Annotated in this window: 382 protein-coding genes, 5 tRNA genes, 1 other RNA gene and 1 pseudogene (1 of these 389 cut by a window edge); 214 read left to right on the top strand and 175 right to left on the bottom strand. The window is 69.7% G+C overall.

The window, feature by feature from the left end; all coding sequences use genetic code 11:
- Positions 1-629 (top strand): alpha-hydroxy acid oxidase (locus AB4Z18_RS12230; RefSeq protein ID WP_441782951.1); only part of this gene is annotated, 629 nt, incomplete at its 5' end.
- Between the two features lie 140 nt (positions 630-769).
- On the opposite strand, the gene AB4Z18_RS12225 is transcribed toward AB4Z18_RS12230, so the two are convergent.
- A complete protein-coding gene (locus tag AB4Z18_RS12225) occupies positions 770-1,063 on the bottom strand; it encodes a hypothetical protein (protein WP_441782950.1) in 294 nt (97 codons plus the stop codon).
- Between the two features lie 104 nt (positions 1,064-1,167).
- Here AB4Z18_RS12225 and AB4Z18_RS12220 point away from each other — a divergent pair, with 104 nt between their 5' ends.
- From AB4Z18_RS12220 to AB4Z18_RS12210, 3 genes are read left to right on the top strand one after another with little or no spacing between them, the layout of a single operon-like run.
- Positions 1,168-1,674 (top strand): MarR family winged helix-turn-helix transcriptional regulator, encoded by a 507-nt coding sequence (locus AB4Z18_RS12220; protein ID WP_441782949.1) that lies wholly within the window; start codon positions 1,168-1,170, stop codon positions 1,672-1,674.
- A complete protein-coding gene (locus AB4Z18_RS12215) occupies positions 1,671-2,342 on the top strand; it encodes an NADPH-dependent F420 reductase (RefSeq protein WP_441782948.1) in 672 nt (223 codons plus the stop codon). Before AB4Z18_RS12220 ends, AB4Z18_RS12215 begins: the two co-directional genes overlap by 4 nt.
- A 29-nt stretch (positions 2,343-2,371) precedes the next feature.
- Positions 2,372-3,475: an LLM class flavin-dependent oxidoreductase gene (locus tag AB4Z18_RS12210; RefSeq protein WP_441782947.1), complete on the top strand. Its 1,104-nt coding sequence runs from the start codon at positions 2,372-2,374 to the stop codon at positions 3,473-3,475.
- A gap of 4 nt (positions 3,476-3,479) precedes the next feature.
- On the opposite strand, the gene treS is transcribed toward AB4Z18_RS12210, so the two are convergent.
- The 3 genes from treS to AB4Z18_RS12195 all read right to left on the bottom strand — a co-directional run bounded on the left by treS (position 3,480) and on the right by AB4Z18_RS12195 (position 7,127).
- Complete coding sequence (gene treS, locus AB4Z18_RS12205) at positions 3,480-5,822, bottom strand: maltose alpha-D-glucosyltransferase (protein ID WP_441782946.1); 2,343 nt, start codon at positions 5,820-5,822, stop codon at positions 3,480-3,482.
- Between the two features lie 73 nt (positions 5,823-5,895).
- Positions 5,896-6,336: an SAP domain-containing protein gene (locus AB4Z18_RS12200; RefSeq protein WP_441782945.1), complete on the bottom strand. Its 441-nt coding sequence runs from the start codon at positions 6,334-6,336 to the stop codon at positions 5,896-5,898.
- 149 nt (positions 6,337-6,485) lie between these two features.
- The gene (locus AB4Z18_RS12195) at positions 6,486-7,127 is read right to left on the bottom strand and encodes an NAD(P)-dependent oxidoreductase (RefSeq protein ID WP_441782944.1); all 642 of its coding nucleotides are present in this window, start codon (positions 7,125-7,127) and stop codon (positions 6,486-6,488) included.
- Between the two features lie 169 nt (positions 7,128-7,296).
- Between AB4Z18_RS12195 and AB4Z18_RS12190 the strand changes: the two genes are divergently transcribed.
- The 3 genes from AB4Z18_RS12190 (at position 7,297) to AB4Z18_RS12180 (ending at position 8,611) form a co-directional block, all read left to right on the top strand.
- Positions 7,297-7,662 carry a hypothetical protein gene (locus tag AB4Z18_RS12190; protein ID WP_441782943.1) on the top strand — a complete coding sequence of 122 codons (366 nt, stop codon included), beginning with the start codon at positions 7,297-7,299 and terminating at the stop codon, positions 7,660-7,662.
- A 2-nt stretch (positions 7,663-7,664) separates the two neighbouring features.
- The gene (locus AB4Z18_RS12185) at positions 7,665-7,958 is read left to right on the top strand and encodes a hypothetical protein (RefSeq protein ID WP_441782942.1); all 294 of its coding nucleotides are present in this window, start codon (positions 7,665-7,667) and stop codon (positions 7,956-7,958) included.
- 68 nt (positions 7,959-8,026) lie between these two features.
- Complete coding sequence (locus AB4Z18_RS12180; protein ID WP_441782941.1) at positions 8,027-8,611, top strand: YdeI/OmpD-associated family protein; 585 nt, start codon at positions 8,027-8,029, stop codon at positions 8,609-8,611.
- Here the strand turns inward: AB4Z18_RS12180 and AB4Z18_RS12175 are convergent, their stop codons facing one another.
- Positions 8,612-10,078, bottom strand: a complete 1,467-nt coding sequence (locus tag AB4Z18_RS12175; RefSeq protein WP_441782940.1) for an MFS transporter — start codon at positions 10,076-10,078, stop codon at positions 8,612-8,614.
- A gap of 128 nt (positions 10,079-10,206) precedes the next feature.
- Between AB4Z18_RS12175 and AB4Z18_RS12170 the strand changes: the two genes are divergently transcribed.
- Positions 10,207-11,148: a hypothetical protein gene (locus AB4Z18_RS12170; protein ID WP_441782939.1), complete on the top strand. Its 942-nt coding sequence runs from the start codon at positions 10,207-10,209 to the stop codon at positions 11,146-11,148.
- A gap of 67 nt (positions 11,149-11,215) precedes the next feature.
- A complete protein-coding gene (locus tag AB4Z18_RS12165) occupies positions 11,216-11,392 on the top strand; it encodes a hypothetical protein (protein ID WP_441782938.1) in 177 nt (58 codons plus the stop codon).
- Positions 11,393-11,406: 14 nt separating this feature from the next.
- Here AB4Z18_RS12165 and AB4Z18_RS12160 read toward each other — a convergent pair whose 3' ends face one another.
- Positions 11,407-12,072, bottom strand: coding sequence for a TetR family transcriptional regulator (locus tag AB4Z18_RS12160; RefSeq protein WP_441782937.1), 666 nt, complete (start codon positions 12,070-12,072; stop codon positions 11,407-11,409).
- Between the two features lie 59 nt (positions 12,073-12,131).
- On the opposite strand from AB4Z18_RS12160, the gene AB4Z18_RS12155 reads away from it, so the two are divergent.
- The 4 genes from AB4Z18_RS12155 to AB4Z18_RS12140 all read left to right on the top strand — a co-directional run bounded on the left by AB4Z18_RS12155 (position 12,132) and on the right by AB4Z18_RS12140 (position 15,562).
- Entirely contained in the window at positions 12,132-12,998 is an 867-nt protein-coding gene (locus AB4Z18_RS12155; protein WP_441782936.1) for an SDR family NAD(P)-dependent oxidoreductase, read from the top strand.
- Positions 12,999-13,063: 65 nt separating this feature from the next.
- Complete coding sequence (locus AB4Z18_RS12150; protein WP_441782935.1) at positions 13,064-14,407, top strand: MFS transporter; 1,344 nt, start codon at positions 13,064-13,066, stop codon at positions 14,405-14,407.
- A 79-nt stretch (positions 14,408-14,486) separates the two neighbouring features.
- A complete protein-coding gene (locus AB4Z18_RS12145; RefSeq protein ID WP_441782934.1) occupies positions 14,487-14,690 on the top strand; it encodes a hypothetical protein in 204 nt (67 codons plus the stop codon).
- A 110-nt stretch (positions 14,691-14,800) separates the two neighbouring features.
- Positions 14,801-15,562 (top strand): EAL domain-containing protein, encoded by a 762-nt coding sequence (locus AB4Z18_RS12140; RefSeq protein WP_441782933.1) that lies wholly within the window; start codon positions 14,801-14,803, stop codon positions 15,560-15,562.
- Positions 15,563-15,601: 39 nt separating this feature from the next.
- Here the strand turns inward: AB4Z18_RS12140 and AB4Z18_RS12135 are convergent, their stop codons facing one another.
- Positions 15,602-15,859, bottom strand: coding sequence for a hypothetical protein (locus tag AB4Z18_RS12135; RefSeq protein ID WP_441782932.1), 258 nt, complete (start codon positions 15,857-15,859; stop codon positions 15,602-15,604).
- 122 nt (positions 15,860-15,981) lie between these two features.
- Between AB4Z18_RS12135 and AB4Z18_RS12130 the strand changes: the two genes are divergently transcribed.
- Together AB4Z18_RS12130 and AB4Z18_RS12125 are read left to right on the top strand one after the other, a co-directional pair.
- Positions 15,982-16,296, top strand: coding sequence for a DUF7882 family protein (locus AB4Z18_RS12130; RefSeq protein ID WP_441782931.1), 315 nt, complete (start codon positions 15,982-15,984; stop codon positions 16,294-16,296).
- 126 nt (positions 16,297-16,422) lie between these two features.
- Positions 16,423-16,677 carry a hypothetical protein gene (locus AB4Z18_RS12125; RefSeq protein WP_441782930.1) on the top strand — a complete coding sequence of 85 codons (255 nt, stop codon included), beginning with the start codon at positions 16,423-16,425 and terminating at the stop codon, positions 16,675-16,677.
- Between the two features lie 111 nt (positions 16,678-16,788).
- Here the strand turns inward: AB4Z18_RS12125 and AB4Z18_RS12120 are convergent, their stop codons facing one another.
- Positions 16,789-19,371: a DUF4062 domain-containing protein gene (locus tag AB4Z18_RS12120; RefSeq protein ID WP_441782929.1), complete on the bottom strand. Its 2,583-nt coding sequence runs from the start codon at positions 19,369-19,371 to the stop codon at positions 16,789-16,791.
- A 169-nt stretch (positions 19,372-19,540) separates the two neighbouring features.
- Here AB4Z18_RS12120 and AB4Z18_RS12115 point away from each other — a divergent pair, with 169 nt between their 5' ends.
- Positions 19,541-19,774, top strand: a complete 234-nt coding sequence (locus tag AB4Z18_RS12115; protein ID WP_441782928.1) for a hypothetical protein — start codon at positions 19,541-19,543, stop codon at positions 19,772-19,774.
- A gap of 37 nt (positions 19,775-19,811) precedes the next feature.
- Here the strand turns inward: AB4Z18_RS12115 and AB4Z18_RS12110 are convergent, their stop codons facing one another.
- The 6 genes from AB4Z18_RS12110 to AB4Z18_RS12085 form a co-directional block, all read right to left on the bottom strand.
- A complete protein-coding gene (locus tag AB4Z18_RS12110; RefSeq protein WP_441782927.1) occupies positions 19,812-20,459 on the bottom strand; it encodes an NADPH-dependent F420 reductase in 648 nt (215 codons plus the stop codon).
- A gap of 54 nt (positions 20,460-20,513) precedes the next feature.
- Positions 20,514-21,695: an OmpA family protein gene (locus AB4Z18_RS12105; protein WP_441782926.1), complete on the bottom strand. Its 1,182-nt coding sequence runs from the start codon at positions 21,693-21,695 to the stop codon at positions 20,514-20,516.
- 11 nt (positions 21,696-21,706) lie between these two features.
- Positions 21,707-22,606 carry a hypothetical protein gene (locus AB4Z18_RS12100; RefSeq protein WP_441782925.1) on the bottom strand — a complete coding sequence of 300 codons (900 nt, stop codon included), beginning with the start codon at positions 22,604-22,606 and terminating at the stop codon, positions 21,707-21,709.
- Between the two features lie 10 nt (positions 22,607-22,616).
- Positions 22,617-22,970: a hypothetical protein gene (locus AB4Z18_RS12095; protein WP_441782924.1), complete on the bottom strand. Its 354-nt coding sequence runs from the start codon at positions 22,968-22,970 to the stop codon at positions 22,617-22,619.
- Positions 22,957-23,598, bottom strand: coding sequence for a hypothetical protein (locus AB4Z18_RS12090; protein WP_441782923.1), 642 nt, complete (start codon positions 23,596-23,598; stop codon positions 22,957-22,959). The genes AB4Z18_RS12095 and AB4Z18_RS12090 overlap by 14 nt, the downstream gene beginning before the upstream one ends.
- Positions 23,599-23,698: 100 nt before the next feature.
- Positions 23,699-24,793 (bottom strand): ABC transporter permease, encoded by a 1,095-nt coding sequence (locus tag AB4Z18_RS12085; RefSeq protein ID WP_441782922.1) that lies wholly within the window; start codon positions 24,791-24,793, stop codon positions 23,699-23,701.
- A gap of 88 nt (positions 24,794-24,881) precedes the next feature.
- Between AB4Z18_RS12085 and AB4Z18_RS12080 the strand changes: the two genes are divergently transcribed.
- Genes AB4Z18_RS12080 through AB4Z18_RS12070 form a run of 3 tightly spaced genes read left to right on the top strand, consistent with a single transcriptional unit; the run spans position 24,882 to position 27,089 of the window.
- Positions 24,882-25,469, top strand: a complete 588-nt coding sequence (locus AB4Z18_RS12080; RefSeq protein WP_441782921.1) for a TetR/AcrR family transcriptional regulator — start codon at positions 24,882-24,884, stop codon at positions 25,467-25,469.
- Positions 25,470-25,500: 31 nt separating this feature from the next.
- A complete protein-coding gene (locus AB4Z18_RS12075) occupies positions 25,501-26,295 on the top strand; it encodes an ABC transporter ATP-binding protein (protein WP_441782920.1) in 795 nt (264 codons plus the stop codon).
- A complete protein-coding gene (locus tag AB4Z18_RS12070) occupies positions 26,292-27,089 on the top strand; it encodes an alpha/beta fold hydrolase (RefSeq protein ID WP_441782919.1) in 798 nt (265 codons plus the stop codon). The genes AB4Z18_RS12075 and AB4Z18_RS12070 overlap by 4 nt, the downstream gene beginning before the upstream one ends.
- On the opposite strand, the gene AB4Z18_RS12065 is transcribed toward AB4Z18_RS12070, so the two are convergent.
- The gene (locus AB4Z18_RS12065; protein WP_441782918.1) at positions 27,082-28,476 is read right to left on the bottom strand and encodes a DUF2252 domain-containing protein; all 1,395 of its coding nucleotides are present in this window, start codon (positions 28,474-28,476) and stop codon (positions 27,082-27,084) included. The genes AB4Z18_RS12070 and AB4Z18_RS12065 overlap by 8 nt on opposite strands.
- Before the next feature lie 268 nt (positions 28,477-28,744).
- Here AB4Z18_RS12065 and AB4Z18_RS12060 point away from each other — a divergent pair, with 268 nt between their 5' ends.
- Together AB4Z18_RS12060 and AB4Z18_RS12055 are read left to right on the top strand one after the other, a co-directional pair.
- Positions 28,745-29,083: a hypothetical protein gene (locus AB4Z18_RS12060; RefSeq protein WP_441782917.1), complete on the top strand. Its 339-nt coding sequence runs from the start codon at positions 28,745-28,747 to the stop codon at positions 29,081-29,083.
- A gap of 115 nt (positions 29,084-29,198) precedes the next feature.
- Positions 29,199-30,317, top strand: a complete 1,119-nt coding sequence (locus AB4Z18_RS12055; protein ID WP_441782916.1) for an ATP-binding protein — start codon at positions 29,199-29,201, stop codon at positions 30,315-30,317.
- A 63-nt stretch (positions 30,318-30,380) separates the two neighbouring features.
- Here the strand turns inward: AB4Z18_RS12055 and AB4Z18_RS12050 are convergent, their stop codons facing one another.
- From AB4Z18_RS12050 to AB4Z18_RS12020, 7 genes and pseudogenes are all read right to left on the bottom strand, one after another.
- Positions 30,381-31,643 (bottom strand): AI-2E family transporter, encoded by a 1,263-nt coding sequence (locus AB4Z18_RS12050; RefSeq protein WP_441782915.1) that lies wholly within the window; start codon positions 31,641-31,643, stop codon positions 30,381-30,383.
- Positions 31,630-33,282: a SulP family inorganic anion transporter gene (locus AB4Z18_RS12045; protein ID WP_441782914.1), complete on the bottom strand. Its 1,653-nt coding sequence runs from the start codon at positions 33,280-33,282 to the stop codon at positions 31,630-31,632. Before AB4Z18_RS12045 ends, AB4Z18_RS12050 begins: the two co-directional genes overlap by 14 nt.
- 199 nt (positions 33,283-33,481) lie before the next feature.
- Positions 33,482-33,862 (bottom strand): annotated as a pseudogene (locus AB4Z18_RS12040) (SHOCT domain-containing protein); the annotation flags it as partial.
- Positions 33,863-33,989: 127 nt separating this feature from the next.
- Positions 33,990-34,865 carry an NAD(P)H-hydrate dehydratase gene (locus tag AB4Z18_RS12035; RefSeq protein WP_441782913.1) on the bottom strand — a complete coding sequence of 292 codons (876 nt, stop codon included), beginning with the start codon at positions 34,863-34,865 and terminating at the stop codon, positions 33,990-33,992.
- On the bottom strand, positions 34,858-35,565 hold the full coding sequence (locus tag AB4Z18_RS12030; RefSeq protein ID WP_441782912.1) for a histidine phosphatase family protein: 708 nt from the start codon (positions 35,563-35,565) through the stop codon (positions 34,858-34,860). Before AB4Z18_RS12030 ends, AB4Z18_RS12035 begins: the two co-directional genes overlap by 8 nt.
- Complete coding sequence (locus AB4Z18_RS12025) at positions 35,562-36,500, bottom strand: hypothetical protein (RefSeq protein WP_441782911.1); 939 nt, start codon at positions 36,498-36,500, stop codon at positions 35,562-35,564. The genes AB4Z18_RS12030 and AB4Z18_RS12025 overlap by 4 nt, the downstream gene beginning before the upstream one ends.
- Positions 36,501-36,522: 22 nt before the next feature.
- Entirely contained in the window at positions 36,523-37,392 is an 870-nt protein-coding gene (locus AB4Z18_RS12020) for a helix-turn-helix transcriptional regulator (RefSeq protein WP_441782910.1), read from the bottom strand.
- Positions 37,393-37,493: 101 nt separating this feature from the next.
- Between AB4Z18_RS12020 and AB4Z18_RS12015 the strand changes: the two genes are divergently transcribed.
- Complete coding sequence (locus tag AB4Z18_RS12015) at positions 37,494-38,267, top strand: SDR family oxidoreductase (RefSeq protein ID WP_441782909.1); 774 nt, start codon at positions 37,494-37,496, stop codon at positions 38,265-38,267.
- Between the two features lie 37 nt (positions 38,268-38,304).
- Here the strand turns inward: AB4Z18_RS12015 and AB4Z18_RS12010 are convergent, their stop codons facing one another.
- Genes AB4Z18_RS12010 through AB4Z18_RS11995 form a run of 4 tightly spaced genes read right to left on the bottom strand, consistent with a single transcriptional unit; the run spans position 38,305 to position 42,407 of the window.
- Positions 38,305-39,396 (bottom strand): DNA glycosylase AlkZ-like family protein, encoded by a 1,092-nt coding sequence (locus AB4Z18_RS12010; RefSeq protein ID WP_441782908.1) that lies wholly within the window; start codon positions 39,394-39,396, stop codon positions 38,305-38,307.
- A 55-nt stretch (positions 39,397-39,451) separates the two neighbouring features.
- A complete protein-coding gene (locus AB4Z18_RS12005) occupies positions 39,452-40,537 on the bottom strand; it encodes a DUF998 domain-containing protein (protein ID WP_441782907.1) in 1,086 nt (361 codons plus the stop codon).
- Positions 40,538-40,561: 24 nt separating this feature from the next.
- A complete protein-coding gene (locus tag AB4Z18_RS12000) occupies positions 40,562-41,983 on the bottom strand; it encodes an MFS transporter (RefSeq protein ID WP_441782906.1) in 1,422 nt (473 codons plus the stop codon).
- A 25-nt stretch (positions 41,984-42,008) separates the two neighbouring features.
- The gene (locus AB4Z18_RS11995; protein ID WP_441782905.1) at positions 42,009-42,407 is read right to left on the bottom strand and encodes a DUF7144 family membrane protein; all 399 of its coding nucleotides are present in this window, start codon (positions 42,405-42,407) and stop codon (positions 42,009-42,011) included.
- Between the two features lie 165 nt (positions 42,408-42,572).
- Here AB4Z18_RS11995 and AB4Z18_RS11990 point away from each other — a divergent pair, with 165 nt between their 5' ends.
- Positions 42,573-44,423, top strand: coding sequence for a glycoside hydrolase family 15 protein (locus tag AB4Z18_RS11990; protein WP_441782904.1), 1,851 nt, complete (start codon positions 42,573-42,575; stop codon positions 44,421-44,423).
- The gene (locus tag AB4Z18_RS11985) at positions 44,423-44,971 is read left to right on the top strand and encodes a hypothetical protein (RefSeq protein ID WP_441782903.1); all 549 of its coding nucleotides are present in this window, start codon (positions 44,423-44,425) and stop codon (positions 44,969-44,971) included. The genes AB4Z18_RS11990 and AB4Z18_RS11985 overlap by 1 nt, the downstream gene beginning before the upstream one ends.
- Before the next feature lie 24 nt (positions 44,972-44,995).
- Here AB4Z18_RS11985 and AB4Z18_RS11980 read toward each other — a convergent pair whose 3' ends face one another.
- Both AB4Z18_RS11980 and AB4Z18_RS11975 read right to left on the bottom strand, forming a co-directional pair.
- A complete protein-coding gene (locus AB4Z18_RS11980; RefSeq protein WP_441782902.1) occupies positions 44,996-45,709 on the bottom strand; it encodes an alpha/beta fold hydrolase in 714 nt (237 codons plus the stop codon).
- 64 nt (positions 45,710-45,773) lie between these two features.
- Entirely contained in the window at positions 45,774-46,238 is a 465-nt protein-coding gene (locus AB4Z18_RS11975) for a DUF2000 domain-containing protein (protein WP_441782901.1), read from the bottom strand.
- A gap of 104 nt (positions 46,239-46,342) precedes the next feature.
- Here AB4Z18_RS11975 and AB4Z18_RS11970 point away from each other — a divergent pair, with 104 nt between their 5' ends.
- The 4 genes from AB4Z18_RS11970 to AB4Z18_RS11955 all read left to right on the top strand — a co-directional run bounded on the left by AB4Z18_RS11970 (position 46,343) and on the right by AB4Z18_RS11955 (position 53,215).
- Positions 46,343-46,798, top strand: coding sequence for an Lrp/AsnC family transcriptional regulator (locus tag AB4Z18_RS11970; RefSeq protein WP_441782900.1), 456 nt, complete (start codon positions 46,343-46,345; stop codon positions 46,796-46,798).
- A gap of 52 nt (positions 46,799-46,850) precedes the next feature.
- Positions 46,851-47,669 (top strand): aldo/keto reductase, encoded by an 819-nt coding sequence (locus AB4Z18_RS11965; protein ID WP_441782899.1) that lies wholly within the window; start codon positions 46,851-46,853, stop codon positions 47,667-47,669.
- 372 nt (positions 47,670-48,041) lie between these two features.
- On the top strand, positions 48,042-50,588 hold the full coding sequence (locus AB4Z18_RS11960) for an ATP-dependent Clp protease ATP-binding subunit (protein WP_441782898.1): 2,547 nt from the start codon (positions 48,042-48,044) through the stop codon (positions 50,586-50,588).
- A 155-nt stretch (positions 50,589-50,743) separates the two neighbouring features.
- Positions 50,744-53,215, top strand: coding sequence for a transglycosylase domain-containing protein (locus tag AB4Z18_RS11955; RefSeq protein ID WP_441782897.1), 2,472 nt, complete (start codon positions 50,744-50,746; stop codon positions 53,213-53,215).
- A gap of 4 nt (positions 53,216-53,219) precedes the next feature.
- Here the strand turns inward: AB4Z18_RS11955 and AB4Z18_RS11950 are convergent, their stop codons facing one another.
- Complete coding sequence (locus AB4Z18_RS11950; protein WP_441782896.1) at positions 53,220-54,101, bottom strand: 3-methyladenine DNA glycosylase; 882 nt, start codon at positions 54,099-54,101, stop codon at positions 53,220-53,222.
- Positions 54,098-54,706 carry a cyanamide hydratase gene (locus AB4Z18_RS11945; RefSeq protein WP_441782895.1) on the bottom strand — a complete coding sequence of 203 codons (609 nt, stop codon included), beginning with the start codon at positions 54,704-54,706 and terminating at the stop codon, positions 54,098-54,100. Before AB4Z18_RS11945 ends, AB4Z18_RS11950 begins: the two co-directional genes overlap by 4 nt.
- 138 nt (positions 54,707-54,844) lie before the next feature.
- Between AB4Z18_RS11945 and AB4Z18_RS11940 the strand changes: the two genes are divergently transcribed.
- The gene (locus AB4Z18_RS11940; protein WP_441782894.1) at positions 54,845-55,582 is read left to right on the top strand and encodes a hypothetical protein; all 738 of its coding nucleotides are present in this window, start codon (positions 54,845-54,847) and stop codon (positions 55,580-55,582) included.
- Between the two features lie 72 nt (positions 55,583-55,654).
- Here AB4Z18_RS11940 and AB4Z18_RS11935 read toward each other — a convergent pair whose 3' ends face one another.
- Both AB4Z18_RS11935 and AB4Z18_RS11930 read right to left on the bottom strand, forming a co-directional pair.
- Positions 55,655-56,686, bottom strand: a complete 1,032-nt coding sequence (locus AB4Z18_RS11935) for a zinc-dependent alcohol dehydrogenase family protein (protein ID WP_441782893.1) — start codon at positions 56,684-56,686, stop codon at positions 55,655-55,657.
- Entirely contained in the window at positions 56,683-57,123 is a 441-nt protein-coding gene (locus tag AB4Z18_RS11930; RefSeq protein WP_441782892.1) for a (deoxy)nucleoside triphosphate pyrophosphohydrolase, read from the bottom strand. Before AB4Z18_RS11930 ends, AB4Z18_RS11935 begins: the two co-directional genes overlap by 4 nt.
- A 45-nt stretch (positions 57,124-57,168) precedes the next feature.
- On the opposite strand from AB4Z18_RS11930, the gene AB4Z18_RS11925 reads away from it, so the two are divergent.
- Positions 57,169-57,846, top strand: coding sequence for a DUF1345 domain-containing protein (locus AB4Z18_RS11925; RefSeq protein WP_441782891.1), 678 nt, complete (start codon positions 57,169-57,171; stop codon positions 57,844-57,846).
- 16 nt (positions 57,847-57,862) lie between these two features.
- On the opposite strand, the gene AB4Z18_RS11920 is transcribed toward AB4Z18_RS11925, so the two are convergent.
- Positions 57,863-58,162 carry a DUF1905 domain-containing protein gene (locus AB4Z18_RS11920; protein ID WP_441782890.1) on the bottom strand — a complete coding sequence of 100 codons (300 nt, stop codon included), beginning with the start codon at positions 58,160-58,162 and terminating at the stop codon, positions 57,863-57,865.
- A 66-nt stretch (positions 58,163-58,228) separates the two neighbouring features.
- On the opposite strand from AB4Z18_RS11920, the gene AB4Z18_RS11915 reads away from it, so the two are divergent.
- Positions 58,229-58,615, top strand: a complete 387-nt coding sequence (locus AB4Z18_RS11915) for a DUF7144 family membrane protein (protein ID WP_441782889.1) — start codon at positions 58,229-58,231, stop codon at positions 58,613-58,615.
- A gap of 66 nt (positions 58,616-58,681) precedes the next feature.
- On the top strand, positions 58,682-59,308 hold the full coding sequence (locus AB4Z18_RS11910; protein ID WP_441782888.1) for a hypothetical protein: 627 nt from the start codon (positions 58,682-58,684) through the stop codon (positions 59,306-59,308).
- On the opposite strand, the gene AB4Z18_RS11905 is transcribed toward AB4Z18_RS11910, so the two are convergent.
- Positions 59,302-60,759 (bottom strand): lipase maturation factor family protein, encoded by a 1,458-nt coding sequence (locus AB4Z18_RS11905; RefSeq protein ID WP_441782887.1) that lies wholly within the window; start codon positions 60,757-60,759, stop codon positions 59,302-59,304. The two genes, AB4Z18_RS11910 and AB4Z18_RS11905, sit on opposite strands and share 7 nt — an antisense overlap.
- A 78-nt stretch (positions 60,760-60,837) precedes the next feature.
- On the opposite strand from AB4Z18_RS11905, the gene AB4Z18_RS11900 reads away from it, so the two are divergent.
- A complete protein-coding gene (locus tag AB4Z18_RS11900; RefSeq protein ID WP_441782886.1) occupies positions 60,838-62,196 on the top strand; it encodes a DUF1254 domain-containing protein in 1,359 nt (452 codons plus the stop codon).
- A gap of 15 nt (positions 62,197-62,211) precedes the next feature.
- On the opposite strand, the gene AB4Z18_RS11895 is transcribed toward AB4Z18_RS11900, so the two are convergent.
- Together AB4Z18_RS11895 and AB4Z18_RS11890 are read right to left on the bottom strand one after the other, a co-directional pair.
- A complete protein-coding gene (locus tag AB4Z18_RS11895; RefSeq protein ID WP_441782885.1) occupies positions 62,212-62,754 on the bottom strand; it encodes a cysteine hydrolase family protein in 543 nt (180 codons plus the stop codon).
- 34 nt (positions 62,755-62,788) lie between these two features.
- Positions 62,789-63,466, bottom strand: coding sequence for an endonuclease/exonuclease/phosphatase family protein (locus AB4Z18_RS11890; RefSeq protein ID WP_441782884.1), 678 nt, complete (start codon positions 63,464-63,466; stop codon positions 62,789-62,791).
- Between the two features lie 153 nt (positions 63,467-63,619).
- On the opposite strand from AB4Z18_RS11890, the gene ligD reads away from it, so the two are divergent.
- Positions 63,620-64,639: a non-homologous end-joining DNA ligase gene (gene ligD / locus AB4Z18_RS11885; RefSeq protein ID WP_441782883.1), complete on the top strand. Its 1,020-nt coding sequence runs from the start codon at positions 63,620-63,622 to the stop codon at positions 64,637-64,639.
- A 10-nt stretch (positions 64,640-64,649) separates the two neighbouring features.
- Here ligD and AB4Z18_RS11880 read toward each other — a convergent pair whose 3' ends face one another.
- A complete protein-coding gene (locus AB4Z18_RS11880; RefSeq protein ID WP_441782882.1) occupies positions 64,650-65,345 on the bottom strand; it encodes a UdgX family uracil-DNA binding protein in 696 nt (231 codons plus the stop codon).
- A gap of 10 nt (positions 65,346-65,355) precedes the next feature.
- The gene (locus tag AB4Z18_RS11875) at positions 65,356-66,420 is read right to left on the bottom strand and encodes an ATP-dependent DNA ligase (protein WP_441782881.1); all 1,065 of its coding nucleotides are present in this window, start codon (positions 66,418-66,420) and stop codon (positions 65,356-65,358) included.
- A gap of 110 nt (positions 66,421-66,530) precedes the next feature.
- Between AB4Z18_RS11875 and AB4Z18_RS11870 the strand changes: the two genes are divergently transcribed.
- Positions 66,531-66,977: an SIP domain-containing protein gene (locus tag AB4Z18_RS11870; RefSeq protein WP_441782880.1), complete on the top strand. Its 447-nt coding sequence runs from the start codon at positions 66,531-66,533 to the stop codon at positions 66,975-66,977.
- Between the two features lie 19 nt (positions 66,978-66,996).
- Here AB4Z18_RS11870 and AB4Z18_RS11865 read toward each other — a convergent pair whose 3' ends face one another.
- The 7 genes from AB4Z18_RS11865 to AB4Z18_RS11835 form a co-directional block, all read right to left on the bottom strand.
- Positions 66,997-67,842 carry an SDR family NAD(P)-dependent oxidoreductase gene (locus AB4Z18_RS11865; RefSeq protein ID WP_441782879.1) on the bottom strand — a complete coding sequence of 282 codons (846 nt, stop codon included), beginning with the start codon at positions 67,840-67,842 and terminating at the stop codon, positions 66,997-66,999.
- Positions 67,839-68,198, bottom strand: coding sequence for a Fe-S oxidoreductase (locus tag AB4Z18_RS11860; protein ID WP_441782878.1), 360 nt, complete (start codon positions 68,196-68,198; stop codon positions 67,839-67,841). The genes AB4Z18_RS11865 and AB4Z18_RS11860 overlap by 4 nt, the downstream gene beginning before the upstream one ends.
- Positions 68,195-69,646, bottom strand: coding sequence for a dihydrolipoyl dehydrogenase family protein (locus AB4Z18_RS11855; protein WP_441782877.1), 1,452 nt, complete (start codon positions 69,644-69,646; stop codon positions 68,195-68,197). Before AB4Z18_RS11855 ends, AB4Z18_RS11860 begins: the two co-directional genes overlap by 4 nt.
- A gap of 81 nt (positions 69,647-69,727) precedes the next feature.
- Entirely contained in the window at positions 69,728-70,513 is a 786-nt protein-coding gene (locus AB4Z18_RS11850; protein ID WP_441782876.1) for a crotonase/enoyl-CoA hydratase family protein, read from the bottom strand.
- Positions 70,514-70,523: 10 nt separating this feature from the next.
- The gene (locus AB4Z18_RS11845; protein WP_441782875.1) at positions 70,524-71,405 is read right to left on the bottom strand and encodes an arginase family protein; all 882 of its coding nucleotides are present in this window, start codon (positions 71,403-71,405) and stop codon (positions 70,524-70,526) included.
- Entirely contained in the window at positions 71,402-72,148 is a 747-nt protein-coding gene (locus tag AB4Z18_RS11840; RefSeq protein ID WP_441782874.1) for a PspA/IM30 family protein, read from the bottom strand. Before AB4Z18_RS11840 ends, AB4Z18_RS11845 begins: the two co-directional genes overlap by 4 nt.
- 56 nt (positions 72,149-72,204) lie before the next feature.
- Positions 72,205-74,259 carry a TPM domain-containing protein gene (locus AB4Z18_RS11835; protein WP_441782873.1) on the bottom strand — a complete coding sequence of 685 codons (2,055 nt, stop codon included), beginning with the start codon at positions 74,257-74,259 and terminating at the stop codon, positions 72,205-72,207.
- A 146-nt stretch (positions 74,260-74,405) separates the two neighbouring features.
- Between AB4Z18_RS11835 and AB4Z18_RS11830 the strand changes: the two genes are divergently transcribed.
- Positions 74,406-75,158: a gamma-glutamyl-gamma-aminobutyrate hydrolase family protein gene (locus AB4Z18_RS11830; protein WP_441782872.1), complete on the top strand. Its 753-nt coding sequence runs from the start codon at positions 74,406-74,408 to the stop codon at positions 75,156-75,158.
- A gap of 39 nt (positions 75,159-75,197) precedes the next feature.
- Here the strand turns inward: AB4Z18_RS11830 and AB4Z18_RS11825 are convergent, their stop codons facing one another.
- The 7 genes from AB4Z18_RS11825 to AB4Z18_RS11795 form a co-directional block, all read right to left on the bottom strand.
- Entirely contained in the window at positions 75,198-75,830 is a 633-nt protein-coding gene (locus AB4Z18_RS11825) for a protein-L-isoaspartate(D-aspartate) O-methyltransferase (protein WP_441782871.1), read from the bottom strand.
- A gap of 37 nt (positions 75,831-75,867) precedes the next feature.
- Positions 75,868-76,863, bottom strand: a complete 996-nt coding sequence (locus tag AB4Z18_RS11820; protein WP_441782870.1) for an N-acetylglucosamine kinase — start codon at positions 76,861-76,863, stop codon at positions 75,868-75,870.
- Positions 76,860-78,131, bottom strand: coding sequence for a 6-phospho-beta-glucosidase (locus AB4Z18_RS11815; RefSeq protein ID WP_441782869.1), 1,272 nt, complete (start codon positions 78,129-78,131; stop codon positions 76,860-76,862). Before AB4Z18_RS11815 ends, AB4Z18_RS11820 begins: the two co-directional genes overlap by 4 nt.
- A 3-nt stretch (positions 78,132-78,134) precedes the next feature.
- Complete coding sequence (locus tag AB4Z18_RS11810) at positions 78,135-79,043, bottom strand: carbohydrate ABC transporter permease (RefSeq protein WP_441782868.1); 909 nt, start codon at positions 79,041-79,043, stop codon at positions 78,135-78,137.
- The gene (locus AB4Z18_RS11805) at positions 79,040-80,023 is read right to left on the bottom strand and encodes a carbohydrate ABC transporter permease (RefSeq protein ID WP_441782867.1); all 984 of its coding nucleotides are present in this window, start codon (positions 80,021-80,023) and stop codon (positions 79,040-79,042) included. Before AB4Z18_RS11805 ends, AB4Z18_RS11810 begins: the two co-directional genes overlap by 4 nt.
- 11 nt (positions 80,024-80,034) lie before the next feature.
- Positions 80,035-81,366: an ABC transporter substrate-binding protein gene (locus AB4Z18_RS11800; protein ID WP_441782866.1), complete on the bottom strand. Its 1,332-nt coding sequence runs from the start codon at positions 81,364-81,366 to the stop codon at positions 80,035-80,037.
- 104 nt (positions 81,367-81,470) lie between these two features.
- Entirely contained in the window at positions 81,471-82,616 is a 1,146-nt protein-coding gene (locus tag AB4Z18_RS11795; RefSeq protein WP_441782865.1) for an ROK family transcriptional regulator, read from the bottom strand.
- Positions 82,617-82,853: 237 nt separating this feature from the next.
- Here AB4Z18_RS11795 and AB4Z18_RS11790 point away from each other — a divergent pair, with 237 nt between their 5' ends.
- On the top strand, positions 82,854-83,051 hold the full coding sequence (locus tag AB4Z18_RS11790; protein ID WP_441782864.1) for a hypothetical protein: 198 nt from the start codon (positions 82,854-82,856) through the stop codon (positions 83,049-83,051).
- Positions 83,052-83,070: 19 nt separating this feature from the next.
- Here the strand turns inward: AB4Z18_RS11790 and AB4Z18_RS11785 are convergent, their stop codons facing one another.
- A complete protein-coding gene (locus AB4Z18_RS11785; protein ID WP_441782863.1) occupies positions 83,071-84,066 on the bottom strand; it encodes an SDR family oxidoreductase in 996 nt (331 codons plus the stop codon).
- Positions 84,067-84,224: 158 nt separating this feature from the next.
- On the opposite strand from AB4Z18_RS11785, the gene AB4Z18_RS11780 reads away from it, so the two are divergent.
- Together AB4Z18_RS11780 and AB4Z18_RS11775 are read left to right on the top strand one after the other, a co-directional pair.
- Positions 84,225-85,472: a mechanosensitive ion channel family protein gene (locus tag AB4Z18_RS11780; protein ID WP_441782862.1), complete on the top strand. Its 1,248-nt coding sequence runs from the start codon at positions 84,225-84,227 to the stop codon at positions 85,470-85,472.
- Entirely contained in the window at positions 85,469-85,897 is a 429-nt protein-coding gene (locus AB4Z18_RS11775; protein ID WP_441782861.1) for a hypothetical protein, read from the top strand. The genes AB4Z18_RS11780 and AB4Z18_RS11775 overlap by 4 nt, the downstream gene beginning before the upstream one ends.
- A gap of 1 nt (position 85,898) precedes the next feature.
- On the opposite strand, the gene AB4Z18_RS11770 is transcribed toward AB4Z18_RS11775, so the two are convergent.
- Positions 85,899-86,624, bottom strand: a complete 726-nt coding sequence (locus AB4Z18_RS11770) for an alpha/beta fold hydrolase (protein WP_441782860.1) — start codon at positions 86,622-86,624, stop codon at positions 85,899-85,901.
- 355 nt (positions 86,625-86,979) lie between these two features.
- Between AB4Z18_RS11770 and AB4Z18_RS11765 the strand changes: the two genes are divergently transcribed.
- The 3 genes from AB4Z18_RS11765 to msrA are packed head-to-tail and all read left to right on the top strand — an operon-like array spanning position 86,980 to position 88,857.
- A complete protein-coding gene (locus tag AB4Z18_RS11765) occupies positions 86,980-87,852 on the top strand; it encodes a hypothetical protein (protein WP_441782859.1) in 873 nt (290 codons plus the stop codon).
- A 36-nt stretch (positions 87,853-87,888) separates the two neighbouring features.
- The gene (gene msrB, locus AB4Z18_RS11760; protein ID WP_441782858.1) at positions 87,889-88,335 is read left to right on the top strand and encodes a peptide-methionine (R)-S-oxide reductase MsrB; all 447 of its coding nucleotides are present in this window, start codon (positions 87,889-87,891) and stop codon (positions 88,333-88,335) included.
- A 12-nt stretch (positions 88,336-88,347) separates the two neighbouring features.
- Positions 88,348-88,857: a peptide-methionine (S)-S-oxide reductase MsrA gene (gene msrA, locus AB4Z18_RS11755; protein ID WP_441782857.1), complete on the top strand. Its 510-nt coding sequence runs from the start codon at positions 88,348-88,350 to the stop codon at positions 88,855-88,857.
- A gap of 28 nt (positions 88,858-88,885) precedes the next feature.
- Here the strand turns inward: msrA and rlmC are convergent, their stop codons facing one another.
- The 3 genes from rlmC to AB4Z18_RS11740 all read right to left on the bottom strand — a co-directional run bounded on the left by rlmC (position 88,886) and on the right by AB4Z18_RS11740 (position 90,817).
- A complete protein-coding gene (rlmC, locus tag AB4Z18_RS11750) occupies positions 88,886-90,013 on the bottom strand; it encodes a 23S rRNA (uracil(747)-C(5))-methyltransferase RlmC (protein ID WP_441782856.1) in 1,128 nt (375 codons plus the stop codon).
- Between the two features lie 54 nt (positions 90,014-90,067).
- Positions 90,068-90,143, bottom strand: a tRNA-Arg gene (locus AB4Z18_RS11745).
- A gap of 59 nt (positions 90,144-90,202) precedes the next feature.
- Positions 90,203-90,817 carry an iron ABC transporter ATP-binding protein gene (locus AB4Z18_RS11740; RefSeq protein WP_441782855.1) on the bottom strand — a complete coding sequence of 205 codons (615 nt, stop codon included), beginning with the start codon at positions 90,815-90,817 and terminating at the stop codon, positions 90,203-90,205.
- Between the two features lie 143 nt (positions 90,818-90,960).
- On the opposite strand from AB4Z18_RS11740, the gene argS reads away from it, so the two are divergent.
- The 8 genes from argS (at position 90,961) to prfA (ending at position 102,239) form a co-directional block, all read left to right on the top strand.
- Positions 90,961-92,649, top strand: coding sequence for an arginine--tRNA ligase (gene argS / locus AB4Z18_RS11735; protein ID WP_441782854.1), 1,689 nt, complete (start codon positions 90,961-90,963; stop codon positions 92,647-92,649).
- 59 nt (positions 92,650-92,708) lie between these two features.
- On the top strand, positions 92,709-93,509 hold the full coding sequence (locus AB4Z18_RS11730) for an LmeA family phospholipid-binding protein (RefSeq protein ID WP_441782853.1): 801 nt from the start codon (positions 92,709-92,711) through the stop codon (positions 93,507-93,509).
- 122 nt (positions 93,510-93,631) lie between these two features.
- On the top strand, positions 93,632-95,110 hold the full coding sequence (lysA, locus tag AB4Z18_RS11725; RefSeq protein ID WP_441782852.1) for a diaminopimelate decarboxylase: 1,479 nt from the start codon (positions 93,632-93,634) through the stop codon (positions 95,108-95,110).
- The gene (locus AB4Z18_RS11720; RefSeq protein WP_441782851.1) at positions 95,107-96,477 is read left to right on the top strand and encodes a homoserine dehydrogenase; all 1,371 of its coding nucleotides are present in this window, start codon (positions 95,107-95,109) and stop codon (positions 96,475-96,477) included. The genes lysA and AB4Z18_RS11720 overlap by 4 nt, the downstream gene beginning before the upstream one ends.
- Positions 96,477-97,583 carry a threonine synthase gene (gene thrC, locus AB4Z18_RS11715; RefSeq protein WP_441782850.1) on the top strand — a complete coding sequence of 369 codons (1,107 nt, stop codon included), beginning with the start codon at positions 96,477-96,479 and terminating at the stop codon, positions 97,581-97,583. The genes AB4Z18_RS11720 and thrC overlap by 1 nt, the downstream gene beginning before the upstream one ends.
- Positions 97,580-98,548 (top strand): homoserine kinase, encoded by a 969-nt coding sequence (thrB, locus tag AB4Z18_RS11710; protein ID WP_441782849.1) that lies wholly within the window; start codon positions 97,580-97,582, stop codon positions 98,546-98,548. The genes thrC and thrB overlap by 4 nt, the downstream gene beginning before the upstream one ends.
- A gap of 253 nt (positions 98,549-98,801) precedes the next feature.
- Positions 98,802-101,069 carry a transcription termination factor Rho gene (gene rho / locus AB4Z18_RS11705; RefSeq protein WP_441782848.1) on the top strand — a complete coding sequence of 756 codons (2,268 nt, stop codon included), beginning with the start codon at positions 98,802-98,804 and terminating at the stop codon, positions 101,067-101,069.
- Between the two features lie 93 nt (positions 101,070-101,162).
- Positions 101,163-102,239 carry a peptide chain release factor 1 gene (gene prfA, locus AB4Z18_RS11700; protein WP_441782847.1) on the top strand — a complete coding sequence of 359 codons (1,077 nt, stop codon included), beginning with the start codon at positions 101,163-101,165 and terminating at the stop codon, positions 102,237-102,239.
- Positions 102,240-102,344: 105 nt separating this feature from the next.
- Here prfA and prmC read toward each other — a convergent pair whose 3' ends face one another.
- Positions 102,345-103,244 (bottom strand): peptide chain release factor N(5)-glutamine methyltransferase, encoded by a 900-nt coding sequence (gene prmC, locus AB4Z18_RS11695; RefSeq protein WP_441782846.1) that lies wholly within the window; start codon positions 103,242-103,244, stop codon positions 102,345-102,347.
- Positions 103,245-103,345: 101 nt separating this feature from the next.
- Between prmC and cysK the strand changes: the two genes are divergently transcribed.
- Positions 103,346-104,284, top strand: coding sequence for a cysteine synthase A (gene cysK, locus AB4Z18_RS11690; protein ID WP_441782845.1), 939 nt, complete (start codon positions 103,346-103,348; stop codon positions 104,282-104,284).
- Between the two features lie 4 nt (positions 104,285-104,288).
- On the top strand, positions 104,289-104,858 hold the full coding sequence (gene epsC / locus AB4Z18_RS11685; RefSeq protein ID WP_441782844.1) for a serine O-acetyltransferase EpsC: 570 nt from the start codon (positions 104,289-104,291) through the stop codon (positions 104,856-104,858).
- 25 nt (positions 104,859-104,883) lie between these two features.
- Here epsC and AB4Z18_RS11680 read toward each other — a convergent pair whose 3' ends face one another.
- On the bottom strand, positions 104,884-105,897 hold the full coding sequence (locus AB4Z18_RS11680; RefSeq protein WP_441782843.1) for a TetR/AcrR family transcriptional regulator: 1,014 nt from the start codon (positions 105,895-105,897) through the stop codon (positions 104,884-104,886).
- Between the two features lie 75 nt (positions 105,898-105,972).
- On the opposite strand from AB4Z18_RS11680, the gene AB4Z18_RS11675 reads away from it, so the two are divergent.
- Together AB4Z18_RS11675 and AB4Z18_RS11670 are read left to right on the top strand one after the other, a co-directional pair.
- Positions 105,973-106,896 (top strand): ATP-binding cassette domain-containing protein, encoded by a 924-nt coding sequence (locus tag AB4Z18_RS11675; protein WP_441782842.1) that lies wholly within the window; start codon positions 105,973-105,975, stop codon positions 106,894-106,896.
- Complete coding sequence (locus AB4Z18_RS11670; RefSeq protein WP_441782841.1) at positions 106,893-107,690, top strand: ABC transporter permease; 798 nt, start codon at positions 106,893-106,895, stop codon at positions 107,688-107,690. Before AB4Z18_RS11675 ends, AB4Z18_RS11670 begins: the two co-directional genes overlap by 4 nt.
- Before the next feature lie 38 nt (positions 107,691-107,728).
- Here AB4Z18_RS11670 and AB4Z18_RS11665 read toward each other — a convergent pair whose 3' ends face one another.
- On the bottom strand, positions 107,729-108,361 hold the full coding sequence (locus tag AB4Z18_RS11665) for an HAD family hydrolase (protein ID WP_441782840.1): 633 nt from the start codon (positions 108,359-108,361) through the stop codon (positions 107,729-107,731).
- Between the two features lie 59 nt (positions 108,362-108,420).
- Here AB4Z18_RS11665 and AB4Z18_RS11660 point away from each other — a divergent pair, with 59 nt between their 5' ends.
- The 13 genes from AB4Z18_RS11660 to AB4Z18_RS11600 all read left to right on the top strand — a co-directional run bounded on the left by AB4Z18_RS11660 (position 108,421) and on the right by AB4Z18_RS11600 (position 119,228).
- Positions 108,421-109,128: an L-threonylcarbamoyladenylate synthase gene (locus AB4Z18_RS11660; protein WP_441782839.1), complete on the top strand. Its 708-nt coding sequence runs from the start codon at positions 108,421-108,423 to the stop codon at positions 109,126-109,128.
- Entirely contained in the window at positions 109,125-110,381 is a 1,257-nt protein-coding gene (locus AB4Z18_RS11655) for an MraY family glycosyltransferase (protein ID WP_441782838.1), read from the top strand. The genes AB4Z18_RS11660 and AB4Z18_RS11655 overlap by 4 nt, the downstream gene beginning before the upstream one ends.
- The gene (locus AB4Z18_RS11650; protein WP_441782837.1) at positions 110,378-110,863 is read left to right on the top strand and encodes a hypothetical protein; all 486 of its coding nucleotides are present in this window, start codon (positions 110,378-110,380) and stop codon (positions 110,861-110,863) included. Before AB4Z18_RS11655 ends, AB4Z18_RS11650 begins: the two co-directional genes overlap by 4 nt.
- Positions 110,864-111,041: 178 nt before the next feature.
- Positions 111,042-111,839, top strand: a complete 798-nt coding sequence (gene atpB / locus AB4Z18_RS11645) for a F0F1 ATP synthase subunit A (RefSeq protein ID WP_441782836.1) — start codon at positions 111,042-111,044, stop codon at positions 111,837-111,839.
- A 51-nt stretch (positions 111,840-111,890) separates the two neighbouring features.
- Positions 111,891-112,112 (top strand): ATP synthase F0 subunit C, encoded by a 222-nt coding sequence (gene atpE, locus AB4Z18_RS11640; RefSeq protein WP_064111451.1) that lies wholly within the window; start codon positions 111,891-111,893, stop codon positions 112,110-112,112.
- Between the two features lie 31 nt (positions 112,113-112,143).
- Positions 112,144-112,701 carry a F0F1 ATP synthase subunit B gene (locus AB4Z18_RS11635; RefSeq protein WP_441782835.1) on the top strand — a complete coding sequence of 186 codons (558 nt, stop codon included), beginning with the start codon at positions 112,144-112,146 and terminating at the stop codon, positions 112,699-112,701.
- Positions 112,701-113,492, top strand: coding sequence for a F0F1 ATP synthase subunit delta (locus AB4Z18_RS11630; protein ID WP_441782834.1), 792 nt, complete (start codon positions 112,701-112,703; stop codon positions 113,490-113,492). Before AB4Z18_RS11635 ends, AB4Z18_RS11630 begins: the two co-directional genes overlap by 1 nt.
- Before the next feature lie 22 nt (positions 113,493-113,514).
- Positions 113,515-115,152 carry a F0F1 ATP synthase subunit alpha gene (gene atpA / locus AB4Z18_RS11625; protein WP_441782833.1) on the top strand — a complete coding sequence of 546 codons (1,638 nt, stop codon included), beginning with the start codon at positions 113,515-113,517 and terminating at the stop codon, positions 115,150-115,152.
- A 38-nt stretch (positions 115,153-115,190) separates the two neighbouring features.
- Positions 115,191-116,090 carry a F0F1 ATP synthase subunit gamma gene (locus AB4Z18_RS11620; protein WP_441782832.1) on the top strand — a complete coding sequence of 300 codons (900 nt, stop codon included), beginning with the start codon at positions 115,191-115,193 and terminating at the stop codon, positions 116,088-116,090.
- Positions 116,091-116,115: 25 nt separating this feature from the next.
- Complete coding sequence (atpD, locus tag AB4Z18_RS11615) at positions 116,116-117,579, top strand: F0F1 ATP synthase subunit beta (RefSeq protein WP_441782831.1); 1,464 nt, start codon at positions 116,116-116,118, stop codon at positions 117,577-117,579.
- Position 117,580: 1 nt separating this feature from the next.
- Positions 117,581-117,841 (top strand): F0F1 ATP synthase subunit epsilon, encoded by a 261-nt coding sequence (locus tag AB4Z18_RS11610; protein ID WP_441782830.1) that lies wholly within the window; start codon positions 117,581-117,583, stop codon positions 117,839-117,841.
- A 1-nt stretch (position 117,842) separates the two neighbouring features.
- The gene (locus tag AB4Z18_RS11605) at positions 117,843-118,418 is read left to right on the top strand and encodes an AAA family ATPase (RefSeq protein WP_441782829.1); all 576 of its coding nucleotides are present in this window, start codon (positions 117,843-117,845) and stop codon (positions 118,416-118,418) included.
- The gene (locus AB4Z18_RS11600) at positions 118,419-119,228 is read left to right on the top strand and encodes a YaaA family protein (RefSeq protein WP_441782828.1); all 810 of its coding nucleotides are present in this window, start codon (positions 118,419-118,421) and stop codon (positions 119,226-119,228) included.
- A gap of 345 nt (positions 119,229-119,573) precedes the next feature.
- Here the strand turns inward: AB4Z18_RS11600 and AB4Z18_RS11595 are convergent, their stop codons facing one another.
- Positions 119,574-120,197 (bottom strand): DNA-3-methyladenine glycosylase I, encoded by a 624-nt coding sequence (locus AB4Z18_RS11595; RefSeq protein WP_441782827.1) that lies wholly within the window; start codon positions 120,195-120,197, stop codon positions 119,574-119,576.
- Positions 120,194-120,691, bottom strand: coding sequence for a methylated-DNA--[protein]-cysteine S-methyltransferase (locus tag AB4Z18_RS11590; protein WP_441782826.1), 498 nt, complete (start codon positions 120,689-120,691; stop codon positions 120,194-120,196). The genes AB4Z18_RS11595 and AB4Z18_RS11590 overlap by 4 nt, the downstream gene beginning before the upstream one ends.
- A gap of 323 nt (positions 120,692-121,014) precedes the next feature.
- Between AB4Z18_RS11590 and AB4Z18_RS11585 the strand changes: the two genes are divergently transcribed.
- The 4 genes from AB4Z18_RS11585 (at position 121,015) to AB4Z18_RS11570 (ending at position 126,428) form a co-directional block, all read left to right on the top strand.
- Entirely contained in the window at positions 121,015-121,989 is a 975-nt protein-coding gene (locus AB4Z18_RS11585; RefSeq protein WP_441782825.1) for an aldo/keto reductase, read from the top strand.
- A gap of 78 nt (positions 121,990-122,067) precedes the next feature.
- The gene (locus tag AB4Z18_RS11580; RefSeq protein WP_441782824.1) at positions 122,068-122,718 is read left to right on the top strand and encodes a TetR/AcrR family transcriptional regulator; all 651 of its coding nucleotides are present in this window, start codon (positions 122,068-122,070) and stop codon (positions 122,716-122,718) included.
- The gene (locus AB4Z18_RS11575) at positions 122,709-124,442 is read left to right on the top strand and encodes an ABC transporter ATP-binding protein (RefSeq protein WP_441782823.1); all 1,734 of its coding nucleotides are present in this window, start codon (positions 122,709-122,711) and stop codon (positions 124,440-124,442) included. The genes AB4Z18_RS11580 and AB4Z18_RS11575 overlap by 10 nt, the downstream gene beginning before the upstream one ends.
- Positions 124,443-124,454: 12 nt before the next feature.
- The gene (locus AB4Z18_RS11570) at positions 124,455-126,428 is read left to right on the top strand and encodes an ABC transporter ATP-binding protein (RefSeq protein ID WP_441782822.1); all 1,974 of its coding nucleotides are present in this window, start codon (positions 124,455-124,457) and stop codon (positions 126,426-126,428) included.
- Between the two features lies 1 nt (position 126,429).
- On the opposite strand, the gene AB4Z18_RS11565 is transcribed toward AB4Z18_RS11570, so the two are convergent.
- Positions 126,430-127,221, bottom strand: coding sequence for a DUF1206 domain-containing protein (locus AB4Z18_RS11565; protein WP_441782821.1), 792 nt, complete (start codon positions 127,219-127,221; stop codon positions 126,430-126,432).
- A gap of 109 nt (positions 127,222-127,330) precedes the next feature.
- Between AB4Z18_RS11565 and nusA the strand changes: the two genes are divergently transcribed.
- The 5 genes from nusA to AB4Z18_RS11540 all read left to right on the top strand — a co-directional run bounded on the left by nusA (position 127,331) and on the right by AB4Z18_RS11540 (position 132,474).
- A complete protein-coding gene (gene nusA / locus AB4Z18_RS11560) occupies positions 127,331-128,338 on the top strand; it encodes a transcription termination factor NusA (RefSeq protein ID WP_441782820.1) in 1,008 nt (335 codons plus the stop codon).
- 57 nt (positions 128,339-128,395) lie between these two features.
- Positions 128,396-128,647, top strand: coding sequence for a YlxR family protein (locus AB4Z18_RS11555; RefSeq protein WP_441782819.1), 252 nt, complete (start codon positions 128,396-128,398; stop codon positions 128,645-128,647).
- Positions 128,648-128,753: 106 nt separating this feature from the next.
- The gene (gene infB / locus AB4Z18_RS11550; RefSeq protein WP_441782818.1) at positions 128,754-131,561 is read left to right on the top strand and encodes a translation initiation factor IF-2; all 2,808 of its coding nucleotides are present in this window, start codon (positions 128,754-128,756) and stop codon (positions 131,559-131,561) included.
- Between the two features lie 71 nt (positions 131,562-131,632).
- The gene (gene rbfA, locus AB4Z18_RS11545; RefSeq protein WP_441782817.1) at positions 131,633-132,157 is read left to right on the top strand and encodes a 30S ribosome-binding factor RbfA; all 525 of its coding nucleotides are present in this window, start codon (positions 131,633-131,635) and stop codon (positions 132,155-132,157) included.
- Between the two features lie 26 nt (positions 132,158-132,183).
- On the top strand, positions 132,184-132,474 hold the full coding sequence (locus AB4Z18_RS11540; RefSeq protein WP_441782816.1) for a YciI family protein: 291 nt from the start codon (positions 132,184-132,186) through the stop codon (positions 132,472-132,474).
- A 58-nt stretch (positions 132,475-132,532) separates the two neighbouring features.
- Here the strand turns inward: AB4Z18_RS11540 and AB4Z18_RS11535 are convergent, their stop codons facing one another.
- The 3 genes from AB4Z18_RS11535 to AB4Z18_RS11525 form a co-directional block, all read right to left on the bottom strand.
- Positions 132,533-133,399 carry an A/G-specific adenine glycosylase gene (locus AB4Z18_RS11535; protein ID WP_441782815.1) on the bottom strand — a complete coding sequence of 289 codons (867 nt, stop codon included), beginning with the start codon at positions 133,397-133,399 and terminating at the stop codon, positions 132,533-132,535.
- 125 nt (positions 133,400-133,524) lie between these two features.
- Complete coding sequence (locus AB4Z18_RS11530) at positions 133,525-134,532, bottom strand: ketopantoate reductase family protein (protein WP_441782814.1); 1,008 nt, start codon at positions 134,530-134,532, stop codon at positions 133,525-133,527.
- A 156-nt stretch (positions 134,533-134,688) separates the two neighbouring features.
- A complete protein-coding gene (locus AB4Z18_RS11525) occupies positions 134,689-136,197 on the bottom strand; it encodes a DHA2 family efflux MFS transporter permease subunit (protein WP_441782813.1) in 1,509 nt (502 codons plus the stop codon).
- Positions 136,198-136,275: 78 nt separating this feature from the next.
- Between AB4Z18_RS11525 and AB4Z18_RS11520 the strand changes: the two genes are divergently transcribed.
- The 6 genes from AB4Z18_RS11520 to AB4Z18_RS11495 are packed head-to-tail and all read left to right on the top strand — an operon-like array spanning position 136,276 to position 140,972.
- Complete coding sequence (locus AB4Z18_RS11520; RefSeq protein WP_441782812.1) at positions 136,276-136,977, top strand: TetR/AcrR family transcriptional regulator; 702 nt, start codon at positions 136,276-136,278, stop codon at positions 136,975-136,977.
- Positions 136,974-137,894, top strand: coding sequence for a tRNA pseudouridine(55) synthase TruB (gene truB / locus AB4Z18_RS11515; RefSeq protein WP_441782811.1), 921 nt, complete (start codon positions 136,974-136,976; stop codon positions 137,892-137,894). The genes AB4Z18_RS11520 and truB overlap by 4 nt, the downstream gene beginning before the upstream one ends.
- Positions 137,891-138,259, top strand: coding sequence for a hypothetical protein (locus AB4Z18_RS11510; RefSeq protein WP_441782810.1), 369 nt, complete (start codon positions 137,891-137,893; stop codon positions 138,257-138,259). The genes truB and AB4Z18_RS11510 overlap by 4 nt, the downstream gene beginning before the upstream one ends.
- A gap of 30 nt (positions 138,260-138,289) precedes the next feature.
- Entirely contained in the window at positions 138,290-138,793 is a 504-nt protein-coding gene (locus AB4Z18_RS11505) for a hypothetical protein (RefSeq protein WP_441782809.1), read from the top strand.
- Positions 138,790-139,752: a bifunctional riboflavin kinase/FAD synthetase gene (locus tag AB4Z18_RS11500; protein ID WP_441782808.1), complete on the top strand. Its 963-nt coding sequence runs from the start codon at positions 138,790-138,792 to the stop codon at positions 139,750-139,752. Before AB4Z18_RS11505 ends, AB4Z18_RS11500 begins: the two co-directional genes overlap by 4 nt.
- Positions 139,752-140,972, top strand: a complete 1,221-nt coding sequence (locus tag AB4Z18_RS11495; RefSeq protein WP_441782807.1) for an MFS transporter — start codon at positions 139,752-139,754, stop codon at positions 140,970-140,972. The genes AB4Z18_RS11500 and AB4Z18_RS11495 overlap by 1 nt, the downstream gene beginning before the upstream one ends.
- Before the next feature lie 80 nt (positions 140,973-141,052).
- On the opposite strand, the gene AB4Z18_RS11490 is transcribed toward AB4Z18_RS11495, so the two are convergent.
- Entirely contained in the window at positions 141,053-142,021 is a 969-nt protein-coding gene (locus tag AB4Z18_RS11490) for an ROK family protein (RefSeq protein WP_441782806.1), read from the bottom strand.
- Between the two features lie 90 nt (positions 142,022-142,111).
- Here AB4Z18_RS11490 and AB4Z18_RS11485 point away from each other — a divergent pair, with 90 nt between their 5' ends.
- From AB4Z18_RS11485 to AB4Z18_RS11465, 5 genes are all read left to right on the top strand, one after another.
- On the top strand, positions 142,112-143,080 hold the full coding sequence (locus AB4Z18_RS11485; RefSeq protein WP_441782805.1) for a sugar-binding transcriptional regulator: 969 nt from the start codon (positions 142,112-142,114) through the stop codon (positions 143,078-143,080).
- A gap of 45 nt (positions 143,081-143,125) precedes the next feature.
- Entirely contained in the window at positions 143,126-144,163 is a 1,038-nt protein-coding gene (deoC, locus tag AB4Z18_RS11480) for a deoxyribose-phosphate aldolase (RefSeq protein WP_441782804.1), read from the top strand.
- A 16-nt stretch (positions 144,164-144,179) separates the two neighbouring features.
- Positions 144,180-145,676, top strand: coding sequence for an aldehyde dehydrogenase family protein (locus AB4Z18_RS11475; RefSeq protein WP_441782803.1), 1,497 nt, complete (start codon positions 144,180-144,182; stop codon positions 145,674-145,676).
- Positions 145,673-146,533 carry an aldehyde dehydrogenase family protein gene (locus tag AB4Z18_RS11470; RefSeq protein ID WP_441782802.1) on the top strand — a complete coding sequence of 287 codons (861 nt, stop codon included), beginning with the start codon at positions 145,673-145,675 and terminating at the stop codon, positions 146,531-146,533. Before AB4Z18_RS11475 ends, AB4Z18_RS11470 begins: the two co-directional genes overlap by 4 nt.
- A gap of 137 nt (positions 146,534-146,670) precedes the next feature.
- Entirely contained in the window at positions 146,671-147,264 is a 594-nt protein-coding gene (locus tag AB4Z18_RS11465; protein ID WP_441782801.1) for an SGNH/GDSL hydrolase family protein, read from the top strand.
- A 4-nt stretch (positions 147,265-147,268) separates the two neighbouring features.
- Here the strand turns inward: AB4Z18_RS11465 and AB4Z18_RS11460 are convergent, their stop codons facing one another.
- From AB4Z18_RS11460 to AB4Z18_RS11450, 3 genes are all read right to left on the bottom strand, one after another.
- Positions 147,269-148,543, bottom strand: a complete 1,275-nt coding sequence (locus AB4Z18_RS11460) for a M20/M25/M40 family metallo-hydrolase (protein WP_441783013.1) — start codon at positions 148,541-148,543, stop codon at positions 147,269-147,271.
- A gap of 77 nt (positions 148,544-148,620) precedes the next feature.
- The gene (locus tag AB4Z18_RS11455) at positions 148,621-149,151 is read right to left on the bottom strand and encodes an O-acetyl-ADP-ribose deacetylase (protein WP_441782800.1); all 531 of its coding nucleotides are present in this window, start codon (positions 149,149-149,151) and stop codon (positions 148,621-148,623) included.
- A 10-nt stretch (positions 149,152-149,161) separates the two neighbouring features.
- Complete coding sequence (locus AB4Z18_RS11450) at positions 149,162-149,440, bottom strand: metal-sensitive transcriptional regulator (protein WP_018190392.1); 279 nt, start codon at positions 149,438-149,440, stop codon at positions 149,162-149,164.
- 149 nt (positions 149,441-149,589) lie between these two features.
- Here AB4Z18_RS11450 and AB4Z18_RS11445 point away from each other — a divergent pair, with 149 nt between their 5' ends.
- The 3 genes from AB4Z18_RS11445 (at position 149,590) to AB4Z18_RS11435 (ending at position 152,844) form a co-directional block, all read left to right on the top strand.
- A complete protein-coding gene (locus AB4Z18_RS11445; protein WP_441782799.1) occupies positions 149,590-150,018 on the top strand; it encodes an RbsD/FucU domain-containing protein in 429 nt (142 codons plus the stop codon).
- Between the two features lie 147 nt (positions 150,019-150,165).
- Entirely contained in the window at positions 150,166-150,513 is a 348-nt protein-coding gene (locus AB4Z18_RS11440; RefSeq protein ID WP_441782798.1) for a DUF6804 family protein, read from the top strand.
- A 171-nt stretch (positions 150,514-150,684) separates the two neighbouring features.
- On the top strand, positions 150,685-152,844 hold the full coding sequence (locus AB4Z18_RS11435; RefSeq protein WP_441782797.1) for a DEAD/DEAH box helicase: 2,160 nt from the start codon (positions 150,685-150,687) through the stop codon (positions 152,842-152,844).
- 14 nt (positions 152,845-152,858) lie between these two features.
- Here AB4Z18_RS11435 and AB4Z18_RS11430 read toward each other — a convergent pair whose 3' ends face one another.
- Together AB4Z18_RS11430 and AB4Z18_RS11425 are read right to left on the bottom strand one after the other, a co-directional pair.
- On the bottom strand, positions 152,859-153,044 hold the full coding sequence (locus AB4Z18_RS11430; protein WP_441782796.1) for a hypothetical protein: 186 nt from the start codon (positions 153,042-153,044) through the stop codon (positions 152,859-152,861).
- A 43-nt stretch (positions 153,045-153,087) separates the two neighbouring features.
- Entirely contained in the window at positions 153,088-153,480 is a 393-nt protein-coding gene (locus AB4Z18_RS11425; RefSeq protein ID WP_441782795.1) for a DUF3224 domain-containing protein, read from the bottom strand.
- A 76-nt stretch (positions 153,481-153,556) separates the two neighbouring features.
- Between AB4Z18_RS11425 and AB4Z18_RS11420 the strand changes: the two genes are divergently transcribed.
- The 4 genes from AB4Z18_RS11420 to AB4Z18_RS11405 all read left to right on the top strand — a co-directional run bounded on the left by AB4Z18_RS11420 (position 153,557) and on the right by AB4Z18_RS11405 (position 156,720).
- Entirely contained in the window at positions 153,557-154,186 is a 630-nt protein-coding gene (locus AB4Z18_RS11420; RefSeq protein ID WP_441782794.1) for a CYTH domain-containing protein, read from the top strand.
- 97 nt (positions 154,187-154,283) lie between these two features.
- Entirely contained in the window at positions 154,284-155,312 is a 1,029-nt protein-coding gene (locus AB4Z18_RS11415; RefSeq protein ID WP_441782793.1) for a 6-phosphofructokinase, read from the top strand.
- A 64-nt stretch (positions 155,313-155,376) separates the two neighbouring features.
- A complete protein-coding gene (locus AB4Z18_RS11410; RefSeq protein WP_441782792.1) occupies positions 155,377-156,300 on the top strand; it encodes an NADP-dependent oxidoreductase in 924 nt (307 codons plus the stop codon).
- A gap of 12 nt (positions 156,301-156,312) precedes the next feature.
- The gene (locus tag AB4Z18_RS11405; protein ID WP_441782791.1) at positions 156,313-156,720 is read left to right on the top strand and encodes a hypothetical protein; all 408 of its coding nucleotides are present in this window, start codon (positions 156,313-156,315) and stop codon (positions 156,718-156,720) included.
- On the opposite strand, the gene AB4Z18_RS11400 is transcribed toward AB4Z18_RS11405, so the two are convergent.
- Both AB4Z18_RS11400 and AB4Z18_RS11395 read right to left on the bottom strand, forming a co-directional pair.
- Positions 156,717-158,024, bottom strand: coding sequence for an alpha-hydroxy-acid oxidizing protein (locus tag AB4Z18_RS11400; RefSeq protein WP_441782790.1), 1,308 nt, complete (start codon positions 158,022-158,024; stop codon positions 156,717-156,719). The two genes, AB4Z18_RS11405 and AB4Z18_RS11400, sit on opposite strands and share 4 nt — an antisense overlap.
- A gap of 100 nt (positions 158,025-158,124) precedes the next feature.
- On the bottom strand, positions 158,125-158,709 hold the full coding sequence (locus AB4Z18_RS11395) for a LysR family transcriptional regulator substrate-binding protein (RefSeq protein WP_441782789.1): 585 nt from the start codon (positions 158,707-158,709) through the stop codon (positions 158,125-158,127).
- A 33-nt stretch (positions 158,710-158,742) separates the two neighbouring features.
- Here AB4Z18_RS11395 and AB4Z18_RS11390 point away from each other — a divergent pair, with 33 nt between their 5' ends.
- Positions 158,743-159,129, top strand: coding sequence for a DUF5997 family protein (locus AB4Z18_RS11390; RefSeq protein WP_441782788.1), 387 nt, complete (start codon positions 158,743-158,745; stop codon positions 159,127-159,129).
- Positions 159,130-159,131: 2 nt separating this feature from the next.
- Here AB4Z18_RS11390 and AB4Z18_RS11385 read toward each other — a convergent pair whose 3' ends face one another.
- Positions 159,132-159,584, bottom strand: coding sequence for a DUF1622 domain-containing protein (locus AB4Z18_RS11385; protein WP_441782787.1), 453 nt, complete (start codon positions 159,582-159,584; stop codon positions 159,132-159,134).
- Between the two features lie 303 nt (positions 159,585-159,887).
- Between AB4Z18_RS11385 and AB4Z18_RS11380 the strand changes: the two genes are divergently transcribed.
- Genes AB4Z18_RS11380 through AB4Z18_RS11370 form a run of 3 tightly spaced genes read left to right on the top strand, consistent with a single transcriptional unit; the run spans position 159,888 to position 160,947 of the window.
- Positions 159,888-160,046: a hypothetical protein gene (locus tag AB4Z18_RS11380; protein ID WP_441782786.1), complete on the top strand. Its 159-nt coding sequence runs from the start codon at positions 159,888-159,890 to the stop codon at positions 160,044-160,046.
- On the top strand, positions 160,043-160,720 hold the full coding sequence (locus AB4Z18_RS11375) for a hypothetical protein (RefSeq protein WP_441782785.1): 678 nt from the start codon (positions 160,043-160,045) through the stop codon (positions 160,718-160,720). Before AB4Z18_RS11380 ends, AB4Z18_RS11375 begins: the two co-directional genes overlap by 4 nt.
- Positions 160,717-160,947 carry a hypothetical protein gene (locus tag AB4Z18_RS11370; protein ID WP_441782784.1) on the top strand — a complete coding sequence of 77 codons (231 nt, stop codon included), beginning with the start codon at positions 160,717-160,719 and terminating at the stop codon, positions 160,945-160,947. The genes AB4Z18_RS11375 and AB4Z18_RS11370 overlap by 4 nt, the downstream gene beginning before the upstream one ends.
- A gap of 143 nt (positions 160,948-161,090) precedes the next feature.
- Here AB4Z18_RS11370 and AB4Z18_RS11365 read toward each other — a convergent pair whose 3' ends face one another.
- The 6 genes from AB4Z18_RS11365 to AB4Z18_RS11340 form a co-directional block, all read right to left on the bottom strand.
- Positions 161,091-163,070, bottom strand: a complete 1,980-nt coding sequence (locus AB4Z18_RS11365; protein WP_441782783.1) for an amino acid transporter — start codon at positions 163,068-163,070, stop codon at positions 161,091-161,093.
- Positions 163,071-163,171: 101 nt separating this feature from the next.
- Complete coding sequence (locus tag AB4Z18_RS11360) at positions 163,172-164,674, bottom strand: SDR family NAD(P)-dependent oxidoreductase (RefSeq protein ID WP_441782782.1); 1,503 nt, start codon at positions 164,672-164,674, stop codon at positions 163,172-163,174.
- A gap of 69 nt (positions 164,675-164,743) precedes the next feature.
- A complete protein-coding gene (locus tag AB4Z18_RS11355; protein ID WP_441782781.1) occupies positions 164,744-165,820 on the bottom strand; it encodes a phosphotransferase in 1,077 nt (358 codons plus the stop codon).
- Between the two features lie 61 nt (positions 165,821-165,881).
- On the bottom strand, positions 165,882-166,160 hold the full coding sequence (locus AB4Z18_RS11350; RefSeq protein WP_441782780.1) for a DUF6510 family protein: 279 nt from the start codon (positions 166,158-166,160) through the stop codon (positions 165,882-165,884).
- Positions 166,157-166,909 carry an FAD-binding oxidoreductase gene (locus AB4Z18_RS11345; RefSeq protein ID WP_441783012.1) on the bottom strand — a complete coding sequence of 251 codons (753 nt, stop codon included), beginning with the start codon at positions 166,907-166,909 and terminating at the stop codon, positions 166,157-166,159. Before AB4Z18_RS11345 ends, AB4Z18_RS11350 begins: the two co-directional genes overlap by 4 nt.
- A 14-nt stretch (positions 166,910-166,923) precedes the next feature.
- Entirely contained in the window at positions 166,924-167,517 is a 594-nt protein-coding gene (locus AB4Z18_RS11340) for a sulfite oxidase-like oxidoreductase (protein WP_441782779.1), read from the bottom strand.
- Positions 167,518-167,598: 81 nt separating this feature from the next.
- On the opposite strand from AB4Z18_RS11340, the gene moaA reads away from it, so the two are divergent.
- Positions 167,599-168,684: a GTP 3',8-cyclase MoaA gene (gene moaA / locus AB4Z18_RS11335; RefSeq protein ID WP_441782778.1), complete on the top strand. Its 1,086-nt coding sequence runs from the start codon at positions 167,599-167,601 to the stop codon at positions 168,682-168,684.
- Positions 168,677-168,922 carry a MoaD/ThiS family protein gene (locus AB4Z18_RS11330; RefSeq protein WP_441782777.1) on the top strand — a complete coding sequence of 82 codons (246 nt, stop codon included), beginning with the start codon at positions 168,677-168,679 and terminating at the stop codon, positions 168,920-168,922. The genes moaA and AB4Z18_RS11330 overlap by 8 nt, the downstream gene beginning before the upstream one ends.
- A 16-nt stretch (positions 168,923-168,938) precedes the next feature.
- On the opposite strand, the gene AB4Z18_RS11325 is transcribed toward AB4Z18_RS11330, so the two are convergent.
- The 9 genes from AB4Z18_RS11325 to AB4Z18_RS11285 all read right to left on the bottom strand — a co-directional run bounded on the left by AB4Z18_RS11325 (position 168,939) and on the right by AB4Z18_RS11285 (position 177,764).
- Positions 168,939-169,988, bottom strand: coding sequence for a sulfate/molybdate ABC transporter ATP-binding protein (locus tag AB4Z18_RS11325; RefSeq protein WP_441782776.1), 1,050 nt, complete (start codon positions 169,986-169,988; stop codon positions 168,939-168,941).
- Positions 169,985-170,821 (bottom strand): ABC transporter permease, encoded by an 837-nt coding sequence (locus tag AB4Z18_RS11320; RefSeq protein ID WP_441782775.1) that lies wholly within the window; start codon positions 170,819-170,821, stop codon positions 169,985-169,987. Before AB4Z18_RS11320 ends, AB4Z18_RS11325 begins: the two co-directional genes overlap by 4 nt.
- 7 nt (positions 170,822-170,828) lie before the next feature.
- Positions 170,829-171,632, bottom strand: a complete 804-nt coding sequence (modA, locus tag AB4Z18_RS11315; protein ID WP_441782774.1) for a molybdate ABC transporter substrate-binding protein — start codon at positions 171,630-171,632, stop codon at positions 170,829-170,831.
- Positions 171,629-172,048: a TOBE domain-containing protein gene (locus AB4Z18_RS11310; RefSeq protein ID WP_441782773.1), complete on the bottom strand. Its 420-nt coding sequence runs from the start codon at positions 172,046-172,048 to the stop codon at positions 171,629-171,631. Before AB4Z18_RS11310 ends, modA begins: the two co-directional genes overlap by 4 nt.
- Positions 172,049-172,091: 43 nt before the next feature.
- On the bottom strand, positions 172,092-172,505 hold the full coding sequence (locus AB4Z18_RS11305) for a molybdenum cofactor biosynthesis protein MoaE (RefSeq protein WP_441782772.1): 414 nt from the start codon (positions 172,503-172,505) through the stop codon (positions 172,092-172,094).
- Entirely contained in the window at positions 172,502-173,524 is a 1,023-nt protein-coding gene (gene moaCB / locus AB4Z18_RS11300; RefSeq protein ID WP_441782771.1) for a bifunctional molybdenum cofactor biosynthesis protein MoaC/MoaB, read from the bottom strand. The genes AB4Z18_RS11305 and moaCB overlap by 4 nt, the downstream gene beginning before the upstream one ends.
- The gene (locus AB4Z18_RS11295; protein ID WP_441782770.1) at positions 173,521-174,750 is read right to left on the bottom strand and encodes a molybdopterin molybdotransferase MoeA; all 1,230 of its coding nucleotides are present in this window, start codon (positions 174,748-174,750) and stop codon (positions 173,521-173,523) included. Before AB4Z18_RS11295 ends, moaCB begins: the two co-directional genes overlap by 4 nt.
- 311 nt (positions 174,751-175,061) lie before the next feature.
- Complete coding sequence (locus tag AB4Z18_RS11290) at positions 175,062-176,192, bottom strand: ThiF family adenylyltransferase (RefSeq protein WP_441782769.1); 1,131 nt, start codon at positions 176,190-176,192, stop codon at positions 175,062-175,064.
- Positions 176,193-176,237: 45 nt separating this feature from the next.
- Positions 176,238-177,764: a molybdopterin-dependent oxidoreductase gene (locus AB4Z18_RS11285; protein ID WP_441782768.1), complete on the bottom strand. Its 1,527-nt coding sequence runs from the start codon at positions 177,762-177,764 to the stop codon at positions 176,238-176,240.
- A gap of 72 nt (positions 177,765-177,836) precedes the next feature.
- On the opposite strand from AB4Z18_RS11285, the gene AB4Z18_RS11280 reads away from it, so the two are divergent.
- The 3 genes from AB4Z18_RS11280 (at position 177,837) to AB4Z18_RS11270 (ending at position 182,135) form a co-directional block, all read left to right on the top strand.
- A complete protein-coding gene (locus tag AB4Z18_RS11280) occupies positions 177,837-180,431 on the top strand; it encodes a DEAD/DEAH box helicase (protein WP_441782767.1) in 2,595 nt (864 codons plus the stop codon).
- A gap of 160 nt (positions 180,432-180,591) precedes the next feature.
- Complete coding sequence (locus tag AB4Z18_RS11275; RefSeq protein ID WP_441782766.1) at positions 180,592-181,806, top strand: anion permease; 1,215 nt, start codon at positions 180,592-180,594, stop codon at positions 181,804-181,806.
- Positions 181,803-182,135, top strand: a complete 333-nt coding sequence (locus AB4Z18_RS11270) for a peptidase (protein ID WP_441782765.1) — start codon at positions 181,803-181,805, stop codon at positions 182,133-182,135. Before AB4Z18_RS11275 ends, AB4Z18_RS11270 begins: the two co-directional genes overlap by 4 nt.
- 22 nt (positions 182,136-182,157) lie before the next feature.
- Here AB4Z18_RS11270 and AB4Z18_RS11265 read toward each other — a convergent pair whose 3' ends face one another.
- Positions 182,158-183,435, bottom strand: coding sequence for a uracil-xanthine permease family protein (locus AB4Z18_RS11265; protein WP_441782764.1), 1,278 nt, complete (start codon positions 183,433-183,435; stop codon positions 182,158-182,160).
- Between the two features lie 97 nt (positions 183,436-183,532).
- Between AB4Z18_RS11265 and AB4Z18_RS11260 the strand changes: the two genes are divergently transcribed.
- From AB4Z18_RS11260 to AB4Z18_RS11235, 6 genes are all read left to right on the top strand, one after another.
- Positions 183,533-184,999 carry an NCS2 family permease gene (locus tag AB4Z18_RS11260; protein ID WP_441783011.1) on the top strand — a complete coding sequence of 489 codons (1,467 nt, stop codon included), beginning with the start codon at positions 183,533-183,535 and terminating at the stop codon, positions 184,997-184,999.
- A 95-nt stretch (positions 185,000-185,094) separates the two neighbouring features.
- Positions 185,095-185,385, top strand: coding sequence for a hypothetical protein (locus AB4Z18_RS11255; RefSeq protein ID WP_441782763.1), 291 nt, complete (start codon positions 185,095-185,097; stop codon positions 185,383-185,385).
- Positions 185,386-185,420: 35 nt separating this feature from the next.
- Positions 185,421-186,104, top strand: a complete 684-nt coding sequence (gene trmB, locus AB4Z18_RS11250; protein WP_441782762.1) for a tRNA (guanosine(46)-N7)-methyltransferase TrmB — start codon at positions 185,421-185,423, stop codon at positions 186,102-186,104.
- 152 nt (positions 186,105-186,256) lie between these two features.
- Entirely contained in the window at positions 186,257-187,639 is a 1,383-nt protein-coding gene (locus AB4Z18_RS11245; protein WP_441782761.1) for an aldehyde dehydrogenase family protein, read from the top strand.
- 168 nt (positions 187,640-187,807) lie between these two features.
- Positions 187,808-189,373 (top strand): aspartate ammonia-lyase, encoded by a 1,566-nt coding sequence (locus tag AB4Z18_RS11240; RefSeq protein ID WP_441782760.1) that lies wholly within the window; start codon positions 187,808-187,810, stop codon positions 189,371-189,373.
- 107 nt (positions 189,374-189,480) lie between these two features.
- Positions 189,481-189,816: an ABC transporter substrate-binding protein gene (locus tag AB4Z18_RS11235; protein ID WP_441782759.1), complete on the top strand. Its 336-nt coding sequence runs from the start codon at positions 189,481-189,483 to the stop codon at positions 189,814-189,816.
- A 227-nt stretch (positions 189,817-190,043) separates the two neighbouring features.
- On the opposite strand, the gene AB4Z18_RS11230 is transcribed toward AB4Z18_RS11235, so the two are convergent.
- From AB4Z18_RS11230 to AB4Z18_RS11210, 5 genes are all read right to left on the bottom strand, one after another.
- The gene (locus AB4Z18_RS11230) at positions 190,044-190,196 is read right to left on the bottom strand and encodes a hypothetical protein (protein ID WP_441782758.1); all 153 of its coding nucleotides are present in this window, start codon (positions 190,194-190,196) and stop codon (positions 190,044-190,046) included.
- 161 nt (positions 190,197-190,357) lie between these two features.
- Positions 190,358-191,269, bottom strand: coding sequence for an alpha/beta fold hydrolase (locus AB4Z18_RS11225; RefSeq protein WP_441782757.1), 912 nt, complete (start codon positions 191,267-191,269; stop codon positions 190,358-190,360).
- Between the two features lie 35 nt (positions 191,270-191,304).
- Entirely contained in the window at positions 191,305-192,180 is an 876-nt protein-coding gene (locus AB4Z18_RS11220; protein WP_441782756.1) for a fumarylacetoacetate hydrolase family protein, read from the bottom strand.
- A 194-nt stretch (positions 192,181-192,374) separates the two neighbouring features.
- Entirely contained in the window at positions 192,375-193,139 is a 765-nt protein-coding gene (locus AB4Z18_RS11215; protein WP_441782755.1) for a glycosyltransferase family 2 protein, read from the bottom strand.
- A gap of 193 nt (positions 193,140-193,332) precedes the next feature.
- On the bottom strand, positions 193,333-194,919 hold the full coding sequence (locus tag AB4Z18_RS11210) for a DNA-3-methyladenine glycosylase 2 family protein (RefSeq protein ID WP_441782754.1): 1,587 nt from the start codon (positions 194,917-194,919) through the stop codon (positions 193,333-193,335).
- A 92-nt stretch (positions 194,920-195,011) separates the two neighbouring features.
- Between AB4Z18_RS11210 and AB4Z18_RS11205 the strand changes: the two genes are divergently transcribed.
- Both AB4Z18_RS11205 and AB4Z18_RS11200 read left to right on the top strand, forming a co-directional pair.
- Entirely contained in the window at positions 195,012-196,409 is a 1,398-nt protein-coding gene (locus AB4Z18_RS11205) for an FAD-binding oxidoreductase (RefSeq protein WP_441782753.1), read from the top strand.
- 190 nt (positions 196,410-196,599) lie between these two features.
- The gene (locus AB4Z18_RS11200; protein WP_441782752.1) at positions 196,600-196,974 is read left to right on the top strand and encodes an FKBP-type peptidyl-prolyl cis-trans isomerase; all 375 of its coding nucleotides are present in this window, start codon (positions 196,600-196,602) and stop codon (positions 196,972-196,974) included.
- Between the two features lie 79 nt (positions 196,975-197,053).
- On the opposite strand, the gene AB4Z18_RS11195 is transcribed toward AB4Z18_RS11200, so the two are convergent.
- Positions 197,054-197,494: a carboxymuconolactone decarboxylase family protein gene (locus AB4Z18_RS11195; protein WP_441782751.1), complete on the bottom strand. Its 441-nt coding sequence runs from the start codon at positions 197,492-197,494 to the stop codon at positions 197,054-197,056.
- Positions 197,495-197,574: 80 nt separating this feature from the next.
- Here AB4Z18_RS11195 and pdxR point away from each other — a divergent pair, with 80 nt between their 5' ends.
- The 5 genes from pdxR to AB4Z18_RS11170 all read left to right on the top strand — a co-directional run bounded on the left by pdxR (position 197,575) and on the right by AB4Z18_RS11170 (position 202,919).
- Positions 197,575-199,044 (top strand): MocR-like pyridoxine biosynthesis transcription factor PdxR, encoded by a 1,470-nt coding sequence (gene pdxR, locus AB4Z18_RS11190; RefSeq protein ID WP_441782750.1) that lies wholly within the window; start codon positions 197,575-197,577, stop codon positions 199,042-199,044.
- Positions 199,045-199,051: 7 nt separating this feature from the next.
- A complete protein-coding gene (locus tag AB4Z18_RS11185; RefSeq protein WP_441782749.1) occupies positions 199,052-199,651 on the top strand; it encodes an acyl-CoA-like ligand-binding transcription factor in 600 nt (199 codons plus the stop codon).
- Between the two features lie 76 nt (positions 199,652-199,727).
- Positions 199,728-200,495 carry a VOC family protein gene (locus AB4Z18_RS11180; protein WP_441782748.1) on the top strand — a complete coding sequence of 256 codons (768 nt, stop codon included), beginning with the start codon at positions 199,728-199,730 and terminating at the stop codon, positions 200,493-200,495.
- A 133-nt stretch (positions 200,496-200,628) separates the two neighbouring features.
- Positions 200,629-200,898, top strand: a complete 270-nt coding sequence (rpsO, locus tag AB4Z18_RS11175; protein WP_441782747.1) for a 30S ribosomal protein S15 — start codon at positions 200,629-200,631, stop codon at positions 200,896-200,898.
- Between the two features lie 143 nt (positions 200,899-201,041).
- The gene (locus AB4Z18_RS11170) at positions 201,042-202,919 is read left to right on the top strand and encodes a family 43 glycosylhydrolase (protein ID WP_441782746.1); all 1,878 of its coding nucleotides are present in this window, start codon (positions 201,042-201,044) and stop codon (positions 202,917-202,919) included.
- Positions 202,920-202,922: 3 nt separating this feature from the next.
- Here the strand turns inward: AB4Z18_RS11170 and AB4Z18_RS11165 are convergent, their stop codons facing one another.
- Both AB4Z18_RS11165 and AB4Z18_RS11160 read right to left on the bottom strand, forming a co-directional pair.
- Positions 202,923-203,090: a hypothetical protein gene (locus AB4Z18_RS11165; protein ID WP_441782745.1), complete on the bottom strand. Its 168-nt coding sequence runs from the start codon at positions 203,088-203,090 to the stop codon at positions 202,923-202,925.
- Positions 203,091-203,144: 54 nt separating this feature from the next.
- Positions 203,145-204,353 carry a low temperature requirement protein A gene (locus tag AB4Z18_RS11160; RefSeq protein ID WP_441782744.1) on the bottom strand — a complete coding sequence of 403 codons (1,209 nt, stop codon included), beginning with the start codon at positions 204,351-204,353 and terminating at the stop codon, positions 203,145-203,147.
- Between the two features lie 18 nt (positions 204,354-204,371).
- Between AB4Z18_RS11160 and AB4Z18_RS11155 the strand changes: the two genes are divergently transcribed.
- The 3 genes from AB4Z18_RS11155 (at position 204,372) to AB4Z18_RS11145 (ending at position 208,158) form a co-directional block, all read left to right on the top strand.
- The gene (locus AB4Z18_RS11155; RefSeq protein WP_441782743.1) at positions 204,372-204,794 is read left to right on the top strand and encodes a VanZ family protein; all 423 of its coding nucleotides are present in this window, start codon (positions 204,372-204,374) and stop codon (positions 204,792-204,794) included.
- 18 nt (positions 204,795-204,812) lie between these two features.
- Entirely contained in the window at positions 204,813-205,571 is a 759-nt protein-coding gene (locus AB4Z18_RS11150) for a fructosamine kinase family protein (protein ID WP_441783010.1), read from the top strand.
- A gap of 295 nt (positions 205,572-205,866) precedes the next feature.
- The gene (locus AB4Z18_RS11145) at positions 205,867-208,158 is read left to right on the top strand and encodes a polyribonucleotide nucleotidyltransferase (RefSeq protein ID WP_441782742.1); all 2,292 of its coding nucleotides are present in this window, start codon (positions 205,867-205,869) and stop codon (positions 208,156-208,158) included.
- A 72-nt stretch (positions 208,159-208,230) separates the two neighbouring features.
- Here AB4Z18_RS11145 and AB4Z18_RS11140 read toward each other — a convergent pair whose 3' ends face one another.
- Positions 208,231-208,695: an Lrp/AsnC family transcriptional regulator gene (locus AB4Z18_RS11140; protein ID WP_441782741.1), complete on the bottom strand. Its 465-nt coding sequence runs from the start codon at positions 208,693-208,695 to the stop codon at positions 208,231-208,233.
- 184 nt (positions 208,696-208,879) lie between these two features.
- Here AB4Z18_RS11140 and pdhA point away from each other — a divergent pair, with 184 nt between their 5' ends.
- Genes pdhA through AB4Z18_RS11125 form a run of 3 tightly spaced genes read left to right on the top strand, consistent with a single transcriptional unit; the run spans position 208,880 to position 212,405 of the window.
- Entirely contained in the window at positions 208,880-210,055 is a 1,176-nt protein-coding gene (gene pdhA / locus AB4Z18_RS11135; protein ID WP_441782740.1) for a pyruvate dehydrogenase (acetyl-transferring) E1 component subunit alpha, read from the top strand.
- The gene (locus AB4Z18_RS11130; protein ID WP_441782739.1) at positions 210,052-211,062 is read left to right on the top strand and encodes an alpha-ketoacid dehydrogenase subunit beta; all 1,011 of its coding nucleotides are present in this window, start codon (positions 210,052-210,054) and stop codon (positions 211,060-211,062) included. Before pdhA ends, AB4Z18_RS11130 begins: the two co-directional genes overlap by 4 nt.
- Positions 211,062-212,405, top strand: a complete 1,344-nt coding sequence (locus tag AB4Z18_RS11125) for a dihydrolipoamide acetyltransferase family protein (RefSeq protein WP_441782738.1) — start codon at positions 211,062-211,064, stop codon at positions 212,403-212,405. Before AB4Z18_RS11130 ends, AB4Z18_RS11125 begins: the two co-directional genes overlap by 1 nt.
- A gap of 99 nt (positions 212,406-212,504) precedes the next feature.
- Here the strand turns inward: AB4Z18_RS11125 and dapD are convergent, their stop codons facing one another.
- Positions 212,505-213,497 (bottom strand): 2,3,4,5-tetrahydropyridine-2,6-dicarboxylate N-succinyltransferase, encoded by a 993-nt coding sequence (gene dapD / locus AB4Z18_RS11120; RefSeq protein ID WP_441782737.1) that lies wholly within the window; start codon positions 213,495-213,497, stop codon positions 212,505-212,507.
- 17 nt (positions 213,498-213,514) lie between these two features.
- Between dapD and dapE the strand changes: the two genes are divergently transcribed.
- The 3 genes from dapE (at position 213,515) to AB4Z18_RS11105 (ending at position 216,088) form a co-directional block, all read left to right on the top strand.
- Positions 213,515-214,612 (top strand): succinyl-diaminopimelate desuccinylase, encoded by a 1,098-nt coding sequence (dapE, locus tag AB4Z18_RS11115; RefSeq protein WP_441782736.1) that lies wholly within the window; start codon positions 213,515-213,517, stop codon positions 214,610-214,612.
- Positions 214,581-215,846: a hypothetical protein gene (locus tag AB4Z18_RS11110; RefSeq protein WP_441782735.1), complete on the top strand. Its 1,266-nt coding sequence runs from the start codon at positions 214,581-214,583 to the stop codon at positions 215,844-215,846. The genes dapE and AB4Z18_RS11110 overlap by 32 nt, the downstream gene beginning before the upstream one ends.
- Positions 215,847-215,914: 68 nt before the next feature.
- Positions 215,915-216,088, top strand: coding sequence for a DUF3117 domain-containing protein (locus tag AB4Z18_RS11105; RefSeq protein ID WP_018190460.1), 174 nt, complete (start codon positions 215,915-215,917; stop codon positions 216,086-216,088).
- 398 nt (positions 216,089-216,486) lie between these two features.
- Here AB4Z18_RS11105 and AB4Z18_RS11100 read toward each other — a convergent pair whose 3' ends face one another.
- On the bottom strand, positions 216,487-217,119 hold the full coding sequence (locus tag AB4Z18_RS11100) for an O-methyltransferase (RefSeq protein ID WP_441782734.1): 633 nt from the start codon (positions 217,117-217,119) through the stop codon (positions 216,487-216,489).
- A gap of 97 nt (positions 217,120-217,216) precedes the next feature.
- Between AB4Z18_RS11100 and AB4Z18_RS11095 the strand changes: the two genes are divergently transcribed.
- From AB4Z18_RS11095 to AB4Z18_RS11085, 3 genes are read left to right on the top strand one after another with little or no spacing between them, the layout of a single operon-like run.
- Positions 217,217-217,579 carry a twin-arginine translocase TatA/TatE family subunit gene (locus tag AB4Z18_RS11095; RefSeq protein ID WP_441782733.1) on the top strand — a complete coding sequence of 121 codons (363 nt, stop codon included), beginning with the start codon at positions 217,217-217,219 and terminating at the stop codon, positions 217,577-217,579.
- A 43-nt stretch (positions 217,580-217,622) separates the two neighbouring features.
- Positions 217,623-219,005 carry an MFS transporter gene (locus AB4Z18_RS11090; RefSeq protein WP_441782732.1) on the top strand — a complete coding sequence of 461 codons (1,383 nt, stop codon included), beginning with the start codon at positions 217,623-217,625 and terminating at the stop codon, positions 219,003-219,005.
- Positions 218,992-220,476 (top strand): pyridoxal phosphate-dependent decarboxylase family protein, encoded by a 1,485-nt coding sequence (locus AB4Z18_RS11085; protein ID WP_441782731.1) that lies wholly within the window; start codon positions 218,992-218,994, stop codon positions 220,474-220,476. Before AB4Z18_RS11090 ends, AB4Z18_RS11085 begins: the two co-directional genes overlap by 14 nt.
- 18 nt (positions 220,477-220,494) lie before the next feature.
- On the opposite strand, the gene AB4Z18_RS11080 is transcribed toward AB4Z18_RS11085, so the two are convergent.
- Genes AB4Z18_RS11080 through AB4Z18_RS11070 form a run of 3 tightly spaced genes read right to left on the bottom strand, consistent with a single transcriptional unit; the run spans position 220,495 to position 223,484 of the window.
- A complete protein-coding gene (locus AB4Z18_RS11080; RefSeq protein ID WP_441782730.1) occupies positions 220,495-221,643 on the bottom strand; it encodes an Mrp/NBP35 family ATP-binding protein in 1,149 nt (382 codons plus the stop codon).
- Positions 221,636-222,175, bottom strand: coding sequence for a DUF1003 domain-containing protein (locus AB4Z18_RS11075; protein WP_441782729.1), 540 nt, complete (start codon positions 222,173-222,175; stop codon positions 221,636-221,638). Before AB4Z18_RS11075 ends, AB4Z18_RS11080 begins: the two co-directional genes overlap by 8 nt.
- A complete protein-coding gene (locus AB4Z18_RS11070) occupies positions 222,162-223,484 on the bottom strand; it encodes a magnesium transporter MgtE N-terminal domain-containing protein (RefSeq protein WP_441782728.1) in 1,323 nt (440 codons plus the stop codon). The genes AB4Z18_RS11075 and AB4Z18_RS11070 overlap by 14 nt, the downstream gene beginning before the upstream one ends.
- Positions 223,485-223,572: 88 nt before the next feature.
- On the opposite strand from AB4Z18_RS11070, the gene AB4Z18_RS11065 reads away from it, so the two are divergent.
- Positions 223,573-224,205, top strand: a complete 633-nt coding sequence (locus tag AB4Z18_RS11065; RefSeq protein ID WP_441782727.1) for a general stress protein — start codon at positions 223,573-223,575, stop codon at positions 224,203-224,205.
- Positions 224,206-224,209: 4 nt separating this feature from the next.
- On the opposite strand, the gene AB4Z18_RS11060 is transcribed toward AB4Z18_RS11065, so the two are convergent.
- Positions 224,210-225,817, bottom strand: a complete 1,608-nt coding sequence (locus AB4Z18_RS11060; RefSeq protein WP_441782726.1) for an aminopeptidase P family protein — start codon at positions 225,815-225,817, stop codon at positions 224,210-224,212.
- Between the two features lie 59 nt (positions 225,818-225,876).
- Between AB4Z18_RS11060 and AB4Z18_RS11055 the strand changes: the two genes are divergently transcribed.
- Positions 225,877-226,749, top strand: coding sequence for a PHP domain-containing protein (locus AB4Z18_RS11055; protein ID WP_441782725.1), 873 nt, complete (start codon positions 225,877-225,879; stop codon positions 226,747-226,749).
- 66 nt (positions 226,750-226,815) lie between these two features.
- Complete coding sequence (locus tag AB4Z18_RS11050; protein WP_441782724.1) at positions 226,816-227,943, top strand: coiled-coil domain-containing protein; 1,128 nt, start codon at positions 226,816-226,818, stop codon at positions 227,941-227,943.
- Between the two features lie 85 nt (positions 227,944-228,028).
- On the opposite strand, the gene AB4Z18_RS11045 is transcribed toward AB4Z18_RS11050, so the two are convergent.
- Positions 228,029-229,540, bottom strand: a complete 1,512-nt coding sequence (locus AB4Z18_RS11045; protein ID WP_441782723.1) for a DEAD/DEAH box helicase — start codon at positions 229,538-229,540, stop codon at positions 228,029-228,031.
- Between the two features lie 138 nt (positions 229,541-229,678).
- Here AB4Z18_RS11045 and AB4Z18_RS11040 point away from each other — a divergent pair, with 138 nt between their 5' ends.
- The gene (locus AB4Z18_RS11040) at positions 229,679-230,395 is read left to right on the top strand and encodes a ferritin-like fold-containing protein (protein ID WP_441782722.1); all 717 of its coding nucleotides are present in this window, start codon (positions 229,679-229,681) and stop codon (positions 230,393-230,395) included.
- A gap of 316 nt (positions 230,396-230,711) precedes the next feature.
- Here AB4Z18_RS11040 and AB4Z18_RS11035 read toward each other — a convergent pair whose 3' ends face one another.
- Both AB4Z18_RS11035 and AB4Z18_RS11030 read right to left on the bottom strand, forming a co-directional pair.
- On the bottom strand, positions 230,712-231,014 hold the full coding sequence (locus AB4Z18_RS11035) for a hypothetical protein (protein WP_441782721.1): 303 nt from the start codon (positions 231,012-231,014) through the stop codon (positions 230,712-230,714).
- Between the two features lie 10 nt (positions 231,015-231,024).
- On the bottom strand, positions 231,025-231,249 hold the full coding sequence (locus tag AB4Z18_RS11030; RefSeq protein ID WP_441782720.1) for a DUF3107 domain-containing protein: 225 nt from the start codon (positions 231,247-231,249) through the stop codon (positions 231,025-231,027).
- A gap of 107 nt (positions 231,250-231,356) precedes the next feature.
- Here AB4Z18_RS11030 and AB4Z18_RS11025 point away from each other — a divergent pair, with 107 nt between their 5' ends.
- Both AB4Z18_RS11025 and AB4Z18_RS11020 read left to right on the top strand, forming a co-directional pair.
- Positions 231,357-234,530, top strand: coding sequence for an ATP-dependent helicase (locus AB4Z18_RS11025; protein WP_441782719.1), 3,174 nt, complete (start codon positions 231,357-231,359; stop codon positions 234,528-234,530).
- A complete protein-coding gene (locus tag AB4Z18_RS11020) occupies positions 234,527-237,922 on the top strand; it encodes a UvrD-helicase domain-containing protein (protein WP_441782718.1) in 3,396 nt (1,131 codons plus the stop codon). Before AB4Z18_RS11025 ends, AB4Z18_RS11020 begins: the two co-directional genes overlap by 4 nt.
- Here the strand turns inward: AB4Z18_RS11020 and AB4Z18_RS11015 are convergent.
- Positions 237,853-238,926 carry a phosphotransferase gene (locus tag AB4Z18_RS11015; protein WP_441782717.1) on the bottom strand — a complete coding sequence of 358 codons (1,074 nt, stop codon included), beginning with the start codon at positions 238,924-238,926 and terminating at the stop codon, positions 237,853-237,855. The genes AB4Z18_RS11020 and AB4Z18_RS11015 overlap by 70 nt on opposite strands.
- Before the next feature lie 60 nt (positions 238,927-238,986).
- Here AB4Z18_RS11015 and nudC point away from each other — a divergent pair, with 60 nt between their 5' ends.
- Both nudC and AB4Z18_RS11005 read left to right on the top strand, forming a co-directional pair.
- Entirely contained in the window at positions 238,987-240,006 is a 1,020-nt protein-coding gene (gene nudC / locus AB4Z18_RS11010; protein ID WP_441782716.1) for an NAD(+) diphosphatase, read from the top strand.
- Positions 240,003-241,805, top strand: a complete 1,803-nt coding sequence (locus tag AB4Z18_RS11005; RefSeq protein ID WP_441782715.1) for an ATP-dependent helicase — start codon at positions 240,003-240,005, stop codon at positions 241,803-241,805. Before nudC ends, AB4Z18_RS11005 begins: the two co-directional genes overlap by 4 nt.
- Here the strand turns inward: AB4Z18_RS11005 and AB4Z18_RS11000 are convergent.
- Together AB4Z18_RS11000 and AB4Z18_RS10995 are read right to left on the bottom strand one after the other, a co-directional pair.
- Positions 241,714-242,613, bottom strand: a complete 900-nt coding sequence (locus AB4Z18_RS11000) for a hypothetical protein (RefSeq protein WP_441782714.1) — start codon at positions 242,611-242,613, stop codon at positions 241,714-241,716. The two genes, AB4Z18_RS11005 and AB4Z18_RS11000, sit on opposite strands and share 92 nt — an antisense overlap.
- Before the next feature lie 37 nt (positions 242,614-242,650).
- Positions 242,651-244,000, bottom strand: coding sequence for a zinc-dependent metalloprotease (locus tag AB4Z18_RS10995; protein ID WP_441782713.1), 1,350 nt, complete (start codon positions 243,998-244,000; stop codon positions 242,651-242,653).
- Positions 244,001-244,205: 205 nt separating this feature from the next.
- Between AB4Z18_RS10995 and AB4Z18_RS10990 the strand changes: the two genes are divergently transcribed.
- The 4 genes from AB4Z18_RS10990 to AB4Z18_RS10975 all read left to right on the top strand — a co-directional run bounded on the left by AB4Z18_RS10990 (position 244,206) and on the right by AB4Z18_RS10975 (position 250,254).
- A complete protein-coding gene (locus AB4Z18_RS10990) occupies positions 244,206-245,345 on the top strand; it encodes a YlbL family protein (protein ID WP_441782712.1) in 1,140 nt (379 codons plus the stop codon).
- Between the two features lie 99 nt (positions 245,346-245,444).
- Complete coding sequence (locus AB4Z18_RS10985) at positions 245,445-248,387, top strand: UPF0182 family membrane protein (RefSeq protein ID WP_441782711.1); 2,943 nt, start codon at positions 245,445-245,447, stop codon at positions 248,385-248,387.
- A gap of 197 nt (positions 248,388-248,584) precedes the next feature.
- Positions 248,585-249,778, top strand: a complete 1,194-nt coding sequence (locus tag AB4Z18_RS10980) for an ROK family transcriptional regulator (protein WP_441782710.1) — start codon at positions 248,585-248,587, stop codon at positions 249,776-249,778.
- On the top strand, positions 249,778-250,254 hold the full coding sequence (locus AB4Z18_RS10975; RefSeq protein WP_441782709.1) for a hypothetical protein: 477 nt from the start codon (positions 249,778-249,780) through the stop codon (positions 250,252-250,254). Before AB4Z18_RS10980 ends, AB4Z18_RS10975 begins: the two co-directional genes overlap by 1 nt.
- A gap of 42 nt (positions 250,255-250,296) precedes the next feature.
- On the opposite strand, the gene AB4Z18_RS10970 is transcribed toward AB4Z18_RS10975, so the two are convergent.
- Positions 250,297-251,436, bottom strand: a complete 1,140-nt coding sequence (locus AB4Z18_RS10970) for an ROK family protein (RefSeq protein WP_441782708.1) — start codon at positions 251,434-251,436, stop codon at positions 250,297-250,299.
- A 99-nt stretch (positions 251,437-251,535) separates the two neighbouring features.
- Here AB4Z18_RS10970 and AB4Z18_RS10965 point away from each other — a divergent pair, with 99 nt between their 5' ends.
- Complete coding sequence (locus tag AB4Z18_RS10965) at positions 251,536-252,624, top strand: hypothetical protein (protein ID WP_441782707.1); 1,089 nt, start codon at positions 251,536-251,538, stop codon at positions 252,622-252,624.
- 56 nt (positions 252,625-252,680) lie between these two features.
- Here AB4Z18_RS10965 and AB4Z18_RS10960 read toward each other — a convergent pair.
- Positions 252,681-252,754, bottom strand: a tRNA-Met gene (locus AB4Z18_RS10960).
- Between the two features lie 119 nt (positions 252,755-252,873).
- On the opposite strand from AB4Z18_RS10960, the gene AB4Z18_RS10955 reads away from it, so the two are divergent.
- From AB4Z18_RS10955 to AB4Z18_RS10925, 7 genes are read left to right on the top strand one after another with little or no spacing between them, the layout of a single operon-like run.
- The gene (locus tag AB4Z18_RS10955; RefSeq protein ID WP_441782706.1) at positions 252,874-253,956 is read left to right on the top strand and encodes a response regulator; all 1,083 of its coding nucleotides are present in this window, start codon (positions 252,874-252,876) and stop codon (positions 253,954-253,956) included.
- Entirely contained in the window at positions 253,953-254,966 is a 1,014-nt protein-coding gene (locus AB4Z18_RS10950) for an ATP-grasp domain-containing protein (protein WP_441782705.1), read from the top strand. Before AB4Z18_RS10955 ends, AB4Z18_RS10950 begins: the two co-directional genes overlap by 4 nt.
- A complete protein-coding gene (locus AB4Z18_RS10945; RefSeq protein WP_441782704.1) occupies positions 254,963-255,736 on the top strand; it encodes a PHP domain-containing protein in 774 nt (257 codons plus the stop codon). Before AB4Z18_RS10950 ends, AB4Z18_RS10945 begins: the two co-directional genes overlap by 4 nt.
- Entirely contained in the window at positions 255,733-255,891 is a 159-nt protein-coding gene (locus AB4Z18_RS10940; protein ID WP_441782703.1) for a hypothetical protein, read from the top strand. Before AB4Z18_RS10945 ends, AB4Z18_RS10940 begins: the two co-directional genes overlap by 4 nt.
- Entirely contained in the window at positions 255,884-256,291 is a 408-nt protein-coding gene (locus AB4Z18_RS10935) for a response regulator (protein WP_441782702.1), read from the top strand. Before AB4Z18_RS10940 ends, AB4Z18_RS10935 begins: the two co-directional genes overlap by 8 nt.
- Positions 256,288-258,066 (top strand): sensor histidine kinase, encoded by a 1,779-nt coding sequence (locus tag AB4Z18_RS10930; RefSeq protein ID WP_441782701.1) that lies wholly within the window; start codon positions 256,288-256,290, stop codon positions 258,064-258,066. Before AB4Z18_RS10935 ends, AB4Z18_RS10930 begins: the two co-directional genes overlap by 4 nt.
- Positions 258,063-258,902 (top strand): carbon-nitrogen hydrolase family protein, encoded by an 840-nt coding sequence (locus AB4Z18_RS10925; protein ID WP_441782700.1) that lies wholly within the window; start codon positions 258,063-258,065, stop codon positions 258,900-258,902. Before AB4Z18_RS10930 ends, AB4Z18_RS10925 begins: the two co-directional genes overlap by 4 nt.
- Before the next feature lie 18 nt (positions 258,903-258,920).
- Here AB4Z18_RS10925 and AB4Z18_RS10920 read toward each other — a convergent pair whose 3' ends face one another.
- The gene (locus AB4Z18_RS10920) at positions 258,921-260,117 is read right to left on the bottom strand and encodes an aminotransferase class I/II-fold pyridoxal phosphate-dependent enzyme (protein WP_441782699.1); all 1,197 of its coding nucleotides are present in this window, start codon (positions 260,115-260,117) and stop codon (positions 258,921-258,923) included.
- Positions 260,118-260,262: 145 nt separating this feature from the next.
- On the opposite strand from AB4Z18_RS10920, the gene AB4Z18_RS10915 reads away from it, so the two are divergent.
- The 4 genes from AB4Z18_RS10915 (at position 260,263) to AB4Z18_RS10900 (ending at position 264,805) form a co-directional block, all read left to right on the top strand.
- Entirely contained in the window at positions 260,263-261,924 is a 1,662-nt protein-coding gene (locus AB4Z18_RS10915) for a trypsin-like peptidase domain-containing protein (protein WP_441782698.1), read from the top strand.
- Between the two features lie 142 nt (positions 261,925-262,066).
- Positions 262,067-263,110: a glycosyltransferase family 2 protein gene (locus AB4Z18_RS10910; protein WP_441782697.1), complete on the top strand. Its 1,044-nt coding sequence runs from the start codon at positions 262,067-262,069 to the stop codon at positions 263,108-263,110.
- Between the two features lie 2 nt (positions 263,111-263,112).
- Positions 263,113-263,928: a CDP-alcohol phosphatidyltransferase family protein gene (locus tag AB4Z18_RS10905; protein ID WP_441782696.1), complete on the top strand. Its 816-nt coding sequence runs from the start codon at positions 263,113-263,115 to the stop codon at positions 263,926-263,928.
- Positions 263,921-264,805 carry a glycosyltransferase family 2 protein gene (locus AB4Z18_RS10900; protein WP_441782695.1) on the top strand — a complete coding sequence of 295 codons (885 nt, stop codon included), beginning with the start codon at positions 263,921-263,923 and terminating at the stop codon, positions 264,803-264,805. The genes AB4Z18_RS10905 and AB4Z18_RS10900 overlap by 8 nt, the downstream gene beginning before the upstream one ends.
- Position 264,806: 1 nt before the next feature.
- On the opposite strand, the gene AB4Z18_RS10895 is transcribed toward AB4Z18_RS10900, so the two are convergent.
- From AB4Z18_RS10895 to AB4Z18_RS10870, 6 genes are all read right to left on the bottom strand, one after another.
- Complete coding sequence (locus AB4Z18_RS10895) at positions 264,807-265,832, bottom strand: hypothetical protein (protein WP_441782694.1); 1,026 nt, start codon at positions 265,830-265,832, stop codon at positions 264,807-264,809.
- Between the two features lie 27 nt (positions 265,833-265,859).
- Positions 265,860-266,171, bottom strand: coding sequence for a helix-turn-helix domain-containing protein (locus AB4Z18_RS10890; RefSeq protein ID WP_441782693.1), 312 nt, complete (start codon positions 266,169-266,171; stop codon positions 265,860-265,862).
- Between the two features lie 148 nt (positions 266,172-266,319).
- Complete coding sequence (locus AB4Z18_RS10885) at positions 266,320-266,571, bottom strand: hypothetical protein (protein WP_441782692.1); 252 nt, start codon at positions 266,569-266,571, stop codon at positions 266,320-266,322.
- Positions 266,572-266,742: 171 nt separating this feature from the next.
- The gene (locus tag AB4Z18_RS10880) at positions 266,743-267,477 is read right to left on the bottom strand and encodes an ABC transporter ATP-binding protein (RefSeq protein ID WP_441782691.1); all 735 of its coding nucleotides are present in this window, start codon (positions 267,475-267,477) and stop codon (positions 266,743-266,745) included.
- Between the two features lies 1 nt (position 267,478).
- A complete protein-coding gene (locus AB4Z18_RS10875) occupies positions 267,479-268,363 on the bottom strand; it encodes an ABC transporter permease (protein ID WP_441782690.1) in 885 nt (294 codons plus the stop codon).
- Between the two features lie 54 nt (positions 268,364-268,417).
- On the bottom strand, positions 268,418-269,110 hold the full coding sequence (locus AB4Z18_RS10870; protein ID WP_441782689.1) for an NTP transferase domain-containing protein: 693 nt from the start codon (positions 269,108-269,110) through the stop codon (positions 268,418-268,420).
- Between the two features lie 341 nt (positions 269,111-269,451).
- On the opposite strand from AB4Z18_RS10870, the gene AB4Z18_RS10865 reads away from it, so the two are divergent.
- The 3 genes from AB4Z18_RS10865 to AB4Z18_RS10855 are packed head-to-tail and all read left to right on the top strand — an operon-like array spanning position 269,452 to position 272,297.
- The gene (locus AB4Z18_RS10865) at positions 269,452-270,426 is read left to right on the top strand and encodes an ABC transporter ATP-binding protein (RefSeq protein ID WP_441783009.1); all 975 of its coding nucleotides are present in this window, start codon (positions 269,452-269,454) and stop codon (positions 270,424-270,426) included.
- Positions 270,402-271,979, top strand: coding sequence for a hypothetical protein (locus tag AB4Z18_RS10860; RefSeq protein WP_441782688.1), 1,578 nt, complete (start codon positions 270,402-270,404; stop codon positions 271,977-271,979). Before AB4Z18_RS10865 ends, AB4Z18_RS10860 begins: the two co-directional genes overlap by 25 nt.
- Positions 271,980-272,018: 39 nt before the next feature.
- Positions 272,019-272,297: a DUF3039 domain-containing protein gene (locus AB4Z18_RS10855; protein WP_441782687.1), complete on the top strand. Its 279-nt coding sequence runs from the start codon at positions 272,019-272,021 to the stop codon at positions 272,295-272,297.
- 34 nt (positions 272,298-272,331) lie between these two features.
- Here the strand turns inward: AB4Z18_RS10855 and AB4Z18_RS10850 are convergent, their stop codons facing one another.
- The gene (locus tag AB4Z18_RS10850; protein WP_441783008.1) at positions 272,332-273,597 is read right to left on the bottom strand and encodes a nicotinate phosphoribosyltransferase; all 1,266 of its coding nucleotides are present in this window, start codon (positions 273,595-273,597) and stop codon (positions 272,332-272,334) included.
- A 134-nt stretch (positions 273,598-273,731) separates the two neighbouring features.
- Between AB4Z18_RS10850 and murI the strand changes: the two genes are divergently transcribed.
- The 4 genes from murI (at position 273,732) to AB4Z18_RS10830 (ending at position 276,951) form a co-directional block, all read left to right on the top strand.
- Positions 273,732-274,550 carry a glutamate racemase gene (gene murI, locus AB4Z18_RS10845; RefSeq protein ID WP_441782686.1) on the top strand — a complete coding sequence of 273 codons (819 nt, stop codon included), beginning with the start codon at positions 273,732-273,734 and terminating at the stop codon, positions 274,548-274,550.
- A 46-nt stretch (positions 274,551-274,596) separates the two neighbouring features.
- On the top strand, positions 274,597-275,364 hold the full coding sequence (gene rph / locus AB4Z18_RS10840; RefSeq protein WP_441782685.1) for a ribonuclease PH: 768 nt from the start codon (positions 274,597-274,599) through the stop codon (positions 275,362-275,364).
- Positions 275,365-275,366: 2 nt separating this feature from the next.
- On the top strand, positions 275,367-275,954 hold the full coding sequence (rdgB, locus tag AB4Z18_RS10835) for an RdgB/HAM1 family non-canonical purine NTP pyrophosphatase (protein ID WP_441782684.1): 588 nt from the start codon (positions 275,367-275,369) through the stop codon (positions 275,952-275,954).
- Between the two features lie 94 nt (positions 275,955-276,048).
- Positions 276,049-276,951 (top strand): cation diffusion facilitator family transporter, encoded by a 903-nt coding sequence (locus AB4Z18_RS10830; RefSeq protein WP_441782683.1) that lies wholly within the window; start codon positions 276,049-276,051, stop codon positions 276,949-276,951.
- Between the two features lie 357 nt (positions 276,952-277,308).
- Here the strand turns inward: AB4Z18_RS10830 and AB4Z18_RS10825 are convergent, their stop codons facing one another.
- The 4 genes from AB4Z18_RS10825 to AB4Z18_RS10810 all read right to left on the bottom strand — a co-directional run bounded on the left by AB4Z18_RS10825 (position 277,309) and on the right by AB4Z18_RS10810 (position 280,662).
- A complete protein-coding gene (locus AB4Z18_RS10825) occupies positions 277,309-278,043 on the bottom strand; it encodes a DedA family protein (RefSeq protein ID WP_441782682.1) in 735 nt (244 codons plus the stop codon).
- 154 nt (positions 278,044-278,197) lie between these two features.
- Positions 278,198-278,279, bottom strand: a tRNA-Leu gene (locus AB4Z18_RS10820).
- A 16-nt stretch (positions 278,280-278,295) separates the two neighbouring features.
- On the bottom strand, positions 278,296-279,333 hold the full coding sequence (locus AB4Z18_RS10815) for an LLM class flavin-dependent oxidoreductase (RefSeq protein ID WP_441782681.1): 1,038 nt from the start codon (positions 279,331-279,333) through the stop codon (positions 278,296-278,298).
- 63 nt (positions 279,334-279,396) lie between these two features.
- Positions 279,397-280,662, bottom strand: coding sequence for an MFS transporter (locus AB4Z18_RS10810; protein ID WP_441782680.1), 1,266 nt, complete (start codon positions 280,660-280,662; stop codon positions 279,397-279,399).
- Between the two features lie 77 nt (positions 280,663-280,739).
- On the opposite strand from AB4Z18_RS10810, the gene prfB reads away from it, so the two are divergent.
- The 6 genes from prfB (at position 280,740) to AB4Z18_RS10780 (ending at position 286,037) form a co-directional block, all read left to right on the top strand.
- On the top strand, positions 280,740-281,852 hold the full coding sequence (gene prfB, locus AB4Z18_RS10805; RefSeq protein WP_441782679.1) for a peptide chain release factor 2: 1,113 nt from the start codon (positions 280,740-280,742) through the stop codon (positions 281,850-281,852).
- Positions 281,853-281,961: 109 nt separating this feature from the next.
- The gene (gene ftsE / locus AB4Z18_RS10800) at positions 281,962-283,098 is read left to right on the top strand and encodes a cell division ATP-binding protein FtsE (protein WP_441782678.1); all 1,137 of its coding nucleotides are present in this window, start codon (positions 281,962-281,964) and stop codon (positions 283,096-283,098) included.
- A complete protein-coding gene (gene ftsX, locus AB4Z18_RS10795; protein ID WP_441782677.1) occupies positions 283,095-284,000 on the top strand; it encodes a permease-like cell division protein FtsX in 906 nt (301 codons plus the stop codon). Before ftsE ends, ftsX begins: the two co-directional genes overlap by 4 nt.
- 69 nt (positions 284,001-284,069) lie before the next feature.
- On the top strand, positions 284,070-284,546 hold the full coding sequence (gene smpB, locus AB4Z18_RS10790) for an SsrA-binding protein SmpB (protein WP_441782676.1): 477 nt from the start codon (positions 284,070-284,072) through the stop codon (positions 284,544-284,546).
- Positions 284,547-284,558: 12 nt separating this feature from the next.
- Positions 284,559-285,299, top strand: coding sequence for a tyrosine-protein phosphatase (locus tag AB4Z18_RS10785; protein ID WP_441782675.1), 741 nt, complete (start codon positions 284,559-284,561; stop codon positions 285,297-285,299).
- Positions 285,300-285,362: 63 nt separating this feature from the next.
- On the top strand, positions 285,363-286,037 hold the full coding sequence (locus tag AB4Z18_RS10780) for a DUF5666 domain-containing protein (protein ID WP_441782674.1): 675 nt from the start codon (positions 285,363-285,365) through the stop codon (positions 286,035-286,037).
- Positions 286,038-286,057: 20 nt separating this feature from the next.
- On the opposite strand, the gene AB4Z18_RS10775 is transcribed toward AB4Z18_RS10780, so the two are convergent.
- Complete coding sequence (locus AB4Z18_RS10775) at positions 286,058-286,726, bottom strand: SIMPL domain-containing protein (RefSeq protein WP_441782673.1); 669 nt, start codon at positions 286,724-286,726, stop codon at positions 286,058-286,060.
- A 126-nt stretch (positions 286,727-286,852) separates the two neighbouring features.
- Between AB4Z18_RS10775 and ssrA the strand changes: the two genes are divergently transcribed.
- From ssrA to AB4Z18_RS10755, 4 genes are all read left to right on the top strand, one after another.
- Positions 286,853-287,247, top strand: a transfer-messenger RNA (tmRNA) gene (gene ssrA, locus AB4Z18_RS10770).
- 585 nt (positions 287,248-287,832) lie between these two features.
- Entirely contained in the window at positions 287,833-288,273 is a 441-nt protein-coding gene (locus AB4Z18_RS10765) for a DUF6226 family protein (RefSeq protein WP_441782672.1), read from the top strand.
- 95 nt (positions 288,274-288,368) lie between these two features.
- Positions 288,369-289,196: a hypothetical protein gene (locus AB4Z18_RS10760; RefSeq protein WP_441782671.1), complete on the top strand. Its 828-nt coding sequence runs from the start codon at positions 288,369-288,371 to the stop codon at positions 289,194-289,196.
- Between the two features lie 103 nt (positions 289,197-289,299).
- Complete coding sequence (locus tag AB4Z18_RS10755; protein WP_441782670.1) at positions 289,300-289,926, top strand: TMEM175 family protein; 627 nt, start codon at positions 289,300-289,302, stop codon at positions 289,924-289,926.
- Positions 289,927-290,014: 88 nt separating this feature from the next.
- Here the strand turns inward: AB4Z18_RS10755 and AB4Z18_RS10750 are convergent, their stop codons facing one another.
- A complete protein-coding gene (locus tag AB4Z18_RS10750; RefSeq protein WP_441782669.1) occupies positions 290,015-290,893 on the bottom strand; it encodes an alpha/beta fold hydrolase in 879 nt (292 codons plus the stop codon).
- 105 nt (positions 290,894-290,998) lie between these two features.
- On the opposite strand from AB4Z18_RS10750, the gene AB4Z18_RS10745 reads away from it, so the two are divergent.
- Positions 290,999-291,511, top strand: a complete 513-nt coding sequence (locus tag AB4Z18_RS10745; protein ID WP_441782668.1) for a MarR family winged helix-turn-helix transcriptional regulator — start codon at positions 290,999-291,001, stop codon at positions 291,509-291,511.
- A 636-nt stretch (positions 291,512-292,147) separates the two neighbouring features.
- Here the strand turns inward: AB4Z18_RS10745 and AB4Z18_RS10740 are convergent.
- A complete protein-coding gene (locus AB4Z18_RS10740; protein ID WP_441782667.1) occupies positions 292,148-292,702 on the bottom strand; it encodes a GNAT family N-acetyltransferase in 555 nt (184 codons plus the stop codon).
- Between the two features lie 306 nt (positions 292,703-293,008).
- Here AB4Z18_RS10740 and AB4Z18_RS10735 point away from each other — a divergent pair, with 306 nt between their 5' ends.
- Positions 293,009-293,590, top strand: a complete 582-nt coding sequence (locus tag AB4Z18_RS10735) for a hypothetical protein (protein WP_441782666.1) — start codon at positions 293,009-293,011, stop codon at positions 293,588-293,590.
- A gap of 276 nt (positions 293,591-293,866) precedes the next feature.
- Here the strand turns inward: AB4Z18_RS10735 and AB4Z18_RS10730 are convergent, their stop codons facing one another.
- Complete coding sequence (locus AB4Z18_RS10730; RefSeq protein WP_441782665.1) at positions 293,867-294,475, bottom strand: class I SAM-dependent methyltransferase; 609 nt, start codon at positions 294,473-294,475, stop codon at positions 293,867-293,869.
- Between the two features lie 161 nt (positions 294,476-294,636).
- Complete coding sequence (locus AB4Z18_RS10725) at positions 294,637-295,392, bottom strand: SDR family NAD(P)-dependent oxidoreductase (protein ID WP_441782664.1); 756 nt, start codon at positions 295,390-295,392, stop codon at positions 294,637-294,639.
- Between the two features lie 127 nt (positions 295,393-295,519).
- Between AB4Z18_RS10725 and AB4Z18_RS10720 the strand changes: the two genes are divergently transcribed.
- Positions 295,520-296,797 carry a DUF1254 domain-containing protein gene (locus AB4Z18_RS10720; protein WP_441782663.1) on the top strand — a complete coding sequence of 426 codons (1,278 nt, stop codon included), beginning with the start codon at positions 295,520-295,522 and terminating at the stop codon, positions 296,795-296,797.
- Between the two features lie 10 nt (positions 296,798-296,807).
- Here the strand turns inward: AB4Z18_RS10720 and AB4Z18_RS10715 are convergent, their stop codons facing one another.
- Positions 296,808-297,035: a hypothetical protein gene (locus AB4Z18_RS10715; RefSeq protein WP_441782662.1), complete on the bottom strand. Its 228-nt coding sequence runs from the start codon at positions 297,033-297,035 to the stop codon at positions 296,808-296,810.
- A gap of 254 nt (positions 297,036-297,289) precedes the next feature.
- On the opposite strand from AB4Z18_RS10715, the gene AB4Z18_RS10710 reads away from it, so the two are divergent.
- The 7 genes from AB4Z18_RS10710 (at position 297,290) to AB4Z18_RS10680 (ending at position 303,814) form a co-directional block, all read left to right on the top strand.
- On the top strand, positions 297,290-298,354 hold the full coding sequence (locus tag AB4Z18_RS10710; RefSeq protein ID WP_441782661.1) for a peptidoglycan-binding domain-containing protein: 1,065 nt from the start codon (positions 297,290-297,292) through the stop codon (positions 298,352-298,354).
- 54 nt (positions 298,355-298,408) lie between these two features.
- Positions 298,409-299,080, top strand: a complete 672-nt coding sequence (locus AB4Z18_RS10705) for a Type 1 glutamine amidotransferase-like domain-containing protein (RefSeq protein ID WP_441782660.1) — start codon at positions 298,409-298,411, stop codon at positions 299,078-299,080.
- A 113-nt stretch (positions 299,081-299,193) separates the two neighbouring features.
- Positions 299,194-300,645 (top strand): basic amino acid/polyamine antiporter, encoded by a 1,452-nt coding sequence (locus AB4Z18_RS10700; protein ID WP_441782659.1) that lies wholly within the window; start codon positions 299,194-299,196, stop codon positions 300,643-300,645.
- Between the two features lie 34 nt (positions 300,646-300,679).
- Positions 300,680-301,936, top strand: a complete 1,257-nt coding sequence (locus AB4Z18_RS10695) for an arginine deiminase (protein ID WP_441782658.1) — start codon at positions 300,680-300,682, stop codon at positions 301,934-301,936.
- Between the two features lie 96 nt (positions 301,937-302,032).
- The gene (locus tag AB4Z18_RS10690) at positions 302,033-302,422 is read left to right on the top strand and encodes a DUF7882 family protein (protein WP_441782657.1); all 390 of its coding nucleotides are present in this window, start codon (positions 302,033-302,035) and stop codon (positions 302,420-302,422) included.
- 13 nt (positions 302,423-302,435) lie between these two features.
- Positions 302,436-303,107, top strand: coding sequence for a GAF and ANTAR domain-containing protein (locus AB4Z18_RS10685; protein ID WP_441782656.1), 672 nt, complete (start codon positions 302,436-302,438; stop codon positions 303,105-303,107).
- Positions 303,104-303,814 carry a GAF and ANTAR domain-containing protein gene (locus AB4Z18_RS10680; RefSeq protein WP_441782655.1) on the top strand — a complete coding sequence of 237 codons (711 nt, stop codon included), beginning with the start codon at positions 303,104-303,106 and terminating at the stop codon, positions 303,812-303,814. The genes AB4Z18_RS10685 and AB4Z18_RS10680 overlap by 4 nt, the downstream gene beginning before the upstream one ends.
- Positions 303,815-303,834: 20 nt before the next feature.
- Here the strand turns inward: AB4Z18_RS10680 and AB4Z18_RS10675 are convergent, their stop codons facing one another.
- On the bottom strand, positions 303,835-304,665 hold the full coding sequence (locus tag AB4Z18_RS10675) for an alpha/beta fold hydrolase (protein ID WP_441782654.1): 831 nt from the start codon (positions 304,663-304,665) through the stop codon (positions 303,835-303,837).
- Positions 304,662-305,675: an adenosine deaminase gene (locus tag AB4Z18_RS10670; protein WP_441782653.1), complete on the bottom strand. Its 1,014-nt coding sequence runs from the start codon at positions 305,673-305,675 to the stop codon at positions 304,662-304,664. Before AB4Z18_RS10670 ends, AB4Z18_RS10675 begins: the two co-directional genes overlap by 4 nt.
- A gap of 81 nt (positions 305,676-305,756) precedes the next feature.
- On the opposite strand from AB4Z18_RS10670, the gene AB4Z18_RS10665 reads away from it, so the two are divergent.
- Positions 305,757-306,206, top strand: a complete 450-nt coding sequence (locus tag AB4Z18_RS10665; protein ID WP_441782652.1) for a DUF2809 domain-containing protein — start codon at positions 305,757-305,759, stop codon at positions 306,204-306,206.
- Here the strand turns inward: AB4Z18_RS10665 and AB4Z18_RS10660 are convergent.
- The 4 genes from AB4Z18_RS10660 to AB4Z18_RS10645 form a co-directional block, all read right to left on the bottom strand.
- Complete coding sequence (locus tag AB4Z18_RS10660; RefSeq protein ID WP_441782651.1) at positions 306,109-307,089, bottom strand: NAD(P)H-quinone oxidoreductase; 981 nt, start codon at positions 307,087-307,089, stop codon at positions 306,109-306,111. The two genes, AB4Z18_RS10665 and AB4Z18_RS10660, sit on opposite strands and share 98 nt — an antisense overlap.
- Positions 307,089-308,345 carry an ABC transporter permease gene (locus AB4Z18_RS10655; protein WP_441782650.1) on the bottom strand — a complete coding sequence of 419 codons (1,257 nt, stop codon included), beginning with the start codon at positions 308,343-308,345 and terminating at the stop codon, positions 307,089-307,091. The genes AB4Z18_RS10660 and AB4Z18_RS10655 overlap by 1 nt, the downstream gene beginning before the upstream one ends.
- A 3-nt stretch (positions 308,346-308,348) precedes the next feature.
- Complete coding sequence (locus AB4Z18_RS10650; protein WP_441782649.1) at positions 308,349-309,293, bottom strand: ABC transporter ATP-binding protein; 945 nt, start codon at positions 309,291-309,293, stop codon at positions 308,349-308,351.
- Positions 309,294-309,387: 94 nt separating this feature from the next.
- A complete protein-coding gene (locus AB4Z18_RS10645) occupies positions 309,388-310,191 on the bottom strand; it encodes an inositol monophosphatase family protein (protein WP_441782648.1) in 804 nt (267 codons plus the stop codon).
- A gap of 59 nt (positions 310,192-310,250) precedes the next feature.
- Between AB4Z18_RS10645 and AB4Z18_RS10640 the strand changes: the two genes are divergently transcribed.
- The 5 genes from AB4Z18_RS10640 (at position 310,251) to AB4Z18_RS10620 (ending at position 313,170) form a co-directional block, all read left to right on the top strand.
- Positions 310,251-310,595: a hypothetical protein gene (locus tag AB4Z18_RS10640; protein WP_441782647.1), complete on the top strand. Its 345-nt coding sequence runs from the start codon at positions 310,251-310,253 to the stop codon at positions 310,593-310,595.
- A gap of 116 nt (positions 310,596-310,711) precedes the next feature.
- Entirely contained in the window at positions 310,712-311,839 is a 1,128-nt protein-coding gene (locus AB4Z18_RS10635) for an AI-2E family transporter (protein WP_441782646.1), read from the top strand.
- Positions 311,840-311,916: 77 nt separating this feature from the next.
- Positions 311,917-311,992: transfer RNA gene (locus AB4Z18_RS10630), tRNA-Lys, on the top strand.
- 540 nt (positions 311,993-312,532) lie between these two features.
- On the top strand, positions 312,533-312,703 hold the full coding sequence (locus tag AB4Z18_RS10625) for a hypothetical protein (RefSeq protein ID WP_441782645.1): 171 nt from the start codon (positions 312,533-312,535) through the stop codon (positions 312,701-312,703).
- Positions 312,700-313,170: a WapI family immunity protein gene (locus AB4Z18_RS10620; RefSeq protein WP_441782644.1), complete on the top strand. Its 471-nt coding sequence runs from the start codon at positions 312,700-312,702 to the stop codon at positions 313,168-313,170. Before AB4Z18_RS10625 ends, AB4Z18_RS10620 begins: the two co-directional genes overlap by 4 nt.
- 30 nt (positions 313,171-313,200) lie before the next feature.
- On the opposite strand, the gene AB4Z18_RS10615 is transcribed toward AB4Z18_RS10620, so the two are convergent.
- The gene (locus AB4Z18_RS10615; protein WP_441782643.1) at positions 313,201-313,539 is read right to left on the bottom strand and encodes a metalloregulator ArsR/SmtB family transcription factor; all 339 of its coding nucleotides are present in this window, start codon (positions 313,537-313,539) and stop codon (positions 313,201-313,203) included.
- Positions 313,540-313,606: 67 nt separating this feature from the next.
- Here AB4Z18_RS10615 and AB4Z18_RS10610 point away from each other — a divergent pair, with 67 nt between their 5' ends.
- Positions 313,607-314,536, top strand: a complete 930-nt coding sequence (locus AB4Z18_RS10610; protein WP_441782642.1) for an NAD(P)H-binding protein — start codon at positions 313,607-313,609, stop codon at positions 314,534-314,536.
- Here AB4Z18_RS10610 and AB4Z18_RS10605 read toward each other — a convergent pair.
- From AB4Z18_RS10605 to AB4Z18_RS10560, 10 genes are all read right to left on the bottom strand, one after another.
- Entirely contained in the window at positions 314,517-315,359 is an 843-nt protein-coding gene (locus tag AB4Z18_RS10605) for an NAD(P)-dependent oxidoreductase (RefSeq protein ID WP_441782641.1), read from the bottom strand. The genes AB4Z18_RS10610 and AB4Z18_RS10605 overlap by 20 nt on opposite strands.
- Before the next feature lie 244 nt (positions 315,360-315,603).
- Positions 315,604-316,878, bottom strand: a complete 1,275-nt coding sequence (locus tag AB4Z18_RS10600; RefSeq protein ID WP_441782640.1) for an RNA polymerase sigma factor — start codon at positions 316,876-316,878, stop codon at positions 315,604-315,606.
- A gap of 23 nt (positions 316,879-316,901) precedes the next feature.
- Entirely contained in the window at positions 316,902-317,243 is a 342-nt protein-coding gene (locus AB4Z18_RS10595) for a YciI family protein (protein ID WP_441782639.1), read from the bottom strand.
- Positions 317,244-317,344: 101 nt separating this feature from the next.
- Positions 317,345-318,403 carry a glycoside hydrolase family 130 protein gene (locus tag AB4Z18_RS10590; RefSeq protein ID WP_441782638.1) on the bottom strand — a complete coding sequence of 353 codons (1,059 nt, stop codon included), beginning with the start codon at positions 318,401-318,403 and terminating at the stop codon, positions 317,345-317,347.
- Positions 318,400-319,419 (bottom strand): hypothetical protein, encoded by a 1,020-nt coding sequence (locus AB4Z18_RS10585; RefSeq protein WP_441782637.1) that lies wholly within the window; start codon positions 319,417-319,419, stop codon positions 318,400-318,402. The genes AB4Z18_RS10590 and AB4Z18_RS10585 overlap by 4 nt, the downstream gene beginning before the upstream one ends.
- A gap of 18 nt (positions 319,420-319,437) precedes the next feature.
- Positions 319,438-320,367 carry a carbohydrate ABC transporter permease gene (locus AB4Z18_RS10580; RefSeq protein ID WP_441782636.1) on the bottom strand — a complete coding sequence of 310 codons (930 nt, stop codon included), beginning with the start codon at positions 320,365-320,367 and terminating at the stop codon, positions 319,438-319,440.
- A complete protein-coding gene (locus AB4Z18_RS10575) occupies positions 320,364-321,341 on the bottom strand; it encodes a carbohydrate ABC transporter permease (protein ID WP_441782635.1) in 978 nt (325 codons plus the stop codon). Before AB4Z18_RS10575 ends, AB4Z18_RS10580 begins: the two co-directional genes overlap by 4 nt.
- A gap of 2 nt (positions 321,342-321,343) precedes the next feature.
- Positions 321,344-322,651, bottom strand: a complete 1,308-nt coding sequence (locus tag AB4Z18_RS10570) for an ABC transporter substrate-binding protein (protein ID WP_441782634.1) — start codon at positions 322,649-322,651, stop codon at positions 321,344-321,346.
- Entirely contained in the window at positions 322,648-323,709 is a 1,062-nt protein-coding gene (locus AB4Z18_RS10565; protein ID WP_441782633.1) for a LacI family DNA-binding transcriptional regulator, read from the bottom strand. Before AB4Z18_RS10565 ends, AB4Z18_RS10570 begins: the two co-directional genes overlap by 4 nt.
- Positions 323,706-325,778, bottom strand: coding sequence for a hypothetical protein (locus tag AB4Z18_RS10560; RefSeq protein ID WP_441782632.1), 2,073 nt, complete (start codon positions 325,776-325,778; stop codon positions 323,706-323,708). The genes AB4Z18_RS10565 and AB4Z18_RS10560 overlap by 4 nt, the downstream gene beginning before the upstream one ends.
- Positions 325,779-325,961: 183 nt before the next feature.
- On the opposite strand from AB4Z18_RS10560, the gene AB4Z18_RS10555 reads away from it, so the two are divergent.
- Positions 325,962-327,083, top strand: a complete 1,122-nt coding sequence (locus tag AB4Z18_RS10555; protein ID WP_441782631.1) for a baeRF11 domain-containing protein — start codon at positions 325,962-325,964, stop codon at positions 327,081-327,083.
- 164 nt (positions 327,084-327,247) lie between these two features.
- On the opposite strand, the gene AB4Z18_RS10550 is transcribed toward AB4Z18_RS10555, so the two are convergent.
- The 6 genes from AB4Z18_RS10550 to AB4Z18_RS10525 form a co-directional block, all read right to left on the bottom strand.
- Positions 327,248-327,865 carry a hypothetical protein gene (locus tag AB4Z18_RS10550; RefSeq protein ID WP_441782630.1) on the bottom strand — a complete coding sequence of 206 codons (618 nt, stop codon included), beginning with the start codon at positions 327,863-327,865 and terminating at the stop codon, positions 327,248-327,250.
- Positions 327,866-327,930: 65 nt separating this feature from the next.
- Positions 327,931-329,865 carry an alpha/beta hydrolase gene (locus tag AB4Z18_RS10545; protein WP_441782629.1) on the bottom strand — a complete coding sequence of 645 codons (1,935 nt, stop codon included), beginning with the start codon at positions 329,863-329,865 and terminating at the stop codon, positions 327,931-327,933.
- Positions 329,866-329,938: 73 nt separating this feature from the next.
- Positions 329,939-330,226, bottom strand: a complete 288-nt coding sequence (locus AB4Z18_RS10540) for a hypothetical protein (protein ID WP_441782628.1) — start codon at positions 330,224-330,226, stop codon at positions 329,939-329,941.
- 173 nt (positions 330,227-330,399) lie between these two features.
- A complete protein-coding gene (locus AB4Z18_RS10535) occupies positions 330,400-330,903 on the bottom strand; it encodes a DUF2017 domain-containing protein (RefSeq protein ID WP_441782627.1) in 504 nt (167 codons plus the stop codon).
- A complete protein-coding gene (gene clpS / locus AB4Z18_RS10530) occupies positions 330,900-331,190 on the bottom strand; it encodes an ATP-dependent Clp protease adapter ClpS (RefSeq protein WP_441782626.1) in 291 nt (96 codons plus the stop codon). The genes AB4Z18_RS10535 and clpS overlap by 4 nt, the downstream gene beginning before the upstream one ends.
- Positions 331,187-332,974, bottom strand: a complete 1,788-nt coding sequence (locus AB4Z18_RS10525) for a glycoside hydrolase family 15 protein (RefSeq protein WP_441782625.1) — start codon at positions 332,972-332,974, stop codon at positions 331,187-331,189. Before AB4Z18_RS10525 ends, clpS begins: the two co-directional genes overlap by 4 nt.
- A gap of 29 nt (positions 332,975-333,003) precedes the next feature.
- On the opposite strand from AB4Z18_RS10525, the gene AB4Z18_RS10520 reads away from it, so the two are divergent.
- Positions 333,004-334,380, top strand: coding sequence for a glucose-6-phosphate dehydrogenase (locus AB4Z18_RS10520; protein ID WP_441782624.1), 1,377 nt, complete (start codon positions 333,004-333,006; stop codon positions 334,378-334,380).
- 27 nt (positions 334,381-334,407) lie between these two features.
- On the opposite strand, the gene AB4Z18_RS10515 is transcribed toward AB4Z18_RS10520, so the two are convergent.
- Together AB4Z18_RS10515 and AB4Z18_RS10510 are read right to left on the bottom strand one after the other, a co-directional pair.
- Complete coding sequence (locus AB4Z18_RS10515; RefSeq protein ID WP_441782623.1) at positions 334,408-334,851, bottom strand: hypothetical protein; 444 nt, start codon at positions 334,849-334,851, stop codon at positions 334,408-334,410.
- Positions 334,852-335,003: 152 nt separating this feature from the next.
- The gene (locus AB4Z18_RS10510; RefSeq protein ID WP_441782622.1) at positions 335,004-335,222 is read right to left on the bottom strand and encodes a hypothetical protein; all 219 of its coding nucleotides are present in this window, start codon (positions 335,220-335,222) and stop codon (positions 335,004-335,006) included.
- Between the two features lie 62 nt (positions 335,223-335,284).
- Between AB4Z18_RS10510 and AB4Z18_RS10505 the strand changes: the two genes are divergently transcribed.
- On the top strand, positions 335,285-336,439 hold the full coding sequence (locus tag AB4Z18_RS10505) for an SLC13 family permease (protein ID WP_441782621.1): 1,155 nt from the start codon (positions 335,285-335,287) through the stop codon (positions 336,437-336,439).
- A 73-nt stretch (positions 336,440-336,512) separates the two neighbouring features.
- Here the strand turns inward: AB4Z18_RS10505 and AB4Z18_RS10500 are convergent, their stop codons facing one another.
- Both AB4Z18_RS10500 and AB4Z18_RS10495 read right to left on the bottom strand, forming a co-directional pair.
- On the bottom strand, positions 336,513-338,393 hold the full coding sequence (locus tag AB4Z18_RS10500) for a YhgE/Pip family protein (protein ID WP_441782620.1): 1,881 nt from the start codon (positions 338,391-338,393) through the stop codon (positions 336,513-336,515).
- Positions 338,390-341,338: an MMPL family transporter gene (locus AB4Z18_RS10495; protein ID WP_441782619.1), complete on the bottom strand. Its 2,949-nt coding sequence runs from the start codon at positions 341,336-341,338 to the stop codon at positions 338,390-338,392. The genes AB4Z18_RS10500 and AB4Z18_RS10495 overlap by 4 nt, the downstream gene beginning before the upstream one ends.
- Before the next feature lie 119 nt (positions 341,339-341,457).
- Here AB4Z18_RS10495 and AB4Z18_RS10490 point away from each other — a divergent pair, with 119 nt between their 5' ends.
- From AB4Z18_RS10490 to AB4Z18_RS10450, 9 genes are all read left to right on the top strand, one after another.
- Complete coding sequence (locus AB4Z18_RS10490; RefSeq protein WP_441782618.1) at positions 341,458-342,144, top strand: TetR/AcrR family transcriptional regulator; 687 nt, start codon at positions 341,458-341,460, stop codon at positions 342,142-342,144.
- Between the two features lie 57 nt (positions 342,145-342,201).
- Entirely contained in the window at positions 342,202-343,107 is a 906-nt protein-coding gene (locus AB4Z18_RS10485; RefSeq protein ID WP_441782617.1) for an SGNH/GDSL hydrolase family protein, read from the top strand.
- Positions 343,108-343,278: 171 nt separating this feature from the next.
- Positions 343,279-344,751, top strand: coding sequence for an alpha,alpha-trehalose-phosphate synthase (UDP-forming) (gene otsA / locus AB4Z18_RS10480; protein WP_441782616.1), 1,473 nt, complete (start codon positions 343,279-343,281; stop codon positions 344,749-344,751).
- Between the two features lie 27 nt (positions 344,752-344,778).
- Positions 344,779-345,603: a trehalose-phosphatase gene (otsB, locus tag AB4Z18_RS10475; protein WP_441782615.1), complete on the top strand. Its 825-nt coding sequence runs from the start codon at positions 344,779-344,781 to the stop codon at positions 345,601-345,603.
- 89 nt (positions 345,604-345,692) lie between these two features.
- Positions 345,693-347,387, top strand: coding sequence for a dihydroxy-acid dehydratase (gene ilvD / locus AB4Z18_RS10470; RefSeq protein WP_410781350.1), 1,695 nt, complete (start codon positions 345,693-345,695; stop codon positions 347,385-347,387).
- 49 nt (positions 347,388-347,436) lie between these two features.
- Positions 347,437-349,242 carry an acetolactate synthase large subunit gene (locus AB4Z18_RS10465; RefSeq protein WP_441782614.1) on the top strand — a complete coding sequence of 602 codons (1,806 nt, stop codon included), beginning with the start codon at positions 347,437-347,439 and terminating at the stop codon, positions 349,240-349,242.
- A gap of 2 nt (positions 349,243-349,244) precedes the next feature.
- Positions 349,245-349,754 carry an acetolactate synthase small subunit gene (gene ilvN / locus AB4Z18_RS10460; RefSeq protein ID WP_441782613.1) on the top strand — a complete coding sequence of 170 codons (510 nt, stop codon included), beginning with the start codon at positions 349,245-349,247 and terminating at the stop codon, positions 349,752-349,754.
- A gap of 35 nt (positions 349,755-349,789) precedes the next feature.
- Complete coding sequence (gene ilvC / locus AB4Z18_RS10455) at positions 349,790-350,818, top strand: ketol-acid reductoisomerase (RefSeq protein WP_441782612.1); 1,029 nt, start codon at positions 349,790-349,792, stop codon at positions 350,816-350,818.
- Between the two features lie 75 nt (positions 350,819-350,893).
- Positions 350,894-351,625, top strand: a complete 732-nt coding sequence (locus AB4Z18_RS10450) for a copper homeostasis protein CutC (RefSeq protein WP_441782611.1) — start codon at positions 350,894-350,896, stop codon at positions 351,623-351,625.
- Between the two features lie 28 nt (positions 351,626-351,653).
- On the opposite strand, the gene AB4Z18_RS10445 is transcribed toward AB4Z18_RS10450, so the two are convergent.
- Positions 351,654-352,034 carry a DoxX family protein gene (locus tag AB4Z18_RS10445; protein ID WP_441782610.1) on the bottom strand — a complete coding sequence of 127 codons (381 nt, stop codon included), beginning with the start codon at positions 352,032-352,034 and terminating at the stop codon, positions 351,654-351,656.
- Positions 352,035-352,181: 147 nt separating this feature from the next.
- Here AB4Z18_RS10445 and serA point away from each other — a divergent pair, with 147 nt between their 5' ends.
- On the top strand, positions 352,182-353,774 hold the full coding sequence (gene serA, locus AB4Z18_RS10440) for a phosphoglycerate dehydrogenase (protein WP_441782609.1): 1,593 nt from the start codon (positions 352,182-352,184) through the stop codon (positions 353,772-353,774).
- 43 nt (positions 353,775-353,817) lie between these two features.
- On the opposite strand, the gene AB4Z18_RS10435 is transcribed toward serA, so the two are convergent.
- Positions 353,818-354,378: a TetR family transcriptional regulator gene (locus AB4Z18_RS10435; protein ID WP_441782608.1), complete on the bottom strand. Its 561-nt coding sequence runs from the start codon at positions 354,376-354,378 to the stop codon at positions 353,818-353,820.
- A 60-nt stretch (positions 354,379-354,438) separates the two neighbouring features.
- Here AB4Z18_RS10435 and AB4Z18_RS10430 point away from each other — a divergent pair, with 60 nt between their 5' ends.
- The 4 genes from AB4Z18_RS10430 (at position 354,439) to AB4Z18_RS10415 (ending at position 359,257) form a co-directional block, all read left to right on the top strand.
- The gene (locus AB4Z18_RS10430; RefSeq protein ID WP_441782607.1) at positions 354,439-355,965 is read left to right on the top strand and encodes an MFS transporter; all 1,527 of its coding nucleotides are present in this window, start codon (positions 354,439-354,441) and stop codon (positions 355,963-355,965) included.
- A gap of 103 nt (positions 355,966-356,068) precedes the next feature.
- Complete coding sequence (locus AB4Z18_RS10425; RefSeq protein ID WP_441782606.1) at positions 356,069-357,124, top strand: 3-isopropylmalate dehydrogenase; 1,056 nt, start codon at positions 356,069-356,071, stop codon at positions 357,122-357,124.
- A gap of 25 nt (positions 357,125-357,149) precedes the next feature.
- On the top strand, positions 357,150-358,280 hold the full coding sequence (locus tag AB4Z18_RS10420; RefSeq protein WP_441782605.1) for a branched-chain amino acid aminotransferase: 1,131 nt from the start codon (positions 357,150-357,152) through the stop codon (positions 358,278-358,280).
- Between the two features lie 95 nt (positions 358,281-358,375).
- Positions 358,376-359,257 carry a ketopantoate reductase family protein gene (locus AB4Z18_RS10415; protein WP_441782604.1) on the top strand — a complete coding sequence of 294 codons (882 nt, stop codon included), beginning with the start codon at positions 358,376-358,378 and terminating at the stop codon, positions 359,255-359,257.
- A gap of 33 nt (positions 359,258-359,290) precedes the next feature.
- Here AB4Z18_RS10415 and AB4Z18_RS10410 read toward each other — a convergent pair whose 3' ends face one another.
- From AB4Z18_RS10410 to AB4Z18_RS10400, 3 genes are read right to left on the bottom strand one after another with little or no spacing between them, the layout of a single operon-like run.
- Complete coding sequence (locus tag AB4Z18_RS10410) at positions 359,291-359,650, bottom strand: Fe-S protein (RefSeq protein WP_441782603.1); 360 nt, start codon at positions 359,648-359,650, stop codon at positions 359,291-359,293.
- Positions 359,651-359,683: 33 nt separating this feature from the next.
- Complete coding sequence (locus AB4Z18_RS10405; protein ID WP_441782602.1) at positions 359,684-360,409, bottom strand: SDR family NAD(P)-dependent oxidoreductase; 726 nt, start codon at positions 360,407-360,409, stop codon at positions 359,684-359,686.
- Entirely contained in the window at positions 360,406-361,146 is a 741-nt protein-coding gene (locus AB4Z18_RS10400; RefSeq protein ID WP_441782601.1) for a hypothetical protein, read from the bottom strand. Before AB4Z18_RS10400 ends, AB4Z18_RS10405 begins: the two co-directional genes overlap by 4 nt.
- Positions 361,147-361,200: 54 nt before the next feature.
- Here AB4Z18_RS10400 and AB4Z18_RS10395 point away from each other — a divergent pair, with 54 nt between their 5' ends.
- The 5 genes from AB4Z18_RS10395 (at position 361,201) to AB4Z18_RS10375 (ending at position 365,123) form a co-directional block, all read left to right on the top strand.
- The gene (locus tag AB4Z18_RS10395; RefSeq protein WP_441782600.1) at positions 361,201-361,689 is read left to right on the top strand and encodes a MarR family winged helix-turn-helix transcriptional regulator; all 489 of its coding nucleotides are present in this window, start codon (positions 361,201-361,203) and stop codon (positions 361,687-361,689) included.
- Between the two features lie 10 nt (positions 361,690-361,699).
- Positions 361,700-362,485 (top strand): fumarylacetoacetate hydrolase family protein, encoded by a 786-nt coding sequence (locus AB4Z18_RS10390; protein ID WP_441782599.1) that lies wholly within the window; start codon positions 361,700-361,702, stop codon positions 362,483-362,485.
- Between the two features lie 41 nt (positions 362,486-362,526).
- Complete coding sequence (gltX, locus tag AB4Z18_RS10385) at positions 362,527-364,044, top strand: glutamate--tRNA ligase (protein ID WP_441782598.1); 1,518 nt, start codon at positions 362,527-362,529, stop codon at positions 364,042-364,044.
- A gap of 5 nt (positions 364,045-364,049) precedes the next feature.
- A complete protein-coding gene (locus AB4Z18_RS10380; RefSeq protein WP_441782597.1) occupies positions 364,050-364,994 on the top strand; it encodes an NAD(P)/FAD-dependent oxidoreductase in 945 nt (314 codons plus the stop codon).
- A 57-nt stretch (positions 364,995-365,051) separates the two neighbouring features.
- Positions 365,052-365,123: transfer RNA gene (locus AB4Z18_RS10375), tRNA-Gln, on the top strand.
- Between the two features lie 80 nt (positions 365,124-365,203).
- Here AB4Z18_RS10375 and AB4Z18_RS10370 read toward each other — a convergent pair.
- Positions 365,204-365,341 (bottom strand): hypothetical protein, encoded by a 138-nt coding sequence (locus tag AB4Z18_RS10370; RefSeq protein WP_441782596.1) that lies wholly within the window; start codon positions 365,339-365,341, stop codon positions 365,204-365,206.
- Between the two features lie 109 nt (positions 365,342-365,450).
- Here AB4Z18_RS10370 and AB4Z18_RS10365 point away from each other — a divergent pair, with 109 nt between their 5' ends.
- Genes AB4Z18_RS10365 through AB4Z18_RS10355 form a run of 3 tightly spaced genes read left to right on the top strand, consistent with a single transcriptional unit; the run spans position 365,451 to position 366,753 of the window.
- Positions 365,451-365,840, top strand: coding sequence for a VOC family protein (locus tag AB4Z18_RS10365; RefSeq protein ID WP_441782595.1), 390 nt, complete (start codon positions 365,451-365,453; stop codon positions 365,838-365,840).
- A gap of 41 nt (positions 365,841-365,881) precedes the next feature.
- Positions 365,882-366,220 (top strand): hypothetical protein, encoded by a 339-nt coding sequence (locus AB4Z18_RS10360; RefSeq protein ID WP_441782594.1) that lies wholly within the window; start codon positions 365,882-365,884, stop codon positions 366,218-366,220.
- Positions 366,221-366,231: 11 nt separating this feature from the next.
- Positions 366,232-366,753 (top strand): GNAT family N-acetyltransferase, encoded by a 522-nt coding sequence (locus AB4Z18_RS10355; protein ID WP_441782593.1) that lies wholly within the window; start codon positions 366,232-366,234, stop codon positions 366,751-366,753.
- On the opposite strand, the gene AB4Z18_RS10350 is transcribed toward AB4Z18_RS10355, so the two are convergent.
- From AB4Z18_RS10350 to hpaH, 7 genes are all read right to left on the bottom strand, one after another.
- Complete coding sequence (locus AB4Z18_RS10350; protein WP_441782592.1) at positions 366,728-367,564, bottom strand: hypothetical protein; 837 nt, start codon at positions 367,562-367,564, stop codon at positions 366,728-366,730. The genes AB4Z18_RS10355 and AB4Z18_RS10350 overlap by 26 nt on opposite strands.
- A gap of 47 nt (positions 367,565-367,611) precedes the next feature.
- Positions 367,612-368,751, bottom strand: a complete 1,140-nt coding sequence (gene hpaD / locus AB4Z18_RS10345; protein ID WP_441782591.1) for a 3,4-dihydroxyphenylacetate 2,3-dioxygenase — start codon at positions 368,749-368,751, stop codon at positions 367,612-367,614.
- A 42-nt stretch (positions 368,752-368,793) separates the two neighbouring features.
- A complete protein-coding gene (hpaE, locus tag AB4Z18_RS10340) occupies positions 368,794-370,356 on the bottom strand; it encodes a 5-carboxymethyl-2-hydroxymuconate semialdehyde dehydrogenase (RefSeq protein WP_441782590.1) in 1,563 nt (520 codons plus the stop codon).
- A 27-nt stretch (positions 370,357-370,383) separates the two neighbouring features.
- On the bottom strand, positions 370,384-371,067 hold the full coding sequence (locus AB4Z18_RS10335; protein ID WP_441782589.1) for a GntR family transcriptional regulator: 684 nt from the start codon (positions 371,065-371,067) through the stop codon (positions 370,384-370,386).
- On the bottom strand, positions 371,049-372,500 hold the full coding sequence (locus AB4Z18_RS10330) for a fumarylacetoacetate hydrolase family protein (protein ID WP_441782588.1): 1,452 nt from the start codon (positions 372,498-372,500) through the stop codon (positions 371,049-371,051). Before AB4Z18_RS10330 ends, AB4Z18_RS10335 begins: the two co-directional genes overlap by 19 nt.
- A gap of 85 nt (positions 372,501-372,585) precedes the next feature.
- Positions 372,586-373,422, bottom strand: a complete 837-nt coding sequence (locus AB4Z18_RS10325) for an HpcH/HpaI aldolase family protein (RefSeq protein WP_441782587.1) — start codon at positions 373,420-373,422, stop codon at positions 372,586-372,588.
- The gene (hpaH, locus tag AB4Z18_RS10320) at positions 373,407-374,228 is read right to left on the bottom strand and encodes a 2-oxo-hept-4-ene-1,7-dioate hydratase (protein ID WP_441782586.1); all 822 of its coding nucleotides are present in this window, start codon (positions 374,226-374,228) and stop codon (positions 373,407-373,409) included. Before hpaH ends, AB4Z18_RS10325 begins: the two co-directional genes overlap by 16 nt.
- A 129-nt stretch (positions 374,229-374,357) precedes the next feature.
- Between hpaH and AB4Z18_RS10315 the strand changes: the two genes are divergently transcribed.
- Positions 374,358-374,603: a type II toxin-antitoxin system Phd/YefM family antitoxin gene (locus AB4Z18_RS10315; protein ID WP_441782585.1), complete on the top strand. Its 246-nt coding sequence runs from the start codon at positions 374,358-374,360 to the stop codon at positions 374,601-374,603.
- A complete protein-coding gene (locus AB4Z18_RS10310) occupies positions 374,600-375,019 on the top strand; it encodes a type II toxin-antitoxin system VapC family toxin (protein WP_441782584.1) in 420 nt (139 codons plus the stop codon). Before AB4Z18_RS10315 ends, AB4Z18_RS10310 begins: the two co-directional genes overlap by 4 nt.
- A 15-nt stretch (positions 375,020-375,034) precedes the next feature.
- Here the strand turns inward: AB4Z18_RS10310 and AB4Z18_RS10305 are convergent, their stop codons facing one another.
- Positions 375,035-375,604 (bottom strand): TetR/AcrR family transcriptional regulator, encoded by a 570-nt coding sequence (locus tag AB4Z18_RS10305; RefSeq protein WP_441782583.1) that lies wholly within the window; start codon positions 375,602-375,604, stop codon positions 375,035-375,037.
- A gap of 103 nt (positions 375,605-375,707) precedes the next feature.
- On the opposite strand from AB4Z18_RS10305, the gene AB4Z18_RS10300 reads away from it, so the two are divergent.
- Positions 375,708-376,544 (top strand): alpha/beta fold hydrolase, encoded by an 837-nt coding sequence (locus AB4Z18_RS10300; RefSeq protein ID WP_441782582.1) that lies wholly within the window; start codon positions 375,708-375,710, stop codon positions 376,542-376,544.
- A gap of 59 nt (positions 376,545-376,603) precedes the next feature.
- Here the strand turns inward: AB4Z18_RS10300 and AB4Z18_RS10295 are convergent, their stop codons facing one another.
- Positions 376,604-377,410, bottom strand: coding sequence for a hypothetical protein (locus AB4Z18_RS10295; RefSeq protein WP_441782581.1), 807 nt, complete (start codon positions 377,408-377,410; stop codon positions 376,604-376,606).
- Positions 377,407-378,560, bottom strand: the 3' portion of a protein-coding gene (locus tag AB4Z18_RS10290; RefSeq protein ID WP_441782580.1) for a DUF4062 domain-containing protein. Its footprint extends 1,429 nt past the window's final position; 1,154 of the gene's 2,583 nt are visible here — the last part of the coding sequence; the start codon falls outside the window, past its right edge; it ends in the stop codon at positions 377,407-377,409. Before AB4Z18_RS10290 ends, AB4Z18_RS10295 begins: the two co-directional genes overlap by 4 nt.

Here is a 378,560-nt window from a genome sequence, read left to right as displayed (position 1 = left end):
GGACGATCGTGAACGCGATCCCGCGGCCGTGGTGGTGGTACGACTTTTTGACCACCCCGAAGCTGGAGTTCGCCTCCCTGTCCGCCACCGGCGGCACCGTCGGTGACCTGCTGAACGCGGCGATGGACCCCTCGATCAACTACGACGACCTGAAGGTGATCCGGGAGATGTGGCCCGGGAAGCTGGTCATCAAGGGGGTGCAGAACGTCGACGACGCGCGCACTCTGGTCGATCATGGGGTGGATGGGATCGTGCTCTCCAACCACGGCGGCCGCCAACTCGACCGCGCACCCATCCCCTTCCACCTGCTCCCCGAAGTGGCCCGGGAGGTGGGTCAGCACACCGAGATCGCGATCGACACCGGCATCATGAACGGCGCCGACATCATCGCCGCCTACGCCCTCGGTGCCAAGTTCACCCTGATCGGGCGGGCTTACCTCTACGGCCTCATGGCCGGCGGCCGGGAGGGTGTGGACCGCACCATCCAGATCCTCACCGACCAACTCATCCGCACCATGAAACTGCTCCAGGTCACCACCCTCGCCGAACTCGGCCCCCACCACGTCACCCAGCTCACCCGACTCCAGCCGGTCCGCCGCGACCCAGCCGCCGAAAACGCCGACCGCTAACGAAGGACCAACCAGCGTCGGAGAAACCCGCCCAAATCTCCGACGCACCGCGGTGCGGATGGAGATCCGCGCCTCCATCGCACACATCTCCGACGCCGGCCGCCCGATCTCCGACGGAAGCGAAGGAGGGGGAGCCGCGGCTAGCGGGGGGTGTACTCGTAGACGACGGCGGAGAAGTGGTCCTCGAGCTCGTCCCACGATTCGGGGCCGTGGAAGGCCAGCCGGTACTGCACGTTGAGGAGCGGGCCGAGCACATCCAGCACGTCCGGGTGGAACGGGGTGCCGGGCGGGAAGCCCAGGCCGAAGCTGTGGATGATGCTGTCGTCGGCCGCGCGCAGCCACACTCCCCAGCCCTGCGCGACCGGTGTCGCGACCACCCGGAACACGTGCGCGGGGTCGTAGTCGGCGGGGAGGGCGTCCGGCAGCTCGGTCATGCTGCAACGCTACAAGGCGTCCTGTGCGGCGGGAACAATTCGACGCCTGCCTCGGTTGATTGACATGTCAGCTACACCGGCTGGCACGAGGAAACGAGGACGGGATGACCGAACCAGACACCGCCGAACCGCTCGCCGAGCGGCTCACCGAGCGCGAACTGGCCGTCTGGCGTTCCCTGCAGGACACGACCGCGGACCTCCGCCGCCTGCTCGCGGCGGAACTCCAACGGGTCGAGCTCTCGCCCGGCGACTACGCAGTGCTCCTCGCGCTCACAGAGGCGGAGGGCCGCTCGCTGCGGTCGTCCGAACTCGCCGACGCGATCGACTGGGAGCGCAGCCGCGTCTCCCACCACCTGGGGCGGATGGAACGCCGGGGGCTGATCCTCCGCACCGAGTGTCCCGGCGACAACCGCGGCGCCCTCGTCGTCCTCACCGACGACGGCTACGACGCCATCCGCAGGGCCTCCGGCCCGCACCTGCGTGCGGTGAAGCGCCTCTTCGCCGACGCGCTCGACCCGCAGCAGCTCGAGAACCTCGCCGAGGTGCTCGGAAGCATCCGCCAGCACCTCGACGCAACACCGCTCGAAACCAAGAAAGGACACGCAGCATGAACACCGGCACGACACGACCGCGCGTCGCGATCCTCGGCGTCGGGCACGTCGGCTCGGCGCTGGCGCGCATCCTGCTCGACGCGGGCTACCCGGTGGATGTCGCAGCCTCCGGTGACCCGGCCCGCATCCAGCTCATCGCCTCCGTCGTCATGCCCGGGGCGCACGCTCGCTGGGCCGCTGACGCCGTCGCCGACGCCGACGTGGTGATCCTCGCGATCCCGCTCCACCGCTTCGCCACGCTCGACCACGGGATGCTCGCCGGCAAGATCGTCATCGACTCCATGAACTACTGGGCGCCGACCGACGGCGTGCAGCCGCTGTTCGAGGATGCCTCGCTCACCAGCAGCGAGGTGGTCCAGGAACGGCTCGCCGCATCCACCGTCGTGAAGTCCTTCAACCACATCGGCTACCACGAGATGGAGGAGGACCGCCGGCCCGCCGGCGACCCCGACCGCCGTGCGCTGGGCGTCGCCTCCGACGACGCAGAAGCCGCAGCACTGGTCGCCTCCCTGATCGACGACGTCGGGTACGACGTCGTCATCGCCGAACGCCTCCGCGACGGCGTCGCCTTCGAACCGGGCGGCCCCGTGTTCGGAGCGCGCCTGAACTCAGGAGAATTCCGGACGGCCGTCGCCGGCGAGCTGATACCCGCCGACGCCGCCGCCTGAACCACATCCCACCCGGAAAGAACCCACAAATGAACACCGCACCCGAATCCACCACCACCGAGCCCACAACCGAGCCCACAACCGAGCCCACCACCCCCGAAAAGCGCTTCCCGCTCAGCTTCGGCCTGAACACCTTCGGCGACGTGACGAACGACGCCGACGGCCGGCCGATCAGCCAGGCCCAGACCATCCGCGACCTCGTCGGTCACGCGGTCGCCGCCGAGGAGGCGGGTCTCGACTACTTCGGCATCGGCGAGCACCACACCGACGACATGCCCCTCTCGGCGGCCGACGTGGTGCTCGGCGCGATCGCCGCGCGCACCGAGCGCATCCACCTCGGGTCCGCCGTCACCGTGCTGAGCTCGGACGACCCGGTCCGTGTCTTCCAGCGATACTCCACGCTCAACGCGCTCTCCGGCGGTCGGGCCGAGGTCATCCTCGGCCGCGGCTCGAGCATCGACTCGTTCCCGCTGTTCGGCTTCGACCTGAACGACTACGAAACGCTGTTCGAGGAGAAGACCAACCTCTTCGCCCACCTGTTGCGCGGCGGCCCGGTCACCTGGGAGGGCACGACCCGGCGTGGCCTGCGCGACCAGGATGTGGTCCCGCACCTCGACACGCCCCTTCCGACCTGGATCGGCGTGGGCGGCAGCCCGGAGTCGGTCATCCGCACCGCCCACTACGGCTTCTCGCTGATGCTCGCCGTCATCGGAGGTCCGGTGGCGCGGTTCGCGCCCTACGCGGAGCTCTTCCACAAGGCGCTCGAGCAGTTCGGACAGGAGCCGCAGCCGATCGGCCTGCACTCGCCGGGGCACGTCGCGGCGACCGACGAGCAGGCGCGTGAGGAGTTCTGGCCGCACTACCGCGACATGATCACCAAGGTCAGCGCCACCCGCGGGTTCGCGATCCCGACCGAGTCGTCGTTCCTGCGCGAGATCGGCCCGGACGGCAGCCTCTACGTCGGCTCGCCCGAGACGGTCGCCGCCAAGATCGCGAAGAACCTGCCCATCGTCGGGGCGAACCGCTTCGACCTCAAGTACGGCATCCCCGGCATGACCGACGAGTCGCTGCTCACCGGCATCCGGCTCTACGGCGGCGAGGTCGTGCCGCGCGTGCGCGAGCTGCTCGGCTGAGCACTCACTCGGCCGGCGTCCGCTGCAGCACCAGGAACCGGGCACCGTAGGCGGGGACGCTCACGGGGAAGCTCGCCAGGTCGTCGACGGTCCCCACCTCGCTCCCGTCGGCGGCGTCCGTCACCAGGGCGCGGTGGGGGAGCGCCTCCGACCGGACGGTGCCCTCCACCTGCTCGCCGGTCATGTTGAGCACGGTCAGCTGCACGATCGGCAGGTCCTGCTCGTCGAGCGACTCCAGCTCGTGGACCATGACGAGCATTCCGGGATGGGCCACATCGGGCACGTCGACCTGGCGTGCCGTGGCGATGCCCCAGCGGTTCCGGATGCGCAGCAGGTCGCCCAGGCGGCTCGCGAACGACGTGCGGCTCTGCAGTTGCTCGGGCAGCGTTCCGTACAGCGAGCGGGCCCGTGGCATCCCGGAGGACGACCGCTGCGCTTCGGGCGCGACGCCGAGCAGGTCGTGGGCGCCGCGCTCCACCCAGCGCGTGTCGCCCTGGGCGATCAGGTCCTCGACCTCGGAGCGGGGGATGGTCAGCGAGCCGAGCAGGTCCCATCCCGAGAGCGCGAACACGCCAGGCTGCCAGGCGTTGAAGGCGGCGAGCAGCAGGTGCGCGTCGCGGATCGCCGGGATGTCGGCCTCGGTGATCGAATCGAGCGTCGCGTGCCCCTGGGTCGCGGCGATGAGGGACGCCGACGTGCAGGCGATGCCGTTCGTTGTGAAGACGAGGTTGTAGTCGGCGGTCGGCTGCGTGATCGCCTCCACCAGGTCTTGGCGGATGCGGTGGGCCAGCTCCCCGCCGGTGATCTCCTCGCCGCGGAACGTGTACACGTCGTTCTGATGCAGCGTCGCCCAGTGAACCAGCTCGTACGTTAGCTCGTCGTGGTTCTGCATCCCATGCACCAGGCTGACGGGTTCGACGCCCAGCTCGAGCGACGTGCGCAGCGTCAGCCGCAGGAACTCGGTGTCGCCGGTCGCGAGGGCGTGGTGGTAGGCGGGGCGGTTGATGAAGTCGTACGACAGGTCCGCGCCGACGGCGCCGGTATCGCGGATGTCCTCGACGGTCAGATTCAGCTCCTGGAATGTGAAGCCGCCGACCTTCCGGACCATGCCCGCGATGATGTGGTTCGCCGCGTGCGACAGCGGGTGGCCCTCCGACCAGGCGGGCATCCCCTCGGCGCTCTTCTCGACGCCGAGGAAGCCGTTCGCATCCAGCCGCAGTGCGCTCGTGCCCAGATCGCCCAGCGAGTGCAGGGCGTCGCCGATCACCAGGCGCATGCCCGAGAAGGTCGGATCCAGCCAGTTGACCGACGGCTGGCCCTCCTTGAAGTAGTGCAGGTACACCCAGCGGCGAGTGACTCCGTCGACGCCGATGACGGGAGCCGTGACGCTCCAGTTCGTCTCCTTCACGCCGGGCGAGAAGAAGATGACGCGCTGCAGCTCGCCGATGATGTAGCCGCGGGCGGCGAGCGCCGCCTCCGTCGACTCGTCCAAGTTGATGGAGTCGCGGCCCTCCGGAACCTCCGGGAGGAGATGCCACTCGTCCGGCGGGATCTCGACCATGTGGTAGATGCCGGGGTAGTCCTTGTACGCCATCTCCGCCAGGCGGAAGTCGGCGCCCTTGCCGGTGTGGCCCGGGACGATGTCGTCGATGACGCTGCCGCCGTGCTCCTCGGCGACATCGGTCATGCGGCGGAAGGTCTCCTCATCGCCGAAGGCGGGGTCGATCTGCGTGCCGATCCGGTCGAAGTGGCCGTCGACGCTCGGCGTCTCCTGCCAGCCGCGGATGCCGCCCGCGCGCTTCACCGGGCCGGTGTGGACGCCGTTGATCCCGATCCGCTCGAACGCCGACCACAGCTCAGGGTCCGCGAGCGCCGTCAGGAACGACTCGTGCGGGCGCGTGATGAGCGAGATCGGATACGCGGTGAACCAGACGTCGGACGTCGAGACGGCGCGGCGCGCATCCGGCCGGGCGTACGGGTTCCGCCACATGCTCGGCGAGCCGGACAGCTGGCGGCTGAGCACATCCGCATCCTTCAGCATCGACTGCCGGACCAGCCACTCGACGTAGGCGGGGTTCTGGCCGTTCGCGGCACGCGGGTCGGAGAACGTTCGGCGGATGCTTCCGCCGCGCAGGTTCGCACGCGGGCGGAGGCGGCGGGGGCGCGCCGGATACAGCTGCTCGTCGTAGGTGATCTCCTGCATTTCCGGGACGGTTTCTTCCGTCTCCTCTGCCGTTTCCTGCGGCAGGGTCTCCGCTTCATCGAGCGGCTGGGCGTGCTCCGCCGTCACCGCGTCGTGCTGAGTCACCGCGTCCTGCTGCGTCACCTCGAGTGCCTCGTCGTCCACGTGGTCTCCTTCCGTGACTGCCACCGTAAACCCGGAATGGTGCCCAGTCTCCCGGGGCGGCCGATTCGGTCGGTCACTCGCTGAGACGCTCGATCAGCTGGCCTTTGTTGAGCTGGGAGACGTTGCGGAGTCCGCGAGCGCGGGCGGCATCCCTGAGGGCCTGGACGGTGAGGTGGTCGAGCTCCGGATCATGCGGCGCCGACGTGGCGACCGATCCGGCGAACTCGGCGGCCGTGTCGACCCGGTCGTCGCGAACGGAGGGCAGGGGAGGGGTGAGGTCGAGGGGCGCGTCGGCGCCGGATTCGGGGGTGGAGCCGCTACTGGAGCCCTTGTCGCCGTTTTTGCCGCTGCCCTTGCCGCCCAGCTTCGCCACCTGGTCCCGCAGCGCGTGAGCGCGCTTCTTCGCCTTCTTCTTGTTCAGCCGGTCGACTGCGTCGATCGCGTCGGCCACTGCTTCCTCGGCCCGCTTGAGGGCCTTCTCCGCCGCCTTTTCGAGCTTCTTCTGCTTCGCCACGCCATCTCCCGTTCGTCGTGCGAGGGGTTCTCCTTGAACGGTGCCACGAGGTCGCCGCCCGGGCAAGACGCAGTGCCGAGATGACCGGGTTGACGCAACACGCCGTCGCGGCACTTGGCCGGACGGCGTGTTGCGTCAACTCGGCGGGCTCAGTAGGCGAAGTGGATCTGCGCGCGGCTGCGGGTCGGCGCCTCGATCTCGTCGAGCACGGCCTTCGCGAAGTCCTCGCCGCCGATGAGGGAGACGCCCTCGTCGTCGAAGAGCGCGACATCGTCGCCGACGCGATAGGTCCCGCGCGGCTCCTGCTGGGGCGCGTACGAGCCGTAGGTCCCGGCCGGGCTGACGAAGAGCCAGTCCAGGCCCTCCGGAGCGTTCTCGATCAGATCCGAGAGAACGGCGTTCAGCTCGCGGGCCTCATCCGCGAACGCCGGCGGGATGTCGTCGCCCTCGGCGAAGCGCGGGGCGTCGGGGGCGGGACGCAGCGAGCTGAAGCCGCCGATCACCACCAGCCGGGCACCGGATGCGACGGCGAGCTCGGCGAGATGGCCGTAACGTCGCCCGAGCGTGCCCGCGCTGTCGCCGCGCGGCGACACGGTCGCCACTATCACGTCCGCGCCCTCGATCGCGCTCTCCGGCTCGTCGGCCGACCCGGTCAGGTAGGTGACGCCCTGCACCGGCTCGCTCGGCTCCGAACGGCTCAGCGAGGTCACGCTGTGACCGCGTGAGGCGGCCTCCGCAGCAAGGTGGGACCCGGTGAATCCGGTCCCTCCGATGATCGAGATCTTGGCCATGTCGTCGCCTTTCGCCGGGGCGACCGTCGCCCCTTACGTTTGTCGAACCGGGCCCCGTCGGGCTTTCTTCCGCGTTTCGGATTGTGACGGACCACGGGTGCGCTCTGACCCACGCCTCCCGCGATGTCAACGGGATGCGCGCACGCGAATCCGGCCTACCGTCCAGGTCATGAAGCACGTGACCTATGCGGACAAGTCGCTGCTGGTGGGCGACGAGGCGGCGGACCTTCTGATGAGCTACGCGACGGCTCTCGGCCAGACCGGGGGAACGGATGCGGTGACCTTGCGGGCGATCGGGGTCGACGGGAACGAAGTGGAAGCGACCTTCCTGCTGAGCCCTGCCGTGGTGCTCATGGTCGAGACGGCCAGCACGACCGCGACGGAGCCGGACAACATCGGCGCGGTCCGCTATCTGCGGGAGCGGGTGGAGGCGCTGGCGGAGCCATTTGCGCCCGATCTCGCGGGCGGCCACGATGCAGCCGAGATCAGCGACGGCCACGACACCGCCGAGGGCGACGAAACCGAGCAGGAGTGAGCATGGGGATGTTCAGCGCGGGCAAGTCCACCGTCTTCTACATCGTCGGAGCGGTGCTGGTCATCGCGGGGGCGCTCTGCCTCACCCGGTACGGCGTCGAGACACCCGGGGCGAACGACACCGGACAGTACGTCGCCTGGAACCTGGGCTTCACCGTGGGTGCGGCCATCCTGCTCGGGGTGGGAGTGCTGCTGCTGGCGACCGGTTACGTCCGCGGCTGGAGGCGCAAGGCCGAAGGTCACGGGGGCCCGTCGCGCGACCTGGAGCCGGGTGCGACAACGGAGGTCCGCCGCTAGGTTCCTCGCGAGGAGCGCATCCCGATGGTCCTGGCGCGCTGTCGGAGGTATGCGCAATAGTGGCAATCATGGCGCCGACGGACACCGACCACCTGATCGTCGCCGATGCCGCCGCGTGGCGCGACTGGCTCACCGCCAACGAAGAGTCGTCCGACGGTGTCTGGCTGGTGCTCGCGAAGAAGGGCACCACGGAACCGACCTCGCTGACCTACGCCGAGGCGGTGGCCGAGGCCCTGTGCGGCGGATGGATCGACGGTCAGCGGCGCTCGCGCGACGACACGACATTCCTCCAGCGGTATACACCGCGACGCGCTGCCTCGCTCTGGTCGGAGCGCAACATCGGCCTGATAGCGGCGCTCCGCGCGGAGGGGCGGATGCGCCCGCGCGGTGAAGCCGAAGTCGACCGCGCGAAGGCGGACGGCCGCTGGGAGCGCGCCTACGCCGGCGCGTCGTCGGTCGTGGTGCCGGATGACCTCGTGGCGGCGCTGGCGGCCTCGCCCGAGGCGGCCGCGCAGTTCGAGCGCCTGAACGGCCAGAACCGGTATGCCGTCCTCCACCGCGTCATCACCGCCCCGAGCGCGACCAGCCGCGCGAACCGGCTCGCGAAGCTGGTGGCGATGCTGGCGCGCGGTGAGACTCCATACCCGCAGTAGTCACGTGGATTGAGCCGGCGTCTTCCCCGCCTTCTGCCGCTCCCGCAGGTCGACCAGCCCGACGACCAGCGCGACCGCGAGCAGAGCCAAGGTCACGAGGTACCCGGCCCGGACCGCCGCGTGGTACTGGTCGACCGGGTGGTTGCCGCCGCCCGGGACCATGGCGAAGAACACGGCCGTCACCAGAGCGACGCCGACGGCCGTCCCGATCCGCTGTCCGAGCTGCGCGATGGAGCCGGCGGCGCTGCCCTCCTCCGGCGGCACCTCCGACAGGGTGAGCGTCTGGTTCGGTGAGATCACGAACCCGCCGCCGATGCCGCCGATGAGGGTCGAGGCGGCCATGAACCACTCGGCCGAGTCGGGCGGTGCGAGCGTCGCCGAGGCGAGCAGGGCGCCGATGCCGACGATCACAACGACGAGTCCGACGACGACCAGGGCGCGTCCGAACCGGTTCACGAGACGGCCTCCGACGAACGCTGAGACCGCGGCGCCGAGGGCGAACGGGACGCTCACGAGGCCCGCGGCAAGCGGCTGGGCGTGGAGCCCTTCCTGCAGGAACAGCGTCGTCACCAGGAAGCTCGCGGGGAGGCCGCCGAAGTACACCGTGGCGATGAGGATGCCGTTGCGGTACGAGGCGAGCCGGAACAGGTCGAGGTGGATGATCGGCGACAGTCCGCGACGGGCGTAGCCGCGCTCCCAGAGCAGGAACGCGGCGCCGAACGCGGCGAACGCGGCGAGCCACAGCCAGCGCAGCGGGTCGTCGGTGGAGGATCCCGTGGTCAGGAGGAACGGCAGCATCAGCCCGAGGATGGTGCCCGCGAGCAGCACCAGCCCGACCGGGTCGAGCTCGGTGCCCGAGCCACGCTCCTGGGTCCGCGGCAGGAAGCGCAGAGCGAAGAACAGCGCGACCGCCCCGCACGGAACGTTGAACCAGAACAGCAGGCGCCATCCCTCCTCCGCTCCGCCGAGGGCGATGAGGGATCCGGCGAGGCTGGGCCCGATGGCGGTGGCGATGCCGACCATCGCCCCGAACACGCCGAACGCGCGCCCACGCTCCTCGCCTCGGTAGAGCTGCTGGATCATCCCGAGCACCTGCGGCATTTGAACGCCCGCGGCGGCGCCCTGGAGGAAGCGGGTGACGGTCAGCCAGACGATGTTCGGCGCCAGAGCGCACAACGCGCTGGCGAGGCTGAAGCCGACGAGGCCGATGACGAACATTGCACGGCGCGAGCGGGTGTCGCCGAGCCGCCCCGACGGGATGAGCGTCAGGCCGAACGCCAGCGCGTACCCCGCAACGATGAGCTGCAGCTGAGTCGAGTCGGCATGCAGGGAACGCTGAATGGAGGGGAGCGCGACGTTCACGCCCGACAGATCCAGGATGGTCAGCGCGCCGACGGCGATGGACACCGCGAATGCGGGCGCACGGCCGCGATTCTCGGTGCGGGATGCCTGCGAGACGTCGGTCACGCCGACACCGTACGCCCGGCTGGGCGGGTCGCGTCATGACTGGTGGTCGACGCAGTCCTTGTAGGTGAGGCCCGACGGCGGGCTTCGGGTCGTGGACTGGATCGCGCCGGCAACGGGTCGCAGAACGATTGTCCACTCCGTTCGTCACACAAACGGAAGACTCGAAAATGAAACGACTACTCACGGTCGGATCGACCATCGGCGCTACGGCGCTCGTGCTCACGGTGCTCACGGCCGCGCCTGCGGGTGCTGCAAACGACCCTCTTGCGGCACTGGTCACGGCCGATCCGACCGCGGTCTCGGAAGCCGCGAACGTGCCCACACGAGCCACTGGAACCAACGCGATCCATGCGACCGTAGCGAAGGCGGCGGTCAACGTCCCCGTCGATCCGTCGGCGCCTGTCACTCTGGGCGCAGGCGGCGCCGCGTTGAGGATCGGCCTCCCGTTCGCGGACAAGGCAGGCAACGCCATAGTCGAGAAGCCGGGCATCGTCGCCTATGACAACAAAAACGGTTCGATGACGATCCCCGCTGTTCGCAAGGACGGCAGAGTCCAGCTCAACACCGTGATCGCCAGCGCGAAGGCTCCGGCGAGATATGACTATCGACTCGGGGTGCCAGAAGGGCAGTTCCTCGAACTCGCACCGGACGGGTCAGCCTACATCGCCACGGAGAACGGCAGCGTCATCACGGGAGTAGTCAGCTCGCCCTGGGCCAAGGACGCTAGAGGAAAGCCGGTTTCCACTCACTACGAGATCGCGGGAAACACGCTCACTCAGGTCGTCGACTTCACCCGCAACACGGCCTTCCCGGTCGTGGCGGATCCGTCGATCTCCTTCGGTACGTACATCGTCGTGAAGATGTCGCAGGCGACGGCTCAGGCTATCGCTGGGGGTTCTGCTGCCACGGCGGTGGCTCTTCTGTCTCTCGGGGGGCCGCTCGTGGGTGTGTTGGCCGCCGCCGTCTATGGGACGGTTGCCTCGTACAACGCAGCTGGTCTCGCCAAGTGCCGCATCTGGGCTTTTTCCTTCACCTACCTTGGGCAGCTCGTGAAGGGATCATGCGCATGAGAGGCATCAGACGGTGAACAGGCACAAAGTGGGTTCGTTCCGACTGAGCCGGTGGGGCGGCAGGGTCTTGCCCGCGTGGACTTTCGTCCTGGGGCTCCTCGTCGGCGTGTTGCCGGGCGGGTTGACCAGCCTGGGCAACTACGTCGCCTTCCTGATCTACCTCTCGACACTGCTTCTTCTGGTGCCGCTCGAAATACTCATGCGTCGTGCGGAGAAGGGCGAGAAGGAGGCGCGCGGTTCGTAGCCGTGGGGTTTTCGTCAGTCCTCGAGCGCTCCCATGAGGTACGCGGTGAGGATGCGCTGCAGCCTCGGCTCGAGGTCGATGAGCGCGTGGCCGAGCCGCGGGTCGGAGCGGTAGAGCTCTGCGATCTCGGGGGGCGGCGTCGAGATCTGCCAGAAGGTGCCGGCGAGGGAGGTCGCGACCGCGACCACATCCGTCGATGCGATCGGCGGGAGAGAGGGCAGCGCCATGCGCACGGCGTCAGCGATGTGCGCCAGGGAGGCCCCGGTCGTGAGCTTGAAAGAGCGGACGGCCTCGACGGATACGTTGCGCTCCAGGTTCAGGGGGGCCTGGGCGAGCAGGTCGCAGAAGGGTCCGCGGGCGGCGAGGGTCGAGGCGAAGGCCGTCGCGACCTCCTGCGCGGTGGAGGCGGCTGCGATCCGCTCGCACAGCGCGGGCGTCCACTCGCGCCAGCCGTCGGCCGTGAGCCGCAGGAAGATCTCCTCCCGGGTTTCGAAGTACCGCAGCATCGCCGACTTGTGCATCCCGACGGCATCCGCGATGTCGGTCAGGGTGACCGAGCGGATGCCGCGGTCCGCGCCGAGGGTGCGCGCAGCATCCAGGATCGCCTGCTCGCGCGCTGCCTTCGCTTCGGGCGAGCGCGCGCGCTGGAAGGCTGTCTCGCGGTCGTCGCTGTGCGTCATGCTGACAGTTTACTGCAACCGAGTTGCATTAGTTAAAGAAACGGTGTTTCATTAACGACATGGAACAGACATGGTTCATCACCGGATCCTCGCGCGGCTTCGGCCGCGCCCTCGTCGTCGCCGCCCTCCAGGCCGGCGACCGTGTGGCCGCCACGGCGCGCCGCCCCGAACAGCTGGATGACCTCGTCGCCGAATACGGCGACCGCATCCTTCCGCTGGCGCTCGACGTCACTGATCCCTCGCGAGCCGCGGAGGCCCTGCGCGAGGCGAGCGAGCGGTTCGGCCGCATCGACGTCATCGTGAACAACGCCGGCTACGCCAACGTGTCGCCGATCGAGACGACCGACGACACCGACTTCCGCACGCAGTTCGAGACCAACTTCTGGGGCGTCTACAACGTCTCCAAAGCGGCGATCCCGCTGCTGCGCGCGCAGGGCGGCGGGCTGATCATCCAGTTCTCGTCCGTCGGTGGACGCGTCGGCGGGTCACCCGGGATCGCGTCGTACCAGGCGGCCAAGTTCGCCATCGACGGCTTCAGCCGGGTGCTGCGCGCCGAGACGGCGCCGTTCGGAGTGAAGGTGCTCCTCGTCGAGCCGAGCGGGTTCCGGACCGACTGGGCCGGCTCCTCGATGGAGGTGCGCGAGATCCCGCAAGGATACGAGAGCACCGTCGGCGCGATGAATCGCCGGGTGAGGCAGTCGGGCGAGGGCCCGGCGGGCGATCCCGTGCGCGCCGCCGAGATCCTGGTGCGCGTGGCGAAGCGAACCGACATTCCGCAGAACCTCCCGCTCGGCGTCAACGCCACCGAGATGAGCGTCGCGCAGGACCGCCGGCTGCTCGACTCCGACCTGACGTGGTCGGCTGTGAGCCGGAGCGCTGATTTCGGAGAGCCGTACCCCGTCGACCTCCCCGCCGACGCCGCGTGAGACCTGGCCGTTCGCCCTCCCGCCCGCCCTCCCGGGCTGGAGGGCGAACCGGTAGGGTCTGGCCCATGACGACGGCGTCAGAGGAGAAGGGCATGCGCACGTTCGCGCAGGTCCTCGTCAACACGGCGGTGGCGAACGTCACCACCAGCTTCCTCTGGTTCGCTCTGACCTTCTGGGTGTACCTGGAGACGAGGTCCGTGCTCGCCACGGGCATCGTCGGCGGCGCCTACATGCTGCTCGTCGCGCTGTTCTCGATCGTCTTCGGCACGATCGTCGACCGCCATCGCAAACAGCACGTCATGCTGTTCGCGTCGTTGCTGACCCTCGCGGCGTTCTCGATCGGCGGGGTGCTCTACCTGATCTTCCCCGAGGATGCGCTGCTCGATCTGGGCGGACCGATGTTCTGGATCTTCGCCGGCATCATCCTCTTCGGTGCCGTGGTCGAGAACCTGCGCAACATCGCACTGTCGACCACCGTGACCCTCCTCGTCCCGGTCGAGCGCCACGCCAACGCGAACGGTCTCGTCGGGACGGTGCAGGGTCTCGCCTTCCTGGTCACCAGCGTCTTCAGCGGCCTCTCGATCGGACTGCTCGGGATGGGGTGGACGCTCGTCATCGCGATCGTCGTCACCGGCCTCGCCGCCTTCCACCTGCTGTTCCTGCGCATTCCGGAGGAACTTCCCGAACGCGACGGCTCGGCATCGGCCATGGACATCCGCGGAAGCATCGCGGCGATCCGTCAGGCGCCGGGCCTCTTCGCGCTGATCATCTTCTCGACCTTCAACAACTTGATCGGCGGGGTGTACCTCGCGCTGATGGACCCGTACGGCCTCGAGCTCTTCGCCGTCGAGCTGTGGGGCATCGTCCTCGGCGTCGCCTCCTCCGGGTTCATCATCGGCGGTCTCGTCGTCGCGAAGTTCGGACTGGGCAAGAACCCCATCCGCACCATGCTGGTGCTCGTCGCGATCATGGGCCTCTTGGGCGCGACGTTCACCCTGCGGGAGTGGTGGCCGCTTTACGCCGCCGGGATCTGGGCCTACATGACCCTGATTCCCGCGGTGGAGGCGTCGGAGCAGACCGTGATCCAGAAGATCGTGCCGTTCGACCGGCAGGGGCGGGTGTTCGGCTTCGGGCAGGCGCTGGAGTCGGCGGCGGCGCCGATCACCGCGTTCCTGATCGCGCCCCTGGCGCAGTTCCTGATCATCCCGTACATGGCGTCAGAGTCGGGGAGTGCGACCTGGGGCTGGTTGCTGGGGGACGGCAGCGGCCGAGGCATCGCGCTGGTGTTCCTCTTCTCGGGTCTTGCCCTCGTCGTACTCGCCCTCGGAGCCTTCCTGACGCGTTCGTATCGGCTGCTGTCCGCGGAGTACCAGGGGCGCCCGGCGGATCGGATGGTGACGATTCGGTGAACGTGCCGCGTAGTGACTGCCGGTGAAGCTGTGCGGTGGCTATGCTTCGGAGCGTTCGGGGGTACAGAGGGGGACGATCATGCAGGGTCTGTCATCAGCGGGAGCGTTCGCCGCGGCGATCGCGTTCGCTGCGGTCGTGCTGTTCCTGGCGCCGGTCGGCGAGAGCATCGCCCCCGCGGTCCAGGCGGTCGACCTCGTGGTCGCCGGGGTCGCCGGCGTGGCAGCGGCGACTTTCCTCGGCATCGCAGGAGGACAGCGCCACAGGCGCCGCCGCGCTCGCTAGTTTCAGAGGTCGGCGTCAGCCGTTAGCGCCAGAGGGGCCATTTCCGCAAGGGGTCCCCCTCGAAGTTGACAACCCAGCCTGGCGTGGGAATCATCACCAGAGTGACGTTGGTGGACGGAACCCTCGAGGACTTCGCCCGCGATCTGGAGATCGCGCTGGCGCAGCGCCAGGTGACGGCCGCCTATCAGCCCCAGATCGATGTCACGGATGGTGCCATGGTCGGGGTGGAGGCGCTGGCCCGGTGGACCCACCCGGGGCGCGGGGTCGTCGCACCGGACGTCTTCGTCGACATCGCGCAGAAGGCTGGCCTACTTCCGCTGCTCACGGCCCGGATCATCGCCGACGTGACGACGGAGTACATCCCGGGCTGCACGATCGATGTGGCGGTGAACGTCTCCGCCACCCAGCTCGAGGACCCGTCCCTGTACGACATGTTCGAGGGCGCGTTCGCGACGGGACGCTGCGACCCGAAGACGCTGACCGTCGAGGTGACGGAGAGTCAGAGAATCGCGCGTCCCGAGCGGGTCGCAGGACCGCTGCAGGCGCTCGCCGCTGCGGGCGTGACTATCTCGGTGGACGACTTCGGCACCGGTCACTCGTCGTTCGCCCGCGTGGAGGCGTTGCACGCGCGGGAGTTGAAGCTCGACAAGAGCCTGGTGCAGGCGGACGACCGCGTCCACGAGGTCGCGCAGATCATCACGGAGGCGCACCGCCGGGGCATCCGCGTGGTCGGCGAGGGCGTGGAGCGACGCCACCAGCTCGATCGGTTGGCGGACGCCGGATGCGACCGCGCCCAGGGTTACCTGATCTCTCAGCCGCAGGGCGCGAAGGCGATCTTCTCCTGGTACCGGGCTCGGCTGCGCGAGTCCTGAACCGCGGTCCTGAAAACAGGACGGTCCTGAAAACAGGACTCAGAGCGCGTCGAACGAGTCGATGTCGACGCGCGGCTCGTCCTGACGCGGGGCGGGCGGGTCGACCTCGATCTGCGCCCAGGTGACGGGCATGCCGGGGGAGAAGAGCACTGTCACTCCCGGGCCGCCCCGGAGCGGCGGGATGGTGACGTAGCCGCCGCCAGCCTGCACGGCCTCGAGGATCTTGCCACGCAGGTCGTCCACCGGATCGGGGAGGAAGTAGTCCTTTCCATCGACCGTGAGGCGGTGAACGATCATGCGGCGATCCTTTCGGCTGGGACGTTGTAGAACACTATCGCGCGGTCACGATACACCTGAATTCCGGCGGGTAAGCTCTCAGCAGCGTCGCTGACGCACCACCCGATCGACGAAAGGCATCCGTGGGCACTCTCCGCTACGACGGCGAAAGCTACGAGCTCGACGACCGTCTCCTGTTCCACATGCAGATCGCGATCAGCACCAAGCTCCGTCGCGGCGAGAACTTCTTCCTCACCTGGCAGGTGCCGGCCGAGCTCGGCAGTGGCCGTCACACCATCTGGGTCGACAACGGCGTCCCCCTGCACATCTTCTTCTCCGGCTCCAAGGTGCCGACGCTCAACAAGGACTGGATCGAGACCATGATCCAGACCGGTGGCCGGGCCTCCGGGATGATCGTCATGGAGGAGTCGGAGACGCGTCAGCCGAACGCCCGATGACGCTGGGCCAGCGCTTATAGCTGACTCGATCCTCCAAAGCAAGGCCCCCCGATTTTCTTGCGTCCGCGGAGGGGGAGTTCGATCATCTACGTAGATCTTCGAACCACCCATCGAGAAGGAAGAATCATGGCCGAGTCGCTCGCTGACATCATCGATCTGCCCACCGAGTACGTCTCCTGGCACTCGCCGGCGTCGTCGCTCTGGGTGGCTTCGACCCCTTCGGCGTACGTGGGCATGGTCGACCGCAACCACGACGGTTTCGTCGCCACCGACTGCACCGGCCGCGAGCTGGGCGTGTACGGCACCCTGGAGTCGGCGCGCGTCGCGGTGTACGGTGCGTGGGTGTCGCCCGCTCAGGAGGAGCAGGCGCTCATCGCCTGATCATCAGACCCTCCCGGCAGGCGTTTCGGGTGCGCCGACCGGGACCAGGAGAACCCCGGCACCGTTCTGGTGCCGGGGTTCCAACTGTTAACTGCGCCGGGTCGACCCGCCTTAGTTGAGGTGCGGCTCCGACAGGGCCTCGGCGACCGCCTGCTCAACGGTGAGCTCCCGGCCCTCCGCGACGGCCGCGGCGAGCCGGCCTGCCGGACTGACCGCGGCCAGCCGGTCCAGGTAGCGCTGGTGGAAGGTGAAGGTCGGCCCGTTGTGCGTGCCCGACCGCTCGCGGAGCGCGTGCGCTGCCCCGGCCAGCCTTCCGGCGCGATCGACATCGCCGGCGAGAGCCGCCACGGCCGCCAGCCCCTCCAGCCCGTAGGCGATGCCCTCGATGTGACCGAGCGAGGTCGAGAGGGTGACGCTGAGGGCGAAGTCCGTGCGGGCCTCCTCCGGAGCTCCGAGCAGGAGGTGCGCCCAGCCGAGGTGGTAGGCCGCGATCCGGCCGCCGACGGCATCCCCGCTGCGCTGGGTCAGCGCCAGGGACTCGTCGAAGCGCTCGAACGCGGTGTGCACCTTCTGCTCGAGCAGGGCTACCCGCCCGAGCAGCACGAGCGCCATGGACTCTCCCCAGACGTCTCCGGTGTCCTGGAACAGCCGGAGGCTGCGCTCCATCACCTCGGCCGCCCGCGCCGTATCCGGCTTCTCCCCGGCCATCAGGGCGAGCGAGAGCGAAATCCGCGCCATCGCCTCGCCGGACCGGTCGCCGCATGTCCGAAAGAGGTCGGCGGCCTCGGAGAGGTCGGCGGCCACGCGGCCGTCGGGGTCCTTCCAGAACCGGATGGTGCGGGTGAAGTACAGCGCGATGGCGCGCGTGCGGTCCTGAAGCGTGTCGCCGGACTCGAGGGGTTCGTCCATCCAGGTGCGGACCTCGCCGAGCAGGCCGATGACCCAGAAGTAGAGGAACAGGTTGAACGCGAGTTCTGCGGCGCGATCCCAGTCGCGGGCATCCAGCAGGTACCGTTCGGCGGCCCGCAGGTTGTCGCGTTCGTCACCGAGTCGCTGCATCCATTCACGCTGCCCTCCGCCCTTCAGCGGCAGCCGGGCGCGGGCGCCGAGGTCGATGAAGTAGCGGGCGTGCGCGTCGCGGGCTCGGTCGAGCTCGCCTCCGCTCTGGAGCTGCTCCCGCGCGTACTCGCGCACGATCGCCTGCATGGTGAACCGGGGCCGGTCGTCGCTGTCGTGCTGGGAGACCAGGCTCGAGTCGACCAGCACGGCCAGGTCGCTGATCACGTCGGGATCGCCGCCGTCACCGTCACCGTCACCCTCGCCCGAGGCGCCGACGAATTCGGCCGCCTCCAGCGTGAAGCCGCCCTCGAAGGTGCCCAGGCGCGCCAGCAGCCGCCGCTGTTCCGGGGCGAGCAGTTGCGTGCTCCACTCGATGGTGCGACGGATGGTCTGCTGGCGCTCCGGCAGGTCGCGCGACCCGCCCACCAGCACGGAGAGCCGCCGGTCGAGTCGGTCGAGAAGCTCGGCGGGGGACAGCACCCGAACCCGCGCGGCGGCGAGTTCGATGGCGAGCGGGACACCGTCGAGCGCGGTGCAGACGCGGGCGACGGCGTCCGCGTTCTCCGGCGTGATCTCGAAGTCCGGCTTCACCGCGTGGGCGCGCTCGACGAACAGACTGACCGAGGAGTCCTCGGCCAGCGGGCCGACCTCGTAGCTCTGCTCGGCGCTCACCCGCAACAGCGCCCGGCTGGTGACGAGCATCGAGACACCGGGTGCGGCGGCGAGCAGTCCCGTGAGAAGCGGCGCCGCATCCAATACCTGCTCGAAATTGTCGAGGACGAGCAGGATGCGTCGGTCGCGGAGTGCGGTCACCAGATTGTCGAGGATGGGCGCGTCGCCGGTGTCGCGCACGCCGAGGGCCTGCGCGATGCGGTTGGGCACGCGGCGAGGGTCGTGGACGGCGGAGAGGTCGACGAACACAGCGCCGTCGTCGAAGTCCTGCGCAGCGGCGCGTGCTGCGGCGATCGCGAGCCGGCTCTTGCCGATCCCTCCGGGGCCGGCCAGGGTGACGAAGCGCGTCCCGTGCTCCAGGCGGTCGACGATCGCGGCGATGTCGGCGTCGCGCCCGACCAGGCCGGTGAGCGGCACGGGGAGGCGCACCGGTTCCACCACCCGATCGGCATCGCTGGCGACATCCGCGGTGATGAGCGCCCGGCTCTGGTCGAAGCGCTCGGCGAGCAGGGTGGCGAGATCGTTCTCGATCAGCTGCGCCAGTTCCTTGGGGCTCTCGAAGTACTTGTAGGCGGCGCGGTCGTCGTCGCGGATGCGCGCGAGCAGGGTAGCGAGCTTCGGCTCCCGGTTGTCGGCGGGGCTCTTCACGTAGAGGAGGCGGGGCAGCTCCGGCGGGCACAGGTTGTACTCGTCTTCGAGGCCGGAGACCTCCTCGTCCGGGGCGACCCAGCCGTAGCGCTCCCAGTAAAGGCCGAGGAAGACGTCGCTCTGCTCCAGGTAGGCCCGGTAGAGCTCCCGAGGGGGATGCGGGCGCGCGCCCAGTTCGAACATGACGGGCGCCAGGTGCAGCCGCTCGATGGCGGTCCGGGCGGCGCGGCGCTCAGCGGCGAGCTCCTGCAGCGTGGACGAGACGAAGATCCGTAGCCGCTGATCCGGCGTGCGAATTATATGAGGGTGGCTCATGTAACGTCATTGTGTTGCGTTCGTATGGAAATGTACAGAGGGTACGTCGACTCGCTGCTTGTAACACGCACGCCGGCAAACGCGCAACCCTCTACATCCGCTTCTCGCGAGGGCGTTAGCTAGGCATGTGAAGGAAATCGCGTGGTACATACTCGGGTTCGCAGGGGCGGTGTCCACCATCGCCTTCTGGCTGCTGCTGGCACCGGACGCGGCCGATGCCACCGAGGGCTCAGGGGGACTGCTCCAGCACCTGACCCCGAGCGAACTGGCCGACCTCGTCATCGCTCTGGCGTTCGCAGCAGTGGCGTTCGTCAGCGCCAGCTACCTGTCGTCGCGGGCCGCCGCCGAGGCGGTCGACGCGCAGCCGACGGTGGAGCTGGTCCCCGCGGAGACCGCGGCCTGAGCCGCGGCCCCCGCACTCTCCGAGCCGGCGCCGAGCGTCACATGTCGCGGTAGCGCTTGGCGGCGGCGAGGGCCTCACGCAAGCCAGCAGCGTCATACCGGCGTACATAGGCCGGGGTGTCGCGCTGCGCACGCCATCCCTCGGCCAGCTCGCCGATGTCCACCGCGTCGAACCCGAACTCGTCGATCAGCGCGGCGACGCGGGCACGGGCCTCCGGGTCGTCGCCCGCGACGATGAGGGCGCGGCGGTCGGGTGATCCGGCCGGCAGGCTCTGGCTGGTCAGCTCCGACCAGCCGATGTGGTTGAACGCCTTCACCACGCGGGAGGTCGGCAGCACCTTCTGCAGGCGCTCCGCCACGGTGGTCGAGTCGTCTTCGAGCTCCGGGATGCGGCCGTCGCGCTGCGGGTAGTAGTTGTTCGTGTCGATCACGATCTTCCCGGCGAGCTCCTCGACGGGAAGCGTGGCCTCGGCGGCGAGCGGGGTCGTCACGACGATGATCTCGCCCTGCGCGGCCGCTTCGGCCGGCGTCGCCGCGCGAGCGTGCTCGCCCAGCTCCTCCACGAGACCCCGCAGCGTCTGCGGGCCCCGCGAGTTGCTCATCACCACGTCGTAGCCGCGGGCGACGGCGAGACGGGCGAGCTGTGATCCGATGTGTCCTGAACCGATGAATCCGATGGTCGTCATGATTGCGGCAACCGGGCCGAGGTCACGATGATTCCCCGTCTTCCGGACTCCTCATCATCCGCACAGGCCGACTCCGGCGGAGGTGAGGATGACCGTGCGGTTCTGCTCGGCGAGCGCGTCCGAGTAGGTGCCGGCGGCATCCTTCTCGGCCTTCCAGCCGCACCACTCGAATCCGACGCCGGCGGTCTGCAGGAGCGAGGCGGGCACGCCCAGTCCGACCAGAGCGGACTTCACCGCCTCGGCACGCTTCAGGGACAGCGCGGTGTCGGCGGTGTTGTCGGTCGCCTGATCTTTGGAGGCGGTGCCGGTGATCGTGACGACCTTGCCGTTCTGCTCGATCGCGGGCACCAGTGTCGCGAGCACGTTCTGCGCGGCGCCCGGGTCGGAGAACGCGGCGGTGTCCTTCGTGAACAACAGCTCGCTGTTGCGGATGACGACGGGATGCGACCAGTCGGTCTTGGTGGCGACCGGCTCGATCGTCACCGGGGTGACAGCGGGCAAGTTCGCCGCCGCACTGCCCGACGCGGGCTCGGGGAGGAGCGACAAGGTGCCGCCCGCGGCCTTCACCACCGCCGACCAGATCGCCTCGAGGTTGCTGCGCGCGGGCACGGTCAGCGGCTGCTGCGCACCCGCGGTGTCGCCCATCCCGGCCCAGTAGACGGTGACGCCTTTCAGGTCGGTCGGGAGCAGTCCGCGGGAGGTGAGGTCGGACACGACCTGCGTGGGGTCGGCGTAGAGCAGTCCAGTGCCCGCGAAGTTGAGCGGATCGGTCGTCTGCAGGCCGCTGCCGACGACGATGACGCCGAGCGGGTCGCTGCCGAGGTTGCGCGCGGCCTCGTCGATGGCGCCCAGGAAGTCGACCTCCGGGGCCGACGCCTTCAGGCCGCCGATGTACGACGTGATCTGCGTCAGCTTGGTGCGCTGATCGTTCTGGCAGACGATGGCGTCCTGCGCCGACGAGCCGAGGGCCGTCGTCCCCATCACCTGCGGCGTGCCGGACGGCACGACCACGGTCACGCTCCCGTTCGTTTTGCCGGAGGCCGCGAGCTGCGACGAGGCGGACGCGGGGAGGGTGACGGCCGGGGCGTTCGCTGTGCTTCCCGCGACGACACCGAGATTGCGCTTGTGGGACTGGTCGCACGCCTCGCCGGACGCCGTGGCGGAGGTGCACGCGGTCAGTCCCGCGCAGAGCGCGACGATCGCGGCGGCGGACGCGAGGAGGCGGGAGCGGGACACGCGGGCGCCGCTCACTGCAGTCCCGCCGCCGGGTCGGTGGTGCCGGTCGCCGTGCCTCCCGGCGGCAGCGGAGGTGCGACATCCCCTGCTCCGATGCTGCGGCGTCCCCGCAGCTCGCGGATGATCTGGCTGGTGCTCTCCGGGTCGCGTTCGCGCTGGGCGAGGCGGGTGGCGAGCCGGGCCCGCACCACATCCATCCGGGAGTGGAAGGTGACCCGCGCGCCGGTGTAGCGGACGGCGTCGTGGGCGTCGAGCTGCAGGATGAGCCGTGTGCGCTCTTCTGCCGCAACGGCCTCCCCGAGCAGGCGATCGCGGTGCACGCGCAGCCGGGTGGCGTGCGCCTGAGCTTTCTCGGCGGCCGCGAGCAGCGGCTTCGTGGTCAGCCAGGCGACGACGAAGCTGAGCGCTCCGGAGGTCACGAGCACGCCGAGCATGAGGAACGCCATGATCGTGTCCGGAGCCGTCCAGGAGAACCCGGCCGGCGCCGCGGTCTGCGAGCCCCCGACCAGCCCCGTGAGGCCGCCGGCGCTCTGCGCGTCGATCCCGGCTTTGATCCGCGCAACGGTGATGGCGGCGAGGATCGCGGCCCAGACCAGGCCCAGCACGACCGAGGTGACGATCCACCGGCGCGACATGACTCCGGCCTGCACTCGGCGCAGCAGGATGGCGATGACGTGCGGCAACGTGACGACGGCCAGCGAGATGCCGAGCGTGATCACGTACATCTGGAGGCCGATCGAGCCGTACTGGCTGTCGTTGCGCAGCAGCAGCGTGAGCGCCTGCGAGAGCAGGATGTAGTCGACCGCGATCATGGCGGCGAGCAGCACGTAGACCATCGCGTGGGCGACGGGGGAGACGTGGCCGACGCGGGGGCGCAGGCGCGGCGGGCGGGTGACGATGTCGCGTGCCATGGGCGTCCTCTCAGGCGTAGGTATGGAAGTCGGGGTCGTGGCCGGCCAGCTTGGCGTCGAGCCGCTGGACGTCGAGGTCGGCGCGGCGGATGTCCGCCTCGGCGCGTTCCAGTGCCCGGCGGATGAGCTCCTGCCGCGCCTGCGCCTCGGCGACGCGCGCGGAGGCGGCGGCGACGTTGCGGGTGCGCTGCCCCTCGAGGTCGGCGACGCCGGCGCGCTCGAAGGCGGCCAGCTCGTGCTCGAACACCTCGAGCGTCTCCACGTCAACGGCGTGCCGCATCCGGCGCAGCCGCCACAGCAGCCGTCGGCGGAGCCCTCCCGTGCGGGGAACGCGGTAGTCCTTCAGTCGGTCACGCCGGGGCATCCGTCCTCCTGGTGGTGTCGGGGCCGGCGATGGGATGCACGGCGATCGGGTTCAGTGCGTCGATGGCTCCGCCGCGGGAGGTCAGCCAGTCCGAGCGTCGCAGGGTCGGAGGCTGTGCGGCGACTCGGCCGGAAGTCGCCTGGCGGAGGGCGCCCCAGTAGACGGCGGTCTTCTCGTCGGTGCGGTCGAACATCCTCGCGGCCCGCAGCTGCGCCGCCGTGAACCGGATGGTGACGAGAGCGCTCAGCTCATCACTGCGACGGTGAGCCCGGCGGATGCGCCGTTCGAGCCGGCGGAGCTCTTCGAACGCCGTTCCCTGCCCTTCGGCGATGCGCAGCCGGTCGGGTGCGGGGAGGCGCTCGAGACGTTCTTCGTACGCGTCGAGGTCGGCGCGGAGTCCCGCCGTGAGCACCCGGTGCTCGGCCAGCTCGCGCCGCATCCCGCGGAAGAACCGCTGCTCCTCCCGCCGCGCGAACGCGTCGGCGCGTGCCTGGAGGGTGGCGACGGTGGGCGTGGTCGTCTCACCGTGACCCGTCTCGGTGTCGTGCACGGTGGCGGCGTCGCGCTGCGCCAGCCGGGCCAGGCGGCGGCGAGCCAACGGTCCGAGTCTCAGCGGCTGCGTCGTCATACCGGGCGAGCGTAGGGACCGGGGCTGTGCGTCCCCTAGGTGAACGTCGAAGGAAGGCCGTACGTGACCGAACCGTGACCGCCCGGGAACCCTCTCGGAATCAGGCCGCCGCTTCGGTCACTTCCTGGTTGCGGAAGTGGCCGGCGACCATCGCGACGCCTCCGGCGACCGCCCATCCGACGAGCACCAGCCACGGGAAGGCAGCGTCCGCCTGCCGGAAGTAGGACAGGTCGCGCAGCAGAGTGACGGAGGCTCCTGGGACGAACCACTGCCCGATCGCGCCCCACGGCGCGACGATGAACTGCAGCGGCTGGGCCGCCGAGGAGAGCGGATTGCCGATCAGCACGGTGATGATGGCGCCGATGGCGATGCCGGGCCTCCCGAGGAGCGCGTTCATGCCGACGATGAGGGCCGCGGTCGCGAACATCGAGAGCGAGACCGCCAGGGCGTTCAGCCAGAAATCGCCCTGCAGGATGCCGAACCAGCCCTGCAGGATGCCGGTCACGGCGAGCCCGCCGGCCACCGCGTACACCGCCACAGCCGTCAGTCGCCGCCAGCTGCCCGCGATGAGGATCGAGATCAGAATGCCGCCGAGCATGCCGCCGAGGACGAGCGGGAAGGCGGAGGCCGTGAGCCCGAGTCCGCGGGCGTCGGTGGAGGCGAGGGGGACCACGTCCGTGACGGCGACCGTCACCGTGGGTGCCGTCGTTCCGGCGGGTGCCTTGCCCGCGGCGATTGCCTGCTGGACGGCGGCATCCGCCTGCTGCTGCGCCAGCGTCTGCAGCCGTGCGGCGAGCTGACCGAACAGCTGGCTCACGGCGGCGCCGTTCGCGGAGGCGGTGAGCACTTCGGGCTGCTCGCCGAGCACGATCGCTCCGTCGACCTGCCGGGTCTCGATGAGGTGGACGGCGTCCTCGCGGGAGGAGGCCGTGGTGATCGTGAAGGCATCCCCAGCGCTCTTCTCCAGCTGCGTGCGCACGGCCGAGACGGACGCCGCGTCGCCCGCTACGGCGACGGGGAGGTCCTTCACGGAGGACGAGATTGTGGGCCAGAGGAAGGCCAGGAGGATCGCCACAACGACGACGCCGGCTCCGAGTGCGAGCGCGACGGCGCGGCCCCACGGGGTGTGCGGCACAGGCGGTGGGGGCGTCGCCGAGCCGACGGGCGGCACCTCGGCGGGAGCGGTGATGGTCATGATGCCTCCAAAAAAACGAATAGTCGTTCTTTATAGTGGATCGGGCATCCGCTAATGTCAAGAACGAACATTCTTTTTAGGAGGGTGCATGCCGAAGGTCAGCGAAGAGCACCGTCAGGCCCGTCGACGGGAGATCGCGCAAGCGGCCCTGCGCTGCTTCGCCCGCTCCGGCTTCCAGCAGACCTCGATGGCCGACATCATCGCCGAGTCGGGGCTCTCCGCCGGCGCGATCTACGGTCACTACAAGAGCAAGGAAGAGCTGGTCGAACTCGCCGTCACCAACGTCCTCGACAGCGGGTTCGTGGAGGTCGCAGAAGCACGCGACCGCGACCCGCTGCCCGCGCCGGGTGAGGTGGTGCGCCTGCTCGTCCGCGCTCTGGAGAGGCAGATCGGCGACTTCGGCCTGCTGCTCCAGATCTGGGGCCAAGTGCCCATCAACCCCCGCCTCGCGGCGCTCGCCGACCGCGTCGGAGGCCGCATCCGCCACCTGTTCACCGACTATCTGACCCACTGGTACGCCGGGCAGCCCGGCGTCGCCGCGAGCCAGGCGGCCGAGGACGCCAACTTCTACATCGGCATCGTGCAGGGCTACGTCACCCAGACGGCGCTGTTCGACGACTTCGACCAGGAGGCCTACCTCGCCGCCGTCGACCGGGTGGCTGCCCGGCGGGCGTGAAGCCGCGACGCCACGTGGATAGGGTGATTCGGTGACTTCGACCGCCCCTGCCGTCCTCGAACTCCGCGACGTGACGTTCCGCCGGAGCGGCACACAGATCCTCGACGGCATCGACCTGACGGTGCGCGCGGGGGAGCACTGGGCGCTGCTGGGGCGCAACGGCGCGGGCAAGTCGACGGTGCTCGGGTTCTGCGGCGCCCTCACCTTCCCGACCTCCGGCACCGTGGAGGTGCTGGGCCGCCGGCTCGGACGCGTCGAACTGCAGGAACTGCGCCGGCACATCGGGCATGTCGACCCGCGCCATCCCGTCCGGTCGCCGCTGACCGCCACCGAGGTGGTGCTCACCGGCATCACAGGGTCGCAGGAGCTGCCGATGCGTTGGGAGCCCAGTGCGGACGAGGTGCGGCGCGCCCGCGACCTGCTCCACTCCGTCGGGCTCGACGACCGGCGGGATGCCCGGTGGCCCACGCTGTCGCAGGGGGAGCGCGGCCGTGTCCTGATCGCGCGGGCGCTGGTCTCCGACCCGCGCCTGCTCCTGCTTGACGAGCCGACGACCGGGCTCGACGTGGCGGCGCGCGAGCAGCTGCTGGAGACGATCGACGGACTCTCGCACTCCGAGCCGGACCTCGCCTCGGTGTTGGTCACGCACCACCTGGAGGAGTTGCCCGAGACGACCACGCACGCGCTGCTGATCGCGCACGGTCGCACGGTCGCGCAGGGCGACATCGATGCGGTCGTCACCACGGAGACCGTGACGCGGGCGTTCGAGCACCGCATCCGGGTCGAGAAGGCGGACGGGCGCTGGAGCGCGCGGGCCGTTCGATGACCGAGTACGCGGTCGCCGACGACGGCACTCGCATCGCCTTCGAGGAGCGCGGCGTCGGAGTGCCGGTGCTCCTGATCGCCGGCCAGGCGACGGGGATGCACGGCTGGGGTCCGTTCGCGGACGCCCTGGCGCGCGACTTCCGCGTCATCGTCTACGACCACCGCGGGATCGGCGACAGCGGCCTCGGCGACCCGGCCGCCTACTCGACGCGGGTCTTCGCGGCAGATGCGGTCGCCGTGCTCGATGCGGCCGGTGTCGCTGCCGCCCACGTGGTCGGGCATTCGATGGGCGGACGCGTCGCGCAGTGGCTCGCCGCCGAGCATCCCGAGCGCGTGCGCCGGCTGGTGCTGATCGCGACGACCGCGGGCGACCGGAGCGCGGAGCGGCGCGACCCCTCTGCCGTGGCCGACCTGCTGAGCGGTGACCGCGACCGGATGGTGCCGCTCTTCTTCGACGACGGCTGGGCGCGAGCGCATCCCGCCGAGGTCGAGCGATTCTTCTCCCGGGTCGCCACCCGGCCCGCGCTGCGCGGCCACTTCGCGGCCAGCCGCGACCACGACGGCACCGAGCTGCTCGGTCGCATCCGCGCACGGACGCTCGTGGTGCACGGCCGCAGGGACGCCCTCACGCCGGTCGGGCACGCGCGGCTGCTCGCCGAGGGCACCCCGGACGCGGAACTCCTCGAGCTCGACGCCCGCCACGGCCTCCACCTCGACACGCCTGCGGTCGAGGTTTCGGTGCGCGCCTTCCTGCTCCCCGAAGGTCAGCGAGCGGCGGCGCCGGCGGTCACCTGACCGCGAAGGCCCCGTCTGCCGCGGCCTCCACGAAGGTCGCGTAGTCGGCCTCGGCCTGGTCGGCGTAGCTCACGGCCCAGCGGGTCATGGCCCGGACATATGAGGCTCCGGTCCCCAAGTAGCCCGAGATGAACGGCGCCTTCGGTGACCGCGCGTGGGCCCGGGCGAGCACCACGGCGCACACGCGCGCGTAGTCGGAGAACTGTGCCGGGTTCATCGTGGAGATCTCGAACGACGCGTTCCGGTTGCGGAACAGCCGCATGTAGAACGCGAACCCCTCCACCCGCAGGAAGCCGAGGAACGGGTCCGAGACGGCCTGCAGGATGCGCTGGCACGAAATCACGCGGTAGCCCTGCTCGTCGGGTAGCAGCGAGAGGTCGAGGTAGCCGGGCAGCGGCTCCACCCCACCGAAACGCTCGACCACGGAGAGGTCCGCCTCCTTCAGCTGCAGGATGATCGTCTCGCCGGCGGGCCCGCGCAGCGCGATCACGAAGCAGCGAGTACCGACGCTGCCGACACCGACGACCCGGCGTGCGACGTCATCCAGGCGCAATTGGGAGGCCAGAAGGGCGGTGTTCGGTGCAAGAGTTCGCCGGTAGGCCTCGTAGGCATCCTGGGCGAGGGCCTGTATCTCCGGCTCGACGCGGGTGAGGACGGGCGGCCGCTCCACGAAGCGCAGCGTGCCGTCGTCGAGTGTCTGCAGGGTGCGCCGGGCCACGTCATGCGCCGTGCGCTTCTCCGACGCCTTGAGGGTCTGGTCGACCAGACGCAGCATGTCTTTGCTGAGCCGACGCTTCCCCGCGCCGACCGAGGTGGGCGCGAAGTAGCGGGCCATCAGCGGCGCGGCGAGCGCCCGGTTCAGCCAGACCCGGTAGGCCTCGGCTGAGGCTCCGACGATCTCGTTGATCCGGTCGGCCGGCAGGTTCAGCGAGCGGCCCGCGAGCACCACGCTGGCCAGCAGCCGCTTGACGTCCCACTCCCAGGGGCCGACGGTCGCCTCGTCGAAGTCGTTGATGTCGAACACCATCGCGTTCTCGGGCGAGCGGTAGATGCCGAAGTTGCTCAAGTGGGCGTCCCCGCAGATCACCACCTCGGCGCCGGTCGTCGGCGCCCCGGCGAGGTCTGCAGCTTGGATCGCGGCGGTGCCTCGGTAGAACGCGAACGGGTTCGCGCTCATCCGCTCCACCCGCAGGTTCACCAGGTTCTGGAGCCGCGCTTCGTGCTGCGAGCGGAGGATGCCGATCGGGTCGCGCCCCGGCGGCGGCGAGTACTCGCCCTGCTCGGAGCGGGGCATTTCCACCCGCGCAGCGCGGCCTGCTTCGATCAGTTCTGCGGCGGTGAGCGGGCTCTCGGCGCGTTCGCCGGTCGCTGCGACATCGAGGCTCATGCGGCACCTCCTGGCGGCGTCGTGCTCACCCGGCTGGGACGCATGCGGCGCGGACCTGCTCATCGTATGTCGCCCGCGGCCGCTGCGGTATGCAGAATGCGGGAGCGGATCGAGCTGGTCCTGTTCTCAGGAGATCGAGCGCAACGCGTGCAGCTATGCCCCGTATTCAGGACATGGCTGCACGTCAGAGCGCGAGCATCCTGAAAACAGGACGCGTCTTCCTGAAAACAGGACCGGGCGACGCCGGGCGGCCGCTACGGTATCCAGAATGAAGGAGTGGATCGAGCACCGGCGCGGCGACGGCGAAAGGGTGGGCTGGCTGCGTTCGGAGGGCGAAGGCTTCGTACCCGTCGACCTGCTGGGCCGTGACCTCACCGGGCCGGTCGACTGGTTGACCGGCGAGGAGATCCTGGAGGCCGCCGGGATCGGCTACCTGGCCAACCGCTACGAGCTCCGGCTCGAGGACGGCCGATGGCTGCAGGTCCGGCTCACCGAGGTGTCGACCCAGCGGATCGTCGTGAAGAAGGACGACTTCGGCGCCATCGACGTACCGCAGGTGGTCTACACGCTGCCGTTCCCCATCCCGGAGTCTCTGCGTCCGGCGTGAGGCCACCGCCGCCCATCGGGGTCTGTCCGCGGGCCTGCGGCGCGCGCTAGCATCGGCGCCACGCGTCCCGTCCCATGGGAGACAAGCCAGGGGAGAGGGGCCGAGAGGAGAGCGCATGATACCGCTGACGGTCGGCACCACGGTCGACCCTCCCGAGCGGCCCGCGGTGATCGACGGGTCCCGCTTCAACCGGCACACGTTCTGGTGCGGTCAGAGCGGATCCGGCAAGACGTATGCCCTGGGGGTGGTGCTGGAGCAGCTCCTGTTGGAGACCGCACTGCCCGTCACGGTGCTCGACCCGAATGCCGACTACGTGGAGCTGCGTCGCACCCGCAGCGGTGTCAGCGGCGCCGACGCGGCACGCTGGGGAGAGCTGGACATCCGGGTGCTGCACTCCAGCACCGCTCGCGAGCCGCAGCTGCACATCCGCTTCGTCGAGCTCAGCGTGCGGTCCAAGGCTGCCGTCGCCCGGCTCGACCCCATCGCCGACGAGGAGGAGTACAACGCCCTGCTGCACCTGGACACCGCACCGGCCGACTACGACCGGGAGACCTTCCGGACGTCGTTCCTGGCCTCGCTCGTGAAGTCCGAGGATCACGCGCGCAGGCGGCTCGGCCTGCGGATCGACAACCTGGGCATCCTCGACTGGCCGCTGTGGGCGTTCGGTGCGGACTCCGCAGCGAGCGTGGTCGCTGAGCGGCCCAGCGCCACCGTTCTCGACCTGGGCGGTTTCACGCACCAGGCGGAGCCGCAGGCCGCGGCGCTTGGCGTGCTCGAGGACCTCTGGCAGCGGCGGATGGAGCGGCGGCCCGTCCTGATCGTGCTCGACGAAGCGCACAACTTCTGCCCGCCCCAGCCCCGGTCGGACGTCGAAGCGAGGCTCACCGAGCAGCTCATCCAGATCGCTGCCGAGGGCCGCAAGTTCGGGCTGTGGCTGTTCCTGTCGACTCAGCGGCCCAGCAAGATCCATCCGAACGTGCTCTCCCAGTGCGACAACCTCGGGCTGATGCGGATGAACTCGCCGCGCGACCTCGCCGAACTGGCCGACGTCTTCGGCTTCGTACCGCGCCACCTGCTGGAGCAGTCGCCCGGGTTCCGCAAAGGCGAGGCTCTGTTCGCCGGGGCGTTCACCGAGGAGCCGCAACTGGTCCGGATCGGCCGCCGCCTGACGGTCGAAGGCGGCGGCGACCTCGCCGTGGAGGAGCGGGCGGAGCAGAGCGCGCCGATCCGCTAGCCCCGGCGGCCGCTAGCCCCGGCGGCCGCTAGCGCCGGCGGCCGCTAGCCCTGACGGCCGCCGCTAACTGCGGTGGCCGCCGCTGCTCCCGGACGGGTGGCGCTCCTCGCGTCGCTCGGCCGACTCCACCTTCATCAGCTCCCGCGTGTGCGTGAGGTCGCCGATGATCGGCTGCCACATCCGGGCCCGCGGGTCGGAGTCGACGAGCACCGCACGCACCAGCAATGTGATCGGCACCGCCAGGATGGCTCCGATGGGGCCAAGCACGACCGCCCAGAACAGCACGCAGAAGAAGGTCAGGGTCTGGCTGAGGGACACCGCGTTGCCCACCACCTTCGGCTGGATGACCGACTGGATGACCGCATTGATGATGCCGTAGACGATGATGACCCAGATCACGGTGGGCCAGCCTCCGGTCAGGTAGCCGAAGACGAGCGGCGGCACGATCGCGATGAAGTAGCCCACGTTCGGGATGAAGCTGCACAGGAACGACAGCAGTCCCCACAACAGGGCGGCCGGAACGCCCAGCAGGTACAGGGCCACCCCGTTGATGACGCCCTGTGCTATCCCGAGCAGCGTCGTGACCACCATGTAACGGCGGACCGACACAGCGAAGCCGCTGATCGCGAACACCAGGTTGGGGCGGACCGGCTTCAGCTGACGTAGCAGCGTCGGCGTATAGGCGGCGTCGGCCGGCATCAGGATGAGCATCGTCAGCACGATCACGAGCAGGGTGACGAGTCCGAGGGCGTTGCCGAACAGTCCAGAGAAGAAGGACAGCAACGCGGTCGGGTTGAAGCCGGACTTGATCTCCTGGACCTGCTGCGGACCGACGCCGATGCTCTGCAGCCACGCCGAGAACTGGGCGCCCAGCTGCTCGAGCTGCGGCTTGTACTGCGGCAGCATCCCGACGAACTGGGCCGTCGCGACCCAGAGAACGGCCATGAACCCCGCCAGCAGTGCGAACAGCGTGAGGCCGACCGCGCCCGTCGCCACGCCCTGCGGCGTGCCGTGGCGCTCCAGCCAGACCCGCACCGGCTGGGCGCAGATCGTGAGGATGAGGGCGAGCAGGGTGGGCGCCAGGATGCCGCCGATCGCGCCCATCCCGAACGAGACCACCACCGCGGCGGCGAGGCCGAGCAGGATGCGCAGACCCCGCCCGATACCGCCGGTGCCGAGTTCGGCGTCCGGATCGGTGGGCGCGGGCGGCGGCGCGGGACGTGCGTGCCTGCGGCGGAGGGGCCACCGCCGCCGAGTCTTCGGGGCGGGCGGTTGCGCGGCGGGCTGCGCGGGCGGTTGCCCTGGCGTGAGGTCATCCTCGCTCATGAGCTGCTCCATCCCTGCTGAGGGCCGCGATGGCGGCCCGGTTGGTGTCGAAGATTCGGACGCGGTCGAGGAGCCCGAAATGGGCAAGGCGGTCCCGGATACCGGGCCGGACGCGGGTGAGGGAGAGGTCGGCGCTCTGACTGTGGACATACGTCTGGACGGCGCGCCAGGAGTCGGCGCCGGTCACATCCACGTCGGTCACGGCCTCCAGGTCGAGTACGACATGACTCGGCCGGGATGCCTCCACGGCCCGGTGGACCGCGCTCTCGAAGGTGCCGCTGTTGGCGAAGAACAGGGGGGCGGCGAGCCGGATGACGACCACTCCCGGCGCCGTCTCCTCGCCTTCCGGTGCGGCTTGAAGCAGGGAGGCGTGTGGGTCGCCGTCCGCCGCGAGGATGTCGATGGCCGGGTTGGCCGCCCGGCGCACGACGTTCACCACGGCCAGCACGAACGCGATGACGATTCCGGCGATCGGTCCGATGAGCACCGAGCCGAGGAAGCACACGGCGCCCACCGCGAACTCGAACCGGTCCTGACCCCACAGGACGGCGAACTCCCGGATGCCGAGCAGCGGGAACACGGCGACCGCCACGATCGCGCCGATCGCGGGCGAGGGGATGTCCTCCAGCAGCGCAGTGCCGAAGACCAGGAGGAGCAGGGTTCCCGCCGCGGCGACCAGCGAAGGCAGTTGGGTGCGCGATCCGGCCTGGTCCATGGCGGCGGTGCGTGATGTCGAGGAGCCGACGGCGAATCCGCCGCTCACGCCCGCGCCCAGGTTCGCCACACCGAAGGCCAGCAGATCGCGGTCCGGGCTGGTGCGGTAGCCGCGCTTCTCGCCGTACGACCGCGAGACGAGCAGACCCTCGCCCATGGTCACGACCGTGAGGGCGATCGCCGACGGCACCAGCTGCAGCCACTGCGTCCACTCGATGACCGGCCAGGTCAGGGTCGGCGGTCCCGCATCCACATGACCGAGCACCGAGACGCCCAGCCGCTCGGCCCCGGCGAGCACGATGACCAGGGTGGCGGCGATGAGCACCACCAGCGCCCATGGCACCGACGGCGCCAGCCGGCGACCGACGATCAGGACGGCGAGGGAGCCCAGCGAGATGAGCACCGCCCACCCGTTCACCGTGCCCAGTCCGCCGAACAACGCGGTCAGCTTGTCCACGAACTCGGCGCCCGAGTCGATGTGCACCCCCAGCATCTTGGCGACCTGCGACACCAGGATGTCGAGCGCCAGCCCGCCGACGAACCCGACCAGGATCGGCTTGGAGAGGAAATCGGCGAGGAACCCGAGCCGGAAGAACGCCGCCAGCACGAACATCCCGCCGACGATGAGGGCCTGCGCGAGCGCCAGCGTGATGTAGTCGCTGTGCCCCGCGACGGCTAGACCGCCCAGAGAGGCGGCGACCAGCGCGGCCGCGGCCGCATCCGGGGAGGCGACCACCTGGCGCGACGAAACGGTCAGCGCGTACAGCACCGCGGGCAGGATGAGCGCGTATAGACCTGCGGTCGCCGGAAGCCCGGCGATCTGCGCGTACCCGATATTGAGGGGGACGGCGATGGCGAGCAGTGTCACGCCCGCGAGCGATTCGCGGAGCACGTTCTGCCGGTTCAGCCCCGCCAGAGGGCGCATGCGGTCACCCCGCGGCGCCGCAACCCGTGTGGGCTGCGGCGCTGCGGGGCTGGGGCCGGTCACGACGGACGCCGGACCGGCCGGGTCACACTGCGGGCGTCGCCGGCGGCGGCGGCGTGGCCGGACCGGCCGGTGCCGCGGGTGCCGTCGGTGCGGCCGTCGATGCGGCGGCTGCCCCAGCCGGGGCGCCGGTGTGTCCGGAGAGCGCGTGCGCCTTCAGGTGCGCGAACTCCTCCGGGGTGATGGCTCCGCTGTCGAGCAGCGCCTTCGCCTTGGCGATCTCGTCCGCCGGGCTCGAGCTTGCGACCTGGCGGATGTAGTCGTCGGTGGCAGCCTGGTATTGCCGGGCCTCCTTCTGGCTCCGTTGCGCCATCCCCGGACCGCGAGCGATCAGGTAGACCAGCGCGGTCAGGAAGGGCACGAAGATCAGGAAGATGATCCACAGTGCCTTCCACCAGCCGTTCAGCTTGTGGTCACGGAACAGGTCGCTGATGATCGCGAACAGCGCGAACAGGTAGGCCACGAATGCGAAGCTCCAGAAGAAGAGCCAGATGACGCTCCAGAAGTTGCTCCAGTCCATGTTTCGATTTCCCCTCTTCACTCCCGCTCGGCGAGCCTGGATGTGGGCTGAGAGTAACGCCGCGCGCGTTCGCGCGTCTAGTCATCATCTGAGGCCGGGCGGCCCGGTCCGGCGCGGTCCTGCCCGGTCAAGACAGGGCGTCGAGCTCCGCCGTGAGGCGGTCCACGATTTCGGAGGCGAGATAGCCAAGACGGCCGACGCTTCCAGCGAGAGCATCGCCCGCCGACGCGTGGAGCTGCGTTCCCCAGACCGCGGCTTGGAGAGGGTCGGCGCCCCGGGCGGCGAGCCCAGCGATCGCCCCGGCAAGCGCATCCCCGCTTCCGGAGGTGCCGAGGCCCGGATCGCCGTCTCCGACGCTGTAGAGGCGGCCGTCCGGCGACGCGATGCGCCCGAAGCACGAGACGACGGCGCGGTAGCGGTGCGCGAGCTCCAGTGAGTCCGCATCCAGGTCCCGGGCCTCGCGCCCGAGCAGCCGTGACGCCTCCTCGGTGTTCGGTGTCAGGATGCGCGGACCGGTGCCCGCGAGGCGTGGATGCCCTGCGAGGGCGCCCAGCGCGTACGCGTCGAGCACGAGCACGGTGTCGCGACCGGCCGCCCGAGCCGCTCTGGGCAGCATCTTCGCCGTCTCGTCCGCGTCGTCGAGGCCGGGCCCGAGCAGGACCGCGTCGGCGCCCGCCAAATCATGGGCAGCGTCCCGGATGCCCGAGCCGCGTACGCTGCCGGACGCGGTCTCGGCGAGCGGCACGACGCCGGACTCCGGCAGAGCGACCGCGACCTGGGCGGCGACGGACCTGCCGACCGCCAGGGTCAACCGGCCGGCGCCGACCCGGAGGGCCGCCCGACCGGCGAGCAGTGCCGCGCCGGGGGACCGCAGCGCTCCGCCGACGACCATCACCTGCCCTCGCGAACGTTTCGAGCCGGACGGCTCCGGGAGCGGCCAGCCACGCAGCAGCTCCGGCGTCACCAGCACGGCGGTCGATGCGCTCCCGGCCCGCTCACGCATCGGTCCGCGCCTCGCCGGGGTGCTGGGTCGCGGGCAGGCCCGCCGCGGCGAGGTGGTCGTCCTCGGCGAAGGCCTGAAGCGTCCACTCGGCTCCGTCGAAGGTGAGCTCGGTGACCGACGCGTTCGCGACCGGATGCGTCAGCAGGTGCTCGGCGAGCTGCGCCTCGGTCATGCGCAGCAGCACGTAGAGGAAGAGGCTGACGACGGCATCGTGGGCGAACACGACGACGGTGTCCGCATCCGGAAGCTCGCGCAGGAACGAGCGGATCCGCAGCGCCACATCCGTCCACGACTCTCCGCCCGGCGGTCGGTAGTAGAACTTGCCCGACCAGCGCCGCCGCTCCGCCTCGAGCGGCACGCGGCGCTCGACGCCGAGGGCGGTGAGCCGGTCGAGGATGCCCAGTTCGCGGTCGCGCACGCGCTCGTCGATCCGCAGCGGCACCTCCTCGCCGAGGGCGAACCGTGCGGTCTGGATGGCGCGGCGATACGGCGAGCTGAACACGACGACGTCTCGCGGCAGGGCGTCGCGGAGCCGGGCGCCGAGGGCACCGGCCTGCAGCTCGCCGAGCGGGGAGAGCGTCACGTCCGCGTCCCGCGCCTCGACGGCGATCACGTCGGCTCCGGCGGCCTCAGCGGCGGCCGCCGCGACGTTCGCGGTGCTCTCGCCGTGACGGATCAGGAGCAGGGTGCGAGCGGTCATGCCCTGGACTGTACGCCCGCCCAGTCGAGCACGCGCAAGGCCCGGAGGGTGTTCCACCGGCTCGGTTCGCCCACCGCCTCGAAGGCCACGGCCGGCCGGCCGGGAAGCGGCGCGGCGAGCGCCCAGCGGCCATCCGTACCTCGGGCGCCGAGGACCACGTCGACGGCCTCCGCGGCGCGGTCGTCATAGGGAACGGCGGAGGCGCGCAGGTGGTCGAGCCCGCGCAGAACGTCGTAGTGCCAGTAGAAGGGGAACGAGAACGAGAGCCACGCCTGATCGATCAGCTCGCCGGTGCTCCGTCGGCGCATCAGCCCGCGCGCGAGCAGGTACTCCTGGCCGCGTCGCAGCGGCTCCGCCACGTCGGCGCGCCCGCTCGTCTGCCGGACGGCGGCGAGCCCCTCCACGACGCAGATCGTGCTGTGGAACGAGCCGGGATCATCCCGGCTCTCGGCGTAGCAGTTCCACCCGCCGTCGGTCTGCTGCCCGTCGAGCAGCTTTCGCACGAGCACGTCGCTGGTACGGCCGAACGCCGCGGCGGCGGTCAGCACGCGCCCGTTGATGCACGGCTCCACTTCGCCGTCGAAGAGCGGGCTGCGGCCCCACTCCTCGCCCCAGTCGACGCCGGACGCCGCGCGGTCGACGGCGGCCCCGGTGCGTTCCCCAGCGGCCCCCAGCAGCGCGAGCAGCAGCAGGACGTCGTCGGTCGCATCCCTGTCCTCCGGCTTCCAGACAGTGCCGCCCCAAGTGCCCGAGTCGTCCTGCAGGTCGAGCAGCCGGGCACCCCAGCCTTCCGTCTCGACGCGTGCGCGTTCGGCCGCGACCTCCTCAGCGGGCGCGCCGACGAGGTCGCGAAGCGTCTGCCAGCGGATCGCCGGATCGCCCTCCAGTAGCCAGCCGACCACTGGATCGTCGCGCATCCATCGCCCCGTGTCCACGCGCGCCACGGTACTCCGGACGCTACGGAGTGGTTCGGCCGCCGGTCGTCGTCCCCGAGAAGGACTGGGTGCCCAGCACCGAGAGCAGCGCCAGCTTCTCGGCCGCCTCCGTCCGCGGGGGCGCCGTCAGCACCAGCAGGCACTGCGACTGGTCCTCGGTGAACAGCGCCTGGCAGTCCAGCTCGATGGCGCCGAGTTCGGGATGGATGAGCGTCTTGTGGTCCTCGAACCGGCGCGCCACCTCGTGACGCTCCCACAGCTCCGCGAACTCCGGGCTCTCGGCGAGCAGCGCCCGCACCAGCTCGCCGGCGCGCGAGCGCGGCCCGAGTGCGCCGTACGCGTCGCGCAGCGAGGCGACCTGCGCCCGGCTCTGCCGCGCGCGATCCTCCTCCGGGTACTGCGAGCGGGCGTTGTCCGGATCGGTGAACCAGCGGTAGAACTCGCTGCGCGCAAGGCCCGAGTATCCCGAGCGGTCCCCGAAAAGGGCCTCCGCCATCCGGTTCTGCACCAGCGTCTCGCCCAGATTGGACAGCACGAGGGCCGGGGTGTCCTCCAGCCGGTCGAGCACACGCAGAAGGGCCGGAGAGACGTGCGCGCCGCCGGAGAAGCGGTCCGGAGTGTTGTGCCCGGCCACGCGGTACAGGTAGTCGCGCTCGTCCGCGGTCAGGCGCAGGGCGCGGGCGAGCGAGGCGAGCATCTGGTCGCTCGGCTGCGGGCCGCGGCGCTGCTCCAGCCGCGTGTAGTAGTCGGTGGACATCGCGGCCAGCTGGGCGACCTCTTCCCGGCGAAGGCCTGGGGCTCGTCGCCGGGCGCCTGGAGGCAGCCCTACGTCCTCCGGGTGCAGCGTCTCCCGGTGACGGCGCAGGAAGTCTGCGAGAGCGGCACGGTCCATGCCTCCATGATGGATGCGTTCGCGTCCGTGGACCAGGGACTGCCGATCCCTGGATGACCGCTCCACTTCCTCCGCTTTCCGAAGCCGCGCATCGTGGAGGCATGAACATCACAGGGAACACCGTCTTCATCCCCGGTGCCACCAGCGGCATCGGTCTCGCCCTCGCTCTCGCCCTCCAGGAGCGGGGGAACACCGTCATCGTCGGCGGTCGTCGCACCGAACTGCTCGAGCGGATCGCCGCCGAGCATCCCGGAATCGACACCGTGCGCATCGACACCGCCGACGCGCAGAGCATTCGCACCGCGGCAGCCGCCGTGCTGGCCGCGCACCCCGACCTCAATGTGCTCGTCGCCATGGCCGGCATCATGAGGGTCGAGGACTGGCACACGCCCGCCGGGTTCCTCGACTCGGCCGAGGCAATCGTCAGCACCAACGTGCTCGGGCCCATCCGGCTCATCGCCGCCTTCGTCGACCACCTGCAGACCCAGCCCGACTCGACCATCGTCACGGTGTCCTCGGGCCTCGCCTTCACGCCGCTGAAGGCGACGCCGAGCTACAACGCGAGCAAGGCCGCCATCCACATGCTGAGCGAGAGCATCCGGCTGCAACTCGCCGACACCAGCGTCAAGGTCGTCGAGCTGGTGCCGCCGGCCGTGCGCACCGGCCTCCTGCCCGGACAGGAGGAGAGCGAGTTCGCCATGCCGCTCGACGAGTTCGTGGCCGAAGTCGTGCACCTTCTCGAGACGCAGCCGGACGCGAAGGAGCTGCAGGTCGAGCGGGTCAAGTTCCTCCGCTACGGCGAAGCGCGCGGCGACTACGAGCAGGTGGTGCAGGTGCTCAACGCCTCCGACCCGCACGGGAAGGAAGCGGCGTAGGCGCGTCGCGTCGCTCGGCCTGTGGCCGATCAGGGGCTCACCGTCGCTCGACGGTGAGCCCCTGCCATTCCGCCAGTTCGGCGATCGCCGCATCCACGTCGTCGCCGACCGCCGGGCCGAACGGCTCGTCCTCGTGGACGGCGTCCACCCGCAGGACTCCTGCCGTGCGGTCTGCGGTCGCATCCAGCTTTCCGACGAGCCGGTCGTCGTGCAGGATCGGCAACGCGAAGTAGCCCCAGCGGCGCTTCGCCGCCGGCTTGTACATCTCTAGCAGGTACTCGAAGCCGAACAGCTCCTGCGTGCGGACCCGGTCATGGATCAGCCGGTCGAAGGGCGACAGGAGTGCCGTGCGCCCCGCGAAGGGAAGGCCGATGCCCGCAGGGTCGACCCGCCACTCACGATCGCTGCCCTCGATTCGGGCCGGGATGCCCGCGTCGCCCACCAGCTGCGGTCGCGCGATCCCCAGCGCACGGAGCCGGCGCGCATCCCGCAACGGAGCGGCCTCCGCTTCGGGGACCACCTCGATGCCCGACGGGTAGATGCGCTCGGCGAGATCCCATGTCCGCTGCCGCCCGATGCGCCCGGCGACGGCGACCTCGCCCCGCCCCTGCAGCAGCTCCAGCATGTGGGTGACGTTCTTCTCGTGGGTCCACCCGCTCGACTGCCACGGCACCTGGGCCGTATCAGGGATGTCCTTGGACAGGAGCGGACCGGCGTCGCGCAGCCGGTCGAGCACGTCCTGCCGGAATCGCGGATTCGCCTCCAGCCACGCCCGCCAGCCCGCGTGGATCGGTCCCCGCGCCATCCGGTCGAGGGTGAGCGCGAGGTCGCTGACCGGGCGCACCATTGCGAACGGCGGCTGCACCGGGTCGTCTTGCGCCTTCAGTTCGTACAGGGCGCGGTCCTCCTCCATAGCCTGCGCGAGGTGCTCCGGCCGGTAGGAGGGCCCCAGCCGCGTGAACGCGATGAGGTCGGCGCTCGGTGCGACGGCGGCGGTCGGGTCGAGCTGGAGGAAGGTCAAGTGCTCGACCAGCGGGACGATCCCGCCACTCGGATGCGCCGCGTCCAGTCGTTGCGCCCGCACGGCGATGCGCCGCGCCTCCTCCTGGTCCAGCGTGACGATCCCCATGCCGGAACGCTACCCGACGCCACCGACGCCACCGACGCGGCATCGAACGCGCGGTTCACACGCGCTCGGCGGCCCCGCTCACCCTCAGGTACACGGTGAGCCAGCCCAGCACGATCACACCGGCGATGAGCTCCGTGGCGGTCAGCACGTAGTAGCCGGTGACGAAGAAGATGGCGGCGAGCGCCACCGCGCCGAAACAGGCGTAGCCGAAGATCAGGAACGGACGCGGCGCCTCGGGCAGGGCCTTCGGCACCCAGAAGATCAGCAGACTGAACGCGATCAGCATCCCGACCGCCGACACGTTGTGCAGCACCTGCGACACGTCCAGGGGAAAGAGCCCGACGCCGGCGAGGAACACGCCGATCAGGATGAGGCAGACCCGCACACGAAGGATCGCGGAGCGGGGACCGACTGCCGTCCCGCTGAGGTCGGTGGCGTAGCGCGCGATCGCCGCCAGCATCAGGCCGGCCAGGATCAATGTCACATTGAACGTCAGCGAAGAAATGCTGTCCGACATCCCCAGGGCGCTCAGGTGAAGCTTCCACCAGTGCGGGTCGGGAGCGCTCAGCATCGCAACGAGGAGGCCGACGATCGCGAAGACCGCCAGCACGCTCGACATGCGCATCAGGTCCATCCTCGTCGCCGACAGGAACACTGCGTAGGCCGTCACCCCGACGGCCACGCCGGTGAGTACCGTCGCCGAAACGAAGTAGACCACCGCATCGGTGAAGCTGTCCGCGAGCACCGCCCCCAGCACGATCCAGCCCAGCAGCGCGATGATGCCGTGCGCGAGCGCGATCACCACCGTGTCGAAGACGCCGGCTCCGCCGATGGATCGCGGTGCGCTCGTCGCGCCGGGCTCACGGTCGGGCCTACCGCCGAAAGGCGACAGCGCCGTGCGGTGCCACAGCCGGCCGACGACGTACGCGAGCACTCCCACCACACCGGCGACGATCGCGAGCAGCTGCGACAGGGAGGACGGACCGGCGATCGGGACCGACCGGCCCCAGAAGAACGGGAGCGACACGAGGACTCCGACCACCAGCGCGATGCCGCCGATGACGATCGCCGCCCCCTCCAGATTCAGTGCGGCCGCCCGCGCCGCGAGTCGTCCGGTGCTGCCGCGTCGTGTGGTCGTCATCGCTCGTCCGTCCGTCTCGTCCTGTCAGCCGGTCGCCGGGATGGCGCCGCTGGTCGCGAGTGCACGCCGTCCGGGCAGGAATCCCGCGACCACGGCCCCCACGATCGCGACGACGATCAGAGGCACCATCGCCGCCACGTAGTTGTCGGCGTTGCCGGCTGCGCTGATGCCGAGAATGCTTGCCACGATCGCCGTGCCGAAACTGGACCCGAGATTCGAGATGCTGCGGGAGAGGCCGGAGATCTCGCCCTGCAGGTTCTCCGCGAAGGCGGACTGGACCAGGTTGACGCTCGGCGTGAGCATGACCCCGAGCCCCAAGCCGATCACCAGGAGACCCGGCGCGAACGGCCACGCCCCCGGCACCGCGCCGACCAGCAGCAGGAGCACCGTGCCGATCCCGGTGACGAGAAACCCGGTGACGATCAGGGTGCGCTGGGCGATGGACTTCACCAGGCGGCCGGCGGCGAGCGACGACACCAGGATGCCGACCGTGGCGGCGCTGAAGATCACGCCGGACTGCACAGCGTCGTAGTGCCGGATCACCTGCAGGTGGCTGGCCACCAGGAACGAGATGCCCATGAGCAGCAGCCACTGGAAGTTCTGGGTGACGAGCCCCAGGTTGGAGACGCGGACCCGGAACAGCGAGGTCGAGAGCAACGCCTCCTTCTTTCGCCTCTCCCGGCCGCGGATCCAGAAGTAGAACCCCCCGATGACGACGGCACCCGCGACCAGGAGCGACAGCCCCAGCGCAACACTGTCGTCGATCGCGAGGATACCCATCACGAAGACGACCAGGCCGCCGCCGGAGAGGATCGCGCCCACCACGTCGTACGGCCGGGACGGGTCGGCGGGAACAGGATCCTTCAACCGGATCGCCATCAGGATGATGACCACGATGACCAGCGCTTGGAACACGAACGCTGCGCGCCAGCTGATCGCGGTGCAGATCCACCCGCCGATCAGCGGACCGGTCGCGGCCCCCACTCCGCCCGCAGCGCTGACGATCCCGAACGAGCGGGCCCGGGAGCGGAGATCCTTCCAGTAGAGCGTCACCAGGATGTACACCGGCGGGATGAGCAGGGCCGTGCCCGCTCCCTCCAGGATCGAGTTCCCCAGGATCAGTAGCCCGAGTCCCGGCGCCAGGGCGCTCAGAATCGCCCCGACCGCGTACACGCCGAGCCCGAGCAGGAAGCACACCTTGCGGCCGAGCAGGTCGGTCAGCTTGCCGAACGGCACCATGAGCGCCGCCATGGTGAGCAGGAACAGGGTGATCGAGATCTGGATGCCGGGGACGGTCGTATTCAGGTCCTCGCTCATGTCGTTGAGCATCACGTTCATGTTCGAGCCCGCGAACGAGCAGATGAACTGGGCGAGGGCCAGTGGTGCAAGCACCCAGCCGGCGACGGTCGCCGGTCCGGCGGCTCTCGATGTCGACTGGGTGCTCATGGCGATGGCTCGGGTTCCGCCGCCGCTACGACCGGAGCTCCCGGCCGTGCACCGTCACCGCGAAGATGATCAGGAGGTCGATGGCGACCACCACGATCGACCACCATGGCTGCGCGGGCAGCGACATGAGGTGCGAGATCGCGCTGATGCCGGCGACCACCGCGGCGAAAATCCGCGCCCACATCGCCCCGCGCAACAGTGCGACCCCGGCGAGGAGGAGCACGACGCCGAGGATCAGCGACCACCAGCCCCACACCGCGACGTTGAACGAGGCGACACCGCCTCCCGAACCGACGAAGTACGCCGTGTTCGGGCCGATGATCGCCATGATGCCGTAGAACAGGTCGATCGCCGCTGCGATGAACAACATGATCGATGCGAAGAACGCCCAACCGACCCATCCCGTCGCTGTTGTCTCTGACATAGCTGCCCCCACTCTCGATTGCGGCAGATGTTCATCTGTCGGCCGAATGATGCATCTGCGCCGTCGTGCTCGGCTAGAGGGCAATTCACCGGTGCCCCCTACCCGTCGTCGTCGGCGCGGAGTTAGCATGCGCGCACGGCGCCGACAACGTCGGAAGGGGCGATCATGCACCCGGAACCTCACGGGAAGGACGGCTTCCCGGAAATCGACGACCACGGCATGATCGGCGACTTGCAGTCGGTCGCGCTCGTCTCCACGCACGGCACCATCGACTGGTTCTGCGCGCCGCGTTTCGACTCGCCGTCGATCTTCGCCGCGCTGCTCGACCCCGAGAAGGGCGGCTTCTTCCGCATCCACGCGCTCGGCGACGACACGCGCGTCAAGCAGATGTACTTCCCGCAGACGGCGGTGCTGATCACGCGCTTCATGTCTCCGGCCGGTGTCGGCGAGGTCATCGACTTCATGCCGGTGGCCGACGAGCCGAAGGTGGCGACGCCCAGTCGCATCATCGTGCGAGGCATCCGCGTCGTGCGCGGGGAGGTGACCTTCCGGCTGCAGTGCCGGCCGCGCTTCGACTACGGCAGGCAGGAGCACACCGCGACCGCCTCGGCGCACGGCATCCGCTTCGACGCAGGCGAGAACAGCGCGGCCCTGCATGGCGTGGGGCCGGACGCTCTCGACGGCGACGACGTCGATACGACCGTGACGCTGTCGGCCGGTGATCTGCGCCTCTTCGCCTTCGAGACGCAGCCGACCGGCAATCCGCGCGAGCTCGGCCGCGCCAGGGGCACCAGGCTGTTCCGCGACACGGTCGACTTCTGGCGCGAGTGGCTGTCCCGCAGCACCTTCAGCGGCCGGTGGCGGGAGTCGGTGGAACGCTCGGCCATGGTGCTGAAACTGCTGCAGTACGCCCCGACCGGTGCGCTCGTGGCGGCGCCGACCGCAGCCCTCCCCGAGCAGCTCGGCGGTGTGCGGAACTGGGACTACCGCTACACCTGGATCCGCGACGCCTCGTTCTCCGTCTACTCCCTTCTGGCGCTGGGCTACACGGAGGAGGCCATCGCGTTCATGGCCTGGGCGGGGGACCGCGTCGTCGAGCAGGCAGGCGACTCCTCCGGACCCTTGAAGATCATGTACCGCATCGACGGTTCCTCCGACCTCGAGGAGCTGGTCCTCGACCACTTCCAGGGCTACGCCGGCTCCCGGCCCGTGAACGTCGGCAACGGAGCGGCCGACCAGCTGCAGCTCGATATCTACGGCGAAGCGCTGGAATCCCTCGCGATCGGCGAGCGTTTTCGCCCGATCGGCAACCCCGGCTGGAAGAAGCTGGCCGGCATCCTCGACTGGCTCGTCGACAACTGGGATCAGCCGGACGAGGGCGTCTGGGAGACCCGCGGCGGCCGGAAGGACTTCACCTACGGCCGGATCATGTGCTGGGTCGCGTTCGACCGGGGCCTCCGCATCGCCCGCGACCGCGGCCTTCCTGCGCCCCTCGATCGCTGGACCGAGGCCCGGGACGCCATCTACGAGCAGGTGTTCACCCGCTGCTGGAACCCCGAGCGCAAGGCCTTCGTCCAGTACCCCGGCACGGATGTGGTGGATGCCATCACCCTGCTCATGCCGCAGGTCGGGATGATCTCGCCGACGGATCCCATGTGGCTGTCGACGCTGGACGCGATCGGAGAGGAGCTCGTCACCGACAGCCTCGTGTACCGCTACAACCCGGAAGCCTCGCCCGACGGCCTCCCCGGTGAAGAGGGCACTTTCTCGCTCTGCTCCTTCTTCTATGTGATGGCTCTGACGGACGCCGGCCGGCTGGACGAAGCGCAGTACGCGTTCGAGAAGATGCTCACCTACGGCAACCATGTCGGGCTGTACGCGGAGGAGATCGACCCGACCGGCCTGCAGCTGGGCAACTTTCCGCAGGCATTCACCCACCTGGCGCTCATCCGTGCGGCCATCAATCTGGATGCGGCGCTCGCCGGGCGTGCGTCGTCCCGGCCCGAACGCCGCTGATGGACCTGAACGAACCCGACGACACGGGCGCGACCCGCGAACTCGCGGTACATCGGGGTTTGTGGCGTCACTGGGGATCGCCGGCCGCCATCTACGGCACGATCGTGTACGCGAGCGTCGTGGCGGCGGCCTCCGCCGCGGACGACGATCAGGCCTCCGCCATCCGGCTGCTCGTCTTCAGCCTGGTCAGCATCGTCGTCTTCTGGATGGCGCACGTGTACTCGACCGCGCTCGGCTATCACGGTGATGCGGACCGGCTCGGTGACCGCCTGCGGGATTCGATCCGTCACGCCTTGCGGGAGTCCGGCGGGATGCTGGAGGCGGCGATCATCCCGAGCATTCCGCTGGTGCTGGCGGCGCTCGGCCTCCTGCCCCCGGACTTCGGCGTCAACCTCGCGCTGTGGCTGGCGGTGCTGATGCTGACGCTCCTCGGCTACACCGTCTTCGCCGTGCGCGGCCAGCGGGTGCTCATCTGCCTGACCGGCGCGGTCGTCACCGGGGCGTTCGGTGTCGTGGTGATCCTGCTGAAGAGTGCGCTGCAGCACTGACTGGATGGCGCCGGGTCGCTTCCGTCAGCGCTCTGCCAGTTGCACCAGCAGCGCTCCGAGTTCGGCCGGACGGGTGAACATCGGCCAGTGACCGGTCGACAGCTCCACCACATCCCATCGCTCGAGCGTGCCGAGTTCGGCGAAGACCGGTGAGCCACCGTCGATCCAGGTGCGCAGGTCGGCGGGCGTGAACTCGCAGGCGACGACGGTCGCGGGAACCGCCCGGCGACGGTCGTCGTCCTTCAGTTCGATCGGCCCGGTCACGACGGCGCCGGGTGAGGGCACTGCGATCTCGCGGAACGCTGCCCGCTGCTCGTCCGTCAGGTCGACGAGGTCCGCATCCTCGAAGTCATCCCACTCCGGCAACGGGACCTCGCCGTCGACAGGCGTCAGATCGGCGGCGACGACCCCGTCGGGGCTCAGAGGCCACGAGTCCACATAGACGACGCGGGCGATCCGGTCGGGTCTCTCCGCGACAGCGGCGTACGAGAGCGGACCGCCGCCCGAGTGCCCGACCAGCACGACATCGCGGGCCGACGGGTCTCCGACCTCGTCGATGCTGCGCACGATCGCCTCCACGTGTTCTCGCACGCCGATCGCACGACGGTCCGATTCGCGCGACTCCATACCCGGCAGCGTCAGCGGGTGGGCACGATGACCCGCCTTCTCGATGACGGGCGCGACCTCCCGCCATGCGTCGGCGGTGAGCCAGAATCCGGGAACAAGAACGATCTCCATGCCTCGACGCTAGCGAGGGCCACCGACACGGTGCCGCCGTAGGGAAGTGTCGCGCCACCGGCGATCAGAGCAGCGCGAGCCGTCCGACGATCTTGTCGACGCGGTTGCGTGGGCCGACCACGCTGACGGCGTAGTAGGAGAGCGCATCGGTGGGTGAGGCCGCGACCGACTCCAGGTACTCGTCGTACACGCGTGTCGACTGCGCGGCCGCCGGCATGTCGGCGACGAAGACGTCCTCGGCAGCGCCGGCTTTGGCGCGGATCGCGGCCAGCTGATCACCCGTCGCGCGCAGCACCGAGCATCCCGCCCACGGCAGCCCGGGATGCACGCGGCCGTCCCCGTCCACCGCCTCCGCTCCGAGGAGGCCGTCGACCTGTGCCGCCGTGGCGGCGGCCGTGCAGATCGCGGCGTTGGCGGCGATACCCGCCGGCAGCGTCTCCTCCACCACGACCACCCACTTCAGGCGGGCGGCGCGAGTCGGCGCGGCTGTGTCGATCTCATCGGGGTGGAATCCGACGGTGCTGGTCATACCGCTGTCCTTTCGTTCGGTTGATCGCCGCCGAATCTACACAACTCGCGCGCCTTTCGGGCTGCCTCCGAATATCGTTCGGCCAGGACGCTAATCTGGGGCGCATGGACGAACTTGATCGGGCTATCCTGCGGGAACTGCAGTCGGATGCGCGGCGGAGCAATCGCGACATCGCGGCCGCCGTCGGCGTCTCGCCGAGCACGGCGCTGGAACGCACGCGGGCGCTTCGTCGCCGCGGCATCATCCGCGGCGCCGTGCTCGATGTCGACCTCGCAGCGATCGGCCGGCCTGTGCAGGCGCTCATCGCCGTGCGCGTGCGGCCGCCGTCGCGTCCGGTGATCGAGGGGTTCCGCGACTGGGTCGCCTCGCTTCCCGAGACGCTCGGCGTGTTCGTGACCAGCGGCAACGAGGACTTCATCATCCACGTGGCCGTCGCCGACAACGAGAGCCTGTACGCCTTCGTGATCGACCGGCTGACGCAGCGCCGCGAGATCGCCGACGTGCGCACCTCGGTGGTCTACGAGCACCTCCGGAACGAGCGGCCGGAGCCGGTTGACTGATGCGGGACGGGACTACAGTGTGCGGCACCGCATCCGTTCGATAGGAGCCCCCATGCCCGCACTGACCGATACCTTCAGCCTCTCCAACGGCGTCACCATCCCCAAGATCGGGTTCGGGACGTGGCAGATCCCCGACGGCCCGCAGACCTACGACTCCGTGCGCACCGCGCTCGACGCCGGGTACCGGCACATCGACACGGCGCGCGCGTACGGCAACGAGGAGAGCGTCGGGCGGGCGGTGCGCGACAGCGGCATCCCGCGAGAAGAGATCTTCATCACGACCAAGTGCCCGGCCGAGGTGAAGGATGCGGACGGCGCCCGCCACGCCTTCGAGCGGTCGACCGCGCTGCTCGACCTCGGCCCGATCGACCTCTACCTCATCCACGCGCCGTGGCCGTGGAACGCGATCGGCAGCGACCACCGCGCCGGCAACATCGAGGTGTGGAAGGTCTTCGAGGAGCTCTACGAGGCTGGACGCACCCGCGCGATCGGCGTGAGCAACTTCGAGGTGGCCGACCTGGAGTCGCTCATCGGAGCGACCGAGGTCGAGCCGCACGCGAACCAGATCCGCTGGTTCGTCGGCAACACCCAGCCGGAGACCACCGCCTACTGCCGCGAGCGCGGAATCCTCGTGGAGGGCTACTCGCCGCTCGCCACCGGCCGCCTGCTCGAGAACGAGAACATCGCTTCGATCGCCGAGAAGTACGGCAAATCGGTCGCCCAGGTGAGCATCCGCTACCTGCTGCAGAAGGACATCCTGCCGCTGCCGAAGTCGACCACGCCGAACCGCATCGTCGAGAACGCCGACGTCGACTTCGAGCTGTCGCCGGAGGATGTGGCGGCGCTGGACGCGCTCGACGCGGGGGAGTGAGCGGCGCCGCCCTCCCGTAACCGTTCCCGCGCCCCCGCTATCGAAGGAGATCCGGCCGCTGAGCTGCCGGATCTCCTTCACCACCGCGGTGTGACGGAGATTTGACGGCAGTTCTCCTTCGATACGCGCCGGGTCCGGCTGCCGGCCCCTGTTTTCAGGACCTTGGTCGTCCCACGCTCTCTAGAGTCCTGTATTCAGGAGTTTCAGCGTCGCACCTTCCGCTATGCCTGTTTTCAGGACATGGCTGCACCACTGCGCGCCAGAGTCCTGAATACAGGACCGCTGAAACCGTTCCCGCACCCCGGAATATTCACGCCCCTCCTGCGTTGGACTTGAGTGCACAAGGCTCAACTTTGAGAAACAGGAGAACACGTGCCTGAGAACTTCACTCCCGACGGTGACAACGCGAACTCGTTCGACGAGTTCCTCGCGCGGTACCTTGCGGGCGAGCGCGCGCGGAATGCGCGCTCGATCGACATCAGCCGCTTCCTCAGCCGGCGCACCCAGGAGCTGCTGGCCGAGGCCGGCCGCTTCGCCCTGGAGCACGGCCACAGCGAGCTCGACGCGCTCCACGTCCTCCGCGTGATGGCGGTGCAGGAGCCGGCGTCCGACGCCATGCGCCGCATCGGCGTCGACCCCGAGCGGGTCGCCGAGGCCGCCGAGCAGCGTCTGCCTGCCGCGGGCGACGAGATCCACGCCGACGGCGCATCCATCACCGGCCCCCTGCAGCGCGCCCTGTTCCACGCGTACCAGGTGGCGCAGGCGTCCGGCTCGACCTACATCGACCCCGAGCACCTCTTCTTCGCGCTCGTGATCGGCCGCGACGCGCCTGCCGGGCGCGTGCTGCAGGCCGCGGGCGTTACCCCGGAGTCGCTCACCGACGCGATGCGCCAGAGTGCCACCGTGGGTGGGAGCGAGAGCGCCGGCCAGCCGGCCGCATCCACCTCCGAGACCCCGATGCTCGACCAGTTCGGTACCGACCTGACCGAGCTGGCCCGCGAGGGACGGCTCGACCCGGTCATCGGTCGACTGGATGAGATCGACCAGACGGTCGAGATCCTCTCCCGCCGCACCAAGAACAACCCTGTCCTGGTGGGCGAGGCCGGCGTCGGCAAGACCGCGATCGTCGAGGGCCTGGCCCGCGCGATCGTGGCGGGCGACGTGCCCGAGCAGTTGCAGGACAAGAAGGTCGTCTCCCTCGACCTCGCGGGGATGGTCGCAGGGACCCGGTACCGCGGCGACTTCGAAGAGCGTCTCACTTCGCTCATGGATGAGATCAGCGCCGGCAAGGACGAGTTGATCGTGTTCATCGACGAGCTGCACACCGTGGTCGGCGCCGGAGGGTCCGGCGAGTCCGGCGGTATGGACGCCGGCAACATCCTCAAGCCGCGCCTTGCCCGCGGCGACCTCCACCTGGTCGGCGCGACGACGCTCAAGGAGTACCGCCGCATCGAGAAGGACCCGGCGCTGGAGCGCCGTTTCCAGCCCGTGACGGTGGGCGAGCCGTCCGTGGACGACGCCGTGCTCATCCTCGACGGCCTCCGCGGCGCGTACGAGGAGCACCACGGCGTGCAGTACACGGAGGACGCCATCCGCGCCGCCGTGGAGCTGTCCGACCGCTACATCTCGGACCGCTTCCTGCCCGACAAGGCCATCGACCTGATCGACCAGGCCGGCGCGCGCCTGCGCCTGTCGCTCGGCAAGCGGGTCGACACCTCCGCCCTCATGGAGCGCCTGGCGACCCTGGAGTCCGAGAAGAACTCCGCCGTGGCCGCCGAGCACTACGAGGAGGCGTCGCGCCTCCGCGACGAGATGGAGAGCGTGCAGCGTTCGCTGGACGAGCTGAGCAGCGCACCCCGAGTGGATGCGGTGGTCGGCGAGCCAGAGATCGCCGCGATCGTGTCGCGTGCGACCGGCATCCCGGTCTCCCGCGTGGGTCAGGCCGACCGTGAGCGCCTCGCGCGCCTCGAGTCGGAGCTGCACGAGCGGGTGATCGGCCAGGACGACGCGGTCGTCGCGGTGGCGAAGGCCGTCCGCCGCAACCGCACCGGCCTCGGCGACGAGGGTCGCCCGGTCGGAAGCTTCCTCTTCCTCGGCCCGACGGGCGTGGGCAAGACCGAGCTGGCGAAGTCCCTCGCGACCTCGCTCTTCGGCTCGGAGAAGGCCATGCTGCGGTTTGACATGAGCGAGTTCGGCGAGCGTCACACGGTCGCGCGACTAGTCGGTGCCCCTCCCGGATACGTCGGCTACGACGAGGCGGGCCAGCTGACCGAGCGCGTGCGCCGCAACCCGTACTCGGTGATCCTGTTCGACGAGATCGAGAAGGCCCACCCCGACGTGTTCAACCTCCTGCTGCAGGTGCTCGACGACGGTCGCCTGACCGACGGCCAGGGCCGGACGGTCGACTTCCGCAACACGGTCGTCATCATGACCTCGAACCTGGGGTCCGAATTCCTGGCGTCGCGCAGCGGTGCTCTGGGATTCGTCCCGGCCGGTTCGGACGGCTTCTTCTCGGAGAAGGACATCCGCGACCGCGTCATGGGCAAGCTGCGTGAGGCGATGCGTCCGGAGTTCCTGAACCGCATCGACGAGATCGTGCTGTTCCGGAAGCTGGATGCGGAGCAGCTGCGCGACATCGTCCGCCTGCTGCTGAACGCGACCGCCTCCCGGCTGGCCACCCGCGACATCGCCTTCGAGGTGACGGATGCGGCGGTCGCCTGGGTCGCGGACACCGGCTACGAGCCGGAGTACGGTGCCCGTCCGCTGCGCCGGGTCATCCAGCGCGAGGTGGACGACCGCATCGCGGAGCTGATGGTGAGCGGCGAGCTCACCGAGGGCGGCCGCGTGGTGGTGGATGCCGACGCCGGCGAGCTGCGGATCACCGCCGCCGCTGCGGTGTCCCTCCCGATCGCGGCGTAACCAACACGCCGTCTGGCCACCTGGCGTAACGGCGTGTTGCGACCACTAGACGCCCGCCCAGCGCACGACGCAGGCGTACGCATCCTGAACATCTCCACACCGACGCACACGAGACCCCCTGGACTCACCCAGGGTGCCCTGGTTGCCTGGAGGGCGTGCCCGCTTCCGACCGACCCCGCAATCCCCGCCTGGCCGCCCTCGACGAGCGGCTGGAGCCCGTCAAGCGCTTCGAGCTGAAGCCCGCCCGCACTCGTGGCGGCATCTTCGCCCAGTTCTTCGGGCTGGCGCTGGTCGCCGCCGTCCTGAGCTCGCTGTTCCTGCTGCCCGGGTTCCTGGGCGTCGGCGTCACGGCGGCCGCCGGGGTGAACGACTTCAACGCGCTGCCGGCCAACCTGCACATCCAGCAGTTCGCCCAGAATTCGACCGTGTACGCCAAGCAGGGCGGACAGGATGTGCCGATCGCCACCTTCTTCGCCCAGAACCGGCAGGACGTCAGCTGGGACCAGATCGCCCAGACGATGAAGGATGCGACCGTCTCCGCCGAGGACCCGCGCTTCTACACCGAGGGCGCCGTCGACATCTGGGGCACCCTCCGCGGCGCCGTGTCCACGGTCGCGGGCGGGGACGTGCAGGGTGGCTCGTCGATCACGCAGCAGTACGTGAAGAACGTCGAGGTCGAGAAGTGCGAGGCCCTCACCAGCCAGAAGAAGGTGCAGGCCTGCTACGCGGATGCGGCCGGCGTCACCCTGCAGCGCAAGGTGCATGAGATGCGCTATGCGGTCGAGGTGGAGAAGACCTACAGCAAGAAGGACATCCTGACCGGTTACCTCAACGTCGTGGGTTTCGGCGGCCAGGTCTACGGTGTGCAGGCCGCCGCCCAGTACTACTTCGGCAGCACGGCCGACAAGCTGGATCTGGCCCAAGCGGCGACGCTCGCCGCCATCCTGAACAACCCGGCCAACCTGCGCATCGACGAGCCGGACAACAAGGACAACGGCGCGGCGAACGGCTACAAGCTGACCAAGGAACGGCGTGACTACGTGCTGAGCCGCATGTACATCACGCACACGATCACGAAGCAGCAGCGGGATGCGGCGATCGCGACGCCCATCCAGCCCACGATCACCCCGACGACCCAGGGATGCGCGGCCGCGCAGGCGGTCAACGCCGCGTTCTTCTGCGACTACGTGCGCGACGTCATCCTCAACGACCCCGCGTACGGCGCAACGGCGGACGAGCGCTGGCAGACGCTCAACCGCGGCGGTCTGAAGATCTACACGACCCTCAACCTCGACCTGCAGCAGGTCGCGCAGGCGTCGCTGAACAAGTACATCCCCGCGTCGCGTCCCGGCATCGACCTCGGGGCGTCGAACGTCGCTCTGGAGCTCGGCACCGGCCGCATCGTCACGATGGTGCAGAACCGCACCTTCAACAACACGGACACGCCCATCGACGGCACGACCGCGGTGAACTACAACACGGACGAGGACTACGGCGGCTCGCAGGGCTTCCAGACCGGGTCGACCTTCAAGGCGTTCGACCTCGCCGCGTGGCTGGAGGCGGGCCACAGCCTGTACGAGAGGGTGAACGCGTCGCAGCACCTGTTCCCGACCTCCGACTTCACCAACACCTGCGCGAACATCGACGGGCCGGCGTGGCCGGTCACCAACGACGAAGGGTCGGCGAGCCGGCTGTCGGTGATGTCCGCGACGGCGGAGTCCGTCAACACCGCCTTCGCCGAGATGGGCACGAAGGTCGACCTCTGCTCGATCCTGGATGCGGCCAAGGGGCTGGGCGTGCATCCCGCCTCGTCCAGCAACCCGTGGGTGCAGACGCCCTCGATGATCCTCGGCACCAACTACATCTCGCCGCTGACCATGGCGACCGCGTATGCGGGCATCGCGAACAACGGCACAGTCTGCACGCCGGTCGCGATCGACCGGGTCGTGAACGCCGACGGCACCGAGCACAAGGTGAGCAAGACAACCTGCACGCAGGGCCTCAAGCCGGAGATCGCGGCGGGTGTCACTTACGCGCTGGAGGGCGTCATCAGGGGCGGCGGAACCGCCGCGAGCGCCAACCCCTACGACGACATCCCGATCATGGCGAAGACGGGAACGACCGACAACTCGCTGGAGAACTGGCTGATCACCTCGACCACGAAGGTCGCGACGGCGACCTGGGTGGGCAACGTCTCGGGGTCGACCCCGCTGCGGTCGCTCTACTTCGACGGCGTAGGCGGCGGCAACGTCAAGTTCTCGATCGCCAAGCCCATCCTGAAGGCGCTGAATGCGACCTATGGCGGCACCGACTTCACCGAGCCGACGGATGCCGTGCTGTATGGCGACCAGATCACGATGCCGGATGTGACCGGCAAGGCGGTGGATGTGTCCATGAAGCTGCTGGACGGGCTCGGCCTCGACGTGAGCGTCGACCCGACGCCGGTCGACAGCGATCAGCCGGCCGGGACGGTCGCTGCGAGCGACCCCGCGGCGGGGGCGTCCCTCAGCGACGGCGAGTCCGTGACGTTGACGGTGAGCAACGGCTCCAAGGCGAAGGGCAGCCCGACACCGAGCCCCGGCGGCTCGACGCCCAGCGCCACGCCGACGCCGAAGCCGACCGGCTGAGCGCTCAGGCCGCGGCGGCCGGCTCGCCGGGCCAGGCTTCCAGGATGCGCGCACGCAGCCGGTTCGACCGTTCCGCGAACGCCCGCTGCCGCCGCACGTACTCGGCTTTGCCCTCCGGTGTCTCGATGGCGACGGGATCGGCGCCCCAGTCGCGCATGTCGTAGGGAGAGGCCTGCATGTCGAGCAGCCGGATGTCGCGGGCCAGCTCGAACGCGTCGAGGAGCAGTTCGCCGGGGACGAGCGGGCCGAGCTTCATCGCCCACTTGTACACATCCATGCCGGCGTGCAGGCAACCGGGCTGTTCGAGGTCCGGCTGCGTCTCGCGGGTCGGCGCGTAGCGGTTGCGCGGAACCGCCTCCGGCGTGAAGAAGCGGAACGCGTCGATGTGCGTGCAGCGCAGCTCGTGCGTCTCGACCACGGCGTCGGTCGCCTCCCGGCCGAGGCGCAGGGGTACGGCGTGCCGACGCTCGTCCTGCCGGTAGACCATCGCCCACTCGTGCAGCCCGAAGCAGCCGAAACGCCCGGGGCGCGCTGCGGCGGATCGCAGGATGCGCTCCACGCCTCGCAGCAGCGACGCCTTCTCGGTCTCGAGCGACTCCCGGTCGACGACGAGCGACCCGGGTTCGGAGCCTGCGACGTACCAGCGCCAGCCGGCCCGGGCATCCTCAGCGGCGTCCGCGAGTTGGACACCGGGGCCAGGATGCCACCGCCGCAGCTGGGCGGGGGCGTACGAGTAGTAGGTGAACAGGAAGTCCCACACGGGGTGCTTCTCGCCCCGCGCCGCCCGCTCGCGATGCTCAGCCGTCAGGGCGTCGGCGCGCGCGACGTGGGCGCGCTCGCGGGCGCGCCAGTCGCTCTCGGCGAGCCGGACGGGGGTGGCATTCACCCTTCGAGGATACGTTCCAGCGGGTTGTCGCGGAGCTTGCGCTGCACGCCGCCGTCGACCAGCCGCCGGGCGGACGTGTCGGGCTTCCGCTCCGCCTGGTCGGCGACGCACGCGCCGAACTCGGCCGCCAGCTCCAACCGCGGGTACGCCGCGACCACCTCTCGCCGGAACTCGAGCGGCAGTTCGTCGACCCGCGCGCCCGCGATGTCGAGGGCGGTCGCGATCTCGAGAAGGTGACCCTCCGCATCCATCGCCGGATCGACCTCGGGCCAGTTGTGCCGCACGATCACCTCGTGGGCGCGGACACGTCGCGTGGCCGGCCAGCCCGCACCCGCCGTGAGCGCGACGGCGACGTGCCCGCCGGCATCCTCGTAGGCGAGCGTGTGGTTGTCGAACTCGGGTGCGATGCCCAGATCGTGCAGGATCGCCGAGACGTAGAGCAACTCGCGGTCGGCGTCGAGGCCGCGAGTAGTCGCGAAACCTTCCGCCCACAGCCACGACCGCTGCACATGGTTCAGCAGCGACGGCGTGTGGTACTCCGTCGCGATCTCGAGGGCCGCGCGTGCGGCGGCCGTGTCGGGGCGGGGGTAGTCGGCGATGCGCATGGGTTCATCCTGCCGGATGCCACTGACCCCGGCACTGCATCGAACCGCTTCCGTCATGATCGTGCGCGTGCGCCGTCTGAATAGATGTGAAGAACCTTGCATATGAACACTGGCTAGCGAGCGATGAGGAGACCCGAGATGACTGAGGTGAAGGCAATGCGGATAGGGCGTGCCCGTGCCCGGGCGCTGTCGCTCTGGCTGGCCATCGGGATGCTCATCGCCGCGGCCGTCCTCGGTGCGGTCTTCATCATCCTCGGCGACCAGGCGGATATCGCCGGCCGCGCCTGGTTGACTCTGCTCCTCGCGGCAGCGTTCGCGGGGGCCGTCGTGCTCGACGCCACTCTCGAAGAGGGGCCCAACCAGTGGTATCTGCCTGCCTCGATCGGTTTGAACGTCGTGCTCGTCGTCGTCGGTCTGCTCAAGATCTGGGGCGGATTCTTTCAGCCGGAGAACATCGGAGCGTCGCTCGTCTGGTCGGAGCAACTGTTCCTCTTCGTCTGGATCGTGGTGCTCCTGCGCGCCTCGCTGCTGATCACGCAGACCTACGGCCATCGTTTCGCCGGTCAGGGAAAGTCGAAAGCGACTCGCGTGTTCGCGGCGATGGCTCTCGTCTTCGTGTGGGTGCTGGCGGTTCTGCTGACACTTCCGCCGGCTCTGCCTCAGGCGCAGTGGTCCGAGCTCTGGTGGCGCTTCATCGGGGCTGCGACCCTGATGACGCTCGTGCTTTTCCTCATCCCCGTCATCGTGTTCGCGTTTCGAACCGCGAGAGCGGGCGCCGCGAGGCGTGCCTCGCCTCTACGGTCGCCCCACCGCGGAAGCCCCGACTACGATTCCGCCGCAGTCAGTGCCGCCAGGTCAGCCAGGGGAGCCGATTGAGCCTCCGGAGACCGCCGCGCTGGCGCAGCCCCTCTAGTACGTGCCTCAGCTCTGCTTGTCGCCGCCAACCCGCTACGACTGGGGGTGCAGGACCGCGATCCCGGTCGGCGGCGCGGAGTCGGCCGTCTCCAGCAGTCGCGCAGCCTCGGCGAAGCCGACCGCACTCCCGACCAGCTGCCGAGGGTTCAGCCGGCCTGCGGCGACGAGGTCGAGCATCGCCGGGTAGTCCGCGGCGGCCATGCCGTGACTGCCGAGAACGTCCAGTTCCCACCCGATCACCCGGTCGAGGGGCAGCTCGGGGACGGCAGCGGCGAGCAGCCCGACCTGCACGTGACGGCCGCGGCGGCGGAGCGAGCGGACGGCGGCGGCCGCGGTCTCGGGGGAGCCGACGGCGTCGATCGCGGCGTGCGCGCCTCCGCCGGTTAGCGCGGTCACTTGGTCGGCTGTGTCCGCCGACGCGGCGACCGTGTGCTCCGCGCCGAGGCGCGCGGCCAGTTCCAGCGCGGCAGGGGAGCGGTCGACGGCCACCACCCGAGCGCCCAAGGCGGAGGCGATCATCACGGCGCTCAGCCCTACGCCGCCGGCGCCATACACCGCGAGCCAATCGCCGGGCTGGATGCGCGCCCGCGCCGTGACAGCGCGGAACGCCGTCGCGAACCGGCAGCCGAGGCTCGCGGCGGCGTCCGCATCCAAACCGTCGGGGATGCGGACCAGATTGGTGTCCGCAGCCCGCACGGCGACGAGCTCGGCATGCGAACCCCAGTGTGTGAATCCGGGCTGCGTCTGCTCCGGGCAGACCTGGGCCTGCCCGGAGCGGCACCACTCGCACTCACCGCAGCCGTTGACGAACGGCGCCGTCACGCGGTCGCCCTGACGCCAGCGGGTCACGCCCGGACCGACCGCCTCGACGACCCCGGCGAATTCGTGCCCCGGCACGTGTGGCAGCCGTACGGAGTCGTCGTGCCCGGCCCAGGCGTGCCAGTCACTGCGGCAGAGGCCGGAAGCCTCGACGCGGATCACGGCGCCGCCGTCGGGCACCACCGGGTCCGGGAGTTCGGCCACCGTCACCGGGCCGCCGAAACGCTCGTAGTGCAGCGCCTTCACGCTTCCTCCTTCTCTGCCGTACGTGGCGACGCCGACGCGGCCGCGCTCAGAATCCGGACCATGGGCAGGTCCGCCTCGGCCCACTCCAGTTCGCCGAGCAGCCCGGAGGGCACCCAACGCAGTTCGTCGTGATCGGTGCTGGAGACCGGAGCGCCGCCATCCAGCCGGCCGTCGTAGCAAGCGAGGTCGATCGCCCGACCCTCCGCGCGCACAGTCACCGTGCGATCGAGCAGCCTGCCGACGTGGATGCGCACCGCGAGCTCCTCGCCGATCTCCCGCACCAACGCGTCCTCCGGCGTCTCCCCGGGCTCCACCTTGCCGCCGGGGAACTCCCACCGGCCTGCAGCGTCCTTCCCGGGCGCGCGGCGGCAGGCGAGGACCCTCGCGCCGTCACGGATGACGGCGGCGACGACGAGTAGTGGCTGCACGACTCCCATCCTGCCCTCCCCGACGGGGTGGCCGCGCGCCGCTAGCATCCAGGTATGTCGCAGACCGTGCCCGTGCGGCGGCCGTCGGTGGTCGTCGGTTTCGTGGCGAGCGTGACCGCCCAGCTGGTGATGACGGTCGTCGGCGTGTGGGTGGTCGTCTTCTCGGAGGACGACATCTCGACCGTGAGCCTGCTCGCGCTGTGGTGCGTGATCGGCACGGTTTACGAGGTCGTGGTGCTGATCGTGCTCGGCCGCATCGCGAAGCAGCCGTCGGTCGCGGGTCACCGCCCGGCGCGCTGGGAGACCGGGCGTCTGGCGCGCGTGATCTCGATGACGGCGACGATCCTCGCGAGCCTCATCGGCTTCACCGCCGCCTTCCAAGTGCTCGGACCGCAGAACGACCCGGAGGTCGGGACGTTCACGGACGTCGTCGGGGTTTGGGCGATGCTGCTGGCGTGGGGATTCTTCCACTGGGGATTCGCGCAGATCTACTACCAGCGCTTCTGGTCGACCGACGAGCCCATGCTGCGCTTCCCGGGCACCGAGCATCCCCGCTTCATCGACTTCGTGTACTTCGCCTACACGCTCGGCACGACCTTCGCCGCCTCCGACGTGGAGGTGCGGACCACCCGGATGCGCTGGACGATCGTGTGGCATTCGGTGCTGAGCTACTTCTTCAACGGGCTCGTCATCGTGCTCGCGCTGAACACGATCATGTCGGCGGCGAAGTAGCCGGCGGCGGACGCGGTCAGAGCAGCGTCTCGACGCCGATCCTCACCCGGTCGCCGAGCTCCACGCCCTCCGCTCGTCGCACCGCGCTCTTGATCGGGACGACGTAGGTCCCGTCGGACTGGGGGAAGATCGACGTCGACCAGCGCGACCCTCCGAGCGTCACGGACACCTTCACGGAGTCGAAGCCCGCGGGTGGATGCGGCTGAAGACGGATCTCCTCCGATACCTCCAGCGGCAGCCGGGCGAACACGAACAGCTCCCGACGGGACGCCCAGCGGAAGAGTTCCGTCTCGAACTCATAGCGATAACCGGCCATATCCGCCAAGCTACCGGGAGAAGCGGCGCCGCGTGAACCGGTCGCCCATGAATCGAAGGAGCCGACATGGCCGCACGTCCCGGATCGGTCACGTTCGTGGCCGTGCTCACCTACATCAACGGCATCCTGAACATCATCGGCGGGGTCGTGATCCTGCTGACGCGCGACCAGATGGCCGCGGGCAATTCCGCAACGCTCGGCGGGATCACGACGGCCGCGATCATCTCGCTGCTGCTCGGCATCGTGGTGGTCATCGTGGCGCGCGGCCTGCTCCGTGGCAGCCCGGGAGCACGGGCCGTCGTCACCGTCGTCATGATCATCGACCTCTTCAACGGCCTGTTCCTGCTGTTCAACTCGCAGGTCGCGGGCGGAGTCATCCAGATCCTCTGGTCGCTGCTCATCATCGTTCTGCTCTACACGCGCCGCGCGAACGCATTCTTCACAGGTCGCTGACCCGCGCGAGCCGATCGGACAGAATGGGAGAGGCGTCGTCTCCGGCGCCCCGGTTCGAGGAGTTCCATGCGCTGGCCGAAGTGGTTCCGCAGGGGCGTCGAGAAGACGACGCGCACGCGTCCCTTCGACGAGCACGCCCTTCCGGAGCCGGTCGCGCCCACGCTCGAGCAGTCCGTCGAGGAGGGCATGCTGCTCGCGGAATACGCCACCCGCATGGCGGTGAAGAACCACATCGTGGTGGACACCATCCAGTACGGCAACTCGTACGATCCGGCCCTCCACGCGATGGAAGCGGCGGCGATGCTCCGCGAACTGGCCTCCGAGCAGGGGGTGGCGGCGGGTCGCATCGAGGAGGAGCTTGCGGCGGCCGAGAACCTGGGCGGTGACGCGATGCACCCGCACGACTACCGCAAGGTGGATGTCGACAACCTGAGGCTGCGGAGGGATGCGGCGATCACGCTGGCCGCTGCCCTACGGGCGAAGGCCAACTCGGACGAGGAACTGCAGACCCTGGTCGAGCGTGGCCGCGTCGACGCGTGGGATGACGTGCGCCGCGCCATCGAGGCCGGCCTCGATGCGTTCTCGGGCGCCGAGGCGCTGAAGGACGACTACGAGCGGGAGAAGCCCGCCCGGCTCAAGCTGCTGATCTGGCGCGACCTTGCACGGCTGGAGGAGCAGCGCACGGGCTACTGACCGCCGCGCAGGCTCACCGGCGGCACCAGGTCGCCCACCTCCGACCGCACCCACACGTCGCCGGTCGCGCGCTTCTCGGCGTGCGTCGCGAAGCGGTAGAGGAACATCCGCGCGCGGATCGCCCGCGGTGGCTCGCCGCCGAACGGGTCGTGCCGCAGCAGCTTCAGGGTCGGCCGGTCGGCCTCCAGCAGTCGCAGCAGGAACACCTCGAACCAGGGGGAGTCGCGGGAGCCGAGCGCGAGGAACCACATCAGCCAGTCGAGCCGCAGGTGGTACGGCGCGAACTGCCGCGGCAGGCGGTCCGCCTCGCCCGGTTTGCCTTTGAAGCCGTACTCGCGCCATTGCGCCTCTGGGGCGGAAGGGTCGTCGGCGGTGCCTTCGACGACGACCTCGTACCGTTCCTTCGTCACGCTGCCGAACGCGCCGTAGGCGTTCACGAGGTGCCAGCGGTTGAAGCTCGCATTCATCAGCTGGCGATGGGCGAACAGGTTCCGCAGGGGCGGCCAGCTGAGGATGACGAGGAAGACCGTTGCGGCGACGGCGATTGCGGCGAACCAGAGTGGCACGTCCGTGGCGCCGAAACGGCCCAGCTCAACGCCCCCGAACACCCACGAGAACACCGAGTCGCTGATCCCCGCGAAGGCGAGCACGATGGTGATCCAGTTGAGCCAGGCGAAGTTGCCGGTGGCGACCAGCCACAACTGCGTCAGGATCATGATCACGGCGGCGATGCTCGCAACAGGCTGCGGGGCGAACAGGAACCACGGCACGATCAGCTGGGCGAAATGGTTGCCGAGCACCTCCACCCGGTGGAACCACTTGGGCAGGAGGTGCGCGGTCCGGCTGAGGGGATTCGGCATCGGCTGCGTCTCATGGTGGTAGTACAGCGCGGTGAGATCGCGCCAGGATCGGTCGCCGCGCATCTTGATCATTCCGGCGCCGAACTCCAGCCGGAACACCAGCCAGCGCACGAAGAAGACGATCGTGATCGGGGGAGCGGTGTCCCACGCCCCGAGGAAGGCGACGACGAAGCCGGCCTCGCACAGCAGGCTCTCCCAGCCGAAGCCGTAGAACGTCTGCCCGATGTTCACGATCGAGAGGTAGAGGAACCAGACGATCAGGAAGACGGGGACGAACACGTAGCTCGGCGCCAGCTGGACGACGCCGACGAGGATGAGCGCCGACAATGCTGCGCCCGTCCAGGCGACCGTTCGCAGCAGCGTGTCGGAGTACCGCCACCGGAAAAGCGTCGGCTGCTTCCGCGCGTAGGGGTGACGGAGGAACCGAGGCGCCGGCAGGAGGCCGTGCTCGCCGAGCAGGGCCGGGAACTGGTTCACCGCCGATACGAAGGCGACCAGGTAGAGCGCCGCGACACCCCGCTCCAGGATCTCGCGCGCGATCGTGTAGTCGTCGCCGGCCAGCCATCCGGTCAGCCACGCGGGGAACTCCATCGACACCACCTCGCCGTCGGAACGCGTTCACCGTACGCCGGGAGATCGGCTACGGTCGACCCTTACTATCGCCGCCAAGTGATCGAGCGGTACCGTCCAGGCATCGAGCGGTCGGAGTGGACGATGAACGTGATGGCCAGGGATCTGCGTACGTTGGCGGCGGAAGCATTCGTGTACTTCTACCCTTTGGTGACGATGGAGGTGACGCGGCTCCAGCAGACGATGCCGGACCCGTCCGGCGACCGGGCGACAGGCGCTCCGTCCAACCGGTTCTTCCACCTGCGCCAGTATCCGGACGCTGACTTCCGCGCTGTTGTGCGGCCCAACTTCGACACGCTGTACTCGATCGCCTTCCTCGACCTGACCGGCGGTCCGGTGTCGATCAGCGTTCCGGATGTCGGCGATCGGTACTACCTGCTGCCGATGCTCGACATGTGGACGGACGTCTTCGCCAATCCCGGCACGCGAACCAGCGGCAATGGTCCCCAGCGCTTCCTGATCGTGCCGTCCGGCTACGACGGAGGGGTGCCCGCCGACACCACCGTGATCGAGGCGCCCACCCCGTACGTGTGGGTGATCGGCCGAGTGCAGACGAACGGGCCCCCCGACTACGAGGCCGCCAACAGCTTCCAGGACGGCCTGCACATCGAGGCGGCTGGTGACGCCACGGAGCCGTCGGAAGGGATCGCGGGCGTCACACCGGCCACGGAAGCGCTGGCGTTCGTGAATGCGCTGACCGCAGCCGAGTTTCTCGACATCGCCGCTCGCCTGCTTTCCGTGAACCCGCCGCACGCGACCGATCACTCCCAGCTCTTCCGGCTGCGCGACCTCGGCATCACCGGCGATGGGCACTGGGATGCGGAACGGTTCACCGCGGAGGAGCGTGCCGAGATCCAGGCCGGCTTCACGGACGCGCTGACGGCACTTCCGGCGCTCCTCGCGCGCGTGGGTTCGCAGGCCAACGGATGGTCGTACCAGACCGACACGATGGGGGTTTACGGCAACTTCTACCTCAAGCGGGCGCTGGTCACCATGGCCGGCCTCGGCGCCAATCCGCCCGAGGATGCCATCTACCCGGTGCTGCTCGCCGACAGCGACGGCGAGCCGTTGACCGGCGAAACGGATTACAGGATCCATTTCAGCGTCGACGAGATCCCTCCCGTTGGGGCGTTCTGGTCCATCACCATGTACGACGAGGAGGGCTTCCAGGCGGCCAACGAGCTCGACCGGTTCGCCCTCGGTGACCGGGACGACCTTCACTACAACGAGGACGGGTCGCTCGACATCTACCTCCAGCACGGCAACCCGGGGCCGGAGCGGCAGCCGAACTGGCTGCCTGCGCCCCTCGGCCCGCTTGGCGTGACGATGCGGCTGTACGCGCCCGAACCGGCCGCCCTCGACGGCTCCTGGAAGCCGCCGCAGGTCGTGAAGGCCTAGCCTGCCTCGGTCGGCTTACACCGCGACGGATGCGGCGGGCTCAACGCCGAACAGCTGGCCCGGGTACCGCAGCCCAGCGAAGTAGCGGTTGGTGTGCGCGACGATCTGTTCCCCGCTGATCGCCACGCCATCCCACTCAGTGTCGGTCGTGGTGTGCGCATCGGAGACGAGGACCACGTCGTAGCCGCGGACGGCCGCACTCTGGGCGGTGGTCCGCACGCAGTAGTCGCTCTGCGCCCCGGTGACGACCAGGCGGCCGACGTCGAGACGTTCGAGCACCTCGTCCAGGTCGGTGTCGGCGAACGAATCACGGTAGTGCTTGTGGATGCGCGGCTCACCGTCCGCAGGCACCAGCCCGTCGACCAGCTGCCAGGCGTCCGTGCCCTCCTCCATGCCGTCCTCCTCGTGCTGCACCCACACGATCGGCGTTCCGGCCGTGCGGGCGCGCTCGATCAGGACGACGACCCGGGCGAGCACCGCGTCGGCGTCGAAGCAGCCGGGCAGCACGCCGTTCTGCAGGTCGATCACGAGCAGGGCGGAGGGGACGATGTCGGTCACCAGGCCATCCTGCCAGGAAGGGCGCCCGGGGACCTCAGGCGGCGAGCACCGCGTCGAGCCGGATCGGCCGGTGGTCCGAGGCGCCGGCGGGCAGCACATCCACTCGCTCGATCTCGAACCCGGTGGAGGTGACGAAGTCGAAGTAGCCCGAGAAGAACTTATAGCGCAGGTACGTCGGCTCCGTCGTCCGCTTCAGCGTGTACCCGGAGGTCGTGAGGTGGCGCTCCAGCCCGCTGATGAACCACGGGTAGTTGAAGTCGCCGACCATGACGACGGGCGTGTCGGGGGAGAGCGAGCGCATCGCGTCGTGGGCGGCGGCGATCTGCTTGCGCCGCAGCGAGTTCAGCGCGGTCAGCGGGGCCGCGTGGAACGAGCCGACGAGGATGTCCTCGCCGTTGTCGCGGTCGCGCAGGTGCACGGCGAGAAGCCGCTCGTTGGCGGGCGCCAGCACCCGGTCGTGCAAGGACTTCTGCACCGCGAACACCTGGCTGTGCAGGACCTCGTAGCGGTCGTCGCGCACGTACACGGCGAGTCCCAGCCGGTTGGCCCGGGTGGTGTCGGCCAGCACCAGGTCGTGCAGTCGCTCGGGCAGGGCGTCGCTGTCGCACTCCTGCAGGCACAGCACGTCCACGCCGTAGGTCTCAGCGATCCCCAGCAGCTCACCGCTGGCCGCGTGCTTGCGGAGGTTGTAGCTCACGATCCTCAGGGTCATGCACCTCTTCTCGAAGGACCTCGTCGCGGTCGGCACGGATGCGCGCCCGCTTAGCCATTCTGTCTCACTTCGGGTGGTGCTCAAGCGGCCCCGCGTGATCCCACAAGGAATTCACATCGCCGTCACCGCCGGTTCGGACGGTACGGTGGTGCCATGGCAGGCGATGCGGTTGTGCTCACCGTCCCAGGTCCGAGTGGCGACAGGGAGGTGCGCATCTCCAGTCCCGGGCGTGTGATCTTCCCCGAGCCAGGTATCACGAAGCTCGATCTGGCGAAGTATCTGGTCGAGGTCGGCGACGCGTTCGTCCGCGCGAACGGCGACCGGCCGGTCTCGCTGCAGCGCTTCCCCGAGGGGATCGACGGGGAGCAGTTCTTCTCCAAGAACCCGCCGCGCGGCACGCCGGACTACGTGCGCTCGGTCACGGTGACCTACCCCAGCGCCCGGTCGCACCCGCAGCTCGTCGTCGATGAGCCGGCAGCGGCCGTATGGGCGGCGCAGATGAACACGGTCGTGTTCCACCCGTGGCCGTCGCGTGCCGAGGACTCAGACAACCCCGACCAGCTGCGCATCGACCTCGACCCGCAACCGGGGACGGGCTTCGCTGAGGCGGTGCCGGCGGCGATCGAGCTCCGGAAGGTGCTCCAGGAGGCCGGGCTCACCGCGTTCATCAAGACCTCCGGAAACCGCGGACTCCACGTCTTCGCGCCGGTCGTGCCCCAGCGCGAGTTCCTCGACGTCCGCCACGCGGTCATCGCGGCGGCGCGGGAGCTCGAACGGCGGATGCCCGACCAGGTCACCACCGCCTGGTGGAAGGAGGAGCGCGGCGAACGCGTCTTCGTCGACTTCAACCAGGCCAACCGCGACCGCACGATGGCGGGCGCCTACAGCCCCCGGGCGCTGGCGCACGCGTCGGTCTCGGCGCCGATCACCTGGGAGGAACTCGGGAGTGTCGACCCGCGCGACTTCACGGTGCTCACGATGCCGGAGCGCCTGCGAACCGTCGGCGACCCGTGGGAGGACTTCGCCGCGGAGCCGGGCACGATCGACGCCCTGCTCGAATGGTGGGAGCGCGACCTCGAGAACGGTCTGGGCGAGCTGCCCTTCCCGCCCGACTACCCGAAGATGCCGGGCGAGCCGCCGCGCGTCCAGCCGAGCCGCGCGAAGAAGCCGTAGGGCGAAGCGGTCAGGTCGCCGCGGCTTTCGCGGCCGCCTGCAGGTCGCCGACGAAGGCGTCGTAGGCGGCATCCCATCCCGGGTCGTCGCGCAGCCGCAGCAGCGCTGAGGGATGCGTCGTGACGAGCACGGCCTGGCCGTCCGGGGACTGCTGCACGTGTCCGCGCTCCTCGGTGATGCGGGTCGTCCGGCCAAGCACGCTGCGACCCGCGGTGGCGCCCAGGCAGACGACGACCCGCGGCTGCACGACCGCCAGCTCGGCCTCCAGCCACGGGTGACAGGCGACGATGTTGCCGACCGCCGGCTTCTCGTGGATGCGGCGCTTGCCCTGGCGGTGGAACCGGAAGTGCTTGACCGCATTGGTCACGTACACGTCGTCGCGGTCGATGCCCGCGTCGCCGAGTGCCTGGTCGAGGATGCGCCCGGCCGGCCCGACGAACGGCTCGCCTTCGACGTCCTCCCGGTCTCCGGGCTGCTCGCCGACGAGCATGAGCGCTGCTCGCGGGCGCCCGGCGGAGAAGACGACCTGCGTGGCGTCGCGGTACAGCTCGCAGCCGCGGCAGCCGGTCGCGGCCGCGCGCAGGCTCTCGAGATCCCGCTCGGCGGGCAGGAACCCTTCAGCGCCCGGTCGCTCCTCGTCGCCCATACGGCCACGCAACCACCGCTCGGTGGTCGGCGCAACGCCCAGGTGCGCGGCAACCGTCACGCGCCGGCCGTCAGGTCAGCACGTCTCCGAGGTCGTACGCGATCGGCCGGTCCAGCTGCTCGAACGTGCACGACCGCGCCTCGCGGTCCGGCCGCCACCGCTCGAACTGGGCGGTGTGCCGGAAGCGCATGCCCTCCATCTGGTCGTACCGCACCTCGAGGACGCGCTCCGGGCGCAACCGGACGAACGACACATCCTTGGCGGAGGAGAAGCGGCTGCGGTCCGTGGCGCCCTTCACCGCCGCGCCCTCCTCATCCCGCTCGACCAAGGGCTCCAGCTCGTCGATCAGGGCCAGGCGCTTCGCGTCGCTGAACGCCGACACGCCCCCGACGTTGCGCAGCTCTCCGTCGTCGCCGTACAGGCCGACGAGCAGCGATCCGACACCCCGGCCGCTGGTGTGGATGCGGTAGCCGAGCGCGACGACGTCGGCCGTGCGGTGGTGCTTGATCTTCAGCATCGACCGCTTGTTGGGGGTGTAGACGCCCGAGAACGGCTTGGCGACGACGCCGTCCAGCCCGGCGCCCTCGAACTCGACCAGCCAGCGCCGTGCGCGGTCCACATCCGTCGTCGTCCGGGTCAGCTCGATCGGGTCAGGGAGGCCGCCGGCGAACTCCTCCAGCGCCGCCCGACGCTCGGAGAACGGCTTGTCGACGTACGATTCGTCGCTGATCGCGAGCAGGTCGAACGCGACGAACGTCGCCGGGGTCTCCTGCGACAGCTTCGTCACGCGGCTGGCGGCGGGGTGGATGCGCTGCGACAGCGCCTCCCAGTCGAGGCGTTGATGACCCGGTCGACCGGTCGGGACGACGATCTCGCCGTCGAGCACGCACGGGCCGGGCAGGATGCTGCGGAACGCCTCCACGAGTTCGGGGAAGTACCGCGTGAGCATCTTGGAGCCGCGGCTGCCGATCTCCACCGACTCCACAGTGCCGTCGCCTTCGGCGTACACGATGGCGCGGAAGCCGTCCCACTTGGGTTCGTAGCTGAGGCCACCGGCGACGCTGTCGGGCTCGGGCACGGTTGGGACGGCCTTCGCGAGCATCGGGGCGATCGGGGACGAGGCGGTGGGGCGCATGCTCCGATCATGCCGCGAACGTCCGACCTTATGGAAGGGATGCCGTCACGCTGTGGATGCGCTCAGAGCGGCTGGCCGTTAGGTAAGGCTGCCCTTATAGTGGTGGCGATATGTACCGCCCGGACCATGCCACCCATACCGCCTCGACCGCGCACCTCGACGACCGCGTCCAGTTCCTGGTCGTCGCAGACGAGAACTCGCTCGCCGAGCTCGAGGCCGAACTCGCCCTCCTGCCGCTGTGTGCCCGCGGCCGCGTCTTCGTCGAGGTGGAGCACGACGAGCAGGTTGTTCCGCTGGCGACGCCGCTGCGCATGACGGTCACCTGGCTGGTGCGTTCGCACCGCAGCGGCCGCCCGGGCACGGGCGAGCGGTGCGCTGCCGGCGAGGCCGGCGCACGCGCCGTGCGGGCCTGGTCGGACGAGATGCTGTGCGACGGGCCGGGGGAGACCCGCGCGATCCTCACCGGCGGCTTCGCACTGGTATCCGAAGTGCGCGATCACCTCCTCGACGGAGTCGGGATGTCGCTCGACGCGGTATCCGCTCCCGCGTTCTCCTGACCCCGCGCCCGCGCCCGCGTCAGGCCGTGACGTCGAGACCGACGAGCTGCTCGCTGGCCGCCCACAGATCCCGGCCCAGTTGGGCGTTCCCCGCCTGCGGGTTCGTGCGTCCATTCGCCGTGAGGCGGTCGAAGTAGGTGCCGCTCGGCGCGCCGACCGCAGCCGGGCCGGCCAGCAGCAGCAGAGGAGCGGCGCCGGCGGCGACGGAGATGCCGAACGAGCTCCGCGTGACCAGGTGGCCGAACCGGATGAGCGGCGATTGGTTGCCGAAGTTGGTCGCGATGGTCCCTGGGTGGAAAGAGTAGGCGCTCACGCCCGTCCCGGTCAGCCGCTCGGCCAGTTCTGAGGCGAACAGGATCGTCGCGAGTTTGGCGGTACCGTATGCCCGCCAGCCGCCCTGCCAGGGTCGGCGCTCCCAATCGAGGTCGTCCACACGGAGGCTGCCGAACCGGTTCGCGACGCTCGCCGTCGACACGACCCGCACGTCGCGGCCCCCGGCGGCGGTCTCCACCAGGCGCGGACGCAGCAGCGCTGTGAGGAGGAACGGGGCCAGGTGATTCGTCTGGATGGTGCGCTCGTGCCCATCCACCGTCAGCTGGTGCTCGTGGTACAGACCGCCCGCGTTGTTGGCGAGCACGTCGATCGTGTCGTAGCGGTCGAGCAGCGCGGCCGCGAGCGCCCGCACGTCATCCAGCCGCTCGAAGTCGGCGAGGAACGGCGTCGCGCCGATGCGCTCGGCGACGGCACGCGTGCGCTCGGGGTTGCGGCCGACCACTGCCACCTGGTCGCCGCCGGCGGCGAGCTGCTCTGCGGCCACCACGCCGATCCCGGAGCTCGCTCCGGTGATGATGACCGTTCGCGTCATCGGTAGCCGCCCTTCTCGAGGCCCGCCTCGATCTCGAACCGGTTGCGCAGCGGATCGCGCCCGGCCAGGAAGTAGAGGAACGGGAACAGCATCCCGTACTTCTGCCACTGCTGCTTGTGGATCGCCTCATGCTCCAGCACGTCGTCGGTGACGTTGTGGTCGGTGAGGTACACGCCCCCAACACACGATCCGCCGCGACCGAAGGTCGCCTTCGGCATCCCGCGGAAGACCGTGAGGCCCGCGCGGCGCTCGATGCGCCCCGTGCTCCACAGGAAGCCCCACACCAGCCCGGCCGCTGTCGCGTACAGGTAGCCGAGGCGGCTGGCGGCCCCGGTCAGCGAGCGGAGCCCGGTCACAGTTCGGGCCGCCCGTAGGCCTCGAGCAGCCGCAGCCACACCTCGCTGATGGTCGGGTAGGAGGGCACGGCGTGCCACAGCCGGTCGAGGGGCACCTCGCCGACGACCGCGACGGTCGCCGAGTGCAGCAGCTCGCCGACATCCTGACCGACGAAAGTGACGCCGAGCACGACCCCGCGCTCCTCGTCGACCACCATCCGCGCCTGGCCCTCATAGCCGTCGGCGACGATGTGGGCGCCCGAGACGTTGCCGATCGGGTAGTCGACGACGCGGATGCGGTATCCGGCTTTCTCGGCCGCTTGGGCGGTGAGTCCGATTGACGCGACCTCGGGGTCGGTGAAGGTGACCTGCGGAACGGCCTGGTGGTCGGCGGTCGCCACGAACGTGCCCCACGGCGCGAGGGACACCTCGTGTCCCTTGGCGCGCGCGGCGATGGCGTCGCCGGCAGCGCGTGCCTGGTACTTGCCCTGGTGGGTGAGGAGTGCGCGGTGGTTGACGTCTCCGACGCCGTACAGCCAGCCGCCGTCGACCGGCTCTCCGTCCGCGCCGAGCACGCGCATGCTGTCGTCCACGTCGAGCCAGGCGCCCTCCTCCAGACCGAAGGCGTCGAGCCCGATACCGAAGGTGCGGGGGAGGCGGCCGGTCGCGACCAGGAACTCCTCGGCCTCCACCACGGTGCCGTCATCGAGGTGGATGCGGAAGCCCTCGTCGTCCGTGCGCTCCACCCGCTCGGGCTCGGTGTCGAGGTGGAGGGCGGCGCCGAGCTTCTTCAGGGATTCGGCCACCATTTCGCCGGCGAAGGGCTCCTCGGCGCCGAGCAGTCCGCTGCGCGCAATGAGGTGCACCTCCGTCCCGAAGCCGGCGTACGCCGTCGCCATCTCGGTGGCGACGACACCGCCGCCCAGAATCGCCAGCGAGAGCGGGACGCGCTGCGCGCTTGTCGCCTCACGACTCGACCACGGCTCGCTCTCGCGGAGTCCGGGGATGTCGGGCATGAGTGCCGCCGATCCGGTCGACACTGCGACGGCGTGCTTCGCCCGCAGCACCGTGACCGTGCCGTCCTCCGCGGTTACCGTGACCTCGCGCGGAGCGGTGATGACGCCCCACCCGCGCACCAGGTCGATCCCGGCGCCGTTCAACCACTCGACCTGGCCGTCGTCCTTCCAGTTGCTCGTCATGTAGTCGCGTCGCTTCAGCACGGCGGCGACATCGAGCGGGCCGGTGACCGCCTCACGGCTCCCGCCGACCTTCTGCGCGGCCCGGAGCAGCGCTCCGCTGCGCAGCAGCGTCTTCGAGGGCATGCACGCCCAGTACGAGCACTCGCCGCCGACCAGCTCGGATTCGACGATGACCGTCCGCATGCCGCCCTGCGCTGCACGGTCCGCGACGTTCTCGCCGACCGCGCCTGCGCCCATCACGATGACGTCGTAGTCCCGGGTCTCGCTCATGCCTGCTCCTGCTCTGGCGCGGCGCCGCCGCTGCCGGTCGTTCGTGTCGTGTGGGGTTCGTGGTGCGCGGCCGAACGGATGTCAGCGGCCCACGAAGGTCGCCTCTGTGCGGGTGAGGAACGCTTCCATGCCGATCCGCGCATCCTCGCTCCCGGCCAGCCGCACCAGCGCGGGCTGCAGTTCCGCCTCCGCCGCCGCATCCCCGTCGCGGACGGCGCGCTTGGCGTTCGCGAGCGCCGCCTGCACCGCGAGCGGCGCCTGCGCGGCGATCCGCTCGGCCAGCTCCAGCGCCCGCGAGAACTGCTCGCCATCCTCCACCACTTCCTGGACGAGGCCGATCCGGTGCGCCTCAGCGGCGTCGAAGAGGTCGCCGGTGAGGATGTAGCGCATCGCATTGCCCCATCCCACCGCGCGCGGGAAGCGCAGGGTCGCACCGCCGAAGGGCAGGATGCCGCGGGTGACCTCGATCTGCCCGAACCGCGTGCCCCGCGCCGCCACTGCGATGTCGGAGGCGAGGATGAGCTCGATCCCGAGCGTCAGGCAGGTGCCCTGCACGGCGATGACGACGGGCTTGGTCAGCTGCCGGCCCGATACCTGCCACGGGTCGATGCTGTCCTCGTCCACGAACGCGAGTCCGTCGGCCCCGATCCGCGGGCCGAGGTCGGCGAGGTCGAGTCCGGCGGTGAAGTGATCGCCGACCGCGTGCACGAGTCCGACCCGCAGCTCAGGGTCGCGTTCCAGTTCGCCGTACGCCCGGGCGAGCTCCGACAGCAGCTGGAAGTCGGCGGCGTTCCGCTTGTCCGGCCGGTTGAGGCCGATCAGCAGCACGTGCCCGCGCCGCTCGGTCAGGATCCTGGGCTCGCTCATGCCTCCCACGCTAGCGCGCACCTCCGGCGTCCGCGGGCGCCTGCGAGGCGGTCGGTCCGGTGAGTGAGCCGAGGATGCGCAGGATCACGGCGAGGTCGTGCGTCGCGGCGTCCGTCGACTCCGGCGCGAACTCCATCAGGCCCGCGCCCGCGAGCTCGAACCGGCGCCGCAGCGCCCGGATCGCCTCCGTCAGCCGCTCCGGCTGAACGCCGAACGGTTCGGGATAGCCGATGCCGTCGATCGCGGACGGATCGAGCACATCCAGGTCGATGTGCAGGTACACCGCCGTCGCGCCGGTCGCGGCCACCGCCTCCACCACGGCCTCCGGGTCGTCCAAGTCGTCGGTGCCGAGCACGCGGATGCCGTTCTGCTCGACGTACGCCGACTCGCCGTCGTCGAGCGCGCGGGTGCCCGCCAGGATCAGCTGTGCGGGGTCGAGGCGGTTGGCTCCGACCGACGCAAGCCCGTCCGGTCCGTCGCCCAGCAGGGCGCGCAGCACCATCCCGTGGAAGGCGCCCGAGGGCGACGACACGTCGTCGTTCAGGTCGCCGTGCGCGTCGAACCACACGACGGCGACCGAGCCGGGTGCGTGTGCGGCCAGCGCGTGCTGCACCGGCGCGAGCTCCGCGCCGCAGTCGCCGCCGACCGCCACGACGGGCGGCTCGAGCAGCGCCAGCTCGGCCTCGGTCGCATCCTTCACCGCCACCAGTGACGAGAACCGGTTGACGCCCGTTCCCAGCGACTCACCCGCGGCCGCGGGCACGGGCACCTGATGCGTGCGTGCGGCCGGGAGGTCGCCGCGGATGGCGTCGGCGCCGTCGATCAGGCGCATCGCCCGCGACGACCCCGATCCCTGCCACTGGGGGATGACAAGGAAGGATGCGCCGCTCACTCGGCGCCCGAGGTCAGGGACGACTGCGAAGGGCCCCCGGACTTGAGGGCGGCCAGCCGTGCCTCGACCTCGGTCATCTCGCCGAGGTCGTCCAGCTGCTCGAACTGCGAGTCGAGACTGGATGCGGCGAGCTCCTGCGCACCGCGCACCTTCGCCTCCTCGCGGCGGATCTTCTCCTCGAAGCGGGAGACCTCGCTGGTCGGGTCCATGATGTCGACACTCTTCACCGCGTCGATGACCTGGGCCTGCGCCTGGGCGCTCTTGGCGCGGGCGATGAGCTCGGACCGCTTGCTCTTCAGCTGTTCCAGCTTCTCCTTCATCTGGTTCAGCCCGGTCTTCAGCTTGTCGACCACCTCGGTCTGCGCGGCGATCTGCGGCTCCGCGGCCTTCGCCTCGTTCTCGGAGGAGATCTGCCGCTGCAGGGCGACCTTGGCGAGGTTGTCGAACTTGTCGGCGTTGGCCGTGTCGCCGGACCCCCGGTACTGGTCGGCCTGGCGGCTGGCGGCGAGCGCCTTGTCGCCCCAGTCGGAGGCGGCCTCGACGTCTTCGCGGTGGTCGTCCTCGAGCAGCCGCAGGTTGCCGATGGTCTCCGCGATCGCGCTCTCGGCGTCGGCGATGCTGTTGGTGAAGTCGCGGACCATCTGGTCCAGCATCTTCTCCGGGTCCTCCGCCTGATCGAGGAGGGCGTTGATGTTCGCTCGCAGCAGCTGCGAGATCCGTCCGAAGATGGACTGTTTCGCCATGTGCTCTTCCTTTCGCTCCCGCCCCCGATGGGCGCTTGTGATCTGTCGTCCGGCGGTCAGAATCGTCCGCCGCCGCGCCGGCTGCGGGTTCCGCCGCCGCCGAAGCTTCCTGCACTGAAGCCGCCGCCTCCGCCGCCGCGACCGCCTCCGCCACCCCAGCTGCCACCGCCGCCGAAGCCGCCGCCGCCCATCCCGCCGCGCAGCACCGAGTCGATCAGGATGCCGCCGAGGATGGCGCCCATCGCGCCGCTCCCGCCGCCACGACCGCTCGTGCCCCCACCGAAGATGTCGCCGAAGCCGCCGTCGCCCATGCCGCCGCCCGGCGGGAACCCGCCGACGTCCTGCTGCGCGAGCTGCGTCGCCTCGTCGGCGAGCTGCGCCGCCCGCTGGGCCATGGCGAGCGCGGAGACCGCATCCGTCGTCGCCGTCTGTTCCGCCTGGACGACCAGCCGGCCGGCTTCGGCGAGCCTGGTCCTGGCTTCGGCGCCGACCGCGCCTCGCCGGGCGGTGATGAAGTCTTCGCACGCCGAGACGCGCGCCTTCGCGGTCATGAGCGTCTGCTGCAGCGCCGACTGGGCGCGCTGCGCCTGAGCGCGGGCATCGCGCACGCCCTGCAGCACGCCGTCGATGGACCGGTTGGCCGCATCCAGCCGCTGTGCGAGTTCCAGCGGGTTCACCAGGCCGCCGGCGAGCGCGGCCTGCACGTCGGCGACCGTCTGCTCGGTGCCGGCCGCGGTCGCGGCGATGGTCCCGCCCGGATCGCTCGCCGCCGCGAGGGCGTGGGCCTCCGCCAGGTCGCTCCGCAGTTCGGCCAGGGTGCCGTCGAGCGACTGCTGCGCGGCCGCGAGGTCGGCGCCGAGCCGGTCGACCGCGTCGAGCAGCAGCCCGGCCTGATCGGCGGACTCCTCGGCGGCACGAACGCCGACCGCGGCGGCTCCCGCATCTCCGGCGGCAGCCTTCTGCGCGGCGCCCGCGAGGGCCGTGTCGGTGAAGTCGAGGCGCTGCGTCGCCTGGTCGATGTTGTCGTGGACCGTCGCGAGCGACGCGTCCGTGTACCGCTGCGCGAGACCGTCGAGCGTCGTCCGCGTGATCGTCAGCCGTTGCCGAAGGGCCGCCGCCTGATTCGCGATCTCGGTGCTCGCCCCCGGGATGCGCTTCTCCAGTGCCCGCAGTTCGTCGAACGCGTCCGCCTGCGCGTCGAGCGTTTGGTTGGCGGCCGTGCACAGCTGCACGATGTGGATGTTCCACTCGCGTCGCTGCTCGTCGGTGTCCGGCTCAGCATCGTCGAGCCGCTGCTTGAGGGTGAACGCTTCGCGCAACTGCCCCTTGGCGGCGTCGAGGGCGGCCTGGAAGGGGACGACGGACTCGGCACCGTACTGCGCGGTGGCGAAGCCGAGCTCCTCTTCGCTCGTCCGGATCGCGTCATCCGTCTGCACGAGGGCCGAGCCGGCACGGCGTTCCAGGTCGGCCAGGGGAATGGTCTGCAGTTCGCTCTGCGGCGTGGCGGGCCCAGCAGCCGCCTGCTTCTTACGCGAGCCGCGCGAGCGCACCAGGAGGAAGATCACGACGCCCACGAGCACGACGCCGATCAGGAAGAACCAGAAGAAGCCTGCCCCGCCGCCACCACCAGCGGCGTCGCCGAGGCCGTTCGCGGCAGCCACCGCCGCGCCTGTCCAGTCGTTGTCGTGGAGCTTCGGCTCGATGTCGTTCTGCTCGATGCTGTCGAGTTGGCCGGCGCTCACCGGGCCGTCGTCGTCGCCCGAGAGGTAGTAGGTGCGCGCCTGGGTCGCGACGGCGAGCAGGTAGTCGCGCTGGCCGAGCCCGTTGCGGGCGGCCGTCTCGTTGGCCCAGTCCGCCGCCTCGGCGGGATTCGTGAATGTGTCGACGTACACGACGTAGAGGTCGATGCGGTGGTCGTCGTACAGCTTCTTCGCCGCCGCAGTGATCTGTGCCTCGTCCGACGCGCTCAGCACCTGGGACTGGTCCACCACGTGGCTCGGACCCAGGTCGACGGGGTCCGCAGCGGCAGCCGGGGGAGCGGCGACCACGATCGGTCCCGCCACGAGCCCGAGCGCCAGGAGGGCTCCGGTCAGCAGACGTCGCAAGCGCATCCACCCACTCTCTCGGGTCCGGCTGATACCCAGCCGAGTCTATTGGTGCACTCCGACAGTGTCACTGTTTCGGCCTGTTACGGCCGGGGGTGCGTGCAGCTGGGCTGGCTGGTGGGATGGGTGAGTCCGGTCGAGAGGAGGAGCGCATGTCCCTGCAGCCCACCCTGGCCGTCGTCGAGGCCACGCGCTTCCGCGCTCACGACCCGGCGTACCACGACTACGTGCAGCTGCTGGTCGGCAACGTCATCGCTGAGGCGCGGTCGCACGGCTGGGACGTCACCCGGCTGGCCGCCGATCGCGGAGCCGACGCCCTGCTCTCCGCTGCCGGCGACGCCGACGCGATCGTCATCGTCGGCGGCGAGGACATCCACCCCGGCTTCTACGGAGGCGAGACGGGCTACGCGAACGAGTCGCGCCACCTCCCGGTCGCCGACGGCGCACAGATCGCCCTGGTCGGCGCGGCGATCGAGCGGCGCATCCCGCTGCTCGGCATCTGCCGCGGGCTGCAGATCGTCAACGTCGCCCTCGGCGGCACGCTCGTCCAGGATCTCGGAGACGAGGCCGGCCACGTCAACCGCGGGGTGCCCATCCCGCAGGTGCTCACCACGCACGCGGTGCATCCCGAGCCGGAGAGCCGCCTGGCCGGGCTGCTCGGCACCGGGCCGGTCGACGTGCGGAGCGCCCACCATCAGGCGGTGGATGCGCTCGGCGCAGACCTCGTCGTCACCGCCCGCTCGCACGACGGACACGTCGAGGCGATCGAGCACCGGGATGCGCCCCTCCTCGCCGTGCAGTGGCACCCGGAGGATGTGGCCGCGCCGGCCGGGCAGCTCACGGCGCTCCTCGCGGGGCTGCGCGAGGAGCACGCGTCGCGCACCGCGGCCACCGCGGCCGCCTGACCTCCCGAGTTCCGACAACTAGTCGCAAAGCATCGCGGATTACCGCGACGACTCACCATTCGCCGGCCAGCCCTGGTCCCCGATCAAGGGCACGAACGCGACGGCGCCCAGGTTCGTCTCATGCAGCCTCCCATCCTCGAGGGTGAACAGCGCGAGGTGCTGAGCGCGCCCCGACGCTCCCACCGGCATGACGATCCGACCGCCCGGCGCCAGCTGCTCCATCCATGCCCGGGGAACGGAGGGGCCCGTCGCTGCGGCGAGGATCACGTCGTACGGCGCCCCGGCCGGCCAGCCGAGCGTGCCGTCGCCCGTCACCACCTCCACCCGGTAGCCGAGTGCGTCGAGGGTCGCCGCAGCGCCGATCGCGAGGTCGGGATGCCGCTCGATGCCGACCACCCGGTGTCCGAGCATCGCCGCCACGGCGGCCGCGTATCCCGAGCCGGTGCCGACGTCGAGCACCCGATCCTCGGGCCCGATGCGCGCCGCCTGCAGCATCAGCGCGACGATGTACGGCTGCGAGATCGTCTGCCCGTCTCCTATGGGCATCGGATGGTCCTCGTACGCGTACGGCGCAGCCGACGGTTCCACGAACAGGTGCCGGGGCACACGTCGCATCGCATCGAGGACGCGTTGGTCCTCGATCCCGCGGGGGACGAGCTGCTCCTCGACCATCCGCGCGCGCTGGAAGTCCTGGTCGTGGTCCGTGCCGCTATTGAACCACCGCGGCCGGTCGTTCCTCCAGGGTGCGTCGTGCGGCCTCCAGGGACGCGGCTCCTGCGCCCGCCGACTCCAGCGCAAGGAGTGCGGCGCCCAGGATCGGAGCGGCCGTGACCAGCTCCATCCGGGCGGCCGGCGCTTGTTCAGCGAGCAGGCGCCCGATGGTGCCGAGCAGCCGCTCGTCGCGGCCGCCGATGACCCCGCCGCCGAGGACGACGGGTACCGGCCGATCGAGAAGCTCCAGCCGGCGCAGGGTGGTGACCGCGAGCGTCGCGATCTCTTCCGCCTGCTCGTCGATCAGGGACGCGGCGATGGGGTCGCCCTCCCGTGCGCAGGCGAACACCGTCGGAGAGAGCCGGGCCAGGTCGCTGTTCGGGATGCGGCCGAAATGCAGCGCCTCGATCACGTCCTGCACACTGCCCAGCTCGAAGGCGGCGGGAACCGCCCGGGCGAGCATCGTCTCCGCACCACGGCCGTCGACGGCCCGCGCGGCATACCAGAGCGCGCGCTCGCCGAGGTGCCAGCCGCCGCCCCAGTCGCCGGAGATGGTGCCGAGCGACGGGTAGCGGATGGTGCGGCCGTCCGAGCGAACGCCGACGCAATTGATCCCGGTGCCGCAGACGACGGCGACCGCGTCGGTCTCGTCGGTGCCCGCGCGCAGCAGGGCGAACAGGTCGTTGTCGACGCTCGCCGCCGCCCACGCCGTTCCCGCGATGCGGGCGCGGAACTCGGCGATCTCGCTGGGCAGGTCGAGACCCGACAGATACAGGTTCGTGGCGGCGATCGGGCGCGGCCCGGTCTGCTCCAGTAGCCGCGCGATGAGGGCGGAGACGAGGTCAGCCGATGCGCGCATCCCGATCACGTGGGGGCTGGAGGTGGTGCCGCGTGCCTCCGCGACGACCGTTCCGTCGAGCTCCAGCGCGACCGCGTCCGTCTTCGACCCGCCGCCGTCGACCGCGATGACCAGTGGCGCGCCATCGTCGCTCACTGCGCCCACTCCAAGTGCTGGCGGTTGTGGGCGATGAGCAGGTCGGTGAGCCGCTCGGCCCTGTCGTACTGGCCGACGAGGGGATGCGCCAGCATCGCCCGCAGCACCCGGTCGCGTCCTCCGTTCACGGCCGCATCGAGCGCGAGTCGCTCGTAGCCGGCGACATGCGCGACCAGCCCGGCGTGGTCGGCGGGCAGCGGGTCGATCGGCAGGGCGGTCACGCCGCGGGCGTCGACGGTCGCCGGCACCTCGATGACGTGGTCGTCGGGCAGGAACGGCAGCGCGCCGTCGTTACGCAGGTTGACGACCTGCACATCTCCGCGGTCCCCGGTCAGCGAGGCGATCAGGTCGACCGCGGCCTCCGAGTAGAAGGCGCCGCCGCGCTGGGACAGCTGCTCCGGCTTGGTGTCGACCGACGGGTCGCCGTACAGCTCCAGCAGTTCGCGCTCGACGCGCTGCACCTCCTCCGCCCGGGTGGGGGAGTCCAGCTGTTCGCGGAGCACCTCGTCGTGGGCGTAGTAGTACCGGAGGTAGTAGCTGGGAACGTCGCGGAAGAGGCGGAGGAGGGAGGCCGGCAGCGCGTTCTCGCCGGCGAGCTCCTCGATCCGGGTGTCGAGGAGCTCGGGAAGGACGTCCCGAGTGCCCCCGGCGTCCGACACCAGCACCGAGCGCTCCCAGGTGAGGTGGTTGAGCCCGACATGGCCGAGCTGCACCTGACCGGGGTCGACGCCGAGCAGGCCGGCGAACCGGCGCTGGAACCCGATCGCCACGTTGCACAGGCCGACCGCGCGGTGCCCCTCCTGAAGCAGGGCCCGCGTGACGATGCCGACCGGGTTGGTGAAGTCGACGATCCAGGCGTCCGGCTTGGCGTGCCGCCGCACCTCCTCGGCGACTCGAAGTACGACCGGCACCGTGCGCAGCGCCTTCGCGAAGCCGCCGGGGCCGGTGGTCTCCTGACCGATGCAGCCGCACTCGTGCGGCCACGTCTCATCCCCGTGCCGCGCCGCCTGGCCGCCGATGCGAAGCTGGAGGAGCACGACATCCGCGTCCGCGACCCCCGCGACGAGGTCCGAGGTCGGCACGACGCGTCCCGTGTGCCCTGCCGCGCGGAACATCCGCTGGCTCATCCCGCCCACCAGTCGCAGGCGCTCGGGGTCGGGGTCGACCAGCCAGAGCTCCTCGATCGGGAGGACATCGCGCAGTCGCGCGAACCCGTCGATGAGCTCGGGGGTGTAGGTGGAGCCGCCTCCGACGACCGTCAGTTTCACGAGTTATCCCTTCACGCCAGTGAGTGTGATGCCCTCCACGAAGACGCGTTGGGCGAAGAAGAAGATGAGGACGACGGGCACGGTGACCAGCATCGTCATGGCCATGGTGAGGCCCCAGTCGGTGCCGTGGACACCCCGGAACGACGCCAGGCCGTAGGCGACCGGCCAGGCCGCCGGGTTCTCCGAGGTGTACAGCAGGGGTCCGTAGTAGTCGTTCCAGGAGGCGAAGAACAGGAAGATCGCGGTCGCGGCGATCCCCGGCTTCGCCATCGGCAGCACCACCCGCCAGAGCACACCGAACTCGCCGTTGCCGTCGATGCGTGCGGCATCCGCGTACTCGCTGGGGATGGTCAGGAAGAACTGCCGCAGCAGGAAGATGGAGAACGCATCCCCCAGCAGGTTCGGCAGGATGAGCGGCCACAGCGTGCCGGTGAGCCCCAGCTGCGACCACATCACGTAGACGGGGATCGCGGTGACCTGCGGCGGGAGCAGCATCGCGATGATGATCGCCGTGAACAACACGCCCGAGCCGCGGAACCGGATCTTCGCCAGGGCATAGGCGGCCGGGATGCTCGACACCAGCATGAACGCCGTGGCGAGCACCGCGTACATCGCCGAGTTGGCGAACCACTGCGCCAGCGGGACGGTCGTGAAGACCTTGATGTAGTTGTCCCACTGGAACGGCTGCGGCCACAGCGACGCCGTCAGCGTCTGCTCGCTCGACATCAGCGAGGTGAGCAGCACGAAGACCACGGGTGCGAGGAACAGCACGGCCAGCACGATGAGCATGGCGTGCTCGGCGACCCAGGCCAGGATGCTCCGGGCGCGGGCGGAACGCGGGCTCGGGATGCGCCGGTGCGGCGCTGGGGGCCGGTCGGTCGTCTCGCCGGGGAGGAGGGTGGCGGAGGTCATTGGGCGCCTTCCGGGGTGAACGCTCTGAAGCGGCGCAGGAGCAGGATGAGGATGACGGCCGCGACCACGAACAGCAGCACGGCGAGTGCGGACGCATAGCCCAGCTGGTAGGTGCCGAAGCCGCGCACGTAGAGCCACTGCGTGTACGTGAGCAGTGAGCCGTCCGGGTAGCCGAGGTTGGTGCTGATGCCCTGCCCGACCACGGCCTTGCCCGACGCCACGGAGGAGGCGACGGCCGCCTCCGTGAAGTACTGGATGGCCGCGATCACGCCGGTGACCCCGGCGAACAGCAGCACCGGGGCGATCGACGGCATGGTCACGTAACGCACCTTCTGCAACCCGTTCGCCCCGTCGAGCGAGGCGGCCTCGTACTGCTCGCGCGACACATCCAGAAGCGCCGCCAGGAAGATGATCATGATGTCGCCCATGACCCAGATGCCGAGGAGCACGAGGGAGGGCTTCGACCAGGCGGGGTCGTTGAACCACAGCGGGCCCTGGATCCCGAACCAGGCGAGCACCTGGTTCACCGGGCCCGTGCCCGGATTGAACAGGAAGACGAAGGCCACGACACTCGCAACGGGCGGCACGAGCGCCGGCAGGTAGAACACCGTGCGCCAGAAGCCGGATGCGCGGCGCGCCCTCGCGAGAAGGCCTGCGATGATCAGGGCGAACCCGGTCTTCACCGGCACCCAGATCACGACGAACCACAGCGTGTTCAGGGTCGCTAGCCAGACGTTCGGGTCCTGGGTGAACAGGTACTCGTAGTTGCGGAGACCGATCCACTGCGGAGGCGAGACGAGGTCGAACCGCGTGAACGAGTAGTAGACCGAGGCGATGAGCGGGTAGACGAAGAAGATCAGCAGCCCGAGGAGCGCAGGCGCGAGCAGCGCGAGCGTCACGAGGGAACGTCGGCGTCGGGCCCGGGAGCGCCGCGCGGGGCGGCCGGTGGCCCGCCCCGCGCTCTGGAGAGTGGCGGTCATGATGTCTTAGCTCACGGACCGGTGCTCAGGGCGAGGGAGTCGTTGATCTGCTTGTCGACCGCCTTGAGGCCAGCATCCAGGTCGCCGCCCTGGCTCTGGTACTTGTTCCAGTAGTCCTCGAAGGACTGCTGGTAACCGGCGCCGAGCGGGCTCGGGGGTGTCGTCTGGACGTTCTTGTCGGCGGAGATGTCGAGGAAGGTCTTGAACTGCTCCGACACCTCCAGCTTCGGAGAGGCCAGCGCATCCTTCGTCGTCGGCACGTTCTTCAGGCCGTTCGCGAGCTTCACGACCGCGTCGGTGTCGGTCGTCAGGTACTTCAGCAGCGCCCACGCCAGTTCCGGCTGCTTCGAGCCCTTGGAGATGCCGATGATGTTGCCGGTGATGTACCCGCCGCCGTACTGGTCGGTATTGCTGTCGGTGGTCGGGAACGGCGCCGTGCCGTAGTCCAGTCCCTTCGCCTGGTCATCGATGAACGCCGTGCGGTACTCGCCGTCGAGGTTCATCGCCACCTGGCCGGTCTGGAAGGCGTTGTCGGCGGAGAACTCCTGGCCGAGGCCCGACGTGAACGCGTTGAGCTTGTCCCAGCCGATCTTGTCGACGAAGCCCTTCTGCCAGGTCATCAGCTCTTTCCAGCCTTCGCTGCCGCCGATGGCGCTTGTGCCGTCCGGCTTCAGCCATTCGGCGTTCGCTGCAGGGCCGTAGTGGGCGGCCGAGTTCTCGTACCATCCCATCGTCGGGTTGAAGCCGAGGGTCTTGATGGACCCGTCGTCCTTGAAGGTGGTCAGCTTCTCGGCCATCGACTCCAGCTCGCTCAAGGTCTTGGGCGGGGCGGTGAAGCCGGCGGCCTGCAGCAGCTTCTTGTTGTAGTAGAGGCCGTACACGTCGGCGAGCATCGGCATCGCGCAGCGGGTGCCTTTGTACTCCGTGTACGACTTCACGGTGTCGGAGAACTGGCTCATGTCGACCTTGTCGCGGTCGATCACCTTGTTCAGGCTCCGGAATGCGCCGTTGGAGCAGAAATTGCCGACGATGTCGGTCGAGTACGACAGGCCGACGTCGACCTTGCTGCCGGTGGCGATGGCCTTCTGCAGCTTCTCGTCGTCCTGGCCGGAGTGCACATCGACCTTGATCTTCGGGTACTTCTTCTCGAAGTCGTCGACGACCGACTGGATGACGCCGGCCTCCCGGTCGGAGAAGAAGTGCCAGAACGACACGGTTCCGCTGAGGTTCTCCGGGGTGCTGTCGCTGAAGTTGGTGCTGCCCGAGCCTCCGGAGCAGCCCGAGAGGACGAGCGCGGCGGCGGCGGTGACCGCGGCCGCGGCGATGAGATGACGGTGTTTCACGGTGGCTCCCTCACTGTGGGTGGGTGCGTGGATGTGATGCGAGTGGATGTGGTGCGCTTGCGGGTGGATGGTGCACGTGGGTGGTGCGGGTGTGCTGCGGGTCGCTACGGTGCGATCCGTGACACTTCGGCGAAGAGCGCTTCGCGCACTTCGGCGATGAGGTGCTCCCGGGCTCCGCGGAGGACGGGGTGGGCCGCGACGCCGGTTGCGACGACGCTGCGTTCGCCCCACCCGGGCCGGAGTTCGGAGGTGACGAGTTCGGCGAGGCGGGCGCCGCCGGCCGAGCCGGTCGGTCCGCCCAGCACGACGAGCTCCGGGTCGAGGAGGGCCAGCACGGGCACCACGCCGACGGCGACGCGTCGGGCGAGCTCGGCGAGGAATCGCTCGCGCGCATCCTCGGTTCCGCTCAGATCGTGGCTCAGCCCGTGGAGCCCGGCGAGCCGCGCGACCGCCGGGCCTCCGATGAGGTCCTGCAGGTCGCCCGCCTCCGGGTCGAGCTCCGCCGCCGAGCGGGGGATGGGCAGGTAGCCGATCTCGCCGGCGCCGCCGGAGGCTCCGCGGTGGACGTTCCCGCTCTGGTCGACCGACAGGCCGAGGCCGTCGCCCATCCACAGCAGAGCGAAGCCGGCGGTGTCCCGTCCGGCGCCGTCGGTGCGCTCCGCGAGGGCGGCGAGGTTCACGTCGTTGTCGATGCGGACCTCGATGCCGAGGGCGTCCTGCAGGCGCCGGCGGATGCCGCGCTTCGGCCACCCGGGCAGCGTCTCGATGTAGGTGAGCTCGTCCGTTCGCGGGTCGAGCGCGCCCTGCACGCCGATGCACACGGCGCCGACGCGTTCCGTGTCTGCGCCCGCCGTGTCGCAGGCCGCCGCGATGGCGGCGCGCACGTCGCCCTCGGGGGAGCGGCCGGCGAGCGGGGTGACCGCGATGGGCTTCTCGTCGCCGGAGGCGTCGACCACCGTCGAGCGGAGCACCTCGGCGTCGATGTCGATGGCGACGGCCAGCATCCGGTCGGTGCGGACCGCGTAGCTCGCGGCGTTGGGGCCGCGCCCGGCCGAGACTTCGCCGACGACGTGGATGAGGCCAGCCGTCTCGAGCCGCGAGACCATCTGGGCGGCGGTGGGCTTCGACAGCCCGGAGAGTTCGCCGATGCGGGTGCGGGTGAGGACGCCGTGCTCGAGCAGCAGGGAGAGGGCGGTGCGGTCGTTGGTCTCGCGCAACCATCCGGGTGTGCCGCGTACGGGGCCTGCCATCCTCATCCCTTCGTTGGAACGATGCTTTCGCGTGAATGTATCAGGAAAGTTTCTTTATAGTAAAGCTTTTGTTTCATGAGAGGCCGATTTTCTTTTCTCAGGATGTGAACCCGCCGGGGACCCGGCAGCGTGCATCGAGTGGATGGGAGCATCCGCTCATGAGGGTCGGCTGTCCTGAAAACAGGATCGACCACGCTCGGAACCGTCGTCGTCGGCGGAAAGGGCCTCACCGGAAAGGTGGGCACCATCACCGGTGTGGACGGCAAGAAGCAGGTCACCCTTAACGGGCTCCCGCTCTACACCTTCGCGGAGGACACCTCGGCAGGGGATGTGACCGGGCAGGGATTCGCCGGCATTTGGTGGGTCGTGGAGCCGGACGGCACCAAGATCGCATCCACCTCGTCGTCAACGCCCGCAACCGGCTATACGAAGTAACCGCCGCCCGCCCGCGCGTTCACCCGAACGTGCGGGCGTGCTCGACCAGGCGGTCGAACGCGGCATCCAGGTCCGGGTCGACGCGCTGGCGATCGGCGTCCTCCAGGAACCAGTCCACGATCTCGCCCGCTCCGTGCGCGAACGGCACCTGGGCGCTGAAACCTGGAACCAGCGCCTTCACCTTGCTGTTGTCGAAGTGCATGGAGTGGGCCTTGTCGCCCAGGAGCCCTGGCCCCACCTCCGGAACGGCCGCGGCGATGGTCTCGCTCGCGACGTGCACCAGCTCGGCCTCGACGCCGAGGGCCTCCGCCAGGTAGCAGTAGATCTGGTTCCACGTCGGGGCCTCGTCGCCCGTGATGTGGAACGCGTCGCCGACCGCCTCCGGCCTGCCGAGCAGACCGGTGAAGGCGACCGCGAAGTCGGTGTTGTGCGTGATGGTCCAGCGGCTCGTCCCGTCGCCGTGCACGACCACCGGCGCGCCGCGGCGCATCCGCTCCAGGTCCGTCCACCCGCCGGTCGTCGGGATGAGCGTGCGGTCGTAGGTGTGCGACGGCCGCACGATCGTGACGGGGAAGCCGCGGTCGCGGTACGCCCCCATCAGGGCGTCCTCGCAGGCGATCTTGTCGCGGGAGTACTGCCAGTACGGGTTGCGGAGCGCGGTCGACTCGACCACCGGCACCCGCGACGGCGGCTTCTGGTAGGCGGACGCCGAGCTGATGAACACGTACTGCCCGACCCGGCCTTCAAACAGTCCGAAGTCGGTGGCGATGTGCTCCGGGGTGAAGGCAAGGAACTCGGCGGCCACATCGAAGCTGCGCTCGCCGAGGGCACGGTGCACGCTCTCCGGGTCGCGGATGTCGGCGTGCAGCACCTCGACGCCCTCCGGCAGCGGGCGGGTGCTGCTGTTCCCGCGGTTCACGACGGTGACGTCGTGGCCCTGGGCGAGGGCCTCCGCCACGCACGCGGAGCTGATGACGCCCGTCCCGCCGATGAAGAGTGTCCGTGTGGCTGCCATTGCCGCTCCTTTACGCGATCGTCGGGGGCCGTTGCGCACGGTCCGCCCGAATGGCCAGGCTAGTCCGCTCGCACCGACGTTGCGATGCCTGGTCGCTCCGTCAGCGGTCCGCGCGTACACTCCTTCGCGAAACCCGACCGCGAGGAGTTCTTCGAGACGTGTCCGCCCTGCGCACCTGGCCCGGCCTCACCGTCGCCTGCCTTCTCGCCGTCGTCGTCGCGGTCGTCCTGACCGCGATCCTGGCCCTGATCCTGCGCGGTATCGGGCGACGCAGGCGGTGGCCGGACCTCCTGATCCGTCGCGTCCGCGTCCCGTTCCGGCTGTTCCTGCTGACGATCGTGCTGTGGATCGCCGTGACGATCAGCCTGCCGCCGGAGGTCACCGACGGCTGGCGGGACGGCATCCGTCACACGTTCCTGATCCTGACCATCGCCACCGGTACCTGGTTCGCCGCCGCCTTCGTGGTCTTCTTCGAAGACCTCGGGCTCGCCCGGTACCGGCTCGATGTGCCCGACAACCGGTACGCCCGCCGTGTCCGGACCCAGGTGCTGATCCTCCGCCGCCTGACCGTCGTCGCGGCCGTCGTCATCGGACTCGGAGCGGTGCTGCTGACCTTCCCCGCCCTCCAGGCCGCCGGCGCGAGCCTGCTCGCCTCGGCGGGCGTGATCGGGATCATCGCCGGTGTCGCCGCCCAGTCGAGCCTCGCCAACCTGTTCGCCGGCATCCAGCTCGCGTTCTCCGACGCCATCCGCATCGACGACGTGGTCGTGGTGGAACAGCAGTGGGGGACCATCGAGGAGATCACCCTCACGTACGTGGTGGTGCACGTCTGGGATGACCGCCGGCTGGTGCTGCCCTCGACCTACTTCACCACCAAGCCCTTCGAGAACTGGACCAGGCAGCACAGCGAACTGCTGGGCTCGGTCGAGTTCGACCTCGACTGGCGCGTCTCGACGGGTGGGATGCGCGCCGAACTGAACCGCATCCTCGCCACCACCGACCTCTGGGACCACCGCACCGGTGTGCTGCAGGTCACCGACGCGATCGGGGGCTGGGTGCGCGTCCGGGTGCTGGTGACCGCCAAGGACGCCCCGACGCTGTTCGACCTGCGCTGCCTGGTCCGTGAACGCCTCATCGACTGGATGCAGCGGCACTCGCCCGCATCCCTCCCGCGCCAGCGGATCGAGCTGGCCGAAGCGCCGGAGCCGCGCGAACGCCCGCCGCGTGCCCGCAGCGAAGAGGAGGGCCGCCTGTTCAGCGGCTCGCCCGAGAACGAGCAGCGGGCGCAGCAGTTCACCGACGCGATCCCGGTGATCCGGGAGGTGGACGGCGAGCCGGTCGCGGTCCGCGCGGACGACGTCCCTCTGAAAGACACCCCGAACCCGGCCCCCAAGGAGGATCGATGACCGACGGACCCGACGAGCAGCACACCCGGCCGGAGGGCCTCGACGACGCGACGGTGGAGGCGCTCGGCAGCCTCAGCGAAGCGCTCGAGGTCGTCGAGCATGCCCGCGGGCTGCTGTACGGCTTCCACCGGCTGACCGGGAAGGCCGACTTCACGCTCGGTGAAGCGGTCGAGAAGCTGCGCGCGGCGGGCCACGCCGATCTCGCGAATCGCATCGAGCGGGAGCTCGTCGGCCGCAACGTGATCGATGGCCGCTGGACGTTCCAGATCGTCGAGGACTATGACGACGGCTACTACGCATTGTTCCGCGACCTCGAGCGGGAAGCGCGCGACCGGCTCGCCGGCGGCCGCCGCCACCTGTTCGAGGCGGAGCTCAAGGAGCAGCGGCGGACGCACGGCGAGCCGGGTCACGAAGCCCGGCCGTAGGTCAGGAGAGGGATTCGGCCGCCGCGACGATCGCGCCGGTCACCACATCCGGGGCCGCCAACATCGACACGTGGCTCGCGGCGGTCTCGACGATGGTGGCATCGGCGCGTTCGGCCATCCTGCGCTGCAGGGCGGGCGGGATGATGCGGTCCTCGGTGCCGACGACGGCCCAGACCGGCAGGCTCTGCCACGCGCCCGGACCCGCCGCGATGACGTTGGCGGCGAGCGCGATCGGGCGCTGCCCGGCGAAGATGAGGTCCTGGTCGGTCCCGGAGAGGTCCTGCGCGAAGAACTCGCGGACGGTCGACTCCTTCAGGAACGCCTCGGCGTCGCCCTGCGGCGCGCCCGGGTAGCCGACGACGTCGAGCACCGTGGTCGGGTCGGGGACGTCGAGCGCTGAGCCGGAACCCGCGAGGAGGCCGACGACGTTTTCGCCCTCGTCCGGGATGAACGCGTCCACGTAGACGAGGGCGCGGACGTCGCCGCCCCCGAGCCCGGCCCCGCTGATGACGGCGCCGCCGTACGAGTGGCCGGCGAGCACCACGGGTCCCTCGGTGTGCTGCGCGAGGACGGATGCGACGTAGGCGGCGTCGCCGCTCACGCCGCGAAGGAGGTTCGGCGGGGCGAGGACGGTGAAGCCGCGGTCCCGCAGGTCGGTGATGACCGGGTTCCAGCTCGACGCGTCCGCCCAGGCTCCGTGGACGAGGACGATGGTGGGAAGTGGCATGGAGATCCTTCGCTCGGTGCTGTGAACGGGTGGATGTGACACTCTCGGGACGGCGCCAGGCTAGGGTGCGCCGCGCGCGTGCGTCTAGCCCGCGCGCGGGCCGTAACCCGCTGTTCACCCGCCCCGTCCCGGTCCCGTCCCTCCCGTCCCGTCCCGTCCCGTCCCTTTTCGTCGGAGATTCACGGGCTTTCGTCGGAGATTTGCCCCGCCAACGTCCAAATCTCCTTCCGCACCGCGGTCTGTCGGAGATTCGGCGGCACTTCTCCTACGTTGCGCCTGGAGAGGAAGATGGCCGACTCTCCACAGATTCGCACCACGGCAACCTTGGGAACCTCCACCTCGACAGGCTGTAGTCATGATCGACGAACGAATGCTGCAGCGCCTCGGCGGCATCGCTGCAGTTCACCAGCTGCGCGCCGGGGGAGCTTCTGCCGAGGAGCTGACCGCCGCCGTGCGCGGCGGCGCCCTCCATCGGCTTCGCAAAGGCATCTACGCGCTGCCGTCCGCATCCCCGGACGCTGTCGCGGCCGTCACCGCTCGAGGGCGGCTGTCGTGCCTCTCCGCAGCGCGCACGTACGGGCTGTGGGGCGGGGGTGACACGCGCATGCACCTTCAGTACGCCCCGCACGCACGTGCAGGTCCCGGCACGGGTCAGGTCCGACACTGGCTCCCGACGGAGGATGGTCGGCAGCTCTGGCGGGTCACACTCGCTGACTGCCTGCGCTCAGTTGCGCGCTGCGCAGACGAGGAGACGGCGGTGGCGGTCTTCGACACCGCGATCACCGCTGGCCTGACCACTCCGATCGCCCTTCGAGCCGTCCTCTCGGCTCAGCCCGCCGGGGCTCGGGCGCGTGCGGTGCTCGCTCGCCCCGGGTCGGACTCCGGCGTCGAGTCGATCGTGCGACAGCGCCTGCAGGCGGCCGGTCATCTCGTTGAGCAGCAGATCCATGTGCCTGGCGTCGGTCGTGTCGACATGCGGGTCGACGGCGTTCTCTTCTTGGAGATCGACGGCTTCGCCTTTCACAGCGACCGGGAGGCCTTCGAGCGCGATCGGGCTCGAGATGCCGCGTTGGGGGCTCGTGGGAGGGCACGGCTCCGGGTTTCGGCGGCGCAGGTGCGGGACGACTGGGCCGAAGTGATCGACGCGATCCGCAACATCCTTGCCCACTCGGCGAACTCACAGGGAGCGCGGGACCATCCTGGTGCCCTCGCGTGTTCCATGTACTGACGGCGTCGCAGCCAGCGCGCCGCACGAGGAGGAATCGTGACACAGGACTACCGCAAGGACCCGGAGGCCGTCTCCAAGTTGACTCCGCGCCAGTACGAGGTGACGCAGGAGGCCGCAACCGAGCCGGCGTTCCGCAACGAGTTCTGGAACAACCACGAGGAGGGGCTGTACGTCGACATCGTGTCGGGTGAGCCGCTGTTCGCGTCCGTGAACAAGTACGACAGTCGCTCCGGATGGCCGAGCTTCACCGTCCCGGTCGAGCCAGACAACATCGTCGAGAAGGTGGATAGCACCTACGGGATGATCCGTACCGAGGTCCGCTCGGCCCACGGCGACAGCCACCTGGGCCACCTGTTCGACGACGGCCCGGCGGAGGCCGGCGGCTTGCGCTACTGCATCAACTCCGCGGCGATGCGGTTCGTTCCGCTCGCCGAGCTGGATGCGGCCGGGTACGGCGAGTACACGAAGATTTTCGAGAAGTAAGGGAGCACGACAATGACAGAGAAGGCAATCCTCGCTGGAGGCTGCTTCTGGGGCATGCAGGACCTCATCCGCAAGATGCCGGGTGTGGTGACCACGCGTGTCGGGTACACCGGCGGCGACGTCCCCAACGCCACCTACCGCAACCATGGGTCGCACGCCGAGGCGATCGAGATCGAGTACGACCCCGCGCGGACCAGTTACCGCGACCTGCTCGAGTTCTTCTTCCAGATCCACGACCCGTCGACCAAGAACCGTCAGGGCAACGATGTCGGGGCCAGCTACCGGTCCGCGATCTTCTACGAGGACGACCAGCAGCGCCGCATCGCCGAGGACACCATCGCCGACGTGGACGCCTCTGGTCTCTGGCCGGGCAAGGTGGTCACCGAGGTGACCGCGGCCGGCCCGTTCTGGGAGGCCGAGCCGGAGCACCAGGACTACCTGGAGCGTATCCCGTGGGGATACACGTGCCACTTCGTGCGCCCGGGCTGGAAGCTGCCGAAGCGCGAGACCGCCGCAAGCTAGTCGCGGCTGGTTCCAACGAGTGGGTCGCTCAGGCGGCCCGCTCCAGCAGGACGGCCACCTCCATGTGACCGGTCTGCGGGAACATGTCGAGCACACGGCCGGTCCGGATGCGGTACGACGGCATCCGGGCCAGGTCGTGGGCGAGGCTCTTCGGGTTGCAGCTGGAGTAGACGACGCTTCGGACGCCGGATCCTTCCAGCCAGCCGGACAGCTCGGCCCCGATCCCGCGTCGGGGCGGGTTCACGATGACCAGCTCAGGCGCGCTCGCTGCGGAGAGTGCGAACGCCGTCGCGTCACCCGAGCGGAAGGCCACCTGCGGCAGCCCGGCGGCCGCGGCGGTCGCCCGCGCGCTCTTCACAGCCTCCCGGCTCGTCTCCACGCCGACAACTCGGCGGCCGGGTGCGGCGACATGCAAGGCGAAGCCTCCGACGCCGCAGTAGAGGTCCCAGACGGAGGCCGGGTCGACGGCATCCACCCACGACGCCACCTGGCCGTACAACTCGGTGGCGACCGCGGTGTTCGTCTGGAAGAAGCTCTGCGGCCGCAGTCGCAGCGACACTTCGCCGAGGCGCATCGGGAGCACCGACTCGCGGGTCAGCACCACCTCCCGGTCGCCCTCGACGACCGCCTTGTGCTCGGGCTGCAGGTTCACGGTGACCACCCGCGCGGACGGCAGCTCGGCCAACAGCCAGCCGAGGCCGGCGCGCACGCGTGAGACCGTCTCCTCCGATCGGGCGACGAACCGCACCATCAGCTCGCCGTCCGGCGACTCGGTCACCAGCACGTACTTGAGCTCGCCGCGGCGCTCGGGGACGCTGTACGGCTCCAGCCGCTGCCGGGTTACGAACCGTCCGAGTACCGGCAGGGCGGCCCGCACGCCGGGGGCGCAGATGCCGCACTCGCGCAGGTCGACGCCGCGACCGGCCTCGTCGAGGATGCCGATCGTCGGAGCCGTGGCCGTGCCGCCGATCACCATCTTGGCCTTGTTGCGGTACCCCGACTCGGCGCTCGCCACCGGCGGGAGCCAGTCGGCGTCGCCGAACGGAGCGAGGAGTTCGCGGGCCAGACGGTCCTTGCCGCTGAGCTGTTCCGCGTAGGGGACACCCATCAGCGTGCACGAGCGGCACACGCCGGCATCGAAGTACGAACAGTCCATGCGGCTCTCGGATCTGGCGTGCCCGAACCGTTCACGTGCGAACGGCCGGCGGGATGGTGCCCCCAGTAGGATTTGAACCTACGGCCTTCTGCTCCGGAGGCAGACGCTCTATCCCCTGAGCTATGGGGGCCAGGGTGCCGAACAAGGCTAGCATCCCCTCGCGCCAGGAGGTGACACCAGCCGTGACGCTCAGCTGGCGGGGACGTTCCCCATCACGCTCTCCATCAGCGGGGCGGCGTCGCCCGGCTCGAAGAAGGCGCTCGACTCGGCGACGATCCAGTACGAGCCCCGGAACACCTGCACCTGCCCGGCCGTCCCTGCTTTGAAGTAGCCCTCGACCTGCGGCGGAACGCCGTACGTCGGCACGGGTTTCGACGCCGTGATCGCCGCGTTCTTGAGATTCTCCAGCTGGCTCGCCGGCGGCTTCGCGACGGCGACCTCGATGACGTCGCCGCTGGTCTGGTTCTTCCAGGCGCAGGCGACCCCCTGCCAGTCGGCGATCTTCTTCTCGAGTGACCCGGCCTTGGGCTCGTAGCCCGGGTCGGCGCCGTAGTTCGGGTTGAAGGCATACAGCTGGTCCGCCGTCATCACCTGATCGCAGGTGAGGCCGACCGGCGTCGGCGGATCGGTCGGCGTCGGAGTCGGAGTGGCGACCGCCGTCGGGTCGCCGCCTGCCGTCGACGAAGCGGTCGGTGGCGTCGTCGAGGATGCGGTCGGCGCGCAGCCGGCAAGTGTGGCTGCTGCGAGGATTCCTGCCGCGGCGGTCGCGGCCAGAAGGGCGAAACGGCGGGTGGTGAACGGCATGCGGCTTTCGTCTCTCTGTTCGGCGCGCGCCGTGCGGGAGCGCGCGTCGCGATGACCCTATCAATTGAAGCGGGGAGGCAATTGAAGCGGGGAGGCGACTCCCGCGGAGAGCGCCCTCCCGGCTCCCGGTAGAATCGTTCCTCATGACTCCCGCTGATCTCTCCGCCGCCCTTCTCGACATCGTGACGACGGTGGTCGGGCAGCGACGAGAGGCCGGCGCCGACATCCCGGACCTCACTCTCACGGTGGATGACGTGCCGCTGGAGCGCCCGAAGAACCGCGACCACGGCGACTGGGCGTCGAACGTGGCGATGCGCCTGGCGAAGCGGGTCGGGGCGAACCCGCGCGAGCTCGCCGAGCAGATCGCCGCTGCCGCTGCAGGGATCGACGGGGTCGCCTCCGCCGAGGTCGCCGGGCCTGGCTTCATCAACTTCCGGTTGGAGGCCGCGGCCGCCGGCCAGCTCGCCCAGACCATCGTCGAGGCCGGTGAGGCGTACGGCCGGGGCGACGTCTACGACGGGCTGAGCGTGAACCTGGAGTTCGTGTCCGCCAACCCGACCGGCCCTGTGCACATGGGCGGCGCTCGCTGGGCAGCGGTGGGCGACAGCCTCGCGCGTATCCTGCAGGCCGAGGGCGCGGACGTGACCCGCGAGTACTACTTCAACGACCACGGTTCGCAGATCGACCGGTTCGCCCGGAGCCTCCTCGCCGCCTACCTCGGCGAGCCAACGCCGGAGGACGGCTACGGCGGCGGCTACATCCACGAGATCGCGGACCGCGTGGTCGCGCAGTACGACGGCGACCTCGCCGCGCTGCCGCGTGAGGAGCAGCAGGAGGTGTTCCGCTCGGCGGGCACCCAGCTGATGTTCCAGGAGATCAAGGAGCGCCTGCACGCGTTCGGCGTCGACTTCGACGTGTACTTCCACGAGGACTCGCTGCACGAGTCCGGCGCGGTCGAGCGCGCCATCCAGCGCCTCCAGGAGCAGGGCCACATCTTCGAGGCGGACGGCGCGATCTGGCTGCGCACCACGACCTTCGGCGACGACCGCGACCGCGTCGTCATCCGCTCCAACGGCGAGCCCGCGTACATCTCGGGTGACCTCGGCTACTACCTCGACAAGCGCGAGCGCGGCTTCGAGCAGAACATCATCATGCTCGGCGCCGACCACCACGGGTACATCGGCCGCATGATGGCGATGGTGGAGGCGTTCGGCGACGTTCCGAACGTCAATCTGCAGATCCTGATCGGCCAGATGGTGAACCTGGTGAAGGACGGCGAGCCGGTCCGCATGTCCAAGCGCGCGGGCACCATCGTGACGCTGGACGACCTGGTGGATGCCGTAGGCGTGGATGCCGCCCGCTACGCCCTGGTGCGCTCCTCCACCGACTCGCAACTCGACATCGACCTCGACCTGCTGACCAAGCGCAGCAACGACAACCCCGTCTTCTACGTGCAGTACGCCCACGCCCGCACCCGCTCGGTCGCCGCGAACGCCGAGAAGGCAGGCGTCGACCGCAGCACGTTCGCGCCCGAGCTTCTGACCCACGAGACGGAGTCGGCGCTGCTGGGCGGTCTGCAGGAGTTCCCGCGCGTGGTCGCCCAGGCGGCCGAGCTGCGTGAGCCGCACCGCGTCGCCCGCTACATCGAAGAGCTCGCGGGTCTGTACCACGCGTGGTACGCAGTGAGGGACGGCTCGACGCGCGTGCTCCCGCACGGCGAGGAGCCGGTCACCGACCTGCACCGCACGCGCCTGTGGCTGAACGACGCCACCGGCCAGGTCATCCGCAACGGCCTCGGGCTGGTGGGGGTGTCCGCGCCCGACCGGATGTGACCGGCCTAGCATGACGCAAACGGCACGAACCGCGACGACCGAACGGATGTGACCAGCGGATGAGCGACAACACCACGCAGGTACTCCCGGCACCCGACCAGCCCGACCAGCCCGGCCGGCGCCGGCGACGGCCGTTGCGGCTGCTGCTCGCGATCGGCATCCCGGTCGTGGTGGTCGTCGTGCTGCTCGTTGTGGTGGACACCGCGGTGCGCGCCTACGCCGAGCAGCGGGTGTCGGCCGAGATCGAGAAGAAGCTGCCTGCCGACATCCAGGGCGAGGTGACGACGCACATCGGCGGCTTCTCCGTGCTTCAGCAGTATCTGTCCGGCTCCTTTCAGAGCGTCGAGCTCGACGCCCCCAAGCTGGTCGTGAAGGGCGCTCCGCTGAGCGCGAAGGTGATCGCCACGGGCGTCCCCGCCGACTTCTCGAAGCCGATCGCGGATGCCACAGGGACGCTGTCCATCAGTCAGGATTCCCTGAACAAGCTGGTTCAGATCCCGGGCGCCACCGGCGGCATCACGCTGAACGACGGCACGGTCGGCTACGACGGCACCCTCGATCTGCTCGGACTCCCCGTCGGCTACACCGTCACGGCGACGCCGAAGGCGGCGGGCGATCAGGTGCTGCTCCAACCGGAGAAGGCGTCGCTGAAGACGGGCGCAGGCAACGTGAACCTCGACCGCCTTCTGCAGGCGCTCACCTCGCAGGGACCGTTCCCGGTGTGCGCCGCACAGTACCTGCCGGACGGCGTCCAGGTCGCCGACATCGCGGTGACGCCGGGTCGCGCGACCGTGCGCCTGACCGCCAGCGATTTCGTCCTCGACGAGAAGTTCATGAATAGCAAGGGGAGATGTTCGTAACACGCACCGAGCGCCCCGCGGCGCCTGGATAGACTTCTTCTGTCATCTCCACCGGCTTCAGGGGCCAACCCGGGTCCGCTCGCCTAGGAGACCCCCACTCGTCGCCACCCGTGAGGTTCCCTATGGCTGATCCTGTCTCTGTCGTCGGACGATCCGAAGCACCCCCCAACCCGCTCGCCCCGTCCTGGCTGCATGTGCCTGACGATGCGAACGCGCTCGTCCCCGGACTCTGGTCGCGCACGACCGCCCGCACGGAAGGGGAGCTCGTCGTCGGAGGCGTCCGCGCGGGCGAGCTCGCCCAGCGCTTCGGCACCCCTCTCTATGTGGTCGACGAGCAGGACGCCCGCTCGCGCGCCGTCGAGGTGCGTCAGGCGTTCGATCGTGCGTTCGCCGAGATCGGCACGGCCGCGAAGGTCTACTACGCGGGCAAGGCGTTCCTGAGCATCGAGGTCGCGAGGTGGATGGACGCCGCCGGCCTCTACATCGACGTGTGCAGCGGGGGCGAGTTGGCCGTTGCGCTGGCCGCCGGCGTCGACCCTGAGCGCCTGGGCTTCCACGGCAACAACAAGTCGCTCGCCGAGATCGACCGCGCGGTCGAGGTCGGCATCGGCGCGATCATCATCGACAGCATCCAGGAGATCGGCCGGGTCGCCGAGGCTGCGGCGCGGCACGGTGTCCGGCAGAGTGTCCGGCTGCGCGTGAACAGCGGCGTGCACGCCCACACGCACGCGTTCCTGGCGACCGCCCACGAAGACCAGAAGTTCGGCATCGCGCTTGAGCACGCGGTCGAGGCGGTGGCGGAGATCCGCTCGCACGCCTCGCTCGCCTTCCGCGGCCTGCACTGTCACATCGGCTCGCAGATCTTCGGAGCGGACGGCTTCGCCGAATCGGCCGCGCGCCTCCTGACCCTGCACAAGCAGCTGCTGGCCGGGGGAGAGGTGCCCGAGCTGAACCTCGGCGGCGGTTTCGGCATCGCGTACACGGCCGCCGACGATCCCGCCCCGATCGAGGAGTTGGCGCGCCGTATCGCCGAGACGGTCGCCGCGGGATGCGAGGAGCTCGACATCCCGACGCCCGTCATCGCGTTCGAGCCGGGCCGCTCGATCATCGGCACCGCAGGCCTCACCCTGTACACCGTCGGCACGACGAAGGATGTTCCAGTCGTCTTCGAGGACGACGGCGAGACCGCCATCCGCCGCTACGTCAGCGTGGACGGCGGGATGAGCGACAACGCCCGGCCCGCGCTGTACGAGGCCGAGTACTCGGCCAGGATCGCGAGCCGCGTCTCGTCGGCAGCGCCAGCCCTGGTGCGCGTCGCGGGCAAGCACTGCGAGAGCGGCGACATCGTCGTGAACGCCGAATACCTGCCGGGCGACGTCGAGCCGGGCGACCTGCTCGCGGTGCCCGCGACCGGGGCCTACTGCTGGCCCCTCTCGAGCAACTACAACCACATCGGACGCCCGCCCGTCGTGGCGGTGCGCGACGGGGAGGCCCGGGTCATCGTCCGCGGCGAGACCATCGAGGACCTCCTCGCGCGCGACACCGGCTACCGGGGCGCGGCGTCCGCCGAGTCCGCGTCGAAGGAGCGCAGCCACGCATGATCGAGTACCGAAACCTCCGCGTCGCCCTGCTCGGGGCCGGCTCCGTCGGCTCCCAGGTGGCGCGATTGCTCCTGGAGCAGGGCGACGAGTTCGCCTCCCGCATCGGAGCCCGCCTGGAGCTGGTCGGCATCGCCGTCCGTGACGTGGATGCGCCGCGCGACACCGACCTGCCGCACCAGCTGTTCACGACCGACGCATCCTCCCTCATCCTCGGCGCCGACATCGTCGTCGAGCTGATGGGCGGCATCGAGCCCGCCCGCGGCTACGTGCTGGAGGCGCTGAACTCCGGCGCCGACGTGATCACGGCCAACAAGGCGCTGCTGGCGACGCACGGGCCCGAGCTGTTCGACGCCGCCGAGCAGGTCGGCGCACAGCTCTACTACGAGGCGGCCGTCGCCGGAGCCATCCCGATCATCCGCCCGCTGCGTGACAGCCTCGCGGGCGACCGGATCAACCGCATCCTCGGCATCGTCAACGGCACGACCAACTTCATCCTCGACCGGATGGACGTGAACGGCGAGACCCTTCCGGACGCGCTGGCGACCGCCACCGAGCGCGGCTACGCCGAGGCGGACCCGACCGCGGACATCGGCGGCTACGACGCCGCCCAGAAGGCCGCCATCCTCGCCAGCCTCGCGTTCCACACGGTCGTCCCGCTCGACCGCGTGTACCGCGAGGGCATCACGAGCGTGAGCAAGGCGCAGGTGGATGCGGCGCGCGAGGCCGGCGCGGTCATCAAGCTCCTGGCGATCTGCGAGAGGCTGACCGACCCGGAGACAGGGGAGGAGGGCGTCTCGGCCCGCGTCTACCCGGCGCTGATCAGCAGGGACCACCCGCTCGCCGCCGTCCACGGGGCGCACAACGCCGTCTTCGTGCAGTCGGCCGCGGCCGGCGACCTGATGTTCTACGGTGCGGGCGCCGGTGGCGTCGAGACGGCCTCCGCCGTGCTCGGCGACGTCGTCTCCGCCGCGCGGCGTCACGTCGTCGGCGGACCGGGTGTCGCCGAATCCACCCACTCCGACCTGCCGGTGCTCGACATCGGCCGCGTCGTCACCCGCTACCAGATCACTCTGGATGTGAAGGACCAGCCGGGCGTGCTCGCCGCGGTCGCGCGCATCCTCAGCGACGGCGGGGTCAGCGTCGAGACCGTTCAGCAGTCGGTTCCGAGCCACACCGGACCGGTCGTCGTCGCCGGTTCCGCGTCGCCGGGCGACGGCCCGATTCACGGCGGCGGCAGGGCCACCGCTACCCTGGTCATCGGCACCCACGAAGCCGAGGAGGCCGCACTCGCGGCCACCGTCGAGGCTCTCGCGGCCAGCGACGTCGTGATCGCCATCTCTTCCGTTCTCCGAGTAGAAGGATCGTAATGCCCCAGCCGAAGGCCTACAGTCGTCAGTGGCGCGGCGTCCTCCGCGAGTACGCGGACCGCCTGAACATCTCCGACGCCACTCCGATCGTGACACTGGGCGAGGGCGGCACGCCGCTCATCCCGGCCCCCGCGCTGTCCGCGCGCACGGGCGCCGACGTCTACGTCAAGTTCGAGGGCATGAACCCGACCGGGTCGTTCAAGGACCGCGGCATGACGATGGCGATCTCGAAGGCCGTCGAGCACGGCGCGAAGGCCGTGATCTGCGCCTCCACCGGCAACACCTCGGCGTCGGCCGCTGCATACGCGACGCACGCGGGCATCCAGGCCGTCGTGCTGGTGCCCGAGGGCAAGATCGCGATGGGCAAGCTCAGCCAGGCCATCGCGCACAACGCGCAGCTGCTGCAGGTACAGGGCAACTTCGACGACTGTCTGGACATCGCCCGCGACCTCGCCACGAACTACCCGGTGCACCTGGTGAACTCGGTGAACCCCGACCGCATCGAGGGCCAGAAGACGGCCGCGTTCGAGGTCGTCGAGGCGCTCGGCGACGCCCCCGACTTCCACCTCGTCCCGGTCGGCAACGCCGGTAACTACACGGCCTACCACCGCGGCTACACCGAGGAGCTGCAGCGCGGCGAGTCGACCAAGCTGCCGCGGATGTTCGGCTTCCAGGCCGCGGGCAGCGCCCCGATCGTGCTCGGCCACGCCGTCAAGGAGCCGGACACCATCGCGACCGCGATCCGCATCGGCAACCCCGCCTCGTGGGAGCTGGCGCTGAACGCCCGCGACGACAGCGAGGGCTGGTTCGGCGCGATCGACGACACCAAGATCCTCGAGGCGCACCGCATCCTCTCGGCCGAGGTGGGCATCTTCGTCGAGCCCGCGTCCGCGATCAGCGTCGCAGGGCTGCTGGAGCGCTCGGAGGCGGGCATCATCCCGGCCGGATCCACGGTCGTGCTGACGGTCACCGGCCACGGCCTCAAGGACCCGCAGTGGGCTCTCCGCACGGCGGACGGCTCGGACGTGCAGCCGATCATCGTGCCGGTCGACACCGCCGCGATCGCCGACGTGCTCGGCCTGCAGCCGGCCGAGGCGACCGCGTGACCTCGCCCGACCTCCGCGGCCGCACCGTCACGGTCAAGGTCCCGGCGACGAGCGCCAACCTCGGACCGGGGTTCGACACGCTCGGCCTCGCGCTCGCGTTGTACGACGAGCTGGAGGTGTCGGTCCGCGACGAGCCGGGCGCGACCGTCGAGGTCACCGGCGTCGGCGAGGGCGAGGTCCCGACCGACGAGAGCAACCTCGTCGTCCGCGCGATCGCGCACACGTTCGACGCGGTCGGCGTGCCTCTGCCCGGCCTGTCGCTGCGGGCGCGCAACAGCATCCCGCACGGCCGGGGGATGGGCTCCTCCGGCGCCGCTATCGTCTCCGGCATCATGGCCGCGAAGGGACTCCTGGACGGCGTGGTCGACCTCGACGCGCAGCAGCTCCTCGCCCTGGCCAACGATATGGAAGGGCACCCGGACAACGTGGCGCCTGCCCTGTTCGGCGGCCTCACGATCGCCTGGGTCACCCCCGAGGGTCCGCGCTTCAAGAAGCTCATCGTGCACCGCGGCGTCTCGCCGCTCGTCCTGGTGCCCGAGCATGTGATGTCGACCGCGCTCGCGCGGAGCCTGCAGCCGCAGTCCGTGCCGCACGAGGACGCCGTCTTCAATGTCTCCCGCTCTGCGCTGCTGGTCGCGGCTCTCATCCAGAGCCCCGAACTGCTGCACGCGGCCACCGAGGACAAGCTCCACCAGAGCTACCGCGCCTCGGCCATGCCGGAGACGAACCGCCTGATCACCCTGCTGCGCGAGAACGGCTTCGCCGCCGTCGTCTCGGGAGCGGGGCCTTCGATCCTCGTGCTCGGGAGCGACCCGAGCCAGCGGCTGGCCGCGGCGAAGCTCGTCGAGGAGTCGGCGCAGACCCGCTGGCAGCCGCTGATGCTCGCCGTCGACTTCAAGGGCGCGACCGTGACCCGGGTGCTCGACGAGCAGTCGGCGACACGGTCGGACACACCGGTCGCGTAGCGTCGAGAGCGTTGCCGCCGAGGTGGTAAACTGCACTCGCACCCGAAGAACCCGCGTCACGAGCGAATCCAGCTTCCGGGTGATCTCCTAGCAATCATGCCGTCACTCCTGCCTGCCTTCCCGGGTACCCCCTGACGGGGTATCGGGGCGGCGACGTAGCGCGGATCCGAACGCAGCGCGTACAGGCAGTTCATGTGACGAAGCTTCCACAGACGGCGCGCAGAAGGCGCGCCGGGGGAAAGGACCCTCTTCCGTGACAGATGTCAAACTCCACGCCGGGGGCGTGGACACCAGCGACCTGGCCACGCTCAAGGTGGCAGAGCTGCAAGCTCTCGCCGCCGAGCTCGGACTCCAGGGCGCGACCCGGCTCCGCAAGGGCGAGCTGGTCGAGGCGATCGGCGCCGCGCGCGCCGCATCCGCTCCGGCCGACAGCGCCACTGACGCCGGCGCCACCGACTCCGCCGAGCCGGCCGAGACCGTGAACGCCGCCGAGCCCGAGCTGGCGGCCGCCGCCGCCCAGGTGCTCACCGAGCCGCTCATCGCTGAGCCGCTCGTCGCCGAGGAGGCCCCGGCCGAGCGCGTCGAGCCGACCGTGGGCGACCCGGTGTTCCCGCAGGCGGATGCGTCCGCCGAGCCGGCCACCGGTGGCCGTCGTCGCGGCTCCCGCCGCGTCTCCAGCCCCGACGGCACAGGTATCGCCGCCGGCTCCACCGGCGTCGCAGCCGACGCCCACGTCAACTCCGGCGCCACCGGCGTCGAGTCGCTCATCCCCGATGTGGATGCGCTGCTCGACTCCGCCCTCGCCTCCCGCGAGCAGGCGCGCGGCCAGCAGAACGGCCAGAACAGCCAGAACGGTGCCCAGGACGACCAGGGCAACGGCCAGAACCAGGGCGGCGGCCGCCGTCGCCGCGGGCGTGGCCAGGGCGGCCAGAACGACCAGAACGCCGACCAGGGCCGCGACGCCCAGCAGCAGTCCGACCAGGGCCAGCAGGCCCAGCAGTCGGACCAGCAGGCCGAAGGTCAGCAGGGCGACCAGGGCGACAACGCGGGTGAGCAGCAGGGCCAGGGCCGCAACCGCCGCAACCGCAACCGCAACAAGAACAACGCCCAGCAGAACGAGCAGGGCCAGAACCAGAACCAGGGCCAGAACCAGGCCCAGGGTCAGCCGAAGGACCTCCAGCAGGGTGGCCAGCAGCAGGGTCAGGGCCAGCAGAACCGCGGACAGAACGCGGAGCAGCAGGCCGAGGGCGAGCGCGCGGGCCGCTACCGCGACCGCAACCGCAAGCGCCGTGGCGGGGTCGTCGGCGACGACTTCGAGCCCGAGCTGACCGACGACGACGTCCTCATCCCGGTCGCCGGCATCCTGGACGTGCTCGACAACTACGCGTTCGTCCGCACCACCGGCTACCTGCCGGGTGCGAGCGACGTGTACGTCTCGCTCGGCCAGGTCAAGAAGTACAGCCTGCGCAAGGGCGACGCCGTGGTCGGCGCCATCCGCCAGCCGCGCGACAACGAGAACAACAGCCGCCAGAAGTACAACGCGCTGGTCAAGGTCGACTCCATCAACGGGCAGACCCCGGAGGAGGCCGCGGCGCGCGTCGAGTTCGGCAAGCTGACTCCGCTGTACCCGCAGGAGCGTCTGCGTCTGGAGACCGAGCCCAGCAAGGTCACCCAGCGGATCATCGACCTGGTCGCCCCGATCGGCAAAGGCCAGCGCGGTCTCATCGTCGCGCCGCCGAAGGCCGGCAAGACCATCGTGATGCAGCAGATCGCCAACGCGATCACCGCCAACAACCCTGAGGTCCACCTCATGGTCGTTCTGGTGGACGAGCGTCCGGAAGAGGTCACCGACATGCAGCGCACGGTGAAGGGCGAGGTCATCGCCTCCACCTTCGACCGTCCTGCCGAGGACCACACCACCGTCGCCGAGCTCGCCATCGAGCGCGCGAAGCGCCTGGTGGAGCTGGGCCACGACGTCGTCGTGCTGCTCGACTCGATCACCCGCCTGGGCCGTGCCTACAACCTGACCGCTCCGGCGTCGGGCCGCATCCTCTCGGGTGGCGTGGACGCGTCCGCGCTGTACCCGCCGAAGCGGTTCTTCGGCGCCGCCCGCAACATCGAGCACGGCGGCTCGCTGACCATCCTCGCTTCGGCGTTGGTGGAGACCGGCTCCAAGATGGACGAGGTCATCTTCGAGGAGTTCAAGGGCACCGGCAACATGGAGCTCCGCCTGTCGCGCCAGCTGGCCGACAAGCGCATCTTCCCGGCCGTCGACGTCAACGCCTCCGGCACGCGCCGCGAGGAGATGCTGATGGGCCAGGACGAGGTCAAGATCACCTGGAAGCTGCGCCGCGCCCTCGCCGGGCTCGACCAGCAGCAGGCCCTCGAGATCGTCCTCGGCCGCCTCAAGGAGACCTCGAGCAACGTCGAGTTCCTCATGCAGGTGCAGAAGTCGATGCCTGAGCCGACCAACGGCCGCGGCGCCGCGCACTCGCACGGCCACGAGAACGACCACCGCTAGCTGCGATCAGCGCCCGTCCCTCCTGCACTTTCGTGCGGGACGGGCGGGCGCTTCGTCGTTCCCCGGCCGCATCCCTTTCAGAAAGAAGACCCCATGTTCGAATCGGTGAACACCCTCATCGCCGAGCACGACGACCTGCAGCAGCAGCTCTCCGACCCGGACCTGCACAGCGACCCTGTGCGCTCCAAGCGCGTCAACCGTCGCTACGCCGAGCTCAGCCGGATCGTCGCGGCCTACAACGAATGGAAGCAGCTGACGGACGACCTGGAGGCGGCACGCGAGCTCGCCACGGAGGACGCGGCGTTCGCGGAGGAGATCCCGGGCCTGGAGGAGAGCGTGCAGGAGACGGGGGAGCGTCTGCGCCGGCTGCTGATCCCGCGCGACCCCAACGACTCCCGTGACGTGATCATGGAGATCAAAATGGGCGAGGGCGGCGCCGAGTCGGCGTTGTTCGCCGGCGACCTGCTGCGCATGTACCTGCACTACGCCGACTCCAAGCGCTGGAAGGCCGAGATCATCGAGCAGACCTCCAGCGACCTCGGCGGCATCAAGGATGTCCAGGTCGCCTTCAAGGGCAACTCGGCCGACCCCGCGGAGGGTGTCTGGGCGCACCTGAAGTACGAGGGCGGCGTGCACCGCGTGCAGCGGGTGCCCGCGACCGAGTCGCAGGGTCGCATCCACACCTCGGCCGCCGGCGTGCTGGTGTTCCCGGAGGTGGACGAGCCGGAGGAGGTCGACATCAGCCAGAACGACCTCAAGATCGACGTGTTCCGGTCATCCGGACCCGGCGGTCAGTCCGTCAACACGACCGACTCGGCGGTGCGGATCACGCACGTCCCGACCGGCATCGTCGTCTCCATGCAGAACGAGAAGAGCCAGCTGCAGAACCGCGAGGCCGCGATGCGCGTGCTTCGTGCCCGACTGCTCGCACGGCAGCAGGAGGAGGCGGATGCGGAGGCCGCGGAGTTCCGCAAGGGCCAGATCCGCACCATGGACCGCTCCGAGCGCATCCGCACGTACAACTTCCCCGAGAACCGGATCGCCGACCACCGCACCGGCTACAAGGCCTACAACCTCGACGCCGTGATGAACGGTGCCCTCGAGCCTGTCATCGAGTCGAACATCCTCGCCGACGAGGAGTCGCGCCTGGCCGACCTAGCCAACGACTGACCCCTGCCCTCCCTCCCAAGCCAACACCTCCTGACTTTTTCGCCCGAAACGCCGCGTTCGAAGCGAAAAACTCAGGAGCTGTTGGCTTGGGTGGCGGGGAAGAGGTCAGCGGAGGGCGGTCGTCGCGCGGTCGCGAGTCGTCAGGTCGCGGTGGGTCGCCGCGGCGCGCCAGCCGTCGGCGGTGAGCAGCTCGCGGATCGCGGCGCCCTGCAGCTCGCCGTGCTCCAGCACGAGGGTGCCACCCGGGTGCAGGAGGCGGTGGGCGACGCGGGAGATCGTGCGCACGACATCCAGGCCGTCCGGTCCGCCGTACAGCGCGGCGTGCGGGTCGTGGAGGCGCACCTCGGGGTCGCGCGGGATCGCGTCGTCGGGCACATAGGGCGGGTTCGAGATGACCACGTCGACTGTGCCGTCCAGCTGCGGCAGGGCGTCCGCCAGGTCGATGAACACCGGCGTGAGGTTCTCGGCGCCGACCTCGTCGATGTTCTGCCGGGCCCAGATGAAGGCCTCCGGCGAGTTCTCGACGGCGTAGACGCGGGCGTGCGGCACCTCGGTCGCGAGGGCCAGCGCGATGGCGCCGCTGCCGGTGCCGAGGTCGACCGCGACCGGCTCGGGCGTGGGGACCGCACGCAACGCATCGATCGCGAACTGCGCCACCTGCTCGGTCTCGGGACGCGGTACGAACACTCCGGGCCCGACGTTCAGCTCGAGCGAGCGGAAGGGCGCGCGCCCCGTGATGTGCTGCAGCGGCTCGCGCGCAGCCCGTCGCTCGACGAACTCCCGCAGCCGCGACGCCTCCTCAGGAGAAGCCTCCGCATCCATCACGATGAGCGCCTGGACGCGGCCGCGGCCCACCCCGAGCACGTGGCCGATCAGGAGCTCGGCATCCACCTCGGGGTCGGGGACGCCGGCGCGCGCAAGCTGGGCCACGGCGTCGTCGCGGAGGTCGCGGACCGCAACGGCGGGGGTCTCGGGGAGGGGCGTTTCGGAGGCTTCGGGGGTCATCGCCCGACGAGCCTACCGCCCGTCACAGCCCTTCGCCGAAGCACTCCGGCGTCTAGAGTGGTGGGGCGCTCCCATCCACCGGATTCCCCAAGGAAGAGGCCATGTCAGGTCACATCTACGACAACGTCACCGAGGCTGTCGGGCGGACCCCGCTCGTGCGCCTGAACCGCCTCACGAAGGGCGTCGATGCGACGATCCTCGCCAAGCTGGAGTTCTACAACCCGGCCGGCAGCGTGAAGGACCGCATCGGCGTCGCGATCGTCGACGCGGCCGAGAAGGCGGGCGCGCTCACCCCGGGCGGCACGATCGTGGAGGCGACCAGCGGCAACACCGGCATCGCTCTGGCGATGGTCGGCGCGGCCCGCGGCTACAAGGTGATCCTGGCGATGCCGGAGACCATGAGCAAGGAGCGCCGCGTGCTGCTCCGCGCGTTCGGCGCCGAGATCGTGCTGACCCCCGGGCCCGACGGAATGCGCGGCGCGGTCGAGACGGCGCAGGAGATCGTCGCGAACACCGAGAACGCGATCTGGGCGAAGCAGTTCGCCAACGAGGCCAACCCGGCCATCCACCGCGCCACCACCGCCGAGGAGGTCTGGGCCGACACCGACGGCGGGGTCGACATCTTCGTCGCGGGAGTCGGAACCGGCGGCACGATCACGGGTGTCGGCCAGGTGCTCAAGGAACGCAAGCCCGAGGTGAAGGTCGTCGCCGTCGAGCCGCTGGACTCGCCCATCCTGAACGGTGGGAAGCCGGGTCCGCACAAGATCCAGGGGATCGGCGCCAACTTCGTCCCTGAGATCCTCGACACCACCGTCTACGACGAGGTCGTCGACGTGTCGTTCGAGGATGCGCTCGACGTGGCGAAGCGGCTGGCGAGCGAGGAGGGCATCCTCGCCGGGATCTCGTCCGGTGCGATCATCTGGGCCGCTCTGCAGCTGGCCCAGCGGCCGGAGAACGCCGGAAAGACCATCGTGGCGGTGGTGTGCGACACGGGCGAGCGCTACATCTCCACGCCGCTCTGGGCCGACCTGCTGGACTAGGCGCGTGCCGATCTTCCGAGGGCGCGAGGACATCCGCAACGCGCGCAGGCACGACCCTGCCGCTCGCGGCGGCTTCGAGATGGCCGTCGCCTACTCGGGCCTCCACGCGGTCTGGGCGTACCGCATCGCCCACCGGATGTGGCGAAGCGGCCTGCGGACTCCCGCACGTTTCCTGTCGCAGTTCACCCGCTTCCTCACCGGGATCGAGATCCACCCCGGCGCGCGCATCGGGCGCCGGTTCTTCATCGATCACGGGATGGGCGTGGTCATCGGGGAGACGACATGGATCGGCGACGACGTCATGCTGTACCACGGCGTCACGCTGGGCGGCCGGGGGAGCGGTCACGGCAAGCGGCATCCCACGATCGAGGACGGCGTCGTGGTGGGCGCGGGCGCCAAGGTGCTCGGGGCCATCAGGATCGGCGCGCACTCGGTGATCGGCGCCAACGCGGTCGTGACCCGGGATGCGCCGCCCGAGTCGCTGCTCGTTGGCGTGCCAGCGCGCGCCCGCCCGCGCTCCGGCCACGAGCTGATCGCCGGCGAGGACTGGGTCGACCCCGCGATCTACATCTGACCTGCGCAGCAGCGGCCGGCGCGGGTCAGCGGGATTCGCGCTCGGCCTCCCGGGCGGCACGCTCGCGGGCGCGGGCGATCGCCTCCCGCTCGTTCTTCCGGGCCTCGCGCAGCTTCGATTCGGCCTCCCGGCGGGCCTTGGCGGCCTCCCGTACCGCCTTGTCGCGCGGCACCGCCTCGGGACGCTCTTCGAACGCGGTGACCGGCTCTCCGCTGCGCCGCCCGGCGAGGTAGGTCTCGATCCCGTCGAGGATGCGCTCCAGCCCGAAGGCGAAGTCGTCCTGCTCGTCCGCGCCGTCGGAGTCGGCGTACGCGCCCGAGGCGACGAGCGGCGCGAGGTCGGGGAAACGCTCGGGGGTGACGAGTTCGGAGAGAGCGGCGGTGAACGCCTCGCCATGGGTGGCGGGGGCGTCCGCGGACTGAGACCGGCTGACGTCGCGCTCCACGACGGCGATGGCTCGCGCGTACGACGACAGCAGCAGCGCCGTCGACATCTTCTCGGCGTCGGTCAGCGGCAGGTCGCGCATCTCGCGCAGTCCCCAGTCGAGCACGGCCAGGTTGTTGGGCATCAGGGGGATGCCGCTGATCGGGATGTCGGGGAACCACGGGTGCTCCTGGATCACCTCGATGCTCGCCATCGCCCATCGCCGGAGACCGGCGCGCCAGTCCGCTGTCTCCTCGCCGGCGTTCCGAGCGCTGCCACCGCGCGCGGCCAGCTCGTCGTCGGGCGGGATGCGGATGGTGCACACCGCATCCTGCATCAGCGCCAGCACGTCGTCTTTGCTGGTCACATACCGGTACAGCGACATCGTCGTGAAGCCCAGCTCGGTCGCGATGCGGCTCATCGACACCGCACCGAGCCCATCCGTGTCGGCCACCTCGATCGCCGTGTCCACGATCCGTTCGATGCTCAGCTCGCGCTTGGGACCGCGCTGTGGATGTTCGGCCACGCCCCAGCTGAGCGCGACGGCACGGGGGAGCGCCTCTTCGACGTCTTCTGGCATCTGCGGCGCCTTTCCGAAGTGTGTGTTGACACTCATCCTAGAACTGTGTATCACTTAAACAACCGTATGCGGCATAAACAGTTTACGTGACACACAGTCGAAAGGAAGACCATGACCGGACCAGCGATCGAGCTGACAGGCGTGCGCAAGTCGTACGGCACGCAGACCGTCCTCGACGGAATCGACCTCCGTGTGGAGGCGGGAAGCGTGTTCGCGCTCCTCGGCCCCAACGGGGCGGGCAAGACCACGCTCATCACCATCCTGTCCACCCTCGTCCGGCCCGACGAGGGCACTGTGACGGTGGCAGGACACGACCTCGCGACCGACCCGGACGGCATTCGCCGGGCGATCAGCGTCACCGGCCAGGCCGCCGCCGTCGACGGTGTGCTCACCGGAGAGGAGAACCTGCGCATGATGGCGCGGCTCGTCGGCTTCAGCAGCACCGAGGCCCGCGGTCGGGCGGCGGAACTCATCGAGCGCTTCGACCTCGGATCGGCGGCACGCAAACGCGTGGCCGCCTACTCGGGCGGGATGCGGCGCCGTCTCGACCTGGCTCTCAGCCTCGTTGCGACCCCGCCGGTCATCTTCCTCGACGAGCCGACGACCGGCCTCGACACCCGCAGCCGGCAGACGCTGTGGGACATAATCCACGACCTCGCCCGTCGCGGGACCACCATCCTCCTCACCACGCAGTACCTGGAGGAGGCGGATCAGCTGGCCGACCGCATCGCGGTGCTCGACCACGGCGTGATCGTCGCCGAAGGCACTGCCGACGAGCTCAAGGCGCGGGTCGGCGGCGAGGTCGTCGAGCTGCGGGATGCGGGCGGTGACATCGTCCGCCAGCTCCCGACCGACGGCACCATCGAGGCGCTGCGCTTCGCAATCGACGAGTTGGATGCGCTCGGTGTGACGGGCGGATCGATCGGCATCCGCACACCGTCGCTGGACGACGCGTTCCTCGCCCTGACCGGTCAGAACTCCAACCACAGCACATCGCATCCCACCACCGACACCTCGAAGGAGGCCGTCCGATGACCGCCCTCACCCTCCCCGTCCGTCCCGAGCGGCCCGTCACCCCGCTCACCAGCTCGCTCGTCTTCGTCGGCCGCAGCATCCGCCACTCGCTGCGCGACGTCGAAGCCCTCACCATGGCGATCGTCCTGCCGGTGATGCTCATGCTGCTGTTCACGTTCGTCTTCGGCGGCGCCCTCGATGCGGAGGGCGGCTACGTGCAGTACGTCGTGCCGGGCATCATCCTGCTGTGCGCGGGATTCGGGGCGTCCAGCACCGCTGTGGATGTCGCGCGGGACATGAGCGACGGGATCGTGGACCGCTTCCGCACCATGCCGCTGCGTTCGCGTGGCGTGGTGACCGGGCACGTCGTCGCCAGTCTGCTGCGCAATCTCCTGGCGACCGGTGTGGTCATCGCGGTGGCGCTGCTGGTGGGCTTCCGGCCGACCGCGGATGCGCTCCAGTGGGCGGGCGCTCTCGGCGTCGTCGCCCTGTTCATCCTGGCGATCACGTGGTTGTACGCAGGTCTGGGCCTCGCCGCGAAGAGCCCGACGGCGGCGAGCGGATACGGCTTCGCGCTCCTGTTCCTGCCGTACCTGTCGAGCGCGTTCGTGCCGACCGACACGATGCCGTCGTGGCTGCAGTGGATCGCCGAGAACCAGCCGATCACGCCGATCATCGAGACGATCCGTGCCCTCCTGTTCGGTCGCGACCCCGGCAGCGACCTGTGGTGGGCGCTCGGCTGGTGCGCGCTGATCATCGTGGGCGCCTACGTCTGGGCCGCCTGGCTCTTCCGCCGCTCCGCCGGCCGCCGCTAGCCCCACGGATCCCCATCCCCAACCTGTTGGCGTGGGACTCAGCGGGGGCGGGCGGCGAAGGCGTGGAGGGCGTCGAGCAGGCCGTCGATGTCGAAGGTGCCGTCCTCGTGCTTGATTAGCTGGTGGGCGTGCATCCCGCACGCGCGTGCGCCCTCGACGTTCGCCGCTGAGTCGTCGAACAGGATGGCGTCGGCCGGGTCCACGCCGAACCGCCCGAGCGCACGCGTGTAGATGCGGCGCTCGGGCTTCCGCGCGCCGAGGACGGCGGAGACGAGGTCGTTGTCCTGCAGCACGTCCACGATCTCGGGGGTGAGCACGGGCAGCGAGTCCTTGAAGGGGATGGGGTTGTTCGACAGCAGCGACACCGTCCCGAGCCCAGCGGCCTCCTTGAGCGCTGCGATGGAGCCGGGGATCGGCGTCATCGCCGCCTTGCGGGCCTCCTGCCACTCCTCGAGCGACAGGTGTGCGCCGGTGACCTCCGCGAACGCGGCCAGGTATTCCTCGCTGGTGGAGTACTCGCCGATCTCCGCCGCCCGTTCGAAACCGCCGGCCCACCAGGTGGAGGCCAGTCGGTACTGGCTCACGCCTCCGAGCTCCGCGAGCTTGGGCAGCCGCTTGTGGAAGTCGTAGTCGTAGAGCGTCTTGTCGCAGTCGAAGAAGTAGACGTCCATCCCCTCCAGTATCGTCCTCCCAGTCTGGGGGTCGACGCCCCGGCTATCATTGAGCCGTCATGGCTCCCATCTACGACTGCTCGGTCGACTCCGAGCTGCTCACCGGTATGCGTCTCGCCCGGGCGGCGATCGGACGCGGCGAACTCGTCGTCATCCCCACCGACACCGTCTACGGCGTCGCGGCGGATGCGTTCAGTCCGGCTGCCGTTCAGCGGCTCCTCGAGGCGAAGGGACGCGGCCGTCAGTCGCCGCCTCCGGTGCTCGTCCCCGGCATCCCGACACTGGCCGCGCTCGCGGACCGCGTGCCGGACGAGGTGGACGCGCTGGTGAAGGCATTCTGGCCGGGCGGGTTGACCATCGTGCTCCCCGCATCCCCGTCGCTGGTCTGGGACCTGGGCGAGACCAAGGGAACCGTCGCGCTGCGCATGCCGAAGGACACCATCGCGCTGGAGCTGCTGTCGGAGACCGGCCCGCTCGCGGTGTCGTCCGCCAACCTGACCGGCCGCCCGGCCGCCCGCACCGCTGCAGAGGCGGAGGCCATGCTCGGCGAGTCCATCTCCGTCTACCTCGATGGGGGCGAGGCGGGGTCGGACTACGAGCGCGTCGAGGGCAAGGACTCGTCGTCGACCATCGTCGACGCGACCGCGCTGGCCGCGGGCGCCGGGGGCCTGCGCATCCTGCGGCACGGCGTCATCTCCCTCGACCAGCTCCGCGAGGTCGTCGGCGATGCCCTCGAGGAGCCGGCCGCCTCGGATGCGGCCCCGTGACCCTCCTCCTCGCCCTCGCTCTGATCTCGGCCGTCATCACGTTCGGGATGTCGTTCGTCGTCTACAAGCTGGCGATGCGCTACCGGCTGTACCCGAAGATCCGGGCGCGGGATGTTCACACGCGGCCGACGCCCCGGCTCGGCGGTGTCGCGATGTTCCTCGGCATCCTGGTCGCCTTCGGCGTCTCTTGGCTGCTGTCGAGCCAGTTCGGGGTGCTCGGCCTGATCTTCTCGGATCAGGGACCCATCCTCGCGATCCTGGGCGCCTCGCTGCTGATCGTCGTGATCGGGGTCGCCGACGACATCTGGGACCTCGACTGGATGACGAAGCTGGCCGGCCAGTTCGTGGCCGCCGGCCTCGTGGCGTGGCTCGGCGTGCAGATCTACTCCCTGCCGATCGGCGGCCTGACCGTTGGTTCGCCGGTGATGTCGATCATCATCACCCTGTTCGCGATCGTGCTCGTGATGAACGCCATCAACTTCATCGACGGCCTCGACGGGCTGGTCGCGGGCGTGGCGCTTATCGCGAACGGCACATTCCTCGTCTACACGTACCTGCTGCAGCGCGAGATCAGCCCGCAGAACTACTTCAGCCTCGCCGGCGTGATCGCGGCGATCCTGGTCGGCGCCTGCGCGGGCTTCCTCCCGCTCAATTGGCATCCCGCGAAGATGTTCATGGGGGATGCCGGGGCGCTGCTGATCGGCCTGCTGATGGCGACCTCGGCGATCTCGGTGACGGGCACGATCAACCCGGAGGCGCTGCAGACGCTGGGCAAGTCGTCGCTGGTCCCCGCGTTCATTCCGGTCATCCTGCCGTTCGCGGTGCTCGTCGTGCCGCTGCTCGACTTCGGGCTGGCCGTCATCCGGCGCCTGCGCGCGGGCAAGTCGCCGTTCAGCGCCGACCGGAAGCACCTGCACCACCGCCTGCTCGACATGGGTCACACCCACCTGCACGCGGTGCTCATCTTCTACGCGTGGACGGCTGTCCTGTCGATCGGCTGCCTCCTGTTCTTCTTCGATCCGTACTGGATGGCGATCGTCTTCGTCGCGATCGGCCTGGTGGTCTGCACCGCGTTCACGCTCGCGCCGCTGAGTCGCCGCAAGGCGAACGAAGCAGTGGCCGAGCTCGCGCCGGCGGGGAGCCGCGAGGCGGCCGAGACCGCACGCTTCGACCAGCTCGACGAAGCGAGCGAAGCCACCCGCAGCCGATCCGAGCCGCATGACCAGCCCGCCTTGACCGAGGAGCCCCGATGACCCAGCACCCCGACGGTGCCACCCCGGCCCAGCCGCCCGCGCAGCCGACCTCCACGCCCGTCCTTCGTGATGTCCTGAAGTACGGCTTGATCCTCGCCGGCGTCATCGCGGTCGTCGGGATGCTGCTCGGCGGCCTCTTCGCCGGATGGATCGGCGTGACCAGCGCGCTCATCGGCACGCTGATGGCCGCGGTCTTCCTCTCGATCACTGCTCTGAGCATCCTCATCGCGAACCGTTTCATCGGCTCGGACCTGTTCGTCGGCCTGTTCTTCGGCATCGTGCTGGGCGGTTGGATCCTGAAGTTCGTGCTCTTCCTGGTGCTCGCAATCCTGCTGCGGGACCAGCCCTGGATCAACCCCGTCGTGCTGTTCCTGAGCCTCATCGCGGGGGTCATCGGATCGCTCGTGGTGGACATGATCGTGGTCTTCCGGTCGCGCATCCCCTACGCCAGCGACGTCACCCTTCCGGGTGAGAAGCGCTGACCCGTATCCAATTCGTTATGGGCTGAAAACTCTTGTAGAGTTATGAGCGATCCCACACCCCGTTCGCGCCCGAGAAACCCTGAGGGCGCGAGAAGTGCAGGGTGTCCCACCGTTCGTCGTCGCGAGAGCCCACCGGCTCGACGCCCCGAAACAGGAGATAGCGCTGTTAGCTAACGCTGTGAACCTGCTGGTCCAGGCCGCAAGCTCCGATGATGGAAGCTTCCAGGGGCCCTCGATCAACGAGTTCTTCCCCCCGACCCTGTTCACCATCGGTGGCCTCGAGTTCAACCGAATCATCGTCGTCCGCTTCATCGCGATGATCGCCCTGCTCCTCATCTTCTGGATCGGCACGCGCCGGATGCGACTCATCCCGGGCCGCTTCCAGTCGGTCGTGGAGATGGGCCTCGACTTCGTGCGCGTCAACATCGCGGAAGACCTGCTGGGCAAGAAGGACGGTCGCCGGTTCCTGCCGCTGCTGACCACGATCTTCTTCATGATCCTGTTCTTCAACCTGACAGGCATCGTCCCGTTCCTGAACATCGCGGGCACTTCGGTGATCGCGGTTCCCCTGCTGCTGGCGATCGTGGCGTACGTCACCTTCATCTACGCGGGCATCAAGAAGAGCCCGGCGAACTTCTTCAAGAACGCCCTCTTCCCGCCCGGTGTGCCGTGGTTCCTCTACATCATCGTGACGCCGATCGAGTTCATCTCGACGTTCATCCTCCGTCCGATCACGCTGACCCTCCGACTCCTGATGAACATGGTCGTCGGGCACCTGCTGCTCGTCCTGTTCTTCACCGCGACGACGTTCTTCTTCTTCAGCGCGGGCGGCTGGTGGTCGCTGTTCGGCATCGGCACCTTCGCCTTCGGCTTCGTCTTCACGCTCTTCGAGATCCTGGTCGCAGTCCTGCAGGCCTACGTCTTCGCACTGCTCACCGCTGTCTACATTCAGCTGGCAGTCGCCGAGGAACACTAAGAACGATCCGCGCACCCGCACGGATCGCCATCACGGAAGGAAACACACACAGTGGACATCGCTGCAATCAACGGCAACATCGCCACCGTCGGTTACGGCCTCGCCGCCATCGGCCCGGCCATCGGCGTGGGCATCGTCGTCGGCAAGACCATCGAGGGCGTGGCCCGTCAGCCTGAGCTGGCCGGCCGTCTCCAGGTCCTGATGTACATCGGTATCGCGTTCACCGAGGCGCTCGCCTTCATCGGTATCGCTACCTACTTCATCTTCGTCTGAGTCCTCTTTTCTCACTCAGTAAGGAGGAACCATGCTTAAGAGTGTGGTGATCGCAGCCGCGGAGGGGTCTCACAACCCGCTCATCCCGGAGTGGCCGGACATCATCGGTGCGCTGATCTGCTTCATCATCATCCTGTTCTTCTTCTGGAAGCTCGTGCTTCCGCGTATGAAGAAGCTGCTGGATGAGCGAGCCGAGGCGATCGAGGGCAACATCGAGAAGGCCGACGAGGCGCAGCGCAAGGCCGAGGCCCTGCTCGAGGAGTACACCGCTCAGCTCGCCGACGCGCGCGCCGAGGCCGGCAAGATCCGCGAGACCGCTCGCACCGACGGTCAGAAGATCGTCGCGGAGGCCCGCGAGGCCGCCGCGACCGAGGCCGCTCGTGTGACCGCGCAGGCCCAGGCGCAGCTCGAGGCGGAGCGCCAGACGGCGCTCGTCCAGCTGCGCGGCGAGGTCGGCTCGCTCGCGATCGACCTCGCGTCGACCGTCGTGCGTGAAGCGCTCGACGAGGACAAGCGTGCCCAGGCCATCGTCGACCGCTTCCTGGCGGACCTCGAGGCCGACGAGCAGAAGGCAGGATCGGGCAACTGATGGGAAGCGCCACCAGAGAAGCATTGACCCGGTCCGTCTCGGCACTCGCCGACCTGGGGTCCAAGGCCGATCTGGCGACGGCTGAGGACCTGTTCGCAGCAGGACGAGTCGTCGCCGACTCGGCCCAGCTGCGCGCCGTGCTCAGCGACCCGACGGTGTCCGGTGAGCGGAAGGCCGTGCTCGTGAAGCGCGTCTTCACCTCGCTGTCGGCTCCCGCCGTGCAGCTGCTCACCGTGGTGACCGCGCAGCGCTGGTCGTCGCACGACGACCTGCTGGCCGCGATCGAGGAGCTGGGAATCCGCGCGATCGCCACCTCCGCTCCGCGGAACGTCGACATCGTGGCCGAGTTGTTCGTCTTTGGAGGCGCCGTGACCTCCGATGCGAGCCTCGAGCTCGCTCTCCGGAGCAAGCTGGCCACCGCCGACTCCAAGGTCGCGCTGGTCCAGCGTCTGCTGGGCGGACGCGCGTCGAAGGAGACGGTGGCCATCGTGCGCCAGCTCGTCGACCAGCCCCGCGGCCGCAGCGTCCGCGAATCCCTCCGCGCCGCCGCCCGCACCGTGGCGGCTCAGCATGGCAAGACGATCGCGTCGGTCTACGCCGCGACACCGCTGCCCGACGCGCAGATCGAGCGCCTGCGCTCGGTCCTCAGCGCCACCTACGGCGACCTGCAGATCAACCAGGTCGTCGACCCCTCGATCATCGGCGGATTGCGCGTACAGATCGGTGACGACGTCATCGATGGAAGCATCGCGTCTCGTCTGGCCGAACTCCGGCTTCAGCTGGCGGGCTGACCGCCTCAAGATAGGAATCACAATGGCAGACATTCAGATCAGCCCCGACGAGATCCGCGACGCGCTCAAGGACTTCGTCAGCGCCTACGAGCCCACCGGGGCCGAGGCCACCGAGATCGGTCACGTCCTCGACGCCTCCGACGGCATCGCGCACGTCGAGGGCCTCCCCAGCGTGATGGCCAACGAGCTCATCCGCTTCTCCAACGGCACCCTGGGCCTTGCCCAGAACCTCGACGAGAACGAGATCGGCGTCGTCGTGCTCGGCGAGTTCGACGAGATCGTCGAGGGCATGGAGGTGACCCGCACCGGCGAGGTCCTCTCCGTCCCGGTCGGCGACGGCTATCTCGGCCGCGTTGTCGACCCGCTCGGCAACCCGATCGACGGTCTCGGCGAGATCGCCAGCGAGGGCCGCCGCGAACTCGAGCTCCAGGCGCCGGGCGTCATGCAGCGCAAGTCGGTGCACGAGCCGCTCCAGACCGGCATCAAGGCCATCGACGCGATGATCCCCGTCGGCCGCGGTCAGCGTCAGCTGATCATCGGCGACCGCCAGACCGGCAAGACGGCGATCGCGATCGACACGATCATCAACCAGAAGGCCAACTGGGAGTCGGGCGACGTCAACAAGCAGGTCCGCTGCATCTACGTCGCCATCGGCCAGAAGGGCTCGACCATCGCTTCGGTGAAGGGCGCGCTCGAGGACGCCGGCGCGATGGAGTACACCACCATCGTGGCCGCTCCCGCCTCCGACCCTGCGGGCTTCAAGTACCTCGCTCCGTACACCGGCTCGGCCATCGGCCAGCACTGGATGTACGGCGGCAAGCACGTCCTCATCGTCTTCGACGACCTGTCGAAGCAGGCCGAGGCCTACCGCGCCGTGTCGCTGCTGCTCCGCCGCCCGCCGGGACGCGAGGCCTACCCGGGTGACGTCTTCTACCTGCACTCCCGTCTGCTCGAGCGTTGCGCCAAGCTCTCCGACGAGCTGGGCGCCGGCTCGATGACCGGCCTGCCGATCATCGAGACGAAGGCGAACGACGTCTCGGCGTACATCCCGACCAACGTGATCTCGATCACCGACGGCCAGATCTTCCTCCAGTCCGACCTCTTCAACGCCAACCAGCGTCCGGCGGTCGACGTCGGCATCTCGGTCTCCCGAGTCGGCGGCGACGCGCAGGTGAAGTCGATCAAGAAGGTCTCCGGCACGCTGAAGCTCGAGCTCGCGCAGTACCGCTCCCTCGAGGCGTTCGCGATGTTCGCGTCCGACCTCGACGCGGCCAGCCGACGCCAGCTGGCGCGCGGTGCACGCCTCACCGAGCTGCTCAAGCAGCCGCAGTACTCGCCGTTCCCGGTGGAGGAGCAGGTCGTCTCGATCTGGGCTGGCACCAACGGCAAGCTGGACGAGGTCGCCGTGGAGGACATCCTGCGCTTCGAGTCGGAGCTGCTGGACCACCTGCGCCGCAACACCGACATCCTGACCACGCTCCGTGAGACGAACGTCCTGGACGACGACACCGCCGCGAAGCTCGGCTCGGAGGTCGACGCCTTCAAGCTCGAGTTCCAGACCGGTGAGGGCAAGCCCCTCGCCTCGGTCGGACGCGAGGAGTTCGAGGCCATCGACGCCGACGACGTCGACCAGGAGCGCATCGTCAAGGCCCGGCGCTGAGCGCTGAGCCGACGAGAGATTAGGTACAGAGGAGAGACATGGGAGCACAGCTTCGGGTCTACCGGCAGAAGATCAGATCTGCCCAGACGACCAAGAAGATCACCCGTGCGATGGAGCTGATCTCCGCCTCCCGCATCCAGAAGGCGCAGGCGCGGGTCGCCGCCAGCTCGCCGTACGCCCGAGCGATCACGCGCGCGGTGTCGGCGGTGGCGACGTACTCGAACGTCGACCACGTCCTGACCACGGAGCCGGAGAAGATCGAGCGCGCAGCGATCGTCATCTTCTCCTCGGACCGCGGTCTTGCCGGCGCCTTCAACTCGAACGTGCTCAAGGAGTCCGAGAAGCTCGCGGAGCTGCTGCGCAGCCAGGGCAAGGAAGTCGTGTACTTCCTGGTCGGCCGCAAGGCACAGGGCTACTTCAGCTTCCGTCGCCGCTCGTTCGAGCGGGTCTGGACCGGGAACACGGACGCCCCCGAGTTCGAGCAGGCCAAGGAGGTCGCAGACGCGATCCTCGAGTCCTTCCTGCGGGATGCGTCCGACGGCGGTGTGGACGAGATCCACATCATCTACAACCGCTTCATCAGCATGCTGACCCAGGAGCCGCAGGTTGTCCGCCTGCTGCCCCTGGAGGTCGTCGAAGGCGTGGAGGAGCCGGACCGCACGCAGGTCCTGCCCCTCTACGAGTTCGAGCCCGACGTGGGGACGGTGCTCGACTCGCTGCTCCCCGTCTACATCGAGAGCCGTATCTTCAACGCGATGCTGCAGTCCGCCGCGTCCAAGCACGCAGCGACGCAGAAGGCGATGAAGGCCGCGAGCGACAACGCCGACAAGCTCATCACCGACTACACGCGTCTTGCGAACAACGCCCGTCAGGCGGAGATCACTCAGCAGATCTCCGAGATCGTCGGCGGCGCAGACGCGCTGAGCTCGGCCAAATGATCGTCCAACGAGAGAGATAACAATCATGACTACCGCTACCGCCGAAGCCCAGGCTTCGACCGCGCAGCCGGCCGGTGTGGGACGCATTGCCCGCGTGACCGGTCCGGTCGTCGACATCGAGTTCCCGCACGACGCGATCCCGGGCATCTACAACGCCCTCAAGACCACGATCACGATCGGCGAGGAGTCGACCGAGATCACCCTCGAGGTTGCGCAGCACCTGGGCGACGACCTGGTGCGCGCGATCGCACTGAAGCCGACCGACGGCCTGGTCCGCGGCGGCGAGGTGCGCGACACCGGTGCCCCGATCAGCGTGCCCGTCGGCGACGTGACCAAGGGCAAGGTGTTCAACGTCACCGGTGACATCCTGAACCTGGAGCCGGGCGAGACGGTCGAGATCACCGAGCGCTGGCCCATCCACCGCAACCCCCCGGCGTTCGACCAGCTCGAGTCGAAGACCCAGCTGTTCGAGACCGGCATCAAGGTCATCGACCTGCTCACCCCGTACGTGCAGGGTGGAAAGATCGGCCTGTTCGGCGGTGCGGGCGTCGGAAAGACCGTCCTCATCCAGGAGATGATCCAGCGCGTCGCGCAGGACCACGGTGGTGTGTCGGTGTTCGCCGGTGTCGGTGAGCGCACCCGTGAGGGCAACGACCTCATCCACGAGATGGAGGAGGCGGGCGTCTTCGACAAGACGGCCCTCGTCTTCGGCCAGATGGACGAGCCGCCGGGAACGCGTCTGCGCGTCGCCCTGTCCGCTCTGACGATGGCGGAGTACTTCCGCGACGTGCAGAACCAGGATGTGCTGCTCTTCATCGACAACATCTTCCGGTTCACGCAGGCAGGCTCCGAGGTCTCCACGCTGCTCGGCCGCATGCCGTCCGCGGTGGGCTACCAGCCGAACCTGGCCGACGAGATGGGCATGCTCCAGGAGCGCATCACTTCGACCCGCGGTCACTCGATCACCTCGCTGCAGGCGATCTACGTGCCGGCCGACGACTACACCGACCCGGCGCCGGCGACCACGTTCGCGCACCTCGACGCCACGACCGAGCTCTCCCGTGAGATCGCGTCGAAGGGTCTGTACCCGGCCGTCGACCCGCTGACCTCGACCTCGCGCATCCTCGACCCCCGTTACCTGGGTGAGGACCACTACCGCGTCGCGACCACCGTCAAGCAGATCCTCCAGAAGAACAAGGAGCTGCAGGAGATCATCGCGATCCTCGGCGTCGACGAGCTGTCGGAGGAGGACAAGATCACGGTGTCGCGTGCGCGCCGCATCCAGCAGTTCCTCTCGCAGAACACCTACATGGCGAAGAAGTTCACCGGTGTCGAGGGCTCCACGGTTCCGCTGAAGGAGACCATCGAGTCGTTCGACGCCATCGCCAAGGGCGAGTTCGACCACGTCGCCGAGCAGGCCTTCTTCAACGTCGGAGCGATCTCCGACGTCGAGGAGAAGTGGGCGCAGATCCAGAAGGAGAACGGCTGAGATGGCCGTCCTCACCGTGAGCGTCGTCGCGGCCGACCACGAAGTGTGGTCGGGCGAGGCGAGCATGGTCGTCGCGCGCACCGTCGAGGGGGAGATCGGTATCCTGCCCGGCCACGAGCCGCTGCTGGCCATCCTCGCCGAGGGCGAAGTGCGTGTGACGCTGAACGGAGGCGAGTCGATCCGGGCGAATGCCGATGACGGCTTCCTCTCCGTCGAGAACAACACCGTCACTGTCGTGGCCCGTCAGGCCGAGCTGGTCTGATATGTCCGGGCAGCAGGGAGCCCCGCTGGAGCGCCAGTTCGGAGACGTACGCGTCCCGATGCTGGTGGCGATGGCGGGGCTTCCCGGTTCCGGGAAGTCCACCATCGCGGAGATCGTCGCGGGGCGGATCGGAGCCACGGTGATCTCGGTGGACCCCATCGAAGCGGCGGTGCTGCGTGCCGGCATCGACTCCGACCAGCCGACCGGCCTCGCCGCGTACCTGGTGGCAGAGACCATGGCCGAGCAGGTGCTGCTCTCGGGCCATTCGGTCGTCGTCGACGCGGTGAACGCCGTGGAGCCGGCCCGCCTGCAATGGCGGGACCTGGCGCAGCGCTGCGACGTGAAGCTGCGGGTCGTGGAGACGGTGTGCTCCGATCCTGAGCTGCACGAGGAACGGCTCGCGAAGCGGTCCGGAACGGTCGCCACCTGGTCGACGGGGGCTGTCGCCGTCGAGCAGAGCGTCGACGAGTACGACGAGTGGAGGGGCGCCTGCGGTTCGCTGCCGCGCGTCACCCTCGACACCTCGGCGCCGCTGGGGGAGAACGTCGAGACCGCTGTCGAGTTCGTGGAGGGCTAGGTGCTCATCCTGCTCCCGCCCTCCGAGACCAAGAGGGGCGGGGGAGCGGGGTCGCCGCTCGCCTTCGATCGTCTGCGTTTCCCGTCGCTGAACGACATCCGCCGAGAGGTGGTGTCGGCGGTCGTCGAGCTGGCCTCCGATCACGGTTCCGCGGTCAAAGCACTGAAGCTCGGCCCGAAGCAGGCCGGGGAAGTCGAGCGGAACCGCGCGATCCTCACGGCGCCGACCATGCCGGCCCTCGAGCGGTACACCGGTGTGCTGTACGACGCGCTCGATGCGGAGTCGCTGTCCGGTGCCGACTGGGAGGTCGCCTCTCGGTCGGTCGTGGTGCAGTCGGCGCTGCTCGGGTTGGTCGGAGCCGCTGACCCGGTTCCCGCGTACCGGCTCTCGTTCGATTCGCGCCTCTCGCTGCGGCGTGGTGCAGCCTCGCTGAAGAAGAGATGGGCGGAGGCGGGCGCAGCCGCGCTGGCAGAGCAGGATGGTCTGCTGCTGGACCTGCGATCGGAGGGGTACTCGGCGCTGGCGCCGCTGCCGGATCGGGATGGTGCCCACTACGTCCGGGTGCTCGCCCGCGACGACTCCGGCCACGTGCGTGCGCTGAACCACTTCAACAAGCAGGCCAAGGGGCTCCTCGCCCGCGCCCTGGTGGAGTCGGGTGGGGCGTTCGCGTCGACGGACGAGCTGCTCTCCTGGGCCGAAGCAGAGGGCTATGAGTTACGGCCGGCGGCCGACGGTTCGCGTGATCTGGAGCTCGTGGTGCCGGAGGTGCGCGGGGCTCCCGGCAGCCTGATGGCGACCCTTCGGGTCTGATCGCGGCTGCCCGCGAGCGGCTCTACACGTACGGGTACCTCACCGCGAACTCACAGTGGTGCGCCGACATAAAGTGAGATAAGCTCAACAGCAAGAGAGAGGATCACTGATCCGAGGTGTGCGCACACCAGTTGGGTGCACATCTCACCAAGTCGGGCCGTCGTGTGGTGGCCGGCGCGTCATCCCCATGCGCCGTTTCCCACGTCGGAGTGTGAGGCACCAAGATTCCGCCTGCGGTCGGGCACGAGCGGTAGAACCCTCACCAGCGAGATCCGTCGTCGGAGCCATTTTCCGCCGCCGGCCCGACTCTCTCGGTTCTCTCCGCAAGCATCGGAGCCGACAGCGTCACAGGCGCTGTCGACCTCGATTTGGCGCTCTACGCGCGGAGCACCCTTCGAAGTGGTCGTCGACCATCCCGGTCGCCTGCATCAGGGCGTACATCGTGGTCGGCCCGACGAATCGGAAGCCGCGTCGGCGCAGTTCCTTGCTGAGTGCAGTGGACTCGGTCGTGACGGCCGGGATCTCGCCCCACTCTTGCGGCCGACCTTCGGCGCGCGGATCGGGCGCGAAGCTCCACATCAGCTCTTCGAGCGGCACGTCGAGCGCGAGTACCGCCCGGGCGTTCGAGATGGTCGCCTCGATCTTGCCGCGGTGTCGGATGATGCGCGCATCCTGAAGCAGCCGCTGCACGTCCGTCTCGGTCATCGCCGCGACCCGCTCCGGCTCGAACCCGAGGAACACCTCCCGGAACGCCGGTCGCCTTCGGAGAATGGTGATCCAGGAGAGCCCCGCCTGGAATCCTTCGAGACAGAGCTTCTCGTAGAGCGCCCGAGGGTCGTGCTGCGGCCGGCCCCACTCCTCGTCGTGGTAGCGGCGATACTCCGGGTCGCTCGCCGACCAGGAGCACCGCGCCAGGCCGTCGTCGCCGACGACGAGCGCCGATCGTGCCGGTGTCGTCGTCTCGCTCATGCGGCCAGCAGGATCCCCTCGTGCTCCAGCAGCCACAGCTTGGTCGGGATGCCGTCGCCGCCGCTGTAGCCCGTCACCCGCCCGCTGGAGGAGAGCACGCGGTGGCAGCCGACGATGATCGGCACGGGATTCGCCCCGACGGCGCCCCCGATCGCCCGGCCGTAGCCCGCGTGCCCGAGGGATGCGCCGAGCTCGCCGTACGACACGAAGGTGCCGTACTCGAGCGCGGCGAGTCGCTCCCACACCGCCTGGCGGAAGGGCGTGCCCTGCAACCGCACCGGCACCTCGAACGACCGGCGGGATCCTGCGAAGTACTCGCCCAGCTGCGCCGCCGCGTCGTCGAGCACGGGCGTACTGCGTTCTGGGTGGTCTTCGAGTGGCAGGTTGCCGGCCCGCTCGATGGAGAGCGACGTGACGGCCGTGCCGTCGCTGGTCAGCTCAAGCCGGCCGATGGGGCTCGTGGTGCGAAGGAGATAGGCGAAAGAACTGCTCATGGGTCGACTCTAGGACGCACCACCGACGGGCACTCGCGGGAATCGGACATCGGGGGATAACTCGGTGAGCTTCGAGCCTGGGGACGGTTATCCGGTGCATCGCGCGCTGAAATGTGCTGCCTCCTGTCGAAGATCCCGCTGCGTTCCGTCGGAAATTTCGCGGCCCGGGAAGGAGATTCCGGCCAGTACCCGTCAGAACTCCATCCCCACCGCGTCCGGTCGGAGATCCCTGGCCTCTTCACCGACGAAATCCACACGCGATGGCCGCCTCACTGGGCACCATCCAGGGCAAGCCGGCGGCGGTCGTGCCTAGACTCGAGAGTATGGCCACCATCGAATACCGCACCCTCGGACCCTCCGGACTCGTCGTCTCCACCGTCGGACTCGGCTGTAATAATTTCGGCCGGAAGGACACCGCGACCGAGACGCAGGAGGGCACGGACGCCGTCATCGGCGCCGCGATCGACGCGGGCGTGACCCTGTTCGACACGGCCGACATCTACGGCAAGGAGCGCGGACTCTCCGAGACGCTGATGGGCAAATCGCTCGAGGGCAAGCGCGACCGGATCGTGCTCGCCACCAAGTTCGGGATGGACATGGCCGGAGTGAACGGTCCCGAGTGGGGCGCGCGCGCCTCCCGCCGCTACATCCGCCTGGCGGTGGAGAGCTCCCTGCGCCGCCTGCGCACCGACTGGATCGACCTCTACCAGCTGCACCGGCCCGACGGCATCACCCCCATCGAGGAGACGCTGGAGACGCTGGACGACCTCATCGCCGAGGGCAAGATCCGCTACATCGGGCACTCCAACCTGAGTGGATGGGAGATCGCAGAAGCGGAGTTCACCGCCCGGCTGAACGAGCATCCGAAGTTCATCTCGGCTCAGAACGAGTACAGCCTCTTGGCGCGCGACGCCGAGCGCGAGGTGCTCCCGGCCGTGAACCGGTACGGCCTGGGCTTCCTCCCGTTCTTCCCGTTGTACAACGGCCTGTTCACGGGCAAGTTCACCCGGGAGGGCGGCCCTGCCGATAGCCGCATCATGCACACCCGCAAGCACCTGCTCGACAACGCGCCCTGGGACCGCGTGGAGCGGTACCAGGCGTTCTGCGACGAGCGCGGCGTCACGATGCTCGCCGCGACCTTCGCGTGGTTGCTCGCCCAGCCCGGGCTCACCAGCGTGATCGCCGGCGCGACGAAGCCGGAGCAGATCGTCGCCAACGCCGACGCGGCCACGGCGTGGAGCCCGACTCAGGATGAGGTGGACGCGATCTCGAAGATCTTCGCCACCGAGGAGTCCTGAATACAGGACGGTAAAGCCGGTCCTGAAATCAGGACCAAATCCTTGTGAGTGAGCACTCACTCCGCCTATAGTAGGCGCGTGACCGAGGACTCCCTCACAGAGGACGCGCCGAGAACGCGAGCCCAGCCGATGGCCGCGGAAGACCGCCAGGCGATGATCGTCGACGCCGTCATCCCGTTGCTGCTCGAGCACGGGCGCGGAGTGACCTCCCGGCAGATCGCCGAGGCCGCGGGCATCGCCGAGGGCACCATCTTCCGCGCCTTCGGCGACAAGGAGACGCTCGTCCAGGCCGCGATCGAGAAGTACCTCGACCCGGAGCCGCTACGCGAGGCCCTGCGCAGCATCGACCCTGCGCTTCCGCTGGAGCACAAAGTTCGCGCGATCCTCTACCTGCTGCGCGAACGCTTTCATAGCGTGATGCGCATCATGTCGGTGATCGGCCCCGAGCGCCCGCCCGTCCCCCAGGAGCGGGGGGAGTTCGCGCGGATCATCGCGCACATCCTGGAGCCGGAGGCGCACGAGCTCAACTGGCCGCCGGAGCGAGTGGCGCACCTGCTTCGGCTGATCAGCTTCTCGTCCGCCTTCCCTGCGCTCAACGAGGGCATCGAGTTCAGCATCGACGACCTCGCCAGGATGACGCTGCTCGGTGTCGCCGGCACCTCACCGCTCGTCCCCGATCCCACCCCAAGCCCGTCCTCGTCCTCGTCCACGGAGGCATCATGCTCCTGAAACTGCTCGGCCGGTTCCTCCGGCCGCACTGGCCGCTCCTGATCGGGGTGGTCGTCTTCCAGCTGGCGCAGGCGCTGCTCTCGCTCTGGCTGCCCACCCTCAACGCGGCCATCACCGACAACGGCATCGCCAAGGGCGACACCAGCTACATCATGGCGGTGGGCGCCGAGATGCTCGGTGTGACGCTCGTCCAGGTCGCGTGCGCGATCACCGCCGTGTACTTCGGCGCGAAGGTCGCGATGCTGGTCGGCCGCGATCTGCGCGAGGCGATCTTCCACCGTGTCGGCGAGTTCAGCGAACGCGAGGTGTCGTCGTTCGGCGCACCCTCCCTGATCACCCGCAACACGAACGACGTCCAGCAGGTGCAGATGCTGGTCATGATGACCTGCACGCTGCTCGTCGCCGCGCCCATCCTGGCCATCGGCGGGATCGTGCTGGCGATGCAGCAGGACATCGACCTGTCGTGGCTGATCGCCGTCAGCGTCCCGGCCCTGCTGATCGCCGTGAGCATCATCATCTCGCGCATGGTGCCGCTGTTCCGCCGGATGCAGGACAGGATCGACCGCGTCAACCGGGTGCTGCGCGAGCAGCTGACCGGGATGCGCGTCGTGCGGGCGTTCGTGCGCGAGGATGTCGAGACCCGCCGGTTCCGCACCGCCAACGATGAGGTCACCGACACGGCGCTGAGGGCCGGCCGCCTCTTCGCTCTGATGTTCCCGATCGTGATGCTGGTGCTGAACGTGTCGAGCGTCGCCGTGATCTGGTTCGGCTCGTTCCGCGTCCAGGAGGGGTCGCTGCAGATCGGCACGCTGACGGCGTTCCTGCAGTACCTCATGCAGATCCTGATGGGCGTCATGATGTCGACGATGATGGCGATGATCGTGCCGCGCGCGTCGGTCTGCGCCGACCGCATCGGCGAGGTGCTCGGAACCGAGACGTCGGTCCGGATGCCCGAGCGACCCGTCACAGAGGTGCAGGCGCATGGCACCGTGGAGTTCGTCGACGTCGGCTTCTCGTACCCCGGCGCCGAGAACCCGGTCCTGACCGACGTGACCTTCCTGGCCGAGGCCGGTAAGACCACGGCGATCATCGGCAGCACGGGCGCGGGCAAGACGACGCTGGTGAACCTCATCCCGCGCCTGTTCGATGCGACCAGCGGAATCGTCCTGGTCGACGGAGTGGATGTGGCCGACCTCGATCCCGAGGTGCTGTGGTCCCGCATCGGCATCGTGCCGCAGAAGCCGTACCTGTTCTCAGGAACGGTGGCGTCGAACCTGCGCTACGGCAACCCGGACGCCACCGACGACGAGCTCTGGCACGCGCTGGAGGTGGCGCAGGCGCGCGACTTCGTCGAGGCGATGCCCGAGAAGCTCGAGGCCCCGATCTCGCAGGGCGGCACCAACGTTTCGGGCGGCCAGCGACAGCGCCTGGCGATCGCGCGGGCGCTGGTCCGCAAGCCCGAGATCTACGTGTTCGACGACTCGTTCTCGGCGCTCGACACCGCGACCGACGCCCGCCTTCGGGCGGCGCTGGCGCGCGACGTGGCCGACGCGACGATGGTCGTCGTCGCGCAGCGCGTGTCCACCATCGTGGATGCCGACCAGATCATCGTCCTGGAGGACGGCCAGGTGGTCGGCCGGGGGACGCACGACGAACTCGTGGAGAGCAATGCGACGTACGCGGAGATCGTGTCGTCGCAGCTCGCCGCCCAGGATGCGGCGTAGGGAGACGACGGGATGAGCGAGAAGACGACAGAACCGGTCCGGCCCCCAGGCCCGCCCGTGCGGCGCGGCCCCGGCGGCGGTGGGCCGTTCGGCGGGATGATGATGCCCGTCCAGAAGTCCATGAACTTCGGGCCGAGCGCCAAGCGGCTGCTCGGCAGGCTCCGCCCGGAGTGGCTCGCGCTGTCCGCGGTGAGCCTGCTCGCGGTCGTGTCCGTCACCTTCGCGGTGCTCGGACCGAAGCTGCTGGGCAACGCGATCAACCTGGTGTTCGCCGGCGCCCTGTCGCTGCAGTTCCCGAAGGGGATCACGCAGGAGCAGGCCATCGCCGCGGTGCGTGCGAAAGGCGAGACGCAGTTCGCAGACCTCCTCTCGGGCACCACGTTCACGCCGGGCGCGGGCATCGACTTCACGGCAGTCGGGCAGACGCTGCTCTGGGTGCTGGCCCTCTACGTGCTGTCCTCGGTGTTCAGCTACCTGCAGGCGTACGTGCTCAACGGCGTCACCCAGCGCACGGTGTACCGCCTCCGGTCGGACGTGGAGGACAAGCTCCACCGTCTCCCGCTGAGGTACTTCGACGGGATGCAGCGCGGTGAGCTCCTCAGCCGCGTCACCAACGACATCGACAACATCTCGCAGTCGCTGCAGCAGACGATGAGCCAGCTGCTCACCTCCCTGCTGACCGTGGTCGGCGTGGTCGTGCTGATGTTCGTCATCTCGCCGCTGCTCGCCGTGATCGCGCTCATCACCATCCCGCTGACCTTGCTGATCACCACCGTGATCGCGAAGCGCTCGCAGAAGCTGTTCGTCGCCCAGTGGCGGCACACCGGCGAGCTCAACGGCCAGATCGAGGAGGCCTTCACCGGCCACTCGCTGGTCAAGGTGTTCGGACGGCACCGCGAGGTGGAGGCCCGCTTCCGATCGAAGAACCAGGAGATGTTCCAGGCCAGCTTCGGCGCCCAGTTCATCTCGGGCATCATCATGCCGGCCATGATGTTCGTCGGAAACCTGATGTACGTCGCGATCGCCGTGGTCGGCGGCCTGCAGGTCGCGAGCGGGGCGATGCAGCTGGGCGATGTGACCGCCTTCATCCAGTACTCGCGGCAGTTCACGCAGCCGCTGACCCAGCTGGGATCCATGGCGAACCTGCTGCAGTCGGGCGTCGCCAGCGCGGAGCGTGTCTTCGAGCTGCTGGATGCGGACGAGCAGTCCTCGGACCCGGCCGAGCCGGAGAACCCGCAGGGCACCAAGGGCCTGCTGGCGTTCGAGGACGTCTCGTTCCGCTACGTCGAGGAGACGCCGCTGATCGAGGACCTGTCGCTGGTCGCGCAGCCGGGCCAGACGGTCGCGATCGTCGGTCCCACCGGCGCGGGGAAGACCACCCTCGTCAACCTGATGATGCGGTTCTACGAACTCGACGGCGGACGCATCACGCTCGACGGCGTCGACATCGCGACAATGACGAGGCACGACCTGCGGGCACGGATGGGCATGGTGCTGCAGGACACCTGGCTGTTCAAGGGGACGATCCGCGACAACATCCTCTACGGCCGGCCCGACGCGACCGAGGAGGAGCTGGTCGACGCGGCACGCGCGACCCACGTGGACCGGTTCGTGCGTTCGCTGCCCGACGGCTACGACACCATCCTCGACGACGAGGGATCGAACATCTCGGCGGGCGAGAAGCAGCTGTTGACGATCGCGCGGGCGTTCCTGGCGCGGCCGAGTGTGCTCATCCTGGACGAGGCGACCTCGTCGGTCGACACGCGGACAGAGCTCCTGGTGCAGAAGGCGATGAGCGTGCTGCGCGCGGACCGCACGTCCTTCGTGATCGCGCACCGGCTGTCCACGATCCGCGACGCCGACCTCATCCTGGTGATGGAGGCCGGTCGCATCGTCGAGCAGGGGACGCACGCGGAGCTTCTCGCCCGCGGCGGCGCGTACTACTCGCTCTACAACGCGCAGTTCGCGGGGGCGGCCAGCGAGTAGGTCACGCCTCCTTGAGCCGTGAGGCGTAGGCGCGGACGCACCAGAACACGCCGTACGCGATCAGCCCGAGGGCGATGAGGATGAGCAGGAACACGCCGAACGGCACCTCGGTCAGCGCCTTCAGGCTGCCGTCCAGCCCACCGGCCTTCTCAGCGTCGGAGGTGACCGCGCCGAACACGACGAGGCCGCCCACGATGATCAGGGCGACCCCTTTGGAGATGTAGCCGACCCGGCCGAGCATGGTCGTGACGGTCGCCCAGCGGTTCGGCGGGAGGCGCAGATCGCGCTCGAAGCGATGGGTGGCTCCGTTGACGATGAAGACGACGCCCGTCGCGACGATCCCGAGACCGATCGCGGCCAGCAGGAACACACCGCCGGGAGCCGCGAGCAGCTGGGCGCTCATCGACTTCTCCGACGACGAGGCATCCTTGCGGCCGCCCAGGGCGATCGAGATCGCGATGCCGGCGAGTGCCGCGTAGACGACGCACTTGACGACCTCGATGAGCTTCTCACCGCGCTTGTGAGCGGTGATGGCCTGCAGCACCTGCCACGCGGCGAGGAAGATCAGGCCGACGATGACGGCCCACAGCACGAACAGACCGCCCGGCACGGCCACCAGCGCCTGGAGCGCGCCGGACTGGTCGGCACTGCCGCCCGAACCGAACGCGACGGCGAGGGCGATCGCCCCGATGAGGATGTGCAGGACGCCGATGGCGGCGAGTCCGACGCGCGCGAGGACGCGGACGGCGGGCTGGCGTTCGACGCGGGATGCGGCCCGGCTGGGGGAGGTCATGGCAGGAACGGTACCCGGCGTACACGCGTTCCGGAATCTCGGGTACCGTAGAGGACTGAGTCCGTCGCGCCCGTCGCGCGATGGCGAGATCTGAATAGAGGAGGCCGGCATGGACATCGACCTCAGCGTCTTGCGTCTCATGGAGCGCGAGAAGGAGATCCCCTTCGATGAGCTGGTGCAGATCATCGAGCAGGCGATCTTGACCGCCTACCTGAAGCACACGAACCAGGCCGATCACCGTCACGGTCACACCGACCAGCCGCCGGCAGCGCGGGTGCACTTGGACCGCAAGACGGGGCATGTCACCGTCTACGTGCCCGAACTCGACGAGGAGGGCAACGTCATCGGCGAGGCCGAGGACAGCCCCAGCGACTTCGGCCGTATCGCGGCGTTCGCCGCGAAGCAGGTCATTAACCAGCGGCTGCGCGACATCGCCGACGACGCCGTGCTCGGCGAGTTCCGCGGGCGCGAGGGCGACATCGTCGCGGGCGTCATCCAGCAGGGGCCGAACCCCCGGATGATCCACGTCGACCTCGGCACCGTTGAGGCGATCCTGCCTCCCGAGGAGCAGGTCCCCGGCGAGGAGTACACCCACGGGTCCCGCATCCGCGTGTACGTCACGAGCGTCAGCAAGGGCCCGAAGGGGCCGTCGATCACCGTGTCGCGTACGCACCCGGCGCTCGTCCGCAAGCTCTTCGCCCTCGAGGTGCCGGAGATCGCGAGCGGCGTCGTGGAGATCGTGTCGCTGGCCCGCGAGGCCGGGCACCGCACCAAGATCGCGGTGCGCGCGACCGAGCCCGGTGTGAACGCCAAGGGCGCCTGCATCGGCGAGCTCGGGCAGCGCGTCCGTGCAGTCACCGCGGAACTGAACAACGAGAAGATCGACATCGTCGACTACTCGCCGGACCTCGCGACCTTCGTTTCGAGCGCCCTGTCGCCGGCGAAGGTGACCAGCGCGTTCGTCATCGACGAGTCGCTGAAGGCCGTGCGCGCGCTCGTTCCCGACTACCAGCTGTCGCTCGCCATCGGCAAGGAGGGGCAGAACGCCCGCCTCGCCGCGAAGCTGACGGGCGCGAAGATCGACATCCAGCCGGATTCGATTCTGGACCGAGACTGAGCAGGCACACCATCCCCTGATCAGCTTCGTTCGGCGACCGGTCCCAAGAGGAGTAAGATGGAACCCGTCAGAACGTGCGTCGGATGCCGTTCTCGCGCTCCCCGGTCCTCTCTTCTGAGGGTCGTCGCCCAGGAATCTGAACTCGTGGTGGATCCTTCCGCCACACTTCCGGGGCGGGGTGCGTGGCTGCATCCGGTCGACGGGTGTCTCGACCTCGCGGTGAAGCGCCGGGCCTTCGGGCGGGCGCTTCGCGTGGAAGGACCACTCGGCACCGCGGCCATCCGGTCGCAAATTATGAGAACAGGCTGAAGAAGTTGACTTCACATGAGTGACAACCGATGAGCGGCTCGAAATGAGATCCGTCCACAACTAACGCCTGCCCCTGTCCGGGGGTGGGCCCCCAGACAGGAGAATTGTGGCTGCAAAACCACGCGTACACGAGGTCGCGAGCGAGCTCGGCGTCGACAGTAAAGTCGCGCTCGCGAAACTCAAGGAGATGGGCGAGTTCGTCAAGGGACCGTCCTCCAGCATCGAGCCCCCGGTAGCACGCAAGCTGCGTGCTGCGCTGGAGGCCGAAGGGCACTCGGGCTCCGGCAAGCCGGCCGCCGACAAGGCGACCGCGTCCGCGCCGAAGGCCCCCGCCCAGTCGCCGCGCCCCGCCGCGCCGCGCCCGCAGGCCGCTCAGGCCGCTGCGCCAGTCGAGGCCGAGGCCGAGGCAGACGCCGGGCCGAAGCCCGTCGCACCGATGTCGGTCGCCGAGCGTCAGGCTGCGGCCGAGAAGGCTGCGGCAGAGAAGGCGGCCGAGAAGGCCGCTGCCAGCGCCGCCAGCACTGCTGGTGCCGAGAAGCCCGCCACGCCCGACGCCGTCAAGCCGGCATCGCCGCGCCCCGGCGGCAGCAGCAGCATCCCGCGTCCGAGCGCCCCGCGCCCGGGCAACAACCCGTACTCGTCGAACCAGGGGATGGGCCAGCGCACTCCGCGACCCGGCAACAACCCCTTCTCGTCGTCGCAGGGCATGGGACAGCGTCCCTCGCCCGGCAACATTCCGCGTCCCACCCCGCCGCGCCCCGGTGCCCCGCGCATCGGCGCGCCCGGTCAGGGTGGCGGCGGCAACCGCCCGGGCGGACAGCGTCCGGGTGGCGGCGGAGGCCGTCCCGGCTTCCAGCAGCGCCCCGGTAGCGGCGGCGGTGCCGGAGCAGGCACGGCGGGCGGCTTCCAGCGGCCCGGCGGCGGCTTCGGCGGTCCGCGCCCCGGTGGTGGCGGCGGTCGCGGTCGTGGGCCCGGCGGCGGCACCGCAGGTGCCTTCGGTCGCGGTGGCGGCAAGAGCAAGGCCCGCAAGTCGAAGCGCGCGAAGCGCCAGGAATTCGAAATGCGGGAGGCCCCGTCGCTGGGTGGCGTGAGCGTACCCCGCGGCGACGGCAACACCGTCGTGCGGCTGCGCCGAGGCGCATCCATCTCCGACTTCGCCGACAAGATCGACGCGAACCCCGCGTCGCTGGTCACCGTCCTCTTCCACCTGGGCGAGATGGCGACCGCGACCGAGTCGCTCGACGAGGCCACCTTCGAGGTGCTCGGCGAGGAACTGGGTTACAAGATCCAGGTCGTGTCGCCGGAGGACGAGGACAAGGAGCTCCTGGAGGGCTTCGACATCGACCTCGACGCCGAGCTTGCGGACGAGTCCGACGAAGACCTCGAGATCCGGCCCCCGGTCGTCACCGTCATGGGTCACGTCGACCACGGTAAGACGCGCCTCCTCGACGCCATCCGCAACGCGAACGTCGTTGCGGGAGAAGCCGGCGGCATCACCCAGCACATCGGTGCGTACCAGGTGTGGACGGAGCACGAGGGCATCGAGCGTGCCATCACCTTCATCGACACCCCGGGTCACGAGGCGTTCACCGCCATGCGTGCTCGTGGTGCGCAGGTCACCGACATCGCGATCCTCGTGGTCGCGGCGGACGACGGCATCATGCCGCAGACCATCGAGGCGCTGAACCACGCCCAGGCGGCCAACGTGCCGATCGTGGTCGCGGTCAACAAGATCGACAAGCCGGATGCCAACCCGGCGAAGGTGCGCCAGCAGCTCACCGAGTTCGGTCTGGTGGCGGAGGAGTACGGCGGCGACGTCATGTTCGTCGACGTGTCTGCCCGGAACGACATCGGTATCCAGGACCTCCTGGACGCGGTGCTGCTCACGGCCGATGCGGGTCTCGACCTGCGCTCCAACCCGAACAAGGATGCGCGAGGCATCGCCATCGAGGCGAAGCTCGACAAGGGCCGCGGCGCTGTCGCGACCGTGCTCATCCAGTCCGGAACGCTGCGCGTCGGCGACTCGATCGTCGCAGGCACCGCCTACGGACGTGTCCGTGCGATGGCCGACGAGAACGGCGACGCCGTGCTCGAGGCTGCGCCGTCCCGTCCGGTGCAGGTGCAGGGTCTCTCCAGCGTTCCGCGCGCCGGCGACGTCTTCATCGTCACCGAGGAGGACCGCACCGCTCGTCAGATCGCGGAGAAGCGCGAAGCCGCCGAGCGCAACGCCCAGCTGGCCAAGGCCCGCAAGCGCATCTCGCTCGAGGACTTCACCCGTGCTCTGGAAGAGGGCAAGGTCGAGGCGCTCAACCTCATCATCAAGGGCGATGTGTCCGGTGCCGTGGAGGCGCTGGAGGAGTCGCTCATGAAGATCGAGGTCGACGACTCGGTTTCGCTCCGCATCCTGCACCGCGGCGTCGGCGCCATCACCGAGTCGGACATCGACCTGGCGACCATCGACAACGCGATCGTGATCGGCTTCAACGTCCGCCCGGACGTGAAGGCGCGCGAGCGTGCAGCCCGCGAGGGTGTGGATGTCCGCTTCTACTCGGTCATCTACAACGCCATCGAGGACATCGAGAACTCGCTCAAGGGCATGCTCAAGCCCGAGTTCGAAGAGGTCCAGTCCGGTGTCGCCGAGATCCGCGAGGTGTTCCGCTCCTCGAAGTTCGGCAACATCGCCGGTGTCATCGTTCGCTCCGGGACGATCACCCGCAACGCGAAGGCGCGGGTCATCCGCGACGGCGTCGTGGTGGGCGACAACCTGGCGATCGAGTCGCTGCGCCGGTTCAAGGACGACGTCACCGAGGTCCGTACCGACTTCGAGGCCGGTATCGGTCTCGGGAAGTACAACGACATCCAGATCGGTGATGAGATCGAGACGACCGAGCTTCGCGAGAAGCCGCGCGTCTGAGCTAAACGGACCGAAGGCCCGGCGGGTGACCCGCCGGGCCTTCGGCTTCCACCACGAGTGAGGAGTGAATGATGGCTGATCCGGCTCGCGCGAGGAAGCTCGCGGACAGAATCAAGGAGATCGTCGCCAAGCGGCTCGACCGCGGTCTGCGCGACCCGCGCCTGGGATTCGTGACCATCACGGACGTCCAGGTGACCGGCGACCTGCAGCACGCCACCGTCTTCTACACGGTGTACGGCACCGAGCAGGAGCGCGAGGACAGCGCTGCGGCCCTCGCTGCGGCGACGGGGATGCTGCGCAGTGAGGTCGGCAAGAACATCACCGCCCGGCTGACGCCGACGCTGGCGTTCCAGCTGGACGCGATCCCCGAGAACGCGGCCCACATCGAAGGCCTGCTGCGAGAGGCGCGCGAGCGCGACACCGAGGTGGCGGGACTCGCCGCGAGCGCCGCATATGCCGGCGACGAGGACCCGTACGTCAAGCCGCGGGACTTCGATGAGGACGACGAGGACGAGGACGACGAGGCCGACGCCGACGCAGATGACGCCGGCGCGGACGACGCCGACGAGGACGAGAGCACGCAGTCGGAGCGCTGAGCGCATCCCGACCCTAAGCTGACGGCATGTACGCCGTCTCGTTCTACGATGCCGACCCGGCCGCGGGTCCCGAGCACTTCCAGCGACTGGTGGAGACCTATCCCCGCCACAGGGCTTACCTCGACGACTTCGCGAAGGGCGGCGAGGTGCTCATGATCGGCACGTTCGGCGACCCGGCGACGCAGGGATCGATGGCGATCTTCCGATCGAGGGAGGCCGCCGAGCGCTTCCGCGAGGGCGACCCGTTCGTGACCGAGGGGCTCGTGTACCGGTCCCGCATCCTCGACTGGGACCCTCTGGTCTTCTCCGTTTCGTGAGGTGCTCGCAGGTGCGCCGGCACACGGCGTGTCGCGCGCACCTGCGCGCACCTCACGGTCAGGGCAGCGTGTAGCCGCCCTGGGACGCGACGGCCAGGCCGTCCGCCACGAGTCCCGCGAGGGCGCGGTCGCGCTGTGCTGCGTCCGGCCACACGCTTTCGAGCTCGACGGCACTGACGGGGATGTGCGATGCGCGCAGTTCGGCGAGGATGCGACCGCGCACCTGCCGGTCGCTGCCCTCGTAGCGCTTCTGCACCGACTTGCGCGGACCGGCGTACGCCGGATAGCCCGCCTGACGCCAGGCGCACCGCGCAGCGATCGGGCACTGGTCGCAGCGCGGCGACCGGGCGACGCAGACGATCGCGCCGAGCTCCATCATTCCTGCGTTGAAGGCGGCAGCGGCCGGGCGGTCGTCGGGCAGCAGCGCCTCCATGGCGGCGAGGTCCCGTTTCGCACTGGGCGGCCCGGGCTCCGCCTGACCGTCCACGGCCCGGGAGATGACGCGGCGGATGTTGGTGTCGACGACGGGATGCCGGTCGCCGTAGGCGAACACCGCCACGGCGCGCGCGGTGTAGTCGCCGACGCCGGGGAGCGCGAGCAGCGCATTCACATCGTCCGGCACCACACCGCCGTGACGTTCGGTGATCGCGACGGCGGCGGCGTGCAGCCACAGCGCCCGCCGCGGGTAGCCGAGCGACTGCCAGGCACGCACTGCCTCGCCGGGCGGAACGGCGGCGAGGTCCGCCGGTGTCGGCCAGCGCGTCAGCCACTCCTCCAGCCGGGGGATGACCCGGCTCACCGGCGTCTGCTGCAGCATGAACTCGCTGACGAGCGTGCCCCACGCCGTGAAGCCGTCGCGCCGCCACGGCAGGTCGCGCCGGTTCGCGTGGTACCAGTCCACCACCGTCGCGGCGAAGTCGTGCATGCATCGAGGCTAACCGGTGCCGGGGCCTCTGCTCGTCGCATGATGCTTCCGCCGACGCCGCGCGTGCAGGCGCTGCCGCTGCGCATCGAGCCGATCGACTGAGCCGGACAGCGCAGCGACGGGCCTCAGGCGGCGAGCAACGGCCGCATCCGCTCGGCGACCTCGTCGGGTGTGTAGAACGCACCCGCACGCTCCACCTCGTGGACCAGCTGCGTGATCGCCGCGTTGACCGGCGCCTCGACGCCTGCCGTGCGCGCCTCATCCACTACGGCACCGTTGAGGTAGTCGATCTCGGTCGGCTGCCCCCGGCGGATGCTCTGCAGCGTCGAGCCGGGATTCGGAGTAGAACCCATGCGCCGCTTCATCATCAGCGGCACCGCTTGAGCGGCCCAGCGGGGAGCGCGGGCGACGACGCGGAGGATGCGATCGTCGAGGCCCTGGATGCTGCCGTAGCGCACGCCGCGGGCGTAGCCGACCCGGGTGGCCTCCTGCAGGCTCGCCGTGACGATGGGCCGCAGCCGCCGGTCGCCGAGCACCGCCTGCGCACTGAGTCCTGTTATCGCGGGGAGGGCGTTGATCTGGTTCACCATGAGCTTGGTCCACTGCGCGCCGGTGAAGTTGTCGATGGCGAAGGCGGGCATGGCGCCGTCGAGGATGCGTGCAGCCTCCACCGCGGCTGGGGGCGGCGGGCCGTCCCCGGCGCCGAGGTATGTATTCGCGGTGGTGGTGACCGAGACCCGTCCGGGCGCGAGGTAGCTGGCGGCGTACAGCGCGAGGGCGCCGACGCACGCGGACCCCGGCAGCAGCTGCTCGGCCTCGCGCAGCCCGGCCAGGCCGTTCTGCACGATCACCACGGTGATCCCGTCCAGCAGTGGCGCGTTGGCGCGAATGGCCGCCGGCGCATCCTGAGCCTTGGTGCACACGAAGGCGAGCTCGGGACGCGTCTGGAGCGTCTCCGCGGCGGTGACCCGCGTGGTGTGCGTGCCCCAGCCTCCGTCGAGCCGCAGGCCCTCGTCGCGGATCGCCGCGAGCTGCTCGCCGCGCGCCGTCACCTCGACCAGATGACCGACGCGGTCGAGGAGTGCTGCGATGGTGCCGCCGATGGCTCCCGCTCCGATCACGCCGATTCGCACGCGTTCCAGCCTAATCGCCCGGCCTGGCGTCGCCGGCCGCGCGCGAGTGGACGCGACACGCCGGGCCTGGCCTCGCCGGCCTCCGGAGTTGACGCGACACGCCGTCGGCGCAGGTGCGCTGACCGCGTGTCGTGTCAACTGGACGGAGGTGTGAGGTCAGTCGGCGAGGACCGGCGCCGGCTCTGCCGTGGCGAGGGCGTCGACGGCGGCCTCGGCCGGGGTTGCCGGCGCAGCGGCCGCGGCGGCCAGCCGTGCAGCGGCACGCCGGCCGGGCAGCGCCAGCGCGATCACGGCGGCGGCGGCCAGCACACTCGCGCCGACCCACACGGCCGGCACGGCCGCATCCACGTATCCGGTCGGGGTGAGCGTTCCGCCCGCTCCGGTGAATACCGCGGTCAGCACGGCCACGCCGAGCGCGACTCCGACCTCGCGGAGCGTGGAGTTGGTGCCGGACGCCTTCGCGTGGTCGGCGGGCCGCATGTTGGCGAGCACTGCCGTCGAACTGGGAGCGAACACGAGTCCCATGCCGATGCCGGCGAGCAGGAACGGCGGCCACATCTGCGAGTAGGGGAGCGTGGCGGACAGGGTCGCCGCGATCCATCCCATCGAGACGGCGAGGAGGACGAGCCCGACGACGACCGGGAGGCGGGTCCCCGTCCGCGACGACAGCAGTCCGGTCAGCGGCGCCACGACCATCGGCGCGAGCGTCCACGGCATCGTCATCACACCGGCCTCGAGCGGGGTGTGGCCCTGCACGACCTGGAGGAACTGGATCAGGATGAAGATCGCACCGAAGATTCCGAAGCTGAAGGTGACACCGACCAGGTTGGCCACCGTGAAGCTGCGATCGCGGAAGAGCCGCAAGGGGAGCAGCGGGGCGGCCGCCCGCGACTCCCAGATCACGAAGGCGACCAGCAGCGCGGCACCCGCGATGAGGGGGACGAGCACCTCGGCGCTGCCCCATCCCGCGTCGTTGCCGCGGACGATGGCCCAGACCACGCCGAGCACACCCGGGGCGGCGAGCAACAGACCGACGATGTCGGCGCGGACGCGTGCGCCGAAACTGTTGGGCAGTGCGAAGAGCACCAGAGGAACGGCGATGACGCCGAGCGGGACGTTGAGCCAGAAGATCGCCTGCCAGTTCCATCCCTCGACCACCGCGCCGCCGATCAGCGGGCCAAGGGCGACACCGAGGCCCGAGATCCCGCCCCAGATGCCGATGGCCGCGGGCCGGAGCCGCTCGCTCACGCTGCCGGCGAGCAGCGTCAACGAAAGGGGGAGCAGCGCTGCAGCGCCGACACCCTGGATCGCCCGCGCGCCGATCAACTGCCAGGGCTCGGTCGACAGCGCCGCCGCGGCGCTGGCGAGCGTGAAGACGGCGATGCCGGCGAGGAACACCGAGCGGCGCCCCAGCCGGTCGCCGAGGCCGACCGCCATCAGCATGAGGGTGGCGAAGGTCAGCGTGTAGGCGTTGACGACCCACTGCAGCTCTTCGATGGAGGCGCTGAGGTCTTTCGCGATGACGGGGAGGGCGCTGGTGACGACGAGGTTGTCGAGCGTCGCCATGAACATCGGCAACGAGGCGGCGACGATCGCCAGCCAGACCGGGATGCGCCGGGCGGTCGCTCGGCGGGTGCCGGCGCCGGTGGTGACGGGAGCGGACATTGCACGCCTCCAAGAGTGTGGGTCGAAATGTGGTTATCGGATGATTACAAGAGCTGACACTAGTAATCGACTGATAACATGTCAAGCGTGACGGACAAGATCAGCGAGAGGATCCCCTCGGCCGAGCGCCGGGAGCAGATCCTCGAAGCCGCCAGCCGGGTCTTCGGCGAGCGCGGTTACTTCGGCGCGACCACCGACCAGATCGCCAAGGCGGCGGGCATCAGCCAGCCGTATGTGGTGCGGATGTTCGGCGGCAAGGAGAACCTCTTCGTCGGCGTGCTGAGCCGATCCCTCGACCGCCTGCTCGTCGCCTTCACGGGCACGATCGAGCAGTGGAAGGCCGACGGATCGCCGGCCGCCCCGACCGGCCCAGGCACCTCACCCCTGCCCGGTTCGCACGGCGAGATCGGCCGCCGCCTGGGCCTCGCCTACGTGAACCTTATCGAGGACCGCGGGCTGCTGCTCTCGCTCATGCAGGCCTTCAGCATGGGGCAGGAGCCGACGATCGGCGGCAAGGCCCGGGACGGTTTCCTGGCCATCTACCGCCTCCTGCGCGACGAAGCGGGCTTCGCTCCGGAGGAGGTGCGCTCCTTCCTCGCCGAGGGGATGCTGCTGAACACCCTGCTGGGACTGCGGCTGCCGGAGGAGTACGGGCGCGACGAGGCCGCCACGGAACTGCTGGAGTGCACCTTCCGTACGAAGCTCGACCTGGTGCTGCACGTGTCTGCTGAGAACGGACGGGTCGAGGGCGAGCGCAGCGCGACAGGGACGGTCGCGTGACCGGCAGCGGCCTGATCCTCGTCGACAAGCCGGGAGGGATGACCAGTCACGACGTCGTCTCCCGCGTCCGCCGGGCTGCAGGCACCCGCAAGGTCGGCCATGCGGGAACGCTGGACCCGATGGCGACCGGTCTGCTCATCCTCGGCATCAACTCGTCCACCCGCCTGCTGACATACATCGTCGGTGCGGACAAGGAGTATCTGGCGACCATCCGGCTCGGGGCGGCATCCACAACCGACGACGCGGAAGGCGACCTGCTGGCCCCGGCGGCGCAGAGCGACCTGGATGCGGTGACCGAGGAGGCGATCCGCGCCGGCATCGCGCGCCTCACCGGCGAGATCGAGCAGGTTCCGAGCTCGGTCAGCGCCATCAAGGTCGACGGCAAGCGGGCGTACGCCCGGGTCCGCGCCGGCGAGCAGGTGGAGCTGCGGCCACGCGCCGTCACTGTGTCGGAGTTCGAACTGATCAGTATCCGCCGCGACACGGGCGCGATCGATCTGGATGTGCGGGTCGTCTGCTCATCGGGCACGTACATCCGCTCTCTCGCCCGCGACCTCGGGGCCGGCCTCGGCGTCGGCGGGCACCTCAGCGCCCTGCGGCGCACCCGCGTCGGCGCCTACCATGTGCGCGATGCCCACGACCTCGCTACGCTCGACGCGGAGGCCGCGCTGGTGCCGGCCGCGGACGCCGCCGGCCGGCTCTTCGAGCGGCTGGAGCTGACCGAGCAGCAGGCGATCGACCTGACGCACGGGCGCCGCATCCACATCGCCGACTGGGAAGGGCCGGGCGGTGAGCCGGTCGCTGCGATCGCGCCGACCGGAACGCTGGTGGGACTGATCGAGTTCCGCGGAAAGGAAGCCAGGACCCTCGTGAACTTCCCCACGGACGAAGCGGTCGGCCCGGCGGGCACCGCATGATCGAGTGGTTCACCACCGTGCAGGTCGTCGTGGCCTGCGCCGCCGGACTCCTCTGCATCGTGCTGGGGCTTGCCGGGCGGCTCCCGGGCGATGTGTCGATGGGCGCCGTCGCGCTGGTCGAGCTGCTGCTGCTCGTCCAGCTGGTCATCGCGATCGTCGCGCCGGCGGTGGGCAATCCGCCCTCCGGCAGCCTCGCCGAGTTCTACATCTACCTGATCTCGGCGATCATCCTGCCGCTCGCCGGCGGCTTCTGGGCGCTGATCGAGCGCAACCGGTGGAGCACGGTCATCCTCGGCGGCGTCTGCCTCGCGATCGCGGTCATGGTGTACCGCATGGGGCAGATCTGGTTCGTGCAGGGCGCCTGAGGGTCGCGGACGCAAATAGAATCGAAGGCGATGTCCCACCACACCATGTCCGCGCGCACGAACCACGACCCGTCCTCCCCGCGACGGCGGATGTCGGGGGTGGGCCGGGTGCTCGTCTTCGTCTACGGCGTGCTCGCGCTGGCGGCCACCGGGCGCAGCGTCTTCCAGATCATCGACCGGTACGGTGAGGCGCCGGTGGCGTTCACGCTGTCCGCGCTAGCGGCGGTCGTGTACATCGTCGCCACGATCGCGCTGATCGCGCCGGGCCGGGTCTGGTATCGCGTCGCGTGGATCACCATCAGCTTCGAGCTGGCCGGCGTTCTGATCATCGGCAGCCTTAGCCTGTTCGCGCCGGCGGTGCTGGGCCTGCACGACATCGACCCGTTCGGCCGCGACGCCACGGTGTGGTCGGTGTACGGGATGGGCTACCTCTTCATCCCGCTGGTGCTTCCGGTGCTCGGGATGCTGTGGCTGCGCAGCCACCCCCCGGTCGAAGAGGCTGCGGCCGAGGCTCCGGCAGGTGCGGCGTCGTGAGGGTCTTCCACTCCGTCTCCGAGATCCCCGACGGGTGGGGGCCGAGCGCGGTCACCATCGGCAAGTTCGACGGCGTCCACACCGGGCATCGCGCGGTGATCGACCGGCTACGCGCCGTGGCCGCCGAGCGGGGGCTCACCTCCACGATCATCACCTTCGACCGCAATCCGCTGGAGGTGCTGGCGCCCGAGAAGTGCCCGCCGTCGCTCGTCAGCAACGCGCAGAAGCTCGACCTGCTGGCCGCGACCGGGGTGGATGCGACACTCATGGTGGCCTTCGACCGGGCCCTCGCGGGCCTCGACCCCGAGGGGTTCGTCCACCGCATCTTGGTCGACCGGCTGCACGCGGCGGCGGTGCTCGTCGGCAGCGACTTCCGTTTCGGAGCGCGCGGCGCGGGCGATGTGGCGATGCTGCGCCGGCTCGGCGAGACGTACGGCTTCGAGGTGGAGCTCATCGACGACGTACGGCCGGAGCACGGCCGCCGGGTGTCGTCGACGTGGATCCGTGAGCTGCTGGCCGACGGCGACGTCGGCCACGCGACCGAACTGCTCGGCTCGGCGCCGACCGTGCGCGGGCTCGTCGTGCACGGCGCGGCGCGCGGACGCGAACTGGGCTTCCCGACCGCAAACCTGTCGCCGGAGTCGGAGGGCCTCATCCCCGCCGACGGCGTGTACGCGGGCTGGCTCACCGATGCGGGGGAGCGGTACCCGGCGGCCATCTCGGTCGGCAACAACCCGACCTTCGAGGGTGTGCCGCACAAGCAGGTCGAGGCGTACGTTCTCGACCGCGAACTCGACCTGTACGACCACACCGTGGAGGTGTCCTTCCTCGAGCGGATTCGCGGGATGGTCGCGTACACCGGCATCGAGCCGCTGATCGCCCAGATCGCGGACGACGTCGTGCAGGCGCGGCGCATCCTCGGCGCCGAGCGCTCCGCCGGCGCGGACGAGCTCTCCTGATGGCGGGAGCAGACGCGGCCGCGGCCGCGCGGCCCCTGTGGCGCGGGCGCGCCATCGCGCTGGTCGGCATCCTGCTCATCGCGGCGAACCTCCGCACCGCGGTCGCCGCCCTGTCGCCGATCTTCGCCGAGATCCGCACCGACTTCGAGGTGTCGAGCATCGGCGTCGGACTGCTCGGGATGCTGCCACCGGTGTGCTTCGCCGTGTTCGGCCTGATCGCTCCGTCGTTCACCCGGCGCCTGACTCTCGAGACGCTGGTCGTGATCTCGCTCGGGGTGATACTCGCCGGAGACCTCCTCCGTGCGACCGCCGGTTCGTTCGCCGTGCTGGCCATCGGATCGGCGGTGACGTTCGCCGGGATGGGCGTCGGCAACGTGCTGCTGCCGCCCTTGGTGAAGCGGTACTTCCCCGACCGCATCGGGCTCGTCACCTCGCTGTACGCGACCGTGATGTCGGTCTCCACGCTGCTGCCGCCGCTCGTCGCGGTCCCGGTCGCCGATGCGGCCGGCTGGCACGTGTCGGTCGGGATGTGGGCGCTCGTCAGCGTGCTGGCGATCCTGCCGTGGCTCCGCATCCTGATCACGCATCGACCCGCGCATCCCGACAGCGACGTCGAGGTCGAGAAGGCGCAGCCGGCGATGGCGGGCCGGGTGTGGCATTCGCCGCTGGCGTGGGCCATGGCGGTGCTGTTCGCGGTGTCGAGCCTCAACGCGTACGCGATGTTCGCCTGGCTGCCGGAGATCCTGCACGACATAGCCGGGGTCCCGCCGCTGGATGCCGGGGCGTTGCTCTCGGTGTATGCCGCGATGGGCATACCGGCCGGGCTGCTCGTCCCGCTGCTCGCTTCCCGGATGCGGAACGTCTCCGTGCTGATCTATGCGGGCGTCGCGTTCTTCATCCTCGGCTACCTCGGACTGATCTTCATCCCGGCGACCGCGACGTGGCTGTGGGTGTCGCTCGCAGGTCTCGGCCCGCTGCTCTTCCCGCTCTGCCTCGTGCTGATCAACATGCGCACGCGGACGCACGCGGGCTCCGTCGCGCTCAGCGGCTTCACGCAGGGTCTCGGCTACACCCTCGGTGCGCTCGGGCCGCTCGCGGTCGGCGTGCTCCACCAGGTCACCGGCTCGTGGACGCTGCCGCTCGTCGTCCTGACCGGCACCGCCCTGGCCGCCGCCGTCGCCGGTGCCGTCGCCGCCCGCCCCCGCTACCTCGAGGACTAGCTCCGCCCACGCAATCAGTTCCTTAGTTTTTCGGGCGATTCGTGGCGATTCGTGCGAAAAACTAAGGAGCTGTTGGCTTGCTAGGGGAGAAGGTGCGCGCGGTGGATGAGCGCGGCGGCCCCGATGAGCGGGCCCTCGGACGAGAGGGCGGACGGGACGATCCGCACCTTGCGCACGAACGGGAAGTAGTGGTTGTCGATCACCGCACGCATGTGGTCGAAGAGGTCGGGTGTGGAGTGCGAGAAGCCGCCGCCGATGGCGACGAGCTCCAGGTCGAGCAGCGCGGTCGCGGACGCGATCGCGTGGCCCACTGCGGTCCCGGTGCGGGCGATCGCCTCGGCCGCGACCGCGTCGCCGGCGGCGTAGGCGGCGGCGAGCTCCTCGCCGGTTCCGCCGGTGAACCCGTGCTGCCGCGCCCAGGCGACGGTGTGCGGCCCGGACGCCATGGCCTCCAGCGCGTACGGGTTGCCGAAGGTGTCCTCGCCCCGGATGTCCCCGACCTCGACGTGCCCGATGTGCCCGGCGTTGCCGGTCGGGCCGGTGATCACGCGGCCGTCGACGATGAGGCCGCCGCCGATCCCGGTCGAGATGACCATCCCCATGACGTTGTCGACGCCCTGCGCGGCGCCCACCCAGTGCTCGGCCATGGTGATCGCCACGCCATCCATCTCGAGGGTGACGGGAACGTCGAGCCCGAGCTCGGCCGCGACCCCGGCGACGAAGTCGCGCATCGGGTAGTCGCGCCAATGCGGCACGTTCAACGGTGAGACCAGCCCACGCTGGCGGTCGATGGGTCCGGCGCTGCCGATGCCGATGCCGATGACGGTGCCGCCGGCCGGGAGGGAGGCGTACGCGGCGCGCACGACGCCGCCGACGGAGGCCTCGAGATCGGGCACCGTGGCGGTGCGCCCGGTGGGGCGGCGGTCGCGGGACCCTTCGACGAGCCGCCCGTCCGCATCCACCAGGGCCGCTTCGACCTTGGTGCCGCCGAAGTCGACGGCGAGGACGTACGGGACGGCAGCGGAGGAGGCGAGAGCGTCTGTGGGCACGCCCCAACGATAAACGAAACCGCGACTGCTCATTTGAGCAGTCGCCACACACTTGTTGCTCCGACGAGCACCCCTTCCTAAGCTGGAGAGGTGGCCCTGAACGATTCGGACGAGATCCTCGCCGTCAAAGCCGCGGAACTGTACTACGAGGCCGGCAAGACGCAGGATGAGATCGGCGTCGCCCTCAACGTGTCCCGCTGGAAGGTCGGCCGCCTCTTGGTGGCCGCCCGCGAGCACGGCTTCGTGCGCATCGAGATCGTGCACCCCAGCGCCAGGCGGTTCTCGCTGGAGCGCGAACTCTGCGGCTTCTACGGCCTCGCCGACGCGGTGGTCGTCCCCGCGGCCGAGTCCGACTCGGAGGTACAGGGGAGGGTCGCGCAGGCCGCTGCCGACTACCTCACCACGCTCCGTCCCGTCCCGCGCACGCTCGGCGTCAGCTGGGGCCGAACCCTCCACGCCGTCGCCGCACGGCTGCGCCCGGGCTGGGCGGTCGGGGTGAACCCGGTGCAGATCAACGGGAGCGTCTCCTCCACCCGCCAGGCCACGGCCGCCGCCGACACCGCGGTCGTCATGGCCCGCAAGGCGCAGGGCACGGCCACCCTGCTTCCCAGTCCCGCGATCTTCGAGCATGCCGCCACCCGCCGCGCCATCGAGGCCGACCGCTCGGTGCAGAGCGTCCTGGAGCTCGCCCGGAGCGCCAACGCCTACCTGTTCAGCGCCGGCGTCGTCGACACGAGCTCGGTGCACGTCGACTCCGGGTACCTGTCGGTCGAGGATGTGTCCTCGCTGGCCGAGAAGGGCGCCGTCGGCGACGTGGTCGGGCGCTTCATCACCGACGACGGCCAGGTCGCCGACCCCGACCTCAACTCGCGCACGCTGGGGCTCAGCCTCGACGAGCTGCGCTCAGCTCGCACATCCATCGCGGTCATCGCCGGCGAGGCCAAGCACCGCGTGGCCCACGCCGTCGTCGCGAGTGGCCTGTGCACCATCTTCATCACCGACGAGGCGACCGCCAACGATCTGCTCGGGCGCAACGCCCCGGGCTCAACAGCTCAGTAGCCCACCGGCAGCAGCCCACCGGCTCAGCAACACCTGGAGGAACACATGACCATCGAGACAACACCGCCCGTGCGCACGCTCGCGCCGGCGTCCCGCGCCGTCGAGGTGCTCGGCGGCGACCTCACCGAGGGGTCGCTGCGGCGCTACCTCAACGGCATCCCCGGTGTGGATGCGGTCGGCCTGGAGCAGCGCGCTGCCGGCCTCGGCACCCGCTCCATCAAGACCAGCAGCAAGAAGTGGGCGCTCGACACCATCATCGGTCTGATCGACCTCACCACGCTGGAGGGCGCCGACACCCCCGGCAAGGTCCGTTCGCTGGTCGCCAAGGCGCTCACCCCGGATCCGTCCGACCTGACGTCCCCGCGGCCCGCCGCGGTCTGCGTCTACGGCGACATGGTGCCGTACGCGGTGGAGGCGCTTGGTGCCGCCCACGCGGGCGCCGTACGCCGCGCCGGGGGCACCGGAGGGGTGAACGTCGCCGCCGTCGCCACCGCGTTCCCGAGCGGTCGCGCATCCCTCAAGGTGAAGCTCGCCGACACTGCGGACGCCGTCGCGGCGGGCGCCGACGAGATCGACATGGTCATCGACCGCGGCGCGTTCCTCTCGGGACGCTACGGCCTGGTCTTCGACGAGATCGTCGCCGTCAAGGAGGCCTGCCGGCGCGAGGACGGCACCTACGCCCACCTCAAGGTGATCCTGGAGACCGGCGAGCTGAACACGTACGACAACGTGCGGCGCGCATCCTGGCTCAGCATCCTGGCCGGCGGAGACTTCATCAAGACCTCGACCGGCAAGGTCTCGCCCGCTGCGACCCTCCCCGTGACGCTGCTGATGCTCGAGGTGGTGCGCGACTGGCACCAGCTCTCGGGTGAGGAGATCGGGGTGAAGCCCGCCGGCGGCATCCGCTCGTCCAAGGACGCCATCAAGTACCTCGTGACGGTCGCCGAGACGGTGGGCGAGCGCTGGCTGCAGCCGCACCTGTTCCGGTTCGGCGCGTCCAGCCTCCTCAACGACGTGCTGCTGCAGCGCCAGAAGCTGGCCACCGGGCACTACTCCGGCTCCGACTACGTGACGATCGACTGACGAAAGCAGAATTGACATGAGCTTCCTCGAATACGCCCCGGCCCCCGAGTCGCGGTCGATCCTGAACCTGCGCGACGACTACGGGCTGTTCATCGACGGCGAGTTCGTCGCCGGCCACGGCACGCCGTTCCAGACGATCTCGCCCGCCACCGAGGAGCGCATCGCGACCATCGCGACCGCCGACTCCTCTGACGTGGATGCGGCCGTCGCCGCCGCCCGCCGTGCCTACGAGCGCGTCTGGTCGCGGATGAGCGGCTCCGACCGCGGCAAGTACCTCTTCCGCATCGCGCGCCTCGTGCAGGAGCGCGCCCGCGAGCTCGCCGTCGCCGAGAGCCTCGACAACGGCAAGCCGATCAAGGAGAGCCGCGACGTGGATGTTCCGCTCGTCGCCGCCTGGTTCTTCTACTACGCGGGATGGGCGGACAAGCTGGAGCACGCCGGTCTCGGCCCCGCTCCCCGCGCCCTCGGCGTCGCGGCGCAGGTGATCCCGTGGAACTTCCCGCTGCTGATGCTCGCGTGGAAGATCGCCCCGGCTCTCGCCGCCGGAAACACCGTGGTGCTGAAGCCCGCTGAGACGACCCCGCTGACGGCGCTGCTGTTCGCGGAGATCCTGCAGCAGGCCGACCTCCCGGCCGGCGTCGTCAACATCGTCACCGGCGCCGGCGAGACCGGCCGCGACCTCGTCTCCCACCCGGACGTCAACAAGGTCGCCTTCACCGGCTCTACCGCCGTCGGACGCGAGATCGCGCGCTCGGTCGCCGGCACCACCAAGAAGCTGACGCTGGAGCTCGGCGGCAAGGCCGCGAACATCGTCTTCGACGACGCGCCCATCGACCAGGCGGTCGAAGGCATCGTCAACGGCATCTTCTTCAACCAGGGTCACGTGTGCTGCGCGGGCAGCCGACTCCTCGTGCAGGAGTCGATCCACGACGAGGTCGTCGACCGGCTGAAGCGCCGTCTGTCGACCCTGCGTCTCGGCGACCCGCTGGACAAGAACACCGACATCGGCGCCATCAACTCGGCCGAGCAGCTGCAGCGGATCCGCGAACTCTCGGACATCGGCGAGGCGGAGGGCGCCGAGCGCTGGACGGCCGACTGCGCCATCCCGGAGAACGGCTTCTGGTTCGCGCCGACCATCTTCGACAACGTGTCGACGAGCCACCGCATCGCCCGCGAGGAGATCTTCGGGCCGGTGCTGTCGGTGCTGACGTTCCGCACCCCGGCCGAGGCCATCGCGAAGGCCAACAACACCCCGTACGGGCTGTCGGCCGGAATCTGGTCGGATAAGGGCAGCCGCATCCTCGCCGTCGCCGACAAGCTCCGCGCCGGCGTCGTCTGGGCCAACACCTTCAACCGGTTCGACCCGGCGAGCCCGTTCGGCGGCTACAAGGAGTCCGGTTACGGCCGCGAGGGCGGCCGGCACGGGCTCGGCGCCTACCTCGTGCCCGGTCGTTCGGTGGCCGCGCCCGCCTCCATCCCCGCCCGCCTCGCTCGCAAGGGAGCCTCCAAATGACCCGCTTGGCCGTGCCGAAGACCTACAAGCTGTACATCGGCGGGAAGTTCCCCCGCAGCGAGTCCGGACGCACCTACGAGGTGGCGACGGCGAAGGGCGTGTTTCTCGCGAACGCCGCCAAGGCATCCCGCAAGGATGCCCGGGATGCGGTCGTCGCCGCCCGCGCTGCGGTGTCGGGATGGTCCGGTGCGACCGCGTACAACCGCGGCCAGGTGCTCTACCGCATCGCCGAACTGATGGAGGGTCGCCGGGCGCAGTTCGTCGACGAGATCCAGAAGTCGGAGGGCGTATCGACTGGCGCCGCTGCCGCTCAGGTGGACGAGGCCATCGACCGCTGGGTCTGGTACGCGGGATGGGCGGACAAGTTCGCGCAGGTCGCGGGCAACGCCAACCCGGTCTCGGGTCCGTACTTCAACATCTCGGTGCCGGAGCCGACCGGTGTGGTCGCCATCGTCGCTCCGCAGGACTCCAGCCTGCTCGGCTTCGTGAGCGCGATTGCGCCGGCGCTGGCCGCGGGCAACACCGTGGTGGTGGTCGCCAGCGAGCGCTTCCCGCTGTCGGCGATCAGCCTCAGCGAAGTGCTCGCTACGAGCGACGTGCCGGGCGGCGTGGTGAACATCCTCACCGGATCGCCGGCCGAGATCGCGCCGTGGCTGGCCTCGCACGCCGACGTCAACGCGCTCGACCTCGTCGGCGCGGGCGACCTCGATTGGGTGGACCTGCAGATCGCCGCGGCCGACACGCTGAAGCGCGTGCTGCCGCCCGAGAACGGCCCGGACGCAGCTGCTCCGTCGCTCGATCGCATCGCGTTCTTCACCGAGACGAAGACCGTCTGGCACACCAAGTCCCTGCTCTGACCCCTCGAGATTCGTGCTGAATGTCGACTTTCGTGAGGCGAAAGGCGACATTCGGCACGAATCCGTGCGCCTACCCGCGTTCCTTCCCCTGCTTGCAGTTGTGAGGGAGGATGGTCGGTAGACGGAGGGGAGCCCGCATGTCGGATGGATGGAGGCCGGAACGCGAGGAGGTGATCCTCGTCGGGGACAGCCTGACGCAGGGCGGCGACTGGGAGCAGCTGCTGCCGGGGGAGTCCGTCCGCAACTTTGGCGTGGCGGGTGACACCACCGACGACGTGATCGCGCGGCTCGGGGAGATCATCGACGCCAGGCCCGCGCTGATCGCTCTGCTGATCGGGACCAACGATCTGGCGTGGCGCCGGTCGGTGGAGCACGTCGTCCGGAACGTCGAGACGGTGCTCGTGACGCTGCGCAAGGAGCTGCCGGAGACCCGCATCCTCGTGCAATCCGTGATGCCGCGCGGCCACGAGTTCGCCGACCAGATCCGCGACATCAACCGGCACCTGTGGCAGTTCGCGCCGACCATCCACGCCGGCTGGCTCGACCTGTGGCCGGCGATGGCCCTGGAGGACGGCGAACTCAACCCCGCCTTCACAGAGGACCGCCTGCACCTGAACGCCGAGGGCTACCGAGCGTGGGCGGGCGAACTCGCCCCGGCTCTCGAGCGCCTCCGCGAACTCCCGCCCTCCAGCCGGGCAATCACCCTCCCCGACCTAGGCGGCGCCGCCTAAGAGGTCAGGAGGCGCGCAGGAGCTGGGCGTAGATGGTGATTCCGCGGAGCCACGTGGCGACGTGGATGCGCTCGTCGCGCGCGTGCAGAGCGGCGCGCTCCTCGGCGCTCAGCTCGAACGGCGTGAACCGGTAGACGGCCTCGCAGATTCCGGTGAAGTGCCGGCTGTCGCTCGCGCCCAGCATGATGTACGGCGTGACGACCGCGCGCGGATGCACGCTGCCGATCGCCTGCGCGAGCCGCTGCCAGTGCGGTCCGTCGCTGGGGGAGACCGGCGACGGCTCGCTCGCGTCGACCGCATCCACCCTCACGTCGTCGTCGCGGATCGCCCGCCGGATGTGGTCGAGGGTCTCCGCGACCGACGAGCCGACCGCGATGCGGGTGTTGACGACGGCCTCCGCCCGCTCGGGAAGTGCGTTGGAGGCGAGGCTGCCGCTCAACTGCGTGACGGCGGTCGTGGTGCGCACGATCGCGCGGGTCTCGTCGCTGAGCCGGCCGAACACCGCACGCAGCACCGGCTGCAGCCGTCGGGCGCGTGTGAAGACGGCACGCAGGGGCCCGGTCGCGTGCGCGCCCAGGGTCTCGACCATCCGCAGGTTCGTCTCGGTCAGCCGCGCCGGGAAAGGCCGGTCGTTGAGGCGCGTGATCGCCCGCGCCAGGCGGACGGTCGCCGTCATCTTCGGGGGAGTGGATGCGTGCCCGCCGTTCTGTTCGACCCGGAGCCGGACGCTCGTGATGCCCTTCTCGCTCACTCCGACGACGGCGATCGGCTTGCTCACGCCGGGGAAGATCCGCTCCACCACGGCACCGCCCTCGTCCAGCACCACTGCCGGGCGGATGCCCCGCTCGCGGAGCACACCCGCGATGGTCTGCGCCCCGGTACCGAGCGTCTCCTCGTCGTGCCCGAAGCTCAGGTACACGTCATCCGCGGGCTTGAAGCCCTCCAAGACCAGCGCCTCCACCGCCTCCAGGATCGCGACGACCGCGCCCTTGTCGTCGATCGCACCACGCCCCCACAGCAGCTGGTGGTCGCCGGTGCCGGTCAGTTCGGCGGCGAAGGGGGGATGCGTCCATCCTTCCGCCGTGGCGGGCACGACGTCGTAGTGCGCCATGAGCACCGTCGGCGCGCCGACTCCCCGGCCGCGCCAGCGGTAGAGCAGGGAGTGCCCGTGTCTCTCGCGTGAGAGCGCTGCGTGGAGCGCGGGGTAGAGCTCGGGCAGCGCATCCACGAACCGCTCGAACGCCGCCCAGTCGGTCTCGGCGACGTCGTTGCGGGACATCGTCGGGATGCGCAGCAGGGTACGGAACCGTTCGAGAGCGCCCGCAGGATCGACGGCGATCGGCGGCGCTTCGGCCGTCACTCGCCGGCCGCCGTGCGGAAGGCCTGGAGGGCTTCGTCCGAGAACAGCACGAACCGGACGTGCTCGACCGAGCCGACGCCGGAGGAGAGCACGGCGCGCACGGTGCTGACGGCGATGCGCGCGGCGTCCTCCATCGGCCAGCCGTAGACGCCGGCGGAGATCGCGGGGAAGGCCACCGTGCGTGCGCCGAGCTCGCGTGCGACGCGGAGGGACGACCGGTAGGCGTTCTGCAGCAGGGGAGTGCGGTCCTCCGCGGCCGACCAGACCGGCCCGACCGTGTGGATGACCCACTTCGCCGGCAGCTCGCCGCCGATCGTGGCGACGGCTTGGCCGGTCGGGAGGCCGTCGGGGAGGGTCGTGGCCCGCAGCTCGCGGGTCGCCTCCAGGATGGCGGGACCGCCGCGGCGGTGGATGGCGCCGTCGACGCCTCCTCCGCCGAGCAGCGAGGAGTTGGCGGCGTTGACGATCGCATCCACGGTCTCGTCGGTGATGTCGCCGCGGACGATGCGGATGAGCTCTTCGGTCATGCCTGCCTGCTCAGCCGCGGTTGTTGGAGAGCTCGTACACCTTGAGGAGCTCGACGATCGCGTCGTCGCGCGCGCTCCCGCCCTCCTCGAACATCTCGGAGACGTGGGTGCGGAGGTGGTTCTCGACGAGCAGCTTGTTGAGCGACCCGAGCGACTTCTGGATGGCGAGCGACTGCGTGATGATGTCGATGCAGTAGTCCTCGTTCTCGATCATCTTCTCGAGCCCCCGGAGCTGTCCCTCGAGGATGCGCGTGCGGTGCAGCGCACGCTTCTTGATGTCTGCGATCACTCCCTCAGGATAAGCCCGGGTTGCGCATACCCCACAGGGGTAGCCGTGCGGTGTTATCCCCCTAACGGGGGGGTACGTGTGGACATACAGGTGGGTCTATCCTCCAGGGAGGGGTTGAGAAATATTCGTTTAACAGGAAAGGCCCGACTTTGCTGAAGAACCTCAGCCCGCTGCTGTCCGGTGCGCTCTTGAGCGCACTCGACGCCATGCACGATGGCCAGACGCTTACCCTCGTCGGCAGCGGCTACCCGGAAGATCAGATCACCTCGCCCGTCGTCCACCTCGGTGACGACGTCACAACGGAGGCCGCCGCAGAGGCGATCCTCTCCGTGTTCCCGCTCGATACGGAGGACTCCTCGCCGATCGTGTTCCTCGACCTCGCCGACGAACCCTACGACGTACCCGACGTCGCGTTCGCAGTGAACGGGATCGCGTCCGACGCGGAACTCCGCCGAGTCCCGATGACCCGCCTCGAAATCGACCCGTTCCTGGAACTCGCCCGGAACTCCGCCGTCACGGTCCGTGTCGGCTCCGACGCGCCGCCGTGCGCATTCCTGCTCCGCCGCGGAGCGCTGTAAGCCCGCAGCAACCCGCATCCGCAGCACATCACACAACACACAGCACACACAGCACCACCATCGTCGTCCGCCCGGCCGGAGAGAACGTCTCCGCCACCGGGCGGGCGCACCATGTGCGGCCGGCATCCCGCGTAGAGTTGGCTCTCAATGTCTCGACCGCACACGCCGCAGCCGCCCGCCTACAACCGCGCGGCGCTCGTCCCCGGGCTCCTCGGGGCCATCGTGCTCCTTGCCGGCCTCGCCCTGGTCGGCGGCGAATGGTATCTGTACGTCCGCTACGCGGTCAGCATCCTCGCCCTCATCCTGTGCGTCTTCGCCGGTCAGGCGCGGATGTGGTGGTGGCTGGCCGGACTCCTGCCGCTGGCAGTGGTCTGGAATCCGATCTGGCCGCTCCCGCTTGAGGGCATCGTCATCCAGGGTCTGTCGATCGCCGGGGCCGTCGTCTTCGTCGCCGCAGCGGTCACGATCAAGATCCCTGCAGACACGCGTCGCTGAAACCCCGCGCGTGCCGTAAAATGGATGCTGCGCGGCCATCCATGTGCTGCGCATCCCGGCGTCACCCGCGTCGAGACCGGTCCACTCGGTACCGGCCTCCTCGCCCCGCCGGCCTCACGCCCAACCGGCGCCGCGCTCTCCGGCAGCGCGCAGCGCCTCCCCTGGAGGACCATGTCTCGTTCCGGTCAGCGCACCAGCCCGACCAGGCCGCAGCAACGGAAGAACCGGCACGCCAACAACGACGGACTCATCCCCGTCCTCGCCCGCAAGGTGCGCGAGGTGGAGGCGAAGGCCGCGGACGGCAAGAAGCTGGGGCCGACGAACCGCACCAAGTTCCAGGTCATCGCCTTCCTGATGCGCGAGGAGCGCGCCCGGGCGAAGTCCGACCCCGACCTGAGTGATGCGGCGCGCGCGGAACAGCTCAAGCGCCTCGACGGCATCGCGACCATCCTGGCGAAGACCGCTGCCCGCGACACCTCGCTCATCTCGCTGCTGGAGTCCGAGTCGCCGCCGACCGCGACCGCGCAGACGATGCGCCGCGACTGGCTGCTCGAATCCGGGACGGAGTTGTCGCCCGACGACCTGATCATCACGATCGAGCGTCCCGTCGCCAAGCAGGACAGCGTCATCCCGCCGGAGCTCGCGGAGAAGCAGGTCGTTCCGCCGTCCGTGAAGGCGCGGCAGCTCTCGAACCCGTTCCTCGCGCCGGACCTCGCCCGTCTCACTCCGGCTCAGCCGACGCCGCGGCGCCGACTCGACTCCTGGGAGCTGCTCGGCCCGCTGTTCAAGTCGTTCGAATACGGCGCGGGCGGGCAGGCGGCCAGCATGGAGCTCCCTCCGGCCCCGCTGATCGACCGGTACTCGCCGAACGACCTGGAGCTGATGCATCACCAGTCGCGGTTCATCGAGAGCGTCCGGCTGGGTCACCGCAGCTTCCTCCTCGCCGACGAGCCGGGCCTCGGCAAGACGGCGCAGTCCCTCCTCGCCGCCTCGGTCGCCGGTGCCTACCCGCTCCTCGCCGTGGTGCCCAACGTCGTCAAGATGAACTGGGCCCGCGAGGTGGAGCGCTGGACGCCGCACCGCCGCGCGACCGTCATCCACGGCGACGGCGAGGGCCTCGACGCCTTCGCCGATGTGGTCATCGTGAACTACGAAGTGCTGGATCGGCACCTCTCCTGGCTCAGCACGCTCGGCTTCCAGGGCATGGTCGTCGACGAGGCGCACTTCATCAAGAACCTGCACTCGCAGCGCTCACGCCTCGTGCTGGGCCTGGCGGACGCCATCCGCCAGAAAGCCTCCGACCCGCTGATGATCGCGCTGACCGGCACGCCGCTGATCAACGACATCGACGACTTCAAGGCGATCTGGCAGTTCCTCGGCTGGATCGACGGCAACAAGCCGACCGCGAAGCTGATGGAACATCTGGAGGAGACGGAGCTGACGCCCGCCGACTTCGGGTTCTACGCCGCCGCCCGCGAGGCCGTCATCGACATGGGGATCGTGCGCCGGCGGAAGATCGACGTCGCCGCCGACCTCCCGAGCCGCCGCGTGGTCGACCTGCCGGTCGAGCTCGACGACGAACTCGGCCGCTCCATCCGGCAGGCCGAGAAGGAGCTCGCCGCGCGCCTGGTCACGAAGTACCACCGCGCCGCGGCCGCCGGCCGCCCCGACTCGTTCGAGGGCGACGACGAGGCCCACCGCAAGCACCTCATCCGGTTGGTCGCGCAGTCCGAGCTGGAGGAGTCGAAGTCGGCGAAGTCGGGCGACAACGTCTTCACCATGGTCCGCAAGATCGGCCAGGCGAAGGCGGGGCTCGCCTCCGACTACACCGCCCAGTTGGCCCGTTCGGTCGGCAAGGTGGTGTTCTTCGCCAAGCACATCGACGTGATGGATGCGGCGGAGGAGGCGTTCGCGGCCCGCGACCTGAAGACGATCTCGATCCGCGGCGACCAGTCGGCGCTCGCGCGGCAGAAGGAGATCGACGCCTTCAACAACGACCCCGAGGTGGCCGTGGCCGTGTGCTCGCTCACCGCGGCGGGCGTCGGGCTGAACCTGCAGGCCGCATCCAACGTGGTGCTCGCCGAGCTGTCGTGGACTGCGGCGGAGCAGACGCAGGCGATCGACCGCGTCCACCGCATCGGTCAGGAGGAGCCGGTCACGGCGTGGCGGATCATCGCGGCGCAGACGATCGACGCGAAGATCGCCGAGCTCATCGACGCGAAGCAGGGCCTCGCGGCACGTGCGCTCGACGGCAGTGACGTCGAGCCGGGCTCGGCCGACTCGGTGCAGCTCGACGCGCTCATGGCCCTGCTCGACGGCGCGCTGGGCTGAGTATCCGGTAGGGGCTAGGCGATCTCGGCGTCGTCGGGGTCGATGGGCACCGGGCGGTCGTCGTCCGGGAGCAGCTCGTCGTCCTCGTCGTCGGCCACCGGGATGTCCTCCGGGTCGTGCACCACCGGCTCCGGCTCGTAGTCGGTCTCCTGCGCCTCGCGGAAGTCGTCGAGGTCCTCGTCGTCTCTCGGGTCGCTCATGCCCCGAGAGTACCGCCGTGCACCGCGGTCGTGAAGGCCGGTCTCAGCCCAGGTCGAAGACGAAGAAGGCGCCGCGGGTGTCGTGCTCGATGCGGGCGCTCCCGGCGAACCCGGCGAAGTCGCCGGTGCCCGTCCCCGGCACGATGTAGCCGAACGCCGAAGGGTCGCCGGGATGCTGCAGGGCGCCGTGGTGGACGGTCAGCGATCCGCTCCTGCCGTCCTCCAGCGTGCCGGTGATCCGCTCGGCAGCGAGGTACCCGCGTCCACCCTCCTCGGTGCCGGAGGAGACGAAGTGCGCGATCGACTCGCCGGTCAGCCCCTCCGTGTAGGTCTTCCGCATCACGATGGCTCCCACCCAGTCGCCGTCGATGCCGGGGAAGTCGGCCGGCTCCCAGCCGGTCACGTCGAAGCGCGCGGTGATCGTCTCTGAGGTCATGCCTTCACCGTAAGGGAAGGTATACGGGCATCTCTTGAAATTTCGCGACAGAGGAAATGTGGGCTAAACAGGGGATATGTCCCACGACGCTCAGCCCCACCGCTCGCAGACCGAGATCGAGCGCAAATACGACGTGGATGCCGAGGCACAGCATCCACAGCTCGTCGGCGTCGGTGCGGTCGCCCTGCAGGGCGAACCCGAGCGGCACGATCTCGTCGCCACCTACTTCGACACCGCCGACCTCGCCCTCGCACAGCGCAAGACCGCCGTGCGCGTGCGGCGCGGCGGCCACGACGCGGGCTGGCACGTCAAGCTCCCCGCCGAGGAGGGGCGCACCGAACTCCACTGGCCGCTGACCGACGACGACGAGCCCCCGGCGGCCCTGCGGGAGCACCTCCGCGAACTCATCGGCGATGAGCCGCTTGTACCGATCGCCCGCGTCACGAACCAGCGCGACAGCGTGCTGCTGCAGGATGCGGCCGGCTTCGAGCTGGCGGAGCTCACCGACGACCACGTCCGCAGCGAGAACCTCCGCAGCGGCGGCACGCAGGAATGGCGCGAGTGGGAGGTGGAGCTGCTCGGCGGCGCTCCGGACACCCGGGAGGCTCGCACGGCGCTGCTGGACGGGATCGAGGAGCAGCTGCTGGCCGCAGGGGCGCGTCCGTCGGCCAGCTCGTCCAAGCTGCAGCGGGCGCTCGGCCTCTGATCCGCTTACACCGGCCGGCTCCGTGCGTCCAGTGCGATTTTGTGCAGCCCCATGCGTCCGGGCATGATTCAGGGGACGCATCGAGAAACGGAGCAGCATGAAGATCGGCATCCTCACCAGCGGCGGCGACTGCCCGGGCCTGAACGCGGTCATCCGCGGCGCGGTCCTGAAGGGCGACCGCGTGTACCGCTCCGAGTTCGCCGGCTTCCGCTACGGCTGGCGCGGTGTGGTCGACGGCGACATCATGCCGCTCGACCGGCACAGCGTCCGCGGCCTCTCGCGCCAGGGCGGGACCATCCTCGGCTCCAGCCGCACCAATCCCTTCGAGGGCGACGCGGGCGGCCCCGAGAACATCCAGCGGATGATGGACGAGCACGGCATCGACTCGATCATCGCCATCGGCGGCGAGGGCACCCTGACCGCCGCGCGCCGCCTCACCGACGCCGGCCTCAAGATCGTCGGCGTCCCCAAGACCATCGACAACGACCTGGCAGCCACGGACTACTCGTTCGGCTTCGACACGGCCGTCGAGATCGCCACCGAAGCGATCGACCGGCTGCGCACCACCGCCGAGTCGCACCAGCGCTGCATGGTCGTCGAGGTGATGGGCCGTCACGTCGGCTGGATCGCCCTGCACTCGGGCATGGCCGGTGGCGCGCATGCCATCCTCATCCCGGAGCAGCCGAAGTCGATCGAGCAGATCTGCGAGTGGGTGGAGTCGGTCCGCGACCGCGGGCGGGCGCCGGTCATCGTCGTGTCGGAGGGCTTCCACCTCGACACGATGGAAGAGGCCCACTCGCACAAGGGTCTGGATGCGTTCAACCGTCCGCGCCTTGGCGGTATCGGCGAGATGCTCGCCCCGATGATCGAGGAGCGCACCGGCATCGAGTCGCGTGCCACCGTGCTCGGCCACATGCAGCGGGGAGGCGTTCCGAGCGCCTACGACCGCGTGCTCGCCACGCGGCTCGGCATGGCAGCCGTGGATGCGGTGTACGAGGGCCGCTGGGGCTCGATGGTGTCGCTGCGCGGCACCGACGTCGTCAACGTGTCGATCGCCGACGCGACCGGCGGGCTGAAGACCGTGCCGTCCGCGCGCTACGAGGAAGCCGCGCTGCTCTTCGGCTGAGAGTCCCTGCTCATCCCCGGCCGCCGGGGCTAGGCTCCTGCTACCAGAGGGAAGGAGCCCGTCCGTGCCGCGTTTCGTCCAGTTCGATGAGTTCGGCTCCCGTGACTACCTGCAGGTGGTCGAGCGGGAGAGACCGTGGCCGGGGCCGGGCCAGCTCCTGGTCCGGGTGATGGCCGCCGGTCTCAACCCGATGGACTGCAAGGCGTACCAGGATGAGCGCGCCGCGGCGCACATGGGCGTGACCCTCCCGAGCGGGATCGGCCAGGACTTCGCCGGCTTCGTCGAGGATGTGGGCGAGGGCGTCACGCGCTTCGAGCGCGGACAGGCCGTCCTCGGCACCGCGCCGTTCGCCTCCATCGCCGACTTCGTCGTCGTCCCGGAGGACGGCCAGGTGATCGCGAAGCCCGACCCGCTGACGTTCGAGGCGGCCGGCTCGCTGGGCGTCGTCGGGCGTACGGCGATGGCCACCGTGCGCTCGCTCGGGATCCGGGAGCGCGACACGGTGCTTGTCAGCGCTGCGGCCGGGGGAGTCGGCGTGCTCGTCGCCCAGCTCGTGGTCCGCTCGGGTGCGACCGTGATCGGGACGGCGAGCGAGGAGAACCACGAGTTCCTCGAATCGCTGGGTGTCATCCCGGTCGAGTACGGCGAGGGACTGGCGCAGCGCGTCCGCGACGTGCTCGACGACGACCAGGTCACCGCGGCGCTCGACAACCACGGACCGGAGACCATCGAAGCGGCGCTCGAGCTCGGCGTGCCGATCGAGCGCATCAACAGCATCGCGGCGTTCGGACCGGATGCGCACGGCGCGCAGAACGTCGGCGGCCGGGCGGCGGGCAACGACGAACTCGCAGAGCTGGCCGACCTGCTCGCCGAGAACGAGCTGGTGCTCCCGATCGACTCCATCTTCCCGATCGAGCGCACGGTGGAGGCGTACGGGAGGCTCGAGACCGGGCACGTGCGCGGCAAGATCGTCATCGTCACCGACTGAGAGGGAGCATCCATGATCGCAGAGGACATCGCCCGGCAGCTTCGCGCGGCGGGCCTGCGCTGGCAGCCGGCATCCGGCGACACCTTCGCCATCGACCGGCCCGGGATGGAGGGCGAGCGGTTCACGGTCAGCGATATGACGATCGAGCCGCACCACTTCGACACCGGGACGATCCTCGGGTTCAACGGCACAACGGAGTGGGCGCTGGATTCGCTGGCCGTCGAGGACGCCCTCTGGATGCCGCGGGAGGACCAGCTGCGCGAACTCCTCGGCGGGACGTTCCGGCACCTCGCGCGCACGCCCGACGGGTACCGGGTGACGGTGTTCCTGGAAGGCCAGGAGCGGTACTTCGAGCACGACGACGCCGCGACCGCGTACGCGCAGGCGCTGCTGTCGCTGATCGGGGCGGCGGTCTCCTAGACCCTCGCGGTCGGCTCCCAGGCGTCGGGGGCGAGGATGCGCGCATCCAGCTCGTCGACGCTCCTGGCGCCCGCCAGCCCCAAGGTGATGTCGAGTTCGGCGATCGTGTTGCGCAGCAGTTCCCGCACGCCCGCTTCACCGCCGACCGCGAGCGCGTAGGCGTACGGGCGGCCGATCGCGACGGCCCGCGCGCCGAGGGCCAGGGCGACCACGGCATCCGACCCTCCGCGGATGCCGCTGTCGAAGAGCACGGGAGCGCGGCCGTCCACCGCGGCGACGACGCCGGGCAGCGCGTCGAGTGCGGCGACCTCGCCATCGAGCTGACGGCCGCCGTGATTGGAGACCTGCACGGCGTCCATCCCGGCATCGAGCGCCCGGCGCGCGTCGTCCGGATGCAGGACGCCCTTCAGCACGATCGGCAGGCGGGTGCGCTCGCGCAGGAACGCGAGATCGTCCCAGGTCAGGGACGGGTCGGCGAACACGTCGAGGAACGTCTCGACGGCGGCGAGTGGCTCGCCGGAGCGCAGCTTCTCGCGCAGCGGGCCGGGGTGATGGCGCAGGATGCTCGCGAAGGCGGCGACGGCAGCCGGCGTCGGAGTCGGTCGCGGACCGCTCCCTCCCGCTTGTGCGTGCTCGCGCACCAGCTCCTGAAAGACGGGGTCGCTCGTGTACTGCGCGATACCCAGACCGCGGCTGAACGGCAGGTAGCCGAGGGCCAGGTCGCGCGGGCGCCAACCGAGCACGTGCGTGTCGAGGGTGACGACGATCGCTTCGCAGCCGGAGCGCTCGGCGCGGGAGACGAGGCTCGCGACCAGTTCGCGCGACGAGCTCCAGTACAGCTGGAACCAGCGGGAGGCGCCGGGCGCGGCGGCATCCATGGCGGCAACCACCTCCTCCATCGGCTGCGACGCCTGGTTGGAGAGTACGGCGGGGACGCCGAGCGCGGCGGCCGCGCGGGCCGCTGCGACGTCGCCTCCGCGTCGGGCGAGGTCCAGCACGCCGATCGGGGCCAGCAGCAGCGGTGTGGGGTGGCGGACCCCGAACAGCTCGACGGAGAGGTCGCGGGCGGAGACGTCCCGCAGCACCCGGGGCACGATGCGTCGGCGGCTGAAGGCGTCGAGATTGGCGGCGGCGGTCCGTTCCAGCCCGGCGGAGCCGGCGATGTAGGCGAAAGCCGCCCGGCTCAGCCGGCGCTCCGCCGCCCGCTCCAGCTCCGCGTACCCGACGGGGATGCGCGGCCGCCGCCCGCCGACGCCGTCGCGGTAGATCTCGGACTGGGCATCCCTGCCGGCGCTGGAGGTCATCCACCCATTGTGTCCCGCGCGCCGAGTTGTCACGACACGCCGTGCGGGCGGGCTCCGCGACGGCGTGTCGCGTCAAGTCGGCGGGACGTGGGTGGGCGCGTCAGCGACGGCGGTTGCGCTTGCGGCCGACGGCCGCCTCCCGCGAGGCGACCTCCGGGTTGCGGGAACTGTGCGCGGAGCGTCCGCGCACGATGCCGATGAAGTCGTCGACCAGGGGATGCTGGTCGTCGCGCGGCCAGGTCAGGCCGATCCTGCTCTGCGGGGCGTCCGCGACTCGCATCGCCGTCACGTCCTTGCGTCGCAGCGCCTTGGCGACGGATGCCGGGAGCAGGGCGATGCCGTCCCCGGCGGCGACGCTCCGCATCAACGCCTCCGACGGTCCGCCGGTCACCCGTGGCTCGCCCTCGAGGTCGGCGAGGTGCAGTTCCTCTTCGAGCGTCAGCAGGTGCTCGTGGTGCATCACGACCACGACGTCCTCCGCGTACAGCGGGATCAGGTGGCGATCGTCGTCCGGTTCGGCGTCGCGGGCGAACGCCATGTCCGCTTCTTTGGCCGCAAGAGTGGCTAGCGGGTCGTCGCTCGGCCGCACCACCAGCTCGACGCGGGGGAAGCGCTCCTCGAAGGCGCGCGTCCATTTGCCGACGGTGACACCGAGCGGGAAAGCGATGGCGAAGCGGGAGGGCACGTGACGAGGGTAGCGAACGGTAGCCTGGAGGTTATGAAGGCGCAGACGATGAAACCGGCCACAGCGGCCAAGAAGCTCGGCATCTACCTGCCGGCGGCGCCCGACGACTTCCGCGACCGCGAGATCAGCCGCACCGAGCTGGATGCGCTGACCGCCGAACCGCCGGAGTGGCTGCAGACCCTGCGCGCCGAGGGGCCGCATCCGCGCGACGTGGTCGCCCGCAAACTAGGCGTCTCCAACTCCGGACTCGCCCGCGGCGGCGTCACCGAGGCGCTCACCACCGCCGAGATCAAGGCACTGCTGGAGGACCCGCCGCAGTGGCTGGTGGATGAGCGCGCGACCCAGGCGGCCGTGCGCGCGGAGAACGCGCGGGTGAAGCAGCGCGACGCGGAACGTGCCGCGCGGCAGACCGCGGAGTAGAGCTACATCCCGGGCGGCTGGCCGGTGCCGTCCGGCGTGCGCGTCGCAGACCGCGCGGCCCGCGCGACGGCCTGCGGACCGGTCAGCAACGCGCGGCGCCACGGCGCGACCCCGTCGATCTCGGTCTGCAGCGAGAAGCTCAGGATCGTCCGGATGAGGACGATGATGCCCAGGACGAACGCGTCGGTCAGCGACGGGGCCGATGTCACGGTCCTCACCAGGTCGGCCGCGACGAGGATCTCCAGGCCCAGCAGGATGACGCCCCCGAAGCTCTCCCGGAGCGTCCGGAACGCCGCCGAGCCGCTGCGCTGACGGGCCCAAGCGACGAGCGCCAGCCCGATCGCCACGAGGAACCCGAGCGCCATCACGGCCACCCCGGCGAACTCGAACGCCGTGGCGGTCGTCTCGAACAGGCCGTGCGCATCCGCATCCATGCGCTCATCGTCCCGGATCACGCCCCGGAGTTGACGCAACACGCCGTGCGGGCGCCGCCTGCGACGGCGTGTTGTGTCAGCTCGAGGGGCGTCATGATCTTCCTCCCACGAAGTCTTCATGAGTGGGCGCACCACGCCGCCCAGGATCGAAGACCCGTCCCTTCTGCGCGCAGGTGAGGAACACCGTCTACGCCATTCGATGACGATTGGATCGCTTTGCGCAAGAGAAATATGAGCCTGACGGCTATTGGTGTCGCCCTGCTCTGCCTACCCGTTGCTGCCGCTCCGGCTGCTGCGACAGAACCGAGTAATCTCCTGGCCGTCGTGACGGCCGCAGACCCGCTTGCGGTCGCTGACGCGGCCGATGTACCCACTCTCAGCACGGGCATCAACGTCATCGCGGCAACGGTCAAAGACGTCAAGGTCACGATCCCGCTGGATCCAGCTGCCGGTATTCAGCTCGACGACGGAAGTCGAGGATGACGATCGGTCTTCCTTCGGCCTCGACGTCGGCCGACGCCACGCCGCTGAGGCCGGGCGTAGTGAGCTACGACTCCAAGAACGGTTCGACAATCGTTCCTATCGTGGAGCGCTCCGGCACGATGCAGTTGAACACCGTCATCGCTCACGGCAGAGCGCCGTCGCGATACAGCTACCCACTCACCGTTCCGAAGGGTCAGTCCCTCGCCTTGGCACCCGACGGAGCAGCCTATGTCTCTGGTGCGGGAAAGGTCTCTGCGTACTTCCCGGAGCCGTGGGCCAAGGACGCGAACGGACGTGATGTCCCGACGCATTTCGAGATCAAGGGCAACACCCTCACGCAGGTTGTGGATCTCGCCTCCGCTTCAGCCTTCCCCGTTGTGGCAGACCCCCAGTTCGCCTGGCACCTCCTCCTTCCGTCTGTGAAGACGAACCGCTCGGAGACCAAGCAATTGACCGGTATCGGAGCGGGACCGGCGGGCGTCGGCGCGGCGGCCAAAGCCTGCAGCGCCGTGGTCAAGGTGGCCGGAGCGGTAGGCGCAACGCTGTGCGGACTGAACGTCGTATCCATCATGTTCAACGCATCGAAGGCTTGGTACGACGGCAAGTGTGCTCAGTTGCTGATCGGCCCTGGTGTCATCGGCACCATTCCATACAAGGACGGCTACTGCCGATGAGCTTTCACCGTCTCTTCAGCAGAGAAACGCGACTCGCTCTGAGTGCAACTCCGGCGCGGAATCTCATCAGCTGGATCATCGTCCTGATTCCGCTGGCCATCAGTCTGATCTGGCCGTGGCTGCTGCCCTGGTGGGGCTGGAGCCTGGTGACCGTCGTCGTCTTCGTCGGCCTTTCGGTGCTCGGCCGCAGCTGGGCCGACAAGGATCTGCCGCACGACGACGACTAGTCGATCGGTGACCGGAGCCGGCCCGGGAGGGGCGGCCCGTTCCGGTCACCGCACCAAGAACTCAACCACAGCCAAGGCAACCTTGCTCACCGCGGCCGCATTGCGCTCTAACTGGAGACGCAGCGTCCACTTCTCGTCGCGGATCACGAGACGTGCACCGCGGGGCGGCGCTTCACGTCGCGCTCGGCCTCGCGCAGCACCTCGCGGGTCACCGGTGCGACCTCGCCGACGCCGGTGATCAGGTAGCGGAACATGTTCGAGACCGGGTTGCCCTCGGTCCACTCGAAGTAGACGGTCGGCACGACGCCGGTGATGTCGCGGATCTCGATCAGTACGGCGGCGATGGTGTTGGGCACGTTGCCGCTGCGCACCTGCAGCACGCGATAGCCGTGCTTGATGACGCCCTGCACCACCAGGTCCTCCTCGAAGTCGGAGGAGTCGGACCGCAGCACCTCGAGGAAGATCGTCCGCGACCGCTGCGGGATGTGGCTGAACTTCCGCTCGTCCTTGTTCTTCTGCGCGTACTCGATTGTGGTGTCGACGTCGGGCTCGTGCGAGATGATGCGGATCTCGCCCTCCTCCGCGTCCTCCAGGATGAAGTCGAGCGCCGTCACATCGAAGGTGACGGACGTGGCGCGGAGCTGGAACGACCGGCCGATGCGCGACACGATCGAGACGACGAGGATGGCGAGGATGAACAGCGTCGCGATGCGGAGGCCGTCGGGTCGCTCGATGATGTTGTCGACCGTTGTGTAGACGAAGATCGCCGTGATCACCGCGAACGCCACCGTGCGCTTCCGCTGGCGTTTCCGCCGTGCCGACAGCGTCACCGCGAGGGATGCCGACGTGATCAGCACCAGCACGCCGGTCGCGTAGGCGCCGCCCTGCGCATCCACACTCGCCTCGAACACCAGCGTGATGAGGAAGGCGATCGCGGTGAAGACGAGCACCAGCGGCCGGACGGCGCGCGCCCACTGCGGCGCCATCCCGTAGCGGGGGAGGTACCGGGGCACCAAGTTCAGCAGGCCGGCCATGGCGGAGGCGCCGGCGAACCACAGGATGAGGATGGTGCTGATGTCGTAGACGGTGCCGAACCCGTTGCCCAGGTACTCGTGGGCGAGGTACGCGAGCGCGCGGCCGTTGGCCGGTCCGCCCGGCTGGAAGTCCTTCTGCGGGATGAGCAGCGTCGTCGTGAAGCTCGACGTGATCAGGAAGACGCTCATGATGATCGCGGCCGTGGTGAGCAGACGGCCGGCGCCCCGGATGCGGCCCTTCGGATACGCGGGATCGTCGTCCGGCCGCCCCTTGATCTGCGGCATCACGGCGACGCCGGTCTCGAAGCCGGAGAGGCCGAGGGCCAGGCGCGGGAAGACGATGAGGGCGATCCCGACAACGACCAGCGGGCTCCCGTTCTGCCGGAACAGGGCATCCCACCAGTGGTCGATCGCGGTCGGATGCTGGAACACTTCCACGATCGACGTGCTCACGACGACCACGTTGAGCGCCAGGTAGATCGCCACCAGCACGACCGCGATGCCGATGGCCTCCTTGAACCCGCGGAGGAACACGGCGCCGAGGAGCGCGAGGAGGAACAGGGTGAGGAGCACGTTGTTGCCGTGGAACCAGTCGGGCGCGTACGGGTTCTCGATGGCGTGCGCGGACGCGTCCGCCGCCGACAGCGTGATCGTGATCATGAAGTCGGTCGCCGCGAAGCCCAGCAGCACCAGCACGAGGAGCTTGCCCGCCCACCAGGGGAGCAGCCGCTCCAGCATGGCGATCGAGCCCGACCCCTTGAAGCTCTCGCGCGCGACCCTCCGGTAGACGGGAAGAGCGCCGAGCAGAGTCAGCGCGACGAGCACCAGCGTGGCGAAGGGCGAGACGAGGCCCGCCGCGAGCGCGGCGATGGCGGGCTGGTAGCCGAGCGTCGAGAAGTAGTCCACGCCGGTGAGGCACATGACCTGCCACCACGTGTGGGTCCGCTCGGGGCTGCGGCCGTGCGGTCCCTGCTGGGTACCGCGCTCATCCACGAGGCCGGTGAGGAGCCAGCTGCGCAGCCGCCCACCCTTCTGGGCGCGGGGCGCAGGGCGCGCTTGCCCGGGAACCGGGATCGGGCTGCTCGACATTCGCGTCCCTTCGCCTCACGCACTCATCGTCAGCGTAGCGCTCAGCGGAGTGCTCGCCACGCCGCTCGCCACGCCGTTCACCGAGCTGTTCACCGAGCTGTTCACCACGCCGAGACGCGGTAGTCCTTGAGGAAGACGCCGTGCAGGTCCTCCCCGCCCTCCCCGCGGACGATCGGGTCGTACACCCGTGCGGCCCCGTCGACCAGGTCGAGCGGCGCGTGGAAGCCCTCTTCGGCGAGCCGCACCTTGGTGTGGTGCGGGCGCTCGTCGGTGATCCAGCCGGTGTCGACGGCGGTCATCAGGATGCCGTCGCTCTCGAACAGCTCGCCGGCGCTGGTGCGCGTGAGCATGTTGAGCGCCGCCTTCGACATGTTGGTGTGCGGGTGACCGGCGCCCTTGTAGCGGCGGCCGAACACGCCCTCCATCGCCGACACGTTGACGATGTACGAGCGGCCCGCCGCAGCGAGCGACGGACGCAGCCGGTCGATCAGGATGAACGGCGCGGTCTGGTTGCACAGCTGCACCTCGAGCAGCTCCAGAGCGTCGATCGAGCCGATGGCCTGCGTCCAGCTGTTCACGTGCGCCACATCCGGCACCAGGCCGCCGGCGTCGATCGCGCTGCCGTCGGCGTGCTTCGCGAGCGACGAGGAGCCCGCCGCCATCGCGGCGCTCGCCAGGTCGTCCGCGGTCAGCACGCCAGGGCCGGCAAGCTCCGCGATCGTTCCGCGGACATCGGCGGCGGAGAGCAGCGGATGCGCGGCCACCGAGCGCTCGAGGGCGAGGGGATGCGGGTCCGCGGTGTGCCCGAACGTCTCCAGCTCCGGGAGCGGGCCGTCCGGTAGGGGCTGGGTCTCCGCCTCGGCCAGCAGCGAGTAGGCGCCCGGCGAACGGCGGACCGTCTGTGCGGCGTTGTTGATGAGGATGTCGAGCGGCCCCCGCGAGGCGACCGAGTCGGCGAGCGCGATCACCTGGGCGGGGTCGCGCAGGTCGATGCCGACCACGCGGAGGCGGTCGATCCAGCGGCCGGCATCCGGCAGCTGCGAGAAGCGGCGGACCGCGTCCCTCGGGAATCGGGTGGTGATGGTGAGGTGGGCGCCATCCCGCAGCAGCCGCAGGGCGATGTGCATGCCGATCTTGGCGCGCCCGCCGGTGAGCAGCGCGCGCTTGCCGGTGAGGTCGGTGCTCGCGGTGCGCTTCGCGTGGCTGAACGCCGCGCAGGACGGGCAGAGCTGGTGGTAGAACCAGTCGACCTCGGTGTAGTGCTGCTTGCAGATGTAGCAAGGGCGCGAGGTGAGCAGGGTGCCGGCGGTCCGGGATCCGCTGGTGCTGGAGGTCAGCTCGCGCCCGCGCGTCTCGTCGTCGATGCGGTCGGGCGCGCCAGTCGCGGTCGCGGCGATCACCGCACGGTCGGCCTCCGCGACCTGCTGACGCAGCTCCCGCTTCCTGGCCTGCTTGGACGCCTTGAACATGTGGGCGGTCGCCCGGCGCACGGTCACGTAGTCGGGGTGCTCCTGGTCCAGCTGGTGCAGCTGTCCGAGCACGCGGAGGGTGACGGCGAGATCGTCGGGGTCGAGGCCGGAGTCGGCCGGGGTTTCGGGAGGCACCGGAGAATTGTACGCGGTAGGAGGTGAACAGACGCCCGGAAGGACTCGGACGGATGCGCCGTGCACCGGTCAGGCGAGCGTGCGCTCTGCGGACGAGAGCAGTACGCCTACGAGCTCGATGAGTTCCTCCCGGGCGGTCTCCGGCGACTCGTCGGGCAGGCTGCCCCGGCGGGCCGGATCACCCGACTCGAGGCCGGCGACGACGTCGACGGCGAGCTTCCAGCGGAGGGCAATCGCCGCATCCACACCCTGGCGGATCTGGGCCGGCGAGACGGTAGGGACCTGATCGCGGAAGCCGTCGATGTACGCCTGTACCGCGTCGTCGAAGACGGACGTGATGACGTGCACCGACGCATCGCCCCGACGCGGCGAGAACAGCAGCGAGGCGAGGTCGGCGCCGACCGTGCCGGGGCCGATCGACTCCCAGTCGATGAGCACGGTCGCGGCGGAGATGCGGAACACGTTCGCGCCGACGGCGTCGTGATGGCAGATGGTGTGCGGGAGGGATTCGAGGACACCGCGCACCCGGGATTGGGCGAGGATGAGCCGCTCGACGTCAGCGAGCCGGTCTCCGAACCGCGCGACGGCAGCCGGATGCGCGCGCCGCACCGTCGCGAGCCCCCGCTCGACGGCCTCCGGCTGGCCGTGCCGGTCGATCCAGCCGGTGAAGAACCAGGCCTCCGCGCTCGGGCGACCGAACCAGTGGCCGTTCATGCTGCCGAGGTCGCCCGCGGCGGCGAGGATGGCCTGCGCATCCAACGGGCGGGAACCTTCGTGCTGGACGTCCTCGATCCAGAGGGTGATCGCGCCGTCGGCTTCCAGCAGTGTGCCGTAGACGCTGGGGGCGTGGGTGTGGTCGGGCATGTCGTCGAACAGTCCGGACCGGTAGGCGTCCAGCTCGCGCACGCCGTTGTCGTACAGGTACGGTGCCGCGAGGTGCGGCCCGTCGGTGCGCTTCTCGATCAGCGACCAGGGGCGGCGTTCGCCGTCGACGAGAGCCTCGCCGTGAAGTCGGCTCAGCTCCCGGTGTGCGAAGAAGGCGTCGTAGTCGAGCCGTGTCTCTTGGACCGGACCCCGGACGACGTCGTCGCCGCCGAGCATCGCGCTGACGGCCGCCTCTCGGCTGTCTGCCGTCACACGATCCATGCGTCCATCCTGCCGCATCGTCTCAGGCGTCCGCCCCGCGGGCCGTCAACGATCGGGACGCCTACTCGACCGCGAACTCCAGCCAGGCGAGGCCGCGCAGGTCGAGGCAGAGGCGGCCGCCGCGCTCGGCGGCGACCGCCAGCACGTCGCCGCAGACCGAGCAGCGGACGACGAGCCCGTGCTGGTCCACGTACACCCGTCCGCGTGCGACGACCGACTTGTCGCCGCAGTTGGCGCAGCAGCCGACCGCGGTCGTGACGTCGGCCGCGAAGACCTCCGACAGCATCCCGGCGGCCGCGTTGCCGTCGAGGTAGTCCTGGTCCTGGTCGCTGTCCGTCATGGGGTGCCTCCGATGCCGCCGTAGCGCTCGGTGCGGATCCGCGCCGGCTCGTGGCCGGCATCGACGAGCCAGCCGGAGACGGCCTCGACGAACGGCGTCGAACCGCAGATGTAGAAGGTGGGGGAGTCGGAGGCCGGGAGCACGCGCTCCATCAGGCCTTCGGCGGTCAGGCGGCCGGGTGCGGATGCCGCCCCGGCGGGCGCCTGCCGCGTGTAGACGTAATCCACTCGCAGCGGTGCGGTCGTGTCGCCCGCGAGCGTCGCCAGCTCGTCGGGGTAGTAGCCGGACGCGGGTGTGCGCAGCGAGTAGAGCATCCGGAACGGGGCCATGCTGGCCGCCGCCGCGTGCGCCCGCGCCATCGACATGAGCGGGACGACGCCCGAACCGCCCGCGATCAACTGCACCGGTGTGCTGTCGCCGTCGCGCCAGACGAACCAGCCGCCGACCGGGCCACGCACCTCCAGCTGATCGCCGTTCTGCAGGCCATGGACCAGGTAGGGGGAGACCTCGCCGTCGACGAGCTCCTCCACCGTCAGCTCCAGCTCGTCGTCGGGCAACTCATGCGGCTCCAGAGCGCCGCGACCGCCGCCGGACGCGATCGAGTACGACCGCACGGCCTGGTACCCGTCGGGCGCCGTGAGCCGGATGTCGACGTGCTGCCCCGCGAGGTGGCCGCGCAGGCCCGGGATGCGCAACCGGATGGTGCGGGCCGTCGGGGTCTCCATTCGCGTGTCCACCACGTCGGCCACTCGCCATACGCTGCTCACCAGTAGCGCTGTTCCTTCCAGGGGTCTCCGTACATGTTGTAGCCGTTCTGCTCCCAGAAGCCCGGCTGGTCCTGCGGGAGCATCTGCAGCCCGTTGACCCACTTCGCGCTCTTCCAGAAGTACAGGTGCGGAACCAACAGGCGCGCGGGGCCGCCGTGCTCGGGCTCCAGATCCTTGCCGTCGAAGGTGTGGGCGACCCACGCCTTCCCGCCAAGAAGGTCGGCGAGCGGCACGTTGGTCGTGTAGCCGCCGTAGCTGTGCGCCATCGTGTATTCGAAGCTCGTGTCGACATCCTTGAACAGGGTGTCGAGGGCGACGCCGCGCCACGAGGTGCCCAGCTTCGACCAGCTGGTCACGCAGTGGATGTCGGTGCCGACGTCCTCCTGCGGGAGCGCCAGGAACTCGTCCCAGCTCCAGCGGTGCACGTCGCCCTTCTCGGTGGTGATCGTGAAGGCCCAGTCGTCTTTGGCGATCCGCGGAGTCGGGCCTGCCGAGAGCACCGGGAACCCCTCGGTCAGATACTGACCGGGTGGGAGGCGCGGATCCTCGGTCCTGCGACGGCCGGAGAAGCCGGAGGAGATGATTCCCATGGGGGCAGCATATGGCCGCGGAGGTCCTCCGGTCTACGACGGAACTCGGTCTGGCGGCGCGGCCGGTCTAGGGTGAGGAGCATGACCGCCGTCAACCTGGGGCTCCCCTTCCGGGCACCGGCGCGTCCGGCCGAGGCGCCGAGCCTCGAAGGCCGGCCGGAGCATCCCGGACTGCTCGACCGGTTCGGCCGGGTCGCCCGCGATCTGCGGGTGTCGGTGACCGAGAAGTGCTCGCTGCGCTGCACGTACTGCATGCCCGCGGAGGGCCTCCCCGCGATCCCGCGCGACGACCTTCTCAGCGCGGCCGAGATCGCGCGCCTGGTCGGGATCGGCGTGCGCGACCTGGGTGTGCGGGAGGTGCGGTTCACCGGCGGCGAGCCGCTGATGCGCGCGGACCTCGCGGAGATCATCGGACGGTCGGCCGCGGTCGCGCCGGGCGTCGACCTCTCGATCACGACCAACGGCATCGGGCTCGACCACCGCATCCACTCACTGGTGGAAGCCGGCCTCACCCGTGTCAACGTCTCGCTCGACACGGTCGACCGCGAGCACTTCGCCCGGCTGACCCGCCGCGACCGCCTGCCTGCCGTGCTCGCCGGCATCCACGCCGCCCACGCCGCGGGTATGACCCCGCTGAAGCTGAACGCGGTGATGATGCGCGACACGCTCGACGATGCGCCGGCCCTCTTGGCCTGGGCGCTGGAGAACGGGTGCCGCCTGCGCTTCATCGAGCAGATGCCGCTCGACGCCGACCACAACTGGATGCGCGAGAACATGGTGTCCGCCGAGGAACTGCTGGCCGTCCTCGGGCAGCGATTCACCCTGGTCGAGGTGGGCCGGGACGACCCGCACGCTCCGGCCGAGGAGTGGCGCGTCGAGGGCTGGAGCGTGGATGGGCTCCCCGCGACGGTCGGCATCATCGCGTCGGTCACCCGGTCGTTCTGCTCGGCGTGCGACCGCACGCGCATCACGGCGGAGGGAACCGTTCGGTCCTGCCTGTTCGGCGACGACGAGACCGACCTCCGCGGGCTGTTGCGGGGCGGCGCGGACGACGCCGAGATCGCCCGATGGTGGCGCGGAGCCATGTGGGGCAAGCAGTCCGGGCACGGCATGGATGCGGCCGGCTTCGCCCCGCCCGTGCGCAGCATGGGGGCGATCGGTGGCTGAGGTGCTCGTGCGGTACTTCGCTGCGGCGGAGGAGGCTGCGGGCCGGCCCGAGGAGCGCGTCGAGCTGGCGTCGGCGACCGTCGGGGGGCTGCAGGCCGAGCTGGTCGCACGCTACGGCGAGGCGATGGAACGGGTCGTGCGGTCGGGGTCGTTTTTGGTCGGAGGCGTCGTGTCGCGGGATCCCTCGCGCGAGCTGACCGGCACCGTGGATGTGCTCCCCCCGTTCGCCGGCGGCTGACGCGCCGGTCCTGTATTCAGGACGGGTAGATGGTGACGGCGTCCGCGGGGACGTGGAGGGCGACGCGGTCGCCCACGCGCAGGCGCAAGTCGGCGACCACGGCGGGCGGTACGAGCGCGTCGAGGCGGTCGGTGCGGACGCGCACGAGGTCGGCCTGCGGTTCGAGCGCGGTGACGGTGGCGGGGATGCTGCCGCCCGCCTCGCCGCCGTCGACCGCAGCACCGCGAGCGGCGATCCGCACCGCTGAGGGCCGGACCGCCGCCAACGTCGCCGAACCGACAGCCAGCCCCGAGACAGCTTCCCCCGCAAGGTGGATGCCGTCGGCCGTCAGCAGCCCGTCGGCCGTCCGCACGCCGCTGAGCAGCGTCAGCCCCGACAGCTCGGCCGTGAACGCGTGCCGAGGCCGCTCCAGCACCTGGCGCGTCGGTCCCTCCTCCACCACCCGTCCGTCGTGCATCACGGCCACCCGGTCGGCGAGGAGGTACGCATCCAGCGCGTCGTGGGTGACGAGGACCGTCGTCCGTCCTGGCAGCACCTCGGCGAGCGTCGCGCGGACCTCCCCGGCGACGGACACGTCGAGCGCGGACAGCGGCTCGTCGAGCAGCAGGAGGCGCGGCTCGGCGGCGAGCGCCCGTGCGATCGCGACACGTTGCGCCTGACCGCCCGACAACTCCGCCGGCCGGCGGTCGGCGAACGCGCTCGTGCCGGTGCGCCGCATCCACTCGTCGGCCCGGTCGGCCGCCTCGGCGCGTGACACTCCGGACGACCGGGGGCCGAAGGCCACGTTGTGGCGCACGCTGAGGTGCGGGAAGAGGAGGGCGTCCTGCGCGAGGAGTGCGACACCGCGCTGGTGCGGCGCTCGCCACATCCGCGGCAGGTCGAACAGCGTCCCGCCGCCGAGCGTCGCCCGGCCGCGATCAGGGCGGAGGAGCCCGGACAGCATCCCGAGCACCGTGGACTTGCCCGCGCCGTTCGGGCCGAGCAGCGCCACGGTCTCGCCGTCCGCGACCGAGAGCTCGACCTCCACGTCGCGCGCCGTCGATGAGGCGCTCAGCCGCAGACTCATGCGGCGGTCCGTCCGGCCTGCCGTGGGGCTCCCGTGCTGACCCGCGCGCCGCCGCGACGCCACGGTCGCATGCCCTCGCCGGCCCCGTGCGCGACAGCGACCACGGCGATCGCGACGGCCACCAGCACGAGCGACAGCGCCACCGCGGCATCGGGATCGGTCTCCCGCTGCAGGTAGATCTCCAGCGGCAGGGTGCGGGTCACGCCCTGCAGGCTGCCCGCGAAAGTGAGCGTCGCCCCAAACTCGCCCAGGGCCCGCGCGAACGACAGGATCGACCCCGACACGACCGCGGGCAGCACCAGCGGCAGCGTCACCCGGAACAGCACGGTCAAGGGGCGCGCGCCGAGCGTCGCTGCGACCGCCTCATACCGATCCCCGGCCGAGCGGAGCGCACCCTCGAGGCTCAGGACCAGGAACGGCAGAGCGACGAACGTCTGCGCGATCACCACCGCCGGGGTCGAGAAAGCGACGTTCAGGGCTCCGCCGAGCAGCCCGCGCCGCCCATACAGCGCGAGCAGCGCCAGGCCGCCGACCACCGGCGGCAGTACGAGCGGCAACAGCACCACCGCACGCAGCAGCCGCTGTCCGGGGAACGGCACCCGCGCCAGCACGATCGCCATCGGGACGCCGAACACCAGACAGCCGACCGTGGCCAGCAGCGACGTGCGCAGGCTGAGGAGGAGCGCATCCACCGAGGAGGGTGACGTGATCAGCGGGATGAAGTGCGCCCAGTCGACCCGTGCCGCCATCGCGAGCAGGGGCAGCAGGACGAAGAGTGCGCCGGCCGCGGCGATCGCGACGATCCACCCGGGGATGGCCGAACGCGGACTCATCCTCGCCTCACGGTGCGCCGAAGCCGGCGGCCGCCAGCGCCTTCCGCCCGGTGGGACCGGTGACGAACTTCACGAACGCTCGCGCTCCCGCCGGGTTCGGCGCGTGCGCGACGGTCGCGATCGGGTAGACGTTGATGGTCTTCGCCGCCTCCGGGAAGGGGACCGACTGCACGCTCGAACCTGCGCCTTTCACGTCGGTGGCGTAGACGATTCCCGCATCCGCCTCGCCGGAGGAGACCTTGCCGAGCACGTCGGTGACCGACGACTCCTCGCTGACCGGTGCGAGGGTCACGTCGGCGGACTTCTCGACCTTCGCCGTCGCCGCCCCGCACGGCACCTGCGGGGCGCACACGACGGTCCTGACCGAGGGGGATGCCAGATCGGCGAAGCTCTTCACGTGGGCGGGGTTGCCGGGCGGTACCGCGATCGCCAGGACGTTGGTGGCGAAGTCGGTGGGCGAGCCGTCGATCGCACCGCCGTCGACGGCTTTGGTCATGTTGGCCTCGTCGGCGGACGCGAACACGTCGGCCGGAGCGCCGGCGGTGAGCTGGGAGACGAGGTCGGACGACCCGGCGAACGAGAAGGTGACCTTCGCGTCGGGATGCGCCTTCTCGAACTCCTCACCGAGCTCGGTGAAGGTCTTGGTCAGGGATGCTGCGGCGAACACCGTGACGGTGCCGGTCACGTCGTCGGTCGGGCTGGGCGTCTTCGAGATCGCGGCGGGTGTCGTGGCGCAGCCCGAGAGGGCGAGACCGAGGGCGACCGTCGCCGCTCCCACGAGGGCGGAGGCGCGCACCATCCTGCGGCTCATCGCTTCACCGTCGAAGGGGATGCCGTGGGGGCTTCGACGATGACATTCGTCGCCTTGATCACCGCGACTGCGACGGAGCCGAGCTCGAGTCCCAGCTCGCGGACGGCTTCACTGCTGATCAGGGAGACGACCCGGTGCGGGCCGCACTGAAGTTCGACCTGCGCCATGACTTTGTCCATCACGATGTCCGTCACGAGCCCGACGAAGCGGTTGCGGGCCGACGCGGCGACGCCCGAGGGGTCCCCGGGGAGCACCGCGTTCTGCTTGGCGAGCTGCGCGAGCTCCAGCCCGTCGACGACGGTCCGCCCGGCTTCGTCGCGTGAGCTGGACAGCACGCCGCCGTCGATCCAGCGGCGGAGGGTGTCATCGCTGACGCCGAGGTAGAGCGCGGCGTCCTTGATCCGTATGTGCGGCACGAAACCGATCCTAGTTCCGCAGGTGCGGAACTAGGAAGCGCGGCTAGAGCCCCACCCACTCCGACGCACCGTCGGTGAAGTGCTGCCGCTTCCAGATCGGGACACGCGCCTTGATGATCTCGACCAGCTCCGCGCACGCGGCGAACGCCTCCGCCCGATGCGGCGCGGCGACCGCCGCGATCAGGGCCAGGTCGCCGATGGTCAGCGAGCCGACCCGGTGCTGGGCGGCCACCCGCAGGCCGGTCGACCGGGCGACCTCCTCGCAGCAGGCCCGCAGGAACCCTTCTGCGTCGGGATGCGCCCGGTAGTCGAGCGACACCACGCCCTTGCCACCGTCGTGGTCGCGGACGATGCCCTGGAACGAGACAACCGCCCCCGCCTCGGCGCGCCAGACGAACTCATCCACCGTCGAGGGGTCCAACGGGTCGACGCTGATGGTCGCCAGCACGTCGTTCACGAGTGGTCCCCTCCGCGCAGCTGGTCGAGCAGGTGCGGCAGCAGGTCGTCCAGCACGGCGAGACCGTCGAGGACGCCGCCGCGCGAGCCGGGGAGGTTGACGACGAGGGTGGAGCCGGCGGTGCCGACCAGCCCGCGGCTGAGGGCCGCGAGCGGGGTGGCCTCAGCACCGCGGGCGCGCAGCGCCTCCGCGATGCCGGGCAGTTGTCGGTCCAGCAGTGCCGCAGTCGCCTCCGGCGTGCGGTCGGTGGGCGAGACGCCGGTGCCCCCCGTGGTGATGAGCACCCGCGGGCGGGCGGCGACGGCCTCGCGCAGGGCGGCATCCATGTCGGCGTCGGCGACCACGTACACCTCGGCGGGGAGGCGGCGCTCCGCCAGCCACTCGGCGATCACCGGACCGGTCGTGTCCTCGTAGACGCCGGTCGCGGCACGAGTGGAGGCGACGAGCACGATGGCGGCGGATGCGGCGGCGGCCTGTGCGGCGGCCGGTCCGGGAGCCGTGGCGCCCTCCGCGGCAGCCTCATCCACGGCAGCCGCATCCTCCCCGTCCCGCCGCCACTCGCCGCGCTTCCCACCGCTCTTCGCGACGAGCCGCACGTCGGTCAGGCTCGCGGCCGGGTCGACCGCCTTCACCATGTCGTGCAGGGTCAGCCCGGCCACGGCGACCGCCGTCAGCGCCTCCATCTCGACGCCGGTGCGCCCGTGGGTGCGCGCGACGACCTCGATCTCGATGGTGCCGGCGTCCGCATCCAGCTCGAAGTCGACGCGGACGCTGTTCAGCGGCAGGGGATGGCACAGCGGGATGAGCTCACTCGTCCGCTTCGCTCCGCCGATGCCCGCGATCCGAGCCGTGGCGAGAACGTCGGCCTTCGGGAGGTCGTCGGCCGCGACCAGCCGCACGACGTCCGGCGTGGTCACGAATCGCCCCCGGGCGACGGCTTCGCGGTCGGTCTCCGGCTTTCCTCCGACGTCGACCATGCGTGCGCGGCCGTCGGCGTCGAGGTGGGTGAGCTGCGTCATAGCGTCCAGACTGTCACGGTCGCTCCCGCTTCGACGGCCTCCGCCTCGGCGGGCACGTCGATCAGCACGTCGGCGCGCGCCATCCCCGCGACCAGGTGCGACGAGTGGCCGGCGACGGGCGCAACGCCACCCGAGCCATCGAGGAGGCCGCGGAGGAACTGCCGTCTCCCCGGCACCGATTGCAGGTCTGCGGTCAGCGCGGCCTCGACCGGAGGGATCGGCGGCAACCCGGCGGCTGCGCGCAGGGGATCGCGCAGGAACACCACGAACGACACCTGCGTGCTCACCGGATTGCCCGGGAACGCGAACACCGGAACCCCGCCCACCACGGCCGTCGCCTGAGGGCCGCCGGGCTGCATCGCGACGGTGGTCACGTCGGCACCTCGGGGGTGCAGCACCTCGCGGACCACCTCGTATGCGCCCTTCGAGATCCCGCCCGACGTGATGACGAGGTCGCTCTGCGCGAGGGCGTCGTCGAGGATGCGCTCGAACGCCGCCGGGTCGTCATCACTGCTCGCGCGCACCGACACCGTCGCCCCGGACTCCTCCACCAGGGCCGCGAGGGCGACGCCGTTCGCGTCGTACACCTGCCCGAACCCTGGGGCACCGGACGAGATGAGCTCCGACCCGGTCGTCAGGATGCCGACGCGCAGCCGGGCCCGCGCCCGCACCGTCTCGACGCCCGCGGCAGCGAGCGCGGCGAGGTGCCGCGGGGCCAGCCGCGTTCCCGCTGACACGAGGACCTCGCCGCGACGCACGTCGCTTCCGCGCTCCCGGACGTACTCGCCGGCCGCACGGGACCGGCGGATCTCGACGACCGCGCCCTCCAGGTCGTCGTCGCGTCCGAGCACCAGCTCCGTGTCCTCGACCGGGACGATCGTGTCGGAGCCGGTCGGCACCGGCGCGCCGGTCATGATCCGCAGCGCCGTGCCGGCGATGAGCGTGACCGGGCTCGTGTGCCCGGCCGGGATATCGCCTGAGACTTCGAGCGCGACGGGTGCCGAGCGGATGTCGGCGGCACGGACGGCGTAGCCGTCCATCTGCGAGTTGCGGAAGAGCGGCAGATCCACCTCCGACCGCACCTCCTCGGCCGTCACCCGGCCGAGCGCGGCGTCCAGCCGCACGGTCTCCTCCGGCGGCTGCTCGGAGAGCGGTTCCAGCATCCGCGCGATGATGCCGGCGTGGTCTTCGACGCTGCGCGCCTGCCCGGACGGGTCCCGTGTCATGGGTTCAGTATCCCGCGTCCGCCCCTTCTGCGGCTGGCGGCTTCACCGCGTCCGCCCCGCCGTCGGATCGCGACCCGTGCGTCGGAGTTCGCGGCTCCATCGTCGGAGATCGAGACCCTTCCGTCGGACATCGCGCCGATCCGTCCCCGGATCTCCATCCGCACCGCGGTCCGTCGGAGATTCGCGACGTTCTCTCCGACGAAAGGCGCCGCGCCTGAGGTGCCGCACATTCGTGCCGAACCGCGGCAAACGCACTCGTTCGGGCAACATTCGTGCCGAATCGCTGTCCGGTTGCCGGACGGGCGGATCCGTCAGTACCGCGGCATGGCCGGGTCGACGTCGCGCGCCCAGGCGTCGAGGCCGCCCGCGAGCACGAGCCCCGGCATCCCGGCGTCGGCGAGCAGCTGCCGGGCCGTCTCGGCGCGGATGCCGTGATGGCAGACGATGACCAGGGGGTCGGCGGGCAGGCGCTCGGCGACCCCTGCCGGATCGCCCTGCACGACGCCCAGCGGCACAAGGAGCGACCCGGGCAGCTCGACGATGTCGGCCTCCCACGGCTCGCGAACATCCAGCAGCGTGTACGGCTCTCCCGCCTCTAGGCGCGCGTGCAGCTCGGCAGGCGACATGGTGTCGGTGACGCCGCAGAACAGTTCGTAGTCGATCAGCTCCGTGACCGGCAGCCCCTCGGGGTCGCGCTCGTAGGCGAGCTCGCGGAACGTCCCGCGCAGGCCGTCGTGGATGGTGACCCGGCCGAGGTGCGGCTCGCCCGTCCCGGTGACGAGCGCGATGGCCTCGCTCACCATCAGACCCCCGATCACGCCGCATACCGACGGGAGGGCGCCCGCCTCGGCACAGCTGGCGACGCTCCCCGGGGCGGGCGGCACGGGGAAGAGGTCACGGTAGGTCGGTCCGTGCGCCGCCCAGCTGAGCCCCAGCTGGCCGCCGGTCTGGTGCACGGCACCCCACACGACGGGGATGCCGCCCAGCGTCGCCGCGTCGTCCACCAGGTAGCGGGTCGGGAAGTTGTCGCTGCCGTCCAGCACCAGATCGAATCCGGACAGGATGCGCTGGGCGTTCTCGGCCGTGAGGCGCTCGGCGAACAGCCGGAGGTCGACCTCCTCGTCGAGGGCGCGCACGGCGTCGGCGGCCGACTCCACCTTGGGGCGGCCCACATCGGACGGCGTATGGATGGCCTGCCGCGGCAGGTTGCTCGGCTCGACCCGGTCGTCGTCCACGATCCCGATCGTGCCGAACCCGGCCGACGCGAGCAGGGGCAGCACCGCCGACCCGAGACCGCCCGCGCCCACCACGAGCACCCGCGCGGCCTGCAGCCGGCGTTGAGCGACCGGCCCGAAGCCGGGCAGCTGCGTGGTGCGCGCGTAGCGCGCCGTGCGCTCGGGGGAGAGCGCGGGACCGGGTTCGACCAGGGGCGGAAGGGCCATGCCCTCAGCCAATCACACCGGCGTGCGCGTCACATCGTGCGTTCGTCACACGACGGGAACATGGATGGTATGCAGACCGGTCGCGCCGTCCGGCACCACGTCGCGCACCGTTGAAGTCTGCACCTTCCCGTCGGCGTCGGTCGCCCGGACGCGCAGCGTGTGGCTGCCTGTGGTCGCCTCCCACGCGAACCGCCACTGCCTCCACGTGTCCACGGAGATCGCGTCCGCGAGGGTCGCCTCCTGCCAGGGGCCGTCGTCGACGCGCACGTGCACGGCACTCACGCCGGTGTGCTGGGACCAGGCGACACCGGCGACAGCGACCGTTCCCGCCTTCACCTGCCGGCCGTCTGCGGGAACGTCGATGCGCGACGACAGTTTGATCGGCCCGTGCTCGGACCAACCGCGGTCGGTCCAGTAGGCGGTGTGCTGGTCGAAGCGGGTGACCTCGAGCGACACCACCCACTTGGTCGCAGACACGTACCCGTACAGCCCGGGGACGACCATCCGCACCGGATAGCCGTGCTCGATCGGCAGCGGCTGTCCGTTCATCCCGACGGCGAGGATCGCGTTGCGGTCATCCGTCAGCGCCTCGATCGGTGTGCTCGCCGTCCAGCCGTCCTGACTGGTCGAGAACACCATGTCGGCGTTGGATGACGGCTTCGCGCGCGCCAGGAGGTGCCGGATCGGGTAGCCGAGCCACGTCGCGTTGCCGATCAGGTCGCCGCCGACCTCGTTCGAGACGCAGGTCAGGGTCGTGATGGACTCCTCCAACGGCAGGGCGAGCAGCTCGGCGAAGGTCAGTTCGAGCTCGTTCTCGACCATCCCGGTGATGCGCAGCTTCCAGTCGTGCGGCTCGATTCCGGGAATCTGCAGGGCGGTGTCGATGCGGTAGAAGTCGGCGTTCGGTGTGACGATCGGCGAGAGGCCGGGGATGTCGAACGACGCACCCGCAGGGACAGGCGGAGCGGTGGTCGCCGGTTTCGGCAGGCGGATCGCGGCACGCGCCGCGGAGGCCGCCCGGAAGCCGCCGGCGACCACCTGGCCGATGACGAGGGCGAGCGCACCGGCCCCTGCGGTCGCGGCCGTCGAGGTCACGAAGCGGCGGCGGCTGACCTGGCCGCGAGGCGCGACGCGGGTCGGCTCGGTCTCGCGCAGCATCCTGATCAGCCAGCCGAGAAGCAGGATGGCGATCACAGCGGCCAGGGCCGAGGGCACCGCATCCACGATGCTGTTGCCCGACCGGGTGAGCGCGGCGAGCACGCCCAGCGCGCCGCCGAGACCGATCAGGATTCGGCCGAGCGGCGGCCGCAGACGCTCCAGCCAGCCGGCGACCGCCGCGCCGATCAGCACGACGACGGCGAGGGAGACGATGAGGAAGGCCTTGTCGCCGGTCCCGAAGAGCCCGATGACGGCCTCTTTCAGCCACGGCGGCGCCAGATCGATCAGCAGCGCTCCGACGGTCAGCACGGGGCTGCCGTTCTGCACCACGAAGGCGCTCACCAGTTCGGCGGCGCCCACGCCCGCGACGACGCTCGCGACGCCGGCCCCAGCGGGCCGCCAGAAGTCGGACATACCGCAAAGCTACGGCCGGCGGCTGTGCGCCGGCCACAAGCGGTCACCGCGACGTGGGAGGCTGGGGACATCATGTCCGATGACACCGCCCCGCCCAGCCCCCGACGGCTCCGCCTCGAGGACATCCCCGGGTGGTCCGGCCCCGGCTCGGTCTCGGAGGACGCGGTCTACGACACCTTCGTGGCCTGGGTGGAGGCGGGCGGCATCCGGCTCTACCCCGCACAGGACGAGTCGGTGATCGAGATCGTCGGCGGCGCCAACGTGATCCTGAGCACACCCACAGGCACCGGCAAGTCGCTGGTCGCCGTGGCGGCGCACTTCGCCGCTCTGGCCCGGGGTGAACGCAGCTACTACACCGCCCCCATCAAGGCGCTCGTCTCCGAGAAGTTCTTCGCCCTCGTCGACATCTTCGGCGCGGAGAACGTCGGGATGACGACCGGGGACTCGGCCGTCAACGCCGACGCTCCGATCGTGTGCGCGACGGCCGAGATCCTCGCGAACCTGGCGCTCCGGCACGGCGAGGAGACGCCGGTCGGGCAGGTGGTCATGGACGAGTTCCACTTCTACGCCGACCCGGACCGCGGCTGGGCCTGGCAGGTGCCGCTCCTGACGATGCCGCACACGCAGTTCGTGCTCATGTCGGCGACGCTGGGCGACGTGAGCGCGCTCGCCGACGACCTGGAGCGCCGCACAGGCCGCGCCACCGCGTCGGTCACCGGGGTCGAGCGTCCGGTCCCGCTGCACTATTACTACGAGCTGACGCCCGTGCACGAGACCATCGAAGACCTGCTGCACACCGGCCAGGCGCCGATCTACGTCGTCCACTTCTCGCAGCTCGCCGCGCTGGAGCGCGCCCAGTCGCTCTCCAGCGCGAAGATCGCCAGCCGGGAACAGCGGGATGCGATCGCCGAGCTGATCGGCGACTTCCGCTTCACGACCGCCTTCGGCAAGACGCTCTCCCGTCTGCTGCGGCAGGGCATCGGCGTCCACCACGCGGGGATGCTGCCCAAGTACCGCCGGCTGGTCGAGCAGCTCGCCCAGCGCGGGATGCTGCGCGTCATCTGCGGCACGGACACGCTCGGCGTCGGCATCAACGTCCCGATCCGCACGGTGCTGCTCACGGCGCTGACCAAGTTCGACGGCACCAGGATGCGGCAGCTCAACGCACGAGAGTTCCACCAGATCGCCGGGCGCGCGGGACGCGCGGGCTACGACACCGCAGGGACGGTCGTGGCGCAGGCGCCCGAACACGAGTCCGAGAACCTCAAGGCGATCGAGAAGGCGGGCGACGACCCGAAGAAGCGGCGCAAGATCGTCCGCAAGAAGGCGCCGGAGGGCTTCGTGTCGTGGGGCGAGCCGTCGTTCCGCCGGCTCATCGAGGCGGAGCCCGAGACGTTGACCTCCTCGATGCAGATCACCAGCGCCATGCTCATCAACGTCATAGGACGCGGGGGAGACGTCTACGGGCACGTCCGCGCCCTCGTGTTCGACAACCACGAGCCGTGGAAGCGGCAGCTCGCGCTCGCACGCCGGGCGATCGAGCTCTACCGCTCCCTCCTCACCGCGGGTGTCGTCGAGGCAGTCCGCACCGGCGACGACGTGGAGGTGCGGCTCACCGTCGACCTGCAGCCGAACTTCGCCCTCAACCAGCCGCTGTCACCGTTCGCGCTCGCCGCCTTCGAGCTGTTCGACATCGAATCGCCCGGGTACGCCCTCGACATCGTGTCGGTCGTCGAGGCGACCCTCGACGACCCGCGGCCGGTGCTCTCCCAGCAGCAGTTCCAGGCGCGCGGCGAGGCCGTCGCCGCCATGAAGGCGGAGGGGATCGAGTACGAGGAGCGGATGGAGGCGCTCGAGGAGGTCACGCATCCCAAGCCGCACGACGTGCTCCTGCACGAGGCGTTCGCCACCTACGCCTCCAGCCAGCCGTGGGTCGCCGACTTCGCGCTGAGCCCCAAGTCGGTGGTGCGCGACCTGTACGAGCGCGCCATGACCTTCGGCGAGTTCATCGCGTTCTACAAGCTCGCGCGGTCGGAGGGTGTCGTCCTGCGGTACCTCTCCGACGCGTACCGGGCGCTCAATCAGACCGTCCCGCTCGAACTCCGCACGGAGGACCTGCGCGACATCATCGAATGGCTGGGCGAGCTCGTGCGGCAGGTCGACTCGAGCCTCCTCGACGAGTGGGAGGAGCTCGTCCATCCCGACGTCGCCCGGCACGCCGCCGAGTCCGGCGAGCTGGCCCCGCCCGCGCCGCGGAACGTCACGACCAACCGCCGCGCGTTCTTCGTGCTGGTGCGCAACGAGCTGTTCCGCCGGGTTCAGCTGGCCGCGCTCGACCGGGTGGACGACCTGGGCGTGCTGGAGGCGGAGGCCGCGGCGCTCGCCGGCGGCGTCGCTCCCTCGTTCACCGCAGCCCAGTGGGATGCGGCGCTGGAGGGGTACTACGAGGAGCACGACGAGATCCTCACGGACGCGTCGGCCCGCGCAGCCTCGATGATCATCGTGGACGAGAAGCCGGAGGGTGCTGAGGGCATCTGGCGGGTGCGCCAGATCATCGCCGACCCGGAGGGCGACCACGACTGGGGGATCTCGGCGGAGGTTCTCCTGGAGGATTCGGCACGCGAGGGCGTCGCGGTGATCCGGGTGACGGGAGTCGGCCGGTTCTAGCCCCGCGGTGGGTGTGCCGATCGGTTTGACCTGACTGAGGCGCCGTGTGAGTATCGTCACGGCGTCCTAACAGCGCTAGGTCCCTTGCACGAACCCCGGATGAATGATTACGTCTGAGTAATTCCCTCGGGGAACGGCATCCGACACGAGAAAGAGAACGGTGGACCTCACCCTCATCGTCGTGCTGGTCATCGCGCTGGCGCTCTTCTTCGACTTCACGAACGGCTTCCACGACACGGCCAACGCGATGGCCACCCCCATCGCGACCGGTGCCATGCGGCCGAAAGTTGCGGTCGCGCTCGCCGCCATCCTGAACCTGATCGGCGCGTTCCTCTCCACCGAGGTGGCGAAGACCATCTCGGGCGGCATCATCAAGGAAGGCGACGGCGGCGTGCAGATCACGCCGACGCTCATCTTCGCCGGCCTCGTCGGCGCCATCGTCTGGAACATGGTGACCTGGCTGTTCGGCCTGCCGTCGTCGTCCAGTCACGCGCTCTTCGGCGGACTGATCGGCGCCGCCATCGTCGGGGCGGGCATCCAATCGGTCGACTTCGTCGTGGTGCTCGACAAGGTCATCCTCCCCGCCGTCATCGCGCCGTTCACGGCGGGTGTCGTGGCGTGGAGCGCGACGAAGCTCGCGTACTGGATCACCCGCCGGTACGACGGGCGGCCGGATGGGCGCGGCGGGTTCCGCTACGGCCAGATCTTCTCCTCGTCGCTGGTGGCGCTTGCGCACGGCACCAACGACGCGCAGAAGACCATGGGTGTCATCACGCTCACGCTCATCTCGGCGGGCATCCAGCCGACCGGCTCCGGACCGGAGACCTGGGTCGTCATCGCCTGTGCCCTCGCGATCGCCATCGGCACGTACTCGGGTGGATGGCGCATCATCCGCACGCTCGGCCGCGGTCTGACCGAGGTGAAGCCTGCCCAGGGCTTCGCCGCAGAGACGAGCACCGCCGCCACCATCCTCGCCTCCAGCCACATCGGCTTCGCCCTGTCGACCACCCAGGTCGCGTCCGGCTCGGTCATCGGATCGGGGCTCGGTCGCCGCGGCTCCTCCGTGCGCTGGGGCACGGCCGGACGCATCGCCATCGGCTGGCTGCTCACCCTCCCGTCCGCTGCGATCGTCGGTGGCCTCGCCGCGCTGCTCGCGGACATCGGCCCGATCGGCGTCCTGATCGACACGATCGTGGGTGCTGCGGTGGTCACCTACATCTTCTGGCGGGCCCGCCGGAACCGGGTCACCAGCGAGAACGCCGTCAAGCCGGTGCCGCTGCAGGGGAAGAGCGAGGTCGCCGCCTCCGGCAAGGCGGTCAAGATCCAGAAGGTCAAGCCGCTGAAGCGACCGCGCTCGCGTAAGGAGTCCGCATGATCGACTGGGCTGCCTTCGTCCTCGTCTTCGCCGCATCCCTGGTGGGCTCCTGCGTCGTCGTGGCGTTCTACTCCCTCGGCACGCGCCTGCTCGCGGCGGCGGGGCGCGCGCTCTTCGTCGAGCCGGTCGAGTTCACCGACGCGATCACCGTGCTGACCCCCGAGAGAGCGGCCAAGCTGCAGCGGAAGGCCGAGAAGGCCCAGCGCAAGAATCCGCTCACACCGGCCCAGAAGCGCCTCGCCCTGACCGGCGCCTACGCGTGCTTCACCGCCTGCGCCATCGCGGTGCTTTACGGGCTGTACCTGATCATCCCGTACTTCCACCAGTAGGCGCTCGCTGCGGCGACGCGGATCAGTCGGTGCCGCGGGCGCGGGAGATCGCGTTCATCACGTGGTAGACGACGATCGCCGCGATGGCGCCCAGCGCGATCCCGTTGAAGGTCAGCTGACCGAGGTTCAGCGTGAAGTCGCCGATGCCGATGATCAGTGCGACCGCGGCCGTGAACTGGTTCTTCGGCTTGGTGAAGTCGACCTTGTTGTCCAGCCAGATCTTCACGCCGATGATCCCGATGAGGCCGTAGAGCGCCGTCGTGACGCCGCCGAGCACGCCGGCCGGGATGGTGTTGATCACCGCACCGACCTTCGGTGACAGGCCCAGCAGAACGGCGACGACGCCCGCCACCCAATAGGCGGCGGTGGAGTATACGCGGGTCGCGGCCATTACGCCGATGTTCTCGCCGTAGGTGGTCGTCCCCGATCCGCCGAAGAAGCCGGCGATGGTGGTCGCGACGCCGTCGGCGAAGAGCGCGCGGCCGGTCAGCCGGTTCACGGACGGGTCGGTGAGCTGGGCAACACCGCGGATGTGCCCGACGTTCTCAGCGATCAGCACGAGCACGACCGGGAGGAACGCGGGCAGGATGCCCCAGGTGGCAGCGGGGGAGGTGAACGGGTTCGCGGGCAGCGTGAACTGGGGGAGCCCGATCCAGGCCGCCTCGCCGACCTTGCTGAAGTCGACCTGGCCGACGATCACGGCGAAGACGTAGCCGACCGCGACCCCCAGGAAGATGGACAGCTGGCCCAGCATCCCGCGGAAGAACACCGTGCACAGGATGACGGCGGCGAGCGTGACGAGAGCTGTGATCGGCGCCTTGGCGAAGTTCGCACCGGCGGCCGGGGCCAGGTTGAACCCGATCAGCGCGACTATCGCACCGGCGACGACGGGGGGCATCAGCGCGTCGATCCATCCCGTGCCCGTGCCGATGACGATGAGGCCGACGACGGCCAGCAGCAGGCCGGTGACGACGATCCCGAACAGTGCCGACGGCATCCCCTCGGCTTTCGTCGCCGCCACGATCGGCACGATGAACGCGAAAGACGAGCCGAGGTAGCTGGGGAGGCGGTTGCGGGTGATGAGGAGGAACAGGATCGTCCCGACACCCGAGAACAGCAGCGTCGTCGCCGGCGGGAAGCCGGTCAGCAGCGGCACCAGGAACGTCGCGCCGAACATGGCGACCACGTGCTGGGCGCCGAGCCCGATCGTGCGCGGCCAGGTGAGCCGTTCGTCGGGCAGCACGATCTCGTGCGCACCCACCTTCTTGCCGTCGCCGTGCAGCGTCCAGGGCAGTGCCATGCGTGTCCTCAACAGGTCTCGAGTCGGAATAGGCTTGGTGCTGCGCATTCGCGCACTCTCCGACGAACCTGAGTATTCGCCGGGCCACCAGCCAACGATCCTACGGGAGTCCACCATTTCCGCTCCGACCAGCGCGCCCACCGCATCCAAAGGGCGCTTCGACCGCTTTTTCGAGATCAGCGCCCGCGGAACGACCTGGGGCACGGAGTGGCGCGGCGGCGTCCTGACCTTCGTCACGATGGCGTACATCGTCATCCTTAACCCGCTCATCCTGGGCGGAACGAAGGATGTGGTCGGCCACACGCTCGGGACCACGCAGGTCGCCGCCGTCACGGCGCTCAGCGCCGGCGTGATGACCGTGCTGTTCGGCCTCGTCGCACGGCTGCCGTTCGCCTTCGCGGCCGGTCTCGGCATCAACTCCTTCCTCGCGGTCAACGTCGTCAAGATCCTGACCTGGCAGGAGGCCATGGGCCTCGTCGTCATCAACGGCATCATCATCGTGCTGCTGTCGGCGACCGGCCTGCGGAAGCTCATCTTCAACGCCGTCCCTGCGCAGCTCAAGACTGCGATCACGGTCGGCATCGGCCTGTTCATCGCGTTCATCGGGTTCGTCGACAGCGGGTTCGTCCGTACGACCAATCTGTCGTCGCCGCCGGTCCAGCTGGGTGAGTCCGGCTCCATCGCGACCCTCCCGACCATCACCTTCCTCATCGCGCTGGTCATCATGGGCGTGCTCATGGCGCGCAAGGTCAAGGGCGCGCTGCTGATCGGCATCGTCGCCGCCACTGTCGTCGCGATCATCGCCGAGGCGATCTGGCACGTCGGGCCGTCGATGGGCAAGAACGCCGCGGGCTGGAACCTCACCGTGCCGCAGCTTCCGACCTCGCTCGTGTCGCTGCCGGACCTCAGCCTGGTCGGCCAGGTCGACCTCTTCGGAGCCTTCGGCCGGATCGGCGCGCTGGCCGCCACCATGCTGGTCTTCACGCTCGTCTTCACGAACTTCTTCGACGCCATGGGGTCGATGACGGGCCTCGCCCGCAGTGCGGGGCTCGCGAACGAGGACGGCACCTTCCCGCGCCTCCAGTCCTCGCTGATCGTCGAAGGTGTCGGCGCGATCGTCGGCGGCGGTGTCTCGGCATCGTCCAACACCGTGTTCGTGGAGTCGGCGTCGGGCATCGGCGAAGGCGCCAAGACGGGCTTCGCCAGCGTTGTCACCGGGGCGCTGTTCCTGCTGTCGATGTTCTTCACGCCGCTCACCCAGGTGGTCCCGCTGGAAGTCGCCGCCGCGGCGCTCGTCGTCGTCGGTGCGCTGATGGTCGTGCAGATCAAGCACATCGACTTCACCGAGTTCTCCGTCGTGCTACCCGTCTTCCTGACGATCATCGTCATGCCGCTGACCTACTCCATCGCCAACGGCATCGGGGTCGGGTTCATCAGCTGGGTGCTGATCCGCTCGCTCGCAGGCAAGGGGCGCGAGATCAGCCCGCTGCTGTGGATCGTCGCCGCCGGCTTCCTGGTCTACTTCGCGCGTGGCCCGATCGAGGGACTGCTCGGGCAGGTCTGAGTCTCGCTCCTGAACCCGGGCGAGGGGCTGACCTCAGGGTCGAATCGGGGGTTATCCGGATACCGGGCGCTGGCCCGCGACGCTTGACTGGATCCATGACCACCACCAGCACTCCCTACTCGTCCGTCACCCCCGTCCGCACCCTCAGCACCACCAGCCTCGCGCTCGGCGTCGCCTCCATCGTGTTCGGGTGGACCCTCGTCGCGCCGATCGCCGGCCTCGTCGTCGGCATCATGGCGCTGAAGCGCGAACCGGAGGGCACGAACCTCGCCGTCTGGGGCATCGTCCTCAACGCCGTGATGCTCGCCGGTGCGGCGTTCTTCGCCATCCTCGCCCTGGTCGGCATCGGGATCGGGTTCGCGGCGCTGCCGTTCGCTTTCCTCTGATCGGGCACTCACCCCGAGGCTGGGACAATGGGGGGATGGAACCATCCCCCCTCGTCCGGCCGCGCAGCTTCGTCGTCCGCGGGCGAAAGACCGAAGCCCAGACCCGGGCGATCGACGAACTGTGGCCGAGGTTCGGACTCGACTTCGACGGCTCCCCGCTCGAGCTCGACGCGGCGTTCGGCCGCACCGCACCGCGCATCGTCGAGATCGGCTTCGGCAACGGCGAGAACCTGCTCACCCTCGCCGAGCGGCATCCTGAGCGCGACTTCCTCGGGATCGAGGTGCACGGCGCCGGGATCGGCCGCGTACTCGGGGCGATGCGGGATCGGGGGTTCACCAACATCCGGATCGTCCGGCACGACGCCGTGGAGGTGTTCGAGCGGGGGCTCGCGCCGCGCTCCGTGGACGAGGTCCTCATCTTCTTCCCCGACCCGTGGCCGAAGGCGCGGCACCACCGGAGGCGTCTCATCCAGCCGTCCGTGGCCCCGCTTCTCGTCGCGGCACTGGCCGACGAGGGCGTGCTCCGGCTGGCGACCGACTGGGAGCCGTATGCCGAGCACATGATCGAGGTGCTCGACGCGGAGCCCGCGCTCGTCAACCTGGCCGGAGACGCCCACTTCGTCCCGCGCCCGGAGGATCGCCCGGTGACCAAGTTCGAGCGCCGGGGCGAGCGCCTCGGGCACGCGATCTTCGACCTCGCGTACCGCCCCGCCCGCTGACGCCCCGCCTCCGCCCCTCCGTAGTGTCGTCGAGTTGACGCAACACGCCGTCGCGCCGCCCCGGCGGACGGCGTGTTGCGTCAACCCGGTGGCTGCGCGGCGGCGGAGGCGCGGCGCGGCGCGACGCCCGCACGGGTTCGTAGGATGAGCGCATGACGCATGCACCCACGGTCGACGCCCTCAGGTCCGCCTTCGACCGCGGCACCACCAAGCCGCTCGCCTGGCGGCTGGCACAGCTGCGGGCGCTGCGGAGGATGCTCACCGAGCGCGCCGCCGAGTTCGAGGACGCCCTTCTCGCCGACCTGGCGAAGAGCCCGACGGAGTCGCAGATCGCCGAGCTCGGCTTCGTGGTGGGCGAGATCGACCACATCCTGAAGCGCCTGCGCCGCTGGCTGCGGCCGAGCCGGGTGGCGGTGCCCGGCGCGCTGATGCCTGCGCGTGCGTCCACCATCCTGGAGCCGGTCGGCGTGGTGCTCGTCATCGCGCCCTGGAACTACCCCGTGCAGCTCCTCCTCGCCCCGCTCGTCGGCGCCCTCGCGGCCGGGAACGCCGTCGTGCTGAAGCCGAGCGAGCTGGCTCCGGCCACCTCCGCCGCGATGGCCCGCCTCATCCCTCAGTACCTGGATGCGCGCGCCGTCGCCGTCGTGGAGGGCGGCGTGGAGGAGACCACCGATCTGCTGGCGCAGCGCTTCGACCACATCTTCTACACCGGCAACGGCCGGGTGGGCCGGATCGTCGCCGCGGCAGCCGTCGAGCGCCTCACTCCTGTCACCCTGGAACTCGGGGGCAAGTCGCCGGTCTACGTCGACGGCACGGTCGACCTCGCCGCCGCCGCGCGCCGCATCGCCTGGGGCAAGTTCATGAACGCGGGGCAGACCTGCGTCGCCCCCGACTACATCCTCGCCGACCGGTCCATCGTGTCGCAGCTGGCGGACGCCCTCGGCGACGCGGTGCGGGAGCTGTACGGCGACGACCCGGCGCAGAGCCCCGACTACGGGCGCATCGTCAACGATCGGCAGTTCACCCGCCTGACCGGGATGCTGACCTCGGGCACCGCGGCGGTCGGCGGTCAGCACGACGCGGCCGGCCGCTATCTCGCTCCGACTGTCCTCACCGACGTCGCCCCCGACGCCCCGGTGATGGCGGAGGAGATCTTCGGGCCGATCCTCCCGATCCTGCCCGTCGACGGGCTCGACGATGCGATCCGGTTCATCCGCGCGGGCGACAAACCGCTCGCTCTCTACGTGTTCACGTCGAATGCGACCGTGCGCCGGCGCATCCTCACCGAGACGAGCTCGGGGGCGGTCGGCTTCGGCGTCCCCGCGGCGCACCTCGCGGTCGCCGGGCTGCCGTTCGGCGGTGTGGGGCAGAGCGGTTCGGGGGCGTATCACGGCGAGCGGTCGGTGCGGACGTTCAGCCATGAGAAGGCTGTGCTCAGCAAGTCGCTCCGCCCGGACACGTTGCAGCTGATCTACCCGCCGTACACGGAGGCGAAGGACCGCTTCGCGCGCGGCCTGCTGCGCAAGCTCGGCTGATCGACACCGTGTCGAAGATGCCGAGAACGCGGGTACAGGCTGTCCACCGGGCCCTCTGGACCCGGGGGTAGGCTCGGCAGTGTGTCGGAGGCCACGAACGTCCGGCGCAGAACACTTGCCAACGCACAACGAGAGGCAACGGAGCCAATTGTGAACCCGACAGCGACCATGGACGATTCGAAGACAGCCCCCATCCCCGTCCTCACCCCGGATGCGACCGAGGTGACGGACGCATCCGAGAACGTCTCCGACGTCCCGACCCCGAGTTCCGACGGGCGCCCCACCCGCACCGAGACCGACTCGCTGGGCAGCCGTGAGATCCCGGCCGACGCATACTGGGGCATCCACACCTCGCGCGCCCTGGAGAACTTCCCGATCGCCAAGCGGCCCATCTCCGTCTACCCGGACCTCATCGTCGCCCTCGCCAGCGTCAAGCAGGCCGCGGCCCGCGCGAACCTCGAGATCGGCGTGCTGGAGCCGCACAAGGCCGAGCTCATCGACCAGGCCTGCCAGCTGATCATCGACGGCCGGTACCACGACCAGTTCGTCGTCGGCGTCATGCAGGGTGGAGCCGGGACCTCGACCAACATGAACGCCAACGAGGTGATCGCGAACATCGCGCTGGAGCTCGACGGTCACGAGAAGGGCGAGTACCGGTTCCTCAGCCCGATCGACGACGTCAACCGGAGCCAGAGCACCAACGACACCTACCCGACGGCCATCAAGATCGGCCTCACCTTCGCCCTCGCGCACCTGCTCGACGAGCTGGCGCTGCTGCGCGACTCGTTCGCGCACAAGGCGGACGAATTCCGCAACATCCTCAAGGTCGGCCGCACGCAGCTTCAGGATGCGGTGCCCATGACCCTGGGCCAGGAGTTCCACGGCTTCGCGACCACCCTCACCGAGGACCACGCGCGGCTCACCGAGACCAAGTGGCTGCTCGCGGAGATCAATCTCGGCGCGACGGCGATCGGCACCGGAATCACCGCCGACCCCGGGTACGCCTCGGCGGCGGTGCGGCAGCTGAACGCCATCACCCACCTGAACCTGGAGACGGCGCCCGACCTGATCGAGTCGACCAGCGACGCCGGCGCCTTCATGTCCTTCTCGGGCGCGCTGAAGCGCAGCGCGATCAAGCTGTCCAAGATCTGCAACGACCTGCGGTTGCTCTCCTCCGGGCCGCAGGCGGGCCTCGGCGAGATCAACCTGCCGCCGCGTCAGGCAGGCTCCAGCATCATGCCCGGCAAGGTCAACCCGGTCATCCCGGAGGTCGTGAACCAGGTCGCATTCTCGGTAGTCGGCGCCGATGTCACGGTCACCATGGCGGCGGAGGGCGGCCAGCTCCAGCTCAACGCCTTCGAACCGGTCATCGCGCACTCGCTGCTGCAGAGCATCACGTGGATGGCGCAGGCCTTCCGCACCCTGCGCATCAACTGCGTCGACGGGATCACGGCCAACGAGGAGCGCCTCGGTGCGATGGTGGGCTCGTCGGTCGGCGTGATCACCGCCCTCACCCCGCACATCGGCTACGCCGCCGCTGCAGCGCTCGCCAAGTCGGCGCTGCTCACCGGACGCAACGTCGCCGACCTCGTCGTCGAGGCGAAACTGATGAGCCGCGAGGAGGTGACCCGGCTGCTGTCGCCCGCGCGACTCAGCGGCCTGGAGGTCATCACGACGGCCATTCCGGTGATCGAGTCGGACGCGATCCTGGAGGCGCGCGCCGAGCGCGAGTAGGTCATCCCGGTGCCGTCATCTCTGGCGGAACCGTTCGTCTACTTTCACAGGACGTACCCGTCAGGGCGCGCTGGCCCAGCGGGCACGATCGTCCGACGGAGGGGCGCATGGCCGAATCTACCGGGGGACTGGTCGATCGTTTCGCGCTGGCGCTGGAGCGGGCACTGGGCATCGACCTGGTCGACAACGCCCTTCTCCTGCGCGTCAGGCCAGCCAAGGACCGCGTCGTGCTGATTCACGTGGATGCAGAGGCGCTGGCCGAGAATGCTCGCCGCGCGATCGACGGGCGGGACGTGGAGGGGCTTTCCGGCGCGGACCCGGTCGATCAGTTCTTCACGCTGTTCTTTCTGGAGATCGAGGCCGCGCTGGCGAGTGCGCCACGGCAGCGGGTGCTGCAGTTCCGGTACACCGCTCGAGGCAAGGCGCGCATCCATGGGCCATAATGCTCGCCAGACCGCGCGCTGCTGTCTGTCGGTCGGCCGAACCTGGCGTGAGAATCGACAAAGGTAGCTAGGCGAATGGCCAACTTCCGTGAAGGCTTGGAAGGAATTTACACAGAGGTCGCCATGCCCGACATGGCGACAAGGGCGCCGGACCGGAGACCTTCGCTGTGCCGAGTGCCGGCGCCCGCCCCTGAGCGCGACGAGCCGGTTCGACAGCGGCGACGGTCTCAGCTGAACGGCGACCATTCATCCAGGTCGTATTCGAGTTCTATTCCGTCGTACAGCCGGACGCGCCAGACGTGGCTGTCACCGCCGACGAACTGGCCGCGAGCGGTCTCCATGAACCATTCCCCGTCGCCGGCGCGTCGCCAGCGGATCATTCCGACATGCTCGCGGAGCCTCGGAGCGTGCGGCGGATGGAGGTAGTCGTCTTCTGACATCGGTGCATCTCGTCCCCCCTCGCTGCGGTCTCATCGTGCATCCGCAAGGACGCGCGTACTACCCCCCCAAAGAGGGGGTGTTATCGGGGACGATACCGAGGTCAGGAACCGCGCGCCTCGGCCTCGCGGAACAGGGCGATCATGTCGCGGCCGAGCTGGTGCGGCGCCGTCTCGCACGGGCTGTGACCCGTCCGGTAGACGGCGAGGTGGGCGTCCAGTGCTCGAGCGTTCTCCGCGTGCAGGTGCGTCGGCCACAGGTCATGGTCGCCGGTCGCCACGAGCACCGGCACGCCGCTCGCCGCGACGGCCGCGCGCACGTCCGGCACCCGCTTCATCAGGCCGACGATGTCATCCACACTGGAGCGACGGGTCAAGGCGAAGCGAGAGCGGACGAAGGCCAGCCGGCTGTCGGACACCCGGTTCTTGTTCGTCGTGATGCCCCAGATCATGAGCCCTGCGCCCGCGCGCCCGTTGAGCAGCCAGCTGAGCCAGCCGATGATGCGCACGCCGCGGAACGCCTGTCCCGGCTCCGGGGGCGCGGTGAGCAGCGTGAGGGAGCGGAACAGCTCGCGGTGCTCCACCAGGGCCAGCTCCGAGAGGATGCCCGCGAACGAGTACCCGAGCACGTGGGCTGGGCCGCCGTCGCGAAGGAACGCGACGACGTCGGCGACCAGCAGACCGTAGGTGTAGCGGCCGCCGGCCACAGGGCCCGCCTCCGCCGACTCGTACTGCCCGGCCAGGTCGAAGCTCTGCACGTAGTACCCCGCGGCGACGAGGATGGGGGCGAGCAGGTAGAAGTCCTCCTTCGACCCCGTCACCCCCGGGATCAGCACGACGCGTGGATCGGCGGGGTCGCCCAGGGATGCGACCGCGAGCTCCCCGCTGGGCGCGCCGAACCGCGAGAACACCGTCCCCACCGGCGCGATGGACCAGTCGATGTCGGGCAGCGCGGCATCGAGGCGCGCGGCCTCGTCATCCCCGCCCGTGATCGGACGTCGTTCCCCGATAGACACGTGGATACGCTAGCCCACACGGGCGACGCCCGCCGCTACGTGACGCGGCAGTAGGTGGTGAGGTAGCCGATCCCGCCGATGGAGACGGTCACCGTGGACCGGTCGCGGAGGAACACCGGGGGAGTGCGGGAGTACCCGGCGCCGCCCGGGCTGCCGGTCGAGATGAGGGTGCCCGGTGGGATCGTCGCCGACCGCGACAGGAACTCGATCAGCTCGGGAACCGAGCGCACCATGTCGGCCGTGGAGGCATCCTGCAGGATCGCGCCGTCCACGTTCGTCGTGAGCCACAGGTCTTGCGGGTCGGGGATCTCGTCGGCCGTGACGACGACCGGGCCGGTGGGCGTGAACCCGTCGAAGGACTTGCAGCGCGACCACTGGGCCTCCGAGAACTGGAGGTCGCGGGCCGTGATGTCGTTGACGACGGTGTACCCCCAGACGTGGTCGAGGGCGTCGCGGACGGAGACGTTACGGGCGGGCTTGCCGATGATCACGCCGAGCTCGGCCTCGTAGTCGACCTGCGTGGATAGGTCGGCCGGCCAGGCCGTGGTGCCGCCGTGCCCGGCGAGGGAGTTGGGCCACAGGTTGAAGACGGTGGCCGCCTTCTCGCTGCGCAGCTTCAGCTCGGACGCGTGCGCGGCGTAGTTCGCGCCGATGGCGATGACGTGCGGGGGCCGCAGCACGGCGGAGGCGTGACGCAGTTCGTGCACGGGTGGGAGTTCGCGACCGGCGGTCTCGGCCTCCGCGACGGCCGCGCGAACCTCATCCAGCCCGTCGTCGCCCCGCTCGATCAGCTCCTGCAGATCGCGCGGCGGGCGGCCCATCACCTGGTCGAGGAAGAGGGCTCCGTCTCCGATGACGGCGGCCAGGCGGGGCCCGGGATCTGCGGCAGTGCTGAGGTGCGAGAATCTCACCCTCCCAGGCTATCGGGGATGCGCATCCTGGCCGAACCAGGGCGACCAGGGCCGGCTCGGCAGCCTCCGCTATCGAAGGAGATTCGGCCGCGACGGCGTCGAATCTCCTTCACTACTGCCTTACGTCGGAGATGGGAGCGGTCTCATCCTTCGATACGCGGCGTGCGGGTGCGCGTGCGGGCGGGCGGCGCCGGTCAGGCGACGGCTTCCGGCGCGTCGCGCTCCTGCTCGTGCGCCTGGCGCCGCCGCGCGACCCGCCGCCGCCACGGCGACTGGTCGGGAAGGTGCATGCTCAGCGTCGTGTACGCCCAGAGCAGGCGCCGGCCGAAGCCCTTCCACGTGGAGAACGGGCGGGCCGAGATCCCGACGGTGAGCCGCTCGTCGTAGCGCACGATCGTCTCGAGTCCGAGGTGGAAGGAGAGGTCGAGGTCGTCGTGGATGTCGCTGCGGTCGCGGTGCACCCGCTCCCGTGCCTGCAGCCAGACGTCGCGGCGCATGGCGAAGTTGGAGCCGAACACGGGCGGGTTGCCGAGCCACAGTCCCATCGACCAGAAGTAGCCGCCGATGTAGAGGACCTGTCCGAGTCCGGCGACGACGGTGCCGCCGTCGTAGAACACGCCGGGGCCGGTCAGCACGCCCACCTCCGGAGCGTCGAGGAGCTCGGCTTCGATGTGCAGCAGCCAGTCGGCGGGCGGGCGGGAGTCCGCGTCGAGGCGGGCGATGATGTCGCCGGTGGCGGCGTCGTAGCCAGTGGATGCGGCCGGCCAGATGCCGCGGTGCGGCTGCTCGACCACCCGCGCGCCGGCAGCACGGGCGACGGCCGCGGTGTCGTCGGTGCTGCCGTTGTCGACCACGACGATCTCGTCCGCCGGCCGCAGCTGCGCGGCGAGGTCGGCGAGGCAGCGCCCCAGCATCTCGGCGTCGTCGAGGGCTGGGATCACGACGGACACGGTTGGCACCTCGCGATCCTACGCGCGGTGGAGCTGAATGGCAGCGCGGAGCGGTGCCGCGCGGTGGAGCTCAGGGCAGCGCGGAGCGATGCTGCGACCCCAGCGCAGCGCGGTGGAGCTCAGGGCAGCGCGGAGCGATGCCGCGACCCAGCGCCGAGGGAGCCTGCGACCGAGGTAACCCCGAGATCGCCCATCCACCGCATCACGCGCGCCACAGATGCAGCCCCGCGTAGCTGCGCCACGGCGCCCACCGCATCCCGTACTCCCCGAGCGCTCGGGCCTCCGACGGCAGCCCCAGTCGCGCTGCACCCTGCCGGAGGGCGAGGTCGCCGGTGAGCAGGATGTCGGGGCTGCCGAGCACGCGGAGCGCGATGTACCCGGCGGTCCACGGTCCGATGCCGGGCAGGGCGAGCAGTCGCTGTTCGAGGTCGTCGCGGGACTCGCCCACGTCGATGACGAGGCGGCCTTCCGCGAGCGCTTCGGCGACGCCGATGATCGCGTCGACGCGGCGGGCGGGTCCGCGGAGCACCTCGCGGCCGCGTTCGGCGATCGCGGCGGAGGTCGGGAACAGCCGGGTGAAGCCGCCGACCGCTCCGGGCCCAGGGTCCCCGCCCGGTCCAGAGTCCCCTCCTGGCACGGGCAGGGCGATCGGCTCGCCGAGTGCGTCGGTGAGCCGGGTGAGGGCGGTGCGCGCTGCTGCGACGGAGATCTGCTGTCCGATCATGGCCCGGTAGACGATCTCCTCCGCGTCGACCGCGCCGGGGACGCGAAGGCCGGGGGAGGCGGCGACGCTCGGCGCCAGTGCCGGGTCGGCCGCGAGGACGGCGTCGATCGCCTCGGCGTCGGCGTCGAGGTCGAGCAGGCGGCGCACGCGCGCGACGAGTGGCGCGAGGTCGGCGATGTCGGCCAGGGCCGCGTCGCATTGGACCGCCGGCGCGTCGGCGGTTCCGGTGAGCGCCAACCGGACGGCCGCCGGTCCGTGCGGCAGCCGTAGCGTCCTGGCGTACGCCGAGCCGCCCGCGCCTGCCGCCTCCATGCCGTCGATCGCGCGGGCCGCCAGGAACCCGAGGACGGAGGTTCCGTCGAACGGCGCGCGGGCGGGCAGCCGCAGGCTGAGGGTCACGGCTCCAGGTGCCCGGTGCGTCGCACTGGGCGACCGCCGCGCGGCGGCCCGGATCGCTCCCGGCGTCAGCCGGTAGACCTCCGCCATCGTCTCGTTGAACTGCCGGACGCTGCTGAATCCGGCCGCGAAGGCGACGTCGGTGATCGGGAGGTCCGTCCCGGTCAGGAGGAGCCGTGCCGTCTGCGCCCGGTGCGCTCGCGCCAGGGCGAGCGGTCCGGCGCCGAGCTCGGCCGTCAGCACGCGGTTGAGATGGCGGGTGGTGTAGCCGAGCCGATGGGCGAGGCCGGGAACGCCCTCCCGCTCCACGGTCCCGTCCGCGATCAGCCGCATGGCGCGGGCGGCGAGGTCGTCGCGGACGTTCCACTGCGGTGAGCCGGGGACGGCATCCGGGAGGCAGCGCTTGCAGGCGCGCAGCCCCGCTTCGTGCGCCGCGGCGGCGGTGAGGTAGAAGCTGACGTTGCCCGGCTTCGGCGTGACGGCCGGGCAGCTGGGGCGGCAGTAGATGCCGGTCGAGTGCACCCCGGTGATGAACTGGCCGTCGAAGCGGGAGTCGCGGGCGCTCATCGCCCGGTACCGTTCGGCGAAGACCGGGTCGGCGAGCGGACCCGGGGGCTGCGCCTGTGTCGGCTCTGCCGTGTCCGGGATGCTGTGCTCGAGGGTGGTCATACCCCCAGCGTGTCACCCGCCGGTGACATCCGATAGCGGAAATCGGACATCACCCGGCGCTCGGGTGTCCGGCCGCTCGCTAGCCTGGAGCCATGGATGTTCTGGACTGGCTCGCCGCCGCGCTCGACGCCGAGGGCGACACGGACGGGGTGCTCACGACCGACCCGGCGCTCCTCGACGCGGCGCGCACCGACCGGTCGGGATGGATCGCAGCGGGCACGCCGCTCGCCATCGTCAACGCGCGCTCCGTCGCCCACGTGCAGGCCACCCTGCGGGCGGCCAGCGAGTTCCGCATCCCCGTCGTCCCCCGCGGTGCCGGCACGGGCCTCGCCGGCGGCGCGAACGGCACGGACGGGTCGATCGTGCTGGACGTGTCGGCGATGAACCGCATCGTCGAGATCTCGGCAGAGGACCAGCTCGCGGTGATCGAGCCGGGCGTCGTCAACAGCGATCTGAACGCCGCGCTTGCGCCATACGGCCTGTTCTTCGCGCCCGACCCGGCGAGCAAGGCGATCTCCACCGTCGGCGGCAACATCGCGACGAACGCAGGCGGCCTGCTGTGCGCGAAGTACGGCGTGACCCGGGAGGCGGTTCTCGGACTCGAGGTCGTGCTCGCCGACGGACGCCTCCTCCGCACCGGCCACCGCACGGTGAAGGGAGTGACCGGGTACGACCTGACGGCGCTCTTCGTCGGGTCGGAGGGCACACTCGGGGTCATCGTCGGCGCCACGGTGCGCGCGCAGCCGATCCCGCCGGGGGAGCCCGTGACCCTCGGCGCGCTGTTCGCCGACGTGCGGGCAGCTGCCGCCGCCTCCGCCCGGATCACCGCCGCGCAGCTGCGCCCCGCGGTGATGGAGTTGCTCGACGCGCCGGCCCTGGAGCGCATCTCGGCCTACCTCGGCGCCGAGCAGATCGAGCAGGCGTTCGGCGCGAGCGCCGGGGCCGCCTTCCTGCTCGTCCAGTTCGACGGTCCCACAGCGGCCGCGGACGCCGCCGCCGCGGGCGAACTGCTGACGGAGGGCGGCGGCACGGTCCGCGTCGCCGCCGACGCGGAGGAGGGCGAGCGGCTCCTCGCGCTGCGGCGCGCCTTCCATCCGGCGCTCGCGTCCTCCGGCGAAGTCCTGATCGAGGATGTGGCGGTGCCGCGATCCCGGATGCCCGAGATGTTCGACGCGATCGAGCGCATCTCGCAGAAGTACGGCATCCCCATTCCGACCGTCGCGCACGCGGGCGACGGCAACCTGCACCCCAACTTCGTCTACACGGGAGACACGGTGCCGGACGCGGTGTGGGATGCGGCGAACGACCTGTTCCGCACCGCGATCGAGCTGGGGGGCACGCTGACGGGCGAGCACGGCGTCGGAGTGCTCAAGCGGCGCTGGCTGGCGGACGAACTCGGACCCGACTCGTACGAGCTCCAGGTGAAGCTGAAGTCGGTGTTCGATCCGCTCGGCATCCTCAACCCCGGCAAGGTCTTCGGGGGCCGTTAACAGACTCGACCCCCGGTGGTGCGGCGTTGCCTGCAGCGCTCCCGGGGGATCGAGTTATGGCTTAAGAATGCTCCTGCCCCGGAGCGAGCGCAACCCCTGAATCGCTCCGGCGCGAATCGCCGCGGGCACGCGGCTGCGCGCTGAGCGAACGCGCTTTGACGCGGCACCGTCGCACCGGTTGGATGGTCCCATGGCAGAGAACACCAACCAGAAGCCCGAAGTCGACGCCCCCGAAGGGCCGGCTCCCGAGACGCTCGAGATCGTGGACATCGTCGAGGGCACGGGCCCCGCGGCCACCGCAGGCTCGAAGGTCGACGTGCACTACCTCGGCGTCGAGTACGAGACCGGCGAAGAGTTCGACTCCTCCTGGAGCCGCGGACAGTCGATTAACTTCCCGCTGAACAACCTCATCAAGGGCTGGCAGGAGGGCATCCCCGGCATGAAGGTCGGCGGACGCCGCAAGCTCACCGTCCCCCCGGCGCTCGCGTACGGCCCGGTCGGCGGCGGTCACCCGCTCTCCGGCAAGACCCTCATCTTCGTGATCGACCTGCTCGGCGTCAGCTGAGCGGTCGTCCCGATTCAGAAGCGCTCCCTCGGCCACAGCCGGGGGAGCGCTTCGTCGTCGAGGCTTTTGGCGCCCGCGTTCAGAGGCTCGGCGGCTGCATCCGGGTCGGGATGGCGATGCGGTTCCACACGTTGATGGTCGCGATCGCGAGCAGCAGGTTGGCGAGCCCCTCGTCGCCGAACTCGGCGAGGGCGCGCGCATAGAGGTCGTCGGAGACGCCGTCCTCGTGGATGAGCGTCACCGCCTCCGTGAGTTCGAGCGCGGTGCGCTCCCGGTCGGTGAACCACGGCGACTCGCGCCAGGCGGAGACGGCGAACACCTTGCGCAGCGGGACTCCGCGACCCTGCAGGTCGACGGAGTGCATGTCGACGCAGTAGGTGCAGCCGTTGACCTGCGACGCGCGCAGCTTGATGAGGTCGCCGAGGGGCTCCTCGAGTTTCGTTCCGACGTAGCCGTCGAGGTTGATCACCTTGCGGTACCCCTCGGGGACGAGGGACGGGACCTGGATTCGTTCTGTCATGTCTTCACGGTACGAAGCGGATTGGCCGAGGATAAGATCCATTTCGAGTGATTCCGATCAGACCATTCGAGAGGCCCATCGTGGATGTGCATGTCGCCATCGAAGGACGCGGTGACCGCGCCGACCGCATCTACCGGCAACTGCGTGACGCGGTGCTCGACGGTCGCCTACGCCGCGGGGAGCGCCTCCCGGCGACCCGCGAGCTCGCCGAGCGGCTGCAGGTGTCACGCTCGACCGTGTCCACCGCCTACGAGCGACTGACCGCAGAGGGTTACCTGGCGGCGCGGGTCGGCGCGGGCACCTTCGTCGCCTACACGGGCGTTCGCAGCCCGATCGCGCGCTCTGCGCGGTCGGCCCGATCGGCCGGCGCCGCGCGACCCGCGGCACCCTGGCGCGACCTGGAAGATCCGCTGTGGACCGAGCCCCGCCCGATCGCCTACGACTTCAGCGTCGGGGCACCGGATCCGGCCCTCTTCCCGCTGGAGACCTGGCGGCACTACGTCACGGCCGAACTGCGGGGCGGCTTCGTCCGGTCGGCCCACTACGCCGACCCGGCGGGCGTCGAACGGCTGCGCGAGGGGATCGTACGGCACCTCGGCCTGGCCCGTTCGGTCGACGCAACCGCCGACGACGTGGTCGTCACGAACGGCGCCCAGCAGGCCTTCGACCTCATCGCGCGCGTGCTGCTCCGGCCGGGGGATGCGGTCGCCGTCGAAGACCCCGGCTACCCGCCGGTGCGGCAGCTGTTCGAGACCACCGGCGCACGCGTCATCCCGGTGCCGGTGGACGAGCACGGCCTCCGCGTCGACCTGCTCCCGCCGGTGCGGCTCGTCTACGTGACGCCGTCGCACCAGTTCCCGCTCGGGGGCGTGCTGCCTTTGGAGCGCAGGGTGGCACTGCTGGAGTGGGCGGCGCGCCACGACGCCGTCGTGATCGAGGACGATTACGACAGCGAGTACCGCTTCGGTTCGCGCGCCCTCGACCCTCTTCAGCGATTGGATGCGGACGGGCGCGTGGTCTACATCGGCACGTTCTCCAAGACCATGGCCCCGGCGCTGCGCCTCGGCTTCGTCGTCGCCCCGCCGGGGCTCGTCCCGGCCCTGCGCCAGGCCAAGCGCCTGACCGACTGGCACAACGACGTCGTCACGCAGCGGGCGATGGCTCGCTTCCTCGACTCGGGCGGGTTCGCCCGCCACGTGCGGGCGGCGACGCGGGTCTATGAGGAGCGGCACGAGGTCCTGTCCCGTACGGTCGGCGAAACGCTCCCGGGGTTCACCCTCGTGCCGTCGGCGGCCGGGCTGCACCTCGCCCTCCTCGCCGATCCGGCCGCGACCGACTTCGACGGCGCGCGGGTCGCCGAACGCGCGGCCGTCGCGGGCGTCTCGGTCCAGCCCGTCTCCCGCTTCCGCGCGGGCTCCGGCGCGGGACCGGACGGCCTCCTGCTCGGGTTCGGCGGCATCCCGGTCGAGCAGCTCCCAGACGGCCTGCGCATCCTCGCCCAGGGGGTCGATCGCGAGCACGCGTCGCACCTCGACGATCCGGTGCCATGATCGGAGGATGACCTCGTCCGCCCCGCCCGTCGACCCTCCACGCCGGGGGCGCCCGGCAGACGTCGATCCGGAGCGGGTCGCGCTGCTCGCCCTGCGGCATTTCGACGAGCACGGGTACGAGCAGACGACGATGGATGACATCGCCAGGCTCGCCGGGATCGGCCGGCGGACGCTGTTCCGCTACTTCCCGAGCAAGCCGGCGCTCGTCTGGGGTGGCCTCGAGCCCGTGGTGGAACGGATGCACGCGGTGCTCGACGCAGTGGCGGAGGACGCGCCGGCACGGGATGTGCTCGCCCACGCCGTCACGGAGTCGTTGACGCTCACGCCGGAAGCCCAGGAGGCCACCCGGCGGCGGCTGGCGCTGATGGGCACGCATCCGGCTCTGATCGGCTTCGGGCTGACCGCGATCTCCGCGAACCGCGACATCCTGGTCGACTTCCTCGCCCTTCGGCTGGGGGAGGACCGGGACGGCCTGCGCGTCCAGGTGCTCGCGGACGCGCTGGGCTCGGCGACGTTCTCGGCACTGCTGTGGTGGGCGCGCAACGACGCCGGGTCGCCGGCCGACGTCGTGATCGCGGCGCTGGACGAGGTGCTGCGCGGGATCTGACCGAACGCATCCCGCTGACCCCATCGCACTAACGCGCATCTAGAGCGGGCAACCCGCGGGCGAGTAGGTTGTGCCCATGCCGATCGAAGACGCATTCCCGCAGGGCACGCCGGTCTGGACCGACCTGCAGAGTGCCGACCCGCCCGCCGCAGCCACTTACTACCGGTCGTTGTTCGACTGGGAGGTGTCGCCGCCGTCCGCGGACTCCGGCGGCTTCTCGCTCGCCAGCGGACGCGGCGTCCCCATCGCCGCGCTCGGCCCGCTGCCGTCGGACGACGTGCCGACGACCTGGACCGTCTACTTCTCGGTCGACGACCTGGAGGCCGCCACCGTCGCCGCCGCGGACGCCGGTGGCTCGGTGCTGCTGGAGCCAGGGGAGCCGGTCCCCGGCATCCGTCTCGCGATCGTCGCCGATCCCGCAGGCGCCGTCTTCGGCCTGTGGCAGCGGAAGGAGCAGGGCGACCCGTGGCTGCGCGACGAGCCGGGCGCCGTGGACTGGCTGGAGCTGGTCGCCTCCGATCCCGCCTCCACGTTCCCGTTCTACGAGTCGGTGCTGGGCGTCGGGATCAGCGAGATGCGCGTCGGTTCGGAGCCCTACGGACTGTTCGACGTGGGCCCGACCAGCGTCGCCGGCGCCTATCGCTCCGACGGCACGGATCCGGCGCACTGGCTGGTGTACTTCAACGTCGCCGACCTGGATGCCGCGATCGTGCGCGCGACCGAGCTCGGCGGCACCCTCCGCACCGAGCCGCTGTCCGCTCCGGGCGTCGGCCGCTGGGCCGAGATCGTCGATCCGCAGGGTGCCGGTTTCGCCCTCTTGGAGCCGGAACCCGAGCCCTCCTGACCGCTCCCCGCGCGGGAGATCCGCCCTCTCGGCTCTGGTAGACTCTTCCAGTTGCCGTCGAACGGCCGCGGATCAAGAGAGCCCAGGCATACGGCCCCGGGCACCGCGCAACGAGCAGAAAGGGGATCCCTCTATGGCGCTGGATGCAGACACCAAGAAGGCGATCATCGATGAATACGCTACCCACCCCGGTGACACCGGATCCCCCGAGGTCCAGGTTGCGATCCTGACCAAGCGGATCAAGGATCTGACCGAGCACCTCAAGGAGCACAAGCACGACCACCACTCGCGTCGTGGCCTGCTGCTGCTCGTGGGTCAGCGTCGTCGTCTGCTGGGCTACCTGGCAGACATCGACATCAGCCGTTACCGCTCGCTCATCGAGCGTCTCGGCCTTCGTCGCTAGTCATCGATCGACTCCGCGAACTTCTTACGAACGGGCCGTCACCTTCGGGTGGCGGCCCGTTTTCGCGCGTTTGAACTCTTTTCTTCGGCTTTACAGCGCTGTAGCGTGTGACGAACATCACCACTCGAAGGGGAGTTGCGGTCATGCGTCATGGGTTCACGGGGATCATCTCAGCCGTTACAGCGCTGGCGCTCGGCGTCGCCATACCGGCGGTCACAGCGCCGGCTTCGACCGCCGCAACGGTGTCGCAGTCCGTCTCCCAGTCCGTGTCACAACCGGCGCGGGCCACGTACACCAACCCGCTGAAGCTGGATCTGGGCAACGGCAAGGCCGCCGAGCAGTGCGCCGACCCCGACGTCATCCGCTCACGCGACGCGTCGGATCGCGCCTGGTACCTGTACTGCACGCGCGACGTCATCGACTCGTCCCTGCGCAACCCCGACGGATCGCTCGTCTTCTCCAGCATCCCGTCGTACCGCTCCACCGACCTGGTGCACTGGACCTTCGTGCGGGAAGCCCTGCCCACGCGGCCGGCGTGGATCGGCAACGGCGACATGTGGGCGCCTGACGTTTCGTACGTGGGCGGCCGCTACCTGCTCTACTACACCGCCACCAACACCATCACGCCGGGCGGCGGTTCGGCGATCGGGGTCGCGACCAGTAACAGCCCAGCGGGGCCGTGGGTCGATTCGGGCGGACCGGTCGTCGAGCCGATGCGGACGCCAGGCAGCACCGACCCGAACGACCGCCGCTGGGTCTATGACCCCGAGCTGCTCACCGTCGGCGGCCAGAACTACCTCTACTTCGGCAGCTACTACGGCGGACTGTCCGTGCGCCGAGTGAGCGCCGATGGCCTGCACTCCGACCCGGCGAGCCAGGCGCAGGTCGCCATCCCGAACCGGTACGAGGGCACGCACATCATCCAGCACGGCCGGTACTTCTACCTGCTCGGCTCGGCGACCAACTGCTGCAACGGGCCGCTGACGGGCTACGGCGTCTTCGCCGGCCGCTCCGCCTCGCCGACAGGGCCGTTCGTCGACCGCACCGGAGCGTCACTGCTCGACTCGCGCGTCGGCGGCACGCCGGTGCTGCACCAGAACGGCAACCGTTGGGTGGGACCGGGCCACGTCACCAGCGCCGTCGATGCGACCGGCCAGGAGTGGATGCTGTACCACGCCGTCGACCGCACCGACCCGTATGTGGCGGGCGCAGGCACGTACACCAAGCGACCCGTGCTGATGGATCCGCTGGACTGGAAGGACGGCTGGCCGGTCGTCCGCGGGGGAGCCGGACCGTCGGACAGCCCGCAGCCCGCGCCGACGGTCGTGGCCGGGCAGCCGCCCGCCTACCGGCCCACCTTCGTGGAGTTGCCTGCCCGCGGACCGAAGCTCCCGGCGTACTCCGACGAGTTCGGCGGACACCGGATGGACGCGGCCTGGACCTGGCTGCGCGACCCGGGAGCATCCACCCGGTCGGTCTCCGGCGGCGCGCTGCACTGGCAGATGCAACAGGCCGACCTCGGACCCGACGCAGGCGCAGCGGGGCTTCCGCTGCGGGCGCTCCCGAGCGGTGACTACACCGTCGAGACACGGGTCTCGACGACGGTGCCGCGCTCCGGATGCTGCCAGAACTACGCTCAGGGCGGCCTGGTGATCTACCAGGACGACGCCAACTTCGTGAAGCTCGCCGTGACCTCCATCTGGGAGACCCGGCAGACGGAGTTCGGCAAGCGCGAGACGCCGGAGGGCCCGGGTTATCCGGCCTACGGCAACTCGGTCGGTGGCCCGGTCGGAGAGTGGACGACTCTGCGGCTGGTCAGAACCCACAGCGCCACCGAGAACCTCTACACCGCGTTCACCAGCTCGGACGACGGCGCGACCTGGGACCAGGCGGGAACCTGGACGACGCCGCTCTCGGCCACACCGCCCCGGCTTGGACTCGTCTCGATGGCGGCCGCCGGGTTCACGGCGACGTTCGACTACGTGCGTGTGTACGGGGCGCCCCGCGGCCACAGCGGCTGAAGGTCAGCGGTGCTCCGGGTCGGTGCCCGGGCGCACCGCTGCGTCGTCGCGCACGTCGATGCGGCGGCGGCCGTCCTCGCCCTCGCTGACGTCGATCCGCGGGTCGGCGTCGCTCTCGTCGGCGGCGGGCGCGGTGGTCAGCTGGTCGGCGCGGTCGTCACGATGGCTCATGGGACGACTCTCCCGCGGACAGGCACATCGGGCAAGGGTGCCGGGAAGGGTGCCTCAGGCCGAGGCGCTTCCCGGCGGTGCGGGCGTCGCCTGACGGCCGGCGACCGCCTGGTCGATCAGAGTGACCGCGACCAGCGCGGCGGCCACCAGCGCGATCCCGATGGTCACCCCGACCAGTCCGATCACCGGCGAGGCGAGGGGCAGCAGCAGCACGAGTGCGACGGCGGCGGCGGTCTTGAGCGGCCGGATCACAACCTCCGTAACGAGCGGGGCGTGGAGCACGTAGAGCATGAAGAAGAAGATCGCCACCGGAACCGCGATCGCATACTCGGCCGCCGTGTTCGAGACCTCTGAGTGCGCGGCGCCCGCCTGCACCGCCACCTCCAGACCGGCCCCCAGGGCGGCGAGGGAGGCGAACACGAAGTAGTGCCCGTAGCCCCAGTAGAACGAGCGGTTGCGTCGTGACCGGAGTCCCTCCGCCGCCGGCTCCAGGAAGTACAGCCACCAGAGCGCGAAGAGCAGGACGAGGCCGGCGACGGCGATCCAGACCAGCGCGGCGGAGAACCCCGACTCCTTCAGAGCGTTCTGCACCCCGATCGCCGAGGCGGAGACGGACTCGCCGAGCACGATGATCGTGAACAGGCCGTACCGCTCGGCGATGTGGTGCGGGTGCCAGCTGGTCATGCCCGGCCGTTCCGCCCAGAGCGGCACGGCGAGCTCGAGGGCGGCGCCCAGCACGAACAGACCGATGGCGACCTGGGCGGGGAGGAACCCCCACGCCACCCAGAGCAGCTGCACGGCGGCGATGCCGACCGCGTACCGGATCGCCGTCTTGCGGCCCTGCGGGTACTCGACGGCCGCGCGGATCCACTGCCCGACGAGTGCCAGCCGCATGATCAGGTAGCCGACGATGATCGCGGCGAAGTTCTCGTGCTCGTAGGCCGCTGGAACGCCCGCCGCGAGGACGAGCACGCCGCCCATCTGCACGAGCGTCATCAGGCGGTAGGGCACGTCGTCGGTGTCGTAGGCGGAGGCGAACCAGGTGAAGTTCATCCACGCCCACCAGATCGCGAAGAACACCATGAGGTAGAGAGGGAGCCGGTCGAGGATGTGTCCCTGCTCGCCGGCGTGCGCGAGCTGCCCGGCCACCTGGGCGATAGCGACGACGAAGGTGAGGTCGAACAGCAGCTCCAGCGGGCTGGAGACCCGGTGGCGCTCGTCGGTCGATCTCCCGGTCATGCGGGTGCGGAACGCACTGGTCATGTGCGCCAGCATAGGAGGATGCGCCGACGTGCCGTGCTTCCCGCCCTCATCACCGTCTACCTGGCGGCGGTCGGCTGGATCACGCTGAACCCGGCGCCTGGCGACCCGTCCGGCAATCCGCTACTGCGCGACTTGCTGCGCATCGTCTCCGGCATCCCCGGATTCGGCTGGGTGGACTACGACGTCGCCGAGTTCAGCGCCAACATCCTGCTGTTCGTCCCACTCGGAGTGCTCTTCACGCTGCTCCTCGGCCGCTGGCGCTGGTGGCTGACGCTCGCGATCGGCGTCGGCACGACCCTCGCCATCGAGTTCGTGCAGCTCTTCCTGCCCGCGCGCTTCACCGATGCGCGCGACCTCCTCGCCAACACGCTCGGAACCCTCCTCGGCATCGCCCTGGTCGCCCTCTTCTCTCGCGGCGGTCGTCCGAGCCGCGCTGGGTAGGGTGGCGGCGTGGAGACGGTGGTGAAGGAGCGGGTGGATGCGCCCGCCCGGTTCTTCGAGGCGGAGGCCGCAGGGCTGGCCTGGCTCGGTGAGGCGGAGGCCGGCGGAGGAGCGCCCGTGGTGCGCGTCGTGGACGTCCGCCCCGGACGCATCGAGCTCGAACGCATCCACGAGACCCGGCCGACTCCGGAGGCGGCGCGCGCGTTCGGCGCGGCGCTCGCCGTGACCCACGCCGCCGGAGCAGCAGCCTTCGGCGCGCCGCCGGACGGCTGGGACGGCCCCCTCTTCATCGGCAAGCGCCCGCTGCCGATCGCCCAGGAGACGAGCTGGGGCCGCTTCTACGCCCGAGACCGCGTCCACCCGTATCTGGAGATCGCGGTGGATGCGGGCAGCGTCACCGCCGCGCAGCTGCCCGTCATCCGGGAAGCGCTCGACCGGGTCGCGGCCGGCGAGTTCGACGACGACGAGCCGCCCGCGCGCATCCACGGCGACCTCTGGACGGGCAATCTGCTGTGGGACGCGCGGGGCGCCGTGCTCATCGACCCGGCCGCGCACGGCGGCCACCGCGAGACCGACCTGGCCATGCTCGCGCTGTTCGGCGCACCGCACCTCGAAGAGATCACTGCGGCCTACGACGCTGCGCGGCCGCTGCGCGCGGGCTGGCGCGACCGCATCCCGCTGCACCAACTGCATCCGCTCGCGGTGCATGCCGCCGGCTACGGTCCGTCGTACGGACGCGCACTGGCCGACGCGGCGCGGGCGACGCTCGCGCTCTGATCGGCCCGTTCATGGCCCTCGCCTGGTAGGATTGTCGGTGGTCGGCCGCGTGCCGTCCATTCCAACTCAATATCGAGAAGGAACCCGGAGCAGGCTGGCAGGAGCTGGTCCTCGGTGGTGGTATCCGGATGCGCGAGGGCGCAACCGTGTATTTCTACTGATGGCCAGACGGGCTTAGCCCACGCACCCGCATGGGATGCCGCGTACACACGAATGTGTCGATCTGCCTGTTCCTGCTCCTTGAATGAGTCGCGTCCACACGGGACAGCGACGTTAAACAAAGGAGAAAGACCTCTTGGAAGGTCCTGAAATCAAGTACGCCGAAGCCGTTCTCGACAACGGCCGCTTCGGCACCCGCACCGTCCGGTTCGAGACCGGACGCCTCGCCCAGCAGGCGCAGGGCGCCGTCGCCGCCTACCTCGACGAGGAGACCATGCTGCTGAGCGCCACCAGCGCCAGCAAGCACCCGAAGGACAACTTCGACTTCTTCCCGCTCACCGTCGACGTCGAGGAGCGCTCGTACGCCGCCGGCAAGATCCCCGGCTCGTTCTTCCGCCGCGAAGGCCGCCCCTCCACCGAGGCGATCCTCGTCTGCCGTCTGATCGACCGGCCGCTGCGCCCGTCGTTCGTCGACGGCCTCCGCAACGAGGTCCAGATCGTCGTCACCGTCCTGAGCATCGCTCCGGACGAGTTCTACGACGCGCTGGCCATCAACGCGGCCAGCGCCTCCACGCAGATCTCCGGTCTGCCGTTCTCCGGCCCGATCGCCGGTGTGCGCCTCGCGCTCATGCCCGGCAACGGTGCACACGAGGACCAGTGGATCGCGTTCCCGAAGGCTTCGCAGCTGCAGGAGGCCGTGTTCGACCTCATCGTCGCGGGCCGCGTCCTCACCAACGAGGACGGCTCCGAGGGCGACGTCGCGATCATGATGGTCGAGGCCGAAGCCACCGAGAACAGCTGGAACCTGATCCAGGGCGGCGCCGTCAAGCCGAACGAGGAGATCGTGGCCCAGGGCCTCGAGGCGGCCAAGCCGTTCATCCGCGAGCTCGTGGGCGCCCAGAACGTGATCGCCCAGCAGTCGGCCAAGGAGATCAAGGACTACCCGGTCTTCCTGCCCTACAGCAAGGAGACCTACGACAACGTCGCCGGTCTCGCCTACGACGACCTGGTGAACGTGTACCAGATCGCCGACAAGCAGGAGCGCCAGAACGCCGACGACGCGCTCAAGGAGCGCGTCAAGACGGCGATCACCGAGAAGGTCGAGGCCGGGGTTCTCCCCGCCGAGACGCTCGAGCAGTTCTCCGCGGCCTACAAGTCGGTCTCGAAGGTGGTCATGCGCGGCCGTGTGCTGCGCGAGGGCATCCGTATCGACGGCCGTGGCCTGACCGACATCCGTCCGCTCGACGCCGAGGTGCAGGTCATCCCGCGCGTCCACGGTTCGGCGATCTTCCAGCGCGGCGAGACCCAGATCCTGGGCGTCACCACGCTGAACATGCTCAAGATGGAGCAGCAGATCGACTCCCTGTCGCCGGTCACCAAGAAGCGCTACCTGCACCACTACAACTTCCCGCCCTACTCGACCGGTGAGACCGGCCGCGTCGGGTCGCCGAAGCGCCGCGAGATCGGGCACGGCTTCCTCGCCGAGCGCGCGCTCGTGCCGGTGCTGCCGAGCCGCGAGGAGTTCCCCTACGCGATCCGTCAGGTGTCCGAGGCGCTCAGCTCCAACGGCTCCACGTCGATGGGCTCCGTCTGCGCCTCCACGCTGTCCCTGCTGAACGCCGGTGTGCCGCTGCGCGCCCCGGTCGCCGGCATCGCCATGGGCCTGATCTCCGACGTCGTCGACGGTGAGACCCGCTACGCGGCGCTCACCGACATCCTGGGCGCGGAGGACGCGCTCGGCGACATGGACTTCAAGGTCGCCGGTACCAGCGAGTTCGTCACCGCGATCCAGCTCGACACGAAGCTCGACGGCATCCCGTCGTCGGTGCTCGCCGGTGCGCTGACGCAGGCGAAGGACGCGCGGACCACCATCCTGAGCGTGCTCAACGCCGCGATCGATCGTCCGGACGAGATGGCCCCGACCGCGCCCCGCGTGATCTCGGTCCAGATCCCGGTCGACAAGATCGGCGAGCTGATCGGCCCGAAGGGCAAGACGATCAACGCGATCCAGGATGAGACCGGCGCCGACATCTCCATCGAGGAGGACGGCACCGTCTACATCGGCGCCGTCGACGGCCCGTCGGCCGAGGCTGCCCGCGCCCAGGTGAACGCGATCGCGAACCCCACCAACCCGGAGGTCGGCGAGCAGTTCCTCGGAACCGTCGTCAAGATCGCCGCATTCGGTGCGTTCGTCTCGCTGCTCCCGGGCAAGGACGGCCTGCTGCACATCTCCGAGGTCCGCAAGCTCGCCGGTGGCAAGCGTGTGGAGAACGTGGAGGACGTGCTCAGCGTCGGCCAGAAGGTCCTGGTCGAGATCACCAAGATCGATGACCGCGGAAAGCTGTCGCTCGCTCCGGTGATCGCTGAGGAGGCTGCTGCCGAGGCTCCGGCCGAGGCTGCTCCCGCCGAGGCTCCTGCCGAGGCGTAAGCTCTCACCCTCGCGAAGGCCGCGTCGACTCTGTCGGCGCGGCCTTCGTGCATCCCGGCGCCGGGTGGCTCGTCAGGCGTCGCGGGTGAGGAGGGGGCGCAGGCGGTAGGGGATGAGCTCGCCCATGTCTAGCGAGGTTTCGGCGCGGTCGACGCCGTCGGTCGACTGGATGATCCCAGTGATCCGGAAGAGGTCCTCCGCGTCCACGCAGACGACGCGCAGCAGCAGGTCCGATTGGCCGGAGAGCCCGTGCGCCTGCACGACCTCGGGGATGGCGGCGAGGCTCTCGACGACTGCGGCCAGCCGCTGCTGCTGCACATGCACGTTGACGAAGGCGGCGAGCGGGTAGCCGGCGACCCGTGCCGAGATGCGCCGTTCGAAAGACAGGAAGGCGCCGCTCCGCTCCAGCTCCGCCACGCGCGCCTGCACGGTGTTGCGGCTGAGCCCGAGCCGGTCGGCGAGCGACACGTTGGTCGATCGCGGGTCGTCGGCGAGGGCCAGCAGGATGCGGCGGTCTGTGTTGTCGAAGCTGCGCATAGTGCGAAATTTAGCAGTCCATGACTCGGCGTGATAGAGCATCCTGCTCGGTCGACACGCCGATGGTTGTGCGCGCTGATCCGGCAGCGTAGCCTTCCCACTAATTCCGGCAAGGAGGCCGGAAGCCGGTCGTGCGCGCCACAAGCAGCGCACACCGGGCGCGAGAGTGAAGGTTGCGTGAACCGTGACGATCGACAATCAGCCCGCCACCCGTCGGGGTGGCTCCCACACCGACCTCGGTTCCCTCGGTGAGCTGGGACTCCACGACACCGGCCTCGGCGACCTCGACGTCGTCCGCCTTCTCGACGCCGACGGCGTCCGTCACGAGGACGACCGCTTCGACGCCTGGGTGTCGGACATCGGCACCGACCAGCTGGTCGCGCTCTACGAGGACATGCGCGTCATCCGCCGCATCGACTCGGAGGCGACCGCGCTGCAGCGCCAGGGCGAGCTGGGGCTGTGGCCGCCGCTGCTCGGCCAGGAGGCGGCGCAGATCGGCTCCGGCCGCGCGCTGCGCTCCGACGACTTCGTCTTCTCCAGCTACCGGGAGCACGGCGTGGCGTACTGCCGCGGCGCCGGCCTCGTCGACCTGCTGCGCGTCTGGCGCGGAACGACGCAGAGTGGCTGGAACCCGTACGACATCAACATGGCGACGCCGCAGGTCATCATCGGCGCGCAGACCCTGCACGCGACCGGATACGCGCTCGGCATCCAGGCCGACGGGACGGATGCCGTTGCGGTCGCGTACTTCGGTGACGGCGCGACCAGCGAGGGGGATGTGAGCGAGGCGCTGATCTTCGCCGCGACCTACGCCGCCCCGGTGATTTTCTTCTGCCAGAACAACCAGTACGCGATCTCCGAGCCGGTCTCGTTGCAGGCGCAGCGTCCCATCGCCGACCGCGCCCCCGGCTTCGGCGTTCCGAGCGTCCGGGTCGACGGCAACGACGTCCTCGCCGTGCTCGCGGTCACCCGCGCCGCCCTCGACCGGGCGCGCAGCGGCGGCGGCCCGACGTTCATCGAGGCCGTCACCTATCGGATGGGTCCGCACACGACCGCCGACGACCCGACGCGCTACCGCGACGCGGCGGAGCTCGAGCAGTGGCGCGGCAAGGACCCGCTCTCGCGGGTGGAGGCGTACCTCGAGGCGCAGGGTGCGCTCACCGAGGAGCGCAGGACGGCGATCGCCGCGAAGGCCGACGCCGTCGCCGCCGAGATGCGCGCGGGGATCACGACGCTCGCCGACCCCGACCTGCTGAGCGTGTTCGACAACGTCTACGCCGAACCGCACACCGGCCTCGCCCGCCAGCGCGACCACTACTCACGCTACCTGCGCACCTTCGTGGGGGGCGACAAGGGATGACGGCACTCACCATGGCCAAGGCCATCAATGCGGGCCTCCGGCGCGCCCTGGGCGGCGACGACCGCGTCGTCCTCATGGGGGAGGACATCGGCACGCTCGGCGGCGTCTTCCGCGTCACGGACGGCCTGCAGACCGAATTCGGCCCGCGCCGGGTGATGGACTCGCCGCTCGCGGAGTCCGGGATCCTCGGCACCGCGGTCGGAATGGCCTACCGCGGGTACCGACCGGTGGTCGAGATCCAGTTCGACGGTTTCATCTATCCGGCTTTCGACCAGATCGTGAACCAGGTGGCGCGGATGCACTACCGCACCCAGGGTGCCGTGCGCATGCCGATCGTCATCCGGGTGCCGTTCGCGGGCGGCATCGGCTCGGCCGAGCACCACTCCGACTCGCCGGAGGCGTACTTCGCCCACACGGCGGGCCTGCGGGTGGTCAGCCCGTCCGATCCTCAGGATGCGTTCACGCTCATCCAGCAGGCCATCGCGTCCGACGACCCTGTGCTGTTCTTCGAGCCGAAGCGCCGCTACCACGCCAAGGGCGAGGTGGATGAGGATGCTCCGCTCGCCGACGCGCGCCCCATGGGCACCGCGCGGGTGCTGACGCAGGGAACGGACGTGACGCTGGTCACGTACGGCGGACTCGTGCAACTGGCCCGGGATGCGGCCGTCGCCGCGTCCGATGAGGGCGTCTCCGTTGAGGTCATCGACCTGCGCTCGCTGTCGCCGCTCGACCTCGACACCGTGGTCGACTCGGTGAAGCGGACCGGCCGCCTGGTCGTCACGCACGAGGCCGCGCTGTCGGGCGGACTCGCAGCCGAGATCTCCGCCTCCATCACCGAGCGCTGCTTCTACCACCTGGAGCACGCGCCGGTGCGGGTGACCGGGCACGACATCCCGTACCCGCCCGCGCGGCTGGAGGCGGCACACCTGCCGGATCTCGACCGCATCCTGGACGGCATCGACCGCGCCATGGACCGCCCGAACTCGCTCAGCGGGGTGGAGGACTGATGGCCGTCCGCGAGTTCGCGCTGCCCGACCTGGGTGAGGGTCTCACTGAGTCGGAGCTGGTCGCGTGGAAGGTGTCGGTCGGCGACACCGTCCAGCTGAACCAGATCATCGCCGAGGTGGAGACCGCGAAGGCGCTCGTGGAGCTTCCGGCGCCCTACGACGGCCGCGTCTCGCGGCTGTTCGTGGAGCCCGGGGTGACCGTGGCGGTCGGCGAGCCGTTGGTCGCGTTCGAGGTGGATGCGGGGGAGAGCGTCGAGGAGGCGCCCGCGGCGCCGGCGGCCACGCCGTCCGCTCCGGCTGCGCCCGCAGCTACCGAGAAGGCCGAGCCGACGCTGGTCGGGTACGGCGCGCGGCCGGATTCGGCCGTGCGTCCGGCACGGAGGGCGCGACCCGGGCTGACGCCTGCGCAGCGCACTGAGGTCGCCGCGAGTGCCGGTCCCGCGCCGGCCGCACGGACGGCCCTCGCCGAGCGGCCGCGTGCGACCCCGCCGGTGCGCAAGTTCGCCCGCGAGCTCGGCGTCGACCTCGCCTCGGTCTCCGGATCGGGCGACCGCGGACTCATCACCCGCAACGACGTGCAGGCGTACGCCGGTCAGCACGATGCGCCCGCGTCCGCCCCCTCTGCGTCTCCGGCCCCCGGACCGCGCGAGAAGCGCATCCCGATCCGCGGCGTCCGCAAGGCGACCGCTGAGGCCATGGTGCGGAGCGCGTTCGGGGCGCCGCAGGCGACGGTGTTCCTGACGGTGGATGTGACTCCGACGATGGAGCTGTCGACGCGGCTGCGCACCCGTCCCGAGTTCGCCGAGGCGCGGCCGGGGCTGCTGGCGATCGTCGCGAAGGCGCTCCTGCTCGCGGTTCGACGCACGCCCGAGGTGAACTCGCGCTGGGATGAGACCGCGAACGAGATCGTGCAGGCCGAGTACGTGCACCTGGGGATCGCGGCGGCTACGCCGCGCGGACTCATGGTCCCCGTCATCCGCGACGCCGACGGACTCTCGCTCGGCGGGATCGCCGGCGCGATCCGTCAGCTCGCCGAGACCGCGCGCGCCGGACGAACGGCACCCGCCGACCTCTCCGGCGGCACGATCACGATCACGAACGTCGGCGTGTTCGGCGTGGATGCGGGGACGCCCATCCTGACGCCGGGGGAGGCGGCCATCCTCGCCGTCGGAGCTGTCCGCCGTCAGCCGTGGGAGTACGAGGGCGGCATCGCGCTGCGCGAGGTGCTCACGCTCGCGCTGACCTTCGACCACCGCATCGTCGACGGCGAGCAGGCGTCGCGCTTCCTTGCCGACATCGGCCGCATCCTCACCGACCCCGCCTCAACCCTCGCGATGATCTGACTCCCGCGTCCCCCCAGCCAACAGCTCCTGAGTTTTTCGCACGAAACCGCACGTGGAGGGCGAAAAACTCAGGAGCTGTTGGCTTGGGGCGGAGACGGGTCAGGCGTGCAGGGCGGCGTTGAGCTCCACGGGGGCGCCGGCCCGGCGGAGCACCTCGACGGCGCCCGTGAGCGAGTTGCGGCGGAAGAGCAGGCCGGGCTGGCCGGACAGTTCGGCCGCCTTCACTGTGCGCGGACGGCCGTCCGCGGTGGGCGCCTCGCCCACGACGACGACCTTGGTCCCCGCGGTCACGTAGAGCCCCGCCTCGACGACCGAGTCGTCGCCGATCGAGATGCCGATCCCGGAGTTGGCGCCCAGCAGCGCCCGCTCGCCGATGGAGATGCGGTGCGTGCCCCCGCCCGACAGCGTCCCCATGATGGATGCGCCCCCGCCGATGTCCGAGCCGTCGCCGACGACGACGCCCTGAGAGATGCGGCCCTCCACCATCGAGGTGCCGAGCGTTCCGGCGTTGAAGTTGACGAAGCCCTCGTGCATGACCGTCGTGCCCGGAGCGAGATGCGCGCCGAGCCGCACACGCGACGCGTCGGCGATGCGCACGCGCTCAGGAGTCACGTAGTCGAGCAGGCGCGGGAACTTGTCGATGCCCGAGACCTGGATGCCGGCCCGCTGCAGTCGCGGACGCAGCCGATCGAGGTCGGCCGGGTTCACCGGGCCGGCGTTCGTCCAGGCCACCGTCGGGAGGTGCGCGAAGATACCGTCCAACTCCAGACCGTTCGGCTGCACCAGCAGGTGCGAGAGGAGGTGCAGGCGCAGGTAGGCGTCGGGTGTGGATGCGGGAGGTGCATCCAGGTCGATCTCCACCGTCACGATGTCGACGCGGACCGCCCGTCGCGGGTCGTCTCCGGCCAGCTCCTCGAGCTCTGCCGGTGCGATCCAGCGGTCACGGCCGGCCGGCAGCGTGCCGAGCCGCGGTTCTGGGAACCACGTGTCGAGCACGGTGCCGTCGGCGGCCACCGTCGCGAGGCCGTAGCCCCACGCGGAGCGCTGCTCGGAGGTGGGCGCGGCGAAGCTGTTACGCACGTCGGAAGGCATGCCCCTAGGTTAGTAGGGTGCAGATCAGCAGCGTTCCCCTCGACCTCACCGCCTCGTCCATCGACCTGACGCGTCAGCTGTGCGACATCGAGTCCGTCTCCGGCAACGAGGGCACCCTGGCCGACGCGATCGTGGCCGCTCTCAGCACACTGCCGCACCTGGAGGTGATCCGGGATGGCGACGCCATCGTCGCCCGCACGAACCTCGGCCGCGAGCGCCGCGCCCTGATCGCCGGGCACATCGACACCGTGCCGCTGAACAACAATCTGCCCACGCGGTTCGAGGAGCACGACGGCATCCGCTACCTCTGGGGGCGCGGCACCGTGGATATGAAGGCCGGCGTCGCCGTGCAGCTGAAGCTCGCCGCCGAGCTCACCGACCCGGCCGTCGACGTGACGTGGATGTGGTACGACCACGAAGAGGTCAACGCCGAGCTGAACGGCCTCGGCCGCCTCGCCCGCAAGCGCCCGGACCTGTTCGTGGGCGACTTCGGCATCCTCGGCGAGCCGAGCAACGGCGTCGTCGAGGGCGGCTGCAACGGCAACCTGCGCGTCGAGGTGCGCACCTACGGCCTGCGCGCGCACTCGGCGCGCGGCTGGGTGGGCGACAACGCCATCCACAAGGCTGCGCCGATCCTCGACATCCTCGCCGCCTACCAGCCTCGCGAGGTGGAGGTCGACGGGCTCGTCTACAAGGAGGGCTTGAACGCGGTCGGCATCTCCGGGGGAGTGGCGGGCAACATCATCCCGGACGAGTGCATGGTGCACATCAACTACCGGTTCGCGCCGTCACGCAGCTCGCAGGAGGCCATCGAGCACATGCACGAGTTGTTCGGCGACTACGAGATCACGGTGGTCGACCGGGCCGACGGAGCACGCCCGGGGCTGGATGCGCCTCTCGCGCAGGAGTTCGTCGCCGCCGTCGGCGGGGTGGCGAAGCCGAAGTACGGGTGGACGGACGTCGCCCGGTTCAGTGCCCTCGGCATCCCGGCGGTCAACTACGGCCCCGGAGACCCGCTGAAGGCGCACGCCGACGACGAGCGCGTCGACGTGGAGCAGATCGTCGCGGTCGAGGAGGGTCTGCGTGCCTGGCTCACGGGTGCCGGCTCCCGCTGACACCGACGCGGGCCTGAGGGCGGACGACACTGCTGCGGGCGGCCGCGGTCCTTGGTGGACGCTGTGGTGGGTGCGCGTGCTCGCGATCTACCTCGCCTCCCGCGTGGTCACGACCGTCATCCTGCTGAGCTTCGCCGCCGGCGAGGGGAAGAACGCCTGGACGAGCGCAGCGCCCGACTACTTCTCGTTCGCGAACCTGTGGGACGGACGCTGGTACGAGATCGTCGCCGGTTACGGCTATCCCGCCTCCCTCCCGGTCGGTACCGACGGCCATGTCGTGGAGAACGCCTGGGCCTTCCTGCCGGGGTACCCGGGCGTGGTGGACGCCGTCATGTTCATCACCCGGCAGCCGTGGCCGGTCGCCGCCGTGCTGGTGTCGGTGCTGGCGGGCGGTGGAGCGGCCCTCGTGTTCCATCAGCTCATGCGCCGGGTCGGGCTGGGCGCCTCCACGAGCCTGTTCGCCGTGGTGCTGTTCTGCGTCTCGCCGGTCTCGCCGCTCTTCCAGGTCGCCTACGCGGAGTCGCTGTACCTGCTGCTCCTGGCCACGGCGCTGCTGCTGCTCGTCGAGCGGCGGTACGGCTGGCTCTTCCCGGTCGTGCTCGCCATGGCGTTCACCCGGCCGTCGGGGCTCGCCTTCGCGCTGGCGCTCGTCCTGCACGTCGGATACCGGTGGCTGCGGCGGCGCGACGACCCGTATCCCGTGCGCGAGCGCGTGCTGAGCGCCTCACTCGCGGTGTTCAGCGGCCTGGCGGGGCTCGCGTGGCCGGCGATCGCCGCCGTCGCGACGGGGTCGTGGAGCGCGTACACGGACACCGAGCTCGCCTGGCGGGCGCCCTACATCGGCTACACGCACCTGCTGCCGTTCGCGCCGTGGTTCCAGGGGGCGGACTGGTGGGCGAGCTCGATGCTCGGCATCCCCGGCTGGGTGGGCGTCGTCGCTCTAGTCGTCATTGTGGCGCTGTTCGGCGTCCTGCTGTTCTCTCCGGCGGTGAAGCGGTTGGGTGTCGACCTGCGGTTCTGGATCGCCGCATACTCGCTGTACCTCTTCGCCGTGTTCTTCCCGCAGTCGAGCACGTTCCGGCTGCTCATGCCCCTGTTCCCGCTGCTGGGAGCCCTCGCACTGCCACGCGGACGCGTCTACCGGGTGGCGATGGTGGTGCTGTTCGTGGCCCTGCAGATCGGCTGGGTGGCGATCTGCTGGACGATCGACGGATACGACTGGTCACCTCCGTGATACCGACGATTTCCGCACGTCGGCAACGATGTCGGATAATAGGAGGACATCCACGAAAGGGGAGCTGCATGGCGGCCATGAAGCCGAGGACCGGGGACGGCCCGATGGAGGCTGTGAAGGAGGGACGGCTCATCATCGTGCGTGTGCCGCTCGAAGGTGGGGGAAGACTTGTGGTCTCCGTCAATGACGCGGAAGCCAAGGAGCTGCACGACGCACTCGCGAGTGTGGTGACGTCCGCCTGATTCGCCTTACGCCTGATTCAGTTGGGCTGAGAAGGGCCCCGATCGAAAGCGATCGGGGCCCTTCTCGCGTATGCGCCGTGCTCGCTGGCCGAGCTCGAGCCGCAGCACGTCACGCGGCTCACCCGGTTCAGCCGCTGACATCCCCGGCTGACGAGAACGCGGACGGCTGACGAAGGAAAGACCCGTCCGGATCTCCTTCGATTGGCAGTAGCGAAGGGGATTCGCGGCCGGAAGGTCAGAATCTCCTTCACAGGCAACCGGCCAACGTCGGTGAAAACCCCTCGAATCTCCGATCCACCGCGGTGCGGATGGAGATCCGCGCCCACGTCGCCCCGATCTCCGACGGTGGCCGGACGTGCGCGGGGTCGTAGTTCGTGGCCGCTCGCGTGTCAGGGCCGTCAGGGCGCGAGCTTGGTGATCTGCAGCAGCCCTTCGCCCGCGGGCGAGAGGGCGCTGATGACCGCTCCCGAGGCCGAGGTTTCGGTGATCAGGGTCCGGAAGCCGGTGGCGAGCTCGTCCCGCGCGGCGGGGTCGGACACGCGACCGCGCCAAAGCGCGCGGGCGACGAGCACCGTGCCGCCGGGGCGCACGAGACGTAGGCCGTGCTCGACGTACTCGATCACCGACTGCGGATCGGCGTCGATGAAGACGATGTCGTAGGAGTTCTCGTTCATCCGGGGGAGCACCTCGAGCGCGCGGCCCGGGATGAGACGCACGCGGTTCGAGGGGACGCCCGCCTCGGTGAAGAACGCCCGTGCGTGCTGCTGGTACTCCACCTCCACGTCGATGGAGGTCAGCTGCGCCTCGGCGACGCCGGTGAGGAGCCACAGCCCCGAGACGCCCACTCCGGTGCCGATCTCGATGATGTTCTCGGCACGCGTGGCCGCGACCACGACAGCCGCCTGAGCGCCGGTCGCCGGTGAGAGCGGTTCGATGCCGAGCTCGAGCGACTGCTGCCTGGCCCGCGCGATGACCTCGGTCTCGACGACGACGTCGTCGGCGAATCTCCAGTTCGAGTCCTTGTCTGACACAGTGCTCCCGTCGATCGACCGCGTTTCGTGGTCAACTCCGAGGATACGGTCGGCTCACGCGGCATCCGTGGAGGCACCGCCGCGATACCCTGGAAAGGTGCTCGGGCTGACCTTCGACAAGCTGCTGATCGTGGCGGTGATCGCTGCGTTCGTCATCGGCCCTGAGCGCCTGCCCGCCTACGCCGCGAAACTCGGTTCGCTGGTCCGTTCGCTCCGCGACTTCGCGAACGGCGCGAAAGACCGCATGCGCGACGAGATGGGCCCCGAATTCGACGACGTCGACTGGAAGAAGCTTGACCCGCGGCAGTACGACCCGCGGCGGATCATCCGGGAAGCGCTGCTGGAGGATGCGCCGGCGCCCGCCGGTGCGATCAAGCCGGTGACGCAGTCGGCGTACGCGCAACGGAAGATGCCGCTGACGGCGGGCGCCGTTCCGCCGTTCGACACCGAATCCACCTGAGGCCGCGCGGCGCGCGGGGGCGCGCATCCACTACGCTGCGGACATGATCGCAACGGAGCAGTCGCTCACTCGGGCGACCGTCGCGCGGTATGCCGTCGGCTCGCTGGGCACCGGCGGGTTCGCCACTCTGCCCGGGCTCGTGCTCGTCTACTACCTGACCGACTCTCTCGGCGTCGCAGCGATCGCCGCCGGTGTCGTGGTGACGGTCGCCAAGGTGTGGGATGTCGTGATCGACCCGGTCATCGGCGCCCGCAGCGACCGGATGCTGGCCGTTCGCGGCTCCCGGCGGCCGATGATGCTCGTCGGTGCGCTGGCTCTGCCGGTCTTCTTCCTGCTGACGTTCGCCGTGCCGCCCGGGACGTCCACAGCCGCCGCCGCCGTCTGGGTGCTGCTGGCGTTCGTGCTGACCGCGACCGCGTTCAGCCTGTTCCAGGTGCCGTACATCGCCCTCCCCGCCGAACTCGCGTCCGGCTACGACCAGCGGACGCGGCTGCTGACCTGGCGCGTCGTTGTGCTGACCTTCGCCATCCTGCTCTTCGGCGCGGGTGGTCCGGCCCTGCGCTCGCTCGGCGGCGGCAACTCGTTCGCCGGCTACCTGCTGATGGCGCTCGTTGCGGGCGTAGTGATCGGCGCCGGGATGACGGTGTCGGCCTTCGTCGCCCCGCGCGGCCTCCCGGAGGGCGTGCAGCCGCCGCGGGAGAGCGTGCTGGCGACCCTCCGCTCGAACTATGCGGCCGGGATGCGCGTGCTGCGCGACAGCCAGCCGTTCCGCGCGCTGCTGCTCACGTTCCTGCTGCAGGGGCTCGCGACCGGCCTGATGCTGGCCGGAGCGAACTACGTGGCCACCTGGGTGCTGCATTCGGAGGATGCGGTCACCTTCCTGTTCATCGCGCTGATCGGGCCGGCGCTGATCGTCACGCCGGTGTGGGGGATCGTCGCGCGGCGGATCGGCAAGGAGCGCGGCTTCCTCGCCGCAAGCATCGTGTTCGGTGTCGCAGCACTCTCGATGGTCGCCCTCGTGTGGGCGCCGGGGGCGTGGGTCTACGCGCCCGTCGCGGTGGCCGGCGCCGCCTACGCGGGCATGCAGTCGCTGCCGATGGCGATGCTGCCGGACGTCATCTCGCACGACGCCCGCCGCAACGGAGAGGGACGCGCGGGGACCTTCGGCGGGATGTGGACGGCGGGCGAGACGACCGGCATGGCCCTCGGCGCGACCGTCCTCAGCATCGTGCTGGCCGCGAGCGGGTACGTGTCGCGGAGTGCCGCGGCAGGCGCCGCGGTGGAGGCCGGGGCGAGCCAGCCGGGGAGCGCGGTCGCGGGCATCGCGCTGAGCTTCAGCGTCATCCCGGCCGCGCTCATCGCGATCAGCCTGGTGCCGCTGATGCGGTACCGGCTGCGGAAGGGAGACATCGATGGTGTCGTTTGACGGGCGCGCGATCCTGAACCGGCTTGCGGCGCTGCGCGAGGCGGATGCCCCCACACACGGCGGCCGGGTCCTCAGCTACGTGTATGACTCAGGGATGCCCGAGCTCGACGAGCTCGCCGCCGAGGCCATGCGCCTGGTGCAGCCGGTGAACGGGCTCGACCCGACGACCTTCACGTCGGTGGCAGTGATGGAGCGCGAGGTGATCGGGTTCGCCCGCGAGCTGCTGCGGGGTGGCGACGAGGTGGCCGGATCGGTCACCTCAGGCGGCACCGAGTCGTGCCTGCTCGCGGTGAAGACCGCCCGCGACGTCTGGCGGGCGCAGGGCGGCACGGGAACGCCGCGGCTCCTCGCGCCGGTCACCGTGCACGCCGCGTTCCAGAAGGCCGCCGCGCTGTTCGATCTGACCCTCGACCTCGTCCCAGTCGACCCTACGACGGGACGGGTGGACGCCTCCCGGCTCGTCTCACGGATCGCACCGGACGTGGCGCTCGTCGTCGTCTCGGCGCCGTCGTACCCCTACGCGACGCTCGACCCGATCGAGGAGGTGGCCGCAGCGTGCGAGGAGGCGGGCGTGGCCTGCCACGTGGATGCGTGCATCGGCGGCTGGATCCTCCCGTTCTGGCGCGCCGCCGACGGCACGGCTCTGCCGCCCTGGGATTTCCGGGTCGCCGGCGTGACCAGCGTGTCGGCGGACCTCCACAAGTACGGCTACGCGCCCAAGGGGGCGAGCGTACTGCTGCAGCGCGACCGCGACCGTCAGCGCCATCAGTACTTCGCCACGACGGGATGGCCGGGCTACCCGGTGGTCAACTCCACGCTGCTCGGGTCGAAGTCCGCGGGGGCGCTCGCGGCCTCCTGGGCGATCATTCAGGCGCTCGGCGCCCGAGGATTCGCGGGCCTCGCCGAGTCGTGCCGCCGCGCCACCCGCGGCCTGCAGGACATCGTCGGCGACATCGACGGCCTGCGAGTGCTCGGCGAGCCGACCGGTCCGTTGCTCGCCGTCACGACGGACGAGACGGTGGAGCCGGCGCGCCGCGTCGACCCGCACCACTGGGCCGACCGGGTGCGCCGTCGCGGCTGGATCCTTCAGCAGCAGCCGGGCCTGACGCAGGCGGACGGCACGCACCTGCCGCACACCACGCACCTGACGGTCACCCCGGTCACCGAGGGCAGGATCGACGAGCTGGAGGCGGCTCTGCGGGGAGCAGCGGACGAGGCGCGCGGCATCCCGCCGGTCGACCAGGAGGCGGTGCTGGCGGCGCTTCCGGGCGACCTGGCTGCGGCGACCGAGCTGGACTCGGCGACGGCGGCGCACATCCTGGCGTCGGTCGGCCTCGGCGGTGGGGGTACGCCGGGGCTGCCGGACGACCAGGCGCCGCTGCTCGCCCTCGTGGAGGCGCTGCCGCGTCCCATCGCCGAGCGGCTCCTCGTGGAGCTCCTCGCCCGAGCGGTCGAACCACCCGACGTCTGACGCGCGCGTGGCGGAGGGTCAGCGCACGGAGAGGCCGAGCTTGCGGCCGGCGAGGCCGCGGCTCCGGGTCGCAAGGCGCTCCGCCACCTCACGGATCGCCGCGGCGGCCGGGTCGGTCGGGTCGGTCACCACGATCGGCGCGCCCGTGTCCCCACCCGCCCGCAACGGGATGCTGAGGGGCACGCTGGCGAGCAGCGGCACCTCCTCCTCTTGGCCGGCGGACAGCCGGCGGGCGACCTCGGCACCTCCACCGGAGCCGAAGAGGTCGAGCACGCTGCCGTCCGGCTGCACGAGACCGGCCATGTTCTCGATGACGCCGATCACGCGCTGACCCGTCTGCCGGGCGACGACGCCACTCCGCTCCGCCACATCGGCTGCGGCGGGCTGCGGGGTCGTCACGACGAGCACCTCGGCGCCGGGCAGCAGCTGACCGACGGAGATCGCCACGTCGCCGGTGCCGGGCGGCAGGTCGAGCAGCAGTACATCCAGGTCGCCGAAGAACACATCCGACAGGAACTGCTGGATGGTGCGGTGCAGCATCGGACCGCGCCACGCCACAGCGGCCGAGGCCGAGTCGACGAACATCCCGATCGACACCACCTTCACGCCGTAGGCGACCGGGGGAAGGATCATGTCATCCACCCGGGTGGGCCGCGGCGCGACACCGTTCTCGTCGGTGAGCCCCAGGATGCCGGGGATCGAGAAGCCGTGGACGTCCGCATCCACGATGCCCACGCGCAGCCCGCGCTCGGCCAGTGCGACGGCCAGGTTCGCCGTGACCGTCGACTTGCCGACGCCGCCCTTGCCGCTCGTCACCGCGTACACGCGGGTCAGCGACTCAGGCCCGAACTGCTGTCCGCGTGCCGGCCTCCCGGCCCGGAGCTTCTCGGTCAGCGCCTTCCGCTCTGCGGGGGTCATGACCGACACGTCGACCGCCACCTGGGCGACGCCGGGGACGGCGGCGACCGCCGTGCGAACATCCCGTTCGATCGCGTCGGCGGCGGGACAGCCCACGATGGTGAGCTTGATGCCGACCTCGGCGCGGCCCTCCGCATCCACCGACACGTCGCCTACCATGTCGAGTTCGGTGATCGGCTTGCGGATCTCGGGGTCCAGTACCGCCGCGAGGGCGCTCCGGACGGCCCCGGCGAGCCCCGACTCAGGCACGGGCCTGTTCGCCGTCGCCCGCGTCGCTCCTCTCGAGATCCTCGAGCAACGACCTCAGCTCGGCACGGATGAAGTCCTTCGTCGCCATGTCCTTCACCGCGAGGCGCAGTGCGACCACCTCACGCGCCAGGTACTCGGTGTCGGCGAGATTGCGCTCCGCCCGCTGCCGGTCCTGCTCGATCTGCACGCGGTCGCGGTCGTCCTGCCGGTTCTGGGCGAGCAGGATGAGCGGCGCAGCATACGACGCCTGCAGCGACAGCACCAACGTCAGGGCGATGAAGCCGATCGCGGCCGAGTCGAAGCGCCACGCTTCGGGGGCGAGCGTGTTCCACGCCATCCACGCGATGACGAAGACGGTCAGCCCGAGAACGAACCACGGCGTGCCCATGGCCCGCGCGATCCACTCGGTGAACCGGCCGAAACGGTCGCTCGACTCCACGCGGTCGCGCCGGAGCACCGGCGTGCGCAGACCTTTCGGCGTGCCCAGCCCGTTCGGGGCGTCGAGCCCTGAGTCCTGCCTACCTCGTGCCACTCCCGCCCCTCCTTCCGTTCACGATGCGGATGCTGCCGGTCTCGTCGGACGCCGCCGTGCGTTTCACGGGGTCGTCCTCGTCTTGACTTCGCCAGTCGTCGGGGAGCAGGTAGTCGAGGATGTCGTCGATGGTCACCACCCCGACGAGCCGGTACTTGTCGTCAACGACCGGGACGGACACCAGGTTGTACGAGGCGAGGATGCGGGAGACCTCCGCCGCCGAGGTGCCGGCGGTCACCGGCTCGAGGCTGGGGTCGAGCAGCGTGCCGAGGCGGACGTGCGGTGGGTAGCGCAGCATCCGCTGGAAGTGCACGATCCCGAGGAAGCGGCCCGTCGGCGGCTCGTACGGTGGCAGCGTGACGCAGACCGCGGCGCCGAGGGCGGGCGCCAACTCGTGCCGGCGGATGAGGGCGAGGCCCTCGGCCACTGTCGCGTCGGCCGACACGATGATCGGCTCGGTGGTCATCAGACCGCCCGCGGTGTCCGGGTTGTAGCTGAGGAGCATGCGGACGTCGTCCGCCTCCTCCGGCTCCATCAGCTCGAGCAGGTGCTCGCCGCGCTCGTCGGAGAGCTGGGCGATGAGGTCGGCCGCGTCATCCGGCTGCATCTGATCGAGCACGTCGGCCGCGCGGTCGTCGTCGAGCTGGGTGAGGATCTGCACCTGCTCGCTCTCGGGCATCTCTTCGAGCACGTCGGCGAGGCGGTCGTCGGGCAGCTCTTCCGCCACCTCCAGCATCCGCTGCTGCGGGAGGTCGAGGAGGGTGTTGGCGAGGTCGGCGGGCTTCAGCTCCGAGTAGGTGGCGATCAGCTGCTCCGCCGACTGCGCCTCGCCGAGCTTCTGCTTCTCGCGCACCTCGTTCCACGACACGAACGTGGTCGGGCCCTTGGCGAACGGGGATGCGCCGGTCTTCGGCTTGCGCACGAACAGTTGGCTGACGGCCCAGTCGCCGGTCTCGGTCTCCTCGATGGCGACGTCTTCGATGGTCGCCTCTCCGCCGCCCTCCGTGAAGACGACCCGACGGCCGAGAAGCTCGGCGATCACGCGGACCTCGCCGCCACGCTGCTCGAAGCGGCGCATGTTGATGATGCCGTTGGTGATGATCTGGCCGCTGCCGATGCTGGTGACGCGCCCGATCGAGAGGAAGACGCGCCGCTTGCCGGGGATCTCGACGATCAGGCCGACGACCCGCGGCGGGTCGTTCTTCCGGTACACCACCAGGACGTCGCGAACCTTGCCGACCCGGTCACCAACGGGGTCGAACACGGTCGTGCCGGCGAGGCGGGCGACGAAGACTCTGGCGGAACTCACCCTATAAACCTAGCGCTCGCAGGTGAATGAGGGCTGTTTTCCACAGGTCTCCCTGCCCTGGAAGGCGGCGGATGGAACAATGGGGGACATGAGCACACAGGGGCCCCTGGGCGGGCGCAACCGTCTCCTCTTTCCGACGCTGCCGCGGGGCGAGGTGGTCGCCACCTTCGAGAGCTACCCGGCCGCGCAGGAAGCGGTCGACGTGCTGGCCCGCGCCGACTTCCCGGTCGACAAGGTCTCGATCGTCGGAAGCGACCTGAAGAGCGTCGAGCGTGTCACCGGCAAGCTCAGCTGGGGCCGGGTCGCCCTGGCGGGTGCGGCCTCCGGCGCCTGGCTCGGAATCTTCTTCGGCCTCCTGCTCATCATCTTCTCGCCGAGCGTCAGCCTCGCGTTCGTGTTCGCCGCCGTGCTGATCGGCGCCGGGTTCGGGATGCTGTGGGGCATCGTCACGTACGCCGTCAACCGCCGGACGCGCGACTTCACCTCCGTCCAGCAGGTGATCGCGACCAGCTACTCGGTGCTCGTCGACTCCGAGCTCGGCAACCGCGCTCGCAACCTGCTGCAGAGCGGGGGAGCGGAGCAGCCCGCGGCGGCCGCACCGGGATGGACGCCGCCTGCGCAGCCGCAGCATCCCTCCGACCCGCCGCCCGCGCCGCCGGCCGCAGCACCTCCCGTCGTGCCGCCTACCGGCGACGAGCGGCCGCCTGCGCCGCAGGCCTGACAGGTCAGCGCTGCGACAGGCGCTGCACCCACGCTTCAACGTCGTCGGCGGTCCGGGGGATGGCCGCGGAGAGGTTTTCCGCGCCGTCCTCCGTGACGAGGATGTTGTCCTCGATCCGGACGCCGATCCCGCGGAAGCTCTCGGGCACCGTCAGGTCGTCCGGCTGGAAGTACAGCCCCGGCTCGATCGTGAACACCATCCCGGGCTGCAGCACGCCGTCGAGGTACAGCTCCCGTCGCGCCTGCGCGCAGTCGTGCACGTCGAGTCCCAGATGGTGGCTCGTCCCGTGCACCATGTAGCGGCGGTGCTGCTGGTTGTCCGCCTCCAGCGCCTCCTCGGCGCTCACCGGCAGCAGCCCCCACTCGGCCGTGCGCCGGGCGATGACCGCCATCGCCGTCGCGTGGATCTCGCGGAACCGGATGCCCGGGCGGACGATCGCGAAGGCAGCGTCGGCGGCCTCCAGCACCGCCTCGTAGATCCGGCGCTGCGTCTCGGTGAACGTTCCGCCGATGGGGAATGTGCGGGTGATGTCGGCCGTGTAGTAGCTGTCCAGTTCGACGCCCGCATCCAGCAGGATGAGGTCTCCGGGCACCACCGGACCGTCGTTGCGCGTCCAGTGCAGGATGCACGCGTGCGGCCCGCTCGCCGCGATCGTGTCGTAGCCGACCGCGTTGCCGTCGGCGCGGGCGCGACCGTAGAACACGCCCTCCACGAGCCGCTCGCCCCTCGGGTGCGCCGTGATGCGCGGCAGGTCGGCGATCACGTCGTCGAAGCCTCGGGCGGTCGCCGCCACCGCGGCGCGCAGTTCGGCTACTTCGAACTCGTCCTTCACCAGGCGGAGCTCGGAGAGGTCGCGGGCGAGCCGGTCGTCCTCGCTGTGGTCCTCGGGGTCGACGTCGACGTCGGTGCCGTCGCTCTCCGATCCGGGGCCGAGCAGCATCCTGGCCGCATCCACCTCGTCGGTGATCGCACGGTCGGCCTCGCGCAGCACGACGGTGTCGCTGTCGACCGCGTCGAGCACGGTGCGCACGTCGGCGATGCCACGCGTGGCGACGGCGAGGTCGCTCGCGACCTGGGCTAGTGACGGCCGCGGGCCGATCCAGAACTCGCCGATCTCGGGGTTCGCGTAGAACTCGTCGGAGTCGCGCCCGGCGCGCTCCCGGAAGTACAGCGTGGCCTCGTGGCCGCTGCCGGACGGCTCCAGCACGAGCACGCTACCGGGCTCGGAGTCTGACCCCCACCCGGTCAGGTGCGTGAAAGCCGAATGCGCCCGGAACGGGAAGTCGGTGTCGTTGGAGCGCTGCGCGAGCCGTCCGGCCGGGATGATGAGCCGCTTACCCGGGAAGAGCTCGGAGATCCGAGCCCGCCGCGCAGCCGCATACTGCGCCTGCCTGCGCGGCTCCGGCAGCACCTCGGGGTGCTCGGCCCAGCCGCTGCCGATGTACCGGCGGAACGCATCCGATCCGGGTGTCGTGGAGCGGTTCTGCGTCGCGCGCGGCGCCTGGTCGGTCTCGGCGGCTTCGCTGGTCTCTGTCGTCGTGGCGACGGCGCTGGTGTCGGAACCGGTGGCGGGGGTGGCTGAGCTGGTCGGCTGGGAGGACATGGCGTCCATTCTTCCACCCGGTGGCCGCCATGCGCCCGGCCGGTCAGCGCCCTCCTAGGATGGTCAGCATGGTTGATGCGCGGCGGTTCCGGGGTCCCGTCGACCTGCACACGCACTCCAGCGTGTCCGACGGCACGCAGACCCCGGCAGAGCTCGTGCGCTCTGCGGCGGAGGCGGGCTTGGGCACGGTCGCGCTCACCGACCATGACTCGACCGCCGGTTGGGCGGACGCGGCCGCGGAGTCCGCCCGCTCGGGTATCACCGTCATCCCCGGGATGGAGCTGTCGACGCGCATCGAGTTCGCCAGCGTCCACATGCTCGGGTATCTCTTCGATCCGGCGAACGCAGCGCTCGTCGCCGAGACCAAGCGGATCAGGGACGGCCGTATGCGGCGCGCCGAGGACATGGTCCGGCGCATCTCCGAGGACTACGACGTCACCTGGGAGGACGTGCTCGCCCAGGCCACGGAAGGCGCGACGGTCGGCCGACCGCACATCGCCGACGCGCTCGTCGCCCGAGGGCTCGCCACCGACCGGAGCGCCGCGTTCGCGGGGATCCTGCACTGGCGAAGTGGATACTTCCAGCCGCACTACGCGCCCGACCCGCTCACCGGCGTGCGGCTCATCCGCGGCGCCGGAGGTCTGCCGGTGCTGGCGCATCCCGCTACGGGTGGTCGCGGGCGCGTCATCCCGGAGGACCGCCTGAAGCGGCTCGTCGACGGCGGCCTGTTCGGGCTGGAGCTCGACCACCGCGAGAACAAGCCGGATGGCGTCGAGCGCCTGCGCGAACTGGCGGCCCGGTACGGCCTGCGGATCACCGGCTCCAGCGACTACCACGGCGCAGGCAAGCCCAACCGGCTGGGGGAGCACACGACCGATCCGGCCGTGCTCGACGCGATGATCGAAGAAGCGACAGGCGCGGCGCCTTTCTACGCTCCCTGACGACCTGCCCCTAGCCTGGAGGGCGGGGTACGAAAAGCAGTCGGGGCGAGAAGGCGAGGTGCGCGGGTGAGACGGTTCTGGCGAGGATCGGCGGTCGCCGCCGCCTTGACGGTGGCTCTGGTGGTCTCGGCGGGAGTGGCACCCGCGAACGCGGACAGCTATCCCTCGTGGGAGGACGTCCAGGCGGCGAAGAACAACGCGACGGCCGCCCAGGCCGAGGTGGACCGCATCAACGCGCTCCTGCAGGGCCTGCAAAGCGCCGCCAACGCGGCCGGCGATCTCGCGGTCAAGCGGCTGGGCGAGTACGGCAAGGCCGAAGCCGACCTGCAGTCCGCGACGGAGAAGGCGCAGAGTCTCGCGCAGAGGGCTCAGGATGCGTCGGCGAAGGCCGAAGCGCTGAAGGCGCAGAGCGGAAAACTGGCCGAACAGCTCACGCGGGCCGGAACCTCGTCCGTCTCCCTCCGGCTCTTCCTCAGTCCGAGTGCGGGCACGTCCGAATCCCTGCTCTACCAGCTCGGGGCGGTGTCCAAGCTGGCCGACCAGTCCAGCACGCTCTTCGCACAGGCCAACGCGCAGAAGAACGTCGCGTCGTCGCTGAGCGCCCAGGCGAGCGACGCGCAGAAGATCCGCGATCAGCTCGCCGCGGCGGCGAAGAAGGCGCTGGAGGTGGCGAACGCGGCGAAGGCTGCGGCCGACGCCCAGCTGGCCGATCAGAAGCAGCACGCGAACACGCTGTACGCGCAGCTGGCGTCGCTGAAGAACACGGAGGCGTCCGTCGAGCAGCAGTACGCCGCGGGAGTCGCCGCTGCGGAAGCGGCAGCATCGGCGGCGAACACTGGCGGAGGGTCGGACGGCTTCGCGCCTCCGCCCGGCATGGTCGTCGACCCCGCGGGGGCGCAGGCGTACGCCGCGAGCCGGCTGCCGGCGTTCGGCTGGGGGAGCGACCAGATGCCGTGCCTCATCAAGCTGTGGAACCACGAATCCGGCTGGCGCGCGAACGCGTACAACTCCGACAGCGGCGCCTACGGCATCCCGCAGTCGCTCCCGGCGAGCAAGATGGCCTCGGCCGGACCCGACTGGATGACGAACCAGAACACGCAGGTCAGCTGGGGGCTGGACTACATCAACCGCGCCTACGGCTCACCGTGCGCGGCATGGAACTTCGAGATGAGCCACGACCCCAACTGGTACTGAGCACGCAGCTCCTGAGTTTTTCGTGCCCCGAGGGGCGAAACGAGCGAAAAACTCAGGAGCTGTTGGTGTGTGGGTCCGGGATGCGTCAGCTGGCGGGCGTCGTGGCGGAGCCGCCACGCGAGCGACGGCGACGGCGGCGCGGTGCGCTGTTGCCGTCGCGGTGCTGCGAGCCGCCGCCATCGTGCGTGCCGGCGGCAGGAGGCTTCGCCTCGCCGCCCTCGGCCGCTGAGGCCTCAGAGCCTGCGCCCTGCGCAGCGCCCTGAGTCGCGCCCTGCGACGCGCCGTGATCGGAGCCGCCGCGCGTGCGGCGACGGCCGCGACCGCTGCGGTCCGAGCCGCCCCGGTCGGAACCATCGGGCCCGGTGGAGTCGGTGCGACCGCCCCGGGGAACGTCCGGCGACTTCACGGCGGGTGTCGGCTTCAGGCGGCCCTTGACGCCCTGCGGGATGTCGAGGTCGGTGTACAGGTGCGGCGACGACGAGTAGGTCTCGGTCGGCTCCGGCTGGCCGAACTCGAGCGCGCGGTTGATGAGCGCCCACTTGTGCAGGTCGTCCCAGTCCACGAACGTGACCGCGATGCCGGTCTTGCCGGCGCGGCCGGTGCGGCCCACGCGGTGCAGGTAGGTCTTCTCGTCCTCGGGGATCGTGTGGTTGATGACGTGGGTGACGTCATCCACGTCGATGCCGCGCGCGGCCACATCGGTCGCGATCAGCACATCCTTCTTGCCCGCCTTGAACGCGGCCATGGCGCGCTCGCGCTGCTCCTGGTTCAGGTCGCCGTGCACGGCGGCGGCGTTGAAGCCACGGTCGTTGAGCTCTTCGACCAGCTTCGCGGCGGCGCGCTTGGTGCGCGTGAAGATGACGGTCTTGCCGCGGCCCTCGGCCTGCAGGATGCGCGAGATGACCTCGTCCTTGTCCAGCGAGTGCGCCCGGTAGATCAGGTGCTTGATGTTCGCCTGGATCTGACCCTCGTCGGGGTCGCTGGCGCGGATGTGCACCGGGCGGGTCATGAACCGGCGCGCGAGGGCGACGATCGGGCCCGGCATGGTCGCCGAGAAGAGCATGGTGTGGCGGGTGGCCGGCGTCTGCGCGAACAGCTTCTCGATGTCGGAGAGGAAGCCGAGGTCGAGCATCTTGTCGGCCTCGTCGAGCACCATCTCCTCCACGTTGCCGAGGTTCAGGAGGCGCTGGCCGGCGAGGTCGAGGAGACGACCGGGGGTGCCGACGACGATCTGGGCGCCGCCCTTGAGCTGCGCGATCTGGCCCTCGTAGGCCTTGCCGCCGTAGATGCTGGCGATGGAGGTGGGACGGCCGGACGCGGCGGTCTCCAGGTCTTCGTAGACCTGGATGGCCAGCTCGCGTGTCGGTACGACCACGAGGGCCTTGACGCCGGGCGCCGGGTCGAGGCCCAGGCGCTGGATGAGCGGGAGTCCGAAGCCGAGGGTCTTGCCCGTTCCGGTCTTCGCCTGGCCGATGATGTCCTGGCCGGTGAGGGCGAGGGGGATGGTCTGTGTCTGGATGGGGAACGGCTCGATGATGCCCTTGGCGGCGAGCGCATCCACCATGTCCTGGTCGATGTTGAGATCGGAGAAAGTCACTGGTGAGTTGCCTGTCGATTCGATTGGAGTGTCCACGCCCTTTTCACTGTCGCAGTTCTCTGTCGCAGGCGTAGGGCCGTCGATCCTGCGCCGACGGCGGTCCAAGCCTACTGGACGGTCCCCGATACACTGCTGAGCGTGTCAACTTGGTTCACCCGGCGACGGCCCTCCGTCGAGCTCTCGCGACTGACCCCGCGTGCGCGCCCGGTCGCCACCGTGCGGATCGACCTGCACGAAGTGATGCCGGACCTGCTGCCGTATCTCGGCCAGGCCGCGTACCTGCAACTGGAGCAGTTCGAGACGCTCTCGCGCGTCGCGGCGGAGACGGACGACCTGCGGGCGAAGGGGCTGGTGTCGGCCGCGGCCGGACACGCCCTGTCGAAGCATCAGGGGATCGTGGCCGAGATCCGCCGACGAGGCGACGACCCGGCGGAGGCGATGAAGCCGTTCGCAGACGAGATCGAGGGCTTCAGCGCGCTCATCGTCGGGGTGGACTGGCGCGAGACACTGCTCTCAGCGCTGGTGACCGGCGGGCTGCTGGACGACTTCTTCATCCGGCTCGCGGCCGGGCTGCCCGGCGATGTGGGACCCCGGCTCGCGCACCTGCTCGGGTCGGAGTCGGGTCAGGAGGGCATCCTCGAGGTGCTGCGGGGACAGATCGCGGCCGACCCGGTGCTCGCGTCCCGGCTCGCGATGTGGGGACGCCGCCTCGTCGGCGACACGCTGCTCGTCGCGCGCTCGGCGCTGCACCTCTCGGGGAACCGGGCGACGGATGAGGAGCGGATCGAGCCCATCTTCACGGAGCTGATCGCCGCGCACACCCGGAGGATGGACGCGCTGGGCCTGACCGCGTAGTGCACGTCGGCTCGGAGTCCTGTTTTCAGGACAATGCCCGCGTCCTCTTTTAAGGACATCCGGCTCGCGACGTCAAACCATGCCCTGTTTTCAGGACATAGCTTCACCGAAGTGGCCGGATCTCCTGAATAGAGGACCGGAAGCACGTCCTGAAAACAGGACTCGCGGCCGCGACGCGTCCTGAATTCAGGACACGCGTCGCGTGCGCGCTTCTGGGAAGCACCGGATGCCGCGCAGCGCCCAGCCATGACTCGTTGCGGGATCGCGCGGCGAATGGAGACGAGATGTCACCACTCGAGCGGCGACGAAGGCCGCGTCAGCGGACGACCGCGCCCTTCGTCAGCGTGTGCAGCATCCGCTCGTCGTTCGCGGCGCGCACGCGCCCGACAACGAGGTCGGTGACGGCAACGATCAATGCGGTGCCCAGAAGGGTGATCCACCAAATCCAGCCGCCGTCCCACTTCAGGCCCGCCCAGGTGAGGGCGACCCAGAGCACGGCGGACGCGATCACGCCGACGGCGGGGATGAGCGCGGAGCCGTGCGTGTGCCGGTTCGGCAGGAGGTAGCGTCCGGCGAGGCCGATGATGGCGCCACCGAGGACGACGAAAAGCAGTTCCACGAGAGGGAGGCTAGCCGACGAACCCGATCCGGCGCGATTCCTCGGTGCCGATCTCGACGTAAGCGATGCCCGCGGTCGGGACCACGTAGAGGCGGCCCTTGTCGTCGTTGAGGCGCAGCACGCCGGTGCCGCTGGTCAGCGCGCTCTGCACCTGCTCCACGAGCTCCTCAGCCGACTGCGAGGTCTCGAAGTTGAGCTCGCGGGGGGCGTTGACGATTCCGATGCGGATCTCCACGTGGGTGCCTTTCGAGTCTGACCGGCGGGTGTGAGTTCAGACTACGGCACACGGCTCGCGGCCCCCGCTCGCGTTCTCTGTCGGCGGACGCCGATAGCGTGAAAGGCATGATCGTTCGAGGCTTCCGGATGCGCCCAGCGGGCACCGCCGAATCCACTGGGATAGCCCTCGACGGCGCCCAGGCGGAGGTGATCGCCCTCCCGGATGGAGCTTCTGCGGCGGTGCTCGGCGCACCGGGAACGGGCAAGACCACCACCCTGATCGAGGCGGTCGCCGACCGTGTCCTCGGGCGCGGCTACGCGACCGGCGAGGTGCTCGCGCTGAGCGCCTCCCGCACGGCCGCGACCGCCTTGCGCGACCGCATCGCGCTCCGGCTGGGCGTGCCGACGAACGGACCACTGGCGCGGACCGCCACGTCCTTGGCGTTCCAGCTGGTGGGCGAGCGTGCCCGCCGCGACGGTCTGGAGCCGCCGCGCCTCCTCACCGGCGGGGAGCAGGACCAGATCATCGCCGAGCTGCTCAGCGGCCACCTGGAGGACGGTTCGGGTCCCGCCTGGCCCGAGCCACTGGTGGATGAGGTGCGCGCGCTGCGCGGTTTCCGCACGGAGTTGCGCGAACTGATGGCACGCTGCGCCGAGCGGGGCGTGACGCCGTCGCGGCTGTCCGAGCTGGGCGCGATCACCGGCCACGACGAGTGGCGGGCCGCTGCCCGATTCATCGCCGAGTACCAACTCGTCGTCGACAGCTACCGCGGAGGATTCGTCGACTCGGCCGAACTGATCGCCTCGGCGGTGGGCGTGGTGCAGGAGGGCAGCTCGCTCGATTCGCTGCGCGCGGTGTTCGTCGACGATCTGCAGGAGGCGACGGTCGCCACCCTCGCGCTGCTGCGCGCCCTCGCCCAGCGCGGCGTCGCTGTGATCGCCTTCGGCGACCCGGATGTCGCCTCGACCACGTTCCGCGGGGCCGAGGCCACCGCGCTCGGGCAGCTGGAGGGGCGGCTCGGCGTTCCCGTCACCCGATTCGTGCTGACGACCGCGCACCGGCAGACGCCCGCGCTGCGGGAGCTGACGGCACGGGCGGCCGAACGGATCGGCGCGGCCGCGGCCGGTGTCCAGCGGATGGCGTCCGCCGGTCGGCCGGCGCCCGAGCCGAACACCGACACCGCCACCGCCGACACCACCGATACCGCCTCCGCCCGCCCGGAGATCGTGCGCCTCGTCGCCGTGTCCGCACCATCCGAAGCGTCCCGGCTCGCCCGGAAACTGCGCGAGGGCCACCTGCTCGACGGGGTTGCGTGGAGCGACATGGCCGTCATCGTCCGCTCCGGCGCGCTCGTTCCCGCCCTCGCCCGCGCCCTCGCGGTGGCGGAGGTGCCGACCACGACGAGCATCGCCGGGAGGCCGCTGCGCGACGATTTCGCCGCCCGCCAGCTGATCACGATCGCGGGCGTCCAGCTCGGCTCGCTCGAACTCACGCCGATCGTCGCGACGGAACTGCTGCTCGGGCCGTTCGGCGGCCTCGACAGCGTGAGCCTCCGCCGGCTGCGGCTGGCGCTCCGTCAGGAGGAGCTCGCGGGCGAAGGCAACCGCCCGGGCGACGAGCTTCTCGTGGAGGCGCTGCAGCATCCCGCGCATCTGGCGACCATCGATGCGTCGCCGGCCCGCCGCGCCGCGCGCCTGGCGGAGACCCTCCGCTCCGGCCGCGAGAAGGTCGCGGCCGGGGCATCCATCGAGGAGCTGCTCTGGCACATCTGGGAGCGGAGCGGCCTGGCCGGCCGCTGGCTGGAGCATTCGGGGCGCAGCGGCATCGTCGCCGACGAGGCCAACCGCCACCTGGACGGCGTGGTCGCGGTCTTCACGGCCGCGCGGCGGTTCGTGGAGCGGTATCCCGAGCGCCCCGCGTCGGATTTCGTCGTGGAGTTGCTGGGCGCCGAGGTGCCGGAGGACACGCTGGCCGCGCGGACGGCGGGGGACGCCGTTCTCGTGTGCACGCCGAGCGCCGCGATCGGCCGGGAGTTCGAGGTGGTCGCTGTCGCCGGGCTCCAGGAGAGCGTCTGGCCGAACCTCCGTCTGCGCGGCTCGCTCCTGCACCCGCAAGAGCTCGCCGACGCTGTGGAGGGCCGCACCACCGAGACCGAGGACGAACGGGCGGAGGTGCTCGGCGACGAGTTGCGGATGTTCGCCCTGGCCGTCTCCCGGGCACGCGGCCAGGTCATCCTGACGGCGACGGCGAACGACGACGAGCAGCCGTCGCCGTTCCTCCGGCTCGCCGGTGAGCTGGCCGTCGACGACACGGACGACGGCGCCCATCCGCTGTCCCTCCGGGGCATGGTCGGCCGCCTACGCCGCCGGCTCGTCACCACCGGCGCTCCGGATACCGCAGAGGCGCTCGCGCGGCTGGCGGACGCCGAGGTCGAGGGTGCGGACCCCACATCCTGGTACGGGCTGCTGGAGCCGTCCACCACCGAGCCGCTCGTCGACCTGGACGATCCGGAGGCGGTCGTCCGCGTGTCGCCCTCACGCCTGGAGACGTTCGAGAAGTCCCCGCTCGCGTGGTTCGTCGACACGATGGCGGCGTCGCCGAGCGGCCTGGCCGCCGGGATCGGCACCGTCGTGCACGCGGTCATGGAGGAGGCGAGCACGAGCGACGATCGCGACCTCAGCGTCGACCGCCTCTGGCAGGGCATCGAACGCCGGTGGAGCGAGTTGGCGTTCGAGTCGCCGTGGCTGGAGGAGAAGGAGCGGCGCCGCACGCGGACCCTGACGGCGGGCGTGTCAGAGTACCTGCGCGACTTCGAGCGCGCCGGCGGCATGCTGCTGGGCTCGGAGGGCGCATTCGAACTCCGCCTCGGTCGTGCGCTGGTGCGCGGCACCATCGACCGCGTCGAGCACACGCCGGACGGCACGGTGGTGATCGTCGACCTCAAGACTGGCAACCGCACGCCGACGGCCGCCGAGGCGGCCGAGCACGCGCAGCTCGGCGCCTACCAGCTGGCGCTGGAGCACGGCGCGATCGAGCAGGCGGCCGAGCTTCCCTCCGGGGGAGCGAAGCTGCTGTTCGTCGCGAAGGGTGTCCGCGGCAAGGGCTACCGCGAGGTGGTGCAGGACCGGGTGGATGAGGACGGCCTCGACCGCCTGCGCGAGCGGGTGGCGCGGGCCGCCGAGGGGATGGCGGCGTCGAGTTTCGCGGGCGTGGTGGACCTCGGCGAACGCGACCCGCACGGACGATACGAGTACCGCATCCATCTGGTCCCTGCGGTCAGCGCGGGAGGAGGAGCATGACGGACGAAGCGACGCACGTCGACGACGAGAGCCTCCTGGAGTGGGCGACGGAGCAGGCGGGCCTCGATCTCGTGGAGCAGGCGTTCTCGCTGGCCGAATCCGAAACCGGAAGCGACGAGCGCCCACGTCCGGCGCGGAACCTGAGTGCCGTGGCCATTGCCGACGCTCTCGGGCTCCCGACACCGACACCGCAGCAGCAGGCAGTCATCGAGGCGCCGCTGCGGCCGGCCATCGTGGTCGCCGGCGCCGGGAGCGGCAAGACGGAGACCATGGCCAACCGAGTCGTCTGGCTGTTGGCCAACGGCCACGTCCGGGTGCCGGAGATCCTCGGGCTGACCTTCACCCGCAAGGCTGCGGGTGAGCTGGCCCTCCGCATCCGGGCGCGGATCGAGCAACTCGTCGCGTCGGGGGTCACTGACGTCGAGTTCGACCCGTTCGAAGCGCCAGAGGTCGCGACCTACAACGCGTTCGCGAACGCGATCTTCCGCGAGAACGCGCTGCTCATCGGCCGCGAACCGGAGTCCGCGGTGCTGAGCGAGGCATCCGCCTGGCAGCTCGCACGCCGGCTGGTCGTGACCAGCACTGACGACCGTCTGGTCGAGCTCGACCGCAGTGTCGAGGCGGTCACGAGCGCCGTGGTCGCCCTCAGCAGAGCCCTCAGCGAGAACGTGGCCGACCCGTCGGAGGTGGAGCGGATGGTCGGCCAGTTCGGCCGCATCGCCGAGCTGCCGACCGGCAACGGGCGCATCAAGGAGCTGTACGCCTCCGTCCGTTCCGCCGTGGATGCGGTCGGTTCCCTCCCGCCGCTGCTCGACCTCGCCCGCGCGTTCGCTGACGAGAAGAGGCGGCGCGGTTTCGTCGAGTACTCCGACCAGGTGGCGCTCGCCCTCTCGGTGTGCGAGCGGCTGCCCGACGTCGTGGCCGACTACCGCCGCCGGTTCCGGGTGGTGCTGCTGGACGAGTACCAGGACACCTCCGTGGTGCAGACGCGCCTGCTGTCGGCGCTGTTCGCCGGTCAGCCGGTGATGGCGGTCGGCGATCCGCACCAGTCGATCTACGGCTGGCGGGGCGCGAGCGCGGCCAACCTCGGCCGGTTCTCGGCCGACTTCTCCGCCGACTTCAGAGGCGAGCGCACTGCCGAGCGCACCGGCAGCGAGGGCGGAGCGGACGAGTACGCGCTCAGCACCAGCTGGCGCAACCCGACCCGTGTGCTGGATGCGGCCAACATACTGGTCGCACCGCTGACGGCCGCGTCCCCGGTCCCCGTCGAGCAACTGCAGCCGCGGCCGGGCGCCGCAGCGGGGGAGCTTTCGGCGGTGTTCGAGCAGACGGTCGCCGACGAGGCGGACACCGTCGCGCGCTGGCTCGGGGAGCGGCTGCGCGAGCGCGACGGCGACGGGGTGCCGCCCAGCGCCGCGATGCTCTGCCGGTCGCTGAAGAAGATCGACGTGTTCACGGCGGCGCTCGGCCGGCACGGCATCCCGTATCACGTGCTCGGCCTCGGCGGGCTGCTCGAGCAGCCGGTGATCGCCGACCTGGTGAGCGCGCTCAGGGTGATGCACGACCCGACGGCCGGCTCGGAGCTCATCCGGCTGCTGACCGGCGCGAAGTGGCGCGTCGGCATCAAGGACATCGCTGCCCTGCGCGGCGTCGCGTCGTGGCTGGCCGAGCGGGACCATCGCTATCAGAAGCTCGATCCCGAGCTGCGCGACCGGCTGCGACGTTCGGTCGCGGGCGAGGAGTCCGCCTCCCTCGTCGACGCGCTCGATTTCGTCGTCGAGGCGCCGGTCGGCCACGGCCGGCTGGAGGGGTTCAGCGTCGCGGGTCTCGAACGGATGCGAGACGCCGGGCGGCGGCTCGACCACCTGCGCTCCCGCGCGGGACTCGACCTGCTCGACCTCGTCACGCTGGTGCAGCAGGAGCTCCTGCTCGACATCGAGGTGGCGGCGAACGAGACGGCGCAACTGGGGCAGGCGAGCCTCGACGCCTTCGCCGAGCAGGTCGCCTCGTATCTCGCGGCCGACGACCAGGCGACCCTCGGTTCCTTCCTCTCCTGGCTCGCTGAGGCCGAGCAGCGCGACAATCTGGCTCCGCGCAGCGAGGAGCCGGAACCGGGTACCGTCCAGATCCTCACCATCCACGGCGCGAAGGGCCTCGAGTGGGATGTGGTGGCCGTGCCGCGACTAGTCGACGGCGAACTGCCGGGACCGCCGCAGAGCCGGAAGGGATGGCTCGCCTTCGGACAGCTGCCGAACGAGTTCCGCGGCGATTCCGCCGAACTGCCCGTCATCGCCTGGCGCACCGCCGAGACGCAGAAGGACGTCAACGAGTCGATCGTCGCGTTCGAGGAAGAGAACCTCGCCCGGCACCTCGACGAGCAGCGCCGGCTGATCTACGTCGCCGTCACCCGCGCGCGGCGCCGCCTTCTGCTGTCCGGTTCGTACTGGTCGACGCAGACCCGCCCTCGCGGCCCCGGGTCGTACCTGCTCGAGCTGCAGCAGGCAGGGCTGCTGCCGGAGGACGCGTTCCCGGACTGCGACGAGCCGGACGAGAACCCCCTCACCCTGACGACCGCGACGCTGACCTGGCCACTCGATCCGCTCGCGACGCGCCGCAGCCGCGTGGAGGCCGCCGCCGAGGCCGTGCGCCGGGCCCGCGAGCGCGGCGCGGGCGACGGCGGCGTCTACGCCCGCGACCTCGACCTGCTGCTCGCCGAACGCGCCCGGCTGAGCGAGGAGGCCGGTCTCGTCGAGCTGCCCGCACGCATCCCCGCATCGCGGTTCAAGGACTACGTCACCGATCCGGGCGCCGTCGCGGCGTCGCTGCGGCGCCCCATGCCCGAGCGCCCGTACCGCCAGACGCGGCTCGGAACTCTGTTCCACCAGTGGGTCGAGGAGCGCTTCGGCACACCGGCCGGTGCCGCCGATGTGCTGGACGCCGACGCGATCGAACGCGACGACCTCGCCGGGGACGTACTGGAGGCCGAGCGTTTCGAAGAACTCAAGGCGACGTTCGACGCCTCCGAGTGGTCCGGACGCCGGCCCGAGCAGGTCGAGCTGGAGATCCACATCACCCTCGCCGGGCAGGTCGTCGTCTGCAAGCTGGATGCGGTGTACCGGGCCGAAGACGGCATCCACGAATACCAGATCGTCGACTGGAAGACCGGTAAGGCACCACGCGACGCCGACGACCTCGAGCGCAAGCAGCTTCAGCTGGCGCTGTACCGGCTGGCGTTCGCCCGGTACGCGGGCATCGACCCGGAGCGCATCGACGCGGTCTTCTACTTCGTGGCCGACGACCGCGTGGTGCGGCCGGAGCGGCTCTACGCGGAGGAGGAGCTGACGTCTCTCTGGTCGTCGGCCACCGGCTTCATCCCGCCCGAGCGGCGGTAGCCGTCCGGCCGGTCGCCGGGGGTGCGGTCGAGCATCGCCTCGACGTCGTCGATGGCCATGATCGGGCCGGTCGCGGTCGACAGGGCGTTCATCGAGTTGCTGTGCACCCGATCCACGAGCCCGTCGAGCATCTCTACCGCGTCATCCACGATGGTCTGGTCGCGCACCTCGCGCCCGTGGAGCAGCCAGCGCGCCACTTCGAGCTCCGCGTACAGCATCGCCCGCTGCGTGAACTGGCGGTCGGTCGCCACCTGACGAGTGGATGCGTACGCGCCGAGAGCCCCGTCGGTCGCCTCCGGGTTCAGGGCGAGCAGCCAGTGCAGGTCGCGGGCCGGGTCGCCGACGCGCAGCGCCGACCAGCCGAGCACCGCGCTGACGACGTCGCGCTCCACGAGGAACGAGTCGGCGGTGAGGGAGCCGTTGATGACGGTCGGCTGGAACTGCCAGATGGAGTGGTCGGCAGCGGCATCGCGCCAGCGGTCGCGCAGCGCGGTAGGCAGGAGCCCGGTGGAGGCGGCGGACTCGATCACCGAGTTGGCGGCGGTGAGGCACTCGGCGGCCGACATGACCGGAAGCCCAGCCTCCCCGACGAATGCTGTGGGAAGGGCGTGGATGGCCGCGATGGCGTGCCCGATCGACCCGGCCAGGCCGTCGCCCGGCGGGACGTCCTCGACGGCGACGTGCTCGCCGGGAAGGAACTCGTACACGACGGCCCGTGTCCCCGCGACGGGTGCCTGACCGAGGTAGCGCGGCACGTCGAACGGCAGCCTGCTGCGGATGCCGGTGGTCAGGGCGCGCAGGGCGACCAGGTCGGCGCTCTGCTCGGTCTCGGCCACCTGGGTGGTGGGAACGCGCACGATCACGGTCGAGCCGTCCCTCGTCGTCAGCAGCGCGGAGTCGAAGTCGCCTGCGCCGCCGTGGCTGAAGCTGCGGGCGCCGGAGACATCGAGGTCGGGAACGGCCGAGGTGGCCAGCGCGGCTAGAGTGAAGTGGGATCTGGCCATGCACCTAGGCTAATTGGACCTCCCTGCGACGGCCGTCCGCCACGCCCCGAAAGGACCTCGATGTCGTCCGCCCCGACTCCCGCGCTGCCCCTCGCCGCTCTGCCGCTGTCGCGCCACGCGACCGACCGCGACCACGCTGCGCGGTCGCGTCCTACCCTGTTCGACGAGTTGTGGCAGGAACCGACCACGCGCGTCCTCGCGCTCTGGAAGGGCCGTGCGCTCGTCACCGCGCAGAGCGTCGGGGCTGCGACGCCCGCGGCGGACGGCTGGTCGTCTCCGGATGCGGGACCGGCCGAGCTCGACCTGCTCCCGGTGGAGCGTGTGACGTCCGCGCTCGTCCGCGTCTACCTCGGCCGGACGACCGTGGCGTCGGAGACCGAGCCCGCAGGGTCCGCGGTCGTCCTCCACGTGCTCACGGACGCAGCGGCGCAGGAGCTGGAACCCGACGAGGCCCGCTGGGCCAACCTCCGCACTGTCGCGACTGCGCTCAGCGACCGCGACGCGGGCCTCTTCACCGAGGCGCTCGCCATGGCGAACTGGCACGCGTCGCACACGCACTGCCCGCGCTGCGGCTCTCCGACGGTGGTGGAACAGGCGGGATGGGTACGCCGCTGCCTCGAGGACGGCTCGGAGATCTTCCCGCGCACCGACCCCGCCGTCATCGTCACAGTGCTGGACGACGACGACCGGCTGCTGCTCGGCTCCAACGCGATGTGGGAGAACTCGCGCTACTCGCTGCTCGCCGGGTTCGTCGAGCCGGGGGAGTCGTTCGAGTCCGCGGTGGAGCGCGAGATGTTCGAGGAGGCGGGCATCCGCGTCGTCGACGCACGCTACAAGGGTTCGCAGCCGTGGCCGTTCCCCGCCTCGGTCATGATCGGGATGACGGCTCGGCTCGCTCACGACCAGGCAGCGAGCGAGCTGGATCCGGACGGCGAGGAGATCCTCGACGTGCGCTGGTTCAGCCGCGACGAGCTGTGGGCGGCGCGCGAGCAGATCATCCTGCCCGGGCGCTCCTCGATCGCGCGCGCCCTCATCGAGGACTGGTACGGCGGCCCGCTCGATGAGCCGCCGGCGCCATGAGCACCGCCCTCTCCGGCCCTGACGCGCTGCTGGCCGGACTGGATGCGCAGCAGCGGGTGGCGGCGGAGGCCCTGTTCGGCCCGGTGTGCATCCTCGCCGGAGCCGGAACCGGCAAGACCCGGGCGATCACGCATCGGATCGCGTACGGTGTCGCCTCCGGCGCCTACGCTCCCAACCGCGTGATGGCCTTGACCTTCACCGCGCGCGCGGCCGCCGAACTCCGCGGCCGGCTACGGCAGCTCGGAGCCGGCGGTGTCTCGGCCCGGACCTTCCACTCGGCGGCGCTCGCCCAGCTCAACTACTTCTGGCCGCAGGTCGTCGGGGGTCAGCTCCCGTCGGTGCTCGACGGCAAGGGGCGTCTGCTCGGGCATGCCGCCGAGCGGCTCCGGGTGAAGGTGGACACCGCCACCCTGCGGGACATCGCGGCGGAGATCGAGTGGCGCAAGGTCTCCGGGCTGAGCATCGAGCAGTACACCGCGGCGGAGCGGCCCCGGCCCGGGTCGCTCAGCACCGATCAGGTGGCCGACCTGCTGCAGACCTACGAGGATCTGAAGGACGAGCGCAAGCAGATCGACTTCGAGGATGTGCTGCTCGCCTGCGCAGGGATGATCGAGTCCGAGCCCTCGGTCGCCTTGCAGGTGCGCGAGCAGTACCGCTTCTTCGTCGTGGACGAGTACCAGGACGTCTCGCCGCTGCAGGACCAGCTTCTCCGCCTGTGGCTCGGCACCCGCACCGACCTGTGCGTGGTGGGCGACGCCAGCCAGACGATCTACTCGTTCGCCGGCGCCCGGAGCGACTACCTGCTCGGTTTCGAGCGGCGGCATCCCGGGGCCACAGTGCTGAGGCTGGAGCAGAACTACCGCTCCACGCCCGCCGTGATCGACACCGCCAACCGCCTGATGCGGGGGCGGTCGGGCGCGTTGACGCTCCGCCCGGCGGAGGTCGCACAGCACGGCGACGGGGTCGAGAAGATGGTGCCGGCACCGGCGGTGTTCGAGGACGACCGGGCCGAGGCGCGTGCGGTCGCTGAGCAGATCTCCGCGGAGCTCGCGGCCGGTGCTCGCCCCGAGCACATCGCGGTGCTGTACCGCGTCAACGTGCAGTCCGCGGCGCTGGAGCAGGCGCTCGGCGACCGGGGGATCAGCTACCAGATCCGTGGTTCCAAGCGGTTCTTCGACCTGCCCGAGGTCCGCCAGGCGGTCATGACTCTGCGCGCCTCCAGCCTGGCTGCTACCGAGGATCCGCTGTTCAAGTCGGTCAGCGACGTGCTGCGGTCGCTGGGCTGGTCCGTCCAGCCGCCCGAGGGCCGCGGTGCGGTACGCGAGCGCTGGGAGTCGCTCAACGCCATCATGGGGCTGGTGGACGAGCAGCCGCCCGGGCAGACGCTGCGCGGGTTCACGGATGAGCTGCTCGCCCGCCAGGCGGGTCAGCACGAGCCGACGATGTCCGCCGTCACGCTGGCGACACTCCACGCGGCGAAGGGTCTGGAGTGGCCGTCGGTGTATGTCGTCGGACTCAGCGAGGGTCTCGTGCCGATCAGCTACGCGACGACGTTCGAGCAGGTGGATGAGGAGCGCCGCCTCCTCTACGTCGGCATCACCCGCGCCCGCAGTCGCCTGCGTCTCAGCTGGGCGGGTCGTGGCAATCAACCGGGGCGTCCGTCCCTGCGGCAGCCGTCGCGGTTCCTCGCCGAGCTGCGACCGGCCCTCACGAGGGAGGCCGCGGACGATGGCTCGCAGCAGGCCCCGCCGGAAAGCCGAGGCACCCGCACTCCGGGTGCGGCTCCCAGACGCGGCTGACCCAGTCCGCCTGCCCGCACTCCAGCCGCCAGCTGACCCCGACCGGTACGGCATCGGTCCCGTCACGCTCTCCGTCCGGAAGCATTGCGTGGACCGCCCAGGCCGCCCGGGCCGCCGCCGGCGCAGCGACGATCGCGGTCTCGCCCGGAGGCGGGAGGACATGCAACTGCGTCGCCATCGCGGGCCACGCGGGGTCCGCGTCCGTGCGGTGGAGGTCGAGGCAGCGCAGGCACGGCCCGGTGCCCGGCCGGACCAGAGGCCCCACCACCACACCATCGTCGTCGAAGACGATCGGGAGATGCGGCACGTCACGCCGCAGCCACCGGGCATGACGCTGCGGCTCGACGGCGTACGAGGCGACGATCACCGCCGCATCGGCTCGCGCGATCGCCGGATCCGACCAGCGCAGCCCGCTGCGAACCACCGCGCCCATCTCGCCGAGCATCCGCTCGACTCCGCTCGCGGTGGGACCCGAGCCGTCGAGCACGACGAGCGAAGACGGCGACGGGCCCCTCCGAGGCGGTGGCGCCAGCACCGTCTCGACCCGCTCGAGCAGCCGCGCCTCCGACGACGGCGGCGCTCCCGCCCGAGCGGCGATCACCCGCAGGCCCTCTCGCGTCACTCCGGCAGCCAGAGCCGCCAGCATCCGCTCGTCCGCCGCGCTGACGTCGTCCAGCACCAGCACGGGCCGTTCGACGCCGAACTGCAGGCTGTCGGGCGAACGCCAGACGCGCTGGATGCGGGGGTCGAGAACGAGGAGCACCCTCGCATCCTGCACGGCCCAGAGGCCCGTTCGGGCGTTGTCCACAGGCCGGCACCGTTGAGCCGGCCTGTGGATCAGGCGGTCACCCCTCGGTGGGCCGGTCGCGATCGTCGCGCAGCAGGTCCTCGATCGCCTGGTCGAGCGCATCCTGCTCGGGCTCCTGCCCGGTCGCCGCGGCGGTGAGCCGCGCGACGAGGGCAGACGGGTCGTCCAGATCCGAGGACTGCGGGAGGAGGTCCGGGTGCGACCACAGGTCGTCGCGCGCATCCATCCCCACGGCTTCCGTGACCGCCTGCCACATGGCGGCGGCGTCGCGCAGGCGCCGCGGACGCAGCTCCAGGCCGACCAGGGTCGAGAAGGCCGACTCGGCCGGACCTCCGGACGCGCGCCGGCGGCGAACCGTCTCGGCGATCGCATCGGCGCGGGGGAGGAGACGGGTGGCGTTCGCCGTCACCACGTCGACCCAGCCCTCGACGAGAGCCAGCACGGTCTCGAGCCGGGCAAGCGCCTCCTGCTGCTCCTCGGTCCGCGGCGGGATCAGCCGGCCGCTGACCATGGCTTCGCGCAGCTCGTCCGGGTTGGAGGGATCGAAGTTCTCGGCCAGCGACTCCAACGCATCCGTGTCGATGGTGATGCCCTTGGCGAAGGCCGTGATCTGCGTGATGAGCTGCAGCCGCAGCCACTTGGCCTGACGGAACAGCCGGGCGTGCGCCAGCTCGCGGACCGCGAGGTACAGCTGGATCTGGTCGGCCGGGATGTCGAGGCCGTCGCCGAACTCCGCGATGTTCTGGGGGATGAGCGCAGCAGCGCCGTCGGGCAGCAGCGGGATGCCGATGTCACCGCCCGAGACGACCTCCTTGGACAGCTGGCCGACCACCTGGCCGAGCTGCATCGCGAACAGCGCGCCGCCGATCGAGCGCATGACCTGCCCCGCGTTCTGGAGCATCGCCTGCATCTCCTCGGGAGCCTGCTCCGCGAGGACGCGCGTGAGCGCGTCGGAGATGCTCAGGGCGACGGGCTCCGCCAGCTGGGTCCAGAGCGGCATCGTCTGGCGAGCCCACTCGGCCCGGCCGATGAGCTCGGGCGAGGCGCTCAGGCCCGCGACACCGGTCGCCTGGTCGAGCCAGAGGGAGGCGACGTGGAACGCCTGGTCGAGCGTTGCGCGCTCCGCGGGCGTGACCGCGTGCGCACCGTCGGAGGCGAGCTGGCGGGCCTGCTGCCCGGCGATGTCCCAGTTGATGCCACCGCCAGGGTTCATCAGGGCGTTCTGCAGCTGACCGAGCAGCGCCTGGATGCTGGCGGGATCGTTCGGCAGTCCTGCCGCGCCTGCGAGGCGGCTCGGGTCGATCGACGCGCCGTTTCCCGACAGGAACTGGTTCAGCATGTCGCGGAACTCGTCGTCGTCCCGCTCCTCGTTCTGGTCGTCGGCCATCGTCGCGTCCCTACTTCTCGAAGTGGGCCGGCCGTCCGGTGAAGCTGCCGTCGGGCTCGGCTCCAGGCTTGTGATCTACGCTAGCCGCTGGCGCCGGGGTGGCGGGTGAGAATTGGCCTATGCTCGCATCCGGGCCGTGCGCCCGTGGCGAACACGACCGGGAGCCATCCGCCGCCGACGGCAGACAGATCGAGAGGACGGCCCTGTGACCCTGTACAGCGACGACGACCCGACGCTGCAGGAGCACGGGCGGGAGAGGATCGCGCCGCCCCGGCGGGTCGTCATCGGCTGGGTGGCCATCGGCGTCGCGATCGTGCTCGCGCTCGTCCTTGCGCTCGTGCCCGCTCCGTTCGTCATCGAGCAGCCGGGGCCGGTGTTCAACACGCTGGGCACCGACGAGCAGGTCGGAGCGAAGCCGAGCGGCGACGCCAAAGAGCTGATCAGCATCTCGGGCAAGAAGACGTATCCGACCTCCGGCTCGCTCGACCTCCTCACCGTCTCCGTGGTCGGCAACCCGGAGCAGCGCCCGTCGTGGCTGGAGATCGCCGGCGCCTGGTTCCAGCCGAGCAAGGCCGTGCTGCCCCTGGAGACCGTCTTCCCGCCCGGCACGACGACCGAGCAGTCGAACGCCGAGAACGCGGCTCTCATGGTGGACAGTCAGCAGGATGCGATCGCCGCGGCGCTCAACCAGCTCGGCTACACCTTCCCCGAGAACGTCGCCGTGAAGCAGTTGATCAAGGACACCCCGGCGTCCTCGGTGCTCAAGGTGGGCGACGAGATCACCACGGTCAACGGCGAGACGATCACCAGCATCGACGCGCTGCGCGAAGCCGTGAAGAAGAACGGGACCGGCAAGCCGGCGGAGCTCGGCATCGTCCGCGACGGCGCTGGCTCGACCGTCTCCATCACGCCGATCGAGTCGCAGGGGCAGGTCGTGCTCGGCATCGGCGCGGGGATGGACTACACCTTCCCGTTCGACGTGAAGATCCAGCTGAACAATGTGGGCGGCCCGAGTGCCGGCCAGATGTTCGCGCTCGGGATCATGGACAAGCTGACCCCGGACACCCTGACCGGCGGGAAGCGCATCGCGGGGACGGGAACGATCGACAACGCGGGCGAGATCGGGCCCATCGGCGGCATCCGGCAGAAGATGTACGCCGCCCGTGACACCGGCGACGCCAGCTACTTCCTCGCTCCGGCGTCGAACTGCGACGAGGTAACTGGCCACATCCCCTCAGGACTCCATGTGTTCGCCGTGAAAACCCTTGCCGACTCTTTGAAAGTCCTGAAGGCGGTCCGCAACGGATCGAGCACTTCCGGGCTCCCCACCTGCCCTGCCCGCTGACCCAGCGGGTAGGGGACTTATCGACGCCGCAGCTTTCTCCAAGCGTCCGCTGCCTAGGATGGTCCTCATCCCCGCCACGCGAGACCAAGAGGGCCATACGTGAGTTCAACAGCAGCAGCTCGACCCGCAGGCCGCCGACGCGCGGCCGTCTGGATCACCCTCGGGGTGATCGTCGCGGTGGTGATCCTGTTCTTCGTCTTCGCCGGACTGTACGCCGACATCCTCTGGTACGACCAGATCGGGTATCTCAACGTGCTGACCACGCAGTGGTTCGCGGGAATCTCCATGTTCTTCATCGGATTCCTCGGGATGGCGCTGCCGCTCTGGCTGTGCATCCAGCTGGCGTACCGCCTGCGTCCCGTCTACGCCAAGCTGAACTCCCAGCTCGACCGGTACCAGCAGGTGATCGAGCCGCTGCGGCGCCTCGCGATGTACGGCATCCCCATCGTCTTCGGCATCTTCGCCGGCGTCTCGACCGCCAGCCGCTGGCAGACCGCGGCCATGTGGCTGAACGGCACCTCCTACGGCAAGACCGATCCGCTCTTCCACCTCGACATCGGCTTCTACCTGTTCGCGCTGCCGTTCTACCGCAGCGCGGTCGGGTACGCGTCCGCCGTCGTGCTGATCTCGCTGCTCGCCACGCTGGCGACCTGCTATCTGTACGGCTCCATCCGGGTGAGCGGCCGCGAGGTGCGCATCTCGCGCGCGGCGCGGGTGCAGATCTCGATCGTCGCCGCGCTCTACCTGCTGCTCCAGGGCATCAGCATCTGGCTCGACCGCTACGCCACCGTCACCGACTCCAACGTCAACGACATGATCAACGGCGCCTCGTATACGGACGTCCATGCGACGATCCCCGGCCGCGCGGTGCTCGCAGGGGCCGCGGTCTTCGTCGCGCTGCTGTTCGTCGCCACGGCGTTCGTCGGTCGCTGGCGTTTCCCGATGGTCGGCACGGCGCTGCTGATCGTCGCCGCGCTCGTCGCAGGCGCCATCGTGCCGTGGATCGTCCAGCGCTTCCAGGTCGACCCCAGCCAGAAGACGCTGGAGGCGCCATATGTGGAGAGGGGCATCGACTACACCCGCGAGGCTTATCAGCTGAGCGACATCGAGACCATCCCATACAACGCCAAGACGACGGCCGAGCAGGGCGCTCTGCGGCAGGATGCGCAGACCACGGCGCAGATCCGCATCCTCGACCCCGCCGTCGTCAGCCCCTCGTTCCGCCAGCTCCAGCAGTTCCGGCAGTACTACGCGTTCCCCGAGAAGCTGAACGTCGACCGCTACGACCTCAACGGCACGCTGCAGGATGCGGTCGTCGCCGTTCGCGAGCTGCAGCAGTCGGGCCTCGGCACCGCCCGCAACTGGTTCAACGACACCATCGTGTACACCCACGGCTACGGCCTCGTGGCGGCGTACGGCAACCAGCGTTCGAGCGACGGCCAGCCGGTGTTCATGGAGTCGGGCATCCCGACCCAGGGCACGCTGGGCACCTACCAACCGCGCATCTACTTCGGTGAGCAGTCGCCGACCTACTCGATCGTCGGCGCGCCCAAGGGCAACAAGGCGGTCGAGCTCGACTACCCGGCCGGAGACGACGGCGCCCAGCAGACGTACACGACGTTCAGCGGCAACGGTGGTCCGAAGCTCGACAACATCTTCAAGCGCCTGGTCTACGCGCTGAAGTTCCAGGACGAGCAGATCGTCCTCTCGGACGCGGTCAACAACAACTCGCAGATCCTGTACGACCGCGACCCGATCAAGCGCGTCCAGAAGGTTGCTCCGTACCTGACGCTCGACTCGCAGGCCTACCCCGCGGTCGTCGACGGCCGGGTCAAGTGGATCATCGACGGCTACACGACGAGCGACCAGTTCCCGTACTCGCACGTCGGCAGCCTCAGCGAGGCGACCGCCGACAAGGACACGCCGAAGCCGGCCTACGCGTTCGACGACATCAACTACATCCGCAACTCGGTCAAGGCGACCGTGGATGCCTACGACGGCTCGGTCACCCTGTACGCGTGGGACACCACGGATCCGGTGCTGAAGACCTGGCAGAAGGTGTTCCCCTCGACCGTGAAGCCGGTCAGCGACATGAGTGCGCAGCTGATGAGCCACGTGCGTTACCCGTCCGACCTGTTCAAGGTGCAGCGGTCGGTGCTCGGCCAGTACCACGTGACCGACCCGGGGTCGTTCTACTCGCGTGAGGACGCGTGGACCACGCCGAACGACCCGACTTCGCCGTCGAGCAATCCGGCTCTGCAGCCGCCGTACTACCTGACGATGAAGGTGCCCGGGCAGAACGCGCCCGCGTTCTCGCTGTACTCGACCTTCATCCCGCAGGGCACGAGCGAGTCCAGCAGATCGGTCCTCAAGGGATACCTGTCGGTGGACGCCGATGCCGGAAACGAGAAGGGCAAGATATCGTCCGGCTACGGCAAGATGCGCCTCCTGCAATTGCCATCGGGGGACAGCATCCCCGGCCCCGGCCAGATGCAGAACCAGTTCGACTCCGACCCGGCGGTTTCGCAGCAGCTGAACCTGCTGCGGCAGGGCAAGTCCGAGGTGATCAACGGCAACCTGCTGACGTTGCCCGTCGGCGGCGGACTGCTGTACGTGCAGCCCGTCTACGTCCGATCCTCCGGTGAGACCAGTTACCCGCTGCTGCAGAAGGTCCTCGTGGCGTTCGGCGACAAGATCGAGTTCGAGGACACCCTCGACCAGGCTCTGGATGCGCTGTTCGGCGGTGACTCCGGCGCCGCCGCGGGCGACAACAACGTTCCCGCTACCGGAACCGGTACGGGAGGCCAGACCGGCGGAGGCACGGGTGGTGGCGAGCAGACCGGGGGAGGGTCGACCGGTGGCGGTTCCTCCGCGGGGAATGCCGCGCTGCAGCAGGCGCTGCAGCGCGCCAACCAGGCGCTCTCGGACAGCCAGGCCGCGTTGAAGTCGGGAGACTGGAACGCCTACGGCGAGGCGCAGCAGCGTCTTCAGCAGGCGATCTCGGACGCTGTCGCTGCCGAGGGGCAGCCGGCCGCGAAGTAGTAGTCGCAGGTCACTTCGAGACAGTGAACGATGGCCCGCCCGGTTCTCCGGGCGGGCCATCGCAATGCTCGGGCGCCGTACGAAGTCGAAGCGCCCAGCACGAGGCGCGACCGTTCGCGGACGCCGATCCACACATCCGCCGAAGAATCTCTGGAAAACCCTTGCTCAGACTTTGATTGTCAGCTTTACTAACAAACATGTCGATAGACGTGGGCAAGCGCATCACCGCCCCTGAGCGTGGCGCATCTGCGGACCATGGGCTGGTCCCTGGACGGGCTCTCCGCCCTCGCACCAAGGTCCTCCCCGAGCATGCGCGCGGGCACAATCGCTCCCTGGTCCTGCAGTCCCTGTACCGCTCGGGTCGCGTCAGCCGCGCCGACCTGGCCCGCACCACCGGTCTCACCCGGGTGACCATCTCGGACCTGGTGGGGGAGCTGATCGCCGAGGGACTGGTCGTGGAGCTCGGTCAGCGCGACGACGCCCGCCCGGGTAAGCCTGCGGTGCTGCTGGACGTCGATCGGTCGGCGACCCAGATCATCGGCGTCGATCTGAGCGAGCACACGGTCTTCCGCGGCGCGGTCCTCGACATGGACGGCCGCATCCTGCAGACCGCCGAAGTCGAGCTGGCCGGGAGCCGCGGTTCCGAAGCGACCGCCAAGGTGCTGGCGCTGGTCGATCGCCTGGTCGAGCTGACGACGGCGCCGGTGCTCGGAATCGGGATCGGCTCACCGGGCATCGTCGAGGCCGAGGGAGTCGTCGCCGCAGCCCCCAACCTCGGCTGGATCGACGAACCGCTGCAACGGCTCATCGCCGAGCGCACCGGCCTCCCTGCGTTCGTTGCCAACGATGCGAACGTGGCCGTCCTCGCCGAGCACGGCTTCGCGGACGCCCAGGGCGACATGATGCTCGTCAAGGTCGGGCACGGCGTCGGCTCGGGCCTGCTGGTGGCCGGCGCGCTGGTCTTCGGCAGCCGCTTCGCCGCCGGCGAGATCGGTCAGGTGATGGTCGGCACCGACGCCGGTCCTGAGGCCCCCTACGACCGAGAGCGTTGCTTGGAGGCCTGGCTGGCAGTGCCGCGGCTGGCAGCCCGCGTGGAGGCTGCCGAGGCGGCCGACGAGCCGGTCGAGCCGGTGCTCCGCGAGGCGGGCCAGCGACTCGGTGTCGCGCTTGCGCCGATCGTCGGCGCGCTCAACCTGTCGGAGGTCGTCCTGGCGGGCCCGGAGGACCTGATCGACGGCGTCCTGCTGGATGCGGTGCGCCAGACGCTGCGGAACCGCACGATGGCGGGGTTCCACTCGGGCGTCACCGTCCGGATGACCAGTCAAGGCCGCGACATCGTACTGCGCGGCTGCGTCGTCATGGTGCTGTCCGCGCAACTGGGGGTGTCCTGATGACGTTGCTGGCTGAGGCGATCCCGCTGCACGACGGTGGGGCGAGCGGGTTCCGGTTCTCTCCCAGCATGCGCGAGGGGCTGGCCCGATTCCGGGGCCGCTGCACCGTCGTACGGCTCGCGAGCCTCGACAACGATGCTCTCGGCGTCCCGCGCTGGTACACACTGCAGGAGGCCTGGGCGGCGCCGGGGAGCGCGATGGCGTCCAGCTGGTCACGCAATCCGGTCGTCGACGTCGGGCCCACGGACGACCCCGAGCTGGTCCTGGCCACCGCGACCCCGGTGGTCGTCGTGGGCGCCGACATCGCCGCCACGCGCTGGGCCCGCCAGGTAGTGGATGCGGTGCGCGCCACCTGCCTGTCGGTCCTCGTCGTCGACATGGGGCTCCGCCCGGAGCCGTCCTATGCCGACATCGCGACGTACGGGTACGACCGCCAGCACGGCGCCGCCCTCCTCGCGTTGCTGACCGGCGGCTGACCTCCTGTATTCAGGACTCGGCAACCTCCTGTATTCAGGGGATCACAGCGTCCACGTCACCCCGAGGGTCGACTTCAGCGCGTGCTGCGCCGCGCCCCGGTAGGGATGCTCCTGTGCGGCGCGCGCGTACCGGAACCCGAGCGGCATCGCAGCCTTCACGGGATGCCGTGCGGCCTCCGCGCGCAGGTGCCCGATGAACTCCGGGCCGAGCCGCGGTGCCGCCCCGCCGAGCACGATGTTGGGCACGTCGAGCGCGGCGCCGACGAGCAGTAGGGCGCGGGCGAGCACCCGGGCACCCTCGGCGATCCGCTGCCGCGACTCCTGCGTCGCCGCGAGGGCGGCGAGGTCGAGCGCCTCCAGATCCGTGCCGTGGGGCAGCCCGAGCAGGCTGGTCACCGACACGATCTCCTCGAGGCAGCCCCGGTTGCCGCACGCGCACAGCGGAGCCTCCGGCCCGAACAGCACGGGCACGTGCCCGATCTCTCCGGCCCGGTGCGCGGCCCCGCCGACGACCGCGCCGTCGATGATGACCGCCGCGCCAACGCCGGTGCTGAGCGAGACGAACAGTTGATTGGCCCCGAAGTCGTCGGTGACCGTGGAGTCGGCGATGGCCTCGGCATCCGCGTCGTTGATCAGGTGGATGGGCGCATCCACGATTCCGCTCAGCTCACGGGCGAGGTCGACGTCCGTCCATCCCAGCTGCACCGACTCGCGGATGAGGTTCCCATCGGCGATCCCGGGCACCTGGACTCCGACGGCGACGATCCGGGCAGAGGTCGCCGCCACCAGCTTGCGCGCGACCGACCGCACATCCTCGATCGAGCCTGGCGTCGCCGGCCGCTGCGTCGCGGTGGCCACCTCGTCCCCGAGGAGATCGACCACGGCGCCGCGCACCAGCCCGGGCTGGACGATCAGGGCCAGCACCACGTGGTTCTCGGCCGCGATGCGCAGCGTGGTCGCGCGTTTGCCGCCGGTGCTCTCGGCGAGCTGCCCTTCGATCACCAGGCCGTCGGCGATGAGCCCCGCGAGCAGGGAGGACACGGTGGCGCTGGTGAGGCCGGTCCGCCGGGCGATCCCCGCGCGGGTCGCCGTGCCGTTGCCGGACAGCACGAGTTGAAGAGCGGTCGTAAGGTTCCGCTCGCGGACGGCGGACTGGGTCGCCTTTCCGTGCTCCTCTGTCACGTTCCCGACCCTACCGTTCACGCGGTCGCGCTACCGTGACCCCTGACGCGTCGTCGTGGGGATGCGGGGGAGCAGGGGAGCGCGATGGAGATTCCGCCGATGAACCGGAGCCGCGTGCCGAGGCCGCAGCCGTCCTGGGGAAAGACCGGCCACTACACGATCGCATCGGTCGCCTGCGAACAGGTGAAGCCTGCGAATCTGAACATCCTGATGACGGCGAACCGCGACCGCGTCAGCGTGGGCCAACAGATCAGCGTCGGCCCGAAGAACGGCACGACCACGAGGGCGAAGGACAAGGGATTCGTCCCGCTCGCCGATGTGCCGGACCTGGTCTGGAAGAACCTTCCGAGTGCGGTGAAGGGCGGCCGCGACACGGCGTTCCGCACCGGCCCCGAGCATCCGAACCACTATGCGGACATCGATCAACCGCTCGACGGCGTCACCCTGCGCCAGCGCTGCGTCGCGGATCCGGCGAACGTCTCTGTGCCGGTCTGGCAGGACTACTACACACGCCTCGGCCACACGGCGCCGGACGACAGGGGGCTTCTGCCGTTCCGCGTCTGGCAGTTCTTCGACGAGCTGGTGGCCGCCATCGCGGCGAAGGACCCGGTCCGCTTCGTCGCTGCGGCGGGCCTCGTCGCGCACTACGTCGGAGACGCGTGCCAGCCGCTGCACGGCTCCTTCATGGCGGACGGTCTGGCGGATGGGACGGGCAAAGGCGTCCATTCGGCGTACGAGTCGACGATGATCGACCGGCACCAGGTCGAGATCGACAGCGGGATCGCCGATGCTCTGATGACCACCTCACCGCCCGCAGCCGTCCAATCCGGAGCAGGCGCGGCGGCGGCCGTCGTGCAGCTCATGGACCGGTCCGCGAAAGCGGTCGACCCGCTGACCCTGGTGACGGCGTACGCGAAGGTGGCGAAGAAACCGGACGACGACTCCGTGGCCGTGACGGATGCGCTCTGGAAGGCGTTCGGCACCCGGACCGTCGGCCTCCTCGCCGACGGCGCCCTCACCCTGGCGATGATCTGGCAGAGCGCCTGGACTGCCGCCGGAGGGGACAGCGCGTTTGCGCCGGCGGACCTCGCCGCCATCGACAGGGCCGCCCTGCAGCACCTCTACGAGGACCCGGGATACGTTCCCTCGCTCATCCTCGACACCATCGGCCCGTCACTGAGCCAGTAGGACCAATAAAGTAAGGCCCCCTGACCGGTTATTCCCCGGTCAGGGGGCCTTTTTTGTTGCGGGGGCAGGATTTGAACCTACGACCTCTGGGTTATGAGCCCAGCGAGCTACCGAGCTGCTCCACCCCGCGGCACAAGATGAAACTCTAGCACGGGATGGGGACGAGGTGAAATCGCGAACACCTGCCCGGGCGCGTCCCGTCGTGTGGACCGGTCGTCCTACTAGAGTCGTTCCGAGATAGGGGATGCGATGGCGAGTGTCGTGACGAAGTACCGGGTCGTGGTGGTCGAAGACGATCCGGATGTGGCCTTCTTCATGAAGACCATTCTGGAGAAGCGAGCGGATGCGGTGGCCCTCGCGGTCACTGATCCGTCGGTTGCTCTGGAGCAGATCGCCGCGTTCGAGCCGGACCTCGTCATCACCGACATCGAGATGCCCGGCATCTCGGGTCTCGACCTCCTCAAGGAGCTGCGCAGCCAGTACCCGGGGATGCCCGTGGTCGTCATGACCGCGCACGTGTCGGTCGACTACGCCGTCTCGGCGCTGCGTGCTCAGGCGGACGAATTCCTCACCAAGCCGGTGGCGTCGGCCGAGCTCGTCGCCATCGTGAACCGGCTCGCCGCGGAGGGCCGCGTCAAGCGGGCGGCCCAGAGGCGGCAGGTGGTGCTCGCCGTGGGCGCGCATCCCGACGACGTGGAGATCGGTGTGGGTGGCATCCTCGCCGCGCACCGTGACGCTGGCAATCAGGTCGTCATCCTGACGATGTCGCGCGGCGCCCGCGGCGGCGACGCCAACGACCGGCAGCACGAGTCGCTCGCGTCGGCGGAGCTGCTCGGCGCCAGGCTGTTCCTCGAAGATCTGGAGGACACCCACATCTCGGCCGCGGACCCGACGGTCGGCATCATCGAGCGCGTCGTCGCGGAAGTGCAGCCGGACATCGTCTACACGCACTCCTCGCATGACCGGCACCAGGATCACCGCGCCGTCCACGCGGCCACGAACGTCGCGACCCGGGCGGTGCGCACTGTCTGCTGCTACCAGAGCCCATCCGCGACCATCGACTTCCGCCCGACTCGTTTCGTCCCCATCGACGGGTTCACCGAGACCAAGCTCCAGCTGATCGACTGCTTCCGGTCCCAGGCCGACGTGCGAGCGTACCTGGAGCCGGACTTCGTGCTCGCGACCGCCCGCTACTGGTCGCGCTTCGGCGGGGGAAAGAATTGCGAGCCGCTGGAGGTGATGCGCGACACCGCGGACATCTCGGTGCCCGCCTCCGCCATCCACACCGAGGCTCGCGCCGCCGGTTATCGACTGAACAGGACCGCTGAATGACCGACACTTCTCCGATCCGCGTCCTGGTCACGGGCGCGGGCGGCCCCGCCGGCGTCGCCGTGATCCGCTCGCTTCTGGCACGGGACGACGTGGAGGTGTTCGCGGCCGACATGGACGGCTGGGCGAGCGGCCTCTACCTCGTCGAGGAGGACCGGCGCCGCATCGTGCCCGCCGGCCGCTCCGACGGGTTCGTGGATGCGCTGATCGCGATGAGCCGCGAGGACGGCATCGACGTCCTCTTCTCCACGGTCGATGTGGAGCTGCCCGGGCTTGCGGCCCGTCGCGACGAGCTGGAGGCCGTCGGCACGAAGCTGGCCGCGCCCTCGCACGACACCCTGGTGACCTGCCTCGACAAGTTCGCACTCGTCCAGCGGGTCGGCGGTCAGGCGCGAGTGCCGGTGACGCGCCTCCTGAACACGGACGGCGTCGCCGCCGACTGGACCTTCCCGGTGATCATCAAGCCGCGGAGCGGCGCCGGCTCGCGCGGTGTCCGGCTGATCCCGGACCGCGCCGCGCTCGAGGCCCTCGGCACCGACGAGAGCATCATCATCCAGGAGAACCTGCCCGGCGAGGAGTTCTCGGTGGATGTGCTCGCCGCTCTCGACGGCTCGGTCATCGCCGCCGTCCCCCGGTCGCGCGAGCGCGTGGACTCGGGTGTCTCGATCGCGGGCCGCACGGTCCGTCGTCCCGAGCTCTCGGAGACCGCCGCCGCTGTCGCGCGGGCGATCGGCCTGGCGGGCGTCGCCAATGTGCAGCTGCGCTACAGCTCCGACGGCGTTCCGGCGCTGCTGGAGGTCAACCCGCGGTTCCCGGGTGCCATGCCGCTGACGATCGCGGCGGGCGTCGACATGCCGTCCCTCCTGCTCGACCTGGTGCTCGGCCGCCCAGTGCCGTCGGCCGTCGATTTCGAGGAGCTCGCGAACGTGCGCTTCCTGGAGGATGTCTTCCTCAGCCCTGCCGACGTGCTGGTCTCCGACAATGCCGCGCACACCGAGGGTCTCGAGGAGTGAAGGAGACGGAGGCCGGTCGGCTGCCCGCCCTCCTGGGCGGTGACTTCCATGTGCACTCCACCTTCTCGGACGACGCCCGCAGCACGCTCGCCGAGAACATCGCGGCGGCGTCGGCGGCAGGGCTCCGCACGCTACGTCTCACCGACCACGTGCGCGCCTCGACGACCTGGGTGCCCGAGTTCCTTGCCGCAGTTGCGGCCGAGCGCATCCCGGACGGACTGACGGTGCTGACCGGGGTGGAGGCGAAACTCCTCGACGCAAGTGGAGCGGTCGACACCCCGAGCGGTCTGGTGGTCGGACCGGGCGGTGTGGATGCGGTCGTCATCGGCGACCACCAGTTCCCCGGGACCGACGGACCGTGGTCGCCGAGCGCGACCCGGGAACGGCTGGATGCGGGGCTCTCGGACGACGACGCGCTCGACCTGCTGATCGACGCGAGCATTCGCGCCATGGAGCGGACGCCGCACGCGCAGCTCGCGCACTGGTTCTCGATCCTTCCCAAGGTCGGGCTCGACGAGTCGCAGCTCGGCGCCGAACGCCTGCTCGCGTGGGCGGAGGCCGCCGCGGCGACCGGCACCATCGTGGAGGTCAACGAGAAGTGGAACTGCCCAGGACCGGACGCGATCGCCGCGCTCCTGGACTCGGGCGCGCGTATCGTTGCCTCGACGGACAGCCACGTCGCCGCCGACGTCGGCCGGTACGAACGCGTGCCCGCCCTGCTGGACGCCGCGGCCGCCCGAGCCGGAACCGAAACGGAGGAAGCACGATGAGCCCCGTCGAACCCCCGGCCGAGCTGCGCGAGCGCATCCATGACGAACTGGAGCGCAACCGGCGATGGGAGTATCGGCTGCCCGTCTACGGCGGTATCGCGCTGCTGATCTGCGCGGCGATCGTCGTCGTGCGCGTGGTGTTCCTGCATGTCTGACACCGGGGCGGCCGAGCGCGTCCGGCGGATCGTGATCGCGGACGATGACGACGACATCCGCGGACTGATGACCATCGCGGCGAAACGCGCAGGTGTGCAGATCGTCGCAGCTGTCGACAACGGTCGCTCCGCCCTCACGGCGGTGCAGTCGGGCGACATCGACCTGGCGGTGCTGGACATCTCGATGCCCGGGCTCAACGGCATCGAAGTGGCCGAGGCGATCCGCTCGGACGCCGCGACCAAGTCGACGCTGATCCTCATGGTCTCGGCGTCAGTGCAGCTGCTCACCGATCACGGCATCGTGGCGGACCGCTCGGACAGCTTCATCGTGAAGCCGTTCAGCCCACGACTGCTCTCGACCCGCATCCGCGAGATGCTGGAGCTGGGGGAGCCCGCATGACCGTCGACCGCTGGCTCAGCCGCATCCCGATCGACTCGCCGTCGGCCTTCATGAAGCAGGTGCCGACCATCATCGGCTTCGCGATCGCCGCGGTCATCGCCGCCGTGCCGAACGGTGTGCCGATCACCAACGGGCCGCAGTTCCTCGCCGGCATCGGACTCGTGACGATCGCGTCGATCCTGTCGTTCGTCGTCCCGTGGCGGCGGCTGCACCCGGAGTGGGCGGTCATCGTGCCGACGTTGTCGCTGCTCGCGGTCGGCCTCCTCCGGCTGGGCACCGGCTCCTCGGCCTCGCCGTTCGTCGTGCTGACGCTGCTGCCGTTCGTGTGGATCGCCTCCGAAGCGGGGCGCATCAACATCCTCATCGCGTCGCTCACCACCTTCGTGGTGCTGCTCGCGCCGCTCGTCTTCGACAGCGGCTCGGGAGGGCCGGGGGATATCGTGCGGGCCTTCTTCTCACCGATCATCTACTTCATCGTCGCGGTCGTCATCAACGAGATCGCGCACAGGATGCGGGTCCAGCTGGCCGCAGCGCACGCGTCGAGTGAGCAGCAGGAGCAGCTCCTCGCGCAGGCCGTCTCCTCGCAGGATGAGCTGGTCCTGAACGAGGCACGCCTCAAGACGGCGAACCGTCTCATCCAGAGCATCTGGAACGCCGTCACCGAGCAGTCCGTGATCGGCACCGACCTCGACGGCCTCATCGACGTGTGGAACCCGGGCGCGGAGAAGATGCTCGGCCTCACCGAGAAGCAGGTCGTCGACGGGAAGCACCACGTCATCGACTTCCACCTGCAGGAGGAGATCGAGCAGCGGCTGCAGGACATGGATGCGCGCTTCACCACCGTGTCGAGCATGGACACGTTCTCGGCTCTCGTCGACACGGTGCGTGCCGGATCGGCGGATGTTCGCGACTGGACGTACCTCCGTCCGGACGGCAAGCGCGTCGCCGTCCAGGTCGCGGCGACCCCGCGCCTGGACGAGAACGGCCACCGCGTCGGTTTCATCTTCGTCGCGACCGACATGACGCAGGCGCGGGAGTTCGCGCGGCTGAAGGACGAGTTCGTCGGCCTGATCTCGCACGAGCTGCGCACGCCGCTCAGCTCCATCCTCGGCTACCTGGAACTCATGCGCGACGACGAGGATGCGCCCCTCTCGGAGGAGCAGTTGCAGTACCTGGCCGTCGCCGAACGCAACGCGCACCGCCTGCTCCGTCTGGTGGGCGACCTGCTCTTCACGGCGCAGGTGGAGTCGGGCCGCTTCCCGCTCGACATCAAGGATGTGGAGCTCGGCGCCGTCGTGTCGGCCTCGGTGGAGTCGGCACGTCCCGTGGCGGCCAACGCCGGGGTCACGCTGGTCCGCGAGGTACCCGACCTGCCGCTCGAGGTGCGCGGGGACACGCTCCGCCTCGGCCAAGCCGTCGACAACCTCGTCTCGAACGCACTCAAGTTCACCTCCTCCGGCGGGACGGTCACGGTGTCGCTGCGCCGTGACGGCGAACAAGCCGTGATCGCCGTGACTGACACGGGCATCGGCATCCCCGCCGTCGAACTGAGCCAGCTGTCGCAGCGGTTCTTCCGTGCCTCCACCGCGACCCGCAATGCGGTGCCGGGCGTCGGACTCGGGCTGACGATCACGAAAGCGATCGTCACCGCACACGGCGGCCGTCTGGACATCGCCAGCGAAGAGGGCGTCGGCACCTCCATCAGCATCGTCCTGCCGGTGGAGACGCCGCGGCCGGTGACCGAGGCCATCCCGCACGCAGAGGTCGCGCCGTGACCGACCGGCCGGCGGAGCTGACGATCGACGACCGCACGGTCGCCGTCGCGGTGGCGCAGTTCGCGCCGGGCGACGACCGCGTCCACAATCGGGATGTGGTGGCCGGGCTGATCGCGGTCGCAGCCTCCAGGGGCGCACGCCTGGTGATCCTCCCGGAGTACGCGTCGTACTTCACCGATCCGCTCGGACCGTCGTTCGCCCGCAATGCGGAGTCCCTGGACGGCGACTTCGTCGGGGCGCTCTCGGCGGCCGCGCGCGAGAACGATCTCTTCATCGTGGCTGGGCTGGTCGAGCGCACCGAGGAGTCGCGCAAGTTCTCCAACACGCTGGTCGCGGTCGCGCCCTCCGGCGACGTCGTCGCGACGTACCGCAAGCAGCACCTGTACGACGCATTCGGCGCCCGCGAATCGGAGTGGGTCGTGCCGGGGGCGCTCGACGACCCCCAGACCTTCGAAGTGGACGGTGTGACCGTCGGGCTGCAGACCTGCTACGACCTGCGCTTCCCGGAGGTGACGCGCCGCCTGGCGGACGCCGGCGCGCAGCTGGTCGCGGTTCCCGCCGAATGGGTGCGCGGTCCGCTCAAGGAGTTCCACTGGTCGACTCTGCTGGCCGCACGTGCGATCGAGAACACGCTGTATCTGGCCGCCGCCGACCATCCACCCGGAATCGGCGTCGGCCTGAGCGCCGTCCTCGACCCGATGGGCGTGACGCTCGCGGCTCTCGCTGAGACGACCGGCGTCGCCGTCGCGGAGGTGTCGACCGCGCGCGTCCGGGAGGTACGCGAGCGCAACCCCGCGCTGCTGCTCCGGCGCTACGGCATCACTCCGCTGCCCTGAGCCGTCGACGGCGTGGGTTCAGTGGGGCAGCGCGGCGAGTCGCGCCGCCGCCTCCTCGAGCACCTCGATGCGTTTGCAGAACGCGAAGCGGACGAGGGATGCGGTGCGCGCTGCATACTCTCCGCGGCTGAAGGCGCCGAGCGGCACGGCGACCACCCCGGCGAGCTCAGGCAGACGGCGGCACAGGTCCGCGGCATCCGCGAACCCGAGCGGTGCGGCGTCGGCGACGACGAAGTACGTGCCGGCCGACGGGTACACGTCGAAGCCGGCAGCGCGGAGGCCCTCGGAGAGCACGTCGCGCTTGTGCGCGAGCGCGCGCCCGATCGCGGCGAAGTAGGTGTTCGGCAGGCGAAGGCCCGCGGCGATGGCCGGCTGGAACGGAGCACCGTTCACATAGGTGAGGTACTGCTTGACCGCGAGAACCGCCGTGACGAGTTCCGGCGGAGCGGTCAGCCAGCCCACCTTCCACCCGGTCGTGTTGAACGTCTTCCCGCCGGAGGAGATCGCGACCGTCCTCTCCCGTGCCCCCGGGAGCATCTCGATCGGGATGTGCTCGGGCCCGAACGTGAGGTGCTCGTACACGGAGTCGGTGACGATGATCGCGTCGTGCCGTTCGGCCAGCTCCACGATGGTGCTCAGGGTCTCGCGGTCGAGCACGGTTCCGGTTGGGTTGTGCGGCGTGTTGACGAGGATGACGCGCGTCCGGTCCGAAACGGTCTCGCGCAGCCGGGCGAGGTCCGGGAGGAACGCCGGCGGGTCCAAGGGAACGGTTCGGTGCACGCCGCCCGCGAGGGCGATGACCGCCCCGTATTCGTCGTAGTACGGCTCGAAGGTGACTACCTCGTCGCCGGGTTCGAGCAGCGCCAGGAGAGTGGCAGCGATCGCCTCGGTCGCGCCCGCGGTGATCAGCACCTCGGTGTCCGGATCGACCTCGAGGCCGTAGAAGCGCCGCTGGTGCTCGGCGACGGCGAGCCTGAGGTCCGGGATGCCGCGCCCGGGAGGGTACTGGTTCTCACCGTCGCGGATGGCGGCGACCGCCGCATTCAGCACCTCGGTCGGCCCGTCCTCGTCCGGGAAGCCCTGGCCGAGGTTGATGGCGCCCGTGCTCACAGCGAGTGCGCTCATCTCGGCGAAGATCGTCGGACGCACGGCGCCGTCGGCGCCCAGGAGGCCCGCGCCGTCAGCGGCTCGTCGCCACGCTCCGGGAATCGTCATGAGTCCACGGTACGGCCTTACTCGCAACCAACCCATCGGATACGTTGGGGAGAGTCATCGACAGGCAGAAGGCCGTCCACAGCATCGGCAAATAAAACGTCCAGGTTCGCATCCCAAGCTGAATGTGCTTGGAAGGAGCAACACCATGACCGACACCCCGAACACCCCGGAGCCCGCGAAGCCCGAGCACGACGCCGACACCGCTGCGGTCGTGGATGCTGCCGGCACCGAGCAGCCGAGCGCCGCCCCGGCCGCGCCCCAGCCGACGGCGGAGCAGCCGACGGCGCAGCAGCCGACCGCACAGCAGCCGACGGCGCAGCAGCCGACCGCACAGCAGCCGACGGCGCAGCAGCCGACCGCGCAGCAGCCCGCTGCCCACCCGACCCAGCCGACCCAGCCCGTCCCGCCGCAGCAGCCCTACGGCCAGCCGTACGGCCAGCAGCCGCAGCAGCCGCAGCAGCCGCACTACGGAAACGGCTCCTTCGGCCAGCCGGCCGGCTACGGCCAGCAGCCGTACGCGCCGAACGGACACCAGCAGGCCTACGCCGCCGCGCCTGGAGCGGCCACGGCGACCGCCCCGAAGCCCGCGAAGCGCGCGGGCACCGGCCTCATCATCGCAACGCTCGCCATCGGCGCCCTGATCGGCGGCGTCGCCGGCGCAGGCGCCGGCGTCGGCATCTACGCGGCGACCGACTCCGGCAACGCGACGATCAAGACCGTCTCCGGCCCGCAGAACATCACCGTCAACGACGCCAACAACGCCAGCATCATCACCGCTGTCGCCGCGAAGGCCTCGCCGAGCGTCGTCACGATCTCGGTGAGCGCGTCCAGCTCTGGCGGGACCGGCTCCGGCATCGTCCTGACCTCCGACGGCTACGTGCTCACGAACACCCACGTCGTCACCCTCGACGGCCAGGCGTCCGACGTGAACGTCACGGTCACCGACAACGACGGCAAGATCTACACCGCCAAGATCGTCGGCACCGACCCGACCACCGACCTCGCCGTGATCAAGCTCGACAAGGCCTCCGGGCTCACCCCGATGACCTGGGGCGACTCGAGCAAGCTCAACGTCGGAAGCACGACCGTCGCCATCGGCGCACCGCTCGGCCTCTCCGGCACCGTCACCGACGGCATCGTGAGCGCACTCAACCGCAGCATCAGCATCGCCTCGTCCGCGGCTCCCAAGGACGACTCCAACAGCGGCGGCGGAAGCCAGAACCCGTTCAACTTCGACTTCCCCGACCAGGGCGGTCAGCAGCAGCAGCAGCAGCAGCAGAGCACCACCGGGACCATCTCGCTGCCGGTCATCCAGACCGACGCCTCCATCAACCCCGGCAACTCGGGCGGCGCCCTCCTGAACTCGAAGGGCGAGCTGATCGGCGTGAACGTCGCCATCGCCAGCGCCGGCGGCTCCAGCACCGACGGTTCGCAGTCCGGGAGCATCGGCGTCGGCTTCGCCATCCCGTCCGACCTCGCCAAGCGCGTCTCCGACGAGATCATCAAGAACGGATCGGCGACGCACGGCCTCCTGGGCGCTTCGGTGTCCGATGCCAGCAGCGACGCGAAGGCCACCACGGTCGGCGCTCTGGTCAAGAGTGTCAGCTCGGGCGGCGCCGCTGCCGGTGCGGGCCTCAAGGCCGGCGACGTCGTGGTGAACTTCGACGACACCCCGATCACCGACGCGACGGACCTCACCGCTCAGGTGCGGGCCCAGGCCGCAGGTTCCAAGGTGGATGTGACCTACATCCGCGACGGTCAGACGAAGACCGCCACGGTGACGCTGGGGACGCTCCCCGCCGAGTGACCGGCCAGCACGTACGAGGGCCGTCCCGCATCGCGGGGCGGCCCTCTGCCGTTGTCCGCCCGCGAGCGTGCGGCCCGCTCCCGGGCTGGTCGCAGGGGCCGGCTGGTAGGCTCGACGCCGACCCGTTAGACCGAAGGATCAGATGCCGGACGACTCCGTGAACACCCTCCCCGGTGTCTCGTACGTGATGCCCGTGCTCAACGAGGTCACCCACGTGCGCGCCGCCGTCGACAGTCTGCTCGCGCAGGATTACGCCGGTCCGTTCGAGGTCGCCATCGCGCTCGGTCCGAGCATCGACGGGACTACGGAGCTCGTCGCGGAGCTCGCAGCGGTCGACCCGCGCATCCGGGTGCTCGACAACGCGGTCGGTTCCACGCCTGCCGGGCTCAACCTGGCCATCCGCGAGTCGCGGTACCCCATCGTGATCCGGGTGGATGCGCACAGCGTCCTGCCTCCGGACTACGCCCGGATCGCCGTCGAGACGATCCTCGAGACCGGCGCCGACAACGTCGGCGGACTGATGGATGCGCAGGGCACGACGGACTTCGAACGCGCCGTCGCGCGCGCCTACGGCAGCCGCGTCGGCCTCGGCGGCACGAAGCTGCACGTCGGAGGAGAAGCGGGGCCGGCCGAGACCGTCTACCTCGGCGTCTTCCGGCGTGACCGCCTGATCGAGGTCGGCCTCTTCGATGAGGAGATCAAGCGGGGGCAGGACTGGGAGCTGAACCGCCGGCTCCGCACCTCCGGCGGAACGGTGTGGTTCACGCCCCGCCTGAAGGTGACCTACCGGCCGCGGCCCAACCTCTACCGGCTCGCCCGGCAGTTCTTCTCCACCGGCATCTGGCGTGGTGAGCTCGCGCGCCGCTTCCCGGCCTCCAACGGGCTGCGGTACTTCGCGCCCCCGGTCATGGTGGTCGGTGTCGCCGTCGGTACTGTGCTCGGCCTCGTCGGGATCGTCCAGGCGGTGCTCGGAGCGGCGCCGTGGCTGCTCTGGGGCTTCGCCGTCCCCGCCGTGTACGCGGCGATCGTCATCGTGTCGGCGCTCCTCTGGGGCCGTCGAGACGGCCTTCGCCCGTTCCTCTGGTTTCTCGTAGTCTTGCCCTGCATCCACTTCAGCTGGGGGATCGGCTTCATCCTCGGATACCTGTCCCTCACCCGCAACATCACCGCCCACACCGGAAGGTAGGCATGACCGCACCCGGAGCAGCGCACGGCGCCCGTCCGTCCTCGATCGCCGAGCTGAGGGCCGTCGCACAGCCCCCAGAAGTGCGGGGCCGCCGCAACGCCGAACACTGGACGGCGTCGCTGTACCTGCGGAACCTGTCGCCGTACCTCACCTGGTTCCTGCTGAAGACCTCGATCTCCGCCAACGGCGTGACCGGTCTGATGATCCTGACCGGATGGGCGACCGCCGCATCCCTGCTGATCCCCGGTATCGCGGGCGCCGCCTTCGCGCTGGTGCTCGGTCAGCTGCAGATGCTGGTCGACTGCTGCGACGGCGAGGTCGCGCGCTGGCGCGGCACGTCATCGCCGGCCGGCATCTTCCTCGACAACGTCGGGCACTACACGACCGAGACGCTGATCGCCATCGTGCTCGGCATCCGCGCGGCGGGGTACCCGTTCGAGGCGCCCCAGGACTTCCTCTGGACGAACCTTGGCACGCTCCTCGCCCTCGTCATCGTGCTCAACAAGGCGCTGAACGACATGGTCCGGGTGGCGCGCGCCAACGCGGGCCTGCCGAAGCTGGCCGATACGCAGTCGGAGTACGCGCCCACCCACGGGCTCGTGGCGACGCTGCGCCGGGCCGCCCGCTTCCTGCCGTTCCACCGGCTCTACCATTCGGTCGAGCTGACCATCCTGATCTTCGTCTTCTCTATCGTCGGGCTCTTCATCGGGGCGACGCTCGCCGACCGCATCCTGCTGGTCGCGCTCGTGCCGCTGTCGATCCTGGCGGCGGTGGGCCACTTCGTGACCATCATGGCGTCGCGGCGGGTCCGTGGCTGAGCAGCCGCGGGTCGCGGTCGTGGTGCTCACGCAGGGCGCGCGGCCGGTCGAACTGCGACGCGGCGTCGAGTCGGTGCTCGCCCAGGAGGGTGTGACCACCGACATCGTCGTGGTCGGCAACGGCTGGGATCCGGCCACGGCCGACCCGGCCCTCCCGGAGGGCGTCCGCACGCTCGCGCTGCCGGAGAACGTGGGCATCCCGGCCGGACGCAACGCCGGCGTTCCGGTGGTCGGCGGCGAGTGGCTGTTCTTCCTCGACGACGACGCCGACATTCCGTCGCGGACGTTCCTCGCTGACGCGGTGGGCAAGCTGCGGGCCGACCCCAGCATCGGGATGCTGCAGCCGCGACTGCGCGTGCCGGACGGCGGGCCGGCTCCCCGCCGCTGGATCCCGCGCATCCGCAAGGGCGACCCGGAGCGCTCCAGCAACGTGTTCGCGGTGCTGGAGGCCGTCATCGTGCTCCCGCGGGACGTGTTCGAGTGCGCGGGAGGCTGGGCCGACCCGTTCTTCTACGCCCACGAAGGCATCGATCTCGCCTGGAAGGTCTGGGATCAGGGCAAGCGCGTCTGGTACGCCGGAGACCTCGTCGCCGAGCACCCGTCGGTGTCGCCGACCCGGCACTCGTACTACTACCGGCTGAACGCCCGCAACAGGGTGTGGCTGGCTCGGCGCAACCTCCCGGCTGTGCTCGTCCCGCTCTACGTCGGGTCGTGGACCGGCATCCAGCTGCTGCGCTGGTTCCGGAAGCCGGCCGTGCTGCGGGCGTGGTTCGCCGGGTGGGGCGAGGGATGGCGTACGGACCCGGGGGAGAGGCGTCCGCTGCGCTGGCGGACCGTCGCGCGCATGACAGCCGCCGGCCGGCCCCCGATCGTCTAGGTCAGCCCACCGCGCTTTCGCGAGGCCTGTCGTCGTCGCCCTCGTCGCCGCCGCCCGCCGAGTCCGGGGCGGGCTGGGGGAGACCCTCCAAAGCGAGCGGCTCCTCCGTATCGCCTGACGTTTTCTTGCGTCGTCGCGGCAGCGCGCCCCGCAGGACCGTGCCGACACGGATCACCCCGGCACCGGTCGCGGAACTCGCCCGCACAACTCCGGCTCCTGTGGCGGTCGACATCCGGACGACGCCCGCTCCCGTCGCCGACCCGAGGCGGCGGACCGCACCAGGGCCTTCGATCGGTGTCAGGACCTCGGGGATCACGAGCGGGGGCGGCCCGAAGGCCAGGCGGGCATTCTGCACTACGCGACGGCCCAGGATGTTGTTGCCGGTGCCGCCGATGACGGCGCCGATCCCGAAGGGGATGGCGCGCGCCAGGATGCTCGCGCCGCCCCGTAGGGCGAACTGCCGGACGAAGGCCTTCTTGAGCCGATCGACGAGCGGCCCGACGACGATGGACGGCAGGCTGGAGGTGACGAGTTCGCCCCAATAGGCGGTGCGCGTGACGCCGCCGCCGGCGAATTGGCCGGCCAGCTGGCGCACGAGGTCGGAGCCCTCCCGTCCGAGCATCATGGTGAGCACGAGCGCCCGCGCCCGCTCGGGGTCATCGATCGCGATGCCGTGCAGCTCGCTCATGGACTGGGCATACAGCGCCGTGGCCTCGAGGAAGCCGGCGGTCTCCAGCCCCGACAGCGCGAGCGTGACACCGGTGCCGATCGCGGGGATCACCGCCGTCGCACCGACCGCGGCGCCGCCGCTCGTCACTGCCGCGAGATACCGCCGTTCGAGGATGCGCGCCAGTTCGTCGGCGGAGGCGTCGGGATGCCGCCGCCGGAGACTGCGGAGATGCGCGACGACCACCGGCCGCTGGATGCCGAGAAAACGGTCCAGGGTCGTGTTCAGCGCTCGGGGCGTGTCGCCACCCCGTGGCGGGCCGCCGGTGACGGAGACGATCGGTTGCTGCTTCTTGGCCATCTCCAGAGAGTGTAGGCCGGATCGCTGTCAGCGCGACCGGCGCAGGCGACGTTCTCGCTCGATGAGGTACTCCCGGGCAGGGAGCACGCGCATCCCGGTCGGCAGGTGCTCCCTCGTGATCTCCTCGGTGAGAGCGGCGACGCTCGTTCCGAGCACTGCCGCGATCCGCACGATGGTGAGCAGGCTCGGGTTGGCGTCGCCGCGCTCGATCTTGCCGTAGTTGGTGACGTGCATCGACGCGAGGCCCGCGATGGCCTCCTGGCTGAGGCCGAGGTGGATGCGCGCCCGGCGGACGCGTTCGCCGAGCATTTGTGCAGCAGGGGCGACTGGGTTCTTCATGCTCTCCAGTGAACGGCCGGAGCACCGACCGACTCCAGAGCACCTGCACCCCGATCGGTGGACCTCACGTCATTCATGCCGAAAATGCTGTTGATGTAGGCATTTGGAAGAGCGCCCTCGGGCCGCACCAGCGGCCCGAGGGCGGCGCTCAGAGGCTTATCTGCCAGAGGTACTCCCGGCCGTCCGGCGGGAACCAGCGGACGACCAGGACGCTGTCGCGGGCCGGGTCGCGGCCGGAGACGCTCGCGCGCACGGCTTCGCCGGGGGCGACCGCGCTCGGCGCGCTCACGCGCAGGTGCGCGCTGCCGGCGATGCTCACGGTGACGCCGCTGAGCGTCTCGCGGCCGGCGTTGACAAGCCGGTAGTGGGGCGCCGTGGTGCGATCGACGTTCCACGGCACGGGGTAGGCGAGGCGACGAGGACGAGGACTCGGCGAGGGACTGCGAAGAAACCGGAGACGATTCATGCGATGACGCTAACCAGCCCCTCCGACGCTCGATGGCCCGTAATCGGGCACGAACACCACTTCCGGGGACAACCCACCGAAATAATTTCTGGGGACGATTTCTTCTCAGGTGCCGTAGTCGGCGTTGTACAGCTCCAGCACGTCCGCGATCGGGCCGTCGAGCACCAGCGCACCCTTGTCCAGATACAGGCCCCGCTCGCAGAAGCGGCGCAGATCCTTCTCATTGTGCGAGACGAAGAAGAGGGTGCGACCGCCCGCCAGAAGCTCCTCGATCCGCCGGTAGCACTTCTCGCGGAAGCCGCGGTCGCCGACGGCGAGCACCTCGTCCACGAGCAGCACCGGCTCCTCCAGCTGCGAGATGACGGAGAACGCGATGCGCACCTTCATGCCGCTGGAGAGGTGCTTGTACGGCGTGTCGACGAAGTCGCCGATCTCGGCGAAATCGATGATCTCGCCGAACCGCTCGTCGATCTGGGCCCGCGACATCCCGTGCAGGCCGGCCGTCAGGTACACGTTGTCGCGTACCGTCAGGTCGTCGACGAACCCGCCGGTGATCTCGATGAGGGGGGCGACACCGTCCGTCACCTTCACCGTGCCTTCATCGGGCAGGAGCACGCCCGCCACGAGCTTCAGGAGGGTCGACTTGCCCTGGCCGTTCCGGCCGACCACACCGATGGCCTCGCCAGGCTGAACCCGGAAGCTGACGTTGCGCAACGCCCAGAAGTCGTCAGGACGGACCCGCCGCTCCCGGTTCGAGAAGAGGTCCTTGAACGAGCGACGGGCGCCCCGGTTGCGGCGGAAACGGACTCCGAGACCGTCGACGGAGATGACGGGGGTCACTTCAGATCTCCTTCAGCACGTCGCGCTCGAAATGCCGGAAAACGGCCCAGCCGATCCCGAGCAGGACAAGCGACATGGCCGCGCTGACGCCCACCAGGAACCAGTCCAGCTCCTCCGGGAAGAAGGCGGAGCGGTAGAGGCTGAAGATTCCGGTCAGAGGATTGAACGCCGACCAGAAGTGCAGCGAGAACAGCACATCGGTCTGCGCTCCGGGATGCGCGGTGAGGTACGCCGCGCAGTGCCGGGCGGCAACGCCCGCGCCGCAGCCGCCGGGCAGGTCGCGGGCGCTGTAGATGATGGGGGAGGCGTAGAACAGGAAGCGCAGAGCCAGCTTCACCGCCCGCTCCAGGTCGCGGAAGAACACGACGAGCGGTGCGACGATGAGGCCGACGCCGACGGTGAGCACGGTCTGGATGAGGATGGCCACCGGGAACAGCAGGACGTCGACGTTGAGCCGTGCCCCGGAGATGATCGCGAAGAACGCCAGCACCGGCAGCGACAGCAGGAACTCGATGCCCTTCGACGCCACGATCCGGTTGACCCAGATGGTCCGCGGGATCTTGGTCGAACGGATCAGCTTCGCCTCGCGGATGTACGCGCGGGTGCTGTCCGAGACGGCACCGTTGAACCACATCCACGGCAGCAGGGCTGCGAGGAGGAACACGATGTACGGGTTCTCGCCGACGTCGCGCTTGAAGATGACCGTGAACACGAACCAGTAGATCGCGCTCATCACCAGCGGATCGAGGATCGACCACAGGTAGCCGAGGACGCTCGTCGAGTAGCGGACCCGGAGGTCGCGCCTGGTCAGCAACCAGAGGGACTGCCGGTAGCGGCTGAAGGGTGAGCGCTGCGCAGGGCGCACCTCAGTCGGGAAGCTGGTCACGAGAACCCATCGTATTCAGAGAAGCTGCGTGAAGGCTCACGCAGCACCTACCGACTATACGAAAAGGTTGGCGCGCTCCAGGTCCTCCTGGAAGTCGACCTCGACCGCGTACAGGTCGGAGATGTCGACCGGCTCGACGAGAATGCGGTCCTGCTCGATGGCGAGCTCGATGCCGCGCTCGAAGTAGTCCTGGTCTCCGACGCGCTGCAGCTGGCGCAGCAGGGTCGCCTTGTCGGCCGAGGAGATGTAGTTGATGCCGACCGCTTCGCCGAGGCCGTTCTTGACGGTCTTGGACAGCTCCTGGATGTAGCCCTCGGAGCCGGTCGTGTACTTGACCTCTTCTTCGGCGACCGACGACGTGTTGACGGTGACGAAGGTCTGGTCGCGGGCGACCGTTGCGGCAGCGCGGACGAGGACGGCCGGGTCGAACACGACGTCGCCGTTCATCCACAGCACACCGCCGGGGCCGGAGGCCTGCAGGGCGCGCATGAGGCTCTTGGAGGTGTTCGTCTGGTCGTACTGCTCGTTGTAGACGAACTGGGCGTCGGGGAACGCCTCGATGATGTGCTCAAGCTTGTAGCCGACGACGATCGTCACCTGGGCGTCCTTGCCGAACGCCGCGTGGATGTTGTCGAACTGCTGCTGCATGATGGTGCGGCCATCGCTCAGCTCGGTGAGCGGCTTGGGAAGGCTCCGTCCGAGCCGGCTGCCCATGCCGGCCGCGAGAATCACTACCTGGGTCGTCACAATCATCTCCTTGGGTTCCACGCGTGGCCCGAGGTTCACCCAGGTTTCATCCGCGCTTATGCGTATCGACACCCCTTCATGCCTCCGCCAGCGTACCGGGGGCCCCCGGTCGGGGGCAGGGGTTGACGCAGGTCGTTGTTGGGTCGTTATGTTCCTCACAGGACTTTCGGAGGCGGCCGGAGCCGCCGCGCAGGGTCATGAGGGGTTCGCATGAACGCTTGTATTGGTACGTTAGCGGGGTGAGTTCCGAGCACGCGCGTCCCCAGAGCACTGAGCCCGAGGAGGACCGGGCCCGGGATGCCGCGGACGGCGCGTCCGGGGTCTCACAGAGGGGGGAGACCATGGCGGAGGCCGCCGAATCGAATGCAGCGCCGAAGCGCGCGCCGAAGACCGCGGCGGCCGCCGCGGGCTCGAGCACGCGCGCTCCGCGGAAGCGCACCGCGACGACAACGGCGAAGCCGCGGCAGACCGCCCGCGCCAAGTCCGAGGCGGTTGCGACCGAGGCCGTTGCCGCCGAGACGATCACCATCGAAGCGCCGGCGCCCGTGGACACGCGCCCGACCGTGCTCGCCGTCAGCGGCCTGAACAAGCGGTACGGCGACACGGTGGCGGTCGACGGCGTGACCCTCGACATCCGCGAGGGCTCGTTCTACGGGATCGTCGGGCCGAACGGCGCAGGCAAGACCACGACCCTCTCGATCGTCACGGGGCTGCTGCGCCCCGACGAGGGCCGCGTGGTGGTCCACGGCGTCGACGTCTGGACCGAGCCGGTGCGCGCGAAGCACATCATCGGTGTCCTCCCCGACAAGCTGCGCCTGTTCGACCGACTGACCGGCGCGCAGTTCCTGCGCTATGCCGGAACCCTGCGCGGGCTGAGCGCGAAGACGGTTCGTGCGCGGACGACCGACCTGGCCGCCGCCTTCGGGATCGAGGATGCGCTCGACCGTCTGGTCGCCGACTACTCGGCCGGCATGACGAAGAAGATCGCCCTCGCGGCGGCGATGATCCACTCGCCCCGCCTGCTCGTCCTCGACGAGCCGTTCGAGTCGGTCGATCCCGTGTCGGCGGCGAACATCATCGACATCCTGCAGCGCTACACCGCGGCGGGCGGAACGGTCGTCGTCTCCAGCCACGGCATGGACATGATCCAGCGCGTCTGCGACAGCGTCGCGATCATCGTCCGCGGGCAGGTGCTCGCCTCCGGCACCATCGACGAGGTGCGCGGCGAGCAGACGCTCGAGGAGCGCTTCGTCGACCTGGCCGGCGGTCGCAAGGCAGCGGAAGGCATGGAGTGGTTGCACAGTTTCTCGGACTGAAGCTGCGGATCATGGGCAACGCCTTCCGGCGGAGCCCGTGGCAGGTCTTCGGCCTGGTGATCGGGCTGCTCTACGGAGGGTTCATCACGGTCGTCGTCGTGGGTTCGCTGGTCGCGGCCCGGGTCGTCTCCGACGTGGCCGCCACCCACAGCGTCATCGTCGTGATCGGCTCGGTGGTGGTCGCCGGCTTCGCGCTGCTGCCGCTCCTGTTCGGTGTCGACGACACGCTCGACCCCAAGGAGTTCTCGCTGTTCGGCATCCCGGATCGCGTGCTCGCGACGGGGCTGCTGCTCGCGGGGCTGATCGGCGTTCCCTCGTTCGTGCTCATCGTGTGCGCCGGCGCGACGGTCGTGACGTGGTCGCAGAACGCCGGCACCGCGCTCGTCGCGCTGATCTCGGCCGCGGTCGTCGTCCTGACCTGCGTGCTCGCCTCGCGCGTGACCACCGCCATCGCGCACTCGATGCTGTCGACCCGGCGCTCGCGTGAGGCGGGCGGCGTCATCGGCATCCTGCTCCTCGTGCTCATCGCCCCGGTCCTGCTGCTCCTCGTCACCGTCGACTGGGGCCGTGACGGGCTCGGGACGCTCGGAAGCTTCGCCGGGTGGCTGTCGTGGACCCCGCTCGGCGCCGCGTGGTCCGCCCCCGGCGCCGCGGCGCAGGGCGATTGGGGGGCCGCGGTCCTGCAACTGCTCATCGCCGTCGCCACCCTGGTGCTCCTCTGGCTGGGATGGATCGGTCTGATCGCGCACGTCGTCGCGGCTCCGGAGCGCGAGGCCCGGTCGAAGGCCTACCACGGCCTCGGCTGGTTCGACCGTCTGCCGGGTGGCCCCACCGCCGCGATCGCGGCGCGCTCCATGACCTACTGGGGTCGGGACGCCCGCTATTGGGTGTCCATCGTGCTCGTGCCCGTGATCCCGGTCTTCGTCGTCGTCGCCCTCGCGCTCGCCGGCCTGCCCTCGCACTTCATCGCGCTGGTGCCCCTGCCGCTCGTCTGCCTCTTCCTCGGCTGGAGCATCCACAACGACCTGGCCTACGACAGCACGGCCATCTGGCTGCACGTCGTCTCGGGGACCCGTGGCCTGGCGGATCGCGCGGGCCGGATGTTCCCGCCGATCGTCGTCGGCATCCCGATCCTGGTGGTCGGCTCGATCGCTACCGCCATCGTGTTCGGCGACTGGGCGGTGCTGCCGTCGGTCGCCGCCCTCAGCGGGGCGATCCTCGTCATCGGCCTCGGGCTCTCCAGCATCTCGTCGGCGCTGTTCCCGTATCCTGCGACGAAGCCCGGCGACAGCGCGTTCACGCAGCCGCAGACCTCGGGCGCATCGGCCGCCCTGGTGCAGTCGCTGAGCTTCTTCGCCATCCTGTTCCTCGCCTCCCCGGTGCTGGTATTCCTGGTGCTCGGGCTGACCGTGAACGCGTTCTGGCTGGGCATCGCCCCGATCGCGGCCGTCTTGATCGGGTTCGCAACGCTGTTCTTCGGTCTCTGGCTGGGCGGCCGCGCGTTCGACAAGCGGGGCCCGGAGCTCATGGCCTTCGCGAACCGCAACGACTGACCGGGGAAGCCCACCGCCCCGAGCGTTTACACTGGAGGGATGAACGAAGCGAGCATCTCGGAGCCCGGCGGAGCGCCGTCCGGCGGCGGTGCGACCACGCTCGACCGCGAACTCGAGGAGCTCCTGCAGAGCCAGGAGCCGGGCGACCACGAGCGCTTCTCGCACTACGTGAAGAAGGAGCAGATCCTCGAGTCGGCCATGACAGGCAAGCCGGTGAAGGCGCTCTGCGGGAAGATGTGGACGCCGAACCGCGACCCCGAGAAGTTCCCGGTGTGCCCGACCTGCCGCGAGATCTACGAGGGTCTGCAGGGGGAGTAGCCCGCAGGGCCAGTTCGTAGGCCTCCCGGCCGGCTCACTCGAAGATCGTCGGCAGCACGGGGTCGCCACGACCGAGGCGGAAGGCCTCGTCGGGCAGTTCGTCCATCGCCATCGCGCGGTGCTCCCGCGCCCGGCGCGTCCCCTCGGCGCCGAGGTGCTCGGTGTGCACCTCGCCATCGGTGATCAGCGGCACGAGGAGGTCGCGGCCGGTGTCGTCCGGGGTGTCGCCCTTCTCGACGATGTGGACGACCTCGGCGACCGCGGTGCCCGACGCATCCAATCGTCGCACCGGATGCTTACGCCCGCCGATGCTGGCCTTGCCGTCCGACTTCTTGGCGACCGAGATCCATTCGCCGTGGCCGCTGTCGCTGCGGTGCGCCACCAGCTTGTAGACCATGCCGGAGGCGGGGTTGCCGGAGCCGGTGACGACCGACGTGCCCACGCCGTACGAGTCGACGGGGGAGGCGGACAGCGCCGCGATGGTGAACTCGTCGAGGTCGTTGGTCACCGTGATCCGGGTCTTCGTCGCGCCCAGCGAGTCGAGCTGCTCGCGCACCTGCCTCACGAGCTTCGGCAGATCGCCCGAGTCGAGCCGCACAGCCCCGAGCCCCGGACCGGCGACCCGTACGGCCGTCTCGATCGCCTTCTCGACGTCGAACGTGTCGACCAGCAGCGTCGTGCCGGGCCCGAGCGCATCCACCTGCGCCCGGAATGCCGCTTCCTCGGAGTCGTGCAGCAGTGTGAAGGCGTGAGCCGCCGTCCCCATCGTCGGCACGCCCCAGGTGCGGCCGGCTTCGAGGTTGGAGGTGGCCGAGAATCCGGCGATGAACGCGGCGCGAGCGGCCGCGACGGCCGAACGCTCGTTCGCGCGGCGCGAGCCCATCTCGGCGAGCGGCCGACCGACGGCCGCGGCGACCATGCGGGCTGCGGCGGACGCGACGGCGGAGTCGTAGTTGAAGACGCTCAGCAGCAGCGTCTCCAGGATGACGCCCTCGGCGAAGGGCGCATCCACGATGAAGAACGGCGACCCAGGAAAGAAGAGCTCGCCCTCCTGGTAGCCGCGGATCGTGCCGGAGAAGCGGTAGTCGGCGAGCCAGTCGATCGTTTCGTCGCGCACGATCCGGTTCTCCGTGAGGAACTGCAGCTCGGCATCCCCGAAACGGAACTGCTCGATCAGCTCCAGCAGCCGGCCCGTCCCGGCGAGCACGCCGTAGCGGCGCCCGGCCGGAAGGCGGCGGGTGAACGCCTCGAAGACGCACTCGCGGTCGTGCGTTCCGGCGAGGAGCGCGGCATCGAGCATCGTCAGCTCGTAGCGGTCGGTCAGGAGCGCGGAGGACGCTGGTCTCTCGGTCACCCCGCCAGCCTACTCACGCGTCCGCGCACGGCGGCTGTGACCGGGCACCCCGCGGCGGCGGACAGGTAGGCTGGAGTGCTGTGACGGATGCGCCGATTGGGATCTTCGACTCGGGAGTGGGCGGGCTCACCGTCGCCCGGGCGATCCGCGACCAGCTGCCGAACGAGTCCCTGCTGTACGTGGGAGACACCGCGCACTCGCCGTACGGGCCGAAGTCGATCGCCGAGGTCCGCCGCTATTCGCTGGAAGTCCTCGACTTCCTGGTCGATCAGGGCGTCAAGCTGCTGGTGATCGCCTGCAACACCGCGTCCTCCGCCATGCTGCGGGATGCGCGCGAGCGCTACGACGTTCCCGTCATCGAGGTCATCCAGCCGGCCGTCCGCCGGGCCGTCGCCGCCACCCGCACCGGTCGCGTCGGCGTGATCGGCACCGTCGGCACCATCGCATCCCGCGCCTACGAGGACGCGTTCGCCGCAGCCCCGACCCTCCAGCTGTTCACGCAGGCCTGCCCGCGCTTCGTCGAGTTCGTCGAGGCCGGGATCACCAGCGGCGAGGAGGTCCTGCGCGTCACCGCCGAGTACCTGCAGCCGCTGCGCGATGCCGACGTCGACACGCTTGTTCTCGGCTGCACGCACTACCCCTTCCTCAAGGGCGCCCTGTCGTACGTCATGGGGGAGGGCGTCTCCCTCGTCTCCAGCGACACCGAGACCGCGAAGGACGTGTACCGCACCCTCGTCGGCCAGGGGCTGGAGCGGCACTCGCCGCTGCCGCCGACCATCCGCTACGAGGCCACCGGCTCCGACGCCGACCAGTTCCTGCGCCTGGCTCACCGGTTCATCGGCCCGGAGGTCTCCCGGGTCGACCTGGTGCAGACCGGCGTGATCGACCTGCCGCTCTGACCATCCCCACCCCACCCCTACCCCGCACCCCACCGAGGAGATCCCTGTGACCGACATCACCCGCGCCGACGGGCGCACACCTGACCAGCTGCGGCCGGTCACGATCGAGCGCGGCTGGAGCCGCCAGGCGGAGGGTTCCGCGCTGATCTCGTTCGGGAACACACGCGTGCTGTGCACCGCATCCTTCACGAACGGCGTGCCGCGGTGGATGTCGGGCAAGGGCCGCGGCTGGGTGACGGCCGAGTACGCCATGCTGCCGCGCTCCACCAACGAGCGGATGGACCGCGAGTCGGTGAAGGGACGCGTCGGCGGCCGCACCCACGAGATCAGCCGTCTCGTCGGCCGGAGCTTGCGGGCCGTCGTCGACATGAAGGCGCTCGGCGAGAACACCATCGTGCTCGACTGTGACGTGCTGCAGGCCGACGGCGGGACGCGCACGGCGGCCATCACCGGCGCCTATGTGGCGCTCGCCGAGGCCCTGGAGTGGGGACGCGAGCACCGTTTCATCGGCCAGAAGGCGACCCCGCTCATCGACTCCGTCTCGGCCGTCTCGGTCGGCATCATCGACGGGACTCCGATGCTCGACCTGGCCTACGTGGAGGATGTGCGGGCCGAGACCGACATGAACGTCGTCGTCACCGGTCGCGGCCTCTTCGTGGAGGTGCAGGGCACGGCCGAGGGCGCGCCGTTCGACCGCCGCGAGCTGAACGAGTTGCTCGACCTGGCGCTCGCCGGAACGACCGAGCTCACGGGCATCCAGTCGGCCGCTCTGGCGCCGGCCGTCGAGTCGGCTTCCGTCGAGACGGGGGCCTGACGGTGGTGCGCGTCGTGCTCGCCACGCACAATGCGCACAAGGCGCGCGAGTTCCAGCAGATCCTCGGGCGCGAGGTGCCGGGCCTCGAGATCGTCGCCTACGACGGCCCGGAACCGGTGGAGGACGGCGTCAGCTTCGAGGAGAACGCGCTCATCAAGGCTCGCGCGGCCGTCGAGCACACCGGGCTCCCTGCGCTCGCCGACGATTCCGGGATCTGCGTGGATGTGATGGGCGGCGCCCCCGGGATCTTCTCGGCCCGGTGGGCGGGGTCTCACGGCGACGCCGCGGCGAACCTGCAGCTGCTGCTGGATCAGTTGGCCGACATCCCGGATGCCGACCGCGCTGCGCACTTCACCGCGACCCTGGCGCTGGTCGTCCCGGGCGGCGAGCCGACGGTCGTGCAGGGTGTGTGGCCCGGCTCCATCGCCCGGGAACCGCGCGGCGAGAACGGCCACGGGTACGACCCGATCTTCGTTCCCGACGGCCATGACGGCACGGCCGCCGAGCTGGAGCCTGCGGCCAAGAACGCGGAGAGTCACCGCGCGCGGGCGCTGTCCGCGATCGTCCCGGCGCTGCGGGAGCTTCGCTGACGGTGCCGGTGACCGGTCGCTGAGAACGGCACTCATTCCCATCTAGGTCCCTACTCTGGCGGTCGGGCGCTCTTCTATCTACCGTAGAACTGACATGACTCACGACCACGGCCACGGCGCCAACCGCAACCGCCTCCTCGCCGCCATCGCCATCGTGGCGACGGTGCTCGTGGTGGAGGTCGTCGGCGCCTGGCTGAGTGGCTCGCTCTCGCTGCTCGCGGACGCCGGCCACATGCTGAGCGACCTCGCCGGGCTCATCATCGCGCTCATGGCGACCATCGTCGCCGCCCGGCCCGCCACCGACCGGCAGACGTTCGGGTTCCAGCGGGCCGAGGTCTTCGGGGCGCTCATCAACGGGCTGATCCTGGTGGTCGTCGCGGTGACCGTCACCATCGGCGCCATCGGGCGCCTCGCCGGCGGCGAGACCGAGGTGCACAGCATCCCGATGCTGATCGTCGCCGTCATCGGGCTGATCGCGAACTTCGGCGCGCTGCTGCTGCTCCGGCCGGCATCCGGTCACTCGATCAACATGCGTGGCGCCTACCTCGAGGTGCTCGGCGACCTCGTCGGATCGGCGACTGTGATCGTGGCGGCCGTCGTCATCCTGACCACCGGATTCATGCCCGCCGACGCGATCGCGTCCCTGCTGATCGCCGTGCTCATCGTTCCGCGGGCATTCTCGCTGCTACGGGATGTGGTGCGCGTTCTGAGCGAGTCGGCGCCCGCGGACACCGACGTCGCCGAGATCCGGGACCACATCCTCGGGACGCCGGGCGTCGTCGCAGTGCACGACGTTCACGTGTGGGCGATCACCTCCGGTGCGCCGGTGTTCAGCGCCCACGTGGTGTGCGAGCCGTCGGTGTTCCGGACGGGACGCACCGGCGCCCTCCTGGACGAACTCTCCGGCTGCCTGACGAAGCACTTCGACGTGGAGCACTCCACCTTCCAGTTGGAGCCGGCGGAGCACGCCGCCCACGAGGACGAGTTCCACCGCTGACGCCGCGCCGCGATGGCAGGGGACCGGAATCGCGATTCGTGCCGAATGTCGCCTTTCGCGGCGCCGGAGTCGACATTCGTGCCGAATGTCGCCCTGCCGCAGAGAAGGTTACGTCGGAGATCGGCGACGCTCTGTCGGAGGTTCCGCCCCGCAGGGCGCGGAAGTCCGACGCGACCGCGGTCGGTCGGCGATTCGGGGCGACTTCTCCGACGTTAGGAGTCGAGCTGACGCTGAACCACGGCGGCGATTCGTGCTGAATGTCGCCTTGCGCAGTGCAGAAGTCGACATTCGTGCCGAATGTCGCAGGGCGGCGGGAGGGTCCCGGCGGAAGGATCCCGGCGGGCGGGATCCCGCGGCTCAGGCCTCGGGGCGAGTGCGCGCCGGCTCGTCGACCGGCGGGACCGACGGCTCCGACGGCGGCCTGACATCCTGCTGGGCCTTGTTGCGCTTGGCCTTGCGGACCGACTGGAAGTAGTGGAACAGCGTCGGCACCAGCGTGATGACGACGGCCCCGATGAGGATGACGTCGATGTAGCTGGAGACGAAGTGCGCCACCGGGGGGATGTAACCGATCAGGAATCCGAAGTACGTCAGGCCGGCGCCCCAGAGGAGCGCGCCCATGGCGTTGTACAGCGAGTACTTCTTGTAGTTCATGTGCCCGACGCCCGCGGCGACCGGCGCGAAGGTGCGGACGATCGGCACGAAGCGCGCGACAATGATGGCGAGCGCGCCGAAGCGCTCGAAGAACGCATTGGTGCGGCGCACATTCTCCATCGAGAACAGCCCGGACTCCTTGCGTTCGAAGATCCGGGGGCCGGCCTTGTGGCCGATCAGATAGCCCACCTCACCGCCGAGGAACGCACCGAACGCGATGGCCAGGGCCACCCACCAGATGTCGACGCCGAAGACGAGCGAGGTGTGGGTCAGCAGCCCGGAGATGATGAGCAGCGTGTCGCCCGGCAGCAGGAACCCGATCAGCAGGCCCGTCTCGGCGAACACGATCCCGCACACCACCAGCAGCGCCCAGGGGCCCGCCGAATGGATGATGGTGTTCGGGTCGAGCCACGGGATCAGGCCGGCGTGATGGATCACAGTTCTCCATGGGGATTCGGTGGGAAAGCTGAGCCCGAGTTTAGCGTCGGCAGGATGTGCGAAGCTGCACGAAGCGTGCGAATTCGCGCCTGCCCGCGAAAGATCATCCTGCGGTCGTAGTCCGGCAGTACGAAAGTGTGTGACAAGTGCGAAGTGCGGGAGAAGGGACTCGAACCCTCACGCTGTGAAGCACAGGAACCTAAATCCTGCGTGTCTGCCAATTTCACCACTCCCGCGGTGCGCGTCGCGCGGCTACGACATTAGCTCATGCACGCGCGGGGCGACCTCCGTGCCGTACAGCTCGATCGAGCGCATGAGGTCCTCGTGCGGAAGCGTCCCGTTGCTCATCTTGATGTCGAACCGGGAGGCGCCGAGCCCCTTCGCCGCGTACGCGATCTTCTGCGCGACGGTCTCCGGCGAGCCCACGACGAGCGCGCCGTCCGGGCCCGCCTCGTGCTCGAAGCGGGCGCGCGACGCCGGCGGCCAGCCGCGTTCGCGGCCGATCCGGTTGGTCATCACCTCGTAGTGCGGCCACAGGGTGTCCTTGGCCTCCTGGTCGGTCTCGGCGATGAATCCGGGGGAGTGCACGCCGATCGGGAGGGTCGTGTCCTGGCCGAACTGCTCGAGCGCCTTGCGGTACAGCTCGGCAAGGGGCTGGAACCGCATCGGACCGCCGCCGATGATGGCGAGCACCAGCGGGAAGCCGTAGTGCGCTGCACGGACCACCGACTCCGGACTGCCGCCGACGCCGATCCACGTCTTCAGCTGCCCGTGCTCGACGTGCGGGTAGACGGACTGCCCGGTGAGGGACGGCCGCAGGTTCCCGGTCCAGGTCACCGGCTCCTGCTTGCGAAGCTCGGCGAACAGGTTCAGTTTCTCTTCGAACAGCTCCTCGTACTTGGTGAGGTCGTAGCCGAACAGCGGGAACGACTCGGTGAACGAACCGCGCCCGAGGATGACCTCCGCCCGCCCGCCCGAGATGCCGTCGAGCGTCGCGAACCGCTGGAAGACCCGGACCGGGTCGTCCGAGCTCAGCACGGTCACCGCGGACCCGAGGTGGATGCGCTCGGTCTGCCCGGCGATCGCCGCCAGCACCACTTCGGGCGCGGAGACGGCGAAGTCCTCGCGGTGGTGCTCGCCGACGCCGAAGAAGTCGAGGCCGACGCGGTCGGCCTGCACCCCTTCCGCGACGACGTTGCGGAGCACCTGCGCCTGCGGAAGCGGCGCACCGTCCGCATCCCGGGTGACGTCCCCGAATGTGTCGATCCCCAGTTGAAGCCTGCCGGTCATCTCATCCTCGATTCATGCGTCTGCATGGATGCAACCGCCGTCGGTCACGAGGGTATTCCGCGTTCAGGCCGGGCGGGGTCTCCGCGGCACGTAGCGCGGGATGTAGCGGGCGAGCATCGCGGCGCCCGCGAGCCCTAGTACGCCCATGACCCCGCTCGCGAACGAGATCGAGACGAGTGCCGTCAGCAGCGACACGAACAGGGGCGCTGCCGCCTGGCCGGCGTCCGCGGAGAACCGCCAGGCCCCCAGGAACGGCGCCGGGCGGTCCTTCGGCGCGAGGTCGGCGCCGAGCGTCATGACGATGCCCGAACCGATGCCGTTGGCGACCGACAGGAACAGCGAGACGCCGATGTACCAGGCGACCCGCGCGGGCAGGTCGTGCGAGAACGACAGGGCTACGAAACCCAGGCCCAGCCCGATCATCGAGGGGATGGCGCTCCACATCCGGCCGAATCGGTCCATGATCTGACCGCTGGCGTAGAACAGGGCGAAGTCGACCGCGCCCGCGATGCCGATGATGAGCGCGGTGTTCGACTCGCTCAACCCGATGGAGATCGCCCACAGCGGCATCAGCACGGTACGGGCGGAGCGGATGGCGGCCACCAGCGAGACCCCGGCGCCCATGCGCACGAGCACCTCGCGGAATGACCAGATCGTACGGAACAGCCCGTGCGTGCGCTCCTCGGCGTCCTCTTCGCCCGTGGTCACCCGCGCCCCCGAGTCGTCGGTGACGCGCTCGGACGGCCCGAACATCTTCTCGGGGTCGGGGAGGGCGAGCAGCACGATCACCGAGCCGAGGCAGCTGATGATGAAGATCCAGAACACCGACTGCGTCGATCCCGTCGCGGCGATCACGGCCGATGCGATCAGCGGCCCGATGAACCAGCCGCCTCGGAAGATCCCTCCGAGGGTGGACAGCGCTCGAGCTCGGTACTTCGCCGGTACGTATGAGGTCATGAAGGCGTGCCGCGCCAGCGCGAAGACGGCGGTCGCGATCCCGACCAGGAAGATGCCGCCCATCAGGACCCAGTAGTTCGGCGCGAGCAGGCAGATCACGACCCCGCCGATGGCGACGACCGCCGCGCCGATCATCGACGTGCGCTCGCCGACGCGGGAGACGACCCATCCGCTCGGGATGTCGCCGGCCAGTTCGCCGAGCATCACCATCGACGCGATGAAGCCGGCCATCGCGAGGCTCGCGCCGAGGTTCCCGGCGGCGACGGGGATGATCGGGATGATCGCGCCTTCGCCGATGGAGAAGAGCAGGGTCGGGAGGAAGGCCGCGAGTGCGACGGAGCGGAAGCTGAAGGGGCGCTCGTCGGAAGTCATATCGTTAACACCGTACAACTTCTCGGAGGACGCACACCGACCGCCGATCGGGCGGGGCCGGTAGGCTGGATGCCGACATGATCGAACTCGACCTCTCCTCCCAGATCGCAGACCTGCGCTCCACCTTCGCCGACATCACGTCGGTCGTCGACGTCGACAAGCTCCGTGCCGACATCGCCGACCTCAGCGAGCAGGCCGGGGTGCCCGACCTCTGGGATGACACGGCCAACGCGCAGAAGGTGACGAGCGCCCTCAGCCACCGGCAGTCCGAGCTGGCCAGGATCGAGGCCATCCAGCGTCGCCTCGACGACCTGGAGGTGCTGGTCGAGCTGGCGAACGAGGCGGAAGACGAGGAGTCGGCCGCCGAGGCACGCACCGAACTGCAGTCGCTGCAGAGCGCCCTCGGCGAACTCGAAGTGCAGACGCTCCTGAGCGGTGAGTATGACGAGCGCGCGGCCATCGTCACCATCCGCTCAGGCGCCGGCGGCGACGACGCCACCGACTTCGCCGAGATGCTCATGCGCATGTACCTGCGCTGGGCCGAGCAGCACAAGTATCCGTTCAAGGTGATGGACACCTCCTACGCCGAGGGCGCGGGCATCAAGTCGGCCACCTTCGAGATCGACACGCCCTACGCGTTCGGAACGCTCTCGGTCGAGGCCGGCACGCACCGGCTCGCGCGGATCAGCCCGTTCGGCTCGGCGGACAAGCGGCAGACCTCGTTCGCCGCCGTCGAGGTCATCCCGCTCATGGAGGAGGCGACCGAGGTCGACATCCCCGAAGGCGACATCCGGGTCGACGTCTTCCGTTCCTCCGGCCCCGGCGGCCAGTCGGTCAACACCACCGACTCCGCCGTCCGCATCACCCACCTCCCGACCGGCATCGTCGTCTCGATGCAGAACGAGAAGTCGCAGATCCAGAACCGCGCCACCGCGATGCGCGTGCTCCAGACCCGACTGCTCCTGCTGCAGAAGGAGGAGGAGGCTGCGAAAAAGAAGGAGCTCGCCGGAAACATCACCGCGAGCTGGGGCGACCAGATGCGCTCCTACTTCCTGTACGGGCAGCAGCTGGTGAAGGACCTCCGCACCGGCTACGAGTCCGGCAACCCGAGCGCGGTCTTCGACGGCGACCTCGACGGCTTCATCGCGGCGGGCATCCGCTGGCGCGCGGGTAACAAGGGCGACGCTTAGCGGGCACAGCGCCCGCGTGGATGCGGCGTCCGGCTCGCTGTCAGGCTTGTCGCCAATAGGCGAGTCGCTACTCCCGGAACCCCCGATGACTGCTTAGTCTCAAGAGGTCATGATCCGGTTCGAACACGTATCCAAGCAGTACCCGGGCACAGCGCGTCCGGCACTGAACGGCATCAACCTCGAAGTGCTGCGCGGAGAGTTCGTCTTCCTCGTCGGCGCCTCGGGGTCGGGCAAGTCCAGCTGCCTGCGCCTCATCCTCAAAGAGGAGAAGCCGAGCAAGGGGAAGATCCACGTGCTGGGTCAGGACCTCGGCACGATCTCCTCGCGGAAGGTGCCCTATTTCCGCCGCAACATCGGCGTGGTCTTCCAGGACTTCCGCCTGCTGCCGAACAAGACGGTCTTCCAGAACGTCGCGTTCACGCTGCAGGTGATCGGGAAGTCGCGCGGCTTCATCCAGGAGGCCGTTCCGGATGTGCTCAAGATGGTGGGCCTCGACGGCAAGGCGCTCCGCCTGCCGCACGAACTCTCCGGTGGTGAGCAGCAGCGCGTCGCGATCGCTCGGGCCGTGGTGAACAAGCCTCAGGTGCTCCTCGCCGACGAGCCCACCGGAAACCTCGACCCCGCGACGAGCGCCGGCATCATGGCCGTGCTCGAGCGGATCAACGCCGGCGGCACGACGGTGCTGATGGCGACCCACGAGGCGGCGATCGTCGACCAGATGAAGCGCCGCGTGATCGAGCTCGTCGGCGGACAGATCGTGCGCGACGAGCGCCACGGCGGCTACGGCGTCACTGCCGCCGTCCCGGTCGTCCGGCCCGCCGAGCGCGACGAGCCGGTGGCCGTCGCAGCCGCTGTTCCGGCTCCCGCCTACGCCGCGACCGCGGCGGAGGCGCCGATGACGCGTCCGCATGCCCCGACCTCGTCGCCGACCGGGCCGGTCTCGGTCCCGACGAACCAGCAGCCGGCGCACCAGCAGCCGGCGCACCAGCAGCCGGCGCACCAGCAGACGACTGCTCCCACGCACGCTACGCATCCCGCGCACGCGCAGTCCACTTCGCAGCAGCAGGAGCCGCAGCAGCCGGCCGCCTACCCGGCGCCCGTGCAGTTCGCCACCGCGCCCGTCTCGCCGCCCCCGGCGTCGGAAGACCTGCCCGACCACCTGAACTTCACCGCGAACCTCGACCTCAGCGGACTCCGCGACGGGTCGGAACGCGACGGCGACCAGAATGTGGGGCCGACGAAATGAGATTCGGACTCATCTGGTCCGAGGTCGGCAACGGCCTGCGGCGCAACCTGTCGATGGTGGTCTCGGTCGTCCTCGTCACCTTCATCTCCCTCACCTTCGTCGGCACGGCCGTGCTCCTGCAGATGCAGATCGGCCAGATGAAGACCTATTGGTACGACCGCGCCCAGGTCGCGGTCTACATGTGCACCACGACGGACAACTGCCCGGCGGGAGCGGCGACCGAGCAGTCCATCGCCGCCGTGAAGAAGCAGCTGCAGTCTCCGGAGCTGTCCCCGTACATCCAGAAGTTCTACTTCCAGGATCAGAAGCAGGGCTACGAGCAGTTCAAGCAGCAGTTCAAGGGCAACCAGATCGCCGACTTCGTCACGCCGGACATGATCCCGCAGACGTTCTGGGTGAACCTGAAGGACCCGAACCAGTCGGCCGTGCTGAGCGAGACGCTCTCCGGGGCGGCGGGTGTGCAGAGCGTCGTGGATCAGCGCAGCTATCTCGATCAGATCTTCAGCATCCTGAACTCCGCCAGTTACACCGCCATCGGTATCGCAGCGCTCATGCTGGTGGCCGCTGTGCTGCTGATAGCCACGACCATCCGGCTCTCGGCCTTCTCCCGAAGACGGGAGATCGGGATCATGCGGCTGGTCGGCGCCTCCAACAGGTTCATCCAGACGCCCTTCATCATCGAGGGCGTGATCGCGGCGCTGATCGGGTCGATCCTCGCGTCGGTGGTGATCGCGCTGGGCGTGCAGTTCTTCGTGCGGGGCTATCTGAGCCAGCGCATCCAGTCGATCAATTTCGTCGGGATGGAGCAGGCGTGGCTGGTGATCCCCATCCTGATCGTGATCGGCATCGTGCTGGCGGCCGCCTCGGCGAACTTCGCGATCAAACGGTACCTGAAGGTCTGACACGCTAGACTGGTCTGCTGCCCGGCACCGTGCCGGGCGGTATCCCATCGTCGACGTCAGGAGCGAGCTGTGCCGAAGGAACGTGGCCAGAAAGTCGTGGCCACCAATCGCCGCGCGCGCCACGACTACACGATCGAGGACACCTTCGAGGCGGGCCTCGTGCTCACCGGAACCGAGGTGAAGTCGCTGCGGCTGGGCCGGGCGTCGCTGGTCGACGGCTACGCGTTCGTCGACGGCGGCGAGGCGTGGCTGGATGCCGTGCACATCCCCGAGTACGCCGACGGCACCTGGAACAACCACGCCCCCCGACGCAAGCGCAAGCTGCTGCTGCACAAGGCGCAGATCCTGAAGATCGAGAACAAGGTCAAGCAGGGCGGTTACACGATCATCCCGCTGTCGATCTACTTCAATGAGGGTCGGGCGAAGGTCGAGATCGCGGTCGCCAAGGGCAAGCGCGAGTACGACAAGCGGCAGGCGCTGCGCGAGCGACAGGACCAGCGCGAGGCGCAGCGGGCCATGTCCAGCCGGAGCCACCTGGGGGAGTGACAGACTAGCTCCATGGACTCGACCGCTCAGCGCATCCCGATCGAAGGCACGTACAACTTCCGGGATGTCGGCGGCTACCGGGTCGATGGCGGAGTAACGCGCTCGGGCAAGCTGTACCGCGCGGACGCCCTCGGTCGCGTCAGTGAGGCAGGCCGTGAGGCGCTGCGTGAGCTGGGCATCCGGATCGTCATCGACCTCCGCGACGACTTCGAGGTCCAGGCGCTCCCCGACGACCTGGAGGGGCTCGACGTCGAGGTGCTGCATCTGCCTGTGTTCGAGGGCTCCGGCGCTTCGGCGTCGACCGTCGGCGCGACCATCGTGCACCTGTACGACAAGATCGTCTTCCAGCACACGGACGTGATCGTGCGGGCGCTTCGCGAGATCGCCGACACCGGTGACGCGCCGGTCGTCGTACACTGCACCGCGGGCAAGGACCGCACCGGCATCGTCGTCGCGCTGGCGCTGCTCGCGGTGGGCGTCGACCGGGAGACCGTCGTCTCCGACTACGCGCTCACCGAAGCCAACCTGCAAGGCCCGTGGCTGGAGGGGATGCTGGAGCTCGTCCGCGGGTACGGCGTGGAGGTGACGCCCGACCTGCGGATCATCCTGGGCGGGAGCCCCCGGGAGGCGCTCGAGACGACCATCGACCGGATCGAGGAGCGCGCCGGCAGCGTCCGGCAATACCTCCTCGATGCGGGCCTCGACGAGCTGGAGCTGGCCAAACTGCGCTCGGTGCTCGTCGCACCTGCGTGATTCCCACCGGAACCATAACCGCCTCCCAGCCCGGATGCGGCCCAAGGCTGCTTTCATGTGAGCATGAGCAACACCCAGCCGACCGAGCCGCTGCCGCCTCACCAGGGTGGGACGCCGCCTGCTGACCGCGCGACGCCGCCTGCGCCGCCCGGCGCGACGCCGCCCGGAGTAGTGGGCGAGCCGTTCTACAAGCGCCACGGTCTGGCATTCGCCATCTCGACCCTGGTGCTGTCGGCGGTCATCCTGCTCGGCCTGTTCACGGCCGGCGCGTTCGCCGTCGCGAATGTGGTCATGCATGTGGGAGAGCGGGCGATCTCGCGGGTGGTTCCCGATCATGGTCAGCCGATGCCCGGCGTTCCGCAGGTCCCTGGCAAGCCAGGAGACGGCGGCAAGGGCGGCGGCGGCCAGCAGGGGAACCAGGACCAGCAGGGACACGTGCTGCTGCGCGGCACCATCGCATCCATGTCCGGAGACACCTGGACCATCGACCGCCAGAGCGGCGCCTCGGTGACGGTGACGATCGACTCCTCGACGGCGTTCGGCGTGCCCGGTCAGTCGGCGTCGAAGAATGATTTCGCGAAGGGCGACGAGGTGATCGTCGTCGGCACGCGGTCCGACGGCTCGCTCACCGCTGCGCGCATCCTGAAGTTGGACGCCTTCCCGACCCGCCCGCCGTCGACGCCCGGTTCGCAGGCACCAGGTTCGCAGACTCCTGGGCCGCAGACGCCGGGCTCCTGACGCCCGGCGCCTGAGGCGCCTCAGCTCGCCGAGAACCGTGCGTGCACCTGCACCGCGATGGTCAGCTCCTCGGGCTTCAACGCGAGCGTCGCCCCGCCGGTGTCGGCCGACACCGCGCGAGCGAACAGTGGCTGCGGAGGCTGGCCGGGCGCGGAGGTGTCGCCGAGCATCCCGGGGTCGCTGAGGGCGAGTGGTTTGACCGTGCTCAGACCCAGGCTCGTCGCGTACACGGTGGCCTTGGCGACCGCGTTCTCGACGGCACGGCGGCGCGCCTCCTGAGTGAGGGTCTGCCGGCGCGCCTCGGTCAGCGACCAGGTGACGCCCTCGATGGTGACCCCGTCGAGCAGTGAGACCACGCCGACCCAGTCCGAGAGTGCGGGGAGGTCGCTGAACAGCGCGTCGATGCCGACCTCGGCGTGGTGCACCACGTCGAGCCGGCGTCCGTCGCCGGTCCACGGCCGGTCGCCCCAGACCCGAAGCTGGTCGGAGGACCATTGCGTCACCGGCCCGCTCAGCGGGTTGTGCAGTTCTCGGAGCTCGCTGCTGAGCGATAGCTGTCGCTGCGTCGTGAGCGCGAGCACCTCATCCCGTGACGGGCCCTCATAGCTGACGCGGAGCCGCACCGCACCGCGCTCGGCGGGATGGCGAAGCTCGTACTCTCCCTGGACGGTGATGATCGTGTCGGCCATCCACCGATCGTGGCATAAACGAGGGGAGAGGGATGTTGTAGAATGAGTAGCTCGCCGCTTGCGGCGGGATCCGTAACTGGACAATTCAACAGCGCGCGACAGCGACCCGGCCTCACGGCCGTTCACGGGGATGATCGGTTTCGACATTGTCTGCGTGACTGTGAGAAGCGGGTCGAGGATGCATGGTTATCTCGTTAACGATCCATGCGAAAAAATAAGTGCCAATAACAAGAGCACTGTCTCGGCCAAGGCCGACTTCGCCCTCGCGGCGTAAGTTAACCTCCGCCATTTGAGAGACCGTCAGTCCGGGAATTGTTCCCTACCCGGATCCTGGCGTCAGCTAGGGGACTTGCTTCTACGTTGAGCATCAGGGCGTAGAGGGACTCCAACTGATACTGGGCCCGTCGGAGTAGGTGCCAGCGATAAACTCCGGGGCCGAGAAAGCGATTTCACTGGCTACGCCCGTAGAAGGCACATGACCACAGCAGTGGACGGGGGTTCGATTCCCCCCATCTCCACCATGGTCGCTGTTGCGCGTTGTTGAGATCCGCGTCATCACGCGGAAGTCGGGGCCTTTTCCGCTTGCGGGAGAGGCCCCGATTTTGTTGCGAATTCTCCGGGCGGGGAATCACCTCAACGCGGAGATGATGTTCAAGACGATGACAACAGCTGCGATCACGCCCACAAGTGCAAACGATCCTCGAGTCGCTCGTCCGAACGCCCGATCTACGGGTTTGCGCCACCACGGTAATTTCCGTGGCTCACCAACCCATGTCTGGCCGTTGTAGTACATCCAGAGGTTTGACGGCGGAGGGAAGGCATAGTAGCCGCGCAGCGCCGCGGGCGGGGTTGGCGGCACGCGAAGGTCGCCAGCGCGCGAAACCTTCTCGCTCAAGTCTTCCGGTTCGGGAACCTGTGGCTTCTCACCGGGCGTATGAGACGCCAACTCCGCATCCTCCTCTCATGCCGATGCCTGCTACAGCCTTTCCATAGAAGTCATCGGCTCCAAAACCATAGCCGCCGCCTGCACCGACCCATCCGCCCACACCCGCCCTGCAGGACGCACTGGCGCTCCAACCGTGGCGCGGGCGTTCTACTCTAGGCCTATGTACAAGCGCCCCGAGCTGCCAGAAGGCGCAGATTCCGGGCGCTACAACGTTTTCGACAACCCGGCCGGCGACGACGCGTACGGACGTGTCACCAATGCGGACCGCTTTATGCCGGTCGTCGCAGTGGGGCGAGCTCTCATCGCGCACTTGGAGGACCAGGGCGCTTCAGTGAGGCACGCCGCTCAAGCGCCCGGCGACCTCGCGCAGTCTCAGCACAACATCGTCGATGTGGTGGGAGTCAGCACGGGTGTCGTACGACTGACCTTCGTCTTCACGGCGTTCCCCGGCGTCATCCTCGACATCGACGGCGCCGTGAGCGGCTTTCCCTTTTGTGGTTGCGACCACTGCGATGAAACGGTGCTCGCTACCGTCGAGGCCTTGGAGCGGGCAGTTCTGCCGCACGCCACGCTCACCGGATCGTCGCCAACCCCGGTGTGAAAACGGTGCTCGCAGGACGATCCCTGCGGGCACCTGCTGCGCCGAGCGGTGGCAGTCCACCTCGGCCGCAGTACCCGGTCCGCTAGGGTCGGCACATGCCGAGTCGCGAGGGGTGGTCGCGCGGGCGGGTCGGGTGGGCCCTGTTCGCAATGGTGGTGCTGGTCACTGGGCTGGCGGGGTGCGCACCGGCATTCGCGACGGCCGGCGGCCGCGCCCACGACGCCGCGAGGAGTGGCGCGGATCGTCTCGCGAAGGCCGTCGACGACTCCCGGCCGAGGAACGTCCTGGCCTCCGACCTGGCGTACGAATACGCGCAGCCCGGCTCAGGCTGGCAGCAGGCGCCGGGCACGGACGCGACGCTATCGGCGGAGGCGATCTCCTGGGAGGGGCGGACCCGCGATCCCGGCGGGGCCCACTTCGTGCTGCGGATCAGCGCCCACGCCGACGGTGGAGGCTGGGGCCGCTCCAGCGGAGACTGGTCGGGCTGCTTCGCCTTCCGCGCGCACGCCTTCTTCGCCTGGCAAGCCACCTCCGTGCGCCAGGTGGTGTGCCCGCCGGGCACCCCGATGGCGCCGCCGTCACCCCTGCCGGCGCCGGCCCTCCCCGCGGACGCGGCGGACCGGCTGTCGGCGGTGCTCGCCTCCGCGACGGCGAACGACCTTGCCGCACAGTTGGCGGCCGCCTTCCCCGACGGATCGGTGCGCTCCGACCCGGTGAGCGGCGCCCACCTCATCCTCAACAGCGGGGCGGAGGGCTCGGTGCTGGCCGCGGCGGTCGGCATCTCGGGCACCACGGACTGCAAAGTCGGGACGCGCTCGGCGGACGGGCGGGTGCAGGTGTGGCACCCACAGAACGTCACGTTGCAGCGCGGCGAGGCGGGATGCACGATCTCGAACGCGCTGCATCCGGTGACGACGCACTGACGCGGGTGGCCGTTGGCTGAGATGAGGACGCTGCTATCCAAGGCCTGTTCCGGCACCGCTCGAAGAGCACTCCAGGGGCAGGCTGCGTGAGAGGATAACGCCCGTGGAGAAACGTGCGCGGTTGCCCGGTATGGGGCGACTCGAGTCTTTCAGTGACGCCGTACTGGCCATTGTGCTGACTCTGCTGGTACTCGAACTGCTACCCGATGGGGCGCAGTCTCCCGAGCAACTCCTTCAGGACTGGCCCACCTATCTCGCGTTTGTGACCGCCTTCCTGACCGTGGGGGTCGTGTGGCTGAACCACAATCAGGCGGTCTCCCGAATCCGCCGGGCAGATCCGACTGTGCAGGTGCTGAACCTTGGAGTGCTGTTGGGTGCTTCGCTCATGCCCTGGCCCACCGCGCTCATCTCCGCGGCGCTTCAAGACGGCGATCGGCCAGCCCAAATTGCGGCCATCTTCGTCTTCGCGATCGTCACCGTCCTGATCAGCGTTCCCTGGCTGGCCTTGGACCTCTACCTCATCCGACACCGGGCTTTGCTCACTTCATCAAGCGACGAATCTTGGATGAGAAAGCACGCCCAGGTCTCGGCAGCGACGATAGTCGCCGCGGGAGTCAGTGTCGCGTTGGCCTTCATATCTCCGCTTGCATCATTGATCCTGTATGCACTTGTGGTCGCCGTCTTTCTCGTGGTCCGGCTTAAGGAATCAGTCACCGATCCCGACGACTAGAGCGGCGTGCTTCTCGTCGTCGTGAGGCGCGAAGGAAGGGGTCATTCCACCCGGGATCGGGTATGTCGGTTTGCCGAACTCTCAGCGATCAACGAGTGCTTGTGGCGAACGCCTCGATGAGTATGTCCGCGAGCGGCTGCGGAGCCTCTTGCGCGACATAGTGGCCGACACCGTCTAGCTGGATCGATGTCACTTCCTGCGTAGTGACGCCGCGGAATGCTGCGTGGGTGAACCCACCGCCACGGGAGCCGACGGTTGTCACGGGCGCACGCAGCGGCATGTCTTGTGCGAGGTTGCGCAACTCCTGACCTTCCGTGAGCATGCCACGGTAAAGCCCTGCGGCGCCCGAGAATCCGCCGGGCCTGCCGTAGGTGCGGGCGAACTCGGTGACGTCCTCGGCGCTGATTGCAGTAGGGGGGACGCCGTAAAGTGGGTACAGGTACTCCCCGACGAAGGCGCGGGCTTCCTTCTCGAACAGCAGGCCGGCGACGCCGGGGGATGCCAGGGCGCCGATGTACCAGACACCGCCGTGAGTGACATCTGCAAGCGCTTCAGCGCCGAAGCCCGCCAAGCCCGACTCGATCGCGGTGAGGCTGATGACGTCCTCAGGATGGGTCGCGGCGAGTCGGTAAACCACACCGCCGCTGACGTCCTGCCCCACCACATGCATCGATCCCACGGACAGGTGATCGATCAGCGCGTGAAGATCCTCGGCGGCGACCGCGCCCGAGTAGTTCTCGTCGGCGACGTCCGAGTCACCGAAACCTCGCAGGTCTACAGCGTGGACGCGATGACGGGCCGCGAGAAGCGGGATGAGCTTGTGGAAGGCCCACCACGTTTCCGGAAATCCGTGAACCAGGAGGACGGGCGTGCCTTGGTTTCCGGCGGTGACGTAATGCAGTCGGGTGCCGTTTACCGCCACGGTTTCGTGCCGGACGTTGCCGATGGTTGCTTGGTCGGGTTTCATGAGCGCCTCCTGGCGAACCTCGAGTACAAAGACAACCAGGTTGTCACAAGTCTCTCAGATAGACAACTCGGTTGTCGAAAGAATCGGTGTCGCTACGATTGACCCATGTCTCGAAGTGGTGCTGATCTGGCGTTGCTGCTTCTCGGCGGGTTCCGGTTCATGGCGGAAGAGGCGACGCTCCGGCTTGCCGCGCGGGGCTACCCTGGGGTCCGTCCCGCTCATGATTTCGCGTTGCGTGCTGTCGCGGCGGGAGCCGGGTCTGTCTCGGAGGTGGGGCGGCGCACGTCGGTCTCGAAGCAAGCGGCAGCGAAGACGGTCGCTTTTCTGGAAGAGAGCGCCTACATTCTTCGCAGCCCTGATCCGGGCGACGGGCGAAGAGCGCGCCTCATAGTGACGGACCGCGGGCACTCGCTCATGCGTGAGGGCGAAGCCGTGTTCGACGAGCTCCGGACTCAGTGGGAGTCCCTCGTGGGCCGTGACCGCATCGCCGACCTGCAGGACGCCCTGCTGCGCCTTCTCGGCACCGACGAGCAGATCGTCGGCGGCTTGCCAAAGGACCTTTCGCCTGAGGAACTCGCTACCGCCGACCGCGAGCGCTCCCATAAGGACCGAAGCTAACGACCCGGGAAACCGACCGGCCGGCCGAATCGATGATCTCGACCGGCGGTACGCTGAAGGATCCCCTCGGACAGGCCCGCTAGAGGATCGTTGAGCGGCTGCGGCGTACGTCGACAGACGCTGATCGGAGGAAGGCTAGAAGTGACTCAGACCGCGCTACGCTTTGCCTGAGCGGTTGTGGCTGTACGTCTCGGCCGCGCCGCCCCGACGAACAAGCTCGACAACCCCACGGCAGCGATGCCGTAGGTAGTAGCCGTGAGCGCATCGTCGCCCGCCTGTGATCTGACCGTCCCGGCGCCGTCGATACGCTCCCACGTACACACAGTGCCGATCGGCCACCAGCTGCGGGCTTCTCGCACAGAACCTCCTGCGTCTGTCGGAATCGCACCAGCCGGCGCGGGACCAAAACGAGCGCACGAGTTCTTCATCGCGTAGCTGAGCTGCGCCACAACCATGATGACCACGAGGACGAGCAAAAAGCCCCCAATCGGCATCAGCGCTGCGCTCGCTCGGCCCCTGCCTAACCACCGGTTCACGTCATTGACGCTAACCACACCTACGCAGTCCAGCATCCATCGCGCGGATGACCACACCCGCTCCCAACACCGCCCTCAAGCGGATCTGTATACGGACGCTTCACCACGGCGTGCCGCGCAGATCGACGTCGCCGCTGGGCCAATCTTCGATGGGTCTTCCGGCTGGGCAGATGAGGAGTGGCGCGTTTTCGGCGACGACGCTGGTTGTTTGATCAAGTCGCGAGACGGAGCGTTCGATTGCTTTGATGCGGTGCCAGCCGACGCTCTCGTAGAAGGGGACGATCTCCTCGCGGCAGCCGAGGTATCCGAAGTGGATGTCGCGGTGCGATCGCATCGCGAGTTGTGCTCCCTCCATCGCTGCGCGACCGTAGCCTGAGCCGCGAGCGCTCTTGTCAGTTAGCACGCCTCCCGTTCCAGCGACGGCGACAGGCGATTTTCCAACCGTGATTGCGCGGATCTGGAAGCCAACGTGTGCAACCATCGCGCTCCCGTCAAAGACGATGGTGTGGAAATCCGCAGGCGAATAGCCGTATGGGGCGTCCGGCGTCCACCGTCCGTACTCTTCGAAGTATTCGGCGTCGAAGAGCTTCCCCAGTTGAGCGATCACGGGCGCCTGGAGTTTCCGATGCGGGACGGTGCGGACGCTGATGCTCACCGTGTCAGCTTAGGAGCGCTCACATCGTGACCCGCGCGCTAAGGGATCCTTCTACGGCTCATGATCGTGTCACTATTTGTCGGTGGTGGTCGTGGCAAATGCATACCCGTTGGCGATACTGGATACTCACGGCGTCAGCAAGCCGCCAATCTTGGGTCGAAGGGGTAGGGCTGCAGAGAGCTGGGCTGGAAGTCGGGGGTGCTCAACAGGCCAAACAGTCTTGAGTGGGGACGGGCAGGAAGTGATGCGGCCCACGGCCTTGGCCTCGGTGTTGACGTGGGGCTGGTCTGTAGCTCGGAGGGAAAGTTGGCTACACATGGGCGTGGTGATGCACTGAAGGTTCTCGCTTGGGCCCCGGTCGGCGTTTATGCGGTCGCGGTGGGTCTGGGTCTGGTCGGACTGTTCACCGGCGTGTTGAGCGTGCGTGCGAATATTGGCGTTCTCATCCTCGCTGCGCTCTGCTTTGCGCTGTCATTGGCGGCTGCATACTTCACAGTGCGAAGGGAAAGTAGACCGACATCTAGCGCCTTCATCGGACAGCTATTCGCCGTGGGGTTCTGGCGCGGGTCCCGTGTGTTTCCCATCAGCTTCCTGCTGCTGGGAACCGTGGCTGTGCTCACGTTTGCCGCTGGAGCAGTCGTCCTTCCCCGCGGAACGACGGTGGAAAAGGTCGGAGAGTCCTACTACAGGGCCAGCTCCGGTCAGCGTGTTGAGTTGACCCCGGCGGAGGCCACCTATCTCCAGGATGCACAGAGCATTTTTGTTCCGATAGGCGGTGCGATGGTGCTCAGCATCTTTTCCGCGGGATTGTTGCGGGGCGTGGCGATTGTTCGCCGCCAGAGCGTGAGCGGTTTGACCCGCGTTCTGTCACAATCAGACGCCTCGTAGACCCTGCCCAAGCGCACGTATCGGCACCCGAAGGCCGCGACATACTGTCCTTGTGGGCGAACGAAGCGAGAAGTTCCTGGACTGGGCGGCGAAGCCGTTCGGCCTGAATGGCGGCGAGGACCTCCGGGTCTTTTGGAACGCCGTCCCTCACCCGGCTGAGGGCGAGAATTCAGACACCAAAGATTGGTCCCAGAGCGAGTCTGATCCGAAGGCCCCGTAGGCCTCTGATTCCGCTCGTGGTACTCGTCTCATAGGTGAGGCGCGTAAGCCGATCCTTCAGCGGTCGGCCCGGCGTCGGGCAATAATCGCAGCCTGAGACCGCTGATCAGCAGTGTTCCTGACGTGTGATTCGATCACGTCGAAACCAGTCGCGGACAGCTCTTCGCTGAGGGCTTCCACGGACCACCGGTATGCCGGCGTCACCGCGTGAGGGAACTGCTCAACCACAGGGCCCTCGAAGAACCCGATCAACAGCGCGCCTCCAGGCTCGAGTACTCGGTTGAACTCCTGAAGCGGAACCCGGATGGTGCCGGGCTCGTGGTGGATCAGGGAATACCAGGAGAGAATCCCGCCGACGGAACCGTCTCTGACGTCGAGGGCGTTGAGGCTGCTGGTTGTGAAAGGTACGTCGGGGTAGGTGCGTCGCGCGCGCTCGATGAACTCGGGCACTAAATCAATGCCCTGGGCAGAAAGGCCTCGTTCGGTGAGGAAGTTCGTCCACTGACCGGGCCCGCAACCTGCATCGATGACGCTGCCCTCGACCTCATTGGCCCAGGTTGATACAAGCTGACGATCTGAAGGATGCACGGCGCTCATGGATCCGAAGAGCTCAATGTATTCAGCTGCACGGCGCGAGTATGCGGCGCTGGCCCCATCGTCGATCACGCGATCGAGTTTACGCACGGCGGATACACGTGCCGTATTGGCGGGGACCCGCGATTCCCGTGCGACCCGCCAACAAATGTGTGCGGTGAGGGTGCCTCAAACGCAACCGCCCGATTCATGCTCATTGATTACTCGCGCCGTGTGTAGTGACATGAGGTCGATCAGTGAACGGAGAAGCCACCGTCCACCGCGATGGACTGTCCCGTCACGTACCCAGCGGAGGGGCTGGCAAGAAAGACGGCCGCACCGGCGAAGTCGGAGACGACACCGTTGCGTCCGACCAGCGTCCGAGCGGCCAGGGCCGCGACTGCCGCACGGTCCGAGCTCAGGCGCTCGTTCAGGGGCGTTTCGACGAATCCGGGTACGAGAACGTTGGCCGTCACCCCATTCTTCGACCATGCCTCTGCTTGTGACCGTGCCAGTCCTTCCAAACCGGCCTTCGACACGCCATAAACCCCGCTCGATGCGAACGCCCGGTGGGCTTGCTGCGAGCTGATGTGGATGATTCGACCGAATCCCTTCGCCGCCATCAGAGGCGCCAGACGTTGACCCAGGATGAACGGGGCGTCCAGGTTGACCGCCATGACGGATCGCCAGGTCCCCTCATCCAGTTGATCCATCGGCGGCCGCAGATTGACCCCCGCAGAGTTGACGAGTACGTCGACGTGCCCTGCCGCGGCGGCCAGGTCCTCCGCGCCCAAGCTGGAAGCGAGGTCCGCTCGGATTCCCTCCGCCGAACCGCCGGCGGAACGAATCTCGTCAACTGTTGCAGAGATACTCGACTGGGTTCTCGCCGCCACCTTGACGTGCGCGCCGGCATCCGCCAACGCCATCGCGATAGCACGGCCGATGCCCGAACTGCCCCCGGTGACCAATGCGACACGGCCCTGGAGCCCGAACATCGAATTCAGCGACACGACGAAAGCCTAGTCACGTCCGGAGCAGGCCGGATCGGCGTGACCTGCGAGCCGAACCACCCCTAGATGAGCAAAGCGACGACGTGCTGGACTGTTCGAAGCCTGTGCTGATGACAAGGAGCGATGCATGACCACTTCGGATGAGACCGCCCGCGACGCGTATCTGTACGGGTATTCGATGGACAAGGCCTACGGGTTTCTCCACGAGACGACGATCGAGCCGGGGGTGCGCCTCAACGAGTTCCAGAAGCTCCGTGATCTCGCCGACGACACCTACACGGCCCATCCGACCATCAACAACGACACCGTCCATCTGCAGGGGTGGTTCGATGTCGCCGCAGAGCCGGTGGTGGTAACCGTTCCGCATGTGGATGGCGATCGCTACTGGATCCTGCACACCATGGACATGGGGCACTACACGACCGCGATGATCGGCTCGCGCACCCGCGGCGCGAAGGGCGGCCGGTTCCTGTTCGCCGCCCGCGGGTGGCAGGGCGAGGTGCCCGAGGGGATCGACGAGGTCGTCCGGTCGGACTCCAACCTCATCAAGGTGATGGGGCGCATCATGACGACTGGTGGCGACGATCTGGAGGTTGCACGCGCGCTTCAGGACCGCTGGCTCCTGCAGACTCTGTCTGAGCACCGCGGCGACCCGGTGCCCGCGCCGCTCGTCAGGGACTTCCCGGACCCGGCGACCACGACCTGGCTCGAGCGGGTGAACTTTCTGCTCGCCGACGGCTCCATGGCGGAGGCCGATGCCGCCTGGCTCGGACCGGTGGCCGAGGTGGGGATTGAGCCGGGCCGCACGCAGTTCACCGACGAGCAGCGAGGGGCTGCCGCCCGCGGCGAAGAGCTGGGGATGCGGCATCTCACCGAACTCGCCTCCACCGTGACCAGCTCCAAGGGCGTCTTGGGCACCCGCGAGGAACTGCAGAATGCGCCCCGCGACCTCTTCGATATCGGGACCCTGGTCGGCCAGTGGGGGCTGCCGCCGGTGGAGTCGGTGTACGTGAAGATCGAGACGGACTCCGAGGGGCGGCCGATCACCGGCGCCGGCGGGCGCGAGTACCGCGCCGTGTTCGCAGCGCCCGATGTGTCGCAGTTCTGGTCGTTCACGGTCTACGGCGATGACGACCGGCTGATGGCGACCAACAGCATCAACCGACACAGCCGCGGCGACCGCACGCTCACCCCGGACGAGGACGGCTCGTACTCGATCCTCCTCAGCGCAGACATCGACGCGCACCGCGACGACCCGCACTTCCTTCCCACCCCCGAGAAGGACTCCTACCTCATCCTGCGCCTCTACGGCCCGAGTGAAGCCATCCAGAACGGCGACTACACCGCACCCGTGTTCACCCCCTGGGAGCACTGGTCGGAGGGCTGGTCGAGGTCGGCGTCTTAAGGTGGAGGCTTCAGGTGAAGATCGCCCACTCGGCGCGGTCGAGAATCATCGGCCGTCCCTGAGCCACGACCTGCCAGGTTTTCTCGTCGCGTCCCGCGTACTCGGCGAGCAGGGTCGTGTATTTCCAATCGCCCGCGACGCGGTCCCATCGGATCAAGGAAATCAACTGGCCGTTCCTGAGGTAGGGGACCGACGCGTTCTCATCAGGGTGCAGTTCGTGCGTGACATTGGCGTGCATGGTCGGCACCATTCCTCCCCGGTCGGCGACAGGCTGACCGGCGCGAATACGCCGACCTGTCGCGTGGGGGAATTGTGATGCGTGCGATGGATGTGTGGATAGTCCTGAAATGTCGACCCCGATCACCCTCTACCCAACCCTCTCCCTGCCGTGTCATCGTTCGGTTCGCGGGCGAACGCTGATACCCGCTGAGACGGGGGCCTGCGATGGCGACGGGAAGAGCCGGGTTTTCGTTGCTCGTGGCAATGCTGGCCATGTGCACTCTGGTCGGATGCTCGCAGAGCGGAAGCGACGTGGAGCGCGCTCAAGCCCAGGTCGCGGCCAAGGAGAAAGCCCTCACCGAGGCTCAGGCGGCTGCGAAGTCGGCGTCGGACGGCTTCTGCCACGCCAGCAAGACCTACATCGAGGCCCTCGATCGCTACGCCGACGTGCTCACTGACACGGCACCGACCGTCGGCGACGTCACCACGGCCGGTGCCGACCTCAGTAAGCCGCGTGACGCTGCCTTCGACGGAGCGGAAGCGGCTGTGGAAGCGCAGCAGAAGGTCGACACTGCCGCGCAGGATCTCGCGGCGGCTCAGACCGCTCTCGCGAAGGCGAGCGCAGGCCCGACCGGTTCGCCCGCCACAACGGTGACGCCCCCGCCGACCTCGGAGCCTCTCGTCCCCGCTGCGACGGTCGACCGGGTCAAGAAGGCCGACGAGGAGTTCACCGCCGCGCAGCAGTCGATCACCGACCAGACCACTCTCGCGGACGCCTCGCAGCGGTTCAACAGTGCCGCGGTGGCTCTGGAGTTCGCCTGGTTGCGGCTGTTCGCCGAAGCCGGATGCGTTCCGGATGCTCAGACCGCCCAGGCTCAAGAAGCGGTCACCGCCTACGTGACCGCGTTGCAGAACGACCTCGCGGCCGCCGGCTACTACGGTGCCGCGGTCGACGGGATCTACGGGCCGCAGACCGTTGCTGCCGTGGAGGAGCTGCAGAAGGCGAGCGGACTGCCGGTGACCGGCGCAGTCGACAAGGCGACCGCCGCAGCATTGCAAGCGAAGCTTGTGGCTCAGGGCGGCGCCACGGCGCAGCAGGAGAGCGCCACCACGGCTGCGATCCAGCAGACGCTGAAGCTCGCCGGCTACTGGGACGGGGCCGTCGACGGCATCTGGACTCCGGCGCTCACCGAGGCGTTGCAGGCTCTGCAGGCCCAGCTCGGGGTACCGCAGTCGGGCGTCGTCGACGCGGCCACCGTCAGCGCCTTCGAGAAAGCGGTCGCGCAGGCGAAACAGCCGAGCCCCGCTCCGACCCCGTCGGCGGCTCCGTCACCCTGACCTGGGCAGCGGTGTCGGCTATACCAATTGCCGCGATTCTGTTTCGATGTCGGCATGAAGCTGCTTCTCACCTCGGGTGGTGTCACCAACTCCAGCATCCGTGACGCGCTCATCCGGTTGCTCGGCAAGCCGATCTCCGAGAGTCGCGCCCTCTTCATCCCGACGGCGCAGTGGGGGCAGCCGGCGTGCACTCCCGAAACCGTATGGGCCTCGACGGCGGACCGCTGGCCCGACCAGCCGGGATTGCCCGGCATGGGCTGGCAATCGGTCGGCGTGCTCGAGCTCACCGCCCTGCCGAGCATTCCCGAGGATCGCTGGGTCCCCTGGGTCCGGGATGCGGACGTCCTGCTCGTCGACGGCGGCGAGGCGGTGTACCTCGCCCACTGGCTTCGGCAGTCCGGGCTGGCCGACCTGCTGCCGTCGCTGCCGGACCTCGTCTGGGTGGGGGTGAGCGCCGGGAGCATGGTGATGACTCCCCGCATCGGCCGGGCGTTCGTCGATTGGCAGCCCGACGGGACCGACGAGACGCTCGGCGTAGTCGACTTCTCGATCTTTCCGCACCTGGACTATCCGGGCTGGACGCAGAACACCCTGGAGGCCGCACACCGCTGGGCGGCGCAGCTCCCGGGGCCGGCGTACGCGATCGATGAACAGACGGCGATCTCTGTCCGAGACGGCGACGTCGAGGTCATCAGCGAAGGGCAGTGGGAGCACTTCCCCCGCTGAACCATGACGGTTCTTGCCACGCGGCCGGTCCACGAGTTGAATGTGCGCGTCACGCCGCGTCCGAGCCCGACCAGTCCTGGTCGTCGGCACGGCACAACCCCGGGGGAGGGTCCATGACGACGACGGAAGAGCCGCAGCGCCAGGCGACGGGGCCCACAGCGAAACTGTCGATGCTGACGATGACCGGCATGGTCGTCGGATCGATGGTCGGCGCCGGCGTGTTCTCGCTGCCCCGACGGTTCGCCCAGGAGACGGGCGTCGCCGGTGCCCTCATCGCCTGGTCGATCGCCGGGTTCGGGATGCTGATGCTCGCGTTCGTGTTCCAGACGCTCGCCAACCGCAAGCCGGAACTCGACGCGGGCGTCTACGCGTACGCGAAAGCGGGCTTCGGTCAGTACCTCGGCTTCTATTCCGCCATCGGCTACTGGGCGAGCGCCGGGATGGGGCTGGTCTTCTACTGGGTCTTCATCATGTCGACCATCGGTGCGGTGGTCCCGGCGCTCGGCGAAGGCGACAGCATCCTCGCGATCGCGCTCTCGTCGCTCGGACTGTGGGGGTTCTTCTTCCTGATCCGGCGCGGCATCAAGGAAGCGGCGGTGATCAACCGGATCGTGACGGTCGCGAAGCTCGTGCCGATCGTCGTGTTCATCCTGCTCTGCGTGTTCGTCCTGAAGCCGCAGGTGTTCGCGGAGAACTGGGGCGGCGCCGACTACGCCGGGTCGCTCTTCGATCAGGTGACCGGCACGATGCTCGTGACGGTGTTCGTCTTCCTCGGTGTGGAGGGCGCCAGCGTGTACTCCCGGCACGCCAAGCGCCGAGCGGATGTGGGCCGCGCGACGATCCTGGGGTTCCTGAGCGTGTTCGCGATCTTCGCGTCGGTGACCATCGTCTCGTACGGGGTGCTGCCGATGGGCGAGATCGCGGAGCTGCGTCAGCCATCGATGGCGGGCGTGCTCGCCGCCGCGGTCGGCCCGTGGGGCGCGTGGTTCGTGAGCATCGGCCTCATCGTCTCGGTGCTCGGTGCGTACCTGGCCTGGTCGCTGATGGCGGCGGAGGTGCTGTTCGTCGCGGCGAAGGACAACGACATGCCGCGATTCCTCGGCCGCTCGAACTCGGCCGATGTTCCGGTCCCCGCCCTGCTGATGACGGCCATCTTCGTCCAGGTCGTGCTGATCATCACCTACTTCTCGCACGACGCGTTCAACCTGGCGCTCGACCTGACCAGTGCACTGACGCTCATCCCGTTCTTCCTCGTGGCCTGTTACGCGCTGAAACTCGTGATCACGAGGGACACCTATCGCGACACTCCGCACGGCTTCGGCCGGGAGGCCACCATCGCCGTCCTGGCGACGCTCTACACGGTGTACCTGATCTTCGCGGCGGGCCTGACGTTCGTGCTGCTCTCCTTCATCATCTACGCGCCGGCGACCGTGCTGTTCGTCATGGCCAGGCGCGAGCAGGGGAAACGCGTCTTCACCGGGCGCGAGCTGGTGATCCTGGCGGTTGCGCTCATCGGAGCCGCCGCAGGGATCGTCGGGCTGGCCGCCGGCTGGATCTCGATCTGAGCACGCACACCATCCATCACTGAGAGGCACCGCGATGACCGACACATCCACCGCATCCCACTACGGCGTCCACTCGGAAGTCGGGCAGCTGCGCAAAGTCCTGGTCTGCTCGCCGGGGCTCGCGCACCACCGGCTCACCCCGACCAACGCGGACGACCTGCTGTTCGACGACGTCATGTGGGTAGACAACGCAGTGAAGGACCACCAAGCGTTCGTCGCCGACCTGCGCTCGCACGACGTCGACGTGGTCGAACTGCACGAGCTCCTCGCCGATACGATGGCGGACACCGCAGCGCGCGACTGGCTGCTCGACCGGAAGATCGTGCCGGGGGAGGTCGGCATCGGCCTCATGGAGGGCACCCGCGCATACCTGGAGTCGCTGACTCCGGCCGAGCTTTCGCGCTACCTGATCGGCGGATTGGCGACCTCCGACCTCCCGGAGGACTACCGCACCGACTATCTCGCCCTCGCCCGCGAATCCAGCGGCGTGCAGGAGTACCTGATGCCCCCGCTGCCGAACACCCTGTACACCCGCGACACGACCTGCTGGATCTACGGCGGGGTCACGCTCAACCCGCTGTACTGGCCGGCCCGGCACGACGAGACCCTGCTCATGAAGGCGATCTACTCGTTCCACCCGGACTTCGTGGGAGCCAACGTCTGGTGGGGCGACCCGGAGACGGACTGGGGGCAGGCGACCCTCGAAGGCGGCGACGTCATGCCCGTCGGCAACGGCGTCGTGCTCATCGGGATGAGCGAGCGCACCTCCCGGCACGCGATCACCCAGCTCGCCGCCGCGCTGTTCGAGCGCGGCGGAGCCGAGAAGGTCATCGTCGCCGGAATGCCGAAGCTCCGCTCGGCGATGCACCTCGACACGGTGTTCACCTTCGCCGACCGCGACATCGTCACGCTGTATCCCGCGATCATGGATGCCGTTCACACGTTCACCCTGGTGCCCGAGGATGCTGCCCCCGGCGTGCGCGTCATCGACCACGGCGGCCGCGGCTTCGTCGAGGTCGTGGCTGAAGCGCTCGGCCTGGCCAGCATCCACGTGGTTGAGACCGCCGGCGACAACTACGAGTCCGAACGCCAGCAGTGGGACAGCGGCAACAACGCCGTAGCCCTCCGGCCGGGCGTGGTCTACACCTACGACCGGAACACCTCGACCAACGCGCTGCTGGAGAAAGCCGGAGTCGAGGTCATCCCGATCGTCGGCGCCGAGCTCGGACGTGGGCGCGGCGGCGGGCACTGCATGACATCCCCGCTGATCCGGGACGCTGTCGAGTTCTGAAGTCCCCGCCCTTCGGGATCCGCGGATGCCGGGTATGGACTTTTGAGGCATCGGAGGCCACTGTGAAATCGATGGCGATCGGCGGGAGGCCACGGCATGGGTTCGTTGCAGTACGACGGTGTCGTGATCGAATTCGATGATCGGCGGCTCGCACATCTTCAGATCGTCATTGCGACGAAGATCCGTCGCAACGAGAGTTTCTTCATGTCGTGGCGGGATGCCATCGAGGTGGGCGACGGGCACAGTTCCATTTGGATCCACCCGGCGCACTACCTGTACTTCAAGTACAGCGGTAGCCGCTCCCCGAAGATCAACCCGGAGTGGGTCGAGGCGATGACGGTTGCTGCGAACAGTTCCCGGGGCCTCGTCATCATGACCGAGGACAGCGTCACCGCTCATTCCGGGGCGAGCTCGAGTCCCGAAGGGGACGAGGTCGCTGTCGGCGCGCCGCGACAGCGGGTGAATGTGCGGGGCCCGGGGTATTAGCCGGAGGGCGGTCATGCAGGGCGAGAACGAGCTGCTGGGGAACTTCCTTCGGGAGTTGCCGGTGAGCAAGACGGCCGTGTCGACGATCGGCGATCTGCTGGGCACCCAGACCATCGCCGCCAGCGACCCGACGGCTGCCCGGCTGGACGAGCTGCAGTTCGACCTGGGCGAGGGACCCTGCTGGGATGCCGTGCGATCGCGTCGGCCGGTCCACCACCCGGACCTGCGGGTGGGCAGCACGGACTGGCCGGTATTCCGGGAGGCGGTGCTCGCCGAGGGGATCAACGCCCTGTTCGCCTTTCCTCTGTTCGTGGGCCCGCTCCAGGTGGGCGCCGTGGACCTGTACTCCGAACGGCCGTTGAGGCTCGACGCCGTGCAGGAGCGCCGCGCGTCGGAGCTGGCCGACATCGCCGCCCCGGCGGTCCTCCAGCGTGCTCTGGAATCGGCGGTCGGCGATGCGGAGGACGATCTCGCCGAAGACGCCAGTCCGTACTCCCGGAAGATCATCCACCAGGCCACCGGGATGGTGCTGGCGCAGCTCGAGATCGGCCCGGACGATGCGCGGATGGTGATTCAGGCGCATGCCTTCTCCAGCAACCGCTCGATGATGTCGGTCGCCCAAGACATCCTGGATCGCCGACTCGATTTCTCGGAGATCGACCTCGGCTCCGGGGGGCAACCATGACCGCGACGCGGGAGCAGGAACTGCTGCGGGCGTTCGCGGTGCTGGCGGACACGCTCGTGGAGGACTACGACGTCGTCGAGTTGCTGCAGACTCTGGTCGAGACGTGCAGCTCGCTGCTGGGAGCGAGCGCTTCGGGCGTCCTGCTGGCGGACGAGAACGGTGACCTGGATGTGGTCGCCTCCACCAGCGAGGCGACCCGGCTGGTCGAGGTGATGCAGTTGGGTGCCTCAGCTGGGCCGTGCATCGAGAGCTTCCGCACGGGGCGCGTCGTCTCCGTCCCGGACATCCGGGATGTGCCGGAGCACTGGTCCGCGTTCCGCGACAAGGCGCTCGAACTCGATTTCCGTGCCGTTCACGCCATCCCGATGCGATTGCGCGACACGACCATCGGCACTCTGAACCTGCTTCGGACGGAGCCGGGCGAACTGCCCGAGGACGACCTGGTGGCGGCCAAAGCGTTCGCGGATGTGGCGACCATCGGGATCCTGCACGAGCGGGCGCTGGCGCACAGCAGCCAGGTGCGCGCGCAGTTGCAGACAGCGCTGGACAGCCGTGTGCTGATCGAGCAGGCCAAGGGCGTCGTCGCCTACCGCCGGCGGATTTCGGTCGAAGAGGCGTTCACGGTCATCCGCCAGTACGCCCGCTCACATCAGGCGCGCCTGTCGGCCGTCGCCCAGGCGATCGTGGAGCGAACGCTGGAGCTGTGAGCGCTAAGGCCGAGCTCGCGTCAGAGGCCTGACCGGTTCGCCGCCCAGCCGAGCGTCACGCCGAGCACGGTGAGCACCGAGACGTGACCTTCGCGCGGGCGGATCCACAGTTCGGCGTCGGGCAGACGCTCCAGGAGCGCTGCCGCGTGCTGTGCAGGGACGACCCGGTCGGCGCCGCCCTGCACCAGCAGGACCGGCGGGCGGACGGCGCGAAGGTCGAAGCCCCACGGCGAGACGTACGCGACGTCATCGTCCGCCTCACCGGCCGGACCTTCGGCGGCGCCGGCGCCGGCGTCGGCGCCGAGCGGACCCCAGGCGCCGTCCAGCGCCTCCCAGTCGCGCGACACGAACGACTCCGGGTCGAACTCGGCCGTCTCCGCGTACGCCAACCGGACCTCGCGGCCCTTGAGTGCGGCGTACACCGCGCCCGGCGAGACCATCCCGGAGAACCAGTCGGGGGAGCCGTCGTAGGGGGCGAGGCCTGCGAGTGTGACGATGGCGGTCGCCCGCTCCGGTGCGAGGGCGCCGAGGGCGAGGGCGTGCGGTCCGCCGCCCGAGGCACCGACGGTCACGAAGTGCTCCACTCCGACGGAGTCGGCCACGGCGAGCACATCGGCGGCCGCGTCCGCGATCGACCGGCCGGGCCGGGCATCCGATCCGGGATAGCCGGGGCGAGCGACCGAGAGCACGCGCATCCCGTGCGCTGCCGCCGCGGCCGCGACCGGCGCGATCACCGCGCCCGTCTGCGGTGTGCCGTGATGCCAGATCAGAACGGGGGCGTCGGCGTCCCCGCCGGTGTCGAAAAAGCAGACGGCGCGGCCGTCCGCGGTGCGGAACTCCCGACCGGTCATGGACGCCATCCTTTCAGCTCTGCGAGCAGTTCGGCCTTGCGGTCGTCGGAGGCGAACGATGCCTCGATCGACGTGCGCGCGAACCGCCGGGCCCGCTCCTCGGTGAGGCCGAGCGCATCCCGCACCGCCGCGAAGTTCTGCCCGACATAGCCGCCGAAGTACGCGGGATCGTCGGAGTTGATCGTGACCGGCACTCCGGCGGCGTCGAGGCGCAGCAGCGGGTGGTCGCGCAGGTCCGGTGTCGCCCGCAGCCGCACGTTCGAGAGCGGGCAGACGGTGAGCGGGATGCGCTCAGCGGCCAGCCGCGCCACCAGCTCCGGGTCCTCGATCGAGCGGATGCCGTGGTCGATCCGCTCGGCGTGGAGCAGGTCGAGCGCCTCCCGCACGTAGGCCGGCGGTCCCTCCTCGCCGGCGTGCGCCACGCCGTGCAGCCCGGCGGCGCGAGCGCGCGCGTAGACGCCCTCGAACAGCGACGGCGGGTAGCCGACCTCGGCGGAGTCGAGGCCGACGCCGATGATGCGGTCGGTGCGGGTGAGCCCGGCGGTCAGCGCCTCCTCGGCGGACTCCACTGGCTGATCGCGCAGGAAGCACAGGATGAGCGCGCCGGATATCCCGAGCTCGCTCTGTGCCTCGTCGAGCGCGTCGCCGATCCCGTCGACGACATCGTCGAAGGCGACGCCGCGCGAGGTGTGCGCCTGCGGGTCGAAGAACAACTCGACGTGACGGACGCCCTGGGTGTGCGCCCGACGCAGGTAGCGGCGGGTCAGATCGGCGAAGTCCTCCCGCGTGCGCAGCACGGCCATGGTCGCGTAGTACAGGTCGAGGAACGACTGCAGGTCGTCGAAGTCGTACTGTGCGGCGAGATCCGCCACGTCGGCGTACGGCAGCTCGATGCCGTTGCGGGCCGCCAGCTCGAAGGCGAGCTCAGGCTCGAGAGTCCCCTCGATGTGGAGGTGGAGTTCGGCCTTGGGCAGGGCGTTCAGGGCGTCGTCGGTGAGGGCGTCGGTCATGCTCACGATCCTCCCACCGACGGAGGCGCCTGCGCCGCGCGAGGGATGCCCGGGTGGTTCGCGGCCCGGTAGCGTCGCAGGATGACCCGCCGCCGCATCCTGCTCGCCGCCGTCGCCGTCGTGCTGATCGCCGGCGGGATCGGCGTGGCCCGCGGCCTCGACGGCGCGGGCGCTGCGTTCGCCGGCGACGCGCTGTACGCGGCCCTGCTCTACGCGGTGGTCGCCTTCGTCGGCCCGCAACTGCGTCCAGTCGTCGTCGCACCGATCGCGTTCGCGGTGTGCGCTGCCGTCGAGGTATTCCAGCTCACGGGCGTCCCTGCCCACCTGGCCGGAACCGTGCCGGGCGCTGCACTCGTGCTCGGCACGACGTTCCAGTGGACGGACCTGGTCGCCTACGCCATCGGCGCTGCGGCGGCCGGAGTCGTGGATGCGCTCAGCCGACGCGCAGCAGGATCTTCCCGCGGTGGGCGGAGGACTCCATCCGCCGATGCGCCGCAGCCGCATCCTCGAGGGGGAACACCGAGTCGATGACCGGGCGAACGCGCCCCTCGGCCAGGAGCGGCCACACGTTCTCACGCACGGCGGCGATGATCGCGACACGCTCGGCGAGAGGGCGCGCACGCAGCGTCGTCGCGTGGATGCTGCCCCGCTTGCGCATGAGCAGCCCCAGATCCAGGGCGGCGGGCTGGCGGTCCCGGACGGCGATGGACACGATCCGGCCACCGGTCGCGAGGGCTTCGAGATCGCGGGCGATGTACGATCCACCGACGATGTCCAGCACCACATCCACCCCGCGGCCGTCGGTGAAGTCGAGGGCCGCCTCGACGAAGTCGTCGGTGCGGTAGTTGACCCCGGCCTGGGCGCCGACCTCGCGGCAGAAGTCCACCTTGTCGTCGCTTCCGGCGGTGGCGATGACGTCCGCTCCGAGGGCGCGGCCCAGCTGGATGGCCATGGTCCCGATCCCGCTTGAGCCACCGTGGACGAGGAGCGCTTCGCCTGCGCCGAGCCGGCCGAGGACGAACACGTTCGACCAGACCGTCGCCGCGACCTCCGGGAGGCCGGCCGCCTCCACCAGGTCGACCCCGTCCGGCACCGGCAGCACGAGTCCGGCATCGACGGTGACGAGCTCCGCGTAGCCGCCGCCCGGCAGGAGCGCGCAGACGCGGTCGCCGACGCGCCACTCCGTGACGTCGTCGCCCACGGCATCCACCGTCCCCGACACCTCGAGCCCCGGCCACTCCGGCGCACCCGGGGGAGAGGGGTAGAAGCCGCGGCGCTGGCTGAGGTCCGCGCCGTTGAGGCCTGCGGCCGCGACGCGGATGCGGACGTCGTGCGGGGCGGGCACCGGGTCGGGCCGCTCGGCCAGCGTGAGCGCATCCGCGTCACCCGGCTCGGGCACGACGACGGCGCGCATCAGGCGCCGCCCACCGGCTGCGACGGCTCGACACGCTCGGGACGGCGACCCAGCACATCCCGGATCTTCACCTTGCTCGAGTACTCGATCGACCCGTAGCGGAACAGTCGCACCGCGATGCGCAGCACGACGAACGACAGCACGAACAGCTCGACGATGATGATGATCGCCTGCCAGAGGGGGAGGGAGCCGAACGCGTTCAGGATGAGCGCCGTGATCGGCGCGGTATACGGGAAGTATGCGAGCAGTTGCACGATCGGCGACTGCGGCGAGCTGATGGCGAAGCCCGAGGCGTAGAGCGGGATGACGACCGCGAAGATGACGACCGAGAACACCGGGGCTGCATCCTTCGCCGTCGGCATGATCGCTCCGACGGCGACCAGCGTCCCGGTGAAGAGGGCGAAACCGCCGATCAGGATGAGGGATCCGACGATCATCTTCTGCGGGTCGAACACGAGACCGCTCAGGTCGAGGCTCGGGATCTGCAGTTTGCCGCGGAAGAAGAGGTACCCGATCAGCATCGGCAGCGCGAACACGGCGAGCTGGATGATCCCGATGGCGAAGAGCGAGATGACCTTGCCGAGGAGCAGGTTGGTCGGGTTGATCGTCGTCAGGATCATCTCCGTGACGCGGTTCTCCTTCTCCTCGAGCGTGGAGTTCAGCATCTGGTTGCCGAGGAAGACGATGACGATGAAGAACGCCGCGAGGAACACCAGCGCGGGCAGGATAGCCTCGAACCCGGGCGCGACCTTGCCGTCCTTGAACGTGGTCGTCGCGGTGTTCACATCCCCGCGCAGCACGGCGACATCGGTCGGGTCGCCCAGCTTCTGCTCGACGCTCGCCGACAGTAGCGACTGCGCGACCGCGGAGTACTTGCTGTTCTGGAAGAGCCCCGCATCCTCGCCGAACACCTTCACGGTCTGCTTGGCCGGGTCGGCCGGGTACGCGAAGTAAGCGGGCGTCCCGCCGATCTGCACCTCTTCGACGCCTTCGGCCTCCGACTGGATCTCGGTGCCGCCGTACTCCTTGGCGATGGCCGGATCGATCAGCCCGGAGGCGTCCGAGTACAGGAACTCGAAGCGCGCGTTCTTCTGCTCGTCGGCCGTGTTCGCGGTGGAGACGTTCGAAGCGATGATCAGGCCGCCCAACCCGAAGACGAGGATCGGGAGGATGAGCGTGATCGCCCAGAAGCGCCGCTTGGTGACGGTGCGGCGGAACTCGAACCCGATGACGGTGCTGAGGTTGTGGCGGGCCATGGCTCAGTCCTCCTGGCGGCTCTCGGCGCCGTAGACCTCGACGAAGATGTCGTCGAGCGATTTCCGGGTGGGGGAGAATCGCGAGACGGCGACCCCCGCATCCACCAGGCCGGCAAGGATCGCGGACGGTTCGGCGCCGTCCGTCGCCTCGAGCTGGGCGCGACCGTTCTCGTCGGCCAGTACCCGGTAGGCGGGGGAGTCGGGGATGGCTCCCGCGTGATCGACCTGGATGATCGTGCCGCCGAACTGGTCCTGCACCTCGGCGACCGTGCCGTAAGCCCGCGCCATGCCGTCCTTGAGCAGGATGACGCGGTCGCAGAGCCGCTCCACCTCCTCCATCTGGTGGGTCACCATCATGACGGTGGCGCCCGCGCGTTTCTGGTCGTCGATGATGTCCATCAGGAGGCGACGGTTGACGGGGTCGAAGCCCTTCGTCGGCTCGTCCAGGATGAGGAGCTCCGGCTCGTTCATGATCGTCACGCCGAGCTGCACCTTCTGCTGCTGACCGCCGGAGAGTTTGTCGAGCCGCACCTTCTCCTTCTCGCCGATGCCGACCCGCTCCAGGTACTCGCGCGACCAACGGCGCGCCTGCTCGGCGCCGAGGCCCTTGAGGCGCCCGAAGTAGACCATCACGTCGATGACGGACTCCTTCTTATACAGCCCGCGCTCCTCCGGCAGGTAGCCGAGCCGCTCGCCCGCCTCCGGGCTGAACACCCGCCCGTCGATGTGGAGGACCCCGGCCGTCGGCTGGTAGATGCCGAGCAGTGCGCGGATGGTGGTCGTCTTGCCCGAGCCATTGCTGCCCAGGAAACCGAAGGTCTCGCCGCGGCGGATGTCGAAGGAGAGGTCGCGGATGACGGTGGTGCGCCCGAAGTCCATGCGGAAGTTCGCGATGTGGACCAGGGGCTCCGTCGTCGTGACCGTCGGTGCGGCTGTCGGTGCGCTCATCGGGGTCAGCCTAGGGGCTCCGGGCGGGTGTGCGAAGGGTCGACGTGCCGCATCCGCTCGGATCCGGGGGTCGAGATCGGGATGTCCGCCGACGTCAGCCCGCGAGGGCCTCCAGCAGTGCGCGGTGGATGAGTCCGTTGGAAGCGAGCGACGAGCCGTTGCCAGGGCCGGGAGTGCCGTCCACCGAGGTGAACGTTCCGCCGGCCTCCTCGACGATGGGGATGAGTGCGGCGAGGTCGTAGGTCTTCACGCCGAACTCGCCCACCGCATCCACCAGTCCCTCGGCCAGCAGCATGTACGACCACATGTCGCCGTACGCGCGGTCGCGCCAGATGCGGCGGGTGAGCGCGATGAGCCGGTCGAGGTAGCCGGCCTCGTCCCACTGGGCGATGCTCTGGAAGCTGAGGGAGGCGTGCTCCAGGTCGTCGACGCCGGAGACGTGGATGCGTCGGGGTGCGGCGCCGGGCGCATCCGTCGTCCAGGCCCCGCCGCCCGCGGCCGCCCACCACCGACGGCCGAGCGCCGGCGAGCTGACGACGCCCACCCGGGGCGTTCCGTCGATCGCCAACGCGATGAGGGTGCCCCAGACCGGCACCCCGCGCAGGTAGTTCGCGGTGCCGTCGATCGGGTCGATGATCCACTGCCGTGCCGTGTCGCCCTCGGTGCCGTACTCCTCACCCAGGATGCCGTCGCCCGGACGCTCGGTGGCGAGCGTCTCGCGGATCGCCCGCTCGACCGCCAGGTCGGCCTCGGTGACGGGGGAGCGGTCTGGCTTCGTCTCCACGTGCAGGTCGAGGTCGCGGAAGTGGTCGAGCGAGATCGCATCCGCCGCATCGGCGAGTTTCAGGGCGAGGTCGAGGTCGGGGGCGAGAGCAGTTGACGCTGCGGTGTCTGTCACGGTCCGAGCCTAGCGTCGCGCACTTGGCAGGCGCCCGGCCTGAGGGTACCTGTGGATACATGCGAAAGATCGCTTATGCGGGGACGACGTTCTACACCGGCGATGATCTGGCCGAGGCCCTCATGGAGTACGCACGGGCGCTCGCGCGCCACGACATCGCCGACACGATCTTCGTGCCGGGGCGCACGGTGAACGGGGAACTGGACCGGATCGAGATGCTGGTCGGCCCCGCCAGCCAGATCGTGAGCGAGCCCATCGAGCTCGTCGGGCCGGAGATCCGCGATGAGGAGCTCGTCGCCAAGCTCGGAGCGCTGACCGCGGAGCTGTCGCCGCGCAAACCGACCGCCGAGCCCGCCGATGGTTCGGCAGATGGAGTGCGCAGCCACGCCGACGACCTCGGCTGACGGTCTGGGCTGACCGCGCGGACTGACGGCCCCGGCGAGGGTCGCCGCCGGTCCTTGTCGGCTGGCGCCCCCTCCAATACGCTCGCGTTAGCCCGTCGGGCGCGATCGGAGGCAGCATGCGGTTCATCCGGCCACCGGTGAGCAGACGCTCGGGCAGCTCCGGCTCCGCCTCGGCTTCCGGCGCCGATGCCGACCGCCGGCCGCTCCTGTCGCGGAGCCCATTGCTGTTCGGCTACCTCATCGCGCTGGGCGCCATCGGCGCCGTCGCCACCGGGCTGATGCTGTACGGCCTCCGGTCGATCATCTTCTCGGTCTTCCTCGCGATGTTCGCCACGGTCGGTCTCGACCCGCTCATCCGCTGGTTCGAGCGGCGCGGGATGCGGCGCGGCTGGGCGATCCTCACCGTCATCCTGATCATCGTCGCGGTGCTCGTCGGGATCATCTGCGTGGTCGTGCCCCTGATCGTGCAACAGATCTCGTTCCTCGCCACCGCCGTCCCCAAGGAGATCGCGGCGCTGCGCGCGGAGGGCTGGTTCGACACCGTCAACGATGCGACGAACGGCGCGCTCGCCGGGCTGGTGAACTGGATCGGCGAGCAGGTCCAGGACCCGAACACCTGGGCGACGATCGGCAACGGCCTCGTCGGTTTCGGGCTCTCGGTGCTGAATGCGTTCACCACCGGGTTCTTCATCGCGATCCTCACCATCTACTTCATCGCGTCGTACGACTCGACGAAGCAGGCCGCGTACCGGCTGGTGCGGCGCTCGCACCGCGCGAGCTTCGAGAGCTACACGGAGCGCATCCTGCAGAACTTCGGCAAGTACCTGAGCGGGATGGTCATCCTCGCCTTCTGCAACGCGGTGTACAGCCTCATCCTGCTGCTCGCCACCGGCGTGCCAGGCGCGTTCCTCATCGCGCTCGCCGCCTTCTTCATCACCCTCATCCCGCTGATCGGAACGGTGCTGACGACCGCGGTCATGTCGGTGCTCGCATTCATCCACTCGCCGGTGAGCGGCGTCGTCGTGCTCGTGCTGATGCTCGTGTACATGCAGCTGGAGGCGTACATCCTCACGCCGCGGGTGATGGGGAAGGCCGTCCAGGTGCCCGGATCGGTCGTCCTGATCTCCGCGCTGGCCGGCTCCACGCTGTTCGGACTGCCTGGAGCGCTGGTCGCGATCCCCATCTCGGCGGGCATCATCCTGATCATCAAGGAGGTCGTCATGCCGCGCAAAGAGCGCACCTGAAGCGAGCGATCCTCGATTGGCGAGAACCGCGGACCGGATGCTAGTGTTGAGCCTCGGTTCGGGAAACTGAACCGGATGCGCCTCTAGCTCAATCGGCAGAGCAATTGACTCTTAATCAATGGGTTCAGGGTTCAAGTCCCTGGGGGCGCACCACACACCGTGAGGTGGCGAGAAGCCCCCGATCCCTTGGAAACACTGGGATCGGGGGCTTTCTCGTTGTCGCGGGTCAGCGCCTGATCCGGTCGTTTGCCCACATTTCGCCAAATCTGATTGAGCCGCTCTTCTGCGCTTCTTGGAGGGTCCTCCCGAAATGCATCTCAAGTAGGACGCGCGTCTCGGCCAGGAGCGGTTGACTAACGTCCTATGCATACAGTGCGCGGATGGATGGAGAACGGTTGATTTCGGCCGACCGTGGAAGTGTCGATAAGTAATCGCAGATATCAATTCGGCTCGAAATGGGACAACTTTCGAACCGTTCTTGTCACCTACTCCGGCGACCCTGATGACCCGAGTAGCGAAAACACTTTCGTCCGCAGAACAGATTGATTTCACCCGCGGACCTCACTACCTCGTGGTGGCTCTTGGATCTTTCAAAGCCGGTCGTCCCTTCAAGGGACGGTGAAGTTGCGGGTATCCGTCAGGGTCGGAGCATCGAAGACGGCCGGCCGCTGCGACCCGCGTTAGAGTGCCTGCATGGGCGAAGGGATCGAGCGCTTCCTCGACTGGGCTGCTGAGCCGAGCGGCCTGAGCGGCGGGAACGATTTGCGGGTTCACGGGCCGGAAGAAGCGCGCAGTGTGTGGCGGATTCCGTTTCCGGATATTCGCGTGTCGGGTTCAGGATTCGTTACTCGTGACGCGCGATGAGAATGCGTTCCGCGGGGTCATCGGTCGAGTTGACGATCGAGGGATATCAGTTTCCCGAGCTGGCGCCGGCTGCGGATCCGTCCGACCATGACGCCACGTGGTTGCGCGTTCGCGGCACCGTTGGCGTAAATGGCGTCGAGTGGTCTTTCGTTGACCCCTGTCTGATGACGGTTGAGGCGCAGGAACTTCTGGATTGGCTTCGTGAAGTCGCGGAAGGCGGCTCACCAGAAGAACTGTGGTTCACGGAACCGAACCTCGCTTTCGCCCTCGACGACTCCAACCCAGAGGGTGCCGTCTTGCGCCTGACGTTCTCGAATGAGTCCGCTCCAGAGGAAACTTCCGAGACTCCTGCACACATCATCATCCTGAATATGGCTCTGCGCGACGTCGAAAGCGCCGCGGATGAGTGGGCGTCAGAACTCAGGCCTTACCCGGTTCCTTGCCGACAGCTTCCGAACGGAACCTGAGTCTCTCGGCCCGGCGCTTACAACCAGCGTTCAGGCCTTGGCCGGGCGAGTGCTCGCGCGACCCGAGCCGCGCTTGCGAACCTCACGGAGGACGATCTGCTCCGGGCAGACCGTGGACAGGAAGTCGCCGACGGAGAGGGCCAGGCGGTCGCTTACCAGGGAGTAGAGGATGCGGTTGGCGTCGCGCCGCTCAGTGACCAGGCCCGCCTGGCGCAGCACGCTCAGATGACGCGAGATGGTGGGCCCGGTTGCGTTGAACCTCGCCGCGATCTCGCCGGCCGCCAGTTCGCCGTCCTTGAGGTCCTGCAGGATCTGCCGCCGGGTGGGGTGGGCCAGCGCGGCGAAGATCTCGGTGGCGGCATCTGTCATGGTTGCAATATAGCACTATTGCTAGATACGGTTTAGCTTCGTTGCTAATAAGCGAAGGAGCGTAATCGTGCGAGTAGCCATCACAGGCGGTACCGGGTTCGTCGGACGTCACCTGGCGGAGCGGTTGGACCCCGACGAGACGGTCCTGATCTCGCGCCGGACCGGTGTCGACATCGACGACGTGGATGCGCTGGCACGGGCGTTCGCCGGCTGCGAGGTCGTCGCCCACTGCGCCGGGATCAACCGGGAGATCGGCGACCAGAGCTTTCAGCGCGTCCACGTCGACGGCACGCGGGCGGTCGTGGAGGCTGCCCGTCGGGCTGGAGTGAGGCGCATCGTCATGGTCAGCTTCCTGAGGGCCAGGCCGGACTGCGGCTCCGCCTACCACGAGACGAAGTGGGCCGCTGAGGAACTCGTCCGTAATTCAGGACTCGACCACACCATCCTGAAATGCGGGATGATCTACGGTCCCGGCGACCACATGGTCAACCACGTCACGCGCGCCGTGCGGACGGTGCCGGTGTTCGCGACCGTCGGCTTCCGGGAGCGCACGGTCAGACCGATCCCGGTCGATGACGCGGTCGACGTCCTGCTGGCAGCGGTCGAGGGACGCATCCCGGAGCCGACGGTCGCCGTGATGGGCGCGGACGAACTGACGCTCGGCGAGGCCGTTCGCCGCATCGCGCGGGTCGCCGGACGTCGTCCGGTCTACGTCCCCGCCCCGGTCTGGACGATTCGCGCACTGGCGCAGCTCACGGAGTGGACGATGGTCGTCCCGCTCGTCGCGAAGGCGCAGGCGCGCATGCTGGACGAGGGCGTCAGCGTGCCGGCGCCGACGGTTCCGGAGCTGCCTGTCGACCTCCGACCGTCGCGGTCGTTCAGCGACGAGCGGATCCGCGCTGCCCTGCCCGTCGGCGGCTTCGGCTGGGAGGACCTGCGGATCGTGGAGTGGTGGTCGCGTAAGCGCGGCGGCTCGGTCAGCGGTCGCGGGCGATGACCGAGAAGTCCTTGTCGCCCTGGCCGGCATCGATGGCGCGCTGCAGCTCGGCGGCGACGAGGGCAGCCGCGGGGAGGGGCGTGTCGGCGGTAGCCAGCATGAGGCGCAGGTCTTTGGCGAGGAGGGCTGCGGAGAACTGAGTGTCGTCGAAGTCGCCGGACGCGACGACCGGCCCCTTCATGCCCGCGATCGGCGCAATCGTCGTAAGGGGGAGCAGGGAGAGCACCTCGTCGGTCGCAAGGCCCCCCGAACGGCCCAGCCGGAGGGATTCGCTCAGCGCCTCCATCGAGATCGCGAGGGCGAGATTCGCGACGAGCTTCCCGGTCGCCGCCTTGGCCGGAGAGTCGAAGGTGCGGATCTTGTCCGGGTCCGCCCACAGGGCGACGATGGTGCGCGCGTCCCGGGCGGCGTCGTGCTCGCCGCCGATGAGCACGGCGAGGCTGCCAGCGCGGGCCGGGGCGAGGGAGCCGACCACCGGAGAGTGCACGTAGCGCACCTCCTTCGATCGGGCCCAGGACGCGAAGTCGTCGGCGTCGGTCGGCGCCACGGTGGTCACGTCGATCCACAGGGCACCCGAGCGGATGGGCAGCGGGGGCTCGATCACCGTCTCCCGTACCGCATCCGGGCCGAACAGCACGGTGATGACGGCCTCGGCGCCCTCGACCGCCTCCGCGGCGGACGCTGCGATGCGGGCTCCGCGACGACCGACCGTCTCGGCGGGGCCGGGGGAACGGTTCCACGCGGTGACCCGGTGCCCCGCGTCGATGAGGTGGGTGACGAGTTCGCGGCCCATGCGTCCGAGGCCGAGGAGGGCGATGTCCATGGGTCCACTGTGCGCCTCCACGCGCGCTCGGGGAAGGGGCGGGGATGGTCCTGTTTTCAGGACGCGGAGCGCGGGCCGGGTCCTGTTTTCAGGACGCTGGCGCTGGGCCTGTATTCAGGAGAGCGGGGACCAGACGTGCAGCTATGTCCTTTATTCAGGACATAGCTGCACCTGCAGCGCCGGATCTCCTGAATACAGGAGCTCAAGACGGGTCCTGAACACAGGGGTCGCCGCAGGCCTGTTTTCAGGAGCCCGCGAGCGCCTCGCGGCGCCGCAGCAGAAACGCACGCTCCGCCTCGCCTCCGCACAGCGATGCGGCCACCCCGTACTCCTCCGCGGCCTCCGCCTCGCGTCCCGCCCGCAGCAGCAGCCCCGCCCGCACCCCGTGCAGCAGGTAGAAGCCGTCGAGCGTCTGCCGCAGCGGCTCGACGGCGGCAAGCCCCGCCTCCGGCCCGTCGACCTCCGCGACGGCGACCGCGCGGTTCACCGCGACGATCGGGGTCGGGGATGCCTGCAGCAGCTGGTCGTACAGCGCCACGATCTGCGGCCACTCCGTCTCAGCTGCCGTGTGCGCGTCGTCGTGCACGGCCTGAATCGCCGCCTGCAGCTGGTACGGACCGGGACGGCCGCGCAGCAGGCAGGCGCGCACGAGCTCGTGGCCCTCGGCGATTCGGGCGGCGTCCCACAGCGAACGGTCCTGCGAAGGGAGCGGCACCAACGTACCGTCGGCATCGACCCGCGCGGCTCGGCGCGCATCCACCAGCAGCAGCAGCGCCAGGAGACCCAGCACCTCTTGCTCGTCGGGGAGCAGGGACCGCACCTCGCGCGCGAGCCGGATCGCCTCGTCGCACAGCTCCTCCCGCACGAGCCGATCGCCGACGCTCGCGGCATAGCCCTCGCTGAAGACGAGGTACAGCACGGCGAGCACCGAACCGAGGCGCGCGGGAAGATCCGCGGCCGAGGGGATGCGGTACGGAATGCGCGCGTCCCGGATCTTCGCCTTCGCCCGGGAGATCCGCTGCGCCATCGTCGCCTCGGGAACGAGGAACGCGCGCGCGATCTCCGCCGTCGTCAGCCCGCCGAGCAGGCGCAGGGTCAGGGCGACGCGCGCCTCCGGCGAGAGGGCGGGATGGCAGCAGGTGAAGATCAGACGGAGGCGGTCGTCCGGGATGTCGTCGGCCTCCGGTGCAGCGTCTGCGGCGGTCAACTCGGCCAGCCTCGTCGCTTCGACTTCTTTGGTCCTTCCCGCAGCATCCCGCCTCAGCCGGTCGATCGCGCGGCGGCGCGCGGTGGTGATGATCCATCCCGGAGGCGACGGTGGGATGCCGTCCCGCGGCCAGCGGACCACCGCGACGGCGAAGGCCTCCTGCACCGCGTCCTCGGCGCGGTCGAGGTCGCCGAGGACGCGATACAGCACCGAGACGGCGCGGCCGAACTGCTCGCGGAACACGCGGGCGATGGCGGCGTCGTCCGGCTCAGCCGCTTCCGTGCCTGCCGCATCCGTGCCGACCGCGTCCATCCCGGTTCCCGATTCCCCGCCCGTCAGCCCGCGAACGGCCGCACTTCGATGGGCAGGGTCGTCGCGAGCGCGAGGCGGCGGCCCCACTCGAGTGCCGCATCCAGGTCGGGCGCTTCGACGATCGTGAAGCCGCCGAGGTGCTCCTTGCCCTCGGCGAACGGGCCGTCGGTGATGAGCACATCGCCATCTTCCGGGCGAAGCACGGTCGCGGCCGACGCCGGGAGGAGGCCGTTGGAGAACACCCAGGCGCCCGCCGCGCGGATGTCCGCGTTGAGGGCGTCGAGGTTCGCTCCGATCTCGGCGAGTGCCTCGGGCTCCGGGATGGGGCCGTCGGGCTGGTAGACGCTGAGCAGGTACTGGGTCATGGTCGTGATCCTCTCCGGCGCCGCCGTTGCAGCGGCGCTCTCACCGTCTACACGAACACCCTCCCGCTATTTCGACACCGCCCGCTAGTTCCCAGATTCGGCTAGCCCTCCACCCGCTCCAGCAGCGCCACCCCGATCTTCGAATCGGCCATGCCGTAGAAGACCCAGTCGCGGCCGTACACGGTCTCGATCGCGGTCGGGAAGACGACGTTCGGCACGATCCCGCTCCGCTCGTCCTCCGTCTCGGCCGAGAGCAGCGGTTCGCTCGTCCGGTCGACGACCTTCCAGGGCTCGTCCGCGTCGAGGATCATGGCGCCGGCCGCGTAGTTGACGTTCTTCTGCTGCGCGACCCCCGTCTCGAGCCTCCCGGTCACGCCGTGATGCAGCAGCAGCCAGCCCTCGGGAACCCGGCGGGGTGCTGGCCCTGCGCCGATCTTGAGCTCCTCGAAGGGGAACGCAGGGCCTGCGACGAACCGGTTCTGCCGCCAGCGGGCCAGCTCTCGCAGGTCGCGCTGCACCGCATCCAGAGGGATGAAGGCGATCCAGAGGCTCGGCCGTTCCTCGCTCCCGGCAGGTGGATGCGCGCCCTCGCCCGCGCGGATGTCACCGAGATCCCACACCGGTCGGTGCAGCACCGCGAGACTCGGGGTGCCGTCCGGGGCGGTGACTGGCTCCGGGAAGAACACGGTGTCTTTGTTGATGAACAGGCTCAGATCGATCCCGAGCGCGTCGTCGTACTCGAACGAGACGGGTCCGAGCCGGCGCCAGGCTCGCAGGTCGTCGGAGACCGCGACCGCGGTGTGCGGCCCGAGCGGGCCGTAGGCGACGTAGGTCATCACGTGGAGGCCGAGGGACGGCACGAAGGTGACGCGCGGGTCCTCGACGCCCGCGTTCGACCGGCCGCGCTCGAAGGGACGGTCGGGCTCCAGCACGACGCCCTGGCGCTCGACGGCGACCGGGACGCCGTCCTCGACGACGACCCGAGCGAGGCCCACGCGCGAGACGTTGCCCTCGGCGACCAGGCGCGGCAGCAGGTACAGCTCGCCGTCGGGGCCGCGTCCCGACGCCGGATTCAGCACCCCCTCCGCCTCCAGGGCGTCGCCTGCGACGGGCGTCATCACGACGCCCGCGCGTGAGAGCCGATACGGAAACACAGTCATGCGTCCACCTCCCGGTAGAAGTACAGTTCACGAATCCCGGCGGGCGCATCCCAGCCCTGGGCGAAGGACCAGCGCCCGTCCAGCTTCTGGAGGCCGCCCCAGGCGAGGGATCCGCCGCGGTTCACCTCCAACTGGGTGAACGGCTCGTCGAGGCGGTACAGCGCCTGCGCGGCGGCGAAGTCGCCGTCGGGGTCGGCATAGAAGAAGTCGAGCACCAGGCGCTCGCCGTCGACGACCGCGCAGGCGACCTCGAACAGCGAGCCGCCGAGCGGGGACAGGTCGAGGTAGGGCTGGACGTCGAAGCTCCAGTCCAGCCCGTCGCGGGAACGCCCGACGGTGGGCCGGCCGCCGGTGCCCTCCGACAGGAACATGAGGTACTCGCCGCCGATCCGCACCGCCCGGCCACGCTCGTCGCGGGGGATGACCGCGCCTTTCGCCCAATACTCCGACACCTCGTAGGGCACGACGAGACCGCGCTTGTCCCACCGCTCCAGGTCGTCGGAGACGGCCGAGAGGATGTCGACGGCGACCGAGCCGTCGTCCCGCCGCCAGATCCCGTTGTAGAACATCACGTAGCCGTCGTCGAGGGCGTAGACCTTGGGGTCCTCGCAGCCGAGCGTCTCGTTCACGAACGTCGGATAGATGACCGGGTTGGCCGTCGAATCCCGCCAGACGCCGTCCCTTCGGACGGCGTGGCCGATCCTGCTCGCCGTCGACTCCTTGCGCGGCGAGGCCCGGTAGAAGAGGTGCACCTCGTCTTCGCGCTCGATGATCGTCGGGTTGAAGATGGAGTCGCTCGTCCATCCCACCCCCGTCGGGTCGTCCCACTGGCCTTCCAGGCGGAAGGTCAGCCGGTCGTCGCGGGCGAACGGCCCGATCGCCCAGTCCGGGCGCACAGGATAGTGCGCCGAGAACTGGTCGGTCGAGATCCGGTCGGTGAGGGCGTTCGTGTGCGCGAGCGCCTCTTGGTAGCTGGCCAGCAGCGCGTCGTGGCCGGCAAGCGCGAGGTGGTCCATGGTCTCCTTTTCGTCGGCTCAGCCCTTGACGGACGAGCCCAGGTCGGTCGAGGTGAAGTAGCGCTGGAACACGATGAACAGGATGACGACCGGCGCCGCCAGCACGACGGCACCCGAGAGGATCGCTCCGTACGGGTTCGCGGTGGAGCCTGCGACGGTCGAGATGTAGTTCGCCAGCGAGACGGCCAGCGGCTGCAGGCTCGCCTCCTTCGTGATCAGGAACGGCCAGAGGAACTCGTTCCACGGGCCGATGAAGGTCAGCAGCAGGACGGTCACGAGCGCCGGGCGCACCAGCGGGAGCGCGATCCGCCAGAGAAGCCGGAACTCGCCCGCGCCATCCACCCGGGCCGCATCGAACAGCTCTTTCGGTAGTTGCAGGAAGTACTGCCGGAAGATGAGCACCGCCGCCGAGTTGATCGCGAACGGGAGGATCATCCCGAGGTAGTTGTCGGCGAGCCCGTAGTTGCGTGCTATCAGCACGTAGAGCGGGATCATCAGCAGCTGGAACGGGATGGTTTGCACCAGCAGCGCCAGCGCGAAGGTGACCCCGCGTCCGCGCCACTGCAGCACCGCGAGCGAGTAGCCCGCCAGCACGCCGAACACGACGGTGCCGAGCAGCACCCCGCCGGTGAAGATCCCGGAGTTCACGAGCCCGGTGAACAGATTGATGCGGGAGTTGATCTCCGCATAGTTCTGCAGCGTCAGGTTGGCGGGGTTCGGGAACGCGCCGGCGATGGTCGTGTCCGGCTCGTTCTGCAGCGAGCCGACCAGCATGTAGTAGAAGGGGAAGAGGAACGCGATCGCGCCAAGGGTCAGCACGATGCCCTGCAGGATGGTCTGCCCGCGGCTCAGGCGGCGGGGCGTACCGAGGTCCTTCCGTCGCCTGGTCCGCTTGCTCGGTTGGGCCGGCTCCGGTGCGATCGGCCGTGGTGTGGTCTCCGTGGTCATGACTCGTTCCTCCCTCCGACGAAGCGGTTCTGCAGCCAGCCGATGATGAGCACGCCGATCACGAGGATGACCCCGATCGCGGACGCGTAGCCGGGATGCCCCTGCTGGATGCCCTGCTGGTAGATCAGCAGCACCGGCGAGGCGGAGCGCCCCTCCGGCCCGCCGCCGCCGGTGAGCAGGTACGGCTCGGTGAACAGGTTCGCTCCGGTGATCGTCGCCAGCAGCAGGACGAGCACGGTAGCGGGACGCACGCCGGGCACGGTGACGGACATGAACTGCCGGATCTTGCCCGCGCCGTCGGTCGCCGCCGACTCGTACAACTCGGTCGGGACGTTCTGCAGCGCTGCCAGGTAGAGCAGGATGTAGAACCCGAGTCCCTTCCAGGTCACGTAGATGGCGATGGAGGGCATGGCGAGCGTCGGGTTGGAGAGCCAGCTGGGGCTCGGCGCCAGCGGGCCGAGGATCTGGTTGACCAGCCCGTTCTGCCCGAACAGGAACAGCCAGACGGCGATCGTCGCCACGCTCGCCGTCACATACGGGACGTAGTAGCTGACCCGCAGGAACGTGCGGAAGCGCACGATGCTGTTGAGCCCCGAGGCGAGCAGGAGCGACAGGATCACCGTGAGCGGCACGTTGATGATGAGGAAGATGCCGACGTTGACGAACGACTGCTGCACCTGGGGGTCGGTGAACGCCTGGATGTAGTTGTCGAAGCCGACGAACGGACGGTCGACGTTCGCCCCCGGCGCCGCGAAGAAGTAGTCGAAGAACGACATGTACACCGCGAAGCACAGCGGGAACGCGAAGATCCCGAGCACGAACACGAGGTACGGGGCGCTGAACAGCCAGCCCAGGGGGTTGGTGCCCAGGATGCGCTGGATGAGCGGCGGCCGGTGGGTGCGCCCCGAGCCGGCGGCGGGCGAGGTGCCCGCCGCCGGGGGTGCCCCAGCGGTACCGCGGAGGGAGGTGCTCATGGCTACTTCTGCGCCTGCAGCTTGTCGATCTTCTGCGCGGCGGTCTTGAAGACATCCTCGACCGATCCGCTGCCGTTCACGACGGCCTTGGTGTAGGCGTCACGTAGTGCCTGCATCTGGGCGATCGTGTTGGTCCCGGTCGGGTCGTCCACGGTCCGCGCGCTCTGCGCCCCGAACTCCTTGTACGCCGGGTGCGACGCGAAGTACGAGGCGTAGGTGGTGGCGAGGTCGGTCCGGATGGGCATCTGGCCGCTGACGTCCAGAAGCTTGCCGTCCTGGTCCTTACTCGTGGCGAACTTCAGCACATCCCACGCCGTGCCCTGGTTCTTGCAGGAGGTGTACATGCCGATGTTCTTCGCGTCCGGGAAGGTGTAGGTCTGATCCGCGGATTTGCCGTCCTTGGTCGGGACGGGCACGGAGCCCCACTGCACCTTGTCCCCGTAGTAGGCGATCGCCCACGGGCCGACGATGGCCATGGCGGACTTGCCGTCCTGGAACGCGTCGCCCTGGTACTGCTCCTTGCCGGCCAGGCCGTCACTGTAGATGGTCTTCCAGAAGTTGGCGACATCTAGCGAGTCCTGGCTGCTGATGGTGGCCTTGCCGTCCTCGATGAACGTCTTGCCGCCGGTCTGCGCTGCGAGCAGCGGCAGGTAGTCGAAGTTCACCTGGAAGAACTCGCTCGTCGGCGCCGGGTAGATGGCGTACGGTGCAGCGCCGGACGACTTGATCTTCTGCGCTGCCGCCAGGAACTTGTCGTACGTGGACAGGTCCGGGTTGTTCGGGTCGAGTCCGGCCTTCTGGAAGATGGCCTTGTTGTAGAAGATCATGACCGGGTTCTGCTTCCACGGCATCTGGTAGTAGTCGCCGTCGGCCGACTTGTACTGGGCCGCAGCGTCGCCGCTGCGCGCCTCGATGTACTTGGCGCCGTCGGAGAACTTGGACAGGTCGACGAGTCCGCCCTGCTTCTGCCACTGACCGGTCGCGGCGGGGAGGTTGTTGAACACCAGGCAGGGCGTGGTGCCGGCGGTGATGGCGGCGCCGATGACCTCCTCGGTGCTCTTGCCGGCAGGCACCTCCTGGGCCTTGATCTTCTCCTTCGGGTGCGCGGAGTTCCAGGCCGAGACCATGGCCTTGCCCCACTGCACCTCCTGCGTGTTGTTCGAGTACCAGATCGTGATCGGGCCGTGGGCTTTCATGGCGTCGCCGCCACTGCCTCCGCTGGAACCGCAGGCGGCCAGGGTGCCGCCGATGAGGCCCGCGGTGAGGAGCGAGACGGCGATCCGGCGCCGTCGTGGGGTGTTCCATCTCATGGTGTGTGCCTTTCGGGGTGTGTGCGGGGTTCGTTCAGCTTCGATGCCGGCGGTGCGGTGGATGCGCGCACCACCAGCCGGGCGGGGGGCAGGGCGACGTCGTCCGCTTCGCCGTGGTCCGCCAGCCGCAGCAGTGCGGTGGCGGCGGCGATGCCCCAACCGGCCGGGTCGTTGTCGAGGGTGGTGAGGGAGGGATAGACGAACGACCCGATCTGAGAGCCGTCCAGTCCGGTGACCGAGAGCTCGCCCGGCAGGTCGAGTCCTCGCTCGTGTGCGACGCCCATTCCCGCGATCGCCATCGGGTCGTTGCCGTAGACGATCGCGGTCGGGCGGTCTTCGGTCTCGAGCAGGGCCTTTGTGGCCTCGGCGCCCTGTTCGGGAGAGAAGTCGGTGGTGACGACGACGGGGGAGAGGCCGACGGCCCGCGCCGCGCTCTCGAACCGCTCGCGCCTGCGGAGTCCGTGCAGCATCCGCTCGTCGCCGGAGACATGGGCGATGCGGCGGTGACCGAGGCCCACGAGGTGCGCGACGAGCTCCTCGATTCCGGAGTCGTAGTCGCGGGTGATGACGGGGAAGGGGCTGCCGCCGGGCGGTTCGCCGAGCGACACCGCGTACGAGCCGAGCCGTGCGATGAGGGGGATGCGCTCGTCTTCGGCCAGCAGGTCGGTGAGCAGGAACCCGTCGACCCGCTTGTCCGCGACCAGGCGCTCGTACGCGCGCTCTTCGGTCTCCCGGTCGGGCACGACGGTGAGCACGAGGACGTGGCCGCGCTCAGAGAGGACGGTCTCGACACCCGCGATGAACGCCGCGAAGAACGGGTCGACCTCGATGGTCCGTGGTTCGCGCCGCAGCACCAGCCCGAGGGCGTACGCCCGTCGGGTGGTCAGGCCGCGCGCGCCCGGGTGCGGGGTCCAGCCGAGGTCGCGGGCGGTCTGCAGGATGCGCTCCCGCGTCCCGCTCGCCACTCCCGGACGCGCGTTGAGGGTGAGCGACACGAGCGACTTGCTGACGCCCGCCGCGCGGGCCACGTCGTTGATCGTGACGTTCTCCGGACTCATCGCGGGCTCACCGTCGTGAACCCTCCCGGCTGCACCCAGACGACCGCGTGGCCGCCGGAGGTCTGCGCGCGGCCGACCTGTCGGCCGGCCGAGTCGTAGCGCGTCACGGTGACGGGTCCGCTCGCGTCGAGCTTCTGCGGCACGGGCAGCTTCGTCGCGTTGACGTAGACATCGAGGGAGGAGGTGCCGGCAAGGCCCAGGTGCGACACGATCGGCTGCACGAGCACCGCGTCCAGTCGCGCAGTTCCGGAGACCCGCGCGGTCACCGAGGTCGCCTGTGCGGGCACTGGCACCGGGAGTGTCTGCGGCAGCAGGAAGATCGGGCTGGGCGCGATGCCCTGCTCGCCGGGCCGCACGTTGTCGGTGCGGCCGAGCGGGAGGGTGAGACGGCCCACAGCGGCGGTCCAGCTGGTGGTCCCCGAGCCGCCGGGGCCGAGATCGGCGATCGGCAGGATGCGCGCCGCCGGGTGGCCCGCCGGCAACGGGATGGTCACGGTCGACCCGTTGCCCGCCTGCAGGTAGGCGCCGCCCGACCAGTTCGCGGAGCCCGTCCAAGCCGATGGCGGAGTCACGACGGTCACGGCGCCCGTGGTGGTGCCGGTCTCGGCCTCCGCCACAGTCAGCCCGACGGTCGCCGTCGTGCGGGTCAAGGAAGTGGCGGCGCGGGCGATGGCGGGATGCGCATCCAGAGCCAGCATGCTCAGCTGGGTGTGGATGACGGACTCTGCCCCGCAGTTGTGGTTGACGGTGCCGTCACCGGCGATCCCGTCGACGCAGACACCGGTAGCCGGGTCGTAGGCCGGGGCGCCGGCGCGGTTCGCGCCGAAGTACCAGGCTCCCTGTGCGCCGGCCAGCGCGGCGAGCCCTGCGGCGCCGGTCGCGTCGGAGGCGGCGATCAGCCCCTCGAGCCGGGAATCGACGCCATAGGCGATCTGGGTGCGGTCGGCGGGTGTCGGCGTCCAGCCGTTGTCCGGGCCGCCGGTCGCGAGCAGCTGGGCGGTGAACTGGGCGAGGTCGGTGGAGGCGGCGCGCTGCAGGGAGGCGTCGCCGAGCACGGTCGCAGCCGAGGTGAGAGCCGCCGGCTGCATCCCGGCCCAGGCGTGCCAGAAGGTGGGGGAATTGGCCTCGGGGAGCAGCGCGCCGAACGGCCACTGCCCGATGCCTCCGCTCTGGAGTTTCGCGATGCCCTCCGCGTAGTGCGCGAGAGCGGTGCGTGCGGTGGTGTCCGCCGGCTGCGCGGCGACGTACGCGCTGAGGCCGAGGACGGCCTCGGCAGTCGCACCGGCGCTGCCGACGATCAGCCAGCCGGGTACCCCGTTCGCGACCTGGGTCTGCGGGTACTGCGCGAGCGACTGGCGGCCGAGGGCGGTGAGCGCGAGGTGCATCCGGTCGGCGAGGAAGGCGGCGAAGGCGGGGTCGGCGGCGCGGAAGCCCGCATATCCTTCCCCGAGCGCCCAGACCGTGCGCGCCAGCCAGAACGACTCGGCGGAGTCGGACGGGTCGGGCAGCTCCTTCGGGATGGCGGAGGGGTTCAGTGTGCCGTCGTGCTGCTGCCAGAGGACGACGTTGCCCGCATTCGGCCCATCGGCGGTCTGCAGGTACGTCAGCGAGCGGAGCAGTTCGTAGGCGCTGGTGCGGCTCGTCGCGGTGCCGTTCTGCTTCCAGTCGCGCAGGTAGACCACCGCAGCGCGGGAGATGTCGTCGGCGTCGTAGGCGCCCTGCGCGTACCAGCCGCGGGCGGCATCCGTGATCGGGCCACCGCCGACGCGGTGGAAGCTGCCGTCGGCCTGCCTGTCCGCGTACACCCACGGGGCGCGGGCGACCGGCTCCTCGGCGGCGCGATACGTGGTGTGCCCGGCGACGCCCGGCAGAAGGGGGACGTCGTCGAGCAGGAAGTCGAGATGGGAGAGGTTGGTCAGCTTCGGCTGAGACGCCTCGGCGGCGGATCTCGCCGGCGCTTCGGCGGTGCCTGCTGCCTGCGCGGGAAGGCTCGTCGTCGTCACGGCGAGCAGAGCGCCCAGGCCGACAGCGAGCACGGCCCGCGGCATCGTCAGTTGTCGGTTGCGCATCGTTGCGACCCCTCATGGATGGGGCGGCCCCGGGCTTCGAGGCCGTCATCTAAACCGGTTTAAAGGACGGTAGGCCCCGAGCACGGGAAAGTCAACGTCGGTCTTGTGGAGCCACCGTCACGCGACCAGACTGGCCGCACCGCGACCGACGACGCCGCACCGATGGGGCAGGGAGGAACTTCCGTGGAGTACAAGGACATACCCACCAAAGCCGACGTCGAACGGATCGCCGCGATGCGGCAGCCCGGGTGCGTGAGCATCTACCTCCCGACCGGGACGACCCCCGCCGAAGCGGACCGGGCGCGGATCGAGCTGAAGAACCATCTCGCCAGTGCTCTGCGGGCGCTCGAGAAGCTCTCGGTGCCGCGGGACCGCATCCAGAGGGTGCAGGCCGAGGGGGAGCTGATCCTGGAGGACCGGGACTTCTGGAGATACCAGTCCCGCTCCCTCGCGGTGTTCCTCGACGGCGAGCTGGCGCAGACGTTCCGGCTGCCGAACCGGCTGACGACCGCGTGCGAGATCGCCGACCGCTTCTACGTCAAGCCTCTGCTGCGCGCGCTGACCTTCCCGCAGTCGGCGCTGATCCTGGCGCTCGCGGGCAACTCGGTGCGTCTCCTGCACGTGACGGCCGACCGTCCGCCGGAGCGGATCGACGTGCCCGGGATGCCGCGGGATGTCGCCGGGGCCGTGGGACTCGCCTCCGTGAGCGGCCGGACGGCGGACGGACGCATCCAGGGATCGGAAGGCCAGAAGGTGCGGATGCTGGAGTACGCGCAGGCCATCGACCGCGCCCTCCGTCCGCTCCTGCCTAACTCGACCGAGCCGCTCATCCTCGCAGCGGCCGAGCCCCTGGCGAGCATCTTCCGGGGCGCGGGCGAGCGTCCACGGCTCGTCGCCGAGACCATCGGCGGCAACCCGGAGGACAAGACGGATGAGGAGCTCGCCACCGCGGCGAGGGGCGTGCTCGACCGGATGTACGCGCACAAGGTCGGGGAGCTGCGGGAGGCGTACGAGGCCCGCATCGCGGCCGGCACCGCCGTCGTCGATCTCAGCGACATCGCCCGCGCGGCGACCTTCGGCGCCGTGGAGTCGCTCGTGATCGATATCGACCGGCGGGTGCCCGGAACCGTCGATGATGAGACCGGCGCTATCGCCTTCGGCGACGACGATGAACCGGGGTCCTACGGCGTGGTGGACGAGATTCTGCGGCGAGCTCTCCTCGCGAAGGCGCGGGTGTATGCGCTGCGGGCGGAGGACGTGCCCGGCGGGGGAGCGGCGGCGGCCGCCGTGCGCTACCCCGTCTGAGCTACCCGGCAAAGTCGCTCCCGACGAAGAGGTCGGGACCGCAGGTCATCCGTCGAGTAGTGAGTTGATGTCGCAACTCGGCACAAGTTGGCGCATCTTCTCACCACTCGACGACCACCCAATCAATCCGCTCGGCTAAAACCCGATGGAGGATGACCGCGCGGTCACCAGGCGAAATCGTCCTCCCCGTGCACCATGCTGCTGCGGGCGTCAGGATGCGTATGCACGTCAGCTGACCGCCCCGGTAAGGGGTACGGGGTGACGGATGGGCTTTTGGTGGGATGGTACGGGTTGGGGTCTTCGTCGTCGAAGGCGCGGTAGCCGGTCGGCCCTGCGAACATGCTCAGGGTGGGGTCGGTGGAGCACTCCGAAAAGGAGTCGAGGGTGAAGACGGTGTCGCTGGCGGCGACGCCGCCATAGAGGCTGCCGTCCTCCCGGTCGACCCGGATATCGATGAGGCCGCCAGCCTGAGCCACCGTGGAGACCGCATAGCCCTGGGTCTTCCAGTAATCCCCCATTTTGTGGGCGAAGGCAACCGGGTCCCCGACCGGGAGATGGGCCTGGTGAAGCTCGAAGCGTTTGCGGTCGCCGGAGCCGACGCTGCAGCTGGCGCCGATGAACTCTCGGGTGTCCGGGTCCCACTGTCTAGCCCCGGGCGTCCAGCTGTTCCCCCACCCGTCGGGGAGGCCGGAGGCGGTGATGGCGGCGTTCATCGCGGTGATGGTTTCGGTGCGGAGTTGTTGCCCGGTCTTCTGCGGGCCGGCCGGTGGTGGGGTGGTCATGGTGCAACCTCCAAGAGTGAGAGCGACAAGTGCGACGAGCAGGATGGTGGGGCGGATGCGGGTCATCATCGACCCAGCCCGGTCTGGCGGGACAACCGGTCGATGTTCTCGGTGACCTGACGGTTGTGCTCTGCGGCCGCCGCACCCGTATCAGTCAAACCCCCGTTCACTTTGTTCGGTTGCCCGGAGGTGGTCGCGGCAATGTTGAAGAGCGCTTGGGTGTTGGGATCGAAGTAGCCGTGGTCTTCGGAGGGTTCCGCGTTGCCGAGCCCGCCGGGTTTGCTGCTGCCCTTGGTGCCGAGCGGGTTGTGCCCGTCGACCGGTTCCAGGTCTTTTCCGTCGCCGTCGGAGGAGAACGATTCCGCTCCGCCGATCGCGGGGTTCAGCGAATCGGCGACTCCCGGGTTGGGTTCAGCCCGCCCGGACACAGCTGAACCCAAGGGTGCCAGGTGGTCCCCGGTCGCGGCGGTGGTGTAGATGTTCCCGGCATGGACGGCTGCGAGGGAGGGGACAAGGGTGATGTCGATTCCGGCGGAGCCGACCATGACGAATGCGTCGACTGGTGTGTGGGTGAGGGTGAGCGCGCATGCGGCCATCGTGGTGCCGTAGGAGTGCGCGGTGACCGTGATCGGCGCAGGGCCGGGACCGAACACGGCCCGGGCGGCGGCGTTCCCGTCGAGCTCGGCCGCGAACCGGGACGCCCCCTTCTTCGCCGCGTCGCGGAAGTTCACCCCGACCACATCCGGGTTGTCATACTCCAGACACGCGATCACCCCCGGGCTGCCCACACCCATACGGTACTTCTGCGTGTTCCAAAGGTTCTTGGCAGCGTCGCTCCACGAGTCGAGCGCGTCTTTCGCCCCGAAACCCATCCCCGACGCGCACCAGGTCGTGTTCTCGCAAGCGTCGAGGTCACCGTAGCCGACGGCCACCATCGGCGGCTTCGCATACAGGTTGAACGCCACAACCTGAACCGGAACATCATCGGCAGGCGGGTTGAGGGCCCGTTTCATCTTGTCCAGCACGGCCCGCTGCTCCGCGGTGAGGTTGGGGTCCTTCATCGCCTCCTTGTAGCTGATCCGGTTCGCCCTGTCCCGGTCCGAGTACGGCAGGCCGGGCAGGTTGCCGAAGATTCCCGGCGCGGCTTGGATCAGCGCGGTGCGGACCTCCGGGGTGAGGCCGTTCCACCAGCCCGCTACCATCTCCGGTGCCGGCGGGTGCTCCCAGAACTGCTGCACCAGCGACGGGTCACCGGCAAGCAGCAGCTTCAGCTCCGCCGGGGTCAACCGGGACAGCACACCCATCAGCGGCGACACTGTGGCGGTGTCCAGCTTCTCGATGCTGGTCAGCTTCCCCACCGCGGACGTGTACTGCTTCAAGTCCGGGGCAGTGGCATGCTCCAGCGCCCCGGACAGGGTGTCGCCCATCGTCCGGACGAAGGTGTCCTCTTCATGCTTGTACTCGGCCTGCGCGGCCTGCGCATCCCTACGCGCCTGGTCCAGCCACTGCTGCGCTTCCTCGACCGAGCGCCCCGCCCGGGAAAGCTCATCCCCGACCGTCTCGGCCTGGCGACGTGCCGCAGCCAACTCCAACCCGGTCGGCGCAGGCGTCCCCGCAGGCGGCGCGGCGTTGGCATACGTGGAGTAGGTCCGCTGCAGCGCCTCTAACGCGTCCAGCAACGCAGTGTGATCCCCGGCCAGCGCCGCCTGCGCCGCCTGCGCCGCCGCAAGATCCGCCTGCGCCTGCACAGCCTCCTCCAGCGCGTTGTCCGCCTTGTGCTGCAGAGTGAACAAAGCCTGCGCCCACCCCTTCGACGCCGCACCCGCCTCCGAATGCCGCGTCGAGGCGACCCGGGCAGCATCCCGCACCACCCGCAACCGCTGCCGGAACGCATCCGCCGCAAGCCCCGACCACGCCGGAGCATCCAGCACCCCCAGCACTTCATCCATCGTGTTACCGCGCTGCCGGTACCACTCCGAACGCTTCTGCAGATCCGCCATCCACGCCGCCACCGCATCCAGATTCCCCGGCGTCGGATCCGCCCCGAACCCCACCGGCGACCAATCCCGAAGACTAGAACGCACGAGAACCCGACCCGAACGCCGCAGCACTCTCCGAATCCCGGCTCACATACGCGTCCGCCGCCGACCGCAGCACCGCGGTCAACGCATCCACACTGTCCACCACGGCCGACCGCCCCGACGACCAATACATCTCGAACTGCGTGTGCACCGCATCCGCCCGCGGCGAACCCGCATCCCCCAGCTGCAACACCGACGCCGCCGGTACCGCACCCGCATCCGCCAACGATGCGGCACCCGTCCGCAACCGGTCGACATCGACCGCAACCTTCTTGCTCATGTGTGATCCTCCTGAGGCAAGGCAACCAGCACACTGCCTAAAGACCCGCATCAGGCGTGACCAGACATGGCCTCAATGCAGCCCTCGAGCGGCTTGAACGAGGGAACTCCCGCGCTACTCGGTGGGAAGGGCCTGGCCTGAATTGTGGGGTGGGGCTGTGACGAAAGGGCGCGTCAGCGGCGCCGCTGCAGCGCCATTACCAGCAGCTCCTGCACGCCGGCGAGCCAGTCGTAGACGGCGCGCTGCATCGCGGACTCCTCGTCGTGGACGTCGCCCTCGTCGCCGTCCTCGCGGATGCCGAGCCGCGCGGCGAGCACGAGGCGCAGGTCCGTGATGGTGCGCAGCCAGGCGCTGGCCTGCGCGTCATCGAGGACCACCTTCACCGTGCCGTCGGCGGGCTGAGCGAGCGACTCCCTCACCACCTCGGCGTTGCGCTCCTTGCGGTCGGCGAGGCCCGCAGCCGTGAATCGGCGGAACTCGGCGGACGCCTCCGGGTCGTCCGGGTACGCATCCGGCAGCAGACGGCCGAGGGCGGGGTCGGCGAGCTGGTTCTCCGGGTGGGCCGCCGCCCGAGCGAGCTCGACGGCCTCCTCGGCGAGCGAGCGGAGCAGCTGCCCCTCCTCGAACGAGAAGGATGCCGTGACCCGACCGTCCCGGCGCCGGCGGAACGGTGTCACGCGTCCGCCTTCGTCAGCGTCGCCCACAGGCCGTACTCGTGCATCGCCTCCACGTGCCGTTCCATCTCCTCGCGGGTTCCCGTGGCGACCACTGCGCGGCCCTCGGTGTGCACCAGCATCATCCGGCGCCTCGCCTCCGCCCTCGGGAAGCCGAAGTAGGTCTGGAACACGTAGGTGACGTAGCTCATCAGGTTGACCGGGTCGTTCCAGACGATCGTGACCCACGGGGAGCCGAGCTCCAACAGCTCGTCGGTGCCCGTCTGCTCCAGAGTTCCTGCGTCGGTCACGACGACGGCCACAGTGGGATGCCCGCGATCGCGTCCGCCGCGCGCACCAGCGTCAGGTGGGTGAGCGCCTGCGGGGTGTTGCCCGCGTGCGACCGGCCGTCGACGTCGTATTCCTCGGAGAGCATACCGACGTCGTTGGCCAGCGAGACCAGGCGGTCCATGAGCCGGACGGCGTCCTCCTTCCGGCCGGAAGTCGCGTACTGCTCCACCAGCCAGAACGAGCAGGCCAGGAAGGGGTGCTCGCCCGGCGGCAGTCCATCCACCCCTGACTCGGTGCGATACCGCAGCAGCAGGCCGTCCTTCAGGAGGTCCTCCTCCAGCGCGCGGACCGTCCCGAGCATCCGCGGGTCGTCGGCGCTGACGTAGCCGACCTGGGCCAGCTGAAGGAGGGACGCATCCACCTCGGTCGTGCCGTAGTGCTGCACGTAGGTGCCGCGGTGCGGGTCCCAGCCGTTCGCCTCGATGTCGGCGCGGATGGCGTCCCGCTCCCGCTTCCAGCGCTCCACCGGACCGTCGAGGCCGTACTGCTCGACGCCCCGGATGGCGCAGTCGAAGGCGGCCCAGACCAGCGCACGGGAGTGCGTGAACTGCTGCGGGTGGTCGCGGATCTCCCAGATGCCGTGGTCGGGCTCGCGCCAGTGCGCCTCCAGGTAACCCATCAGCGCGCGCTGCAGCGCCCACGAGAACCGCGTCTCCGTGTTCCCTGCGCGGCGGCCGTGGTCGAGCCCGAGCATGACCGCGCCGATCACGTCGGCCTGGAATTGGTTGGAGGCGTCGTTGCCCACCCGCACGGGATGCGCGCCCTGGTAGCCGGGGAGGCTGTCGATGGTGCGCTCACCCAGGTACCGCTCGCCGGCGAGCCCGTACATGATCTGCACGTCGCCGGGGTCGCCCGCGATCGCGCGCAGCAGCCAGTCGCGCCAGTGGTCCACGTAGTCGTTGTAGCCGTGCGAGAGGAGCACCCCGATCGTGAGCGACGCATCTCGCAGCCACACATAGCGGTAGTCCCAGTTGCGTTCGCCGCCGAACGCCTCGGGCAGCGAGGTGGTGGCCGCCGCGACGATTCCGCCGGTCTCCAGGTGCGAGAGCGCGCGCAGGATCAGCAGCGAACGGACCACCTCGCTGCGGTACGGCCCTTCGTGCGCGCAGCCCTTCGCCCACCCGGTCCACCACTCGCGGGTGTTCTGCAGGGCGGTGTCGACGTCGAGGGCGACGGGCGCGTCGCGGTGCGACGGGAACCACGTCATCGTGAGGTCGACGATCTCGCCGGCGCGCACCGTGAACTCGCCCTGGTGGGCGTGATTCGCGGGGTGCAGTTGCGAGCCGCGCACCACGATGGCATCGGGGCCGGCGACGGCGATCAACGAATGCGGGCGGTCCGTCTTGTCCTGGCGCACCCACGGCATCGCATCCGCGTAGCCGAACCGGATGCGGAGATCCTGGCGCATGTGCACCCGGCCGCTGACGCCGCGAACGCGCCGGACGATATCGGCGCGGTGGTCGCCCATCGGCATCGCATCCACCACCTCGACCTCGCCCTCGGTGGTGCGCCACCGGGTGACGAGGATCATGGTGTCCTCCTCGTAGTGGCGAGTGCTTGTCGCGGACGCGTCGGTCGGCGCGACCAGCCAGCGCCCGTGGTCCTCCGTGCCGAGCAGCGCGCCGAACATGGACCGCGAGTCGTACCGGGGGAAGCACAGCCAGTCGATGCTGCCGTCTTTGCCGACGAGCGCCCCGGTGAAGCAGTCACTGATCAGGGCGTAATCCTCGATGGGGAGCGACATATTCCCAGTATGGACGTACTGTGATCGGCATGACGCAGTCCGTGGACACTCTTGTGATTCTCGGAGCATCCGGCGACCTCACGTCACGGCTCCTCCTCCCCGCTATCGGACAGTTGCTCACCGGCCAGCCGGACCGGGCGTTCACGCTGATCGGCTCGAGCAGCGACGACCTCGACGACGACGCGTGGCGTTCCCTCGTGAAGAAGTCGTTCGCGACGGTCGATGCGAAGGGGAAGGCGGTCGACCGGCTGCTGAAGGAGACCCGCTACTTCAAGGGGGATGCCACCAGCGCCGACGACCTGAAGAAACTCCTCGGTGAGGCGAAGGGTGTGCCCGCGCTGTACTTCGCCCTCCCGCCCGCGATCACGGCGAAGGCGTGCGATGCGCTCGGCAGCTTCGACCTGCCGAAGGGGCTCACGCTCGCCCTGGAGAAGCCGTTCGGCACCGACCGCGAGAGCGCCATCCGGCTCAACGAGCAGCTCGCCCGGCTGGTGCCGGAAGACCAGATCCACCGGGTGGACCACTTCCTGGGTCGCTCCAGTGTGCTCAACATCCTGGGCGTGCGCTTCGCCAACAGCATCCTGGAGCCGATCTGGGACGGCCTGCACATCGAGCGCGTCGACGTGATCTACGACGAGACTCTGGCCCTGGAGGGGCGTGCCCGGTACTACGACACCGCAGGCGCCCTGATGGACATGATCCAGAGCCACCTGCTGCAGGTGATGGCCGTGCTCGCGATGGAGCCACCCTCGACCCTGGGTGCGCCGGACCTGCGCGACGCCAAGCAGCTCGTGCTGCGCGCCACGCGGGTCTGGAACGACGACCCGGTCACCGCGAGCCGTCGGGCCCGGTACGCGGCAGGCGAGATCGACGGCAAGAAGCTGCCGGCGTACGCGGACGAGTCCGGGGTGGACCGGTCCCGCGAGACCGAGACGCTGACCGAGGTGACCTTCCAGATCGACACGTGGCGCTGGAAGGGCGTGCCGTTCACCCTCCGCTCCGGGAAGGCGCTCGGCGGCAGGCGCCGGGAGATGGTGATCACCTTCGCGCCGGCCCGGCGCATCCCGAGCGGGCTGACGGGAACGATGGAGCCGGCGAAGCTACGACTCATGTTCGCTCCGGACCGGATGTCGTTGGAGGTCAACATCAATGGGTCGGACGACCCGTACGAGCTGGAGCGCGCATCACTTCAGGCCGACTTCGGTCCCGGCGCGCTGCTGGCCTACGGCGAGGTGCTGGAGGGCATCCTCGACGGCGACCCGACGCTCTCCGTCCGCGCGGACACGGCGGTGGAGTGCTGGCGGATCGTCGAGCCCGTGCTGAAGGCATGGCACGACGGACGCGTGCCGCTCGAGGAGTACCCGGCGGGGTCGGAGGGGCCCGAGGGCTGGAAGGAGCTCGGCTGAGGCCGAGGCGCGCTTTTCGGTCGGCGTCTAGGCCGCGGAGCGGACCGAGACGAGCGGGAACTCGCCGGTCACGGGTTTCCGCAGGTCGGTCCACTGGGTGATCGGCGCGGGTTCCCAGCTGAAGGCGGCGGGCTGGGCCTCGGCGACGGGGGCGTCCACCACGGCGGCGGGAGCCTCGACGGCGGCCGCTGCCGGGACAGGGACGACCTCGGCGGCCTCGACCGGCGCGGGCGCATCCGCGACCGAGGGGGCCAGGTGCTGCGGCTCGGAGAGCGCTTCGCCCGCTTCCAGCCGGCGGCGCGCTTCAGCCAGGGCGGCAGCGATGCCCACCGAGACCGACTGGGCGAGGATGGAGTGGAAGATGGTGTCGGTGTCGTCGTGCGCACGGCGGATGACCGTCCACTCGCCGTTCACGCCGATCAACTCGGCAACCTTGGTGTGCACGAGTTCGAGGATCTGAGCGTCCGTCAACTGAGGGACTGGAGCCACCGGAACTACGGCGGCGTGCCGCCTACGACCAAACATCGCGCAACCCCTTCCAGGTTCACCTGAATACAAGTGTCATGGACGGAAGCCGCGCGAACCCGCCGGACACGCCGGGAGTTTTTGCGGAAATCAGCGGGTCAACGGCCCTTTCGTGCACCGAGGGGCTTGGATTCGCGCTCGGACGCCTCCTGCGACTCCTGGATCACCGCTCCGACGGCCAGGGCGAGCGAGATCGCGGCGTTGATCCACATCAGGGGGACGCGCCAGTCGCGGACGCCCTTCTTGGACGACTGGACCGTGGTCCACAGACCGAACGCCGCGCTGATCACCGCGCCGTTGAAGAGGTACTTGCGCATCCTGTTCCTTTCGATGTCGCCCCGTAGCGTACGCTTCCTAGGTCCGGACCGGGAGGAGGAGGATGCGCACCGCGATCGTCGGCGCCGTGCTCCTCGCGCTCGGTGGGGTTGCTGTCGCCACCGGGCTGCTGCCCGTTCCCGAAGCCATCGAGCTGTGGGATCGCGTGTGGCCCATCCTGCTGTTCGTCGTGGCCATCACCGTGGTGACCGAGTTCGCCGCGGAGGCGGGCGTGTTCACCGCGCTGGCCCAGCAGACGGCGCGCTGGGGGCGCGGCCGTGCCTGGGCGCTCTGGCTGCTCGTCGTGGTGGTCGCGGCCCTCAGCACGATCTTCCTGTCGCTCGACACGACCGCGGTGCTGCTCACGCCCGTGGTCATCGTGATGGCGCGTCACGCGGGGCTGAACCCGCTGCCGTTCGCGTTGACGACGGTGTGGATGGCGAACGCCGGCTCCCTGCTGCTGCCGGTCTCCAACCTCACCAACCTGCTGGCCCAGCACGCGATGGGGGATCCGACCCCCGCCGCCTTCGCGTCGCTCATGCTGGCTCCCGCGCTGGTGGCGATGGTGGTCCCGATGGTGGTGGTGTTCCTCATCGCGCGGCGATCGCTGCTGGTCCGGTACGTCACCGGCGACGAAGACGGCATCGAGGACCCGGTGCTGTTCTGGATTTCGGCCGCGGTCGTCGTGGCCCTCATCCCGCTGCTCGTCTCCGGCCTGCCGGTGTGGCTGCCGACCAGCATCGCTGCGGTGCTACTCGCCGTGGTGTTCCTCGTCCGCAAGCGGAGCGTCGTGCGCTTCGGGCTGCTGCCCTGGCAGCTGGTGCTGCTCGCATCCGGCTTGTTCCTGTTCATCGAGGCGCTGCACGCGCAGGATCTCGGGACGCTGGTGGCGACCGTCTCCGGGACGGGGGAGTCGCCGCTCGCCCTCCTGCGGCTGTCACTCACGGGGCTGGTCGGCGCGAATGCGATCGACAACCTCCCGGCGTACCTGGCGCTGGAGCCGGTGGCCGAGAGCCCAGCGCGTCTCGCCGCGCTGCTGATCGGCGTGAATGCGGGCCCGCTGATCACGCCGTGGGCGTCGCTGGCCACCCTGCTCTGGCACCAGCGGCTGACATCGTTCGACGTGGAGATCCGGTGGCGCCGCTACGTCCTGCTCGGCCTGATCGTCGCGCCGGTGACGGTCGTCCTGGCGACGCTGGCCCTGGCTTTCACCGTCTAGGTGACACAACACGCCGTCGCGCGGGTGCGCCGGACGGCGTGTCGCGCCAACTGGATGGGCTATTCAGGGGGGTCTATTCAGCGGGCAGGAGACGCGCGGCGTTGACCACCCGCCGTCGGGCTACGGCGATCAGGGCCAGCGCGAAGCCGAACGCCGCCCAGAGGAGCAGTCCGCCGAGGCCGCGCCACGCGTCCGCTGAGCCGTCGATCGCGCCCTGCATCGCGGTGATGGCCGACGACGTCGGGAGCCAGGGCAGGGCCGCGTCGAAGAAGCTGGGCGCGGTCGACACGATGCCGGAGGCGAGCGTCACGACGACGACGAGCATCGACAGGAACCGCCCGACGCCGCCGAGGAGGGCGACCAGGCCGTGGTTGACGGCGGCGAACGCGATCCCGACCGCAGCGGCCAGTCCGGCGAAGCCGAACCAGTGGCCGACGTCCAGCGAGAGCGCCGGAGCCATGATCCCGGCGACCAGCACGCCCTGCACGACCCCGAGCGCCGCCGCGGGCAGGAACCCGTCGAGGGCGATCCGGCCGGCGGCGCGGGAGGTCAGCAGCGCGCGCCGCGACAGCGCCTGCAGCACGAGGAAGGTCGCCAGCGCCCCGAGCCACAGCGCCACCGCGGCGAACAGCGGGATGCTGGAGGTGCCGAACGGGGTGTCGCCGGAGGTCTTCTGCCCGACCGGCTGTGCAGCCACGTCGGCGAGGCTGGTCCGTTCGCCCTTGTCGTAGCTGGGCAGCTGCTTCACCGCTGTGTGCAGGCCCGAGGCGAGGGATGCCGCCCCGGACGCCGACTGGTCGGCACCGGTGGCCAGGGCCGGGATGCCGGCGCTCAGCTGCTGCACGCCGGTGGCGAACTGCTGGGCGCCGTCCGCCGACTGAGAGGCGCCGGAGGCGAGCTGCGAGGCTCCCGACGCCGACTGGGTGACGCCGCCGGTGTACTGCCCGAGCTGCGAGGCGAAGGTCTGCGTTCCGGGGGCGAGGCCCGCGCCATACGCCTGCGCCGTGTTGAGGTCGGTCAGCTGGGCCGAGAGCTGGGTGCAGAGCGCACCGAGCTTCGGGTCGACGATCGGAGGAGCGCAGTTCTGCGCAACAGCCGTGTTGATCCCCGTCGTCGCCCGGCTGAGGGTCGTGGATGCGGTGGCCGCCGTGTCCGACAGCTGTTGCGCGCCGCTCTGCACCTGCGCTCCGCTCGACGCGAGAGTGTTCAGGCCGTCCGACAGTTGCGACGTGCCGTCGGAGAGCTGCGAGATCCCGCCCGCCAGTGACGACGCCCCGGTCGAGAGCTGCGCGGCGCCGTCGGCCAGCTGATGCGTCCCGCTCGCCAGCTGCGTCAGTCCGCTGGAGAGCTGATCGGCTCCCGTCGCCGCCTTGCCGAGCTGCTCCCCGAGCGTGTTGAACCCGACGTAGACGTTGGCGATGTAGGTCGAGGTGAGCTGCTTGTTCAGGACCGCGGTCGCGGTCGTGGTGACGGCCTGGCTGATCGCCGGGTCGACGAGCTTCGACTGCTGGCTGGTGCGCACGTCGATGGTCGCCCGGGTGGCGTCGGCCGCGGCGCCGGCGGTCGACGTGGCCGCCTTCGAGAAGTTCTCCGGGACAGTGACCACGGCGACGTACTCGCCGCTCGCGATGCCCTTATCCGCATCCTTCTTGTCCGTCAGCACCCAGTCGAAGTTGTCGTTCTTGGTGTCGAGGAGGCCCGCCGCGAGCTGCCGGCCGAGCGGCACCGTCTGGCCGTTGACCTTCACCGGCTGGTCGAGGTTGACCACGGCCGCCTTGACGTCGCCGAGGCGCTCGGTCGGGTTCCAGAGCGCCCACACCAGCAGCCCGCCGATGACGATGGGCACCAGCAGGATGCCGGCGATGGTCAGCCACGTGACGCGCTTGTCCGAGCGCATCCGCTCCAGCGAGAACAGCGAACCCGGGCGGCGCAGGGGAGAGGTGGGGGTGGTCATCGGGCGTCAGCCTTCTCGAGGTGGGCGCCGTGCTCGGCACGGTCGGGGTCGGTGAGGTCGGTGTCCGCGGAGTCCGTCGCGGGTACGTCCGGACGACGCGCCGGTCGGGCTGCGGCATCCAGGTCGACGGCCGTCGGCTCGGCGCTGTCGGGCAGCAGATCGTCGAGTCCGGCCGGGTCGACGCACGAGACCACGAGCGCGAACGGGCGCTCCTCGACCCGGGCGCGGCTCAGCGCCGCGGTGAGCTCGGCGCGGATGCGACGACGCTCGACGGGGTCGGTGACGGAGTCGACGGCGTCGAGCGCCAGCAGCTGCGGACGGCCGGCGAGGGCCAGCCGGATGTCGCCGACGGGCGTCTCGGACGCCTCCATCCGCACGAGGGAGGTGCGCGCACGCACCGCCGAGCCGCGGGTCGGCAATACGAATCCGGCGACCTTGACGGTTCCGGTGTCGACCGGGGTGTGCCCGGTGACCGCCATGAGGAGGGCGAGCGCGGCGGTGCGGTCGTCGCCGTGCACCACGAGCACCTCGCCGTCGGCGAGCCGGAACGACACGTCTCCGACCAGGCGCTTCTTCCGCGTGCTGACTCCGAGCCCGTCCGCCGCGGCCACCAGGCCGGTCGCGCCCTCGGGCCAGTGGGCGAGCTCCAGCTCCTTCTGCAGGCCGTCGCCCTCCACATCGAAGGAGGGCAGGATGCGGTCGAGCCAGCGCGGCATCCACCAGGCCTTGTCTCCGAGCAGCTGCAGCACGGCCGGCACCAGCGTCATGCGCACGATGAACGCGTCGACGAAGACGCCGACGGCGAGCCCCAACGCGATCGGCTTGATCGAGGCGTCGCCCTCCGGCACGAACGCGGCGAACACCGAGATCATGATGATCGCGGCCGCGGTGACGACCTTCGCCGAGCTGACGAACCCGCTCTGGATGGCGCGCCGCGCCTCGCCGCCGTGCACGTAGTCCTCGCGGATGCGGCTGACCAGGAAGACCTCGTAGTCCATCGCCAGGCCGAAGAGCACGCCCATCAGGATGATCGGCATGAACGAGATGATCGGCCCGGTCTTGTCGACGTGGAGGGCGTCGGCGAACCATCCCCACTCGAACACGGCGGTGACCGCCCCGAACGCGACGCCCACCGAGAGCAGGTAGCCCAGCGCCGCCTTGATCGGCACCGCGATGGAGCGGAACACCATCGTCAGCAGGATCAGCGAGAGTCCGACGACGAGCACGCCGAACGGCAGCAGGGCCCCGCCCAGCCGCGAGGACACGTCGATCTGCGCCGCCGTGTTTCCGGTCACCTTGAGGTCGACCCCGTACTCGTCGAGGAAGTGCTGGTGCTTCGACCGGATCTCGGCGACGAGGTCCGCCGTCTTCGCGTCGTCGGGACCGGTGGTCGGCACGACCTGCACGATGCCCGTGTCAGCGGTCGCGTTCGGAGTGGCGAGCGGCACGGAGGCGACGCCGGGGAGGTCGGCGATCTCATCCCCGATCTTCGTCATGAGCCCGACCGGGTCGGTGCTGGAGATGATGGAGCCGGTCACGATCAGCGGGCCGTTGTAGCCGGGGCCGAAGTGCTCGGAGACCAGGTCGTAGGCGACGCGTGCGGATGAGCTTTCCGGCTGCGAGCCGGCGTCGGGGAGCGCCAGCCGCAGCTGCAGCGCGGGGAGGGCGGCGATGCCGAGCGCGACGATCACCGCGACGACGGTCACGATCGGGAAGCGGGTGACCGCGCGGACCCAGCCGCGGAAGAATCCGGGTGGGATGTCGGCCTTGGCCGCGTGCGCGAAGGACGGTGCGGTCGCGTCAGCGTCAGCGGGTGCGGGTGCGGGTGCGGGTGCGGGTGCACGCGTCGGCGTCGGCTCGACGGCCGTTCCCTCCGCCGTCTCCGCCGACTTCCGCTTGGCATCCCGTGCGGCTTTGCGGCGCCCAGGGGTCAGCCGCGCCCCGGCGAACCCGAGCATCGCCGGCGTCAGCGTCAGCGCGACCAGCACCGCGACCGCGACGGCCACGGACGCAGCCAGGCCCATCGTCGTCAGGAACGGGATGTTCGCCACAGCGAGCCCTGCGAGCGCGATGATGACCGTGATCCCGGCGAAGAGCACAGCGGAGCCGGCCGTCGCGACCGAACGGGCGGTCGACTCCTCCGGCGGGACACCCGCCTTCAGCTGCGCCTGATGCCGCGAGATGATGAACAGCGAGTAGTCGATCCCCACCGCGAGCCCGAGCATGAGCGCGAGCATCGGCGTGGTGGAGGAGATCGAGCCGAAGAGCGTCGCGATGAAGATCAGGCACATCGACAGCGCGACGCCGAGGATGGCCGTGAGGAGCGGCATCCCGGCCGCTAGGAACGAGCCGAAGGTCAGGATCAGGACGACCAGCGCGACGCCGACGCCGATCAGTTCGATGACGGAGAGCGTGGGCAGATTCTGCGAGAAGAGCTGGCCGCCGACGGCGGACTTCGATCCGTCGGGCAGCTCTTTCGCGAGGTCCGCCCCGGCCGCCTTGACGGCATCCTTCGTCTCGGCGGTCACCGTGGTCATCTGACCTTTCAGCTGCACGGTGATGATGGCGGCCGAGCGGTCGTCGGAGATCAGGTTCTTCACCTGCGCCGAATAGGGGGAACTGGCGCTGGAGACGCCGTCGATGTCCTTGATGGAGTCGACCGCATCCTCGACCGGCTGCTTGATGTCGGCGTCGTCGACCGTCTGACCCTCCGGAGCGACGACGACGATCTGCGCCGTGGTGCCGCTGACTTGCGGGAATGTGCGGCTCAGCGTGTCGAGAGCCTCTTGCGACTCGGTGCCCGGAATGCTGAAGCTGTTGTCTGTGCCCTGGTTGAACAGGAGCGCGCCGCCGCCGAGGAGGGCGAGAAGGGCGATCCAGATGATGACGACCAGGCGGCGGGCGCGGTAGGCCCACCGGCCGACCGAATACAGAAGCGAGGACACGCGTTCTCCAGTGGGTGAGTACCGAAAGTGATCAAAGGTGTTCGATACACCGTTGTATCCATACATGACCGTATCCGATACACTTCTGTATCGTAAGTTGGATTCAGGAAGGTTTCAGCTTGGACAGCACGACTCTCAGTGACGACGCGGCGGCAGAGGCCCGCGAGGATGCGCCCACCGAGTCGGCGAGGCGGCAACGCACCCGCGCGCGCCTGCTCGACGCGGCCTTCGACGTGTTCGCCGAGCACGGTGTCCGTGCCGCGAGCGTCGAGCTGATCGCGGAGGCCGCCGGGTTCACCCGTGGCGCCTTCTACTCCAACTTCTCCAGCAAAGAGGAGCTGTTCTTCGCGCTCATGGACCGCGAGAAGACCATCCGGCTGGAACAGCTGAACACCGGCGTCACCCAGTTCCTCACCCCGCTCGTGGGCGACGGGAACGCCCGCCTCGGCGACCAGGATGTGCTGCAGACGATCACGCGCATCCTCGAACTGCAGTCCGACGACCGGCGCTGGTGGCTGGTGCAGGCCGAGTTCCAGCTCATGGCGCTCCGCGACCACTCCATCGCGGCCGACTACCTGCGCTACCAGGACGAGTTCTTCGCCGACCTGACCGAGATCGTCGTCGAGGCCCTCGACAGCGCGGGGCGGCGCTTCACCATCGACGCGGAGGAGGCGGTCCGGGTCATCGCCGAGCTGTGCGCGAGCGGGGAGGCCCGGGCGGTGCTCGCGGGAGACGAGCGCACCTTCACCGAGCGGCTCTCCGAGTCCGTGCCCACCATCTTGCTGGCCCTGACCGAGCGGGTCTGACCGAGCGGGTCTGACCGTTTGAGCGTTCACCAAGCGTCGGCCACTACTGTTTGAGGGATGCGACCCGAAGCATCCCGCAACCCACGCGCGCCGCGCGTGCCCCGAGCGTTCCGCGCCGCCGCGCTGCTCGCGTCGGCTGCGGTCCTGGCACTCCTGACGGCGTGTTCTGCGTCGCCCGGAAGCGCGGAGCCTCCACGCGGCGCGGCGACGGCCGCGCCGACGCCGACCGCCGCTCCCGACCCGTTCCCGAAGGAGCCCCTGACCGCATCCACCCGCTATGTCGCCGTCGGCGACTCGTTCGCGGCCGGGATGGGCGGCGGTGACGAGCAGGGGAAGTGCCGGCTGAGTCCCGCCGCGTACCCGCCGGTGTTCGCCCGCAAAGCCGGCATCGACCTGGTCGTCAACGCCGCGTGCGCTGGCGCCACCACGTCCGACCTGCTGAAGCACCAGCTGATCGCGCTCGACGACCGGACCGACCTCGTCACGGTGAGCATCGGCGGCAACGACCTGGGTGTGGCGGCCATCGCCGGCGACTGCGCGGCGGGCAAGGCGGCCGCCTGCCGGAACGAGGTCACCGCTGCGCTGTCCCTCCTGAACGTTCTGCCCGACCGGCTGGACACCGTCTACAGTGCCATCGCACAGGCGGCGCCGAACGCCCGCATCGTCGTCACCGGCTACACGCTGCTCTACGACTCGTCGGATCCCAACGCGCCCGATTTCGGAACCGCCGCCGCGCTCAACGCCGCGACGCTCGGGCTGAACGAGGTGATCCGCCAGGCGGTCGACGAGCAGCGGGCCGACGGCAAGCCGATGGAGTACCTGCCCGTCGACTTCGCCGGGCACGCGATCGGCGACCGCCGGCCCTGGCTGAACACCACCGGTCCGGACGTCTTCCATCCGACGGCTGCGGGCTATGCCGAGTACGCGAGCAGACTCATCCAGCTGCTCGGGAAGGCGCAGTAGCGCGGCCCTCGCCCCGGGCGGGGTTGGAGGACGCTGGTACCCTGGCAGATGTCCACCGCGACCCCCTGAGGGAGTTGACCCACCATCACCGCGAAGCCTGACTCGACGACGACGAACGCGACGAACGCGACCATCACCGACACGGAAGACGACACGTACGACCTGGTCATCGTGTCCAACCGGCTGCCCGTGGACCGGGTGCTCGACGAGGACGGAAACGCCGACTGGCGGCCCTCACCGGGCGGCCTCGTCGCGGCCCTGGAGCCGATGATGCGGTCGCAGGACGGCATCTGGGTCGGCTGGGCGGGCGTCTCGGACGAAGAGGTGGAGCCGTTCGAGGCCGGCGGGATCAACATCCTCCCGGTGCCGCTCTCCGAGCAGGACCTGCAGGAGTACTACGAGGGCTTCTCCAACGACACCCTCTGGCCGCTCTACCACGACGTCATCGCGCAGCCGAGCTACCACCGCGAGTGGTGGGAGACGTACGTGAAGGTCAACCGCAGGTTCGCGCAGGCTGCGGCGTCCGCCTCCGCGCCCGGTGCGGTGGTCTGGGTGCACGACTACCAGCTGCAGCTGGTCCCCGCGATGCTGCGCGAGCTGCGGCCGGACCTCGTGATCGGGTTCTTCAACCACATCCCGTTCCCGCCGTACGGCATCTACTCGCAGCTGCCGTGGCGGCGCCAGATCATCGACGGACTGCTCGGCGCCGACGTCATCGGCTTCCAGCGCGTCGCCGACGCCGGCAACTTCTCCCGCGCCGTCCGCCGCCTGAAGGGCTTCGAGACGCGCGGGCCGATCATCGAGGTGCCGATCGACACCGACGATCCGGAGGCCGGCTCCCACCGCCACGTCACCACGGACCGCCGCGGCGGCCTGGTGCGCACCGTCCTCGCCCGGGCGTTCCCGATCTCGATCGACGCGGAGCAGTACCAGGAGCTCGCCCGCCGTCCCGAGATCCAGGCGCGCGCCCAGGAGATCCGCGAAGAACTCGGCAACCCCGAGAAGATCATGCTCGGCGTCGACCGGCTCGACTATACGAAGGGGATCGGCCACCGCCTCGCCGCGTTCGGCGAACTCCTCGCAGAGGACAGGGTGAAGGCAGAGGACGTCACCCTCGTCCAGGTCGCCAGCCCCAGCCGGGAGCGGGTCGAGACGTACCGGCAGCTCCGGGATGAGATCGAACTGACTGTCGGCCGCATCAACGGCGACTACTCGACGCTCGGCCACACCGCCATCGCGTACCTCCACCACGGCTACCCCCGTGAGGAGATGGTCGCGCTCTACCTCGCGGCCGACGTGATGCTGGTGACAGCGCTGCGCGACGGCATGAACCTGGTCGCGAAGGAGTATGTCGCAACCCGGGTGGATGAGGACGGCGTGCTCGTGCTCAGCGAGTTCGCGGGCGCCTCGGACGAGCTCCGCCAGGCGCTGCTGATCAACCCGCACGACATCGAGGGCCTCAAAGATGCCGTGATGCAGGCGCTCGCGATGCCCAAGCGCGACCGCACCCGCCGGATGCGCGCCCTGCGCAAGAAGGTGCTCACCAACGACGTGGCGCGCTGGTCGGCGTCCTTCCTCGATGCCCTCACCCGCAGCGCCCACGGCGACCACCCGTTGCAGGACCCGCCCGTCAACCGGCGCTGATTTCCTTATTACTGTTCTGAAAGACGTATGACTCACACCGCTTCGCACCTGCCGCCCGCATCCGCCGTCGCTCTCGCCTCCGCCCTGCAGAAGCTGGCGACCGCCGACCGGCTGCTGCTCGCCCTCGACTTCGACGGGACGCTCGCGCCCTTCGTCGACGTCCCGCGGGGCGCCCGGGCGCTGCCCGAGTCGAAGGCGGCGCTCGACCGCCTGGAGCATCTGGCGAACACCTGGGTGGCGTACGTCTCCGGCCGCCCGCTTTCCAGCCTGGAGCTGGTGACCGAGGCCGACGAGGATGCGCTGCTGATCGGCTCGCACGGCGTCGAGATCCGCTTCGGCCGCGATGGCGTCTCGCTCGATCTGACAGACGACGAGCAGGACACCCTGCGCCGGCTGGGCGAGGCGCTGCAGGCGCTGGTGGACAGCATCCCGGAGACCAAGCTCGAGACGAAGCCGGTCGGGTTCGGCGTGCACTACCGGCGCGTGGCGGGGGAGCGCGGTGCGGAGGTCGTCGCCCGTGCGCGTGAGGCGGCTGCAGCGGTGAGCCCCGAGCTGACGATCCGGGACGGCAAGGACATCATCGAGTTCTCGGTGCGCGGCGCGAACAAGGGCGACGGCGTCGAGCGGCTGCGCGAGTACACGAAGGCGACCGCCGTGCTGTTCGCCGGTGACGACGTCACCGACGAGGACGGCTTCACCGTGCTGCGCCCCGCGCAGGGAGACGTCGGCATCAAGGTCGGCGCGGGGGAGACCGCGGCGCAGTACCGCGTCGCGGACGAGCGCGCGATCGCGACGTTGCTGGGGCTGCTCGCGCAGGCGCGCGAGGCGCACCTGAAGTCGTCCACGGCCTGAAGTCGCCCACAGCCTGACGCCGGCGGCCGTTCTCCACGGGTGCGGGACGCATGGTCCGAGTGGCATTCGAGACGTCCTAGAGTTGTTCCATGCCAGAAGTCGATTGGAAGCCGCGTTCGCGCGTCGTCACGGACGGGATCGAAGCCACCACCAGCCGCGGTATGCTCCGCGCCGTCGGAATGGGTGACGAAGACTGGGAGAAGCCGCAGATCGGCATCGCCAGCTCGTGGAACGAGATCACCCCCTGCAACCTCTCGCTCGACCGCCTTGCGCAGGGCGCGAAGGAGGGCGTGCACGCCGGGGGCGGCTATCCGCTCCAGTTCGGCACCATCTCCGTCTCCGACGGCATCTCGATGGGCCACGAGGGGATGCACTTCTCGCTCGTGTCGCGCGAGGTCATCGCCGACTCGGTCGAGACCGTGATGATGGCCGAGCGCCTCGACGGCACCGTGCTCCTCGCGGGCTGCGACAAATCGCTCCCCGGCATGCTGATGGCAGCGGCCCGGCTGGATCTCTCGGCCGTGTTCCTCTACGCCGGGTCCATCGCGCCCGGCTGGGTGAAGCTCTCCGACGGCACCGAGAAGGACGTCACGATCATCGACTCCTTCGAGGCGGTCGGCGCGTGCAAGGCCGGCAAGATGAGCGAGGAAGACCTCAAGCGCATCGAGTGCGCCATCGCTCCGGGTGAGGGCGCCTGCGGCGGCATGTACACGGCGAACACCATGGCTTCCGTCGCCGAGGCGCTCGGGATGAGCCTCCCGGGCTCGGCAGCGCCGCCGTCGGCCGACCGTCGCCGTGACTACTACGCGCATCGCTCCGGCGAGGCCGTCGTGAACCTGCTCCGCAAGGGCATCACCGCTCGCGACATCCTCACCAAGAAGGCGTTCGAGAACGCCATCGCGGTCGCCATGGCATTCGGCGGCTCGACCAACGTCGTCCTGCACCTGCTCGCCATCGCGCACGAGGCCGAGGTCGACCTGACGATCGACGACTTCAACCGGATCGGCGACAAGATCCCGCACATCGGCGACCTGAAGCCGTTCGGCAAGTACGTCATGAACGACGTCGACCGCCACGGCGGCGTCCCGGTCGTCATGAAGGCCCTGCTCGACGCGGGCCTGCTCCACGGCGACTGCCTGACGGTGACCGGCAAGACGGTGGCCGAGAACCTGGCCGAGATCAACCCGCCTGCACCCGACGGCGAGGTGATGCGGACGCTCGACAACCCCATCCACCCCACCGGCGGCATCACCATCCTCAAGGGCTCGCTCGCGCCGGACGGCGCCGTCGTCAAGACGGCCGGCTTCGACGCCGAGGTGTTCGAGGGCCCTGCTCGCGTGTTCGAGCGCGAGCGGGAAGCGATGGACGCGCTGACCGAGGGCCGCATCTACGCGGGCGACGTCGTCATCATCCGGTACGAGGGCCCCAAGGGCGGTCCGGGGATGCGCGAGATGCTCGCCATCACCGCCGCCATCAAGGGCGCAGGCCTCGGCAAGGATGTACTACTATTGACGGACGGACGATTCTCAGGCGGCACAACCGGCCTGTGCATCGGCCACATAGCACCCGAAGCGGTGGACGCAGGTCCCATCGCCTTCGTGCGCGATGGTGATCTGATACGGGTCGATATCGCGGCTCGCTCCCTCGACCTACTTGTCGACGAGTCAGAGCTGACCGCCCGCCGTGAAGGCTGGGCGCCTCTTCCTCCGCGCTATACCCGTGGCGTTCTCGCGAAGTTCTCCAAGCTCGTGCGCTCCGCAGCCGAAGGCGCGGTCACGGGCTGAACGTCGCCGACACCATCCACTCTTCCTATGTAAGGGACTGATCACACGCATGTCCACGGATGCAACCCCCAGCAGTGTGTTGCCGTCCGCGGCGCCCGGTAAGGCGTCGCCCGAGAATCTGACCGGCTCCCAGTCGGTCGTCCGCACCCTCGAGCTCCTCGGCGTCACCGACGTCTTCGGGCTCCCCGGCGGTGCCATCCTCCCCATCTACGACGCGATCATGGACTCCACGCGGATCCGTCACGTCCTCGTCCGCCACGAGCAGGGCGGCGGTCACGCCGCCGAAGGCTACGCGGTCGCGAGCAACAAGGTCGGGGTCGCCATGGCGACCTCCGGTCCCGGCGCGACGAACCTCGTCACTGCCATCATGGACGCGCACATGGACTCCGTCCCCGTCGTGTTCATCACCGGTCAGGTGTTCTCCACGCTCATGGGCACGGACGCGTTCCAGGAGGCCGACATCGTCGGCATCACCATGCCGATCACGAAGCACTCGTTCCTGGTGAAGGACGTCGAGGACATCCCCTCGACGATCGCCGCGGCGTACCACATCGCCGGAACCGGGCGTCCGGGTCCGGTGCTCGTCGACATCACCAAGGACGCGCAGCAGAACTCGGCGCCGTTCATCTGGCCGCCCAAGGTCGATCTGCCCGGCTACCGCCCGATCACCAAGGCGCACGGCAAGCAGGTCCTCGCGGCCGCCCAGCTGCTCGCCGAGGCCAAGAAGCCGGTGCTCTACGTCGGCGGCGGCGTCATCCGCGCCCGCGCTTCGCAGGAGCTCCTGGAACTCGCCGAGGCGACAGGCGCACCCGTGGTGACGACGCTCACCGCCCGCGGCGCGTTCCCCGACACGCACAAGCAGCACCTCGGCATGCCCGGCATGCACGGGACGGTGCCCGCGGTGCTGTCGCTGCAGGAGGCCGACCTGATCATCTCCCTCGGCGCGCGGTTCGATGACCGCGTGACGGGCAACACCTCCCTGTTCGCACCCAACGCGAAGATCGTGCACGTCGACGTCGACCCCGCCGAGATCTCCAAGATCCGAGTCGCCGACGTCCCTATCGTCGGCGATGCCAAGGATGTCATCGTCGATCTGACCGCTGCGTACCAGGAGGCGATCCGGGCGACCACGCCCGACACCGTCGAATGGTGGACGTACCTGAACGGGCTCCGCGAGGAGTTCCCGCTCGGCTACTCGGCCACCACCGACGGGCTGCTCGCCCCGCAGTACGTCATCCAGCGCATCGGCGAGCTGACCGGGCCGGAAGGCGTCTACGCCGCCGGCGTCGGCCAGCACCAGATGTGGGCGGCGCAGTTCATCAAGTACGAGCGCCCCAACTCGTGGCTCAACTCCGGCGGAGCCGGCACGATGGGCTACGCGGTGCCCGCGGCGATGGGTGCGAAGGTCTCGCAGCCGGACCGCACGGTGTGGGCGATCGACGGCGATGGATGCTTCCAGATGACCAATCAGGAGCTCGCCACCTGCACGATCAACAACATCCCGATCAAGGTCGCGATCATCAACAACTCGTCGCTCGGCATGGTGCGGCAGTGGCAGACCCTCTTCTACGACGGCCGCTACTCGAACACCGACCTGAACACCGGTCACGACACCGTGCGCGTCCCCGACTTCGTGAAGCTGGCGGAGGCGTACGGCGCCCTCGGCATCCGCGTCACGAAGGAGGAAGAGGTGGATGCGGCGATCCAGCTGGCGCTGGAGACCAACGACCGTCCGGTCGTCATCGACTTCGTCGTGAGCGCCGACGCGATGGTGTGGCCGATGGTGCCGCAGGGCGTCAGCAACAGCTACGTCCAGTACGCCCGCGACCACAGCCCGTCGTTCGGAGGGGAGTGACCATGAGCACGCACGTTCTGAGCCTCCTCGTGGAGGACAAGCCCGGTCTGCTGACGCGCGTGGCGGGGCTGTTCGCCCGTCGCGGCTTCAATATCCACTCGCTCGCGGTGGGTACCAGTGAGGTCGACGGCCTGTCGCGCATCACCGTCGTCGTCGACGTCGAGGAGCTCCCGCTCGAGCAGGTGACCAAGCAGCTGAACAAGCTGATCAACGTCATCAAGATCGTCGAGCTCGAACCGTCGCAGTCGGTGCAGCGCGAGCACCTGCTGATCAAGGTACGGGTGGACAACTCCACCCGCTCGCAGGTGCTTGAAGCGGTGAACCTCTTCCGCGCCCGCGTCGTCGATGTCGCGACCGACGCGCTCGTGATCGAGGTCACCGGCGACAGCGGCAAGACCCAGGCGCTGCTCAAGGTGCTCGAACCGTACGGCATCAAGGAGATGGCCCAGTCGGGCCTCCTCGCGATCGGCCGCGGCGGCAAGTCCATCACCGAGCGCGTTTTCAAAAACTAGAAGACCCACGAACCAACCAGCAAGGAGAAGCACCAGTGGCTGAGATCTATTACGACAACGACGCGGACCTCTCGATCATCCAGGGCAAGAAGGTCGCCGTCATCGGCTACGGCTCGCAGGGTCACGCGCACGCGCAGAACCTCCGCGACTCGGGCGTCGAGGTCGTCATCGGCCTCAAGGAGGGCTCGAAGTCGAAGCCCAAGGCCGAGGAGGCGGGCTTCCGCGTCCTCAGCGCTGGCGACGCGGCCGCCTGGGCCGACGTCATCGTGATCCTCGCACCGGACCAGGTGCAGCGTCACCTGTACGCCGACGACATCAAGGACAACCTGAAGGACGGCGACGCCCTCGTCTTCGGCCACGGGTTCAACATCCGTTTCGGCTACATCGAGGCGCCCGAGGGCGTCGACGTGATCATGGTCGCGCCGAAGGGCCCTGGGCACACCGTGCGCCGCGAGTACGAGGCCGGCCGCGGCGTCCCCGTGATCGTCGCGGTCGAGAAGGACTCGTCGGGCAACGCCTGGCCGCTCGTCCTCTCGTACGCGAAGGCGATCGGCGGCCTCCGCGCCGGCGGTATCAAGACCACCTTCACCGAGGAGACGGAGACCGACCTGTTCGGCGAGCAGGCCGTGCTCTGCGGCGGTGTCTCGCAGCTCGTCCAGTACGGCTTCGAGACCCTGACCGAGGCCGGCTACCAACCGCAGGTCGCCTACTTCGAGGTGCTGCACGAGCTGAAGCTCATCGTCGACCTGATGTGGGAGGGCGGCATCGCCAAGCAGCGCTGGAGCGTCTCCGACACGGCCGAGTACGGCGACTACGTCTCCGGCCCGCGCGTCATCGACCCGCACGTCAAGGAGAACATGCAGGCTGTGCTCGCCGACATCCAGGACGGCACCTTCGCCAAGCGCTTCATCGCCGACCAGGATGCGGGCGCGCCGGAGTTCCTCGCGCTCCGCAAGAAGGGCGAGGAGCACCCGATCGAGGCGACCGGCCGCGAGCTGCGCAAGCTGTTCGCCTGGAACGCATCCAACGACGACGACTACGTCGACGGCGAGGTCGCGCGCTGATCCCAGCCCGCGCCACGCAGTAGTCTCGGGGTGCCGCMCGCGACGCGTGCGGCACCCTTCTGCGTCAGGAGCCGTATGGGCATCGCCGTCGAGATCGCGGTTCAGGACATCGACGGAGTACGCGTCGCCCTCGCGGAGCGCGTCGACCGGGTGGAGCTGTGCAGCGCCCTCGGCCTGGGTGGCCTGACACCGTCGGCGGGTCTCGTCCGGGCGGCGGTCGCCGAGACGCGGGATGCCGGGCGCGACGGTTTCGTCCAGGTGCTCGTCCGGCCGCGCGGCGGCGGGTTCGTCTACGACGCCGACGAGCTCGACCTGACCCTCGCCGACGTCCGCTTCGCGCAGGAGGCCGGTGCCTCCGGGGTCGTGGTGGGAGCGTTGACCGGCGACGGCGCGATCGATCTGGAGGCTGTCCGGCGGATCGTCGCTGCGGCCGAAGGGCTCGAGGTGACCTTCCACCGGGCGATCGACGTCGTGCGCGATCCGGTCGCTTCCGCCGAAACGCTCGCGGAGCTCGGCGTGACGCGCGTGCTGACCTCCGGCGGGGCCGCGCGCAGCATCGACGGCGCCGACGTGCTGCAGGCTCTGTCGACGGCGGTCTCCGGGCGTCTGCAGGTCATGGCGGGCGGGGGAGTGCGCGTCGACGACATCCCGACGCTTGCTGCCAGAGGGATCAACGCTGTGCACCTGTCGGCGCGGGAGACGGTGCTGGGCGAGCCCAGCGGTCCTGGGGGCGGAGACGCCGCCTACGACATCACCGATCCGGCGACGGTGCGTGCTGCGGTCGCGGCGGCGGCGGCGCAGCGCTGACCGTCTGCGGCTACAGGGCCGTCTGCCGCTACAGGGCGCAGAAGACGCAGAGCGCGATCAGCACGACCTGCAGGATGGCGCGCGGCACGAGCGGCGTGGCGAACACACCGAAGCGGTCCGTCTTCCCTGCGGCGTAGGCGTTCGCCGGGAACACGGCGACCAGGAACACGGCCAGGCAGATCGCCGCGGCGACGCGGGTCGCCGGGATCAGCAGTCCGACTCCGCCCGCCAGTTCGCAGAGGCCGGTCAACGCTACGAGGATGCTCGGCCGGACCACCCGCAGGGCCGGCGGGACCATCGCCGCCATCCCGCGCGACGGCCCCGGCACGAAGTGCAGCGCACCCATCGCCACGAACACCACGGCCAGGGCGATACGGACGATCAGCTGGGCGATCTCGAAAAGCGTCACCAGCCCATCCTCTCGCGCGGTCATCCACAGCCGGGCGTAACGCGGCGAAAAGCGCGCTTGACCGCCCGCTAGAGTTAACCCGTTCCGCGCCCCACCGACCGTGGCGCCCCTCCCAAGCCAGCCTCGCTTTTCGTAAGGATCTGCCACGTGACAAAGCCGGTCGTCCTGATCGCCGAAGAACTCTCGCCCGCCACCGTCGACGCCCTCGGGCCGGACTTCGAGGTCCGATCGGTGGATGGGACCGACCGGCCGGCGCTGCTCTCCGCCGTCGCGGACGCGGACGCCATCCTGGTGCGCTCCGCGACCAAGGTCGACGCCGAGGTCATCGCCGCCGCACCGGTCCTGAAGGTCATCGCCCGCGCCGGTGTGGGGCTCGACAACGTGGACATCAAGTCGGCGACCAACGCGGGCGTCATGGTCGTCAATGCTCCGACCTCCAACATCATCTCGGCCGCCGAGCTCACCGTCGGCCACATCCTGAGCCTCGCCCGTCACATCCCGGCGGCGCACGGCGCACTCGCGCAGGGCCAGTGGAAGCGGTCGAAGTACACGGGCGTCGAGCTGTACGAGAAGACGATCGGCATCATCGGCCTCGGCCGCATCGGGGCCCTGATCACGGCGCGCGTGCAGGCTTTCGGCACGAACGTCATCGCATACGACCCGTACGTGACGAGCGCCCGGGCGCAGCAGCTCGGCGTGCAGCTGGTGACGCTGGATGAGCTTCTCGCGCAGTCCGACTTCGTCACCATCCACATGCCGAAGACGCCCGAGACGACCGGCATGATCTCCGACGACCAGCTGGCGCTGATGAAGCCGACCGCGTTCATCGTCAACGTGGCGCGCGGCGGCCTCATCGATGAGGATGCGCTGTACCGCGCCCTGACCACCGGCACCATCGCCGGCGCCGGCCTCGACGTGTTCGTCTCCGAGCCGCCTCAGGAGTCGCCGCTCCTCGAGCTCCCCAACGTGGTGGTCACGCCGCACTTGGGCGCCTCTACGGATGAGGCGCAGGAGAAGGCGGGTGTCTCCGTCGCACGCTCGGTGCGGCTCGCGCTCTCGGGCGAGCTCGTACCCGACGCGGTGAACGTCGCGGGCGGCGTCATCGACCCGTACGTGCGCCCCGGTATCCCGCTCGTCGAGAAGCTCGGCCAGGTGTTCTCCGGTCTCGCCCACAGCCCGGTCACCAGCGTCGACGTGGAGGTGCGCGGAGAGCTCGCCGACTACGACGTCAGCGTGCTGAAGCTCGCCGCGCTCAAGGGCATCTTCACCAACATCGTCAGCGAGACCGTGTCCTACGTGAACGCGCCGCTGCTCGCGGATCAGCGCGGCATCGAGGTTCGCCTGATCACCGACTCCGTCAGCGAGGAGTACCGCAATCTGATCACGCTACGCGGCGCGCTCAGCGACGGGTCGCAGATCTCGGTGTCCGGCACGCTGACCGGCCCGAAGCAGATCGAGAAGATCGTCGGCATCAACGGCTACGACGTGGAGGTGCCGGTCGCCGAGCACCTCGTCGTCATGGTCTACGACGACCGCCCCGGCATCGTCGCGGTCTACGGCCGTGAGTTCGGCGAGGCCGCGATCAACATCGCGGGCATGCAGATCGCCCGGACCTCTGCCGGAGGCAAGGCGCTCAGCGTCCTCACGGTCGACTCGCGCGTGCCGGACGGCCTGCTCGAGAAGGTGCGGCTCGCGATCGACGCCGACCTCATGCAGGAGATCGACATCACCGAGTCCTGAGACTCGGCGGGGTTCCGCCGGCCCCAGCGGGGTTCGGCGAGGCTCAGCGACCCTCGGCGAACCGCCGGATGAGGGCGACCAGCTCGTCCACGTCGGTCTCGTCGCGGAGCACGTTGTTGGCCGCAGGCAGCAGCGCGGTGTTGTAGTACATCCCATCGCCGATCAACATGATCGTGCGCGCGACGAGCGGGTCGCCCACGGCCTCCTGCAGCACCTCCAGCCACTGACGCTGCGCGCTCGCCAGCGCGTCGCGCGCCCGCGGGTCCGCCGCCTGCGCCAGGCGCGCGATGGCCACGACCGCCCGCTCGAAGCGGGAGTCGGTGGGGATGGACGTGCGCAAGAAGTAGTCGACCGGGCCGTCCTCGGCCGCCCGCATGCGCGCCACATCCTCGTCGATGAGTGCCGCGAACCGGTCGAGCACGCCCGCCACGAGCGCCTCCTTGGAGGCGAAGTGGTAGAGCAGCCCGCCCTTGGAGACCCCGGCGCGCGCGGCGACGGCGTCGAGCGTGGCCGCACGCTCACTCTGCTCCGCGAGCAGTTCTTCGAACGCATCGAGCACGCGGTCGCGGGCAGACGGGGAGTCGGATGCGGAAGCGGGCGGCATGAGAGCCATGCTAGCCGCATCCACTTGCCACTGTACCGTCCGGACGGTACAGTAGATCGCATGTCCGCGACCACGACCCTCTCGACCCCCGCGGCCACCCGCGCCGGAGCGCGCGGCTGGCTCGCGCTCGGCGTCCTCATGCTCCCGACCCTGCTCGTCTCGGTCGACAACACGGTGCTCAGCTTCGCGCTGCCCGCGATCTCCGAAGCCCTGAAACCCTCGGCGACCGGGATGCTGTGGATCGTCGACGTGTACCCGCTCGTGCTCGCGGGCCTGCTCGTCGCGATGGGCAGCCTGGGCGACAGGATCGGCCGCCGCCGCCTGCTCCTCATCGGCGCGACCGGCTTCGCCGCCGTCTCCGCGGTGGCGGCGTTTGCGCCGACGGCCGAACTGCTGATCGCCGCCCGTGCCGCGCTCGGTGTCTTCGGCGCGATGCTCATGCCGTCAACGCTGTCGCTGCTCCGTGGCGTCTTCGCCGACCGCGAGCAGCGCCGGCTCGCAATCGCAATCTGGTCGTCCGGCTTCGCCGCGGGGTCGGCCCTCGGCCCGATCGTCGGCGGCCTGCTGCTGGAGCACTTCTGGTGGGGCTCGGTGTTCCTGCTGGCCGTGCCTGTCCTCATCCCGCTGCTCGTCCTTGCCCCGCTGCTGGTGCGCGAGTCGCGCGACCCGGCGCCCGGTCCGGTGGATGTGCCCGGCATCGTGCTGTCGCTGCTCACCATGGCGCCGGTCGTGTACGGCATCAAGACGCTCGCCGTCGACGGGTTCTCGCCGGTCGCTGTCCTCGCGATCGCCGTGGGCGTGGGATGCGGTGCGCTGTTCGTCCGCAGTCAGCTGCGGCGTCCGATCCCCATGCTCGACATGCGACTGTTCACGCGTCCGGCGTTCAGCGGTGCGGTCGTGGTGAACCTGCTCAGCGTGGTGTCCCTCGTCGGCTTCCTGTTCTTCGTCTCGCAGCACCTCCAGCTGGTGCTCGGCCTGACGCCCATCCAGGCGGGAATGGTGCTCGTGCCGGGCCTCGCGACGATGATCGTCGCGAGCCTCGTGGTGGTGCCGATCGCGCGACGCATCCGCCCGGGCGTCGTCATCGCCGGCGGCCTGACGCTGTCGGCCGGCGGCTACCTGCTGGTCGCCATGACCGGTGGCGGGGCGCCGTGGAGCGTGCTCCTCGCCGCCTTCGTCCTGCTGGGCGCGGGGATCGGCGCCGCCGAAACGGTCTCGAACGAGCTCGCGATCTCGACCGCTCCGGCGGCGAAGGCGGGTGCAGCCTCGGCGGTCTCGGAGACGGCGTACGAGCTGGGGGCGGTGCTCGGCACCGCGACGCTCGGGACGCTGATCACCGCGTCGTACCGAGCAGCCCTCGTCATCCCCGACGGGTTGACCGCCGCGCAGGCCGATGCGGCGGGGGAGACCCTCGGCGGGGCCGTGACGATCGCGCGCGGCCTCCCGGGTCCGCTCGCCGGCGAGCTGCTGGCCTCGGCGCGTGCTGCCTTCGACAGTGGTGTCGGTGTGACGGCCGTCATCGGTGCAGCGCTCGTCGCGTCCGCGGCGGTCGTCGCGCTGGTGACCCTGCGTCGCGTCCGCTCCTGAGCGGCCGCTCCTGACCGCACCGCTCCCGCCCGCCCGCCGGATGTCGCGGGGCGGCGATAGGGTGGCACTACCGATTCCGCCCATCGATCAGCGCAGGAGTGCCATGTCCCGTTCCGTCAAACTCGCCGTCATCCCCGGGGACGGAATCGGTCCGGAGGTCATCGGTGAGGCCGTCAAGGTGCTCGACGCGGTGGTGGATGGCAGCGACCTGTCGTTCGAGAAGACGCACTTCTCCCTGGGCGCCGACCGCTACCTGGCCACCGGTGACGTACTGACGGACGACGACCTGGCCGCCATCGCCGCGCACGACGCGATCCTGCTCGGCGCCGTCGGCGGCACGCCGGGCGACCCGCGACTCGCGGGGGCGAACATCGAGCGTGGTCTGCTGCTGAAGCTGCGCTTCTCGCTCGACCACTACGTCAACCTTCGCCCGACGACGCTGTTTCCGGGCATCGCGAGCCCGCTCGCGAACCCGGGCGAGGTCGACTTCGTCGTGGTCCGCGAGGGCACGGAGGGGCCGTACGTCGGCAACGGCGGCGCGATCCGGCAGGGCACCGAGCACGAGATCGCCAACGAAGTGTCGGTGAACACCGCCTACGGCGTCGAGCGCGTCGTGCGGTTCGCGTTCGAGCAGGCCGAGCAGCGCCGGCGGAAGCTGACGCTCGTGCACAAGACGAACGTCCTCACCTTCTCCGGCGGTCTGTGGAAGCGGATCGTGGATGCGGTGGCCGCCGAGCATCCCGCTGTGACGGTCGACTACCTGCACGTGGATGCGGCGACCATCTTCCTGGTCACGGATCCTGGTAGATTCGACGTGATCGTCACGGACAACCTCTTCGGCGACATCCTCACCGACCTCGCGGCCGCGATCAGCGGCGGCATCGGGCTGGCGGCCTCGGGCAACATCAACCCGGCCGGGGCCTTTCCGAGCATGTTCGAGCCGGTTCACGGATCGGCCCCCGACATCGCCGGCCAGCAGAAGGCCGACCCCACCGCCGCGATCCTCTCCACCGCGCTCCTGCTCCGCCACCTCGGCGAGAAGGAGCTCGCCGAGCGTGTCGAGCAGGCGGTGACCGCCGACCTCGCCGCCCGCACGGGCGCTGCGCGAACGACCGCCGAGATCGGCGACGCGATCGCCGCGCGAGTGGCGCAGAATTGATTCACCGTCGCGTAAAGGACCAGTCATGACCTCGACCAGCATCTCTCTCACCAACGGACCCACCGAGACCTCGGGTCTGCTCTGGAACGTCAGCCGCAACGAAGCCGCCCGCGAGGCGACCGCCCGTGCGGAGATCCTGGCGGATCCGGGGTTCGGCAACTACTTCACCGACCACATGGTCGACATCTGCTGGTCGGCGAAGGGCGGATGGCACCGGCCGCGCGTCTCGCCGTACGGCCCTATCCAGCTGGAGCCCTCGGCCGCGGTGTTCCACTACGCGCAGGAGATCTTCGAGGGGCTGAAGGCCTACCGCCACCAGGACGGCTCGATCTGGGCCTTCCGCCCGGAGGCGAACGCCGCGCGTATGCAGCGCTCGGCCTACCGCCTGGCGCTGCCCGAGCTGCCGGTGGAGCACTTCCTCGACTCGCTCAAGCAGCTGATCGCGGTCGACGCTGACTGGGTTCCGGATGCGGCCGAGACGAGCCTGTACCTGCGGCCGTTCATGTTCGCCAAGGAGGCGTTCCTCGGCGTGCGCCCGGCCAACAAGGTCGCCTACTACCTGATCGCCAGCCCCGCGGGCGCGTACTTCCCGAGCGGTGTCGCTCCGGTGTCCATCTGGCTGTCCGACCGCTGGTCGCGTGCAGGGAAGGGCGGCACGGGTGCGGCGAAGACCGGCGGCAACTACGCCTCCAGCTTGCTGCCTCAGGCGGAGGCGTACGAGCACGGCTGCGCACAGGTGCTCTTCCTCGACTCGGTCGAGGGCAAGTACCTCGAAGAGCTCGGCGGGATGAACGTCGTGCTGGTCCGCAAGGACGGCACCCTCGTCACTCCCGAGTCGGACAGCATCCTCGAGGGCATCACCCTGGACTCCGTGCTGCAGCTCGCGCGCGACCGCGGCCACACAGTGGAGCGCCGCAAGGTGACGTTGGACGAGTGGCGCGACGGCGTGGAGTCCGGCGACATCGTCGAGGTCTTCGCCTGCGGGACGGCCGCGGTCATCACACCGATCGGCGAGCTGAAGTCGGACACGTTCACGGTGGGCGACATCACGGCCCCTCCGGGCGAGCTGACCATGTCACTGCGCCAGGAGCTCACCGACATCCAGTACGGTCGCGAGCGCGACCGCCACAACTGGATGTACCGCCTCGACGCTTAGGTTTCCAGTTCGCGAGGTGCTCGCAGTTGCTCTCGACACGCCGTGCGACCGCGCACCTGCGAGCACCTCGGTGAGGCGGATGAGGGGAGTGTGCGGTGACGGACGGTGACGAGGCCGTGTTCGCGGTCGTCGGACCGGGCGCAGTCGGCGGACTGCTCGCGTGGTTGCTGCAGCGCGCCGGGCACGACGTCGTCGCGGTCGGGCGGCCGGCGACGGTGGATGCGATCAACCGCGACGGCATCGAGGTGCGGAGCGAGCTGTTCGGCGACGGCGTCGAGCGGGTGAGGGCCGCCACCGAGGTGCCGGAGGGTGCGAGCGTCATCCTCGCGACGAAATCCTACGGACTGGAGGACGTGCTCCCAGGGATCATCGCTGCGCACCCCGCGGAGGTGATCTCGTTCCTCAACGGGATCGAGCACATGGGTCCGCTGTGGGACGCGCTGCCCGGGATTCCGGTCGCAGGCGCGTCCGTCGCCGTGTCGGCGCTGCGCGCATCCACCACCGTCATCGACCACCGCAGCCCGTTCGTCCGCATCGAAGTGCCGGAGTCCGCGGCGGACTTCGCGGCCGTGCGGGCGCTGACGGATGCGGGCCCGAGCGTGCGGGTCGGCGGCAGCGAGGCCGAGGTGCTGTGGGCGAAGTTCCGTCTGCTCGCCTCCCTTGCGCTGCTCACGTCGTACTGGCGGCAGCCTGCGGGCGCGGCGCTCAGCGAGGATCCGGAGCTGACAGAGGCCGTCGTCTCGGAGGTCGCCGCCTGCTCGACGGCGGAGGGTGTGCCGGCCTCCGAACTAGACCTCGTGCGCGCTCTCCGCAGCGTCCCGGGCGGGATGCGGACCTCCCTGCAAGAGGACCTCGCGGCCGGTGCGCCGAGCGAACTCGACGCACTCGGCGGGGCGCTGATCCGCGTGGGCGAGCGGCACGGCATCCCGACGCCCGCCCTCGCGCGCATCCTCTCTGCGCTGGACGCGGACTCCTGACGCTCGTCAGCTCGTCGCCTCGTCGCCATGCGGTCAGTGCCAGAAGACTGCGATGCCCGCGTTCAGGAGAGCGAGACCACCGATGCTCCAGAACGCCGCGCCCGTCGGCCTCCCGGCCTTCTCTCGCGTGATGACGACGCCGAACATCCCACCGATGGCGAAGGCGACGACGAGCTTCACGGCCAGCTTCACGTAGTTCAGTTCGACGCCGGCCGGGAACGGGATGGCGAGGAGAAGGCCTGAGCCGATCATCACGCCGAGACCGACCCGGAACAGCAGGGTGGTGGTGTAGGTGCGGCGGACCGCCTGCGACGCCCAGCCGCCGAGCAGCATGGCGAAGCCGATGAGGTGGATGAGCACGAGTGCTTCGCGCAGGAGGAGGAACGGTTCCACGGGGTCTCTTTCGTGTGAGGGGAAGGGAAAGGGTCAGGCGGCCGCGGTCTTCCCACCATCGACGGGAAGTGCGACACCCGTGATGAAGGACGCCGCCGGGGAGGCCAGCCAGGAGACGGCCTGCGCCACCTCGTCGGCGCGGCCCATGCGCCGCATCGGGATGTACGACCCGATGGCCTCACGGACCGCAGCGGGCTGCGCCATGACCGATCCCGATTCGATCGGGCCGGGGCAGACGGCGTTGACGCGGATGCCGCGGGCGGCATAGTCGAGCGCGGCGGTGCGGGTCAGACCGACGACTCCGTGCTTGGCTGCGGCGTATGCGCCCATGCCCGGTGCCCCGCCGATTCCTGCGGTCGACGACACGTTCACGATCGCGCCGCCGTCGCGGATCAGGGACAGCTCCGCCTGCAGACACAGTGCGAGCCCGGTGAGGTCCGTGCGGAGAATCTGGACGACGTCGTCTTCGGGGAGGTCCGCGAAGGGCGTCGGCGGATGCGAGATGCCAGCGTTGTTCACCGCGATGTCGATGCCGTCGGCGGCGTTCGCGGTCAGGAAACCACGCGGTGCGCCGCGCTCGGCGGCGTCGAACGCGCCCGTGGTGACGTCCACCCCGTGTGCTCGCAGCTCGGCTGCCAGAGCGTCCAGTTGAGTGGCGTCGCGGGCGACGAGGAGCATCCGATCGGAGTTCGCGGCCACCCGACGGGCGATCGCCGAACCGATCAGCCCGTTGGCGCCGACGATGAGCGCCGTGCTCACGGCACGTCCTCGCCCTCTGCTCCGATTCCTTCCTCGTCTGCGCCCTGCGGCCGGCGTTTCGCCCGGTTCACCGGCAGCAGGAACGCGATGGCGATCAGCCAGGCACCCCCTCCGAAACGGACGATGGGTAGCAGCGGCTGCAACTGCTCGATGGCGAGCGTGAGGAACGACAGCTCGCCGAGCGCGCCGAGCACGAGCCCGATGCCGGCGACCCAGCGGGGGACCAGGCGGAGGATGTAGGCCGGGACGGCGATACCGGCCATCAGCAGGCCGAGTCCGGTGGCATATCCCACACCGCCGAACCCGAAGGCGAGGCGAGCGAGGGTGGCGGTGACCGCATCCGCACCGGGTCCGCTCGGGAAGCTGAGCGACCAGGTGACGAGGGCGGACGTCAGCAGCGCGAACGACGCGGCGATCCCGCCGTACAGCCCGATGACGGGACCGGGAACGCGCACGCCGAGCCGCAACTGACGTGCGTAGACCGTGGCGGCGAAGATCCCGAGTGGAACGGCCGACCCGAAGGTCAGCAGCGCCCCGATGCGCACCGCCGTCGGGTTCAGCGTGTACCAGGCGGTCACCTCGCGAGGGGTGGCGAACGGGTCGGGTGCGGACCCCGTTCCCACCAGCAACGTCGCGACTCCGGCAAGCGTCAGGACGAAGGCAACGATCGCCAGCGGGCCGAGCGGCGGGCCGCCCGATTGTGAGCGGCGGCTCCGGGAGGGACTGATTTCGGTCATGCCATTAATGATGCATACTATGAATCATTCTGTCAATGGAGCTATGATCGCTGTGTGACCTCAAGTCGGCCCGCTCGCATCGGGTTCCTCGTCTCCCAGCTGGGAGCCTTCGCCTCGGCCCGTTTCGGCGAGCTGATCAAGCCGTCCGGGCTGACGCCGGCGACGGCCGGCGTGTTGCGCATCCTGTCCAGAGAACCCGGGCTGAGCCAGCGAGCGCTGGCGACGCGACTGGGCTCCGCTCCCAGCCGGGTCGTCGTTCTGGTGGATGCGCTCGAGGCTGCGGGCCTGGTGACGCGGAGCCGCGATCCCCTGGATCGCCGCAACCACCGGCTGGAGGTGACAGAAGCGGGGCGCGTCGCTCTCGGCACGCTGCGCGCGGCCGCCGAGACCCAGAGCGCCGATCTCCTCGCGCCCCTCGCGGCGGAGGAGCGGGATGTGTTCACGGCGCTGGTCGCGAAACTGGCCGCTGCCCACCGGCTCGACCCCCAGGTCCACTCGGGCTACGCCGAGGGTGACCCCTCGCGCGCATCCTCTCGGGGCTAGGCTCGAACGCGTGAAGATCGCACGTTTCAGCCATACCCGCGACGGCTCGACCTCGCCGGTGATCGACTACGGCATCGTGGACGAGGACGCCCTGGTGGTGCTCGCCGGCGACCCGATGTTCACCGGGTTCGACACGACGGGGGAGCGCGTCCCGCTCGGCAAGGTCGGCTCGCTGCTCGCGCCGGTCATCCCGCGCTCGAAGGTGGTCGCCGTCGGCAAGAACTACCGTGAGCACGCCGCCGAGATGGGCGGTGAGGCGCCGGGAGAGCCGCTGCTGTTCCTGAAGCCGAACACGGCGGTCATCGGCCTGGGCGATGCGATCGTCGTTCCGCCGCAGTCGGAGCGGGTCGACTACGAGGGCGAGCTGGCCGTCGTGATCGGGAAGATCGCCCGCAACGTCCGCGCCGAGGACGCCGCTGCGCACATCTTCGGCTACACCGTCGCCAACGACGTGACCGCCCGCGACCTGCAGGAGAAGGACGGGCAATGGACGCGCGCGAAAGGCTTCGACACGTTCTGCCCGCTCGGGCCGGTCATCGAGACGGAGCTCGCACCGGACGCGATGCTGCGCACGCGACTGAACGGCGAGCTCAAGCAGGAGGCGCCGATCTCGGACATGGTGCACGACATCCCGTCGATCATCGCCTACGCGTCGAGCGTGTTCACGCTGCTGCCGGGGGATGTCATCCTGACCGGGACGCCGTCGGGTATCGGGCCGATGAAGCCGGGCGACACCGTCGAGGTGGAGGTCGAGGGCGTCGGTTCGCTCGTGAATCCGGTGCGCGCCGCGAAGTAGCGCGTCCCCAACGGAGGCCTCCCCGGTAGGATCGAAGACGTATGTCTGACTCGATCGCTCACCCCTTCTCCACCGCCGAAGGCGCCGATGTGCGCGTGCGGTTCTGCCCGTCGCCCACCGGCACGCCGCACGTCGGCCTCATCCGCACGGCCCTGTTCAACTGGGCGTACGCGCGCCACACCGGCGGCAAGCTGATCTTCCGCATCGAAGACACCGACGCCGCGCGCGACAGCGAGGAGAGCTACCAGCAGATCCTGGATGCGCTCCGCTGGCTCCGCCTCGACTGGGACGAAGGCATCGACGTGGGCGGCCCCGACGGTCCGTACCGCCAGTCGCAGCGCTACGGCATCTACCAGGACCTGATCGAGCGGCTGCGTGCCTCCGGTCACATCTACGAGAGCTTCGCCACCGCCGAAGAGATCGAGGCCCGCAACATCTCGCTCGGCCGCGACCCGAAGCTCGGTTACGACAACTTCGAGCGCGACCTCACCGACGACCAGAAAGCCGCGTACCGCGCAGAGGGCCGTGAGCCAGCGCTGCGGCTGCGCGTGCCGGACGACGACCTCAGCTTCGACGACCTGGTGCGCGGTGAGATCACCTTCAAGGCCGGTTCGTTCAGCGACTTCGTCGTCGTGCGGCCGAACGGGCATCCCCTCTACACGTTCGTGAACCCGGTGGATGACGCCCTCATGGGCATCACGCACGTGCTGCGCGGTGAGGACCTGCTGTCCTCCACCCCGCGGCAGATCGCGCTGTACCACGCGCTGATCGACGCGGGGGTCACGACCTTCGTCCCGCGTTTCGGTCACCTCCCGTACGTCATGGGCGAGGGCAACAAGAAGCTGTCGAAGCGCGACCCCTCCTCCAACCTGTTCCACCACCGCGACCGCGGCTTCATCCCCGAGGGGCTGGTGAACTACCTGGCCCTCCTCGGCTGGTCGCTCACGCACGACCGCGACGTCTTCTCGCTGGAAGAGATGGTGGCGGCGTTCGACGTGCAGGACGTCAATCCGAATCCGGCGCGCTTCGACCTGAAGAAGGCCGAGTCGATCAACGGCGACCACATCCGTCTGCTGGATGTCGCCGACTTCGCCGAGCGCACCATCCCGTACCTGGTCGCGGCCGGTGTGCTCGAGGAGCCGCTGACGCCCGCCCAGCACGAGGTGCTCACGAAGGCAGCGCCGCTCGTCCAGGAGCGCGTCCAACTGCTGGGGGAGACGCCCGGGATGCTGGGCTTCCTGTTCACCGATGCGGCCTCCCTCGTGATCGAGGACGACGCGCGCGCGTCCCTTCCGGACAACGCCGGCGAGGTGCTGGCCGCGTCCCTCGGCGCCCTGGAGCTCGTTCCCGAGTCGGAGTGGACGCACCAGAGCATCGAGTCGGCCCTGCGCGACGCGCTGATCGAAGGACTCGGGCTGAAGCCGCGGGTCGCCTTCGGCCCGCTGCGGGTCGCTCTGTCCGGTCGCCGGGTGTCGCCGCCGCTGTTCGAGTCGATGGAGATCCTCGGCAAGGACGAGACGATCGCGCGGCTGGACCGGCTGTCGGCGGCGCTGGGATAGGCGCGATGGTCGACGATTCGTCGTACGAGGTCGTCGTCATCGGCGGCGGCCCGGCCGGGCTGTCGGCGGCGCTCAACCTGGCGCGCGCCCGGAGGCGCGTGCTGGTGGTGGACGGCAACCGCCCGCGCCACGCAGCGACTCTGCTCGCGCACGGCTTCCTGACCCGCGACGGCATCTCGCCACTCGAGCTGCGACGCATGGGCCGGGAGGAGGTCGACGCGTACGAGAACGCGTCCGTGGTCTTCGCGCAGGTGGGCGCCGTGTCCGTGGAGGGTGACGGCTTCCGGGTCACCGCCCGCGGGGTGCGCGGCGGCGCGGATGTCGACGTGCGCACCGACACCGTGCTCATCGCGACGGGCGTGACCGAGACGATGCCGGCGATCCCGAGCCTGCGCGCCTTCTACGGGACCCAACTGCACAGCTGTATCGAGTGCGACGGGTACGAGTCGGCGGGAAAGCCGCTCGCCCTCATCGGCGAGACGTCCGATCTGGCCGAGCGCGCCCTGCTGCTCACCCAGTGGACGGACGACCTCCTCGTGTTCACGAACGGCGCCGACGTCGTCGAGGCGGCCGAGGAGGGTGCGCTCGCGCGGCTCGGCGCCCGGGTCGAGCGCCGCCGGATCGAGGACGTGGTGGGGGAGAAGGGTGTCATGACCGGCATCCGGATGGACGACGGCACGATCATCGCGCGGGCCGGCGGATTCCTCCGTCCCGTCTGGTCGCCCGCCCTCGCGTTCGCGGAGGATCTCGACCTCGACAGCGACTCGGAGGGCTACCTCCTCACCGACGCCCACGGCCGCACGTCACTGCCCGGCGTCTACGCCGCGGGGGAGACGACGGCCCCCGGTCCGCAGCAGCTGATCGTCGCGGCGGGCTCCGGCGCGGTGGTCGCGGCGGCCGTCAACCGCGACCTCATCGGGCTCGCCCTGGAGGACGCCGCCGTTTTGTAGTCCGGCCTTCGGGTAGGCTAGAGTTGGTTCTCGTGCCCGGGCCGTGGTCCGGAGCAGTGGGGTATGGTGTAATTGGCAACACGGCGGTTTCTGGTACCGTTGTTCTTGGTTCGAGTCCAGGTACCCCAGCAGTAAAATCCAGTCGAAACCCCGGTGATCGCCGGGGTTTTCTGCATGTCGGGCGACTCGAGGAACCCTCGGGCATGCCGTCAGTTGGGCTCTTCGTCCGCTTCCAGTTCTTCATCCGCGTCGACGAAGTCGTCGTCGACTTCGGTGGCTGCTGTAGCGGCCTCCGCCTGAGCCGCGGCCTGCTCCTCGGCTTCCTGCTCGCGTCTGTGTCTGGCCATGTGCATCCCTTCGACACCTGCATCATAGGAGAACGAAGGAGAAGCCCGCCCGAATCTCCTTCGGATGACCGTCTTCCCATGCGACGTCCACAGCGGGAGGATACGGCCCATGACAGACACGGAGGGCGCCGGCATCGTCGGTGTGAGCACGATCGGCATCCCCGTCGCGGACCAGGATCGGGCACTCGCGTTCTATCGGGACGTCCTGGGGCTGGAGGTGCGCGTGGATGCGCCGGTGCCGCAGCTCGGCGGCCGCTGGATCATGCTCGGTGCGTCGGGATCGCCGGTGACCGTCTCGCTGGTCCTGCAGAAGGACGAGGCGCCGGCGGGGGTGGAGACCGGCATCCGTTTCGAGGCGAGGGATGCGGACCGCGCGCACGAGGCGCTGGTCCGGGGCGGCGGCGAGGTCGGCGAGGTGCTGCGGTGGCCGGGCGTCCCCGCGATGTTCGCCGCGCACGATCCCGACGGGAACCGATTCGAGGTCGTGGAACTGACGTAACCGGGCGGACGCCCGGTAGGGTGAGCGAAAGGGGGTCCACCATGACACAGCTGATGAGGGAGTTCGAGCAGGCCGAGCGGCGCAGACGGCGTAGCATCCTGTTCGTCGTGCTCGCCTGCCTGACGGGTCTCGGCGTGTGGCTGACGGCTCCGCTGGGCATCGTGGAACTCACGCGCGGCTCGGCGATCGGCTGGATGCTCGTAGCCTGCGGCGCGGTTCTGCTTGCCGCGACCGTGCTCCTGATCGTCGCGGTCGTTCGCTTGCGTGCGGTCCCGGAGAGCCTGCCGGGAAAGGCGAATGCGCGGTTCGACGAGCCCCAGGCGTCGCAGGATCCGCGGGGCGGCTACTCCATGGTCGGTACGCAGCTCGGCTCGCACTGACGGACTCCGCCGTGGGCGAGGTTCAGGTCCGTCCGGCGGTGCCGGGCGAGTGGGAGGCGGTCGGCGGTCTGCGCTGGGACTCGGTGTACGAGTTCGGCGGACAGGCGCTGGATCCTCGCGAGGTCTTCGCGGCGCAGTTCGCGACCTGGGCAGGACAGCACCGCGGCTCCCACGAGTGCTTCGTCGCCGTGGAGGAGGGCCGGGTCATCGGGATGACGTGGCTCGCGATCGTGCCCCGCGTGCCGAGCGCTCGGGCCTTCGATCGGGCCTCCGGTGACCTGCAGTGCGCCTACGTCGAACCCGGCCGGCGCAACCGCGGGATCGGCGGACGGCTCATCGACGCGATCGTGGACCGCGCGCGCGAGCGGGGGCTGGAGCGGGTGACCGTCCACTCCAGCCCGCGAGCAGTCGCCGTTTACGAGCGCCACGGCTTCGCGGCGGAGGGTCGGCTGCTGCACGCCTACGTCGTCCACCGTGATGCCCCAGCGGCCGGAGCGGCCACGGAGGTCAGCGGCGAGCCGGATCCAGGTTGACGCCGATTCCCTGCTTCAGCATCGGTTCGGACGCACCGATCAGCATCTCCGGGTTCAGCCAGACCAGCTGCACCTCGGTGAGGCCGAACCGGCGGGAGACCATGTAGAGCGTGTCGAGCGGGTTCGGGATGTACGTGGCGGGAGTGTCGCCGTCCATCAGGACGCGGCCGTGGGCGTACAAGACCACGCCGTGGTCCACTGGCTTCAGATGCGGGAAAGGGGAGGGCATCGTCCACGTGATCGACGCGACGGCGATCACCCGGGCGTCGCTGGAGACGGACTCTTCGATGGAGTGCAGGAACGAGGGGTCGTCGAGGACCGGGAAGTCCGGTGCGAGCGGCAGGACGAGCTCGCCGTCCGGGTCGACGCTGTTCAGTCCTGAGTTCAGGCTGAATCTGCTCTGGGCCTGGATGTTCTCCGGCAGGCCGTCGTACCGCTTTCCGGACATCAACAGGTCGAGACCGGAGAGCGCCGCCAGGCCGGCGCCGGAGGAAGCGGTGGGCCGGATGCGCACCTCCACCTGCTTGTCCGAGTTCACGACGATGCGCACATCTCCGGTGAGAGGATGTTGGGCGACGGGATCCGTGATGGGGTCGTGCGCCACGGCCACGAGCCGGGCGGTCCCGATCGTCTGACCGGGAACCCTCGGGTCGGGGAGCTGTTCGGCGATCGGAACGGCCGCCGGGGTCTCGGTGGGAGTAGCGCGGGGCGCCGGCCGTGGCGGAGCGAGCAGTGCGCATCCCGACACGAGCCCGACGACAGCGGTCACGACCAGGGCCGCGGCGACGCGGCCCACCCCCCAACGGATCATGGGTCGACCCTAGCAAGTCGCCCGCTCCGCCGAGGGGTGGATGGGCGCTAGACCTGCGCGCCCAGCTTGAAGCCCCGCGGCTCGTCGTCCTTCCGCGTGTACGAGAAGCCGTCCGCGCCGATGGTGACCTCCATCTCGGAGTCGTCGGTGCGGCTGGTGAGCGGCTGCGGGTTGCCGTCGAGGTCGAGGACGGTCGAGGCCTCCGTGTACCAGGACGGCACGACGGGGTTGCCCCACCAGTCGCGGCGCTGGTTGTCGTGCACATCCCAGGTGACGACGGGGTTGTCGGGGTCGCCGGTGTAGTAGTCCTGCGTGTAGATCTCGACCCGGTGGCCGTCGGGGTCGCGCAGATAGAGGTAGAACGCGTTCGAGACGCCGTGCCGGCCGGGGCCGCGCTCGATGCAGTCGCTGCGGCGCAGGGCGCCCAGCTTGTCGCAGATGGCGATGATGTTGTGCTTCTCGTGTGTGGCGAACGCGACGTGATGCATCCGCGGGCCGTCGCCGCCGGTCATGGCGGTGTCGTGGACGGTCGGCTTCCGGCGCATCCACGCGGCATAGGTGGTGCCCGCTTCGTCCTGGATGTCCTCCGTGACGCGGAACCCGAGGTCCTCCATGTACTTCACTGCCTTGGGGACGTCCGGCGTGACCTGGTTGAAGTGGTCGATGCGGACGAGCGCCCCCGGCGTGTACAGGTCGTAGCGCCAGGCGAGGCGCTCGACGTGCTGTACCTCGTAGAAGAACTCGTAGGGGAAGCCGAGCGGGTCCTCCACGCGCACCGAGTCCCCGACGCCCTTCGTGAAACCGGAGGCGCGACGCTCCACCCGGCAGCCGAGCTCGGTGTAGAACTCGACCGCGCGGTCCAGGTCCTCCGGGGTGCGGACGCGGTACGCGAAGGCGGCGACGGCCGCGACCGGGCCCTTCCTCAGCACGAGGTTGTGGTGGATGAACTCCTCGAACGAGCGGAGGTAGACGGCGTCCTCGTCCTCCTCGGTCACGACGAGGTCGAGCACGTCGACGTAGAACTCGCGGCTGGCGGCGAGGTCGGTGACGACCAGCTCCATGTAGGCGCAGCGCACGACGTCCGGCGGCGTGGCCTTCGGCGTGGGGATGCGGTCGGCCGGCGCCGGGATCGGGTCGCCGGCGGTCACGATGGGCTCCGGGGAGCCGGGGGTGATGGGTGAGGTCATGTCAGAGCTTCCTTGCTGTGATGCTGTCTGCTGCGGTGTGGATCAGGCGTCTCCGGCGTCTTCGGCCGCTTCCACAGCCTCCTCCGGCTGGTGCACGGTGGCGCCGAACCGGGCGGTGTGGACGGGCCCCAGCGTGATGTGGACGGCCTGCTGGTCGGTGTAGAAGTCGATCGAGCGGTAGCCGCCCTCGTGCCCGAGCCCGGACGCCTTCACGCCGCCGAACGGCGTGCGCAGGTCGCGGACGTTGTGCGAGTTGAGCCACACCATCCCGGCCTCGACGTTCTGGGCGAAGGTGTGCGCGCGCTGCAGGTCGCTCGTCCACAGGTAGGCGGCGAGGCCGTAGCGGACGCCGTTGGCGAGCTCCAGCGCCTCCTCGTCGGTGTCGAACGGGGTGATGGCGACGACCGGTCCGAAGATCTCCTCCTGGAAGATGCGCGCGTCCGGGGCGACGTCGGCGAATACCGTCGGGGCGACGTAGTTGCCGGTCTCGAGGCCCTCCGGACGACCGCCGCCGGCGAGCAGCCGGCCCTCCTGCTTGCCGATCTCGACGTAGCTCATCACCTTCGCGTAGTGCTCGGGGTGCACGAGTGCGCCGACCTCGGTCTTGGGGTCGTGCGGGTCTCCCACGACGATGTTCTTGGCGCGCTCGGCGTAGCGAGAAAGGAACTCGTCGTAGACGGGACGCTCGACGAGGATGCGGGAACCGGCGGTGCAGCGTTCGCCGTTCAGCGAGAACACGCCGAACAGGGTCGAGTCGATGGCGGCCTCGAGGTCGGCGTCGGCGAAGACGACCGCGGGCGACTTGCCGCCGAGCTCCATCGAGAGCCCCTTCAGGAACGGCGCGGCGTTCGCGAAGATGATCTGCCCGGTGCGGCTCTCACCGGTGAAGGAGATGAGCGGGACATCGGGATGTTTCACCAGCGCGTCCCCGGCCTCTTCACCCAGGCCGTTGACCAGGTTGAAGACGCCGTCGGGAACCCCAGCCGCGCGGAAGATCTCGGCCCACAGGCTCGCGGACAGCGGGGTGAACTCGGCCGGCTTCAGGACGACCGTGTTGCCGGTCGCGAGCGCCGGTGCGAGCTTCCAGCTCTCCAGCATGAACGGCGTGTTCCAGGGCGTGATGAGACCCGCGACGCCGATCGGCTTGCGGTTGACGTAGTTGAGCTGGCTGCCCGGCACCTTGTAGGCGTCGTCCGCCTGCGCGACGATCAAGTCGGCGAAGAAGCGGAAGTTCTCGGCCGCGCGCTGCGCCTGGCCGAGCGCCTGGGTGATCGGGAGGCCGGTGTCGAAGGTCTCGAGCTCGGCGAGGCGCGCATCCTGTGCCTCGACCGCGTCGGCGATGCGGTTCAGCACGCGGGCGCGCTCGCGGGGCTTCATCCGCGGCCAGGGGCCCTCCTTGAACGCGCGGGTGGCGGCGGCGACGGCGAGGTCGATGTCCTCCTTCTGCCCGGCCGCGGCCTGCACGTAGGTCTCGTTGGACACCGGGTCGAGCACGTCGAACGTCTTCCCCGACACGGAGTCGACGAAGGCTCCGTCGATGAAGTGCTGGATCTTGTCCGGCAGGTTCTCGGGGATGTGGTGGGTGGATGCGGGGTGCTGCGCCATGCGCGGCCTCCTGTCGGTCGGTAACGGTCAGTGCTGCTGCGTGTGCTCGCTCTGGTACGCGTGCAGTGACTGGAGCGTGGCCAGCCGGTGCCGGCGCGCGGCGAGTTCGATCTCCAGCGCCTCCGCGCCGGATTCGATGAGTGTGAGGATCTGCTCGTGCTCGTCGACCGACTCGCGGGCGCGGCCGGGCACGAAGCTGAAGGTGGAGTCACGGAGCACCGTCAGGCGGTTCCAGCCGCGGTGCACGAGGTCGAGGATGTGCGGGTTCGGGCACTCCTCGTAGAGCACCGAGTGGAACTCCTGGTTGAGCTGGGTGAACCGGTGCGGGATGAAGTCGTCGAGGCACGCGATCATCTCGCGGTTCACCGCGCGCGCCCGGGCGATGTGGTCGGCGGTCAGCAGGGGAGCGGACAGCTGGGTCGCGGCGCCTTCGACGAGCGCCAGCGTCTCCATCGTGTAGGTGTACTCGGCCTCCTGCAGCAGGGCGACCTGGGCCCCGACGTTCTTCTCGAACGTGACGAGCCCTTCCGCCTCCAGTCGCCGGATCGCCTCGCGCACGGGGACGACGCTGATGTCGAGCTCGCCGGCGATCTGCCCGAGCACGAGCCGGAAGCCGGAGACGTACCGGCCGTCGTCGATCCGGGCGCGGATGAACTCGTAGGCCAGCTGCGACTTGCTCGGTGCCGCGGTCTTCAGCGCTGCGTCAACCATGCGCGGTACCTCTCTTTCCATTCGGCGTTCATCGGGAAGAGCCCGTCGACCCGGGCGCCCTGGGCGACCTGCTCGGCGACGAACTCCTCTTCGCGCTCCTGCTCGAGGGCATCGGCGACGACCTCTTCGACGAGGCCTGGCGGGATGACGAGGAGACCGTCCGCGTCGCCCACGATCACGTCGCCGGGCTGCACGGCCGCTCCGCCGCACGCGATGGTCACGTCGGTGTCCCAGGGCACGTGCTTGCGGCCGAGCACCGCGGGGTGCGGGCCGTTGTGGTAGGTCGGGATGTCGAGGGCCGCGACCACGGCGAGGTCGCGCACCCCGCCGTCGGTGACGATGCCGGCGGCTCCGTTGACCTGAGCGCGCAGGGCCAGCACGTCGCCGACGGTGCCGCTGCCGCGCTCGCCGCGGGCCTCGATGACGAGCACCTCGCCGGGGCCGACGGCGTCGAACGCACGCTTCTGAGCGTTGTAACCGCCGCCGTGAGTTGCGAAGAGGTCTTCGCGGTTCGGGATGTAGCGCAGGGTCCGCGCAGTGCCGACGACCTTGGTGCCGGGACGCGTGGAGGTGAGGCCGTCGATGGACACGTTGTTCAGGCCGCGCTTGCGCAGTTGCGAACTGAGGGTGGCGGTGGCGACGCTTGCGAGCTTGGAGCGCAGCTCGTCGCTCAGGGTCCAGGCGGGCTCCGGCGGAGTGCCCCAGGCCTCCGCGCGCTGGTGGTCGTCGACGCTGGGCTTCGTCCCGAAGTCGCCGAACGGGACGCTGCTCTCGGTGATGCGGGTGACGAGGCGGCCGGTGCTGGGCGCGCCGGGCGCGGTGGGCGCATCCACTTCGACCTCGATGGTGTCGCCCGGCTGCGTGACAGAGGAGCCGGCGGGGGTCCCTGTGAGGATGATGTCGCCGGGTTCCAGGGTCATCAACTGCGAGAGGTCGGCGATGAGCCGGCCGAACGGGAAGAGCAGGTCGTCGGTCGTCCCCTCCTGCACGAGTTCGCCGTTCAGCCAGGTGCGGACGCGGAGGGCATCGGGGTCGAGGTCCGCGGCGGGCAGGATGCCGGGCCCGAGCGGCGTGAAGCCGTCGCCGCCCTTGGAGCGCACATTCGAGCCCTTGTCCGCCGCACGCAGGTCGTAGAGGCCGAAGTCGTTGGCGGCGGTCACGCCCGAGACGGCGGCCCAGCCGTCCTCCGGCGAGACGCGGCGCATAGGCCGGCCGATGATGAGGGCGATCTCGCCTTCGAAGGCGAGCAGTTCGGTCCCGGCCGGGCGTTCGAGTTCCGAGCCGGTCGTGGCGAGGGAGGAGCTGGGTTTGAAGAAGTAGGACGGCTGGGCCGGGGTGCGGCCCCGCTGCGCGGCGCGGGAACGGTAGTTCAGGTGCACCGCGATGATCTTGCCGGCCTGTTCTCGCAGTCCGGTCGGGCTGGTGGCGCTCACGGGTGGCGGCTCCTCGTCGTCGGGGATGGGTCCGGGTGGACCGTATTCGAGATCATATACGATCTACGCTCGGTGGACAATGCGTTCAATAGCTGGCAGGGGCGGGGGAGCCCGCGTCCGGCTCGGAGGTCCCGATGAAGCGGTCGGCCAGGCCCTCCGACGCCCGGGCGAGCAGGGTCACGTCGGCGCCGACGAGGACGTAGGCAGCGCCCGCAGCCGCGTAGCGATCGGCGGTCGCCGGATCGAAGGCGTTCACGCCGACTGGCGTGCCCGCAGACCGGCCCGCGGCGATCACGCGCTCGACGGCGGCGATGACGTCCGGGTGATTCTGCTGCCCGAGCAGACCCATGGAGGCTGCGAGGTCCGCGGGGCCGACGAGCAGGGCATCCACGCCCTCGACGGCCGCGATGCCGGCTGCGGCCTCGAGTCCCTCCACCGTCTCGATCTGCACCGTCAGCGACACGAGGTCGTTGGCGCGGGCGAGATAGTCGGGGATGCGGCTCCAGCGCGAGGAGCGCGCGAGCGCGCTGCCGACCCCGCGCACCCCGTGCGGCGGGTACCGGACGGCCCGCACCATCGCCTCGGCCTCGGCGACGCTGTCGACCATCGGCACGAGGATGTTCTGCGCGCCCAGGTCGAGCAGCTGCTTCAGCAGGACCGGATCGCCGATCGGCGCGCGCACGAGCGGCACCGCCGGATACGCGGCGACCGCCTGCAACTGGGCGAGGATCGACTCGAGCCCAACGGGGGAGTGCTCGCCGTCGACCAGGACGATGTCCAGCCCGCTGCCCGCGCAGATCTCCGCGACGAGAGGACTCCCGGCGCAGGACCACATCCCGTACAGGGTGCGGTCGGCCGACCGCAGCCGGTCGGCGAAGGTGGGCGTCGGCTCGTACATCGACGGGTTCAGACGAATCGGCATGTGACGGCTCCCAGGGTTCCGTAGTCGGCGTGGACGGTGTCGCCGCGCTCCACCCACATCGGCCGGGTGAACGACCCGGCAAGGACGATGTCCCCGGCCTCGAGGCGCGTGCCGTGCTGGGCCAGCTTGTTCGCCAGCCATGCGACGCCGGTCGCGGGGTGGTCGAGCACCGCGGCGGCGACGCCGGACTCCTCGATGGTCTCGTTGCGGTAGAGCAGGGCGGAGACCCAGCGGAGGTCCACCGCATCCACCGCCACCGGCCTGCCGCCCACGACCATGCCGCCCATCGCGGCGTTGTCGGAGATGGTGTCGACGATCGTGCGGCCCTGCATCTCGATGCGCGAGGACAGGATCTCGAGAGCCGGGACGACGTACCGGCTCGCGCTCAGCACATCGAACAGCGTGACGTCGGGGCCCTCCAACGGCTCCGCGAGCACGAAGGCCAGCTCGACCTCGATACGGACGTTGGAGAACTGGTCGAACGGGATGACCGAGCCGGTCTCGTAGACCATGTCGGCGAAGATGGCGCCGTAGTCGGGCTCGGTGATCCCGGTCGCCTGCTGCATCACCTTGGAGGTCAGCCCGATCTTGCGGCCGACGAGCCGGCGGCCATCGGCGAGACCGCGCTCGACCCAGACCTTCTGAACGGCGTAGGAGTCCTCCACCGTCATCTCGGGGTGGCGGGCGGTGAGCAGCGGGACCGTCGTCCGGTCACGTTCGGCGGTCGCGAGTTCGTCGGCGATGGCCTGGATGGTCGGGCTGTCGAGCACCGGTGGGCTCCCTTCGGCATCGGAGGAGGAACGCATGCGCCCCGAGTGGATCGTATATCTTCCTGTACACCTGGGCCAGGTGCCGTGGGTGTGAATGCCTTCATAGCCCGTGGGAACGAGGCGTACTCTGATACGTTTCTACGTAGCTACATACGAGGGGACGAGATGGCCATCATCACAGCGCGGGCATTCAATCAGGACACGTCGGCGGCGAAGCGGAGCGCGGCTGCAGAGCCGCTCATCATCACCGACCGCGGCGAGCCGTCGTACGTGCTCCTGACGTACGCCGAATACGAGCGCCTCACCGGCGGAACTCGGAGCATCGTCGACCTTCTCCGGCAGGACGAGCGGGGAGATTTCGACATGGAGTTCCCTCGTGCTCAGATCAACGCGAAGCGGATCGAGCTGTGAAGTGGCTTCTCGACACCGACGCTCTCAGCGCGACGCGGCGACCTGAACGCGCCGATCCGGAGGTCATCCGCTGGCTCGAGCTGCAGAATCCCTATTCGCTGTACATCTCCGCGATGACGATGTTCGAGATCGAACTAGGCACGGCGCAGAAGGAGCGCAGCGATCCCTCGCAAGGCGCGGACCTCCGGCGTTGGGTGCATGACGTCCAGCTGCTCTTCGGAGAGCGCATTCTGCCGGTGGATCATGAGGTCGCAAGCGTCGCTGCCTCGTACCACGTGCCCGATCTGCGGCCCGAGAGAGATGCATTGATCGCAGCAACGGCCGAAGTGGGAAGGCTAGTCGTGGTAACGCGCAATACGCGCGACTTCGAGCGCTTCGGCGTCACTCTTTTCGATCCGTGGTCCACGGGGCGGTGAACCGGGCCGAGCCCCTCAGTGCGCGCCGGCGGGTAGCGCCGCCCGGATGAGCACCTGCGCAGCCGCGCGTGCGTCCGCCGCAGCGTCGGGAGTGCCGGCGATCGCCGCCGTCGTCTGCGCGCCCTCGGCGAGGATGGCCAGCTGCGGGGCGAGCGCGGGTGAGGCTCCGGCCGCCGCGGCGATCTCGGCGACGAACGCCTGGAACGACTCCTTGTGGCGCCGAGCGGCCTCGGCGACGCGCGGATCCGCAGCTCCCAGTTCACCGAAGGCGTTGATGAAGCCGCAGCCGCGGAAGGTGTCCTGGACGAACCAGTCCGACAGGTAGTCGTAGATCGCGAGGAGCTTGCCCTCCGGGTCGGCGACCGTCGCGACGCGAGCGGCGACGCCGTCGGTCCACAGATCGTGACGTTTGGCGAGGACGGCGAGCACGAGGTCGTCCTTGGAGGGGAAGAGCGTGTAGAGCCGGCGCAGGGAGACGCCGGCCGCATCCCGCACCTGGTCCATCCCGACCGCGTGGAAACCGCGTGCGTAGTAGAGGGCGTCGGCCGCGTCGACGATCCTGCTGCGCGTTTCTTCATCCACCATTCTCCGATTGTAGCTTGACTGAGAACGATAGTTCTCATAGAGTCGTGATCACCGGTGAGAACGATCGTTCTCACCGCAGTGGATGAACGAAAGGAAGGCGACGATGTCGTACATCACCGTCGGAACCGAGAACAGCACCCCGATCGAGCTCTACTACGAGGACCACGGGAGCGGACAGCCGGTCGTGCTGATCCACGGCTTCCCGCTGGACGGTCACTCGTGGGAGAAGCAGTCGGCTGCGCTGCTCGAGGCCGGCTACCGCGTCATCACGTACGACCGTCGCGGCTTCGGCCAGTCGAGCCAGGCAGCCACCGGCTACGACTACGACACGTTCGCCGCCGACCTCCAGGTCGTGCTCGAGACGCTCGACCTCCGGGATGCCGTGCTCGTCGGGTTCTCCATGGGCACCGGCGAGGTCGGCCGCTACCTCGGCCGCTACGGCTCCGAGCGCATCGCCAAGGTCGCGTTCCTCGCCTCGCTCGAGCCGTACCTCCTGAAGACGGAAGACAACCCGGGCGGCGCCGCGCCGCGCGAGTTCTTCGAGGGCATCGTGGAGGCGGTGAAGGCCGATCGCTACGCCTACTTCACCCAGTTCTACAAGGACTTCTACAACCTCGACGAGAACCTGGGCACCCGCATCAGCGAGGAGGCCGTGCGCAACAGCTGGAACATCGCCGCGGGCAGCGGAGCGGTCGCCTCGGCCGCCGCACCGCTGACGTGGTTCACGGACTTCCGGGCCGACATCGCGAAGATCGACGTTCCGACGCTGATCCTTCACGGCACCGCCGACAACATCCTCCCGATCGACGCCACCGCGCGTCCCTTCCACGCGCTTCTCCCCGAGGCGGACTACGTGGAGGTCGAGGGCGCGCCGCACGGCCTGCTCTGGACTCACGCGGCCGAGGTCACCGAGGCGCTCCTCGCCTTCCTCCGGAAGTAACCCGCCCTCAAGCGCTGAGCCGGCGCGGCGCGGACCTCGACGGTCCGCGCCGCGCCTTTTCACCGTCGGTGTCGTTCGGCCCACACGTACAGCGCGACGTAGGCCACGAACGACGCGCCGAGGCCGCCCACGAACAGTGCGGCCGACGGCCGGGCCCACAGCAGCTCGCCCGATCGGAACGCCAGCGCGATCAGCATCAGCGCGAGCGCGACGAGCTGCGCCTGGAAGATCTGCCGGAACGCGCTCCACCGGGCATCGCCCAGCATCCACACGTTCACCATCCCGGGGAGCGTCAGGATGGCGCCGCACACCCGCGCGGTCAGTGGGGTGAGCGGCCACGCCCACACCGAGATGGCGAGCTGCGGCGCGATGAACAGCACCAGACCGGTCACGAGTGAGCAGAGGCCGATCAGGGCCAGCAGGATGCGCACCCAGCCGGGCAGCACAGCATCCTGCTCGATCAGCCCGCCCGGATCCTCGCCGCGGTTCACGAGCATGGCGGCGAGGACCAGGAACGGCGTCGCGATGTACAGCGTCACCCAGACGATGAACGACAGGTGGCCGAAGTGGAAGCGGTCCCAGTGCAGGAAAGTCGCCACGGCCAGCAGCGTCGCGAACAGCAGGACCGCCGGGAAGCCGTGGCGCACCGAGCGCCACCGGTTGGGCCGCACCACATGCACGAAGAACACGATGCCGCCGGCGTACGCGCTGCCGAGAAGCATGGCAGTGATCGGCGGCTTGATCGTCCACGCGAAGAACAGGTCGGTGGTGTCCGCGAGCGGATAGAGCAGCACGAAGGCTGCGACGAGGAACGGGAGGATGATCGCCCCGACGAGGCGCGTGTACGGGTGGATGCGGTCGCTCATGCGGCCGCCCGTCCTTCCGCCAGCTCCACGACGGCGTCCGCGGAGAGGATGCGTCCCTCGGCGACCGCGGCGTCGAACGCGTCCCGGTCGGCGCCCGCCGCCAGCATCCCGTCGACGAAGAGCTGGTGGAATGTGAACACCGGAGCGTTGTACAGCCCGGTGCGCTCGCGGAGGGAACGGGATGCGCCCAGCAGCCGGCCGGACCTCCCGACGTCGCCGGCGAGGGCGGCGACGGCGACCATCCCTTCCAGCCCGTAGGCGATCCCCTCGACGTGACCGAGCCGTCGGGAGAGGGCGAGGCAGGCCGAGAAGTCGGAGGTCGCACCGGCCGCGTCGCCGAGCAGGAGGCGCGCCCAGCCGCGGTGGTGCTGCGCGATCGTGACTCCCAGGTCGTCGCCGTTGTCGCGGGCGAGCGTCAGGCTCTCCTCGAAACGGGCCAGCGCGTCCCCCACCTGCTGGCGCAGCAGCGCGACCCTGCCGAGCATCACCAGCGCCATCGCCTGGCCCCAGCGGTCCTCGCGGGTGCGGAAGAGGTCGAGGCTGGCGTCCATCGCGTCGTTCGCGGCGCTGTCGTCCGGTGCCGGGGAGGCCAGCACCGCGAGCGCGTAGGAGATCAGGGCGAGCGCCTCGCCGTCGGCGTCCCCGGTGCGGCGGAACAGATCGGCGCTCTCGGTGAGAGCCGTTGCCACCGTGCCCTCCGGGTCCTGCCAGAAGGTGATCGCCTGCGTGAAGTAGAGGGCGATCGCGCGAGTCCGGTCATCCAGCGGGTCGCCGGACGCGAGCAGCTCGTCCATCCAGCCGCGGACCTCGCCAAGGAGCCCCGCGACCCACCAGTAGACGTACAAGGCCCAGGCGAGGTGCGCGGCTCGTTCCCAGTCTCGCGCGTCGAGCAGGTACCGCACCGCCGAGCGCAGGTTGCCGGTGTCCGCGCTCAACCGCACCACCCAGTCGTGCTGGGCGGCGTGCTCCAGCGCGTCATCGGCACGGTCGCCGAGGGTGAGGAAGTAGGAGGCGTGGGCGTCGCGGGCGCGGGCAAGCTCACCCTCCTGCTCCAGGCGCTCCACCGCGTACTCGCGGACGGTGGCCAGCAGCGAGAACCGCGCCTCGTGGGCGTCGTCGTGCTGCCGGACGAGGCTGTTGTCGACCAGGG

This window comes from Leifsonia sp. 2TAF2, assembly GCF_052115085.1.
GTDB lineage: Bacteria > Actinomycetota > Actinomycetes > Actinomycetales > Microbacteriaceae > Leifsonia.
Note: the sequence above shows the minus strand (reverse complement) of the source record. Positions and strands in the feature narration are given on the sequence as shown.

Coding starts and splice junctions, on each gene's coding strand:
- prfB (WP_441782679.1), top strand. CDS start 280,740: ATGATCGAACTCGACCTCTCCTCCCAGATCGCAGACCTGCGCTCCACC.
- AB4Z18_RS11055 (WP_441782725.1), top strand. CDS start 225,877: ATGGTTGATGCGCGGCGGTTCCGGGGTCCCGTCGACCTGCACACGCAC.
- AB4Z18_RS10450 (WP_441782611.1), top strand. CDS start 350,894: ATGGGCATCGCCGTCGAGATCGCGGTTCAGGACATCGACGGAGTACGC.
- AB4Z18_RS11435 (WP_441782797.1), top strand. CDS start 150,685: ATGTCTCGTTCCGGTCAGCGCACCAGCCCGACCAGGCCGCAGCAACGG.
- AB4Z18_RS12155 (WP_441782936.1), top strand. CDS start 12,132: ATGGAACAGACATGGTTCATCACCGGATCCTCGCGCGGCTTCGGCCGC.
- AB4Z18_RS10300 (WP_441782582.1), top strand. CDS start 375,708: ATGTCGTACATCACCGTCGGAACCGAGAACAGCACCCCGATCGAGCTC.
- AB4Z18_RS12020 (WP_441782910.1), bottom strand. CDS start 37,392: ATGGACCGTGCCGCTCTCGCAGACTTCCTGCGCCGTCACCGGGAGACG.
- rlmC (WP_441782856.1), bottom strand. CDS start 90,013: ATGGACTGTTCGTACTTCGATGCCGGCGTGTGCCGCTCGTGCACGCTG.
- AB4Z18_RS10640 (WP_441782647.1), top strand. CDS start 310,251: ATGCGAAAGATCGCTTATGCGGGGACGACGTTCTACACCGGCGATGAT.
- AB4Z18_RS10830 (WP_441782683.1), top strand. CDS start 276,049: ATGACTCACGACCACGGCCACGGCGCCAACCGCAACCGCCTCCTCGCC.
- AB4Z18_RS10710 (WP_441782661.1), top strand. CDS start 297,290: ATGTGCACTCTGGTCGGATGCTCGCAGAGCGGAAGCGACGTGGAGCGC.
- AB4Z18_RS10420 (WP_441782605.1), top strand. CDS start 357,150: ATGACCTCGACCAGCATCTCTCTCACCAACGGACCCACCGAGACCTCG.
- AB4Z18_RS11185 (WP_441782749.1), top strand. CDS start 199,052: ATGACCTCGTCCGCCCCGCCCGTCGACCCTCCACGCCGGGGGCGCCCG.
- AB4Z18_RS10315 (WP_441782585.1), top strand. CDS start 374,358: ATGGCCATCATCACAGCGCGGGCATTCAATCAGGACACGTCGGCGGCG.
- AB4Z18_RS11830 (WP_441782872.1), top strand. CDS start 74,406: ATGTCCCTGCAGCCCACCCTGGCCGTCGTCGAGGCCACGCGCTTCCGC.
- AB4Z18_RS12050 (WP_441782915.1), bottom strand. CDS start 31,643: ATGAGCGAGGATGACCTCACGCCAGGGCAACCGCCCGCGCAGCCCGCC.
- AB4Z18_RS10655 (WP_441782650.1), bottom strand. CDS start 308,345: ATGGCCCGCCACAACCTCAGCACCGTCATCGGGTTCGAGTTCCGCCGC.
- AB4Z18_RS10935 (WP_441782702.1), top strand. CDS start 255,884: ATGTCTGACACCGGGGCGGCCGAGCGCGTCCGGCGGATCGTGATCGCG.
- gltX (WP_441782598.1), top strand. CDS start 362,527: ATGTCTGACTCGATCGCTCACCCCTTCTCCACCGCCGAAGGCGCCGAT.
- AB4Z18_RS11540 (WP_441782816.1), top strand. CDS start 132,184: ATGTACGCCGTCTCGTTCTACGATGCCGACCCGGCCGCGGGTCCCGAG.
- hpaD (WP_441782591.1), bottom strand. CDS start 368,751: ATGACCTCACCCATCACCCCCGGCTCCCCGGAGCCCATCGTGACCGCC.
- AB4Z18_RS11635 (WP_441782835.1), top strand. CDS start 112,144: ATGCTTAAGAGTGTGGTGATCGCAGCCGCGGAGGGGTCTCACAACCCG.
- AB4Z18_RS11420 (WP_441782794.1), top strand. CDS start 153,557: ATGTCCCACGACGCTCAGCCCCACCGCTCGCAGACCGAGATCGAGCGC.
- AB4Z18_RS10675 (WP_441782654.1), bottom strand. CDS start 304,665: ATGACCGGTCGGGAGTTCCGCACCGCGGACGGCCGCGCCGTCTGCTTT.
- AB4Z18_RS11295 (WP_441782770.1), bottom strand. CDS start 174,750: ATGACACGGGACCCGTCCGGGCAGGCGCGCAGCGTCGAAGACCACGCC.
- AB4Z18_RS11875 (WP_441782881.1), bottom strand. CDS start 66,420: ATGCGCCCCACCGCCTCGTCCCCGATCGCCCCGATGCTCGCGAAGGCC.
- moaCB (WP_441782771.1), bottom strand. CDS start 173,524: ATGACGCAGCTCACCCACCTCGACGCCGACGGCCGCGCACGCATGGTC.
- AB4Z18_RS11910 (WP_441782888.1), top strand. CDS start 58,682: ATGCGCTGGCCGAAGTGGTTCCGCAGGGGCGTCGAGAAGACGACGCGC.
- AB4Z18_RS11525 (WP_441782813.1), bottom strand. CDS start 136,197: ATGTCCGCTCCCGTCACCACCGGCGCCGGCACCCGCCGAGCGACCGCC.
- AB4Z18_RS10510 (WP_441782622.1), bottom strand. CDS start 335,222: ATGCGCAAGTACCTCTTCAACGGCGCGGTGATCAGCGCGGCGTTCGGT.
- AB4Z18_RS11090 (WP_441782732.1), top strand. CDS start 217,623: ATGATCGCAACGGAGCAGTCGCTCACTCGGGCGACCGTCGCGCGGTAT.
- AB4Z18_RS11670 (WP_441782841.1), top strand. CDS start 106,893: ATGACCGCCCTCACCCTCCCCGTCCGTCCCGAGCGGCCCGTCACCCCG.
- cysK (WP_441782845.1), top strand. CDS start 103,346: ATGTCAGGTCACATCTACGACAACGTCACCGAGGCTGTCGGGCGGACC.
- AB4Z18_RS11825 (WP_441782871.1), bottom strand. CDS start 75,830: ATGGTCGAGGAGCAGCTCGTCCCCCGCGGGATCGAGGACCAACGCGTC.
- AB4Z18_RS10815 (WP_441782681.1), bottom strand. CDS start 279,333: ATGACCGGCAGGCTTCAACTGGGGATCGACACATTCGGGGACGTCACC.
- AB4Z18_RS11990 (WP_441782904.1), top strand. CDS start 42,573: ATGCACCCGGAACCTCACGGGAAGGACGGCTTCCCGGAAATCGACGAC.
- AB4Z18_RS12085 (WP_441782922.1), bottom strand. CDS start 24,793: ATGACCATCACCGCTCCCGCCGAGGTGCCGCCCGTCGGCTCGGCGACG.
- AB4Z18_RS11495 (WP_441782807.1), top strand. CDS start 139,752: ATGGCGGGAGCAGACGCGGCCGCGGCCGCGCGGCCCCTGTGGCGCGGG.
- AB4Z18_RS11775 (WP_441782861.1), top strand. CDS start 85,469: ATGACCGACGGACCCGACGAGCAGCACACCCGGCCGGAGGGCCTCGAC.
- AB4Z18_RS10620 (WP_441782644.1), top strand. CDS start 312,700: ATGAGAATGCGTTCCGCGGGGTCATCGGTCGAGTTGACGATCGAGGGA.
- AB4Z18_RS10295 (WP_441782581.1), bottom strand. CDS start 377,410: ATGAGCGACCGCATCCACCCGTACACGCGCCTCGTCGGGGCGATCATC.
- AB4Z18_RS11465 (WP_441782801.1), top strand. CDS start 146,671: ATGTCGGATGGATGGAGGCCGGAACGCGAGGAGGTGATCCTCGTCGGG.
- AB4Z18_RS11280 (WP_441782767.1), top strand. CDS start 177,837: ATGTCCGATGACACCGCCCCGCCCAGCCCCCGACGGCTCCGCCTCGAG.
- AB4Z18_RS11290 (WP_441782769.1), bottom strand. CDS start 176,192: ATGGCCCTTCCGCCCCTGGTCGAACCCGGTCCCGCGCTCTCCCCCGAG.
- AB4Z18_RS11740 (WP_441782855.1), bottom strand. CDS start 90,817: ATGCCGTTCACCACCCGCCGTTTCGCCCTTCTGGCCGCGACCGCCGCG.
- AB4Z18_RS11375 (WP_441782785.1), top strand. CDS start 160,043: ATGACGATCGGTCTTCCTTCGGCCTCGACGTCGGCCGACGCCACGCCG.
- AB4Z18_RS10995 (WP_441782713.1), bottom strand. CDS start 244,000: ATGGCCGACGACCAGAACGAGGAGCGGGACGACGACGAGTTCCGCGAC.
- AB4Z18_RS11940 (WP_441782894.1), top strand. CDS start 54,845: ATGACTGAGGTGAAGGCAATGCGGATAGGGCGTGCCCGTGCCCGGGCG.
- msrA (WP_441782857.1), top strand. CDS start 88,348: ATGACAGAGAAGGCAATCCTCGCTGGAGGCTGCTTCTGGGGCATGCAG.
- AB4Z18_RS11575 (WP_441782823.1), top strand. CDS start 122,709: ATGCTCCTGAAACTGCTCGGCCGGTTCCTCCGGCCGCACTGGCCGCTC.
- AB4Z18_RS11555 (WP_441782819.1), top strand. CDS start 128,396: ATGGAACCCGTCAGAACGTGCGTCGGATGCCGTTCTCGCGCTCCCCGG.
- AB4Z18_RS11965 (WP_441782899.1), top strand. CDS start 46,851: ATGCCCGCACTGACCGATACCTTCAGCCTCTCCAACGGCGTCACCATC.
- ftsE (WP_441782678.1), top strand. CDS start 281,962: ATGATCCGGTTCGAACACGTATCCAAGCAGTACCCGGGCACAGCGCGT.
- AB4Z18_RS10855 (WP_441782687.1), top strand. CDS start 272,019: ATGAACGAAGCGAGCATCTCGGAGCCCGGCGGAGCGCCGTCCGGCGGC.
- AB4Z18_RS12100 (WP_441782925.1), bottom strand. CDS start 22,606: ATGGCACGCGACATCGTCACCCGCCCGCCGCGCCTGCGCCCCCGCGTC.
- AB4Z18_RS12135 (WP_441782932.1), bottom strand. CDS start 15,859: ATGATCGTTCACCGCCTCACGGTCGATGGAAAGGACTACTTCCTCCCC.
- AB4Z18_RS11975 (WP_441782901.1), bottom strand. CDS start 46,238: ATGACCAGCACCGTCGGATTCCACCCCGATGAGATCGACACAGCCGCG.
- AB4Z18_RS10895 (WP_441782694.1), bottom strand. CDS start 265,832: ATGGCCAAGAAGCAGCAACCGATCGTCTCCGTCACCGGCGGCCCGCCA.
- AB4Z18_RS11350 (WP_441782780.1), bottom strand. CDS start 166,160: ATGACGGACAGCGACCAGGACCAGGACTACCTCGACGGCAACGCGGCC.
- AB4Z18_RS11630 (WP_441782834.1), top strand. CDS start 112,701: ATGGGAAGCGCCACCAGAGAAGCATTGACCCGGTCCGTCTCGGCACTC.
- AB4Z18_RS11520 (WP_441782812.1), top strand. CDS start 136,276: ATGTCAAGCGTGACGGACAAGATCAGCGAGAGGATCCCCTCGGCCGAG.
- AB4Z18_RS10940 (WP_441782703.1), top strand. CDS start 255,733: ATGAGCCCCGTCGAACCCCCGGCCGAGCTGCGCGAGCGCATCCATGAC.
- AB4Z18_RS11130 (WP_441782739.1), top strand. CDS start 210,052: ATGACGGCACTCACCATGGCCAAGGCCATCAATGCGGGCCTCCGGCGC.
- AB4Z18_RS10500 (WP_441782620.1), bottom strand. CDS start 338,393: ATGACCACCCCCACCTCTCCCCTGCGCCGCCCGGGTTCGCTGTTCTCG.
- AB4Z18_RS11890 (WP_441782884.1), bottom strand. CDS start 63,466: ATGACCCTGAGGATCGTGAGCTACAACCTCCGCAAGCACGCGGCCAGC.
- trmB (WP_441782762.1), top strand. CDS start 185,421: ATGGAACCATCCCCCCTCGTCCGGCCGCGCAGCTTCGTCGTCCGCGGG.
- AB4Z18_RS10975 (WP_441782709.1), top strand. CDS start 249,778: ATGACGTTGCTGGCTGAGGCGATCCCGCTGCACGACGGTGGGGCGAGC.
- AB4Z18_RS11605 (WP_441782829.1), top strand. CDS start 117,843: ATGTCCGGGCAGCAGGGAGCCCCGCTGGAGCGCCAGTTCGGAGACGTA.
- AB4Z18_RS11195 (WP_441782751.1), bottom strand. CDS start 197,494: ATGACAGAACGAATCCAGGTCCCGTCCCTCGTCCCCGAGGGGTACCGC.
- AB4Z18_RS11065 (WP_441782727.1), top strand. CDS start 223,573: ATGAGCACACAGGGGCCCCTGGGCGGGCGCAACCGTCTCCTCTTTCCG.
- AB4Z18_RS10670 (WP_441782653.1), bottom strand. CDS start 305,675: ATGACCGACGCCCTCACCGACGACGCCCTGAACGCCCTGCCCAAGGCC.
- AB4Z18_RS10365 (WP_441782595.1), top strand. CDS start 365,451: ATGACAGACACGGAGGGCGCCGGCATCGTCGGTGTGAGCACGATCGGC.
- argS (WP_441782854.1), top strand. CDS start 90,961: ATGACTCCCGCTGATCTCTCCGCCGCCCTTCTCGACATCGTGACGACG.
- AB4Z18_RS11570 (WP_441782822.1), top strand. CDS start 124,455: ATGAGCGAGAAGACGACAGAACCGGTCCGGCCCCCAGGCCCGCCCGTG.
- AB4Z18_RS10465 (WP_441782614.1), top strand. CDS start 347,437: ATGTCCACGGATGCAACCCCCAGCAGTGTGTTGCCGTCCGCGGCGCCC.
- AB4Z18_RS11805 (WP_441782867.1), bottom strand. CDS start 80,023: ATGACCGCCACTCTCCAGAGCGCGGGGCGGGCCACCGGCCGCCCCGCG.
- nudC (WP_441782716.1), top strand. CDS start 238,987: ATGTCGTCCGCCCCGACTCCCGCGCTGCCCCTCGCCGCTCTGCCGCTG.
- AB4Z18_RS10685 (WP_441782656.1), top strand. CDS start 302,436: ATGCAGGGCGAGAACGAGCTGCTGGGGAACTTCCTTCGGGAGTTGCCG.
- AB4Z18_RS11995 (WP_441782905.1), bottom strand. CDS start 42,407: ATGTCAGAGACAACAGCGACGGGATGGGTCGGTTGGGCGTTCTTCGCA.
- AB4Z18_RS12035 (WP_441782913.1), bottom strand. CDS start 34,865: ATGCGTGAGCGGGCCGGGAGCGCATCGACCGCCGTGCTGGTGACGCCG.
- AB4Z18_RS11085 (WP_441782731.1), top strand. CDS start 218,992: ATGGTGTCGTTTGACGGGCGCGCGATCCTGAACCGGCTTGCGGCGCTG.
- AB4Z18_RS11665 (WP_441782840.1), bottom strand. CDS start 108,361: ATGGACGTCTACTTCTTCGACTGCGACAAGACGCTCTACGACTACGAC.
- AB4Z18_RS10600 (WP_441782640.1), bottom strand. CDS start 316,878: ATGGACGCGGTCGGCACGGATGCGGCAGGCACGGAAGCGGCTGAGCCG.
- modA (WP_441782774.1), bottom strand. CDS start 171,632: ATGAGCCGCAGGATGGTGCGCGCCTCCGCCCTCGTGGGAGCGGCGACG.
- AB4Z18_RS10720 (WP_441782663.1), top strand. CDS start 295,520: ATGACCACTTCGGATGAGACCGCCCGCGACGCGTATCTGTACGGGTAT.
- hpaH (WP_441782586.1), bottom strand. CDS start 374,228: ATGCGTTCCTCCTCCGATGCCGAAGGGAGCCCACCGGTGCTCGACAGC.
- ilvN (WP_441782613.1), top strand. CDS start 349,245: ATGAGCACGCACGTTCTGAGCCTCCTCGTGGAGGACAAGCCCGGTCTG.
- AB4Z18_RS12180 (WP_441782941.1), top strand. CDS start 8,027: ATGGCGCCGACGGACACCGACCACCTGATCGTCGCCGATGCCGCCGCG.
- AB4Z18_RS12060 (WP_441782917.1), top strand. CDS start 28,745: ATGAAGGAGTGGATCGAGCACCGGCGCGGCGACGGCGAAAGGGTGGGC.
- AB4Z18_RS11025 (WP_441782719.1), top strand. CDS start 231,357: ATGATCGTTCGAGGCTTCCGGATGCGCCCAGCGGGCACCGCCGAATCC.
- AB4Z18_RS11455 (WP_441782800.1), bottom strand. CDS start 149,151: ATGACCGAAGAGCTCATCCGCATCGTCCGCGGCGACATCACCGACGAG.
- AB4Z18_RS10605 (WP_441782641.1), bottom strand. CDS start 315,359: ATGGACATCGCCCTCCTCGGCCTCGGACGCATGGGCCGCGAACTCGTC.
- rpsO (WP_441782747.1), top strand. CDS start 200,629: ATGGCGCTGGATGCAGACACCAAGAAGGCGATCATCGATGAATACGCT.
- AB4Z18_RS12210 (WP_441782947.1), top strand. CDS start 2,372: ATGAACACCGCACCCGAATCCACCACCACCGAGCCCACAACCGAGCCC.
- AB4Z18_RS11245 (WP_441782761.1), top strand. CDS start 186,257: ATGACGCATGCACCCACGGTCGACGCCCTCAGGTCCGCCTTCGACCGC.
- AB4Z18_RS10570 (WP_441782634.1), bottom strand. CDS start 322,651: ATGAGATGGAACACCCCACGACGGCGCCGGATCGCCGTCTCGCTCCTC.
- AB4Z18_RS11720 (WP_441782851.1), top strand. CDS start 95,107: ATGATCGAGTACCGAAACCTCCGCGTCGCCCTGCTCGGGGCCGGCTCC.
- AB4Z18_RS11930 (WP_441782892.1), bottom strand. CDS start 57,123: ATGGGAGTCGTGCAGCCACTACTCGTCGTCGCCGCCGTCATCCGTGAC.
- AB4Z18_RS10545 (WP_441782629.1), bottom strand. CDS start 329,865: ATGGCGGATCTGCAGAAGCGTTCGGAGTGGTACCGGCAGCGCGGTAAC.
- AB4Z18_RS11425 (WP_441782795.1), bottom strand. CDS start 153,480: ATGACCTCAGAGACGATCACCGCGCGCTTCGACGTGACCGGCTGGGAG.
- lysA (WP_441782852.1), top strand. CDS start 93,632: ATGGCTGATCCTGTCTCTGTCGTCGGACGATCCGAAGCACCCCCCAAC.
- AB4Z18_RS12195 (WP_441782944.1), bottom strand. CDS start 7,127: ATGGCCAAGATCTCGATCATCGGAGGGACCGGATTCACCGGGTCCCAC.
- AB4Z18_RS11440 (WP_441782798.1), top strand. CDS start 150,166: ATGTCTCGACCGCACACGCCGCAGCCGCCCGCCTACAACCGCGCGGCG.
- AB4Z18_RS11460 (WP_441783013.1), bottom strand. CDS start 148,543: ATGTCCCGCAACGACGTCGCCGAGACCGACTGGGCGGCGTTCGAGCGG.
- AB4Z18_RS12220 (WP_441782949.1), top strand. CDS start 1,168: ATGACCGAACCAGACACCGCCGAACCGCTCGCCGAGCGGCTCACCGAG.
- AB4Z18_RS11155 (WP_441782743.1), top strand. CDS start 204,372: ATGCGCCGACGTGCCGTGCTTCCCGCCCTCATCACCGTCTACCTGGCG.
- AB4Z18_RS10425 (WP_441782606.1), top strand. CDS start 356,069: ATGTCCCGTTCCGTCAAACTCGCCGTCATCCCCGGGGACGGAATCGGT.
- AB4Z18_RS11865 (WP_441782879.1), bottom strand. CDS start 67,842: ATGACGCGAACGGTCATCATCACCGGAGCGAGCTCCGGGATCGGCGTG.
- AB4Z18_RS11915 (WP_441782889.1), top strand. CDS start 58,229: ATGGCCGCACGTCCCGGATCGGTCACGTTCGTGGCCGTGCTCACCTAC.
- AB4Z18_RS10575 (WP_441782635.1), bottom strand. CDS start 321,341: ATGAGCACCTCCCTCCGCGGTACCGCTGGGGCACCCCCGGCGGCGGGC.
- AB4Z18_RS10780 (WP_441782674.1), top strand. CDS start 285,363: ATGAGCAACACCCAGCCGACCGAGCCGCTGCCGCCTCACCAGGGTGGG.
- AB4Z18_RS10765 (WP_441782672.1), top strand. CDS start 287,833: ATGTACAAGCGCCCCGAGCTGCCAGAAGGCGCAGATTCCGGGCGCTAC.
- AB4Z18_RS10665 (WP_441782652.1), top strand. CDS start 305,757: ATGACCCGCCGCCGCATCCTGCTCGCCGCCGTCGCCGTCGTGCTGATC.
- AB4Z18_RS10745 (WP_441782668.1), top strand. CDS start 290,999: ATGTCTCGAAGTGGTGCTGATCTGGCGTTGCTGCTTCTCGGCGGGTTC.
- hpaE (WP_441782590.1), bottom strand. CDS start 370,356: ATGGCGCAGCACCCCGCATCCACCCACCACATCCCCGAGAACCTGCCG.
- AB4Z18_RS12215 (WP_441782948.1), top strand. CDS start 1,671: ATGAACACCGGCACGACACGACCGCGCGTCGCGATCCTCGGCGTCGGG.
- AB4Z18_RS12045 (WP_441782914.1), bottom strand. CDS start 33,282: ATGCGCCCTCTGGCGGGGCTGAACCGGCAGAACGTGCTCCGCGAATCG.
- AB4Z18_RS10325 (WP_441782587.1), bottom strand. CDS start 373,422: ATGCCGATTCGTCTGAACCCGTCGATGTACGAGCCGACGCCCACCTTC.
- AB4Z18_RS12090 (WP_441782923.1), bottom strand. CDS start 23,598: ATGACGACGCAGCCGCTGAGACTCGGACCGTTGGCTCGCCGCCGCCTG.
- AB4Z18_RS11795 (WP_441782865.1), bottom strand. CDS start 82,616: ATGGCAGGCCCCGTACGCGGCACACCCGGATGGTTGCGCGAGACCAAC.
- prmC (WP_441782846.1), bottom strand. CDS start 103,244: ATGACCCCCGAAGCCTCCGAAACGCCCCTCCCCGAGACCCCCGCCGTT.
- AB4Z18_RS10335 (WP_441782589.1), bottom strand. CDS start 371,067: ATGGTTGACGCAGCGCTGAAGACCGCGGCACCGAGCAAGTCGCAGCTG.
- AB4Z18_RS10965 (WP_441782707.1), top strand. CDS start 251,536: ATGAACCGGAGCCGCGTGCCGAGGCCGCAGCCGTCCTGGGGAAAGACC.
- AB4Z18_RS10400 (WP_441782601.1), bottom strand. CDS start 361,146: ATGACCGAAATCAGTCCCTCCCGGAGCCGCCGCTCACAATCGGGCGGC.
- AB4Z18_RS10370 (WP_441782596.1), bottom strand. CDS start 365,341: ATGGCCAGACACAGACGCGAGCAGGAAGCCGAGGAGCAGGCCGCGGCT.
- AB4Z18_RS10650 (WP_441782649.1), bottom strand. CDS start 309,293: ATGAGCGCACCGACAGCCGCACCGACGGTCACGACGACGGAGCCCCTG.
- AB4Z18_RS12030 (WP_441782912.1), bottom strand. CDS start 35,565: ATGACCGCTCGCACCCTGCTCCTGATCCGTCACGGCGAGAGCACCGCG.
- AB4Z18_RS11660 (WP_441782839.1), top strand. CDS start 108,421: ATGGCTCCCATCTACGACTGCTCGGTCGACTCCGAGCTGCTCACCGGT.
- AB4Z18_RS10350 (WP_441782592.1), bottom strand. CDS start 367,564: ATGATCCGTTGGGGGGTGGGCCGCGTCGCCGCGGCCCTGGTCGTGACC.
- AB4Z18_RS11240 (WP_441782760.1), top strand. CDS start 187,808: ATGGACGATTCGAAGACAGCCCCCATCCCCGTCCTCACCCCGGATGCG.
- AB4Z18_RS10520 (WP_441782624.1), top strand. CDS start 333,004: ATGACGCAGTCCGTGGACACTCTTGTGATTCTCGGAGCATCCGGCGAC.
- AB4Z18_RS12095 (WP_441782924.1), bottom strand. CDS start 22,970: ATGCCCCGGCGTGACCGACTGAAGGACTACCGCGTTCCCCGCACGGGA.
- AB4Z18_RS10810 (WP_441782680.1), bottom strand. CDS start 280,662: ATGACTTCCGACGAGCGCCCCTTCAGCTTCCGCTCCGTCGCACTCGCG.
- AB4Z18_RS10625 (WP_441782645.1), top strand. CDS start 312,533: ATGGGCGAAGGGATCGAGCGCTTCCTCGACTGGGCTGCTGAGCCGAGC.
- thrC (WP_441782850.1), top strand. CDS start 96,477: ATGCCCCAGCCGAAGGCCTACAGTCGTCAGTGGCGCGGCGTCCTCCGC.
- AB4Z18_RS10750 (WP_441782669.1), bottom strand. CDS start 290,893: ATGAAACCCGACCAAGCAACCATCGGCAACGTCCGGCACGAAACCGTG.
- AB4Z18_RS11765 (WP_441782859.1), top strand. CDS start 86,980: ATGATCGACGAACGAATGCTGCAGCGCCTCGGCGGCATCGCTGCAGTT.
- atpA (WP_441782833.1), top strand. CDS start 113,515: ATGGCAGACATTCAGATCAGCCCCGACGAGATCCGCGACGCGCTCAAG.
- AB4Z18_RS10565 (WP_441782633.1), bottom strand. CDS start 323,709: ATGAGTCCGGAGAACGTCACGATCAACGACGTGGCCCGCGCGGCGGGC.
- AB4Z18_RS11610 (WP_441782830.1), top strand. CDS start 117,581: ATGGCCGTCCTCACCGTGAGCGTCGTCGCGGCCGACCACGAAGTGTGG.
- AB4Z18_RS10920 (WP_441782699.1), bottom strand. CDS start 260,117: ATGACGATTCCCGGAGCGTGGCGACGAGCCGCTGACGGCGCGGGCCTC.
- AB4Z18_RS11855 (WP_441782877.1), bottom strand. CDS start 69,646: ATGAGCGAGACCCGGGACTACGACGTCATCGTGATGGGCGCAGGCGCG.
- AB4Z18_RS10595 (WP_441782639.1), bottom strand. CDS start 317,243: ATGACCCAGTACCTGCTCAGCGTCTACCAGCCCGACGGCCCCATCCCG.
- AB4Z18_RS10700 (WP_441782659.1), top strand. CDS start 299,194: ATGACGACGACGGAAGAGCCGCAGCGCCAGGCGACGGGGCCCACAGCG.
- AB4Z18_RS11810 (WP_441782868.1), bottom strand. CDS start 79,043: ATGACCTCCGCCACCCTCCTCCCCGGCGAGACGACCGACCGGCCCCCA.
- AB4Z18_RS12015 (WP_441782909.1), top strand. CDS start 37,494: ATGAACATCACAGGGAACACCGTCTTCATCCCCGGTGCCACCAGCGGC.
- ftsX (WP_441782677.1), top strand. CDS start 283,095: ATGAGATTCGGACTCATCTGGTCCGAGGTCGGCAACGGCCTGCGGCGC.
- AB4Z18_RS10525 (WP_441782625.1), bottom strand. CDS start 332,974: ATGTCGCTCCCCATCGAGGATTACGCCCTGATCAGTGACTGCTTCACC.
- AB4Z18_RS12000 (WP_441782906.1), bottom strand. CDS start 41,983: ATGAGCACCCAGTCGACATCGAGAGCCGCCGGACCGGCGACCGTCGCC.
- AB4Z18_RS12125 (WP_441782930.1), top strand. CDS start 16,423: ATGGCCGAGTCGCTCGCTGACATCATCGATCTGCCCACCGAGTACGTC.
- ilvD (WP_410781350.1), top strand. CDS start 345,693: ATGCCAGAAGTCGATTGGAAGCCGCGTTCGCGCGTCGTCACGGACGGG.
- AB4Z18_RS10435 (WP_441782608.1), bottom strand. CDS start 354,378: ATGCCGCCCGCTTCCGCATCCGACTCCCCGTCTGCCCGCGACCGCGTG.
- deoC (WP_441782804.1), top strand. CDS start 143,126: ATGACCATCGAGACAACACCGCCCGTGCGCACGCTCGCGCCGGCGTCC.
- AB4Z18_RS10950 (WP_441782705.1), top strand. CDS start 253,953: ATGACCGACACTTCTCCGATCCGCGTCCTGGTCACGGGCGCGGGCGGC.
- AB4Z18_RS11200 (WP_441782752.1), top strand. CDS start 196,600: ATGGCAGAGAACACCAACCAGAAGCCCGAAGTCGACGCCCCCGAAGGG.
- AB4Z18_RS10760 (WP_441782671.1), top strand. CDS start 288,369: ATGCCGAGTCGCGAGGGGTGGTCGCGCGGGCGGGTCGGGTGGGCCCTG.
- AB4Z18_RS12185 (WP_441782942.1), top strand. CDS start 7,665: ATGGGGATGTTCAGCGCGGGCAAGTCCACCGTCTTCTACATCGTCGGA.
- AB4Z18_RS10785 (WP_441782675.1), top strand. CDS start 284,559: ATGGACTCGACCGCTCAGCGCATCCCGATCGAAGGCACGTACAACTTC.
- AB4Z18_RS11405 (WP_441782791.1), top strand. CDS start 156,313: ATGATCGCAGAGGACATCGCCCGGCAGCTTCGCGCGGCGGGCCTGCGC.
- AB4Z18_RS11945 (WP_441782895.1), bottom strand. CDS start 54,706: ATGCGCATCGCCGACTACCCCCGCCCCGACACGGCCGCCGCACGCGCG.
- AB4Z18_RS11650 (WP_441782837.1), top strand. CDS start 110,378: ATGACCCAGCACCCCGACGGTGCCACCCCGGCCCAGCCGCCCGCGCAG.
- AB4Z18_RS10705 (WP_441782660.1), top strand. CDS start 298,409: ATGAAGCTGCTTCTCACCTCGGGTGGTGTCACCAACTCCAGCATCCGT.
- AB4Z18_RS11230 (WP_441782758.1), bottom strand. CDS start 190,196: ATGATCCGCTGGCGACGCGCCGGCGACGGGGAATGGTTCATGGAGACC.
- AB4Z18_RS11730 (WP_441782853.1), top strand. CDS start 92,709: ATGAGCGACAACACCACGCAGGTACTCCCGGCACCCGACCAGCCCGAC.
- AB4Z18_RS10540 (WP_441782628.1), bottom strand. CDS start 330,226: ATGAGCAAGAAGGTTGCGGTCGATGTCGACCGGTTGCGGACGGGTGCC.
- AB4Z18_RS10560 (WP_441782632.1), bottom strand. CDS start 325,778: ATGCGCAACCGACAACTGACGATGCCGCGGGCCGTGCTCGCTGTCGGC.
- AB4Z18_RS11160 (WP_441782744.1), bottom strand. CDS start 204,353: ATGACCAGTGCGTTCCGCACCCGCATGACCGGGAGATCGACCGACGAG.
- AB4Z18_RS10505 (WP_441782621.1), top strand. CDS start 335,285: ATGCGCACCGCGATCGTCGGCGCCGTGCTCCTCGCGCTCGGTGGGGTT.
- AB4Z18_RS10850 (WP_441783008.1), bottom strand. CDS start 273,597: ATGCTCGATGCCGCGCTCCTCGCCGGAACGCACGACCGCGAGTGCGTC.
- AB4Z18_RS10915 (WP_441782698.1), top strand. CDS start 260,263: ATGACCGACACCCCGAACACCCCGGAGCCCGCGAAGCCCGAGCACGAC.
- dapD (WP_441782737.1), bottom strand. CDS start 213,497: ATGCCTTCCGACGTGCGTAACAGCTTCGCCGCGCCCACCTCCGAGCAG.
- AB4Z18_RS10590 (WP_441782638.1), bottom strand. CDS start 318,403: ATGACTGTGTTTCCGTATCGGCTCTCACGCGCGGGCGTCGTGATGACG.
- AB4Z18_RS11015 (WP_441782717.1), bottom strand. CDS start 238,926: ATGGCCAGATCCCACTTCACTCTAGCCGCGCTGGCCACCTCGGCCGTT.
- AB4Z18_RS11355 (WP_441782781.1), bottom strand. CDS start 165,820: ATGGATCGTGTGACGGCAGACAGCCGAGAGGCGGCCGTCAGCGCGATG.
- AB4Z18_RS12010 (WP_441782908.1), bottom strand. CDS start 39,396: ATGGGGATCGTCACGCTGGACCAGGAGGAGGCGCGGCGCATCGCCGTG.
- AB4Z18_RS11680 (WP_441782843.1), bottom strand. CDS start 105,897: ATGAGTGTCAACACACACTTCGGAAAGGCGCCGCAGATGCCAGAAGAC.
- AB4Z18_RS11835 (WP_441782873.1), bottom strand. CDS start 74,259: ATGCGCTTGCGACGTCTGCTGACCGGAGCCCTCCTGGCGCTCGGGCTC.
- AB4Z18_RS11390 (WP_441782788.1), top strand. CDS start 158,743: ATGAAGGCGCAGACGATGAAACCGGCCACAGCGGCCAAGAAGCTCGGC.
- AB4Z18_RS10360 (WP_441782594.1), top strand. CDS start 365,882: ATGACACAGCTGATGAGGGAGTTCGAGCAGGCCGAGCGGCGCAGACGG.
- AB4Z18_RS11020 (WP_441782718.1), top strand. CDS start 234,527: ATGACGGACGAAGCGACGCACGTCGACGACGAGAGCCTCCTGGAGTGG.
- AB4Z18_RS11270 (WP_441782765.1), top strand. CDS start 181,803: ATGATCGACTGGGCTGCCTTCGTCCTCGTCTTCGCCGCATCCCTGGTG.
- AB4Z18_RS11510 (WP_441782810.1), top strand. CDS start 137,891: ATGATCGAGTGGTTCACCACCGTGCAGGTCGTCGTGGCCTGCGCCGCC.
- AB4Z18_RS10680 (WP_441782655.1), top strand. CDS start 303,104: ATGACCGCGACGCGGGAGCAGGAACTGCTGCGGGCGTTCGCGGTGCTG.
- AB4Z18_RS12070 (WP_441782919.1), top strand. CDS start 26,292: ATGACCGAGTACGCGGTCGCCGACGACGGCACTCGCATCGCCTTCGAG.
- AB4Z18_RS12145 (WP_441782934.1), top strand. CDS start 14,487: ATGCAGGGTCTGTCATCAGCGGGAGCGTTCGCCGCGGCGATCGCGTTC.
- prfA (WP_441782847.1), top strand. CDS start 101,163: ATGTTCGAATCGGTGAACACCCTCATCGCCGAGCACGACGACCTGCAG.
- AB4Z18_RS11770 (WP_441782860.1), bottom strand. CDS start 86,624: ATGCCACTTCCCACCATCGTCCTCGTCCACGGAGCCTGGGCGGACGCG.
- AB4Z18_RS10430 (WP_441782607.1), top strand. CDS start 354,439: ATGTCCGCGACCACGACCCTCTCGACCCCCGCGGCCACCCGCGCCGGA.
- AB4Z18_RS12055 (WP_441782916.1), top strand. CDS start 29,199: ATGATACCGCTGACGGTCGGCACCACGGTCGACCCTCCCGAGCGGCCC.
- AB4Z18_RS11060 (WP_441782726.1), bottom strand. CDS start 225,817: ATGGACGCCATGTCCTCCCAGCCGACCAGCTCAGCCACCCCCGCCACC.
- otsB (WP_441782615.1), top strand. CDS start 344,779: ATGACTCACACCGCTTCGCACCTGCCGCCCGCATCCGCCGTCGCTCTC.
- AB4Z18_RS10305 (WP_441782583.1), bottom strand. CDS start 375,604: ATGGTGGATGAAGAAACGCGCAGCAGGATCGTCGACGCGGCCGACGCC.
- AB4Z18_RS11165 (WP_441782745.1), bottom strand. CDS start 203,090: ATGAGCCATCGTGACGACCGCGCCGACCAGCTGACCACCGCGCCCGCC.
- AB4Z18_RS11430 (WP_441782796.1), bottom strand. CDS start 153,044: ATGAGCGACCCGAGAGACGACGAGGACCTCGACGACTTCCGCGAGGCG.
- AB4Z18_RS11675 (WP_441782842.1), top strand. CDS start 105,973: ATGACCGGACCAGCGATCGAGCTGACAGGCGTGCGCAAGTCGTACGGC.
- AB4Z18_RS10580 (WP_441782636.1), bottom strand. CDS start 320,367: ATGACCACGGAGACCACACCACGGCCGATCGCACCGGAGCCGGCCCAA.
- AB4Z18_RS11105 (WP_018190460.1), top strand. CDS start 215,915: ATGGCGGCCATGAAGCCGAGGACCGGGGACGGCCCGATGGAGGCTGTG.
- AB4Z18_RS11785 (WP_441782863.1), bottom strand. CDS start 84,066: ATGGCAGCCACACGGACACTCTTCATCGGCGGGACGGGCGTCATCAGC.
- AB4Z18_RS10380 (WP_441782597.1), top strand. CDS start 364,050: ATGGTCGACGATTCGTCGTACGAGGTCGTCGTCATCGGCGGCGGCCCG.
- AB4Z18_RS11870 (WP_441782880.1), top strand. CDS start 66,531: ATGTACCGCCCGGACCATGCCACCCATACCGCCTCGACCGCGCACCTC.
- AB4Z18_RS10980 (WP_441782710.1), top strand. CDS start 248,585: ATGTCGATAGACGTGGGCAAGCGCATCACCGCCCCTGAGCGTGGCGCA.
- AB4Z18_RS11470 (WP_441782802.1), top strand. CDS start 145,673: ATGACCCGCTTGGCCGTGCCGAAGACCTACAAGCTGTACATCGGCGGG.
- AB4Z18_RS11210 (WP_441782754.1), bottom strand. CDS start 194,919: ATGACCACCCTCGAGCACAGCATCCCGGACACGGCAGAGCCGACACAG.
- AB4Z18_RS11535 (WP_441782815.1), bottom strand. CDS start 133,399: ATGCACGACTTCGCCGCGACGGTGGTGGACTGGTACCACGCGAACCGG.
- AB4Z18_RS11585 (WP_441782825.1), top strand. CDS start 121,015: ATGGCCACCATCGAATACCGCACCCTCGGACCCTCCGGACTCGTCGTC.
- AB4Z18_RS11125 (WP_441782738.1), top strand. CDS start 211,062: ATGGCCGTCCGCGAGTTCGCGCTGCCCGACCTGGGTGAGGGTCTCACT.
- AB4Z18_RS11985 (WP_441782903.1), top strand. CDS start 44,423: ATGGACCTGAACGAACCCGACGACACGGGCGCGACCCGCGAACTCGCG.
- AB4Z18_RS10910 (WP_441782697.1), top strand. CDS start 262,067: ATGCCGGACGACTCCGTGAACACCCTCCCCGGTGTCTCGTACGTGATG.
- AB4Z18_RS11590 (WP_441782826.1), bottom strand. CDS start 120,691: ATGAGCAGTTCTTTCGCCTATCTCCTTCGCACCACGAGCCCCATCGGC.
- AB4Z18_RS11920 (WP_441782890.1), bottom strand. CDS start 58,162: ATGGCCGGTTATCGCTATGAGTTCGAGACGGAACTCTTCCGCTGGGCG.
- AB4Z18_RS10585 (WP_441782637.1), bottom strand. CDS start 319,419: ATGGACCACCTCGCGCTTGCCGGCCACGACGCGCTGCTGGCCAGCTAC.
- AB4Z18_RS12110 (WP_441782927.1), bottom strand. CDS start 20,459: ATGACGACCATCGGATTCATCGGTTCAGGACACATCGGATCACAGCTC.
- AB4Z18_RS11170 (WP_441782746.1), top strand. CDS start 201,042: ATGCGTCATGGGTTCACGGGGATCATCTCAGCCGTTACAGCGCTGGCG.
- AB4Z18_RS12225 (WP_441782950.1), bottom strand. CDS start 1,063: ATGACCGAGCTGCCGGACGCCCTCCCCGCCGACTACGACCCCGCGCAC.
- moaA (WP_441782778.1), top strand. CDS start 167,599: ATGACCGCCGTCAACCTGGGGCTCCCCTTCCGGGCACCGGCGCGTCCG.
- AB4Z18_RS10615 (WP_441782643.1), bottom strand. CDS start 313,539: ATGACAGATGCCGCCACCGAGATCTTCGCCGCGCTGGCCCACCCCACC.
- atpD (WP_441782831.1), top strand. CDS start 116,116: ATGACTACCGCTACCGCCGAAGCCCAGGCTTCGACCGCGCAGCCGGCC.
- AB4Z18_RS10775 (WP_441782673.1), bottom strand. CDS start 286,726: ATGGCCGACACGATCATCACCGTCCAGGGAGAGTACGAGCTTCGCCAT.
- AB4Z18_RS12120 (WP_441782929.1), bottom strand. CDS start 19,371: ATGAGCCACCCTCATATAATTCGCACGCCGGATCAGCGGCTACGGATC.
- AB4Z18_RS10660 (WP_441782651.1), bottom strand. CDS start 307,089: ATGCGCGCCGTCGTCGTGCCCGAGCCGGGTGACGCGGATGCGCTCACG.
- AB4Z18_RS10930 (WP_441782701.1), top strand. CDS start 256,288: ATGACCGTCGACCGCTGGCTCAGCCGCATCCCGATCGACTCGCCGTCG.
- AB4Z18_RS10890 (WP_441782693.1), bottom strand. CDS start 266,171: ATGAAGAACCCAGTCGCCCCTGCTGCACAAATGCTCGGCGAACGCGTC.
- AB4Z18_RS10865 (WP_441783009.1), top strand. CDS start 269,452: ATGGCGGAGGCCGCCGAATCGAATGCAGCGCCGAAGCGCGCGCCGAAG.
- AB4Z18_RS10690 (WP_441782657.1), top strand. CDS start 302,033: ATGGGTTCGTTGCAGTACGACGGTGTCGTGATCGAATTCGATGATCGG.
- AB4Z18_RS11255 (WP_441782763.1), top strand. CDS start 185,095: ATGACCACCACCAGCACTCCCTACTCGTCCGTCACCCCCGTCCGCACC.
- AB4Z18_RS11370 (WP_441782784.1), top strand. CDS start 160,717: ATGAGCTTTCACCGTCTCTTCAGCAGAGAAACGCGACTCGCTCTGAGT.
- AB4Z18_RS11925 (WP_441782891.1), top strand. CDS start 57,169: ATGTCGCAGACCGTGCCCGTGCGGCGGCCGTCGGTGGTCGTCGGTTTC.
- AB4Z18_RS11505 (WP_441782809.1), top strand. CDS start 138,290: ATGTCCCACCACACCATGTCCGCGCGCACGAACCACGACCCGTCCTCC.
- AB4Z18_RS10485 (WP_441782617.1), top strand. CDS start 342,202: ATGCGACCCGAAGCATCCCGCAACCCACGCGCGCCGCGCGTGCCCCGA.
- AB4Z18_RS11365 (WP_441782783.1), bottom strand. CDS start 163,070: ATGTCGAGCAGCCCGATCCCGGTTCCCGGGCAAGCGCGCCCTGCGCCC.
- AB4Z18_RS11905 (WP_441782887.1), bottom strand. CDS start 60,759: ATGGAGTTCCCCGCGTGGCTGACCGGATGGCTGGCCGGCGACGACTAC.
- AB4Z18_RS11565 (WP_441782821.1), bottom strand. CDS start 127,221: ATGACCTCCCCCAGCCGGGCCGCATCCCGCGTCGAACGCCAGCCCGCC.
- AB4Z18_RS11850 (WP_441782876.1), bottom strand. CDS start 70,513: ATGAGCGAGCCCAGGATCCTGACCGAGCGGCGCGGGCACGTGCTGCTG.
- AB4Z18_RS11840 (WP_441782874.1), bottom strand. CDS start 72,148: ATGGCGAAACAGTCCATCTTCGGACGGATCTCGCAGCTGCTGCGAGCG.
- ligD (WP_441782883.1), top strand. CDS start 63,620: ATGGCAGGCGATGCGGTTGTGCTCACCGTCCCAGGTCCGAGTGGCGAC.
- AB4Z18_RS10715 (WP_441782662.1), bottom strand. CDS start 297,035: ATGCACGCCAATGTCACGCACGAACTGCACCCTGATGAGAACGCGTCG.
- AB4Z18_RS11980 (WP_441782902.1), bottom strand. CDS start 45,709: ATGGAGATCGTTCTTGTTCCCGGATTCTGGCTCACCGCCGACGCATGG.
- AB4Z18_RS12005 (WP_441782907.1), bottom strand. CDS start 40,537: ATGACGACCACACGACGCGGCAGCACCGGACGACTCGCGGCGCGGGCG.
- AB4Z18_RS12190 (WP_441782943.1), top strand. CDS start 7,297: ATGAAGCACGTGACCTATGCGGACAAGTCGCTGCTGGTGGGCGACGAG.
- AB4Z18_RS10955 (WP_441782706.1), top strand. CDS start 252,874: ATGGCGAGTGTCGTGACGAAGTACCGGGTCGTGGTGGTCGAAGACGAT.
- rbfA (WP_441782817.1), top strand. CDS start 131,633: ATGGCTGATCCGGCTCGCGCGAGGAAGCTCGCGGACAGAATCAAGGAG.
- AB4Z18_RS12150 (WP_441782935.1), top strand. CDS start 13,064: ATGACGACGGCGTCAGAGGAGAAGGGCATGCGCACGTTCGCGCAGGTC.
- AB4Z18_RS11325 (WP_441782776.1), bottom strand. CDS start 169,988: ATGAGTCTGCGGCTGAGCGCCTCATCGACGGCGCGCGACGTGGAGGTC.
- AB4Z18_RS11265 (WP_441782764.1), bottom strand. CDS start 183,435: ATGGCACTGCCCTGGACGCTGCACGGCGACGGCAAGAAGGTGGGTGCG.
- AB4Z18_RS11320 (WP_441782775.1), bottom strand. CDS start 170,821: ATGAGTCCGCGTTCGGCCATCCCCGGGTGGATCGTCGCGATCGCCGCG.
- AB4Z18_RS10635 (WP_441782646.1), top strand. CDS start 310,712: ATGCGGTTCATCCGGCCACCGGTGAGCAGACGCTCGGGCAGCTCCGGC.
- AB4Z18_RS11285 (WP_441782768.1), bottom strand. CDS start 177,764: ATGTCCGACTTCTGGCGGCCCGCTGGGGCCGGCGTCGCGAGCGTCGTC.
- AB4Z18_RS11005 (WP_441782715.1), top strand. CDS start 240,003: ATGAGCACCGCCCTCTCCGGCCCTGACGCGCTGCTGGCCGGACTGGAT.
- AB4Z18_RS11400 (WP_441782790.1), bottom strand. CDS start 158,024: ATGACCTCCAGCGCCGGCAGGGATGCCCAGTCCGAGATCTACCGCGAC.
- AB4Z18_RS12065 (WP_441782918.1), bottom strand. CDS start 28,476: ATGAGCCTCGATGTCGCAGCGACCGGCGAACGCGCCGAGAGCCCGCTC.
- AB4Z18_RS10695 (WP_441782658.1), top strand. CDS start 300,680: ATGACCGACACATCCACCGCATCCCACTACGGCGTCCACTCGGAAGTC.
- AB4Z18_RS10550 (WP_441782630.1), bottom strand. CDS start 327,865: ATGACCACCCCACCACCGGCCGGCCCGCAGAAGACCGGGCAACAACTC.
- AB4Z18_RS11140 (WP_441782741.1), bottom strand. CDS start 208,695: ATGCGCAGCTTCGACAACACAGACCGCCGCATCCTGCTGGCCCTCGCC.
- AB4Z18_RS12160 (WP_441782937.1), bottom strand. CDS start 12,072: ATGACGCACAGCGACGACCGCGAGACAGCCTTCCAGCGCGCGCGCTCG.
- AB4Z18_RS11415 (WP_441782793.1), top strand. CDS start 154,284: ATGAAGATCGGCATCCTCACCAGCGGCGGCGACTGCCCGGGCCTGAAC.
- AB4Z18_RS11475 (WP_441782803.1), top strand. CDS start 144,180: ATGAGCTTCCTCGAATACGCCCCGGCCCCCGAGTCGCGGTCGATCCTG.
- AB4Z18_RS11970 (WP_441782900.1), top strand. CDS start 46,343: ATGGACGAACTTGATCGGGCTATCCTGCGGGAACTGCAGTCGGATGCG.
- AB4Z18_RS11235 (WP_441782759.1), top strand. CDS start 189,481: ATGGCCGAATCTACCGGGGGACTGGTCGATCGTTTCGCGCTGGCGCTG.
- AB4Z18_RS11180 (WP_441782748.1), top strand. CDS start 199,728: ATGCCGATCGAAGACGCATTCCCGCAGGGCACGCCGGTCTGGACCGAC.
- AB4Z18_RS10905 (WP_441782696.1), top strand. CDS start 263,113: ATGACCGCACCCGGAGCAGCGCACGGCGCCCGTCCGTCCTCGATCGCC.
- AB4Z18_RS11205 (WP_441782753.1), top strand. CDS start 195,012: ATGGATGTTCTGGACTGGCTCGCCGCCGCGCTCGACGCCGAGGGCGAC.
- AB4Z18_RS12080 (WP_441782921.1), top strand. CDS start 24,882: ATGCCGAAGGTCAGCGAAGAGCACCGTCAGGCCCGTCGACGGGAGATC.
- AB4Z18_RS11620 (WP_441782832.1), top strand. CDS start 115,191: ATGGGAGCACAGCTTCGGGTCTACCGGCAGAAGATCAGATCTGCCCAG.
- AB4Z18_RS11595 (WP_441782827.1), bottom strand. CDS start 120,197: ATGAGCGAGACGACGACACCGGCACGATCGGCGCTCGTCGTCGGCGAC.
- AB4Z18_RS11340 (WP_441782779.1), bottom strand. CDS start 167,517: ATGGGAATCATCTCCTCCGGCTTCTCCGGCCGTCGCAGGACCGAGGAT.
- nusA (WP_441782820.1), top strand. CDS start 127,331: ATGGACATCGACCTCAGCGTCTTGCGTCTCATGGAGCGCGAGAAGGAG.